Source organism: Staphylococcus piscifermentans (genome assembly GCF_900186985.1).
GTDB lineage: Bacteria > Bacillota > Bacilli > Staphylococcales > Staphylococcaceae > Staphylococcus > Staphylococcus piscifermentans.
In genome coordinates this window covers 519,042-980,414 of record NZ_LT906447.1, presented here as the reverse complement: position 1 = coordinate 980,414, position 461,373 = coordinate 519,042, and the positions used below count along the sequence as shown (strand labels likewise).

The following is a 461,373-nucleotide window of genomic DNA, read 5'->3' as shown; positions in this document are numbered from 1 at the left end:
ATTTCCCATTGTAGTCTGTAGGCACCCATGAAACGATTATATTTAGGATTAGATCCGCTTGAAAGGTAATAAACTTCATGTTCATTGTACAAGTATAATGCGGAAGCGAGATTTAAAACATCCCCTTCTGATTGCATTAATTCTTTTGTTTCATTAATTTTACGTGTATTACTATCGACTTGTTGTTTTAATTGATTGATTTTACTCTTAGTCTTTTTAGAATTTGGACTTTCTTGTAATTTTGCATTTAATTTATTTAACTCGAGTACTAATTCAGTATGCTTTTCATTTAATGCTTTCAAATAAGTATATAAATCTACATAGGCTATTTTTAAAAAGGCACGATTACCATAAGTTTTTTGCATTTGTTTAAAATAATCTAATTCGCGGAATTTGAAACCGTGTTTTTCTTCAGCCATTCTGAAAAGTTCAAAGAAAGTTGGAGTCTCGTCAATAGAAAGTGTTCTGACTTGTACACCCATTTCGTAAGTCTTTTTAATATTACGACGTGTTTGGTAGTCCATTTCATTCAGCAATTGTGTTTCAGACTTATCTTTCAAATCTAATACGGATAACCAACGTATTTGACTCATTTGCGAATAACCGATTGAATAGCCTTGATGGATATAACCGAGTTTAGCTAATTCTTTAATAAAGCGTTGATTATCATAACTTTCGATAATTTCTCCATCAGTTTCTCTTAAACTTGCAAGTAAATAAGGATCTACTAGAACATAAATACATCGTTGTTTCTTTAAATAACGTGTTAAAGATGCGAAGAAATATTTTACTAATCTCAGATTGCTGTAATCCATTACAGGCCCTCTGTGAGTATAGAAATACTTGAAAAACCTTAAACATCTGGCTTCAGATAAAAGACAGGCTGCTATCACTTTGCCGTCATCATCTTTGACTCCGACTAAATGTACGTCTTGTTGGTGTACATTTCTATATTGGTAATGTCTGGCAGACTGTGTATAATGTGAAAAATTTTCTTGAGTAAATTGTGCGAATTCGTCTTCTGTTAAAGTTGTGAAAAACATGTTGTAGCTCCTTTGTTGTTATGACACTGTTTTAAGATTACCATTACTTTACAACGCACACAACATAATAGCCGATAATTTATTAATCATATTTTATTATAAAAAAACAAGAGCTGGAACAAATTAATGTCCCAACCCCTGCATCTTAAACTAGCGATATATATCTAAATGTTAATTAATAATCTGAATCAGATTCTAGTCCTTGAATAATTTGTATTCCTGCACTTGCGCCTACACGCGTTGCACCGGCATCTAACATAGCTTTGAAATCATCTAAATTGCGTACGCCACCAGAAGCTTTAACTTCTAAATCATCCCCTACTGTTTCTTTCATCAATTTCACATCTTCAACAGTAGCACCGCCGCCTGCGAAACCAGTAGACGTTTTAACAAAGTCTGCTCCAGCTGCTTTACTGATTTCTGAAGCTTTGACTTTCTCCTCATCTGTTAATAGTACTGTTTCAATAATAACTTTAACTGTATGATCACCAGCAGCTTTAACTACCGCTTCAATATCTGCTTGCACCTCATCATAGCGTTGATCTTTTAAAGCACCGATATTAATTACCATGTCTAATTCATCTGCACCATTTTTCACAGCATCTTCCGCTTCAAATGCTTTGGTTGCAGTAGTATTCGCGCCTAAAGGGAAACCAATGACAGTACATACCATCACATCAGTATCTTTTAATGATTCAGCTGCATGTTTAACGTAAGTGGGATTGATACAAACTGATTTAAACTCATATTGCTTGGCTTCTTCAATCAACTTATCAATTTGTTCAAGTGTTGTATCTGGTTTTAATAACGTATGATCAATATATTTTGCATAATCCATGGATAGGTTCCTCCAATTTTTAATCTGTTTATTTCAATTCATTTTATCGTCTTGCAATCTATTTTACCAAATATTTCAGCCTACTAAAATATAACAAATTATTCTGACAGAAATTTACAATATTTTTCCAGTTAATCGCATTTAAACGTTGATATGCTCGCAAATTAAGCCTCGTCGTGTTATCTTTAAATTAAATATTCTATTTAATGAAGGAGCGAAAGATTTATGACACAAGGTACACCTCATATTCAACCAAATGGTGCTAAAATAGCAAAAACTGTATTAATGCCAGGTGATCCACTGCGTGCAAAATACATTGCTGATAACTATTTAGAAGATGTTGTGCAATTTAACGAAGTACGTAACATGTTCGGCTATACTGGAACTTACAAAGGAAAAGAAGTTTCCGTTATGGGTTCAGGTATGGGAATTCCTAGTATTGGAATTTATTCATATGAACTCTACAACACATTTGATGTAGATACTATTATTCGCGTAGGTTCTTGCGGTGCTTTGCAAGAAGATGTGAACTTATATGATATTATTATCGCTCAAGGTGCTTCTACAAATTCAAGTTACGTGGATCAATATAATATTCCTGGACATTTTGCTCCGCTCGGTGATTTTGATTTAATGGTTAAGGCTAAGAAAGCTGCTGATGATTTAGGCGCTACCACTCATGTCGGCAACGTTCTATCTTCCGACACCTTCTATAATGCAGACCCTACTTTCAATGACCAATGGCATCGTATGGGTATTTTAGGAATCGAAATGGAATCAGCTGGCCTTTATTTAAATGCGACTTATGCAGGCAAAAAAGCGTTAGGTATCTTTACTGTCAGTGATCACATTTTACGTGATGAAGCAACTACTGCTGAAGAACGTCAAAATTCTTTCACTCAAATGATGGAAATTGCATTAGAAATTGCCTAAGATATAGTAGACAAGGGGCTGTGACAAATTAATGTCACGGCCCCTGATTTCTATCTTACATACTTATTTTTTATAGCCATAATCTAAATACTCTTCTAAAGTTAATTTTTGTGCGTGTATCTTTTTCGCATCCTTTTTACCGACATATCTAAAATGCCAAGGTTCATATTGATAACCCGTTATTTTTTCTTTTCCTTTAGGATATCTTAATATAAATCCATACTTGTAGGCATTGTCAGCTAACCATTTCCCTTCACGTGTTTGACCAAATGCTTCTTTAAAGTCTGCATTAGAAGGATTTGTACCGACGTCGAAAGCTAAACCAGTTTGATGTTCAGACGTGCCAGGTGCAGCACTATATTTATCCGCTGCTGCTTTACCATCACGTTGTACATAGCTGTTATAGAGTTGCGTTTGTTCAGCATAGGATCTGAATCCACTTCTATATAAAATATTCAGTCCATGTTTTCTGCCATCTTCTATCATTTTATTTAATTGTGTTCTAGCAACTGCGTCCTCGCCTTTATTATAAGACTTAGAAATAGGAACTTTCTTATTAACTAAGATTAAATTATCAATCTTAGTTACACCATTTTCTTTTTTAATTTGATGTTTTTGTTTACTGATTTGTTCTGTATGTATAGCACTTTCTTTTTTAGACGTTTTTTCTCCTTCACTCTTTTCTCCGCACGCAGTTAAAGTTACGGTTGCTGCAAGAATTACTCCAAGATATTTTTTCATTTGATTATCCCACCTATATTTTTAAAAAATTAGTTGACTTAAACTTATTATACTAAACATAGTATGATAATCAATTCTAGTTATAGAACTTTAAATTTATGTACAAAAAAACTCCTGCTTAGAAAACAGGAGTTTTGTATATGCCCATTTATAAATCGCTTATGAACGATTATTTGCCTAGGAATGATTGGAACATCCAGTTATGTTTGTCAACTGATGTTTGTAATGCGATTAACATATCTTGAGATACGTCGTCTTCAGCATCGCCAGCTACTTCAATTGCTTTTTCTAATTGATCAGAAATATTACTGAAGTCTTTAGAAATTGCATTGACCATATCTTCTGCTGAGCCTTCTGATTCAGCTTCATCAACGATAGCTACATCTAAGCTTTTTTTCATAGTGGCAATTGGTGCGCCTCCAATAGCTAAAATACGTTCAGCTAATTCGTCAATTGTTTCACTTGCTTCGTTGTATAATTCTTCAAATTTAACGTGTAGAGAGAAGAAATGAGGTCCTTTTACGAACCAGTGGAAGTTATGAATTTTAGTATATAATACTGTCCAGTTTGCTACTTGTTCATTTAACACATCTACTACATCTTGTTTGTTTGCCATAAAAATAATCGCTCCTTTAAGTTGTTGTTGCTTTCTCTTTGTAATAACTATTATATAATAATCATTACAATCTGTAAAGGCTATTTCGTTCTTAGATTAAAATAATTCTAAATAAGCATCCGCTAATTCTTGTTCTTTCCCACGATTATAATATACCCTGTTTTTTATAGCTTATTCAATTAAACTTAGCTAGAATAGTGCGCTCGGATTGAATAGTTTTTTCGTTAGATTCAATCGTTAAATATGATTAATATTATTGTACTTCAATTGCTATTCTCAATTAATTCTCAAAAAGAAAACCTTTCAAAAGCGTACTTTTACCTTAATAGAACAACCTTAATTATGATTTTGATCCTCATCTATAAAGAAAGCTTTCTCATAATCATTAGGTTGTTGCCACTCTGCGTGCCACATTTTATCGCGATTATTTGCAAATAAATCATAGCCGAAGTTACGTAGTGGTTTCGGTACTAAAGTTAATAAGATTCCCATCCACTTATCTTGAGTTAAGGACATCAGTAATTTTGCAATCGCAGTGGATTTAAAGTACAAATGCTCTCCTTCTTGCAAAACAACTGTGTTCATATCTAATATTCCTGGGTGTTTGCGTTCTAATTCTTGACCAGCGGGTCCTTTCAATGTCGCAAATTGATAACTTGGTGATAAACCATGTCTGATTAGCCAAATTGCGTAGTTATAACAATAAACACAATTCGCATCATAATAAATAATCGGCATCTTCTATCTCTCCTTTATTTCTTTCTTACTTTTAGTATATGTAATGCATACCCGTCAGGGCAATTTTTCAACACAATAAAAAAGATTGACCGGATACTATTTCCAGTCAATCTCATTGATTAATCATGATTTACTTTTACAATACGTGCATATTTTAAGAATTGCTCAGAATATTTTTCTTTAATCTCTGCTATATTATCATAAGTGACACCTATAATATGCCAGTTCGGATTGAAGTGATAGAATGAATCTTTTTTTCGAGACCATTTAATCATTGAACCATCACGATTATAACGTGGCAAGGTCACTTCATAACCTTCTAATACATTGATATAAGTTTGGAATATATCCGGATCAATACGATTGAAGTTGTCAATTACCAAGTAACTGCGGTCTGTTTTCGGCATCAATTCGGTGATAAATCCTTCTCTGAAATACAAGGCGCCCGCTTCATTCGGTAAATATTTGCCATAAAGCATATCTTCAGTAAAGTCAGGATGACCGCTTGTAATTACAGGATGCGCATTGGTTTTCTGCAATAAATTATCTGCAGCTTTTAACCCTTCTGCTCGATTCCGATTACTAATTACTAGCAAAATAAAAGGCTTCAGCTCTTCATCTTTTTTATCAATCACAGAATCTTTTTCTACCGTCTCAAACTGAGATTTCACGCCGTTATGTTCGCTCATTTCTAAAATAGCTTCAAATTGAGCTTGCGACATACTGGCAATGGCTTGCTTGGCATTTTCTTGAAGATAATATAAATTTTTCAAACGAGGATGCTTATTTAAAGTCGACAAACTGACTGGATTAATATCTTCATTATATTTCACTTCTATTGCTGTACTATTTGTTCGGCCAGGTATAGGAGGTAATTCCCTTAAGTGCTGTGTGACTTCGCCTAAACCGACTACTGAATAGTCTTGCTGACGACTGTAAAAGACAATTTTATCGCCGATTTCTAATTGCGTGTAATAATGATAGCCATTTCGCTTAATGCCGTTATAAGTATGCGTAAATAGCGTATAAGTTTCTCCTGGCTCAAATTCTTTATTCTCTGCTAAAAAGAAATAGCGTGGAATTTGCGTATCACCTTTACCTAGTTGTTCAATCAGTTTAAATTCTTCTGGAGTAATTTGATTAAATAACGTTTCCTTCATATTATTAATTCGGAATTCTAAAGCCTCACTGCGCTTTAAATATTCAGTAGTAAGAGGTTTTAAGGCTTCTGTCAAACGGAACTGCACACGAATTTTATGTTGTGCTCCAGTTTGTACACTAATGATTTCACCGCTGCCTAATAGACCTGCATCTGTTTGGACTTGATAAAAAATTACTTTGTCGCCTGCTTTGGCTTTTTTAAAAGCACGGAAACCTTGTGTAGGGTTGAATTGAGCGCCAGATTCAAATAAAGTAGTTTGCCCTACAAGCGGTTCATTATGATTCCAGCGATTGTAACCGCAATTCAGCCAGAAATAATTTGTTTCTTCAGTCATATTGATTCTGCTCCTTTAAAAAATTCTTTAAGTGCAATAATTTTGATTCAGGCTGATTTTCCTTTTATCTATTGCAAATTGCTATTTTAAACAGTTATACCAAATGATATACCATGTTACAACCGTTCATTACTTTGGCATCATAAATATAGCTAACAGTGGCATTAAGTTAATTAATACACCGCCGAGTGTTAACATGCCGCTGGTTTTCTTATCAGCAATTGTAATCAACGCACAAATCATTCCCAATATCGCAAAGGCTGCTGGAATCATTAAATTAGGATACTTAGGAAAATTCAAGAAAATACCTGCGCCTGATAATATCCCACATATCAAAGCTAAATATAAAAACTTACGCATTTGTCATACCTCATTTTCTTTAACATCGATTACACATAAGTGATCATTAGCGTAAAGTCACCTTTAAAGATATTGTCTAAGTCTTCAGAAGTTAGAATAAAGCTCTTACCTTTTTCTATTTCATAAATATCTCCATCAGTTACCAATGTGCCTTCTCCATCTAAGATAGTAACCAAGCAAAATTCTCTAGGTTTCATATAATTTAACGTTCCTGTAATTTCCCATTTTACAACCGTGAAACTGTCATTTGAAATATATTGCGTGCGCTTATGATTTTCAATAATTTCAGTTTCTGGTATCACATTAGGACTCTCTTCTCTTACTTCAACGACATCTTTTGCTTTTTCAATATGCATTTCACGTTGGTTGCCTGACTCATCAGTGCGATCGTAATCATAAATACGGTATGTCACATCCGATGATTGCGTTACTTCATAAACTGTGATTCCTTTTCCGATTGCATGCACAATCCCGTTTGGCACAAAGAAGAAATCTCCTGCTTTGACAGGAATATGTTTAAATAAGCCATGCGGTGCTTCTTCATCTAATGCTTCTATAAACTCCTCTTTCGAATCCGTGTTCAAACCATAGATAATCTCTGCGTTTTCTTCCGCTTCGATAATATACCAGCATTCTTTTTTTCCGTAATCCCCATTCTCATGCTCATAAGCATAGTTTGTATCGGGGTGTACTTGTACAGATAATGGTTCTTGAGCATCAATCATCTTAACCATTAAAGGAAATTGTGCACTTGGAAACTCTCCAAAAAGTTCTTTATGCGCTTTCCAAACACTGCTTAATGTTTCTCCGGCATAAATTCCGTTGGTAATAATACTGTCACCATGTTGATGTGCAGAAATTGCCCAAACTTCCCCAACATCGTTTTCTGGCAAATGATAACCATATTTAGTCAAATGGTTGCTCCCCCAGATCCTTTCTTTAAAAATCGGTTCCAAAAACAACGGCATGGAATATGTCCACCTCCATAAGTATCAATTAAATCATTTATTTTATGTAAACATTATTTATAAAATAGTCGTAATTAACCAGAACATGTTTTATCAAACGTGTTGCTTATGTACATGTTATCCTAAATATTATAACAATATTTTGTTATTGAGGATAGTAAAGGTACAATATTTACGTTTTTATTACGTAATTCTAATGAAAATTTTTTACATTTTCATTTTTGAATCTCATTTGTATTTTTTTGAGTAGTAAGCAAAAAAAATGTCGTATTTTTTCTACAAAAAAAGAAGGATTAGTGCTTGTACAAAGTGGACTGTACCCCTTATAATAAGAGTATGTTAATAAAAACTTAACATGTGTTACATATAAGGTAATGAATATGATTAATGTCTATGAATAATGTAGTTATTCATATTGTTAAAAAATTTGCGCAAAGACCTGAACTACGGAAAAAGTTCAGGTCTTTTAAATTTGTTATCAATTTATAAATAAAAACTCTCACTATCATTTACTTTAAAAAAGCTAATGATAGCAAGAGAGATTAATTTTTTTGATTAAATATCTTCAATAACAATATATGCAGCTTTAACAGGGCCATGGACACCTACTACCAGATTCATTTCAATATCTGCTGAGTTAGAAGGTCCGGTAATAAAGTTAACACAAGATGGAAAACGTGAGTACGTTTGATTTTTATCATATAATCCTTCAGCTGCTTGCGTAAATCTAGGAACAATAGTAGATTTAGGAATCAACGCAACATAAGTCTCCGGCATCAAACTGACCGCACGACCGCGCCCTTTACCAGAATACAGCACAATTGTTCCGCTCTCGCTTAAACAATAATCACTGAACGTAACACCGACTTGTGCACTTTCTGCAGCTTTCTTACTTGCCTCAGGTTGAGTTTCATCCCATATGGTAGTTTCGAAATCATTGAACGCTACTTGGTATTGTTCAAAACGTGGATCATCAAAGCGAATAACTGGACTGCCGCCGAATTGTAGTATGACTTCTTTCAATATATCGTTTAATTGATGTGTAGTAGTTTTATAAAATGCTGTATGAATGTTTGCACATTCTTTTTCTAAATGGTCGACTAATTGATCTTGCGATAAGTCAGTCAAAGTCTTAGCTTGAGGCTCAACAGACCATTCAGGTTTTACTACCTTTTCAGGTAATGGACGTTCTAATGCGTTTTGAATATTCGCCATGAATTTATTAAGATTGGTTACTTGGCCAGTCATCAATGATTACCTTCCTTCTGTTTTAAATGTGCTTTCATCCAATGATTGAATCGTTCTTTTTCAGGTGTCGGAAAATCACGAGATTGTGTCCAAGCATGTAAAGGTTTCGGACCTTTTTCTACCCAGCCTTCTTTATTCTCGAATGGTTTCAAAGCAGGACCCGCCATTTTAATACTATATTGGAAAAGATGCGGTTTTGTTGTACCAATTCCAAATCCTTTCATGACAAGTCTTTCACCTAATGCAGAGCGTTTTAATTCCTCTGCTTCAACTTGACGATGTTTCAAGAGTAAATCGTGAAGCGGTATCTTAACTGGACATGCTTCTGAGCAGGCTGCACAAAGTGAAGAAGCATAAGGTAATTGTCCATATTCTTCATAGCCGCCTAATAATGGCGATAGTACAGCTCCCACTGGTCCAGGATAAATAGAACCGTAACTATGGCCTCCAGAATGTCTGTAAACTGGACAGACGTTCATACAAGCTCCACAGCGAATACATTGCAGAATTGATTGGAAGGCAGTACCTAAGATGCTTGATCGTCCATTATCTACTACTACAAGATGAAATTCTTCTGGTCCATCAATTTCTCCTGCACCACGAGGTCCTGTTAAAGTAGTCACATAACTAGGTAATTTTTGTCCTACAGCACTTCTTGAAAGCATGCCTACTAAGACTTCCATCTCTTTAAAAGAAGGTACAATACGTTCCATGCCCATTACAGTAATTTGTGTTTGAGGAACAGTGGTAGTCATACGTGCATTCCCTTCATTGGTTACTAAGCAGAAACTGCCGCTATCCGCGACTGCAAAGTTGCATCCTGTAATCCCTACTTCAGCTGCCAAGAATTTTTCACGCATAATCTTACGTACAAAACGCGCCATCTCTGTTGGATCATCACTGCCTTCGTATCCTTCTTTAGCTTTCAATACACGTTGAATTTGAGTACGATTTTTATGCAAAGCAGGTGCGACAATATGTGAAGGCGGATCCGCTTCATCAATTTGCAAGAGATATTCACCTAAGTCTGTTTCTACCACTTCTGCACCTGTGGCTTCTAGTACATGGTTCATATTAATTTCTTCTGTCACCATCGACTTAGATTTCACTATTTTAGTCGCATTCTTTTCTTTAATAACATTTGCAATATACTCAGATGCTTCTTCTTTTGTTTCAGCAAAATATACATTTCCGCCTAATTTTGCGACATTGCCTGCAAGTTGTTGCAGATAATAATCCAGATTTTCTAAAGTATGTTGACGAATTTCCGCTGATAATTGTCTCCACTCTTCCCAGTTGCCAAGTTCTTCTTGAGCTTTTAACTTTTTAGTTCTCAAACCATCTTGTGCACTGCTTACAGCACCACGCATGAACGTGTTCTGCTTCTCTACTTTAAATGCCTCTTTAAAAGTTTTATCACCGATTCTCATACCCATCTTAACGCACCGCCCCTTCTAGTTGATGATTAAGGACTTCTGCGATATGCAATACTTTAACTTTGCTATTGATACGTTTCAGGCGTCCTTCAATATTCATTAAACAACTTGCATCAGCGCCAATTAAATAATCTGCACCTGTTGCTTCTACGCAATGCGCTTTTTCATCCACCATTTCACTGGAAACATCTGACATTTTAACGGCAAATGTACCACCGAAACCGCAACAATTATAATATTTCGGTAACTCTACTAATTCCAAGCCTTGCACGTTGCTCAATAATTCTTGAGGTTCGTTCACGACACCTAATACACGAGTAATGTGGCATGATGGATGAACTGTTGCTTTACCTTCTAAAGTTGCTCCGACATCATGCACTCCCAAGACATTAACGATAAATTGCGTAAGTTCATACGATTTATCCGCTAAGTCAATGGCCGCTTGGTGCATTACTGGATCATCTTCAAATAAGCTTGGATAGTGTTTAAACATTGTTATACAAGAGCCGGACGGGGCAACCACATATTCCGAATCTTTAAATGCCTTAATCATTTGTTTCGCCGATTGTCTCGCATCTTCAAAATAACCAGAGTTATAAGCAGGCTGACCACAACATATTTGCGCGGCTGGATAGTCTACTTCACAACCCAATCTTTCAAGCAATTCAACCGTCGCAATACCTATACGTGTGTGAAATGCTTCAACTAAACAAGTTGAGAATAAACTGACTTTCATTCTTTACACCCTTTCACGATATGCTGCCCTTTATTTTTTCGCATATCTTATCCCTATGAGATTTTCAATTTTATTTTTAATCTAGAAAAGTCACCCTAACATCGTCCCCACAATATTTCCGTACTTCAATAAATTAAAAACGAAATAGAATACTCACTTATTATAGCGCTAATCAAACAGCTAGTCATCAGATGTTTAAACTTTATCTGAGTTTATGTTATAAAAAACACCCAGCATTGAACTGGGTGCGTACGATTAACAATTATTGTATTGGACTTTTATTAATATTTTGCAAGATAGTTTGTTGCACTTCTTCTAAATGTGCACTCATATAGGCTTCTGCCGCTTCAGCATCTTTGTTGGTAAGCGCATGATATATTTTTAAATGTTCATCATACAAACGTTTCAAGGTTTTCTGCTTATTAAATAAATAAACTTTCCTTGTTTCTCTCATTGTTTCTTGAATGACATCCGAAATATTGTTCATCAAATCAAACAGCATCGAATTCTGTGCTGCCTTTGCGATAGCTAAATGAAATTTTAAATCAGCCGCTTCACCTGAAGTCCCATCTGTAACTGCACGTTCCATCATTTTCAAAGCTGCTTCCATTTCTGCTAAATCATCGGTTGTACTATGTGTTGCCGCTTTTTTCACCGTAGCTAACTCTACAATCGCTCTTAATTCCAGCAACTCCTCTACTTGTCGATGCGTTAACGATGTTTCTTCTAAATTAAAAAAGACAGGTTCTTGCTTGGTCACAAATGTACCGTAACCTTGTTTAATTTCAATGACACCTATTGTGCGTAAAGCGTTGAATGCTTCTCTGACCGAAGCCACACTGACACCGTATTCTTTCGAAAGCGCTTGTATGGAAGGCAATTTATCGCCGACCGCGTATTCTCCAGATTTAATTTGTTCTAATATAATGTCGGCAATTTTTTCATATATCTTTGTCTTTGAAATTTTCATGATTTACCCCCACGGTTTTAATACCTTTATTATAACAAATCTTAGGTATTACATACCGTATTCGTGAAAAAAGGAAGCGGAACCAAATGAATGTCCCGCTTCCTTCTTAAAAGTGATAACTCGTCACCTTATTCTATTGATGATTTTTATAATAATTTTCTAAAGCATCTGAGATAGGTTCAGAGCCGCTGATAACTTGGAATTCTCCACCTTGGAATTTTTCATTTTCTAGAACATCTACAATTACAGAAGCGACATCCTCACGTGGTACAGAACCGCCACCGTCAAAATGTTCAGCGATATCCACGTTGCCCGTACCAGGGCCATTTTCTAAAGCACCAGGATGTACAATTGTGTGGAATAAGCCTGAATTGCGTAAATGCTCATCAGCATAATGTTTTGCAATTGTATAAGGTTTCAATTCTGGAACACTGTCGAATGCTTCACGATTGGAATCGTATGTTGAAACCATTACAAAATGTTTGACGCCTGCTTTTTTACTGGCTTCGATTGCTTTTACAGCTCCATCTAAGTCAACGATAATTGTTTTGTCATCTCCTGTACTGCCTCCTGAGCCTACTGAGAATACGACTTGATCAAAATCTTTAAATTTGTCAGCTAATTCATCAATTTTGTGTCTTTCTACATCTATATTTCTGGCATCGTATCCTTCACCGACTGCTTTGTCTACTTGATCATTTTTACGATAAGCTGCTGCAACTTCTTTATTATCTTCTTTTAATTTTGAAACGATTTGTTTACCGACACCGCCATTAGCGCCTAATACTAGAATACTCAAATCCATCACTCCTCGATTATAGAATATTATATATTGATTTAGTTCCCTGTGCCATCTTGCATTAAACTTCAAGTACCTCCTCTCAAATGATTGACTTCAGTTTAAAATAGAGATATATTAATACATGAATAAATGTTCATATATTAATGAGAAGGAGAATTCTTATGCCCCATCAGGAACTCAAATCGAGCACGCTCGCCAATGTAACAGACATTTTCAAAGCATTAAGTGAACCCAACCGTATCAGAATTATGCACTTACTAGAACAAGGGCCTTGCAGTGTGGGTCATATCACACACACCTTAGAACTTTCACAGTCAAATGTATCTCATCAGTTGAAAATACTGAGAAATGCTGAACTCGTTAAATCAGAACGTCAAGGTCAATCAAAAATCTATATGCTGAATGATGCTCATGTCGTGACCTTATTAAATCAGGCAATCCATCACGCAGAGCACCCTGTACAATAGAGTATTAGAAAGGAAGCTATATTATGAGTCATTCAAATCATCATCACGCTCATCACCATCATCATGTCCATACTGATAATAAACGTGTGCTTGCAATTTCATTTGCTATTATTAGCATTTTCATGGTAGTCGAACTTATTGGCGGCTATGTTGCCAACAGTTTAGCTTTGTTATCTGATGGCGTACATATGTTAAGTGATACCTTTTCATTAGGACTCGCACTCTTTGCATTTAAATATGCGGAACGTCATGCTACAACAGAAATGACTTTCGGCTACAAACGCTTTGAAATATTAGCGGCACTCTTTAACGGTGTATTGCTTCTAGTTATCAGTATCGGTATCGTAATCGAAGCTATACGCAGAATCTCTGCGCCCCCAGCAGTCATGTCTACTGAAATGTTAACCATCAGTGTAATAGGTTTAATTGTCAATATTGTAGTGGCGTGGTTAATGATGCACGGTGGAGATACACATCATAATATCAATATGCGCGGTGCTTTCTTGCACGTGCTTGGAGATTTACTCGGTTCTGTAGGTGCGATTGTGGCAGCACTGTTAATTTGGGCCTTTAATTTCACATTGGCAGATCCTATTGCCAGTATGTTGGTATCTGTACTGTTATTACGTAGCAGTTATGGTTTAATCAAAGAGTCCTTAACTATCTTGATGGAAGGTACGCCTAAAGATATTAATATCGATGAAGTCATTAACACAGTTCTAGAGGAAAAAGAAATTCAAAATGTCCATGATTGTCACGTGTGGACGATTTCTAATGATCTAAATGCTTTTAGTTGTCACGCTGTCGTTCAAGATACAATGACAATCGAAGAATGCGAGCAATTATTACACCGTATCGAAGATCGGTTAAACGCTTTAAATATTCACCATATGACAGTACAGTTAGAATCTAAAGATAACAATCATAGTACGAAAACTTTATGCGATCATATTACGGTCGCTCAATAAAAAGATCGTTGCTTCCCCCCACCCTGTGTAGGATGATGAAGCAACGATCTTTTTCATTATTGTATAAACTTATCAAAGATCAGCGCTCTGCCTGGCACTTCTTTTTCCTCAAAGCCATCTATGAAACGTGTATTATCATAAGCGACACGAACTTGTTCTATATTAGAATGTTCCGGCGTAATCGTTACAATACCATATACAGTGTAAGGTGCACGATTAAGTCCCACTGAACCTGGATTAAAATAAACTGTATCCTCGTTGATGAAGTGATGTAATGTATGATTATGTCCGAATAAAATCACATCCGCTTCTTTATCCGCAAATAACTCTTTCATATGTTCTGCTGTCGGTTCCACAATCGGACTGAAGGGAATTTGATCTATAGTATCTTCTAATTTGTTATTCTCAATTTCATAATGAATTCCTAATACTGATTGACCTAGCAAATCTAAGGTGAATTCGCGTGGCAATGCATTAAGAAATTCATAATACTGAGGGTTTAAATGCTCGGCTACCCAGTGATGATGCTCATAAAATTTGTCTTTTAAATCTTCTGGATAAGGCGTGTCATTGATGACAGACATAATGGCTTCATCATGGTTACCGGCAATAGAAGTTACGTCATCTCTGGCAGTCAAAATTCCTAACACTTCATTTGTATTGTGACCAATACCTATCACATCGCCTAAGTTATAGATGTGATCGATATCACCTCTGCGATCAATATCTTTAAACACTGCTGATAACGCATCCATATTTCCGTGGATGTCTGTAATTACTGCAAATTTCATTTTTATCACCCTTATATCAGTTTATAAATTCTTAAAAAGTAACATAATATACATTTGACTTGTTTTTTAATTTGAATGCAAGCAAATTTTTGATATTGTATTTATATCATATCAAAGGAGTGCTAAGCCATTGTTTACATTTTACAAACAAGCTTTTAAGAATGCAAAGCCGCAAAATGCTAAAACTGCTCTTTTCAGCATTTTAACATTCTTTGTATTCATTTTAATCGTTGCATTTACATTTATGCCCGTGCAACAGGCACTGCAAATGTTTATGATGTCAATGATGTATCAAGGTCCAATGTTCCAAGCAGCTCTACCATTGATTATTGCCTTGATTATACCATTGCTCATATTTTTATTTGTAGGGTTCCAATTAGTAGTTGGTACAATTAATGTAGTTTATAAAGCGATTCATAAAGAAGATGTTCATTTAACAGATGTATTTACTGCTTTCAAAAAAGGAAGCTACCTAAAAAGTGTCAAACTTGCATTGTTTACACTGTTAGTAATGCTCATTACCATCATTGTAGTAACAGTTGTTAACCAATTATTCAGTGCCCTCATGCACACGATTCTATCTCGTATGCAAAGTGGTACAGGCGGTAATATGGGTGCTTTAATTACCGTTCAATTAATCGGTTTGACAATATCTAAATTAATCGCGTCACTGTTTATTTGGTTCTTTACTTATATTGTAATTGCTTATGTTGTTGCATATTTAAGAGACCGTCAAGCAGGAGCATTTAAAGACGTCAAACAAAGCTTTAAATCTCTTAAAAATGGTCGTCATTCATGGTTCAAATTATTCTTAGGTTTAATTTTATTAAACTTAATTGTCATTATTTTCTCTGAACCCATACCACAATTAGTAGTGCTTGCGACGCAACATATGTCTCAAAACTTAGCTAAAATATTAGTTTATGTTGTGATTGTAATTATGTATGTTATTCGTATCGTCGTTTACTACTTAAACTTAATGGCTATTGTTCAATTCTTTAGTAAAGCTACAGAGCACTTCCACCCAGAAAGTAAACAGAAATCTACTACTATTGGAGATAAAGTAGTTGAAAGTTCCGCTACTGTAAAAGGTTCTAAAAAAGCTAAAGAAAAAGATAGCAATAAAGACAATAAAACGAATCATGTTACAAATAAAGCATCTGAAACGAAAGATAAAGCTGAAGAAAAATTTAACACAGACGGCAAACAAGAAGATTTAAAAGAAACTAAAGAAGAATATTCAGATTCAACATTTGATCATTTAAAAAATAAGAAAAAAGATGTTGATGAACGTTCAGATGATTTTAAAAAATAATTGAATAAATAGACTAAGATATAATTCTAGTCTCAAAAAAGTCGGTGGAAACCTCAAAAGTTTTCACCGACTTCTTTTTTTATTTTAAGAAATGTTCTTCTAAATAGCGTGCAGCCCCATTTTCTTCATTATCATAAGATGTCACATCTTTAGCGAGCGCTTGAATTTCAGGCCGTGCATTTTTCATAGCAACTGTATAATGTCCGAAAGCAAACATTGAGCGGTCGTTATCACTATCACCTATCACTAGTGTAGCTGATTGCGGAATATTAAAATACTCGATCATTTCTTTTATACCTGTACCCTTATCAATGCCAGCCGCCATAGTTTCTGCATTGTAACGAGAAGAGTTAGATACAGAAATTTGCAATGTATCTTTTTCTTCAATTAAGTGTTCTCTGAAGCTTGTTACTTTTTCTAAATCAGGTGTGAACATATAAATCTTAGAAAATTTCGTTTCAGGAATTTCATCAACCCAATCAACATTGCCATTGAGTGCAGTTTTACGTGAATTCCACTCGCTGATGCTAACATTGTTAGGAGGGGTATCTCCTTCTATCATCTTCGTAATCCACTCATAATCTTCATTTAAAATCATTCGCTTGCCGCTGAACGGAAATACTTCATAATAAATATGTTGCGCTTTAGCTTCTTTAATAATTTGTTGGACTGCATTATAAGTCAAACTATGTGCAAAAATCATTTTACCTTCTGCATCACCGCGTGTACCATTTGAAGATATGACACCATCAATTTCAAATCCTTCTGGTGTTAGATTTTTAATTTCATCAAAAGAACGTCCTGTTGCGATAAATACTTTATATCCAACTTGACGTAGTTTTTTAATTATCTCAGCCGTTTCATCTGATACTTTATTATTGTGTTGCAGTATTGTTCCGTCCATATCTAAAAATATCGCTTGTACGTTATCCATTACTTATCCTCCAAGTTCTAGTTATCGCCTTGATTATGGCATTTTAACAGTATTTTAGCAACCTAGTAATATATAAAAAAACTGCCACTTCGTTGAAAAGTGACAGTTTGTAAAACGATTATTATTCTACAGTAACTGATTTAGCTAAGTTACGTGGTTTATCAACGTCTAAGCCACGGTGCAACGCAGCATAGTATGAAATTAATTGTAATGGTACTACTGACACGAGTGGCGTCAACAATTCATTAATTTGAGGAATCACATAAGTGTCTCCTGCTTTATTCAAACCGTCCATTGAAATAATGCAAGTATGTGCACCACGTGCAGCAACTTCTTTCACATTACCACGGATAGATAAGTTTACATTTTCTTGAGTTGCAAGTGCAATAACAGGTGTATTGTCTTCAATCAAGGCAATTGTACCGTGTTTTAATTCGCCGCCTGCAAAACCTTCAGCTTGAATATATGAAATTTCTTTTAGTTTCAAGGCACCTTCAAGACTGACGTTGTAATCAATTGTACGGCCGATAAAGAACGCATTGCGTGTTGTTGCTAAATAATCAGTTGCAATTTGTTCCATAAATTCAGCATCATCTACAACTGCTTCCATAGCATTAGCTGCTTTTGCTAATTCTTGTAATAAATCGATAGTTGCTTCTTTACCATGACGTTCAGCCACGATTTGAGAAAGAATAGAAAGCACAGCAATTTGTGCAGTGTATGCTTTTGTAGATGCTACTGCAATCTCAGGTCCAGCATGTAATAACAACGTGTGATCTGCTTCACGTGATAATGTTGAGCCTGGTACGTTTGTAACTGTAAGAGATTTATGACCGCGTTTTTTCATTTCTACTAATACAGCACGGCTGTCTGCAGTTTCACCTGATTGTGAAATATAGATGAACAATGGTTTTTCAGAAAGAAGCGGTGTATTATATACAAACTCAGAAGCTACATGTACTTCAGTTGGTACGCCTGCCCATTTTTCAATAAATTCTTTACCTACTAAACCGGCATGGTAACTTGTACCTGCTGCAATAATGTAGATACGGTCTGCTTTTGCAACTTCGTCAATAATAGCATCATCCATTTTCAAGTTACCTTCTTCGTCTTGGTATTCTTGAATAATACGACGCATTACAGCTGGCTGTTCATGAATTTCTTTAAGCATATAATGATCATAAACACCTTTTTCAGCATCAGCGGCATCAATTTCAGCTGTATAAGTATCACGGTCTTGAACATTGCCGTCTAAATCTTTGATCACAACTTCATCACGTTTAACGATAACAATCTCGTGGTCTTGAATTTCTTTATATTCATTTGTAACTTGCAACATTGCTAAAGCATCAGATGCTACAACGTTAAATTCATCGCCTACACCAATTAATAATGGTGATTTATTTTTAGCTACATAAATTGTATCTTTATCTTCTTCGTCTAATAAAGCTAAAGCATAAGAACCATGCAACAATTTCACAACTTCCACGAATGCTTCTTCTGTTGAAAGACCTTTATCTGAAAAATGTTCAATTAATTGTACGATAACTTCAGTATCTGTTTCTGATAAGAATTTTACATTCGGTAAATATTCATCGCGCAATTCTTCATAGTTCTCAATTACTCCGTTATGCACTAAAGTAAAGCGTTTAGATGCAGATTGATGAGGATGAGAGTTCTCATGATTAGGCACACCGTGTGTCGCCCAACGAGTATGTCCAATTCCTAATGTACCGTCTACGTCACTATCATCAGCAAGGTTTCTTAAATCTGCAATACGACCTTTTTCTTTAAAAACTGTAACACCGTTTTTATTTTCTAATGCAATACCAGCTGAATCATAACCTCTATATTCTAATTTCTCTAAACCTTTAAGTAAAATTTCTTTAGCATTATCTTTCCCAATATATCCTACGATTCCACACATAATAAAATTCCTCCGCATTTTAAAATTGCGGTAACCCTTTTGACAGGGGAATATTTTCTTTTTTTAGTTATCTAATTAAATCTTCTCACTTATTCAATAGCAACACATCAAAAATTAACACCTTGAAAGTAATTGCTCACACCAATCGCTTAAAAAAGGCGTACTATCCCCTTGTATTTGAGTTCCGCTTCAAAAAATATAAAAAAATAAAAAAATATAAACGTCGGTCTATTTACAAACTTTGTGCACCGAGTCGCCTCCGTGTTTTGCTTTGTAAATTTACGAATGACCTCATCCGAGACAGCATCCGCCGATAATCGATCACTGTCTTCCTCGTCTACAACATCCGCTTCAAAGCTATTATGACTTCTGCTTTAAGTTATAAATCGCTGCTTTCTTCGCTTAAGTTGTACGGGCGCTATAATTATAATTTGTTACCTCTGCCCTCCTTTGTACGTAATATAAATCATTGTACAATGTTTGTTTTCATAATTGCAAACATTTACTTAAAGTGAATACGCTTACAACTATGATTATTACAAATAATTTGCCATTTTTGTTAGAAGTTAGATATTTCCCATGAATTTTATTCAGAATAAAATATCTGATTATAACAAAACTGTTTACAACCAACTCTAAAATAAAATTTAAAACTGGCAATTCACAAATAAACGTGAGTTGCCAGTCTATTTTTTTCCATAAGTGGTATATATTATTTATAGAGAAGAGAGAACAAGGGGAAAACGATAATGATGATGTTTCAATTAGATTTATTTTTACGTATTTTTATTTCGGCTATATGCGGCGCTACAATAGGATATGAGAGGACAGTGCGATTGAAATCAGCAGGTATAAGAACACATATACTTGTTGCTGCAGCTTCTGCCCTCTTTCTAATCATCTCTAAATACGGATTCAACGATATTCTACATGAAACTAATATCAGCCTGGATCCTTCACGTATTGGTGCTCAAGTTGTAAGCGGAATTAGTTTTATTGGTGCAGGTACCATCCTAATCAGAAATCAAAATGTCAATGGGCTAACTACAGCAGCAGGTATTTGGATAACATCAGGTATCGGAATGGCATTAGGTTCTGGTCTCTATTTTATCGGTATCGTTTCTACTATCTTAATAGTGATTATCCAATATGTGTTCAGAGAAGATATGCTCTTTAAATCTATTCGATTAAGTGAATCTATCAAAGTGCATATTCAAGCAGATTACTCCCAAGATATCCAAAATAAAATTACGAAAATATTTTTATATCACCATGTGAAAAATATACAAATTCATATCCTTAAAATTGATAAAGATACCATTACAATGAATGTGATTGGCAAAGTTTCAATTAGACGTTCATTTGAACACAATAGATTATTAGAAGATTTAATACAACACGATGAAATCCAAATGGTGAGATAGAAAATCGGGGCAGAAATAACATTGATTAAAATTATTTCATTACCCCGTTATGCAAGACTAACGAAAATAGGAAAAAGCTTAGAACAAGCACATTTTCTATTCAGATAGCTACTGCCAATCTAAATAGCAGGAGCTGAGACATTATTTTGTCCCAGCTCCTGCTATTTTTATATTACTTTATTGATCTAAGCCCATTTTTTCTTCTACTACATCAGCAATTTGCTGTGCATAATTTTGAGCCTTTTCATCTGTAGCTGCTTCTACCATGACACGCACTAATGGTTCAGTGCCTGATGGACGAACTAAGATACGTCCTTCTCCATTCATATCAGCTTCTACACGGTCCATTTCTGCTTTAACATCTGCGTTATCTGTAACGCCATGTTTATCAGTAACACGTACATTAATCAATGATTGAGGATATTTTTTCATTTGTCCTGCAAGCTCACTTAATGATTTTCCTGTTAATTTGATTACTGCAGCTAATTGTACGCCTGTAAGCAATCCATCACCTGTCGTATTGTAATCCATTAATACAATATGACCGGATTGTTCGCCACCAAGGTTATAATTACCTTTGCGCATTTCTTCTACAACATAACGATCGCCAACTTTAGTTTTATTGGATTGAATACCTTCAGCTTCTAATGCTTTATAGAATCCAAGGTTGCTCATTACTGTAGAAACAATCATATTATCATTGAGTTCTTGGTTTTTAGCCATTTCTTGCCCAATAATAAACATAATTTGGTCACCATCTACAATGTTTCCTTTTTCATCTACAGCAATTAAGCGATCTCCGTCACCGTCAAAGGCTAAACCAAAGTCACTTTCTGTTTCTACTACTGTTTTCGCTAATGCTTCAGGATGCGTCGAACCTACGCCGTCATTGATATTGTAACCATCTGGGCTGCAGCCTATCACTTCTGTATCTGCTTCTAAATCTCCAAATAAAAATGGAGCAAGTTGTGAAGTAGAACCATTTGCGCCGTCCAATGCAATTTTAAGTCCATCTAAATTAACATCCACTGTTGATTTAATATAACTTAAATATTTTTGAGCACCTTCAAAGTAATCAGAGTAATGTACAATTTCATTACCCACTGGACGAGGTAAGTCAGGATTTGCTTCATCCAATAATGCTTCAATTTCACTTTCTTGATCGTCAGATAATTTAAATCCATCTGATCCAAAGAATTTAATACCATTATCCGCAACTGGGTTATGTGAAGCAGAAATCATTACTCCTAGTTCTGCATCCATTTCTTTAGTTAGATAAGCAACACCAGGTGTAGAAATAACACCTAATCTCATTACTTCGGCACCGATAGAAATTAGTCCTGCAATAAGCGCAGATTCCAACATTTCGCCAGAAACTCGTGTATCACGTCCAACGAGTACTTGCGGATGTTTTTTATCTTCATTATGTGCTAAAACATAACCTCCATATCTTCCTAATTTGAAAGCAAGTTCAGGCGTAAGTTCTTTATTTGCTACGCCTCTTACACCGTCAGTCCCAAAATATTTGCCCATTTCAAATTTCTCCTTTTATTGCTAAAAATTTTAGTGTGTCGATAAATATGCATTGATATCACTTGAATTTGTATTTGTCACTTTGTCAGGAATATTCAATTTTACAGGTGCTTCATCAGAATTATCGAAATCAGAAAGATTGATTTCACCTGTAATTTCATTGATATCACTTAAGTCTTCTCTGTTTCCAAAGATTTCAACTTGTTGCTTTGATAAATCAATATCACTCGCTTTTATATTCGAGTTTGCTTTACCAATCACTTTTTTCTTAATATCTACTTTTTTGCTATATGGCTTCAGTTCTACAGTTATATTAACATTGCTCGGTTTAGTTATAACATCGATTTTATTCAAATTTTTATCAAAGGCTACAATTTCTCCAGTGTCTGTCGTATCTTGGCTAACATTAGTATTATCTTTGAAAGTTGCTTTCAAATACGCAATATCATCCACTTGATGTTCGCCGCCAATTACTTTGACTTTATGGGGAGAAACATATTCATTTGCAATTTTGTAATCTGAATTAATGTCCTTATTGCTCACATCAGCTTGAACAGTCATTTCTCTAGTGATCTTTTTCTCTAGATTGACATTAGCCTGTTTAGGATTAACAGTACCTTCAACATCCTTGTCCAATCCTTTAATAACATAGTCGACTTTATGTTTCCCTAGCTTTGTTTTAGTCAAATCTAGTTCCACTTTAATATCGTCAGACTGTTGTGCTTTTAAAACTTTAGATTGTGAACCCTTTAATTGGACATCTACATTTTCAGGTATGCCAGATGCGTATAATTCTTTACTATTATATGTAGCTTCTACTGGCACATTTTGTATTGTTCGCGTTGTACTTTGAGTTAACGCTGAAGAACTGAAAATATTACCAAAGACATTATTCACAGTTAAAAAGAAGGCTAATGCTAAGACAAATGCTACAAAACGTAACCCCCATTTGTTCTCAAACATTCTAATTCACACCTTTCTTTTGAAGTCTGGTATCAAACCAATGTTCAGCTAATAATTCTTCAAAGACTTCTAATGAAATGTCTTTACGGAGTTTTCCATCAAAGGTTATAGAAATAGAACCTGTTTCTTCTGATACTACCGCAGTAAATGCATCCGATACTTCTGAAATACCAACAGCCGCTCGGTGTCTTGTACCTAAGCTTTTCGAAATCTTAGAACTGTCAGAGAGCGGTAAATAACAAGCTGCACTTGCTATTTTAGTACCTTGAATAATCATTGCGCCATCATGTAATGGTGTATTCGGAATGAAAACGTTAGTTAACAATTCTTGTGAGATATCAGAATCCATTGGGATACCTGTTTCGATATAATCTTGTAACCCTGTTTTCTTCTCAAAAACAATTAAGGCACCAATACGTCTCTTAGCCATATATTGTACAGCACCAGAAACTGATTTAATCAACTTTTGCTGATCAGCTGAAGAACTAGCAGTATAGCGACGGAATAAATTCCCTCGTCCCAACTGTTCTAAAGCACGACGGATTTCTGGTTGGAAGATTACAATGATTGCCAAGAATCCCCATTGAATAACCATGTCGAACAAGCGAGCCGTTGTAGTCAAATCTAAAGCTGCACTTACCCATCGACCAATTACAATAACAATGATTCCTTTGAGGAGTTGAATAGCTTTTGTACCTTTAAATACCGTGATTAGAAGATAAATCACGTACCAGACGATGACTAAATCTAATACACTAGTTATTAACTTTACCGTGTTAAAATTTTCAAAAAAGCTGCCAAAATTCATAGCATCTCCTCCGGTAACCTAATTACAATGAAAACTATTTTATCAAGTTGATAAACAGCCATCATACAATCAAATTATATCATAAAAGTAACGATAGCCTTGAATGAAAATACATAATAGATAATTATTAATTTTACTTCTTTAAAAAAAAACATAAAAAAAGCACTCTTAAAAAAGAGTGCTAAGAGTGAGCCATAGAGGATTCGAACCTCTGACCCTCTGATTAAAAGTCAGATGCTCTACCAACTGAGCTAATGGCTCTAATGGCTGGGCTAACTGGATTCGAACCAGTGAGTGACGGAGTCAAAGTCCGTTGCCTTACCGCTTGGCTATAGCCCAATAAAGATGGTGGAGGGGGGCAGATTCGAACTGCCGAACCCGAAGGAGCGGATTTACAGTCCGCCGCGTTTAGCCACTTCGCTACCCCTCCAGCATGTATTTAATTCAATAAGATGGTGGAGAATGACGGGTTCGAACCGCCGACCCTCTGCTTGTAAGGCAGATGCTCTCCCAGCTGAGCTAATTCTCCAATATGTAAATGACCCCGACGGGACTCGAACCCGTGTTACCGCCGTGAAAGGGCGGTGTCTTAACCGCTTGACCACGGGGCCATATGGCTCCACAGGTAGGACTCGAACCTACGACCGATCGGTTAACAGCCGATAGCTCTACCACTGAGCTACTGTGGAATAATAGTATTGCCTGGCAACGTCCTACTCTTGCGGAACGTAAGTCCGACTACCATCGGCGCTAAAGAGCTTAACTTCTGTGTTCGGCATGGGAACAGGTGTGACCTCTTTGCCATTGTCACCAGACAATAGAATGCTTATACATTCAAAACTAGATAGTAAGTAAAATCAATCTACCAATCAAAACTTGAAATTGGATTAAGTCTTCGATCGATTAGTATTCGTCAGCTCCACATATCGCTATGCTTCCACCCCGAACCTATTAACCTCATCATCTTTGAGGGATCTTATAACCGAAGTTGGGAAATCTCATCTTGAGGGGGGCTTCATGCTTAGATGCTTTCAGCACTTATCCCGTCCATACATAGCTACCCAGCGATGCCGTTGGCACGACAACTGGTACACCAGAGGTATGTCCATCCCGGTCCTCTCGTACTAAGGACAGCTCCTCTCAAATTTCCTGCGCCCACGACGGATAGGGACCGAACTGTCTCACGACGTTCTGAACCCAGCTCGCGTACCGCTTTAATGGGCGAACAGCCCAACCCTTGGGACCGACTACAGCCCCAGGATGCGATGAGCCGACATCGAGGTGCCAAACCTCCCCGTCGATGTGAACTCTTGGGGGAGATAAGCCTGTTATCCCCGGGGTAGCTTTTATCCGTTGAGCGATGGCCCTTCCATGCGGAACCACCGGATCACTAAGTCCGTCTTTCGACCCTGCTCGACTTGTAGGTCTCGCAGTCAAGCTCCCTTATGCCTTTACACTCTATGAATGATTTCCAACCATTCTGAGGGAACCTTTGAGCGCCTCCGTTACACTTTAGGAGGCGACCGCCCCAGTCAAACTGCCCGCCTGACACTGTCTCCCGCCATGATCAATGGCGCGGGTTAGAAATCCAACACAGCTAGGGTAGTATCCCACCAACGCCTCCACGTAAGCTGGCGCTCACGTTTCCAAGGCTCCTACCTATCCTGTACAAGCTGTGCCGAATTTCAATATCAGGCTACAGTAAAGCTCCACGGGGTCTTTCCGTCCTGTCGCGGGTAACCTGCATCTTCACAGGTACTATGATTTCACCGAGTCTCTCGTTGAGACAGTGCCCAAATCGTTACGCCTTTCGTGCGGGTCGGAACTTACCCGACAAGGAATTTCGCTACCTTAGGACCGTTATAGTTACGGCCGCCGTTTACTGGGGCTTCGATTCGTAGCTTCGCAGAAGCTAACCACTCCTCTTAACCTTCCAGCACCGGGCAGGCGTCAGCCCCTATACATCACCTTACGGTTTAGCAGAGACCTGTGTTTTTGATAAACAGTCGCTTGGGCCTATTCACTGCGGCTCTTCAGAGCGTGAACCCTAAAGAGCACCCCTTCTCCCGAAGTTACGGGGTCATTTTGCCGAGTTCCTTAACGAGAGTTCTCTCGCTCACCTTAGAATTCTCATCTTGACTACCTGTGTCGGTTTGCGGTACGGGCGCCAAATCTCTAGCTAGAGGCTTTTCTCGACAGTGTGAAATCAACGACTCGAGGAAAACATGCTTCCTCTCCCCATCACAGCTTGACCTTGTGAATGGCGGATTTGCCTACCATTCAGTCTTACTGCTTGGACGTGCACTCCAACAGCACGCTTCGCCTATCCTACTGTGTCCCCCCATCGCTTAAAACGATTATTGGCGGTACAGGAATATCAACCTGTTATCCATCGCCTACGCCTGTCGGCCTCGGCTTAGGACCCGACTAACCCAGAGCGGACGAGCCTTCCTCTGGAAACCTTAGTCAATCGGTGGATGGGATTCTCACCCATCTTTCGCTACTCACACCGGCATTCTCACTTCTAAGCGCTCCACATGTCCTTGCGATCATGCTTCGACGCCCTTAGAACGCTCTCCTACCACTGTCCGAAGGACAGTCCACAGCTTCGGTAATATGTTTAGCCCCGGTACATTTTCGGCGCAGTGTCACTCGACTAGTGAGCTATTACGCACTCTTTAAATGATGGCTGCTTCTAAGCCAACATCCTAGTTGTCTGGGCAATACCACATCCTTTGCCACTTAACATATATTTTGGGACCTTAGCTGGTGGTCTGGGCTGTTTCCCTTTCGAACATGGACCTTATCACCCACGTTCTGACTCCCAAGTTAAATTGATTGGCATTCGGAGTTTGTCTGAATTCGGTAACCCGAGAGGGGCCCCTCGTCCAAACAGTGCTCTACCTCCAACAATCATCACTTGAGGCTAGCCCTAAAGCTATTTCGGAGAGAACCAGCTATCTCCAGGTTCGATTGGAATTTCTCCGCTACCCTCAGTTCATCCGCTCACTTTTCAACGTAAGTCGGTTCGGTCCTCCATTCAGTGTTACCTGAACTTCAACCTGACCAAGGGTAGATCACCTGGTTTCGGGTCTACGACCAAATACTCAACGCCCTGTTCAGACTCGCTTTCGCTGCGGCTCCGCATTCGCTGCTTAACCTTGCATCAGATCGTAACTCGCCGGTTCATTCTACAAAAGGCACGCCATCACCCATTAACGGGCTCTGACTACTTGTAAGCACACGGTTTCAAGTTCTCTTTCACTCCCCTTCCGGGGTACTTTTCACCTTTCCCTCACGGTACTGGTTCACTATCGGTCACTAGAGAGTATTTAGCCTTGGGAGATGGTCCTCCCGGATTCCGACGGAATTTCACGTGCTCCGTCGTACTCAGGATCCACTCAGGAGAGAATTGACTTTCGACTACAGGACTCTTACCTTCTCTGGTTCGACTTTCCAGTACGATTCGTCTAATCAATTCTTTTGTAACTCCGTGTAGAGTGTCCTACAACCCCAATGAGCAAGCTCATTGGTTTGGGCTCTTCCCGTTTCGCTCGCCGCTACTCAGGGAATCGAGTTTTCTTTCTCTTCCTGCGGGTACTAAGATGTTTCAGTTCTCCGCGTCTGCCTTCGGACATGCTATGTATTCACATGTCGATAACACAACATAACTTGTGCTGGGTTCCCCCATTCGGAAATCTCTGGATCAACGCTTACTTACAGCTACCCAAAGCATATCGTCGTTAGTAACGTCCTTCATCAGCTTCTAGTGCCAAGGCATCCACCGTGCGCCCTTAATAACTTAATCACGTTATTAATTATGTGAGTAATCTTCTTTGCCGTAGGCAAATCGATTACTAGCGATTCATTTAAATGAATAAAGCTTTTAAAACTCTAATTCACTCGGTTTTGCTTGGTAAAATCTATTTTTACTTACTTATCTAGTTTTCAATGTACAATCATGAATACTCGGATGAGCATTCAAAACTGAATACAATATGTCACGTTATTCCGTCAGTTTCTGTTGAAACTGTTCCGTATATATCCTTAGAAAGGAGGTGATCCAGCCGCACCTTCCGATACGGCTACCTTGTTACGACTTCACCCCAATCATTCGTCCCACCTTCGACGGCTAGCTCCTAAAAGGTTACTCCACCGGCTTCGGGTGTTACGAACTCTCGTGGTGTGACGGGCGGTGTGTACAAGACCCGGGAACGTATTCACCGTAGCATGCTGATCTACGATTACTAGCGATTCCAGCTTCATGTAGTCGAGTTGCAGACTACAATCCGAACTGAGAACAGCTTTATGGGATTTGCTTGACCTCGCGGTTTCGCTGCCCTTTGTACTGTCCATTGTAGCACGTGTGTAGCCCAAATCATAAGGGGCATGATGATTTGACGTCATCCCCACCTTCCTCCGGTTTGTCACCGGCAGTCAACTTAGAGTGCCCAACTTAATGCTGGCAACTAAGCTTAAGGGTTGCGCTCGTTGCGGGACTTAACCCAACATCTCACGACACGAGCTGACGACAACCATGCACCACCTGTCACTTTGTCCCCCGAAGGGGAAGACTCTATCTCTAGAGCGGTCAAAGGATGTCAAGATTTGGTAAGGTTCTTCGCGTTGCTTCGAATTAAACCACATGCTCCACCGCTTGTGCGGGTCCCCGTCAATTCCTTTGAGTTTCAGCCTTGCGGCCGTACTCCCCAGGCGGAGTGCTTAATGCGTTAGCTGCAGCACTAAGGGGCGGAAACCCCCTAACACTTAGCACTCATCGTTTACGGCGTGGACTACCAGGGTATCTAATCCTGTTTGATCCCCACGCTTTCGCACATCAGCGTCAGTTGCAGACCAGAAAGTCGCCTTCGCCACTGGTGTTCCTCCATATCTCTGCGCATTTCACCGCTACACATGGAATTCCACTTTCCTCTTCTGCACTCAAGTTTTCCAGTTTCCAATGACCCTCCACGGTTGAGCCGTGGGCTTTCACATCAGACTTAAAAAACCGCCTACGCGCGCTTTACGCCCAATAATTCCGGATAACGCTTGCCACCTACGTATTACCGCGGCTGCTGGCACGTAGTTAGCCGTGGCTTTCTGATTAGGTACCGTCAAGGTGCGCATAGTTACCTACGCACTTGTTCTTCCCTAATAACAGAGTTTTACGATCCGAAGACCTTCATCACTCACGCGGCGTTGCTCCGTCAGGCTTTCGCCCATTGCGGAAGATTCCCTACTGCTGCCTCCCGTAGGAGTCTGGACCGTGTCTCAGTTCCAGTGTGGCCGATCACCCTCTCAGGTCGGCTACGTATCGTTGCCTTGGTAAGCCGTTACCTTACCAACTAGCTAATACGGCGCGGGTCCATCTATAAGTGACAGCAAAACCGTCTTTCATTGCGGAACCATGCGGTTCCGCATATTATCCGGCATTAGCCCCGGTTTCCCGGAGTTATTCCAGTCTTATAGGTAGGTTACCCACGTGTTACTCACCCGTCCGCCGCTAACGTCAGAGGAGCAAGCTCCTCGTCTGTTCGCTCGACTTGCATGTATTAGGCACGCCGCCAGCGTTCATCCTGAGCCAGGATCAAACTCTCCATAAAAGTTTATGATTTGTTTGACTAGCTCATAAAAAACTAATTTGTTTTAAAACGTCTAAGACGTTTGTTAATTGGAATTAACGTTGACATATTGTCATTCAGTTTTCAATGTTCATTTTATTCAGTAACGTTATTTATTGTATCATTTCTTTTCAAGAAAGTCAATAACTAATTAACATTACTTTTACAATTTTAAAATGTTTTCTTCATTTTATCAAGAGTCAATTTTACACTCTCATTTTTAATCGCTTTGCTTTTTTCAGCGACTTTATTAATATATCATCAATTAACTATTAAGTCAACACTTAATTTCAAATATATTTTTTTAGCTGCGAGACATCTTTCTTTCTCTCGCTCACAAAGATATATTCTAACAGGATTACAAAAAATTGCAATAGAAAAACGCATATTTTTTTAAAAAACATGCGTTTAAAGGAATTCTTGCTTATTTCATTGTTTTAGTAATGATTTTTTGTGCCATTTCTTGATATATTTCACCTAATTTATCTGTAGGCTGATAAATAGATGGCGCGAAATCTTTGGGATCCCAAGTCGGTTGAGCAAGTGGTAATTGTCCCAATAACTCTGAATTAAGTTCATCTGCTAATTTTTTACCGCCGTCTTTACCGAAAACATATTCTTTATTTCCTGTTTCCTTGCTTTCAAAATAAGACATGTTTTCAATAACACCTAGGATTGAGTGTTCAGTATGTTTAGCCATTGCACCAGCACGTGCTGCAACAAATGCTGCAGTTGGATGTGGTGTAGTTACAATGATTTCTTTACTTGAAGGGAGCATTGTATGCACATCTAAAGCGACATCTCCAGTTCCTGGAGGTAAATCTAATAATAAGTAATCTAATTCTCCCCATTTTACATCTGTAAAGAAATTAGTAAGCATTTTACCTAACATTGGTCCACGCCAGATAACAGGTGCATTTTCTTCAACAAAGAATGCCATAGACATCACTTTAACTCCGTGACGTTCAACTGGTTTAACTGATTTACCTTCAATACCTGGTTTTTTATCGATTCCCATCATATCAGGAACACTGAAACCATAAATATCCGCATCAATTAATCCTACTTTCTTGCCTTCTCTTGCCAATGCTACTGCAAGATTGACTGCAACTGTTGATTTACCTACACCGCCTTTACCAGAAGCAATGGCAATAAATTCAACTGGGTTATCTTTTGAAAGTAATCCTTCAATTGTTTGAGGCTCAGCATTCGGATCTTCTCCTGTAAATTTAGCAACCGTTTCAGGTTTTAATTCTTCAAAACGAATACCTACTGTATTTGCCCCATTTTCTTTTAAGGTTTCTACAATAGCCATTTGCAAATCTAATTGTGGTTTCCCACCTAATTTAGCCATTGCAATTTTGACACTGACATGATCAATTTCTTCTTTTATTGTGATATTGACAATACCACCTGTATCTTTAAGCGGTACATCTAAAATTGGATCTTTTAGATTCCCTACTAATTTGTTGACTTGTTCAACTGTTAACAAAGCTTGTCACCCCAAATATATAATTATTTACTCCTTCTATTTTAACAAACTTAGGGGGTAAGTGGTAACGAATGATTCAATCAAAATACTAAATTCAGTAATTAAATTACATAAAACCAGTAAAAACACTCTAAACACTGTTTTTACTGGTTTTAACCATTGTTTTATTTAAATTTCTCGCACGTTCGGTGCTTTACGCGTTTTTTCTTTGTCTCTTACAAATAATCCAACAACTAAACCTATTATGACTAATAAAGTAATTACACCGAAGGATAAATCTACTCCGCGTGCAACAGCCTCTCTTTGCAATAATTCTTTAGACGCTGCTTCATGCGGTTTTGGCGCAAAAGTTTTTGCTCCCAAAGTCATCAAGGCTACCATTAAAGCAGTACCTATTGATGAAGCCATCATTCTAGCGAAGTTCATAATTGCTGTACCATGCGAAATATCTTTGTTCGGCAGAGCATTAACGCCCGCTGTATTTAACGGCATCGTTAATATAGAGACCGAGAACATTCTGATAGCATAAATGACCACAAGGAGCCAATAAGGTGTATCTACCCGTAAGAAAGCTAATACACCCGTCAAGATTATCAACATAGTAAAACCTATGATAATCAATGGTCTTACTCCGTATTTATCGTAAGCTTTCCCTGTATATATCGACATTGCACCATTAATAATAGCACCCGGTAAAATCACCATACCAGAGAGCATTGCTGAAAGTCCCATTGCATTTTGTACATACATAGGTATTAACAATGCAGGTCCTATCATAGAAGTCATTACAATCATTGAACAGATTGTAGTAAGAGTAAAGGTTTTATTTTTAAACACTCTCAAGTTCAAAATAGGATTCGCAATTGTCAGTTGTCGTTTAATAAACAGACCGATTACAATTAAACTTGCTATAAGTGGTACATAGAACATCCAACTCGTAAACCCTAATGATCCAGCATTACTAAATGCATATAACATTACACCGAAACCTAACGTTGAGTAAACAACTGATAGTTTGTCCAATGTAATATCTTTAGGTTCATTATAGTTAGAGATACTTGTTGCTCCGAATATAAAACCTGCTCCTGCAATTACAGCAACTGCAATAAAAGGTACTCTCCAACTGCTGATGTCTATAATCAAACCAGATAGAGTCGGCCCTATTGCTGGGGCGAAGGAAATCACTAGGCCAGCAAGCCCCATTGCAAAGCCACGTCTATCTTTCGGAAATAATGAAAATAACGTAAATTGCATTAACGGCATTATAATACCGGCACCCATTGCTTGAATGACACGTGCTGTCATTAAGATTCCGAAATTAGGTGCGATAGCTGCTAGAATTGTACCTGCTAAAAAGATACCCATTGAGGCCAGATACAAAGGTCTAGTTTTTATTTTATCCATTAAATAAGCTGTTAATGGAATCATAACGCCATTAACGAGCATAAAACCTGTCACTAACCATTGTGCAGTATTCTCCCCAACATGCAGCCCCTTCATAATCGCTGGTAAAGCTGTATTAAGTAATGTCTGGTTAAGAATAGAAATAAAACCACTTAATATCATCACTGTAACAATTATATTACGTCTATGTTTGGTTATGACCTGTTCGGACATTTAAACACTCCTTTTCGTACTTACCTTTGTTATGATGCAATAATAAAGGTTAGCAAAGCAAACTAATTGCTTGCGGAGATTACTTATTTCTATTTAGATTTTCGCTATCTGGATAAAATACTTCTTTACATATATATAAGAAAGCTATAATCAACATAATAACCCAATAATCAATATTTATATATACATAATGAATGTGCACAATGAAAAAGAACATCACTGTAGTAACAGAATAGGAAATCAGATGGAAAATTGCACCGTGAAAATATGGACTCTGCGGTAATTTCTTTTTAAAGTAATCCATTAGATATTCTACGGTAAACATTGTAAAGTAACCGAGTACAATATAACTGCCATAATAAAATAGATTTTGGTAAAAACCTTTATTATAACCAAAATACCCTAGATGAAAGAAAATAAGCAGTCTACTTAACCCATATAATACAAAACCTAAAAGTGTGAGGAATATCGCACCCGAAATCACAAACACTAAGATAACAATTAAAGTAGATATAAGATTGAAAAAGTTGTTTTTAAAAAATTTCAAGCATCCTCACCTCTTTCTTTACGGTAATTTTTTACACATGTATCATAACACAATAAAAACCTCTCTATAAATTAAAATATCCCGCTTCACCACGGGATATTTCTTCAGGCTTCTGATTTATTATTTTTATACAGAGTCCACCATAGTGCGAAAAGGATTAAAATAAACACTATAATCAGCGTCACGTTATTAAGAATACGTGCGCCTCCTACCACAAACGGCATGGTATAAATACCACCCATAATAGTAGAACCGATGGAATTACCAAGATTTTTCGATAATGAATAGAAAGACATCATGCGTTTCATCTCATTTGGAGATGTTTCTTCTTGCACTATCACACTGTCTTTCGTGTAAACCACACCGAAACTCGCACCTGCAAGCAATAATGTAACAGCTAATAATACCGGAGCTGCATGAGTAGCAAATATAAGAATACTGCATACCAGTAACGAAGCGAACGCACCGATATAAAGTGTTTTTCTAGTTATATTCGCCTCAATACGATGCAGATTGAAATTAATAACTAGCCAAGCTACAGAAATAGGAAATACTACGAAACCACTTTGCAACGGTGATAATCCTAACTCTTCTTGTAAATAGATCGGCATATATAAATTATAACCCATTAAGATCATGGCATACATAAAGTCAGTAACGAACACTAACGTAATTGTGCGGTTGAATTCAGATACAGGAAGAAACGGAACACGCATTTTCTTTTCTACCTTAAACAATTTATAAGCTATAACTGCACCAATAATGAAAGTAATGATTTTTAACCAAATCGGAAGGGGTGTTGTGACTGCTCCGACAATAAAGATTAATGTTAAGTAAAAAAAGGAAAGTCCTTTGCTGTCAAAAGGTTCTTCGTTTTCAACTTTGTCTTCATCAAAATGAAAAGTGATGAAGGCAAGGATAGCTGCAATCACTGCAATCGGAATGTTAATGAAGAACAACCAATGCCATGTTGCAAATTCTAAAATTCCCCCGCCTAATAAAGGACCAATAATGCTTGAAATCCCCCAAACGCTTCCGACAATCCCCACGATCTTATATCTTAAAGGAATTTCAAAAGCTAATTTGGGAACGATTTGGCTTAATACCATCATAATCCCTGCGCCAAGACCTTGCACAAAGCGAGAGATAATTAATAATGTAAATGTACTGCTTAATCCTGAAAACAAACTTCCGATACTAAATAACAACAATCCCGTTATCGTCACATAAATAAGTTTAAAGCGTGACAAGAACTCTCCTACTAAAGGATTCACAATCACAAGTGCTATAAAATAAACTGAGAACACTAAAGAAATTGAAGCTGTTACATTTAAATCTTGTTTAATTGTAGGCAGTGCTAAAGAAATAATCGATGTTTCAATGGCTGACATGAACATAATCAATACTAGCGCAGTCACTACCCCAATTGATTTCAATTTCATAAAACGAATTCCTCTTTTCTTAATCTCTTTTCTTGGATTCTTACAATAAGAAAGAGGTTGGCAACTTTAAAACAACCCTTTCTGATTGTCATTTAAAGTTCCATCCTCTGTTTCATTCTATCTACATATAATACAAAATACCGATGAAGTGGCACAATGAAGCAATTACAATAAAGATATGCCAAATCATATGAAAATAGGGCTTATTCTTCTGAGCGTAAAACCATGCTCCGATTGTATAGGCAATACCGCCAAGCAAAATAAATAGCATAAATTGCCATGATGCTTCTTTCCATATAATCGGAATATAGATGATTCCAACCCAACCCATAATTAAATACATAAATAAACTTAATTTGGGATTTACTTTCTCAGCGATTGCTTTGTAGAGAATACCCCATATTGTAATGCCCCACAATAATATCATAATAATCCAGCCGAACCATCCTCCGACCAATACTAATGATACTGGAGTGTACGTACCAGCAATAGCGATATAAATCATACTGTGATCCACAATTCTCATAATATATTTATGAGAAGAATTATTTTGCATCACATGATAAATTGTAGAAGATAGCAGCATTAAAAAAATACTGATTACATAAATTGACACGCTGACAGACGTTAACGTACCACCTTGGTTATAACTATGTACGGCTGCATAAGGTAAGGCAATTAATGTTATTAAAGCAGCAGCCCCATGTGATGCAGCATTTCCAATTTCTTCTCCGAATGATAAGGGGATAATATCCTTGAATCGGCTAATTGCGTTTTCTTTTCCTGTGTTTGAAGTCTGTTTCAATAATGACTCCACCTTTACGGTTAAATAAGATTTCTGCGTTTTAAATCATTAGTTGCAGTTTCCACGCTATCTTTTCCTTCGCGATTTTTTAGCGGTGAAAATTCTTCATCTCGTGGCACTTGCAATGTGATAAAACTTGTTGCGTATTTAAAGATATCAAAATAAAATAATTCAAATTTTAAAGTAGGCTTTGTCACAATATCGAAATCTTCATCCAACTGTGCTAATTGCTTCACTGCTAAATGATAAGGCATTTCTCTATCTACAGCTGACTGTATAAAAGCAAGTTTAAAAGCATGAATACCGATATTCGCATTATGGAATGCATCCGCTTCAGCTTCATCCAACTCTGAATACTCAAGCACAGCATCTTTACAATTAATATTGACTAAACGTCCTACACTCTCCCCTGGTTTAGGTTCGATTGATTTAGAGCTGATATCGCGATTATACTCCACCGTAAATCCAGCAAATACAGGATCCAGTACACGTGCTAACACATTATCAATATTATTCATAAATATAAATTTTATGCCGTCTTCTTCCATCTTATCGAGGTAACCTTGCTCCTCAAGGGCTTTAAATACACCGCCGTTTCCGTTCGGCGTTTCCATAACTTCGCCATTTTCGCCTAATACGATACTGCCTTCTTCATTTAAAGCAACAATATTTTGCTGTTTAAAGAAATGAATAGAGTTGGCGTCATATCCAAAATAATTCTTTTCCTCAAAGAAATGGCGTGTTGCTTCATCATTGATGTCGCTTGTCATAATATACCAATCAATTTTACGACCCGCTACTTCTGCTAGATGAATCAACTGTTTGGCTTGTAATTCGAAAAGGCTCGTCCCTTCGATTTCAAAAGAACCCTTTGGTCCATCATAGCCTAATCGAGTACCTTGCCCGCCTGCCATAAGCACAACGGCAAATTGACCTTCTTTAATCGCATCGATTCCTGTATGATAAAATGCGTCCAACTCTTCCTTAGAATAGTCGTCCTTAACTTTATATTTAACTTCGGTCGCCTCTTTTGCTTCTTTGCTTTTATTTTGCGACTTCTCAACGTAAAGTGATTGATACATATCTTGAATAGCAGATAAATCCAAAGATTCTAATTTAGAAGCAATATTTTCTTTTTCATTCGAACTCATTAATTTCTCATATTCTAATAAATGTTGTTGATTATTTTTCTCTAATTTGTTCTTATCCAACATGGTACCTCTCCTTAAGTTTCTCCGCGATTAACGAGTGTTCAAAATATTAATATATTTCGATACTCTTAATACCCTAAGATTATATCATATATTAATCAGTTCGGCTTAATCCTGATTAATTCTAATTTATACCTTTTAAAGTCACGCTATCAAAACGGCAAGGTTATAAATTGATTCAGCCACTGATTAATAACTTCGCGAAATATAACATATGTACCACCGAAAGTAAATGCGGTTGCTAATGATAAATCTACCATTCCGCCCGTTTTAAATTGAATGGGGAGTTTAACAGATAATGGCAATGGATATAACAACTTAACGCCTCTAGGTGTCAACATATCCAAGATAATGTGAGAGGCCATTCCACCGATGAAAGCTGTAAAATACATTTCTGGTGTATGAATACTTGTTAATAGTAATGCCATTAATAATGTGAATAAGAGAGAATGTGTAAATGTTCTATGACCGAACAAAGTACGAACGATAAAACTTAAAAATTTAAAGCGACGTCCTATTTTGCTCTGTGTGTGACAAATATCCGGCAGCATGCTCCCACCTACTGCTAAGACAACAGTTGTAATAGAATTGAACAAATCAGGATGATAATAATTTACTGCGAGCGTTCCTATTAAAAACCCGCATGATATGTGCGTTTTTCCTGTCATCTCTAATCTCCCTTCTGATTTTATTATTTTACCATAATCCGCCTTCAAAAGCGAACATATTTTCGGTACGTATGTTCGCTTTTCATTAGTATGACACATTCTCAAAAAAGTATCTCATAATTGTTGAAAACGTTTTCCAAATAGTGTATGATGTATTTACAATATTTCAAAAGGATGTGTTCTTGTAATGGCAATGACAGTAAAAAAGGATAATAATGAAGTAAGAATCCAATGGAGAGTCGCTAACATTAAAATTCCTACAGACAGCATCAAAAGCATAAAAGAAGATCAAGACTTGCACGCAGTACCTGAAGAAGGCAAAGAAGTTTCACGAATCGGTACTACTTTCGGTAAAACAAATCGCGTTATTATCGATACTGACGATCACGAATACATCATTTATACATTTAATGACAAAAAAGTCTATAATGAGTTAACGAAATAAACGAAAGACGAAGCGGCCACAAACTCAACATGTGGCCGCTTCTTTTTTCTTATTATAAGTACTTATTTAAAATGCTCTTATTTTCTCCGTAATACATTCCGCATAATAAAAGTATCGCTAATATCTCTACAATCGTAATAAAGTGAATATTTGTTATCACTAAACCTAATATTGTCGCTGCTAAAATGATTCCTACATATAACTTTTTCCCTTTATCAATATCGCGATGCAATATTGTATCGATGAATATACCGAATAAGAACAGGCAAAATGCTAAAGTATAGCCAATCTGCTCTCCACTACTCAAAGTGTGAGCTGATAATGCTTTATGCATAATCAAGAAAACTATATTAGTAGCATAAATAATGAATAAGTGTATATAGATTGTAATTAACCCAGAATCATCATTTTTTTCTTGATCCAGACTACCTTTATAATGAAATGAATAAATGATAAACATACTTACAATGAGAATGAAATATACAATATCTAGTACATTAAAGTTAGAAAGTTTAATAGTCGGTACAATTTGAACGATACCTTCCCCGAATAATATAATCATGAACAAACTTAACCGTTCAGTTAAATGTGAGAAAAATACCGGGTTTTGTTTGGACGCCCTCCAACAAACACCTGGATTTGATACAGCAATAATAATCCCAATCATAAAAAACCAGAAATTTATATTTTTAGGCAATACCAGTCCTAAAATAAAAAATATAATAGTTAAGCCTAAACCGGTTAAGTAGACACGAATCAGACGATTGCTGAGACGATGTCTAATCAACATATGATTCAAGAAATATTGCACCATTAAACTCACGTATATACATGCAGTTATCGATGCAAAAGGAATAAATGTTTCTTGGAAATTACTATTAATGGCTTTTGAAAGGCATAAAATTAAAAACATATCTGTAAAAAGGAATACATATTGATACCATTTTTGCTCAAAGAAGCGGTTAATCAACAAAGTATGATAAACCCAAATTGAATAAAACACTAAAAATAGTACCAAGTTTTTTCCTAAACTTTCAAAACTTACTAACGATTGTGAAACATGTTGTACAGTTTGATTGATAGTAGATAACACATATACAAATACCAAATCGAAAAACAGTTCAGCCATACTGACTTCTTTTTTCTGCATTGCTTCCCTCCTTCCATTATGATCATTTCACATATTTTTACTTTATAATTTTTACCACTAAAAATTTTGAAACAAACCCTTTTGTGAACCGTGTATATATTTTACTTCTAATCTATTTACAATTAGGGTAAAAATAAAGAGAGAAAATTTTAAATAAAGGAGAGATGAATGATGTATATCGTTACAAATAGAATTGAAGTTAAAAAAGGTTTCGCAGAAAAAATGGCACCACGTTTCACTTCTAATCCAAAGTTGGAAGAGATGCCGGGATTTAATCGTGTTGAAGTTTCATTAATCGAAGATGACAATGCAGATACTGAAGAAATGTATGTGACAACTTGGTGGGATTCAGAAAAAGACTTTGAAAATTGGAAGAATAGTGATGCCTTCAAACAAGCTCACCAACGTTCCGATAAAAAAGAATCTGATAATCAAGAAAAGAAAGAATCACCGATTATTGGCAGCAATCTCGTAAAATCTCATGTTCTTACAGCACTTGGTAAATTAGAATAGCAAACAAAGAGGGGGTTGCGACAAACTAATGTCACAGCCCCCTTGTCTATTAGAAATATAAATGCGCCATTAACGCTATAATAGGTAATACAATGATAGTTCTGAGTAAGAAAATGACAAACAATTTGCCGATACTGACTGGAATCTTAGAACCTAAGATAACGCCTCCAACTTCAGATAAGTAAATCAATTGAGAAATACTCAATGCCCCTACTACAAATAAAGTGACTTGGCTTTTCACTCCATCAATTAAGATAGAAGGTAAGAACATATCTGCAAATCCTACGAGCATCGTTTCAGACGCACGTCCTGCTTCAGGAATTTGTAATAGCTCTAATAACGGAACAAATGGTTTACCGATAATTTCAAAGAATGGCGTATATGTCGCTATAATTGTTGCCAAGGTACCAATTGTCATTACGACTGGTAAAATTGCAAACCACATATCCACAACAGTTCCTAATCCTGATTTGAAGAAATCGATAAAGCCAGGTGCTTTAATTCCTTTTTCAGTAGCTAAATTAAAACCATGTCGCACAGCTGAAACGCCTTCTGGTTTAGATTCGTCTTTACTGTACTCACTATTTTCCACTGCGTATTCATCAGGCACATTGCGTAACGGCCAAATTCTCGGCATAATGACTGCCGCCACTAAACAAGAAACAATAACGGTTAAGTAAAAATAGAAGAAATGGTTCTGCATACCGACTGTTTCAGCTACCACAATCGCAAAGGTTAACGATACTACACTGAAAGTAGTCGCAATAACCGTCGCTTCTCTTCTAGAGTAAAAACCTTGTTCATATTGACGGCTAGTGATAATTACACCTACTGTACCATCTCCGATAAATGATGCCAAATTATCAACAGTAGAACGGCCAGGTAATGTGAATAATGGTCTCATGACTGGTCGGAATATCGGTCCAAGCATTTCTAATAAACCGAATTCTAGTAGAAGCGGTAAAAATAAAGCTGCGAAGAAAAATACCGATAGTAAGGTTGGCAATAAATCTGAGAAAATTAAATTACCTGTGTCATCTGAGTAAACGATTGTGGTACCGAAATGTAAGAAAGTCATCCAGGCAAAGACAACCGCTAATAATCTTACAATCAACCAAATCGGTGTCACATTGAATACTGTGTTCATTAAACCTTGAGGATTAATTCGATTTCTAAGAATAGTAGAACATAATAAAGTAAGGATTCCTGAAAGTGTAATGACAATCAGTAAGATATAAGGCATCGAGCCTCCTAATATATCTTTCAGCCAATGTGCTAAAAATGCTACGGTCAAGGTAGTTTGTTTCTTGCCATCTTCAGTCACTGGTATGGGAATTAAGAAAAGCATAATTCCGATTAATGACATAATAATAAATTTTAGGCGTCCTTTTATAATTTGCGATTTTGTATATTTTTCCATAATCTTCTCCCTCTCGTTAAAACAATTATAAGCATAATCAAGAGAGTTAGCAATAGAAAATTAAATATTAATACAAAATAATGTATAAAATCTACAATTATAAATCGCTACTCTCATTAAAAGAAAAGCACTATGCATGGCTATTCCTCTTTCAAAAGTTCTTCTTTTTCCAAAATAAAAGTATGTATATTGCATAAAAAAAGAACCGCTTCCCTTCCATGAGAAACGGCTCTGATTTTCACTACATTTTTCTTAATACGTAAATAAAGTAAGGTGCACCGACAATCGCAATAATAACGCCGACAGGAATGTCTAATGGTGGATGAATGCCGCGTGCTAAGGTGTCGCTGACAATAATCAAGATTGCTCCGATTAAACCAGACATCGTAATGATATGAATATGTTTATGACCGACAATGGTTCTAGCAATATGCGGTGCAATCAAGCCGAGGAAACTCAATCCGCCAACTACTGCGATTGAAGATCCTGCGAGCATTACTGCTAATATAAGCATCACCATTTTTACGGTACGTACTCGAGTACCAAGCGCAGTTGCTACTTGATCGCCGAGATGTATGATATCTAGGCGTTGTGCTAAGAATAATATCAACGGCACTGTGACAATGAACCACGGCAATATTGATAATACGTGATCCATATTACGACCGAATAGACTTCCAGTCAGCCATACCAGTGCTAAATTCGCTTCGAGCGGGAAACGAATTAACAAGTATTGAACCATTGCCATACAAATCGCACCAATGGCTAAACCGATTAAAGCCAAGCTAGAGCCTTGTACATCTTTACGTGCAATTAAGTAAGACAAGATTAAGCTCACTACTAACGCACCAATGAAAGATGCTACAGGCAACGCATAGATAGGCGCTTTCGGAAATAAAATCAAGACGGTTACCGCTGCTAGACTTGCCCCTTTCGTAATACCGATAACGTCAGGAGAAGCTAATGGGTTACGCACGACGCCTTGAATGACAGCACCGGAAATAGCAATACTGCTTCCGACAAGCAATCCTACCAGCATACGCGGTTCTCTATATTCATTGATAATAAAATCATCTTGCATAATTAATCCCTTAACAGCTTCTAGCGGATTTACGAACACCGCACCGACTGAGAGAGAGAATAAAGAAACTAATATCAATATCACAATGACAATCAGATATTTTCTTCCTAAATGTTTCGTCATATGCGTTTCACTCCTCTCAATGTCAATGATAAGAAGTAAATTGCACCTACGAATGAAGTCACAATACCTACGGGTGTTTCATAAGGATAGGCAATCAATCTGCTGATGACATCAGATAGCAATAGAATTGCCGCACCGAATATCATAGTAAGCGGTATGATCACCAAGTAGTTATGTTGAGTATAGTGCTTCACGATATGCGGAACGATTAAGCCGATAAATCCGATCGGCCCAGCTATCGAAACAGAAGCACCTGCCAGTACGACTACTAAGATACCTAGAATCAGACGTGTCAATTTAATATTTTGTCCAAGTCCTCTGGCAAGTTCATCTCCTAATTCTAAAATAGAAATACTGCGCCCCATAAATATTGCAGCAATAAAGGCCGCTATTAACCAAGGTAAAATCGAGACTACATCAGCCCATTTTAAGGTAGAAAGCGAACCTACCAACCAAAAGTAAACAGTAGTTGTGGAGTCCTCATTCAGTAAAATCAGTCCTTGTGTCAAACTCGTGAAGAAGAGATGCACTGTCATCCCTGCTAAAGCTAATTTGACCGGTGTCATACCTTTTGTAGAATCAGATAACATGTAGACGATACTACCGCCAATAAATGCACCAATAAAAGCGAGTAAAGTAGATAAAGGCGTTAAGGCGGGAAACATAACAGTAATGATCACAATCACGAAGGAAGCCCCTGCATTGACACCAAAGATTTGAGGTGATGCCAATGGGTTGCGTGTCATAGCTTGCATAAACAACCCGGCAACAGCGAGCGCTGCACCGATAAGCAAGCCGCCTATCATTCTCGGCATACGTATATTATGTATCACTAACGTGTTTTTTGTATCGTGGTGCCATATTAAATAATCTGCAATGTCTTTCAACTTCATATTTGTAGTACCGACAGTCAAATTGAAATACATCACAATAAAAAGAAAACACACACTCCCTATAAAAAGGAGCGTGGTGCGTTTTCTTTGTTTCTTTTCAATTAGGCTGTGGTTAGATTGTGTACTCATAACCATTCACCTTCTCCGTCTTACTTATTACCTTGATCGTCTTTGTGTTCTTTAGAGATTTCTACTAATTCTTTAGCAAGTGCTTCAGAAGAAATCAAACCACGTGATCTTGACCAAGTACTGCGATCTGCAGTGTACACACGATTATGTTTAACCGCATCGATTGTTTTCCAAACTTTATCATTTTCTTGTTTTTCTAATAAAGGTTTGTCTTTTTCATCAATCATGATAAACATTTGTTGCGGATTTACTTTTGCTAATTGTTCAGTTGACATTTTTAAGTAAGGACCATTCATGTATTTAGGTAAATCTTTAGAAGTACCTTTGTTCAATGCTTCTTTGAATCCTAAATCATGGAAGATTTGACCTACATATGATTTATCAGAGTGTGCCATAATGTCAGATTTAGTAATTACGGCTGGTAAAGCTGATAATTTTTTATCTAAAGTAATTTCTTTGCCGTATTTATCCATTTTTTCGTCATGTTCTTTTAAGCGTTTGTCGCCTTCTTTTTCTTTACCTAATGCTTTAGCAATTGTTTTGAAAGCTTCGATGTTTTGTTTATAGTCACCGTCAAAGCTTGGTAAGAAAATAGTTGGTGCGATTTTGTTTAATTCTTTTTTAATTCCTTTATGACGTTGTTGGTCAGCAAGAATTAAATCTGGTTTTTCTTTACTGATTACTTCTAAGTTCGGTTGTTTACGAGTACCCACTGATTCGTATTTACCGATTTTTTCACGGATTGGTTTGATGATACGATCTGGTTTATTATCATCTGCAACACCAACTGGCGTAATACCTAATGCAGCTAATGCATCTACGAAAGAATATTCTAAAGCTACGACACGTTTAGCGCCTTTTTTAACTTTAGTTTCTCCACCGTCATTTTTAATTGTGATTGTATCTTTAGAATCTTTTTTGCTTGATTCTTTAGATTTGTCACTATTACCGTTGCCGCAAGCCGTCACAACAGTTAAAGCTAAAACTAATACTAGAATACCGAGAAACTTCAACTTATTCATGTTTCTGATTCCACTCCTTCATATTGATTGATGCTTTAGAAGTGGCGAATGAAATAATACTCTAGCTGACTTGATCGGTTCAGTTTCAAGCCAATATATGTAAGCGCAGAAAGAATTGTTAGAATGTAGTATTTCATTGCCGCTTCATCTTTCATCTTTACTTATAATACTATTGATAACGATTCTCATTGTCAACACTATTTTCCACTTTCTTGAAAATAACTGATATAATCGCATGATTGCGTTTTCTTTTGAAAAAGTTGAGCTTTGTATGAGGTGTAGAGTGTGAAGATTATGCAGACTGTGGAAGTTACGAATTTTGCAGGTTTATCACGGGCATGTTGTTCTCCATCTTGGCCGATATATTCATTTATTGGACACGTTGCTCTCCATCTTGGCCGATATATCTGTTTATTGGACATGTTGTCCTCTATCTTGGCCGATATATCCGTTTATTGGACACGTTGCCTCCCATCTTGGCCGATATATTCGTTTTGCCAGTATAGATAATCAGGAAATGTTGGATTCTAGACACTAACTCAAAAGTTGTGTCTAGAAAACGCACTAATCTAGACACTACTCCAAATGTTGTGTCCAGAAAACGCACTAATCTAGACACTACTCCAAATGTTGTGTCTAGAAAACGCACTAATCTAGACACTACTCCAAATGTTGTGTCCAGAAAACGCACTAATCTAGACACTAGTCCAAAAGTTGTGTCTAGAAAACACCCTATTCTAGACACTACTCCAACAGAACTGTCTAGAAAACACACTAAAGGACCGGAACAAATAAATGTCCCGGCCCTTCCTCTATAAATCGCACATCTCACCGCAGCCCACTATTTAATTTTTACTTTTTCATCTGCAGTTTGAAATGTGTCAACTAGAATTTGTATACCAGGTTCTCTTACGTATTCATGCGGCAGAGTTTGTTGATACATGCTTTGCGCTAAAGCTTGATAGCCTAATTTGAAAGTCATAATATCACCGACGCTGTGATAATCAGAATTCTTCAAATCTACCATTAAATGATCACTTGTTGCGCCCATAATTCTTACATTGTCATAGAGTGGAAAGATGTCTTTGACTGCAGTATCAATTTGTCCTACATCCAATATTGCTTGCAGATATGATGCATCTTGCACTGTATCAATGCGAGGCTTAATCTCTATAATTTCTGCTTTTAAAGTGATAGCATCTTGGAATAAATAATGTATCGGCTGTTGATCAACGGTATTAGTTCCTCTGAACAAGGACTCACCAATGCGCAGATCATTAATACGGCCAAAAGTACAGAAATCCAAGAGTGGCAAGGCACTAGAGTTGCCGCCTGAAATCATTTTCAACGGATAACCTGTTTTCTTCTCTACAGATTGAATAAATTGATTAATTAACAGTATGTCTTCCTCTGTAGGCGGAATGTCTTGGAAACACATAAAGTTGAAGGCTAATCCGGCTAGACAAATATGTTTCATGTGCAGAATTTCGTTAATATATTCCACTACATCATAGGTCAAGACGCCTTCTCTACTATCTTTCCAATCTACCATCAATAATATTTTATGTTTACGGCCAAGAGAGGCTGCCACTTGATTCAATTCATGAATCGTCTCTAAATCAGTTTGAATACTGATACTCGTTTTCAATACCGTATCTTTCAACTCACGGCGATTCGGCGTACGTATCATCATGTAAGATAAATCGTCATCATGCAATTTATCAATATTAGCAAAACGCGCATCACCTACATGATGAATACCTAATGCTTTCAACGCCTCGACGATTGGACGGTCCCCAGCAATACATTTAATCACTGGAGTGATATCTAAACCGCGTTGTTCTAATTTATATTTCAACATTAAAGCATTGTATTGAATCTTAGCTAAATCTATTTCTAAGTATGCCATCTTGGTCACTCTCCTTCCCATAACGGGTTGGCAACTTCAGTGTTTACATATTTTTTAACTTTGCCTTCCATACGCATACGCATCAGTGATTTGACTTTCATCGTTTTTGCAAATAAGACTTTTTTCAAAATATCAGCATGTGGTTTATTCGGGTCGATTGCATTCAGTGTAATATGTCGGATAATCTCAAACATTTCATCTTCCTCGATACAATCGTATTGTTGGAAATGATACGTCAATTCTCCCATCTGATTCTGAATGACCGCATGTTGGAATTTGGCTATGACATCCTCGATTTGATCAGCAATCAGACTTTGATTTTCTACCACGACATTAGGCAATTTTTCTTGTAACGATGGCAAATCAATGCGTGAACCGCCTAAATCGCGTACGGCAAAGGCCATTCTATAATCTTTACCGAGTTTCACAATGGTATTTTGCATGTGTGCTTCTAACGCAATACCGTAATCTTGAATATAAGCAATTAAAGGTGGAATTAAGGTATGTGCATAAACAGTTATAAATTGCTTAATTGTATTTTTAGAAATTTCGTTGTCGACCCATTCTAAATAACTATCTACAATAGTATGGTCATCAATCGGATTAGGATTGACCAGACTCGCGGTTACGACTGTCACGCCCTCTCCATCTATAAACGGCTTTTCTCTCACGATGTAAGCTAATTGTCTTGCTTTATCCGCTTCCACATCAGCATGCAATCCATATGGCTCTTTCGCGATTTTCAATTGCGGATATAGGTGCAGCATATCTTGCAGTTCATAACTCAATTTCGGTCCGTCTTTGGTTGTTACCGATGAAACTGTGCGAACTGCACTTGTTGCTTGTACTTCAACAGGCAACTTGATATGGAACGGACGATTGAGCAAAGCCATTGTTCTAAATGATAAAGTCGCTTTAGAAGGTAACGTGATCGGCGTTGGAATTAGCCGTCTCTCTTGTATCCAGTCTTTGAAGCGGTCAATAATCACATGCTCATATTGCCATGGATGGACAATGACGACATCATAATCTTCTAATTTTAAATTTAATACTTTGACGAAATGTTTTAAACGCTGCTTTTCATCTCTCAATACTTCATTCAACATAAAGTCAGGATCGAGAGAAGCGGATGTCGCAATTGCGTCCTCTTTTCGAATTAACATTACTTTCAAAGGAATTACCTTTTCAAACTCAGGCGCATAACGTTCCACTTCTTCATTTGACAGGGGCAGCTTCGTCTTGGACAACGGATGTGTCGGATGTCCTTCTACTGCCAAGCTTTCTGAATAGAGCAAGTCGTTCATTTCATCCAATGCACTCATGTGCTGCATCCAAGCGAAATAGTTCAAACTTACTGGCATTCTGGAGAATTTCATGCTGTCGTGGATTAATTTGCGACGTTGAGCCATCTGAGTATACGTCAGATCGAACCCTCTGCGGCTATGAATCAGTTCTTGCTCGAGGCGGTCTGGAATTGTCACCTCGAATTCTTCCTCCAGAATCTTCAGTAATTGTTCTAATGTTTGTACGATTACTTCTTGATTTCTGATTTGAAATGCTAACGGCCCGCTCATTGTATAGCGTTTGAAGGCTGCTTCCCCCGTCACCTGCACTGACAGAATACGTCCTTTAAACTGAACGTCTAAATGGCCGTCATAGTGATCGATTCTTGTCCCTTCCGGAAAAATATTTTCTTTAATCATCGCATTCAATACACGGTGCTGCATATTGATATCTGCACGTTGAATGGTTGTTTGTATCATACTACACTTCCTCTATTCTTCATTTCTTTGATACCAAAAAAGATGACGGCAACTATAATTGTACTGACACCCATGGCTATAAATGTCGGGATAATACCGATCCACTCTGTTAAAGCACTCATGATAACTGAACCTAGCGGGATCATACCGCGGTCCATCATGACGATACTGAGTATGCGTCCTCTGCGTTCATCCTCTATATGCGTTTGAAAATAGACTCTGTTGGTGGTACGTGCACATTGGCTGAATAAACCAATGAGAAAAATAAATCCAAAGAGTAATATTGAATTCGGCATAATCACTGCAATTAACGCTATCCCAAATAATATTGAGCTTAAATAATATACATTAATAGAATAGAAAAACTTCAGTATTTTGGGTAATAATAAGGTAGCAGTGATACCGCCGATTGCACTAAATGTCATGGCAATCCCAAAGACAGATGCTTGACCCGGAAAGTTCAAACTGGTTAGCACAGGCAAGAGTGTGGTATATGAGAAACCAGTCGCCATAATAATGAGTGAAGTTATAAATATATTAAACCCTTGTACGTGGGTTTTAAAATAATCCGCTACAATACCGAATGAAAATTTAGTGTCAGCTTCTTTGCCTGTTGATGCTACTTTGAAATGCAACGGCAAGCATAGAAGCGCTGCCAAACAATATGTAATTGTTTGTGCCAAAAAGGCATACTTCACATTCAATGCGGCGATAATCGCACCAGCAATAGCCGGCCCGATTGAGCGGCAAATATTAATAATAAATGAATGATAGGAAACTGCCTTGACTGTACTGAGCGATTCAGACAAATCCGGTAAAATCGCTTGTCTGATCGGTGTCTCTACAGCATTGAGTATGCCTCTCCCGCAGGCATAAATCAATATTATATATATAGGCAAATGCCCCATTTTGAAGCTGAGAAAACATAAAATTGCAGTTAATACTGTCGAAGATGTGATGGTAATACGAATTAACACACCTCTGTCATATTTATCTGCTATCGACCCAGCCCAAATACTTAAAAAGAGTATGGGAATGAGTCGAACAAAATTAACCAGTCCTAAGTAAAATGCATTATGATATAACTCGTATACATACCAATTTAATGCTATTTGGCCAATCCAATTCCCCAAAAACAGAAGGAATGAACTTGGAAAAAAATACTTTGCCATTGATAATTCCACCTGTCTTTTTAATTGATAATGATTATCATTACCGATATGATGGATTATACAAATCTTTGGTAGTTTTGTAAAATATTTATTGAAGAGGTGTACTATGAACAACAATTTAGAATCACAAAATATAAATGATTTATCCCTTACAAAAGAAGAACAATCAGCTTATGACTACCTGGCAGAAAGTCATCCTAAATGGGCTGATGCATTCCAAACTGTCCTAATGCAGGCAAGAGACTTAATATCAAAGCGTTTGATTGTTTCAATCTATCGAGAAAATATGGTGGGACAAGGTCAAAACAGCGAGATTATTTCTGCTGAGGAATTACCGTTCACTTTATCTGCCCCAACGGGAAAAATTATGAAAATGATCTGGCCTCGTTCTGGTAAAATATTATACGCACCCATTAGCGGATTTCACGCGTTTGACCGCATAGACATGGAGGCACCGTTTTACTTTTCTGAAATAGAGACTGAAAAGGTACAACGTATTCAACATCCGGAAGAAGTGCTTGAAGTTATTCTTACTGAGGCTCCGGAGTATAAAGGCGCTGCCAGCAATCAATTCAGCGACGACTTGATGAATAGTGCAGCCAATATGGCAATGGCCTTGAGCTATCAACATTTAGCCTTGCAAGATGAAGACCGCTCTATGTTGGAAATTATCGCCAATCATATCGATAGTTATTTACGCTCAGAACAAGCCGTGGTCGAAGGTCATCCGCTTCATCCTGGTGCTAAACTGCGTAAAGGTCTATCACCAGAAATGAATTTTCAGTATTCATCTGAATTTCATCAACCACAACACTTAAACTTTATTGCGGTTCATAAAGATTTGACACGCACACAATCACTTGGATATACATATAATGAACTGATTTTCCAAGCGTTTCCAGGATTAGACAAAGCCTTTAAGCAATCATTAACTAGTGATCAACAAGATGATTACAGAGTAATGATTCTGCATCCATGGCAATATTTAGAAGTTCTGCATCGCGATTATCAAGATGAAATTGCGCGCGGTTTAATAGTGGATATCCCTTATGATACAACCTATTATGCCGGCCTTTCGTTCAGAACTTTGATGCCGAAGCTGCCTATCATCACACCGCATGTTAAGTTATCTACTAATGTGCATATTACTGGGGAAATACGTACTTTGTCAGAACAGACTACCTTTAATGGGCCATTAGTAACTGAAATATTAGAAGATATCATGCACAAGGATATGCTGTTTAATGATATTAACTCTAGTCCGATTCCAGAAACAGCAGGCATTCATTTTTACAACTCCGATGACAAAGGAGAGCATCAAACGACGCGCAGCGAGCAACTTGGAAGCTTATTGCGTACAAACATCTATCAATTAGCAGATAAAGAAACAATTAATCTGATTCCTTCTAGTTTGGTAGCTTATAATCCTAATCAAGGAGAAGCGGTGGTCAATTCATTAATTCACCGTGCTCAATTCGCAGGACAGCACGCTGATTTTGAAACAGCTGCACGTGCTTGGCTTTCTGAATACGCTCAAGCTTTATTAGATATGGTGATTCCGTTGCTTGTGAAATACGGGATTGCTTTAGAAGCGCATTTACAAAATGCGATTGCCTCTTTCAATCCAGACGGCACATTGAATCATATGTTTATTCGAGATTTTGAAGGACTGCGTATTGATGAAGCACAATTGAATCGCAGCGGTTATTCAACTGAACATTTTCATGAAAAATCACGAATCCTAACTAATAAGCCTGCTTCTGTATTTAACAAAGCTTTCTATTCTACTGTGCAGAATCATTTAGGCGAGCTCATCTTGACCATCGCTCAACATACAGAGCAGAGTGTGCAATTTGAAAATGCTTTATGGGAAGAAATCCGCATCATTATTCAAGAGAAATTTAAAACTATGCGTGCATCTAGAGAAATTGAAGAACAGCGATTGAAGGAAATAGAAGACATCTTCTTCGATAAGAAAATAGATTATAAATGCGTAACTACAATGCGCTTGGAAGATGAAGCACATGAGTATACTTATGTGAAAGTCGACAATCCTTTACACACTGAAAAGTAATGCCTTGAAAGTGCATGTGGCAGAATTAAGGGGGTCGGACATTATGTTGATCCGCTCCCTTATTTTTTATGTCGCAACTCAATTATTATGAAACATATAAAAAAGCGATGCACATTTAATGTACACCGCTTATCATTAAAAACTGATTATTGAAGACCTTTGTTTTGGTCTTGTTGTTGTTGATTATTTTTTTGTTTTAATTCAAACTCTTTACGTGTTAATACATCATCTACACGCATATTGACTTCAACTACTTGCAAGCCTGTCATATGTTTCACTTGCTCTTTAATTAAATCAGTTACTTTTTGGAAAATTTTAGGTGCAGATTCACCGTATTCTAAGATGACTTTTAAATCAACTGCAGTTTGTTTTTCTCCTACTTCCACTGACACACCTTGTGTCACATTTTCAGTACTAGAGAATTGATTACTTAAATTATCTACAAAGTTACCTTTTAAAGATAAGATACCTTGAACTTCACGAGCTGCAATACCTGCAATTTTCTCGATTACTTCATCTGAAAACGTAAGTTTATTGTGAAATTTAGGTTTAGTATTCTCTTGGTTTTTTTCTTGTTCAAGTGAATCTACGCCAGTTTCTTGATCATACGCTTGTTTTGCTTTAGTGTTATCTACTGCCATAATAGGATTCCCCTTTTCTAATTTAAAATAGTCGTCGCTGCTCAACTACATTGATTAAGTATTTAACTCCACCGGTTTAAGAAGTTTAAGAATTCTTGTCTACGGTCTTTAATGTACCCGATACCTATGCCGATTAAACATAGCACCACGATGAGAACAGTCTTCCAAAAGCCTAGTGTTAAAAATAATACTGCAATGATAAGAAATACTAAAAATCCAACAATTCTGCCTGCGTAATTTTTTATAAAATTAACCACATGCTGTGTTGTGTCATTTGGTTTTTGATTGTTATTCGCCATGATATCCCTCCTTATAGCACTCTTGGACTAGATGGACTTTTCTGATCTTTGACATTGACTTCTAATTTACGTATGGGCACTTCAGAGAAGTATTCTACTTTCTGTTTAATATCTTTTCGAACATTTTCTGTAAGTGTTTTCGCATGTGTATCGTCCGGCAAAAAGAAATCCGCTTTAATATCTATGTAGGATTTTTTCTTTTTACTGTAGCATTTCGTTACCACGTTCGGTTGCATCAATTGTTCATATTGCGCTAAAGTATCATAAACAACTTTGTCTATGGATTTGCGAGCAATATAAATATGTCCATCTTTATAAATTTTATAAAGTCCAGGCTTGCGATGTGTCGGTGCAAATAAACTGAAGACCAATATCAAGCCGAGTAATATGAGCAATCCTGACAACGCGAAGAGTACGGGCAGAAACCAAGCGAACGTCAATAATTGATGTCGATAGGTCTCAACTTGTGGGACTTGAGGTACTTTCACAATCATAAATACGAGCATCCCCACTACGACAACGATGAGTAATCCTAAGATGAAATTTTTCAATCTTCTCACAGCGCTGCACCTCCTTATTTCTATTACATAATAATGTTATATTTTAAAATACCCTCAATAATATGTTAAAAACACTTTCATTTAAATATAGTCAAATTTAATTATCAAAAGTCAAAGTGGATGGTTAGATTTTGACTTTTGATAAGGAGAATCGCCTTGATCTATATAGGCGCCGGGCGTGTGCCTAGACACTTTTGCCTTAATCTGTATAGGCGCCGGGCGCGAGCCTAGACACTTTTGCCTTAATCTGTATAGGCGCTGGGCGCGAGCCTAGACACTTTTGCCTTGATCTGTATAGGCGCCGGTCGCGAGCCTAGACACTTTTGCCCCGCTCTGTATAGGCGCCGGGCGCGAGCCTAGACACTTTTGCCTTGATCTGTATAGGCGCCGGTCGCGAGCCTAGACACTTTTGCCCCGATCTGTATAGGCGCCGGTCGCGAGCCTATACACTTTCGCCGACTCGCCCGACAAACGTCTTCTTTTCTATAAATTTTCGTCTCATCACAAAAAGAAAGCCGAGACTTTGGCAAGTCTCAGCTCTCTTGAATAAAGGCTCTCGCCCCTTCTCTTTATTCTTCTTTATTTTTCTTATATAAAATTTCGCGATAAGTATTCTTTGGTGTATGATACCTTGGCTTTTCAACTGAAAGTGCCCTGAACAGTGACCACATCATTAAAATAATGACAATAGAGAATGGCAATGCTGCGATAATCAATAAGTTCTGAATCGCTTGGGTGCCGCCTGTATAAATCATAATCAATGCAAATAAGGCTAAAATCACACCCCAAGAAACTTTTACCGCTGAAGCAGGATTGATACTGCCGTTTGAACTTAACATACCTAAGACATAGGTTGCTGAATCGGCCGATGTCACAAAGAAAATCATAATCACTACGAGTGTCACTAAACTTAAAATAAAGCCGAGCGGATAATGTTCGAGTGTCGCAAAGGTTGCCGTTTCAGTTGCTTCTTTAGCAATATTAGCAATATGATTTTCTTGCAAATAAATCGCTGAAGCACCGAATACTGCAAAGAAGAAGAAACATACGAGTGCAGGTACGAACAGCACTCCTAGAATAAACTCTTTAATTGTTCGCCCTCTTGATACTCGGGCAATGAAAATACCTACGAATGGTGCCCATGAAATCCACCAAGCCCAATAGAAGATAGTCCAATTTTGCATCCATTGGAATTTCTCTCCGCCATTTTGCGGGATACGCAAACTCATTTTAAAGAAATTAGCAATATAATTCCCCAATGAATTAGTGAACATATCTAAAATGTACAGTGTAGGTCCTACTGCAAAGAGTACGATTAAAACAATAAATGCCAATATCATATTAATATTACTCAATGTTTTAATTCCTTTATCAATACCGGACCAAGCACTCCAAGTGAACAAGATAGTAGAAATAATGACAATCACAACTTGTACACCGAAATTAGAAGGCACTTTGAATAAGAAATGCAGTCCTTCATTAATTTGCAACGCACCGAAACCTAAAGTGGCTGCAACACCTGTGACTGTAGCGATAATCGCAAGTACATCGATTGTGCCGCCAAGTGGCCCACGCATGCGTTTTTCACCGAGAAGCGGAACGAGTGTCGCGCTGACTAAACCAGGATAGCCTCTATGAAAATTAAAATAAGCAAAAACTAACGCAACGATTCCATAGACTGCCCATGCATGTATTCCCCAATGGAAGAACGCAAACTGCATGGCATCATCAATAGCAGGCTGTGTCCCCGCTTTATGTATCGGTGTTTTAGTAAACGCATGGCTGATTGGTTCTGCAGTAGTCCAAAAGACTAAGCCAATTCCCATACCTGCGCTGAATAGCATCGCAAACCAAGATTTCAGGGAAAACTCTGGATCTTCTCCCTCTTCACCTAAAGTGATGCTAGAATATCTAGAAAATAAAAGGTACACGCACACAATCAATATTACGAGGACTAATAATAAATAATACCAAGTAAAATTTTTCGCAATAAAGGTTGTAATTTGTTGTGTCCCTGTCTCAAGTTGTTTTGGAAAAATGGCACCGAATACTACGAAAAGCGTACATATTGCAAGTGCAAACCAAAACACTTTCGTCATTTTTTTATCTTTCATAACGAAAAAACTTCCTCCTATTAAGTTGATGTCTTATTATTACCCTCTTTCTATGCCTAGAACACTTTATTCTCGCAGTTTCAACAGTCTCCTAAGTAATGTAGATTATCTGTCTCATTGCATAATAAAAAGCATAGCCCTCAAAAAAGAGCTATGCTTTCTGCCTTACTTGTCTTCCATATTAATGACCAGTTTACCAATCATACTGTGACTTTCTAATTTCTCATGTGCTTCATATAAAGTATCTGCAGTCAGACCATCAATAACTTTCGTTACTGTTGGACGATACGCACCGCCCACTGCTTTATTAGAGATATCAGTTAAATAGCGATGGTATTTAATCACATCGTCATCATATAATGCGCGTGTGTACATAAATTCATGGGTGAAGGTGATACTTTTATCTTTCAAGAGATTTAAATCTTGGTCTTCTTCAAAAGCTACAATAGTTGCAATATGACCTCTGGGTTTCACTAAGTCAATCATTTTCTTATAATATAAATCCGTATTAAATGTACAGAAAATATAATCAATCTGTTCGATTCCTTGTTGTTTCAACTGAGCTTGCATATCTTCTTTATAATTTAGAACCAAATCAGCACCCATAATTTCTGACCATTCTTTGGTTTCATTACGCCCTGCAGTAGTAACCACACGTAAGCCGTATTCTTTTGCAACTTGGGTCGCAATACTGCCGACACCGCCAGCTCCATTGATAATTAATAAAGTTTTATCTCTATTATTATCTGGATTAGATGAAATTCCGAATACATCAAATAATGTTTCATAAGCCGTTAAACCAGTTAATGGCAAACTCACCGCTTCATTATACGTTAAATTATCTGGTTTACGCGCAACATAACGCTCATCCATAATTTGATACTGTTCATTTGAACCGTCATAATTAGGTGAACCTGAATAGAAAACTTCATCGCCTACTGAGAACAACTCAGTTTCAGGTCCTGCTGCTACCACTTCACCTACTGCATCGAAACCTAAAATACGTGGCGAATTTTTAATAGGTGTTTGACGAATTTTCGTGTCGACTGGATTTACACTGATAGCCTTTACTTTAATCAACAGTTCATTGTTCTTAGGAATAGGCTGGTCTTTATCAAATTCATAAAATAAATTTCCTTCTGACAAGGCAAAGGGTTGATCTGCACCGATTGCTTTCACACTACCACCTCATTAATCAAGAATATTAGATACTTTAATCACTTGTTTACCGAAGTTTTCCCCAGTAAATAAGTTTCTGAATGCGTGAGGGACTTGGTCAATTCCATCTGCGACAGATGTTTTTGTTTTAATTTTACCTTCTTTAACCCATTGTGCAAGTTGTTTACCTGCGCTTTCAAAGTTTTTCTCGAATTGAACAACTAAGAAGCCTTGCATTAATGCTTGGTTTTTAATTAAAATCGGTTGAATAGCTGGTTCATAAGATACCTCTTCATCATTATATTTAGAAATAGAACCGCATACCGGAATACGCGCAAATGTATTTAAGTGTTTAAAGACTTCATTCGCTACAGTCCCACCAACATTTTCGAAATAGACATCTACGCCATCCGGCACTGCTTCTGCCAATTTATCAGCATAGTCATCTCGTTTGTAATCAACAGCGTGGTCGAAGCCTAATTCATCCACTAAATAGCGGTTCTTTTCTTCTCCGCCTGCAATACCGACGACTTTAGCACCTTTAATTTTCGCAACTTGTCCTACTACTGCACCGACTGCACCAGAAGCTGCTGATACTACAACCGTTTCTCCTTCTTTCGGCTTACCAATTTCAAGCAAACCATTGTAAGCTGTTTGTCCTGTCATACCTAGCACACCTAAATATAAATAAGGCGGTACATCCAATGGCGGTACTTTTCTAATCGTTTTTCCATCTACTGTTGGAAGTGTCGCCCAAGGCATCATGCCTGTTACAATGTCGCCTTCGTTAAAATCATCGTTATTGGATTTTTTAACTTGACCTACAGTGAAACCAACAATCGGTTCATCTAATTGGAAATTCTCAACATAAGAATCTGATGAAGGTTTCATACGATTTCTCATATAAGGGTCGACCGAGATATAAGCCGTTTCAACTACTACTTGGCCTTCTTTCGGTTCTTGCACCTCAACATCTTCATAACGGAAATCCTCATCTTGCGGCATACCTTCTGGATATCTAGCCAATACAATTTGTTTGTTTTGAACCATTATTACATCTCCTGTTCAATAATATGATACTTTATCTATTACCGTTTTAAGGAAATTTCAATCTTACATTATTTCCACAAGAAATCAATCAGTTGTTGAGCGACTTTAGGATTCTCATGCAATTGGCTATGTTGTCCTTTTTTACCTTTAATCATCATTTCTCGATAACTTTTAGTATTACCCTCTAAAAGATATCTTAGAGATTTGGAAGAAGCATTCGTCACACGCTCATCGCTATTTGTTCCATCTTCCACATTACCGTAAATATTCAATACTTCTACTTTAGGATAAGCTTTATTCTTACGTAAATTTAATAAATCAACGTATTCATCCGTCATTCTATTCGGTTTACCCTCTGCATTCAGCTCAACTTTGCCAGGCTCATCATTAATACCGATAATGCCATTGAAAGTACCTGCAATATTCACTTGTTTATGTAAACTTGGCAAATCTGGATTATTGCTATATTGCAGCATATAGTACGCAAACGATAAATTACTCATAGAATGTGTGACAATATTGAATTGATCAAACTGATATTTTTGTTGCATCGCTTCTAACACATTTTTAATCCATAAGGCATTTTGTTTCATGTCACCGTTTTTATTATCTCTTAAATTAATAAGAACCACTGGATGTTTTTCATTTTTAGGCAACTCGCCTTTTAACGTCACATGGCCATTTGACGTAACGTCGGCTATAATCGGATGCTTGGTAATGCCTTCTTTTTGAACTTCTTTTTTAAAAAAAGCTTCAGAGTTAACACTGCCGCCATAACCATGCATAAAGAAAGTCGGCGTACCGATAGATTTATTTGTCGTATCATGACTACTTTGATGATTGGAGTCTAACATGTATTTAGCAATACCTAAAACCCCGAGAATAATTGCCGCAATCATCAGGATAAATGTAGTTTTTTTACTGGGTTGATTTTGTTTATCCATTCTTCATTCCCCTTTTGTCTTTTCTTTTCAAATTAGAGATATTTGAATTAAGTATAGAGGTTTCAAGAAGACTGCGCAATTTGTATGTATAAAAACGAATGAGCCAAAAGACTCATCCGCTTCTCTTAATTCATTCTTCTGCTACTTTCACCACTTGTTTACCAAAATTCTGTCCTGTAAAGAGATTTTCAAAAGCTTCTGGTACATAATCAAATCCTTCTGCAATAGATGTCTTAGATTTAATTTTTCCTTCTTTAACCCACTGGGCTAATTCTTTAGCAGCACGAGGGAAATCATCTTTAAACTGTCTGACAATAAATCCTTGCATTAATGCTTGATTTTTAATTAAAATTGGCTGAATGGCTGGTTCATATTCAGGTACGTCAGCGTTATAAGTCGAAATCGCGCCGCATACTGGAATACGTGCGAATGTATTGAGATGTTTGAACACCTCATTCGCTACATCTCCACCGACGTTTTCATAATACACATCAACGCCATTAGGTACAGCCTCGGCTAATCTTTCTGCATAATCCTCACGTTTATAATCCACAGCACGATCGAAGCCTAATTCATCGATTAGGTAAAGTGTTTTCTTCTCGCCGCCTGCAATGCCTACAACTTTGGCGCCTTTAATCTTCGCAATCTGTCCAGCAACAGAACCTACAGCACCTGATGCCGCAGAAACAACTACAGTTTCTCCTGCTTGTGGTTTACCGATACATAATAATCCATGATAGGCTGTTTGACCTGGTGATCCTAAAGTACTTAAGTACAAGTATAATGGACCGACTGGATTCTCTATCTTCTGCAACTCTTCTCCGTCAACCGTGTTGTATAAACGCCAAGGCAGAGCACCTACTACAAAGTCACCCTCTTTAAAATCTGGATGTTGAGAAGTGACCACTTTGCTGACCATGCGTCCTACTATAGGCTCATCTACTTGAAATGATGTCACATAAGGGTCATTTTTACGCATGCCGTTTCTTAAATAAGGATCCATCGAGAGGTAAATCGTTTGTACGAGTACTTCATTTTCTGAAGGTTCCTTCACTTCGACAGATTCATAACGGAAATCTTCTTTTGTCGGCATGCCTTCTGGAAATTGCGCTAACACAATTTGTTGATTTTCAACCATTTAAACATCTCCTTATTTCTCATTAGCATATTCTTCTCTTCCCGAATTTCGAAAAAATTAAAAGGCCGCGCTTGAGTGTGAGTGCTCAAACACGGTCAGACGTTTATATTTTAAATTGTGAATGTCGGATATTTTTTTAAGTGTGAGAAAGATAAAGCAATATCCTTATTTTTTATTTAAATATTTTTCAATATAGAATGCAGATTCTTCTATAGATTTATATTCTGTATTTATGACAGTCGCATTGAATTTTGAAAAGACTTCTTCTGCATAGCTGAGTTCTTCTTTAATGCGCTGCAAACTATTATAATTTGCAGAACCTTTCATTCCTAAGACGCGAATACGCTCTGTACGGATGTTCATAATATAGTTCGGACTTGCTGTTAAGCCGAACACTAGCATTTTCTTGTTAAATACTTCTTCAGGTATAGGCGCTTCAGGCACTAAAGGGATATTCGCTATTTTGTAGCCTTTATTTGCCAGGTACATACTGAGCGGCGTTTTAGAGGTACGGGACACTCCTACAATTACTGCATCAGCATCTTCCATACCTTCGTATACCTTACCGTCATCGTATTTAACCGAGAATTCCATCGCTTCTATACGTTGGAAATAATGCTCGTCTAATTTTCGAAGTGCGCCACTTTCACGTAAAGGCGAACGGTGAGTGCGTTCTTCAATAATACTGAGCAAGCCAGACATATAATCTACATAAGGAATCTGTTCTTCTTTGGCAAATTCCTGTCCTAATTGATTGAATTTCGGACTGACTAATGTAGTGACCACTACTGCATTACGCTGCTTGGCTAAGTTTAAAATCGTTAAGAATTCCTCTTCACTTTTAATGAATGGAAATTTTTTAATTTCTGCTTTCTCTTCTAAATCTGGAAACTGCGTCAATGTGGCGTGTGCCATACGCATCGCTGTTTCTCCGATAGAATCTGAAACAATATACAATGTTAAATTTTCGTTAGTTGTTTGCACCGACCAATCTCTCGCTTTCTACCTGACTTTGTGCAGCAGCTAAAATCGCGCCCGGCACACGGAAAGGTGAGCAAGAAACATAATCAATATCTAAATCGTTAAAGAAGTGAATTGATTTCGGATCGCCGCCAAGTTCACCGCAGACTCCAATTTTGATTTGAGGGTTGCTGGCTTTTGCTTGTTCAACTGCTGTCTGAATCAATTGTCCTACACCGTCGACATCTAAAGTTTGGAAAGGATCAACTGATAACAAGTCTCTATTAATATATTCACCAATAAATTTACCTGCATCATCGCGTGAGAATCCATAAGTCAATTGTGTTAAGTCATTAGTACCAAAGCTGAAGAATTCTGATTCTTGAGCAAGTTGACCTGCGATGAGACACGCTCTAGGTGTTTCTATCATTGTACCAATAAGATAGTTCACTGTCTTGTTTTCTTTTTCTTCTAATTCAGAAATGGTTGTCTGAATTGTGTCTTTTAAAGTCTTAAATTCTTCGACAGTAGAAACTAATGGAATCATGATTTCCGGTTTGCTTTCGATACCTTCGGCTTGCAGACGCATCACACTGCCGATAATTGCTTCAGCCTGCATTTCAGCAAGTTCAGGATATGTGACAGCTAAACGACAACCACGATGTCCTAACATCGGATTGACTTCATGCAAATCACCTAAACGTTGTTTCAATACTTCTGGTTGAACGTCTAATTGATTCGATACGATTTGAATTTCTTCTTCTGATTTCGGAAGGAATTCATGTAATGGCGGATCTAATAAACGTACAATAGTTGATCGACCATTAGATAATCTGAAGATTTCTTCAAAGTCTTCAGTTTGATACTTACGAATTTCATTCAAGGCCTCAACACGTTCTTCTTTTGACGAAGCTAGAATGAAACGACGCATTTGCACGAGACGTTCAGCACCAAAGAACATATGCTCTGTACGTACTAGACCAATTCCTGAAGCATCGAATTGATAACCTGCTTCAATGTCTGCAGGTGTTTCGGCATTCATGCGGACAGCTAAACGTGCACTTTCTTCTGCCCACTGCATGAAGCGGTCGAATTCTTCGCTATGTTCAGCACTCGTCGTTTCAATTTCACCCAGGTAGATATTGCCTGTGGAACCATCAACTGAAATAACGTCGCCTTCATGAATTTGTTTACCATGATAATTAACCACTTTATTAGCAGTGTCAATATTCAAGTTTGAGCAGCCTGTCACACAGCATTTACCCATACCACGTGCCACTACTGCAGCATGGGAAGTCATACCACCATGTGTCGTTACAATTGCTTCACTTGCGACCATTCCTTCAATATCTTCTGGAGAAGTTTCAGGACGCATCAAAATGACTTTATCCCCTTGTTCCGCTTGTGCTTTAGCATCTTCTGCTGAGAAGACGACTTTACCTGTTGAAGCTCCAGGGCTTGCAGGAAGTCCTGCGTCAGAAATTGCTTCTGCTGCTTCTAAAGCTTTTTCTTCAAAAGCCGGGTGCAGCAATGTATCGATGGATTTTACATCTACCTTTGTCAGCGCCTCTTCTTTCGTGATAACCCCTTCATCTACTAAATCAACGGCAATTTTCATGGCTGCTTTAGCAGTACGTTTACCATTACGTGTTTGTAAGATATACAATTTGGCATTTTCAATCGTAAATTCGATATCTTGCATATCTTTGTAATGTGCTTCTAATTTCTCAGTCACATCTACAAATTCTTGATAAACATCTGGCATTTGTGTATCTAAAGTAGCGATTTCTTTTGGCGTACGGATACCAGCTACTACATCTTCCCCTTGTGCATTTAATAAGTATTCACCGAATAATTTATTTTCACCAGTTACCGGGTTACGCGTGAAGGCAACACCTGTTCCGCTACGGTCACCACTATTACCGAAGACCATTTCTTGTACATTGACTGCAGTTCCGATGTCATGCGGAATGTCATTTAAGTCACGATAGACACGGGCGCGGTCGTTGTCCCAAGATTTAAATACCGCTTCTACTGCTTCTGTTAATTGTTTTAAAGGTTCTTGCGGGAATGGTTTGTAGACTTCTTCAACATAAATTTCTTTGAAGCGCTCACTGATTTCTTTTAAACCTTCAGCTGGAATATCAGCATCTATTTCATACCCATGTTCTTCTTTATACTTATCAAAATAATGATCGAAAGCAGTCATCGAAATACCGTATACGACTTGACCGAACATTTGCAATAAACGTCGGTAGCAATCATACGCAAATCGTGCATCTCCAGTTTTTTCTGCTAACTTTTCAACATTTTCATCATTCAAACCTAAGTTTAAAATCGTATCCATCATTCCCGGCATGGAGATTTTTGCGCCGCTGCGCACAGATACTAATAATAAATTCTCGTCAGATGAAAATGCTTTGCCAGTTCGTTCTGAGAATGCTGCCAATTGATTATGTAATTCTTCCTTCAATTCATCTGATAATGTTGAACCATGTTTCAAATATTCAATACAAGCTTCTGTTGTAATCGTAAAGCCATCTGGCACAGGTAAGCCGAGTCGCTTCATTTCTGCCAAGTTAGCTCCCTTTCCTCCTAGAAGGTCTTTCATAGCTTGACTTCCTTCTGAAAATGCATAAATATATTTTGTCATTTGCTGATCACCTCATATATCTCTCTTAATGTGTCATACTAATTATTTTAAAGTATGTCATACTGAAAGCGTTTTGACAATTAAAAACATACTATTTCAAAATATTTTTTGGAAAGGTTTTCATTAAATCGTAATATTTTGCTCTTTTTAGGAGAATAATTCGGATTAAATTGCAAAAATGATATACTCAATGTAATAAGATTGATAAAGGAGATACTATGTTAAAAAATCAATATCCCATCGGTTCATATACTTTTCCAGAAGTTTTTACTACGAACGACTTAGCAAATTGGATCAAAGATATAGAGAAACTGCCTGAAAAATTAACGACATTGACAAGCAACCTGTCTCAAGCCGAAAGACAAGCCACCTACAGAGAAAATAGTTGGGACGTTCAAACTTTAATACATCATATTGCAGATGCGCATATGCATGCCTATATACGTACCAAGCTGATATTGACAGAACATTGTCCGAACGTCTGCACCTTTGAAGAAAAGGAATGGGTAAAGCTTTCTGATCAAGATGTTCCTTTAGAATACTCGCTAGCCCTTATCAATGGGCTTCATAAACGATGGTCTACGTTATTAAAGAGTCTGTCAGAAACAGCATTTCATCGAAAAATGCACCATCCAGATGACGGAATGGTAACTTTAGCGGCATTAATTTCTAAGATGGCTTGGCATGGAAATCACCATTTAGAACATATTCGGATTGCGTTGAATAAGGGGAAATAAAATATTTGAACCTACTCTATTACTATAAAGTGATAGAGTATTTTTTTCGGCAAATATTTGGTGGAATATATGTTTAATAAATAAAAAGGCAACTTTTCTACATTCCTAATTATACTATTGACGGTTTTTGTGAGCGGTTTTATAATTTAAATGAACATAAACGAACAATTCAGAACATTTAAATAACTAAGAGGTGTTTCTTATGACAAATTTGATTTTTGAGAACTCTGTTTTTATTACAAATGCAAGTTCTAAAGAAGATGTATTTAGAGAATTAGCAAGGGCATTAAAAGCGAATGGAGACGTTAAAAGCGAATTTTTAGAGCATGTACTAGAGCGTGAAAAAAATTATCCTACGGGTATGGATTTGTCTTTACTCGATATTGATTATCCAAACATTGCAATTCCTCATACAGAAACTGAGTTTGTAAATGTGACAAAAATTATTCCCGTTAAACTAAATCATCCCATTGATTTCCAAAATATGATTTCTCCTCATAATACTATTAAAGTTTCTTTTTTATTTATGATTTTGAATCATGACAAAAATAAACAATCTCAACTATTAGCAAAAATTATGGATTTTATAAATTCTCAAAGTAAAGTTGATTTATTAAATTTCTTTGAATCGAGTGATACAAAAACGATATATGATTATTTAAATAAAAATTTCAAATAAAAGGAGTAAACTACTATGATTAAAATTTTAGCAGCATGCGGAGCAGGAGTTAATTCTAGTCACCAAATTAAATCAGCATTGGAAGAAGAATTAAAAAATCGAGGTTATGAAGTTTCTTGTGATGCAGTCATGATTAAAGATGTAAATGAAGATCTTTTAAACCACTACGATATATTTGCTCAAATTGCTAATACAGATTTCAGTTTTCCTATTACTATTCCAGTTGTTGATGCAGGGGCAATTCTTTACCGTGTTCCAGCAATGGCTGAACCTGTGTATCAAGCAATGGAAGATGCAATAAAATCATTAAATAAATAATATTCAAATTTACAGCAAGACAATTACTTCTAGGAGATGAGATTAATTTGAATTCACTTATTGATTTAGCTAACACCATATTCAAACCTTTAATAGAATTAGGTGCCGCTCCATTAATGACAATTATTTTAGCTATTATTACCTTTATTTTCACGAAAAAAATCAGCAAATCACTTGAAGGTGGTTTAAAACTTGGTATTGCTTTAACAGGTATCGGTGCCATCATCGGAATTTTAACGAATGCTTTCTCCCAAGCAATGACTGATTTCGTTGAGCGAACTGGATTATCATTAAGTATTACTGATGTCGGTTGGGCTCCGCTTGCAACTATTACGTGGGGATCTCCATATACTTTATATTTTTTAGCAGTAATGGTTATTGTTAATATAGTACTTTTATTAATCAATCGAACTAATACCTTGGATGTTGATATTTTTAATATTTGGCATTTATCTATTGTAGGTCTATTTGCGATTTATTGCGGTGCTAATTTATTTGTAGCAACATTACTAGTTATATTTATAGGAGTAATGAAAATAATCAACTCTGATTTAATGAAACCAACATTTAACGACTTATTACATGTCCCATCATCTAACCCTATGACTTCTACTCATATGAACTATATGATGAATCCATTCTTATTAATCATGGATAAAATCTTTGATAAAGTTTTTCCGTGGTTAGATAAGTATGATTTTGATGCAGCAAAACTAAATAATAAAATTGGTTTCTGGGGCTCTAAATTTGCTATCGGTTTATACTTAGGTGTATTTGTTGGTTTACTTGCCGGACAATCTCCTACTCAGATTTTTGCTTTAGCTTTTACAGCAGCTGTTGCCTTAGAATTATTCTCTTTAATCGGATCATGGTTCATCGCATCAGTAGAACCTTTATCTCAAGGTATTTCAAACTTTGCGAACAGTAAATTAAAAGGGCGTCAGCTAAACATCGGTTTAGACTGGCCGTTCATTGCGGGCCGTGCAGAAATTTGGGCTGCAGCTAATGTGTTAGCTCCTATCATGTTATTAGAAGCTATGATTTTGCCAGGAAATAAACTTTTACCATTAGGTGGTATTATCGCCATGGGTGTAACACCTGCATTACTTGTAATTACACGTGGTAAATTATTACGTATGATTATTATAGGCGCAATCGAATTACCTTTATTCTTATGGTCTGGAACACTGATTGCTAAATTTGTAACTGAAACTGCAAAAAAAGCAGGTGCATTCCCTAAAGGTCTAAGTAGCAACACATTGATTTCTCATACTACAATGGAAGGTCCATTAGAAAAATTCTTAAGTTATTTAGTTGGTCACGCAGTCCACGGTGGCGGTATATTTATCGTATACTCAATTGTTGCTCTTGCAATCTATCTACTTGCTTTCATTTGGTATGCATTTGAAATGAAAAAACGTAATAGAATTTACGAAGAAGATAACAATTAATAGTTAAGTATTTTCGCCATTGCAATGAAGATAAAGTATATAATAAGTTGACGTACATCTATTTATAATTCTATACTTTAAGTGAAAAGATAGAATGTTAAATAATATACATCGAAGAAGGAGCAACCTATGAGTCATTTATTTTCTAAAGAAAGTGTATTCGTCTCGAATGCCACTAGCAAAGAAGAAGTTTTTACAGAAGTGTCAGAAGCATTGATTAAATCAGGAGATGTAAAAGATAACTTTTTAGAACACGTATTAGAACGTGAAAAAAATTATCCAACAGCAATCAGCTTAGCTAACATCAGCAAAGACTATCCTAATGTGGCTATTCCACATACAGAACCCGAATTTGTCAATAACACTAAGATTGTACCTGTTAAACTAACAAACCCAATTGTGTTCCAAAATATGAGTTCACCTCATAAAGATATTACTGTTGATTTCTTATTCGTTATTTTAAATGCAGATAAAGCAAGTCAAGTTCATTTACTTTCTGATCTTGTTGCATTTTTCGAAACACAAGATAAAGATGCATTGGTAGAATTCTTTAAATTAACTGATGCTGACGCTATTTATGAGTACCTAAAAGAAAACTTTAAAGCTTAAATTGCAAAAACCATCTTGGAAACTCAAATGAATCCAGGATGGTTTTATATTATATTTAATTTTCATCCGCTTATTAGTTAATTGAAAGTTACATCAGCGATTTTAAGCTCGTCTTTTTAACTTTAATGACGGTAGTAATAGGATAATAAGTAAGATTGCTGATAGCGCAAATCCTCCTTGATATCCGCTTATTTCTTGAGCTCTAGAAGGCATGTTAGAAGTCATGAAGTATGCTGTTATTGTAGCTATCATTGCTGTGCCGAAACTTGAGCCTAAATTTTCTATCATATTGATTGCAACACCTGCTGGCGGCAAGTCTTTATCTGCTAAACCAATATAAGCTGAACTTGTAAAGCCGAGCATAATGCCCCCGACACTGCATCCTCGCGCGAAGAGCATGAGATAGAGCCACCATAGACTGGTATGATCCGTAATGAAGACAAAGGAAATTGTACTCATGATAGAAATTAGAATCGAAACAAGGCTTACAACCTCTGCCCCTTTGCTGTCGATTAATTTACCAATTAATGGTCTTGTCACTAACATACCTATGCCTTGAGGAATGAGCGCTAAAGAAGCTTGAATCATATTCATATGATAAATATTGATAAACAATAGCGGCAAGATAATCATCGGTCCCATTATCGCCGCGTTCGCTAATAATAGACCTGCTCCAGATAATGAGAAGAATTTATATTTAAACAGTGACAATGGCAGAATTGTTTCGCTGTTTCTTCTTTTGTCATAGAACATATAGAGAATTAAACTGATGACGCCTATGACAATGAAGAGAGTAGCCGATGAATTAAACTGGTTACTGTTATGACTTAACTGATTAATGCCATACATGAATGCACCAGAGAATACAATCAGTAAAATCATGCCCACTACATCTAATTTCTTCTCTTTATCAAACGGTGTAAATTTCGGAATGTACTTATTCATTAAGGGTACTGCAATGACCACAACAAAGATATTAATAAAAAATATCCAACGCCAAGATAGAAACTGTGTCAGAAAGCCGCCAAGTACCGGACCGAATATTGGTCCAAATATCATAGGAGTACTTACGATAGCCATGACACGCCCTATTTTATCTTGTCCTGCTACTTTTACTAAAAGTGACATCATTAGTGTTGTGATAACCCCAGCACTGAATCCTTGAATCAAGCGTAAAATGACGAATAGATATACATTAGTACTTAACCCAATAATTAAAGAAATAGTGCCAAAGATGACAGTAGCATTGATAAAAACTGCTTTACTATTAAATCGATTCATTAACCATCCAGATACTGGAACTGCCATGGCCAATGCCAACATATAACCTGTAATGGCCCACTGAATAATATTAAGTGAGGAATGAAAATCTTTGATTAAGTGATTGATTGCGATATTTATCATCGTAGAGTCTAGCATCGGAGCAATCGCGCCTAATGCAATCGCCCAGGCACCTGCTAGGACATCTCTTGGTAATTTATTTGTAGAATGTGCTATATTAAAGCTCCTTTCGAATATTGTTTCCTGTTCAACAAAATAAACTTTATCACGTTATTGTTTCCTCGTCAACAATAATCGAGAATAAAAAAAGAGACCTCCTTTCTAGGAACGTCTCCCTTAATTAATCGTACGATTTTGCTTAATAATTTCTTGATCTAGATGATTGCGATATTGATTAATAAAGTTCATCATTGATTGGTATTGTGTATCATCCATTTCTTCAAATACTTTTTCATCACGCTTTTGAAATTTAGCATGTAACTGTTCATGTGTATGATAGATTTTTTGGCCTGCTGCAGTTAGCTTGAAGTAAATTTCTTTTTTATTATCTTCTTTTTGATAACTTTCTATTAATTCTTTTTTCATCAATCGTTTTGTAAGTTTACTGATAGCACCTCTAGTCATATAGAGCGTTTCAGCCAACCTTCTGACATTAGGATCTGTATTTTCTTCAATAGCTTCAATACAATGCACTTCAGTAGAAGTTAAACCTTTGAGCGCTTCTTCCATTTCAAACTTATTCAAATAAGCGATTTTATTAAATAAGTCTCTGAAGTTGTACATGAGTTCTTCTTCTTTATTCATAACTTATAGGCTCCTTAATTCGCATTACAATCAAAATAACGTCTTTTTATCTATACTATACTTTTTCATTACATTATAAAAGCTTATATAGCTAGTATTTATTTATGATTATTAACTAAACATTCAAGATATAATCTCATTAGCGCTTATTTAGGATGATATAATTTAATTAAGATTTACCGATAGTATAAACACCTGAGGAGTGGTTCAACATGAAAAATAATTCTAAAATAAAGATATTAGATAAAGTTGTTTTAAGAAACGTTGATGCTGCTGGCACTGTTTCAGGAGGAACATTCGGAGCATGGTCCGGTGGAGCAATGGGAGCGGCAACTTTTTGTGGGATTTAAATTTTTAAACTATAAGTATCCGCTGATTCCTATAATTCAACTCATACTTTTGGGAATAATCAACTTTCTCACCAAAAGTAGTTTATTCTGGCAAGCAATTAATTTACTTGGTTTAATAGGTATGGTAATAATTACTATTTTTACTTACAAAAAAATTGGTAAATCTAAGAAATATAAATAGAAATTCTACTGATAAGCAAAAAGCACTCTCCAACATTTGATGGAGAGTGCTTTGTATTGAAACATCGTATTGAGCCAACAATTAACGTTTTGAGAATTGTGGAGAACGACGTGCTTTTTTAAGACCTGGTTTTTTACGTTCTTTCATACGTGGGTCACGAGTAAGTAATCCAGCGCGTTTTAAAGAACCTCTGTATTCAGGATCTGCTTCTAATAGTGCACGAGCGATACCATGACGGATAGCTTGTGCTTGACCTGTGAAACCGCCACCGTGTACGTTAACTAAAACGTCATAGTTACCTTTAGTTTCTGTAACTTCGAATGGTTGGTTTAAGTCTAAGATTAATGATTCAAATGGTAAATATTCACGTACGTCTTTACCGTTTACTGTGATGTTACCTTCGCCTGGTACTAAACGTACACGTGCTACTGAGTTTTTACGACGGCCTGTGCCTCTATATTCAACTTGTGCCAATGTAATTTCCTCCTTCTAATTAACCACGTAACTCGTAGTTTTCTGGTTGTTGTGCAGCGTGTGGATGTTCAGCGCCACCATATACATATAATTTTTTACCTTGTTTTTCGCCTAAGCGTGTACTTGGTAACATGCCTTTGATTGAAATTTCAAGTAAACGTGCTGGGTTTTTCTCTCTTAATTCACCAGCTGTGATTGATTTAATTCCGCCTGGGTAGTTAGAATGACGGTAGTAAACTTTGTCTGAAGCTTTTTTACCTGTCATTTCGATTTGTCCAGCGTTGATGATGATTACATAGTCACCACTGTCAACGTGTGGAGTGAAAGTTGCTTTATGTTTTCCGCGTAAAATAGATGCTACTTCTGATGATAACCGACCTAAAGTTTGGCCTGCTGCATCGATAACATACCATTTGCGCTCAATGTTTGATTCATTAGCCATAAATGTTTGACGCATAATAATTGTCCTCCTAATAATAACTGCTATGCAAGTTGCTTTTTTTAAAACAATGTTACGATTCAAAGCTCAGATAATATTCATTTAGTTGATTTTAATTCGACTTTGCTTCTATATCTAGTAACACAATAAGTTTCCGGGGCTTATCGTGGTGGTGATATAAAACAATACCGCATATAATCGTATAATTTATCTAGGTATTTGTCAATACGATTCAATCATTTTCTAATGATTTTTTACGATGTATTTTAATATCAGACCCGAAGTCATTCACTAATTCTTCTGGCGCTAAATAGATTTTTTCCAAGTAAAGTCCTTCTGCTGGCGCAGTAAAAGGAACCTGCTTGCGATCTTTAGCTTCTAAAAGTTTAGGGACATCTTCAGGTTGGCGTTTCCCTTTGCCTACTTCGATTAAGAAGGCAACAAGTACACGAACCATATTATACAGAAAACCTGAGCCAGTCACAATGTAATCAAAGCCATTTTCTGTTTTAATAATTTCACTTTGATATAAAGTACGTTCTTTACTTTCTACTTCTGTTTTCTGCGAACAAAATCCTGTAAAGTCATGTGTCCCTATAAAGTACTGTGCCGCTTCGTTCATCTTTTCTATATCTAAGTCATCACGATAATACGTCTTTAATCCGCTCATAAAGACATCGCGATGCGCACCTTGATATACTTTATATCTATAACGCTTGCCTACGCAGTCATAGCGACAATGAAAGTTCTCGTCGACTATAGATACCTCATTGACATAAATGTCGTCAGGCAAGGCGCTATTCATCGCATATTGCCATTTATCAGGCGCAATATTCAATTCGGTATCAAAGTGGAAATATTGTTCTATCGCATGCACGCCTCTATCCGTTCGACTTGATGGATGAATGCGTACGTGACGTTTATGCATGCGTTTTAAAATCTTTTCAAATTGTTGCTGCACTGTTCTGCCGTGCTGTTGAATTTGAAATCCTAAAAAGTTACTTCCTTGGTATGAAATTTTTACTAATATCCGCACACTTCTACACTCCTATATTTTTCAGTGCAAATAAAATTGCAGCGATTGGAATCAACAATAAGATAAGTGTCGTATCTTTCCAATGCCACTTTAATTTACGATAGCTGGTACGTTTGGCTTTCACATCATAGCCTCTGACTTCCATCGCTATTGCTAAATCTTCCGCACGTTGAAAGGCTGAAATAAACAACGGAATCAACAATGGAATAAACGCTTTAATTCTTTGTCCAATGGAACCTGAACTAATTTCTGATCCTCTTGATTTCTGTGCAAGGATAATTTTATCCAATTCTTCCATCAACGTCGGAATGAAACGCAAAGCAATCGACATCATCATACTTAATTGCTGTACAGGCACCTTGATAAAGCGTAAAGGTGATAAAATTTTATCAAATGCATCTGTTAGTGCAATAGGACTAGTTGTAAGGGTCATGATAGTTGAAATCATCATAATGAACATTAAACGGCAACAAATATAAATACCCTCGATAATGCCGCCTGTTTCAATTGTGATAAATTTCCAATGAAATAGTACGGTACCGCCCTTAGTCAAGAACAGATGCATTAAAAAGGTAAACACTAAGAAAAAGAGAATAGGTGTTAATCCTTTTAACAGATACAATAATTTGATTTTCGAACAATACATTAAGATAAGAACGACTAGTAGCAACCAACCATACATTGCAAAGTTATGACAAAAGAATACTAATACGATATAAAAGAATACAAAGCACAATTTAGCTCTTGGATCTAAATGATGAATCATAGAATCTAGTGGCAAGTAACGACCAATAATAAATTTATTTTTCATGAGCTTGCCACTCCTTGTAAAGCTTTATAAATTCCTCATCTGATAATGCGGTTTCAGGCAACTTGATATCATGCTTTTGCTCAAAATCATATTGCAGTTGTACAATATCTGGTAAATCTAAATGATATTCTTTAACGCGCTGATGATTGCCAAATAAAGCACGTGGCGTACCTTCAAACACTAGAGTACCTTTCTGCATTACTTTTACATTCTCAGCATACTGTGCCACATCATTCATATCGTGTGTCACTAGAACTATTGTCTTTCCTTGTTCTTCTTGCAACTGTTTGAATAAAGCCATCACTTGGTCACGACTTTGCGGATCCAAACCGGCTGTCGGTTCATCTAAAATAATAACATCTGGATCCATAGCCAAAATAGAAACAATCGCAATCTTCCTCATTTGGCCTCCTGACATTTGAAATGGAGATTTCTCCATAATATCGCGTTCAAACCCTAATTCCATCAGCAAGCGATAAGCATACTCTTTTACTTTCTCTAAATCCATTTTAAAATTTTTTGGACCAAAAAGGACTTCTCTTTCCACACTATCCTCAAACAGTTGTGATTCTGGAAATTGAAAGACAATACCGATTTTTTGACGGTACGGACGAATAACTTTGTCTTTAGACTTAGCAGTTATTTTTAAATTATCTAATTCTACTGCTCCGTACGTCGGTTTCAATAGACCATTAAATTGTTGGATTAAAGTAGATTTCCCAGAACCTGTTTGTCCTATAATGGCATAATAACGACCATCTTCAAAATGTGTATCAATATGATGCAGTGCTTCATATTCAAAGGGTGTTCCTATTTGATATACGTAGCTGACATCATCAAACTTTACCTTCATAAACGCTCCACCAACTCATCATAATTTATAAATTCAGATGGATGGCCTAGCATTTGATTGATTCGCATTGGAAATGGTAAATCTAAGCCAATCTCTGTCAATGATGTCCCTTTCTCAAAAATTTCTTTTGGTGTTCCCTTTTCGTATACCTTGCCTCGATTCAATACAATCATATAATCTGAATCAACAGTTTCGGTTAAATCGTGTGTAATAGAGATAATGGTTACATTTTTATCCTTATTTAAATGTCGTACTAAACGCATAAGTGATTGTTTCCCTTCTGGATCAAGCATAGAAGTAGCTTCATCCAAAATAATAATTTCTGGGCTTAATACTAATACACCTGCAATTGCCACACGTTGCTTTTGTCCTCCTGACAATGCTTGCGGTTCATGATTACGCTGTGCGAACATATCGACTTCTTTAAGTACCTCTGGAACGTCTTCATGCATTTTATCATAAGGAACTAAAAAGTTTTCTAATCCGAATGCTACATCGTACTGCACAGTTGAACCGACAAATTGATTGTCAGGATTTTGAAATACAATACCGATATGTTTTCTGATTTCACTTAAATTATCAGGTGTAATTTTCTGATTTCTATATAAGATTCGTCCCTCTTGGTATTGCATCATCCCCATCATCAACTTAGCAACTGTTGATTTGCCAGAACCATTATGGCCGACGATAGAGGTCCATTTTCCTTCAGGTATCTTGAAAGAAATATTTTTTAATGTAAACCACTCATCACCTTGATATTGGAATGAAACATTATCGAATTCAATTATATGTTCATTATTCAAAATGGCTCTGTCCCTTCGTTATAATTTTCACTCTTTTATTGTACATGAATATAAGGTAGGTGTACATGTACAGATATGGTTAAAGCCCCTATACGTATGATACCGTTAGGGGCTTTAAAATAAAAAAGCGCGCACCCCATTCTTTTTTTGAGTTCACGCTTTAAATTTATTAAGTTAGATGAATGGGGTACTCTGAGCTAGACAATATTTGTATGTGGCAAACATTATCGTTGCACTCATTTGCTTTATATAATCAATAAGTCTGTGTGTTTATTTTTAGTACAATGATAAGCGCACAATGCTCTCATCGTGTTCTTCTACTTATCATCTTCGCTTAGCTTCAAGTTATAACTTCAAATTAAACTAATTCGATAATTGCTGATTCAGCACCGTCTCCGCGACGAGGTCCTGCTTTAAGCACGCGAGTGTAACCGCCTTGACGATCAGTGTAACGTGGTGCAATTTCACCGAATAATTTTTGTAATGCTGTTTGTGTTGTATCGTCTTCGTTTAAGATTTCAACATCACGAACGATTTTAGCTGCTTGACGACGAGAAGCTAAATCTCCTTTTTTACCTAAAGTGATCAAACTATCTACTACACCGCGTAATTCTTTAGCGCGAGCTTCAGTAGTTTCGATACGCTCATTAACGATAAGTGAAGTAGCTAAGTCACGTAACATAGCTTTACGTTGATCAGATGTACGACCTAATTTTCTGTAACCCATGAGTTAACCTCCTTTACCTTTATCAATCTTCTTTTCTTAGACCTAAACCTAAGTCTTCGAGTTTGTATTTTACTTCTTCTAAAGATTTACGACCTAAATTACGTACTTTCATCATATCTGCTTCAGATTTGTCAGCCAATTCTTGAACAGTATTGATTCCTGCACGTTTTAAACAGTTATAAGAACGTACTGATAAGTCTAATTCTTCGATAGACATTTCAAGTACTTTTTCTTTTTGGTCTTCTTCTTTTTCAATCATGATTTCAGCGTTTTTCGCTTCATCAGTGAGTCCAACAAAGATGTTCAAGTGCTCAGTTAAAATTTTTGCTGCTAAAGAAACTGATTCTTGTGGAGTGATAGATCCATCAGTCCATACATCTAATGTTAATTTATCAAAGTCACTGCTTTGACCTACACGAGTATTTTCAACTGTATAGTTGACTCTTTCTACTGGAGAGTATAATGAATCAACTGGAATAACACCAATTGGTAAATCACTCGTATTATTTTGTTCAGCTAATGCGTAACCTCTACCCTTATTAGCAACAAGACGGATTTTCAAATGTCCACCTTTAGATACAGTCGCAATTTTAAGCTCTGGATTTAAAATTTCAACATCACTGTCGTGAGTAATGTCTGCTGCTGTAACTTCGCCTTCATCTTTAACATCGATTTCTAACGTTTTATCTTCTTCAGAATAAATTTTAAGAGCAAGTTTCTTAATATTCATAATGATTGTAGATACGTCTTCTACTACGTTATCAATTGCTGAGAATTCATGAAGTACGCCTTCAATCTCGATGTACTTAACAGCTGCACCTGGCAATGAAGATAGTAGGATACGACGTAAGGAGTTTCCTAGCGTAGTGCCATAGCCACGTTCTAGTGGTTCAACAACAAACTTACCGAATTTAGCATCTTCACTAATTTCAATTGTCTCAATTCTAGGTTTTTCAATTTCTATCATTATTTACATATCCTCCTTGGTTACGTCGACTTATAAGATACTGCTTATCTCAGTGATCTGCGGAACATAACATTTAACTATAATATTATACGCGACGACGTTTTGGCGGACGGCAACCGTTATGAGGTACTGGAGTAACGTCTCTGATAGCTGTTACTTCTAAACCAGCTGATTGCAATGCACGGATAGCTGATTCACGACCAGGACCAGGTCCTTTTACTGTTACTTCAACTGTTTTCAAGCCATGTTCCATAGCTGTTTTTGAAGCAGTTTCAGAAGCCATTTGTGCAGCGAAAGGTGTTGATTTTTTAGAACCTTTAAATCCAAGAGCACCTGCTGATGACCATGATAATGCATTACCGAATTCATCAGTAATTGTTACGATTGTATTGTTGAAAGTTGAACGGATGTGTGCCACACCATTTTCAACATTCTTTTTCACTCTACGTTTACGAGATACTTGTTTACGTGCCATTTAAAATTTTCCTCCTTTACCTATTATTTTTTCTTGTTAGCTACAGTTTTAACTGGGCCTTTACGCGTACGAGCGTTGTTTTTAGTTTTTTGACCGCGAACTGGTAAGCCACGACGGTGACGGATACCACGGTATGATGAAATTTCCATCAAACGTTTAATGTTTAAGTTTTGTTCACGACGTAAGTCACCTTCAACTTTGTATGCGTCAACTGTTTCACGGATACGACCTAATTCGTCGTCTGTTAAATCTTTAACGCGAGTGTCAGGAGAAACGTTAGCTTCTTCTACAATTTTAGCAGCAGTTGATTTACCTACACCGTAGATATAAGTTAATGAAATTACAACGCGTTTTTCGCGTGGAATATCGATTCCTGCAATACGTGCCATATTATTTTACACCTCTCTTTTATTAACCTTGTCTTTGTTTGTGTTTCGGATTTTCACAAATGATCATTACTTTACCTTTACGTTTAATGACTTTGCATTTTTCGCAAATAGGTTTTACTGATGGTCTTACTTTCATTTTTATACCTCCCTATAATAATGGAGTGACGAATTATTTATAACGATAAGTGATTCTTCCACGAGTTAAATCGTATGGAGACATTTCTACAGTTACTTTGTCGCCAGGTAGAATACGAATATAATTCATTCTGATTTTACCACTAACGTGTGCTAAAATCTCATGACCATTTTCTAATTCTACTTTAAACATTGCATTTGGTAAAGTATCTAGTACTGTACCTTCTAATTCAATTACATCTTGTTTTGCCATTAGAACAATTCCCCCTTTTGCATTATTAGTTAATGTCTATTGGAAAATGTTAGACATACTGCCGTTGTCATAAGTGTTGAACAAAATTTTGGGAATCATTATCGTCATTTTGTCACTCTTAATACGTGAATACTAAGCGACTAACAATTTGCGACTACCTTCATTCAACAAACAAGCAGCAATGTTGAATTACTTAAGATTATCTAGGATACCGATAACAGATTCTGTTACCTTTTCGATATCGCCAGAACCGTCAATGTTTTTCAAAACGCCTTCTTTATCGTAATACTCGATAATAGGTTTTGATTGCTTAACATTGACTTCTAAACGTTTTGCAACTGTTTCAGGGTTGTCATCTTCACGTTGGTATAATTTACCGCCATCAAGATCACAAACACCATCAACTTTTGGAGGATTGAACACAAGATGATAAGTCGTTCCGCAAACTTCACAAATACGACGTCCAGTAAGTCGATTCATAAGTTCTTCTTCAGGAACTTCAATGTTGATGACTGCATCTATCTTTCTGTCAAGTTCTTTCATGATTTTACTTAATGCTTCTGCTTGTTCAAGTGTACGTGGGAAACCATCTAATAAAAATCCTTTTTTCGCATCGTCTTCAGAAAGTCTTTCTTTAACGATACCTACAGTTACTTCATCAGGAACAAGTTCGCCGCGGTCCATGTAAGACTTAGCTTCTTTACCCAATTCAGTTTCATCTTTGATAGCTTTTCTAAACATATCACCTGTAGATATATGCGGAATAGGGAATTTCTTAACTATTTCACTCGCTTGAGTTCCTTTACCTGCACCAGGTAAACCCATTAAGATGATATTCATATTGCCCTCCTACAGTTTATCTACCACCAAAGCCTTTATATTCTTTTTGATTAACTTGTGCTTCTAAACTTTTCATTGTTTCGATTGCAACACCGATAACGATTAATAAGCTAGTACCGCCGACTTGAATTGACTGCGGCAAGTTCATAAATTTAGTAGCAAGTATCGGCAAGATTGCGATTACTGCCAAGAAGATAGAACCTACAAAAGTTAAACGATATAAAACTCTAGTAATATACTTTTTAGTTTGTTTACCAGGTCTGATACCTGGAACGTAACTGCCTTGTTTCTTAAGATTGTCAGCCATTTTTTCAGGATTAACTTGAACAAATGCATAGAAATAAGTGAATGCAATGATCAAGATAATATAAATTACCATTCCAATATTACTTGATGGATTGGCTGTATTGGCAATTTGCTGTGCCCAGTCTGCTTTAGGGAAGAACATCGTTAATGTTCTTGGAAGCAAGAAGAATGCCATTGCAAAGATAACTGGGATAACCCCTGCTGAGTTAACTTTTAACGGCAAGTAAGTTGCATTAGAACCTAAACGCTGAGCTGATTGTTTTTTGGCATATTGAATAGGTATTTTACGTACAGCTTGAAGCACGTATACAGCACCCATTGTTAATAAAATCAAGCCTATTGCTAAACCAGCTACTTGCAGCCATGCCATTGTTGTATCACTTTGCCCGACAAAGGCTTGTTGATAAAACTGAATAAGCGAAGACGGCAATGTAGATAAAATACCAGCAAAGATAATGATTGAAATACCATTACCTACACCGTATTGAGTGATTTGTTCACCTAACCATAGTAAGAAAGCAGTTCCTGTTGTCAATACAATTGCGATTAACAAATAACTCATTGGAGAAGGGTCAACAATCAATGCCCCTTTCAAATAGTTATTAAATTGGAACGCCATTCCTATAGATTGAATGAAGGCTAAGATAATTGCAAAATAACGTGTAACGTTATTCAATTTCTTACGGCCGACATCACCCTGTTTAGCCCATTCCGTAAATTTAGGAACAATATCCATTTGCAATAACTGCATTACGATTGAAGCAGTGATATAGGGCATAATCCCCATAGCAAATATGGAAAAGTTCTTCAAGGCTCCGCCACCAAATGTATTTAATAAATCAGTGACACCTTGAGAACCTTGGTTATTATCAAATGCAGCTGGATTGACTCCAGGCGCAGGTATATAAGTACCTATTTTAAAAATAACTAGCATTGCGAGCGTAAAAAAGATCTTGTTCCGTACTTCTTTAGTTTTAAAGAAGTTAACGAATGTTTCAAACATTAGATCACCTCGTGTGCTCCACCTTTAGCATCAATTGCTTCAGCTGCAGATGCAGAGAATTTATGCGCTTTTACTGTTAATTTTTTCTCTAGAGAACCATTACCTAATACTTTGATACCCGCTTTAGCGTTTTTAACCACACCAGTTTCGATTAAAAGCTCAGGAGTAACTTCTGTACCTTCTTCGAATCTGTTAAGTTGTTCTAAGTTAACAACTGCAAATTCTTTACGGTTAATGTTTGTAAATCCACGTTTTGGTAAACGACGGAATAAAGGTAATTGTCCACCTTCGAATCCTGGTCTTACTTTACCGCCTGAACGTGCTTTTTGACCTTTTTGACCACGTCCACTTGTTTTACCATTACCTGTAGCAGCACCACGACCTACGCGGTTGCGTACTTTACGTGATCCTTCTGCTGGATGTAAATCATGTAATTTCATTTCGGCACCTCCTTGGTTATATTTCTTATTTAGCGTCTGTTTCTTCAACTTTAACTAAGTGACTTACTTTTGCAATTTGTCCACGATTAGCGTCGTTGTCTTCAAGTACAACTGAAGAGTTAGTTTTTTTCAAACCTAAAGCTTCGACAGTTTTACGTTGAGTTTCAGGACGTCCAATCACACTGCGAGTGAGGGTAACTTGTAATTTAGCCATTATTCATTTTCCCTCCTTAATTGTACAATTCTTCTACTGATTTGCCACGTAATTTCGCAACTTCTTCAGCATTTTTAAGATTTTCTAAACCATTAAGAGTCGCACGTACCATGTTGATTGGAGTGTTTGAACCTAATGATTTACTTAAGATATCAGTGATACCTGCTAATTCTAATACGGCACGAACTGGGCCACCGGCAATAACACCAGTACCAGGTGCTGCTGGTTTCAATAATACACTTCCTGAACCGAAACGGCCAGTGATAGTGTGTGGAGTAGTACCTTCTACACGGTTTACTGTTACTAATTCTTTTTTAGCAGCTTCTACTGCTTTTTTAATTGCTTCAGGAACCTCTTGTGCTTTACCAGTACCGAATCCGACACGTCCTTTTTTATCACCTACAACTACTAATGCAGTGAAACGGAAACGACGTCCACCTTTTACAACTTTCGCAACACGGTTGATCGTTACAACGCGTTCTTCAAATTCTTTAGCTTCTTCATCTCTACGAGCCATCTATTGTCCCTCCTTTTATGATTAAAATTGTAATCCATTTTCACGTGCTGCATCTGCTAATGCTTTAACACGGCCATGGTATAAGTAACCTCCGCGGTCGAAGACGATTTCAGTGATACCTTTATCAGTTGCTTTTTTCGCAATTGCTTCTCCGACTTTAGAAGATAATTCAACTTTTGAACCAGTTTCATTTTCGAAATCTTTGTCTTGAGTTGATGCTTGAACTAAAGTTACGCCTTTAGTGTCATCGATGATTTGAGCATAGATGTGTTTGTTTGAACGATATACGTTTAAACGTGGTTTTTGAGTTGTACCAGTTAAGTTAGAACGTACACGTGCATGTCTTTTTAAGCGTACTTTATTTTTATCAATTTTGCTGATCATGCTTTATTCTCCTTTCTTAGAGAGTTATTTATTATTTACCAGTTTTACCTTCTTTACGACGAACGTATTCGCCTTGGTAACGGATACCTTTACCTTTGTAAGGTTCTGGAGGTCTTACGGCACGAATGTTTGAAGCAGTAGCTCCAACTAATTCTTTAGAAATACCTTCAACCTTAACTGTTGTATTCTTTTCAACTGTGAAAGTGATTCCATCTTCAGGTTTGAATTCAACTGGGTGAGAGTAACCTACGTTAAGTACTAAGTTACTACCTTGCATTTGCGCACGGTAACCTACACCGATTAATTCTAAAGTTTTTTCGAAACCTTTAGAAACACCTTGTACCATATTGTTGATCAACGCACGAGTTGTTCCGTGAACTGTTCTGTCTTTTTGAGAATCAGATGGACGTACAACTTCTAATGTGTTGTCTTCTAATTTATATGACATGCTGTCGTCAAAAGTTCTTGTCAATTCACCTTTAGGACCTTTGACAGTGATAACGTTTCCTTTGATGTCTACTGTTACATCACTAGGAATTTCAATAATTTTCTTACCTACACGGCTCATTTACGGGCACCTCCTTAATTATTTATTACCAAACGTATGCTAATACTTCTCCGCCTACATTACGTTTTCTTGCTTCTCTGTCAGTGATAATACCTTCAGAAGTAGAAACTAATGCGATACCTAAACCATTTAATACTTTAGGTACTTCGTCTGCTTTAGCGTAAACACGTAAACCTGGTTTAGAAATACGTTTTAAGCCTGTGATAACACGTTCGTTGTTTTGACCGTATTTAAGGAACAAACGTAAAACACCTTGTTTATCGTCTTCTACGAATTCAACGTTTTTAATGAAACCTTCACTTTTTAAGATTTCAGCAATTTGTTTTTTGATATTTGATGCAGGCAACTCGATTTTTTCATGACGCACCATGTTTGCGTTTCTTACACGAGTTAGCATATCTGCGATTGGATCTGACATTGTCATAGATTGTTGCCTCCTTTCAAGACTCTCTTTAATTACCAGCTAGCTTTACGTACGCCAGGGATTTGGCCTTTGTAAGCTAATTCACGGAAACAGATACGGCATAATTTAAATTTGCGGTATACAGAATGTGGACGACCACAACGTTCACAACGCGTATATTCGCGAACTGGGAATTTTTGTTTTTTAGATTGTTTTACAACCATTGATTTTTTAGCCACTTAATTAGCCTCCTTTATTTAGAGCTTATTTTTGAAATGGCATACCGAATTGTTTTAACAATTCACGACCTTCTTCATCTGTGTTCGCAGTCGTAACGATAACGATATCCATTCCTCTTACTTTACTTACTTTATCATAGTCGATTTCTGGGAAAATTAATTGTTCTTTAATACCTAATGTGTAGTTTCCGCGACCATCAAATGCTTTTTTAGAAACACCGTGGAAGTCACGTACACGTGGTAATGATACTGCGATTAATTTGTCTAGGAATTCATACATTCTATCGCCGCGAAGTGTTACTTTCGCACCGATTGGCATACCTTCACGTAGACGGAATGTCGCAACTGATTTTTTAGCTTTTGTGATTAATGGTTTTTGACCAGTAATTAATTGTAACTCTTCTACAGCGTTATCTAAAACTTTAGAGTTTTGAACTGCGTCACCTACACCCATATTCACAACGATTTTATCGATTTTTGGTACTTCCATTACTGAACTGTAATTGAATTCTTTCATCAAGTTCTCAGTAACTTCAGAGTTGAATTTTTCTTTTAAACGGCTCAAAGTGGATCCTCCTTTCAACTAGTTATTAATTATTAGATTTGATTTCTTCGCCTGATTTTTTAGCGATACGAACTTTTTTACCATCTACTACTTTATAGCCAACACGTGTTGGTTCATTAGTTTTAGGGTCTAATAATTGTACGTTAGAAACATGAATTGGTGCTTCTGTTTCTAAGATTCCACCTTCTGGATTGAATTGAGTCGGTTTTTGGTGCTTTTTAATGATGTTTACACCTTCCACAACGACACGGTCTTTTTTAGGTTCTGTAGCTTGAACTACACCTGTTTTACCTTTATCTTTACCTGAGATAACGATTACGTTGTCACCTTTTTTGATATGCATGTGGGCACCTCCTTAGATTTAATTAGTATTGATTATAGTACTTCTGGTGCTAATGAAATAATTTTCATGTAGTTGTTGTCACGTAATTCACGGGCAACTGGTCCGAAGATACGAGTTCCGCGTGGACTTTTATCGTCACGAATAACTACACATGCATTTTCATCAAATTTGATGTAAGAACCATCTTTACGACGAACACCTGATTTAGTACGAACTACAACAGCTTTAACAACTTCGCCTTTTTTGACAACGCCTCCTGGTGTAGCATTTTTAACAGTACACACGATTACGTCGCCGATGTTCGCTGTTTTACGTCCTGATCCGCCTAATACTTTAATTGTAAGTACTTCACGAGCACCAGAGTTGTCTGCTACTTTCAAGCGTGTTTCTTGTTGGATCATGAATTAAACCTCCCTTATCTTTCGATTGATTAAATAATTACTGATTCTTCAACAATTTCTACTAAACGAAAACGTTTTGTTGCTGATAAAGGACGAGTTTCTTGAATTTTAACGATGTCTCCTAATTTAGCTGAATTGTTTTCATCATGAGTTTTATATTTTTTAGAATATTTTACTCGTTTACCGTATAATTTATGAGTTTTGTAAGTTTCTACTAGTACAGTGATAGTTTTGTCCATTTTGTCTGAAACGACTCTGCCTACGTATACTTTACGATCATTTCTTTCACTCACTTTTGTAACCTCCTCTTTCAGTTATTATTGATTAGCCTTGTTTTGTTCAATTTCTCTTTCACGAGCAACAGTTTTTAGACGTGCAATCGTTTTTCTAACTGTACGAATACGTGCAGTTTCCTCTAATTGTCCTGTAGCTAATTGAAAGCGTAGGTTAAAAAGTTCTTCTTTTGAAGATTTGATTTGTTCTTCGATTTCTGAAGTGGTTAAGTCTCTAATTTCCTTAGCTTTCATTTGATTCACCACCCAATTCTTCACGTTTTACAAACTTAGTTTTTACTGGAAGTTTGTGACTTGCTAAACGTAATGCTTCACGAGCAACTTCTTCTGGCACGCCTGCAACTTCAAATAAGATTCTACCTGGTTTAACTACTGCGATCCAGCCTTCAACTGCACCTTTACCAGCACCCATACGTACTTCTAAAGGTTTTTTAGTGTAAGGTGTATGAGGGAAGATTTTGATCCAAACTTTCCCGCCACGTTTCATATAACGAGTCATCGCAATACGAGCAGATTCGATTTGACGAGATGTGATCCAAGAAGTTGTAATTGCTTGTAATCCATACTCACCGAATGTTACGAAGTTACCGCCTTTAGAACGTCCTGTAGTTTTTGGACGATGTTGACGACGATATTTAACACGTTTTGGTAGTAACATTATTATTTTCCTCCTTCACTATTATTCTTAGTAGGAAGAACTTCTCCACGATAGATCCATACTTTAACACCTAGTTTACCGTATGTTGTATCAGCTTCTGCATGTGCATAGTCAATGTCAGCACGCAATGTGTGAAGTGGAACAGTTCCTTCTGAATATCTTTCAGCACGAGCGATATCAGCTCCGCCTAAACGACCTGAAACTTGAGTTTTAACACCTAAAGCTCCTAGTTTCATAGCTCTTGAAATAGCTTGTTTTTGTACACGACGGAATGAAGCACGGTTTTCTAATTGACGTGCGATATTCTCAGCAACTAAACGCGCATCTAAATCAACTTTTTTGATTTCGATTACGTTAATGTGTACACGTTTGCTTGTTAATTTATTTAATTTGTTACGAAGTTTTTCAATTTCTGAACCGCCTTTACCAATTACCATACCTGGTTTACCAGTGTGGATTGCAATGTTAATACGGTTTGCAGCACGTTCGATTTCTACGTGAGAAACTGATGCTTCTTTTAATTCGTTATCAATGAACTTACGGATTCTTAAATCTTCGTGTAATAATGTAGAGAAATCTTTCTCAGCATACCATTTTGCATCCCAATCACGGATGATACCAACACGAAGTCCGATTGGATTAATTTTTTGACCCACAGTATTCCCTCCTTAGAAAGTTATTAAGCTTCTTTAGCTTCTTCTTTGCCGTCACTTACGACAATTGTAATGTGGCTTGTACGTTTGTTAATTGCACTTGCGCGTCCTTGAGCACGTGGACGGAAACGTTTCAATGTTGGTCCTTCGTTAGCATATGCTTCTTTTACAACTAATTCATCTGTATTCATGTCATAGTTATGCTCTGCATTAGCTAAAGCGGACATCAATAATTTTTCAACAACTGGTGATGAAGCTTTGTTTGTCAATTTTAAGATGGCAATAGCTTCACCAACGTTTTTGCCTCTGATCAAGTCTAATACTAATCTGACTTTACGAGGTGCGATTCTGATAGTTCTAGCAACCGCTTTTGCTTCCATTTGTTTCTCCTCCTCTACTTGTGAAAAGTATATTATCTTCTAGTCTTTTTGTCGTCTACCGCATGTCCTTTAAATGTACGAGTTGGAGCAAATTCACCTAATTTGTGACCAACCATATCTTCAGTTACATAAACAGGTACATGTTTACGTCCATCGTATACTGCAAAAGTGATACCGATGAAATTAGGGAAAATAGTTGAACGACGTGACCAAGTTTTAATCACTGTTTTTTTCTGATTACCTTCCTGAGCTTCGACTTTTTTCATTAAATGGTTGTCGACGAAAGGTCCTTTTTTAATACTACGAGCCATTTTGGCGCCTCCCTTCTTATTATGTGCGTGCAGCGATTAAGCCGCACACCCAAATAAGTTGATATTATTTTCTTTTACGTCCGCGAACGATAAGTTTATCAGATGATTTTTTCCCGCGACGTGTTTTCTTACCAAGAGTTGGTTTACCCCAAGGTGACATTGGAGATGGACGACCGATAGGAGCGCGTCCTTCACCACCACCGTGTGGGTGATCGTTAGGGTTCATTACAGAACCACGAACAGTTGGACGAATACCTTTCCAACGAGAACGTCCGGCTTTACCAACGTTAACAAGTTCGTGTTGGATGTTACCAACTTGGCCTACTGTTGCACGGCAAGTTGAAAGAATCATACGTACTTCACCAGAACGAAGTCTTACTAATACGTATTTACCTTCTTTACCAAGTACTTGTGCACTTGCACCTGCTGAACGAGCGATTTGTCCGCCGCGACCTGGTTTTAATTCAATATTATGGATTGTAGTACCTACTGGAATGTTTGCTAATGGTAAAGCATTACCAGTTTTGATATCTGCTTCTTCACCATTTTCAATAACTTGACCTACTTGCAAACCTTTAGGTGCGATGATGTAGCGTTTTTCACCATCTGCATATACTAACAATGCGATGTTAGCTGAACGGTTTGGATCGTATTGAATAGAATCAACTTTAGCTGTGATTCCATCTTTGTTACGTTTAAAATCGATTACACGGTATTGACGTTTGTGTCCGCCACCATGATGGCGTACTGTCAATTTACCTTGGTTGTTACGTCCCGCTCTTTTCGGTAGCGGTTGTAATAATGACTTTTCAGGAGTCGTTTTAGTGATTTCAGCGAAATCCAATGAAGTCATATTACGACGACCATTTGTAATTGGCTTATAATGTTTAAGAGCCATTGTCGCTTACCTCCTTATTGGTAATTTATATTTTTTAGTTGAATAGATCGATTGATCCTTCTTTAAGTGTAACTACTGCTTTACGTCTTTTGTTTGTATAGCCTTGGTAACGGCCCATACGTTTTTTCTTAGGTTTGTAGTTGATGATATTTACTTTGTCTACTTTAACATCGAAAATTTCTTCAACTGCAATTTTAACTTGAGTTTTGTTCGCACGTGTATCTACATCAAAAGTGTATTTGTCTTCAGCCATTGCTTCTGAAGATTTTTCTGTGATTACGGGGCGCTTAAGAACGTCTCTTGCTTCCATTATCCGAGCACCTCCTCAACTTTTTTAGCAGCTGCTTCTGTAATTAATACACTGTCAGCGCTAGTGATGTCTAATACGTTTAATCCGTTTACAGTTGTAATTTGAACACCAGGGATATTACGTGCTGATAATTCAACATTTACATCTTCTGATTCAGTTACAACTAAAACTTTTTTAGGTAATTCTAAATTAGATAATACATTTGTGAATTCTTTTGTTTTTGGTGCTTCTAAACCGAATGCATCAATTACTTTGAATCCATTTTCTTGCACTTTGAAAGATAATGCAGAACGTAATGCTAAACGACGCATTTTCTTAGGCATTTTGTATGAATAGCTTCTTGGAGTCGGTCCGAATACGATACCGCCGCCACGCCATTGTGGAGCACGGATTGTACCTTGACGCGCACGTCCTGTACCTTTTTGTCTCCATGGTTTACGTCCACCGCCGCGTACTGCAGAACGATTCTTAACAGAATGAGTACCTTGGCGTAATGAAGCACGTTGTAAATTGATTGCTTCGAAAAGAACATCTTTGTTTGGTTCAATAGCGAATACTGAGTCGCTTAATTCAACTGAACCTGCTTTTGATCCGTCTACTTTTAATACATCATAATTTGCCATTATGCATTTTCCTCCTTTCGTTAATTAATTATTTATTACCTTTTTTAATTGAAGTTTTGATTTCTACTAATCCTTTTTTAGGACCAGGTACATTACCTTTAACTAAGATAACGTTGTTTTCTGTATCAATTTGTACAACTTCTAAGTTTTGTACTGTCACTGTGTTGCCACCCATACGGCCTGGCATTTTGTGACCTTTAAATACTTTAGAAGCATCTGACGCCATACCTACTGAACCTGGTGCTCTGTGGAAATGAGAACCGTGAGCCATTGGTCCGCGAGCATGTCCATGACGTTTAATGTTACCTTGGAAACCTTTACCTTTAGATACTCCAGTTACGTCAATGATGTCGCCAGCTTCAAATTTATCAACTGAGACTTCTTGACCTACTTCGTATTCATCAACATTGATGTTTCTGAATTCACGAATGAAGCGCTTAGGTGCTGTGCCCGCTTTTTTAGCGTGACCTTCAGCTGGTTTATTAGCATATTTATTTGACTTGCTGTCTTTTTTGTATGCTTGTTTGTCTTCAAAACCTACTTGGATAGCGTTATAGCCGTCTACTTCTTCAGTTTTCTTTTGTAATACTACGTTTTGGCCTGCTTCTACAACAGTTACTGGGATTAAGTCTCCGTTTTCACCGAATACTTGTGTCATCCCGATTTTTCTTCCTAAGATTCCTTTGGTCATCGAAAGTCCACCTCCTAAAATTTTCTATTATAATTTGATTTCGATGTCTACACCTGATGGTAAGTTTAAGCCCATAAGAGCATCAACTGTTTTTGGTGTAGGGTTTACAATGTCGATTAAACGTTTATGTGTACGTTGTTCGAATTGTTCACGTGAATCTTTGTACTTATGAACCGCACGAATGATTGTATAAACTGATTTTTCAGTTGGTAACGGAATTGGTCCAGAAACGTCTGCACCAGAACGTTTTGCAGTTTCAACAATTTTTTCTGCTGATTGATCAATTACTCTGTGGTCATAAGCTTTTAATCTGATTCTGATTTTTTGTTTTGCCATGATTTTCCCTCCTTATATCGTCTACATTTAGTGATAGACTTCTCCACAAAAACTATCTCACACAACGCCATGGCAAAGCGGCCGGGTGTGTCAGTAACCTTTTGCTTCATCGCGTAATCAAAGTCCAACACTAGATATATTACACGAATCAAGTTGCTGTTGCAACCATTTCGCGAAACTTTTTTAATGCTTGACTTTTCTCTAACACATACCAGTATATTCTACTCTAATATAGCCCTGTATTCAACCCCTTTGAGTAATTTTTCTCTTTGGGGTATGTAAATTTTTTTATTCCTTTTACAAATAGATTATACTGAAAATTGACAGGTGGTGATTGAGATGAAATTTGGAATTCGAACTACATTGATTATTTTAAGTATCATTATGATTATCTCCGAACTCGTTTATGGTATTCCATTCTTAGGAGGTTCTATCATTGTTACATTTGGTTGGCAGCCATTGCTTATCAACGCAGCTATCTATTTTGTAATGGTAGTTATGCTTGCCTTTGACAACCAAAACTCAATTCGTCCTATGTTAGTTATTCCGTTAGTCGGGATTGTAGGCTCTCTCATTGCAATAATCCCAGTTGTCGGAATGGTTACACACTGGATATTATTCTTCTTAATGATTTTATTCTTAATTGTAGTACTAAGCACACCTATTTATGTACCTGATAGAAATGCACGTGTGACTTATGATGAAAATGGTCGCAGAATTAAATAATAATTAACAGCCAGGATATTGTTGTGAGCGGTATTCCAATCACTACATTAATGCTGGCTGTTTTTAAATATTTTTCCTAAAAAGAAAGCTAGCTTTCTTAAAGCCCGTTTTTTGTTCATAGAAACGATGAGCTGCTTCTTTTTCTAATCCTGAAGATAATTCAATTCTTTCATAGCCTTCTTTTTCAGCTCTTTCTTCAACATATCTTAATAATATTTGACCATATCCTTTAGAACGGTGTATTTCATCGGTTACTAGATCGCAAACCCAAATTGATTTCTTACTATATAAAGTTATCATCGGCATATATCCTATCACTGCTCTTAATTCATTTTCTTCTACTAACCCAAACATTTTATAGCTTTCTATTTCACGTGCTAAATCAACAAGTTTTATATACTCATCAATCTCCAATTGCTTCCTAAGTTGTTTCACAATTAAAAAAGCTTCTCGAATTTGTTGTTCATTTTGTAATTCAACTATTTTCATTTTGCTCCCCCTCTATTTTAGTATCACTACCTCCTTTTCCAAATAAAAAAGCAAGCCCTCTTAAGAGCTTGCAAATATAGTTGGTCTAACCATGTACAAAGACGAAATAAAGTATGAAGAGCACCATCAATACATACATAATCGGATGGACTTCTTTATGACGTTTAGACATCAACATTGTAATTGGATAGAAAATAAATCCGCAGGCGATACCTGTTGCAATAGAATAAGACAAAGGCATCATGATAATCGTAATAAAGGCAGGTACTGCAAATTCGAATTTCTTCCAATCAATTTCCGCTAAGTTTCCTGCCATCAATACACCTACTACGATTAACGCAGGCGCTGTAACTGCACTAGTGACTACAGCCATCAATGGACTGAAGAATAAGGCAAGCAAGAAACAGAGACCTGTAACGATGCTGGCAAAACCAGTACGTGCACCTACTGCTACACCTGAAGTTGATTCAATGTATGAAGTTGTCGTTGTAGTACCGAAGATTGCACCGATAATTGTTGCGATAGAGTCTGAAAATAAAGCACGACCAGCTCTAGGCAATTTGTTATCTTTCATCATTCCAGCTTGTGTTGCAACAGCAACCAATGTTCCAGCTGTATCGAAGAAATCAATAAATAAGAACGTTAAGATAACAATTAGAAATTGTACTGTAAAGAGTTGTGATGGATCTTTAAAAGCATCAAATGCTGCACCGAATGTTGGTGCGATACTTGGTACTTTCCCTACTACTGCATGAGGCATTTGAATTAACCCAGTAATTAAACCAGCAACTGAAGTTAAAATCATACCTACGAAGATTGCGCCAGGTAATTTCTTAGTATAGAGAATAACTGTTACCAAAATACCAAAGATTGCAAGTAATACTTTGCCGTCTGTTAAGTGTCCTAATGTTACAAGGGTAGAATCATTATTTACGATAATACCTGATCCTTGCAGACCTACAAAGGTAATAAATAAACCGATACCTGCAGAGACTGCCATTTTCATTTCATAAGGTATGGCATTGATAATAGTTTCCCGTAAACCGGTCATGGTGAGTATGGCAAAGAAGAGTCCGGAGCAGAGCACTCCTGTTAAACCAATCTGCCATGGAATACCCATTGTTAATACTACGGTAAAGGCGAAGAAAGCGTTGAGTCCCATACCTGGTGCTAAGGCTATGGGGTACCTGGCGACAAGTCCCATGAAAACTGAGCCGACAAATGCAGCAAGCGCAGTTGCTACGAATACTGCACCTTGATCCATTTTCATACTGTCTGGAATACCTTTAACGCCTGCCAAACTTAAAACTTGCGGGTTAACAGCTAAAATATAAGCCATAGATAAAAAAGTTGTTAATCCGCCTAAAATCTCACGTCGATAATTCGTATGATACTTATCAAATTGGAAATATTTTTTCACTATGTACGCTCCTTCGTTAAAATACTCTCATATTTTAATACCAATTTATCTAAAACACAATGGTGATTGATGAAAAATCCAAACATTTTTAGAGAAAAATTAAAAAACACACTAATTTTACCTATGATTTCAACAATTATTTCAATCTATTGTTCGTCAAAATCATCAAGGTGTCATTAGTGTGTTCACTCACAATTGTGAAAATCAGAATTATAATTTCAAATTCTTCAATGCATCTTGGAATGGATTGTTATCTAATTCTTCTTTACCCATATATTTTTTCATTTCACGCTTAGAAACTTTATTTTTGCCTTTATTTTTATGTCGTTTGTCCATTTGTTCTTGTGTTTCAGAATGTCCGCAGACACAACGATATGTTGCTTGTTTTCCTTTTCCGAATAATGTCATTTTCTTATGACAGTTCGGACAACGCGCATTTGTTTTACGTTGTACGTTTTTCTTAGTCTTACAAGACGGGTCTTGGCATACAAGCATTTGTCCATTTTTAGTTTTCACTTTAATCATAAATTTTCCGCAAGTCGGACACTCAGTGCTGGTAAGATTATCGTGCTTATATTTTTGTTCGCTCTCTTTAATTTCATTTACAATATCTTTCGTGAAAGTTTTCATTTCTTTCATAAAAGCACGTGAATCATATTTTCCCTTTTCAATTTGAGTCAGTTTTTCTTCCCACTCAGCCGTTAACAATGGAGAAGTTAATTCTTTAGGTGCTAAGTCCAAAATTTGACGTCCTTTAGAAGTGACTCTGATTTGTCCGCTTCTCGCCTCAATCGCATTCATATTAAACAGTTTATCTATAATATCTGCACGTGTCGCCACAGTTCCAATACCGCCTGTTTGTTTCAAGGTTTGAGAATGTTTATGATCTTTTAAATCAAAGAATTTTTGCGGATTTTCCATAGCTTTTAATAAAGAACCTTCATTAAAGTAAGATGGCGGTGTCGTTTCATGCGCTTGAATATTAAAATGCTGAACAGAATAAAGCTTACCTTTATCGAATTTTGGTGTTTGATGTGCAGCTTCATGTGCGCTTAGCGCTTTGAAACCTGGTTGTGTGGTTACTTTATCTTGGAATTCAAAGGTTTCCCCATCTATATTGCATGTGACACTCACTGCATCGTATTCATAAGGTGGCAGTAAGTTCTCAATAAACCGCTCTGCAATCATCATATAAATTTTTTGTTCACGTTGGCTTAATGCATTCATATCGGGACGAATCTCGGTAGGAATAACCGCATGGTGATCTGAGACCTTTTGATTATTAATAATATGCATTTTCGGACTGAACTTCTTATTTACTAACGGACGGACTTGCTCCTTATATTCTGTCGCCAGTAATGCTTGTAAACGCTCTTTGAAAGTATCGGTCATATCATCAGTAAGATAATTGGAATCCGTTCTAGGATACGTAGCTAATTTATGACGTTCATATAAACTTTGCAATGTGTTCAACGTTTCTTTAGCTCCCATATGATAACGTTGATAAGCGTCTTGTTGTAAATCCGTTAAGCTGTATAATTTGGCGGGATATTGCTTTTTATGTTTGGAATGCACATCTGTAATTTTAGCTTGGTGCCCCTTCAAACGCTGCACTAATTGTTCAAGCTGTTGTTGATCTTTTATACGGTGTTGACTTTTTAATTTAAAAGTTTGCCCTGCTATTTTAGCTTCTAAAGTGTAGTACTCAGTAGGACGGAAATTCTTAATTTCATCTTGGCGCATTTGCACCAGTTGAATTGTAGGAGTTTGCACACGTCCCAAGGATAATTGTGCATCGTATTTCGTCGTCAATGCACGTGTTGCGTTGATACCTACAATCCAGTCCGCTTCACTACGTGCCAATGCCGCACGATATAAAGGTAAATAAGCTCTGCCGTCTTTTAAATGCTTAAATCCTTTTTGGATGGCTTTGGCAGTAATTGAACTAATCCACAATCGCTTAATCGGTTTCTTGTTATGCACTTTATCTAATATCAACCGTGCAACCAATTCTCCTTCTCTTCCTGCATCCGTCGCAATAATAATTTCATTGACATTATCTTTCAGCATCAGTGATTTAACTGTTTGAAATTGCTTTCTAGTCTTAGGAATCACTACTGTCTTCATATGATTAGGAATAATCGGCAATTCTGCTAAATTCCACTCTTTAAATTTCTTATCGTATTGTTCTGGCGTTGCATTGGTTACAAGATGACCTAGCGCCCAAGTTACGATATATTGATTATTTTCAAAGTAGCCATTGCGTTGCTGGTTAATATGCATGGCATTCGCAATATCTCTCGCAACTGAAGGCTTCTCTGCTAAAATTAGTGATTTCATTTATCCGTTTCCTTTCTAAAAAATCGTACCTCTATTGTAACACGATTCATTACTTGTCGTTTTCATGTATTTTCTTTTATCTAGGTTCAAAACACAGTATAATAAAAGAAAAGCTGCTGTTAATTATAGAAATTAAGGAGGTCCACATGAAAACTATCCAGATTGACTCTTCTCAAGACATCCGCAACTTTATTAATCATGCCAATACATCATTCTGCTCTTATTTATATAAGCTGCATGAAAAGAATGTATCACTCGAACAAGGAATTCATTCATTGCAACACGACACAGGTGTTTTTGCACTCACTGATGATGCTGGCGAAATTCAAATGCTGCTAGGCGGATTTGCATACGATACTCACCATTATAAAATGGTCGGCCCGTTTCTTGCAGATAAAGGCGAACCTGACCCAGCAGATTTCAAAACATTATTTGAAGCATTAACAGCACAGCAACCGGACGGTACACATTTCAACTTTTCATTTGATGTCTCAGATTCCTATAATAATTCTTTAATGAAAATTATTGATGCACATTATACATTTACTGATTATTATTTATCTACAGACCACACTATTGAAACAAGTGATGAAGCGCAACGCCACATTATTAAATATCACAAGGCGTTTTATAGTCACTTTGATCGCTTGCACCGAAAAATTTTCAGAAGAGATGCGATGACTCCTTCAGAAATTACACAGTCTATTGACGAAAATAATCAGCTTTTCTTCTTTGTCAGTGAAGGCATTTTAAAAGGCTATTTGTATTTACAAATGCATCCCGAGGCAAATTCAGCAGAAATTCGTTACTTCTCTTCCCATACAGATTATCGTCATGAAGGTATTGCCTTTAATTTATTAAGCTATGCTATTAATTATGCTTTTAATAACGACGGTATAGAACGCGTATATTTCAAGATTCGTAGTAAGAATGATAAACTTGTCGATCGCTTCAGTGAACTTGGTTTCGATATTCGTTCAGAACGTAAAAAATTTAAGTATATAAAATAACCATTTTAAGTTTGTCGGTAGAATGTTTCTAATCCGGCAAACTTTTTGTTTCCTTTTTAAATTAATCTCTATTATTATTGTCCATACAAAGGGGTAAAGTTATTTCAGAAAGGAAAGGATGTTTAATGGATTTACTTATAGCTTTACTTCCCGCGCTATTTTGGGGAAGCGTTGTACTTATTAACGTATTAGTCGGAGGCGGTCCCTACAACCAAATCCGTGGTACAACACTTGGTGCTTTAATTGTTGGGGTTATATTACTTTTCACAGGACATGCCGCTTTTGAACCTAAAGTTATTATTGTCGGTTTAATCTCTGGTGCGTTCTGGTCACTTGGACAAGGTTACCAATTACGTTCTATTCAATTAATTGGCGTTTCTAAAACGATGCCGATTTCTACAGGAATGCAATTGGTAGGTACTACATTATTCAGTGCAATTTTCTTAGGAGAATGGAGTACTATGATGCAAGTAGTATTAGGACTTGTATCAATGGTATTGCTAGTAGCCGGAATTGCATTGACTTCATTAAAAGGTAAGAAAGAGTCAGACGACTCTAAATCAGCACTAGGCAAAGCGATGCCAATTCTTTTAATTTCAACAGTGGGTTATGTTGTTTATGTAGTCATCGCTCAAATCTTTAGTGTCAATGGTTTAGATGCTTTATTCTTCCAATCTATCGGTATGGCAATTGGCGGTTTCATCTTATCAGCTAATCACCAAACTTCTACTAAATATACACTTAAAAATCTTATTCCTGGTGTTGTTTGGGCGATTGGTAACTTATTCTTATTCTTCTCACAACCTAAAGTTGGTGTAGCTACAAGCTTCTCATTCTCACAATTACTTGTGATTGTTTCCACACTCGGCGGTATTTTTATCTTGAAAGAGAAAAAAGACAAACGTCAGATGATAGGTATCTGGTCGGGGATTGTGTTAATTATTGTAGCAGCCTTTATTCTCGGCGGTTTGAAAGCGTAACTTAAAATTTGTTCTAACAAATATACAAGGAGGCATTTCTATGTTTACAGATTTAGAAAATAAAGTTGTTGTAGTTACAGGAGGCGCAAGCGGGATTGGACGCGCAATTTGCGAAGCGTTTGGTCAAGCTAAAGCAAAAGTAGTGATTAACTATCGCTCTGAACGTCATAAAGAAGATTTAGAAGAAATGAAAAAAATTATTTCTGAAGCCGGCGGTGAATCCATTGCGGTTCAAGGTGATGTAGCTAAAGAAGAAGATGTACTTCATTTAGTTAATGAAGCTGTAAAAACTTTCGGCACATTAGACATTATGATTAATAATGCGGGTTATGAAAATCCAGTACCATCAGATGAAATGTCGGTAGAAGAATTCAGCAAAGCTATAGATATCAATTTGACTGGTGCGTTTATAGGTTCACGTGAAGCGGTAAAATATTTCCGCAAAGAAGATAAACCAGGTATCATTATCAATACTGCAAGTGTGCACGATACGATTCCTTGGCCAAATTATGTGAACTATGCAGCCAGCAAAGGTGGATTAAAATTGATGATGGAAACAATGTCTATGGAATATGCGCAATACGGCATTCGCATCAATAATATTTCACCTGGAGCGATTGTAACTAAACACACTGAGGAAAAATTCTCTGATCCGAAAACACGTGAAGAAACATTAGAAATGATTCCAGCTCGTGAACTAGGTAAATCTGAAGATGTCTCTAATGTAGCACTCTTCCTTGCTTCTGATTTAGCAAACTATGTTCATGGCACAACAATTTATGTAGATGGCGGTATGACTAACTACCCTGCATTCATGGGCGGTAAAGGTTAACTTCTATCCGTGCAATAAAGTAAAGGAGCAAGCGTGATTCTTGATTGGAATCACGCTTGCTCCTTTTTGCTTTCTGATGGTTTCTTTTCAAAACGTATTTGCATTTAGACAAAGAAAAGTTGGTAGAGGTAGAGTAGAACGATACTGATGAGTATGGTCATGTTGGTGGTCATTCCGATAATTGGCATGGTGCGGTATTTGAATTGCAGGGAGTACGGAATGACTGCGACGCCAATTGGAAGAAGCCAGATTACCATCAGTGTTGTTTTAATCATTTGGTCGGATACGGGCAGGAAGAAATAAACGAGCAAGCCTGCTATTACACCGAATCCATAATGAATCAACAGATATTTAAAAGCAATCGGCAAGTATTGTCGTTCGATTCGGAAATTAAGCATGAGTCCTAGAAGTATCATGGAGAGCGGCATGTTGGCTTTTGACAAAACGTCAAAGAAGCTAATGGCTGCTCCAGGGATATGCAGATTGCTCATATTCAATACAAACATAACCAAATAAGTCATTAGGGGAACAGATTTTAGTATATTGATGAGTAAAAATTTAAAGTTGAAAGTGTTGTCCCCACTGCTGAAATATCCTCCGACAAAGTATGTTATTCCGAACATTACGATGGCACCGCCGATATCTGCCATACCGAAGTATACCATTCCTTGTTTCGGCCAAATCGCTTGTACGAGCGGATAGGCGAATAATCCGATGTTTAATGAAGCCATCATCATTCCCACGGTACCACGCATTTCGTTGTCATATTTCAAGAAGAAACTAATGGCGATAATTTTTGCGATAATGCCATAGATAATCATCATAATGGGCAGAATAGATAATGATATATCTAAATCTGCTTTGTTTAAGTTGACGATGACCAACGCAGGCAGTGTGACGTTCAATACGAGTGTAGCAAGTACTTGGCTGTCATCTTCCTTTAACAGTTTGATTCTTTTTAATAAATAGCCTAGCGCTATCAGTAATACGATGATTACGAATTTGCCTGTCATAGTCATCCTTCTTTCTGTGATTAGATGCTAATTAATCGTTGATTTTTCATCACTTACATCTTTCTCTTTCCATGCTATACTATTATTATTGATAATAAAAATCAATAAGGTGGTATGACGTTTGGATTTACAAAGCCAATTACAAGAATTAAAGCAAGATTACGTACGTTTGCAAGATGATTTGGAAAAACGCGAGTCTACAGGCCAAGAGGTAGACCCTCTTATCAAACAGCTTGAGCAAATCGAAAATTCCATTGCTCTTGTACGCGCTCAAATAGATCAACAATCTTAATTTATCAGGTTTTATCAAATCCATAAATCTGATTTTTGTTTAGAAATATGAAAGGAAGAACCTGAGATGCAACTCTATTTAATACTTTTACCCGTTTTATATCTTTTTGTAAGTTATATCAGTATTTTTAAAATGAAGACCATCTATGCGACCATTTTAAGAATTATTATGGGTGTGCTGCTGATATTAGTAGTTGCGATGTCCAACTTATCTGCTCCGCCCGCTTCTTGGTGGGAATTTGCAGTCATCGTGATGCTTGTCGGCAACGTAGAAATCACTGCGTTTAAATATTCTAAAGGCGATAAAAAAGGTGTGTCTATTTTAAATGCGATGACCCTTTTTATCTTTGTAATCAGTGTTATTCTAACACTTGTTGTATATTAATAATAAAGCATCGGCTTATGCGGCCGATGCTTTTGTTTATATTTGGCTGTTGAAAGATAGCGGCGGTAGATAATGTTTTCTAGACACTAGTCCAAAAGTAGTGTCTAGAAAACACCATAATCTGGACACTAGTCCAGAAGAAGTGTCTAGAAAACACAACATATCTAATACTACTCCCCTCAAATCCCCCTATTTGAACCAAAAAAGCTGAGATTTCAATGAGAATCTCAGCTTTTTACTCACCTATTTATCTGTTTTATTTTTTCTAAACAAATTTGCCAACTTATCTTTCAATGTAAAGAGTATTTCATAAATTACAGGGACTACAATTAAAGTTAAGAGCGTTGACGAAATAAGTCCGCCGATAACTGTAGCTGCTAATCCTTTAGAAATCAAGATGGAGCTGTCTTGGCCAAAGAGTAATGGTATCAAGGCACCGATTGTGGCTAAAGCTGTCATCAAGATTGGACGTATTCTAGTACCGCCTGCTTCAATCAATGCTTCTTTCATTTCCATACCTTCACGCTCATTGTTAATGACCCTATCGACCAGTACAATAGCATTCGTGACGACGATACCTATGAGCATCAATAAGCCAATCATACTTGGTACGGAGAGCGTTTCTCCAGTAAAGACGAGTGCTAATACTACCCCGATAACTGTGTAAGGTAAAGAGAATAAAATAGTGAATGGTGCAAGTCCGCCTTTAAAGGTTAATACAAGCACAAGATATACGATAATAATTGCAGCGCCCATTGCCATAGACAATTGAGTCAATGCTTTATTAATGTCATCTGTAGCGCCGCCTGTATTAATTTTCACATTGTTTGGTTTGTCGATTTTATTCACTTTAGACATTATTTTTTGTGAAATACCACCAACATCTTTATCACTGATAGTACCAGTTACAGTTGTGGTATAGTCGCCATCTTCTTTAATCAATTTACTTGGTGTTTTCGTTTCTTTTAAAGTTGCGATATCTTTCATTTTCACTTTTCCGGTTGGTGAAGGAATTTCTAAGTTGTTTAATTTTTCTTTCGTCCAATTCGTTTGTTTTTCCTTCTCAACTTTCACGTCAACTTTATGACCTTTTTCATTAATGGTTGTGATTGTTTTCTCTGGAATGTTTTGGTTGAGACCCATAGCAAGTTGTCCTGCTGATAAGCCTTTTTCAGTGGCTTTATTTTGATCTACGTCTACGCTGTATTGTTGATACACTTCTGTTAAATCAGATTTAACGTTGACTACGCCGGATGTTGCTTTCATATCGTTTTGTATTTTCTTCACTGTACCTTTAATTTCTTCTGCAGAAGGTCCAGAAACTTTGACTTCGATTGAATTATTACCAGCGCCTGTACCCATATCTAAGTTCTTCCATTCCCCTTCTTGTTTGAAGGTTGCGATATGTTTCAGTACTTTGTCTGGTTCTTCATCAAAGTGTGGTGTGTTCTTATCATATTCAATCATTACCGCCATACTGTTTGTACTGCCGGTTGGATCCATCGGCGAAGCACCGCCTAATGAATATTGTACTTTTTTAACTTTATCTTTGCTGTTCAAGTATTTTTGAACTTGTTCCGCATTTTTCAATACAGATTCTTTCGTTTCACCAGGTTTAGGATTATATGTCAGTGCCATATATTTATCTTCGCCTGTCGAAATATAGCTTGTTCCAATTTTTGCAGCACCTAGTGCAATGCTTCCAATCAGAATTACTGTAGTCAGTATTAATACAATCCATTTATGGTTCAATGACCATTTCAAGACTTTCTTGTAACCTCTGCCGACTGCTCCTAATGAACGTTTTCGGCGCTCGTGAATTCCATTTTTGAAAAAGGTTGAAGAAAGTGCAGGGACAATAGTGATTGAAACCAGCAATGATGCTAGCAAGCTGAATGTAATCGCTAAGGCGAAGGGTCTGAACATTTCTCCTACTGAACCTCGCACAAAGACGAGTGGCAAGAAGACAATGATAGTTACAAGCGTAGAAGACATAATCGGTTTGAAGACTTCTGCCGTCGCACTGACAACCAGTTTGTCGCCTTTTTCGGTTTCATTTTTATCTGTCATACGTCGGTAAATATTCTCAATAACTACGATAGAGTCATCTATGACTCGACCAATTGCGACCGTTAGAGCACCTAGCGTTAGAATATTTAAAGATACGTCTGATAGTTTCAATGCAATCATCGCAATCAGCAGTGACATTGGAATGGAAACGACTGAAATCGCTGTCGTACGAATATTACGTAAGAATAATAAGATGATAATAATCGCTACAATCGTACCCAAGATTGCTTTTTCAAGCATTGTATAGATTGAATCTTGAATTGGTTTCGCGGTATCCATGATTTTTGTATAAGTCATGTCCTTATTTTCTTTAATAAATTGTTGTATTTTCTTATCTGTATCTTTCTTCACTTGTACCGTATTAGCATCTTGCGCTTTAATAATCTGAACATCTATTGCATCTTTACCGTTCGTTCTAGAGATAGATTCACGTTCGTCTCCTACTTTAACGTCAGCAATATTTTTAAGTTTGACAATGTCTCCGCTGCCGCCGCTTTGTCCTTGCGCTTGTCCACCTTGGCTCATAGCATCCATACTGCTTGAGTCAGAACCGCCGCCTTGACTACTGTCACTTCCGGATTGACCGCTGTCTCCTTTGGCCGCATCAACTGGAATTTCAAAATCTTTCAGCGCATCAACTGAAGTGAACTCGCCATCAATGACGATCGACTTTTCTTTTTTCCCGAATTGGAAAAGTCCTAAAGGTGTTTTACCTGAAGCATTCTTCAAATAGTCTTCGACACCGCTTGCACTCATACCGCGTTCTTGCAGTTTTCGCTGATTAAATTTAATCGTTGCTTGACGCTCAGTTTGACCATTCAGCTGTACATTTTGCACACCATCAATGGTTTCAAGTTTAGGTATCAGCTGTTTTTCAATATCTTTCGTTGCTTTCTTTAAATCATCGTGCTTAGTTGAAAATGAATAAGCTACTACAGGAAATGCATTCATACTGTTGCGTCGCAGTTCTGGTTCTTGTGCATTTTCATCTAGTTTCAGCTTATCTATTTCCTTTTTCAATTCTTCTTCTGCTTTGTTCATATCAGTTCCGTCATCATAACTGACTTGAACCATCGACACATTTTCCAACGATTGTGTTTTTACGGTGTCTACATGTGCCATCCTGCGAACTTGGTTATCAATTTTATCGCTGATTTCATCTTGCACTGTTTCCGGCGTGGCACCTGGCATCACGGTGTTGACTGAAATCATCGGTTCTTCTACATCAGGCAACATTTCGAGACGCATCTTCATACTTGCATAGACGCCGCCTAAAATAACGAGTACGACCATCAAGAAGATGGCGAATTTATTGCCTAAAGAGAACTTCAGCAAGCGGTTTATCATTATTAATTTCCTCCCGTTTTCAAACTGCTTAACCATAATTTAACATGAAACAACAAAATTTGTATCTATTTTTATTAACTATTCTTAACTAATTTTCGAATGTTGCATTGGAATTATTATGCAGGCTGCTGTTGTTACTCTAAAAAGTTTAATATAAACCAGTTTACGCATTCATAAAGCAGGGGCTGGGACAAAATAATATCTCAACCCCTGCTCACTTGACAAAAGCAGTATTATTTTTTTCCTTTTAATTTACGTGATGCTTTGATTTTTGCTTTTGTAAGTCTTGGTTTTACTTGTTCAATTAAGTAATAAAGCGGCTTATTCAAGACATAATCAAATTCTCCGATTTTTTCACTCAAATAAGTCCCCCAAGTTTTCTTGAAAGCCCATAAACCGTAATGTTCGGAGTCTTTATCCGGATCATTATCAGTACCGCCGAAGTCATAAGTAGTGGCACCTTTTTCTCTGGCATAACGCATCATTGCAAATTGCATATGGTGGTTCGGCAAGAAATCACGGTAATCATTAGATGATGCACCGTATAAATAGTACGATTTTTTACCGCAGAACATTAAGAGCGCACCTGATAAATAAACACCGTCTGGATGTTTGCTGCGTAACTCTTCAATTTGTGCAATTAATTTTTGGTTACGTGCAATTTTAGCTTCTGCATCTTTTATTTTATTTAAATTTTTCTTATCTTGCTTCTTCTGTTTCAATTTTTCAATTTCTGCTTCGACTTCTTGATTCTCTGCTGTAATTTCTTTTAAAACAGGTTCCGGTTCAAGTTTCACTAGGAATAATTCCGCATCGCCATCAGGATGCAAAGCATCATAAATATTTTCAAAATAGCTGATATCACGTGTTAAGAAACCATCGCGTTCGCCAGTAATACGCATCAAGTCAGCAAATATTTTCAGTTGGTCTCGACCTGCGCGTTCCACTTTAGTGCCGCGTTTTAAAGCTAAGCGGACTTTCGAACGATTACGACGCTCAAAGCTCTTGATTAATTCTTCATCTGATTTATCAATTGGTGTAATCATTGTCATGCGGGGTTGAATATAATCTTTAGAAAGTCCTTCTTTAAATCCTTTATGCACAAAACCTAATTGTCTTAAATTGCCAAATGCATCTCCAGCTTTATCTACTTCAACATCCGGATCAATTTTAATCGCATAAGCCTTTTCTTGTTGTGCCACTTGTTTCGTGTTTTGAAGGAGCGCTTCCAAGACTGCTTTGTCATTATAATCAGCTACAAATCCTCTTGAAACATAGCATAATGTAAATGGAAGTTTTGGAACTTTTTTAAATAAAAGTTGTGCCACTCCTTTGATTTCTCCATTTTCACCAACCGCTACTCTTTTAGAATACCATCCAGTTAATTTCTTAGTTTCAGCCCATTGCGTTAATTGCAGCAAGTCACCATTAGGATGGGATTTGACAAATGCATCGTGTTCTTGGTTTGTGATATTCATCTTTTCCATAGTATACGCTCTCCTTTATTTTCCTTACAGTAATTCTTATTATACAATGAATGTAAGTAACTTTCATTTCGTAATCTCACGAAATCAATACAAAACGATAAATGATTTAGAGGTGAGAATAATGAGAAATATCTTTTTATCAATTATGATAATTTTAAATATCATTGCAATATGCGTCACATTAGGTGTCCAACCAGGCGTCTCTTATTTAAGTTTACGCGTTATTTTTGTAGGTTTCTCTACAATTATCAGCTTTTATTTAATGCTGTTGTATAAAACGAAAGCGAATTTAATACTCGCCATTGGATTATTTGTAGTGGCACTCGTCCATGTTTCAATTATTGCAAATGAAGTCTACCATTATATCTATTAAGGGAGGAAGTGATATTCAGCACCGCGTGTAGTAATGTTATAAGGTGCCTCAGTTTCTTTATCCTGAATCACGATATCATATCCATTTTTACGTGCTTTACGTATTCTGAATTCAATTGCTTCTTGCGGCAATTTCAAAATAGTAACGTCATTATCAGATTCAATGACTTCCATATCAAACCAATCACGCCATTGATTCACAACTTGTTCTGTATCAGTTGTTTGAACTTCAATGGCTTTTATTTTGAATTGAGGTTGAAATTTACTTTCAAGTGTTGCTTTGCGTTCCTCTTCAGTTTTATTCCATTGAATAAAGAAAGGTGGTTTTAAATCAGCATGCGGTTGATTGAGATAGAGCAATTGCCAAGAGGTCTGCTCTCCCTTTTTATTTTCACGTCCCATTTGAATAGGCCCCACAGTTTCTACACCTTTAGCTTCTAATTCATCTTTCAACTTATCAATATTATCAGTACGTAAAGCAAAGGTTTTAAATCCTTGCTTGAAATTATCTTGTACAATTTTAGCGATGAAAGATACTCGGCCTTCGTTGGTTTTAATTACTTTCTTCAACTTTTCTTCATCATTAACACCTATAAGTTCAATATAAGCTAAATCTGTATAAGCCAATTTATTATGAGTCCCATAACGATTATGCAAGCCGCCTGGCACTACTTTCAATATTTCTCCAGGGTATTGAAATTCATCGATATGTTTAATGTAATGGATGATATGATCAAACTTTAAATTCTGCATGGCAGTCACCTCTTCCAGTTTCTTCCATCTTATCAAATTATATTTCAGATTGCTTTCTCTATGGTTGCAATTTTTTCTACAAAGCCTCTTGATTTATCTACTTAATCATTCTACAATAGTAAAAGTGAATTAGTTAGCATAGCTAACCATTTTATAGATACGAAGTAAAAATTAATTCCCTGCAAATTTATTTACTTCATATTTTGAAGAGGGTTGAGGCAACTGTGTCTTAACCCCCTTGCTATCTTGCAAAAAAGGAGTGGCTGAAAATGGAAGTTAATCAATTATTCAATAGCTTTACTGAACTTTATAGACCTTATATTAAAAATGTTCAACCCATTTTAGATAAGTATCATTTGCATACTGCGCAATTTTTAGTTTTAAAAGATATTTATTTGCATGATCAAACCACATTGGTTCAAATTTCAAAAAGACGTTCTATTGAAAAACCTTCTGCACGTAAACTTTTAAAAGTTTTAATTGAACAGGAATTGTTGATTGTAACCCCTGGTGAAGATAAGAGAGAAAAATTATTATCGCTATCTGACAAAGGCACAAAAGTCTATAAAGAGGCCATGAGCGAAGTCACAGCATTGCAAGAAAGCATTGTTGAGCAAGCAGCACTCGATGAACAAGAAATACTTGCTGCTATCCGAACTTTTGAAAAGTTAAAAAATATATTATAAGGAGGCATTTGCGTGAACCCTACAGAAACACATCGCGCACCCATATGGACTAAGAGCTTTAATATGAACTTCTTAGTCAATTTCTTTGTATATCTTTGTATGTACTTATTAATTGTAGTCATTGCAGGCTACAGTAAAACAGAATTCCATGCCTCAGATAGTTTAGCAGGTTTGGTAACAGGTTTATTTATTGTCGGCTCCTTAATTGGCCGTTTTATCACCGGTAAATACGTCAATGCGATTGGCCCCAAGAAAACCTTATTAATTGGAGTTGTCTTTTTAATTATTACACAGCTTCTTTATTTTATAGAAGGATCTCTCGGCTTCTTAATGTTCACCCGTTTGATTAATGGGGTTGCCACAGCTGTAGCGACTACGGCTACCGGTACTATTGCAGCTTACATTACTCCGCCCGAGCGGAAAAGTGAAGGCATCAGCATGTTCTCACTAAGTTTAGTCTTAGGTACAGCAATTGGTCCTTTCTTCGGCTTATTATTATCTAGCCACTATTCTATTGATGTTTTATTTGGACTTTGTCTCGTATTCGGGATTGTTTCATTAATATTATCATTTTTCATCAATATTAATTTCGAAACAACGCCGCTTACTAAAACTGAAGGTAAAAAAGGATTCAGTCTCAGTCAATTTATTGCTTTGGATGCAGTTCCAATTGCGATTGTTATTTTAATTACGGGTCTGACTTATTCTTCCATTTTAACCTTCTTGAAATTCTTTGCTGAAGAACGTGATTTAGTGACTGTGTCAAGTTACTTCTTTATCTTCTATGCAATTACATCTCTTGTCACACGTCCTATAACTGGTCGTTTGATGGATAATAGAAATGAAAACGTTGTGGTATATCCTGCGTATATCTTCCTATTTGCAACCTTTATTATGCTTTACTTTGCACATTCTGGTTGGTTATTACTTCTTGCAGGTGCAGCGTTAGGCATCGGTTACGGTAACCTGTCATCCTTAATGCAAGCAATTGCCATTAAAGTCACTACTCCTGAAAAATACGGATTGGCAACATCTACGTACTTTATCGGTATTGATATCGGTATTGGTTTCGGTCCATCCTTATTAGGAGCATTTACTTCATCTATTACTTACGGTCAATTGTATGGCGTCATGGCGATCTTAACAATTGTTACAGTAGTCGTATATTTCTTGCTACATGGTCGCAAAGTTAAAACCTTCTCATAAGTTTTAAAAAATCTGGAGCGTTTGAGCGTTCCAGATTTTTTTATATTATCCAACCTTTTGATTCTGCGATTTTCCAGGCATCGAAGCGGTTTTCCGCTTCTAATTTATCTATTGCTGCTGAAGTATAATTACGCACCGTACCATCAGATAAATAAAGCTTATCCGCAATTTCCTTACTTGAATAACCGTTTCCTATTTCTTTTAGAATCAGCTGTTCTGAGGGTGTTAAAGGATTTTTTTCTGAAAAGAAAGTCGTCATTAAAGATTGACTGTATTCCTTCTTTCCTTCCATCACAGTGTGGATAGTATGCACCAACTCTTCAACCGATCTTTCTTTTAAGACGTAAGCATCCACATTATTTGCGACTGCGCGTTCAAAGTAGCCTGGTCGCTTGAATGTAGTCACTATAATGACCTTCGTTGAAATATCAGCTTCACGAATTTTCCCAAGCACTTCAAGTCCAGTAAGTCCTGGCATTTCAATATCTAATATGGCAACATCCGGTTGATTAGTTTTAATAAAATCCCAAGCTTTCTTTCCGTCTGCACTATCAAACACAATTTCAATATCATCGTTCATAGAAATGAGCTGAACCATTGCTTGTCGAAGCATCTCTTGGTCCTCTGCTAATACTACCTTTATCATTATAATTCACCCCTTTTAAATTCAATTTCTATAGTTAGTCCTTGATTAGAGATAATTTTCAAGTTACCGCCCAACAATTTAACTCTCTCTTCTATACTATTGAGTGCAGTAGCAGATGGTTCCATTCCCTTTCCATTATCTTGAATTTTAAAAAGATAACCTGTATCTGTTTCAACTAAGCACCCCGAAACTTTGGTAGCCTCTGCATGTTTGATAATATTATTCACCGCTTCTCTAAGAACCATAGACAATATAGATTGTCGGCCTTTATTAATTGATTTGGCAATCTTTGCATTTTCAAAGTTAAATTGAATACCTGTTTCTTGAAGCAAGTGACTCACCGAAGCTACCTCTTCTCGAAAGCTTTGAAATTTTAATTGGTCAACAATTTCTCTGACTTTTTCTAATGCTTCTTTAGATAATTGATTGACAGATTGCATCTCTGTCTTCGCTTTATCGATGTCAATATCAATTAACTTTGCGGCCAGCTCAGATTTAATACTTAAACTTGCAAATACATGACCTAAAGTATCGTGCAAGTCTTGTCCGATACGTTGACGTTCTTGTTCCGCAATCAATAAATTAATATAGCGATTCTTTTCTTCAATCTTTTCTTTAGCCTTATTATTTTCCACATTTTGAAAATTTGTAAAAGCAATAATAACCACTATTAAATCAATTACCACTACAATAATAGCATTCGGTGTATATTGAGTGATTAAATAGATAGAAGTCATGACTATCGTGGTTAAATACAAATAATTCTCTAGTGATTTAGCTGAGACGCGATAGACATAAGGTAATGCGAAACTACCGAAGAAGAAAAACATCACAAATGTCGATCCAATTGCATAACAAAAGTAGACAATTCCAATTAAATGAATTAACAGATAAATAAGCCGTTTAACTTTGGATGTATGATCGTTTACATGAAAAATCATCATATAATAATCAATCGAGAATATAATAATCATTAAGATAAGTAACCATTTAGGCCCTTCAATTTGATCCGAAAACAAAGCAATAATAGGAAACACTAAATAGACAAAGCTGGAAACACCATAAGGATCTTCTTTAAGTCGTTTAGAAAGTTTCAATCAAATCACGTCCGTTTTTTGTTGGATATAAAATGCAATAATTAAGAACAGTATACTATAGATAAAGAGAACGCCAAACGAATACCAAGAGATACTATGAGTTGTAGTATAAGAAAATACTACATTTTTCAAATGATAAGTGGGTGTCCAATGTGCAATAGTTTGCAGCCAATTTGGAAATAACTTAATCGGAAACCACAATCCACCCGCTATAGCTAATAACAAATAAAGTAGATTACCGATACTGCTCGCTTTCTTAATGTCTGGTATTTGTGAAAGCAATACCCCTACTGATAAAAAAAGACTGCTTCCCACCCATAACAGCAATCCAGCAAATAACCACTCTTCTAACGTCATTTTCACACCCCGGAGTGTAGCCGCAGCTATAAATATCAGTGAAATAGACAAAGCAAATAATCCCATAATTTTTAAAATTTTCGCAAGGTAATATTGATGTGCTTTCATAGAAGTTGATAATATTTTTTTCTGCCATCCTGATTGTTTATCGTTAATGAGTTCTATCGGAAAGGTCATTAAGCAAAAGCTCGTCAGGCTGAATACTGCCATACTAAATAAACTTTCTTTATATATTGTTTGTGCTTGTTCTTTCGGTACATTTCCTATAGATGTAAATACAAGAAAGAAAATCAAAGGTAATGCAATCGATAATAATAGATATGTTTTTTGGCGGAAAGTCGTTCTTATATCAAGTTTTAGATAACTTAAAATCATGATAAATTCTCCTCCTCAAAAATATAATCTGCTAAAGATGCTTTGGTAATTTCTATTTCATTCAAGTTGATATTCAACTTGATTAATTGCATTAAAACATCTTCAACTTCTTCTGAAATGATTAAAATTTCCTGTTGTTTAATTTGAAATTCGGATTGTATCTCTTTAACTAAAAGATGCTGATACTTTATTGGAACATGAATTGTTGATTTTCTAACTTGTTGTCTGATGATGGATGGTATATTGTCATTAACGATACTTCCTTTGCTTAGGACGATGACTCGATCTGCCATCTTCTCCACTTCCTCCAAATAATGAGTGGTGTAGAAAATAGTTTTACCTTCTTTTTTATAAGCTTCAATAACCTTCCAAAAATATTTTCTCATTGTGGCATCCATTGCACTGGTAGGTTCATCTAATATAATAAATCTAGGTTTTCCCATAACCGTCAAAGCGAAATCTAAAATACGCTGCTGCCCTCCTGATAAATGGGTTGCAAATTGATTAAGTTGTTCATCATCAAACCTGGTAAGTTCTTTAAATTCTTTCATGTTAAGATGATTTGTATATAATTGAGTGTAAAGCTCAAACAACTCCCTCACTCTAATTAAGTCAGGAAATTCTGTTCTTTGATATAGGATGCCAGTCTGCTGCTTTAAATTGAAATCAGACGTAATATTTCCTTTATCAGCATGTAAGTTGCCTATCAACATATCAATAATAGTTGATTTGCCAGCACCATTGACCCCAACTAGAGCCGTACATTCTCCTTCTTTAATATCGAATGATGCTTGATTGACGGCAAGAACATTTTTAAAGTATTTAGAAACGTTATTGAAATAAATCATCCTTATCCACTCCTTCATTCTTTCTATTTTCATTCTAAAAATATTGATAGAAGAAGATAAGTCACGTTCGTCATGAATTGATTATGACATTTGTCATAACTTACCTGAATTATAATTTTAAGCAATCACTTTAATACTTAAAGATATACCAATAAATAAGCTACTTTATTTCGTATATACATCATTTTTAGCAGTAGATTAATTTTGAATTTATAATTAATAATGAAGTAAAGCCGATTTTAAGCATTATTTTCACTTATTTTTGTACTATATAGTAAATGAAAAACAATAGATTAAATATGACCTTCGTTATATAATTAAATAGTAAACAATGTAAAGTGAGCTCACATAACAACATGAACAACATGAGGAGGAATAGCCATGACACAAGCTATTGATCAATTAATTACTACCGAATGTCAACTGAGTCAAATTAAGTACTGGTTAAAATCGAGTTACAAAATGAATATGGAAGAGTTTATTATTTTGTACAAAATTCACGCTGTGGAGAAAATGAGCGGCAAAGAATTAAGAGATACGCTGCATTATGATATGAAGTGGAATACCAGTAAAATTGATGTGCTGATTCGCAAACTTTACAAAAAAGGTCTTATCGCCAAAGAGCGTTCTCAAACTGATGAACGCCAAGTATTTTACTTGTTGAATGCTAAACAGCATCAATTAATGACAGACATAGTAAAAGAAATTGGCATAAATATTGCTGCATAGATGAAAATAAACGCAAAGAAACTGAATAAAAAATCAACCCGAGTCTCCTTCTTTCTAGAAAAAGACTCGGGTTTAGTAATTTTAACCACCAATATAATTCATATTGATTTTTTTACGTTTTCTATTTGCTACAGTTTGTTCGGTACGTTCGTCTGAGTAACGATCATCACGAATGTTCCATAACTCTTCGAACTTCGCTTGCAATTCATTGTCTGAAACACCTGAGCGCATAAATTCTTTTACGTTAAATCCGTCTACTGTACTGAATAAGCAGCCGTAGAATTTGCCGTCTGAAGATAATCTTGCTCTGGTGCACGTAGAACAAAATGATTGGGACACACTGGTAATTAAACCGAATTGTGCGCCGTTATCTTTATGGCGATAGTATTTTGCAACTTCACCATAGTATTTAGGTTCTACCGCTTCAATATCAAATTCTTCTTGAATCATGGATAACATTTCATCTTTAGAAACTACTTTACTGAAATCCCAGCCGTTGTCATTTCCTACATCCATAAATTCAATAAATCTGACTTGAATATTTTTATCTTTAAAATATTGCACCATAGGGATAATTTGGTCATCGTTGACACCTTTTTGTACTACGACGTTAATTTTAACTTTAAAGCCAATGGAAACTGCATAATCAATTTGATCTAAAATCGTATCAGCTTTGATATTACGGTTATTAATAGACTGGAACAATTCATTATCGATGGCATCTAGACTGACATTAATACGTCTGAGTCCAGCGTCATATAATTTTTGTCCATGTTTTTTCAATAATAAACCGTTTGTCGTTAAACCAATATCTTCAACACCTTCAATATCATTCAAGGCTGCAATTAATTTATATAAATCTCTGCGCATTAACGGTTCTCCGCCTGTAATACGGATTTTTTTCACACCTAAATGTGTATATACGCGAGCAATTCTTTCCATTTCACTGAATGTGAGTAATTCATCTTTGGGTAAAAAGACGAAATCGTCGCCGAATATTTCTTTCGGCATACAATAATCGCAACGGAAATTGCAACGGTCTGTCACAGATAATCTTAAGTCGCGAATAGGTCGCCCGAGCTTATCTGTTATTTGTTTTACCATCTTTTGACCCCCTTCTATCTATATTAAACGCTTAACACATCTCATTAAGCGTTGATCATTATCTTTTTATGCTTTCTAAATCTTGGGGATAATTAATATTCTTATACCATTCTGTGTTATCATCTACACTTTTGACATCTATCCAGTCTGAAGCAGTTTGTTGATAAACATGGCGCATACTATAATCGTCAGACTCTAAAGCGCGTGCAATAATAGGAAGACAATTAGGACTGTAAAAGGCAATCGTCGGAATTGGATGGCCTTCTTCTTCAAATCCAGCAATGTCTAATTGATCTTCAATCACGTGTTCTACCATAAATTGATACAATTGGCTGATGGCTTTTGCAGTAATCAACGGTGTATCAACAGAAATCACAAAAAAGAGTTCCGCTTCAAAATCTTGTTTCATCACTGAATAAATCCCTGATAACGGTCCTTTGTTTTTATGCTCTGAATCATCCACGACTACACGCGCTCCTTTGAATTTCGGCGCCAATATGTCATTAGAACTGATAATAATTTCATTAAACATATTCATACTGTCTAATACATCTATAATTTGTTCATAGAACATCTTCCCATTTATTTCTGCAAATGCTTTAGGGGCACCAAATCGTTCAGATTGCCCTCCTGCTAATATAATGGCTTTCACTTCATTAACCTCCGCTTACCGGTGGAATCAAAGCAACTACATCTGATTGGTTGATTTTTTCATGAGGTTGTACAAATTCTTCATTTAATGCAATTTGAAATTTCTTCCCGTCGATTTCAGGATATTTCTCAAATAGATATTGCTTAAATGCTTCCACAGTCATTTCATTTTCAATCTGAAATTGGTCATTATCTTTTTGCAAAATCTCTTTGATTTCGGCAAAGTAAAGGACTTTCATTCTTTCTGCCCCCTTTCAACTGCATCTTCATGGTAGCCTCTTTGATGGCCGATCCATTCAGCTCCATCTTCCCAGATTTCTTTTTTCCAAATAGGAACTACTTCTTTAATACGATCTATCGCATACTCATTGGCTGCGTATGCGTCTTTTCTATGCGGAGAAGATACCGCAATTAATACAGCTATATCTGAAATTTCTAATGGCCCGATACGATGTACAATACTTACAATAGTACCTGGCCACTGTGCATTAATTTCGTCGCCGATTTGTGCAAGTTTCTTCTCAGCCATAGGAATATAAGCTTCATACTCTAAATGTTCAGTGCGTATTCCTTTAGTCCATTCTCGAACATGGCCAGTAAATACAACGACTGCTCCTTGATGCGGATTAAGCGTAAAGTCCCGATACTGTTCTGTTTGTATCGGTTCTGTTACAATCTCAAACTGTTTCATTCTGACTCATCCTTTTTTTATATCAATCCACGATTCAAGCCATTGGTAGAACGGCTCTAAATCATTTAATTTTTGAAACGGCAACTTATATTGTACATGACTGAGCGCTGATAAAGAAGATAATTCTTCAGGATTTCTATAAATAACGACTTTATCGTAGTCCGCTTGTTTAAATCCTTCAGCTAAAATGATGTCATATTCAATTGTAACAGCAGAATCAATGATTTGGGATAAAGCAGCTTCAGAGGTGCGCGTAATCGTTTCTCTTAACTCGTGTCCTTGCACAATACTCTGATCCGCGCCAGCTTCAAAATGTTTCATATGGTCTACGGTGTTGTCTTGCAAGGTAATATCCTCTGCACCGTGACCATGATGTTTGATTGTTACGACACGATAGCCCGCTTCTTTTAAAAAGTGAACCGTTTCAGCCATCAATGTTGTCTTCCCTGAATCCTTATATCCCACGATTTGCAAAATCATAGTAAAAGTTCCTCTTCGAAGACATCTGTCTCAGTTAAAATTACATCTACCGTATTACCGGCATGGAATCCTCTTGTACCACTTGGCAGCATTACCACAGCATTACTATGTGCAATAGCGACTACTGCACCTGATTTATTAAATCCTGAAGGCACGACTGTAGCTTCCATTCCATTTAAAGTGGCTTTAGATCTGATAAAACGTGTGAATGGGTTTGCTTTTTTGAAATCTTCCATTAAAGTGGCTTTCACTACTTGCGGGAATTTCTCATTCGCATGCATCATATTTAAGACACCTGTTTTGACAAATAATTGGAAACCTGTGTAACAAGCTGATGGGTTGCCTGATAAGCCAAATAAATATTTACCATGCGCAACTGCTACAGTTGTAACACTGCCTGGTCGCATTTGTACTTTATTGAATAAGACTTCAGCATCCAATGCTTTATAAATTTCAGGGAGATAGTCGAAATCACCTACTGAAACACCGCCTGTAGTAATCACCATGTCATGGGTTTCCATCGCTTGTTTGACCACAGCAATGCTGCTTTCTAAATCATCCTCTTGAATTTTATACATTTCGCCTTCTAAGCCGAATTGATTTAACAAGCCTTCAATCATTGGTCCGTTTGAGTTACGAATCTTGCCAGGTTCTAATTCGTCGCCGACATCTAATAACTCACTGCCTGTTGCGATAATAGCGGCAGATGGTAATTTATGCACAGGAACCTCTGTATAGCCGAATGTTGCTAGTACTGCAATTCCGCCCGCATTAATACGTTGCCCTTTTTTCAATACCACATCGCCGACTTCTGTTTCTTCACCTTTTAAAGAAACATTTTCATTATGATCAAACGGTTTACGAATAGTGAATGTATGGTCGCCTTCTTTAGTTTGTTCTAACATTACCACTGCATCTGCACCTGAAGGAACTTCAGCACCTGTCATAATACGCACCGCTTGGTTTGGCCCCACTGTTTTATCAGATACAGAACCTGCACCAATATGGTCAATCACTTCAAACTCAATACGGTTGTCGCCGCTTGCACCTACTGTATCTTCACTTCTTAACGCGAAGCCGTCGTAAGGAGATTTATTAAAACGTGGAATTTCATAAGTTGCTACAATATCTTCTGCTAGTACATAACCTAAACTTTGATTTAAAGGAACATTTTGTACTTCAGTATGGATATCTTGTTCTACAACGCGTTTAATGGCTTCCTTAACTGGAATAGGATTTCTTTTTTCAACTGGCATAATTTATCTGCTCCTAACATTCATTTTATTTCGTGCTATAATAATTTAAGCGAGGAGGAATAGCATGTCTGAATTTACTCATATCAATGAACAAGGTAATGCCAAGATGGTAGATGTTTCGGAAAAAGAAATTACGAAACGCACAGCTACCGCGCATTCAAGCATTACAGTTAATCAAGACATTTATCAACAAATTATAGATCATACAAATAAGAAAGGTAATGTGTTGAATACTGCACAAATCGCAGGAATTATGGCCGCAAAGAATACGTCCACAATTATTCCTATGTGCCACCCGCTCTCACTTACTGGAATCGACATTGCATTCGAATGGGATACAACATCATCTTATACTTTAAATATTGAAGCTACAGTTTCAACTTCTGGCAAAACAGGTGTAGAAATGGAAGCTTTGACTGCTGCTTCTGCTACTGCCTTAACTGTTTACGATATGACCAAAGCTTTAGATAAAGGGATGGTCATCGGAGAAACATATCTGCTTACTAAATCTGGTGGTAAATCCGGCGATTACCGTCGAGAATCTAAATAATATTCTTTATTTAAATTATATACCCGTTCTGAGATATTTAATTTAAACAGAACAAAATACGGAATTGTTGAGCCTCTCTTTTTTCAAAAAAGAGCAGACCCAATGATTCCGTTTTTTAGTATCATATCTCCTATTATATACTATTCTTCCTTAGCTATTAATCGTCTATAAGGATGATTTATTTTGTCAGTTCATGAATTAAATGATTCAATTCTGGTTTAATTAATTTATTTAATGCAAGTTTCACTGCACCTGTAGAACCTGGTACAGAGAAAATAAGCTGTTCTCCTACTGTGCCTGCTACTGCACGTGAAAGTAATGCACGTGTGCCCACATCTTCCGCATAACTTAAATATCTGAACAATTCCCCGAATCCTTCAATTTGTTTAGTAAGTAATGGCGTTACCGCTTCAATCGTCACATCACGTTGCGCAATACCTGTTCCGCCTGTCGTAACAATCACATCTACATCTTCAGCCAACCATTGTTGAATTTGTTCTGTAATCGCTTGCTTATCATCTTTGACAATAGCATAGTGCTCAGGTTTGATTTCTACATTAATTTCCGACAATAATTCTTTAGCTAAGTTACCGCCTTTATCTGTTTCTTCAGTTCTCGTATCTGAGACAGTCAATACTGCACATTGGATATCTCTGTCTAACTTCACGTTAACATGTTCATTCTTTGTCATTTGCTTGACCTCCGTTATTATTATTCTCTTTCTAGCCTAACAGTTGATTCATTAATTTAATAGCCTCAGTAGGCTTCGTCATCCCATGTATTAACATTCTTCCACCAGAGAAACTGACAATGCGATGACCGTTGAATTCAAAGCGCAACATATAAGGATTAGCGTGATAATGAATATGATGGGCTTCTAAATATTGTTTCAACATTTCCTGGGTAATATTTTCATTACTGTATTGCACCGTATCTCTGCCGCACAATGTCGCAAATTGCTGGTCTGTTTCGTGCAAGTGAGGGTAAGTCGGATGTTCTCCGCAAGTCGTACAATGCGGGTCAAACATTCGGCTGAATCCGAAAGTATAGTGTGTCCCTTCCCAAATATCACCATAGGTCAGTTTAGGTGTGAAAGGCGTTTCAGTTAAAATTTTTAAAGCATCGCGCAATTGCAAACTCGTTGTCATTGTAACGGCGGGTTGAATGACCCCTACCGTGTCACACGTCATATTAATGACTGGCAGTTGCGGCATTACACAATTAAAACAAGGCGTTTGACCTGGAATAAAGGCTGCTTCTATATAGGTGCTCTGAACCACGCCACCATAAATCCAAGGTATATTATATTTATACGCAAAATCATTCACTAATAAACGCGTATCAAAGTTATCTGTAGCATCTAAAATTAAATCTACATTCTGTGCATGCTTTTCTAAAAATAATGCATTCACTTGTTCAATGTAGGCATCTATTTCTATATCTTCACGAATTTCTTTTAATCTGGATTCGGCCGCAATCACTTTAGGCAATGCTTCTTTGGCATCTTGTTCAGTGTACATCGTTTGGCGCTGTAAATTACTGAATTCGATATAATCGCGATCTACAATCGTCAATTTTCGCACACCTGCACGTGCTAAACCATCTGCAAGATGTGTCCCTAAAGCGCCCATTCCGATAATCAAAACATGTTTTTGAGCGATTTTTTCTTGACCTTCCACTCCAATATTTTCAAATAATATTTGTCGTGAATAGCGTTCATTCATATTTTTTATCCTTTCTAAAGTACATTACTTTTATTATATGATGATTCTCAGCACGACACAATTTTTCAATCTTTCTTTTTAAAAAAGACAATAAACCCGACATGCACTGAAATATATTCGGTGCTATGCCGGGTTACTTTCAAAAAAGCTATGAACCTATTGTAATAATCTCATCTGCAAGCTGCTCAGCTTCATAGTTTGAATGTGTCACAAAAATAATCGGAATCTGCCATTCATCAAACATGCGTTTCACTAAATGCATACTCTCTTCTTTCGTAGCATCATCCAAGCTTGAGAAGGGTTCATCTAAGAGCAGGATATCCGGACGTGTACTCAATGCTCTGGCGAGTGCGACACGCTGGGATTCCCCTCCAGATAAACGTGCAGGATATTGTTTCGTTAAATGCGTAATATTTAGTTGGTGCATCAATGCATCAATATGTTCTGACGGTTTTGCCATAAAAGTAATATTTTGCATGACCGTCATATTCGGAAAGAGCTGATAATCTTGGAATAAGTAACCGATACCGCGATCTTGAATTTTTACATTCACGTCTTTTTCAGTGTCTGTTAATAAGTGATCATCAATCTTAATATAAGCTCGATCCGCTTTACGCAAGCCTGCAATCATATTTAGAACTGTGGTCTTACCGATACCTGAAGGGCCTCTGATAGCATATATCTTCGGCTGGTCTTCATTAATATCAAGTTGGATTAAATGGTCACGCAACTGATATTCGATTTGGATGGTCAGCATTTAGTCCACCTCCAAATATTTGTCTCGGTTAATCATATTGATAGTTCCGATAACAGTGATTGCAAAGGCAACGAGTACAAGTACCCATAACCAAGCTTGATTTTCTCTGCCTTGTTCTACTAAGAAATAAATTTCTAACGGCAACGTATTGGTTTTATTCGGAATATAACCTGCGACCATCAAAGTGGCACCAAATTCACCAATAGCACGTGCAAATGCCATCATTACGCCTGATAAAATAGAGCGCTTAGAGAGCGGCAGAATCAAACGAAAGAATATTTTATTCTCACTTGCACCCATAGTACGCGCAGTATTCAACATTTTATTGTTGATACCGCGGAATCCCTGTATCGTATGTTGATACATTAAAGGAAAACTTACAACAACGGACGCTATTACAGCGCCCGTCAGTGTAAATACTACCGGCAAATGCAGCACATTTGCGAAGAATGCCCCTACCGGACTTTTCGGGGAAAAAACAATTAAGAGTAAGAACCCCATTACCGTCGGCGGTAAGACAATTGGCAGTATAATGATACTTTCTAGAAGTGTCACTATGCGACCTCGATGACGATATAACAATTTGGAAATAATAATTCCTAATATCGTTACGATGATCGTGCTGATTACAGCCACTTTGATGGATATCCAAAATGGCGTTAAATCAGGCATCTAAGTTCCTCCTAGTTTTCGAATTTATATTCTTTCATGATTTTTTTAGCTTTATCAGATTTTAAGAATTTCATCCAATCTTTTGCTAATTTGCTATCAGAAGTTGCTCCTGCTTCATAAACGATAGGTTTTTTCAATTCGACTTGTTTAATTTCTTTTACTTTGTCGTTTTTAGTTTTGTTTGGATATAAGTCTGTTTTATAAACAAAACCTAATTGAGCGTTACCTTTTTCAACATAGTTCAATACTTGACGTACGTCTTTCGCATAAACTAATTTGTCTTTAACGCCATCATATAAACCGTTGTCTTGTAAGTATTGTGTAGCGTATTTACCGGCTGGTACAGATTTAGCTTCACCAATCGCTAATTTTTGACCGTCTTTCAAGTCTTTAACTGATTTAAGATCTGTATCTTTTTCACCGATAAGTACTAATTTGTTTTTAGCATAGTTATAAGTATCATGTGCTTTTTTCTTATCTTTCAACGCATCAACGTCTTTAGTGTTAGCTGACATGAAGACATCAACTGGTGCACCTTTTTCAATTTGTTGTCTTAAAGCACCTGAACCACCATAGTTAAATGTGATTTTAGCATCTGGGTGATCTTTCTTGAATTCTTTTTCTAAGTCTTTAGAAACGTCTGTTAAACTTGCTGCTGCAGAAACGTGTAATTCTTGTTTTTTGTCATTGCTGTCTGATTTTTTACTATCTTTCTTATCCCCGCTGTCAGAATTAGAACATCCTGCTAATACTAAACAAATGGCTACTAATACAATCAAAAAATGCTTGATTTTCATTACAAAACCTCCTAATAAATTAATTTCATTATCGATTATACCCTTGTAGTAAAGAAATATCACGATAAAATTAAATAATTTTTAATATTTTAGTGAAGAAGTTAACATTTATTTACTGTTCAAAAAAATTTGAATGCAAAGAAGGTGGGGATGTAGTGGAAGTTGGAATTTTTGTCGTTTGCTTCTAGGGGTAGCAGAAGGTGGAATGGTATAAAATGCGTCGTAATATGAACGATAGATAGTATATTTGCGTAAAGTGTCTAGGATGTCGACTCGCGCCTCGACACTTTCGCCCCTAACTGTATAGACTTGTGGTGTTAAGTCAATACGTAAAATATAAGAAATTTTAAAGAAGCAGGTTATATTTTGAAAAATTGAGCGACTTTAACTAGACCCGTTGATTTTTCAGAAAATTCAACGGGATCTCGGAAAGAGATCGGATGTGAAAAATCTTAGATTTTCGCACACTCCCTTTCCGGAGAATAGAGTTGGTGGTTACGTAACAGAGCATCCACCAATCTCACAAATTTTCTTGCAGTTAGGACGAGGGCTCGTTTATGTTTGAATTTGGGTACTTCTGCAACTTTTTTGGCATAATATTTCCTGTATTCAGGAATATGCGTCCTCACTGAGTTGGCAGCCTCAACTAAGTAATAGCGCAGATAATGATTACCCGTTCGTCGCATCGAAGTATTTTCTGCTGTGAAAGCACCGGATTGGTATTTGGGCCAAGAAAGACCGGCATATTTGGCTAATTTGGCTTGATCGTCAAATCGCTCGATTTGACCGACTTCTGCTAAAATACCAGCAGCGAACACAGGACCGATTCTTGGAATGCTTAATAAAGATTGGGCTTCCGGCAACGATGAAAAAACATCACTGATACTTTTATCAAGTATTTTAATTTGTTTCTGAAGCGTTCGGATGATATTCGCATAAGTACCGAGTATGAGATCCACACTGCCTGAAAGTATTTCGCCTAATCTGTATGAGTTTCTGATGGCTTTTTGTATTGCTTTGGCGAGTGATTCAGGATTGGAGAATCGTCCTTTGCTTTTTTCGGTAAGAAATGCTTCCAAGTCTTTCAGAGGCATTTCCGCAAATGCATCCATACCGTCCTCATCTGTGATAATCTCCATCATTGTTTTACCAAAAATATTGGTATCTATTTCAGCTGACAAGGTGTTGCACTTGTAATAAAGGTTTTCGATAAAGTGCTGCTTGCTTGCGACAAGCTGTTTGATCAGCTGGTGGCGTGTTCGGGTTAATTTCTGCAAAGCGACATATTGTTCAGATTTAATTAAGTTAGTGGTATGGAACTCGCCTCTGAGATAATCTGCGATTCTATAGGCATCCATTTTGTCTGTTTTATCTTCATCGAACATTGCTTTGAATTTATGAACACGCTTGGGATTAATGACATGTATATGCGTGTTCATTGATTTCAATGTATTGTCTTCAAGAAAAAACATCGCTGGATGGAAACTATAGACAGAAGTGGATTCCAAACCGATTTCTATAGATTCGTAATCACAGGAATTTGTATAATTCAGGATATTGTTTTTAATCAAATCGGCACCGAAGAGATTATTATCTACAGTAGTTTGACATAAAACCTTTTTATCAGATTGAAGCATACAAACATCCAGTTTTTGAGAACTAACATCTAAACCGACAAGTAATTTCATTGAAAGGACCTCCTTTCTTTGTATTTTATAGTGTAGATACTCCAGGCTATCCCTAGATTCAAGCGTCATAAGACATCCTCGCAATATCAGAATTGATTCAAAACAGCCGAGGGCTGCGAACAATACTGTTACTTTATTGTTCATCGGCTGTATTGAAAACAGCTTGTGTGTTTGAAACATGCCGACAAGTCCAAGGGAACAGTCTATACACGTAATTAATTTACAGGCAGCGGAAAGTTCTACCTATTATAGAGTCCTTTCATCTATAGGAATATTATCTAGGAATACCCTGCAATATCCAATTAAATTAATAAAAATGTAAACAAATATTCAAAATATAAATTCATTATACGAGGCTGTCGACTTGAGCCTCGACACTTCGGCCCCTAACTGTATAGGCAACCGGCGCGAGCCTCGACACTTTCGCTCTAAACGAAGAAAAGAGGCTGAAACATAATAATGTCTCACCTCTACTCTTTGAACTGGCAGTAGCTATCTGAATAAAAAATGCGCTTGTTCCAAGCTTTTTTCTATTCTAGTTAGCTTTGCCGGGGGAGCGGGACAGAAATAATTTTAAACAAAAATTATTTCTGTCCCGCTCCCCCGTTCCTCTACAAATGCTGAATAAATCGTTTGAATGCTGCTTGGCCTTCTTCGGTTTGTTTAAATACACCCGCATCTTCTAAGACACGTTTAAAGATGTGCGCCACTTCTTGATGGATGATATCTTCAGCATTCTCTTGATTAAAATCATAAGCAGCTATCATTCGATCCGCCCACATTTGATGTTTACCTATATCCGCTTCTTTATTTCCGAGAACGTACGCTTCTACTTCTTTCAATTCTTTCTTTAAACGTCCAGGCAGAATAGCTGTTCCCATCACTTCAATTAATCCAATATTTTCTTTTTTAATATGTTGCACATCTGGATGCGGATGAAAAATACCATCTGGAAATTGTGTTGAAGTTTGATTATCTCTCAATACCAGGTCTAATTCATAATTACCTGTGGACTGACGATATCTAGCAATCGGCGTTACAGTATGGTGACGTGTGCCATCTTCACTAAACGCTTTAATCTCAACTGTTGCGTCATTATAATGCAGCCAAATTTCAAAAATATATTCTGCCGCTTCCACTAACTCATCAATATTCTGACCTTTCAAGCGCACCACACTCATCGGCCATTTTAAAGTGGCAGCTTGCACCTCTGGATACTTTTCTATGGTAAAAGCATGACTTGCTGGCGCATTATCCATCGGGAAAGTATGACGTCCAGTTTGATAGTGATTGTGTGAAAGAATGGAACCTCCGACAATCGGCAAATCAGCATTAGAACCTGCAAAGTAATGCGGAAATTTCTGTACGAATTCTAAGAGATTGCTGAAGGTTGCTTTTTCAATTTTCATAGGATTATGTGCTTCTGATAAGACGATACTATGTTCTGCGAAATAAGCATATGGCGAGAATTGGAAGCCCCAGGGCTCGCCATTTAATTTCAAGCGAATAATTCGGTGATTGCGTCTTGCTGCTTGGGTTACAGAACCTGCAAAGCCTTCATTTTCCATGCACAATGCATTGGCTGGATAATGCGTTTGTTTTGCCTCGCGTGCTTTAGCGATTTCTTTCGCATCCTTTTCAGGTTTAGATAAGTTAATAGTGATTTCTAAATCGCCATATTCTGTAGCCGTATAGTAATGTACATTCTGTGCGATGGCATCCGTCTTAATATAATGATTACGTTTGCAAATTTCATAGAAGTAATCGGTAGCTTTCTCTGGATGTTGCTCATACAATTCATCAAACCGTCGATTAATCGTTGAAGGTTTAGGAGTGATTAAATCTAAAAGTTTCGTCTCGATGATTTCTCTTTGATAGACAACATCTTCAATGATTTGATTTTCAATCATTTGTTCAATCCAATGTTGTGCAATGTCATTAGGTGTCAGATCAGTCAGACTATGTTCTGCTACATGTTCATCAACCTGTTCAGCACCAGTAATTTTCAAGATTAAATTTTGCAGATAGTAAGCATCTGCAGGCTCATATTCGTTGTATTGTATTGCATCGTCAATAAATCGATTGACGTATTGCCGATTCAATTCCATAAAGCTGCCCCCTGTAATCAATTAGTTTGAGTATCCGTTCGGATGTGATTGATGCCAATTCCAAGCTGTTTCAATAATTTCGTGGATATCATCATGTTTCGGTTTCCAGCCGAGAACACGTTGTGCTTTGTCGCTGGACGCGATTAATTTACTTGGATCGCCTGCACGTCTTTCACCAATTTCAGATTTGATATCGATACCTGTTGCTTGTCTAGCTGCTTCTACAATTTCTATTACTGAATAACCTTGGCTGCTGCCTAAATTGAAGGCTCCGCTTTCGCCTCCGTCTTTCAAATATTGGTAAGCAAGTATATGCGCTGCAATCAGGTCAGTCACATGTAAATAATCACGTACACAAGAACCATCTTCTGTATCGTAATCAGTACCGAAAATCGTAATAGCCTCACGTTGTCCTAGCGCTGCCTGTAATACAATCGGGATTAAATGTGTTTCTGGATTGTGATCTTCTCCGATGCTGCCGTCTTCTTTAGCACCTGCGACATTGAAATAGCGTAATGCTGCATAATTCACGCCATAAGCGTTATGGCACCAATGCATCATTTTTTCCATCATTAATTTACTTTCGCCGTATGGATTGGTCGGTGCTTTAGGTGCATCTTCTTGAATCGGTACTACTTCAGGTTCTCCATAAACTGCAGCTGTGGATGAGAAAATGATTTCATTGACATGATGTTGTTTCATGACTTCTAACAAGACTTGCATCCCGTAAACATTATTGTTGAAGTACTCTAAAGGTTTATTGACGGATTCTCCTACTAAAGAATACGCGCAAAAATGAAAGACGCCTTCAACATCTTCTTTTTCAAAAACGTCATTTAAAAATTCTTTATCACGAATATCTCCTTCATAAAAACGTGCTGCTGCTGGAACCGCTTCGCGATGACCTGTTCCAAGATTATCTACAACTGCTACATCATAGCCTTGTTCAATTAACTGATCTGCAGCGTGACTTCCGATATAACCTGCTCCACCTAACACTAAAACTGACATAATTTACATCCTCTCTTAAACTTCTATAGATTTAACGCCATCGCCAATATTGACATGATAAAATGACGGTGCATAACCTATTTTGTTGGCATAAATTTGAGTTACTTCTTCTTCTAATTGTTGAATACGTTCTTTATGAACTAAAGCGATGGCGCAACCTGCAAAGCCCGCTCCAGTCATACGCGCACCTAAGACGCCTTCTACTTGCTGAGCTGTTTCTGCCAACGTATCCAATTCTGTGCCTGTGACTTCGTAATCCTCTTTTAACGAAGCGTGTGAATCATTCAAAAGCTTTCCAAAGGCTGTAAAGTCACTTTGTTCTAACGCTTCATAAGCTTGTTTAACGCGTGCATTTTCAGTTACAGCATGTCGTGCTCTACGCAATAATATTTCATCTTCAATCAAATACGTATGCTTATTAAATGTTTCTGTATCCAAATGACCTAGCGCTGTGATATCTAATTCTTGCTGGAGCAAAGCTAAAGCTTTCTGACATTCTTCCAAGCGTTCATTATATTTAGATTCAGCGAGCTCACGACGTTTGTTGGTATTCATAATTGAAATTACATAGTCGCCGAATTCTGCTGGTACATAATGATAATCAAGCGTAGCGGTATCGAGTAAGATAGCTTGGTCTTTTCTTCCCATACCGACGATAAATTGATCCATAATTCCAGAATTGACACCGATAAATTGATTTTCGACTTTACGTCCAAGTTGAATGAGTTCTAAGCGCTCTACTTGCAAGTCAAATAAAGATTTCAATAACCATCCAGTCAACATCTCAATAGAAGCAGATGACGATAGACTTGCGCCGTTCGGAATGTTGCCTTCGACTAAAATATTAAAGCCCGTATCAATGGAATAACCTGCTTCTTTCAAGAATTTAATCATTCCCTTTGGATAATTAGCCCAACTGTGCGCCGCATTAAATTGTAAATCATCTAGAGAAAATTCAATCACTCCTGAGTCCTCAAAGTTATTCGAGTACAGACGAATTTTATGATCTTCTCTTTTACTTGCTAAGCCATATGTGCCCAGTTCGATGGCTGCTGGAAAAACATAACCGCCATTATAATCTGTATGTTCTCCGATTAAATTAATTCTGCCTGGTGCAAAGGCAGCAACTTCTGGCTGCTCGTGAAATAAGGTTTCGAATTTAGCTTTCATAGATGTCAGCATTGCCTTTTCCTCCCACACTATAGTAAATATTCTTTAGTAAACGCACTTAAAGTTTATCTGTTTACTAAATGTTTTGTCAAAATATTTTTTTATTCTTTTTCAGAGTATGACTGACGGACTATCAAGCGTGTTTGTACTAGTGTATGCAGAGCATTAGCACGCGCTTTTTTAATTCTGTCTTCAGCCATTGCAACCGCACTCTTTCCAAATTGTTCAATATCAATTTGCACGCTTGTCAACGAAGGCGTGACATATTGATTGACCTCTAAATCATTGAAGCCGATGACACTTACCTCGTCTGGAACTTGCTTGCCTAATTTCTGCAATCCTTGAATGACGCCGATAGCAACCATATCATTGCCAGCTAGTACAATATCCGGCAATTGAGTTATAGATTCAATTTCTTGTTCTCCATCTTCACGCGTCCAACCTATGAGATGGCTATCCGGTGTCTCGTTATGGTCTTCGCACCATTGCATATAAGCCTGATAACGTGCGTCGCTCTCATAACTTGTCTCACCTGTCAAGGAGGTTTCTTCTCTCATGCCTCCTAAGTAAGCAATATGTGCTTTAGGATGTGTCTGTCTAATTCTATCAAGCAGTTGCAGTGTCGTTTTCTGTAAATCTGAATAAACTGCATCCATGTAGTCTGGTGTTTCAGGATTGTTAATCACTACTATATTAGGATTATACTGATATATTTCTTTCAAGGCTGCTTGTGAAAAATGCCCGATAACTAAGAGTGCGCCTGCCTTTTTGACTTCTGACCATTCTTGTTTCTTCATTCCTGGTTCAACCCGAATCGTTTTCTTTAAAGTTAAATTTAAACGATTGATTTCTGTCTCAATCGCAAGTCTCAATTCTCTATGAAAGGGATCTGCCATTTCTCTGCGTCTCGAAGCATAGGTAATAATTTGCACTTGCCGATTCAGCCGTGCTGTTTTCTGATAGGACATTTCTTCTGCTGTCTTAAGAATACGTGCTCTAGTCGTATCAGACACAGATAACGTCGGGTCTTCATTCAACACACGAGAAACTGTTCCTGGACTCACGCCAGCTGCTTTTGCAATTGCTCTGATACTCGCCATCCACCTGACCTCCTTTTGTTTACTTTAAGTTTACTATCATCTTAATCGTCTCACAACTAAAATTTGATATACTTTCTTAAATTATGCAAATCTTTTTTGAAAAGTGGAAGAATATAGTATAGTCTTTTAATGAGGAGTCAATGCTTATGAACAAAGATATACAAAATAACGATATAGATGTAATGACGGATCAACACATTGTCCGTTATGAAGATGGAAAGTTATTCGAAACAACTGACAGTTATGTAACTGAATTCCCTTTAACAATTATGGTCAATGGAGAAGAGTTTGCGACTGTCATCTGCAGTCCAGACCACATGGAAGAATTGGTTCTGGGCTTTTTAGCGTCTGAAGGTGCGATACTGAAACGTAGTGAACTAAAGTCCATCCAAATAGATGATAGTAAAGGTTTCGCACATGTGGAACTCACTAAAGATTTAGGCGACCGCTTCGAATATTCCACCAAACGTATGATTGCGTCTTGTTGCGGAAAAAGCCGTGAGTTTTACTTCCATAATGATGCTGCGATCGCTAAAACGAGCATGTCGCATATCACATTGCAACCACAACAAGTTGTTAATATGATGACCCGTCTGCAAAGTGCAAGTACATTATTTAAACGTACAGGCGGATTGCATAACGCTGCTATCAGTGATGGTGATACATTCTTTGAACACCGCCAAGATATCGGACGACATAATGCGCTCGATAAACTTTATGGTTTCTGTTTAGAACGACATATTCCAGTACGAGATAAAGTGTTAATCTTCAGCGGCCGAATTTCTTCGGAAATCTTAATCAAAGCGGCCAAAATCGGTGTCGGAGTGATTTTATCTAAATCTGCGCCGACGACTTTAGCTGTTAAACTTGCAGACGATTTGAATATTACAGCTATTGGTTTTTGCAGAGACGGCAACTTCAGTGTATATAGTCATCCAGAACGTATTAAAGCTGTGCCTTCGCAAGAGTAAATCTTGTCAAAGCACAGCTTCTTTTTTTTTATACATTTTCTTTTAATATTTGATAACGATAACTAATGAAAGTGTAGCCTTGTTTAATATACATATCTTTCGCTGTATCTTCCCCATCTGCTACTAAAATAATAGGTTTGCCCTCAGCATGGGCCGCAACAAATGCTTGCATCGTACGCCCTATTCCTTGACGGCGCATACTTTCAATCACACCAAAGCTATCGATTTCGAGCGTCTGCTCAGTTTCAATGGCATCTAATGAACCTACAGGCTGGTTTTGATAGTAAACCACAATACGCTTGACCTGCTGCTCATCTTGGAAACTCTTACGAATCGTTCTTTCTGACTCATCAGCGTAGTCTTCCCCAAATTGAAGGGCAAAGGTACGATGAATCGTTAAATAATCGTCTAAATTATCTCCATCCACCCATTCAATCTTTAACGTGTCAGGAATCTCGCCTTTCAATGCTTCCGCTTCAATCGCATACATTTCCATCAACCCCAATTCATAGCTTTCTTTTTCCAAGTAATCTTGAAATGCCAAAGAAAGCTCTGTATTTTCTGGAAACGTAAACATGAGATGATGGCTGCCCTGTGCATGATGCTGTTGTAATTGCGTTTCTGCATCTTTCAACCATTGTTCAAATTGAGGCATTTCATGATATACCCATTTGTTTGAATAATAAGTTAAAGGCTCATCAGGCGTCAGATAAATAGTCTTCACGTGATCTTGAAAAGCAATTTCACCTGTTTCCTCTATTAAATCCATTGAAAGCTGCACCATAACTGATTCCTCTTTTCCTCGAAACTTAGAAACGAATTAATTGTTTGAATCGCGTATGATTCAATAGCGCCGCTCCAATTAATGAAGCAATTACAGCTTTCACAATATCACCTGGCATAAATACAAATGATAAAAAGAAAGCTTTAGAAAGTGGCATATTCGTAATCATTCCCATAATCAAAGTACCAACAATATCTAGAAGTAATACGCCTGCTACAATAACCGGAATGAAAATTTTAATAAAATTAATGCGCTCAATTGATCTGTCGCGATACCAGCCGATTAAGAATGCTACAACTGGATACAAGAATAAAAATCCTGCAGATGGTCCGGCAAACACTCCGATACCGCCACGTCCGCCAGATAAAACGGGTAAGCCGCATGCTGCTAAAATAAGGAATACAATCACACTGAGTGTTCCGTATTTCTTACCTAACAGAATACCTGCTAAGAAAATACCGACGTTTTGCAACACGATAGGTACTGGCATAAATGGTAAAGGAATCGGCGGTACTAAGCCGAGCAATGCTATAATTGCTGTCATAATCGCTGTAAATGTAATGTGTTTAGTAGTCATAATAATCCTCCTTGAAATATATCCAAGGAAGATTATACCATAAATGTTAACTTTGATTTACATAAAGTTTACATTTAAAGTGGATTATTTTTCTTTCCGTTATTCAGTAACTGATTCCGCCAACTGTGTCATATATTCAAAGAAGGCATGCCGATCTACCTCATTCACGATATTGACCGCGCAACGCAACGGCTAATGCTCTATTTGAAAATCGATTAATGATTTTGCGTGACGCGCTGACTGCCGGTTCCAAATAACTATCAGCCCCGATTGCACTGACGCCAATTAACCGTACGTCCTTCATTTGCAATAATAAAAATAACGAAACGAGATCATCCACTCCGCCATCATGATTAAAGTAAACTGGTTTCATTGAATATCCTCCGTGTTGTTCTTTGTTTCTCAATACTTCTATTCTAGGGACTCTCCAACTTAATTGCAAAGCTAAACAGCAGAAGTATTTTCAATGCAATTGTGTCTAAATTTTTTCGCGCAGCGGGCAGAAAGGTTTCAATCGTTCGTAATTGCTTTCCACACAGTAATCCGAGTGATACACTAAACTTAATAATTTCGAATTAACGAGGAGGTAGTACCGTGCTAGAATCAGGTTTAATTCATACAGAGATTCAGCGTAAATGGCTGAAGAAACTCCGTGAGGTGAAAGCGGACTTTCAAGCTCATTCGGAAAAGAATGATTTGGAGAGCAGGTTCCCTTATGAAAATATCGATTGGCTGGTTAAGGAGGGCTATACCTTATTGACGGTGCCGACGGAATATGGCGGCGAGGGTGCCACAATTGAAGACATGGTGATTTTACAAAGTTATTTAGGTGAGATTGATGGCGCCACTGCTCTGTCTATCGGCTGGCATTTAAGTGTGGTCGGTCAATTGTATGCAGAAGAAATGTGGGAGCAGCCGTTGCTAGAGAAATTTGCGACAGCAATTAAAGATGGTGCATTGATTAATCGTGCTGTGAGTGAAGCGGAAACTGGTAGTCCGACGCGTGGCGGTAAACCTTCAACGCATGCGGTCAAAGATCATGACAGTTACATTTTAAATGGTGTAAAGACGTTTACTTCTATGAGCCCCGCGTTAACGCATTTCTTGGTCAGCGGTTATGATGAAACATCAGGTCAATTCGGGTTCTTTTTAGTGGAAAAAGATACACCCGGGTTGTCTATCGCTGAAACTTGGAATGTTATGGGAATGCGTGCGACTGAAAGTCATGATTTAGTATTGGAGGATGTGCGTATTCCTGCTGAAAACTTTGTGGAGGTGGCTGGCAAAGGTCCGAAACGTCCCAATGGTTGGATGCTCCATATTCCAAGTGTTTATCTAGGTATTGCACAAGCTGCTGCTGATTATGCCAAAGATTTCGCTCAAAATCACAGCCCGAATAGTATTGAAGGTACGATTGCTGACTTGCCGACTGTGCAGCAATCTGTCGGTGAAATGGAGTCGCTATTGTTATCTGCACGCGGTTTCTTATGGTCAACTGCTCGTATTTATCACGAATCTCCAGAGGCGCCTGTCTGGAACGAGACTTCAGCCAGCAAAATATTGGTGATGAATCAAGGTTTGCAAGTTGTGGACATTGCGATGCGTATTGTAGGTGCTAAGAGCTTGGAAATGGAGCGTCCGCTTCAACGTTATTATCGTGATATGCGCGCTGGTCTGCATAATCCACCGATGCAAGATGCTGCTTATACGAATATTGCTAAATCCGAACTTCATTTATTTTAATTAAGATAGTGAAATGTGAGCGGGACAAATTCATGTCTCGGTCACATTTTTTATTGTGCGTATGAGTTTTATTCACTCATTTTTTCATTTATAATGTACTATTTTTGGTAGCCACAATTAATAGAATACAATTTTTTCTAAAAAAATGTTGTGTAATGGAGGAAGAGGCTTTATAATTGAGAATAACTGATAATGGTTTTCAATTAGGAGGAAAATTATAAATGAAGAAATTGCTTATCCCTTTGATAGTTTTAGTACTTGTGTTGGCTGCTTGCGGCAACAAGTCTGATGATAAAAAGGACTCTAAGAAAGAAACACGTTCTTATACTATGGACAATGGTAAGAAAATAGATATTCCGAAAGACCCTAAACGTATTGCGGTTGTTGCCCCTACATATGCTGGTGGCGTGAAAAAATTAGGCGGAAATATCGTAGCTGTAAATAGCCAAGTTGACGACAGCAAAGTGTTAAAAGACAAATTTAAAAATGTTGAGAAAATCGGCGCAACTGGCAGTGAAGATGTTGAGAAAGTCATCAAACAAAACCAGATTTAATTATTGTTTATTCTACTGATAAAAATATTAAAAAATATCAAAAAGCAGCTCCAACTGTAGTCTTTGATTATGCGAAACATAAATATCTTGATCAACAACTTGAATTAGGTAAATTGTTGAATAAAGAAGACGAAGCTAAGAAATGGACTGAAGATTGGAAGAAAGAAACTGCTAAAGACGGTAAAGAAATCAAAGATAAAATCGGTAAAGATTCAACAGTATCTTTATTAGATGAATTTGATAAAAAACTTTACACTTACGGTCCTAACTGGGGTCGTGGCGGCGAAGTAATTTACCAAGCATTCGGATTGAAAATGCCAGCTAAACAAGAAGAACTTGTGAAAAAAGAAGGCTGGGCTGAAGTGAAACAAGAAAAAATCCCTGAATATGCTGGTGATTATATCGTTTCAACACGCGATGGCAAAGCAGAACCTTCTTATACTCAAACAAACTTATGGAAAAACTTGCCAGCAGTTAAAGACAACCACGTACTTAAAGTGGATGCAAAAACTTACTGGTTCAACGATCCGTATACTTTAGATTATATGCGTAAAGATTTAAAAGAAAAATTCATGAAATAATTGACGGGTAAAAAGCCGGGACACTTGATGTTCCGGTTTTTTTATATGCTGTAAAAGTGGGTGTGTGCAGGAGCGTATGGGGAGGTCCAGGGTGAATCTAGACACTTCTCTGAATCTTGTGTCTAGATTACACCCTTTTCTAGACACTTCTCCGAATCTTGTGTCTAGATTACACCCTTTTCTAGACACTTCTCTGAATCTTGTGTCTAGATTACACCCTTTTCTAGACACTTCTCCGAATCTTGTGTCTAGATTACACCCTTTTCTAGACACTTCTCTGAATCTTGTGTCTAGATTACACCCTTTTCTAGACACTTCTCCGAATCTTGTGTCTAGATTCACCCGCTTTCTAGACACTTCTCCGAATCTTGTGTCTAGATTACACCCTTTTCTAGACACTTCTCTAAATCTTGTGTCTAGATTACACCCTTTTCTAGACACTTCTCAAAAACTTGTGTCTAGATTACACCCTTTTTAGCCTTGCAGGGGTGAGAAGACGAAATAATTTTAATTCAAAATTTTTCGGCCCCATCCCACTCTCCAAGGTTTTCTTTTCCCAAATAAGTACAATAAAAAATAGGAGTCAGAACATCAAAATATCCTGCTCCTGTTCTCTGATTTCCTTATTTATTTTCTGGATATATTTCTTCTTCTGCTTCTTCGGTTGTTTCAGCTTTCTTTCCTGCAAGGAGCATCATCCAAGTTGCGGCAATGAATGGCAAGGTGAAGACCGGCAAGCCGAATGGTTTCAGCCAAGTAACCAGTCCTGCATGCATAACGACGGTCATTATGATTCCGAAGAGCATGCTGGCGTATTTGTTGAAGACTGATGCTTCTTTGAAGGTAACTCCTAGGGCAAGGATGACTAAGATCACGTTATAGCCATATAGTCCGGCGTTGATTTCATCATGGTTAGCACCGAACATCATGACGACAATAACTCCAATGATGTTTGCGATAATTGCGAAGAGACCTGCTTTGCGTGATGCGATGAAGATACCTATCAATATGATAAAGCCGCCTATTGCGCTTTTAACTAGGAAAATTTCGCTGAATCCATCTAGGAAGGTCAAGATAGTGTTAATAGACTGATGTGAAAATTGAATTTCTTTCACGACTGATGGCAAGATACTGACGTCTGCGTTGACGTATTCGAATTGGAACGACATAAAGAGGAACATCCAACTGATGAATACATAGGGCATTGTGAGCATCGGTAAGTCGAAGCGGTTTAATAAGGCTCTGAAAGCTGCTCCGACCGGCATAGTCAATACGACTGCAAGTAAGGTTATGATGACACTTCTCCAACCCGGAACTAAGAAAACGGTTAATGCTACTCCTGTCAACACGGGGTTGAAGCCTGCGAGTCCATCGTTGATTTCTTGTTTGGAATAGTTAGTGACAGGTGCTGAGAAATAGGCAATGATACTGGAAAGTAATGCGGCTAATCCTACTTTCCAATTTCCGATAAATAATCCAATTAAGATAAATAGTCCTGTCCATATATTATCTAATAATATAACTTGTGAAATATTCTTTAATATGATGCGTGTAAACTGGCGCATTCAACTTCACCTGATTTCATTGATTTGTAAACATATCGATTTTACCAAAAATAATTCAAGTTGAAAATCATTATATAATTTATGCTGGTTTGTTTGGATAGAAAACTGGGTATATTTTATTATCTTTCAAAGAAATGAAAAAATTAATTATAATTATTTAACACTTTAGTTGCGTTTTATACTATTTTGTTGTCAAAGCACAGTTTTATTTTAAAATACAGAGCGGTAATTCTTGTATATTAAATCGAATGGTTTTAGAATAAATAAGCAACATATTTTCAAATTACGGTTGAAAGAAGGGATTTATTGTGCATTTCACGCAACGTGAACAAGATAAATTGATGCTTGTTGTAGCAAACGACTTAGCACGCAGACGCCAATCACGCGGATTAAAATTAAATTATCCAGAAGCAGTCGCAATTATCAGTTATGAAATGTTAGAAGGTGCCAGAGACGGCAAATCTGTCGCAGAGCTGATGAGCTATGGCCGACAAATTCTCAATAAGGATGATGTCATGGAAGGTGTTTCTGACATGATTCCTGATTTAGAGATTGAAGCAACATTTCCTGATGGAACGAAATTAATCACAATACACCACCCTATCGTTTAAAAAAGGAGGCAAACATGATGAAACCTGGTGAAATTATAGTTAAGAAAACTGAAATCGAAATCAACAAAGGTACAGACGATTCTGAAACAGTCATCACGGTTAAAAATATTGGTGACCGTCCTATTCAAGTCGGCTCTCATTATCACTTTTTCGAAGCCAATACCGGTTTGAAATTCGATAGAGAAAAAGCCTATGGAAAACACTTAGATATTCCTGCTGGTGCAGCTGTAAGATTCGAACCTGGGGACGAAAAGAAAGTACAGCTTGTAGAATACAACGGTAAACGTCGCATCTATGGATTCCGAGGTTTAGTGAATAGCGCAATCGACGAAGAACGTGTCTTCCGAGTGAAAAATGGCCATCCGAACGCAGGCGTTAAAAATGATGCTGGTAAACAAAATGCAAATAAAGAAAGTGGGTATAATCGATGAGTTTTAAAATGACACAATCGCAATATACAAGTTTGTACGGTCCCACTATTGGTGATGCTATCCGCTTAGGGGATACAAATTTATTTGCGACAATCGAAAAAGACTTTGCAAACTATGGGGACGAAGCAACATTCGGCGGAGGAAAATCAGTACGTGACGGTATGGCGCAAAACCCAAATGTAACACGTGATGATCGCTATGTTGCAGATACAGTCATCACAAATGCTGTCATTATTGATTATGACAAAGTTTATAAAGCAGATTTAGGTATTAAAAATGGCTATATCATGAAATACGGTAAAGCCGGCAACCCGGATATTATGGATGATGTAGATATTATTATCGGTGCCTCTACGGATATTATTTCTGGTGAAGGTAAGATTATTACAGCGGGCGGCATTGATACACACGTCCACTTTATCAATCCTGAACAAGCTTATGTAGCACTTGAAAGCGGTATTACTACGCACATCGGAGGCGGTACGGGTGCTTCTGAAGGTGCCAAAGCTACAACTGTTGCGCCAGGCCCTTGGCATATTCATCGTATGTTAGAAGCGGCTGAAGGTCTTCCAATTAATGTAGGATTTACAGGAAAAGGCCAAGCGCATAACCACACTGCTTTAATTGAACAAATCCACGCAGGTGCTATCGGTCTGAAAGTCCACGAAGACTGGGGTGCTACTCCATCAGCTTTAAGCCATGCCTTAGATGTGGCTGACGATTATGATGTACAAATTGCTTTACACGCTGATACTTTGAATGAAGCAGGTTTCATGGAAGATACAATGAAAGCTATCAAAGACCGTGTTATTCATATGTATCACACAGAAGGTGCAGGCGGCGGCCATGCTCCAGATTTAATTAAATCTGCAAGCTATCCGAATGTCCTTCCTTCATCTACTAACCCAACACTCCCTTACACTGTTAATACTATAGACGAACATTTAGATATGGTTATGATTACTCACCACTTGAATGCTTCTATCCCTGAAGATGTAGCCTTTGCAGATTCTCGTATTAGAAAAGAAACCATTGCAGCCGAAGACGTACTGCAAGATATGGGTGTCTTCAGTATGGTCAGCTCTGACTCTCAAGCAATGGGACGTGTCGGCGAAGTTATTACACGTACATGGCAGGTCGCACACCGTATGAAAGAACAACGCGGCTATTTAGATGGCGACCAAGAATATAATGATAATAACCGTATTAAACGTTATATTGCCAAATATACTATCAACCCTGCTATTACGCATGGTATTTCCGAATATGTCGGTTCAATTGAAGAAGGCAAACTTGCAGACCTTGTGATTTGGGACCCAGCATTTTTCGGTGTCAAACCTGAAATGGTTCTTAAAGGCGGTATGATCAATACTGCAGTCAATGGTGATGCAAATGGTTCTATCCCTACTTCCGAACCTTTAAAATATCGTAAAATGTATGGTCAATATGGCGGTAATTTAACAGGTACAAGTATTACCTTTGTTTCAAACATTGCTTACATGAACGATATCGAACGTCAATTGTCCTTGCACCGCATGGTAAGACCAGTCAAAGGTATTCGCCAACTGACTAAGAAAGATATGAAAAATAATGGTGAAACACCTAAACTTGATGTCGATCCGCAAACTTATGAAGTATTCGTTGACGGCAAATTAATTACCAGCGAACCTGCAAAAGAATTGCCGCTTGCACAACGTTACTTCTTATTCTAGGAGGTTAGAGTATTTATGATTATAGAAGAAATTGTTGGCAACATTGCTAACCTTTCACCAGAAGAGAAACAAAAGCATATCGAAAAAGTCTATCTTGAAAATTCTGATTTAGTAAAAAGAATACAACGTGTCAAAACAGATCACGGCAATGAAATCGGTATTCGCTTAAAAAACCCTGTGGATTTAGAATATGGAGATATTCTCTATCAAGATGACCATAATATGATTGTAGTAGATGTCAATTCTGAAGACATCTTAGTCATACAACCGCGTTCTTTAAAGGAAATGGGAGATATTGCACATCAACTCGGCAATCGTCACTTACCAGCGCAATTTACTGAAAATGAAATGCTTGTTCAATACGATTATCTAGTTGAAGACTTGTTGAAATCACTAGGTATTCCTTACAACCGAGAAGACCGCAAAGTTAACAAAGCATTCAGACATATCGGACATTCACATGATTGATCATCAAGCTTTACGTTTGTTTCAATTTTGCGACTCTCAATTTCCTACAGGCGCGTTCAGTCACTCTTTCGGCCTTGAAACTTATATTCAACGTGGTACAGTGCATGATGAAGCAACCTTTAAAGAATGGCTGAGACTCTTTTTAAGTGAACAATTAACGTATGCAGACGGGTTGGCTATCCGCCTCGTATACGAAGCCTTAAATCAAAATGATACTGAGAAAATCTTACATTTGGATCGCATGCTCTTCGTACAAAACATGCCTAGAGAGACACGTACAGGTACTAAACAAATGGGTACACGTATGGTAAAACTTGCGAATGAACTATATGACAGCCAGTGGATACAGTGGTACGAAGCAGAGTATCAAGCAAAACGCGCGAAATTGCATCCTGCGATTTGCTTTACAATGCTTGGCCATTTCCTTGGCATTGATATTGAAATGATTATAGATTACTATCTTTATCAAAACGTTTCAGCGTTGACTCAAAATGCCGTGAGAGCTATTCCGCTTGGGCAAACTGCTGGGCAACGTGTAGTTACAGATATGATTACCTTTATGAAAAATACCAGAGACCATATCTTTGAACTTGCAGAATCAGAATTTGGTATTACAGCTCCTGGTTTAGAAATGAATCAAATGGAGCATGAAAACGTTAATGTCAGAATTTTTATTTCATAGGAGGAATAACAGATGACTCAACCTATTAAAATTGGAATCGGCGGCCCTGTTGGTGCAGGAAAAACCGAACTCGTCGAAAAACTTGTGAGACATTTGTCTAAAGATATGAGTATCGGCGTTATTACAAATGATATTTACACTAAAGAAGATGAAAAAATCTTAGTTAATACAGGTGTATTGCCTGCGGATCGTATTATCGGAGTCGAAACAGGAGGATGTCCGCATACGGCAATTCGTGAAGATGCTTCTATGAATTTTGCTGCTATCGATGAATTAATGGAACGTCATGGCGATTTAGATTTAATCTTTATTGAATCAGGCGGCGATAATTTAGCAGCTACTTTCAGTCCAGAATTAGTTGACTTCTCTATTTATATTATTGATGTTGCACAAGGTGAAAAAATCCCGCGTAAAGGCGGACAAGGTATGATTAAATCTGACTTCTTCATTATCAATAAGACAGATTTAGCACCTTATGTCGGCGCTTCTTTAGACCAAATGGCTGAAGATACTAATACTTTCCGCGGCAATCGTCCCTTCACTTTCACTAATTTAAAAACTGAAGACGGTTTAGACCAAGTGATTGAATGGATTGAACGTGATGTATTACTTAAAGGATTAGCCTGATGTCTAAAGAACCAGAATGGACAGGACAACTCGATCTGTCTATTTTTCATGATGGTAAACGGTCTGTTGCTCGAGACATCTTTTTCGAAAAAGCCTTGAAAGTCATCCGCCCTATTTATTTAAATGGGTCGGATATTCCGACTTTCTATATTGTGAACGTCGGCGGCGGTTATTTAGATGGCGATCGCTATAAATTAGATGTCCGTGTACAAGAAAATGCAGCTGTGACCCTCACATCTCAAGGTGCAACTAAAATCTATAAAACTTTAAAAGATCATGTTGAGCAATATCAAAACTTTCATATTGAAGATAACGCCTATTTAGAATATGTCGGCGACCCGATTATTGCCTATAAAGACGCTAACTTTTATCAGCATAATCAATTTCATTTAGCACAAACAGGCGCTATGTTCTACACTGATATTCTAACACCTGGTTACTCTCCAGATGAACGTCACTTTACTTATGATTCACTTCATTTATTGAATGAAATCTTTGTAGATGACGAACTCGTAGTATTCGATAATATGCTGCTAGATCCTAGTAAAAATAAGGTTGATGCGTTAGGCTATATGGAAGGTTATACGTATTTAGGTTCTTGTTATTTTATTCATCCGGATATTACAAAACAAACCATTGATGAATTATATGAAGTAATGAAACCATTTTTAACAGACAATCAATGTAGAATCGGTATAACTGAACTTGCGACACATGGGTTAGCCATCCGTATTTTAGCGCAACAAACAGACCTCATCGAAGATATTCTGAAAGAAGTACAAATTAAAGTAGTACAACAATTTTATAATCGTGAAGTCAATTTTTTAAGAAAATATTAAATGCAAAAAAGCTGTCCAACTTATCACTTATGATTGTTGGACAGCTTTTATTTATATACCCTTTCGATAATAAGTGCGTCAGCAAGGCCGTTCCCCCGTCACTTATAATGAAAGTTTCTAACTCACACAAAATTTACTTACTTTCTCTTTCTATCCTAATTCTCTAACTACTTGTTTTTGTAATTCTTCAAAAATTATTATTTAATTTAAAAAATTTTACCGATATCTGCACATAGCGCGTCAATCTCTTTGCGTTGATTTTCATCAACAACTAAAATGACTGTTCTTTCGTCATTTTTGTTTCTTTTTTTACTTAGCAAATTACGTTCTTTCAATTTTTGAATCGCTTTGGAAATAAAATATGGTTTAAGATTCGATAATTGAATAATTTCCTTAACGTTAAATTCAGAACGATTTTTTTCGCTGCTTTCGATATAGTTTAAGATAAATAACTCTTCAAACGAAATTTGATGTTCACTTTTAATGTGTCCATTAATTTCCCTTACCTTTTGAGCAACTTTAACAAATTTCGGAAGATCATTAATAATTATCTTTTCTGACATTGGAATTCACTCCTTCTTGGTGTGGTTTCAAGATGTTAGGTGAATTAACAAATAAATTTTGGTTGTGCTAGCTATATGAATCATTCTATAACATTTTTCTATAATAATCCATTTATTTTTGAAATTTAATAATCCGTTGCTCCAAAATCCCCTCTCTTACATCAGTTGTTATTATTGTAATTTGAAATCCTCTGACTATCTCGAATTAAATGCTTCAAGATATTCAAAGAAAAATAATGCAAAACAGCTATAGGTGCAAAATAATATTTCAACTTTTATTTCCTCTGCTTAATTGAAAAAAGGAACTAAGACAAATCAATGTCTCAGTTCCTCTTAGTTTTATACTTAGCAATTATTTTTTGCAGTTAGGTAATGAAATTGTATCTAATGTAGATAAACCTGCAAGTTTCATTAAATCTAATGCATGTTGTGCGCCTGCTTTACCGTGTCCTGCTTCATAGTGTTTATATGCTGCAACGCTTAACACTCCGAATGTCAATACTGTTGCAATACGTGTTATTTTTTTATTGCCAAAGCTTAGTAAGAATAAAAGACCGCTGGTAGCTTCGATTGTACCTGCTACAGTTACCATATTACCAGGTAATCCAAAAACATTTTCGAATGTTTCTTTCATTTGTGGGTTACCTTTTAATTTAGGTTCTGATGCTTGTAATAATTCTTTACCAACTTTAATATTGTTTAAATAACGTAATAACATAATGTGATACTCCTTTAATTAATTATTGAAATAATCCTCTACTATAGGTTTTACCCTTTTTCCATAAAGTTTAATAGCTTTCATTACACGTTCATGAGGCATGGAACCGACAGGAATGTGTAACATAAAACGATTAATTCCTAATGTTTCTATGACATCAATCATTTTACGCGCCACCGTTTCTGGACTGCCGACGAACATTGCGCCTTGATCGCTGATTTCTCGTTGAAAATGTTCTTCAGTATATGGAGGCCAGTTGCGTTCTTTTGCAATAATTTCATGGTGTATTTTCGTCGGTGTATAAAATTCTTGTTGCGCTTGTTCATCTGTGTCTGCAATATAACCCCAAGAATGAACCGCTACAGGCATATCTGTTAAATTAAATCCTCTTGATTCAGCTACTGCTCTGTACATGGCAATATTTCGTTTAAAGCGTCTTGGATTGCCGCCTATAATCGCATAAGTAATCGGCAAACCGAATTCAGCTGCTCTTATAGAAGATTCTGGTGTACCGCCTGTGGCTAACCAAATCGGTATTTCTTTTTGTACTGCGCGTGGATATACACCACGTTCATCGATTGCAGGTCGCAAGCTGCCTTGCCAAGAAACAATTTCATGCTGATTGATTTGTTTCAACAACTCTAATTTCTCCACAAAAAGTTTATCATAATCATCCAAATCGTAACCGAATAATGGAAAAGACTCGATAAAAGAGCCGCGCCCTACCATAATTTCAGCACGTCCGTTAGAAACTGCATCTAAAGTTGCAAAACGCTGGTATACACGTACAGGATCATCAGAAGACAATACCGTTACAGCAGAACTTAAACGAATACGTTGTGTTAAAGAAGCTGCAGCAGCTAAGACAGTTACTGGATCAGAAACCGCATAATCAGAACGATGATGTTCACCTAAACCATAAATATCAAGGCCCACCTCATCTGCAAGTTGTATTTCTTCTACTATGTTACGAATTCTCTGATCAGCTGATAACTTTTCTTGCGCCCCATTTTCAGTGTGAATTTCATTGGTATCTGCAAAAGAAGTCATTCCAATTTCGAGTTTCATACATTTCACCTCACTAGGTATATTTTTTATACCTGTATCATACCCTTTTCGTATAATTAAGTCAATATTTTAAGACTTCTCAACTATTTTGACGTGTTTCTTCCATATAAAGGTAAAAATCGATTCAAAGTCGGTTTTATTTCTAAACATAAAAAAAGAGACCTTATTACAGATCTACATAACAAAATTGATAGTATTTTATAACATTCAGACATCTAAAATTTCGATTTTATATATATATAAACAAGCTAAAAATTAGATTAACCACTATTAAAAAAGGCAAAATCAATATTTTTAATTTTTCTGTTAAATTACAACGTTGTAACATAATCGATATTTACATACGATTAATATTGTCAAAAACGCTATAACATCAGTATTTAAGCCAACAACCACGAAATAGATGGTTATTACATGCAAGTATTTAATTATTAGAACTAAATTACAAAATGATAACAACGCACACAAACCCAAAATTTTTTGGTAAAGTAAGTCTTGTCGTTAAGAGAAGTAAAAAAAACGCAATTAAGTAATTTAAAGTAATGTAAATATAGACACGAGATTTAATACTAAAATTAAAACAATTAGCTTATTTATCTTTAGGAGGATATTTAATTATGAATAAAATCGCTACAACTACAATCGCTACTTTAGGAACTGGAATCGCAGCTTTAACTTTATCTCATCACGATGCAGATGCAGCTGAAAATAATAATGGATACAACCCTAACGATCCTTACTCATACAGCTACTCATATACAATCGACCAACAAGGTAACTACCACTACACTTGGAAAGGTAACTGGAACCAAGACAACCGTTACAACAATAACTACTCAACTTATGCTAAATACAACAATGGTTACAGCAATAACAATGCTAGCAGCTACACTAGCAACAATAACTACAACAATTACAGCAACTACAACACAGCTAACAACAATTACAGCAATTACACTAGCTATAATAATAATAATGCAGGTTCTACACCACGTACTGGCGGAATGGGTGCTACTTACTCAACATCAGATAACAATGTTCATGTAACTACAACTTCAGCACCTAAACAATCTTCAAACTACAGCACAATGGCTAACCGTGCTTCAAGTGGTGCTAACTACTATACTTCTGGTCAATGTACTTACTACGCATTTGATCGTTCAGGCGGTAAAGTAGGTTCAACTTGGGGCAACGCTAATAACTGGGCTAACGCAGCAGCAGCAGCTGGTTACACAGTAAACAACAGTCCTGCAGCAGGAGCTATCATGCAAACTAGCCAAGGTGCTTATGGCCACGTAGCTTACGTTGAAGGTGTAAACAGCAATGGTTCAATCCGCGTTTCTGAAATGAACTACGGTTATGGTCCTGGTGTTGTAACTTCACGTACTATCTCAGCTAGCCAAGCAGCTGGTTACAACTACATTCACTAATTTCAAATATTAATATTTTACCGGTTGATAATTGATGTGTCAGCCGGTTTTTTTATAGACACAATAATAGCCGGCAGTTTAGTTCAAGATACTAAGCTGTCGGCTTTATTTATTTCATTCATATACTTGTCTGATAAGTTGTTTTACATCCAAAAGGCTACCATTATCCAATAAGCAAATGCTAGGATATAGAGTAATGGAAAGCTTTCAGAAACAGGTTTCTTCAACTGTCTGTATAATACATATCCACCTAGTCCTATAGCCAATGCTGTTGTCAGTACTAAACGTACGATTAGCATTTCCATAGTAGCATTTAAGCCGAATTGCGGGCTATTAGTCAGTACTGCTCCAATTGAAGCAAGAACGATTATGATAGTATAAACGACAGTATCTTTTGTTTTATTCATTTGAGATAAAGTCCAAAATATCAATAATCCAAATATCGTTGTCACAAGTGTTTCGTGTGCTAAAAATTCCGACATATTAGAATCAACTCTATATTGCAAAATCGCTACAAAGTACAATATAAAGCTGATAACTAAATAGATAATAGAAGGATATTTTAAAGTTAAATTATCTAAATTGAAGTATCGATGAATTCCTAGACACAATAGTAATATCGCTACAAGTATTACTACATATAACATGGAATCACCTCATTCATACTATAATTATATCCGTGTCAACTGACGACTAAACATAATCAGTAATTTTATTTAAAAAATAATGATTTGTAAATGCAATTAATCCTTCTTTGATAACTCCAATTGTATTACCACCATTATTAAGTTATACCCGCTTCCTAAAATTTTATTTGTACACACCCATTTAACTCTATTTCCTGAATTTCTTTTAAAATAAAAAACACTTACACCATCAAATTTCTTGATCATGTAAGTGTTGATATTGGAAGATATTAAATTATCTTAGCCATGCTGCGTATAATGTGTTTCTTCTGGAGATTTCACTTTTTTGATTGTCCAGCCCGTAAAGGCATAGAATAAAGCAAATACGATACATAAGTAACATGGTACTGTCCAAATGAAGTAAGAATAAACATCTACTCCTAATTGTTGCGTATAATAAATGCCGGAAGTTCCCCACGGAATTAATGGAATAATCATTGTACCTGAATCTTCAAGTGTTCGTGAAAGATTAGTTCTTGATAAGTGCATTTCATCATACATATCATAAAGCAGCATCCCTACTACGATAATTACTACGGAAGCAACGCCAGCAGCCAATACCATAATTAAACCAGAAACAATTGTAACTAAGATTAAAGTACCTGGTGATCTCACTTTATCTTTGATGGTATCTAACATAACAGTTAAACAACCTGACTTTTCAACTATACCAGCAAAAGCATAACCACAGAAAATCGTCACAATAACTTGTGTCATGCTCATCATACCGCCTTGTGCGAGTAATGTAGATGCTTTTTCATTTAGATGAATATTATGGGTAATCATATCTGGTTTAAACCCATCAAATGCTGCTTTAAAGCCGTCAGCAAGTTTGAAATGATGGTTAAATGCGCCCACAAGTATCGCTGCAACGCTTGATACTAACATCGCCGGCACAGTAGAGAAGCGGAACAATAGACAAGTGATAATCACGATAGCTGGAATCCAAACACTCAAATTCAAGTGATAAACGCCTTCAATTTGATGTAACAAAGCATTGATTTGACTTTTATCTGCACCTGATTTATGACTCATTCCTGCAAAGAACCACACTACAATCCCTACTAATGAAGCAGGTATCGTGGTCCAGAGCATCGCTTTGATATGCGAGAAAATATTGACGTTAGTTACCATAGCCGCTAAGTTTGTTGTATCTGATAACGGTGATAATTTGTCTCCGAATACTGCCCCAGCAATGATTGCACCAGCTGCCATCCCTGCATCAATATTTAATTGATGGGCAATCGCAATTAATGCAATCCCTGCTGTAGAAGCAGATCCCCATGCTGTCCCTGTTGCCATTGATGTAATAGCGGAAATAATAAATGCTGAAACTAAGAAGTAATTCGGATTCAATAATTTTAATCCATAATAGATTAAAGCCGGTACAGTACCGGAATACATCCATGTTCCTACGATAATCCCTACACATAAAATAATATAAATGGTAGGCATAGCTGTCCCTAATCTTTCAGTAATGCCTTCTTCTAAGTCTTTCCAACGCAAGCCTACTCGCCATGCGATGACGGCTGCATAGGCAGCTGATAAGATGAGAAGCGGTTGTACTGGAATACCAAAGACTACAAATCCTACAATTACCAGAATCATCATTACAATGATAGTAGAAGCCGCTTCTAATAAAGTTGGTTTTCGCTTCATATCCATTCCCCCCTGTTTATTTTTAATCTAATCCGATTTTTTCACGTCCTAATTCATCAATTGTCAAACCTTCTTCAAAGAAATCACGTTCTAAGATAGTTGAAGCAATGACGATAATTGCATCAATATTAGGCGTTTCGACCCCTATTTCACGCCCTAAACTTGACCAAAGTACTAATCCATACGCAATATCTTCTGTCAAATAACGGTTCTTAACTTTATTAGGACCTGGAATTTGCGAGAAGACTGGACTTTCATTAAATAATCGATTTAAAGGTTCATCTTCATCATTACGTTCTAAGTATCCGCGTTGAATACGTGCTTCCTTAGCAGTTTGTAATTCGAAGCCTAAACGACGTCCTAAAGACAATCTTTCTAATTCAACTGCGTGCAATAGACGTACAGTATGTTTAGTAATTCCTTCTTTATACAATGAGAAATCACCTGAATAATCAATACGTCCAACATTTAATAAAGTCGGTCCAGGATGTACTTCAGGGTTTCCATTTTCAAGATTAGTTTTCCATAAATTTTCTTCTTTGACGATACATGGATAAATTGTTTCAACCTTTTCGAAGTCGTCACTTAATTGATCTTGGTAAAATGAACTAAAGTATAGTTTTCTAACATTCAAAGATAAATCTACGACTGCGTTGTCGAAATCTACGCGTGTCCCATATGTTAAAGAGTTCACTTCAGCAAAATGAGGACGTACTTCCAGGTGTTCATCTTCTAATACATTGATAAAACGAGCAGAGCCCATAGCAGCGGCCATGTTAAAGAAAATAATCTGATTTTCATTAATGAAAGGCGCCATAATGCGTGCATAATATTCAATGAATGTAGATGGGATGATGACTTGAATAATTTCAGCATCAGAAATTACTTCCTCGATATCATCACTGACTTGTGTAAAGTTGACAAAGCTTTCTTCGCCTTCATTATGAAAGTGAAAGCCACCTTGTTCGATTGCTTTATCGAATTTTTCGATTGAGGCATTACGACAATAGAGTTTAACCTCATTACCTTGGTGGGTCATATCTACAGCTGCTGTTACTGCCCCATTCCCTGAACCTACAATTGCAATTTTCATAACTCAACCTTCTTCCTATAAATTATTATGAGTAGAAGAGACCGTTATATGCTTTATTACCGAAGATAAAGATATAAACGGTCCCTCAAATAGAAGTGAAACATATGTACATATTTATATAGCCTATACTTAAAATTTAGAAACTGTTGTTTCCGAAATGAAATTCTTTGTAAGCGTTTACCTCATTGCCACAACAGTTTTCTGTCGCTGTATAAATAATATGTTATAGGTATCGTAACATGACTAAGCAAATAATAAAATATAATTTTGTTGTCTAGAAGGTCTTTTTGAAAACTAATAAATTGTCCTTTCATTTAACTTCAACAATCCTCTTGACTCTGTATTTTTAACTCACATATTTATCAAAAGTATTGAAATTAGATTTCTTTCCCGTATCATTATTGATATATTTAATATAACAAGTTGATATAGGAGGTTCATTGCTATGACCACTAATCCAGAATTTAAACCTGTTTATGATGAAGTTGAAAAATATGAACAGTTTCCTACACAAGATGAACGTCTCTTTGCCAGTATGATTTATATCTTAAGTTTCTTTACTTCCATTATCGGTCCTTTAATCATTTGGTTGCTTAAGGGTTCTGAATCTGAGTTTGTAAACAGAGCAGGTAAAAATTATTTCAATTCAGCGATTTCTTATGCTATTTGGACTGTCATTTCTTTAGTTCTGATGATTGTACTAGTTGGATTTATTACAATGGTTATTATAGCTATTCTATCTTTTATTTTTACTATTATTGCAGCAGTCAAAGCATACAATGGCGAAGACTATTTAATTCCGCTATCTATTCCGTTTTTCAAATAATAATTGAGCTAAGAGGCCGGGACATAATGATGTCCCGGCTTATCTTTTTAAATTGGCAGTCGCTATCTGAATAGAAACTCAAATATTGTAAGTTGCATATAAATTTGAGAGAATATAAAGTGCTTGTAAATTTTAAATTGAGGAGGGAGAAATGTGCGCTGGGTAAAAGTTATTTTAGCTGGCATCGTCGAAATTATCTGGGTCAATTGTATAAAAAATGCCGACTCCATTCTCAGTTGGGGTGTCACATTAATAATGATTGCTTTAAGCTTTGCACTGGTAATTTCAGCATGCAAAACTTTACCGGTCGGAACCGCTTATGCCATCTTTGTGGGCATCGGAACGGTTGGAACAGTAATTTTAGATATGGCCGTTTATGGAGATCCATTCAGCTTTACAAAACTCTTTCTGCTCATCTTATTGCTAATCGGCATTTTAGGATTGAAACTTTCAACAGATAATGAAGAAAGTGAGGGGACTTCCTGATGGCTTGGATATATTTATTAATTGCCGGTTGCTTCGAGATTATTGGCGTCATATTGTTGAACGAGCTCAACCGTACTGGCAGAAAAATCTTTATCTTATACTTAGGTATCGCTTTTATTTTCAGTTTCAGTATTCTTTCCTTGGCGATGAAAGATATACCCATGGGGACTGCGTATGCTATTTGGACAGGTATTGGTACTGGCGGCGGCACTTTAATCAGTATGATTTTTTATAATGAATCTAAAAACATTTGGCGCATTATCTGCATTGGCCTCATAGTTGTTTCAGCAGTCGGTCTCAAACTGATTTCGTAATGGTCTCGCGAAATATCTTGTGTATTCTTTGTGTCTTTTCCGTCCTTTTAATATACTTGAGATAAGAAGTCGGAAAAGGAGTGGTTTGAATGACAAAGGTATTTATTGCAGGTCCTATCCCTCAAGTTGGATTGGACATCTTAGAGAAACACCAAATTGAAGTAGATATGTATGACGGTCCAGGAGTAGTGGATCAAGATACGTTGAAAGAACGTGTAGAAGATGCCGATGCATTAATCAGTATTCTTTCTACTAACGTAGACAAAGCAGTTATTGAAAGCGGAAAGAACCTTAAAATTATTGCCAACTATGGTGCTGGTTTTAATAACGTCGATATTGATTTTGCGAAAGAAAAAGGAATATATGTAACGAATACTCCTGAAGTTTCAACACGCTCTACTGCAGAATTAACATTTGCACTTGTGCTTGCTGTAGCACGTCGTATTCCAGAAGGAGACCAGTTGTCTCGTACAAAAGGTTTTGATGGTTGGGCACCTTTATTCTTCAGAGGACGCGAAGTTTCTGGCAAAACAATCGGTATCGTCGGACTAGGCGCTATCGGTTCAGCAGTAGCTAAACGTGCTAAAGCATTCGATATGGACGTTCTCTATACAGGTCCTCATCGTAAAGAAGATAAAGAACGTAATTTAGGCGTTAAGTACGTTGATTTAGATACGATGTTAGAGAAAGCTGATTTCATTACGATTAATGCAGCTTATAAACCAGAACTGCATCATATGTTCGATACAGAACAATTCAAGAAAATGAAAGATACAGCTTATCTGATCAATGCAGCCAGAGGTCCTATTGTTAATGAACAAGCGCTTGCAGACGCTTTAAAGAATAAAGATATTGAAGGCGCAGCATTAGACGTTTATGAATTCGAACCTGAAATTAATGATGATTTGAAATCATTAGATAACGTCGTGATTACACCGCATATCGGAAATGCTACATTTGAAGCGCGTGATGGAATGGCTAAAATTGTGGCAGATAATACGGTAGCTGTGCTTAAAGAAGATCAAGCACCAAAATATATTGTAAATGATGTTGAAAAATAAGCGACAATTTTTTAAGCATTAATAAGGGTTAGGACAATCGATGTCCTAACCCTTATTTACTGTTCCGCTTCCTCAGATTATTGTTCTTTTGTTTTATAAATAAATTTCACTTGGTTGCTCAATAATTTAGATGGCAGACGTTTCATAATAGTATTTCTTAAACCTATCATTAAACTATTAGACATTTGTGCTTGTTTGCCGATTTTTCTTGATTTCTTAATCACCTTGGTTGTGTGTTTCACACGTAATTGATCATATCTTGCTAAGGCTTCTCTGAAATCGTATGCTTTTAAGCAATTTGCTAAAACGATAGCATCTTCCATGGCTTGGCCAGCGCCTTGTCCTAAATTTGGTGTAGTAGCATGTGCTGCATCACCTAATAATAATGTACGCCCATAGACGAAGGTTTTTAATGGTGTTAAATCAAAGATATCATGATGCAATATTCCAGTTTCACTCGTTTGATCAAAGATACGGCGTACCTCATTTGGATAATGATTATAATAAGCTTGAATATACGGCTTAGTGAAATCATTAAATTTAGGGTCTCCTTGTTTAGCATTTACCGAAATAAACCAATAGGCTTGATTATTCAACATAGGAACAATTCCGATGCGCCCTTTAGGTCCCCAATATTCTTTAGCAGTATGAGGATCTGATAAACGTACATCTTCTACCATTCCTCTGAATACTGTGTATCCTTGGTAGTTGACTGTAGATTTAGGATCCAATTGTTGACGGATAATAGAATGCAATCCATCTGCTCCAATACACAAATCAAAATCTGCTTGCGAACCATTTTCTGCTGTTAATGTCACCTTAGAGCTGTTTTGTTCGATACGCGTAATTTTACTATCTGTATGAATAGCTTCTGCAGGAACATATGATTTAATAATATCAAGCAGCGTCTGACGCGGAAGCGTTAAATTGACTGTCCCTTTTTTTAATAAAGCCTTATTTAAAACGTTACCATGATCATCTAAAAACTCTAATTCATTAATAACTTGCCCTGCATTTTTGATACCTTTAGCTAAATCATGATTTCCCAGCTTGTCTAATACATTTCCCCCGATACCAATCCCAGCACCTACTTCTTCTACCTTGGCATGCTGTTCAAATACATGTATCTCATTGTCGTTTTCATGAAGGAGCGCAGCAGCTGTTAAGCCACCTATTCCGCCGCCTACGATTGCTATTTTCATATCTCAACACCTCATTTTTGCGTTATCTTTATTTTATCATATTCCCTCTTTTTGCTATCAATACTATATTCACAAAAAAAGAGGGAGCTACCCTCTTTTAAAGTTATTGCTTATAATAATTTTTACGAATATGATCCTTTTTAATTCCGTATTTTTGGTAATAATGGTCCATCGCACTTGCTATTTTAGTATCCCAGCCAATGTCACTCGCATATTGATGTTGGCCAGGGTTTTTGGGATTCCAACGCATTTGATAAAGAGACAGTTGCTCTTTATCAAAGTATTCTTTTCGTACAAATGAAGCGCCCCCCAATATGGCTTTTTCTGGAGAAGTCCATTTTTGCTGTTTCGCATAACTGTGTCCATGTTTCAATGCATTTTCGTCAAAAGCCCCAATACCATAGAAGTTATAATAATGTTTGCCTTTATAAGGTATACCTTTAGCTAAACCTGATTGGCCGTTCCCTGTTTCTATCAGAGCATGGCTAATTAGGTAAAGCACATTAACTCCATATCGATCTTGCGCTTTTAAAAAAGTCGCTCCTTTATTTTCAAAGATGCCTTTGCCCTTTAAGATTTGGTTGACTTCTTTTTTATCCATCGGTACCTTTTCTGATATATCCATATAATTAATATTATGATTGTGCTTTTTAATAGTCATTGCACGACGTACATCTTCTTTAGATGCGTTGACAAAACGTCCATCATCTTCCTTGGTATTCAACATGCCTTCACCAGTTTGCGCTTGAACAGCCTCATCAAAGGTATGTGTCTGATCATGTTTGAATAAATTCGTTTCATTAACAATCATCAGTATGGCAAATACAGCTATAATCACACTTATCAAAATGATTAAAAACCTTTTCTTAAATGTACGACTCATGCCTTGTACCTCTCAAATTTATTTATTTTAGCAAGAAGTATGCTAGTATAATCACTCCGATTACAATCACAAATGATATATTTACAACTATTTTCATTCCTGTTCTGTCGCGAAATAAAACATTAAACATCATCAAGCTGATAGTAATAGCAATCGCGAACATGGTAATCGCTAAGACAAGCTTCATCATAATTAATAAGATAAAACCTAGTACTACAAATATATTGGATACAATAGCTAATCCCTTTAACAGATTCGGGTTAATCATCTCCACCTTCTTTCTGCAAATTATGTCTTTATTTAAATTACTTCATTCCTAAATTTTAGCATACTATGTATAAGGAGCGGAGACAGAAATAACATGGATTAAAATTATTTCATCTTCTCGCTCCGACTAGATTGATTAGAATAAACAAAGGCTGGAACAAATTAATGTTCCAGCCTTTGCTTCCTGAAAAGGTTACGGATTATTCTTCGTCACGTGACATACCTTTTAAGATATTTAAGAAGTAAGTAATACTTCTGTTAGCATCTTCGTCTTTTAACAATCCGACTAAGCTGCCAACTGTTGTACGTTGATTTGGACTTGCTTGATTAGCATTTTCCAATCCTTTGTTAACTTTTATTAACATATCTTCCAAGTTAGGAACATTCAATTTACCGATCATAAATACTAATGGAGCCAAGTTATTTAATACGCCAGTGTATTGTTCTTTTCTAAGCTCTTTCGTAAATTTACCAGTAATAAATCCGCGGCTTTCTACAGCACCGATAGATGCATCTAAAATTTTAGCATCATCCAACACTTTCATTAAACGGATTGCTTTGATAATCACGTCTTTATTTTCAGCAATAGCATCTGTTACTTCTGCAAGATCATCTGCTTTTTGCTTTTCTGGCGGGATTTCCATTCGTTTAATTTTTCTAATGTTTTCAGCCATCGTGTCTCACCTGATTTCCTGGGAACACGTAGTCTGGACGTGCCCATTTTTTCTGAACTTGAACACTGTATTGCGGATTACGTTCTGTATCTACACGGAAGTTGGCAGGATTCAATGGTGATCTGCCTCGGCGTGTAATCACTTCCATACGGCAAGCTGTACGTTTGTAAGATGGTGTATCTGTATCTTTATCTACATCACTGTTAGTCAACATGTTGACTGCACCCAATGTACCATCTTGTTCCGCATCGTTGTTCAATGGAATATAGATTTCATTACCTTTAACACGGTCAGTAACGTGAACCATTAATTTAACTTCACCTGTAGATGAAACTAATTTAACTTCGCCACCTTCGTGAACACCGCGGTGTTCTGCAAGTTCTGGAGAAATTTCCACATAAACGTTAGGTACTTTGTATTTAATACCAGGAACGTGGTAAGTCATATTACCTTCGTGGAAGTGTTCTAATAAACGACCATTATTAACATGCAAGTCATACTCTTCATCTTGTTTGAAGAAGTTATCAAATGTTAATGGATACAATTTCGCACGTTTATTAGGGAAATTGAATCCTCCAAGATACAAGATTGGTTCATCTGTACCATCTGGAGCAACTGGCCATTGTAATGATTTGAAACCTTCAAGTCTTTCATAAGTTACACCAGCAAATGTTGGTGTTAAGCTGGCCATTTCATCCATGATTTCACTTGGATGTGAATAGTTCCAGTCAAAGCCCATTTTATTTGCAATCATTTGCATGATTTGCCAGTCAGGTTTAGATTCGCCAAGTGGTTCCATAACTTGATATAGACGTTGGATACGACGTTCTGTATTCGCAAATGTACCTTCTTTTTCAAGTGAAGGACTTGCAGGTAATACAACGTTCGCAAAACGTGCTGTTTGTGTTAGGAACGCATCTTGTACCACTAAGAAATCAACTTTTTCTAAAGCGGATTGTACGAAGTTGATATTAGCATCAACGATACCAGTATCTTCACCGTAAATGTACATTGCAGAAATTTCGTCGTTATGAATACCTTCCATCATTTGATGGTTGTCACGACCTGCTTTAGGTGGTAATGCTACGCCGTAAGCTTTTTCAAATTTCACACGTACTTCGTCATCTTCAACACCTTGGTAACCTGGGAATTTATCCGGCATACTACCAGCATCACTACAACCTTGTACGTTGTTGTGTCCACGTAATGGATAAGCACCGCAACCAGGTTTTCTGTAGTTACCTGTAACAAGCAATAAGTTAGAAATTGCTGTACTTGTGTCACTACCGATGTCTTGTTGTGTTACACCCATTGCCCAACAGATACTTACGCCTTCTGCTGCCACAACATTATGTGCAAATTCAATAAGATCTTCTTTTGGAATACCTGTAGTTTCTTCAGCAAATTCCATAGTGAATGGTGCTAATGATTTGTAGTAATCATCGAAATAGTCAACCCATTCATCAATAAAGGCTTTATCGTGCATATCATTATCAATGATGTATTTAGTTACTGCTGACATCCATGCTAAGTCAGTACCTGGTTTAGGTTGGTAGAAATAGTCAGCACGTTCTGCCATTTCATGACGGCGGATATCAAATACTACAAGTTTATTACCGTATAATTTGTGTCCGCGTTTAATTTTAGAAGCGATAACTGGATGCGCTTCCGCTGTGTTAGTACCTACCAAGACCACCATGTCTGAATGCATAAGGTCATCACTTGAACCTGAGTCACCGCCGTGACCTACTGTTCTGAATAAACCTTTTGTTGCTGGTGCTTGGCAATAACGTGAACAGTTATCTACGTTGTTAGTACCAATAACTTGTCGAGCAAGTTTTTGCATTAAATATGATTCTTCAATAGTACCTTTAGAAGATGCGATGAATGATAATGCATCTGCGCCTTTTTCCTCTTTAATACGACGGAAATTGTCGCTGATAACATTTAATGCTTCATCCCATTCTACTTCTACGAATTCGTCACCTTTACGAACAAGCGGTCTTGTTAAACGCTCTTCAGAGTTGACGAAGTCCCAACCGAATTTACCTTTGATACAAGTTGAAACTCGGTTAGCAGGTGAATCGTGTTGAGGTTGAACTTTAAGGATTTCGCGACCTTTAGTCCAAACATCAAAAGTACATCCCACACCACAGTACGTACATACTGTTTTCGTTTTAGACATATATTCGTTACGCATTGCAGATTCGCCGTTTGATACGCCCATTAATAGGCCGTAACCTGGTTCTGCTTCTTTAGTCAATTCAATCATGTCTGCTAAAGATCCAGGTTCGATGTCAGTCATATAACCGGCATTACCAACCATTTTATTTTCCATCATAGCGTTACATGGACAAACTGTTGCACATTGACCACAGTTAACACATGATGATTCATTGATTGGTACATCGTTATCCCAGATAACTCTTGGTTGTTCACGTTCCCAGTCAATAGATAAAGTTTCATTAACTTGAACGTCTTGACAAACTTCTACACAACGTCCGCAAAGGATACATTGGTTAGGGTCATAACGATAAAATGGTCCAAAGTCTTTTTCGTAAGGCTTGGGTTTGTATTCGTATGATTGTTCCTCAATACCCCATTCATCCATTGTGTTATGGATGTCACAGTCACCGTTGTTATAGTCACAAACTGTACAATACAAAATGTGTTTTTCTAAGATACGGTCTAAAGCTTCTTTTTGGCTGGCTTTAACATCGCTGTTTGTTGTGTTGACAACCATTGGACGATCAATTGTTGTACCACATGCGCGCTCGATTTTTCCGTCAATTTCTACTGCACAAGTATCACAAGTTTGAATCGGTCCTAGTGATTCGTTATAACAGATTGACGGTACAAATGTTTCTTGCGACTTAATGAAAGCAAGAAGATTTGTTCCTGGTTCCACAAGATAGTCTTTTCCATCTAAAGTGATGACAAGATGTTCTTGCATATAATCACCCCTATATTCTGAGGTCTGATAAATGCGTTTAAGTTCTATACAATTGGACATGCTTCAGTTTGATTCTATTGATGAGGGTTAGTATCATTCTGAAAAAGGTTCGATCAATTCATTTATAAAGCTTGAAGCAGCTCAATTTATGTAATACATAAGCAGTCATACTACAACTTGCTAAATTAATTAACTGATAACCTGACATGTCATTTTATAGCACTTTCTCCAAAGCTGAATTACTCTGAAAATCCAACGCTATTTAATAACCTCTTCTTTTTTATATTATCCGTAAATATTTGAAGACTAAATCCTTTTTGCCCCACGCAATTAAAAAAATAGTCTTATTTCTAATTCTAGTACTTTTACTCTTAAATGTTAAGTCCCATACTTATATATTTGCTCAAAAGTTGATATATTAAACCAATTAATAATTACTTTTTACTCTTTTTATAATAATGTGCTGAAAAACTAACTCTTCAGAATAATTAAGTGGCGTATTGAGTGGTTGAAAGAAGGATTCATTAAAAAAGCTGAGACGAAAATAATGCCCCAGCTTTCATTTTATTTATCATGTAATCTGCCTAAAATTTCTTGTTTTAAAACATTAATAGCATCATCAAATTCTGTTTCATTATGATTAGCGTCTGCATGAGCGATTAATGAATTGACTAAATCTAAATCATTATATTCACTTACTCTAAGTTTAAATTGATCTAGACCAACTTCGACAGAACCTCCGTCTTTTTGAAATTCATTAATTTTATAATAGGTATCTGCGCCTAAGCCGCCTTCATCTACCATTTCTGAAACATCTTGTACTTCTTCCTCATTTACTTTGTTTTCGTCATGATTTGTCATCATTATTCCCCCCTCTTCCTTCGTAATACCCTATATTTTCATTATTATTTATATATAATTTTAACTTTTAGAGTAAAAAATAACCAAATCCCAGGAAATCCCTGAAATTTGGCTTTTTCTTATAAATCTAAATTAGATTTTAACAACTCAGTCATGTTTTCTAAAGAAGATTGATCAGGTACAAAGTAATATAAACCATCATCTTGGATACCGCCGCTACCTTGTAATTGATGACGTCTCACATGTTCATTTGCATCTTTGTATTTAGAACGAACGGTGTTTAATTGTCCTAACGTTAAATCAGTTTTAACGTTTTTCTGGATTTCATCTGTTACTCCGTTAAAGTTTGTAATTGATTTTACACCAGCCAATTCATTAGCAATGCCTTTCAAAACTAATTGCTGACGTTCTTGACGTCCAAAGTCTCCACCTGCCCCTTCTTCTTTACGAGAACGGATAAACGCAAGTGCTTTATCTCCATCTAAATGTGTTTTTTCGCCTTTTACAAAGTTATAGCCGTCTGTACTGAAAGTTGCGTTACTTACTACATCGACACCGCCTAGCGCATCTACCATGCCATGCATTCCATCCATATCGACGGTAGCGTAATGATCAATCGGCACGTTCAATAATTTTTCTAAAGATTTTACTGCCATATTCGGGCCGCCATAAGCATAGGCGTGGTTAATTTTCTCAGTTGTACCTCTGCCGACTATTTTAGCTTGCGTGTCACGCGGAATACTTACAATTTCTGTTGTCTTTTTTTCTGGATTGACGGATAAGACCATAATGGAATCTGAACGTTCTCCGTCGCCTTCACTCTTTCTTTGAGCATCTGAATCAACCCCGAATAAAGCGATTGAGAAAGGCTCACCTTTATTTAAATCTACTTTCTCTTTTCTCAACTCTGACTTATTTCTGTCTAATGGGTTATGTATACTGCCGCCCACCGCAAAAATTTTAAATGCTAAATAGATTGCTGCAATCACAGCTAACAATACTAAAATCCCTAATCCCCATAACAATACCTTTGGAACAGTTCCCATTTTTCTCTTAGGATTTTCTGACCTTCTCACTCAATCACTCCTCATAATTTAACATCCTGCAAAACTTAATTCTTAATAAACTCATTATATTATAACTGATTTTATAAAACATGATACTTAAGTCTTATTCACAAAATTAGTTTGATATCCGCCTTTTTGATTCAAAATCTTTAATACAGTTTCATGACAACCTGGATTGCTGATAATAAAAGGCCCCGCTTCAGCAAAATCGATAGGTCCTCCTTTTAGGTTAGTCATTTTCAAACCTAATTCTTCAGCAAAAAGAAACTGTGCTGAAATATCCCAAGGTTTAGAGTTTGTATTGATATGTGCTCCGAATTGTCCTTTAATTACTCTAACTGAATCTAAACCACATGAGCCGATTAAACGATAACTAAATGCTGCAGCTTTCAAATCTTCTATAGTTTGCTCATTTAAAACATACATATTATAAGATAAAATCATATCCTTAATATCTTGTGCTTTAACTGTAGTCATCGGCATTTCATTTTCAAAAGCACCTACGCCTCTAATCGCTTTATACAGTACTTCATGAGGATAATCATAGATATAAGATAATTGAGGTTCTCCTTCTGAAAAATAAGAAAGAATAATGCAATAATCTGTTTGTTGTTTTACTAAATTAGCTGTTCCATCGATAGGGTCCATAATCCATACATCACCATGTTTAGCATCAATCAAATCATTATTCTTTTCTTCAGCAAATAATTGATGATCAGGATAATGCGTTTCTAAAAATATTTCAAATTTATCTTGAATGATACGATCAACATTGGTGACCAAATCAAATTGATTCGCTTTGGTCTCCGTACGCATATTATGAATAAGTTCCGGGATAATCTCATCTAACCCTTTTAGCCATCGTCTGATTGCTTTATCAAGATGGATACGTTCTGTTTTATTCAAACTATACACCTCAAATCAATTTATTAATTTATGTATTATTGTTATTTTAGCATGTAATTCTAGAAAAACGTTAATAAACTTTAAATTTTTTGTGCATTTAAAAAACCGACTAGCATTACTAGTCGGCATAGAAAGGAAAGTAAGTAATAATATTGAAGATGTTAATTAACTAGTGATTCGCACATTTTTAATAAATCACACGACTATGATTTATTATTACCCCTTTGTTACCTAAGTGCTATCTCCTAGTTACTATTGAAAGTGTATCACATCTTTTCAATTAATGTAAGCGTTTACTTAAAACTTTTTTGTTCTTTTCAGTATTTTTTTGCGAATAAATATCAAATAATACTAAATATGATATAATCATTGTAATATGTAATATATGGGAGGTGGCATCAATGAATAAAGTTGAACGTCAAAATAAATTAATTCACTTTATAGAATCCAACGATCAACTCACTGCTATGCAACTTGCGAAAAAACTAGAAGTTTCTAAGCGCACTATATTACGTGATATTCAAGACCTTGAAAAACAAGGTGTGCAGATTATCGCAAAACAAGGCGCTCTAGGCGGTTATCGTATCCAACCAGATCATTCACCTATTAAATTGGAACTCACCGAAGAACAGATGCTTGCTTTATTTATGACTTTAAACGAAAGCCAATCCTACACGAAGTTGCCCTACCATGCCGAAATACAGCAACTCATTAAGAAATGTTTGAATCAACCAGCCACCCATATCAGACGGATTTTAAAGCGCATGGATCGTTACATCAAATTTGAATCTAATCCTCATACTGCACTGCCCCATACTTTTTCAGACTTACTGATTTACTGCGCGGAACGCAATGTCATGTTAGTGGAGTATGAGTTGCAAGGAAGCTTAGAAAAAGAAAATGTCATCTTTATCGGATTGATTTGCCGAAAAGCCAATTGGCATGTAGTGATATTTGATATCGGCCGCGGCATAACGAAAGAAATTGCTATTACTGATATCAAAGACATTTCGTATTCTTTCCAAAAAACCGTAAAAACTCACGATATTTCTATTTATAACTACCAGAAATTTTTAAATCCAACTGATTCTGCCAATTGATCAGTTGGATTTTTTTATAGATATGAATTTTTTCTTCAACTGAAAAATACAGTCATTAAGAAAGAAACTAAATTATTTCCGAGATGGATAAAAATAGTGGCGGCAGTATTTTTACCAGATTTAAAATAAACAAGTACAAGTGCAACTGCGATAATAAAGTAGGAACCAAATTCAAATGGAGAAGCAGCTCCTATAACATGCATCGCTGCAAAAGCTAGTGCAGAAATGATGCCCATCACTATATAATTGAATTTCTTTCCTAGCTCGCCGATAATTACATTTCTAAAAAACAATTCTTCAACTACCGGTGCTAGAATCACGACAAATAAGAAACTGAATGGAAGAAATGCTGGATTTTTGAACAGCGTAGCCAAGCTTTCTTCATTTTGCGTTTCCTTAAATCCGATACCTTCTGGCAGCATAGCCATCAATTGGTTATATAGTGTATCAACTCCCATTACAATAAGGAGCGTAATTAATAAAAACAACCAATGTTTTCTTACGTACTGCCATCCTGCACGTAACCTTTCAGGCATTTCTTGGTAATGAAAGTAATAGAAAACAGTTAATACAATTATGTAACTCAACATTTGCCCAAGCGCACCTACGCCGTTGAGTGTATCTTTATTAAATGGTGCATGGAAGTTTAAAGCTATAAGCATTTCTATGGCTGAACATACAAATATTCCAACTAGAGCAATAGGCAGCAACCATAAGTCTCTCCATGCGGGTTTATCTTTTCTTAAAACCATAATGGCCTCCTAATTCAAATTTCTATTCTATATAACGTTATTATTATATTATATTCTACCTGTATTTTAAGCACAAATATTTTCAGATATGAAGAATCACAACCGATGACGGTTACACTGCTCATAAATTTTTTATAAAAAGTAGTAATGCACTAGGATACATAAGTAAAAGTTTTAGCTTTATATGAGACAGGTATAATAATTACAGAAACACTTCAAAATTCACAATTGTCTAACTTCATAACGTGTAGTACACTAGGAACAATTAAGTTTATCAAGTTGTAAGTTGAGATACTGGGAGAATATCCGACTTACTTGATATGAAAGTGCAGAATAGACCGTATTTTCTATCAGCTTGGTTATGGGATTTTGTTTACTGCTATCTATGCATTCATCACAATTTGATTTACATGCATTAGAGAATCCGTAGAGCAGGTGATTTTTATGACAAATATTTTATTTAAATTAGAATCTAAATATCCTTCGTTTACGAAAAGTGAAAAGAAAATTGCAGATTACATTTTACGCCGTCCTCAACAGATTATGGACATGACTACACATACACTTGCAAATCGGACCAATACAAGTCCTTCATCTGTAGTGCGTTTTGGTTATAAGGTTACTGAGGGTGGATTTCAAGAATTAAAAACTGAAGTTTCAAAGTATATGTCAGCGCGGACGCAGCCTCGTCAATTAGAATTACAAGCTAATGAATCTTTAGATACTATTAAACGTAAAATGCTTTCTCGAACTACTCAAACTTTATGCAAAGTTTCAGATGCAGTAGATGAAGCTGACATTGATAGAGTCTGCATGCAATTAAAACAAGCACGCACTGTTTTTATTTTTGGTTTCGGCGCTTCATATGTAGCAGCGAGAGATTTATTTCAAAAACTTTCTCGTGTGGGGATTGACGTGCATTGTATTGAAAGTGTGCATACGTTAATTAATATTATCGCTACACACGATGCCAGAGATTGTCTTTTCGTTATCTCAAATAGCGGAGAACACAATGAATTAGAAGCGATCACTCGTGTTGCCTCTGATTATCATTTATTTTTAATTTCTCTTATGGGAAACAAAGATAATCCGATTACACAATACACTGATGTCGATTTAATTTATGGAGAAACGGATGAAAGCGAAGTGCGCATGGCTGCTACGACTTCACTTACTGCACAACTCTTCATGATTAATGTACTCTATTACCGCTATCTTTCATTGGACTTTTCAAATTCATTAGATTTGGTTACACAATCTAAAATGGCGTTGAATAATTATAAAAAACATCTATCAAATATAGAATTTGAACATTAATACGAGCTGAGACTATTATTTAGATCTCAGCTCGTTCTTTATTCTGTGGAGCAGAGGGAAAATGCGAAAAGTGTACAGGCAGCATGAACGCGCCTAGACACTTTCGGCCCTAACTGTATAGGCCGCATGAGCGCGCTTAGACACTTTCGTCTCAAACTATGTATAAATAACAAAAGCTGAGACAAAATATTGTCCCAGCTCCCGTCACATTAATTATTCTAAATATTGATCTTCTTTCGGCAATCTATCATAACCTCTAACAAAGTAATAAGCTGTCATAAAGGCTAAGAAAATTAAACCGATAACTACAGATACTACTGTTTCTTTATTAAATAACATACCAACTAATACTAATAATAAGAAAGCAATTGTTAAATAACTTGCCGCAACGCCTCCTGGCATCGTAAACGGATGTCCTTCTACTTCTTCAGGATGCAATCTGCGGAAACGAATATGACTGATTAAAATCATAAACCAAGGAATCATACCTGGTAAAATAGATGCACTATACACGTATACGAAAATACTATCTGCACCTTTGATAAACATTGGTAAAACAACATTCAAGATAACACCGACAAAAATACCGATGGCCATTGCTAATACAGTGTAGACAGGCACACCATTTTTCATAACTTTCAAGAAAACTTTCGGTAATTGTTTATGTTGCGCTAATGTATAAATCATACGGCTCGCACTGAAGATACCTGAGTTACAGCCTGACATTGCAGCTGTTAATACTACGAAGTTGATTAAACCAGCCGCAAATGTAATGCCTACTTTTGCAAATGTTTGTGTAAATGGACTACCGATACTGCCAAGTTGATCCCAAGGATAAACTGTTACGATTACAAAAATTGCACCAATATAGAAAATTAAAATACGCCAGATAACACCGTTAACTGCTTTTTTAATATTCTTTTGAGGGTCTTTCGTTTCTCCTGCTGTAATCCCTATCAATTCTACCCCTTGATAAGATCCTACAACAATAGATAAAGCAAAGAAGAAGCCGACCCAGCCATTTGGCATAAATCCACCGTGTGACCATAAGTTAGAAAGACCAATTGCATGGCCACCATTACCTAGGCCGAAGAAAATCAGACCGAAGCCTGCAATAATCATTAAAATAATAGTTATAATCTTAATCATCGCAAACCAGAATTCAAATTCTCCGAAAGCTTTAACAGAGGCTAAGTTCGCACCTGCTAATAAAACGATAACAATCACTCCTGGAATCCATTCCGGTAATTCCGGGAACCAATATCGCATGTATTCCCCAACCGCAATGACTTCACTCATACCCACTACTACCCATTGGAAAATGTTGCTCCAAGCTGTTAAATATCCAGCCACTGGATGAATATAATCACTTGCAAAGTTTGCAAATGAACCCGTTGTTGGATGTAAATAAACCATTTCTCCCATTGCTCGCATGACCAAGAATAAAAATATACCTACAATCAGATAAGCAAAGATAACTGACGGCCCTGTCCATTTAATTGTGCTCGTTGCACCCATGAATAAACCTACGCCGATTGTGCCGCCTAAAGCGATCATTTGTATCTGTCTAGAGCTTAATCCCCGTTTTAATTGAGTTTCTTCCATTAGAAAATACCCCTTCTCTTTAACAAAATTTCCAGGCTCAGTCTTATTTCGATATTTCAACCCCGAATTAATTCCAATCGCTATCTTATTATCCGGTTCCCCTTTTTATGTCTGAAGATTGCGAAAAATAAATCAACTAAATATCTTATTTATATCGAAAGTAGCTCCTACGCCTAATGAGACTAATTATACTATAAAATTCTATGATTAAAACATAAAATTTACACTTTTATGTATGCGCTTTCATTTTTTTATTCACAATAAATCAAACATACAGTCATCATAGTATTTCATGTAAATCGCACTCATCACAATATTGAATCCTTCAAGTTTTGAAAATAACTCTCATTGTCGTTGCAGTTCTTTTATTATTTCCAATCCTTTTTATAAGACTTTCATATTATTTTGATATTATAGCACGGAATTTGTTTAACATGCAATCTGACTTTTTGAATTTTCAGTATAATAGTTTATTATCGCTTGACATTGATTCTCTTCTTTTTCATTATATTACTCCTTTCTCTTGAGAAAAACTGCTTGATTAATTGGCACCAAATTAATTTGCTTGCTTTAATACTAGTAAATTTAAAATTTTTCACGATTCAGACATAATTAGCAAAATTACCCAAAAGTTATTTGTGAAAGTATTCACAAAAACGAACTTTCCAATTATAATAAATGCATTGCAAAAGTTGAAATTGCTCTCAACACATAAATCGAGAAGTTACCTTCTCAAATACAAGGAGTTTTTGGGATGAATCGTGAAAAGAATATCCGTTGGGATAAGGTATTTTATGGACGTCAGTGGGTTAAGGATGTTGTGGAAACCATCCGTACAAAAGACGTGCTGCAAGCGACATTTATGCGCCGTTATTTATTGCGTGCGATGATGGCTGGTTTTATTATTAGTATCATTTCAGTATTTGTGCTTGCAATTAAAGCCAGTTTAATAGGTCAAGCAAGTCCTGGCATTGTAAATATTGTAGGTTCTATTGCCTTCAGTTTTGCATTGGTTCTCATTTTGTTTACTAACTCAGAATTATTAACTAGTAACTTTATGTATTTTACAGTAGGAATGTACTATCGCGTTATTAAACCTTGGCGGGTATTCAAAATATTCATGCTCTGCTTCCTAGGTAATATCTTAGGCGCATTAGTTTTCTTCTTAATTTTGCGCATGAGCGACAGCATGACACCTGACATGTTGAAGCAGCTTTCGGAAGTTATTCATCATAAAACTATGACTGCTAATTTCTTAGAATTACTGGCTAAAGGTATTTTTGCCAACTTCTTTATTAATATTTCATTAGTTATTGCCATGCAGATAGATGATATTCTAGCTAAAATGTTTGTCATGATGTTCGGAGTAGCGGTATTCGCATTTATGGGCTATGAACACGTCGTTTATAACGCTTGTCTATTTATCGGCGGACTTATCTATCATGTGGATGTTTTACATTTTTGGCCGGCAGTACTTAATATTATCGCAGCCTTTATCGGCAACTATATCGGTGGCGGCCTTATCATTGGTCTGTTCTATGCTTTCTTGAATGATCATCATCAATTTGAAAAAGAATGATTTATACAGGTCCTTTCTATTGATATGTTATAATTTGACTAATCATGTTGAAAGGAGACGTCAGAAATGACTAAACAAATTGTCTCACGCGCTATTTTATATACATTTATCTTCGGAGCATTATTCTTCTTTCTGAATCGTATGAACAGCCACGAAACTGTGATGCATACTTTACTGCTGTCTATCCTAGCTGTAGCAGCATTCGGAATTTGTTATATTGCCATGTTCAGCGCGTTGACTTCTCCAGCTAGAAAAATAAAATTCGGTATCGTCCTCCCAATTACCGTTATCCTCGGTATCGTTATCGGTCAGATCACAGGACATATGAAAATCGGAGTAGGCGCAGGTGTTATCTGTGGTATTGTTATTGCATTTCTCTGGGACCTATTATCAAAAGACAGAAATGGAGAATCTGAATGAAAATTATACTCATCGTTATTGTTATCATACTTTTAATCGCAAACTTGATACCAAATTATATGATGTATAAACGTTTAAAAGAAAACGGTGAAGCAACTTCACGTCGTGCTTTGATGATTGGTATAGATGCGATATTACTTTTATTAATCGTAGTCGGATTATATTTTGCAACTAAATAATATATCGGGAGTTGAGACATTTTTGAATGTCTTAACTCTTTTTTCTGCTATAGCTGAATTTTATAAAAAAGCGGACCTAGAACAAAATTTTGTCCCAGTCCCGCTCCCCCTTACATCTTTCCTTTTAAAATTAAGATATAACAAAGATATGCAGTAATAAGATAAATCGTGGAGCCTACCATAAAGGCTCTAAACCGCACATTCATCGGTACTTTTTTATTAAAAATCGGTCCTAACACTAAGTTGCCGATTGCAATTATAATCGGTCCTGCTAAAAAGAATAAAATTAACATATATTCACCTGCTATTTAAAAAATTCATTCTCAATTTGATCAGCGGTCATATTCATGCCTGCTAATTGCAGCGCATTGAAATTCATTAAAGAAGTCATTGGATTCGTATTGACTACAACGCCTAACCCAGCTCTTTCAGCAGCAGTAGCACCATTGACTGAATCCTCAATTGCTAAGCAGCTGCTTGGATTGAAATTCAGTTCTTGTACTGCTTTCAAATATAAATCAGGTGCTGGTTTGACGTCTTCTACATCTTCCCTACCTACAATTACGGGTATACGTTCTGTTAACCCTAAGGCGTCTAGTGTCGGTTGGATATTAGCACGACTACTGCTCGTCGCAATTGCCATCGGTATCTTTTTCTTATCTAATTTATCCATTAAACGACTGATATTATCAATCATCGGTAAATAGACACTCTGCGTATGATGAGACGCGTATAATTCTTCAGTTGCTTCTACACCCATTTCATTTTCTAAATAGGCATGTAATTCAGAAGCCGCGCCCCCAATAGAAGCACGATAATAATCGATTGAAATAGGAGTTTTTCCATACATTTTTAAATAATGATTAATTGTTTCGAATAAATGTTGCTCAGTATCTATAATTGTTCCATCAAAATCAAATACGACAGCTCTGTAATTCATATGTATTTATTCCTTCCTTATAATTTAATTTCATCTTATCATATTTTATTTCTATGAAGTCTGAAAAAGTTTTTGTTTTCTATCGCTTAGTTTCGTCCTAAAGTCCTAGTGAAATTTTGGATAAAGCGTGGTAAAATTTAAATGAATTTGAAACAGCATATATTAATTATAACCTCTTCTGAAATCAAATCCATCTTACACCTTCTGGAGGAATCGTCTATGTTTTTAGATAAATATGAAACATTTATTATTAACATCGGAAACTTATCGACATGGCTAAAACGCAGACACCTACTCACCGTATGCAAGCAACTTCAAAGCAGCCAAGCTGTTCAAGCGGAGTTTATGAAAATACGCCAACAGCTTGTATTGAAAGTACACATTCCGAAATGCAATCTGCCTTATTTTATCAGTTTCCTAAGTTTTCATAATTACCCTATTTATCAAGTCTTACCATTATCTCAAAAAGAATTTATATTCCAAACTGATTCAAATATTGAAGCGATGATGCATTTCAAATTGAAAATTGATGGTTTGCAAGATGTTTTTATCAAAGATAAAATTATCGACATCATGCAATATATGTCACATCAAGAAGATATTAATTATATCTTAACTTCCCAATATATTGATATTTCTTGTACGCCTCAGGTTATTTCAAAATTAATTCATGCGCTAGCTACAAAAAACATTGATGTTTTAGGTGCAAACTATCGTCCGAAAGTCTCTCAATATAAACACAGCACTATTTCTTAGTAACAAAACATTATATTGAGCGTAACAAAATTAAATGCAGCATTCTTAAATGGCTTTAAAAGTGTTACTCATCGCTTTTGAAGTCTTTTTTCATCTTCACTAATTATTTTTTATGGAAGCGTTGTCTTTTTGTAAAGTTAATATTAAAATAATATTAATGTTTTGTAAAAAGGAGGCGTTTCTATGTTTAATTTTTTAAAACCCCCTTCTCCTCGACAACCATTGCCGAGCGATGAAGTGGACCATACATATAAAAAATTAAGGTTACAAGTATTTTTAGGAATTTTTATCGGTTATGCAGGCTATTATTTATTGCGTAAAAACTTTTCATTAGCTATGCCTGATTTAATTGATCAAGGCTTCAGCAAAGGGGAATTAGGTATTGCCTTATCTGCTGTGTCTATTGCTTATGGTTTTAGTAAATTTGTGATGGGAATGGTCAGTGACCGCAGTAATGCCAGGATTTTCTTAAGTTTAGGGTTGATATTGACAGCGATTGTAAACTTGCTCTTAGGTTTTGTGCCTTTCTTTACTTCAGGCATACTGATTATGTTTATCATGCTCTTCTTGAACGGTTGGTTCCAAGGTATGGGTTGGCCGCCGTCCGGACGTGTTTTAGTACATTGGTATAGTGTCAGCGAGCGTGGTAGTAAAACTGCTTTATGGAACGTTGCACACAATGTCGGCGGCGGTTTAATGGCACCGATTGCCACATGGGGAATCTCAATGACTGCTCTGTATAATTTCGGTTATTTAAAGGGCTTTGAAGGTGCATTTATTTACCCTGCATTATTTGCGATTGTGATTGCAATTATTGCTTTCTTCTTAGTTAGAGATACACCGCAATCTCAAGGACTTCCACCTATTGAGGTCTACCGCGATGATTATCCTAATGCTTCAAAAGAAACTATGGAGACTGAATTGACTACGAAAGAGATTCTCTTCAAATATGTATTGAACAATAAGTGGGTATGGGCTATTGCCTTTGCCAACATCTTTGTCTATTTCGTACGTTATGGAGTACTGGATTGGGCGCCAGTGTATCTTAGTGAAGAAAAACATTTTGATATGAAAGCATCTGGTTGGGCTTACTTCTTATATGAATGGGCTGGAATACCTGGTACATTGTTGTGCGGTTGGCTATCAGATAAATTATTTAAAGGACGTCGTGGACCTGCTGGATTCTTCTTTATGTTAGGTGTAACGATTTTCGTGCTTATCTATTGGTTGAACCCTGCCGGCCATCCTTGGATTGATAATCTTTCCTTAGTGGCAATCGGTTTCTTAATCTATGGTCCTGTGATGTTGATTGGGTTGCAAGCACTTGATTATGTTCCGAAAAAAGCTGCCGGAACAGCCGCCGGACTTACTGGATTATTCGGTTACTTGTTCGGTGCAGTGATGGCGAATATTATCTTAGGATTTGTCGTTGATCATTTTGGTTGGGATGTTGGATTTATACTGCTTACTGTTATCAGTATACTTGCAATGTTGAGCTTTATCTTAACTTGGAATAAACGTGGTCAAGAAACAGTTTAATAGATAAAAAGAAGCGGTACATGCTCACTACAAAGTGGCGTACCGCTTCTTTTTCTTCTAATTTTTAAAATTCTTCTTGTTCTTTCTGCATTTCCGTCAAAATATCTTGCAGCTTAATAAACATGTTCTCAAAGCCATGCGCTGTTGAGTCATGATATTCTTTTTTCTGCTGCTTATATTCTAAGGTAGTCCAGCGTCGTTCTTTCGGAACAACAGCAGTATATCGGAAATTCATTTGTGTAATGTCAGCACCTGGTTCACGTTCAAAGATTTCAACTTCGATGGTATCTTCTTTGTCGCTTAATTCAGGCATGCCGATAGTCATCACAATACGATTCGGTGCTTCTAGTTCTTGGAAGACACCTGTAATTTTATTCATCTTGCCATTACGTTCATCAACGATTTCGTAACGTCGCCCTTCTTCAGGAATCAAGTCGATGGACTTATTAGTTCGATTAGAAGTCATAAACCAACGTCTCATAATATCGGCATCTGTCCACGCTTGATAAATCAATTCAGGATTAATACGCATTAATCGCTCCAACGAAATGACCACTACGTCATTTTCTATGTTATATCTTGCCACTCTGTCGTCACCTACTTTCACACTTAACCTTATTTTAACGTATTTCTAGTGCATAAGACAAAATAATCGTCCTCTATCTGCTTCACTTCATGCACCGTTTTGTTAGTTTTGCAACAAGATTACTTTAACATTTTTCTTGTGTGGAAGTAAAAATTAATTATGCCTCTTTCCCAGCTTTCTTTTTATTTAATCTAGGAAGGTTAAAGATGATTGCCACTAATCCACTTAAGCCGAGCATTACCGGATAAATGGAATAAGGCATCAGCATAAAGGGTGAAACACCGGCTACTCCAGCTGCAGCAATGACTTGCGGACTGTAAGGTAGTAAACCTTGGAAGCAGCTGCCGAAAATATCTAGAATACTGGCGGACTTTCTAGGGTCGATATCATATTCATCCGCAATGTTTTTAGCCAACGGACCGGCCATTAAAATAGAAATCGTATTGTTGGCTGTAGAAATATCTGCGGCACTGACTAAACTTGCAATCCCAATTTCGGCGCCACGTCTGGATTTCACACGGCTTCGTACAAAGTTCAGCAGCCAAGTAATACCGCCATAGTGCTGGATTAAACCAATTAAACCACCGATCATCAAAGCAATAATGGCAATATCTTCCATACCGATCATACCTTCAGAGGCCGCTTTCAAGAATTTAATCCAATTGAACGATCCATCTAATAAGCCGATAATTCCTGAAAGCACAGTCCCTCCAATTAACACAATAATTACATTGACGCCAATCAGAGCTAAAATTAATACTAATAAGTAAGGAATAACTTTAATCAAGTCATAGTCATAATTCTTTGCGCTGTTGATGCTTGCGCTATGCGTTAAGATGCCCAAGATGATCATTGAAAGTATCGCACCTGGCAACACAATCCGGAAATTCACTTTAAACTTGTCGCTCATGCGTGTATGTTGCGTACGCACCGCTGCGATGGTAGTGTCTGAGATCATCGATAAATTGTCACCGAACATCGCACCGCCTACTACAGTCGCCATGGCAAGTGCGGAAGGAATGTCCGTTGCTTGGCTGATACCAAATCCTACCGGTGCAATAGCGGCTACTGTCCCTACTGAAGTTCCCATCGAAATCGATACAAACATACAAATGACGAATAATCCGATAATCAGCAAGTTGCCGGGGATTAAGGATAATCCAAGGTTAACAGTTGATTTTACGCCTCCCATATCTTCAGTTACTTTTGAAAAAGCCCCTGCAAGTACAAATATCAAGACCATCAGAATAATATTGGAATGGCCTGCTCCTTTAGTAAAAACTTCTACTTTCTCAGCAAATTTTTGTTTGCGATTCATCAGCAATGCCACAATGACTGCAATCGTAATCGCGATATTTAATGGCATTTTAGTAAAGTCTCCTGTAATAATGCCGACGCCTAAAAATAAACCGACGAAGACAATTAAAGGTATCAGTGCAAAAGCATTACCTTTCTTTTTCTCTTCAGCCATCTTCTACTCCACACCTCTCATTTCATAAATAAAAAACCTTTTTTCTGCGCTAAGAAAAAAGGATAAATATATCAATTCTTATCTCTTAGCAATCGATTGCTACGGGACTTGGCACACGCGTTTCCATGTTGCCGAGGCTTCAAAGTGCCCTTCACTCCACCTCTCTTGATAAGCACTATTTATTTTTAAATTGTGAATCTTTTTAAACTTATCACGCTCAACGGCTTGCGTCAATTATCTGAAGGTTAACTTTTGTTAAGCATTTATTCAGTCGGTCGTTGAATCGTAAATTCTTCGCCTAGTTTCACATAATCGTTTCCTGCTAAACGTCCTACAGGCTGCAAGGCTTGCACATTAATCTTGAATGGATCCATATAAACCGCATCGTCAATATGATATTGTACCACGCGTCCGATGATTAAATCGTTACCTGTTTCATCATCGCCTAATTCAATGAGACGGTCTAATTTGCATTCGAAGCGGATACTTGCCCCTTCAATTGCAGGGACGTCGACTACAGTGGAAGGAATTGTTTTAAAGTCTGTCCGTTTTAATTCATTTTCTGTCGGTGCAATAGGTGCGGCTGTTTGGTTGATTCCTTCAATCATGGAAAGTTGTGAAATATGCACCACAAACTCACCCATCGTCTCAATGTTGACAGATGTATCTTTGCGTTTGCCGTTCATACGTGCCGTCGAAATCATAATCATCGGCGGTTCACTGCTTACTACATTAAAAAAACTGAAAGGCGCTGCATTAAGATTGCCTTCTTTATCTTGAGAAGTCACGAAAGCGATAGGACGCGGTAATACGCTTCCGCTCAATAATTTATAATTATCTTTCTGCGTTAACTCGTTTGGATCGAATTGTTTCATACGCTCACCTCATTTTATTTATAATTGGTAGTTTTATAGTAGGAAAAATCAGCTCTAATTGCTAATGACTTGTTCATGATGACTCGCCCTTCCCCATTCAAAAACCCCCGGCTTCTGTTGCCGAGGGGGAAATAGTTAAGACGGGGCTGCGCTTCTAAGGTTTCTTTTCCAGAGCAGCAGTTTAATTAATTTGTTTACCGCCTGTTACACCATAGACTTGTCCTGTTGTATAGCTGGATTCGTCTGAGGCTAAAAGAACGTAGGTGCTGGCTAATTCAACAGGTTGACCTGAGCGTCCCATCATGGATTGTTGACCGAATTCTGGAATTTTATCTTGCGGTTGTCCACCTGAGATTTGTAATGGTGACCAGAATGGACCTGGCGCGACTGAATTGACACGGATGCCTCTTTCGATTAATTCTTTCGCAAGGCTCTTAGTCAAGGAAATAATCGCTGCTTTGGTTGCGGCATAGTCATGCAATAATGGATTCGGATCGTAACCTTGAATAGAAGTTGTTGTTGTAATTGTACCGCCTGGTTTCAAGTATTCTAAAGCCTTTTGCGTAGTCCAGAAGATGGGATAGACGTTCGTTTCAAAGGTATTCGTGAAATCTTCTGTTTTGAAGTCTTCGAATTTCTCATGGTATTGCTGATAGCCTGCCACCATTGTGACATTATCTAATCCGCCTAGACGGTCATTTGCATATTCTACGAGTTCATAGTTGAAATCTTCGTTCGTAATATCGCCCGGTAGTAAGAAAACTGTGCCGCCTTTATCTTCGATGACACGTTTCACATCTTGTGCATCATCTTCTTCTTTCGGATGATAATTGATAACAACAGATGCACCTTCTCTAGCATAAGCGATTGCTACAGCGCGTCCGATAGCTGAGTCGCCACCAGTTACTAACATTTTCAAGCCTTCTAAACGACCATGTCCAACGTAAGACTCCTCACCACAATCGGGTTTCGGTTCCATATCTTTTTGCAGACCTGGCCAAGGTTGTTCTTGTTTAGGAAAATCTTTATCTGTAAATTTTTTGCGTGGATCTGGAAGTGCCATTTCTATCACTCCTAATAAGATTTGATAGTTTTGTTATACCCTGCCTTTAAAATTCCATTCATGATTACATTAAAATAACTTTTGAATTAATTTAACAAGATAATCAGGCGCTGTTTCCAAAATTCGTTCATCCGGTTGATACTTCGGATGATGCAGGTCGTAGTCGCTTTCGGAACCGATAAATGCAAACACTCCAGGTACAGTATCGCTCAGTGCTGAAAAATCTTCTCCGATTGTTTTCGGTTCTCCGAGGATTTGAACACTATAGCCCGTTTCTTCAGCCGCTTCAACCGCCTTCTCTGTCAATGCTTCATCGTTTATTACAGCATTCGGCAAATGAATATATTCCAATTCAATATTCGCGTCAAACGCTTTAGCAATTCCTGCACATAAATCTTGCAAGCGTTCCTCTGCCTTTGCTCTCGTTGCAGCATTAAAGGTACGCACTGTGCCCTGCATATACGCTTGGTCCGGAATCACATTCCACGTATTACCTGCTGAGACTTCGCCAATCGTTACCACCGCTGAATCAAATGCCGAGACATTACGACTGACAATCGATTGAATACTAGTCATCAATTGTCCTAAGATAATCATCGGGTCATTGCTTTCCTCAGGTTTCGCAGCATGACCCCCTTTGCCTTGAATATGTATCGCAAAGCGGTCTACCGCTGAAGTCATCGCACCCGACTTAATCGCAAACTCGCCCACTTTCAAAGTCGGATCATTATGAAAGCCCGTGACTGCTTTCACCCCGTCAAGTACACCCGCTTCCACCATCTGCTGTGCTCCGCTTCCTACTTCTTCAGCCGCTTGGAACAAAATCCGCACCCGTCCTGGCAACTCCGCTTCTCGCGCTTTCAACTCCATTGTCGCCGCTAAAATAGTTGCCATGTGAATATCATGGCCGCAAGCATGCATCACACCCTCAGCAGACGAGCGGATTTCACTGTCAACTTGCTCTAATATCGGCAACGCATCGATATCCGTACGCAATGCTACAACCTTCTCGCCTTGCCCTACCTCTGCGACCAGACCCGTTTGCAGAGGATAATCCACAATTTTAATCTCATGTTCCTCTAATATTTTTCTTAGACGCTTCGTTGTTTCAAACTCTGCATACGACACTTCCGGGTACCGGTGAAACACACGTCTCCATTCCTTAACTTGATTGATGTCTGTCATCTTTCCCACTTCCTTTTCCGAAAAAATAAAACACTAGATAGATGGCTGTACCAGAGAGTACGCCGAACGCTAAGTTATTCGTGGCCAAAGTGACCACCATAGTTATTAAAATCGTTGCGGTATTACGTACAGGTGCTGCTTTAATCGCAATCCAAGTTCTTCTGTCAAATGTATTGAAAGCAATAGATACTAATACAGTGGCCAATACGACCATAGGAATTAAAGATATAACTGGACCTAGCACATAGATGGTAAGCAATAAGAAGAAAGCCGTGACTAAAGTTGAAAAACGTGCGGTCGCCCCGATTTTCACATTAAATTTAGATTGACCTACTAAAGCACTGCCCCCAAATCCTCCGAACAATCCAGAAGCAAAATTCGCTAACCCTTGAGCCGCGGATTCTTGATTCTCATTACTTCTTACATTCGTCAATACATCTAAAGCCTTGGCAGTCAACAGCGATTGCAGTGTTCCTACTATCGCCATTGTCAATCCATAGCCCAAGATAATGCCTAATGCATGAGTATGTGTGAAGAGCGGCAGCACTTCCCACTGCACTTTCGGGATGACCACATGGATATCAGCTAAATCATGGACATATTTCAAGTTCGGATGCAGTGTATGCGCTACAAGCGTCAGCACGACAATAGAAATCAGCGGTGCGGGAATAAATCTGATCCAGCGCGGTACTAGCCAAATAATTAAAAATGATAATACTGCAAAGATATAAGTAGCAGTTGAAATACCAAAGATGCTTGGAAATTGTGATGACATTAATAGAAGTGCGAGTGCATTCATAAATCCAATAACTACCGCTACTGGAATGCGATCGATTAATCGACTTACTTTAAAAACGCCGAATAACATTTGCAGCACACCCATTACCATACTGGCAGCAATTAAATACATAGGTCCATGACTAGCGACGAGAGGTGCGGCCACCAACGCAATGCCGCTGCTAGGTCCGGTAATCATCAACGTACGGCCTGCAGTAAAACTTAAAACCACCATCATAATTCCCATACTTAATAATCCGATAGAAGGATTCATTCCGACGATAAATGAGTAAGCAATCGCACCAGGCAAAGCTGAAAGGGCAATTAAGATACCTGCAAATATATTATCTTTCACGCTTCCTTGCCATTCTTCAGCATAACTTTCAATTCTCACGACTGCTCTCTCCTTCTCTTTCTGTATTCCTATATCTTAACATAATTGTCAGAATATTTTAGACATCAGTGCCTATAAAATAAAAAGAGAACTGCAATACTTGTCAGTTCAAGTACTGCAGTCCTCGTTATTTTTACTTAATGATTAAGCTTTGCTTTTTTCAGATTCAGTATTAACTTTGATAGTATTATCGATAAATAATTCTCCATCTTTATAAACATTTTCAGCATGGTTGATACCATAATGATAAAGAATATATTCATAGTTTGGCGCATCCCAGATAACAAAGTTTGCATCGTCGCCAGTTTCTAACGTACCTGCATCTGCATCAATTGCTTTTGCAGCGTTCACTGTAACTGCATTCCAAACTTCATTTGGAGATAATTTCAATTTCAAGCTGGCAATTGTCATTACCAATTGAAGATTGTTCGTCACGTTACTACCTGGGTTGAAGTCTGATGCAATTGCAATGGCACCGTTATTATCAATCATACCACGTGCATCTGCATAACCTTCTTTATCAAGGTAGAACGTTGTACCTGGTAATAACACAGCGACTGTATTACTATCATGCAACGCTTTTTTATCTTCTTCACTAGAAGCCACTAAGTGGTCGCCAGAAATCGCGTTTTCTTCAATTGCTAGACCTAAGCCGCCTAAAGGATCGATTTCATCTGCATGAATTTTCACATCAAATCCTGCATCTTTAGCTGCTTGCATATATTTTCTAGATTCTTCTACTGAGAACACACCTGTTTCACAGAAGATATCCGCGAAGTCAGCATATTGTTTCATTTCAGGCAGCAAGTCAATCATTTCTTGCAAGAATGCTTCACTAGATTCCGCTTCTTCAGGTACCGCATGCGGTCCTAAGAAAGTGTGTTTCATTGTAATACCATATTTATCTTCTAGTTCATGAGATACTTTTAATTGTTTCAATTCGTTCTCTTTATCTAAGCCGTAACCACTTTTACTTTCTACAGTCAAGACACCATAAGACATGATTTCACGTAAGGCTTTGTCCGTTTTCTTGAATAATTCTTCCTCAGTTGCTTCACGTGTCGCTTTCACTGTAGATAGAATACCGCCACCTTGTTCTAAGATTTCCAAGTAAGAAGCGCCTTGACGTTTTAATGCCATTTCATGTTCTCTAGAACCGCCGAAGACTAAATGCGTGTGTGCATCTACCAATGCTGGTGAAATAACTTTGCCAGTTGCATCAATCGTTTCTTTACCTTGATATTCATCTGAATGCGGGCCGGCGTATACAACTTTACCGTTATCTACCACTACTGTACCGTCTTCTACTACATTCAATTGATCAAGCTCTTTACCTTTTAAGGGTTTATCTGTTTTTTTCGGTAAAATTAATTGTGCAATATTTTGGATTACTAAATCATTACTCATGAGAATCTTGCTCCTTTAACATTGGAATATCGACACCTTTTTCTTTCGCTGTTTCAATCGCAATTTCATATCCTGCGTCAGCGTGTCTTACTACACCCATACCCGGATCTGTAGTTAATACACGTTTCAAGCGTTCATCAGCTCGTTCAGAACCATCTGCGACAATTACCATACCTGCGTGTAATGAATAACCCATACCTACACCGCCGCCGTGGTGGAAGGAAATCCAAGAACCGCCAGCTGCTGTGTTAATTAAAGCATTCAAGATTGCCCAGTCGCCTACTGCATCTGAACCATCTCTCATGGATTCAGTTTCACGGTTTGGAGAAGCTACGGAACCTGAATCTAAGTGGTCACGTCCAATAACGATAGGCGCTGAAATTTCGCCATTACGTACCAGTTCATTTAATTTCAAGCCCATTTTTGCACGGTCGCCATAACCTAACCAAGCGATACGAGATGGTAAACCTTGGAATGCAATTTTTTCGTCTGCCATATCTAACCAACGCAATAATTTTTCATCTTCAGGGAAGAGTTCACGCATAGCTTCGTCAGCACGTTCGATATCTTTAGGATCGCCGCTTAATGCTGCAAAACGGAAAGGTCCTTTACCTTCACAGAACAACGGACGAATATACGCTGGAACGAAACCAGGGAAGTCAAAGGCATGTTCTTCACCTTCATCAAAGGCAACTTGACGAATGTTGTTACCATAGTCAAATGCAACTGCCCCGCGTTTTTGGAATTCTAACATTTCAGAAACGTGTTTTCTCATAGATTGGCAAGATAATCTCACATATTCTTCTGGATTTTCTTCACGTAATTTATCTGCTTCTTCCAGAGATAATCCTTCTGGAACATAACCGTTTAATGGGTCATGGGCTGAAGTTTGGTCTGTAATTACGTCAATTTTGAAATCACGTTTTAAGATTTCTTCATACACTTCTGGTGCATTGCCCACTAAGCCGATAGATAACGGTTTACCCGCTTCTTTAGCTTCTTGCGCTTTTTCTAAAGCTTCATCAAGTGAATGTGTGATAACGTCGCAATAGCGTGTTTCGATACGTTTTTCAATACGAGTCGGGTCTACATCTACACCGATGACTACCCCTTCATTCATTGTTACAGCCAATGGTTGCGCACCGCCCATACCACCTAATCCAGCAGTTAATGTAATTGTGCCTTTTAAAGAACCACCAAAGTGTTGATTGGCTAATTCTGCAAATGTTTCATAAGTTCCTTGTACGATACCTTGAGAACCGATGTAAATCCAGCTGCCGGCAGTCATTTGGCCGTACATCATCAAGCCTTTTTTATCTAACTCATGGAAGTGATCCCAGTTTGCCCATTTCGGCACTAGTACTGAGTTAGACAGCAATACGCGCGGTGCTTCTTTATGTGTCTTGAACACAGCTACCGGTTTACCTGATTGGACTAACATTGTTTCGTCATCTTCTAAACGACGTAATGTATCGACAATCGCATCAAATGCTTCCCAGTTTCTGGCAGCTTTACCGATACCGCCATAAACGACTAATTTATCAGGATGTTCTGCTACTTCTGGATCCAAGTTGTTGTACAACATTCGTAGTACCGCTTCTTGTTCCCATCCTTTACATTCAATTTCTAAACCTTTTTTCGCTTTGATTTGTCTGCCGTTTGCAGTTGCATCTTTAGTCATAATCAATCTCTCCTTTGTTTAAGTTCTTTTTTTAAAAAATAAGTAGAGCGAATGGAATCGCAATCAATAGTGTCAACGCCACACGAATAAACCAGATAAATACTAATTTCCACACTGGGATTTTAATATCTGTGGCCATAATACAAGGTACTAATGCAGAGAAGAAAATAATTGCAGAAATACTTGTAATTGCAGTTACAAATTTCACAGCCATTGTCGCTTTCACCGCGATTAATGACGGCAAGAACATTTCAATAATTGAGATTGCCGACGCTTTGGCCAACAATGCTTTATCACCTATCGGGAAGATATAGATAAATGGATAGAAAATGTAACTTAACCAATCAATAATCGGCGTGAAGTTTGCCAGTAATAACCCGACAAAACCGATGGATAGAATAGATGGTAAAATCGCCATCGTCATCTCAAGTCCATCTTTGACATTCAGCCAAATATTTTTCAGCAATGGAAGTGAATCATGTGATTGGCGTTTCGCTTCATCGTAAGCTGCTTTGAAACGACTGCCATCTACTTCCACTTCTTTATCGCCTTCTTGGCCTTCATAATATTCTTCTGATTCATTGCGAATCGGCGGTAAGTGTGCCGAAATAGCAGTTACTGCAAATGTAATCACTAAAGTACTCCAGAAGAATAAATTCCAGTGTTCCATTAAGCCTAATGTATTCGCTACGATAACCATGAAAGTAGCAGATACTGTTGAGAAGCCGGTTGCAATAATCACCGCTTCTTTCTTGTTATACATTCCATCTTTATATACACGGTTCGTAATCAACAATCCTAATGAGTAACTCCCTACGAAAGAAGCCACTGCATCAACCGCTGATTTACCCGGCGTCTTGAATAATGGACGCATAACCGGCTGCATCAAAACCCCGATGTATTCTAGTAAACCGTAGCCTACTAATAATGAAAGTGCGACTGCACCAATCGGAATCAAAATACTTAATGGCAACATCAGTTTGTCGAATAAAAACGGACCGTAATCTTGTTTGAACAGTAATGCTGGACCAAATTTAAATACATACATGATACCAATGACTGCTCCAAGTACTTTAAAAAGTACAATAATAAAGTCAGTGACTGACTTCTTGAAATCTTGTCTGACGATCGGCAAGCCTGCCCCGGCTAAAATTAATAGCAATGCCACATAAGGCATGGCCGGACCGAGCAGCTGTCGCACCCATAAGTGCACATGGTCTACGAGAATCGTGTTCGTGCCGCCGATAGTTACCGGAACGAAGAAACAAAGAATTCCAATAAAGCTGAATACGTAAAACCGCCACATTTTTACCCCTTTTTCACTTTGAGCGGGTTGCGTATCAGATTGGAGTTCCATCTCTTCAGATAGTAAGTTTGCTTCAGTTTTCATACTTGACACCCCTTTGTTTTACAAGCATGTGAAAGCTGTCTGATTATGATTGAACCTAGATGACTTAAGCTCCATATCATACTATTCACTGAATCTTATATATAGTTGTCGATGTGCTGCAAGCAATGAAAGCATCTTTCCCCTTCGATGCATCACTTGCTTTAAAAAATCCTATTAATCATTTCTCCCTGCAAAAGATGGCAAGCGGATATCACTTAAGGAAAATTGATAGAAATGAAGTTTGCTTCAATATCATCTCAAATTGCCATTTCAATTTAATAATAGAAATAAAATTCATTTCTTGAATTTTCCAAATATTCAATCTGTAATAAAATGTAATATCCCTTGCATCACAATTTAAGTATAATATGCTACGATATAAGCATCAAATATAAATAAACTAATTATTTATAGTTTCAAGCTATAAATCTAGTTTGTTACTGAAATAAAAGCACTTCTAAGCTAGTTGCTATGTAAAAATTTATTACATATTTTTTCAGTTTTCTTTATAATTTTAATTACCAATACACATTTATTTTTTAATGAAGGGGTGGGATGTTCGGATGAAAATTATGCAATTAGAGTATTTTTTAGCGGTCGTCCGCTACAACAGTTTCACGCGTGCTGCTCAATTCTTGCATATCAGTCAGCCCTCTTTGACTACTGCAATTAAAAAGATGGAAGCAGACCTAGGTTATCCGCTATTTATCAGAACAACTAAAGAGTTGAAAATTACTGAAAAAGGCATTCAGTTTTATAAATATGCTCAATCTTTAGTAAATCATTATCACAAAACGTTGGATCGCATGTATGATTTGAATATTTCTGATGAGCCGCGACTCAAACTTTCAATATTGGAGTCTACGAGTCCTTGGGTCGCATTAGTGATTCAGCAGCACCACAAGACTTATCAAAAACAACGCTACCAGATCATAGAGCAACATAATATGGAAAGCATTATTTCCAGTTTATTGAATTTCGATGTACATTTCGCTCTCTCAAATGAAAAAATAGATCGTGATACCATCGTTTCTGTTCCACTTTATAACGAACCTTATGTATTAATTGCACCCAAAGACACGATTGAAAGTACTACTCAAAAAGCAACTGACTTACAACATCTTCCATTGATTTTAACTAACCGTCAATATCAAGTCAGAAAACATTTGGATGAGTATTTCAAACAAATGAATATCCATCCTAATATTGTATTAGAAGTAGATCGTTTCGAAACGGCTACTACTATGGTACACAGAGGCTTAGGCTATGCTATTATTCCGCGTTTTTACTATCAATCTTTTTCAGCCAATCAACTGAGTGCTATTAAGATTACACCGATTATTGAACGCACGATTTATATCAATTACTTGGAACAACGGAAATTGTCGGAAATTGCGAAGACTTTGATTGATGAATGTATTAATTATTGGAAGATACAGTAGATGAGTGGAGATTTGGGAGCAGGAGCGGAGGGGGTGGTGGATGACCTGATAAGCTAGTGGACGACCGGATGAGCTGGTGGGAATCTAGACACTACTTCGAAACTTGTGTCCAGATTACACCCTTTTCTAGACACTTCTCTGAATCTTGTGTCTAGATTACATGCTTTTCTAGACACTTCTCTGAATCTTGCGTCTAGATTACATGCTTTTCTAGACACTTCTCTGAATCTTGCGTCTAGATTACATGCTTTTCTAGACACTTCTCTGAATCTTGCGTCTAGATTACATGCTTTTCTAGACACTTCTCGGGAACATGTGTCTAGATTACATGCTTTTCTAGACACTTCTCTGAATCTTGTGTCTAGATTACACCCTTTTCTAGACTGGCAGTAGCTATCTGAATAGAAAATGCGCTTGTTCCAAGCTTTTTCCTATTCTAGTTAGCCTTGCGGGGGTGGGAAGACGAAATAATTTTATCCAAAATTATTTCTGTCCCTCTTCCTTCTCAAAAACTTATGTCCAGATTACACCCTTGCACCTTACATCTTCCCCCTCTCCATTATCCTACTTTTCCAACACCAACTCCGTCAACATCGCCGCTACTACATAAAAAACGGACTACCCCGACAGGCAGTCCGCTGTTATATTCTATATCAAAAATTAATGAATAAAGTTATGCAAGAAGAGTGCAACTAATTTCGCAGTCCGATTATCCATATCATATAACGGATTTGTTTCAGCCACACTGATTGAAACAAGTTTCGGATGTCCGACAATACGTCGAGATAATTCTAAAATAATATGTGGTGTTAATCCATTGACTGCCGGGGCACTCACACCTGGAGCAAATGCACTATCTACAACATCCATACAAATTGTAAACATGATAACATCATGGCGATTAATAAAATGGTCGATTTTATCTTTGATGGTAGGTGAAATTTCATGCAAAATTTCGTCCGCAGTCACATATTCAATACCACGTTCTTCAGCATAATCAAATAAATGTTTCGTATTGCTTGCAGATTGAATACCCATAACGAAATAGTCAGCATTATCGTCGCTTTCAAGAATTTGTCTGAAGCTTGTGCCTGAAGTTGAAGATTCAGCTTCACGCGTGTCAAAGTGAGCATCAATGTTTATCACACCAATTGAAGCATCAGGATACGCTTTACGCATCGCTAAATATTGCGCATAAGCAATGTCGTGTCCCCCACCGACTAAGAAAGAATAATTGTGATTTTTAAACATTTTTGCAGCTAATTCTGCATATTCTTCTTGCGTATCAATTAAATGGTCATGATCATGGTACACATTGCCATAGTCGTATACCGGACATGGTGTTAAAACAGATAAGTTGCCGAATGCTTTTCTGATAGCGTCAGGACCTTCTTGTGCCCCGACACGTCCGTTATTCAGCTCTACTCCTTTATCTACTGCATATCCTAAGATGCCCGTTCCTGCTTTTTCGTCTACTTTCGTCTCATTGATATCTTTCAATTCAATTGTTTGGAAGTGGCGAAATTGCGATTTATCTGTCTCACTATCCACTCTGCCTTGCCATAAATCTGGATTGGCCTGTTTGTACATATCCATATCCTCCTTAAAATCATCATCAAATTAAGTATAAGTGCTTATTTGCCTCGTTTCAATCACAGAAACCCATTTCAACTGTGCTAAGTAACTTCTACCCTTCTGTATCAACCATCAAAACGCTTTCATAGCAATAAGCTTGATACAACCTTTACAATGGTATTTCATTTCAAAGTCATTTGTTAACAAGTAATTTATTTCTGATTTATTCAGATGTATAATGCTAATAGGTGTTTATTCGTTTCCATACAGTAAATTATAAAAAGTAAAGCCGTCGTGAAGCGGTTTATTATTATTTCAACATCCGATTGAACACATTACTCAACAGTACAAAGCAACCATGAACTATTGTGTGGAATCACCGCGTACTTAATTGGAGGTTTCAAAAAAATGAATATGAAACGTATATCAGGTTTCCAATGGGCGATGACAATTTTTGTCTTCTTTGTACTTGCCTTTGCATTCCCATTGATTCTGAAAGATTTTCAAACAGCAGTACCATTCAAACGTTTTGTCTTTGATATGAGTACTCTGGCACCTTTCATTGCAGCTATTATCTGCATACTAGTATTTAAAAACAAACGTGCTCAAATCGCGAGTTTAAAACTCTCACTCAGTTTCAAAGTTATTGAAAGATTATTATTGGCAATGATTTTGCCGCTTATTATTCTTATAATCTGCATGTTCATCTTTAACACATATGCAGACAGCTTTATCATTTTACAATCAAAAAATTTATCCGTTTCCATATGGACTATTTTAATCGGGCATTTATGCATGGCGTTTTTTGTAGAATTCGGTTTCCGTTCTTATTTACAAAACATCGTTGAAACGAAAATGAATACCTTCTTCGCTTCTATTATAGTAGGTGTTTTATACGCGATCTGGAATGTTAATACTACATATTCAATAGAATATACACTCTATAATCTGCTCTATAGTTTTGCATTCTCAATGATTATCGGTGAACTCATCCGCGCAACTAAAGGACGTACCATTTACATCGCAGTGGTCTTCCACGCTCTCATGTCCTTTGCACTCGTCTTTTTCTTCAGTGAAGAAGTCGGCGATTTATTCTCAATGAAAGTAATCGCCCTAAGTACAGCAGCAGTTGCAGCCGCCTTTATTATCCTAAGTTTAATTATCCGTGCTGCACTTTACTACTTTACTAAAGACTCATTAGAAGAAGTCGATCCGGATAACTATCTCGACTATCCGAAAGACCCAGAAGACGATGACATCAAGACTTCATCCGCAGCTGAACAACAAGCGAAAGAAGATACAGACCCTGAAAACACTTCTGCAGAAAAAGAAAACCTTGAAGAGGCTCCTGAAGCAGAGAGCCATCCTACTTCTACTGCCGTCGAAGATGCAGAAGAAGAAATCAAACAATCAGAAGAAAATACGAATCCAAACAACAAACGCTCTACATTTTCAAAGAAAAATCAACGACGTTAAATTAAAAAGCTGATGCAGTTCCTTCTGCATCAGCTTTTCTTATATCTTAAGCTCTATCTAAAATTTTAACTCCGTCTTGTGTGCCGATAATAACGCGATCAGCCACGTCAAGGAAATATCCCGTCTCTAAGACACCTGTTAAATGAATCAAGTATTCATGCATAGCGTACGCATCTGTATTCGGAAGCAGTTCAACGTCTAAGATATAATTACCATTATCTGTAACAAATGGAATATCTTCCACATTTCGGCGTGAGACTTGCGCTTGTGTATCACGTGTAATTTTTTTCGCCACCAGCATCCAATTGAACTTATCAACTTCAACTGGCAGTTTGAAAGTTTGTCCGAGATAATCGACAAATTTTGTCTCGTCAGCAATGACCACAAAACGTTCTGCCAAATCATCAATAACTTTTTCACGAAAGAGTGCTCCACCGCCACCCTTAATCAAGTTTAAGTCAGCATCAAACTCATCCGCACCATCAATGGCCACATCAATATAGTCGACATCATTTACATCTACTATCTTAATACCAAGCTCTTTTGCTAGTAATGCAGTTTTATTCGAAGTGCACACTCCGATGATATGTGTTCCTGTATTTAGCAGTTCTGCAATTCGGGGCAATAATAATTCAATAGTGCTTCCTGTACCAATGCCCACTACCATGCCATCTTTAATTTCTGCGACTGCATCCTCAACAGTTTTTAATTTCAAAGCTCTTATATCCATGCTGAATACTCCTTGTCTTCAATTTACTACAGTTTTTCAATAATTTGGTAGGTTGTTCGAGAATAAAATGCACGATCGTTCTGCAAAATGGATGGTGCATCCTTACCTTGAATATTGATATCGTTCGGTAAACTTTGGGCCTCTAGGGTAAATCCAGAATGTGGTTTGTAGATATTCATATCACTGTCCCACTCACTCGTATCATTAAAAGTGAAGACCACCACATTCGGCATATCCGTCTGCATTTTTAAAAGAAATTGGCTGTTTTCAATCACTAATTCTTCACCGATAGAGAACGGATGGTCCAACCCATTATATTTATCTATCTGTGCTTTCAATTGAGGTGCTTCACTCTCAAATATTTCAGTCAGACGTATTTTATGTTTATCAAATAAATCTACTAAATCTAAAGGTGTACGTGCATCAGGCAGATTTTGCTCATTCAATAAATGCATGCCCAGTTTCTCGCTCGTAAAATAATGATTATCTACTTCTTTATTATCCCTATTCAAGTTGAAATAGACATGATTTGTCGGATTGAATAAAGTTGTTTGATCAGACTCTGCGTAATATTCAATCGTCCATCGATTATCAATATCATACGTATGTACAATCTTCAATTTAATATCGCCAGGGTAATGATCATCTGCTTCTTTAATCACTGTTGTGAAGATAATTTGAATGTAGCCGCCGTTTTCATCAATAATTTCGTAATCGAAGTAACGGTGGTCGATACCGTTTGAACCACCGTGCAGGTGATTCGGCGGATCATTTTGTTCTAATTGATATGTTTGGCCATCAAGGGTAAATTTACCGTCTGCAATGCGTCCGGCATAACGACCGACACTTGCGCCGAAGTAATAGGGGTTATCTTGATAGAATTCATCCGCTTCCACTACATTGCCTAAGACAATAATATTATCTTCATATTTCCACGTTACAATTCTTGCGCCATAATTCGTAAATACAATTTTTGTTTCGTCGTTATCAATCTTGATTAAATCGAGGCCGTTTCTTTGGTGCTCCACTTTCGTAAACATCATTTCAATACACCCTTTCCTAACTCACCGCTTCAAATCAGCTTCTGTCAGGCAGCAACATGATTAAGACACCGATAATGCAAACAATAGCGCCCAAAACATCATACTTATCTGGTGTCTGTTTATCAAATACGTATCCCCACAAGATACTCATCACAATAAATACTCCCCCGTAAGCGGTATAAACTCGGCTGAACGTCGGAAATACTTGAAAAGTTGCGACAATGCCATATGAAATTAAAAGGATACCTCCCAGTAATCCTAAGAGCGGTGATTGTGCTGTTCTCAACCATAACCAAATGAGATAACCACCGCCTATTTCACACAGCCCTGCTAAAATAAATATTAAAATTGGATAAACCATTCTATTTGCCACCTGTTTATTACTTTCCTCACTCTATATTTTAACAATAAGGCACACCGATGACTAGATACAATCTAGCAAAGGTGTGCCATTAGTTAACATTTGAACCTATTTTATACAATTATGACTTCTTAAATGCACGTTTTAATCCTTTAAAGAAACCTTTTTCAAAAGTAAGGACTGAATCTCGATAACTGCGAACCGCAATCCACAGTAAGAGTACCATTACAATCAGGGAAAGCAGAACACTGACAATAATTTCCCATAATTGCAGTTCTGGCGTAGAAGCTCTTAAGAACAATACAAACGGTGAAATCAATGGAATAAAACTTGTAATCTTAGTCAACGTCGTTTCAGGTGTATTCAAACTGAAGATGGCGATATAGAAAGCAATAAAACTTACTATCGTCATCGGCATTAACGCTTGGTTCATATCTTCAATCCGAGTAGCTAGTGAACCTAAAATCGTTCCTAAAATCGTATAAGAAATAATTCCGATTACCAGACAAATCACTCCGACAATTAATAATTGTATTGTAACATCGGTAATTTTCACATTGAATTTTTTAATGACATCTTTTAAATCGGATAGATAAATACTGATCACGCCGACAATGACAAAAATAAGTATTTGCGTAAAGGCCACAGCAATGATAGCTAATATTTTAGCTAATATATGTTTGACAGGTGAAATACTGGTAATCACCATTTCGATTACACGAGATGTCTTTTCAGTTGCCACTTCCATAGCGACTTGGTTAGCGTAGTTAATGATGATAAAGAACATCAACATAATACCTGCATATAAAATAATAATATTGGCTACTTTATCTTGTGCAGAAAGTTGTTGTGCATTCTTGCCGATTGCTTGAGATGTTACTTTGGATTTTTGTTGTAAAGCCTGAAGGTCTTTTGAACTTAAATTTACACTTTTAGCAATCGCTTGCGTTTGTATCGGTGTTAAGATGCTTTCTAATTTTTGTTCAGATTCATTTGAAACTGAATCTTTGCTGACAATTTTACCTTCTATTTGCTGACCTTTGAAAGAAATGATATAAGCTTTATCCAGTTTATCTTTTTTCACATCTTTAAGCGCTTGTTTCTCAGAGATATGCGTAAACTTTGTACCTTTATCTTCCATCTTCTCACTTTGCGATTTAACCATTTGATAAACTTGCTGATTATCTGTGACAATGCCAATTTTATCCGGTCCGCCACTGAACATATCGATAATTTTATTCGCATTCGCGCCACCGATAATAAGTAAGGCAATAATGACGGTCATAATAATAAAGGAACGGGATTTAATCTTATTCATATAAGTTAACGAGAAGGTTGCCCAGAATTTACTCATGAATATCACCTACCTTGTCGATAAAGATATCTTGAATAGAAGGTTCTAATACTTGGAAACGTTTAACAAATCCGCTTCTTGTCACTGCTTCATAGACACGTTCAGCTGCTGCTTGATTTTCTACTGTTAAAGTGATTTCTCGTTTGGAACGGTTCACTTGAGAGACTCCTTCTATTTCCTCTAATTCTGCTAGAGGTTTATCTGTCTCAATCACTACTTTTTTCAAATCAAATTGATCTTTAATAGATTGGATATCACCTTGCAGCACAAGGTTGCCGTTATTTAAAATACACACATCATCACAAAGCTCTTCAACGTGCTCCATTCGATGGGAACTGAAAATAATAGTCGTCCCCTCTTCATTCAAATCTTTTACAGCTGATTTCAACAGTTCCACATTTACTGGATCCAAACCGCTGAAAGGTTCATCCAAAATCAACAGCTCAGGGCGGTGCATGAGACTAGCGAGCAATTGAATTTTTTGTTGATTCCCTTTAGATAAAGCCTCTATTTTCTTCTCTTTATTTTCTATAATTTTAAAGCGATTCAACCAATAATCTAAAGCTTGATCAAAATCTTTTCTTGGCATTCCTTTCAAAGTAGCCAGATAACGTAATTCATCTTTAACCTTCATCTTGGGATGTAAACCGCGTTCTTCAGGCAGATAGCCTACTTTATTGAACATTTGCTCGCCCATCTTGTTGCCATTATATGTAATAGAACCTTCTGTCAATGGCGTTAAACCTAGTATCATGCGGAATGTTGTCGTCTTACCTGCACCGTTGCGGCCTAAAAATCCTAACATCTTGCCATTCTCTAGCGATAAAGAAATATCATTCACCACTGTTTTATCGCCGTATTTCTTAGTGACATCTTTTAATTCTAATGACATGCTCCTCATCTCCTTTGCGTGAATTGTTAAGTTTTAAATAATATAGAATACTTATCTTAATATTATCATAGTATTAAGACAACTCTATTGTTAATCTGGATATTTTCATAAACTTTCAATATTATTGATTGAAATATTTACCGATTTTGACATAGTAGAAAGTAATATTGAAAACGTAGAGTGCTAGTAATGAAAATAAGGCAATAGCCATATTGGCTCCTGTGATAATCGAACAGGCTGCTAAAATAATGATTAACATCATTAGAATTGAAATATTATATCGATAAATTTTAAACAACGCTTCATATGTGCAGTGTTTTTCGCCTTCATCCATAGCATTGATAAGCTTGTTAGTATATTCAGGATCATTATATTTTGGTAATCTGTCATCTATTTTTGTAATTTTTCGCGTATAACGGCTACTTAAATAGATACATATTAAAAAAGGAATAATTGTGATAAACCATACATTATTAAATGTGGATTGGAACAATGTAATGACTATAATATTAATCAAACTGAAAAATATAGAGATATACACCAACAAAGATGCATTGTAAATATTTTTATTAAATAAGAAATCATATTTATCGGCATAAATATCGCCATTTTCAATTTTAATTTTAAATTTTTCAGCATTATTTATTTTACTAATCATCAATGCACCAATAGCAGTAATAATAGCAGTTGTGAAAATGGTACTTACTATCGTACCTTGACTATTAATTATTCTGGGATAGTCGTTTTTTCCGAAGTACATAACACTATAACCAACTATAAAACCTGCTAGTGCAAATAATACAATTTTAAATAAAGAATGTATATTTCTCTTAACTTTACTCATAATCATCCTCCTCAAAAATAAAAATATCTTCAATCCGTTCTCCAAATATACGTGCTATTTTAGCTGCAGTAAGTACGGAAGGCATGAATTCATTTCTTTCAATCAAAGAGACTGTTTGACGTGAAATTCCTGCTTTTTTAGCGAGTTGTGTTTGGTTATAGCCGTCTCGTGCCCGCAATTCTTTAACGCGTGTTCTCATATTTCTAACCTCCGTTAACCACTATACTATATTATCTTTGTCATTTTGACAAGTATATTAGTCAAAATGACATCAATGATATTCAAAAAACTAATAAAAAAACGACTTCTTTATTGAAAAAGAAATCGTCTTTCAAGTCTATTATTCATAATGTGTGTGATGACTGCCAGTCGCTGACTCAGAATAGGATTTATGAGAAGTGGGTGCATGACCTTGCTCGAATTTTTTACCTGCAGGACCACGTCCGTATTTGTTGTCTTCTGGTTGACTAGGTAATAATGTAATTACAAAAATATAAACCGCCAAGGCAACGTAGATTAATAAAAATAGAACAACAAATATCCATAAAACACCATGGTGCTGTGCATCTGTTCTTACCATAGGGTTTATGAAGTTATATGAGATCGTAGCAACGATAAAACAAATGGGTACAGTCATTTTTCTTCCTGTATCATGAAATCGCCGAATTAATAACGCGATATTCGGTATCAGTGTTGCTACAAGTAAGAAAAGGTATAGTCCTGCACTAATCATAAAGATGATAGCTGAGTTGAGTGCTGCTGTCTTATGGCCATCAAACGAATTAGCGAACCAGTAAAAGAAAGATATAGTACTGCTTAATCCAAGCAACGAAAAAATAAGAAAATTCCATAGTGTCCACCACCAGAATTCAGCACGTCTGGCCCGCCCTTTAAAATTGAAATAATTTTTCCAAAAAAGCAAGAAGGCGCGACCGAAACCTACTCTTTTCTCCAATTTGCATCACCTGCCTGAACACGAGCGCTCCCTCTTACAAGACCATATTTATTGTCTCTCGGCTCACTCGGTAAAACAGTGATGACAAACATATAAATCGCAAAAGCCATGTAGCCCATCCAAATTAAGAATCCTAAAATGATAGACCAAGCTGCAGCATCAGAAGCATTGACTGCGAGAATCACTATAATGTATCCAATGATGGCATATCCTAAAAAGAAGAAATAAATTTTGGCTGATCTCCCAGTATCATGAAAACGACGGAACAATAATGCAATAGAAGGCAACAGCATTGCCAAGCCGATTAAAGTTGCTATAATCATCAGACCAAAATATATTAATGCGCCGATAGCTATCATGCCATCTGAACCATTTGCGCTGCCCGCTATCATTATACTCATACCGATAACTGCAATAATTGTGATGGGCAGAAAGATAATGAAACTCCACAAAGTCATAAACCAATATTCAGGACGTGTTGCACGTCCTTGAAAATTGACATAGTTCTTCCAAAAGAGCACAAAAGATTCCCCGAACCCTACTCGTTTTTCCATAAGAACGCCTCCTCGTATGTTAATTATCTCTTGTTACGTCAATTCAATATACCGTTAATATTGAATGAAAGACAATTTGTTTAAACATTAAGCATAATTATAAATTGACTTAAGTATTTATTATTATATTAACACAACACTTTGATTTATCTGATTTTCTAAATGATTTTTTTACAATATTTACAATCATCATCAGTGTTATACTTCAATTTTTCAAACACATTATTGTTATTATGATTAAAAATTGCTTAAAATAAATAACAAGTGTAAACGTAAATTTATGATACAAGGAGGCCAGTCATGGATTTTATCAATCGTACTACGCCAGAAATTGCGAAAGATTTATTAGGTGTCAAATTAACCTTTGATGATGGAGAAAATCAATTTTCAGGCTATATTGTAGAAACTGAAGCTTATCTCGGAGCAATCGACGAAGCGGCACATACTTATAACGGACGCCGAACGCCTCGTGTGCAATCGATGTATAAAGATGGAGGAACCGTCTACGCTCATGTTATGCATACGCATTTATTAATCAATTTAGTAACGCAACCTGCTGGTACCGCTGAAGGGATACTTATCAGAGCCTTAGAGCCTGAATTTATTACAGATCAAATGATAGAAAATAGAAATGGCAAAGAAGGCATCGATTTAACGAATGGTCCTGGCAAGTGGACACGTGCTTTCAATATGACGATGGAATTGGATGGCACGCGCTTAAATGAAGGACCGCTGTCCATTGATGTTGAGGCACGTAAACTACCTGTTTCTATCGTCGAAAGCCCACGTATCGGTGTTCCGAATAAAGGAGAATGGACACATAAACCGCTTCGCTTCACTGTTAAAGGTAATCCTTATGTCTCTCGCATGCGTAAATCTGAAATGACTGCACCAGAAGATACTTGGAAAAGTCAAAATTAAAACCGGCTGCAATTGGATTTAATTCCAATTCAACCGGTATTTTTTAATATTCAATAACAGTACAAGCTTTCAAAGAAGTTTGTACATCAATCACGCGTTGGTTCAATGAGCCTTTATAAGCTAAACCAGGTTGATAGAGCTGTTCCATAAACGGCCCATCCACGAGTACATCAATCTCTTTCAGCAATTCCCCTCTTCTGCCTGCTTTTTTCTGCAAAGCTTCAAAAATAAATCCAGACCAAATCCAAATAGATTTTTCATCACCGAATTTATTTCGAAAAGCCTGCACTATAGGTTCTACCGTATCTAGATTACAAAATGGTTCTCCGCCTAAAATACTTAAACCTGCGATATACGATGGGCTACACGCTTCAATAATGTTCACCAGCACCTCATGATTGAATGGTTCTCCATAAGTGAATTGCTGGGATGCCTGGTTATAGCAGCCTTTACAATTGAATGGACAACCAGATACATAGACGCTGCACCGTACGCCTTCTCCATCTGTAAAGCTTTCTCTTTCAATTTTAGCAATATAACCTTGTCCAGTTTCTAATTGTTCAAACATCTTGCATCATCCCTTATCTTTCAGATGTTTGACGCGTGCAGTTATTTCTTTTTGACGTCCTTCAATCGTCGGTCTTTGCACCGGGTTGCCTAAATAGCCGCAAGTGCGTTTAACTACGTCTACCGTTTCAGGATTGTGGTTACCGCAAGTCGGACATGTATAACCTTTAGCTGTCGTATTAAACTCACCTTCAAAGCCGCATTCATAACATTTATCTATAGGTGTATTAGTTCCAAGATAACTGACTTTGTCATACGCATAGTCCCAAACTGCTTCCAACGCCTTCGTATTATGCGTCAATTTTGGATATTCGCAATAATGAATATAACCGCCGCTTGCCAAGAACGGATAATCCTTTTCAAAATCAAGCTTTTCAAAAGGTGAAACAGCTTTACGCACATCATAATGGAATGAATTCTGATAATAACCTTTATCTGTAATATTTGGAATTAATCCGAAACGTTCACGGTCCAGACGACAGAAACGATCAGTCAACGATTCACTCGGCGTACTATAAAGACTGAAGAAAATATCATATTGTGCTGTCCACTGTTTTTGAAAATCCTTCATGCGACGCAATATATCTAAAGTAAAAGTTTTCGCTTCAGGATTCGTTTCCCAATTAGGACCGTAAAATACAGTGGCCGCTTCATACAAGCCGATATAACCAATAGAAATCGTTGCCCGTTGATGTTTAAATAACATCATCACATCATCCTTTTCAGATAAACGTTGATGAAACGCACCGCTCTTATACAGTATAGGCGCATTATTCGGTACCGCATCTTTCAACCGCTCAATACGATAAACCAGCGCATCATGAATCAATTCCATACGCGCATCCAATAAACGCCAAAATGCCGCTAAATCCCCGCTCGTTTCAATCGCAATCCGCGGCACATTCAACGTCACCACCCCTAAATTCATACGCCCACTATTCTCGTTCTCACCTTGCGCATTCTGCCATGCCGGCAAGAAAGAACGACAACCCATCGGCGCCTTGAAATCACCTAAAATTTCCACCGTCTTATCATAATTCAAAATATCCGGATACATCCGTTTCGTCGAACATTCCAACGCCAACTGCTTCACATCATAATTCGGATCTTCCGGTGCGAAATTAATTCCTTTTTTGATGGAAAAGACAAGCTTTGGAAAGATAGCTGTCACATGATGGTGCCCCAAACCTTGAATACGTGTGTTCAAGATAGCTTTCTGAATCATACGGTTATACTTATCAGTCCCTAGACCAAAGCCTAAAGTTACAAAAGGTGTTTGGCCATTAGAAGTATACAGTGTATTAATTTCATATTCTAAACTTTGCATCGCATCTCGAATATCCTTCTCAGTCTGTTGATTCACATATGTATCCAATTGATCAGGGTAGACAAACTGCTCAGCTATTTTACGATGTTTCTCAGCATTTAACTCTGCATATGGACTTAAGATTTCATCAATGCGGTCCACTGTACATCCGCCATACTGACTGCTAGACACATTCGCAATAATTTGGACAATCTGTGCAGTTGCAGTTTGAATAGATTTCGGAGATTCGACTTGTGCATTGCCGATTTCAAAGCCGTGTTCTAACATACCTTGAATATCAATCAAGCAACAATTCGTTAAGGGTTGAAATGGATGATAATCTAAATCATGAAAGTGAATATCGCCAGATTGATGTGCAGCCGCTACATGTTTCGGCAATAATTTTTCTAATGCGTAAGATTTTGAAACGACCCCCGCCGTTAAATCACGCATCGTTGTAAAGGTTTCACTATCTTTATTAGCATTTTCATTAATAACAGTCGGATCTTTATTGATTAAGTTGCTTAGGCTTTCTTCAATTTTAAACATAAAATACCCCTTTCATTTCTATATATGGTGTTCTAATTACAAAATTACCACAATATATAGTAAATGAAAGAGGTTCTTGGAGTGTTAACAGAGATGTCATAGCTTTATGTCTTTCTTTTGAATTTCATGTTATCTGCAATAAAATTTATTTTAAAGTTAGATGAAGTATTAAATTGAGTAATTAAGCGGACGTTCTTGGATTACAGAAGTATCATTTAAACGGTGATTTTTAAATTCAATCAACTTGCAATCTGGTAGTTGTGCGTTAGTTTCATCATGTAATAATCCTAAATAGAGATAATTTTCTCTGTCTTGCAGATAAGGTGTAATATCATAGATTTGGGACTCTTCCGCTTGGCTGATTTCCATTCTGATTTGGTGATTCAATTCTATTAAAACCGTCTTGTGTTTCATTGGATTAATCTCCAAATGATACGTATGGTCAGGATTAAAATTATGAAGATCAAAATATTGTTCGGCGATTTCAACTTTCGTGTTTACATTGATTACTGATGGTCGCTCCCATTGCGCTAATTTAATAATGTTGTCTAGTCGATTGATATATGAAAGTTTTTCCATTTTAGTTTTATAGAGCTGCTCGATTTTGTACATGCATTGTTGTATTGGATTAATAGTTTCAACATAATAATAAGTCAATTTTTAGACCCTCCAATGGTTTTCTCATTTTCTAGTAAAAATTTAGCACGATTTTTAAAAGAGTCACATAGCATTATGTTTCCATTTACAGATGATTTGTTGCCAATTTATATTTTATAATTATATGCTGTCACTATTTATACAAATATTAGTTAATTTACTCAAATATGTATTTGAAATCAACAACTATTTGGATTATACTATATGTAAGCGTTACCAAGATTGTGATCTCCTTCGCAGTCTTCTTAATGCAATTACCAAAACCAAAATTGCTACAAAAATAAGCAGTTCAACCTTCTACCAGTTGAACTGCTTATTTTTTATTGATCTAAGCCGCGTTGCTCGATCCATGATCTTAATGTTGTATCTAAGACTACATCAGTATGATGCAATGCTTCAATATCAGATGCATTGACCATAACTGCAATTTTCTTCATTTGTTCAATGAATTCTTCTACAAACTCTACAGTTTGTGCAATACCATTGGATTCGACTTGTTCTAAGAACGGGCGAGACATACCCACTGCTTCTGCTCCCAAAGCCAGACACTTAACCGCATCAAGTGGATTTCTCACTCCACCGCTCGCAAATACAGTAACTTGATTTTGCAGATTTTTACTTTCTAATAAAGATTCTACTGTCGATTGACCCCAATTCTTCAGATAAGACATGTCTTTCAGTTGGCGTCTTTCATTTTCAATATTTACAAAGTTTGTACCGCCTCTGCCACTGACATCTACATAACGGATACCGATTTCTCTTAAATCTTGAATCAGTTCGCGGCTCATTCCGAAACCGACTTCTTTTACGATCACTGGAACATCAACTGTTTGCACAATCTCACTTAAATTGTCCATCCAATTTGAGAACGTTCGATTTCCTTCAGGCATTACGAGTTCTTGCGGAGAATTGACGTGCACTTGCAACGCATTCGCCTCTAGCATTTCAACCGATTGCTTGGCTAAATCAGCTGGCACATCTGCTCCCACATTACTAAAAATAATACCTTTCGGATTCGTTTTGCGAACGATGTCGAAAGAGCTCGCCATTTTACTGTTACGTAAGGCAGCATGTGTTGAACCTACAGCGATAGCCAACCCAGTTTCACGTGCTACTACGGCTAACTTCTCATTAATTTGTTTCGTCCATTCACTTCCTCCGGTCATCGCATTGATATACAGCGGTGCAGACATTGAAAAATCAGGTAAATCCACTGATAAATCGACTTGATCTACATCTATACTCGGAATGGAATGGTGCACGAATCTGACTTTATCGAAATCCGTCAGTTTTGGATCGTTTTGCGCCATCGCTATTTTTACGTGGTCGTCCTTTCGTTGTTCCCTTTTTGAATCGCTCATCGCATTTCCTACTTTCTGTTCTCTTAAACTCATATTATTGTAAGTGTATCAATCTCTGAGTGCTTCTGCTACCTATTTGCAAAAATCACATCGAAAAGTTAAAACATATTTTTACGTTTGAAATACCAAATACAGCCAAGTGAAATCACTAACATCAGAAGCAATACAGCATAGTAACCATAATGCCACTTAAGCTCAGGCATATTTTGGAAGTTCATACCATAAATACCCGCAATCAAAGTCAAAGGCATGAAAATAACCGAAACGATGGTCAGTATTTGCATGACTTTATTCATTCTAAAGGTTGTATAGGATTCGAAGTTATCTCTGATTTCTCGCGTAATATCTTGTGCCGTCTGTAACATGCTTTCTTCTTTCGCAATATGGTCAATAATATGCTGGATATACATTTTATGACGTTTATCTTGCACTAATCGACTTTCATTCTGCAAAGTATCGATAACCTCTTTCATAGGCATAATTACTCTGTTCAATTTAATAATATCCGACCGTAAATCAAAGATATGGTCCATCATGTATTTATTCGTACGGTCACGACCATGTTCATCTTCAAACATAAAGACCTTATCTGAAATTTCTTCCACGTAATAAAAATAATTATCCACGATATGATCTAAAATATATAAGACAATATCTTCACAATCAAGGTTCTTGTCAAAATGATTCTTCACTTGTTTATTCACAGTATTGACTTCTCTTATATTTCTATGATGATAAGTAATCAACACATTATCTTTAATAAAAATATTCAATACCTCAATCTCATATTCTCGCGGAGAAATTGTATGAAACACGATATTTTGATAATTTTCGTAGGCTTTATATTTAGCTCTTGGATTTGCATGAATGGTATCATCCATTTCTAATGGATTAAATTCAAAATGTTTGAGTAAATAATCACTCTCTTCCTCTGTCGGCTCATTCAAATCATACCAAATAATCGTTGCGTCGCTCGGAATATCTTCAGCATGCTTGATTGAAGTTAAGGGTTGTTCTTTTGTTTGATAATAAATAGAAACGCTCATTGCTTGCCTCCTTTTTCAATTCAAGATAAATTCTTTTGTGTGTAGCATACCGTTATTTTTAGTAAAATAGAAGTAATTCTGAAAGATAAGATAAAAGGAGCAATGCGTAATGACAGAATGTTTTACTATAAACGGCCGTGTAGATACTTCAATGATTGACCACAATCAACATATGCACGATGCGGATTTCAATAAAGTATTCAGTGAAGCTTCTAATGAATTCAATTACCAGCACGGTTTATCATTAGAAGATAGAACTCGTTTAAATTATACTATCTTCACCTTAGAAGAACACACAACTTTCCTTTCTCAACTCAAATTAAATGATACTTATTCCATTCGTATTTACCTTTATAACTACGATTATAAACGCGTGCATTTCTTTTTAATGATGTACGGCAGTAAAGATCAATTGGTTGCAACGAATGAATTGATGATGATGGGTATCGACCGCGATACTGAAAAATCTGCACCTTTTCCAAAACAGTACTGGGAACAAATAGAGGCATATTATCAGGAACAGCCAAATATCGACTGGCCGAAACAATTAGGCCATCGTATTGCTATTCCAAATAAGGAGGATAAATAATGACTGAAACGTTTCAAGATCAAATTAAAATGGCACTCTATGACTTATCTGATGAAGTCAAGATGCAATTAAGCGAGTTAAATCAGTCTACTGAAAATATTACCCGTGGCCCTGACCATAAACTCTTTGAACGCGGAATATTATTAGGTTATTTGCAAGGACAGCGACAAATGATTCATGGTATCGAAGAATTGCTCGAACAAAGTGTGAGTGACGAGGTCTTCAAAAATGAATTAGCAGATGTTCAATCACAACTTGAAAAGGATTTCGCTTCTGAAAATCAGACACACAATGATTTGAAAGCTCAAACTATTGTTACGCCAGAGAAAATCTATCAATCAGCGCTTGCACTCTCTCATACTTATGAAATACAAGGCAAACTCTATATTGTTCAAAGTATAGGTGCTAAAATAAAAGAGATCTCTTTAAATGAAGATTAGTCATCAAATTGTAAAAGCAGAAGAAAGGAGTTGTTGATCTTAACTATGAACGCTCAACCTTCACACTCTCAATTTCAAGAGAGACTTAATCAACAACCGCTGCATCGCGGTCATCAGTTTTCTAATAAAAGAAAACATTCATGGGTCAGTTTGATTATTCATCTGATTGTACTCATATTGCTTGCTATTACGATGTATAGCATGTGGAAAGAACCGATTTTCAATATTGTGCTCGTTAACCAACCTATTAACTTCTCGCAAATATTGAATTTCCAAGAAACGTTGCAAAATATCTCTACACAAAATATTGATCTTACGCAGATTAATCAACTGCAAGACAATATTGCAAAGTTGAAAACATCGTTTTATATTTTCTTTTTCGCAGGTGCGATTAGTATTCTATTAACTGTCTTGACACTTATTTTCAACCGTACTGCCATCAAAATCATTAATATGGTAATTATTGCGATTATGTTTGTAGTGCCTTTCAGTTTATCATCTATTATTAATGAAACTGCAAAACGTGTAGCAGATAATCTCAGCCAATATTTCTTGAGTTTCAAACCCGATCAAATTTTAACAACAGCAGATGCTTTAAATAATGCTGTTACATTGTTGGCGTGCTGTTTCGGTCTGTTATTTATCAGTCTGTTCTTTAGAAATCGCCGTATTAGAATTAAATAATTGTATGGAGAACTGGGCCTGTATGATGTCCCAGTTTTTCTATTGAGGCTTACTGATGAGCTTAATCTAGACACTTCTCGAAATCTTGTGTCTAGATTCGCCCTCTTTCTAGACACTTCTTAAAAACTTGTGTCTAGATTCACCTCTTTTCTAGACACTTCTCGGTATCTTGTGTCTAGATTCACCTCTTTTCTAGACACTTCTCGAAATTTTGTGTCTAGATTACATGCTTTTCTAGACACTTCTCCGAATCTTGTGTCTAGATTCACCCCTTTTCTAGACACTTCTCCTAATCTTGTGTCTAGATTCGCCCTCTTTCTAGACACTTCCCGGAATCTTGTGTCTAGATTCACCCCTTTTCTAGACACTTCTCGAAATCTTGTGTCCAGATTACACCCTTTTCTAGACACTTCTCGGAATCTTGTGTCTAGATTCCTACACCTCATTAATATCCCTCTTTTTCCTAAAATCAAAAAAACGACAGTGCCGCTACAACACTGTCGTTTACCCCATAATATTCAATTAGCTTATTCGTTATGTTCTTTAGCGTATTTAGCAGCTTTCTTTCTACTTTGAATGAAGAAGCTCATAACTAACGCGATAAGACTGAAGAGTGTCGCTATCCAGAATGCGTCATTAACGCCTTCAACTGTAGCAAGTTTCTTGAGGAATCCCATCAATACTTGCATAGCGCCATCTTCACCGCCAAATTTCATGGCAAGTTGTTTCATTTGATCTTGAATAGCTGGATTTGTTTTATCTAAATCTTGTGCAAAAGTGTTCATGTGTTGCGTTGTTTGGTTAGTCATAACTGTAACCAAAATAGCTGTACCGATAGAGCCAGCTAATTGACGCAAAGTATTTACGAGTGCATTACCATGTGAGATTAAACGTGCTGGTAAAGCATTCATACCTGCAGTCATAATCGGCATCATAATGAATGCCATACCGAATGAACGCAATACATAAATACCCATGATTGATAGATAAGGTGTATCCATGGTTAATTTAGTTAACTCCCAAGTTGCGTATGTCATAATCGCAATACCGAAGATAGCCAACGGTTTAATTCCGATCATGTCATAAAGTTTACCTGCAACTGGTCCTAACAGCCCCATTACTAAGGCACCTGGTAGGAGAAGCAATCCTGAATCGATTGCTGTAAATCCACGTAAATCTTGTAAATAAATTGGAAGTAATAACATACCGCCATATAAACTCATCATCACAACAACGTTGATGAGTGTTGTTAAAGTGAATGTCGGGAATTTCAATACTTCGAAATTCAACATAGGCATTTTCATTCTTGTTTCTCTGATTACAAAGAGCACAATAAAGATAGCACCTATAATGAATGAAATTACGACTGTATTAGAACCCCAACCGTCATTACCTGCTTCACTGAATCCATAAAGCAATGAACCGAATCCAATGGTACTGAAGATGATACCTGGGATATCTGCTTTTGGATTTTCAGTACGTTGATATAATCTGAACCAAATAAATCCTACTACCACGGCTACGATTCCGATAAAGAACATGCCGTAGAACATAACGTTCCAGTGATAGTTCTGTACGATGTAACCTGATAAAGTTGGTCCGATTGCAGGTGCTAAAATCATCGCGACACCCATGGTACCCATGGCTGAACCACGTTTTTCCGGTGGGAAAATTGTCATAATAACATTAGAACCTAATGGCATTAAGATACCTGCGCCGGCAGCTTGTAATACACGACCTGTCATCATAATTGTAAAGTTCGGTGCCAACGCACAGACTAAAGAACCTATAGTAAATATGACAAGTGAGAATAAATACAATCTTCTATAAGAATACTTTTCAAATAGAAACGCACTGACAGGTATAAAGATACCGTTAACTAACATGAATCCTGTCATCAACCATTGCCCAGTTGAAGCAGAGATATTAAAGTCAGTGTTGATTTTCGGTAATGCCACGTTCAAGAGTGTTTGGTTCAAGATAGCAATGAACATACCGAATAACATCGCCGCTAAAATTACATTTCGTGATACGCCATTACCGAAGCGGAACATAGATTCTTGTTGGTTATTATAATTTTCTCTGGTTTGACGTAATTTTTCTTGATTACGTTGTTTTCTTTCTTCTTCTGTTTCTGTTTCTGTTTCTTCTTTGTCTTCTTGATCTGCTTTATCATTGACTGATTCATCATCTGATGGTGATGTTGAATCTTCGGCTGGTGCAGTATGATGTTCCTCATCATGTGGTTGCTCAGTCATTCTTTCATTTTGAGAACGCGAAGGTTGTCGATCTAAGTCGCTCGCTTTAAATTTAGATGTTTGATTTCTATTACGTGCTTGACGTTGTTCCAGTTTTCGCGAAGCTTGTTTCTTATTACGTTTACGAACGAATACATTCACTAACGCAATAAGAATCAATGCGATAACAATATATATAATTAAGGCAAGTGTCATTTAATGACCTCCTTAATTCTTATGAATACTTACTTCAGCATTCATGCCTGGAACAACAGAATTAGATGGTGCAGAGTCTAAAGAAATTTTGACAGGAACAACTTGGGATACTTTAGTATAGTTGCCGTCACTATTAGAAGAAGGCATTAGTGAGAAGCTAGATGCAGTTGCTTTACCTACTTCGTCAACTTTACCTTTGACTTTAGAATTTTGTCCATCAATTTTAATATCTACGTCATTGCCTTTTTCGACATCAGAAACATCTTTTTCATCGACGTTTGCAGTGATGTACAAGTCATCTAAATTATAAGCGTATGCAATCGGAGAACCCGCTTGGACCATGTCGCCTTCAATGCCGTCAGTTTTTACAATAGTACCATTTTGAGGCATTTTGATATCCATTTTTTGAGGTGAGCCATCTTCACCTTTACCAGTTACTTCAGCAAGTTTATCACCTTTGCTGTACTCTTTATTTTCTTTAGCGTCAAATGAGTCTAATTTACCAGAAAGAGGACTGGCTATTTTCATTTGGTCCCCGTCTACTTTCGCATTATCTGTTTTAATATATCCTGTTGCTTGGTTATAGTAATAGAATCCACCGATTCCGATAAGTACCAAAACAATGATTGTAATGATATTAACCATTATGATCTTCTTCATTTTCTTTCCTCCTATTTGCTATTTAAAGTCACTTTATCTATTATAAAGACGTGTAACTAAAAAAAATACCAACATTTTTTATAAATATGTCGGACTGATTTCTCGCAATTAACAGAGGTGCCTTTATAATGAAGAAAAACGCAAAACGTAAAATTTTTGTAAATACCATCGATTTGATGGAAGAATATCCAATTGACGAAATTACTATTAAAATGATTTGCGCATATAGCGGTATTAACCGTTCAACATTTTACGCCCACTTTACCGATAAATATGATTTGTTTGAGCAAATTCAAGCTTATCACATATCAAGAAACTTACAGATAACAAATACGCTCTACCAAAATTTTGATCAAGTCAAATATAATAAAGCCAAACTTTTACAATTTTTCCGTATTCAATTCAAATATATATATCGCTATCGCCGTTTTTTTCATGCAGTATTTATTAGCCACCCTCAAAAAGACTTTGTTATAGAGATGGTGCACCTTACCTATGAGTCGTATGAGAAAGTAATGGCTAAATATACTGACATGGATTATCACATGTACTATATTCAATATTTAATCGGCGGACAACTCGGTGTCGTATTCTCCTGGCTGCGACGTAATTGCGAGGAATCTCCCGAAGAAATGGCACGTATTATGTTGAGAAATACTATAAAAATGCGTGAATTAGAAGAAACTGACCTGCCTAGTTAAATCCACTACGTGCAGGTCTTTACTTTACAATAATCAACTTCTTTACTATGATTGTAGAGTAAAGAAACTATTAGTTGATTAAAGTCAACTAATTTTTTTTTTAAAACTATAGGGAGGTTATTTATGAAGACCATATTGAAGTTCAGATGGATAATTTCAATTATTGTGGTGATTGCCATTGCATGTTCCATTATTTTCGCTCCGAATTTAGCGCAACTTGCAAATGACAAAGGAAAAATCGCTCCACCTAAAGACACAACATCTCAACAATATGATCAGAAATTAAAAGATGTCGGTGCAAATTATAAGAGCATCAGTGCTGTGGTGCAGTTAAATCATAAATTGGATGCATCCAGCAAAAAGGATTTAAAGGATTACATCAAAAAGGTCAAAGATGTTAAGCACGTTAAAACTGTCATTGATCCATTTGAAAACAAAGATGTTGAAGATAAGTTAGTATCTAAAGATAAAAAATCTGTGATGATTCCAATTGAAACAACGGATGACAAAAATAAAACGTTAGACGCTGTAAAAGATATTAATAAAATCAAACATCAAGATTTTAAAGGGGCCTACGTCACAGGTAATGAAGTCATTAATGATGACATCAATAAAAGTGTCAACGAAGGACTAAAAACAACTGAAATTATTACAGTGATTTTAATTTTAGTTATTTTATTCTTAGTGTTCCGTTCAGTCGTAACACCTTTCGTACCGCTTCTACTTGTAGGTTTAGCTTATGCCTTTTCACAAGGTGTATTAGCATTCTTAGTAAAATATATTGATTTCCCTATTTCCATTTACATCCAGCCATTCTTAATTGCATTACTCTTCGGTATCGGAACCGATTATTGCATTCTTTTATTAAATAGGTATAAAGAGGAATTAGGTAAAGATCAAAGTAATTTCGATGCTGTGTTAAATACATTCAAACATGGCGGTCGTACAATCTTGATTTGTGCGATTACAGTACTTGTCGGTTTCGCTGCATTATTCTTTGTAGAATTCAGCCTATTCCGCTCTGCTATGGGTATCGCAGTCGGTGTCTTGTGCTTAATGATCATTCTCTTCACATTATTACCGACACTATTGCTCCTACTAGGTGGCAAAGTCTTCTGGCCAAGCAAGAAAGCAGCTGACCATAGAGACAATAAATTATGGGGTGCATTAGGTAAATTTACGAATAAGCGTTCTTTCTTAGCATTAGTCATCGTCTTAATTATTATGGTGCCGATTATTGTTTTCGCGCCTAACACGATTACGTATGACAACACAAATGAAATCGGCGATGAATACGATTCTATTAAAGCTATCAATATCATTAAAGACGATTTCAATATGAGCCAAGCATTTCCTGTCAATATCGCTATTAAAGACGATAAGAAATTAGATAATGCTAAAGGCGTTAATGATTTAGAAGCGCTTTCCCAATCTATTGAAAAAGTAAAAGGCGTTAAAAGTGTCAGCACTATTACACGCCCTACTGGCAAACCTATTAAACAATTATCAGCTACAGATCAATTGAATCAAATTCAAAGTAAATTGACAGATGCCAATAATGGTCTCGGCCAGGTCAATGATGGACTCGGCCAAATGGATTCACAAGTTAAACCTTATACTGATCCGAGTCGTGTTCAACAAGCGATGCAGCAAGGCAGTCAATCACCGCAGCAAGCTGGACAGCAAGTCACACAACAAGCTGGTGAAATGTCTAAGGCACTTGAACAATCTCAACAAGGTATTTCTAAAGTACAAAATGGACAATCACAAATTCAAGAACGTCTTAAAGACATGTCTGAAGATAAAGGCATGAGTAAATCAGGCATGTATGTGACAGATGATATGTTGAAAGATAAGAAATTAAAACAATCTGTCGATCAATATAGTAAAGGTGACGGCAAAGTTCTGTTATTGAATGTCGAATTAAAAGATGATCCGTTCTCTAAAGCTTCAATGAATACAGTTGAACGTATTCATAATACTGTGGATAACCAAGTTAAAGGAACAGCATTTGAAAACAGTGATATTGAATATGGCGGTACATCTTCTTCTAATAACGACTTGCAGAAAATCATTGATAGCGACATGGCTAAAGCCATCGCGCTTATTACAGTGTTCTTGTTCGTTGTACTCTTAATCTTTGAACGTTCAATTATTATGCCGTTGTATATGATTGCTTCTATTTTAATCACTTACTATGCTTCTATCGGCGTCGCTAATTTAATCTTTAACGATATGCTCGGCATGGGAGGATTATTATTAGTTGTTCCATTCTTCAGTTTCGTTGTACTGATGGCGCTCGGTATCGATTATGCCATCTTCTTAGTCAACCGCTTCAATGAAGAAGTCGACGCAGGCAAATCGATTACTGAAGCGTTGCTAACTTCAATGAGTAAAATGGGTACGGTTATCATGACTGCTTGTATCATCTTAATCGGTACGGTTGCAGCGCTTTATACTTCTGGTGCGATGACGTTAATGGAAATTGCAACTGTTATTATTTTAGGTTTAATTATTTATAACCTATTCATGCTGCCACTCTTCATTCCAGCATTGATTAAATCATTCGGTCCTGGAAACTGGTGGCCATTTAAAACACATGTTAAAAACCACAAAGACGCGTAAGACAAAGTTTGAGCGGGAGAACGACCTGTAAAGGTGGTTCTCCCGCTCTTTTGCTTTTTCTGCCCTGCTACTCTCCAGGGGTTTCTTTTCCTGAAAAGGTTTTAGCGATTAAGAGGTGCAGTATGATTAATATTACTGAGGTGATACTGATAATGATCAGGTACGGAATATAGCTATGCTCGCCCATCAGCCCTACGAGTGGTGTACTGATGCCGCCAATCAAGGTTTGGACTAATCCCAACAGACTTGATGCACTGCCGCTGCCGCCTGTTCTTTCGTCCATCGCTACTGAAAAGGAAATGGTCGCAATTCCTGTAACGGGTCCTACTAGCAGCAAGAAGGCGATGAATAGAAAAATAATCGGCAAATGAAGGGTCAAGACGATGGTAATGATAATGACGCCTATGATTTGCACGAGTGTGTAGCCGCGCATGATGGCAAGCGGTTCAAAGTAATCTACGAGTTTGCCTGCAAGTTGCGACGAGATAATCAACCCAATTCCGATGATTGCAAACATCCAGCTGAAGGCTTGGGGTGACAGCGTGTAGATGCGTTGGGTGATGAAGGGTGAAGCGGATATGTAACTGAATAAGATGACAAAGGTCATTCCTTGCAAGAGCATCGGCAATACAAATTTCGGTCTTTGCAAGAGTGCTTTGAATTGCTTGATAATGGATAGAATATCGGCAGGTTCGCGTGCTTGTTTACTCAATGATTCTGGAATGCGCAGACTGGTTGAGAGCACCATGAAAATACCGAAAATTGTTAAGATGATGAATACCATGTGCCAGTTCGAGAAGATTAAGATAATTCCTCCCAATGTGGGTGCTAATACGGGTGCGACGCCGTTGACGAGCATGAGGACTGCTAAGAATTTAGTCAGTTCTTTCCCGCTATACATATCGCTGGCAATTGCACGTGAAATTACGGCTGCAGCGCCTGCACATAACCCCTGTACTAATCGCAAGCCGATCATCATCGTGATATTGAGTGAAAAGATGATACCGAGGCTTGCAAGTGTATAGACAATCATCACAATAACGAGTGGCTGTTTTCTTCCGACAGCGTCTGAAATCGGTCCCATCAATAAGTTACCGAATGCCAGTCCGACCATAAATAAAGTCAGGGTCAGTTGTGCTGCGGACGTTGTAGTATGGAAATCTGTTCTGATTTGCGGCAATCCTGGCAAAAACATATCAATTGAAAGTGCGCCGATAGCAGTTAAGGCACCTAATATAATGACTAGAAAGATGGTTGGTTTCTCTCTTTCTATATGGGTGTGACTCACAAAATCTCCCTCTTTCTCTATAGATAAACATTAGTTTAATCGTATACTTTAATACGGCTGAAATAAAGTATTATTTTCAGATTGTTGAAAAGAAAAAGAGCGAAATAGAAATCTAGGGATTGATTTCATTATTTCGCTCTTCAGTATTATTCTTGATTACTGATAATTTTCAAATCTGACTCATCGTCGCTTTTAGCTGGATGCTTAGCTGAATCTTCTAATTTATATTTAGATGTCACCCAAACGCCTTGGCTGTTGATATTTAGTACTTCCGCATAAACTTTAGAACCTTCTTGTGAAACGTCCACTACTTGCGGACTTTGAATCAAAGACTGGATACCTTGCCCTGTCTGAAAGTTTTGTTTCATCGTTTTATAATCTGCAGTATCTGGCTTGAAAAAATTTGAAATGCTCGCAAAGTTATTTGTGCCTGCTGCATTATTCATAGCTAAGGAATACTTATTGAAGAACTTAGTGACTTTATTTTTCAAACTATTTTCTTCTTTTTCTTTCTCTTTCACGTATTTATCAATTTTTTCTTTTTCAAAATTTAAGCGTACAGGCGTATTTGATTTCAGTTCATTCGGATAGAGTTTAACGGTACTTGATTTAAAAGTTTTACCTTTAGCCTTCCCTTCAGCAGTAACTTCTATTTCTTCAGTTACGGGATAAGGACCATATAATTTAGCGTGATCATAGCTGTATTGCTTGCCATTAATTTTAACTTTTGTATTCTTTTTATCTAATTTATCTGCACCTTCTAAATTGATATTCAAGTTAGCTTCTGGGAAGTTTTCATGAACATCGACGGTTTCACTGTTGCTGTTTTTAAATGAGAAGGTTAAGTAACCGATGAATTTTCCGTTGTCATTCTCTTTAGTAGCCGGAATCTTATAGATACCTGGGATAAAGTTACCTAACATAGTCGGCTTATTCGGTTCTGCAATTACCTTTCTCTTCTTGTCATCTGCACGGAAAATATAAGTCGTTTTTGATTTTTTCTTGATAATCGCTTTTTTAGTTTCTGTAGCAAACCCGATATTATCAAAAAAGATATAACGACGTCCGTTCATAGTGACTCTTAAGATTTTATTTCCGTCAGGTGTTTTAATATAACCAGCATCTTTATGATGTTGATCAATATCATGAACAGTGGCGTTTAACTCCTTATCAAATTTTTTCAAACCGATTTCATTTTTAATATATTTAATAAAGGTTTCCGCTTCATCATTACCTACTTTATTATCCCGTGTACTTAAAATATTCGAAATCCGTTGTGTGTCATTACTTTTCACTGCGTTTACAAATATTTTAGCTTGAGCTTCGGGAGAATTATAATTCTTCAACAAAGAGAAGAGAATAATTAATAATATCACTATGAATATTCCAATGCCCCAAGGCACCAATTTACGGACAGTTTGATTGATATTCTCATTAGATTTTGTTTCGGTTCTTCTTTTTTGTGCATTTGATTTATTTAAATCGTCTTGTTTGTCATTTTCAGATTGCACCATTTCATCCACCTCAATTAATCCAACTCTCATAAAAATATTTCCTGGGAAATTTCTTCTAAGTTTTGCTTACCGTTTAAATTCCGTTTATTTTTCGTTTCTTTAGTGTATATGTATTCAAATCATTCGAATAGTTTGCAATTAACATTTTTTACATTTAACCCGCACAAATTTTACAGGTAATTTACCGAAAAGTAAAATTGTTTCTATACATTAGTTCATATTTCGTGCTATTTCTATTATAGAATATCTTTTAGGGGATTAATATACGAATTTGGACCTATACACTGAAAACATAAGGATAGGAACGAATCGCCTAAATTAAGTTTTAACCACTATTCAGTTTGTTGACGGCCGTTGATAAAACAGGCTGAGACTTAAATTGTCCCAGCCTGCTCTTTATAAATGCTTATAATTGATTCTCTTTTACGTATTCTTTTATGCGTTGATCTATGATACTTAAATTTTCAGCAGTTTCTTCAATTTGCTTTTCACTTAAATCTTGTACTAAATAAACAGCGACTTCACTGACTATTTTTTTAGAGCGCTCGATATATTCGCGCCCTTTTGGGGTCAACTTCACATATTTTAAACGTTGGTCTACACTCGCATTTTGTTTCTCCCATTGGATGAGATCTAGTTTAATCAACTTTTTCACACGGCGGCTGATTGCTGCTTTATTGACGCCTTGTTTCTCAGTAATTTCTGATAAGGTGAGTGATTTATTGTTGTCTAATAACAATACTGCTTGAGATTGTTCCATAGATACATTGTATTCATGACGTAAATCTTCCAGCAGTTTGGCAACCATGGAATTGATATCTTCCAAGAAATGACCCATAAAGTCGATATGTTGTTCAATATTTTGCATGAGCTTTCTCCTTCATTTAATTAAATATTTTTCCGAAGTATTGTTTAGCTTAAACTACACTATGCTTCTTCTGTCTTTTTAAGGATACCATATTGAAAGAAACTTAAGAAAAAATAGGGTAAAATTAAGTACATGAATTCTTGAGGACTGAGGTCAATGACATTGTTTATTTCTACAATACTTAGTATTTTACTATTATGCAGTTATATATATTTATTTTTCAACCAACGACATGGTTTGAATATTATTTCGTTTTTTCTTAGTTTAATCACTGGTTTCTGTATAATTATTATACATTTATTAACCGATACTTTTCCATACGATTTGGCAATTATCACCTTAATCGGCGGACTCTTATTATTATATAAACACCGTGCGATTTTCGAATGGAAAAGCGCGCGCATGTTCTTATTGCGTCTGCTCGGTTTAGCAATTGCGATTGGTTTATTAGCATGCGCCTTTTACCTGCTCAGCTGGTTGCCTGTTCCTATTTTAAATGGTCTCTTTTTATGGTTATGTTGGATTACTGTCAGTGCATTATTTGCACTCGTTCATTATTTAAGTTGGTCCTCTGCTTATAGTATGATTGATTACCCTAAGCCGACCGATTTAATTATTGTATTAGGGGCTGGACTGTACCGCGAAAAAGTAACCCAGATGCTGGCTTGGCGTTTAGACCGTGCAGTAGCGCTCTATCTCGCACAAGACCACCCTACTTATATTGTAGTGAGCGGAGGAAAAGGCGAAGGGAACCAAGTATCAGAAGCTGAAGCGATGAAGTCTTATTTAATAGAACAGCATGTACTCCCATCACATATTATTATGGAAGCTGATTCCCATAGTACCTATGAAAATTTATACAACACAAAGCAGATTTTAGCAGACCGGTTTTCCATCCATCCAAGAAATATTACTATCATCTCAAGCCAATTCCACGTTTTGCGCGCCTTGCGTTTTGCACAAATATTAAAATTGAAAGCAAGTGGTCTTGGAAGCCGTACACCTTATGCCTTTTTCGATACAGCTTTAATTCGTGATTACTTAGCTTTAATGTATTGTTATAAATTATTACTTACCATCTATTTCGGCTTGCTATTCATTTTCAGTATTTTAGAGACTAATCCCTTCTTATTGAAACTATTAGGGGTGGCAAATTAAAAAGTCGACGAAAACTTTCAAAATTTTCGTCGACTTTTATTTAAGTTCAAATGTTTATTGTTTATACTACTTCACTTGCATCTTCTTTATTTAATATTTTTCCATCAAACAAATCGATGACGCGGTCTGCATATTTAAATAATCTTCGGTCATGCGTAATGAGAATGCCTACCATGTTTTCTTTAGTAATACGCTCACGAATCATTTGCGTCACTTCTGTAGCGCGGTGAGCATCTAAACTGGCTGTAGGTTCGTCTGCTAAGATAATTTTCGGATCATTCATAAAGGCACGCATAATCGCCACACGTTGTTTTTCTCCTCCAGATAACATATGCGGATATGCTTTCAAACGGTGTGTCAAGCCGATTTGGTCGAGTAATCGATGTGCACGTTGATCTGCATCTGCTTTGCTCATTCCCGCTTCTTGCCCTACAATGGTTAATTGTTCTAGTACTGACAAATAAGGAACTAAATGCGAAGCTTGAAAAATGAATCCAATTTCAGTCAACCGCATTTCTGCTTTGGATTTTGCTTTATTGAACAAGGGTTGCTGATTATATAATATCTCGCCAGAATCTTGATCTTGCAAGCCGCCTAATATGGTTAATAGTGTTGATTTGCCAGAACCAGAAGCACCACTTAAAATGACAAATTCGCCTGGCTGCACATCAAAGTTCACACCTTTGAGAACGTCTGTCTTCGCTTCTCCAGTACCGAATGATTTTGTAATATTTTTAACTTCTAAAGTCATTAAGCTTCCCCTCCTATTGCTTGTATTGGATTCACTTTGACTAATTTAATGAATGACAGTGACGCACCGATAATCGCTACAAGTATAAATACTCCGATAACCAGCAGCATATTCGTAATAGTGATGTGGAATGGCATCGTTACAGGCATAAACATCGATAAGACACTAATGATAAGAACTGAAATAACTACACTCATCATAGTCACTAACAAGATTTGGAACACAAGCGACCATAAGAGGTGTCTTGTGCGAATACCAATCGCTTTCAAAATACCGATTTCTGATATTTTTTGAATGGTCATGACATAGAAGAACGCACTTAATACAATAGCAGTGATAAAGAATAAGCTGATAATCATCATATTTAACGGCGCTTGTTCCGCATTATAACTTGGTATATTATCTGTTAACGTTTTTTCGCTTACCACTTTAATACCAGAGATGTCATTTAATTTATGCTGTTCTGCTTTTGTCATATGTTTTACAGGATAAAAAGATGCAGCTTTCGGCATAAGTTGATCAAATTCATGGTTTGTCGTCATCACAGCTGAACTGTGAGAATACATCGTATCATTCATAATACCTACAATTTTATAGGCTTCTCCATGTCCTTTCATTTTAACTTTGTCACCGATCTTCAATCCTTCGCCAGTTAATTTTTTATTGACCGCAATTTCATTGTTTGATTGAGGATAATGCCCTTTCGTTAAAGCTGGTTTGAAATCTTTGACTGGATTAATCAATAAAATATCCAGATCATTCGTTTGATCTGAAATCATTGTTTGTTGTCCTAATTTAAAGGGTTTCTCATTAATAATATTTTCGATATCACTTTGCTTGTCAGGTTTAATTATCGATTTCTCAATCACAGGTTGTTTGATATCTTGCACTACAAATTTATCGGCTTGCATATTATTCAGCATGGAAATATTTTCACGTCCAAGTCCTTGGGCAAGTCCGCTGATGAACAGTACCATGCTTGAAAGCAGCAAGATAATCAACATGATTAAGATGAATTTGAATTTATAGAATGTCATTTCTTTCCATGCTAATTTCATTGTTCATTTCTCCTTCTTTTTTTATGATACTTTTATTCTAGAAGGACTATATGAACTGAATATGAACTTTAAGGAAAAAAGAAAATCCGTATGAAAGATAGCGGTTGAGGGTGTATGAATGAAATAGGTATAATAACTTTAAACCATATTGTAGGAGTGAATAGAATGACAACATGTTTAATTGTAGATGATGATTACCAAATTCTGCATTATGTTTCTTCCTATTTAGAAAAAGAAGGATTTAAAACAGCAACTCAACCGAGTGCTGAAGGTGCTCTGACTTATTTAGAACAGCATCATATAGATATTGCAATTGTAGATATCATGATGAATGGTATGGACGGCTTTGAACTATGCCAGAAACTTAAGGAAATCTATGAATTGCCTGTCATTATGCTGACAGCACGTGATGCTTTAAGCGACAAGGAAGAAGCTTACTTAACAGGTACAGATGACTATGTAACGAAACCATTCGAAGTGCAAGAGCTTATCTTTCGTATCAAAGCTGTGTTGCGTCGCTATCAAATTAATGCAGAAAATGAACTGGAAATCGGCAATTTGACATTAAATCAATCTTACTTAGAAATCGCCACAAAGAATAAAACGATGACCTTGCCTAATAAAGAGTTTCATCTGTTATTTTTATTGGCCAGCAATCCTAAACAAGTATTCAGTCGTGAAGAGTGTATAGAACGTGTATGGGGATTTGATTACGATGGAGATGATCGTACTGTAGATGTGCATATCAGACGCTTGCGCAATCGTCTGGCTAAAATCGGCAGTAATGTCAGCATTGAAACCGTACGTGGTTTAGGTTACAAGGTGGAAGCGCATGTTTAAAACACTCTATTCTAGAATCGCCATTTATACTGTCGTTATTATGTTGTTTAGTGCGGTCGCAAGTTTTATTCTGTCCAATATTTATTACCATGTGCAATTGAAACCTTCTAATGATCATAAAATTATGACCACATTGCAAGAAGCCAAACATTATCAAGAAGAAACGCATACCAAGGATATGCCGGCTTATTTCCAACATATTAGTGAGTTGAATTTTCAAGTTTTGACCGTCAATCAAGCAGGACATCGTCAATTTTATGGCGACCATTTTCGTCGCGATAATCTATCTGAAAAAGCCATTCGCCAAGTATTGAATAATCAAGACTACCACGGTATACGTAATCATCCTTATCAACTATTTGTTACCGGCTTTTTCGATAACGAAACGGCCAATACAGTCGGTACCGCTTTTCATACGCCTGAAGGCAAAGTAGCTGTCTTTATTCGCCCAGATATTGGAAAATCATTCAGTGAATTCCGCGTCTTTTTAGCAATTCTATTAGTGTTATTGTTGCTCATTTCAATGCTCTTAATCATCAGTTCGACTTATGCTCTGATTAAGCCGATTTCGCAATTAAAACGTGCAACGAACCGATTAATGGAGGGCGATTTCAACACGCCGATAGTTACGACTCGAAAAGATGAACTAGGAACCTTGCAATATCGCTTTGATCAAATGCGTTTATCCTTAAAGCAATTAGATGATATGCGTCAGCACTTTGTGCAAAATGTTTCGCATGAAATTAAAACGCCTTTGACACATATTCATCAATTATTAGATCGATTGAGTGTAGCTGACAATAAGCAGGAACGTGAATATTATATTGCTGAAATCTATGCAGCAACAAATCGTTTGAGTAATCTCACACGTGCCTTATTATTGTTAGCAGAATTAGATAATCATGAACACCTTGAATTTAAAGACAAGATTGAAATTGCTGAACTTATCCGTTTAATTATTCGTCATGAACAATATTCAATTGATGCTAAAGATTTGATTGTCTTAACTGATATTGAAAATATTACTATCCAAGGTAATTATCGTTTGATTTACCAAGCCTTCCAAAATGTGATTTCTAATGCGATTAAGTATTCAGAACAAGATGGCAGTATTGATATTGAAATCGCACCTTCGGAAAAAGATAAAAATCAAATCATCTGCCGAATCACAGACGATGGTCCCGGTATGACTGAAGAAACGCAAGCACACTTATTCGAACGATTCTATAAAGGGACACATTCGGCTACCAGCAATGGACTGGGTTTGGCTATTGCTCAAATGATTATTCAACTTCATGGAGGGACTATTGAAGTTGAGAGTACGCCTGGAGAAGGCAGCACCTTTATCATTGCACTCTCTAAAAACATTTAAAAAATAAGCAGAAGGAGCGGAACCCATTAATGTCCCCGCTCCTTCTGCTTATATAATTTTTAAGATTATTGTAATTTTAAATATTTATCTTCTTCAGCTTTTACTTCTTTATAAAGTTCAGCATTTTTAGCTAAAGATTGTCCGAATGATGGAATCATTTCTTTGATTTTATTTTCCCATTGTGGGAATTCATCTTTAAAGCAACGTTGCAAGATGTCTAACATTACATCGACTGCAGTAGAAGCACCAGGAGACGCACCTAGCAAGGCAGATAATGTGCCGTCTTCATTTACGATAACTTCAGTACCGAATTGCAACGTACCTTTACCTTTATCAGTATCTTTGATAACTTGCACACGTTGTCCAGCCACTACAGGACTCCAGTCTTCTTTCTTCGCAGTTGGAATAAATTCTCTTAATTCTTCAATGCGTTCTTCATCAGACAACATTAATTGTGAAATCAAGTATTGTGTTAACGGCATTTCTTTTACACCTGCTGAAAGCATTGTTAACAAGTTGTTTGGTTTTACAGATTTGATTAAATCCATGTTCGTACCTGTTTTCAAGAACTTCGGTGAGAAGCCTGCAAACGGTCCGAACAATAAAGATTTTTTGCCGTCAATATAACGTGTATCCAAGTGAGGAACAGACATTGGAGGCGCGCCTACTTTAGCTTTGCCATATACTTTCGCATCATGTTGTTCCACAATTTCCGGATCTTGACATACTAAGAAGATACCGCTGACCGGGAAACCGCCGATGTGTTTAGATTCTTTGATATTTGTTTTTTGGAGAAGCGGTAAGCTTGCGCCGCCTGCCCCGATAAATACAAAGTCAGATTCATAAGTTGTAACGTCATCAGTAAGTAGGTCTTTGACTTTCACTTTCCAAGTGCCGTCTTTTTGCTGCTTAATATTCAGCACTTGATGTTCGTATTCAACTTGTACACCATTTTCTTCTAAGAAATTGAATAATTTACGTGTCAACCCTCCGAAGTTAACATCTGTACCTGATTCGTCACGGCTTACAGCTACCGGCACAGGACTCGTACGATTTTCCATCATCAATGGCAGCCATTCAGCAATTTTATCTTTATCTTCAGTCATTGTCATTTCTTTAAAAAGTGCATTTTCAGTCAGCGCTTTGACGCGACGTCTCAAGAAGTCGACATTACGCACGCCGATGACAAAACTCATATGCGGTACGCTGTGGATAAATTCTTCTGGCTGTGTTAAATTTCCGTGTTTCACTAAATATGTCCAAAATTGTTTGGAAACTTGGAATTGTTCGTTGATTTTTAATGCTTTTGAGATGTCTAGAGAGCCATCAGGCATTTCTTTAGTATAGTTCATCTCACATAATGCAGAATGCCCTGTCCCTGCATTATTCCAAGCATTTGAACTTTCTTCTGCTGGTTCTTTTAATTTTTCAAAAACTTTAATTTCTTTTTCCGGTGCAACTTTCTTTAGTAAAGTACCTAATGTCGCACTCATGATTCCGCCACCAATTAAGATGACATCTGTTTTGCTATGTTGTGCACTCATAACAAATACAGCCCCCTTTTTAATAATAAAGATGACATCAGCTTAAGCATGCCTCTCAACCCTCTCTTGAGAAAGCGCTTTCTGCTACAAAAATAAAACACACCTAAGAAACGTCTTCAGTTGTTAGGTTACAACCACTTTGATGCAGTGAAGATTATTTTGTTCTATTCCTTTATTATATACGTAAACCATGCAAGACAAAAGGGGTAAGGGTACTTATTCAACAAATTAATCATTAATACCCTTTTAATACATAGGTACTTTGCATTCAATCATGGGTAATATGCTATAATTAAGTGAATATTTCAGGAGGAGCTGACGATGTATGAAATCAATTACATTCTTAATGCACAACATATTTGCTATGGGCGGAACTGTTAAAGCTGTGACCCAATTAGCGAATGTATTGGCAGATAAAGGACATGATGTTGAAATTATTTCCGTATTCAAAGGCAGCAAGACTCCTTACTTTAAGCTTCATAGCAATATCAAAGTCACTGCTTTAGTTGACTATAACTTAAGACCTGCCAACATCTTAAGTATTACCATGAATCGATTGCGTAAATGGACGCCTTTTTTCAAGCCTTCTACTATTTCTAGTTACGAACCTGGTTTGAATCAATTTTCCAGCTATGTTGAAAAAAAGATCCTGCGTGCTATTTCTGAAGTGGATACAGATATCTTAGTAGGTACACGTGCAAGTTATAATATCTTAGTTGCAGAACATGCTTCAGATACAGTCACAACAGTAGGAATGGAACATATGAATTTAAATGCCTACCCCCGTGCCTACCAAAAAGAAATCATTGAAGCTTATAAAAATCTAGACGCGATTACTACATTAACGGATTCTGATAAAAAAGTTTATGAAAAATTAACGCATATTCCAGTTTATACGGTTCCTAATATGATTAATGAATCGCGCATTGAAATTCCTAAAAAACCTCAAATTATTGCGGCAGGCCGCTTGGAGTATGAAAAAGGTTTCGATTTGCTATTACGTAGTATTGAATTGATTCAAGATAGCTTACGGGAAATGAATTACTCACTCAAAATTTATGGTGACGGTCAGCAGCGTCATGATTTAGAAGAGTATATTCAACAACATCAATTAGGCGATATCGTTTCTATCCACCCTTCTACGATGCATCTGCCCTTACGTTTGGCAGAAAGTACTATCACTGTCGTCCCTTCTAGAAATGAAGGATTCGGTTTGATTATTTTAGAAGCGATGAATCAAGGTAATATCGTCATCAGCTTTAAAGGAAATGCCGGCCCTGAAACTTTAATTCGCTCTGGCTATAATGGTTATTTAGCCGAATATCAAAATATCGAGGATTTAGCGGATGATATTTCAAATGTGATTTCCGCTCCTCCTTCTGAACAAGGAAAAATCGTAGAGCGCGGCTTTGAAACCGTAACTCACTATTCTCCAGAGCGTGTCTATCAAGATTTCATTAAAGTAATTAACGACTAATAGTCAGATACGCAAAAAAGACGACTTTCACTTTTCTTCGTGAAAATCGTCTCTTTTTTTATACCGATTAGAATATTAACGCTAAGATAAATGTCCAGATACAGATGAATGCCAAGATACCCACGCTGAATCTAAGTGACATTTTCAAGAGTTCAGATTCTTTACCTACTTCTTTAACTGCAGCAGTGGCAATCGCAATGGATTGTGGTGAAATAATTTTTGCTGCTACGCCGCCTACAGTGTTAGCAGCTACAAGCAAGCCGCCGCTTACGCCGATTTGGCTAGATACTGAAGCTTGAATTGGTGCGAACAAGGAGTTGTTGTTCACAACGGAACCTGTCATGAATACACCGATCCAACCTAAGATTGGTGATAGTAATGGGAAGATACCGCCTGTTTTAGAAATACCTTGACCCATTGCAGCACTTAATCCGCCATATGTTGTTAATTTAGATACAGCTAAGATGAAACAAATTGTGAAGATGGAAATCCATAACTCTTTGAATGTTTCTCCTAATAAGTGTCCTGCATCTCCCCAAGTTGTATTTTTAGAAATCAGCAAAGTAATTATAATTGTAAGTAAAATTGCTGTTCCTGTTTGACCAATAATATTGAAATTCAATGTGATCGCTTTATGAGTTGTTTCGCTCATTGTACCTGGCAATGGAATTGCAGCTGTTAAGAAACTCAATGCACCGCCTGGTAAGAATAATTTTTTAAAGAACGGCATACTCCAAATCATTACGAATACAGTTAAAATATAGAAAGGACTCCAAGCATAAAGCACTTCTTTAACTGTTAATTTTTGGATAGCAGGAGGTTCTGCATCTTTCTGAATTCTAAAAATATGTTTCGGTTGGAATTTTCTGCTGAATAGAGCTAAAGCTCCCATTGTTGCAAGTGGCGGAATAATATCTGCCAATTCAGGTCCTTGTGCTAAAGTAAGGATGCCTTGCAATACTGTATAAGTAGTGGATACTACTAAGATTGCTGGTAAAGTTTCTTTAATTCCTTTGAAACCATCAATAATGAAAATCAATAAGAATGGAATAAAGAAGTTAATTAAAGCTAAAGTAAATGTTGAATAACGTGAAACTTCAATCGCAGTGATTCCGCCGTGCAAGTTCAATGTGTCGATTACTGCAACTGGTAAACCGATTGCCCCAAATGCGCCAGCTGCTGCGTTCGCTACTAAGCATAACATCGCTGCTTGTAGCGGTTTAAATCCTAAATAAATTAGTAATAAAGCACAGATTGCAATGGGTACACCGAAGCCTGCTGCACCTTCTAAGAATGCGTTGAAACAAAAACCGATTAATAATAATTGTATCCGTTGGTCTTGTGAAATGCTTGCGATACTATCTTGAATCATTCCGAACTGACCTGTTTTAGTTGATAATTTATACAACCATACTGCCATGACAACAATGTAACCGATAGGCAGCCAACCTTGATAGAACCCTTCGACTACTGCCCCGGCTGCCATTCCTCCTGGCAATTTAAAAAGAATAACTGCTACGAGCAATGTCACTACTAAAGTGGTAATTGCTGCATAAATCCCTTTCATTTTGAAAATAGTCAAACATAACAAGAACAAAATAATTGGAATACTTGCTACTAGACTAGATATTACAAGATTGTTAAATGGATCAAATGATGAAACTAACATATCTTACCCCGCTTCTTTCTATTTTTTATTTGTTTTGAACATTACTTTATTTGGTATTGTGAATTAATTCACATATAATATACCACGTTTCACATGCCTGTACAATCTTTTTTTCAATATTTTTTCAAGCTGTTTCACACGTCTAAACCCTGTGTTTTCAATGTATACGCTTACATTCATGCTATTACCCATATCTCTGTTATAATCATTTTCCGAAATTTAATAATACAGTTTTTCAGTTTCAAAAAACTTTCTCTCATTGCCTTTACGTTCTCTTTCCTTCTTTTTAATGGAAGTGATAAAATAGAGTTTAATAGATTATGACAATAATGCTTTAAAACATATGGCATTTTATTCATATGAAAATCAAAGAGGTTTTATAATGAAAATATTAAAATTAGATTATCAGCCAAAGGATGAAATGTTATTTGCTTTAAAAAAAGCACTGAAGAGTGGTTATACGCATTTTATTCCTAGTGATTTAAATATAGATATCTATCCAGATCAAATGGATGCGCTCACGCCTATAGAAACGAAACAATCTGTAATTACCGATTACACGATTGACCATTATTATCAAAATGACTGTCGTTATTTCGGTAATCATTCACTCACTTTTGACGAGTGGATGAATAATATCAATCATTATCCGAATATGATTTTTAATATTAATCAAAGCATTCAACGTTTGAAGGCTGAAGATTTAGAAACAGCTTTCGATCTTGCTGTGTCTATTTTGCTTTTTAATAAAGTAGAAGTAAATGGGCATGTCGTCTTTGACTTTAAAGAAAGTTGCCGTACATCCGCTTCGTTCTATACGACTCTAAAGGAAAAGGAATTCCCGGGTCTGACACAGTTTAATTTAAATAAATTAGCCTATCTGCATCATCATAAAAGACCTTTCAAACTCAACATGTGCGAACTGCCGGATCACCCACGCTTTATAGATAAGCTGTTATGGAATACACGCTTTACAGCTCCACATTTCGTTACAAGTGCATTGCTTGATCGTTCCTACACCAAACATCAGAATGCAAGCAACATCTATGAACCAGCGTCAACAGACTTAAATGGAGCCGTAGTCTTCCTAGGATTTGATTATGGTTTCAGAGGTAATTCACGTTATCTATTTAACTACTTTGCGAAGCATCATTCGCAGTATCCGGTTTATTATGTTACTGCAGAAGCTACAGGTCCGCATTTTATACAGCCGGATGACCCTGAAGCTGAAGATTTAATCAATCAAGCCAGCGTCATTGTAGCTGAAAGTTATATTCCTGATCATCTGAAACCTAACGGGACAATTATTCAACTTTGGCATGGCACGCCTATCAAGCAATTATTTTTAGACAGCAAAGAACCTTATCAAAACCAAGAAATCTATAATTATCGGGCACGCAAATACAATAAATGGACCCATCAGAATTATTTGATTTGCGATAGTATACGAGCTGCAGAATTATTTAAGACAGCCTTTCCGATGCAATATAGTGAAATTGCAGCTTGTGGCTACCCGCGTGTACGCTATCTTATTGATAAGAAAAATGACATTCCTTATGTCCGATTTATTAAACATGAACTCCAGTTGAATCCAGATAAGCCGACACTGCTCTATGCGCCAACTTGGCATCACGAGAGTCACAAAGAAGACTTACTGCCGATGACAGAGCAATTGCTTGCACATTATAATGTGATTTACAAAGGTCATATCGAAGAAGAAAAAAATATGGCGGAATACTTGCCGAAAGAAGTCATTATTCCTACTGCACATTTGGAAACACAAGATTTAATCCTCGCATCAGATGTTGTATTGAGTGATTATTCTTCTATCGTCTTTGACGCCTTAACCATCAATATGCCGACTGCACTTTATACACCAGATGTAGCAACTTATGAAAAGGAACGCGGCTTATATCCGGAAGTGTGGCAAACGTTTGAGCGTGTGCGTTATGAAAATACGGGACGTTTAATAGAGGATTTAATTCATCAACGTATTAAACCTATCGGCAACCCTTATATCAATCGTAATAACCATTCAGTAGAAACTATTTCAAGTTTAATCGTACAAAACCTGCCCGCTTCAACGCGCAAACGCAAATCTAATAAATGAAATAAATAACAAAAGCTCGAGCACAGAAAATAATCATCTGCACTCGAGCTTTTTAACTTCCTAATTATTGTTGTCCATTATATGCTGGGTCGATTACACTTGCTTCGCCTTTTTGGTTAACACTGACAATAGTATACGTTCCAGGTTGCGCTTGATTTGCAAAACTGAAGACATAAGAATAAGTTCCGTTGCCTAAACTATCGATACCATAATCATTGTAAGCATTTTGCTGGCCGTTTAAGGCATTCGCTTCATTTTGAGCTGTTGTCAATGATTGCGGGAAATTCGGTAAATGTTTCAAAGCGTCTTGATTATTAGCGGGCGCTTGAACAATAGTGCTGGCTGCAGGTACTGCATTTTGACCTTGATACGGTGCAACATAACCTGTTTGCGTAGTATTAGCATTTTGACGTGCATCTGCACTAGCATTAGTGGCATTCGCAGCCCCTTGGTTTTGACTTGCATTATCTGTTTGAGCCGCCTGCTGATTGTTTTGACTATTACCATCACTGTTACCAGTAGTATCTGCCGAGTTGCCTTCTGTTCCAGCAGATGCATTGCTAGAGCTGCTATTTGAAGTAGCTTTATCAGAACTGTTGCTGTCACTAGAAGATGAATCAGCAGAAATTGATGCATTATTATCATCTGACTTTGAATCTTTCGCAGCCTTATCATCTTTCTTACTCTTACTGTCGTCTTTTTTACTGTTGTTACTTTCTTGTGTCGTCTTATCTTTATCCTTGTGTTCATCTGCTTTCTTACTGTCATCGCTATTGCCACACGCAGCAAGCACCAGAGATAAAGTTAAGATGCCGGCAAATAATTTCTTCATTGAATTTCCTCCTCATACTATAAATCTTTTTTAAACACTTACTAAACTATACACCACTATTATATTTTACAAACCTTAAAATTGTTAAAATTCTTTTAATCTTTAATTCTTATACACTTTGAAGCCTCAAAGATCAGCAACCACTCCTCCAGTTGTTGTCCCTTTTCTTTCATGTTAAACTTTTTTTAATTTAAATTATCGAAAGGGAGCAATAGATATGACAGAGACATTCCAAGCTTATTTTGCGGAAAAGAAAGATGGGAAAGTGACTTCTTCCTTTAAGAATTTACCTTTCAATGAATTAGACAATGGCGATGTGCTGGTACGCGTCGATTATACAAGCATTAATTTTAAAGATGCCTTAGCAGCAGTCAAAGGTGCAGGTGTGGTAAAAGAATATCCGATTATTCCAGGAATTGATTTAGCCGGAACTGTAGTAGAATCTGATTCTTCTGCCTATAAACCTGGAGATAAAGTGATTGTGACAAGTTATGATTTGGGGGTTACACATCACGGCGGTTTCAGTGAATATGCGCGTGTAAAAGAAGAATGGGTTGTAGCGCTTCCTAAAGGGTTGACTTTAGAAGAAGCTATGATTTATGGCACAGCCGGCTATACAGCTGCGCTAGCGATTCAGAAATTAGAAGATAATGGATTAACTGTTGAAGGTGCGCCTGTTTTAGTTCGAGGCGCGAGCGGCGGTGTCGGCAGTTTAGCGGTAATGATGTTGAGCAATATCGGTTATAAAGTAGTAGCAAGCACGGGCAACGACAGTGCTGCAACTTACTTAAAATCGCTAGGCGCGAAAGAAATCATTCCGCGTTTGGAAGAGACTTCCGATAAACCGCTTGGCAAACGCGAATGGCAAGCGGTAATTGATCCAGTCGGCGGCAGTCATGTCGGGGATATCTTGAAACACTTGCATATCAGAGGCAGCATGGCTTTAATCGGTAATACTGACGGCATCGCATTCGATACCACTGTTCTGCCGTTTATTTTACGCGGTAATAACTTGTTAGGTGTGGACTCAGTGGAAACACCGATGTTGTTACGCAAACAAATTTGGCGTCGCTTAGCAACAGACTTGAAACCTGAACAGCTGCACACAATCAAAAATAGTGTTAATTTCAAAGACTTGCCTGAAGCCATTGATAAGGTATTATCCCATCAAGTGACTGGGCGCTATGTCGTTAAAGTAAGCGAAGAATAACCAACAGGAGCGAGACTATATAAGGTCTCGGCTCCTGTTTTTTTTAGAAAACGCCAGTGATTTTTCTTTAAATTCCAAATAATTTAATTATTATAATGCTATTATAACCATATTTACTTTAATTTTATGAAAGCGTATACTTAATTTAAATTCAATAAACTGGAGGTTTACTTATGGGGAAAAATTTTAACAAAAGCCTCATCTTTTTCCTAGGCGCATTAGGCGGTTTATTATACGGCTATGATATGGGAATCATCTCAGGCGCACTGTTATTTATCGGAAAAGATATTCACTTAACAAGTGGAACCGAAGGACTTGTCGTATCATCTATGTTAATTGGTGCGATTGCTGGTTCTGCTTTGAGTGGCCCTGCTTCTGATAAACTCGGTCGCCGTCGCGTCGTATTTATTATCGCTATTGTTTATATCGTTGGTGCTTTGGTTTTAGCACTCGCACCTTCTATGCCGGTCTTAGTCATCGGACGTATTGTAATCGGACTTGCAGTCGGCGGTTCTACAGCCATTGTACCGGTTTACTTATCAGAAATGGCACCGACAGATTCACGTGGTTCACTAAGTTCCTTGAACCAATTGATGATTACTATCGGTATTTTATCTTCATATTTGATCAACTATGCATTTTCAGGTATCGAAGGATGGAGATGGATGCTTGGATTAGCTGTTATCCCATCTTTAATTTTATTAATCGGTGTAGCCTTTATGCCGGAAAGTCCAAGATGGCTGCTTGAACACCGAGGTGAAAAAGCAGCACGTAAAGTCATGGCAATGACTTTCCCAGCCAATGAAATCGACAAAGAGATTGCAGAAATGAAAGAAATCAATGCAATTTCTGAAAGTACTTGGAATGTATTGAAATCACCTTGGTTACGCCCAACGTTAATTATCGGTAGTGTCTTTGCCTTGTTCCAACAAATTATTGGTATTAATGCCATTATTTACTACGCACCGAAAATCTTTACTAAAGCTGGATTAGGAGATTCCGCTTCTATTCTGGGTACAGTAGGTATCGGTACAGTGAACGTGTTAGTTACTATCGTGGCAATTATGATTATTGATAAAATTGACCGTAAAAAATTATTGGTGATTGGAAATATTGGTATGGTCGCTTCATTAGTAATCATGGCTATTTTAATCTGGTCTATGGGTGTGCAATCATCTGCATGGGTCAGCATTATCTGCTTAACGATCTTTATTATTTTCTTCGGAATTTCATGGGGACCTGTATTATGGGTAATGTTGCCAGAATTATTCCCAATGCGTGCACGTGGTGCAGCAACAGGTATTGCAGCCTTAGTCCTTTCAATCGGAAGTCTATTAGTTGCGCAATTCTTCCCTATGTTAACAGCAGTAATGCCGACACAAGGTGTATTCTTAATCTTTGCTGTGGTTGGTATCGGCGCACTCTTCTTCGTGGTAAAATACTTGCCTGAAACACGCGGACGCAGCTTAGAAGAAATCGAAGCAGAATTACGCGCACGTACTTCTGCCACTTCAGCTGATTTAGATCGCCATAAATAAGAATAAATTTTAAAATAGGAAAACCCGCAGAATTCGTCAGTTCTGCGGGTTTTTAATACGTTATTCTTGATTATATTTTTCAATAATCTCTTTATTGTCTTCTTTGAATATTTCATTGTGGCTGGATACATATCCCTCTTCAGCTGCTTCAGGCTCAATATAGAGCTTCGCTAAGTTCGCCGCATTTCCTGCATCACTAAAGGCACTTGCAATCAAATGTGCTTTGGCTCCATGATGAATGATATCACCGCATGCAAAGATGCCCTCAATGCTTGTCTGTGTATTCCCTTGCCCTTTTATTTGATATTCATTTTCCATTTCTAATTGTGTTGCAGCTTCTTCTAATAATGGATTTTCAATATCAAAACCATGACTGATAATCACTTCATCAACAGGGATTGTCTCTGCCTCACCTGTTTCACTATTCTCGAGCACGATTTCTTTGATTTTTTCATGCTGATCATCACCGATAAGTGCTGTAATTTGAGAGTTAGGATGCAGAATGACGTCCCTATCACATAATTTAGCTTGAGTCCCCTCATAACCTTTCATTTTATCTTTACGATAAACCAGTCTCACACTTTCAGCATAAGGTGCGATATCACAAGCCCAGTCAAGTGCTGCATTACCAGCGCCGGAAATCACTACTTTTTTCCCAGCAAAGCGTGAAAGTTTCTGCACAACGTAATGCAAGTTCGAAATTTGATAACGTTCAGCATCTTTAATATCGAGCGGTTTCGGATTAATAATCCCGCCACCTACCGCAATAATGACGGACTTGGATTCGAATGATTCGTCATTATCCGTCGTAATTTTGAAATGACGTTCACCTAATTTTTCAATATTCGTCACACGCGTTTCTAAATTGACTTCCGGTTGAAAATGCAAACCTTGTTCAATCATATCTTCAATAATTTGGTAACACGGTTTCGGAGCAATGCCGCCGATATCCCAAATGATTTTTTCAGGATAGAGCTGCATTTTGCCGCCTAATTTATCTTGAACATCTATTAAACGCACCGACATACCACGCAATCCTGCATAGAAACTGGCATATAAGCCTGCAGGTCCGCCGCCGATGATAGTTACATCTTTCATAAATTTGTCCTCCAATTATCTCTCTCGAAACAATTTTAATTGAAAATTATTCTCAACTACATTTTACAACACTTTATCTTATTTGGCATCCTTTCCCTTCTGAAAATAAAAAAAGAGACCAGAACACAAGAATGTCCTAATCTCCTTAAAATTATTTTTTCGATGGTTTACCATCAATCGGATCTGTTAAAATGGCTTTCTTCAATAAGAAGAATAAAATGATGAAGCCTGCAGATAATGTCATGTGCCCAAGTCCTGCGATACCTGCAAGTCCTGGTGACACATGTGCTCCAACTACTTGCATTGTTCCTTTAGTCGCCATCATACCGACTGTTACTACAACTCCAATGTTATAAACATAATAGAACCAATTGAATAAATAATATTTACTTAGTTGGAAAAGTTTTTCAAAGACAATTAATATCAAGAACATAAACATACCTAGCATTAAAGTGTGCGTATGTACCACGACAAGTTGTGTATCGCCCGTAAAATCATAAGCCTTTGTCAGTTCACGATAATAAACGCCGCTTAATAAACCGATAATGGTATAAGTCAAAAATGTATATAGTATTCTGCGCATCGAACTTCCTCCTCTATATCCATTCATATTATATATGATATTGACTGTTTCAGAAAGTGCCTTACCTATAGTCAGACGATTGACACACAATGTTTACATTTCATCCAACTCTTGCAAATTATCGTGCATGGTCATCAGGATAGATTTCAAAGCGGCGCGGTCCGCTTCAGGAATCCCATCAAATATCGCGCTCTCTACTTTGTTCAATATTTCAATAATATCTCTTACTTCTTTATAAGCTGTTCGGCTGAGCCCGACTAATTTCTTTCTGGTGTCCTCTTCATCTACATAGTGCTCTATCAGTTTTTTCTTTTTCAAACTCGTCAAAGTGCTGCTGACAGTAGCTCCTTTAAGTTGGAAGGTTTCTAAGAAATCATTCTGCGTGATTGCTTTATCTTCATGTTCAAAAATAAAGCGCAAGATTTGAGCTTGCTCTTGTGTAATCCCATAAGGTTCTAAAAGACGATCGGCTTTCATCTTCATTTCATTTGAAATCATTCTGAGTAAGTATTGAATTGTAGTGGCCATTCATGTCACTCCCTTTCAAGTTAGACTACACAAATAATTAAACTATGGTACTATAATTAAGCGTATATTTATTAAATTAAGCAAAGCATTACTCTATATTGTAAACTAAATAACTTTAATTAAAAATCAATTCAAATTTCAGAAAGGAAGTTTTTTGCAATGATTACTGCATATAAACATAATATTCATCAAGATATTCACACAACTTCCTTAAAAGAAGGCTTATGGATCAATATGATTGAGCCTAGTCGTGAAGAAGTAGAAAATATGATTGAGGACTTTAACATTCCTGAAGATTTTCTGAAAGACCCTTTAGATGCGGATGAAAGTGCCCGTGTTGAGTTCGATGATGAAACCGGCTATTCTTTGATTATTATCGATATTCCTATTGTAAATAAAAATAATCATAAAATCTTATCCTTTATGACTATTCCATTAGGGATTGTCATTGGTCATGGCCGCCTGATAACAGTGTGCGATCATGATGTTGATTTCTTAGAAGCTTTTACAAAGCCTGGCAATAATCTGCATTATCGCAGTCAACTTGCTTTGAATATTCTGCTCACAGTTTCTAATCATTACAATAGAAATTTACGCTTATTGAATAAATCACGTTTGCGTATTGAACGTGACTTGAAGAAATCGGTGACTAATAAACAACTTTATAATTTGATGGAAGTTGAGAAAAGTCTGGTTTACTTTTTAGCAGCGCTCAAAGGTAATGAAGATGTCTTTAAAAGACTCTTTAAATTGCCTCCAATCAAGCGTTTTGAAGAAGATGAAGATTTAATCGAGGACTTGTTTGTCGAAACGAACCAAGCGATTGAAACGACAGAATTGCACACACGTATCTTAGAAAGTATCACGACATCTTATGAATCACTCTTGTCGAACGATATGAACACGATTATGAAAACTTTGACGCTCTTTACAGTTTTCCTTACTCTGCCGACATTAGTCTTCAGTTTCTTCGGAATGAACGTGCCGTTACCGATTAATGACCATAGTCCAGTCTCTTGGATAGTCACATTATGTATTTCAATGATTCTAGTAGCTATTGTCTTCATTCTCTTATGGAGACGAGGCAAACTTTGAACTGAAATATCGCATCATATTCCCAACATTTACGGATATGATGCGATATTTTTTAGTATCGGCGAATATTGGGAGTATGGTATTTTTCAATAAATTGGTTTAATTCATTATAGCTATCGGTGAAGCAAATTAAGTCACGATCAGTTTGCGTTAGGAATCCTTCCTCTACCATTTGATTGTAAAACGCCTCTATCTTGTTATAGTAACCGTTCACATTCCAAAAGACACACGGATTAGGATTTTGTCCGATGCGTGTCCAAGACACCATTTCTGTAATTTCCTCTAATGTGCCTGGCCCGCCTGGTAAAGCTAAGCACACATCTCCCTTTTCTAACATTGCTGCTTTACGCTCTGCCATGGTATCGACAATGATAAGTTCATCTAATCCTTGATGTGCAATTTCACGATCTGCTAAAAACTGCGGCATAACGCCGATAGCATGCCCGTCTTCTGCTATGACAGTATCAGCTAGTTTGCCCATCAGCCCTACTTTTCCTCCGCCAAAAACCAAACCATAATCTTGTGCTGCCATCCATTTGCCAAGAGATTCTGCAGCTGTGGAATATAGGGTATTGTTTCCCTCGCTGGCGCCGCAATATACGATGATGTTCATCAATCCATCCCTGCCTTTCTGAGAGTTTCCTTTTTCATTGTATCAAAAATCTACTTTAAGTAATCATTACTCTTTGCATTCTTGTGATAAATTATGTATAACTGACTATAAAGGAAGGAGTATTTCAAAATGAAAAATAAAAAAGCTTTAGGCTTTACTTTAATCGGCATAATGGTAGTCATTTGTGTTGTTTTAGTCATTATGATGATGTCTTCAGGTAAAAAAGATACATATTACGGTATCATGAAAGACAATCATACTGTAGAAAAAATGGTACGTGAAAAAGACCAAAAAGTTGAAAAAGATGTACACATCAAAACTGATGACAATTTCAAACCTGAAAAAGGTCAATTCGTAATGTTAGTTAAAAAAGAAGGCTCTGATGATTTCAGTAAGAAAAAAGTTGTGAAACATGATGATATTCCTCATGGCTTGATGATGAAAATTCATGACATGAAGAATATGGATATGAGCCATTAATTTCAATAAATATTTGATTGAGCGAGCTGGGACATTATTAGGTGTCTCAGCTTTTTTGTTGAAAAAGCGTGCGGACGTGGTTGTGCGGGTGGTACGAGGTGCGAGCGGGCAAGAGGAATCTAGACACTAGTTTTCGAGTAGTGTCTAGAAAGCACCCTAATCTAGACACTAGTTCTTGAGTAGTGTCTAGAAAACACCATAATCTAGACACTAGTTTCCGAGTAGTGTCTAGAAAACATCCTAATCTAGACACTAGTTTTCGAGTAGTGTCTAGAAAACACCATAATCTAGACACTAGTTTTCGAGTAGTGTCTAGAAAACACCATAATCTAGACACTAGTTTTCGAGTAGTGTCTAGAAAGCACCCTAATCTAGACACTAGTTCTTGAGTAGTGTCTAGAAAACACCATAATCTAGACACTAGTTTTCGAGTAGTGTCTAGAAAACACCATAATCTAGACACTAGTTCACGAGAAATGTCCAGATTCCCGCACCGCCCCACGCAAAAAAGGCACCAGTCAAAATATGACCAGTGCCTCATAGAATATAAATTATGTCAGAAAGTTTAATATACGTAAGACCGCAGTCTCCGTCAAAAATTTTAAAGATTGATTAAATGGAATTTAAATAATCTTTGTTTTGTTCTTTATCAAATACGCCTTCCCATTTAGCAATTACAACAGTAGATAAAGCGTTACCTACTACGTTAACACAAGTACGTACCATATCTAGTATACGGTCAACACCGATGATCAGTGCAAGCCCGGCTGCCGGCAAGCCCATTGAACCTAATGTCGTTAATAAAACAACAATAGAAGTTCCTGGCACGGCTGCCATACCTTTTGAAGTAATCATTAAAGTAAAGATCAAGACTAATTGTTGAGGTAAACTTAAATGAATACCATACATTTGTGCCACGAATAATGCTGCAATTGATTGGTACAAAGCTGATCCGTCTAAGTTGAAAGTATAACCAATCGGGATAACAAAAGATGTAATATCTTTTGGTGAGCCAAATCTTTCCATTTTCTGCATCATTACTGGTAATACTGCTTCAGAACTTGATGTTGAAAATGCCAGTAAGATTTCACTTTTCAATACTTTTATAATATCAAATACACTTGAGCCTACCATTTTTGCAACAATTCCTAGTACCACGACTACAAAAAATACCATTGCGCCGACTACTACAAGGACAAGTTTCAATAATGGAATTAATGCTGAGGCACCAAATGTCATTATTGTTACACAAATAAATGCAAACACGCCGAGTGGAGCGAGTTTTAAGATTTTATTGATCATCCAGAATGTCGCTTCCAACACACCGCTTAAGAAATCTTTAACGGGTTTTCCTTTTTCACCGATAGCCGCAATTCCTAAACCAAAGAATACTGCGAAGAAGATAATCGGAAGCAATTCACCTTTAGATAATGCTTCGAAAAAGTTGGTTGGAATAATATTTACAATCGTATCAATAAAATGATTACCGTATGTAGAATGTTCAGCTGCATGTGCTGATGATTCATACTTCGAAATATCACCTTTAGGTAATTTTGCAGGATCTAAGCCCGTCCCCGGTTTAAATAAATTCGCAAACAAAACACCTAAAGCAATTGCGATAGTCGTTATAATCTCAAAATACACAATTGTTTTCAAACCATAGCGTCCTACTGTTTTAGATTCACCTACACCTGAAATAGATAGTGCTAGTGAACAAAACACGACCGGAATGACAATCATTTTAATTAAGTTTAAAAATATGTCACCAAGCGGTTGGATATAGTTCGCAACATCTTTATGTCCATATAATAATAGTCCTACAACAACGCCAAGAACCAGTGCAATCATAACCTGCATTGGTAAACTAATTTTTCGCTTAAATAAAGCCATTGATGCATCTCCCCTTTTTCTGACATTGTTTAATTATATCAGAAAATAAATAATTAGGATAGAAAAAATTAAAAGTTCAACCTAATTTTACACTAAATGATTAAAATGAAAATATAGATTAGTGTAATTAGTGTTAAAAAAATAACTTATAACTTTCTATCCTAATTATGAAATGAGAGGCTAATCTTTGACGACTGCCAAGAATATGACCATCAAGACGATACAAAATACGCCTGCAACTTGCCAGATACCGAATGAAACACCTAACCATACTACTGATAGCAAAATCGCAGTTAACGGTTCGATTGTTCCTAACACACTGGCTTCTTGAGGGTAAAGGTAATTCAAACTAGAAATGAACAGCCAAAAGGCAAACATTGTTCCTAAAATAACTGATATGAAAATATAAATTAATACTTTAATATCCCAATTGGAGGTGTCTACTTGCCAAATTGGGTGCAAGAAATTTAAGAAAATACCTGCGATGAACATGGCCCAACCTACTACATTGACAGTTCCCCATTTTGCTAGAAGCTGCACAGGGTAAATAGTATAAAAGGCCATAGCAAACGCTGATAACAGTCCCCAGACAATCGCTGGCATAGGAACTGATAAAGTTGCTAAAGAACCATTTGTTAATAACAAGAAAGTACCACTTAATGCTAAGGTAACTGCGATACCTTCTTTCCATCTGAAATTAATCACTTTAGTAGCCACAAGATATAAGATGATGATGACCGGCCCTAGATATTGCAACAATGTCGCTACAGCTGCATTCCCGTAATGAATCGTTGCCATGAAACAATATTGCACACCTAGCATACCTAAAAGTGCATATACCAATAATTTTAAAATGGCTTTTTTATCGGCCCAGATAGTTATTGTCTTCTTACCTTCTAAAATGAAGGAAGTAAGAATCAATAGCAGACCGGATACTAATAATCTTACGCCCACGAACCAAGTCACCGGCAAATGTTTGTTTTCAAATAACCATTGAGAAACCGTTCCCCCGACTCCCCAAAATATTGCTCCTACGATTACTAAAACAAATCCCGGCCAACGTTTTTGATTTCTGTGTGCCATATCGTCCCTCCTATCATGTTTTTTCTCTGTGCTGATACTAAAGGTGTTATAACCATTTTGAGTGATATTAATCACATTATGGTAAAGTTGATGAAAATGTCATTTAATACGCTTCTCCAACTTTGATGTTAAAAAAATTCATTTCTAACGCAAAGAAGACACTAAACACTATTTATCGTGCTTAATGTCTTAATCACATTTATTCTAACATACTTGGTCAGTTATTTAAGCTTATAATTGTCATCAAAGAAATTATGTTTTGCTTTTTTCAGATGTTTCTTAGTTTGGGTATCGAAAGCTTGAGCGAATAACCCTCTTGATGTACCCATCGGTTGGATTACATATGTTTTATCAGGCTCGTCTTTAAAGACTACTTCTTTATAATAAACGCCGTCTTTTGCATTAAATTTCTTTTTCTCTGAAGTGATCTTAGATTCTAAATGATGCTCAGTAATATATTGATCAATCAACTTCAAATTTTGATGTCCTTGATATATCTTTAATCCAAAAAAGAATAGGGTCGCTAATATAAGTGAGCCGATTAAAATTAATATAAGCGGTAAAATTCTTTTCTTCTTCATAATCTGTTTGACTCCTTTGAGCGATACGCTATCGCTATGCACTTGTTAACTCTATCTTTTCAATTATGAACGATTTCGACAAATTTAGTAACTCTTTTGATTGTATTGTAACAAAATTGTCGTAAGTTATTCTAACTCTTCTGGTTCTTTATTTCTTTAAAACTCCATCATTTATATACTCACTTTTAAAAAACAATAATTATAAAACACAATTTTTATATTTTTCAACTTTGTTCTTGACAAGTGTAAGCGTTCATAATATCGTGGTTTTAAATAAGGAGTGATTTAATTGCATGAGAATAACAGTTTTCTAGAAAAACAATTATGTTTTTTATTCTATGTGTCATCTAAAGAGATTATCAAACGCTATAGCCCTTACCTCAAGAAATTTGATTTGACTTATACTGGCTATATTGTACTTCTAGCATTAGAACCCCATGAAACTTTGAATATTAAAACTTTAGGCCAACGTATTTATTTAGATTCAGGTACTTTAACTCCCCTTTTAAAAAAGCTTGAAAAGAAAGCGCTTGTTACGAGAACCAGAGAAGCAGATGATGAACGTAACTTGAAAGTGGCGCTGACTCAACAAGGTGTGGGAGTACGCCAGGAAACTTCACAGATTTCAAAAGAAGTTTTCAATGGTTTAGATGTATCGCTAGAGGATGCTAAAACAATTAAATCTATCCTTTCTAAATTTATTGCCGATAACTTTTCAAAAGAATAGTGGTGAAAGCCTGAAAATATCTATCCGAGCTCTGCCATGCTATAATTATTGTAAGAACCTCACGTATCTCGGTGCTAAGATTATCAGTCTTAGCTGCAGGGTAATATATAAATAAACGAGGTTTTAATAAATAATGATTAAAGGAGAGATATGATGCCTTTCGAAAGTAAACCGACAGATTTATTCAAAGAATTCGGACGTCAATTTATAGATCAAATTCCTACAATCAATCCAGTTAAAACAGATATCAGCGAAAAAAATAATCAATATATCTTGAAAGCAGACTTACCTGGCTTTGAAAAGAAAGATATTAACCTTTCTTATAATGAAGGAACTTTGACTATTAGTGCCAAACGTTCAATTGAAAGCCGTACTGAAGATGAAGAAGGCCGTGTAATTCAAAGAGAACGTAGTGATAACAGCGTTAAACGTGAATTTTCATTCAGCAATATTAAAAGCGATGAAATCAGCGCACACTATAGAGACGGCGTGTTGACAGTAACATTGCCTAAACGTACTGAAGATACTTCAGCAAGTTCTAACATTTCAATTGATTAATTTTAATATGAAGAAAGCCCCACTTGTTCAGCTTGTACTGGACAATGGGGCTTTTGCTTTTGCTTATTTTCTTAAGTCTGCTAGAATTTCTTCGGCTTTAGCCATGTTTGCTGTATCTGCTGTTTTTAAAGCATCTGCAACTTTCTCGATTTCTGCACCTTTAGCTCCTGCTACTATAGCTAGTGATTTATATTGCAGGCTCATATGCCCTTCTTGAATACCTTCTGACACTAGTGCTCTGCAAGCTGAGAAGTTTTGGGCTAAACCAACTGCTGCGGCTACCTCTCCTAATTCTTGAGCGGAGTCAACATGCAGCAATTCTTGCGCTAAACGTGCAATCGGCACTACCTTAGTACCGCCGCCTACTGTCGCTAACGTCATCGGAATTTCGATTGTGCCACGCAGACGTTCTTTCTCTGGTAAATACTCCCATTTCGTCATACTGCGATATTGTCCTTCCTTGCAAGCATACGCATGCGCACTTGCTTCGGCACTGCGCGTATCATTGCCGGTTGCTAATACTACCGCATGTATACCATTCATGACGCCTTTATTATGCGTGACAGCACGATAAGGGTCAACATAAGCTAAAATTGAAGCTGCTTCTAAACGGCGTGCTACTTCAGTGCCTTCCATATCTCCTCGAGCTAAATCCGCAACATCGATTTCTCCTGACACGCGCACTACTGAAGCTGTTGCATGATTAGATAAGATACTCATCAGAATATTAATCTCAGGCCATTCCCCTTTTAAGAAGCTTGAAATGCCTTCTAAGATAGTGTTCATCATGTTTGCGCCCATAGCATCTTTCGTATCAATATAAACTTTCAACGACACGAGCTGTTCTTCTGAAAAGTTATCAACATCGATTTTGCGGTAACCGCCACCTCTTTTTAAAATAGAAGGATAAGCAGTGTCGGCAATTTGATGGATTTGATTCTCTTTCTTCAATAATTGTTCAGCCAATTCGGCAGGCTGTTCCACATCCATAAATACAATTTGGCCAATCATTAAGCGTTCACTAGAGTCAACGTGAAATCCCCCTGTTTTGTTGACGAGTTTAGCTCCGTAACTCGCAGCGGCTACTACAGAAGGTTCTTCCACCATCATCGGTACAGCATAATGTTTGCCATCTACTTCAATATCAGGAAGCAGCCCAACCGGCAAAGCACCTTGAGTAATGACGTTCTCGATAAGGCTATCCGCAACTTCTTCAGAAAGTAGCGGATACTCAAGAAGTTCTTGCTGACTTTCTTTTGATATCCAGCCATTTTCTTCCAGTCTTTGCAATTTATCTTTTCTCGATAAGTGTCTGAAATCTTTCCCCAATGCTTTCATGATTCATTATTCTCCTTTTTCAACTGCTAAAGCGAGACCCAGTCCGCCGCCGATACAAGCAGTAGCAATACCAGTTTGTTTATTTTCTTGATGTAATTCGTTCACTAATGAAGTTACGAGACGTGCACCGCTAGCACCGATTGGATGACCGATTGCTACTGCACCGCCATAAATATTTAATTTCTCATCTGGAATATTCAAATTATCTTTAACTGCAATACTTTGTACCGCAAAGGCTTCTGTCATTTCAACTAAATCAATATCATTCATTGTTTTGCCTGTTTTTTCCAGCAACTTACTTACGGCATAGAATGGAGCGATACCCATAATTTCCGGGTCACAGCCGACTTCTGCATAGTCACCGAGTGTCGCAAGCACTTCGAAACCATGTGCTTTAGCATAATCTTCATCCATCAAGATTAATGCTGACGCACCATCATTAATGCTAGATGCATTTCCTGCAGTCACAGAACCGTCTTCTTTAAAAATAGTGTCTAATGTTGATAATTTTTCAACTGAACTATTACCACGAATGCCTTCATCTGAAGTCATCATTTCACCATCTGCATCTTTCAACGGAATCATTTCCTCATTATATTTGCCTGCTTGAGTGGCTTCATAGGCTTTTTGATGGGATTTTACGGCGAACTCATCTTGTTGTTCACGTGTGACTTCATATTGATCTGCAATACGTTCTGCAGTGATGCCCATTGGTACATTTTCAAAGGCATCTGTTAAACCGTCATGCATAAAGCTCGGTACAGGTTTCTCTTTGCCTTCGATAAGCAATTTAGGTGCATTCGTCATACTTTCAACCCCGCCTACTGCTACGACTTTAGCTTCACCTAATTGAATCAGTTGTTTACCTAAAATCACAGCTTTCAATCCAGAACCACAGACTTCATTAATAGTCATCCCAGGAGTTGTAGTAGGTAAACCTGCATTGACTAAAATTTGACGTGCTGGATTTTGGCCGTTTCCTGCTTGAAGCACATTACCGAAAATTACATTTTCGATAGTATCTTTAGGCAATTCAATAGCATCGATAGCCGCTTCTAAAGCGATCGTACCAAGCTGTACTGCAGAATAATCTCTTAACTTCCCTCTGAATTTTCCTACTGGTGTACGTTTAGCGCTGACAATTGCAATTTTACTCATAATCTTTATCTCCTTTTTTATCACTAGCTACTAATTTAAAATTGTATTTCTGTGCTTTCTTTTGATATGATTTAAAGTGATTTAACATATCAAGAAAGGATGTTGGTTATTTATGACAATTGGTATCGACCAACTTAATTTTTATATTCCGAACTTCTACGTAGACATGGCTGAGCTTGCTGAAGCACGTGGCGTAGACCCGAACAAATTCTTAATCGGCATCGGCCAATCGCAAATGGCTGTAAGCCCTGTCTCTCAAGATATTGTATCTATGGGTGCTAACGCTGCTCAACCTATTCTATCAGAACAAGACAAGAAAGATATTACCATGGTGATTGTTGCAACAGAATCAGCCATTGATTCTGCAAAAGCCTCTGCGGTGCAAATTCATCATCTTTTAGGAATCCAACCTTTTGCGCGTTGTTTTGAAATGAAAGAGGCTTGCTATGCTGCAACGCCAGCCATTCAATTAGCGAAAGATTATTTAGTACCACGTCCTAATGAAAAAGTGTTAGTCATCGCCAGTGATACTGCTCGTTATGGATTGAACAGCGGCGGCGAACCTACACAAGGTGCAGGTGCAGTCGCAATGGTCATCAGCCATAACCCTAGTATCCTTGAATTGCATGATGATTCAGTTGCTTATACAGAAGACGTTTATGATTTCTGGCGACCATCTGGCGAGATTTATCCTCTAGTGGCTGGTAAATTATCTAAAGATGCTTATATCAAGTCTTTCCAAGAAAGCTGGAACGAATACGCGAAACGTCATCATAAATCATTGTCTGACTTTGCTGCTTTATGCTTCCACGTTCCATTTACAAAAATGGGTCAAAAAGCACTTGATTCTATTTTAACAGATAGTGCGTCAGAAGATACACAAGCAAGACTGAATGAAGGCTATAAATCTGCGACAGATTACAACCGTTATGTCGGAAACGTCTATACAGGCTCTTTATATCTCAGCTTAATTTCATTGCTTGAAAACCACAAATTGAATGGCGGAGACACTATCGGCCTATTCAGTTATGGTTCTGGCTCAGTCGGAGAATTCTTCAGTGCAACGCTTATGAACAATTATCAAGATCATCTCGATATCAAAGGTCATAAAGCCATGTTAGATAATCGTAAAGCTTTATCTGTAGAAGAATATGAACAATTCTTCAACCGCTTCGATAACTTAGAATTCGATACTGAAACTGAATTAGAAGTAGAACCGAAAGGCAATTTCTACCTTAAAGAAATCTCAGATAATATCCGTTATTATGATACTGTAAAATAATATAGAAACAATTTACTTCAATAATCCGCAGTTCTCATGCTTTGATGCATAGTTCTGCGGGTTATTTTTTCATCACGAGATTTATTTTAAAAAAGACGGCTGATGTCTCATCATACATCAACCGTCTATCCTGTCTTCAAACATTTACGAATATTAAATTCATCATATCTTTTCCATTGTTAACATCAGTTCGTTTAGACTAACACACGTTGTTTGCGGCTTAAGTGCCACATTGTAATCAGTGCAATCACACCGAAGCATGCTAAGAAAATAAAGGCTAAGTGGCTTGTACCTGTCAAGCTTGTTACATACGTAATTACTAATGGCGGGAAGAAACCTCCCAATCCTCCCATCATTGAAACAATACCGTTTGCAACTCCTGCTTCTTTTTGGAAATACTGCGGTACAAGTTTGAATACCAAACCATTGCCGATACCTGCACATACGCTGACGGTTAAACAACCCACCGTGAATAAAATCATGTCACTGGCAATACCTAAAATGACGGCACCGATAATCATAAAGATAAAATCTACTTTCAACGCTTTTACAGCGTCAATTTTATCACCAATAATACCGCCAAGAGGTCTTAAGAATGTCGCAATCGCGATAAAGATACCTGCACGAATACCTGCATCTACTGTTGTCAATTCATAATGATCAACTAAGTATTTTGGTAAGAAGATACCGAAAGCTACAAATGAGCCAAAGGTAATAAAATACCAAAAGCTTAAATAGTAAGTTCTTAAATCTTTAAGTAAATCTTTTGTTTGTGCCACTAAAGGAATTTTAACTTTAGGCTCTTTAGCATCACCTAAAAAGAACATAATAATCGCAAATACTGCCATCACAATTAAGTATAATCTGACAGTAGATTGCCAACCGATCGCACCAGCAATTGGAGGTGCCAAGAATGAAGAAACTGCTGTACCTAAGTTCCCCATTCCATAAATACCATTGGCTAAGCCCACTTTATCTTTAGGAAAATATTTAGGAATAGACGTTACACCTACTGAAAAGACTGCTCCACCGACTCCTAAGAAAAACCCTGCCAACATCAGCATATTAACTGATTGCGCTTGGCTCAGTAAGAAAATTGGGAATAAAAGTATAATAAAACTAGAAAAGAAAACCCATTTTGCGCCAATAATGTTCGTCAAATAACCGAATGGAATACGTAAAACTGATCCTAAAATAACCGGTATTGCAAGTACAATAGAAATTTGAGAACTTGTAATCTTAATGTCTTGTGAAATCATCGGCATCAAAGGCGCAATGATACTCCATACCATAAACCCAGCGACCAAACTTAAAGTTTGGACTGTTAATTGTAAACCACCTTTTGATTTGTTCATTTTTTTCACCCTAACGTTTTCATATCAACAAAAATAGCAGTATCTTAGTGAATTTTTTACTTTGAGTCGAAGTTTTTATTAATATTCTAAGATACTGCTTATATTTATATTTTATAATGGGTGGATAAAGATGCATATCAGGGCTTTCCCTTAAATCATTCGGCTTTTCCCTAATACTTATTTAACAGTCTCAAGCCTTGTCATATCAGTGATTATAGTCATATTTACGACACAATTAAAACCCCCAAAAAAGAACCTGTCTTTGTCGACAGATTCTTTAAAATTCTTCAGAAATCTAACAGTTTTTTCTTCAAAGCATACTCTACCAGTTCTGGCTTTGATTTTAAATTTAATTTCTGCATAATATGTGTTTTATGTGCTTCTACTGTTTTCACTGACACAAACAATTTCTCAGCAATTTCTTTATTTCCATATCCTTTAGCAATTAAAGGCAGAATTTCTAATTCACGTTTTGACAAGATTCGAAATGGATCGTTCGTATTTTTAGCATCTTGCCCAGTACTGTTCACGAATTCATTGACTAATGAGGTCGTCATTTTAGGGTCAATATACGTGTCGCCACGATAAACTGTGCGCACAGCAGAAACCAATTGCTCATCAGGTGCATTTTTCAAAATATAACCCTTGGCACCATTACGCAAGACATGAAATAAATATTCTTCATCATCATACATTGTTAAAATTAAAATCTTCGTATCAGGAAAGCTTTCTACAATCTTACTTGTAGCAATCAGTCCTGATTCTCCTGGAGGCATGCTTAAGTCCATAATTAAAACATCCGGATGGTGCTGCATTACTTTCTGGTAAGCTTCCACACCTTCAGCAGCAGTGTCGACCACTTCCATGTCCTCTTGAAAATTCAAAATCATAGAGAAGCCGGTTCTTACTACTGCATGATCATCTGCAATCACTATCTTCAAATTCAAGTCTCCTATCGTTTATCAGTTATTGGAACTTCCAACGTTACAATGGTGCCGCGACCGATTTGAGAATCTATATTAACTGTCCCATTCACTTGTTCGGCACGTTCATTCATGCCGAATAAACCTAACCCTGTGCCCTTTGGATTATCTCCTCTCTTGAATCCGACGCCACGGTCACTGACTTCTGCAATAATCGTTTCATCACTTAATTGTATTGAAACTTCAATTGTGTCAACTTGCGCATATTTTAATGCATTGAATAGTGCTTCTTGCACTACTCGATATACCACCGTTTCAACTTCATTATCAAATCGTTGTGCTGAAACGTTCGTATGATAATCGACATATACACCGTAGTTTCTTTCAAATTGTTTGAAGTATGAGCGGAAAGCGGCATCTAAACCTAAATCATCTAAAGAAGAAGGACGTAATTCTACCGACAAATTACGTACATCATCGATTAAACGTGACATAATGCCTTCAATCCGCTTCGAATTATCTATTAATTCATCCTTATCTTGCTGGTACTTTAATAAACGTAGCTCAACGTCCACATTGATTAATTCTTGCACAATCCCGTCGTGCAGCTCTCTTGAAATACGTTTACGCTCATTTTCCTGAGCAGAAATCGTTTTTTGCATCATTTTACGTTGATACATACGTTCTTGACGCTGAATTTGCGGAGAAATATTGTGTAATGTAAATGCATAAATGCCTTTGTCTTGATCTATCAATTCATAGGATGCTGTATAAGGTTGGATTTTATTCTCTTTAGTACGCATGAACACTTGAAAGCTTCCTTTTCCGATTTCTAAAGCTTCTAAAAAACAATTCTCGCAAGACATGATATCATATTCATTCGAATAACCTTCACATCTGCGGCAGATGGCATTGGTCATTTGCGAATAATCATTGTCCTCAGCAAACACTTCTTCTGCCGCTTCATTAAGTGCTATGACTTCACCCAGGCTGTTTAAGAAGACCATTTTCTCATTAGTATTCAAATAATATTGCGTCAATAACTCTTGTAATTTGCTGCGGTTATTTGTTGATTTCATCTGTAAAACTCCCTAACCTGCTCTGAATACAAAATTTCTCACTGCCTGCGGGTAACGGACGGCCCTCTCGCTGTCCTAAAAGCAAAGCACCGTAAACGCGATTGTTCTTCCATAAGGGAATTGCAATCATAGCCGTCAACACTTCACTTAAGACAATCGGGTAACCTAATTTGTCATTTTGACTCAATTCAGACTCAACATCTGCAATAACTTTTCGAGCGCCTGTTCGAATCACTAATCCGGCCAACCCTTTGCCAGGTCTTAAAACAATCATGCGATAACGGTTATTAATATTGCCGGATGCATATTTCCATTTAATGATTGCACAATGGGAATCATCTTCAGGCAATGCAATCGCTGCAAAATCAAATCTCTCTGTTACTCTGATTTCATCCAAAGCGGCTTGATAGTCAAAGTAGTCTGAAGCAATTACACTATTCAATACCTCCACTCCTTACTATGATCTTGCTTTATTTTTACGATAAATGATATAACTTCTGTTTGCATAAGACAATGGCACACTCCAAACATGCACTAGGCGTGTGAACGGCCATAAAGCAAAAATTGAAAAACCTAAGAATATATGCAGTTTAAATGACCACGGTATATTTGTCATCAAACTCGCATTAGGATTAAAGGTAAATAAATGTCTGAACCAAATTGAAATGGTTTGTCTGTAGTCAAAATCTGGTGATATCGCATTAGTTACAAGTGTAGAATATAAGCCCATACAAATAATTACAAGCAAAAAGAAATTGACTACCATGTCCGATGCAGAGCTTAAACGTCTAATATTCTTAATAGATACACGACGATATGTCAGTAAAATCATTCCGATTAAGACCATGAATCCGAAAAGACTGCCGATATAAACGGCTCCAATGTGGTAAATGTGATTATTAACACCGATACCTTCCAACCAAGATGCCGGAATTACTAGACCGACAAAGTGACCAGCTGCCACTGGTATAATACCTAAATGAAACAGCAGGCTGCCCCATTTCAATCGTTTCTTTTCAATAAATTCACTGGATTTTGCTGTCCAGGAGAATTGATCATATTGATAACGTGCAATATGACCGATAATAAAAATGGCTACACACAGATAAGGATAAATAATCCATAGAAATTGATTAAGCATGCTGGCTCACCTCTTTGCTTGGTTGTAGACATCGCTTCAATGTTTCTCTTAAACCTTTAATTAAAGGTGCATAAGGACTGTCTATTTCTCTTAGTTGCTGCAGCATAGCATACGTTCCATCTTCAATGACCATAATCACAAATTCAATGTTGTCTTCTGCACGGTCATCATTTTGCCACTGCGCCACATATAAAAATTCCAACATCAACGGCAGATAATCTGATAATTCATTATCGACCATATCCAAACCGAACATCTCATATAAGACTTTTAACTTCGCCAACATTTGACCACGTTCTTTTTGTGTATCGAATTTATTATAAGTCATGTACAGCGGCGCTTGTTTGTTGAAATCAAAGGTATCTGTATAGAGTTGTTTGATTTCAGTTAATGTATGGCTTTGGATTTGTTCGCGATACGCTACCACCTCAGCATATGCTGGATGGTTCGTATCAAAAATTTCATTGAAGGTTTTAGGATGGAAAGTTAATTTTTCAGGAAAATTCAATTGTTGCGCGAAGTAACCGATAGATTCTTGATATTGATAAAAGTTATCTAAGTTAATCACGGAAAATCCCTCCATAAAAGCTTTCGTTGTAAGCTTCTTGTCCAGTTTGACCCGGTTTCAATGCAACAGGAGCACCGCAACCTTCACAACCGCTGCTATAAGAATCAGTTGTTGTCGGGTCGCCAAATTGATAACCTTGACTGCCTTGTGCTGCATAAGTGTCCATGTACTGTTCTTTATGTGAAGTCGGAATAACGAAACGATCTTCATATTTCGCAATAGCCAACAGTCGATACATATCTTTAGTTTGACGTTCAGTTAAACCAAGACGTGCTAGGCGGTCTGTATCGAAGTCTTTGCCAGTGACTTGCGCACGCATATAGCTTCTCATCATCGCCATACGTTGCAAGGCTTCTTTTACTGATTTGGTATCTCCAGCTGTTAATAAACTAGCAAGATATTCAATCGGCAGACGCATTTCTTCAATAGCCGGGAAGATTGCATCTGGATTTTTAATTGAATCTTTACCTTCAAAGTAGTTCATAATCGGACTTAATGGCGGGCAATACCAAACCATTGGTAATGTACGATATTCAGGATGTAATGGGAAAGCAAGTTTATATTCAATTGCTAATTTATAGACTGGAGAATTTTGTGCTGCTTCAATCCAATCCATAGAAATACCATCTTTTTTCGCTTGTTCAATGACATCTTCATCATAAGGATTCAAGAACAGTTCACATTGCTTTTCATACAAATCTTGTTCATTCTCACAAGATGCAACTTCATGTACACGGTCTGCATCATATAGCAATACACCTAAATAACGCATACGGCCTGTACAAGTTTCAGAACAAACTGTCGGCATGCCTGCTTCAACACGTGGGAAACAGAAAGTACATTTTTCTGCTTTATTTGTTTTCCAGTTGAAGTAAACCTTTTTATATGGACAGCCAGTCATACAATAACGCCAGCCGCGACAAGCATCTTGGTCAACTAAGACGATACCGTCTTCGTCACGCTTATACATTGCACCAGAAGGACACGATGCTACACAGCTTGGGTTCAAGCAGTGTTCGCATAAACGCGGTAAGTACATCATAAATGTTTGATCGAAATCAAATTGAATTTTTTCTTCAATGCGTTGAACATTCGGATCTTCAGGTGCAGTGACATGAGCGCCCGCTAAATCATCTTCCCAGTTCGGTCCCCATTGTAAATCGATCTTATCGCCAGAAATTACTGAATGTGCAGTGGCAACTGGAGAATGTTTGCTGGCTTTCGCTGTTGTTAAATGCTCATAGTTGTATGTCCAAGGTTCATAATAATCTTTGATAACTGGCATATCAGGGTTGTAGAAAATTTTACCGAAAGCAATTTTTGACCATCTGCTTCCAGATTTCAAATCTAATTTCCCTTTTTTATTTAAAGTCCAGCCACCTTTATAGTGTTCTTGATCTTCCCATCGTTTCGGATAACCGACACCTGGTTTAGTTTCTACATTATTGAACCAAATATATTCAGCACCTGGACGGTTTGTCCAAGTATTTTTACATGTCACACTACATGTATGGCATCCGATACACTTATCCAAGTTCAATACCATGGCTACTTGTGCTTTAATCTTCAAGCCAATCTACCTCCTTCATCTTTCTAACTGCTACATAAACATCTCTTTGGTTTCCGATTGGACCATAATAGTTGAAGCTGTAACTGATTTGCGCATACCCTCCGACTAATTGTGTCGGTTTTAAATGAATTCTAGTTGGCGCGTTATGTGAACCGCCGCGTAATCCTGTAATTTCAGATCCTGGTGTTTGAATATGTTTATCTTGTGCGTGATACATAAACATTGTCCCTTTAGGCATTCTGTGTGATGTCACGGCTCTTGCGGTTACAACTCCATTACGGTTATAAACTTCTAACCAATCATTATCATGAATATCGTGGGCTTCTGCATCTTCTTTTGCAATCCATACAGTCGGACCACCGCGGAATAGTGTCAACATGTGTTGGTTATCTTGGTAAGTAGAGTGGATATTCCATTTACCATGTGGTGTTAAATATCTTAAAACTAAATTGTCTTGTCCGCCGATTACTTGTTTATCTTTGGTACCAAATACCATTGGCGGCAGTGTCGGTTTGTATACTGGCAAACTTTCACCGAATTGTTGGAAGATTTCATGATCTAAATAATAACTTTGACGTCCTGTTAATGTACGGAATGGTACAAGACGTTCAATATTTGTTGTAAACGGTGAATAACGTTTGTTCCCTTTATTAGAACCTGAGAATACTGCAGTTGGAATTACTTCACGCGGTTGAGACGTAATGTTCATAAAAGTAATTTTCTCAGCACTGCGGTCACTAGAAATATCTGCTAATGGCATTCCAGTTTTTTCTTCTAAGTCTTTGTAAGAAGCTTGAGATAATTCTCCATTTGTTGCTGATGAAATATTTAAAACAACATCAGCTGCACGTCTTGCTGTGTCAATTCTTGGACGGCCGTCTTTGATTGTGCCGTCACTCCAAGTACCCACAATATCTTTCGCTTCTTCATATTGTTTTTTAACAGGGAAGCTTACACCATGCGCACCTAATTTTGCTGATTCTAATAATGGTCCTGCAGTGACATATTTATCGTAAATGAGTGTATAATCACGATCTACTACTGCAAAACCTGGCATTGTTTTTCCAGGAATTGCTTCAACTTCACCTTTTGTCCAATCTTTCACTTTGCCATAAGGTGTAGCGATTTCTTGTTTTGAATCATGTGCTAATGGCGATGTCACAACATCTTTATAAGTACCAGGCATATAAACTTTAGCCATTTCAGATACTGTCTGACTTAATGATTTGAAAATATCCCAGTCAGAACGAGACTCCCATAATGGATCAATTGCTGGATTGAATGGATGTACGAATGGGTGCATGTCTGTTGATGATAAGTCATGTTTTTCATACCATGTCGCAGCAGGTAAAACGATATCTGCTTTAAGCGGTGTTGAAGTCATACGGAAATCTAACGCAACAATTAAATCTAATTTACCTTGTACATCATCACGCCAAATCATCTCTTCCGGTTTGTCTTCTTCATTTGGTTCCGCTAATAACCCAGAACTTGTACCTAACATGTGTTTCATGAAATACTCTTGTCCTTTAGCAGAACTTGATAACAAGTTAGAACGCCAAATAAACAATGATTTCGGATGATTCGTACGTAAATCCGGATCTTCAACCGCAAATTTAGTTTCGCGGCTTTTCACAGATTCTACGGCACGTTTCAATACTTCTTCATTTGTGAATTCTCCTGCTTCTTTCGCATCTTCACCAAATCTCAAACTATTTGTATCAAATTGCGGATATGATGGTAACCAACCTAAACGCGCTGCTGTAACATTATAATCTGCAGGGTGTTTATGTTTAAGTTCGTCTGCAAGCGGAGATGCTAGCTTATCAACACCTGATTCTTCATATTTCCATTGATCTGTTGTGAAATAGAACCAGCTTGTACCATTTTGCAGACGTGGCGGACCTTGCCAGTCTTTAGCAAACGCAATAGTGCTCCAACCTTCAATCGGACGACATTTCTCTTGTCCTACATAGTGCGCCCAGCCTCCGCCATTGACTCCTTGACAGCCGCAAAGCATTACTAAGTTTAAAACAGCACGATAAATCGTATCTGAATTGAACCAGTGGTTAATACCAGCACCCATGATAATCATTGAACGGCCGCCTGTATCAATTGCATTTTGTGCAAATTCAGTTGCTACTTGTGTAATGACATCTTGTTTCACACCCGCTACTGCTTCTTGCCATGCTGGTGTATATTGCGTTTCAGCATCATCAAAACCTTTGGCTTCCAGTTCATGATTGAAACGACGGATACCGTATTGGCTTGTCATCAAGTCATAAACTGTTGCAACTTTAACTTTCTTGCCATCTGCTAATGTCACTTCACGCGAAGCAATCGGGCGTTCGAAAATACCATTGCCTGCATTATCGAAATAAGGGAATTTCATTATATCAATATCGTGTTCATCTTCAGCAACTGACAATGCGGGATCAACCTTAGAACCATCTTCATTTTCTAATTTCAAGTTCCATTGTTTGCCTTCTTCCCAACGTTGTCCCATAGTACCGTTCGGAACAATGATTTCACCGGATTCATTATCAAATACAACTGGTTTCCATTCATTGTTTTCAGATTCCATACCTAAATCGCTTGCGCGTAAAAAGCGTCCTGCTTTATATCCGCCTTCATGCTCATCAAACATTAATAAGAATGGCATATCTGTATATTGTTTCGCATAGTTGATAAACATTTCAGAAGGTTCATCTACATAATATTTTTGCAAGATAACATGTGTCATTGCTTGTGCCACAGCGGCATCAGTACCAGGGTTCGGTGCTAACCAGTTATCTGCAAATTTTACATTTTCTGCATAATCTGGCGCGACAGAAACTACCTTTGTTCCTTTATAACGTACTTCAGTCATAAAATGCGCATCTGGTGTACGTGTTAATGGTACGTTAGACCCCCACATAATAATGTAGTTTGCGTTATACCAATCACTAGATTCAGGAACATCAGTTTGTTCACCCCAAATTTGCGGCGAAGCTGGCGGTAAGTCTGCATACCAATCATAGAAACTTAACATTTCTCCGCCCATCAAATTGATGAAACGTGCACCTGATGCATAACTCAACATAGACATAGCCGGGATTGGTGTGAATCCTGCGATACGGTCCGGGCCGTCTTTCTTAATTGTGTATAATAATTGTGCTGCAATTAACTGCAAGACATCTTTCCAAGATACACGCATGTGGCCGCCTTTACCGCGGGCATTTTTATAAATCTTTGCCTTTTCAGGATCTTCTACAATTGAAGCCCAGGCCGCAATATGATTACCCTCGTGTTCTTCTAAAGCGGTTGTCCAAAGTTCCCATAACTTGCCGCGCATGTAAGGGTATCGTACACGAAGCGGACTATATTCATACCAAGAGAAAGACGCACCACGAGGACACCCACGTGGTTCAAACTCAGGCATATCCGGTCCACAGCTTGGATAATCTGTTTGTTGGTTCTCCCAAGTGATAACACCATTTTTTACAAATACTTTCCAAGAACATGAACCTGTGCAGTTAACGCCATGCGTTGTACGTACGACTTTATCGTGACTCCAACGTTCACGATACATTTTCTCCCATTCTCTGCTTTTATCTGTTAAAACCGACCAATTGCCGTTAAATTTTTCAGTTGGCTTAAAAAAGTTCATTCCAAATTTCGCCATAGATAACATCCTCTCATCAAATTACGTTGCTCATTCGGCTAAAAAATTATTCACGATTGCCTTTTCGACTTAATTTCATTGTATATTTCAGAGAGAAATTGAGATATTAGGGATTCTCCTATATGCCTAGGGGGATTCCCTATTTTTTTGAATCAGTAGTGATGGGAGTGCCGGGAGAGTGGGAAAAGGAGGGAGGAAAAAGGAGCGGCGGGCTGAATCTAGACACTAGTTTCCAAGTTGTGTCTAGAAAACACCGAATCTCACCAGCTCCCCCTGCCCGCTACATCTCCACCATCGCACTTCTCCATCATCAACAACAAAAAAACGGGCCGCAGCCCGTTTTCTCATACTTTTACAATCATGGTATTATCATTCACTTGCATATAGCGATATATCAAATCCAGCTGGCTTTGATGATAGTGCTCATCAGTATTCGGATCGATCATACACCATCCACCTGCGTCATAAATTTCAAACGCTTTTTCAATAGCCGCTTCTCTCGGCCCTGTCACAACGCACTCTTTACCGAAGTATTGTGACATAGCTTCTATCTCGATATGTGTATTCTCGTCAGCAAATTCTAAAGCATCACCGATTAATAAGATGCCCGGAGCATCTTCAGGTGCTTCAGCGTGCACTTTCTTTTCAATATCAGAAAGATGTCCTGTAATTACTTTTTGAGTAGCATAAGATACATCGAATACCGCACAAATCGGATAATCTTTCCCGACTTGTTGATATATCTGCGTAATAATCGTGTGCAGACGTTTGATGCCCATATAAATCGCTAATGTGCCGCCATCGATTAAAGAAGCAATATCGATGGCTTGTTCCTCAGAACCTTTAAAGCTGCCCGTAGTCAAAGTCACACTCGTTGAGACGTTGCGACATGTCAAGCCGACACCTAGTGTGGCTGCAGCAGCACTCGCTGTTGTAATCCCAGGCACGATCTCACAAGGAATTTGATGTGCCTTCAAAATATCCACCTCTTCATGTACTCTGCCGAAAATCGCCGGATCTCCGCCTTTCAAGCGTACTACATTTTGGTGTTTATAAGCAGCATCTAATAAAACTTCATTAATTTCGCCTTGTTTAATATGACGGCTATACGGCTTTTTGCCTACATCAATAATTTCAACTTCAGGAGGCGCAAGTTGTAAAATAAAAGGATTGACTAAGCGGTCATATAAAATGATATCCGCTGTTCGAATAAGATGTTCTGCCTTACGTGTCAGGAGATTCGGATTCCCCGGACCTGCGCCGATAAGGTAAACATGACCGGTTGGACTTACAGACATAAATACACATCTCCATCTATAACTTCGACTTCGTAAGTTTCGACACAACCCGTATCAGGTTCTTGCACAATGCCTGTCTCTAAGTCGATTTGCTGGTCGTGAAGCGGACAGAAGACAGAATGTTCGCTCACAGTACCTTCTGAAAGTGGACCTTGTTTATGCGGACATACATTATTAACTGCATAAATGTTACCGTCTTCTGTTAAAAATAAACCGATTTCCTTGCCGTCTACGAGCACCTTAGTACCGATAAGCGGTGTCAAATCTTCTAATGCCGCTACTCTGACTTTCTCTAATGCGCGCATACTTACACCTTCTCTACTTTAAAGATTTTTTGATCTGTTTGATCATTTACAATTTCTGACCATGGCTCTTCAGCCACTGCACTTTTCGCATCCATAATACGCTCAAATAAAGCTTTTTGACGTTCAGGGTCGAGAATATATTCTTTCACATTTTCAAAGCCCATGCGCTCCAACCATGGCGCTGTACGTTCGGCATAAATACCCGTTTCACGGTAATACTGCATCAAAGCACCGCAAAGTTGAATGACATCATCTTCTGTTTCAACTGTTGTTAAAAGTTGACCTTTAGTGACATCAGTACCGCCGTTACCGCCGATATAAATTTGGAAGCCATTCTCAACACCGATGACACCGAAATCTTTAACGCCGGATTCCACACAACTGCGCGGACATCCAGAAACGCCCATTTTAAATTTATGCGGTGTATCGATATATTCAAAAGTTTTTTCTAAACGAATGCCGAGACGTGTTGTATATTGTGTACCGAAGCGACAGAATTCTTTGCCGACACAACTTTTCACTGAACGTGTCTTCTTAGCATAAGCAGATGCTGAACGCATGCCTAAATCCTTCCACACGTGCGGCAAATCTTCTTTACGGATACCGTATAAACCGATACGTTGTGAACCTGTAACTTTTACTAATGGTACATCATATTTCTTCGCCACTTCACCTAAACGAATCAATTGGTCAGGATTGGTTACCCCGCCGCGCATTTGTGGAATAACGGAGAATGTACCGTCATTTTGAATATTGGCATGATAACGTTCGTTTGCAAAGCGTGAGGCTTTTTCATCTTCATGTTCATGAGGGTAGACCATATTTAAATAATAGTTGACGGCAGGACGGCATTTCGGGCAACCACCTTTATTTTTCCAGCCTAAGACATGACGTACTTCTTTAGATGTTTTTAATCCTTTCGCACGGATTTGTGTCACGATTTGATCGCGTGTTAAATCGGTACAATCACAAATACCTGTTGGTTTAGATGCGACAAAGGCACCGCCTAAAGTATGTTCTAGTAATTCTCCAATAACGGGTTTACATTTACCGCAAGAGTTGCCGGCTTTCGTAGCTTTCGTCACTTCAGCAACTGATGTCAATCCATCTTCAACTATAGCACTGACGATTTTACCTTTCGAGACACCGTTACATCCGCAAATAGTCTCGTCATCCGCCATATCAGCCACTGAGGAAACCGCTTCTTCTCCAACTTTTTGCAAAAGTGAAACTAATGTGTAATCTTCAATCGGTTCACGCTTTTTCATCATATTGAAGAAACGTGTGCCGTCATCTGTATCTCCATAGAGCACAGCACCCACGACGCGTTCCTCTTTTAAGAAAATCTTTTTATAGACATGGTCATGACTATTATAAATTTCTACGCCTTCAACTTCATCATCTTCTTGAATTTGACCAGCACTATATAAATCACAGCCAGAGACTTTCAACGAGGTGAAAGTAGTAGAACCTTGATAACCTTCAGTTGGACGATCTGTCAGCACATCAGCCAACACTTTGCCTTGTTCATATAAAGGTGCTACTAAACCATATACGCGACCATTATGTTGTGCACATTCACCCACTGCAAAGATTTCAGGATCGCTGGTACGCATATAATCATCCACCACAATGCCGCGTTCGACTTCTAATCCAGAATCGACAGCTTCTTGAGTAAATGGACGAATACCGACTGCCATCACCACTAAATCGGCAGGAAGTTCGCGGCCATCTGCTAAACGAATCGCTTCAACATCTTGATCTCCGATAATTTCTTTCGTATTAGCACCTAATTCAAAACGCATGCCTTGTTTTTCTAAATCTTCACGCAGCATGTCTCCCGCTTGACGGTCTAATTGCATTTCCATCAACCATTCAGCTAAATGAACTACTGTGACATTCATACCTTGATCCAATAAACCACGCGCACATTCTAAACCTAGCAGACCGCCTCCGATCACAATCGCTTCCTTTTTATTTTGTGCAATTTCAATCATGCGTTCTGTATCTTCAATAGTACGCCAACCAATCACACTTGGTAATTCATGCCCTGGAATCGGTAAGACAAATGCTTTAGAACCTGTCGCAAAAATACAGATATCATAAGGAATTTTACGTCCTTTTTCAGTTTCTACTACATGTTCGTCACGATTTACACGTGTGGCACTTTCGCCCGTAATCAAGGCAATCCCATGCTCTTCATACCAAGTATAAGGATTCATAATGGTTTCTTCTACCGTCATCTTCTTCTGCAAAATATTGGATAACATGATGCGGTTATAATTCGGATAAGGTTCTTTCCCGATAATCGTAATATCGAATTTATCAGGGTTTCTATCGATAATTTCTTCAATTGTTCTGACGCCGGCCATCCCGTTACCGATCATCACGAGTCGTTGTTTTGACATCCTTTATTCCCTCCCGTATTTCTCTCGTAAATACTTTTCTATCGCTGCTGACACTTGCTTTGCTTTTTTATAATCTCCGCCATTTGAACGCACACTGATTGCTAAATCTTCAAAGTCAAATTCTCGCATATTAAAAAAATCTGATTGAGATTTATCGCCTGTGTGATTCACCAACTGTTCAGACGTCGTATCTTGTTTAATCTTGTCATTAATTTCAGGTGAATCTGTTGCTATGATTACAATATCTGCTTCTGCAATATCTTCCTTGTCATAGTCTTTCGTAATCAACTTAATATCTGGATAGCATTGTTCGAAAAATTCTGGCAAAAAAGTTTTGCTGATAACCGTAACGCTGCCGTAATCTGCTTTAGCAAGTTGTTTGAACTTACGATAACCAATGCGTCCGCCGCCAATGAGCACTACGTTTTTATTTTTTAAATTAAGTTGTATTGGATACATCACTAAAACTCCTTAACTTGATTTAATCTTGCTGCCAGCATTGCATCGAGTTCAGGTTCGAAATTCAGTGCTGGTGCAATCGTAATATCAGAATCTCCTTTAAGTGTATTAATTTTCTTCTTGATTTTATTGACTAAGAAGCCATCATAGAAAAACACAGGGATGACTAAAATATGCTGATAGTCATCTTTCATATCAGGCAGGAGCCCTTCAAACTGCAAATCACCGTAAAACATCATGGTATAAATCGGACATTCAGTTTGACATTGTGCTTTCAACATATTCAATTCGTCATCCGGTTCAGTCAAGAATGGACTGCCATGTGCAATCAGCACAATCGCTGAATGTGAATCATTCTGATATTGCCAAGCATCTATGCGTTTTTGAATCCACTCTGTCAATGCTGGATGGTAACAGAGAGGCTGACGAATTTGATAATGGATACTTCCAGGAAACATTAATTGCATTTCTCGCATAATCCCAGGAAGATCTTCTAAATAATGTCGTCCTGAAAATAGCAGCAGCGGCACAATCGTGAAGTAATGTTCACCCTCTTGCAAATGTTTGCGTATCACTTGCGGCAACGACAGCTCATCGCTTTCAATAAAAGCAACATCGAAGTCATCCTCAATTTGTGCGCCCACCTTTTCTAGTTCTTCCATTAATAATTGATTTTGTTTACCTCGTCTCATACCATGCATTACGATAATCGTTTGTGACATGATGTGTTCCCCCTTTATGTGCATTGTACCTTATTTTGAGTTTTTATGTGAATAGTTTCACATTTATTTGTAAAAAATAGGGAATCCCCTTATCTCAATTTTGAGGGGATTCCCTAGCAAATTTCAACTATTTTTGTTCATCGATATAATGATTTCTTTTGCCATTAAAGAAAGCGTATAACAGACCTACGAAAATACCGCCGCCGATATAGTTACCGATAAAGGCCCACACGATATTTTTCAAAACGTCCATCCAAGATAATGCATCAAAGTTGTAGTACACCATTCCTGAGAATAAGTTAGCGTTATAAACAACGTGTTCATAACCCATGAATACAAAGACTACTACACCGCATGCGATGAAGAAAGCTTTAGATAAACCTTCTTTAAATTGAATAGACACATAGATACCGATGTTGATAAAGAAGTTGGCAAAGATGGCTTTAACTAAAATACCATCCCATGTACCAAGCGTTGTTTTCTTATCCACAATCTTAGTCAATGCAGTGACCATTTCAGGTGTCATTACATTAGTAAATTTCAATAAGCCGAACAGTATAAATCCACCGACGATATTACCGATGAAACAAACCGTAAACAACCAAATAATCTTACCAATAGGTACTGATTTGTAATAAGCACCTGCTGTCATATACATAAAGTTACTTGTCAGCAACTCAGAGTGTGTAAGAACGATTAATACTAAGGCTAAACTAAATGCCAAAGCACCTAATAAGTTAATAGTACCTTCATTGATACCGTTATGTTGTGTTTTAATTGCTAGCATGAAGACTGCCACGATAGATAATAAGAAACCTGACATAATAGCTTTAAGGAAATAACGCACAGGCGTTTTACTTAACATGACAGATTTCATTTGAGATGAACTTACCACGTTGTTCATCGTCTCACGTGAAGCATATGTATCTTCAACTGATTTATGATTTTGCATAACCATAAAAATACTTCCCCCTACATATCAATTTGCGATAGATATAGTATATTATTATTTGGCTGTTATGCATAGAGTAAATTTCAATATATTGTCATAATTATTTTAATAAATTAGCCCGAAATTGAAATAATAAATTGTTAATAGACACTTTCAAAATAAGTGACGATTAACTTTGCGATAAAAAAAGAAGCAGCATTACGCCACTTCTTTATCTATCATTATTATGCTTGTTTTTTATTTTTTTGTTTCACCATAAATTTCAAGCCGGCTGAGAAAATTCCGCATCCTGCAACTGTACGTAGTACCCATCTCAAGAAGCCGTTCGAAACACATTTAGAACTAAATAAAATAGAAGGTACTAAACTACTCAACGTATACAGAATAACGACTTTAACATAACGTTCGTTCATTCCTTTTCACCTCTTTATCAGAAATTGCAAATCAAGTCTTATCACCTAATAGTGTAGCACTTTCTATAAAGAAGCGGAATGCGGTCAGACAAAAATCAGGGAATTCCCATCACTTTTTAAGTAATTCCTCTAACTGATCTAACGTACTCGTCATGCCTTCTTCTAATCCCATTTCCAATAATTGCTGGGCAGCTTGAGCTGTAGGCAGCACAGAAACAGACTGCACCTCTGTTTGCGCTTGTCCTTTAGATTTAAAATAAATTTCTACTTTCATACCATTCATATTGGGGTTAATTTGACCTTTTTCATTTGCAAAGTAATCATGATAAATAATTTTATAAGGCGCTTCAATCTCATCATATTGCATCACCGTATAACTTTGACCATCCGGCGCATTAATTTTAAAGAAATTTTTGCCGCCTGGTTGTGGATTAAAATCATACACTTCAGTCGTACCGCCCTTGGGATGGAACCATTGCTCAAACTTTGATTTCGTCGTATACGCATTAAACACATCTTGAATACGCGCATCAAATATTCGACTAAAAATAATTTTATTGCCGTCTCTTTGTATTGTCATGAATTTCCACTTCCTTTTAAAAGAATGCATTGAAAAGTTATATACCCATTATGATATACTCCGGACTTTAATTGCCAACAAAAAGACTGTAGTACAGCGTATTATACTGCACCACAGCCTATATATAAATTAGTTTTTAACTTCAAATTCTAGTGCGGCTTCAAATTTTACATCGTTCCCGATTAAAACACCGCCTGTTTCTAATGTTTGATTAAATGACATACCGTACTTTTCACGGTCTACTTTACCAGATACTGTGAAACCTGCTACGTTAGTATCATTTAATGGGTTTTTGCTGACACCTTCGAAATCAAGGTCAAATGTTTCTTCGTTTGTCACACCTTTAATTGTTAAGTCACCTGTTACTTTATCCTTTGTAACATCTTTAATTTCGAATTTAACTTCAGGATAGTTATCTGCGTCAAAGAAATCGCTTGTACGTAGGTGGTTGTCACGATCTGCTTGATTTGTATCGATTGATTTAACATCAATGGATGCTGAACCTTTCAATGAGCTTAAGTCATCTAAGTCACCTGATAATTCAACATTGAATTGAGTAAAGCTGCCTTTCACTTTAGACACCATTAAGTGTTTAACTTGGAATTCGATAGATGAATGAGCTGGATCAAAAGTAAATTGGGTCATAAAAAAACCTCCATCTTTTTATTTGTTTACAACGCTCATTTATTATTACCCGCTTCTCTCAACTTTAAATGGTTTAAGCGACAGGCGACTCAAGATGTTCTAACGCACTGCCGATGACCACTAAATAACAAGGCACCTTAGATGTCAATTCAATAGGTGATATTTCTAGTTGACCTGCCGTATATTGGACTAACTGTGTTTCTGGATGCTCTGTAAATTGCATAAATCCTTTAACGCGGTAAATAGATTGCGGCAAGGCTTCTAACCATTTCACCAATTGCTCTAAAGATATCGCTTGTTCAAATTCAAAATAACGATGACCGATACCTTCATGATGCCGATGCTCATGTACTGCACAAGCAGCAGAACTGCTTTCTTTCGACCTTCTGCTCTCCAAAGTTTTCTTTTCAGTAAATAAATCACTTTCCAGACGGCCGTAACTGCCAACTGTGATCTCTGCCTGTGGATTGAGCACGGTCAGGTCGCTGTAGATTGTGGTAACAGCTTCGGCTTCGCACTTGTCGACTTTATTGATGAACAGGTGTGAACAGTGTGCGAGTTGCTCGTAATAGAGTTTCTGCATATCACCTGGGTACGTATCCAATCTGGCGTAAAGTGATGCATCAATGACGCCGATGACTGTGCTGATAGTAGATATCGGTGTCAAAGCTGGAGTCAAGCAGGCATCGATGACGGACTGCGGTTCGGCTATACCGCTGCATTCTACAAATACGACGTCTGGCTGGTAATCAAGGTAAATCTGATGTAATTGCTGTGAAACGTCGGCTTTCATGGCGCAGCATATGCAACCTTCTATGATTTCATCCATAGGGACGGTTTGGTCTATGAGATGGCTGTCGACGCTGGCTTTGCCGAAGTCGTTCATGATGACTGCGGGCTGCAAATGATGTTTTAGCGCTTGTTCAATGAGATGGTTCAAAGTCGTTGTTTTTCCGCCGCCTAAAAAGCCTCCGAGTATAATGATGTCCATATTGATTTCCTCTCTTTTATGGTATTAAATCAAAATGCCGGCAATCAGTGCTAGGAATAAAGTACAAATAATAGCGGTTGTCATTTGTCGTCCTACAATACCAGCACCTTTTTTAACACCTAAGTGTTTGACCATCATGGAAACTGTTACCATGCAGGATAAAAATGTCGAACTGAAGAAGACTAAGATAAGTAAACTTGCTGGTGATAGGGCTTGCAAGACGGTACCGTGATCGAAGTTGAAGAGCAGCATGCCGTCTTTGCGAATCATTGAAAAAAGAATACCTGGTGCCATGGAATCTGGAATATGCAAGAGTGCAAGCAATGGCGTGAAGATCCCTGAGATAATAGTAAGTATAGGTGTCAACGATAGAATACTCACAACAATACAGATTGCAATGAATATGGGTAAAGCTTGCAATAAGAACATTTGGATGGTACTCCAAATTTGGGCGAGCAGCGGTTTCATGTCCGGCCATTGTAATTTAGAACGGTAAATCGGCGGTGTAACATGGAATGTTGTCGGTTTTCTGTACCATAATTTGTTATGCAAGATGCCTCCTAAAAAGACGAGTAATAAATAAGGTACAAATAGCCATGAGTGATGGGCTGCACTGAATAGTGACAGTGTAGCGCCGATTTGATAACTGCATGAGGAGCCGAAGCTGATAATACTCATGCAGTTTTCTTTCGTACAACTGCTGCATTGACTATTAGCTTGCGTAATGGCTGCTGCATTACAACCGAATCCCTCTAAGACAGGAATGATATCTTGACCGTCTAGACCTATTTTGCGCATAGTGGGTTCTATAGACCATACGACATACTGTTTAAGATGGGTTTGGTCAATTACAGCAGTGGAAATACCGATCATGACTACTACCGGCAATGCCCACACTAACGAATAAATACCGAGTGATAAGACGCCGTAATCCCCATACAAAATGTGGTTAATCCATTGATACGGTGTATTAGCTTGCTTCGTCATCTGATCAATCCACTGTGTCACATAAGTGTTTTGTAGCCAATCAGAAAAGTGATAGGCCAAAAATATCGGCAGTGCAAACATTAAAAAGATAATGAGCCAACCGAGCAAAGTGTCTTGTATTTTAGGATGATGTTGACGACTTTCTTCTATATAATCTTTAAGTTTCTTGAAGTCTGCTTGAGTGGTTTGTGCATCAGATTCTACCGCTTTATAAGGTGAAGCATGAATGTGTCTTTTCAGAATAAACTGGCGCAGCAGAAATTGCTGGCCAGTAGTCAAACGATGGTAATGTGTCAGTTTCAGTTGATGTGGCGCATCTGGGATGGATGTGGCTTCTCCTGTAGCCAAGTTGAATTTAACTTCTAGCATGAGCAATCCACTTCACAGCAACTGTAATCATCTAGGTACATGTTGTTGGCTTTGTATGTTTCTAGTGCTGTTTGATCAACTTCTAAAGCTTCACGGTCCATTACTTGTTCTGCTAGTACTGCAAAACGTGCACGGAATTTGTAAATGTAACATAAAATCGCGTCTGCATGGCGTACAGTCGGACCGATAAGAAAGACATTAGGGTAACGTGTAGATTCATCTAGTTCAGTAAGTTCGATTTCGCCATCTGCAGTGCTGAAGAGTTGGCGGACAAGCGGATTGGTTGTAGCATCGAATCCTGTCGCTAAAATCGGTTCGTTACGTGTGGCCACTTGTTTGCCATTGTTGAATTTAACCACATATTTGTTGTCCATATCTGAGAAGTCGATAGTTGAAGCAGTATAACCTACATTCAATTCTATCGCTGCGCCCTTCTCAACTGCGCGTTGCAGACGTTGATGCGTATATGGAGAAAGCCGGATACTTGGATCTGCATTCTCTTGATCTAAACCTGTAGTATGCGTATAGATAGAAACTTGTTTTCCCTTTTCAGCCAAACAAACGGCAGCGTCAAAGGCACTCTCATTTCCGCCTATAATAACATATTCATCACCTGGCATTTGCGTGAAATCTTCCACTTCACTGTAATGCTGTCCATATTTAAATGGTTTGCGTGCAAATGAAAAGTCTCCAGTAGCTACGAAAATATATTCGCTAGTGACTAAGCCTTGTTCTGTCTGAATTTCATAATGTCCATCTACAAACTCAATACTGGATACTTGTGTTTCTTCTTGAACCGGTAACTCATAATATTCTGAGACTGTTTGCAAATATTCTGCATAAGTTTCTCCGGAGACATGTTCTTCATTAAAAGTAAATGCAGGTGAAGTCTCTGTGGAAACGGCATTGATATCCGGCATGCCGAAACCGTTTGTCGTAAATGAAGGGGTAATTGTACGAGTGGATTTCGGCCAATTTAAGAATGACTGACCTACTTTCCCTTTATCTAAAATTGTCATATCTTCTTTATCTAATCCTAATTGCTGAAACGCAATTGCCATTCCGATTCCGGCTGCTCCTGCTCCGATAATTGCGACGCGGTAGTGTTGCATATTAAAATACTCCCTTTCCTTATCTATCAATCACTGTGAAATACACATTTGAATGCGGGTAATAAATCGTAATCGTTACGTTTTATATCTTTGTATTTTAGCACTTCACTATCCGTAATACAAGCGCGTTTTCTCTAGGTCGCGTGTTGCCATTCACTCTTTTAGCGGTTTTAACGCTCATGAAAAAAGCTGAGCTTGGGACAGAATAATAAATTAAAATTATTTCGTCGTCCCAGCCCAGCTTGTTGGCGGTTCCAGTTTTAAAGAATATTTTATTTTTTGAGTAAATCGTTATACTCTTTGAAATGATATGGGTCATCTAATTTAGTACCATCCACGAATACTACAGGGACAGTATCAATATTTTTCTTCTTAGCCATTTTTTTATCTTTTTCAGCATCTTTCCATGATTGACTGTCTTTAGTTTTATAATCCTTTTTAATATCTGCTTTTTGTTGATCAGAGAGGTTTAATTCATCGATGAGTTTGTCTAATAATTTTTCATTAATCCAAGATTTTTTATGATCTTCTGTATCAGGCTGTGCCGCAAAAATTTTCTTTTGGAACGTCAAATATTGTTGAGGTCCTATATTTTTGACTGCGTGACCTGCACGAGAACCGATTATAGAATCCTTGCCTAAGAAAGCCACATTGACTAATTGATAGTCTACTTTACCTTTATCAATATAGTCTTTTTGTAATTTAGGCATGACATTGTCTTCTACCTTTTTACAATAAGGACATTTATAATCCGCAAATTCTACGACTTTAACTTTATCATTTTTACTGGTTAAATCTGTATCTTTTTGTGAACAGCCTTGTAATACTGCTGCTATAACAGCGATGCTGATAAATAATACTAATTTCTTCATTCAATAAACGCCTCGATTCTTATTATTTCTATCCGTTTGAATCGATATTTCCCTGATTCATTCTTAACTATTTCTAGTCATGTGTTGCTTTCTTTTCATTCAATTCTCTCAAATCATATCATACACTGTATTCTGGCAGAGCGCTATGCTGAATTTAATGAAAAATAAAACTCCCGATCTGCTTAAAAGCAAACCGAGAGTTGAAGGTTTAAATTTCTTGTTCTTGAATCACATTTAAAAAGCGTTGCAAGTCTTTAGTTTGCGGGTGATTAAAGATTTCAGAAGGTTTCCCTTCTTCTCCAATCACACCTTCATGAATGAAAACAGTCTTGTCTGAAACTTCTTTAGCAAAGCGCATTTCATGTGTAACGATGACCATTGTCATCCCTTCTTGCGCAAGTTCTTTGATAACACGTAAAACTTCATTCACCAATTCTGGATCAAGTGCTGAAGTCGGTTCGTCGAACAACATTACTTTAGGATTCATAGCTAAAGCTCTAGCGATAGCTACACGTTGTTGCTGACCGCCGGATAATGCGTTCGGATGTTGATCTTTCACTTGCGTTAACCCAACTTTTTCTAGTAAGGTTTCAGCGCGCTTTCTTGCTTCCTGCTTATTCATCTTTTTCACTACGATAAGACCTTCCATCACATTCTCAATAGCGGTCTTGTGTGGAAAAAGATTATAATTTTGGAATACCATCCCAGATTGTTTACGAACGCGGATTTGTGATTTCTTATCATTCTCTGTATAAGTTTCACCGTTTACAAAGACTTGTCCCTCTGTAGGTATTTCTAAGGCATTCATCATTCGCAGTAAAGTTGTTTTACCTGAACCAGAACGTCCGATTAAAGTAACCACTTCGCCTTCGTTAACATTCAAGTCGACACCTTTAATGACTTCTTTATCACCGAAAGATTTTTTAATATTTTTCAATTCAATCATGAACGATAACCTCTTTCTAAGTAAGATTCATAGAAGGATTGAATCACTGAAATGATAAAGCAAACAACCCAGTATAACAACGCCACAAGTATATAAATCGTTAAATATTCGTACGTTGTCGAGGCTACTTCTTGTGCCTTTCTGAACATCTCAGCTACTAAGATAAATCCGAGCAAGGAAGTATCTTTCAGTAAGCTGAGGAAGGTGTTGCCGAGCGCAGGTACAGAGACTCTGATTGCTTGCGGCAAAATAATGCGTTGAATTGTTTGACGATAATTCATGCCGATTGAATAGGCCGCTTCAGTTTGTCCTTTCGGAATTGACAGAATACCACCACGGATAATTTCTGAAGCATAGGCACCGACATTCAGAGATAACCCGATAATTGCCGCTACTACTGATGGTAAGGTCCATTGTGTATCAGGATTGTTCGTCAATAATCTGCCTAGTTCCGGCAAACCATAGAAAATAATGAATAATTGTACAATCATCGGTGTCCCACGAATAATCGATACATAAACTCTGGCAATACCACGTAAAATTTTACTTGTACTGATACGCATCAAAGCTGTAAATAATGCAATAATTAATCCTAATACAAATGTCGCTAACGTAATTGGAATGGAATATTTAACTAAACCGCCCAACATCGGCAAGAAAGCTTGTCGTGCTGCATCTAGTGCATGAGCCTGCTGTTCATTCAAAACAATAGCATTAAGGTTTAGAAACATCTTGACCAAACCATTTCTTACCGATTTTAGCTAACTCGCCATCTTTTTCTAGTTTATCTAAAGCTTTATTGACTTTTTTGATTGTTGCATCGTCTTCTTTTTTAGTGAAAGTGAAAGCAGTTTTACTTTTTTCTGCATTACCTTTGATTTCTTTGATTTTAGCATCAGGTTTTTGCTTTTTGTAATCTAAGTAAGACAAGCTGTCATTGAAAGTACCTTCAACACGGTGAGATTGTAATAAATCCATTGCTTGGTTGAAACCGTCTACTTTAACTAACTCGGCACCTTTAGATTTTGCAAGTTCACCATAGTTAGAAGTAAATGTTTGTGCCATTTTCTTACCTTTAACGTCATCAAATGACTTGATATTTTTATTATCTTTATTCACTACTAATACACCGCTTGAATAAGTGTAAGGTTTAGAGAATTTATATTTCGCTTCTCTATCTTTATTAATACCGACTTGGTTGGCAATCATATCGAAACGACCTGAATCCAATCCTGCAAACATAGAATCCCATTGTGTTTCTTTGAATTTAACTTTGTAACCCATTTCTTTCGCTACTGCTTTAGTTACATCGATGTCGTAACCTGTTAAGTTTCCTTTTTTGTCATGGTATGTAAAAGGTGCATAAGTCCCTTCTGTTCCTACCACTAAAGTTTTATCATCTTTAGACTTAGATGATTTGTTATCACTTGAACCGTTGCCGCATGCAGCTAAAGCTACAGTTAACACGATTGTTAAAACAGTTAATAATATTCTCTTCATAGCTTTTCTCCTTTATCCTTATCATTCTCATCGGAATAACATTAATTTTAAGCTTTATGCCCCTATCCGTCAATATTTAAATCATTTAGGTTATTCCCAAAATCTCCTTATTATATGCACGTATGGTTTCAACTCACCGATAACCTAAAGTTTATTTTTTAAATCGTAATCATTACTATTTACATTACTGCAAAAATAATGCATAATAGAGTCAGTTCAATTAGGAGGCGAATATACTATGAAACAAGATTTAGCAACAGCGCGTCGTAATTTGCATAGTCCTAATATCAAGACACGTAAACGTGCCTTGAAAATTATTAAGACGCATAAACGTAATAAAAAAGCCCAATAATATAGATTTTTATTTTGCAAATGATCCTTTAAACACTTAAACATTAATCTCTAATCCGTTTCTCTCAAACTGTAAAAATAATCTTTTTCCAGATTATTCCCTAGTTAAGAGTTACTCTCTGCATGCGGATTGTACAGTATTTCATATTTAAAAATATTCCCTAAAGTATTATTTATAACGTAAATTTTAAAAACTCTATCCTGGTCATTTGCAAAAAAAGGATTCCGAATCATGCGATTCGGAATCCTTTTATTTTATATATATTTACTTATAGATAATGTTTAGAGATAAATCCTAAATTATCATCTAATTCGTAGATTAACGGTGAGCCGGTTTTAATTTCATAACCTACAATATCTTCATCAGAAACACCTTCAATGTGTTTGATCAGTGCACGTAATGAATTACCGTGTGCAGATACCAATACAGTTTTATCTTGCAATAATTCTGGTGCAATTGCGTCGTTCCAATAAGGGATTACACGACCCAATGTGTCTTTCAAACTTTCTGAAGTAGGTATGACACGATGGTCTAGTCCTTGATATTTACGATCCGCTAAGTCTAATTCACGTTGTTCTGCAGTTGCTTCTGGAGGGGCAATATCATATGAACGTCTCCAAATGTGTACTTGATCTTCACCGAATTCTTCACGTGCAGCATCTTTATTCAATCCTTGCAAACCGCCATAATGTCGTTCATTCAAACGCCAAGTTTTAGTAACTGGAACAAAGAGTTGATCTGATCTTTCTAATAAATAGTAAGTTGTTTTAATTGCACGTTGCAGAACTGAAGTGAAAGCAACATCAATTTCAATACCTTCTTGCTTCAAACGATCTCCTGAAGTTGTTGCTTCTTCCACACCTTGTTTTGATAAATCTACATCAGTCCATCCTGTAAATAAGTTTTCTGCATTCCAGACACTTTGTCCGTGTCGGCATAATATTAATGTTGGCATACTCAACATCCCTTTCTATAAAAAATCTTTCACTAAAAATATAGCACTTTTGTATACAATAGTATAACTTTTCACACAACTGTCTTATTTTTTTGCAGATAGATTAAAAAAAGACAAAAATTTCCGGTTTTGAAATTTTTTGTCATGTAAGTGTTACATTTAAAATTTTTCGTAAGTATTTTGTGAAAATGGTGTAACCTAAACTACAATTTCAGATGTTATAGTAGTTTTTGTGAATTACGAACGAAACAGAGATAAATTCAATTCAGGAGGATATTTTTTATTATGAAAAAATTATTGTTGTCATCATTTGCTGCTTTTTCAATCGCTACAGCAGCAAGTGCAGGAATCCAAGCAGATACGAACACAAACACAGCACACGCAGCTGAACAATCAAGTACACAATCTGTACATGACCGTTTTATCGCTGCAGGCGGTACTGAAGCAATGTGGGAAAATATTGTGATGCCTGAATCAGGCGGCAATCCGAATGCTGTAAATGAATTAGGTTATCAAGGTCTAGGTCAAACGAAAGAAGCTTGGGGAACAGGTTCTGTTGAAGAACAAACTAAAGGCATGATTCAATATGCTGAAGATCGCTACGGTTCAATCGACCAAGCTATTCAATTCCGAGAAGCAAACGGCTGGTGGTAATCCCATCTTAAATAATATCTCTTAACGACACAAAACCGCTTGAGACAATTTTCGTCTCAAGCGGTTTTATTTTTTATTTCAGAAGCCGCCAATTATTTTTCTAACTCTTGATTTCTTTCTGGATGATAAGGTTCAGGATGTACATAAACAGAAGAAACCCCTCTCTCATGCATGTAAGTTTCAACTCTATCACAGATTTCGTGCGCTTCATCTAAAGTAATATCAGGCTGTACAACGATCGTGACATCCACAAATACACTGCTTCCGTGATAACGGCCCTTGATGGTCTTAACATCAATTACATCAGGCACTTCCAACACTTCTTGACGATACATTTCTAAGTCTCGTTCATTAAAACCATCACTTAACGTAAAAATAGATTCTCTAAATATAGAGAAACCTGTGTAAATAATCAATAAACCTAGAACTGTGGCTAAAATGATATCGACAATCGGAAATCCAAATTGTGTAAAAATCAAACCGACGCCTGTACCTAAACTGACAATACTATCTGATAGATTATCTAATGATGACGAATGTAAAGAACGACTGTTTGTACGCTTAGCTAATCTGAAATTATAATAAAAAACAGCTAACATAATAATCCCGCTGACTATGCTGACTACAATCGTAATCGGGTTAGGTGTATGATAGTCATTTCTAAATATGCGCGGGAAATTTTGCATAACCACTTGTACCCCTACAAACATAATGATGAAAGAGACAAGCAATGTAGCGATATTTTCGGATTTCAAATGACCATATGGATGATTTTTATCTGCAGGTTTAATGGAAATCTTCAACCCGACAATCACCGCGATTGAAACTAAAATATCTGTCATATTATTTAAGGCATCTGCACGAACCGCTGCTGAATGGAAGGTATATCCTACAATAAACTTAGCTGCTGATAAAATGATATAAACAACTAAACTTAAATAGGCACCACGTTGCGCTTTCTGTAAATTATCGCTTGCTGACATTCTGATTCCCACCTTCTCAACTTCTTATATCTAATTATGCGTCATATTTTTGAGAGATTCAATTTTTTTATTTTTAATTATTTTTTAATTTCTTATGCTAATTTTTAAGTTAGCGCAGCCTAAAAAATACCATTGGAGAGCTTAATTTCTCCAACGGTATCTTAAGATTCGTATCAGCGATCACGTAATATATATTTAGATAAAATAAAAGTAATCGGTATAGTTAATATCAAGCCGGCGAATGGTGCGATAACAGACGAAATATGTAACCATTGAACAAAGATATATAATAATAGCGTCTGCATTCCCATATTAACGACTTGAGTGAGTGGAAATTGAATAAATTTTCCCCAAGTCGGTTTCACTTTATAGACAAAGTAACAATTTAAATAATATGAAATTACAAAGCTGACTATAAATCCTGTTATATGACTGAGCATATAATTCAATCCGATTCCTTTTAATAACAGCAAATAAACAAGGTAATAATCTAAAGTATTAATGCCGCCGACAATAATAAACTTAATAATTTCATAATGTGTTTTAGTGAGTTTCATCTTACTAGCTCCATCATTCTTTATTTTCATATTTTACTCAGCGAGATATTTATGTGGCTAAATGACTGAGTTTATTCTTTAAAATGCAGTGATTATAATATACAAAATTATAACAAAGTTGGGCGAAATTTGGGTAGTGAAGCAGTCATCGTTCATTTAATATTTACAAACTTCACAAAATTTCGTATGTGAAACGTCATACTTTATCTTTTATAGCTTCTCAATTTCTCATGAACACATTTTTCTGTATATTCAATTTTTAAACAATAAAATGTAAAAATATTGTTACAAAGTTAAAAGTATATCGTTATAATGGAGAGTAATTAATTAAAGAGGAGAAATACACAGATGATTAAAAATGAACAATCGAGATTGCCTTTAATCATGATTATCGTTTTGGGTGCGATGACAGCTTTCGGTCCAATGCTGGTCGATATGTATAATCCAGCTTTGCCGCAAGTGCAAGATGATTTTGGTGTTTCCACTTCAACATCTCAACTCACGCTATCCTTCGTTATGATTGGTATGGCACTAGGTCAATTTATTTTCGGTCCCCTTTCAGATATTTATGGGCGTAAACGAACAGTAATGACTATTTTGATATTAATGGCACTCGTCTCACTTGGATGTGTCTTTATCAGTTCAATTGACCTATTTTTAGGATTACGTTTTATTCAAGGCCTGCTCGGCGGCGGTGCTATTGTGATTGCACGTGCTACAGTAGGCGATCAATTTGACGGAACTGCTTTAACACAAGCTTTAGCAGCATTATTAGTGGTGAACGGAATTATTACCATCGTAGCACCACTTGTAGGGGGCTACACATTAGCCTTTGCTTCATGGAAAATGATTTTTGCAGCTTTAACTATTATTTCCGTGGTTATCTTTGTAGCAGCAATGGTTTTGATGAAAGAAACGCGTTCGGATGCAGTTGCACGTCTGAATTTCGGTGAAATCATCAAAGACTTCGGCCATTTACTCAGCAAACCGAAATTCGTAGTACCGATGTTGATGCAAGGTTTAACATACGTCATGTTATTCAGCTATGCAGCAGCCTCTCCATTTATTACACAAAAAATTTACCACATGACACCTCAAGCATTTGGCTGGATGTATGCGGTAAACGGTGTAGGTTTAATCTTAATGAGTCAGGTAACTGCATTTGCGGTCAAATATATTTCGCGTGAAAAATTATTGCACATCTTAACAACTATTCAATTAACAGGTGTATTCCTAGTAATCATCACTACTTGGTTCCACCTTCCATTATGGTTATTAGTTATTGCTTTCTTCATTATGGTTTGTCCTGTAACAGGTATTGGACCAGTCGGATTTGCTTTGGCAATTGAAGAAAGATCGGGAGGAAGCGGTAATGCTTCAAGTTTACTAGGACTTTTCCAATTCATTTTAGGTGGTATTATTGCACCGTTAGTGGGTATTAAAGGCGGCACAAATGTAGGTCCATTTATCATTATTATTGTTATTACAAGTATTTTAGTAATTGTATTAAATATTTGGTTGAGTCGTTTAATTAAAAAAGCATAATGCTAAGAGTGACATAGATAGGAGGAGTTGGGACATAATATGATCCTAACTCCTGTTTTTATGAACAAATCATTATGTTCTAGAGGTGTCAGGAATTATAATTAACCTACTACGTTAAGAGATGGAGTATGGAATATGAGTAAAAAATTATTGAATGTGAAACCTAAAAGTCAATTGTCCCCAATTCCAATGGTGATGGGATGTGAAGGTACAGCAGCTTCTATGTTGCTGAACTATAACCATATTTATGTTCATCCCTATTCATTAATGAAACGCTGGCCTAAACACTCGAGCAATCCGAATAAAGGATACGTCGGACATTTCTTAATGTTTAAGCCAGGCGCTCACCAAACAATATTTCCGCAAGCTTTCGCCCCTTACTTGCAACTTTACGATACTAAAATTATAGACGGCACGGGTACATCCCTAGAAGAATTAGAAACTTTAATCGACAATGGACAACCTGCCTTGGTATACCATACTGTATTAGGACAAAAGCCCCACAAGCGTACATTCAAAGTAGATTCAGGACGAGAAGAATGGGTTTCTAACATCCATATCACATTGTTAGTGGGTTATGATGATACACATTATTACTACATCGATCCATTATGGTCACAATTCGGCAACAAATTAATAGTGCCTGCTCTTATTCCTTCAAAATTCCAAACGATTAAAATACCTAAAGAAAAAATGAAAGAAAGTTATGATTCTGTGGGACGTCTTGCGATTTATCATAAAGCATGATTAGTGAGGGGCCGGGATAAAAATTAAAAATGATTTTGTCGCCTCTCCCTCTTACTTTTGCAACGAATGATTCAATAAATAAGGTTCTTATTGCAACTTAAAATTTTCGGAAAAATGTAAAATTAACACCTGCTAATGCGTTTACTTTTATTAATTTTCGGATAACTATATTTTATGCGCTTTATTAAACTCGCTTATATTTTTTCATTATTAATTGCAATATCAAAAACTTTTATATATCATTAATAACATCATTCGACGTCAACATAAAACCCCTTTGTTATATATCAATCTGAAAGGGTGTCTTAATTTGGGGCAAAAATTGCAAAAGGAGCTTTCCAATAGGCATATTCAATTAATTGCCATTGGCGGAGCAATCGGTACAGGCCTCTTCTTAGGTTCTGGCCAAACTATTAAACTGACAGGTCCAAGTATATTTATCGCATATTTAATTATCGGCATGTTCTTATTTGCATTTATGCGCGGACTTGGGGAATTGTTACTCAGCAACACGAGATTCAACTCGTTTGTAGATATTGCAAATGAGTATTTAGGACCGTTCGGCGGCTTCGTTATTGGATGGACATATTGGTTCTGCTGGATTGTATCAAGCATGTCTGATTTGACTGCAATTGGGCAATATATCGCTTATTGGTTGCCGCAAGTACCCAACTGGATTTCAGTCCTTTTTGTCGTACTGGTCTTAATCGCATTCAACTTATTAGGTGCTAAACTATTTGGGGAGTTAGAATTTTGGTTCGCTTTGATTAAAATTATTACGATTCTCGCTTTAATCGTTGTAGGTTTAATCTTAATCTTCTTCTCTTTTAAAACAGATCATGGTACAGCAAGCTTCAGTAATTTAGTAACACATGGAGGTCTGTTCCCTCACGGAGCATTCGGATTCTTAATGGCCTTCCAAATGGCGATTTATTCATTTATCGGTATTGAATTGATTGGCGTAACAGCCGGCGAAACAAAAGATCGTGATAAAACGATACCGAAAGCTATTAATAATGTTCCTGTACGTATTTTACTTTTCTACGTTGGGTCATTAATTATTATCACATCTGTAGTACCTTGGAATACACTCAGTGAAAATTCAAGTCCTTTCGTGAAAGTATTCGGCTTGATTGGTATTCCATTTGCAGCCAGCTTAGTCAACTTTGTGGTAATTACAGCTGCCGCTTCAGCAACAAATAGTGGTATTTACTCAAACAGTCGTATTTTATTCGGTTTAGCTGAACAAGGACTAGGGCCGAAAGTTTTAGGTAAAGTCAATAGTCATGGTGTACCACATATTTCTATGTTAATTTCATCAGTACTATTATTATTTGCAGCATTATTAAACTATATTTTTCCTAATGCTGTGCAACTCTTTATTTACGTTACAACATTATCGACTGTATTATACTTATTCGTATGGACGTTGATTATTATTTCCTACATCGTCTATGCCTTCAAAAATAAAGAAGAACATAAAGCGAATAAATTTAAATTACCCGGCGGACCATATGCAGGATTTGTAGTTTTAGCCTTCTTCATTTTTGCATATGTGTTATTATTATTTACTGATGAAACGAGAAAAGCCTTATTCGTTTCTCCGATTTGGTTCATCTTTATGATAATTATGTATCAGAAATATAAAAATAATGCACGTGCTAACGTACAAAAATTCAGAGATAGCAATAAACCTAAAGCCGATTAATAGGTAAGGAGCTAGACATTAATTTGTCTAGCTCCTTTATGTTTGGGGGAGTATGGGTTGAGGAGGCGGAGTATTGGTGAGTGTTTTATAGTAGGATTGGTAAACTGTATAGGCTCGCACTCATTGCCTATACAGTTTTCGCCTTAAGTGTATAGGATAGAACTCGCCGCCTATACAGTTTCCGCCTTAAGTGTATAGGCCAGAACTCGCCGCCTAGACAGTTTCCGCCCTAACTGTATAGCCTAGACCTCGCCGCCTATACAGTTTCCGCCTTAAGTGTATAGGCCAGAACTCGCCGCCTATACAGTTTTCGCCACAACTTTATCATCACTCTGTCTATACACTCCGCTCGCTCTTAATTACTGAGACTCGGCCTCTCTATTGTTGAGCCTGCTTTACTTCTCCTGTATTCGGATCAAAAGTTGTTAATGAACTTTTGCGCAATTGGTCTTTTTCGGCAGCAGATTTACTATAATCATTGTGATATAACGTTGACTCCCAACTGCCATACATCGGATTAGGGAAAATAATGTATTTACGCCCGAATTCTTCTTTTTTCTCATTGATTAAATCTGTACGGGCTTGTGCTGTTTTAGCTTTAGGATCGTCAAAATCCAGCAAGTTATCGCCGAATAACATTAATAAGTTATGATGCTTCTTCACAGCATCGCGACGGCTTTGTTTATTTTTATCATTTTTCCCTTTAAGTAAAATATGCGACTTATCATTTTGAGGCAAACCTTGGGCTTTCAAATTCTTAGCCGTTGCTTCTAATTCTGTCTCTTTATCACGGTCAGATACATAATAGATGGCTACTCCTTTTTTATTCGCATAATTTAAGAAAGCTTTAGCACCATAAACTGGTTTAGCCTTAGCAGCCATTACCCACTCATGCCATCCATCTGGAAATGTAGTGTTATTGAGAGAAGCATAAGCTTGATAAGGTGAATTATCTAATACTGTTTCATCAATATCTAAGACAATGGCAGGTTGCTTCTTGCCTTTTCCTTTACCATGATAATGTTTCAATTCTTTATCTAAGTTATCTTTTGCTGTATTGTAACCTTGTAAATATAACGCTTTAGCCTCGGCTGAATTTTGATACCAAGACACGCTCATGGTATTTTGTTCACCTAAATTAGCTTCTTGTTGTGTCGAATGCTGTTCTTTCACTGCTGACGAAGCAGGAGCACCACCTGCAGCTTGCGCATTTGCTGGACCTGCTACTAAGAGTGAACTTGCCAATCCTACGATTGCTGAATACTTTGCAATTTTGTTCATATTGTCTCTACCTAATTATGTATTTAAGAATAATTACCACTTTTCTAATTATTCTTATAAAAATCATTATACTGTACAAATAATATAGTTTCACTATCTTTTGACAAAAAAGAACGGCAGGAAGAAACCTTCTCTCAGTTTCTCTGCCGCTCCAGAAATCTCATCTTTATTTTTTCAATTTCATTGGAATCATAGCTAAAATACAATTTTTTTGATAGAACAATGTCCATCTTAAAGCAATTCCTGTTTGGTTATGCAACAAGTTCTGCCAACCTTTCTTCGTAATAAATTGAGGGACAATAACTGTGATGACAAAATGGTCGTTCTCCGCTTTGCTACGTATTCTATCAATGAATCGTGCTAATGGTCGTACAATACTGCGATATTCAGAATGTACTATCACTAAACGGATGCCAGGATAATGGTTTTTCCATTTTTCTTGAAAGGCTTTATCTTTAGTTCTATCAAAGGACACATGTACTGCAATCGTACGATCAGCAGTCAATTCCGCATATTCAATCGATTTGTCTACAATTGCAGATATACTGCTGACAGGTATCAAAGCTAAGTTTTTCTCAATATGTGCCAACTCTTTGAATACTGCGTCTGTACGCAACTCTTCAGCGATGTCGCGATAATGCGAACGTATTTTCAATAAGACAAATACGACAAAAGGTAAGAAAATTAAAATTGACCATACATGTGAGAATTTAGTAATCAAGAAAATCATGAACACGACAAAAGTAATCGTACCGCCAACAGCGTTAGCAGATAATTTTAATAACCAGCCTTTCGGACGTTCTCTGATCCATTTAATAACCATGCCGTACTGCGCTAGCGTAAAGGGAATAAACACCCCTGTAGCATATAACGGAATTAAATTTTCAGTAGCACCTTTAAAAGCAATGATAAGCATGATAGCCACACTGCCTAAGATAATCATTGAATTAGAAAAGCCTAAACGGTCACCGCGTACAGTAAACATATGGGGCATATATTTATCTTGCGCCATATTGGCTGCTAATAACGGAAAAGCTGTAAATCCAGTATTTGCAGCTAATACTAGTATTAAAACCGTAGTCGCTTGGATAAAGTAAAACGCTACGTTTTCTCCAAATACATGAGTCGCCAGTTGTGATAAAACAGTAGTTTCCATATGTGGTACAATGCCATACCAATATGAAAGACCCACTATTCCTATCAATAAGAAGGCTAAAATACTGCCCATTGCGACTAAAGTTTTTACTGCATTTTTCGGTGCAGGATTATGGAAATTGGTTACAGCGTTGGAAATCGCTTCAATCCCTGTTAAAGAGGACGCTCCTGAAGAAAAAGCACGCAATAACAAGAACAAAGTAACTCCAGGAACCGCTGTACCTACTGCCGCATGCATATTGGGTTGCGCTTGGCCGGTAGCAACTTTAAATGTGCCGTATAGTATTAATACAATCATACCAAAGATAAACAAGTACACAGGATACGACAAGACCTTCGCCGAATCAGTCAAACCACGTAAATTTAAAATTAAAATGATGACCACCAACAAACAAGCAATCAACACTTTATGCGTATGCAGATTGGGAAAGGCTGCTATAAATGCATCTGCCCCTGATGAAATACTTACTGCCACTGTTAAGGTATAATCTACGAGCAACGAGCCTCCCGCTAACAAAGATAATTTTTCTCCTAAATTATGTTTAGTTACCACATAGGCGCCGCCGCCTTCTGGATAGGCATAAATGATCTGTCTATAAGATAAAATCAAAGCTAAAAGTAAAATCAGTATGCCTGCTGTAATCGGCAAAGTGAACCATGTAGCTGCTACACTGACAGCAGTTAATGTAATCAGTATCTGTTCCGGCCCATAAGCCACTGAAGATAAAGCATCAGATGATAAAATAGCTAACGCTTTGACTTTAGTAATTTTTTCATGTGAAAGTTCTCTGTTTCTTTTTGGTTTACCAATCAACAGATGTTTCAATTGATTAAATATCATAATCCATTACTCCTATATCTATTTCTATATAGTTAATTGTGTATACAATGTTATATTTACCCATTTTTCAAAGTTCATGCATAATGCATTCACTCATGAATGAGAAAAATATACGCCTATAAACTTAAAATGTATAGACCCCAAACTTAAATAAATATAGAACTTTTACACTTTCGAAATCTTGTTAACAAAATCGTAAACATCTTGTCCAACTTTCTCTCTTCAATCTTAAAGCAACCTCATCATGAATAAATAATGGTATACTATTGCATATCTTATTACTCTTAAAGTAGGTAAACCAATGAAAAATCGTAGCCATCCACCTTATTATATTATCTTGTTATTTACACTGAGCACTATGCTCTTTTTAGGAATAGCTTTAATGCTTATTCTTCAGTCGACATACGCCGCTTCCAGACAATCCAGCCGTCAAACTTTGAATCATTCCGCGAACCAACAAATACATCAAGTGATGAAACAACAGGACATCCCAGGGATGAGTGTTCTAATGATACAACATGGCAAAGTCATTTTGAATCAAGGGTACGGTTATCAAAATTTAAGCAAGCATCAGCATGCTACTAAGAACACACAATATGAAATTGCTTCAGATACTAAGGCCTTTACTGGACTGGCCATCTTGCAACTTGCAAAGGAACATAAAGTCGACTTGAAAGCACCTGTGGCAAAGTATATACCCTGGCTGCATCTATATTATAAAGGACGGCAAACAGATGTGACCATTGAACAATTACTCTCACAAACAAGCGGCATCAGCGACAGCTTGTCTAGTGATGATGAAGACTCGCTTCCGAAAAGTAAAAATAATTTAAAAGATCGCGTCAAAAGTATCAATCATGCCAGCCTAAAAGAAACACCTGGCCAACAATTCAATTATGCCAATATGAATTACAATGTATTAGGTTACGTGGTTGAACAAGTTTCACATCAATCATATGAAACTTACATACACCAACACATCTTGAAACCGCTTCACATGCAGAAGACTTACTTTAAGACCGAGAAACCTACCGCTGTACAAAAACGCGCTTTATCAAAAGGATATGTTGAAGAACATGGCAACATCCAAGCGGACCGCCCTGCTTATTTCAAAGGCGATACGCCTGCTGCTTACATGATCAGCAGCACCACTGACCTGATACCTTGGGTTCAATATCAGCTGAAACCTGGAGCATCAAGTCGCTCGATAATACATCAATCACATCAGCAAATCGCTGAAACGCCTTTTGACAAAAATGCAGTCGGCTATGGCTCAGGATGGTTCCTCAACCCAGAATCACACCAAGTATTGCATCCAGGAACCTTGCCTAATTATGCTTCCTTTATACTCTTAAACACCAAAGACCAAAACGCGGTCGTAATATTGGCTAATCTTAATTCGCCAGGCATATCAGGGTTAGCAAAAGCATTGGATCATCAACTTGCCTATTTTAACGAACATCAGATACTCAATCATTACGTCGAACAACATGCTACTCTCATCGGCATTGCACTATGGCTCTTAAGTCTCATCAGTACTGGCTGCTTAATCGGAATCGGCTTCCTAATCTATCATTTCAGACAACATCGCCGTACTTGGCGCTATCACTCATTTATAGCTAACAGCACAATCATCTTAATCAGCAGTCTGATAGTCATTTCAGTCTGCATCGCTTTAGAACAGACGCCGGCCCATATCATTCATACCTTAAACTGGGATATTGCATTAATCGCGTTCTCACCACCCTTTATCCTAGTCATCTTGCTCAGCTTCTGCACTAGCGTATTGCTGACAGTTTACTTAAGTCTACTGCTGTTGTGGAAAAAGAAAGCAAGACAGTGATAGCCACTACTAAAAACAGGAGCTGTGACATAAGGTTGTCGCAGCTCCTGATCATTTTTAGTCTAATAAATCCATGAATAATACAAATACTAAAATAATCATGATAATAATGGCACTATATAACGTCTTGTGTGTTTTGTGAGAAATTTTATTTTGTACAATATCTCGCACACCTATGATTAAAGCAGCTAAAACAATCAATGCTAAGATAAACGATAACGTATCCATAGTATCCTCTCCTCTTATTCTTTCTGCATTACCCTTTTCTTACTTTTACCTAACAAAAAAACGGAACCATCCCCCGATGCTGCAGTTCCCTCATTAACTGCAACACCGAGCATGTTTCCGTCTTTCAAGAATCATATTTACCATACAAATGCGTGGCGGCAATATTTAGTCTTTCTTTTTAATAAGTTTCTCCAGTAGATTTCGGAACGAGTACCCATACTGCTAGGAATGCAAAGATACCTAATAGTATATTGAATCCGATTCCTGCCATTGCCCCTGCCGCTAAGTTGAAGTGGTGTGACACAACAGCATAAATCGTACCAGAAATAGCGATACCAAAAGCATTCCCTAATGAAGAGGCCATCTTATAGATACCTGAAGCAGCTCCAACTTTATTGTCGGGCGCAGAAGAAACTGCTGTATCAGTAGATGGTGTCGCATACATACCTAGACCGAGTCCGAATAATAAATATCCGAGCACACTGCTGACTACATAAATCGGTGTCGGCAAGAAAGTAAGTGCAATCAGCAGCATCCCAACTGCATTTAATAAAGCACCAAACATCATCGGACGTTTTGCACCTAGTTTTTGCATTACTTTTTCACCAATACGAATCATTACCAACACGGTCACTAAGTAAGTAATACTCATCATACCAGATTGATTTGATGTAAATCCTAATCCTTGTTGGAAATAAGTATTAGCAACAATTAATGTTCCGGCTACCGCATTTAATGCGAAATTGGATAATACAGCTCCAGAATAAGCTTTATGTTTAAATAATCTAAAATCAATCAAAGGATTTTTAAGTCGTTGTTCATAGAAAGCAAAGAAGATAATCGAAACAATGAACACAACAATTAAACTTAAAATAAGCGGCGATAGAAAGCCGTAGTTTGATGATTGTGTGATAATCACATTTAAGCTTAACATCATGATAGCTAACACGATTAAACCTACAACGTCTAGTTTACCGCGTTGTACGTCACTGCCCGCATCAGCTTTTGTTTCTGGAGTTTTACGCATCAACCACATTGCAAGCAATGCAACAATGATTGAAATAATGAATATCCAACGCCACCCTACAAACGTTGACATTAATCCACCGAAGTAAGAACAGATACCTGATCCGCCCCATGAACCGATAGACCAATAACTAAGGGCACGCTGTCTATCCTTGCCAATGTAATATTCATTTACAATGGCGAGTGTAGCAGGCATAATACATGCTGCAGAAAAACCTTGAATAATACGGCCGATAATTAAAAACGCTGGTATATTAGTTATAATAATTAACAATGATCCCACAACACTGAGAATTAAACCGATATACGTAATTTTTACGCGTCCTACTTTATCTGCAATACTTCCGGCACCCACAACAAATAAACCGGAGAATAAAGCAGTCAAACTTACCGCTGTATTAATGATTCCTGCATTTGTACGAAAGGATTCTTGCAATGTCGGCACTACATTCAAAACCGATTGCGCAAACAGCCAGAATGTAATCACACCAAGAATAATGCCTAACAACAATTTGTTGTCTCCTCTGTAAGATCTGGTTGTTGTCATATTAAATTCCTCCTATACCCCTGCAAAAAAACTGAAAAAAATAGCGATTTAGCTTATCATTAAGTTGCAATATAAACTAAACCTATCATTTTCAATATATGAAGTATCTTACACCAATTTCAAGCGAATTTCTATAAATACCTAATAGCTAATCTATTTATTCGTAACATATTACATATTTAGTATAAACAATTTTCATTTATATATAAATTGTCATAAAATTCTCATAAATAAGGTGATTCCTTTGCTCAATTTATTTATTTTACTCTTAGAACGTGTCGGTTTAATTATCGTTCTTGCCTATATTTTAATGAACTTCAAATATTTTAAAAATTTAATGCAGCACCGTGAAACTTGGCGAGCAAAGTGGCAACTGACACTGATGTTTGTTATTTTCGCACTGCTTTCCAATGTAACCGGTGTAGTCATTCGTGATTCGCACATCCTCTCAGGACAACTCTATACACATTTAGCGCCTGACACTTCACTGGCAAATACACGTGTGTTAACAATTGGTGTGTCTGGACTTGTGGGAGGCCCAGCAGTCGCATTAGTAGTAGGACTCATTTCCGGTATTTATCGCTTTTATATCGGTGGCGCTAACGCCTTTACCTATTTCATTTCTTCTATACTGATTGCTTTAGTTTCCGGTTACGTCGGCCGATATTATTTAAGAGCTCGGCGCTATCCGCCTATTTTACTTGGAGCACTAGTCGGCGCTTCTTTAGAAATTATTCAGATGCTTTGTATCTTGATATTTGCAGAACATGGCGGTCATGCATGGTCACTCGTCAGCTTTATTGCCTTGCCGATGATTTTAATCAACAGTATCGGAACAGCAATCTTCTTGTCGATTATCATTTCAACTTTGAAGCAAGAAGAACAGACACGTGGCGTCCAAACACACGATGTGCTGCAAATTGCTAATGAAACCTTGCCTTATTTTCGCGAAGGGTTAAATGAAGCTTCAGCCAATAAAGCAGCACATATTATCAAAGAGTTGATGCGTGTTTCTGCAGTCGCGATTACTAACCGCCACGATATTTTAGCGCATGTCGGTTCTGGCAGCGATCATCACGTCCCGCAAAAAGAAATCATTACTGAACTTTCTAAAGAAGTTATTTTAACCGGGCAAATAAAAGAAGCGCATTCAAAACATGAAATCGGCTGTCACCATCCGAATTGCCCCTTAGAAGCTGCCATCGTTATTCCATTGCATATTCGAGACAAAGTGGTTGGTACGCTCAAATTATATTTTACGGATGCCCATCGTCTCACTTTTGTTGAAAAGCAGCTCGCTACGGGACTTGCGAATATTTTTTCCAGTCAGTTAGAATTGGGACAAGCTGAAGCACAAAGCAAATTATTGAAAGATGCAGAAATCAAATCTTTACAAGCTCAAGTAAATCCTCACTTCTTCTTCAACGCTATTAACACAATTTCAGCCATGGTGCGTATAGACAGCGAGAAAGCACGCAAACTACTCTTGCAACTCAGCCAATTCTTCCGCTCCAATTTACAAGGGGCACGCAACAACACGATTACCTTAGATAAAGAATTGCAGCAAGTAGAAGCCTACTTATCCCTAGAACAAGCACGGTTCCCAGATCGTTTCAATGTTTCCTTCGATATTGATCCGGCTTGCCGCAACGCTTTGCTGCCGCCATTCATCATTCAAGTGCTAGTAGAGAATGCGATCAGACATGCTTTCAAGAATCGGCGTAATAATAACGTCGTACACGTCACTGTACGCGGTGAAGACGACCAGCTTTACTTAGAAGTCCAAGATAACGGTATCGGCATCCCTGAAGATAAACTGCCCTATATCGGCAAAGCTATCGTACACTCTGATACTGGTGGAACAGGCAGCGCGCTAGAAAACTTGAATCTGCGTCTCTCTGGACTGTTCGATACCAGTGCACTGCTGCATATCGATTCAGATACACACGGCACTACTGTCAGCTGCCATATTCCATTCCGATCCGACAACAAGGAGGTAGAGAGAAATTGAACACACTCATCGTTGACGACGAACCCTTAGCACGTAATGAATTAAATTACTTGCTCACTCAAAATGGTCATTTTGAAACGATAGACGAGGCAGAAACCATCGCCGAAACACTCGAAAAATTATTATACGAAACTTACGATGTTATTTTTCTAGACATTAATCTAATGAACGAAAGCGGTTTAGACTTAGCCGAGAAAATTCAAAAAATGAAACAAGCACCCTACATCATCTTTGCGACAGCCCACGACAACTTTGCGGTCAAAGCCTTCGAACTCGATGCTACAGATTACATCCTGAAACCCTTTGAACAAAGCCGCATTGATCAAGCAGTCGAACGTGTCGCAGCCAAATTAAATACCGCTTCAGTTCCTGGAAAAGAAAACGCTGAAGAGCAGTCTGCCTCAGAAAAAGTCGGCGAACCCGTGAGGCACCACTCTGACCGAACTTCCGACGTTCCTATCAAGCAGCCGTCAGTTCTGCCGATTGAAGTAGACGAACGCATTTATGTCTTAAATCAAAGAGACATTATTGCGCTTTCCGTCAATAACGGTAAAACGACCTTGCACACCTTGAGTCGAGATTATGAAACCACAGAACCTTTAAACACCTTTGCGAAACGTTTGAATCCGACGCAATTTTTACGTATCCACCGTTCTACGATTATCAATCAAGCACACATTGAAACAATAGAACATTGGTTCAATTATACGTATCAAGTTACCTTGACTGGCGGTCTGAAAGTGCAAGTCAGCCGTTCTTATATGAAACCTTTCAAAGCTGCAATCGGTTTAATATAAGCCTCCTAACTCCCTTTTAGCTGAAAACAGCGAAGGGGGTATTTTCATATTTCACCCTCTAATTTGTGCAGCTTATTCTCTCGATATTACCTTTCATCTATACTGTATGAAACTCATCTTGTGAATGATGCAACTCGCATACTGATTCTCGCATTTCACCTTGAAAACGCCCACAAAAACCTATTTCGGTCGTACAATTTAATCAAGATAAAGAAACGAACGGAGGCAGTAATGCTATGGAAAAGGTCAAAACAAGCGCAAAAAATGTGGGCAAAGCGTCAAAAACCTATTCATTCTTGCATCAAGTGTTGGTTATCGGGATTATACTATTAATTTCTAAAATAATTGAAAGTTTCATTCCTATCCCGATGCCTGCATCAGTTATCGGGTTAGTACTGATGTTTATTGCATTATCCACTGGAATTATCAAACTCGGCGAAGTTGAGGGTGTCGGCAGTGCATTAACGAATAATATCAGTTTCTTATTCGTGCCAGCAGGAATTTCAGTTATTAATTCACTCGGCATTTTAAGTAAAAGTCCAATTTTAATTATTTTATTAATCATTATTTCTACAATTTTACTATTATTATGTACTGGTTTTGTTTCGCAAATATTGGTCAAAGGGTTGCCATTTGCGCATAAATCTACTAAAGGTACAACTAAACGTCACAACAAAGTAGCGGAGGAACATGTATGATTGAACATTTAGGCATTAATACACCTTATTTCGGTATCTTATTATCTGTGATTCCATTCTTGATTGCCACTTATTTCTTCAAGAAAACAAATGGCTTCTTCCTGCTGGCTCCTTTATTCGTCAGTATGGTCTTCGGTATTGTCTTCTTGAAAATAACAGGGATCAGCTACGCAAACTATAAAATCGGCGGTGATATCATCAACTTCTTCTTAGAACCTGCAACAATCTGTTTCGCCATTCCGTTATATAAAAAACGTGACGTCTTAAAAAAATACTGGGCGAAAATCTTCGGCGGTATTGCTTTAGGTACTGTCGTAGCACTCTTCGGTATCTTTGCTGTATCTAAACTCTTTATGTTCGGCGGTAATGTTATCGCATCCATGTTACCGCAAGCTGCTACTACAGCGATTGCATTGCCAGTATCTGATGGCATCGGCGGTGTCAAAGAACTCACTTCACTCGCAGTTATCTTGAATGCAGTTATCATTTACGCACTAGGTAACAAACTATTGAAATTCTTCCATATCGACAATCCGATTGCACGAGGACTCGCACTGGGCACAAGCGGGCACACACTCGGCGTATCAGCGGCTACCGAACTCGGTGAAACTGAAGCTTCAATGGCCAGCATTGCAGTCGTACTTGTAGGAGTAATCGTAGTAGCCATAGTACCATTCCTAGCTGGCGCATTACTTTAATTTGAGGGAGCAGAACGACGAAATAATATAGGTTCAAATTATTTCGTCGTTCTGACAATGAGCTGAGACATTATTTTGTCTCAGCTTTTTTACGTGAAAAAAAGGTAAGAAAACGCTTTAATTTAGTATGTTTTTAATGAAAGCGTTTTATTTTAAATAATTTTTTAATTTCTCTTATTATTTAAGTTAAAGCTGTTTACATTCTGATAATGTGGTATTACACTAATAGTAAACGATACGTTTCGTTTATAAATTATTAAAGATTGGGATGATAATCAATTATGTTTGGCATTTCTTTTGCAAGTTTAGCCATTCGTTTTGTCTTCGGCGGGTTAGCAGTCGCTTTAGCAACTGTCATTGCTTCTAAACTCGGAGGTAAATTGGGTGGTATCTTTTCTACCTTCCCCGCAGTGTACTTAGCAGCCTTAGTCACACTTGCTGTAGATTTTCGCGGTCAAAATCTAGTTCAACAATCTATCCATCTTAGTTCAGGTGCTGTCATCGGCATTATCGGCTGTATTCTTAGTGTGGCTATAACAGCTTATGCAGTTCGCAGAATCGGATTTAGACGTGGCGCTGTCTTCTCAGTAGTCAGTTGGTTTATCTTATCTTGCATTATTTTGGCACTTAAACATATTTAATTGGAGGTTATAATTAAAATGAAAATGTTGTTTGTAAAATTTCTTGCAGGCGGTACGTCAGTCGCATTAAGTTACATTGTGTCTGTCTTAATTCCATGGAAAGAATTCGGCGGAATCTTTGCAGTATTCCCAGCAGTATTTCTAATCTCTCTCATTATGGCAGGCGTACAATACGGCGATAAAGTGGCATCGCACGTCAGCAGCGGTGCTGTCTTCGGTATGACTGGTGTACTCTTCAATATCTTAGCCACTTGGTTGATGCTGGTTTGGACCAATGATTGGATTTTAAGTATCCTTGTAGGCGTTGTCGTTTGGTTCATCAGTGCTATTATTATCTTTGAAATTGTAGAAAAAATTGCGCATCTGAAAAGAGGTCATTAATATGGCGGGAAGACCGAAAGATCCTAAAATCAATTTACGTATTTACAAAGAGTTAGGACAATTGTTAGAACAACAACCTTACTCAGCTATTACCATCGATGAACTCGCAGAAAACACACAAATTTCCAAAGCAACGATTTACCGTCGTTGGAAAGATAAAGACACTATGATTATTGATATGTTTTTAAATGAAGTACATGGTATATCAGAGGTTAAAGGAGAATTTTTCAATGATTTGTATGCCATGCTGCTGAAAATGACACGTATTTATACCCGTCCGCTCGGTAAAGCAGTCATTCAGATATTATTAACAAACGAAGAAAATAGCTTGCGTAATCATTTTATGGAAGATTATTTCAATGCCTATCGTCAGGTATTAAGAGACATCGCCAGCCAACGCATTCCAGAAGATCAACAAGATATCTTTATCGATTTAATATTCTCCCCTATCTATTTCAACATCTTGATTAAACCAGAAACCCTCACCGACCAATATATTCATGACATGTTAAAAACAGTGATTCGTTCTTTCATTCCAGACGAATCTTATTAAAGACAAGATGCAATTTCCATTAATTCATCTTGTCTTTTTTTGCATAAAAAAACTGCCATGAAATTTAATTCATGACAGTGTCTATATTATGAATGTGGATTGCCAGCAAACCACTCTAAGGCATATTTAATTGCTTTATCCCAATACGCATAGTCATGTATACCAGAACCATCCACAAACTGATACGGAATATTTTTTTCATCCAAGAACTGAATGAAGTTTAAATTATCTTGATATAAATCATCTTCCGTTCCACACATAATCAATAGTTCTGGAATTGCTTTATCCTCATCCAGAGCCTTATCCACCAAATAATAAGGGTCGAGTTCTGTTCCTGTCGCAGTTTCTTTTTCACCTAAAATTGCTTTTCCAGAGAAATCATTCCAATCAATTTCCATTAAGAATTGAGGTGCAAACACCGCAGACAACGGCGCCGCCTTACTGAAACGTTCTCCTTGCGTCAACGCATACTTGATTGTACCGTAGCCGCCCATTGAGTGCCCCGCGATAAAATGATCTTCGCGACGTTTCGATAATGGCAGAATTTGCAGCGCATAATCAAACACTTCCAGCACATAATCATAATAACTATGCCCATAAGCCATATTCGCATAACCACTGTGGTCACCCGCCGGCATAATTACCGCAATGCCATTATCCTTGGCATAACGTTCTAGACTCGTAAACCTCAAATACGACGTCTCATCACTCGATAAACCATGCAATAACAACAACACCGGCAACTGTTTAGGCGTTTCATTCGTATCAAACTGAGAGGCATCCTCCGGCAACATCGCCATAAAACGCTGCTCCTTGCCTAATACCTCAGAATTATAATTCACTTGCATCCATGCCATGTTCTATCACTCCTCTTACTTTAAATATCCATACCTTGAGGTTGCGGTCCTTTTTTCTTTTTCACAGGATCTAAACGTTTCTCTAATAATCTCAAGAGTACATCAATCAAGACAGCAATTAAAGCAATCGGCAAAGCGCCTGCTAAGATAAATGTCGTGCCGTCTGTGGCATTCGTTCCGCGAATGATGATATCGCCCAATGTCGGCGCCCCAATAAAGGATCCGACCGCTACAACACCGACCGCCACGACTAAAGCAATGCGCAATCCACCGATGATGACTGATAATGCGAGCGGCAACTCTATCATACGCAAGACTTGATTTTTGGTCATGCCCATACCTTTGCCCGCATCTTTAATATTGGCGTCCACACCGGTAATTCCAGAATAAGTATTTTGGATAATCGGCAGCAAAGCATATAAAAATACTGTTACCACTACAGTTGTCGGTCCAAGACCCATCACCAGCATTAAGATTGCCAACATTGCAATTACTGGCACAGTTTGAATAATATTCGCAATGGTAATCACTAATTTAGACATGCGTCCAAAGCGCGAAATCAAGATCCCTATCGGAATTCCGACAATCGCCGCAAATACTACGCCATATACTGACATTAATAAATGTTGGAAAAATAAACTCCAGAGATAGCCGGCATTCAATGAATAATACTCTATCAATTGTTGTAATAAATTGCCCTTCATTATTTTTGCCCGCCTTTCTTACCATCATCAAAGTAATGATGTTTTTTCAAGAATTCTTCTGCTACTACAGCAGGTTCTTTACCTTTACCATCCGCTTCATAATTCAACTTCTGCATATCTTGCGTTGAAATCTGACCTGCCATTTTATCTAAAGTACGATTAATTTCTGGATGTTTTTTCAATAAAGCATCGGTCGCAACTGGACTTGCATCATATGGAGGGAAGAAGCGTTTGTCATCTTTCAACACCTTCAAGTCATATGCGGCAATACGCCCATCTGTTGAGTAACCTAACGCTACATCTAATTTCTTATTATTCAATGCATCATAAACTAAACCGATTTGCATAGGGCGGACAGTATCAAAACTGATACCGTATTCTTTCTTGAATCCTGGGTACCCATCACCTTTACGGTTCAACCACGAACTGTCAACGCCAAGTCGTAATTCTTTCTCGTGTTTTTTCAAATCGGAAACGGTTTCCAAATGATATTTCTCAGCAGTTTCTTTCGTCACCATAAATGCATAAGTATTATCAAATCCATAAGATGGGAAAAATTTCTGATGGAATTTCTGTTGGAATCCTTCTTGCGTCGCTTTTAACGCTTTCTGCGGATTTTTAATCGGGTCTTCTTTTAAAGCGCCGACTAAATCTGTGCCAGTATAGCGGACACCTGAAATATTCGCATCGCCATTGACCAACGCATTATGTTGAATCGTACTTGAGCCCATGTTATTTAACAGTGTGGGTTTAGTTTTGCCATGCGTGTCATGTTCGATCATCAAACGCACCATATGGGACATAATTTGAGATTCACTGGTTGCTAAGGCAGTAATTTTCACATCATCATTGGAACGGCTGTCCCCCAGTCCAGGCAAGCTGCATCCAGACAGGACCACCAGACATGCCGCCATCAGCAACAAATAGTATTTGATTGTCTTCATAAAATGTCTAAGTCCTCCTTATCTGGATATTTTCAAGCCTTTCGGAACAGCCCACTTTTCAACTACACGCAATAAGTAATCGACAATTAATGCTAAAGCTGTTACGAGCACCGCAGCACTGACAATCATCAACGGGTCGTATAAATTCAATCCATTAAAGACGAAGTCACCTAAACCGCCTGCTCCGACATAACTGGCTAAAGTAGCCCAGCTGATGACATACACACTAGATAAGCGGATGCCTCCGAGTATTAACGGCAAGGCTAACGGTAATTCCACATCTTTCATCAATTGGAATTTCGTCATGCCCATACTGATGCCTGCTTGTCGAATTTCCGGATTAATATTTTGCACTCCTAACACCGTATTATTCAAAATAGGCAGGAGCACATAAATAAATAGTGCAATAATAGCCGGTGTTTTGCCGACACCGAAAATCGGAATCATAATCGCTAAGACAGCAAGTGTCGGAATCGTTTGCAGCACGCCTGCAATTGTCAAGACGACACCTGCGAGTTTCTTCGTTTTCGATAATAATATGCCGAGCGGTACTGCAATCACAATGGCGATCAGCAGCGCAATAATAGAAATATAGAAGTGTTCGCCAGTTTTCTGCAGTAATTCACCGCCATATTGTTCTAAAAATGCTTTCATCAGCGTTCAACTCCTGAGTCTGACTTATGGTCATGACGCATCCGTTCCTCAGCTGGTGCGTTCTCCGCATCTTCAACCGCAGCTGCTTTAGTAGATGCGTCCGCTCTCTCACGGCCATCCGACTCTTCCGCTTCTTTCTTTTCAGCAGCGAACTGCGCGTCTTCTGCACCTTCGCCCCAAATACTGTCGTAGACGATATCTACCAGATTCGCACGGGTAATCAAACCCACCAGCGTATCGTTGTCGTTCACAACAGGGACGTTGCGGACGTTACGCTTAAGAATGGTACGCACGGAATCTTGCAATTTGGAATTGATGTTCACGCGGTAAATATCACGCTGCATAGTATCTATCAATTCCTTGCCAGCACGCAATCCTTGGTTGATGTCTTCAATATCTAAATAGCCGAGGAATTTGTTTTGGTTATTCACGACGAAAATGGTGTCAATACGATGGCGACGCATAATATCGACGGCTGTATTCAAGGATTCGTTCGCTCCCACCGTAATTGGCGTAATCATTGCATCTTGTACAGTACGCATATTCGGACGATCTTGAATCAAGCGGTTCTGACCAATAAAATCGCGTACGAAATCATTCGCTGGATGGCGCAGGATATTGTCCGGTGTATCAAATTGGACGACTTTACCTTTCGACATGATACAAATTCTATCTGCCAACTTGATGGCTTCGTCCATATCGTGTGTGACAAAGATGAACGTTTTCCCTAACTTTTGTTGCAACTCTTTCACTAAATCCTGCAATGTATCACGCGTAATCGGGTCCAAGGCACCAAACGGCTCATCCATCAAGATGATATCTTGTTCCGCTGCCAAAGCACGTACCACACCAATCCGTTGTTGTTGCCCGCCAGATAATTCAGACGGATAACGGTCCAAATATTCTTCAGGCAAATCCACTAACTTAATCAATTCACGCGCCTTTTGATCCTTCTTCTCTTGAGACCATTTCAATAATTTCGGTACCAATACAATATTTTCCTTAATCGTCATATGCGGCATCAAACCAATCTGTTGAATCACATAGCCGATACTGCGACGCAATTCCACCGCATTCATCTTTCTGACATCCTTGCCGTCAATCGTAATCTGACCGCTCGTCGCCTCAATCATTCGGTTGATCATACGCAGCGCAGTCGTCTTACCACTGCCGCTCGTGCCGATAAACGCGACAAACTCACCCGATTGCACGTCCAACGAAATATCATCCACGGCCTTCTTGCCGCCAGAATAAACCTTAGTTAAATTTTTAATACTAAGCATGCATTTAATTCCTTTCTCTATTAAATTCAATTCAAAGATAAGAACAGCTGATTTGGGAAAAGAAACCTTTGGAGAGCTGAGTGGCGAGAAGAGCGCCTTTTAATGTGGGATGAATAGTAATTCGGGGCAGCGCGCGGATAGAGCGCGTTTCGATGTAATGATATAGATTTATTGAATGTAACTTGCATATACAGAATGGAAACGCACAGTATTGCTTCTCTTCCCTACACAATAAAAAAAGCATTTGCCTCAATGTTTCATTAACTTACGGGTAAGCTCCAGAACAAAGTCGCAAATGACTCTTGTTAGACTATCGACAAAACAAACTCACTTACCAAAGGAGTTCACTTTTCTCAAATCGCTATGACACAACAACAACTATTACGCTGTTGTCTATTTAAACTTTCAATATAATCTTTGATGTACATGTGTCCTACTCTTTCAGTAGATTACTCTCTAATTATAGCATATAAAATACGATAAATGACGGATAATCAATGAAAACTGCATTTAAAATGTACTTATTCAGAGTTTTGACAATTAATGAGGTACCACTTGTGTGAATTGTGTGAACATGCGAGTGCAAACGTTCTCATGAGAGATAGAAGGAGAAATAATAATTAAAGTGTGTTTCTTGAGTAATGTTCGGATTTTATGAAGAAAAAAACCGCCGCAGCGGTTTTTTCTTACTTAATCATTCAAGCCCTTACCTTTTAAAATTAAAGGAATATATTTATCCACACGATTTTGTCGCGTAGAAGCACGTTTCGCTTGCCCGATTGTATACATATATTGACGTTGGCGCCCTGGCGTTAAATTATGAAACGCTTCATCCAACGCTTTATCCGCTTCCAATGCTTCTTTCAATTCTTCAGGCATATCGTATTGGTCCGTCGTTTTCATTTCTACTTTTCTGCCAGATTGCTCCACAGCAACAGCTTCTTTAACGTAATCACGAATCATGTCCGCTTCTTCTATAATTTGCGCTACGGAAGTAAAACGCAACTGACGTGCAGCTTGCACATTCTTAGTTTGTTGTACTAATTTTTGATTAGGATCCGATAAGAGTGCTCCTTTATGAAAAAGCAATGCACAATAATTTTTAAAGCCATGAATCAACACGACATTATGACCTTCGTATGTATAACAAGGTTTCATCCATTTGTAATCCTCGACTAAGTCTGGCTGCTCCATAATAATTTTTCTTAATGCTTCATATTCAGCTTTCCATTCTCCCGCCCTTTGGAAAAATGCATCCGCCTTAGGATTTGTTCGTTTTTCAGTCATCTCCATTCTCCTTTTCATGTTTTGTACAATTGTAATATACCACACAATGTAGACATTATATCATTTTTCGTCGTTTTTAAATTACACTTAATGTTTATATTGAAACTTTTAAAATTTCTTTTGAAAGTTCTCCTTTTATAAGTGCAATCGCTTGCCGTTTCTTGCTTCATAGCTACTCAAAATAACACCAAGTCTAATCAATTTTCCTTTTCAAAAATGTATATTTAAATTACCTAGTTTATCCTTCTCTACTTTAATGAACGCAATACTTCGAACCCTCTCATAAACAAGGGCCTAATATTCATTATCGTATTATATAGAGTATATTCATACATATTAATTAATAAATTCCGCCTATTCAACTCAATTTGACTTGAAAGGTCTAACTTGTATAATATCTTATCATGCATTCATGAAATCCAAAAATCGCGTGTCACTTTTTAAAATTATACAACGCAGCATGTAGAAATTACTGTATGTTCGCAAATATTAGGAGACTTTCGATGGAAAATAATCATAGTAGTAAAATAAATCTTTCCCAACTTATTTTGCTGGGACTTGGATCGCTTATTGGTTCAGGCTGGCTCTTCGGTGCTTGGGAAGCTTCATCTGTCGCAGGTCCGGCAGCAATCATTTCTTGGATTATCGGCTTTATAGTCATAGGAACAATTGCCTATAACTATATAGAAATCGGCACCATGTTTCCGCAATCAGGCGGCATGAGCAACTACGCTCAATATACGCATGGGTCTTTACTCGGATTTATTGCTTCATGGGCTAACTGGGTTTCACTCGTTACGATCATCCCGATTGAAGCTGTATCAGCAGTCCAATATATGAGTTCATGGCCTTGGGATTGGGCGAAATTCATGGGAAAATTAATGCATAATGGTACAATCAGCACAATTGGATTATTCGCTGTTTTTGTCATCATCATTATCTTCTCTCTACTCAATTACTGGTCAGTGAAATTATTAACTTCTTTCACAAGCCTGATTTCATTTTTCAAATTAGGTGTTCCGACTTTAACTATCATATTATTAGCAGTTTCAGGATTTCACCCTGGCAACTACGGACATAGTTTGAATAGTTTCATGCCATATGGCAGTGCACCGATCTTTGCGGCTACCACAACTTCAGGTATCATCTTTTCATTCAATGCTTTCCAAACGATTATTAATATGGGTTCTGAAATTCAACGTCCTGAAAAAAATATCGGACGAGGCATTGTCATCAGCTTAACTTTAGCTGCAACTTTGTACGTAGTCTTGCAAGTGATCTTCATAGGTTCTATGCCTGAAGGAATGCTGGCCAAACACGGATGGAATGGTATTCAATTCAACTCTCCATTCGCAGATATGGCGATTCTGTTAAACTTGAACTGGTTAGCTATTCTCTTGTATATCGAAGCAGTCGTTTCTCCATTTGGTACAGGTGTTTCCTTCGTAGCCGTCACTGGTCGTGTCTTGCGCGCGATGGAAAAAAATGGCCATATTCCGAAATTCTTAGGTAAAATCAATGAAACCTATAACATTCCGCGTGTGGCTATTATCTTTAACGCGATTATCAGTATGGTCATGGTTTCAATCTTCCGCTCATGGGGAACATTGGCCAGCGTTATTTCAACAGCGACACTGGTAGCATACTTAACAGGTCCGACGACTGTTATTGCTCTTAGAAAAATGGCACCGAGTATGCATCGTCCTTTCAGAGCTAATCTTTTGAAAGTCATGGCGCCACTGTCATTTGTCCTTGCTTCACTAGCTATTTATTGGGCAATGTGGCCGACGACTGCAGAAGTCATTTTAATTATTATTTTAGGCTTGCCGATTTATTTCTTCTATGAATATAAAATGAATTGGAAGAATACGAAAAAACAAATCGGCGGCAGTTTATGGATTATCATTTATCTCTTAATTCTTGCACTACTTTCATTTATCGGCAGTAAAGAATTCAACGGTATCAATTTAATTCATTATCCATATGACTTCCTTGTGATTACAATCGTGGCTTTAGTATTCTATAAACTTGGTACAACCAGCTACTTTGAAAGTATTTATTTCAGACGTGCCAAACGCATTAATACTAAAATGAACAAAGATATGACAGAACGTTTGGATAATGAATCAGATCAGACTGCTGATAATGATACAACGCAAACTAAATAAAGCAGTATTTTAGAAGGAGTGAGACAGAAATAATGTCTCGCTTCTTCTTTTTTCTAGGGTTAGAGCTAAAGTGTATAGGCGCACGTTTCCCGCCTATACAGTTTCTGCCCTAAGTGTAGAGGCGCACGTTTCCCGCCTATACAGTTTCCGCCCTAAGTGTCGAGGCGCACGTTTCCCGCCTATACAGTTTCTGCCCTAAGTGTATAGGCGCGCATTCTCAGCCTATACAGTTTCTGCCCAAAGTGTCGAGGCTCGCATTCTCAGCCTATACAGTTTCTGCCCAAAGTGTCGAGGCTCGCCCTCTCAGCCTATACACTTTTCCCATCTCACCCTCTTTTTTTACAAGTATTTGCATCAACCGCACAGCTCCTCTATATTTAAAATTGAAAGGGGCAATGCAGATGGAGACAATTACACGAGAAACTAAAGCCGGCACGATTACAGGACAAGTGGATAATCAATTAGAAGTATATTACGGTATTCCTTATGCCGAACCGCCAATCGATACGTACCGCTTCAAACATGCAGCGTTGAAAACACATTGGGATAACAACAACTTAGATGCAACTTCATTCGGCCCCATTCCTCTTCAACCTTACAATAAACTTGAAACTTTCTTTTCTACACATGACCAAGATTTCGAACAAAGCGAAGACTGTCTTTATTTAAATGTTTGGAAACCTCAGCATACAGACAGCGACAAACCACTTCCTGTCATCATCTGGTTTTATGGCGGCGGCTTCCTAAATGGTCATGGGTCTGCTGAGTTATATCAACCGCAACACCTTGCTAAAACTGCACATGCTATTGTAATTACATTCAATTATCGTCTTGGCGCATTAGGTTTTACAAACTGGCACTTACTTAACGAAGATTATGATATGAATTGTGGGCTTTCTGATCAGCTTGCTGTACTTAAATGGGTACAATACTTTATCCCAGATTTTGACGGCGATAAAGATAATGTCACTTTAATGGGGCAATCTGCGGGTGCGATGAGTATTCAAGCTTTAATGCATCTCAATGAAGCCGAACACCTTTTCCATAAAGTTATTTTAAGCAGCGGCACCCTCAATTTTGATTCAATTGAAAACAGCAGAGTCAACGCCTATCTTTTCAAAATGATGACAATGTTGCAATATAATCAATCATTTGAAACTTTAACGACACCACAAATGATGAAAATAATGGATAAAGATTTGGAAGAACGCAAACCTTCGAAGGGACTTCAACTTTTCTATCGTCCTATTTTCACCCCTGACACGATGTCAGAAAGCATTCTTGGTGACAAACCTGTCTTAGCGGGCTATACGGCTAGCGAAGGCGATATTTATATCCGCGGCAGATTTCATAAACTTAAGCCTAAACGTTTTATAGAAGTTGCAGAATTCAATGATATCAATATTGATACACAACTGTTCAACATTAAAAAGCATGACGGACAAGCCGCAGCAATTACAGAGTATTATTTTAAACAACCCTTGCTCGATTGGTTGAATCACTATTCAGGTTCAAATAAATGGCTATATCGCTTTGATTGGTCTAATCCCGCATCTAAAGATTTCAAATCGCCCTACCATATTCTTGATGTCATTTTCTGGCTCGGGCATCTCGATATTTTATCAGCACATGGTGCACCTGCTGATGGAGAAACGTTCGAACTGGAAAATGAGATGCAAGAAACCGTAGGCAAATTTATTAGAAGCGGAGAGTGCAGTTGGAAGCCATATACTCCATATGATGCTTCGCCCTACATTTTCAAATAACTATTCACCTATAAATAAAATAGACATAAAAAAAGCGCTCAATCTCTAGGATTAGGCGCTTTTAGATGTTATGGAACTCTCCGCCGGTGTATGCCGGACTTTTTTCAAGAAGAGAATAATGATGACGATAATAAAACCGAGCAGACTTGAGCTGTAAGTTACAGCATTAATACCGATATGCGACACAATCAGGCCGCCGAGCATTCCGCCTGCTGCGATACCTGCATTCAAGCTGGACATATTCCAACTGAGGACTTGGCTGGCGTCCCCTTGCACGTGTTCAATAATACCACTTTGGACAGCAGGGTTGGTACTCCATTGCATGACATTCCATACAAAGATAATGAGGATAAGCATCCAGGAAGCGGATAAGAACCAATTGATGACGGCCAAGGCGATGGCAAAGGTCAACGTGGCTGTCAGCAGCCAAGTCTTACTGGACCATTTATCAGCCAAGAAGCCTCCCATTGAGGTACCAAGCGTTCCAGCAATTCCATTAATCAATAAGACGAAGGAAACGAATTTCAAATCGTGTCCGTTAGACAACATTAATGGATTGATATAGACGAACGTAATTGAGTTAGCTGTCAGCAATAAGAAGGTAATCGTTAAATATTTAATGACTTCTGTGCGATTAATAATTTTCGACTGCGGTGTTTGACCATTGCCTTGCCCATCTGATACATAAGCGAGTTCTGAGGCAGTCGGCAGATAACGCACCATCAATAAAGCAGCCAACACACTGATAACGATGATAAATACGAAGGTTGCACGCCAACCGAGCCAACCGCCGAGCATCGTTCCAATCGGCACCCCTAACACATTCGCGCCGCTGAAACCAGAATAGACAATCCCGATCATCTTGCCGCGATGTTCCGGTGCCGTCAACATAGCAGTCAAAGCCAATACTTTAACAATAATCAAGGCCGCTGCTGCTGATGAAATAATACGCCCGATAATCAAGACAGCAAAGTTCGGTGAAATGACAATGAGTGCATTACCAATGACAAACGCTACAATTGTCCACAACAATACCGACTTCGCATTAAAGCGATTCGTTATCTTAACCAAAATCGGTCCGCACACTGCAAAGGTTACTGCATAAAGTGTCACCAACTGACCAATCCACGCTTCCGACACATGCAAATCATGGCTCATTAGATTCATAATCCCAGCAACCATCATTTCCACCATGCCGACAATAAACACGCTGATAATAAAGGTCACGATACGCATGAAAGACATACTCTGCCACTCCTTTCGAATAAAATTAATTTGTAAATTCAACCTATCCATTATAATTGAAATTCACATAGAATGTAAGACTTCCACTCTAATTCTTTTTTATAAAAAGCAAAGAGGCTGGGACATAATTATGTCTCAGCTTCTTCCAGAATAGAATATCAGTTATGCATTATCAGCATCGAGTGTGCTGCCGATAAGTTGATCGCGATGATTAAAGAATTGTTTATAACTTAAATAAGTAGCGATAAGTGCCGACATAATCGTTGCTGTCGTATGGATGAATACTACTAATAATTGGAATTTGATGGCTTGAAGCGGATCCACTCCACTGATAATCAAACCTGTCATCATCCCTGGTATAGAAACTAAGCCATATGTTTTCACTGAATCAATCGTCGGAACAATCGCCATTTTAATACTTTCACGAACCGCTGATTTCGAAGCCAATTTCGGTGAAGCACCAAGCGAAAGTTTGCATTCAATCGTGCCGTATTCGCGCACAAAGGAACGGTCTAAGTTCTGATATGCCAAGTTAATCGCGATTAAACCATTGTTCGCTAACATCCCAGCAATCGGAATCAATTCATTACCGGTAAATTTAATAGCACCTGCTGCCACGATAACAATTAAAGGCAATGCTGTACCGATAAAAATAGAAACAAAGGAAATCCAAAATACATTGTGCATCACTTTAGAAGCACGGCTGATGGTATTCCAAGATGCATTGACGATAATCACCAAGACAAATAAAATCAATATCCATGGTGAATTCAAATTAAAAATAAAATGCAGAATAAAACCGAGAATCACTAATTGCACCACGGCTCTTACAGATGCAATAATTAAATCTTTAGCAATATTCAACTTCTCTTTAATTGAAATTGCGATTGGTATAATCAGGAGCATTGCTGATATACATAAAGCTGTCGTACTCATACGTCAATGTCCCCCTTTTTATCTTTATTGATCTTGCCGTCCACAATATCAATACGACGGTCAAAGTGAGACATGCTTTGATCATAGCTATGTGTAATCCACATGACAGAAACACCTTCATCTTTAGCTAAGCCAAAAATTGCCTCCTCAGCTTTCTTTGTATTGTCGGCATCTAGCGCACTCGTTGCTTCGTCAAGCAACAAAATATCGGGTATGTACATTAATTGGCGCGCCAGACAAATACGTTGGCGTTCTCCGCCTGATAAAAATTCAACATTGGTATCCAGCTTATAATCACCTAATCCGAAACTTGAGAGCAATTTCTTCGCACGTGCTGAATCAAATTTATCATTACGTGCTAATGCTGGAAATGCCAGATTTTCACCAATTGTCGAATCAAATAACTCTGTAGATTGCGGCATATAACTGATTTGTCGCCGTAACGCTTCAGGTTGGAAATCCTTATAAGGTTTGCCCTTATAAAACAACTTGCCGCCTGTAGGACTGATTAAATTATTCAATAAGTGGAAAAGCGTACTTTTACCACTGCCTGATGGACCTACGACGGCAATTTTCTCTCCATCTTTAACTGTTAAATCGATATGATCAATAATCATACGCTTGTCCACTTCATAGCAGACATCCTTTAATTCTAAAATAGCCATATCTTCTGCCCCTTTTCTAATACGTTGGAAAAAGTGTATGTACACAATACCTTACTATTCCCTTTCCTATTCAATTTAACATATTTGGTTTTTGAAAAATATGACAATTTAGAGCATATCAGTTTATTGAAACAGTTGTTGATAAATAATGGATAATGTAATTACACTATTATTGAGAATATGCAACATACAGGAGACTGCTAAATTTTTACCTGATTTCAAATAGACAAATACTAAAAAGAAACCGCCATACAAATAAGGAATAAATTCAAAAGGCGACGATCCTGCATGCAGGTGTAATACTGCAAAGAATAGTGTCGATAAAACAGCTGCCCCGATATAAGTAATCTTCTTACCCAGTTCATGTATCAATACATGACGAAAGATTAATTCTTCGGCAATCGGTCCCAGTATGCCAGTAGTTAAAAAGAGTACAGGCCATAACCACGGTGTGTCGAATTGTTGAATAATCAGAGATTGATTTTGAGATTCTTCAAATTGATAGTGTTTCGGCAAAAATTGCAAAGCATAGGAATAAGCATGATCTATAATCAAGTAGACTATATAAGTAATAATAACGAGCCAGATATAGGCCTTCGCTTGCTTAATCCTTTCAAGGACAATCGGAATAATGTAAGATTGGTGCATTTTATAAAAAATATAAAACAACAACGAAAAACTAATAATGTCACCAAAGCCGCTCGCAATTGCATTACTGTTATGCGGAATTTTCATGTGGAAAGTTTCTATGACAATAAGCCCAACACCGAGTACGATAACTTGGCCGACGTTAAGCAGTAGAAAATACAGTGGAATTAACCCAAAGTCACGTTTCATGACTTTCGGCGAATCAAATGGATTGTTTATCATGATGTTCACCTCTTGATGTATATTTTCATTATTATATCATGCCAAATCTTAAAAATATTGTATTTATCTGCTCAAGAGGTATTTTTCGGCGTTGAAGATAAAAAATTGCTGACACCGTTGCGCGGTATCAGCAGTCCTTTTTCCCGTAAGGGGTCAAGTAATATATTGAAAGACAATCGAAATGAAGCCTAGTAAGTTAATCAGCATATGCAAGGAGATGGAAGCTGCTAAATTTCTGCCTGACTTCATGTATACAAAAACGAGCGCACTGGCCATAATCAGGTAAGTGCCGTATTCGAAGGGCGAATGTGCGCCTGTCACGTGTGCGAATGCGAAAAGTAAAGCGGAGATGACTGCTCCTGTCATGTAACCGATTTTCTTACCGAGTTCATGGATGATCAGGTGGCGGAAAATGAGTTCTTCTACAAACGGTGTCAGAATTACGATATCTAAGAAGAGCACTGGCCATGCCCATGGATTATCGAACATTTTTAAAATGACAAGTTGATTTTGTGTTTCAGTAAATTGATAGGCTTTCGGCAATAGTTTCATCAGTCCATTGTAAGCAGCAGTAGCTAGCATCATTGCGATATATGCTGAGATAATCAGCAAGATGTGCTGCTTCGCCTGAGAAAAACGCTTGATGGCAAGCGGAATCAGATATTTGCGATGCATTAAATAGAAAATCAGCAATAAGATGATTTCCCCGATTAAGGTGCCTAGCGTCAAAATAAATGTCTCAGTCGTTTTGGGAATTTTTACGTGAGTGGAGTTGTTATATACCCAAAACGGCAATATTAATAGGAATGGAACGATATTTAATAGAATGATATAAAGCGGGATGAGCCAAAAATCCCGCTTCATTACTTTCGATGTGTCGTATGGTGTGTGAGTTGTATCTGTAGCTTTCGTTGGTTGCTTTGTATCTTTATTTCTTGCGGATGGATTCGACATGATTTCACCTCTGTTGTGAATTGGAGCGCTGGCTTTCGTGTGTGGCGGTGCTGGTGTGAGCGTTTGTGCAGTAATGCGACGCGTATGTGTGTGCGGGCATATTTGCGTGTATATGTATTAATATACGTGAAAGCGCTTTACATAGCTCCGATTAATATATGTATGCTTCAATGACAAAGTATATCATATATCGTGAAGCCATTTGTTAAGCGGAGATAAAAATTAAGGCAGTTGGGTCGGACGACGGGCGGGGTAGCCCAAAGTGTCGAGGCTCACATCGTCTGCCTATACAGTTTCCGCCCTAAGTGTATAGGCTAGATCCACCTGCTTATACAGTTTCCGCCTTAAGTGTATAGGCTAGGTCCAGCTGCCTATACAGTTTCCCCCTTAAGTGTATAGGCTAGGCCAGCTGCCTATACAGTTTCAGCCCTATAACGCTCTCACTGCATCAAACTCTCCCTCTCTTCACATAACCCCTGGCCCCTCACACCTCCTACAAGAAATAATGTATATAAAATTTATCTCCTTTACTTTTAAAGTTTTTCTTCAGAATTGTGTAAATCGAATGTCTGGATATGCCAACGTCTCCTATCCAATGTCTTGCTTCTCTGGAGGTAATTGGTTCCCCTTTGATAAGGTATAAATCTTTCAAAGCTGCGTATATAAGTGCTGATTTTTTTAACGAAGAATGACAATACGAACATACAATATAATTTGAACTCGAAATGTCAGTACCGCACTCTAATATTATTTTCTTGCAATGTGGGCATTTTATTCCGCTTGCCACTTCATGCAACGGGCGGCGTTTTACTGTCATGTATTTCTCTTCAAGGTTTGTATTTTTCGAAAGAATTTGCTTTTTAATAAAAAGAAGTTTGGGGGTCTTACCATAGCTGAAGAGGTGTTTGAATTGATGAAATTCATTGGGCAGGAAATAAGTACCTTGCGCAGATAAATCGCCTCGCAGGCTGAATTGAGGGTGTGAAAAGGTTAAAATAGACATTATTTTGAATTGGTGGGAGAGTTCTGGAAAATGATGCATAAAGCATTCGCGTGCGTCATGCATTTGTAAAAAAGGATTATCTACACGTTTGTGGTTCCGAGAGTATAAGTGGCCATCTGTGAATTGATAGCTGCTTTGATAGTGTTTGTTTTCAATGAGGAAAATGGATTGCGGCGTGAGGACTACAAAGTCGATTTGTGTTTCGTGATATTTCTCTCCTAGTTGCAGATCAGCTATATAATTTATGTCTGGTACATTATCGAGTGCTGTTGCGAGAAGGGTTTCCCCCTCCTGCCCTTTTGTAATCTGATTGAACTGTGCTTGTTCTGTGTCGCTCAACTGACAGCGGCCTTCTAATGCTTGGAGATATTCTAAGGTGTTAGTTGTCATGTATACACTCCTTAATTAATTGTTCTGAACTTATTTTACTCGAAAGTGACCTTATTGTCTGTTTCAAACTGTGCCTTGAGGACAGTTCACAGAGATAAAAAACTGCAGCTCGTCGCAACTTTGCGACTTACTGCAGTTTCATCTTTTTTTAGTCATTATCTTTCAATGGTTTCTTTTCTTCAAAGCCTGCTTTTTTCATAGCACGTTCCACATCTTTGACATTCACATAATCTTTACCTTTTTCAGGTCCTGTGATGCCGAGTTTTTTAGTCATTTTTTTCACATTATCAGTTTCATAATCAATCTTGATTTTTTGAATAGCTTTATCTTTTTTTATTTCTTTTTTATAAGAAACGCCGTCAACGCCTTTAAATACCTTTTCTTGTTCGTCTAAAATTTGCTCAGCTTCTGATTTTGATATACCGTTTTCGTCATAATTTATCGTCAATATACTGGATTGTTTAAGTAATTTATCACCTTTATAAGTTAACGTTGTGATGACGTCAGCGCCTTCGATGTCGCCTTCATAGGTTTTAGATTGATCTTTCCCACATGCTGCTAATAAAAAGATGCCCGCTAACAGCAACACTATTGCTAGAAAGCTACGTTTCATAAGCCTACCTCTTTCCCCATTTTTAATTATATATTGGTATTATATCATCATTATTGTAAATAAACTTTCAATATCACTTCAAATTTTAAAATTCGTTACTTTTCTCAGAAATTATTTTTCTACAAAAAGTGCATTTATAATGTATTTTAGTCTATACAGATAATGTGCAAACTTGCACTTTGTGATAAAATTAAAGTGAAAAGAAAATGTGATTTCTCTTGCCGGGCAAGGCGTTAAGCGATTACATTTTTTCATAGAAGGAGTTAGAAATTTATGATATTTCCGGCCAGAAAATTATTTAACCGAATACTGACTTCTTCTAAGCAATCTGAGGGGGTTATTATGAAACGCATTGGTTTAATTGACATCGGTTCCAACACCATCAGACTTGTTGTCTTTGAGTATGATAAAGAAACAGGTCTTTCTGAAATACAAAATATTAAAACACCAGCACGACTTAGTCAATATTTGGAAGATGATTTGACTATGAATCAAGAAGGGATTGATGTATTGATCGATTCCTTAGAAAGTTTTAAAAAAGTGGCAGATGCTTATAAAGTTGATGAATTGCATCCAATCGCAACAGCAGCGATTCGTCAATCCAAGAACCGCGACGATATTTTAAAACAAACGAAGAAGAAATTAGGCATTAAAATTTCGATTGTGCCTGAATTGGATGAGGCATTTTACGGATTTTACGCGATTATCAATTCCACTGATATCGAAAATGGACTTTCAGTCGATATCGGAGGCGGCTCTACTGAAGTCACACTTTTCAAAGATAAAGAACTTATTCATTCGCACAGTTTCCCATTCGGTGTCGTTACTTTAACACGTAAATTCTTTGGTGATAAAGCGCACGATGATAAGGATGCTATTAAAAAAATGCAGAAATTCTTGGAAAAAGAGTTCAGTGCATTGAGCTGGATTAATAATCAAAAGGTTGCATTAGTCGGTGTCGGCGGTTCTGCACGTAATACTGCGCGTATTCATCAATCAGAAGTTTCTTATCCTATCGGAGGCGTGCATTGTTATTCAATGTCAGGTAAAGACTTAGATCAAGTGTTCGCTTTGATTAAAGAGAGTTCACGTGACGACTTGACGAATTTAGACGGCTTAAGCCGCGACCGTGTCGATATTATTTTACCAGCCGTTGCAGTGTTCAAAGCTTTGTTCAAACAAGTGGATGCGACGCAATTTACTTTTTCTAGAAAAGGTCTGCGTGAAGGTTACGTGATGAATCATCTGAACCAAAAGTATCCAGACGCATTTGATCGTTTTAACGTTCAAGATCGTGCACTTTACCAGTTATCAAATGCGTATAAACATGAACAAGCTGGCGCTGAGCAACGTGTCGTGCTAGCAAGAGATTTATTAGAACAGCTGACTGAATTGGACACGATTTCTTTATCCGATAAGGAAAAACGTTTATTCGAGCAAGCTGCCTATGTTTATTATTTAGGACGTTTCATCGATTCAGACTCAGGTTCCCAACATACGTATTACATTATTTCCAACTCAATGATTGACGGTTTCAACCATCACGACCGAGTGAAACTTGCTATGATGGCAAGCTTTAAAAACAAATCGTTATTGAAATTCTACAATAACGAAACAGGTTGGCTCGATAGTGATGAACTGAGCGATTTACAATCATTAGGCGGTATTATCAAATTTATTGATGCTTTGAATGTTTCGCATACAAACCCTGTGAAACGCGTTGAACTTGAAAAGAAAGATAAAGATCACTACATTTTAAATGCTTTCCACACTGATAATCCAATTGCGGAAGAATATCAAGCAAATCGCCAAAAGAAACATCTTGAAAAAGTTTTAAAAGCAAAAGTATCTATTAACTTTACAAAATCTTAACATTTCTATGTTAATGTACTAATGGATGTATATGAAAAAAATGAGTTTGAATGCAATGATTTACTTATTACATTAAATTGTATTCTTGCATCCGTCGAACAATTAAATTGTAAACTACTGACATCTAAGACACATCACCTATGATGTTTATCTTTTGATTTTATTAAATTAATATACAAATAGTCTATTTATTTACCGTGGGGTGGCCATTATGCAAAATCAAGTCATAGAAAAAGACATCAATCAACCAGAATACTATAACAACCGAGAATTAAGCTGGCTCGACTTTAACTACCGAGTATTACAAGAAGCGAGCGACAAAACAAATCCTTTACTAGAACAATTAAATTTCGTGGCGATTTTCGCTTCGAACTTAGATGAATTTTTCATGGTCCGTGTTGCCGGATTACAAGACCAAGTCAAAATGAATTTCAATAAACCGGAAAACAAATCACAAATGACGCCCAAAGAACAATTGGACGCTATCAAAAAGAAAAATGCGAAATTAGTGGATTTGCAATATGAACGCTATAACGAATTAACTGAAGATTTACGAGAATATGATGTCATTACAACTAAACCTGAAGCATTAGACGATGACTTACAAGAACAATTGGAACGCGAATTCAGAGACAATATTTTGCCGACACTTACACCGCTCGGCATTGATGCGTACCATCCTTTCCCTAAATTGGTTAATAAAAGCTTAAATATCTTTGTGGAGTTAGATACTGACGATTCAACTAACACTGCAATTGTTCAAATCCCTTCATTAATTGACCGCTTCATGATCATGAAAAAAGACGGCAAACAATATGTCTTAATGGTAGAAGATGTGATTGATTACTTTATCGAATATCTTTTCCAAGGCTATGACATCCGTAATACTTTCACTTTCAGAATCACAAGAAATGCTGACTTGACGATTCATGAAGATGGTGCGGAAGATTTATTAATTGAAATTGAACGTTTCTTAAAAATGCGTAAAAGCGGTTCTGCTGTTCGTTTAGAAGTAGATGCGCGTAATGCGAATGAATCAGATATTCAAGAACTGAAAGAACAATTAGAAATCCATGATAATGATATTTATTTTGTAGACGGCCCATTAGATTTAACAATGTTATTTGGTCTAGTCGGACGTTTGACACCTGATTTAAGCAACTTGCGTTATGATCCATATACACCGCAAGTCCCTGCTTCATTAGGCTACAATAATATTTATGATTTAGCTTTAAAACGCGATATTTTCTTCCATCACCCATATGAATCTTTCGAACCGATTGTAGACTTTATCAGAGAAGCTTCTGAAGATCCTGACACAATCGCGATCAAACAGACTTTATACCGCGTAAGTAAAGATTCACCTATTATTAAGAGCTTGAAGAACGCTGCTGAAAAAGGAAAACAAGTGACAGTGCTTGTAGAATTGAAAGCACGTTTCGATGAAGAAAACAACGTACATTGGGCACGAATGTTGGAAGATGCAGGATGCCACGTGATTTATGGTATGACACATTTGAAAACACACAGTAAAATTACGTTGGTTGTTAAACGACTAAAAGGTCAGTTAGTACCATTCGTACATTTAGGTACAGGCAATTACAATGACAAAACTGCTGAAATCTATACAGATATGGGTATCATCACTACTGATAAAGGTATTGCGGAAGATGCTATCAATTTCTTCAACTATTTAAGCGGCTATTCTCTAAAACCGCACTATAACGAATTGATTGTAGCACCATTTGATATTCGCGATGTCTTTGTAGAACGTATTGATACTGAAATTAAAAATCATAAAGAAAACGGCAATGGCCACATTATTATGAAAATGAACTCTTTAACTGATAAAACAATTATCAAGAAATTGTTTGAAGCTTCTCAAGCCGGCGTGAAGATTCAATTAGTCATCCGTGGTATCTGCTGCTTGAAACCAGGTATCCCAGGTGTCAGTGAAAATATTGAAGTAGTCAGCATTGTAGGTCGTTTCTTAGAACACTCTCGTATCTATTACTTCCATAACAACGGCGATGAAAAAATCTATTTATCATCTGCTGATGCTATGACACGTAATATGATTAAACGTGTGGAAATCTTATTCCCAGTGCATGATCAAAAAATCAGAGAACGTCTATTGAAATTCTTGAACTTGCAACTTTCTGATAACCAAAAAGGACGTTATCAAGACCAAAACGGTGTTTATCATTATGTGAATAACAATCAATTACCATTGAATTCACAATTATATATGATGCACGAAGCGGTTGAACGTGCCAAAACTATCAACAAACATGAAACACAAGTCGTTGAGAACCGACCGCATAAAGCGAATCGTCCTAGACGCGGGTGGATTTCACGCTTAAAAAATTCTTTTAATAGCAATCGCTAGAAAAAGGTTAAAACCTCCAATCTTAATTTCAGGTTGGAGGTTTTGCTTTTTTATTTTTTAAGGCGATGGAGGTTTCTAGTAGGCAAATTGTATAGGCGGCCGATCTGTGCCTAGACACTTTTGACTCTAACTGTATAGGCGGCCGACCCGTGCCTAGACACTTTCGACCTTCTCCGCCAACTACCCTACCACCATCACAACTTAAAGAAGCTGTCCTCAACCTTCAGGACAGCTTCTTTCATATACATATTATTATTTCTCAGGATTCGCATACCACGACTTCAAGAATTTGTAGAGCACCTCACTATAGTGGGCCAACTCTTCTTTCTTTACCTTTTCATCCACACTATGCGCCTCCGTTAAACTGCCGGGACCATATAAAATGGTAGGCACACCAGCATCGGCCAACCAGCCGCCGTCAGTTACAGTCGTCGTCATACCGGATACGAGTTGTTCGTCATGAACTGCTTCATGCGCCGCTTCCAACATCTTGTAGCCAGGATGTTCTAACGGCAAGGTAAAGCTTGGGAAGACTTCGCCGCGGTCTTCAATCATCGACGTGCCGCCCCAGTCAAATTGCAAAGGATTCTCACGCAGCCAGACATCCGCCTCTGCCACGCGATTCAAGTACGCCTCAATTTCCTCCACGGCCTCATGATAATCCTCATCCGGCAAGAAATGCACCGTCACCCATAAGCGACATTCATCCGCAATAAACGCCGGATTACGGCCGCCTTCAATCACCGCAGGATTAATCGTATTTGCCCCTGACGGCATATCCGGATAAGACTTCATAACTGCCCAATGCTGCTCTAATTCTTTCAGTGCCGTGATAATCTTAGCCATTTTCTCAATCGCACTGGCACCATACAAACCGCCGCCAGCATGCACCATCTGACTGCGTGCACCGTCATGCACTGTCTCCTTGCTTTGCACCGTAATCCAACCTGTGATTACGCCGCCTTGCCCGAGCGCTTGGTTATCACTTGTGTCCATCACTAAAGCCAAATCCGCTTCAGGACTCATCTCACAAGCATATTTCGTCCCCGCTTCACCGACTTCTTCGCCGACAACCGACTGCACAATAATATCGCCCTCAGGTTCAACGCCCTCTTTGCGCAGACGCTCCAACACATAGAATAACGATGCGACACCGCCCTTCATATCACTCACACCGCGGCCATACAGCCAATCATCCACCTCCGTCAATTCAAACGGCGGATACGTCCAATACTTCGGATCTTCCACATTCGCAACATCCACATGACCATTCAAGATCAACTTCGGCGCACGCGGATCTTTACCCTTCAACACACCGACCACAATACTATCATGGTCATACATTTTACGACGCTGCACCTCAAATCCATTCTCCTCCAGAAACGCTTGAATCTCATCCTGCAACGGATCCGTATTACGCGCCGGCGGACTCTCCGTATTGTACTCCACTAACAGCTCCAACAAATCAAAGTGACGTTCATTCATTTCGCAATCCACCTCTCCAAAGCATTCTTTACCCATATCATCTCAATCTTTAGGACTTCTGTACACTCTTAACCATCTTCCGAATCCAGCCATCACTGCATCATGAATCACTGCTTGCGTACACAGATACAGCCACCACGGCAACGCAGACTCATAACGATACAACAGTGTCTGCAATTCTGTCGGGCTCACTTTCGTGAAAAGGAAAGACATGGAAGAGCTGGAGACATCCTTTGTAAGCAATCCTTCTGGCAGAATGTGCAATTGTATGCCTTCTACAGCATGCATCGTTTGAGGATGCATCGCAATAAGCGGACGTTGGGTGCCTTTAAGATAAATATTATATTGCTGCGGCCAATCACTAATTTCGATAAGTCCGCATGTCACTTTATGCAAATAGGTGGCGTATGCTTTCAACAAAGTCGCAGGTGTGTCTGTGGCGCGTACTTGCATAGCTTGCAGAGATGAAGCCGTTTCGGTATGCACATTACTATTGCTGAAAAAGTAAGATTTCGGCAAGGCATATATCTCAGCTTCTGCAAATATAGGCACTTCTTTCTTCAAGGTCAATTCAATTATATGGCGAGGAGTACAGCAGCGCACAAACTGTCCGATCAAGCGTCTCAGATCTGAGCGATAGCCATGCCACAAACTGCTGTTGAACATTTTACTGTGGACATTGAAAATAACATATTCTGCTCCATTTAAGTGACGCTCCCATTCTTGAGGATTCAACCAATCAATAGGCTGATAGGTAATATAGGGATGCGCGTCTGTAGTATACACAGAGGTATCTACGAGTACAGTCAGCGGAATTTCCGCTTCTGAAAATGTCTTGATGATAGTTTGTGCAATTTGCGAAACACCTTCTGTCAAAACAATTTTCGCCATCTTGCTCACCGCCTTTTTCTCTATTATCTTTACTATAACAAAAAAATCGGCAGCCGTAGCCGCCGAAGTTTGTGCTTATACAAATAAGCTGATAAATAAGATGAAAATGATACCAGATACAGAAATAACTGTTTCCAGAAGTGACCATGTTAAGAATGTTTCTTTAACTGTCAGTCCGAAATATTCTTTGAACATCCAGAATCCGGCATCGTTGACGTGTGAACAGATAACACTTCCGGCACCGATTGCCAATACTACAAGTGCGACGTTGACATCGCTTGCTTGAAGCAATGGCAACACGATACCTGTAGTAGAAATCGCTGCAACGGTTGCTGAACCGAGTGCTAATCTTAAGACTGCTGCGACAATCCATGCTAATAAGATTGGAGACATTGTAGAGCCTTCGAACATTTTAGCAATCGTATCGCCGACACCGCCGTCGATGAGTACTTGTTTGAAAGTACCGCCGCCGCCGATGATTAAGATCATCATACCGATTGGATAAATCGCTTCTGTAACTGAAGTCATAATTTCTTTATTTTTACGTCCTTGTTTAAAGCCCATTGTAAACATCGCGAATAATACTGCGATTAACATTGCTGTATCAGCTGTACCGATGAAGTAAATAATCTTTTCAAGAATATTCTTTCCGCCGTCTACAGAACCGGTAGCTAATTGCACTATTGTAGCAATTAACATTAAAATAACCGGTAAAGTAGCAGTCAATACACTGATGCCGAAGCTTGGCATTTCGGAAGGTTTAAATTCTCGTTGTGCACCTAATGATGAAATATCGCCTTCACGTGTATAAGCAGTCGGTGTTAATTTCGGAGCGATTCTGCCGAATAACGGTCCTGCAATAATAGTTACTGGAATGGCGATAATAATACCGAACATCAATACTTGTCCTAAATTAGCATGCAATTCTTTTGCAATAACCACTGGACCAGGATGCGGTGGCAAGAAACCGTGTGTCACTGATAATGCAGTAATCATCGGCAAACCGATTTTCAATGGTGAAACTTTAGTACGTTTTGCTAATGTAAAGACAAGTGGAATTAATAAGACTAATCCTACTTCGAAGAATAACGCAATACCGATGACGAATGCTGCAATTACCATTGCCCATTGCACATTTTTCTCACCGAATTTTTCAATCAAGGTATCAGCAATGCGTGTTGCACCGCCACCGTCTGATAATAATTTACCCAAGATAGCCCCTAAACCGAAGATAATCGCGATGTGACCCAGCGTGCTGCCCATTCCTTTTTCAACGGTTTCAACTACTTTGTCTAATGGCATGCCCAGTAAGATGGCAGTAACCATGGAGGTAATAATCAATGCAATAAAAGTATTTAACTTCAATAGAATAATTAAGGCTAATAAAATCAAAATTCCGATTACCACTGTAATCAGCGGCCAAATTTCCCCAAACATAGTTTTTCCTCACTTTCGTGATAATGAGTCAATTGGAGGAAGCGTTTACATCTCCCTTTCATAAAAACACCAGCTTTACGCTGATGTTCTTATTCTAATGGACTCATCTCTTATATTATTTATAGATGATGACGTTGAAAGTCTGCAATCTTAGCATATTGGCTTTCAAGAGAGCGACTTAAATCAATAAAGATACTGATTAGTTGCTGATATGTTTCTACAGCGTCTTGGTTCGGTTCGTGTGCATGTGTAGTACCGACCATTTCTTCAATAATAGAGAAATCGTCAATCTCACCGAGTGCTTTCAGACCAAGTACACAAGCGCCTAAACATGAACTTTCATAACTTTCAGGCACGATGACATCTGTCGCAAAGATATCTGCCATCATTTGACGCCATACTTCACTTTTCGCAAAACCGCCTGTGGCTTTAATCGCTGTCGGTGTTTCTCCCATCACTTCAATTAGAGCCAGATATACGGTATAAAGATTGTAAAGCACACCTTCAAGCGCTGCTCTGATCATGTGTTCTTTTTTATGCGCTAATGTAAGACCAAAGTAAGAGCCACGCGCATTCGCATTCCAGAGCGGTGCACGTTCTCCAGCCAGATAAGGATGGAAGATTAAACCTTTGGCGCCTGGTTCTACACGGCTGGCAATCTTAGTTAAGACATCGTAAGGATCGACACCAAGTCGTTTAGCTGTTTCGACTTCACTCGCTAAGAGCTCATCACGCAACCAGCGTAAAATGATGCCGCCATTATTAACAGGTCCGCCAATGACATATTGGTCTTCTGTTAAGACATAGCAGAAAATACGTCCTTTATCGTCAGTACGCGGATGATCAATGACTGTTCTGATGGCACCTGATGTACCAATAGTGACTGCCACTTCTCCTTTTTTATAACTGTTCACCCCTAAGTTAGAAAGCACACCATCGCTGGCACCTACAATAATCGGAGTATCAGGTTTAATACCCAATAAATTAGAATAACGGTGTTTCATACCAGTCATCACGTATGTTGTAGGTACTAATTCAGGTAATTGGTCTTTAGTGATGCCAAGTAAATCTAGCGCTTCATTATCCCAATCTAATGTTTCTAGATTCATCATGCCTGTCGCTGAACCAATAGATTGATCCATTACATATTTGCCATAAAGTTGATATAAGATATAGCTTTTAATATCGATATATTTCTTAGCGTTGTTATAAATTTCTGGTTTCTCATGTTTCATCCAAAAAATCTTAGATAACGGCGACATAGGATGAATCGGTGTTCCTGTACGTTTATAAATCTCATGCCCATTATGTTCAGAGTGGATAGCTTCTGCATATTTGCTCGCGCGGTTATCCGCCCAAGTAATACTCTCAGTGAGAGGTTGTTGGTTATTGTCCATTGCTATCAAACTATGCATTTGTGCACTGAAGGCAATCAATTTAACATCCTCTGCAGCTACCCTTTCTTCACGAATCACAGCTTTGATAGTCATCAATACTGCGTCAAAAATTTCATCAGGATTCTCTTCGGAAGTGTCAACGTTAGGTGTATCCATATCGTAACCAATGTTGTGTTTACGTATAAATTGTCCATTTTCATCATACAAAACTGACTTTGTACTTGTTGTGCCGACATCGACCCCAATCATATACTTCATGGCTTATCCTCCTCCAAAAGTTAAATCATCTATAAAACAAACCAGCAATGTTATCTCCTACATCATCAAAATTCAAATGGAACGCTTCTTTTAATTGTGCTGTGTCATTTTTCTCAACTGCTTCTGCATATACCTCGTGATTGTGATGAATACGTTCAAAGTCTTCAGGCTCTTCACGCATCCGTTTTCTCATCGATAACAAAATCAAACACAACATTAAAGGCTTCAAATTATTCCAACTGCTGAGCAGATAACGATGTTGTGTCGCATAAATTAAGACTTCGTGAAACTTGATATCATGTTCAGTGTAAGCCTCTGCATCTTGAAATTGTACAGCGACTTTCATCATTTCTAAATGTTTGCGCATTTCTTTCGCTAATTCTATTCTTTGATGGTCCTTGACTTTGGTAAAAGCAAAAGATTCCATCATGATACGCAAATCATAAATTTCACGGCGTTCTCCCTCGCCGAAATGCAGTACATCAGCGCCCATACGTTCTAAACAAATCAATTGATCTTGTTTTAATAATTTAAATGCATCGCGCACAGGCGAACGACTGACATTAAATTGTTTGGCAACTTGATTTTCTGTCAAACATGTTCCAGCTTCTATATTCCCCTCTACAATTTGCAGTCTTAATTCAGCTGCGACTTTCTCCCCCGTTGTCATGCTATCCATCCATTGTTGTGGATAATTTTCTCCCATGTGTAGTACAACCCCTTGCTTCTACATACTTGTATACAAGTATATTAATACAAATTCGCTATAAATGCAATCGCTTACATTAATTTTCATAAAAAAAGGAATAATAAAGTGAGACTTGGAGGCGATGAAAATGTATATTCCGAAGTATTATCAAGAACATAACATGAACAAAATCAAAGCTTTTATTCATGATCATCCTTTTGCGACCATTGTTTCGACTGCTGAAAACGGACGCCCTTTAGCAACGCATTTACCGATACTGATTCATGAAGATGGCGAAAGTTTAATACTCGCAGGCCACTTTGCGAAAGCGAATCCGCAGTGGCACACTTTAGAACATAGTGATGAGGTCTTAATCATCTTTCAAGGACCAGATGCTTATGTTTCCTCTACCTGGTATGGTCACGAAGATGTACCGACATGGGATTATCAAAGTATTCAAGTATATGGCCAACCCGCCTTATTAACTGAGGGTGAAGTAAAGCAGGATTTGATACAGTTATTAAACCGCTTTGAAAAAAAGGACGGTGCACGCTGGGACAATTTGTCTGAAGAGACCTTGCAGCAAATTCATGGTGTGGTCGGTTTTCATATTACAGTATCAGAAGTATTTGCTGCTTATAAATTGAGTCAAAACCGCAATCATACGGATTATCAAAATATTATTCACCATTTAGAAGATGAACATAATGGCGTGGCTGACGCAATGAAGGATGAGCAGGATTAAAAAAGTGTTGGAGCTCCAGGCGGATAGCTCCAACACTTTTAGGTTTGAGGTACTTTCTTCAGCTTTTCTGCTCTCCAGAGGTTTCTTTTCCAGAAGTAGAATTAGAATCGTTCTCTTTGTTCTCTTCGTCTTGTGCTTGGCTTTCTTCTTCGGCCCATTTATGGTCTTTAATGTACAGACGAACCATGGCGAGTGCGATCCAGCTGATGAGGAGGACTGGCAGGATTATGATGTTGAGCAGGTTCAAATCTAGGGTATCAGTAGAGATTTCTAGTTTGGCGATGCTCTTCAGGTTCTGCGGACTGGAGGTCAAGAATTGGTAGAGTGTGAAAAAGATGGTGGTCCACTGTATGTAGTATTCCAGTATGGCGACGAGCATTTCGTTGTAATCGTTCCATTTAACGAGTTGATGAACGATGAAATAGTTCATGATTCCGGCAAATAAGATAATGATGATGCCGAGTACGAAGATGCTGCTGCGGTCGCCGAGTAAGCGAATGAGCAACCAGTAGATGATGAATCCGGAAATTATGAGTGAGAGGAATCCGGAAATCACCATGCCTACACTGATTAAAAAGGATTTGGCAAATAGGTATTTATCTTGGTAGCGTCCTGATAAAAAGCCGGTTAATAAGAATAAGATGAGTACGATAATTAAATTGACTATAAACATAATGCAACCTCGCTATTAATATAATATGTTTTAATGGTCTGTGATTAGACGCTTAATGCATTCTATACCCTTTTTTCTCTTATGTAAAAAGCACCCCGCTTCAAACGCTATGGAATGAAACGAGGTGCTTGTTTAATAGCTATTTAGGATTTGTATTTATTGACGCTTTACAACTTATAGTGAATCTACTTTTTCACCATTGATTAAGATGTTGTCGTCTTCTAATGTGACTTTAACATCACTTACGTCAGTGTGTTCTAGGTAGTAGTCTGTGATACGGTCACGTACTTCTCTTTCAACTACACGGCGTAATGGGCGTGCACCTAGTTCTTCGTCGTAACCTTGGTCGATTAACCAATCTTTAGCATCTTGGCTGACTTCTAGTGTGATGCCTTTTTTCTCAAGCGTATTTTGTACATCGTCAAGTAATAAGTTGATGATGTCTTGTAAAGCATCTTTGTCTAAGTGAGTGAATTCTACGATACCGTTGAAGCGGTTAAGGAATTCTGGACGGAAGAATTTTTTAAGGTCTTCCATTAAGTCTTCGCGTTCTTTTTCACTTTCATCTCCGAAACCAGCGTTTGAAGTACAGATGATGATTGTGTTTTTGAAGTTTACGACGTTACCTTGACCGTCTGTTAAGTTACCGTCATCCATAACTTGTAATAATAAAGTTAGGATTTGAGGGTTTGCTTTTTCGATTTCATCGAATAAGATAACTGAGTAAGGATTACGTCTTACTTTTTCAGTTAAAGTATTTGAGTTATCTTCATAACCAACATAACCAGCGCTTGTACCGATTAATTTAGATACAGCTGTACGGTCCATATATTCACTCATGTCTAATTTGATGAGTGCTTCTTTGTTACCGAATAAATCGATAGATAATTGTTTAGCTAATTCTGTTTTACCTACACCAGTAGGACCTACGAATAAGAAGCTGCCGATTGGTCTGTTGCCTTCGTCGAATCCTGCACGGTTACGGCGGATTGCACGAGACACCATTTCAACGGCTTTGTCTTGTCCGATAATTTTATCTTTTAAGCGTTTTGAAATGTTTTTCAAGCGCTCGATATCATTATCGTCCATTTGTGATACTGGAATGCCAGTAATACGTTCTACAGTAGCAGCCACGTCTTGTACAGTAGCTGTTGTAGCTTCGCCGTTGCCTGACTCTAAGCTGTCTTGTAATTCTTTAATTTGTTTTTGATATTTATCTGCTTCAGAATAAGCTTCTTCGCTGACTGCTTTAGATTTTTTATCTTCTAATTCTTTGATTTGTTTTTCAACTTCCACTTTATCTACAACTGGATTTTTAGCAGCTAAGTGTGCAGCTGTAATATCCAAGATGTCTAAAGCTTTATCTGGTAATAAGCGTTGTGGAATATATTGAATAGATAAGTCTACACATGCTTTTAAGACTTCGTCAGGTAATTTCACGTTATGGTGTTTTTCGAATGTTTCGCGTACACCTTTCAAGATTTCTTCAGTATCTTTAGCTGAAGGTTCTTTGACAACTACTTCGTTGAAACGACGTGCTAATGCTGGGTCTTTCAAGATGTTGTTACGGTATTCGTCTTGAGTTGTAGCACCGATTAATGAAATTTCTCCACGACCTAAAGCTGGTTTGATGATATCAGATAAGCCTTTGCTTCCTGAGTCTCCGCCAGTTGAACCAGATCCGATAATTTGATGGATTTCATCAAAGAATAAGATGACATTTTTTCTTTCTTTTACACTGTTAATCAAGTTTTGGATATTTTCTTCAAAAGCACCACGATATTGTGTGCCTGCTTCTAATGAAGAAATATCGACTGCAATAATTTCTTTGTCTTTAATTGCAGCTGGCACGTTACCTTTTACAATGGCTTGTGCTAAACCTTCAACAATTGCTGATTTACCTACACCAGCTTCACCTACTAAGATAGGGTTGTTTTTATTTCTACGGCTTAACACTTCTGCAGTGTCTTGAATTTCTTTGTCACGGCCAATAACTGGATCTAATAAACCGTCTTTAGCTTCTTGTGTTAAATTACGGCCGATTTTTTCTAAGTAATCGTCGCCGCCTTGACCGCCGCCAGCTTGACCAGGTTGTCCTGCTTGAACACCTTGTGCTGGTTGTCCGCCTTGAGCTTGTTGTTGTTGAATTTGTTGCAATTGCTCAGGTGACACTTCGCGGCCGTTGATATAATATTTTTTATTTCCATCTGCGTTTTGCATATCTTGCATCATTCTTCTAAAAATTGAGTCAAAATCATTTCCGAAAAATCCGTTATTCATATAGTTATAACCTCCGTTAATTGGTGAAACTCCATAATCAAAATTTCTATCTGTTTGTAATTTGAATTACTGTTTCACACTTTTCTTAAAATTCCATTTGTTCTTGCTTTCATGTGGCAAGTGACACAAATCATTGATTATTATTTTTCTGCCTTGTGTCATTTAAAGGTCTGAGTCTTGTGATGAATGCTGCGATTTGATTGCTTTTACAGATGTAACACGTTTTGAAAAAGAGTGATTCAAATGTTGTTGCCACTCATTGGTTACAATCTTTATATATCCGCTTCCAGCATTTCTCAAACACTTCTCTGATGCGACCTTCATTAAGTAGAGCGCAACTCGTGCGTCATTTATAGAATGAGTCGTTGCGCTATTCTTGTTTTTAATATAAATTTCATTTCTATTTTTATAATCTCTGATTTATTATTGCATATTTATACTTTGGTCAATTAAAGTCAAAAAGTTATTTCGTTGTATTTACTCTCTTTATCAACCTTACATATATAAGTATAACGCATAATTATACATAAATCAAGTACTAAATATGCATTTTTCAAACTTTTTTGCTTTTTTTGTACATATAACTGTTTGTGTTGGTCAACTATTCCATTTTTCTTTTAACTTCAAGTTAGATAAAGGGCGGATTAGAAATAACAACTCTATTGATAACGTGCTTTTCTAGACACTTCTCCAAATCTTGTGTCTAGATTACGCCCTTTTCTAGACACTTCTCTGAAACTTGTGTCCAGATTACACCCTTTTCTAGACACTTCTCTGAAACTTGTGTCCAGATTACACCCTTTTCTAGACACTTCTCTAAAACTTGTGCCCAGATTCACCCGCTTTCTAGACACTCCCGCATAATTAAAGGGAGGACATAGTTTTGTCCCCCCTACTTATTTCTTCCTTTATATAGTTGGCAGTAGCTATCTGAATAGAAAATGCGCTTGTCCCAAGCTTTTTTCTATTCTAGTTAGCCTTGCCGGGGCGGGAAGACGAAATAATTTTAATCAAAAATTATTTCTGTCCCGCTCCCTAGTTCTGCTTTAAAATTTCTCCATGCATTTGTTGCAACTTACTTTCAACTTCTTTGATTTCTTCTGCACATTGTTTGAGTGTATCTCGATAGACCTCTGTGTCGGTCGCATTCTTATAACGCAATTTATGTTCTAAGCTGGCCCACATGTCCATACCGATTGTGCGAATTTGGATTTCGACTGGGACATGTTCTACATTATCTGTCAAAAATACTGGAATTGAAACTACGAGATGTAAACTGCGGTAGCCCTTCTCTTTCGGGCTTTTCACATAGTCTTTTCTTTTCAACAGCTTGACGTCAGCTTGTTTTAATAATAATGAAGCTACCACTTCGATATCTTCTAAGTAATTGCACACTACGCGAATACCCGCAATATCCGTAATGTTCTCTCGCGCAGACTCTGTCGTCACAGGCAGCCCGCGCATTTCTAATTTTCGGACTAAACTGCTGATTTCCTTTACGCGACGTTCCATATGATGGATCGGATTATGTTCATAAAGAATCTGAAAATCATTATCTAAAATACTGAGTTTAGTACTGACCTCTTCTAAGGCGGAAGCATATAAATGATGCAAGCTGACAAAATCAACAAGCTCTTCTATCTGATAATGATTGTCTTGAAATTTTGTAATATTGCGCTGGACATCTCTTTTAAGCGCGTTTATATTTAGCGTTTCTCTTCTTTCTACATACATAATATTTCCTCCGTTCTTTACACACTTATATTATAACGGAGTTCACATGCAAACTAAATTTATTTCATTTCCAAAAAATAACTCTAAAAATTATTTTGACTTTATCTCTAGTCTAGCGAATCTCTAGTTTTCCTCTCCCTTTTTAAAAAGAAAAATTTTTGCATCTTGCGCCGAGTCGTTTTTTTCTATACAATATAAATCGTAATTATTACGATTAACGAAATGTGCATAGATAAATAGGAGGATTTTTTTATGGCTAAAATACCTGTAACGGTACTGAGTGGTTACCTCGGCTCAGGAAAAACAACATTATTAAACCATATTTTACAAAATAGAGAAGGATTACGTATTGCTGTCATTGTCAATGATATGAGTGAAGTCAATATTGATAAAGATTTAGTCGTTGAAGGCGGGGGGCTTTCACGTACTGATGAAAAATTAGTTGAATTATCAAATGGCTGTATCTGCTGTACTTTACGCGAAGACTTATTACAAGAAGTAGAACGTATTGTAGAACGCGGCGGTATTGATCAAATCGTGATTGAATCTACTGGTATTTCTGAACCTGTACCAGTTGCTCAAACTTTCTCATACATTGACGACGAATTAGGCATCGACCTCACTAGCATTTGTCGTCTAGATACGATGGTGACAGTAGTTGACGCGAACCGCTTCATCAATGATATTAAGTCTGAAGATTTGCTCGTCGATCGTGAACAAGGTGCTAGTGATGAGGATGAACGTACTATCGCTGATTTATTGATTGACCAAGTAGAATTTTGCGATGTGCTTGTATTGAATAAAACAGACTTAGTAACCGAAGAACAATTAGATCGTTTAGAAGGCATCTTGCGTAAATTGCAACCTACTGCCCGCTTCATCCGCACAGTCAACTCAGAAGTAGAATTGAGCGATGTCTTAAATACAAGCTTATTTGATTTTGAAAAAGCCAGCAATTCTGCTGGTTGGTTACAAGAACTAACAAATGGTGGTCATGCTGAACATACTCCTGAAACTGAAGAGTACGGTATTTCTTCCTTTGTATATGAACGTCGTTTACCTTTCCATGCGGAACGCTTCCATGAATGGTTAGAAAATATGCCGAATACAGTTGTACGCGCTAAAGGTATTGTTTGGTTAGCCCAATATAACCATGTAGCATGCTTGATGTCTCAAGCAGGATCTTCAGTCTCTATCCATCCGGTTACTTTCTGGGTGGCAGCAATGTCTGAACCAAAACAACGTGCGATTCTACATGAACGTGAAGATGTGCGTGAAAATTGGGATCCTGAATTTGGCGACCGTCATACTCAATTTGTAATTATCGGTACAGATTTAGATCAAGAAAAAATCACTAAAGAATTAGATGCTTGCTTACTTACAACTGAAGAATTTGAATCAGATTGGTCACAATTGCCTGAACCGTATGGCTGGCAAATTACACAAGCTTAATCAGATGAAAAGAAAGAGAAATGCCGAAATGGTATTTCTCTTTTTTATTACCTATTAAAAACCTCTTAAAGCGGCACTCGTTATGCGAGTAACCCTTTAAGAGGTCCATTTAATTAAATGCAGTTGGTTAATCTGCGGCTCCCTCACGATTCGTGTTACCATTGCATCATCTCACGAATCGTTAATTTTTTTTACCACAATTTATGGATTAATAATCGTCATTGAGCAGTTGATACTTATTCGTCTGCTTTTTTCACATGTACTTTGGTACCGCGATTATCCGCAATATGTTCAGCACGTTTCACCGCTTCTTCTTTATTATCATAATCATCCGCAGCACGTTTTGCACCATATGTGCGTACTTTCCATTTCCCATCTTCTTTATAGACTTCGACATCATTTTCATTCAACTCAGGATTTGCATCTTTATCTTTCTGATGTTTGGTAACATCTTTATGCTTTAATTCATCCAGTTCTTTTTTCGTCGCATCTTTATACCAGTTTTCAGCTTGCTCGGTGGCAATCGGAATCGCACGTCCTTCTTCATAACCATCTTCCAACATTGCATTGGCAATATCGATTGCTTTTTTACGTTCTAATTCATCCATGTTCTTCCAAGTATTCGGATAATCATCTAAAGTCCAAGGCATAAGCGCCCTCCTCATCATTTTAATGTTAGTTCACTATACCACGCTTCAACGCTTCTCAATCAAACCAGTTCAACAAGGTGCTGCTTTTATTTTTGCAAACGTGTATACTGCTGAACATTCAACAAGGCAGAACGGATATGCACATATTGCGGCAAGGATGGCAAGCCGGTACCGAATGTCATCGGTATACCTTTTTCAAAATGTAAAGCCATTTCTTCGAACGCAATCAAGTATTGACCCATTTCGACGTCATCAATTGTATGAGGATGGCCATTATGCTGTGCACGAGACAGCATGAAGCTGATTTCTTCGAGCGCAAACATGACGGGATAATACTGGCTGACTTTCTGTGTATCAGTAAATAATTCACCATGTGCGTTGTTATACATACCGTACATATTGCTTAATTTAATATTCATTTTCATTTCATCAAAGCGTGGTGCTTGATGTTCAAGGTAAGCATTTTTGGAAAAGAGATAGTAAAAGAACGATCCTTCATAGCGCACCACTTCAGAGATAGCAATCGGCAATGTTTGCGAGGCGTTTTTACGTCCTAGAATCAACAAGCCGATAACCGCGATAACGACACCCATCACGACATCCAACATTCTTGGCAAAGCAATGAGAATCGATAATTTGCCCGAAGCCAATCCATTCAAGGTGATGACTTGTGTCGTAATGAAAATCATTGCTAAAGCATAATTAGCGCCTACTAATGCTTCTGTAAACATGGCACTTATAGATAAGATAAAGATACTAACGAGCATGGGCGGATGGAATGCGAGAATAATACTTAAAGTAATTACCCCGGCAAAAGTACCGATTGTTCGCGCGACTGCCCGCTCCATACTATGGATAGTATTCGTACCGATCAAAATAGTATGTGTCGTCAATGGCACCCAATACGCTTTATCGAAATCGAACATCAATGCAATGAAAATCGCAATAGCCATAATCACACAGTAACGCATGGTATTCATAAAGACTAAAGAATCTAAAGTGAGATTATAGAATAGTTGCTTTCCATATAGCGGTTTTCGTAAATGCACCTCATATTGCACTTGTCCTTCTGGACTGTGCAAAATCTCATCGGTACGATAAATTTGTTTTTCCAACCGTTGAAAATCAAGTGATAGTTCTACTTTTTCTTTCCATTGTACTTGATCTTCAGATGTATGGTTTTGTAGCACACTCTGTTCCACATATTCCATCATTTCTAATAATATATCCGGTAATACTTGAACTTGTTTCGTTTTCAACTCTAATATTTCAGCAAAAATTCCTTCTGCATTGTTATGCAGCAAATATAGGCGATGCAGAGTATTCGATTGCTTTTTACCTGCGCCAGATGAAGTAATCAATTGTTTATCCGTTGATTTAAATTGGTCGACTAACTGTTTCGTGGTCGTTTTATATTGCGCTTCATTTGTATAATCATGAAATAATTGGATTAACAGTTGATATTCTTTTTCTACTGCGCTGACTTCCCCGCTTTTCTTTTGAAACTTCAACATTATCCAAAGTACTAGCATCGTCAACATTCCACCAGCAAAGACCATTGTACCGCGCATTAAAGCTTCTGCAGGTGCGACGGGCATGTTGATCGGCAAGGCAAAGGTTACAATGAAGAAGGTTGAGGAAGCACCCGGGATTTCTAAGGCACTGAAGATGTAGTAAGCGACTACAGTGACAATCAGCAGTAAGAGGCCGAAGAGAAGCGGAATGGGTACTGTAATCGTGCCAAGCATAATACAAAGCGTGAACCCTACCGCACACCACCATACAATCCGTAATTTCGACTTATTAGAACCGCCGAACACATAAATGTTCGTCAAAGTACCTGTCGCCATCAACAAGCCCCATTGGAACTGTCCGACAAAATACCCGACTAATAAAGGAATCAGCATTAATAAACATTGCCTGAATCCTTTCTTAAAATTGACATTCTGCCGAGTGAATTGAAACAGTGAACTTATGTAATGTGTCATGAGACAGATTCCTTTCTTTGTTTTTCTTAGTTATCTACTCATTCCCATTGTATCATCTCTTTCAAACCAGAAAGTGGAACACAAAAAGCAACCCTCTAAGCAGAAGGTTGCTCTTGAAAAAGTACGTATTATTCAGCTAGACGAATTTCTTCATCAATATTTTCATAGTCAATATCTGCATTTAAAAATTCTTCATCATGGACGGGGAAATTTTGTTCAAATGTTTCTACATCATTAATTTCCACTGTGCCGCGCTCTAATTCAAAATCTAAGACATGACCGCCGACTGTGCGTTCTTGGTCCACAAAGTGCAAGTGGAAACCTGCTGTACCGACGCCATGGAATAATTCTGGTGTAAAGAAGCCGACGATAGTACCGTTAACTGTTTCAAACGTCAACTCTGGCTGTCTATTAACCGATTCCATCAAACGTTGATAAGGCGGTTCTTGTTTCGGCATCATGCGGACATGCACCTTTTTAAAGCTGCCATGAATCTTAACGGCTGAAAATAAATTTTGGCTTTTCATTCTGACTAAGATGGTATCTAGCAAGTTTTCCGAACTGATAGTGTTATGAATGTCGAATTTTTTATTAGGTTTGAAATCAGTCACTGTCGAAAAAGGTGTCATTTCATCACCATTCAACTTTTTGAACTCACCGTATTCATTAGCATGAAATGCTTCGTTATCCAAAATAATAACTTCACCGTCGCATCCGTCCAACGTACCGATTCCTAAATCGCCATGTTTCAGCATTTCTTCAATCGATGCTGTTCCCTTCAGCATTCCGGCCATTAAAGTTCCTAAAGTTCCATGTTGGTAAATCATAACACTCAATCCCCTTATTATTTCTTAATTTTACATTGATCCACGAATACCTATATTATAGCACTTTCCAATTGATATAGAAGAGTGCAGAGCGATTTATTCGTAGCTGATTTCATCACTATCTTCAAACATTTGAATTGTCGGCTCATTAATGCAAAGTTGTGTAACTTCTTGCCAATATACTTTGAAATGATCCGCTTCAATATGTGCATTCAATGCCTGTCTATCTTTCCATTGTTCAATAATTACAAAGGAATTAGGAATGCTGGCATTTTCATAATGTTCATAACTGACATTTCCTTGTTCAGCTTGTGAAGCAACCACTAATTGGCCGATTAAACTTGAATAACGGTCATAATTTGCATCGTTGACGTTCGTTTTTGCAATTACAGTAATCATGTTGTTCTCCCTTTCTTTATTTCAAATTTTTCTTAACTTTACTTTTCCCGAAAAATAAAGCTTTGAACCACGCAAAAAGAAGCATCTATCTTGAAACACTGCCTTTCCTCGGTGAATCAACCATAGATACTTCTTATATTATCTTACTTAATATTTATCCTTTTCAGCTACTAAAGCTGTATCAGGTTTTACAAAGAACCACATTACAATTGCGATGACTACGAGTACTAATAAAGATTGTAATGTCCAAGTCCAACCAATTAAATCAGCAAAGAATCCAGCAAGTAATGGACTCAGCATCGCACCGACGTTACCCCATAAGTTCATCCAGCCTGATACAGTACCAGAGAAGTTACGGCCGATATCTGCTGCAGCTGCCCAACTCATACCTGTTGTAATACCCATACCGCTTAGGCAGACTGCTAACCACGCGATATTGACTTCTAATACTTCACTGCGGATAGCAAAAAGCAAACCGATACTGAAAATAATCATACCGATAATTGCGATAGAGCCACGTGCTACAAAACGTGATTTCCCAGCTTGCAATAATCTATCTGATAAAGCACCGAATCCTAAGATACATAGCAACATGGCTAACCAAGGAATCCCTGCTAATAAACCTAGAGAAGTATATTTCACATGATATTGTTCCATAACATATGTCGGCAACCAGATTAAGAATAAACCGACAATAAACTGTACTACAAAATATTGTACAGCGATTGCGTAAAAGCTGAAGTGTTTGAAGAAGGCACTCCAAGGTGCGCTTTGTTTCTCTCCAGCATTTTGTACATCACGATTTTCCATGATGAAACGTTTCTCAGCTTCATTGACCATCTTATGATGTTCAGGCAAATCTTTTGCAATAATTGCCCATAATAATACGATTAAAAATCCAACCGCACCGAAGATATAAAATACGGCTTGCCAATTGAACATTGTGACAATTAAAACCGTTACGCCTGGTGCAATAACAGGTCCAAAGTAAGAACCCGCAAGCAAGAAGCTAGAGGCACGGCCTTTTTCACCGCGAGAGAACCAGTTTGAGTTGAATACCGCATTGGCTGGGTACATCGGAGCTTCCCCGATACCAAATAAGAAACGTACTAAATACAGTAAACCATGATTTTTAACAACCCCTGTTAAAATCGTAAATGCACTCCACCAAATCAAAGCAATCGACAACATCTTCTTCGGACCGAATTTTTCAGCCATAACCCCTGAAGGTACTTGCATTAAAGCATAACCTGCTGAGAAGAATGTAGCTAATAATCCAAATTGCGCCTTTGTCATATGTAAATCTTCCATCATTGGTCCAGCAATTAAGGAGATGTTCGATCTATCCATATAAGCGATAACTCCGATAATAAAGAAGGCAATCGCAAAATACCATCGAACGTTACTCTTTCTTTCAGTCATATATATCCCAACTTTCCTGAATAAAGATACATTAGGTCATCATATGACCTAAGTTATTTTAGTAAATATTACCACGATTTGAAATCGTTTACAATAACTTTTTTACAAAAATATGAACTTATAGTTGTACAATATATTATTTTCTTTAAAATTGAAGTCCCCTATGCTATCTGCATTAAGCTGAAAATTAAGTCGACTTGATCAGTCGGTTTTTATTAATTTGAAAGGCTTTCTAGTGCAAAAATATAAAAATCTCTATCTTAATATTTCACCAAAAAGAAACTTCTCTATTGTTTTCTTTAATGAATAAATATTAATTTACGAGCGAATGAAGAAGTGGATTCACCGTATTTCCTACTCCATTTCAAGATGTATTTTCACTATTTCAGCCTCAAATTATGTGTAACTTTCCGCATTCTTTAGTACAATGATTATCGATGTATGTATAATTGAATCATCATAAAATTAAATAAACTAACTCTATATAAAAACTTCAAAAGGAGTCACATTATTAAAAATGGAACAAATTCTAACGGATTTTATTAGCCGCTGGGGATATTTGGCAATTTTCATCCTCATTCTCTCAGAAAATATTTTACCTTTTGTCCCTTCAGAAGTTGTGTTGACTTTCGCTGGCGTCTTATCAGCTAAATCTCACATTTCTATTTGGATGCTATTAATCGTTGCTACCGTTGCTTCATTTATCGGTTTGCTAGTCTTGTATTATATCTGTCGCTTAGTCAACGAAGAGAAACTTTATCGTTTCGTAGACAAATACGGTAAATGGATGAAATTAAAAGGTAAAGATGTTAAACGTGCCAATGATTGGTTCAGAAAATATGGAGCTGCTGCAGTATTTTTATGTCGCTTTGTTCCCGTGTTACGTGTCTTAATTACTATTCCAGCAGGCGTCAGTCGTATGAATGTGGTTACGTTTGCGGTGCTTTCATTGTTAGGAACAACCATCTGGAACTTCGGTCTAATCTATTTAGGCAAAGCACTTAGTGACAACTGGCATCAAATTCTCAATGCAATGCATACTTACTCGACAATCATGTTGGCTATTCTAGCCATTTTATTTATTATCTTTGTTATCCGCTTCATTTCAAAACGTCGCAAAAATTCAAATGCAAACTAATTAAAAAACGTATGAACATGCTTGAATTACAAACTGCATGTTCATACGTTTTGCTTTTAAAAGTTAGTTTTCTTAAATTTGTTTAATCCTATGAAGTAACCTGCTGCAGCTACAACTAAACTGATTATAATAAAAATAGACTGGCGAATTAATTCAAATTCTACATGTTGCATCGCATCTCCACCTGACTCATAAATAGTGCCTCCTATTATCAAAGAAATAAAATTAAAGACAAAGAATATAAACAAAACAATAACTCCAACTATAATTTGTATCATATTCGATTTATCTGCCCCGACAGAATAAGTAAAAGGATACAATAATGTCATAAGTAAACCGATTGAAAAACTGATACCAAACGCCTCAATAACATTTGCCATTTCTAAATTACCCAACAAGCTGCCAGCAACCAGTCCTATTAAAGTTATGCCTACTCCAATCAACATTGTAATGAGATAATAGCCATAATGACTTTGTACAATTTGTTTGCGACTTACTGGCAATGTCACCGCATATTTATACCACTCTGCAGCAGCCTCATTTTTTAAATTGTCAGTACCCGCTGAAATAGCAAACATTACAATTAATAAACTTAATAATCCACTGCTTTCTCCGCCTGAAAAAGCCATCAAAAGAGTTATTAGAACAGCTATAATTAAATAGATAATCAGCGCTTTGACAGTCGCATAATATTGTCCAAGAATGAGTCCCTTCATGATGCTGTCCCTCCTAAGATGATTTTGTTCGCTTCATCTATACCTGAAAGCGATCTGATGTCTTCCGAATTATCTTTCTTTAAAAGCACTTCAAATTGTCCTAAATGTTCTTTGTATGCCAGAATACTTTCTTTATCCAGAGTGCTGAACTGTTTTGCATCACAGTTTAATATTCCAAAGGACTCAAATAGTTCACGTTTCGAAATCTGTGCGGCTACTTCTCCATTTTTAATAAAGAAGAGACGGGTCGCTAATCGTTCTACATCCTCTGCAATATGTGATGTCATCAAGATTGCACGATTGCCTTCATGCACAAATTTTTCCAACTCATCTTGAATTTCTCCACGGCTAGCTGCGTCTAAGCCTGCAGTAGCTTCATCGAGAATGAGTAAACGGCTTTGATGCGAAAGCGCTGCTGCCATTGATACCTTCATCGACATGCCACGCGAGAACTGTTTCACTTGTTGGTTTGCAGGTAACTCAAACTTCTTAATCCACGCAAAGAATTGAGCACTGTTCCAGTTTGTATATAATTGTTTGAATATCTTATCAATCATTTTAACCGTAAATTTTTTAGGAAAATTAAGGGCATCGAAGACTACACTGATTTCATTTTTATACGCCGTATCATTCATACTTGGTTGTGCTCCAAAAAAGCTCACCGTACCTTGATCAATTGGATAATCTCCTGCAATCATACGGATTAAAGTAGACTTCCCCGAACCATTCTTTCCTATAAGTGCTACAATTTCACCTTCATGTACTTCAAATGAAACGTTATTAATTCTAAAATTGCTATCTTTAAATGATTTATTTAATTGCTGAACGGATAAAAGTTTTGTCATAGCTCCTCCTGATGTAAATTATATTGTATTCAAAAATAATAATATCATACTTATATGTAGAAAATAACGCTTTTTACGTATTTTTTGAAATCGTTTACTTTTTCGTGCGACTTATTTTTAACAATTCTATCACTACCATTGAAAAATTTTTAAAAAAGTACAATAATCAAATGTAAGCGCTATTAATATAGAAGCACAGGAGGAATAAATGAAGACCACAGATCGTGAACTTAAACATAAATACTTTGACTTGCTTGCAGAAAAATTTAATCACGAAGAACAATTAGCAACAGAAATCATTAGTCTAGAATCTATTTTAGAACTGCCGAAAGGAACAGAACACTTTGTCAGCGACTTGCATGGTGAATATGCTTCATTCCAACATGTACTGCGTAACGGCTCAGGCAATGTGCGTACAAAGGTGAATGATATTTTTAAAGATATCATGTCTAACCAAGAAATCAGTGATTTTACGGCTTTAATATACTATCCAGAAGATAAATTAAAATTAGTTAAAAGCAATTTTGAAACAAAAGCACCATTGAATCATTGGTATGAAAAAACAATTGAAAAAATGATACAAATGATACAATATTCCGCTTCAAAATATACACGTTCTAAATTACGTAAAGCATTACCAAAAAAATTCGTTTATATTATTGAAGAACTGTTATACAAAAATAACGAACTCGACAATAAAACACCTTATTATAATACGTTAATGAATCAAATTATCGAGACGCAACAAGCTGATGATTTAATTATTGGTATGTCTTATACAATTCAAAGATTAGTGGTAGACCACTTGCATGTCGTCGGCGATATTTACGACCGTGGTCCTGAACCAGAAAAAATCGTTGAAACATTGATTGATTACCACTCAGTAGATATTCAATGGGGTAACCATGATGCGATTTGGATTGGTGCGTATGCCGGCTCTAAAGTTTGCCTTGCCAACATTCTACGTATTTGCGCACGTTACGATAATTTAAATATTGTCGAAGATGCGTATGGTATCAACTTGCGTCCCTTGCTCAGCCTTGCGGAAAAATACTACGGGGATAATCCGGCTTTCCGTCCGAAATTACGTCCAGATTCTAATCTATCAGAACAAGAGCAACTGCAAATCACTAAAATACATCAAGCTATTGCGATGATTCAATTTAAATTAGAGATTCCAATTATCAAACGTCGTCCGTCTTTCGAAATGGAAGATCGTTTAGTATTAGAACATGTAGACTATGATAATCTAACTTATACGCTGCATGGAGAAACACACGATTTAACAGATACATGCTTTGTGACTGTAGATCCTGAAGATCCAGCTAAAATGTTGCCAGAAGAACAAGAAGTCATTGATAAATTGTTAGTATCGGTGCAAGAATCTGAGAAATTGAAACGCCATATGACCTTCTTAATGGACAAAGGTTCTCTTTATTTACCATACAATGGCAACCTGTTGATTCATGGCTGCATTCCGATTGATGAAAACGGCAAAATGGAGGGCATGGAAATTGACGGCGAATTCTATTCCGGTCGCGATTTATTAGATCAATTCGAAGATTATATGCGCAAAGCATTCCGCCATAAAGATATTACTGATGACTTAGCAACAGATCTCGTATGGTATTTATGGACTGGCAAATATTCTTCCCTTTTCGGAAAAAGAGCAATGACTACTTTCGAACGTTACTTTATTAAAGATAAAGCGACGCATAAGGAAGAGAAAAATCCTTATTACTCATTACGTGAGGATGCTGAAATTGTAGGTCATTTATTGGAAGAGTTTGATTTAGATTCAGAAGCCGGCCATATTATTAATGGCCATACCCCGGTAAAAGAAATCGATGGAGAAAATCCAATAAAAGCTGATGGCAAAATGATTGTCATTGATGGCGGCTTCTCAAAAGTATATCAATCTACTACAGGTATCGCAGGGTATACATTGTTGTATAATTCTTATGGCATGCAGCTAGTTGCACACCAACATTTCAATACCAAAGAAAATGTATTACGCTATGGTGCAGATGAATTATCTACAAAACGCTTAGTGGATGAAGAACTAACACGTAAACGTATTCGTGACACAAATACAGGACAATTGATTAAAGAAGAAATAGCGAATTTAAAAGACTTGATGTCTCATCGCTTTTTCGAATAAGATAATTAACTTGGATAGACAGAGGACTGGGACATTATTACGCCTCAGTTTCTCTGTCTTTTTGTATGATTGAGGGAAAACTGTAAAGGCGCCATTCTCCTGCCTAGACAGTTCGGGGCAAAAGTGTATAGGCGCCACTTCCTCGCCTAGACAGTTTAGGGCAAAAGTGTATAGGCGCCTCTCTCCTGCCTATACACTTTGCCATAAAACTGCCTCTCTAAAACAAATCCCACCATCATCTCACCCGCCTCGTTATAATCATCGACACTTTTTCTCTGCTCCCAAATATGCAAGCTGAATTTTCAAAAATAATTAAAAAGAGGAGCTCGTCCTCAGCTCCTCTTTCCAAGTTGACAGTAGCTATCTGAATAGAAAATACGCTTGTTCCGCTCCCTCTATTCTAATTAGCTTTGTCGGCGCGGTACTACGAAATAATTTTAACTAAAATTATTTCTGTTCTGCTCCCCCATTTATTTCAATTCATTAAAATCCACACGATAATTTAATTCATAACTTTCTTGATTAATTTGATAGCGTTTCGGCAATTTAGGACCGCAACTATTAGTCCCTATTCCACTTTGCGCTGCATCGATATGCACAAAGGTATAAGGTTCTTTAACTAACTCATCATGATGTGCAGTTGTAGTCATTTGCTGGTCTGAATAATGTTTAACATTAAAGCTGAACGGTTCATCTGATATAAATCCAACTGCTTGATGCTTGCTATAAAGATTTAACAACGTTGTATTATTATGACTGCCGTCCTCTTGAGGTCGGATATGCGGTCGGAAATTATCATCAACTGTGGTATTAAACCATCCTAAATAGCTCGCTAAGTTCTTATCGCTGTAACTGCTGAAAGGTCCGTTGCCATAATAACGCACCGCTTCGCATTCTTTCGGCAATGACCATACCATTCCTATTCGTGGTAATGACGGCATGCGTAAATTTCTTGCTGCCTTCATACTGACATCGATATGTCCATCCGAATAAATTTCCCAACTTAGTCTGATATTCAAAATTCTCGGCACATGCACACTATAAAGCGCAAGATCAAATATCAATGTGACCTTGTCTTCTTCCTCGTTAATGGTAAATCCATATCTGCGTATGCTTGAATCTGAATAGCCCATTTTTTTCCACTTTTGCGATACATACATATCGTTATCTGTTGGAGCACGCCAAATTGTAATTTGTGTAGGTGCAGTTAGCAACGGAATATTATGATGACTTACAAAATTTAACGAGGCCTTTTCAGTATCAAAGTGATATTCCCAATCTTTAATTTTTATCGCAGCAATATTATCACATATCTTCAAAGAAGTTTGTCCGGTAATCATACCTGCTTTGGCAGCTACTTTATTGACTGCTTGACGTTGATAAACCACTTGATCATGACCTAAGTATGTTTCTGCCTTTAATAAACCCCTATCTTGTTTCGCATAATAAAACAACTTGATATCACTTAATGCATCAAAATGTAAATCATTTTCTTTAAGTAAAGGTGTGAAATTAATAACGCTTTCTTCGTGTGGTTTCAAGTCATTAATTTCTAAAGGCACCGTCTTGCTTTCACCATAGCGTGTTGTAAATTGAGCATGAACAGTAATATAATCCGCCAAATTCAGAAAATCTAATTGATTACGTACGGTCCATTTCAGTTTTTTATACTTTTTCAACACTAATGGTCGATGGACTTCTTGAAATTCGTAAAAACCGTCATGCGGTATACGATCTGGGCTGACAATCCCATCGACACAAAAGTTGCCGCCATGCAGACTTTCTCCTGAATCGCCGCCATATCTGAAGCAATACTGACCATTCTTAAATCCATCAGCTATCGCGTGATCGCACCACTCCCATACAAATGCGCCAATAAAGGCTGGGTATTTTTCCATTAATTCGTGATAAGCTTTTAAGCCGCCTGGAGAGTTGCCCATTGCATGTGCATATTCACATAAGATAAAGGGCTGCGTCATCTTTTTATTCGTTAAGTAACGTTTTTTAATTTCAGATGGAGAAGGATACATGCGACTAATAACATCTAATTTACTGAAGTCTTCTCCGCCTTCAGCATAAAAAGCGCTCTCATAATGAATCGGTCTCGTTGCATCTAATTGATGGGCTAACTTTGCTGCCTTCTTCATATTTTGACCATAACCAGATTCGTTCCCTAACGACCACATAATAATAGACGAATAATTTTGCAGTTGCACAATTGAAGCTGTCACTCTGTCTAAAATTGGCGCCTCATATTTAGGGTTATTAGCAATAAGATTAAAATCTTCTGTATTTTCATCACCATATAACATTACAACGCCATGCGTTTCTAAATCCGCTTCACTCATGACATAGAAGCCATATTGATTGGTTAATTCATAGAAGCGTGGTGATTTAGGATAATGTGCTGTACGAATCGCATTAAAATTTGCTTCTTTCATTAAAGTCAAATCTTCAATCAAGCGCTCTTCTGACACCGCATAGCCTGTTATCGGGTCACTGTCATGATAATTGACACCGCGTAATTTAACAGATTGGTTGTTGATCCACAGTTGCTGGTCTTTGATTTTGACTTCTCGTATGCCGACTTTCTGCACGATGATTTCCTCTGCTGTTATTAGATGCAAGGTATATAAAGACGGTGTTTCTGCAGTCCAAAGGTCAGGGGCATCTATCGAAATTGTTGCCTGCTCTTCCAGGGTTTCTTTTTCCACTAGAGTGCCTTTAGGGTTGAAAAGAGCGTAACTGATGGCAGGATTGCCTGTTTGTTTGCGAATATCGATGTGGATTTGTCCTGTATTCTCTGAGGTATTGAGCGTGGTGTCGAGTTTAAAGTCTTCAATTCGGCGAGCGGGTCTTTCTGTAATGTAGACGTCGCGAAATATGCCTGAATGGCGGAACATGTCTTGGTCTTCAAAGTAGGTCCCGTCAGAATATTTCACGACGAGTACGGCGATGGTGTTAGGACCTTCGGCAACCAAGTCTGTGATATCGAAACGGGAGATGGAGTGCGAGACTTGGCTGTATCCTGCAAATTGTCCATTGACCCACACGTAATAAGCACTGCTGACGCCTTCAAAGTTCAAAACGTATTGGTGGTCTTGCTCGGGATAAAGTGTGGCAAGTTCAAAGTTACGTTGGTAGTAGCCGCAGGGATTATCTGCTGGAACGTTCGGCGGATCGAAAGGAATCGGATATTTAATATTCACATATTGAATTTGGTCATAACCTTTCAAATTCCACACACCTGGTACGGTCAGTTCTCCGTCACCTTTATGATGCAGGGCTTGTTCAAAGGCTTCCACATCTTCGTAAAAATCAAAAGACCAAGTGCCGTTGAGCGGTGTAACGCAGGCTTTCTCTAAGTCTTTCGGGTTAGCGTCCGCTTCGTCCGTGTTATGACAAGGAACAAAGTGATTGGTGTAAGTTAAGGTATTAACATGTAATTGTTTTAAGTTATAATGCAAATCTAATTTCAAAGCGGGAGTCCTCCTTGTAAATGAATATTTCCAAACAATTTCTACGGCAGCTGCATGTTATAATAGGGTTATCACAAGAGAAAGAGAGTGATGGTTGTGCAGTTGCTCTGGAAAAAATTTGTCAAAGAAAATTTTGAGTTTAATATCGATGAATGCGGTATTGAGTTGGGTACGCCGAATGTCGGCTATACCTATACAGTCACTAAGACCGCTGTATTGCACGTGATTACTCACGGCTCCGGAACTTTCCGATATCAAGGACGTACTTATCATCTAGAGAAAGGTGATATTTTTTTATTAAAAGAAGGAATGGAAGTCAGTTACACAGCTGCTAAAAATAATCCTTGGACGTATTTCTGGGTAGGTCTCAGCGGGAAACAAGCTTTAAATTATTTATCACGCTCGAGTATTGTAGATAACGTGGTCATTCAGCAGCAAAATATTGCCGATATTTCCCGGGTAATACAGAAGATTTGTCACACTGCAGAACGTATGCAAATTGAGAAATCGGATGATATTAAATTGAATCAGTATGTCTTTGAATTATTGTATGACTTGCAGAAGACCTTTCCGAAAAAATTTACATATACGGAACCGGAAGTCGATCCAAAAGTTCAGATTGCCCTGCAATTTATGAATCAAAATTATAAACATGCTATCTCTGTTAATAAGATTGCTGATGCTGCGAATGTAAGTCGCAGTTATCTCTATAAAACCTTTCGCAAGTACTTTAATACTTCACCCAAAGATTACCTCCATCATTTGCGTATGTATCATGCTTCCCAACATTTAATACATACTCAGGAACCGATTTATGCGATTGCTGAAATGGTGGGTTACCATCATGACCCTCTTATTTTCTCGCGCGCCTTTAAGCGTCATTTTAATATGAATCCTTCTGAATATCGGAATATCTATAGTAAGCTGCATTCTGATGACACTAAGCCGTCCTGATTTCTGAGCACTTTACTCTTGGAAGGTTACTTGTTCTTCGGTGGGTGTTTCATGATGAATCGGCGTACGTCTTTCACGTTTACGTTTATATTCCAAAGTTTTCTCAATATCTTTCAAGAAGTCACCTTTCAAATTAAAAGCTTTATGATAGAGCAGACTGCAAAGTAAGATGAAGAACAGCGGTATTCCTACCATGCCGATACGGATGCCCCAAACGGTTTCAGCAGTTTGCGTCACATTCGGTGTATAGCCGATGAGCGATAGTCCGACGCCGACACTCAATCCTGCAAAGGCTTGTGCGAGTTTGACTAAAAAGGTTTGCGTTGAGGTAATAACACTTTCATTACGTTGTCCGAATTTCACTTCGCTGTAATCAATTACATCGGCTAAAGCTACAGTATTGATACCGACTAAAGTGCCTGTGCCGAAACGAATGCAAGCGCCTCCGATGATAACCCAGATGGCTGCATGCGGTGCTATAAATCCGGCTGCTAGGATAATGATGAGCCCGCTGACAATTCCGAACACAGCATAATTGAAGACAGCACTGCGCCCTACTTTTTTAACTAAGTAAGGGAAAATCAATAGTGACACCATCTCAATCAGAATCATCGTATTAAATACAGAGAATAATCTTTCCACACCAGCAACATATTTGAAGTAGTAGAGAATAATGCCATTAATCATTTGTCCGCAGAGATTAAAGGCTAAGATTACTCCGATAATGGCTAACAATTCTTTATTTCTGAAAAGAATGCGCCATAAATCTTTAAAATGTACTTTGATGGCATTCTGACGTTCGATTTCAGTGTCTTCATGTACGCAAAATACGGTAATACCAATAGTAATTAAAAAGGTAATACTGCAAATCACTGCAAGTGCAAACATCCCTGCGCCTTTAAATGGATGCTGGAGTGCGTCATCGAGTCGATGAATAAAGAAAAGTCCGAAACTGCCGATCACAAATGCAGCAAAGCTGGCGAAGAATCTCGGAACGACTGCTACTTCTTCACGTTCTCTCGGGTTATTCGTCAAGTTTGGCAGCCATGACCAATATGGAATATCCATGATGGTATAAGTCATGCCCCAAATGATGTACATGATGGAAATATAAATATACATTCCGTTGCCTGGCAGATTGAAATTAGTGAAGAGCAGGACAGTAATACCTGCGTTGATAAGCGTACCGATGACTAGCCAAGTTTTAAATTTGCCGAAGCGGTTATGTGTGTTGTCGACTACCATGCCCATCATCGGATCATTAATGGCATCCCAAATACGTGCTGCAAAAAAGAGAATACCGACAAATGCTGGAGACAATCCCACAATGTCAGTGATATAGAACATCAGAAATAAACTGACAATATTAAATATCGCATCCTTCCCTACTGTTCCGAATCCGAATGCATATTTCTCAAAGCGTGTTAATTTCCTTTCCAATCTTTCCACCTCTATCTATAGTTTGTTATGTCTAGATGCTGTATTATCAGTGCATCTTCGAAGTCATTTCTGTTTGTGCTTTCTTAATGTAAACGTTAACACTTGCCTTTATTTTTATACATAGCATTATGTTTCCATTTACCGATGATTTGTTTCCACTTTTTAAAGTCACTTTATTAAGGGCTTGAGACAGCGCATGATTAATGTATCTCTGTGGTGAAATTAGCTACAATAAGATTGAAAAATAATAATTGGAGAGTGATATAAATGAGCAATACGTCAATTTTAGTCGTAACCAGCGATCAAATTGCTAATTACGAGATTGTCGAAACGATTGGAGAGGTTTTCGGTATTACGGTACAGTCTAGAGATGCGGTTTCAGATTTCGGTGCTTCTATAAAAAATATTTTCGGTGGAGAAATTAAAAGTTATACGCAAATGTTAGAAAATGCACGTGCGGAAGCGATTTATCGCTTGCAAGAAGCTGCTGTTGAAAAAGGTGCTGATGCAGTGGTTGCAATGCGCTTTGATTCTAATGAAATCAGTGAGACAGCATCAAGTGTCGTCGCATATGGTACAGCAGTAAAAATAAGACATATTTAAAGAAAAAAGGATCGAGACATTGATTTGTCCCGATCCTTCTTTATTAATATTATTCATCTAAAGCTTTTTTCAACGTTTCGATATTTTTCTTCATCAATGATTGATAAGTAATATCTTTGTCTTTAGCTTCATCTTTAGTCAATACTGACAAGTTATGGAAGCTTAATGGTTTTGTATTTGTTTCTTTTCTGATGATGTCAGTTACTTTAGATGGAATATTTTGTTCATACAATACGTATGGTTGTTTAGATTTTTTAACTTCGTCTACGATAGCTAAAATTTCTTTTTGACTTGGTTCATCATTGTTCATACCGTTAACGCCTTCTTGTTCGAAGTTATAACGTTTTGCTAAGTATGATAATGAATCATGAGAGATGATGACTTTATCACGTTTTTTGTCTTTAGATACTTGTTTCATATCTTTATCAACATTTGCGATATCTTTGTCTAATTTTTTGAAGTTCTTTTCATAGTAATCTTTGTGGTCTGGGTCTTTCTTAACTAATTCGTCTTTAATTTCTTTAGCGAATTTTTGGTCAACAACTGGATCTAACCAAATATGTGGATCGTATTTGCCATGATGATGGTGTTCTTCACCATGTTCATGCTCATGTTTATGGTCTTCACCATGTTCTTCGTGGTCACCATGCTCGTGTTCATGCTCATGTTCTTCACCAGGAAGAATGTCTTTTTTGCTGATGCCTTTTGTTAATGACAAGACGTCATCTTTATTTTTGATTGTTTTCGCAATTTTACCTGCTGCTGGGTCCATCTCTTTATCTGTATAGATGAATAAATCACCTTTTGAGATATTCAATATTTCTTTTTGAGTCGGTTCGAAATTATGTATGTCTGAACCAGGTGGGTAGATTGATTTCACATCTACATATTTACCGCCGATTTGCTCTGCAAAGCTTTGGAAAGCAAATACTGTTGTATTGATTTTCATCTTATGGTTTTCACTGTATTCTTTCTTCTTATCTTTACTGCCGCTGTCTTTATCGTTGCCGCCGTTACCGCAAGCTGCTAAAGCTACAGTCAAGACAAGAGATAACAAAATGAATATTGCCTTTTTCATTTTCACATTAGTCCCTCCAAATCGTAATCATTATGGTTTAAACTATACCCTTTCTCTCAGTAAATTGCAATGGTATTCGACAAATCTTTTAGATTCCTAGTATTCTGAATTTTTTCTCGCTTAATTTTATTCCTATTTCTGAAATATTGTGCTCTTTATTTCTTTTTTATTTTTAAAAAGATTCTGAGAAAAAAGACAAAAAAGCCTTTATTTTATTGTCTACCCTTTTCTTTTACTGTAATATTTAATATGTAATTAAAATTAAGTAAAGAAGGGGTAAAGTATGACAGATTTACAGAAGGGTGAAAATCAATTTTACATCGGGGATGTCGATCAACCAGACGCTATTATTCAATTCCGAAAGGTGAATGATCAAACAATTGATATTCATTATGCAGCTGTAAGTGATACTTTAGGCAACCAAGGGATGGGGACCAAATTGGTTGAAAAAGTAATAGATTACGCTAATGAAAATGGTTTGAAGATAACTTGCACAAGTTCATATGCAAGAAATATCATTCATCATTTTCCAGAATTCCAACAATTTTATGCCAACAAAGAATAATCACATAAGCAATATAAAGTAAAATAAATTAAGATATTATAATAAGCCCTCTATAAAGCAGACACTTGAAAAGTGAAAACTTTATAGGGGGCTTATTATTGTTGTGTCAGCCTCTGAAGGTGTTATGTTTTTATAAAATTGAGGTAGATGTTGAAAGTGGAAACGGAACAAAAATTATTTCTATCCCGCTTCCCCTTCCTCTTAATGTTGCCCGTTTTGCAACAGGAACATATTATAGTAAATGCCTTTTTGTTTCAATAGTGTTTCATGCGTACCGCGTTCGACTATTTCACCTTTATTCAATACTAAAATCTGATCGGCATCTTGAATCGTTGAAAGTCGATGAGCAATGGCTAAAGTTGTACGCCCTTTACGCATGACTTTGAGAGAATCTTGAATTTGTTCTTCTGTTTCTGAATCAATATAAGCAGTCGCTTCATCGAGTATCAAGATTTTAGGGTCGATGGCCATTGTTCTGGCAAAGGCGATCAATTGGCGTTCCCCACTCGAAAAGGCACTCCCTTTTTCCACAACTTTGTGGTTATATTGATCAGGCAGTTGGTTGATAAAACGGTCGGCATGAACAAATTCAGCCGCATCTTTCACTTGTTCAAAGGTCATCGTCGGGTGATACAGTTTGATATTCGTGAATATCGTTCCATAGAAAATAAAGGGATCTTGCAATACTAAACCAACTTTACGTTTCAAATCTTCTTTTGGAATCGTCTTGATAGAATGACCATCCACACAGATTTCTCCATGCTGAAATTCATAGAAACGCATAAACAAGTTGATAATCGTACTTTTCCCTGAGCCGGTATGACCGACTAAGGCTACTGTTTCTCCTGGATTAGCAGTGAACGTAATATGTTTCAATACGTCATGTTCACCGTCATAACTGAAAGTGACATCTTTAAATTCTATTTTACCGTTTGTAATGAGATGGTCTGCCACCGCTTCTTGTTTCGGCTCTAAGGTATCATTATCCAGCAGTGCAAATACACGGTTCGCTGCAACTAAGGCTTGCTGGAAGATATTTAAATTCTGGCTGACCTGGTTGATTGGTTCGAAGAAACGCTGCATATATTGCACAAAGGCATAAACTACCCCTGCAGTTACTGTTGATGAAAAGCTTAATAAGCCGAAATAACTCAGAATCATCACTGTCGCAAAGATACTTAACATTCCAATGGCAGGTCGTAATAATAATCCGTCCAAGCGAATGGTCTTCAGATTATATTGGTAGTACTCCTCATTAATTTCTGCAAGCTCTTCCTGCAGTCTTTTTTCCTGATTAAAGACTTGAATCATCCGAATGCCTTCGATAGATTCGGCCAGTTTCGCATTCAAGCTAGAAAGCCGTTCTCTCGCTTCCGCAAAAAAGAGGGAAGCGTATTTACGGTAGAGTGCGAGTACTAAGATGATAATCGGCATAAATAACAGCGCCATGAGGGCCAGTCTGACATCTAAAATGAACATCATGATGAAACTGGAAATCACGGTAAAAAGGGCCATCAAGAATGAGGCAAATACGCCTGTAAACATGTCGACAATGGCTTCGGTGTCATTAGTCAGACGCGAAACGATACTGCCGCTCGGTACCTCGTCGAAGTATTTCATACCGAGGTTGCCGATTTTATCGAAAGCATCAATTCTGAGTTGTTGAATGATCTTAAAGGCAAAGTTTTGGAACATGTAGATATTAATATAGGTCGTAATGGCTCCTACAAGTTCAATTGCGATAAAGATGACTACGAGCCAAATAATTTCGTGTTGCGGAAAGTGTCTCGGTGTCAAATAATCGTCGATGAATACTTTCACGATATAAGGCGTGGCTACACTCGCTGCTGTAGAAATCGCCAGCATGCCGAAAGCTGCCGCAATCATCCATTTGAATGGGAAGGTATAACGGATTAAGCGCATTAAGACGCGCCATTGATCTCGAGCGCTTAATTGGTAATCGTAATGCGCTTTATTATGTCTCGGCATGAGAGTCATCCCCTTCCTCTTGCGTGATATCATCGAGGTTGCGTGTCAGTTCGTCACGTAATTGTTGCGATTGGTAAGTTTGGGCATACCAGCCTTGATTGTGCAGCAGTTCTTCATGTGTTCCTTTTTCAGCAACAGTACCTTCATCCATCACGATAATCAAATCAGCATGACTCACTGCACTCATACGATGGGCAGTTATAATATTCGTCTTGCCTTGACGTTCATTCTGCATGTTGTCTAGAATATGTTCCTCGGTATCCGCATCGACTGCAGATAAAGAATCATCAAATATTAGGACGGGCGGGTTCTGTATGACCGCACGCGCAATAGAAACACGTTGTTTTTGACCGCCGGATAAAGAAACGCCACGCTCGCCGACAATCGTGTCATACCCTTTCGGGAAGTCTAAAATATCATGATGAATATAACTTAATTGAGCAGCGCTTGCAACGTTCTCTTCTTCCATCGCAGGGTCCGCAAAGGCAATATTCTCCTTAATAGTGGTAGAGAATAAGAAATTATCTTGCGGGACATAACCGAACATTGCACGCAAATGACGAATTTCATAATCGCGAAGCGGAATACCGCCATAAGTAATGTCTTCCGGACGCTTCGTATCAAATTCACGAACCAACAAACGCAACAACGTACTCTTACCTGAACTTGTTCTGCCGACAATGCCCACCGTACTGCCTTCTTTGATGGTAAAATGAACATCTTTCAGCGCAGGGTGTTCTGCATCTGGGAAACTGAAGCTTTCAATATTGAAAGTAATATCTCCAGAAGGATAACCTTCCACTGTATAGGAGGTATCAATTTCATTTTGCGTATTCACAATATCGTCAATACGTTCGTAAGAGGCGTTGCCGCGTTGAATAATGTTGAAGAAAAAGCCGAGTGCGAGCAATGGCCATACCAGCATACCTAAATAAGTCGTTGCAGTAATCAGCTGTCCAAGCGAAATTGTGTCATGGAAGATCATAAATGAACCGCAGACAACCGCTAAGAAATAACTTGTACCAATCACCAGCATAATGGTCGGATCAAATAACGCATCAATTTGCGCGACCTTCAAATTCTTCTGCACTACATCATCACTGATATGTTTGAAATCTTTCTGGTCACTCTTTTCATAACCCATCGTTTTCGTTACTTTAATGCCGGCAATACTTTCTTGCGTCTTATCATTTAAACGACTAAATGCCGCTTGCGCTTTCTTGAATCCTTTACTCATTAAACGTCCATAGTAACTCGTTAAGATAACTAAAATCGGCATCGGCAGCATGATAATCAAAGTCAGCTTCCAATTGACCGTAATCGCCATCGTGATCAGGATCGATGTTCCAGTAATCAATGAATCACTGATCATCAATATACCTGGCCCTGCTGCACCTTGCACGGCATTAATATCATTAGTAGCATGTGCCATCAAATCTCCTGTACGTCTCTGCTGGAAAAATGAAGGACTCATCGAAGTATATTTCTCATATAAACGATTACGCAGAATTTTGCCCAATTTATTACTCGTACCGAAAATCAACACACGCCATGTATATCTTAAGACATAAGTCATAATCGCAGCACCACTTAATAACAGCATATAAATCAGCAAATCATGGCCTGTCAATTTCTTAGTGCCAATCAAATCGATGGTCTTACCAATAATTTGAGGCGGTACCAATTGTACAAGTGCGATGCCTAATAAGACTAATAATCCTAATAAATACCTAGCCTTTTCCTGTTTAAAAAACCACTTTAGATTGATAAATACTTTCACGTAGCACGTCCCCCCTTTTTATCTCATATTGGTGTAACGTATAAACTATCTTATTTAATTAATACGGAATTCAGAATCGCCCGTATTTAAGACTTCCAGCGTACTATTTAAACCGCCCTCTGTTAAATTTTTAACCGCTTCACCTGTAAAGAATGCAATATGTGGCGACACTAATACATCATCTCGCTCAATCAGATGCAACAACACTTCATCTTGAATTACTTTACCAGAATAATCTCTTCTATAATATTCCGCTTCATTTTCATACGTATCAATCACCGCGCCCGCAATTTTCTCACTATCTAAAGCTTTTAAGAAAGCTTGAGTGTCCACGACCATACCACGTGCCGCATTAACGAAAATCGTTTGCGCTTTGAAATGACGGAAGACTTCATCATCAAATAAATGATATGTCTCTTTATTGCCCGGAATATGTAACGTCACAATATCCGCTTGCGTAATTGCATCCAGCATACTCTCTTTATAATCCACAATATCTTCCATTTCAGGACGGCGCACCAAATCATAACCCACTACACGGCATCCGAAACTATGGAATAAACGTGCTGAGATACTACCGATACGACCCACGCCGATAACTGCCACCGTCAAATCTTTGACTGTGCGTGACATAATATCGCCTTTCCATCTGAAATCATGTGCTTGCACACGTTGTTGCGCTAACGGAACTTGTCTGACAAAATACAATGCACCCATCACAGCATATTCAGCAATCGAACTTGGAGAATAACTAGGTACCGTCGTAATCAAGATGCCATTTGCCTTCGCTTTTTCCAAATCATACATATCAAAGCCTGCACTGCGTTGAGCAATCTGTTTAATGCCATAAGACGCTAATATTTCAAACAAATCAGAGTCGAACGGGCCATTATGACTTAAAGAAATGCCATCATAACCCTTCACGTCTTCAACATTCTCTTTCGTTAATGGGCCATGCTCATAATCCACTTCCACATCATGTGCCTGCACCCAATCCTTAATAAATTGTTCCTCATACGTTTCTACATCATACATTTTAATTTTAACCATCATAACCTCTCCCTTACTATGTATACCTCTTACTTGCAACCCACTATCTATCTCTTCAGAAAAAAGGCTTATAACCTTAATTATAACATTCAAACTATAAGAGCAGACACAAAATTCAGATAATTTTTCTATAAAAAAGAGACCTCTTGAAAGGTCAGGAATCAAAAGAGTACCTCTCAAAAAGTCTCAGACAAACTATGTGATACGACTTACATTACCCATTCCACAACTTCATCTTGTGATTGACGTGTTTTACCACGTTTAGGGTCTTCTTTACGATAACCGAATGCGACCATTACAGAAGGTAAGAAGTATTCTGAGTTCATGACACCTTCATCTTCAAGGAATTTTGTCAATTCTTTCATTTTAAACCCTTCCATTGGACATGAATCTACACCTAATAATGCTGCTGCAGTCATCATATTACCTAAAGCAATGTACGTTTGCTTGCTGGCCCAATCCCATAATGAACGCTCGCTTTCGTAAAGATTCAAGTTGTCATTTTGGAAAGAAGTAAAGCCTTTGACCATATCTTCAAGCTTTTCATCTGGTACTTTCTGAATATCAGTCAACATATGTCTGAAATATTCAGAGTCGGCTTTAACATTTCTACGTGCAAGAAGAATCACGAAATGACTTGCTGTTTCTAATTTGCCGATTGCACCTGGTGCAACTTCTCTTAATTTTTCACGCATCTCTTCATTTTGTACAACGACAAAACGCCATGGCTCAGAGCCGATAGAACTTGGTGATAAACGACCCGCTTCTAAAATTGTTTGGAAATCAGCATCGCTCACCTTTTTATCAGGGTTAAATTGCTTTGTTGCGTGTCTGAAATTAAAAGCATCGATAATAATTTGACGCATCTCTTTGTTATCCATGAAAACTCTCCTTAATTAGTGATATTCATAGTATAGAATACACCTCTCTGAGTTGAAAGAGATGTGTTCGCTTATTGCTCAGCAAATTTCTCGACAAATCTAATATATGCGTCTGCATTTTCAGCAATAGCAGCGAAGTTTTCGATATCATCAGTATTATAGATAGCGTGTATTCCATAATAATGGCCGCCTACTAAATTAATAACTGCTTTCAACGGTATCACCACTTCATCAATTGAATAACCAATCGGACCAGAATGTTGATAGTGGTCTTCTGGCTGACCGCATGAAATAGCTAAAGCAAAATGTTTACCTTTTAAAGCATCGCCGCCATCGAAAGCAAATCCATGTGTATATACTTCATCGAACCATTTTTGCAATAATGGAGGATAATTCATCCAGAACATTGGATATTGAAATACGATATGATCATGTGCGGATAATAATTGCTGCTCTTTCTCTATATCGATTTCTCCATTTGGATAAGTTTCATATAAATCATGAACTGTAACTAAGTCCGAGCGCGACTGCAAGGTTTCTTTCCACGTTTGATTGACATGGGCAGACTGTATCTCTGGATGTGCAATAATCACTAGTGTAGACATATTCAATCATCCTTTCTTTTTTTAAGCAAAATAAAATGAGATGCTTCCCCAAGCCATCTCATTTTGTATTTGTTATTTTATTATTCCCTTTTTAATTCAATCATTAACTTTGCGTAGTAAAAAATAAAGACGAGAATCATACTGATAGACATTGATTTCAAAAAGTTTTGTACAACTTCCCCAAAATCTACCAAATAATAAGTCAGTGTAGTGTTTGCAACAAAAGCAATTAAAATTAAAACTAATCTAAGTATCATATCTCATCAACCCCTTTTGACTAGTTTACCCATTAATGTCACAATTTTCAATCAATTTTTACGAATTATTTGAAATATTTGATAATTCTTTCTAGAATACAAAAAAAGAACCAAGACAAAATAATGTCTCAGTTCTTTGAATAGCTTGTATCAAATTGAATACATCGTTTTATGATTTAACTTCAGCATCGCCAAAGATTTTACGTTTAATAGCTTCGCCAGTTGGAGTACCTGCTAATCCGCCTAAACCAGTTTCACGTAATTCTGCTGGTAAGTTGCGGCCGATTTTGCCCATTGCTTCGATAACTTCATCAACTGGAATTCTGCTTTCTACACCTGCTAATGCTAAGTCAGCAGAAATCAATGCGTTGCCTGAACCGATTGCATTACGCATAACACATGGGATTTCAACTAAACCGGCTACCGGGTCACATACAAGTCCAAGCAAGTTACTTAATGAAATTGCTAATGCATGACCAGAAGCTTCTGGTGAGCCTCCGAAAATTTGAACAGCTGATGCTGCTGCAATCGCTGATGCTGAACCAACTTCAGCTTGGCAACCACCTGTTGCGCCTGCAACACTTGCGTTGTTTGCAACAACACGGCCGCAAATTGAAGCTGAGAATAAGAAGTCGACCATTTGATCTTCAGTAAGACCATGTGTGTCTTCTAATTTAAACAATGTACCAGGAATTGTACCTGAAGAACCAGCTGTAGGAGTAGCACAAATAATACCCATTGCTGCATTCACTTCGTTAGTTGCAACTGCGCCCATAACCGCTTGCATCATTTCATTACCTGAAAGTGAATGATTGTTTTCATTATAGTTTTTAATTTTAATTGCATCTTGACCAGTATACCCTGTTACACTTTTAACGCCTTCGCCAGTTGTCCCTTTTTTAACTGCGTCGCGCATTACTTCTAAGTTTTGTTTCATTTGTTCACGAACTTCTTCTCTTGATTGTCCGCTTCGTTCCATCTCATCTTGGATCATAATTTCTGCGAAACTCATGTCATGTTTATTCGAGTAATCAATGATTTCTTGAATAGTATCAAACATAATTACACCTCTTTATTTAATATATGCAAAGTTTAAGTCGCTATATTTTTCTCTCATTTTGTCTAACACATCTTCGCTAAGTGCTTTGTTTAGGTGCATTGCGATTAAGCAACCTTCTTGGTTAATCGTCTTAATTTCTTCGTTAATGTCTGCACCGTTTTCGATTAAATCATTAATCAAATGATTAATTGTAGCATTATCCGTTGGCCCATCTACTTCTAAGATAGGTAAACCATGGTTCATTAAGATACATTGTCCATTTACGTTAATACTTTTAATTTTAATTGTTCCGCCACCAATTGAAATACCGTTCACTTCGATGTGACGATCGCCGCTATCTGCTTTAATTAGCGCACAGTTAGGGTGTTCACCTAAGCTTTTACCTGATTCTTCGATAAATTTGATTTTAATACCTTCATCTTTAGCAATTTCAACTGAATTTTTAATACGTTCATCAAAGGTACTATAACCTAATAATCCACCAATGATAGCTACGTCAGTACCATGACCTAAATGTGTTTTTGCGAAAGATTCATAGTAATGAATTTCAATGTTTTCTGGTTCGCCTTGCAGTACTGTTCGTCCTGCGTTACCAATTTTTACTGCGCCTGCTGTATGTGAACTAGAAGGTCCCATCATTACAGGTCCGATGATATCAAATGCGCTCTGGAAATCCTTTTTTCTTGCCATAGCGTAGAGTCATCTCCTTATCTATTTGTTAGAAATGAAATATTAGTTTGCTTGAGTTGATGTTTTACGTCCTGGTAATTTTTCACTAAGTTTATTGAAATTGATTTTATTGATAAGTTTAGCCAAAATCCAACCAAGTATAATACTTGTAATGGCAACAGCAACAATACCGATAATACTAGGCACTGGTTTGTTGAAACCGAATAATACAACTGCACCAGCTATTGGTGTAGCCATACCCGTTACGTTGATTACTAAACCAACGGCAGTAACGATGATAGCGTTGAATACACCTATAATCGCATTGGCACCATAAAGCTGTATTGGATATTGGGCGATAGTATCGATTTGAGTAAGGGGTTCAATTGCAACGGCAAACGCTTTACCAAGATTACCGATTTTCAATCCTCTGAATAACATGAAGTTCGCGAATGAAGCACCTGTACATGTCAATGCACCGATTGCCATTGGAACGCCAGTTAATCCTAGCAAGCTTGTTAAAACCATTGAACTTAAAGGAGTCATACCTACCACTGGAATGATCAATCCTAAAATAACTGCTAATGCATATGGGTTATTGTCTCCAACTGCTGTAATCGCACCACCGATTTGTTTTAAGACACCCATAACTGCTGGAGAAATAAGTCCTGCAATACCGAATGTTAATGCTGGGGCAACCAAGATTACTACAATCAAGTCTAACCCTTCTGGAACTTTTTTCTCGATAAATTTAATTACATAAGCAACAAGATATGCTGCGATGAAAGCTGGCAATAATTTAGAATCATGTAATACAAGTCCTACAATTACTGCAAAGACTGGTGAAACACCCATGTTTAAGCAAGTCAGAATACCTACAGCAATACCGCTTAAACTTCCTGCTAAATCACCAATCTTTTGGAAAAATTCAATGTGGAATACCCCACCAATTGCGTAACTTAAAAATGCTTGAGCAAGAATGTCGCACAAGCAGCACCCGAAAGCGCTTGCAAACCTTTCTTACCGTAAGGAGCAAATTTTAAAAATAAAGACATTGCAATGAGGACAAGTATTAAAGTCCCTGCTCCCAAGATAATATCCATGTCAAATGACCTCTTTTCCTTTTATATATTTAATTTTCCTACCACCGACATAATACAACCATTAGTAAAGCGTTTTCAATAGCATTCTAAAATTATTAATTGGCAATTTGCGAATAAATTCACAATCTTTTTATTACGTGTAAAATTGCTTTTTTAAGTTAAATTTATTTTGTAATTTTAGCCTATTTAGCAATAAAGTTGTCACAATTAGTTCGCAAAAGTGCCATAGTTTCAAAATACTATTAATAGATAAAAATAAACGTGTTATAACCCTTTTAATGTTCAAAGACTCCCTTTAGACTTTTTCCATTAAATTACCAACGATTTATTTTCCGTTGACTACTATAACACTTTGCAAATCATGTTTAAACCAACTATTTGCATTAATTTGTTGGGAAAAATGAGTATATCCCTTGGCATTGTAAGCGTTTGTCTTGTACAGACATCTAAAAAGTTCTAATATACTGAAATTTACGAACTTTATCCTATTTTTAACTCACCTTAAATACTTCTTAACATTACTGTGTAATGCTAAGAGTGAAGAGATTATTTGATAAGTTATTATCTTAATCACTATCTTCATTTATAGGTTGATATTTTTTGTCTACCTCATCCTGCCGATCCAACATACCGAAATTACAACAATGGATGACCAGACACTTTCATTTTGGAATAGGAGTGTTGTTCGCATGGTAATGAAGTTAAGTACAAAGAAATGCTTGCTTCATGTTTCTACAATCGCATTAAGCGGTTTATTATTTACTAATACGTCTGGAGTGATGAATGCTGCTGAAAGCAATAATATCTCAAACCAACAATCCGCTGAACAATCCGCTTTGGTTACAAACACTGATACGGCAAAGCAAAACACTGATTACGCAAATTCAGCTCACATGGCTGATGTTAATACAGATGAACCCGCTTCGTCTCCTCTCAATCAAACTGCAAACCCTAATGCAGGAACCCATTCAAATACAGAGGGAAGCATTTCAACAAATGCTGATCAGTCAACCAACAGCCAGCAAGCGAATCAAAAGAAAGAGATACAGCAACCAGCAGCAACTCATGAAAATCAAGCAGGGAAAGATGATAGCACAAAATCTCAAAACGAAACCTCATCATACTCTGACTTGCCAGAAGCAGGACACGTTGACCATCCAGAACAGGGTGCTGTCATAGCCATTATTATCGGTATCGTAGTTTCAACTATTGCGTTGATTAAAACACGCAGACAAAGTCTTAAGAAATAACCTCTGATTTAAGATTTGAGCATTATTTCTACATTAACGGTATATTTTATTCTTTATATCACCCAAAACCCTTAACATTAAAAAGGAACCGAAACGTTTAACTTCCCTTTCATCAAACGTTTCGGTTCTATTCTTATTTTAAGTATTTATTGGCTTGAATCTCTGATTATCACTTGAGAAGCCAACCAATCTGATTTTATTTTAGTAGTTTCGCCTTTGAAAAATCTTTGCAACTGTTTGAAAATAGAAGCTCCGATTTCATTTGAAGCTATTCCAACAGCAGTCAATTGAGGTTGATTTGCTGTATTCCAAGTGTTTTCTTCTAATGTCACAATTGCAATATCTTCTGGCACTTTTAATCCTTTATGATGCAACGCTTGCAAAACACCGTTTAATAAAGCGTGATTTGCAGTAATAAGAGCAGTCGGCATTTTACCGCTATTGAATACTTGTTCTACAGCTGCACTGCCGTAGTTCTCGGTCGCATTCATACTTAAATCCGTATATTGATACGTAATTAAACGTTCATCCATGCTTAAATCATAATCTTCCAAAGCAGCTTTATACCCCATTCTGCTATCAGCAGCTGTGCTGGTTTCTGGATTGCCTAATAGGAGACCAATCACTTTATGCTGTTGTCTTAATAAGTGCTCTGCTGCCTTGTAGGCTGAATCCTCATGATTTAACCCAATATAGGGTAAAGATTCATCCTCTATATGGTTATCAATAATCAACATCGGAATATCACGCCATCTCTGTGCAATACGCATCTGTGCAGACACTGGAGAAACAATAATACCATCTACTTGCTGAGAAACAAACCAATCAATTAATTCATCTTGGCGCGCTGCATTTTCATTTGAAGCCATTGCAATAATGCGAATAGATTCGGATCCTTCTTGATGTTCAATTGCATCAATAATAGAAGCGTAATAAGCATCATGTCTTGGAATGATAAATGCTATTGTCTTGGTCTGCTCTCCTCTCAGAGATTGTATATAACGACTCGGTTCATAGCCGAGCATTTCTAATGCTTCTACTACTTTATCTCTGGCACTATCACTAGCTACATGTCGCTTATCTTCCAAGATCTTGTTAACCGTTGCGATAGATAAACCTGAAATTCTAGCAATATCATGTAATGTAGGTTGTGATTTTTTCATTTTAAAACTTCCTCACTTTATTTTACTAAAAATTAACTTTTAAGACTGCCCGCACTCTTAAATTTTTACTTTTTATTCATTATCTTGTTCTACGCAAGACAATTCGAACTCTAACCAATTGACAATATCTGAGAGTAACATACCACGATAGGAGGTTACATTCAGTAACTCATGATTCAAGCCATCATAAATACGTAAAGATTTGTGTGTAGTATCTGCTTCTTTATAAAATTGAATGGCATCATCTGAGCTGACTACTTTGTCATCCCCACCATGCATAATCAACACACAATCAGTAAATTGCTTATAATCAATATTAATTTCATGCAGACGTTGGCGGAAATTTTGAATCATCCGTTGTTTTTGTACACTTTCCATTCCCTTATCTTCTTCCTCATTAGAAGATTCATCTCCAGCATCATCTCTCAATAAAGGTTGTCCAGTCGGAGATAAACCTCCGCAAGATACAAAGCCTAATACTTCATCCGGATGCTTAATACCGAACATCGCTGCAATAGAGCCTCCGACACCGTGGCCTAATATAAACACTTCACCCGTCAATTGCTTTTTCACATAATCTACTACGGCTTTTAAATCTTCCACTAAAATATCTATACGCTCATGTAATTCTTTAATTCCTGAAGTATTAGAATGGCTACGTTGGTCATACCGTATCACATTAAAATCATATTCATTAAAGAAAGCTGTTACTTCATCGTAATCATCCAACTCTTCAGTCAAGCCATGCACCACTATCAAATTCGCAATTGGACTTTCCCCTAAACTGATTTTGGCATATAAATTTGTAGAGTCGAATGATGAAATATAATTAATATCAGACACAAATAACAACCTCTCTCTCAATTTTGTCGTTTATACTTTATTTACCCCAACCTAATATAGAAAATACACACATTTGCTTATTAACTCCAAAGGTCATCGTAATTATTTTACATTACCTTCATTGGAGGATTAAAATAAGAAAGTCATCTACAAAAAAACTACTTTTGTTGTTTAATTAATAAAGTTTAATAAATGGATTGATATTAGGTACATTATTAGAATTCAAAAATAACATCAAGGATTTCACCTAATAATCGTGAAAGAAGGAATAATGTGAACACTAAATTTTCACAATGGAGTTGGCTGCCATATGTCAGTATTGTCTGCCTACTTCATATTATCGGCTTTGTATGCTTGTGGATTGCTGCGAAAGATGCTCATATTCTGTTAGGAATGGGGTTACTTGCTTATACGCTGGGCCTGAGACATGCGTTTGATGCAGACCATATAGCGGCTATTGATAATACAGTTCGAAAATTATTGCAGCAAAGAAAGGATCCGGCGGGCGTAGGTTTTTATTTTTCTATCGGACATTCTACTGTGGTCTTTATTATGGCAGTTTTACTTGGAATTTCCGTCCACTGGGCGAAAAATCAATTACCTCACTTTCAAGAAATCGGCGGCACAATCGGTACGATAGTCTCTGGAGTCTTCCTGTTATTAATCGGTATCTTAAATTTAATTATTTTAGTGTCACTCGTTAAATTATTTACAAAACTTAAAGAGCAGAAAGTCAGCCATCAAGAGTTAGATCAGTTGTTAGATTCAAGAGGATTCTTTACCCGCTTCATTGGTCCATATTTCAAATTAATCAATCAAAGTTGGCATGTTTTACCGCTTGGCTTTTTATTCGGATTAGGATTTGATACTGCAAGCGAGATTGCTTTACTAGCATTGTCTTCAGGCGCTTCTCAGCATGCCATTTCCTTTATAGGCATCATTTCCTTACCTATTCTATTTGCAGCAGGCATGAGTCTACTAGACACCTTAGATGGCATCTTAATGAAGTCTGCCTACAATTGGGCATTTCTAAATCCAGTCCGCAAGATATACTATAATATCACAATCACTGCAGTATCAGTTATCGCTGCCCTTATAATCGGTATGATTGAATTGTTGCAAATTATGGGTGATAAGTTCCACTTCCAAGGTGCATTCTGGCAACTTGTTCAGTCTATGAAATTTGACTATATTGGCTATATTCTCGTAGCCGTCTTTATTTTAACTTGGTTCATATCAACTTTGATTTGGAAACTAAATCACTTTGATGAAAAAAGTTCCTCATAGAGCCCTAGCTGCTTAAAATACTAATTGCACTAGCAACATATAGACAATAGTACCTCCAGCAATAGAAATCAGCATATTACGCTTGATCAGATGCAAGCCGACCAGCACACCTATAGCAATCAATTCTGGAATTCCGTGACTGCCTGACATAATCGGAGTCTTGCGTAAAGCATAGACGACTAAGAAACCAAATACAGCTGCTGGCAAAACTGCACCTAAATATTGCACATATTTAGGTGTTTCTTTATTTTTAGAAAAAATCATGAAGGGTAGAAATCGTGTTAGCATTGTACCTAATACGACGACCCCGATTGTGATGATTTGTTGTGTCAATGTCATCTTAAGCCACACCCTTTCTAGCAAAATAACCTCTTAAAAGCGAGAGTGCAATCACGATTAAAATCATAGAAGGCAAGATAAATTGATTAGGCCCGAATAGAATCAAACAAATAATAGGAATAGCTAATCCGATTAATGAACTTACATGATTCTTTTCTTTCAACCAAGATTCTAAAAAGATAACGACAAAGAGTGCTACCATCACAAAATCTAATCCCTTGGTATCGAACTTAATCATGACACCGAACAAACTGCCTACAGTAGTTCCGAAAAACCAATACAATTGGTTCAATAATGTGACATAGAACATAAACAAACCGCGGTCCACATTCTTCGGTATGTTCGCCATACTATTAATTACAAATGTTTCATCGCACATTCCAAATATCAAATAAGGTTTTTTAGCGCCTGTCCCTTTAAACTTATCCAACATAGAAATACCATAAAACAGGTGTCTAGAGTTCAACATTAAAGTTAAGAAGAAAGCACTGAATGGATTAAACGGCGCAAGTAATAAACTGCCCGCTACAAATTCCATAGAGCCCGCGAATATCAGCAAACTCATTAACATGGCATAAATAGGAGGAAATCCTAAAGAATGCATATAAATACCATAAGCCATACCTATAAAGGTAAATCCAGCAAAGATAGGAATCGTTTGAGGAAAAGCCGCTTTTAAAGCGGTGATATGTGAATGTTGCTTCTGTGTCATTTCTATCATGCCTCTTTTCTGCTATGTAAAAAAAGAGCTGAGACATATATACCTAAAATGTCTCAACCTATATTATAAGAAATGTGAAATGAAGAGTAGCGACTCAGAGTGTTCGCTCGTATAGCTGTCTCTCTTCATATCCGCTCATTATTATCGAAATAAAATAATAACTAAATATTTCTAAAAATTTCTGGGACTGGAGCAATTTTCTGTTCTCGAATATTATAGAAACCGCCATACTGTGTTCCAGTAGCATGTACTTTATCACCAGAGGAGATTTCAAATTCAAATGTCCATTTTAAACGGCTCATCTTAGTCACCCAACACTTACCGACAGGACGATCATGAATAGTAATCGGTACTTTGTAATCTATTTCAGTGTGCATGAGAATCGGCGAAATATCCTCTTTCAACATGTCAGAGGCATTCATATGTTTATTGACAAATATTGTTCTCAAATCTTCAAACCAACGTACATACACGATATTGCTCACTATTCCCATAGCGTCAATATCATATCCGTTTACTTCAATTTCAGCTTCAGCTGCAAGTTTGCGCTCTTCCATTTTTCAACCTCTCCCTTTTTATCTTTACTTTTCTATTATAGCAAAATTTAAAGAAATGGTTGATAGGGAGTAATCTTAGAATTTATAGTGTAGTCATTTGAAATTCACTTTTTAATAACGCATAGCGTGCAAAGTCTTCAAAATGACCACGTTCAAATAATTCATCTTTGTCTGTTCCTACATATGTAAAACCACAATGTTCAGCCACTCTGATGCTTGGTTGATTTTTCACATTAGCCATTATAGTTAACTTGTTTAACTTCAAAGTATTAAAAGCAAAGTCGCACAAGGTTTGAAGGCAACGTGTAATGATACCCTTTCCTGTGTGATTTTGAGCTAGCCAATAACCGATACTTGCTTTCTGATGTGTTTGGTCAATTTGATGCAAATCAATAGTTCCGATTAATTCATTTTCTAAGAAAATAAAAAATAAGCGTCCTGTCCCTCTTGCATGTTGCGCTAACATCAACTTAATAAATTCAGTTTCATCTTGCACTGTATTGGTATCGTCGATAAAGGGTAAGTACTTAGATAAATACGTTCTATTTTCATCTATCACTTGAAATAATTGTTCTGCCATTATTAATTCTGGTTGGACTAATTTCAATTGATTATTAATAGGAATATAAGAAGTTTGCATCCTTTTCCCTCATTTCTATGTATTAATGATGAATAGGTTGATTATAGAATATTTGTCAGAATATTACAATATTAAAATCGATTTTTTACTTAGCTAATTACTTACTTTAATTGGAGGTTACATAATGAAAATATTTGACTCACATTTTCACATTATTGATTATCGTTATCCTATTATTGAAAACCAAGGTTACTTACCCCCTAATTATTTAATTAAAGATTACAAAAAAGATACTAAAAAATTAGACATCGTAGGCGGTACAGTAGTGTCAGGTTCTTTTCAAGGATTCGATCAACAGTATTTAATTCACACACTCAATAAATTGGGCAAAGGATTCTATGGAGTAACTCAGCTACCTATTGAAGTATCAGATAAAAAAATCTTAAAGCTTAAATCACAGGGCATTACTGCGGTGCGTTTCAATATTCAGCGGGGCGGTATAGAAAGTTTGAAAAATCTGCGTTATTTTTCTGAACGTATTTATGAATTGGCAGGTTGGCATACGGAGCTCTATTTAAACACTAAGACATTGTCACAAATAACAGATACTTTAAAAGCTTTACCACGTGTATCTATTGATCATCTCGGACTATCCAAGGAGGGTCTACCGACATTATTAGATTTAGTTGACCATGGGTTACATGTGAAAGCGACAGGTTTCAGTCGCGGTAATCTAGATGTAGTTGAAACGATGAAACAAATTTATATGGTTAATCCGGAAGCGTTGATGTTCGGTACAGACTTACCTTCAACACGTGCGCCCCAACCTTTTTCTCTGAATGACGTCAAAAAGATTCAAGAAGCTTTTGATGAAGAAGCTTGCAGCAAGATTTTTTATCAGAATGCACAGCATTGGTATCAAAAGAATTAATAAAAAAATAGAGCCGCTGATTATGATTGGGATAGTCATAACCAGCGACTCGGCTAGGGTATAGGATATTCTATTTAGATGAGTGTTTCGAATTATAAGAAACGTTTAGCTGCTGTTGATAATGGTGGGATTTCATCTAAGTCTAATTTTTTATCTTCAGTGATTGATCTATATGCCCATTTAGCATAGTTGATTGCTTCGTCAGGTACGATTTTACCTGGAAGTGGTGCAGCATTAGGATCAACATGAACATCAACAAGTGTTGGTCTGTTTTCTTTGAATGCAGCTTCTACAACTGTATCAATGTCAGATGGGTCAGTTAATGTGTAACCAGCACCGCCACAAGCTTCAGCGAATTTAGCCATATCCATTTCAGAGAAATCGATAGCGTATTCTAATTCACCAGCTGCTTGTTGTTCATATTTAATGAAGGCTAATTCTTTATTGTTCATAACAAAGATTACCATTGGCATGTTATATTGAACTGCAGTTGCGAAGTCTTGCATTACCATTTGGAATGCACCGTCACCAGCAATACCGATAACTTGACGGTTAGGGAATGCTACGTTTGATGCGATAGCGCCTGGTAAAGCACAACCCATTGTACCTAACCAACTAGAAATGATGAATTCATTACTTGGTTTCAAGCTAAGGTAACGTGTTGACCAAACTGTTGAAGTACCAACATCGATTGAGTAAACAGCATCGTTGTCTGCTTCTCTGTTGATAGCTTGCATTAAGTGTTCTGGACGAATTGGGAATGCATCATTATCAAGGTCTTTTTGCATCCATTCTTTCCATGTTTTAAGGTTATCTAATGCTTCATTTAAGAATTTACGAGTCTTAACTGGTTTAACTAAATCAGTTAATTCAGTTAAAGCGATTTTAGCATCTCCGATAATACCAGCGTTAACATTGAAACGGTGACCGATTGCTTTAGGATCAACGTCAATTTGTACTGCTTTGATATTTTTCTTAGGTAGGTAGTCAACGTAAGGATAGTTAGTACCAACCATGATTAATAAATCAGCATTTTGCATTGCTTGATAAGAAGCTTTAGTACCGATTTTACCTAAGTTACCTAAGTTGTATGGGTGATCATCAGGAATGATTGTTTTTGCAGGTAACGTAATGATTGTCGGAATTTTAGCTTTGTTAATCAATGCTTCTACTTCTGGTCCAGCATGTTTTGCACCAGTACCCATTAATAATACAGGTTTTTTAGCTTTGTTAATTAATTTAGCAGCTTTTTTGATTTTAGATGGGTTTGGAGCTGGAATTGTAGGGCGTTTTTTGTTAACTGGTTTGTTAGTTGTATCTTTAACTTTGCGAGTTAACAAGTTGTTAGGCAAGATTAAAGTTGCCACACCTTTTTTCTCATAAGCTGTTTTAATTGCTTCATTAACGATACCAAAGATATCGTCATCTTTTTCATTAATTTGTCTGTTATAAACAGATACATCTTCACATAGGCTTAACAAGTTAGTTTCTTGGAAAGCTTTAGTACCAAGCAAGTTACTGTTTGATTGGCCGACAAGTACTAATTGAGGTACGCCGTCCATTTTAGCGTCGTACATACCATTTAATAAGTGAACTGCACCAGGTCCGCCAATTGCTAGTGATACCCCGATTTTACCAGTTAATTTTGTATAAGCTGCAGCTGCTAAGCTTCCAACTTCTTCATGACGTACATGATAGAATTTAATTTGTTCACTAACTGTACGCAAACTATCTACAACTGCATCGATTGAATCTCCTGGGATACCATATAAGTGATCAACATCCCATTGTAGTAATGCTTCTACAAGCGCTTGATTTGCTTTAATTTTTGCCATTTCAAAAATAGCCCCTTTCTATTTGTAAAAACTAACTGAATTCAAACTACCCTTTAGCGTTTGAAAAGTCGTTATGCTTTTGTGCCTAAACAATGAATAACTCTTTCGCTACGTTAGTAGAAAAAGAGAATGAGGATGGGTAAAAGTACTGAACTAATTACCGCAGTTAATATCATTCCGATTGAACTGAAAGCTCCCGATTCCAGATCCATTTCAAGTGCTTTAGCCGTTCCGAATGCATGGGAGGCATTCCCATAAGCCATTCCTTTCGCAATAGACGATTTGAAATGACCCATTCTCAGTAACAATGATCCCAACATACTGCCGATTAAACCGGTAGTAATAATAAAGAGGACAGTGATGGTATCGGCGCCGCCCATTTGGTGCGATACCTGAATACCGACTGCTGCTGTAATAGAACGCGGCAAGAGTGTTACAATATCTTCTTTTGAATAACCCAGTAATTTCAATGAAAAGAAGACTAACGTAAAGTTAAGTACCACTCCTGTAATAACACTTGCGAAAATGATATTAAAATTTTCGACGATTTTGTGCCGATTAATATATAGTGGATATGCTAAACATACTACTGTACAGCTGAGAAGTTGGTTAATTACCTTACCACCAGACATGTACCCACTATAATCTTGACGAAACAACACTAACACGATAATTATCCCTAGTGAAGCAATTAGGGCTGGATTAAGAAAAGGATTCTTATATTTTTGTTGGATTTTCTTAGCGGCAAGGTACATGATAACGGTTAGTGCAATCATTAAAATGCCTTTAATCCAAATCATGATACATGATGTCCTTTAGTAACATGTGTTCTGTTCGCCATTTTTTCTGCAATAAGTCCAGAAGTAAACGCTACTGCAATAGTACCGAGTATAATAACAGCAAAGAAAACGATGAAGTTTAAATGAATATCACTTACAATATCCATGACTCCTACTACAGAAGGTATAAAGAAAAATACCATTGTAGTTAATAAGAAGTCTGCACCGTCTTTGACCCATTTGACAGGAATTATTTTAAATTGTAATAGTAGGAAAAAAAGTCCTAGGCCGACGATGCTTCCAGCTAATGGAATATGCAATAAGTGTTGGATGGTGTTGCCTAACATTGTAATGCCATAAATTACTACGACTTGTAATATTATTTTTAATACTCTAGCGGTCATAAGCCAACACCTCTCCTTTATTTTAGTTGTATAGAGTGATTTATTTTTTAGTGATTCTGGTGTTTGAATCAGAGTGTAAATAAATCATTCTATGCTATTTCTTCTGACTTACAACCATTATTCTATGACAACTTTGTGTATAATAAAAATATCGATTTTAGATAGTAACTATTACTTTTTTCTATGTAAGCGATGCCATCTATTACTTTTCTTTCAAATGTGAAAATTTTAAAAACTTAAATGTGTCAATATTATAGTTCTAAAGCTGGCTAGAGAAGAAATAATAAGGGGTTTAGACAAAATTATGTCCAAACCCTAAACTTTATCTATTCTTTTGTAGTTAAAGCTGTCTTCATATAGTCAATATACTCTCTTGTGGCATAGTTGATGTACTTTTCTTTTTTCCAAATAACACCAAGTTGCCATCGCATTGCGTCATCATTAATCTTCAGACTATGTATCGGCCCATTCAACATTTTCACAATATTTTCAGGCAAAATGCTAACGCCTAGACCTTCTGTCAATAAATTTTCAATAAAGTTCCACTGTGAAATTTTAGAAATTGTTTTAGGAACGAATCCAGAACGCTTTGCAGTTTCAATTATTTTATCATTCAAGTAAAAATCCTCATTGAAAAGTATAAAATCCTCATTTGCCAGTTCTTTCATCTCAACCGTGTCCTGCTGGGCTAATGGATGCGTTTCGCTGACTACAAGTAATAAATCTTCATTATATAGAGGAATCGATTCAAAGATTGCATTATCAACTGGCAGAGTGGTAATACCTATATCAATTTCATTACTAATAATTTGTTGTTCGAGAGCTTTGCCGCCGTTTTCGACGAGATTATAAGTGATGTTAGGATACATCTGATGAAAATCACCTAACGTTTCAATAAATTTATTCATATTCATCACAGCAGACAAGCCAATACTGATATGTCCCGCTTCTAACCCTTTCAATTGATTCACTTCTTTAGGGAGATTATCGAAAAGATTCATAATTTCTAATGATTTCTTATAAAAAATCTTACCGCTATCTGTAAGAGATAAATGACGTTTGCTGCGATCAAACAAAGGACTTCCCAATTCATTTTCTAAATCCTTAATTGCTTTACTGATTGTTGGTTGAGCTACGTATAATTCTTTTGATGCATTTGTCATACCGCCTTGTTGAACAACGGCAATAAAGTAGCTCATTTGTTTAATATCCATTTGAATGTCCTCCTTTCTACATTTAATTTTATTCTCAATTTAAAGATAGCCAGTTTTGTTAAAATATTCAACTTTAAGCATGAAGGAAACGAGGCATAAATAACATTGGTTGAAATGATTTCGTCATGTCGCTCCTCCAAAATTAATTAGAAGCAAGCACATTTCTATTTAGAAAGCTACTGCCAGTTCAAAAAGTAAGAGCTGAGACAAAACTTGTCCCAGCCCCCTCTGGCTTACTTAATAATATCAATCAATTCTTTTTTCGCTGCTGCACGTGCAGGAATCCAACCAAATACAACACCTATTAATGTTGAAACGCCTACAGCTAATAGCACTGAGCCTAGACTGACTACGCTCTTGATGTAGCTTGGTGTGACTGCATCAACGAGTGATGCGATAGCAATACCGAGTATTAAACCGATAATACCACCTATTAAACATAAGACCACACTCTCGACTAAAAACTGTATCTCAATATCTCGTGCTTTAGCTCCAAATGCACGCCGTATCGCAATTTCTTCAGAACGTTCTGCAACCGAAATATACATCACGTTCATTACTCCGATACCAGCAATAAAGAGTGAAATACCCGCTACTGCTGCTACAAAGTATGTGATACCGTCAAATATTTTAGTAATACCTTTCATCATTTGTTCGGTATCAGAATACTGATAAGTCCCTGCTGATTGTCCAGAACCTTTTTCACTTAATTTTTTAGCTACTTTATTAGCGACTTCTTTTTTGTTGCTGCCTTCATCTAATTTAATTTCAAGTTGAGCCATATTTTGAGTAAGATTCGGCAAATAATGATCGAATGTTTTCGTAGGCATATAGACAGTATTTTCCTCTGTACCTTCATTAGCAATGCCTATTACTTTAAACCCTTCATCTCCAATGAAAAGCGTCTTGCCGATTGCTTCATTATGAAATACTTTTTTAGCAATTTGATTATCGACAGTTATTACTTTTTCTTCAAGCTCATTATCATCTGAAGAAAATCCATGTCCTTTATCTACGCTATCATAGGAATTCTTTTTATATACATTGAGGTCTCCATGATGTTGGCTATTAGTCATTTTGGCTTGGAAAGACTGATTCTTGTCTTCCTTTTTATGCGCACTTGCAACGCCATCAACACGTTCAGCTGTCTGTATATCATTAGGAGAAAAAGGATCTGTTTTCTCATTAGAGTCTCCTGTCGGTATAAAGTTAATAATCGCTGCATCTTTAGAAGCACCTGAATCAGAGAATTGCTCTGAAGCTGTCTTCTTAAAACCATTACCTAATGACATTATGGTAATAACTGCTGCTATCCCTATGATAATACCAATCATAGTGAAGATATTACGGCGTTTATTCTTCATAATTGAACGAAGTGATACGGATAATATATTTGCTAATCGATTCATCGTATCACCTCTTCTTTTTGAATACGACCATCCAATATATGAATGATACGGTCTGCTTGTTCTGCCACTTCGCGGTCGTGCGTTACCATAATCATAGTAGTATGTTTTTCTTCATTCAATTTAGTAAACAACTCCATGATGTCTTCTGAAGTTTTGGAGTCTAAAGCTCCTGTAGGTTCATCGGCAATGATGAAATCTGGTCGATTCACTATAGAACGTGCAATCGCTACACGTTGCTGCTGACCCCCAGATAATTTATTCGGAACTAAGTTTTCTTTATCATATAGCCCCACGTCATGCAGTGTACTTAATACTCTCTTTTTTCTTTCTTGACTTCCTATACCTGCATAAACTAAAGGAATGCTGACATTTTCTAAAATGGTATTATTTTGTATTAATTTAAAGTTCTGGAAGACAAAACCTACCACGTGGTTTCTGATTTCAGCTAACTTATTATCCGAACTGCGTTTATAATTTTTTCCATTGAATAGATAATCACCACTATATCCGCGGTCAATAAAGCCGATAATATTAATCAATGTACTTTTACCTGAACCAGATGGCCCCATTATGGCAATAAATTCTCCTTTATTAATTTCAAGGTTGATATCCTTTAAAATATGGTTGATTTTATCACCGTTTTTAAAAGAGCGATTTATGTTTTTTAATTTAATCATTTCGCCACCTCTATCTTATCTCCACTTTTTAAAGAAGATTTAGGGTGCTTAACAAGTTTGTCTCCTTCCTTCAAGCCTGATTTCACATATTTTTGTCCATCTCTTTCTTCTATTTTAATTTGACGTTTTTCCACTTTATTGTGTTTATCAATCACGTAAACATAATTACCTTTGGTTAAAACGCTTGATGGTAATTTAATAGCATGAGAAGGAACTGAAACATCTAATGAGAAACCTGCTCTGACTGGTTTTGAAAGGTTGCTGATAACTACATTATATTTTGAAGCGTCACTTGAGCCGCCCTTTCCATCAACGTCATTTACTACAGGATTTGAAGCTTGGCTTGCAGCGCCTCCTTCTTGACCTTCGCCTGCATCGTCTCCTGCACCGGGCATGCCAGCTGATCCACCGCTGTCACCTTGCAAATTGTCTTCATAACTTGTAGGCAATTCTGAAACTTGCTTGATTTGGCCTGTTCCTTTTTCGCCAGTGCTGTTGACTTTGAAATCAACTTCTTTACCTTTTTTAATTTTGTTAAGGTCATATTCAGACACTGTAGTTTTTATCTGCGGCTCATTGGAAACCAATTGTAAAATTGTTTGGCCATCATTTGGTTGATCGCTTTGCACGATTTGGATTGTTCCTGGGAAACTTGCATATATACTGTCATTTACTTGATTATCAAAATCATTCAATGCTTTATACGCCTTATTTAATTGTGTAAATGTATTATCATCATTCGGTGCTTTGTTTCTTGCTTGCTGTGCTTGGTTCACCTTATTTACAAGGTCTTCTCTTGAATTTCCGCTCGTATCATAACTGATAAGCGGTTGTCCTTTTTCTACCTTTTGCCCGTCTGAAACTAATGTATATAAATAGTTACCAACAGAACTATTATTTAAATAAGATTTTACTGAATAAGGGGAAGCTTTCCCTTGCATAGTTAATGGACTTTCATATTTGGTTTTATAAACTTCATATGTATTTTTGTTATCAGAATCTCCTGAGGTCTTTTTTACAACCAGAGCAATAATAAATAATACTAATATCGCTGCAATAATCGAGATAATCCAAATTGTTTTCCTTTTCAAGTCGCTCGCTCCTATCTTATATTTTGTGACTAATAAAGCGTATCATAATTTTAATAAAAAAATATACATTTACAAAGATTATAACAAAACTGTAAGCCTTGTTGGTGAAATTTCATGAATTCTTATTATTCCATCCTGAATCTCATTAATAATTTAGGAAATTAATCTTTTTATTAAATTATGGTTATCACTTTTAAAAGAGTATGGTAAGATATGATTTAATTACAAAATTTGGAGGAGTACATCATGGATCAATCTAATTTAATTCTCGGCTCTACTTTCAGTAAATTTAGAGAGCAACCTAAATGGGCGCTGAATCTTATCATTTGGCTGATTGTTATTTCAGCTTCAATTTGGTTAACCTTTAGTTTTTCAGATGTTACAGGACAACTTACACAAGCAAATCCAGATGCTGATATGGACAAGGCCAAAGCTATTATGGGGCCTGTATCAATAATTACGAGTATTTTTGGTTCACTCTTTACATTACTTTTCTCTTGGCTTATCGTTTTAGCAATTGCACGAATCTTTAAATCACAAGTTAGAAAGCGCAGCATTTTCGCTGGTACACTTTTTGCTTTGTTAGTAAGTTCATGCATTGCTTTAGTAGTTACTTTAATTCAAGTCATTGTGGGATTAGATCTAGTTCAATACAGTATCACTAGTCTTAATATCTTTGACAAAGGCAATAAAGTGTTGGGTGCTTTTAATTTGCAAACACTCATTTCAGGTTATTTATTCACTTTATTACTTTATAAAACTTGTCGTCTTTCAGGGAAAGTCTCAATTATTTTCGGTGTAGTATTTGTTGTTTTATCAATTGGTTCTGCTCTGATAGGTGCAATTGGACAATAGTATTAGAACAAGGGCATGGACATTATTTTGTCCTGCCCTTTTTACTTTCAATTGATTTAACAATCTTCTAATATAATTAATAATTATGAATATAGGAGATTTCAAATGACAGAAAAATTACTATCTATCAAAACCAAAGATGATTTCATTTTAAAAACTCATGTGATTCCAGCTGCCGAGAAACCGAAAGGCGTTATTGTTTATTACCATGGGGGTGGGTTGATTTCTGGTTCTCCAACTGATTTAAATGAAAATGTTATTAAGGTACTTACACAAAGTTTTCATTTAGTACTGGCACCTTACCGTCTCGCTCCAGAATCTGATTTTGAAACTATTATTTCAGATGCATTTGCCGTGTTTGATGAAATTGCTGAATTATATTCTGACTTACCCATATTTACTTTCGGTCGTTCATCAGGCGGTTATTTAGCTATTCAAATAGCCGCTCATAGAAAAGTAAAAGGTATATTAGATTTTTATGGTTATAGTCAAATAGATCTACCTGAATTTCGTCATGAACATGAAATTTTTAAACGCAAAACTTCAAAGCTGACTGAACCTATGATTCAGCTGATGTTGCAATCTTCTCCTATCACATCCGGGCCGACTCAAATCCGTTATCCGCTCTATCTTTATACGAGAGGTAATGCTTTGTGGTATGAATATGTTGGAATAGAAGATGCTGCTGCGACTTTCCTTAATCTCTCAGAAGCAGCACTCAAAAAACTTCCACCTATTTTTATCGCACACGCTGTAAACGATATCGATGTACCTTATAGCGAAGCTTTAAGATTACATCATTCCGTTGTAAACAGTTCGCTTGTAAGTATTCCAACTGATGAACATGATTTCGATAGGGTAATGACTCCAAAAGTAGCAGAAGTTTATCAAAAAGCCGTTGATTTTTTGATAAAACTTCTAAATTAGATGAGCAGAAATCACTCTTTAAAATCGTCTAAATTATGATGTTCGCAAGCTAATAGCTGTTTCTTAGTTTCGATACCGCCGCCATACCCAGTTAAGCTGTTATCTTGTCCCACTACGCGATGACAAGGAATAATGATAGAAATAGGATTGCTGCCGACAGCTCCCCCTACTGCTTGTGCTGACATTTTCTTTTTGCCGCGCTTTTCAGCAAGCTTTTTGGCAATTTCTCCATATGTCACTGTTTCACCATATGGAATCTTGGCAAGTTCGTTCCAGACTTGTTCTCTGAACTCTGTTCCCGCAGCTTTATAAGGAAAGTTGATTTCTGGATTCTTTCCTTTAAAATATGCATCTAACCATGTACTTACTTTCTTAAATATCTCTTGCTCATCTTGATTTACTTTTTCTAAATTTGGGTTGTCTTTATTCAATTGTCCCGCATAATAAACACCAGTTAAGTTTTCACCATCTGATTCTAACGTCAAGATACCAACTGGTGATTGATAATCAGTAATATACATTTTAAGTCACCTTTCTTTTTTACACCTTCATTAATATAAACGCTCTTTCTGCTCTTTTTTCTTCTTTTTTCAAAAAAATTCTTAACAATATTATGTATGAAAAAGAGAGACGCCTCAAATGAGAAGTACCTCTCTAAATCAAATATTTTTAAATACAGCTTGCTTTATTCTTTTATGGAATGTAAACTTTTCATTGTTAATAGTTAACATATTTTTAGAAAAAGGGGATTTGAACCATGGAGATTGCACATAAAATAATTAATGGCGGTGCATTAACCAAGCAAGAGGCTTACGATTTATACACAGATACATCAATTGATACATTTACTTTATTAGATGAAGCGTATGCTGTACGTAAACATTACTATGGAAAGAAAGTTAAATTAAATATGATTTTGAATGCTAAAAGCGGGATTTGTCCAGAGGATTGTGGGTACTGTGGTCAATCTCGAGATATGAAGCGTAAAGATCGCTATGCTTTAATTCCGGAAAACGATATTATCGCAGGAGCAGATGCAGCTGCAGACAACCAAATTGGTACATATTGTATTGTAATGAGTGGACGCGGACCAAGTGATAAAGAAGTGGATCATATTACTGAGTCTGTGCGTGCAATTAAAGAAAATCATCCTCAATTAAAAGTGTGTGCTTGTCTAGGTTTAGCTAATGAAGATCAAGCACATCGTTTAAAAGAAGCAGGTGTAGACCGTTATAATCATAACTTAAATACAAGCGAGAACTATCATGACACTGTTGTATCAACACACACATATGAAGACCGCGTAAAAACTGTAGAAATTATGAAGGAAAATAATATTTCACCATGTTCTGGTGTGATTTGCGGGATGGGAGAAACTGCTCAAGATAGAATTGATATGGCCTTTGCTTTAAAAGAATTAGATGCAGATAGTATTCCTATTAACTTCTTGCATCCGATCCAAGGTACTAAGTTCGGCAATATGGATGAGTTGACACCAATGAAATGTTTACGCATTATTGCACTCTTCCGCTTAGTCAACCCTACTAAAGAAATCCGTATTGCTGGTGGACGAGAAGTCAACTTGCAATCATTGCAGCCTTTTGCATTGCTTGCTGCGAATTCAATCTTTGTGGGTGACTACCTAATTACAGGCGGCCAGCCGAATACTATGGATTATCGTATGATTCAAGATTTAGGCTTTGAAATTGATTGCAGCAATCTTCCTGAAGATACAGCTGAAAAAATCACTGAAACTTTGGAAGCTTAAAAGAGTAAGGGAGCGGGACAGAAATAATTTTTGATTAAAATTATTTCGTCTTCCCGCTCCGGCAAGGCTAACTAGAATAGAAATAAGCTTGGAACAAGCGTATTTTCTATTCAGATAGCTACTGCCAGTCCATAGAGAAAAGCTGAGACATTATTATGTCCCAGCCTTTTTCTTATGCTACTCTCTTCGCTACAAAAATGCTTCTCTTTTCCCATTCATTGGTTTGCGGATTATAATCATCACATGTAATCAATGTAAGTTGTTCTTTTTGCCCTTTATGCTCATCTAATACACTAACTTCATCCGGACTCACATCCTTGATTGAAGTCATTTTATACTTGCGGGTTTCATCACCGACTTTAAAGGTTACTTTCGCTCCCTTTTTCACTTTGTGCAGATTAGTAAATTGGTAATCTCCACTTGTATTGGTGTGCCCTGCAATAGAAATGTTCTGCTGGTCTAAAGTTTCATCATCTTCTGCAAGACTTACACCACGATTCAACTGTTCCGGTGTAGCGGCCCCTGGATAAACCGGTTCTTTAATATTGACACTCGGAATATCTATGTAGCCTACTAATTGCGATTTATCCTTCGGCACTTGTGGTGCTGCTTTATGTTTGTCTTTATGATCTGCTTGCTGCTTATCATATTGTTCGATTTTTTCGTCGTTTTGTTTTCCTGTAATAAAATGATCAATTTGGGGTTTAAATAGGAAAAAGACCCCCACTAAAATGAGCAATACTCCTATAATAGAGAATAAACGAGAACGCCATTTACGCATACTTTTCCTCCTAATAAAATTCTTGATGTCAGTTGTTAAATTATATCACGCTTTCTACCTTACATATAGCCTTTATCACATTCTGGTAATCTGCATAAAAATATTATACAATAAAATATAAGACTTACTTTTTCCGAGGAGAAAGATGATGTGGAAATTAATTAAAGGATTATTTATTGCACTGGCCCTAGTAGGTATTTATAAATTGTGGCAAGACGATCGGTTGCTCACTTTTATTCCGCAAATGTATCACCAATTCGTTGATGGGCAATTTGCAGATCAAGTCAATCAATGGACGAATGAATATCCATTTTTGCGGAAACTTGAAAGCTTTACAGAACATCTGCCGTCTTTATATGATTTACGACATATTCAAATTTCAGATTTCACTCAACATAATGAAGCAAAGCAGTGATTCAGACATGTCCGCACAGACATTCATGAAGCGACTGCTTTGCTTTTTATTTATCATGTTTTAATTTTAAAGATTCTTTATAAGCAGCTTCTGCAGTTTGAAAGTGCTTGCTGCGTGGCAGTACGTGATTCTCTACTGCGTTTTCATAAGCGGCTAACTTTGCGCCTTCTTTCTTCTTAGGATCTTTAAAGACAGCTTTCAATTGCGCCTTCGTCGTAATGCCTTTCATCTTTTGCTTTTGGGCAGCAATCGCATCGGAGTCATGATGCATTTCTGCTTTAATCATATTATAGCCAGAACCCATAATCAGCATAACGAGCAACAACCCAATGATTAAATTCTTCATGTTGAAAAACACCTCGGTTTCATATATTCCCTTGTATTATACGCTCATTTCCCCGTCATCCTAGTCTTTAGAGGCACTGTTCACGAAACGTTGCGATTTCCAAGTCTTTCTTTCACGAAGTGTAAAAGTAATACTTTACATATACTTTATGTATCGAGTATAATTAATATATCTTAAAAACAGAAAGAGAAAGAAGGATTTTTAACATGTCTCAAGTACTTTATATTACTGCGCACCCGCTCAATGAAATGGTTTCTAATTCGATGGCGGTGGGCAAGGCGTTTATCGAAAGTTATGAAGAAGCGCATCCTGATGATGAAGTGGTACATATTGATTTATTTAAAGATGAGGTTCCGGAAATTGACGCGGATGTGTTCTCTGGATGGGGCAAATTGCAGTCTGGGGAAGCTTTGTCTGAGGTTGAGCAACATAAGGTCAGCCGTTTAGCTGAATTGGTTGATCAGTTTGTGGCTGCGGATAAGTATGTGATCGTGACTCCAATGTGGAATTTATCGTTCCCTCCTGCTGTAAAACGTTATTTTGATGCGGTTTCAATCGCTGGCAAATCGTTTAAATATACTTCTGAGGGACCTCAAGGTTTATTGACTGATAAAACTGCATTGCACATTCAATCTCGCGGCGGCTTCTATAATGAAGGACCTGCTGCGGAAATGGAAATGGGCGATCGTTATATTCGTACGATTTTCACTTTTATGGGTGTTCCGAAGTATCGTTTAATTGCTGTTGAAGGACATAATAAAGTTCCTGAAAAAGCTGAAGAGATTAAATTGAATGCGATTCAACAAGCGGAATCTTTTGCAAAAGAATTTTAATAAGTGGGCGCGGAAATGAAATTATTTCGTTGTACCGCTCCAGTAAATAAGGACTAGGATAAGTTAAAATCCTAGTCCTTTTTTTATGATGAATGTTTGTGGGGGTTAGCCGTGGAGAAGCGCTGGTGAATGGCGGGCTGTGCTGAGGGTGGAGGCTGGTGAGGGTCAAAGTGTTGAGGCTCGCCGCCGCTGCCTATACACTTTGCCCCTATCCTCCACTCATCCCACCAATCTATAACAAACAAAACGTCCATAACGCTGACAATATGTAGTACCTCCAAAGTCGAACTCAAAATTCAACTTCAGGAATACACTACACCAGCGCTCTGGACGTTTTTTATTGCTCATGCTCAAATTGTTCGAAATAATTTTCATCTAAGTGATTCAAATCAAGATGTTCGATTTGCAAGGTAGTGTGGTGTAAGCCGTACTTCGTTTTCAACAATCGTTCTAGTTGATTGATGATTTGGTATGCGTCTTGACTGCTTGTGCTATCTAAAACAACATGGGCAGAAAGGGAGTATTGGTCAGACGTTACGCTCCACAGGTGGAACTCATGCACATCTATGACACGCTCTGCTTTTTTCATATCACCAATGATTTGATCGACATCGAGTCCTTCTGGAACAGAGGCCATCAATATCAGCCAAGCATTCTTCAAGATTTTATAGCCGCCGTTCAATAAAATAGCTGAAATCACAATACTCAAAATCGGGTCGATGATTTGAATGCCAGTCAATTTAATTAAGACGACTGCGACAATGACGCCGACTGAATTCAATAAATCACCGAAGAAATGCCATAAAGCACTTTGGATGTTAATATTGTCCTCGGATTTCAAAGAATTGTACAACAGCCATGTCAGTATAATATTGACAATCAAACCAATGATTGCCACTACCAGCATAATTCCGTCTTCAATTGGTTTAGGATAAATGATGCGCATCACCGCTTCGTACAATATCCACAATGAAATGACTACGAGTGCTAAGCCGTTTAAAAATGCTGCAATAACTTCTAACCGCAAGTATCCATATGTAAAACGGTCTGTCGGTGCTTTACTCGCAAAATAAATAGCAATCATGGATAAACTTAGCGCTAAAACGTCGCTCAACATATGGAATGAGTCTGATAGTAATGCTAATGAATTCGAAACTAAACCTCCGACAAATTCTACGATGGTGAAAATCAAAGTAATGATTAATGAGGCCCATAGTGTCCGCTTCGAACTTTGCTGAACTTTACGATGTTCAACATGATGAAAATAATAGTTTCGAGAATAATTTCTAACCATCATTTTCCCTCCCTTATATATATTCATTATGTAATACAACGTTTGTGCTCTCCCCCACGGTGAACACAAACGCTTTCAAGCTCTAGTTAATCGTGATTCACGCCCCACAGCGCTGTTTCACAAGTTTTAATAATACGTTTCAAGACTGCAATACGTGCTGATTTCTTATGGTCAGCCGGTACGATATACCAAGGTGCGTGTGATGAGTCTGTTTTTTGAATCATATCTGCACTCGCTTCAAGGTATAAGTCCCATTTATCGCGATTGCGCCAATCTTCGTCAGTAATCTTCCATTGCTTATCTGGATTGACTTCTCTGGCTTTAAAACGTTCAAGTTGGATATCTTTATCCAAACTCAAGAAGAATTTCAAAATGATAGCACCTTCATCAGTCCACATTTTTTCAAAATCATTAATTTCATGATAGGCACGCTGCCATTCATCAACCGTCGCAAACCCTTCCACACGTTCCACAAGAACACGGCCATACCAGCTGCGGTCGAACATTTCAATATGGCCGGTACGCGGCATATCTCTCGCAAAGCGCCACAAATATTGATGCGCTAATTCTACATCTGTCGGAGCACTGATCGCGTTGACTTCATAACCGGTAGGATCCAATTTCTCACGAATACGTTTGATATTGCCGCCTTTACCTGCAGCGTCCATTCCTTCAAAGACCAAGATGAGCGGAATCTTGCGTTCATATAAGGCAAATTGGATTTCTAACATACGTTGCTGCAATTTTTCAATTTGTGCATTATATTCATCTTTCTTCACTTTCGTTAAGCGATTCTCAAACAAATCTGTCTTATAGTCTTTAGTAAATAAGCCATCTCTTTCCACTACACGTTCACGATAAGCTTTGATTGCTTTCTTCAAGCGCTTGATAATATGTTCGTACATATTGACAGTAGCTTGTTCGCGCTCCGTATAATCAATCACTTTCCAATCTTTCTGCTTTGGATCATTCAAGATTTTGTGCATTTCTTCTAAATAAATATCATCCGGGATGACATTTTCATATTCTTGCGCTTTCCAGCGTGTGAGCGGATTTTCTTTAGTTTGGCGAATATGATCTTGCCGCTTCTTCTCATCAATTTCAATATAGAATTTGATGATTTCGTAATGATCATTTTCCAACATTTCTTCAAACCCATCAATTTGATCGCGCAATACATGATAATCCTTATACTGCAAATGCTTGATACCATTGACTTTGTAATCAATATAATGCGCATACCAACTGCGGAAATAAATATTGATGTCCCCTTTTCCTGGCAGCGTATTCCAATATTTCTGCAAGAATTGATAACGCAGATTTTCAGGTGTCGGCGATGCTGTAGCAATAAAGCTAGAATACTTAGCATCTAATGTTAGTAAGAGTTCATTTGATAAGCGCGTTTTACCCGCTGCAGGCACTCCCTCGAATACAATCATCACCGGAATTCCTAATTTATGCGTTTCTCTTGTTAACCGTGATGCTTCTAACTCTAATTCTTTAATCTTAGTTGACATATTCTCACCCCATTTTTTAACTTATCTCTAAATTAACACTTTTTTATGAAAAAATGCGTGAATGAGTAAAATTCCACTTTAGATATATTCTAATATATAAAAAAACTTCCGCCGAAACGGAAGTTCAACGTTCTTTTCACATTCAATTACTGCTGTTTTGCCTCAGCTAAAATTTTATCCATCGATTGTTCTACACTGCCTTCATACATAGAACCAAATTTCACTAAATGTACGAGCAGTAAATAGAGTTTATAGAATTCAATACGGCGCTCTGCTCCATCCGGTAACGGATAAGCTTTGTTATACGCTTCATAGAATTCTTCAGAGAAACCGCCGAAGACACGTGTTGCACCTAAGTCGAATTCACGGTCACCATACAATGGCATCGGGTCAAACAACGCCGGTTCGCCATTTTTCAAGAACATATAATTGCCGCTCCACAAATCACCGTGCAACAACGATGCTTTACTTTTATGATTATCCAGCGCATCTACAATCACTTCTCGAACATTATCAAACTTGTTGAGTTGATCCACGTCCCATAAGTCTTTCTCCACAATTTTTTCACGCAAGTGATCCAAACGACGATGCACGAAGATTTCTTTCCAAGAATCCGTCCAGCTATTATCAAAGGCGACATCCGGACCATTATCAGGATAATCAAATCCGAATTTCTTATCCGGATTATGGAAATCATGCAACTTCGCAACCAACTTGCCTAACGCTTCTTGGCTGCCCGTTGTACCTTCATCCAACCACGTCAGAATCATATAAGCATCGCCCGCAATTTCACCTTTCGCGACCACTCGAGGCGCCGTCACCTCCGCATACTCGAAATCATTCAGACCTTCCGCTTCAGCAGAATAGAAATCATACGAACTATTCGGCTGCACTAACAAGAAATACTGCTCATCCTCTGTATCAATACGATACGCATCATTCACATCTCCGCCTGACACCGGCACGATATCCTTAATCCCTGAAATTGGTAGATTTTGTTGCCATAATTTATCCATGTCTGTATCCCCCGTTCATCATATTCTTCACTCTATACATATACCACTTTCACGCTCTCTCTAACTTCCTGGCGGAAAAGAAACCTTTGAAGAGGCACACTCTCTCAGATAATTCCTTCTCTCTAAGGTTTTCCTTTTCAAATAGCAAGTTATTCGAAATATTTAAGCAATAGGTTAGAAGTTCTATGCTATACTTATGGCAAATAACTGGAGGTCTTATATATTTCATTATGAAAAAATTATTACATCGTTGGTTTATTCAAGGTTTAAGTTATATGACTTTAGGGCTCTTCGGCTCTTTAATTATTGGTTTAATTATGCAGACAATCGGCAAACAGACGCTGATTCCTGCTTTAAATTTACATTTCTTAGCTGAAATCGGCACAGTGGCCATGGGCTTGACGGGCGCTGCGATTGGCGGGGCGATTGCGTATGGTTTAGGCGCGCAGCCTTTAGTGGTGTTCTCGTGTATTATTGTCGGGTCGCTAGGTTACGATAAATTCGGCGGCGGTGCGGTCGGTGCATTTGTAGCAACTTTAGTGGCGACGGAGTTAAGTCGTTTCTATGCGGCGAAAACGAAGGTCGATATTATTATTTCACCTTTACTGACATTGATTATCGGCGGTGCGGTAGCTAAGTTTATCGGACCGTTCTTAAATGACTTTATGGTATCGCTAGGTAAAATGATTATGTTAGCGACGGATCAACGTCCTTTAATTATGGGCATTCTGGTCGCTGTCATCTTCGGCTTGGCTTTAACAGCACCGATTTCTAGTGCAGCCCTCGCTTTAATGCTGGATTTATCTGGGTTGGCGGCTGGTGCTGCGACAATCGGCTGTTGTGCGCAAATGGTCGGCTTTGCGGTAACTAGTTATAAAGATAATGGTGTCGGCGGCTTGATTTCTGTCGGCATCGGAACGAGTATGCTGCAAGTTCCGAATATCTTGTTGAATCCGGCCATTCTGATTCCGCCTACTGTTGCAAGTGCAATTATCGCACCGATTATGACGACATTGTTCCCTATGACGAATAATGCGGCAGGTGCAGGTATGGGTACGAGTGGATTTATCGGACAGATTATGACTATTAATACGATGGGTGCTTCAGCCAAAACCTGGATACTCATTGCTGTGTTCCAAATTATTTTACCCGCTGTAGTCAGCTATCTGCTCTATCGTGTATGTAAAAAAGCTGGCTGGATTAAAGACGGCGATCAAAAAATTAATATAGGCAACAAAAAAGTGGCTGATTAATATGAAAACACCCGAGCTTGCTCAGCTCGGGTGTTTCTATATTCAAGCTTTTATTTTTCAACATTCATTTCTGACAAGAAGCTGCGGCCATATTCTGGTAGTGGCACATCAAAGTTGTCTGCAATCGTCGCGCCGATTGAACTGAAGGTTGTATCACCGCTCAATTCATGTGCTTCTGTTTTCAATTTAGGACTATACAGCAAGACTGGAATATACTCTCGTGTATGGTCAGTGCCTGGTGCAATCGGGTCGTTACCGTGATCGGCTGTAATAATCACTAAATCGTCTTCTTGCAAGTTATCAATCAGTTCCGGCAAACGTTCATCGAAATCTTTGATAGCTTGAGCATAACCTTCTTTATCACGACGGTGGCCATACAAGGCATCGAAATCGACTAAGTTTAAGAAGCTGATACCCGTGAAGTCTTTTTTCACAACTTTAATCAATTGATCCATGCCGTCCATATTATTCTTCGTACGAATCGCTTCAGTCACACCTTCACCATCATAAATATCATTGATTTTACCAATCGCGATGACATCGTAATCATGGTCTTTCAATTCGTTCATTACTGTGCGGCCGAAAGGTTTCAACGCATAATCGTGTCGATTAGAAGTACGTGTGAAATTACCTGGTTCGCCGACATAAGGGCGTGCAATAATACGACCGATTAAGTATTTCGGATCTTTCGTCAACTCACGCACTTTCTCACAGATGTCATACAATTCTTCCAATGGAATCACATCTTCGTGTGCCGCAATTTGTAAGACCGGATCTGCTGAAGTATAGACAATCAAGTCGCCCGTCTTCATTTGATGTTCGCCCCACTCGTCAATGATTTGAGTACCAGAAGCAGGACGGTTCGCCACAACTTTACGGCCTGTCATGTCTTCAATTTCTTTTACTAATTCGTCAGGGAATCCATCAGGATACACTTTGAACGGTTGCATAATATTCAAGCCCATAATTTCCCAGTGGCCTGTCATCGTATCTTTACCGACAGAAGCTTCACTCAATTTAGTATAGAAAGCTTCTGGATGCTCAACCTTGTCTACCACAGGTAATGGCGCAATGTTGCCGAGTCCTAAGCGTTCTAAATTCGGCAAATCTTGCTCGAATCCTTCTAAAGTGTGTTTCAAAGTGTGGCTGCCTTCATCATTGAACGCTGCCGCATCGGGTCCCTCTCCGATACCTACTGAATCCATTACGATTAAATGTACACGTTTAAAGGGAGTTGTCATAATCACTCTCTCCTATCTCTTTCTGATTTTGAAAAATAATTATTCTGTAATGACTGTGTGAATTAATGTTGGCGCTGTGCCAGATTTTGAAATGGTGATATTGTCATAAATCTTCGCTTTGACATCATCAATATCTTCCGTGTTGCTGTAAATCGTCATTAAGCTTTCACCCGCTTCGACTGAATCGCCGACTTTCTTATGCAAGACTAAACCGACACTTAAATCAATGTCGTCTTCTTTCGTTTGACGACCGGCGCCAAGCATCATGGAAGCAATGCCCATTTCATTAGCGACAATTTCTGTCACTACGCCGCTTTCTTTAGCCGGCAATTCACTTTGGTACTGTGCTTGCGGCAACAATTCAGGATGATCCACTACTTCAGGATTACCCCCTTGGTTCTTCAAAAATGTACGGAACTTATCTAAAGCTGCACCGCTGTCAATCGCTTGTTGCAATAAACCGCGTGCTTCTTCTAAGGTTTCCGCTTTGCCTCCAAGTACTACCATTTGCGAACCTAACGTCATGACAAGTTCCGTTAAATCATCTGGTCCTTCGCCGCGTAACGTATCCATCGCTTCCTTCAACTCTAATGCATTTCCGATAGCATATCCTAAAGGCTGGCTCATATCTGAAATAATTGCCATTGTTTGACGACCGACATTATTACCGATCTTTACCATGGCATGTGCTAAGGCTTCTGCATCTGCCAACGTCTTCATAAACGCACCGTTGCCTGTCTTCACATCCAAGACAATCGCATCTGCTCCTGCCGCAATCTTCTTACTCATAATAGAAGACGCAATTAAAGGAATAGAATTGACCGTACCTGTTACATCACGCAACGCATACAATTTCTTGTCCGCCGGCGTTAAATTACCCGATTGACCGATAACTGCCAATTTATCCTCATTCACTAAACGAATGAAATCATCTTCTGCAATTTCCACATGGAAGCCGTCGACAGATTCCAACTTATCAATCGTACCGCCCGTATGACCTAAACCACGGCCGCTCATCTTCGCAACCGGCACACCGACTGCAGCTACTAAAGGCGCCAACACTAACGTCGTCGTATCCCCGACACCGCCAGTCGAATGCTTATCCACCTTCGTACCCTCAATCGCCGACAAATCAATTTCATCGCCAGAATGCACCATTGCCATCGTCAACTCAGCACGCTCATCATTATTCATGTCTTGGAAATAAATTGCCATGGCCATACTCGACATCTGATAATCCGGAATATTGCCATCAGTATACTCCGCAATCATCCATTTGATTTCCTCCGCTGACAACGATTCGCCATCGCGCTTCTTATCAATCAAATCCACCATTCTCATAAACCAATCACTCCTCAATGTATTCTCTATAGACTGTCCAATGTGACTGTAATTCACTCCTATTTTACCACGTCTATACCAGTTTACCGCAACCTTTAACCCTTCTAAAAAGAACAGTGTCAGGGTTAAGCTGCATGTGTTATGGGAATGGAGGTGTATAATTAGAGAAATGATGTGAGGAAGTGTTGTGATGGAAGCGGTGCGTATCCACAAGTATAGTAAAAGTATTCGTCCTCAATTAGATGAGGTAGCTGTGCCTGAGGTGCAGGAGAATGAGGTGCTGGTCAAGATTCATGCGGCGAGTGTGAATCCGATTGATTTCAAGGCGGCGCAAGGGGGTATCATGCGTTTGTTCTTTAATGAAAAGACGCCTTATGTGATGGGACATGATTTCGCGGGTGAAGTGGTCCAGACGGGCAAATGTGTGACGAAGTTTCATGTCGGTGAAGCGGTTTACGGGATGAGCATCGGCGCATTTGCGGAGTATATTGCAGTCACGGAAAATCAATTGGCGACGATGCCGGCGAATTTGAGTTATGAGGAAGCGGCTGCGTTACCGATGGCGGGTTTGACTGCTTATCAAGCGCTGCATGATTATATGCATTTGAGTGCGGGTCAGAAGGTCTTGATTCAAGCAGGTTCTGGCGGTGTCGGCTCATTCGCGATTCAATTAGCTAAAGTGCTAGGCGCTGATGTGGCAACAACGACAAGTGCACGTAATCGCGAATTTGTAGAAGATTTAGGTGCAGATAAGGTGGTTGATTATCATGAGCAGAATTTTGCGGAGGTGTTAAAGCACTATGATGGTGTGTTCGATACTTTAGGCGGCGATAATTTAATGAAAGCCTTTAAAATTCTCAAGCCGCATGGAACGGTCGTGTCGATTAATGGCATTCCGGATGCACGTACGGCTGTAGAACTGGATTTGCCGTTATGGAAGAAATATCTGTTGAGATTCGCGGCCCGAAAAATCAATAAAGCAGCCGATGAACGTCAAGTTTATTATCGTTTTATTTTCACACGTGATAGTCGCAAGGCATTGAATAAAATTAGAAAATGGGTAGAAGCTGAGCGCATACGCCCAGTCATCGATAAGATCTTCGATTTGTCTGAGACTAAAGAGGCATTGGCGTATATTCAAGAAGGACATGCACGAGGTAAAGTGATTATTCGCGTCACTGAAAATGAAATTTAAGATTAAAAAATACCGCATAATTCTAACCGTTGCGCCCTCCCTCAACTTGCGTTTGCGCGACGCGATAGATTCATGCGGTATTGCTTTATCGAAAATTATTGAATGCGGATTTCGGCTTCGTCTTCAGAGTCTGCACCGTCTTCAATCGTAATATGTGTACGTAATACTAAGGCATTTGTTTCTTTGTCTAATGTGAAATTAGCGAGTTGGAATTCGAATGGTTTCTCAACAGATTGCGCTTTTTCAACGACTTGTTCGCTTTTAATTTCATACATTTGCAAGACTTTGTCAGATTCACCAAAATCTTTATTTTCATCAGAACCTTCTTTTGGTTCAAGCAATGTCAATCTGATTCTTGATACTTGCTGATCTTTGTCTCCGCCTTTTAAAACAACTTTCCCGGAAATTGTTTCATCAGCTTTGAATTCAGCTTTTTCTAAACGTGTATCCACTGTAAGCTCCCCAACTTTCAGGGATGTTAAAATTTTATCGAACATTTAAAACCCTCCTTAAATTTTCAATTGCTCAAATGCATCTATGAATCAAATATAATTTTAAATCCATTTTAACAACACAAGTAGTTTAATGAAGATTTCACATAAATGTCAAATATTGTTGGTTATGATTTGTTTGCTTTCGCTAAAAATAATGAAGCATCTTGATTCATAAAGATTTTTTCTCCTTGATAAAAAGTATGGATGGCCGGGTCCGTGAATCCTGCTTCCTCCAGTTGTGCTTTGACTTCCTCTTGGGTAAATCCTGAGTGAATAAGCGGATGGCTGACGTTCTCGTTGTGATTAAAATCTGCTATTAGAATTTGACCGCCTGGCTCTAACAATTTGAACAATTGTTTTAACAACGTTTGTGTATCTGGAACATGCAGCATTACCAAGGACATGATAATGGTGTCGACTTGTATAGTAGGCAATGTATCTTCTACTACATTAAGATGCAGTGTTTCTGCATGCTTTAAATCTAAGTCCTTAATTTTCTGTTGTACTATTTTCAGCATTTCATTTTCTGCATCCGCAAAGATGATGTGGTCCGCTTCGTCCGCAAAGCGCAAACCTACTAATCCTGTTCCGCAGCCGTAGTCTAGCAATCGGTGCGGGATACTCATGCGTGCTTCCATCTCTCCCGCAATTTTTCCCGTCAGGTGAATTTGAGGGTCATTATCGTAGCGATGTGCAATGTGTTGGAATACTGATTCTTCCATGGTTCCACCAACCTCTCTCGTCTTTGTTCTAGCATAACAAATACAGACACTTGAGTGGGTTCAAGTGCCTGCTTCGGGATGGATGATGTTAGTGAATGGAAAGTGGTGTTGCGCCTTGGAAGTTGACGAGTTCGTAAGCACGTGCGACGTCTGCTTCACTCGGCTCTTGTACGCCTTCCAAGGGATATGTTTGTCCGAGTGCTTCGTATTTGTGCACGCCGAGTTGATGATATGGCAAGATTTCGAAACGTTCAACGTTGTCTAGTGTAGCGATAAATTTGCCGAGATGGATGAGGTCATCCTCGTCATCAGTATATCCTGGAACGAGAACGTGACGGATCCACACGGGTTGTTTGCGTTCGGACAAATGTTGTGCAAATTTCAAGATGTGCTGGTTCGGTTTGCCAGTCAGTACCAGATGTTTGTCGTTGTCGATGTGTTTAAGATCGAGCAAGATCAGATCTGTGTAGTTGAGCAAGTTGTCTAAGTGCGCGAGAAAGGTCGGTGTTTCGTTGACGCAACCGGCTGAAGTATCGATGCAAGTGTGAATACCTTCTGCTTTCAACTGCTGGAAAAGGAGTTCTAAGAAAGGCATTTGCAGAAGCGGTTCTCCTCCGCTCACTGTGACGCCGCCGTCTGAAGTGCTGAAATAAGGGCGATATGGAAGTATTTCTGCGACGAGTTCCTCTGCACTCACTTTGCGTGGCGCATCGGTCAAATTCCAGGTGTCAGGATTATGGCAATAAAGGCAACGCAATAAGCAGCCTTGTGTAAATATGATATAGCGCAAGCCTGGTCCGTCGACCGTGCCCAAGCTTTCTACAGAGTGAATTCGTCCTTCCATTGTATAGACCTCCTTAGATTTTGGCAGTGTGCTGGGTGTGGCGAGTGTGTGTTCTTTGGGCAATCGGCAGGGTGACAGGCGAACGTGCATGATGTGCGAGTTTGCGTAGAGGTGCAAGATGGATCTAGACACTTTAAGCGGGGAAGTGTCTAGATTACATGCTTTTCTAGACACTTCTCGAAAACTTGTGTCTAGATTACACCCTTTTCTAGACACTTCTTGGAATCTTGTGTCTAGATTACATGCTTTTCTAGACACTTCTCTGAAACTTGTGTCTAGATTACATGCTTTTCTAGACACTTCTCGAAAACTTGTGTCTAGATTACATGCTTTTCTAGACACTTCTCGAAAACTTGTGTCTAGATTACATGCTTTTCTAGACACTTCTCGAAAACTTGTGTCTAGATTACATGCTTTTCTAGACACTTCTCAAAAACTTGTGTCTAGATTACACCCTTTTCTAGACACTTCTCGGAATCTTGTGTCTAGATTACGCCCTTTTCTAGACACTTCTCGGAATCTTGTGTCTAGATTACATGCTTTTCTAGACACTTCTCAAAAACTTGTGTCTAGATTACACCCTTTTCTAGACACTTCTCGGAATCTTGTGTCTAGATTACGCTCATGCTCCGCCAACCAGCCACACACTCACACACACCCGCTTCACACTACTCCACTACATTCTTTCATGGAATGTTCTTGATATAACATCGAGTTGTTGCTCGCGTGTCAACTTAATAAAGTTAACTGCATAGCCAGATACGCGAATTGTGAGTTGCGGATATTCTTCCGGATGCTCCATTGCATCGATTAATGTTTCACGATTGAAGACGTTGATATTCAAATGGTGACCATGCTGCATTGCATAACCATCTAATACTGAAACTAAGTTGTGATTTTGTTCAACGTCTGTTTTGCCAAGTGATTTCGGCACAATACTAAATGTATTAGATATACCATCTTTACAGTATTCATATGGAATCTTGGCAACTGATGATAACGATGCTAATGCGCCATGTTCATCACGGCCGTGCATAGGATTCGCACCTGGTGCAAATGGTTCGCCAGCTTTGCGTCCATCTGGTGTGTTGCCCGTTTTTTTACCATATACTACGTTAGAAGTAATCGTTAACACACTCATAGTATGTTCTGAATCACGGTATGTTTTATGTTTGCGTAATTTTTTCATAAATGATTTCACTAATTCAATCGCGATATCATCCACGTGTGCATCATTATTACCGTATTTAGGGAAATCGCCAGTTGTTTCAAAGTCTACAACTAAGCCTTCTTCGTTACGGATAGTTTTGACTTGTCCGTATTTAATAGCAGATAATGAGTCCGCTGCTACAGATAGTCCTGCAATACCAGTTGCCATCGTGCGGTGAACATCTGTATCATGCAAAGCCATTTCAATGCGTTCATAACTATATTTATCATGCATATAGTGAATGATATTTAATGAGTTGATATATACTCCAGCCAACCATTCCATCATTTGATCGAATTTCGCATATACTTCATCATAATCGAGTATTTCAGAATCAATCGGCACAAATTCTGGGCCGACTTGCATGCCAGATTTTTCATCTTTTCCACCATTAATCGCATATAGCAATGTTTTCGCTAAGTTAGCACGTGCACCAAAGAACTGCATTTGTTTGCCGATGCGCATTGCAGATACGCAGCAGGCAATTCCGTAATCGTCGCCGTAACTCTCACGCATCAAGTCATCATTTTCATATTGGATAGAGCTTGATTTAATACTCATTTCTGCACAATATGCTTTAAAGTTTTCAGGTAAACGTTGGGACCATAATACAGTTAAGTTCGGTTCTGGAGCAGGTCCTAAGTTATCTAAAGTGTGCAAGAAACGGAAAGAGTTCTTAGTTACCATTGCACGACCATCTAATCCTACACCGCCGATAGATTCAGTTACCCATGTCGGATCACCTGAGAACAATTCATTATAATCAGGAGTACGCGCAAATTTAACCAAGCGTAGTTTCATAATAAAGTGGTCGACAATCTCTTGTACTTCGCGTTCAGTCAAGACGCCCGCTTGTAAATCACGTTCTGCATAAATATCTAAGAAAGTAGACGTACGTCCTAAACTCATTGCTGCACCATTTTGTTCCTTAATCGCAGCAAGATAAGCTAAGTATAGCCATTGTACCGCTTCTTTAAAGTTCTCTGCAGGTCGGCTGAGATCGAATCCATAACGTTCGCCCAATACTTTCAATTCTTTCAAAGCACGGTATTGTTCAGATAACTCTTCACGTAAACGAATCGTGCTTTCATCCATTTCAGTCGACATATTATTGAAGTCTTTCAACTTTTCTTCCATTAAAAAGTCAATACCATACAAAGCCACACGACGATAATCTCCGATAATACGACCACGGCCATAAGCATCAGGCAGCCCAGTAATAATACCCGCTTTACGACAAGCCAGCATTTCTTTTGAATAGGCATCGAAGACACCTTGGTTATGTGTTTTACGTAAATCTGTAAAAATACGTTCTGTTTCTTCATCTAAATGATAGCCATAAGCTTCACAAGCTGCTTTCGCCATACGAATACCACCGAATGGCTGCATAGAACGTTTGAATGGTTTATCAGTTTGAACACCCACAATTTGTTCTAACTCTTCATTCAAATAACCTGCATCATGCGATAAAATTGTCGAAGCAACTTTAGTGTCCATATCCCACATGCCGCCTCGCTCACGCTCTTCACGTGTTAAATTCATTACTTGATCCCACAAATCACTCGTAGCCCGTGTAGGTGATTCTAGGAATGATGAATCTCCGTCATACAACGTATAGTTCAATTGAATAAAGTTTCTCACATCTACTTCTGAAGCCCATTTACCTCGTTTAAAGCTTGCCCATGGCGTCGTTGTCTCTTTCATTGTTTCAACCATAATAATCCCTCCATTGGATTTAATGTGATGTGTTAAATCTTGTTACCGTTTTCACAAATGAGTATACGGGCTTTTGTGAAAAAAATCACTTAATTTCCGAAAGAATTAAACAAGGTGTGTCAAGGTTGTGAAACTGTATTATATATTTGTACTATACGATAGCTAGTGTATTAGAACAGAGTTTGTTTTATTTGCAAAAAATAAGAAGCTAAGACAAAATTATGTCTCAACTTCTATAGATTCTACTGGCAGACTTTGTCAAGGCGGGACTACGAAATAACTTTTTTTGCACCGCTTCTTTAATTATTTATAGCCTTGTTCTTTTAAATACTCTTGCAATACTACCGCTTGATTATGTTCTTCATCTTTAGCCGAATATAACAACACTACATCTTTACGCGCATCGTTAATGATACCTTCTAATACTTTTAATTCTTCATGTTGCTCTTTATTATTTTTCAACTCATCAATGTATTTCTTTTTAAATTCATCAAATTTATCAGGATCATGACCAAACCATTTACGCAATTCTGTGCTAGGTCCGATATTCTTCATCCATTCATCTAAGTTCGCATTTTCTTTAGATATGCCGCGTGGCCAAACGCGATCGACAAGTACACGCACACCATCATTTTGTGCTTTATCTTCATAAATACGTTCAATTTTAACAGTCATGCTAGCTCCCTCTCTTTTCAAAAAAATTTTCGCTTCACTTTCTGAAATACCCTTGCTTTCTTGCTACAAACACATTGTATGTTTTGCAATTTTTTCACTGTCAAAAAAATTGCTGTGGTAGAACAGTAATTTTTAAATATTACAGAAATTTAAACAGGTTCACAATGATGTCACATGTGCAAATAATTTTATACCATATTTAGTGATTTTCCTCACATTCTTTGTTAGAGTTATATGTGAAATAGATAACAAAGTTGTTGTAAGCGGATTCGCTGTTCAAGAGAACGTAGAGAAATGAACAGTTGATGGATATGCGCTTTTGGCAACGCTATCTATTCAATTATTTCATTTAGCGAAGGTTGGGCAATTCGATGAGTTTTCTAACCTAGACGCTTAGCAGTGAACGAGATCACCTTAGATTCTGCAACTTAGAGTAGATTCAGATACAGAGATGCTGTGGTAGGAGTCTCTGTATCGCTGACCCTTATTGAAACTACGTTACCCCACGTAGTAATAAGACAGCATCAAGTATATTTCAGGAGGTGACTTTCGATTTTCAGAAGATAATACACTGTGTCAGCTCCCCCGTAGATATAGTGTGCATGCACAATTTTATATTCAAGCAATGAATCATCAGTGAGTTTCCCCAAGCTCACAGCATTCAATAAACAACAGACTCATTCGTTATTGAAACCGGCTCCCCAACCGTTTTCAACCAACTCCCAATAAATCCCTGTTTGGGTCTGCATGATAGAACAAGTCTTGAATACAATTTGTGACAATCTACTGATTTTTGAAACATTTGTATCTTGAACTTTAATGCTTAATTCACATGAAGACAGTTCGAATGTTAGAGGATTCGACATCGGATTCACTGAATTAAGAATTGATTACCCCTTATAATTGTAGGCAAAGTAAGTAATCAAGCATTAACAACAATCCTATTAAATGCACTCCTATTAAATATACTAGAACAACAAAGTGCCGGACACCTCCCCTTTAGGTTCCGACATAACTCCTGATAAAAATTGATATTGTTGAACTGCGAGAGAAGGTTTCCCCAAGCCTTCTCTTTTTTAGTGCATGAATGTAGTTTCTAATTTAATTAGCACTCCCTCTTGGTTCCTTTTTCAATTATAAAAACAGCACGCCGAACTAGGACGTACTGTTTTCACAAAGCAACTTATTTAGTTTCAACTGTATCTAAAAATGCTTTTGCTGACTTATTCACTTCTTTGAAATCTATACCTTGTGCTTGTGCTGCAAAGACACAGCCACAATAACATTGTCGATAAATATTATAATCTCTGCACATTTCTAATGAACGTTCATACCCTTTATTTTTCTTAAAGTCACTTGGAAGGTAATTGACGTCATAAAGTTTTTGAACTTCTGCACCAAGTTCATTAATCAACTGTGCATTCTTTTTCGGTGAGAGTGTCAATGCGCTGCCGAAATAATCATAGCCATGTTCGACCGCCGCTTCTGCCACCATATCTAAACGCATTTCAAAACATGCACGACATCTTAATCCGCCTTCAGGTTCATCCATCAAACCGCGTTCTTTTGCCATCTTCATGAATTCATGCGGTTTATAAGGTGCTTCGATGTAACGTACATTCGTCCCATTTTCTTGATTGAATTTTTCTATAAAATCCTTTTGCACCCAGGCTCTGCGTTCATATTCCTTTTTAGGATGAATATTAGGATTAGCAAAATAAATTGCTAAATCTGCATATTGCGATAAGAATTCTAACACATAAGTACTGCATGGTGCGCAACAACTGTGCAGCATTATTTTTGGACGTTCATCAGTACGTTCCCATTGTTGAATCATTTTCTTTAATACACGATCATAATTAATCTTTTGGTTTTTCATTTTGGCAACAATGCCATCCATTTCTATCATTGCTGTCGCCCTTTCTGTTTATTCTTTTCAGGTGTCAAAACACACGATTAAATTCATTATATATGATTTAATCATTGTATGCTATGCATCTTTATTCGTATGCAAATTAGGCGGCATATGCATAGGCACTTCACTATGATCTAGGTTTGGCCAATTAAGGTGTTCGCCAAAGATTGCATAGCCACTTTCAAAGACTGCTTTAATCGTATCTAATTCTCGTAAATCGCCACGTTGCAATTCATAGACAAACTCTGTCAAAGTTTGGTCAAAACGCGCGCCTTCAGGTAGTGATTCGTTAAATGTAAAGTCTTTATTTACGAATGGATAAGGTAAGACGAAGTATGTCGGACCTGCAAAATCGCCGCCGCCGAACCAGAAACCGAATTCAATCATTTCCTCATCAAATGCTCCATATTCAATGACTTGTGCTGGTTTAAATTCCTCATGAAATTTATTATTAACTATAATTGCTGAAATGTCGAAAGTTCCCCAGAAAAATGCAGGGCCCGCAGTTCTAGCGCGCAAAGGATGAATAAAGCGTTTTAAAGAGCGTTCTGCATATTGCATTAATTCTAATGCCTTAACTGCGACATCATGATTATAGTGATGGTGAGTAGTATCTTCATCTAAAGGAATTTTATTTTCCATCTCTTGCGGCGCTGGATTCAATTGTACTTTGATATCATAATCATCTAAGGTACCTTTTATTTGTTTGAAATAATCTTGAACTGTTTTACCATCTTCTAAAGTAAAAGAAGTTTTTTCGTGATTCACACGAACTTCAATCAAGTCATCTAATAAATTGATATCAATCGAGAAGTGTTTATCATCTACATAAAGTATGCCGGTTGTTAAGCCTTCTGTTGTAATATCTAAAGTCACATGTTCCCATTGGGGGCGTTGATATGCACAAGCAATTTTATACTTGCCTAGAATCTGAGTAATCAAGTGCAGTGTCAGTTGTTCATCTTTCCAATCCTGATACTTTAATATTTCCATAAATTCTTCACTCCTTTTCGGTTTATTTACCCCTTTTTCAAACCTAAAAGCAGACATGAAAAAAACCGCCGAAGCGGTTTTTTCGTCCATTATTACTTTACAATCAATACAGGTGTATTAGAACGTTTAGCCACTTTATGAGTGACATGACCTAATACGTGTTTCAATTCTACACGAGAACGTTTATTACTCATAACCACAATATCATATTTATTAGATTCTAAATCGGTTAAAATTTCTGTTGTTGGGGAGCCCACTGTAAATACAATTTCATAAGGTAAATTCAATTCTTCAAGCTTTTTCACAAAAGGTTGCATATCTTCTTCTTTTTCTTTAGTTACTTCTTCAAAATGCTTATTTTGGTAACGCACATAGTTTGCTAAATCTGTTTCAGAGATAACGTTAAAAATGGTAATTTTCGCATCTTCTGCACCATTTGTAAGTTTCTTCAATTGTTCTGGAACATTATTGAAAGCATTGCCGAAATCGAATGGTACTAAGATATTTTTATACATATACATCACTCTTTCTTGAAAAAGTTGTTTAATAATTTATTCATTATTAATTTACCCTATACCGTTAATTAATAACGTTCTTCAAGAAAAATTCATAATATTTAAGTGGTGGGTGTGCGGAGTGCGTCGGGTTATGAGGGGTGGCGGTTGCATATTGGACACGTTAACCTGATTCATGGCCAATATACCCGTTTATCGGATTCGAATGTGTCTAAATAACACCATATTCTAGACACTAGTTCTTGAGAAGTGTCTAAATAACACCATATTCTAGACACTAGTTTTCGAGATGTGTCTAGATAACACCATATTCTAGACACTAGTTCTTGAGAAGTGTCTAAATAACACCATATTCTAGACACTAGTTTTCGAGAAGTGTCTAAATAACACCGTATTCTAGACACTAGTTTTCGAGATGTGTCTAGATTCACGCGGAATTCGCACACATTCCCCCCATAAATGAAGGGTTGGAACATTTTTTGTTCCAACCCTTCTCTAATTAGCTTTGCCGGGGCAGAACGACGAAATAATACAAACCAATCTCGTTTCTGTCCCGCTCTTCTCTATTTCAACCTATTACAAATCTAAATTTTTAATATAGCTTTCAATTTCATCTTTCATTTCTGCATCTTTTAACGCGTAAGCAATTGTTGTTTTGACAAATCCGATTTTTTCGCCGACATCATAACGATGACCTTCGAAATCATAAGCGTATACTTTGTCATCTTGATTCAATCGCTCAATCGCATCTGTCAATTGAATTTCGCCGCCGCTACCTTTATCTTGAGTTGATAGATAATCAAAGATTTCAGGTTTCAACACGTAGCGCCCCATGATAGCTAAATTTGACGGCGCTGTACCTGGTGCAGGTTTTTCCACAAATTTTTCTACTTCATATAAACGTCCTTCATGACCTTCAGGCTTAACAATACCATAACGATGTGTTTCATTTTCCGGAACAGTCTGCACACCAATCACTGATTTATCCGTTTCATCATACACATCCATCAATTGTTTGATTGCTGGCGTATCAGATTCTACAATATCATCGCCCAATAATACCGCAAACGGCTCATTGCCGATAAATTGACGTGCTGTCCAAATTGCATGGCCTAGACCTTTTTGCTCACGTTGACGCACATAGAAGATATTAGCTAATTGTGTAGAATGCTGTACTTTTTCTAACAAGTCATCCTTACCTTTTTCACGCAAGTTATTTTCTAATTCCACTTGATTATCGAAATGATCTTCAATAGCGCGCTTATGTTTACCTGTTACGATGATGATATCTTCAATACCTGCACGTGCCGCTTCTTCCACAATATATTGAATAGTAGGTTTATCTAATATCGGCAACATTTCTTTAGGCATTGCTTTCGTGGCAGGCAAGAATCTTGTCCCTAATCCTGCTGCTGGTATAACTGCTTTTTTTATCTTAGACATTTAAATTCTCCTTTGTAAAAAAAAGAGCCGGGGAAAGCAGGTACTGATTTAGAGTAAATCTTATGTATATTCCTGCGTTTAAGTCTGATACAGCCCCGTACTCTAAAACGTTTCCATTATACCTAATATTATGAGTTTCACATTCAATAGTCAATAATGAACTGGGTGAAATCCTCATACAATATTCTGAAATTGTCGAAATTGTAGCTGATTTATTCCAAAACGAGTATTTGGTCACACTCTTCAAGGCCATTCCACTCTCCAATTCTTTCTTTTACCAAAAAGAAAACACCCGCCGAAGCAGGTGTGTCTGATTAGTTGATTACGCGAAAGGGCGGGATATCGTCGTTGCCCTCATCTTGTGCGTCGACTTTGCCGTTTTTATCTTCGTAGCGATGGTTGGCGAGGTCGATCAGTTTTTGTTTGTAGTCTTTGCTATGAATGATTTCATCGAGGATACGTAGTACGTCATCGTTTTTCATTGTTTCTACTTTACCGCGATAGATTTTTTCATAGACTTGTTCTGGGTGTATTTCGTCTTCGTCGAGGAGTTCTTCGTAAAGTTTCTCTCCTGGTCGTAAACCGGTAAACTGGATTTCGATGTCGCCGTCTTTGTATCCGCTCAAGCGAATTAAGTTTTTGGCTAAATCTACAATTTTCACTGGTTCACCCATATCGAGTACGAAGACTTCTCCGCCTTCTGCAATTGCGCCGGCTTGCAATACAAGTCGTGCCGCCTCTGGAATCGTCATGAAGTAGCGTGTGATGTCAGGATGTGTCACTGTAATCGGACCGCCCGCTTCAATTTGTTTCTTGAATAATGGAATAACTGAACCACGGGAGCCGAGCACATTACCGAAGCGCACTGCTACAAAGTCGGTCTTACAATTCTCTTCGTTCATGCTTTGAACAATCATTTCGGCCGCACGTTTAGAAGCGCCCATGACATTCGGCGGGTTGACTGCTTTGTCGGTTGAAATCATAACGAATTTGCTGACTCTGGCCGCACGTGCTGCTTCTGCTGTATTTTTAGTACCTATAACGTTATTTTTAATGGCTTCACTTGGATTGTATTCCATCATTGGCACATGTTTATGTGCTGCTGCGTGATAGACCACATAAGGTTGATAATGATCTAGAATCTTAAACATACGCGCTCTATCTTGAATATCGGCAATCACTGGCACAATATCAATTTGGTCGCCATATTGTTTCTGCAGCTCTTGATGAATGAGATAAATACTGTTTTCACCGTGGCCAAGTAAGATAATACGTGCAGGTGCGAAGCGGCAAACTTGGCGACAGATTTCTGAACCGATTGAACCGCCTGCACCGGTTACCATAATTGTTTGATGTGTCAATTCTTTAGAAATCAACTGCATGTCTAATTCCACCGGATCACGTCCGAGTAAATCTTCAACTTCGACTTTCTTCAATTGATTGACTTCGAGTTCGCCCGACATGACTTCTTCGATATTCGGCATTTTCAATACAGTAACACCGAGATTTTCGCAAACCTCATTAATTTCACGTAAGCGTTTTTGAGAAAGTGTCGGAATTGCAATGATAATTTTCTTAATACGATATTTGCGTACTAAATCAGGTACATCTTCAATTTTACCTTGAACTTTCACGCCTTCTGTAATCGTTAATTTCTGTTTATTTGGATCATCATCGACTGCGAGTACAGGTTCCATGCCCATACCTGGACGTTTCAACATTTGTTGAACCAGCATTGAACCACCTGCACCTGCTCCGATAACTAAAGTGTTTTTTGATTTTCGTCCTCGGCGATTAACTGTTCTATTGAATATTCTCCAAGATAGTCTTGAACCTCCGATCAACAGAATATGCATCATCCATGTAATAAAATACAATCTCAAAAATGGACCTTCATGCGTGAAAAAGGGAACGACCAGTACGGTCAAGGCCATTGAACAGGTTACTGCTTTGACAATGACAAACATTTCATTAATACTGGCGTACTCCCATGCACGATGATATAAATTGAAAACACTCGCAAAAATATGGTGCGAGCATAGTAAAACTAATGATGATAAGATTAATAATGTTAATGAATAACCACGAAAGTATGGTTCTAGAATCGAATAACTTAAAAAGACAGAAAATGCAACAATCAGTGAATCTATAATTAAAAAGAATATCAGACGCTGCTGTCTGACAGGTATTTTGGACACTTTCTTTCACCCCAATTTAAAGTTCTCTCTCTGTGCTTTAAATACAAGTTATAGTGATGTTGAAAAAGCAAGAGGTCGGGTGTTCTATTAGAATCCCAACCTACTGATAGTGCAATAAGTTTACTAGCGCAGATGATTTCCTTCATCAGGTCTATCGTACTCATCCACATCACCTTGCGTTAAATCTTCTCTTTTAGGACGTCTGCGTTGATGTGTATGTTGTGTGTGTGTTGTTTCACTGCGCTGTGTTTTATGCTTTTTTGAATTTCTTAAGAATTCTAAAATACAGATAAGGATGACTGCTAGAATTAATCCTGCAATAAAGCCGACTGTGGCATTTTTACCCATGCTTGCAGATGTAGATTTAACATTGTCCGCTGATTTAGATAAGACTTCAATGTCACCTTTTTCAGCAAGACTGCCGATTTGCTTTTTGAAGATTTCAGCAGACTGATCTGCAATTTTTTCAGCACGTTTTTTGTTTTCATCTGTAGCAGTAAAGTTCAATACTTGCGAGTTAGGCTCATTACTAATTTCTACTTTCTCTGAAATCGAATTCGCATCTTCTCCATGTCCGACTTCATCCGCCACTTTGCTTAATACACGTGGACTTTTTGCGATGTCAGTATATGTAGCGACGATTTGAGAATCTGCTTGGAATTTCTCTGCCATAGTTAAATCCCCTTTATCACTCTTGTTGATAAGGACTTGTGAAGTTGCTTGGTATTTGGGATGTACTGCTACTGCTGTAAACAGCACACTCAATAATAGGCAGACAATCGGCAGAATTATCAGCCACTTCAAATTGCGCTTGATAATCTCCCATAACTTTGAAAAATCAAAACTTTTATTTTCTTCCATATTGCTTCGTTACCTCCGTAATGCGGAAAATTGAATGCTACATGTCAGAAGCGTTGATGATGCTTAGCTTTCACGACTAATCCGACCGCTTGTGATTCATTATAATGGATATAAAAGTATATTTTGGGATATTAATTAAAATGTTGCATACTTTTTACATATTATTTACAAACTTTATTGATATTTAAAATGATATTCGTTAATTGCTTACATCTACTTAAAATTAAATCTAGGATGAGGACTTTCTCTTACATTATTCGAACTTTCTAAAGGTTTCTTTTGAAATAAGATGTGACGGTTTTGCGAAAAATTCTCAGTTAAGGCGTACGGTTTGAAATCCTTGTGGGCGTTGAGGTTGAGTATTTCTCTTAAATATTTGTATCCTTACATCGTTATTTCTTTTTTACATTTATCTCATATTGTTTAAAAAAAGATTGTAGACTTTTTAAGATGGGTGTAAGATATCAATGATAATAATAATCAATTACAATTATGTTTTGAAGGGTGGCATTTTAATGGTTCATGCAGCTAATGCCGAAAAAGGTTTAACTTATAAAATTACGAGTATTAATTTTGAAAATACTATGCTTGCACATCGATTAAGCGCACTTGGTTTTACAATCGGAAGCAAAATTAAAGTACGTCAGAAGTTTTTTATGAAAGGTCCATGCACGTTAGAGATGGATGGCCAATGTATCGGTATCCGTCATTGTGATGCTTGCAAAATAATGTTGGAGCAAGCGGATGCATAATTCTTATTGTATTGTCGGCAATCCGAATGTCGGCAAGACAACGCTTTTCAATGCACTGACTGGTTCTTATGAATATGTAGGGAACTGGAGCGGTGTAACGGTTGAGAAGAAAGTAGGTATGTTGAAGGATAAGCAAGGCGAATTGGTCGACTTGCCGGGTATTTATGATTTATTGCCGATTTCTAAAGATGAAACGGTCGTGACAGATTATTTATTGCACAACAATTTTTCTAAAGTTGTCAATATTGTGGATGCAGTGCAGTTGAAACGTAACTTATTATTGACGACGCAGTTAATGGAGTTCGGCTCTCCAATTCTCTTATGTTTGAATATGGGTGATGTGGCTGCGAAACGCGGTATTGAAATTAACCGCAATTTGCTGATGCGTCGGTTGAAGATGCCGATATTGCCGATTGTGGCGAGAAGCGGCCAAGGTATCGACAGTATATTGGAGCTCCTCAAAGATGATGATTTATCTACAGCTCAACCTTTGAAAATTCCTTATGAAGCAGCAGTTGAATCTGCATTATCAGAACTGCAACATTACTTCAAACACCAATTGGATTTACCAGCAAAACGCCATCGTTTTATCGCAGTCCAATATTTATTGGGCAATCCTGCAATCGAACAATTTATTGACGCTCATAATCATCCTGAATTAAACGCTATCAGAGAAAATTTAGCGACACAATTAGATATGTCTATTGTTGACAGTATGCGCCGCTCTCGTACGGAATATATTGATGATATTTTAGAAGGTGTCATTACGCATCCTAATAAGAAGAAACAATATCTGACTGATCGTGTAGATAAAATATTGACTAATAAATATGTAGGTATCCCGATTTTTTTAGTCATTATGTGGCTGATTTTTCAAGCAACGTTCTCATGGATTGGTACACCATTGTCAGATAGGCTGGATGATTTTATCGGCGGTCCTTTTACCGATTGGGTTAAACAAGCGATGGATGCGATTGGATTATTCCCATTCTTGAAAGACTTGATCACGGACGGTATTATTGCCGGGGTCGGCGCTGTCTTAGTATTCGTACCGCAAATTATGATTTTATTCTTCTTCATCTCTGTATTGGAAGATTCAGGTTATATGGCACGTATTGCGTTGATTATGGATAAGATTATGGAAGGTTTAGGCTTGAACGGTAAATCTTTCATCCCTATGATTATCGGCTTCGGCTGTAATGTACCGGGCGTCATGGCTACGAGAAGTATTGAACAAGAGAAAGAACGGTTAACTACCATTTTAATCACGCCGTTTATGTCTTGTTCCGCACGTCTTCCGGTCTACGCACTATTTGCAGGTGTCTTTTTTAAAGAAAACCAAGCCCTTGTAGTACTCAGTTTGTACGTTATCGGCATCGTAGTAGCTTTGACCGTCAGCTTTGTCATGACGAAGACGATTTTGAAGAAGGAAAACTCTGTCTTTGTAATTGAGTTGCCACCTTACCGTTTACCATCAGCTAAAACGTTGTGGCGCAGCACTTGGGAAAAAGCAAAAGGCTTTGTGAAAAAAGCCGGTACCTTTATCTTCGGCGGTTCAGTCGTCATTTGGATGTTGAATTATGCAGGACCGACTGGCTTCGGAGTTAACGTCGATCACAGTTTCTTGCAAATCATCGGAGCTTGTATTGCACCATTATTAGTGCCGCTTGGTTTCGGTACATGGCAAGCCGGTGCAACTTTAATTCCTGGCTTCTTAGCAAAAGAAGTCGTGGTAAGTGCCATGGCCATTATTTATGCGACTGACAGTCATGGACTGACAAGAATGATATCTACACACTTTACACCAGCATCTGCATACGCATTTATGTTATTTATCTTGTTGTATATTCCATGCTTATCTACGGTTGCAGCTATTCGTAAAGAAACCGTCTCTTGGAAATGGACAATTATTGCAACACTTTACCCTGTTGTAATTGCCTATGTTCTAACATTTATTGTCTATCAAGGCAGTCAACTTTTTGGTTAAGGAGGAATTGTACAATGACAATTTTAATCAACGCTGTCATTATTTTATTAATCTTCGGCTATGCCGCTTATACTTTAGTCCGCTTCTTCAAAAAGTCTAAGCAAGGTAAATGTGCAGCATGCGATATCAACAAAGGTTGCGGACATGCAATGCCTAAAGAAATGAAAAAACATCAGAAACATGCGTCTTAATATAATAGTTGGGAGCGCGCGGGGCCGAAATGTTATATCGTTCTTTCGCGCTGGTAAATCTAACTTTTACTGTTCAGGTAGCTACTGCCCATTTTGGGAAGAAGAGTTGGGACTTCTATGGAGGTCTCAACTCTTTTTCTTTGTCTGATTAAGGGGGATTTATATTTTTTATGAGGAGATGAGGGGCGGATAGGGAAAAGTGTCGAGGCGCGACTCTCCCGCCTATACACTTTGGCGATTTCTCTTATTAAAATATCCTGTTAAATAGAGAAAGAGAATCTGGTATATCATCCCCTCCCTTTTATAAATATTTGAAGACCTTGAAGTTGTTATTTCAAACTTTCAAGGTCTTTCATCTAACCGAAACTATACTCATGTACTTTTTTCAAACGCTCTACTTCAATTGAACAAACTTGCTGGTGTGTTAAATCGACTAAAGACAAGCGCTCACCATGACCAGCCCCTGTATCAATGTCGATAGTATGACCTTTGATGTAAATCTTATTCTTCTTCGCACCATAGCGACGGGTTGGGACATGTCCATGGACGACCCATCTACCTTTTATTTTCCGAGATAAGGCCACATCTGATTCAAATCCAGTGACCTCAGACATTTTTTGTTTCGATAATGATTTAGAAGGATTTACGCCGGCATGAACAAATAGATAGTCATCGATTTTCGCAATACTATCAAACTCTTGCAACACAGAACGCCACTTACGTTTCCGCTTCTCCTTCGATTTCATCCACCGTACATCATGATTGCCTAATAATACAATTGCACCTTCGCTATGTAATTTCTTGACCATTTTTAAAGTGCCCGTTGAATCAGGGCCATTATTTACATAATCTCCTAAGAGCACTAATTGATCTTTTTTAGGATTATAATCTACATATTTTAAGAGTTTGGCCAAGGCTGCTCCATGACCATGAATATCTGATGAAACAAGTATTCTCCCTTTCATGATGTTGAACTTGACCTCCTGCCTTTCTCGAATTATTACTTATTTATAGTATACATAATTTTCAGTCTTATGTTTTTAAATTTTTTGTAAAAAATAACATTACATATTAACCGGAGGCATATTATTCAACGTTTTAGCGTATACAAGGTGATCTGTCCATTCTCCGTTTTCAAAAATAAATTTTTCACGCGTACATTCATACTGAAATCCTGCTTTTTCCAATAATTTCGCAGAAGGTATATTTCCAATATTCACATGGGCTTCAACACGGTGATACTTCAACCGTTTATCCGCAATCTTCAACATGGCTGTCAACGCTTCAAACGCATAACCTTTGCGCCAAAATTGATTATGAATCGTGTAACCGCACTCTGCCCATTGAAAGTGACTGCGAGACAAGGTCACGATATCTAAATTCCCCAAATGCATCCCATCCGCTTTGCGAAATATACCGAATATGTAAATCTTGTCTTCTTTAATAAACTGATGGTGCTTGTCTACAAGTTGGTTATACCAATTTTCAGTACAAATCGACATATCTAATCTGCCTTCATCATAAGGAGATCGTGAGTCGAAACGTCCGCAAAAGCCTGTTAGCCATGCTTGATAATCCGAGTGTTGGAGAGGTCTGATCACTAATCGTTCTGTTTCCTCACTCAAATATTCGAACTTCATTTAACTCACCTACTTTATTATTTAGGTCTACATATAGTTGATTATATCTAATTTCTCCAATTCATGATATATTATAGATGAATACTAATTACAAATAAATTAATTGCTAGGAGGTAATATTATGTCATTTAAAGAGTATGTTGGAGATATGGTCGAAACAATCAAGCACATGCGATTTGGTTCTAAGAATGGTTTGATTATGATTGGTTCAGTTATTGTACTTAGTGCAATCACAACGCCTATCATCGGTATTCCTGTAGGCGCATGGATTGGCTATTATTTAGAAAAAAATGGCAAGTAATCATGTGAAATAGGCAATTGAATCGGGAGCCGGGATACTATTATCCCAGCCCCCGTTCTTTTCTCAACAGAATATATAGTAGGAAGAACTTCCTAATTGTATAGTTAAATCCGATATCTTTCCCTTCACTATGCTCTTATTTTTTCTGCAATTCTAATAAGTTCTTAGTCAAACGTCTTGTCGCATTATAAACTTGTTGATAAATTTGGAAGTAATCTTCGTAAGCTTTATGACGTTTTAAATCTGGCTTGAACGTCGTTGTATAATGAATAAATTGTTTCGCACAATCTGTTAAACTTGGATACCATCCTAAACCATACGCCGCCAACATAGCTGCGCCCATACTCGGTCCCTCTTCATGTTTCAGTTTATAAATTTCTGCATTAAATACATCTGCTTGTAATTGCAGCCAGAAATCGCTTTTCGCCCCTCCGCCGGTAGAGACAATTTTCGTGACATTTTTTCCGACACTGCGCAAGTAAATTAACGAATCATATAATGAGTAAGTAATGCCTTCCACTACTGCACGTGCAAAGTCGCCGCGTGTGTTCGAGCCGCTGATACCGATAAAGCTGCCGCGAATCGAAGCATCTCCATGGGGTGTGCGTTCTCCCGCTAAATAAGGTGTGAAGATCAGACCATGTGCGCCAATGCCCGCTTCTCGTGCCTCATCCAACAACTGTTCAAAGCTTTCATCCGCATAAAACTCCCGCTTGAACCAACTCAAACTATACCCTGCACTCAATGTCACGCCCATCAAATAATTGACATCTGGCACCGCGTGATTCATCAAATGAATCTTATGACCATATCCTTCAGCGCCGCCCACAGGTTCGCAAATCAACAACACACCCGAAGTGCCAATACTGCAAATCGAATCATTAGGATTAATAACGCCAGAACCTAGCGCACCACATGCATTATCAGCACCACCAGCAAATACCGGAACATCTGTCCCTAAGCCGAGTTCAGCTGCCAACAAAGCATTGAAGGTGCCTGCCTCATCATGTGATTGCAGCACATCAGGATAAATATCAGGAATTCCAAATTCCTCACCTAACTCCTTATCCCAGGCTTTGGCCTGCGGATTCCATAACATCGTTGCCGCCGCATCCGAGAACTCTGTAAAAATTTCGCCAGTCAAACAATAGCGGAGATAATCTTTCGGCAACATAAACGCTGCTGCTTTTCCCCACACTTCAGGCTCATTCTCTTTCACCCATAATAATTTTGTTAACGTAAATCCTTCCACCACCGGATTTCCCAGTACTTGGTCGCCATGTTTCTCTTTAATTAGTTCACATTGAGGAGTCGTCCGTGTATCATTCCACAGAATAGCGCGTCTTAACGGTCTCCCCGCTTCATCTACCAACACTAAGCCGTGCATTTGCCCAGAGAACGAAGCTCCCTTGATAACCACCTCAGCCATTTGCGGTTGTCTCAATAAATGCTTCAAACCACGCTGCATCGCGGCATTCCACTCATCAGGATCTTGTTCCGAATAACCAGGATAATCTTGATAAAGCGGCAGTGGCTCACTCTGCACACCCAAGACCTCCCCCTCTCTAGACACCGCCAATAATTTAATCGCACTCGTACCTAAATCAATACCAATAACTGCTTCGTTTACCATAGTTGTCACCTTTCCTTCTAAGCGCTTACATTACTATTATTATAACGTTTATCAACTTTAATATACATCCAATATCTTTATTCTTTTTTTAAAAAGAAAACCTTGAAAAGCAATAAAAAAATAAGACACGGACTAGGCTGCCCGCGCCTTATTTTTTCACTTTAATTATGAACTCCAAAGTTCAGCTAAACCTTGGAATGAGAAAATTCCTGTGATAATTGTTACAACAACGGCGATGATACCGAAGACTAGCATCCAAGTTGGATGTTTATAGTCTCCGACAATCGATTTCTTCTTACTCGCGACAAGTATCGTACCTAAAGTAATAGGTAAGATAAGTCCGTTCAATGCACCAGCAATAATCAATAATTTGATTGGTTTACCGATGAATAAGAAGATTAATGTTGAAACAACGATAAATGTAATAACGATTAAATTACTACGTTTCATTAATGATTTACTCAATGTTTTCAAGAATGTTGCACTTGTATAAGCAGAACCGATTACTGAAGATAATGCTGCTGCAAATAATACAACACCGAAAATATTTTTACCAATTGGTCCTAAAGCATGTTGGAATACAGATGCAGGTGGGTTTTCAGGATCTAAAGTAACACCTGTTACAACTACACCCAATACTGCTAAGAATAATAGACCACGCATTACACCAGTAGTTAAGATACCAGAAATCGCTGATTGGTTAACAAATGGTAAATATTCTTTACCTTTGATACCAGAGTCTAAAATTCTGTGTGCACCTGCGAAAGTAATGTAACCACCTACTGTACCACCGACCAGTGTAATAATCGGCAATACTAATGCTGCAGGATGTTCAGGTAAGACCATTCTATGTGCTGCTTCTAAATATGGAGGGTTGGAAACCACCATTACATAAGCCACAATCAGAATCATGAGTACCCCTAAAACCATTGTGACAACGTCCATCACTTTTTGACCGCTCTTACTTACGAACACGCCAATGGCTAGAACAGCTGTAATCGCTGCGCCCCATTTGACGTCAATTCCAAAAATGGCATTTAAACCTAGTCCAGCACCGGCAATATTACCAATGTTAAAGGCTAATCCGCCTATTGCGATCAGGATAGAGATGAAAGTACCTAATCCCTTTACCATCTCGTTCGCAATTTCTTGTCCACGAAGACCTGTTACTACTAAGACACGCCAGATATTGATCTGTGCTCCGATATCAATAATAATTGAAAGCAAAATCGCAAATGCGAAGCTCGCTGCAAATTGTGCTGTAAATACAGCTGTTTGTGTTAAGAACGCCGGCCCGATTGCTGATGTTGCCATCAAGAAAACTGATCCGAGTAACAGGCGTTTATGCTCCTTTGTGAACTCGAAATCCGTCTTTGTTTGTTTGTTTTCTCCCATATATTAACCCCCTAGTTTCGTAATCGAAATACCTTCTTTCGTTAATCTTTCTCGAATTTTCGATACGAATTCTAATGCATGCACACCATCGCCATGCACACAAATTGTATCTGCTTGAATATCTATTTCAGTTCCATCTTTCGCTGTCACTTTGTTGTCTTTAACCATCTTAATCACTTGTTCAATTGCTGCATCAGTATCTGTGATGACCGCATCACTTTCTTTACGGCTGACTAATTGGCCATTTGCTTCATAGCGTCTATCAGCAAACACTTCAGATGCTGTCTTCAAGCCGATTGCTTCAGCTTCTGAAATCAACAAAGTGTTAGATAGTCCGACTAAGATAAGCGATGGATCCACGTCATATACTGCTTGCGCAATAGCGTGTGCAATATCTTTGTCACGTGCACCCATGTTGTATAATGCACCATGTGGTTTCACATGATTGATTTTCACATCGTGGATTTGGCAAAAGGCTTGCAACGCGCCAATTTGATAAGCCACTAAGGTATAAATTTCATCTGGAGCCATATCAATATTACGACGTCCAAAGCCTTGCAAATCATGGAATCCAGGATGCGCACCAATACCGACACCATGCTCTTTCGCTAATTTCACTGTTTCATTCATGACATTTTCATCACCTGCATGAAATCCGCAAGCTACATTCGCTGAAGTAATCACCGGAATGATTTGATGGTCTCCTCCGAATGAATAATTACCGAATGCTTCACCTAAATCACAGTTTAAATCTATTTGCATATTATGATGCCCCCTTAATAATATGATGACGATCTAAGAACTTGATATCTACATCACTTGCATCGCCTTCTGCATAAGCAGGATATGATAATACAGCATATAAGAAATCAGCTGTTGTAGAGAAACCTTCAATCACCATTTCATCTAAAGTAGATTTTAACTTTTCAATGGCTAGTGCGCGGTCGCTTGCTTTGACAATTACTTTGGCAACCAACGAATCATAGAATGGCGATACGATATAGTTTGGATAAAGTAATGAGTCTACACGTACGTTAAAGCCTTGAGGCAAGTGCAACGCTTTGACCTTACCTGGTGAAGGCTGGAATTTGCGTTCCGGGTTCTCAGCATTAATACGTGCTTCAATGACATGACCAGTGAAATGAATGTCTTCTTGCGTATATGGAAGTTCATCATATTTCATTAAGTATAATTGCGACTTAACTAAGTCACGGTCTGCACGCATTTCTGTAACAGTATGTTCAACTTGGATACGCGCATTCATTTCAATGAAATAATAAGCATCTTCAGTAACTAAGAACTCGATTGTACCGGCACTGCGGTAATTCGAAGCCTTTGCAACTTTAACAGCATCATCACAGATAGCTTGGCGTCTTTCGTCAGATAAGGCTGCACAAGGTGATTCTTCAATTAATTTTTGGTTTTTACGTTGTACAGAACAATCACGTTCTCCTAAATGAACGTAATTTTCTTTACCGTCACCAATAACTTGTACTTCTACGTGTTTGGCAACTGGAATAAATGCTTCGACGTAAATGCGGTCATCGTTAAAGTATTTTTTACCTTCACTTTGTGCTTCTTTGAAGGACTTTTCTAAGTCTTTCTTTTCTTTAACGATACGGATGCCTTTACCACCGCCGCCGCTCGCTGCTTTCAATACAACCGGATAACCGATATCTTTAGCAATTTCTTCAATTTCTTCTACAGAGTTGACTGCGCCAGTTGAACCTGGAATGATCGGTACGCCTGCATTGTGGACAGTTTGACGTGCTGTAATTTTGTCACCCATCATTTCCATTGTACGTCTTGTAGGTCCAATGAAATAAATATCATTTTCTTCTACTTTTTGCGCAAAAGTAGGACTTTCTGATAAGAAGCCGTATCCTGGGTGAATGGCATTTGCACCTGAAATTTCAGCCGCCGCAATAATGCGTTCAATATTTAAATAGCTGTCTAAAGGATTAGCTTCTCCGATACAGATCGCTTCGTCTGCTAAACTGACATGCAGACTTTTTTCATCTCCCTTCGCGTATACAGCAACCGTACCCACGCCTGATTCACGACAAGCACGGATGATACGTACAGCGATTTCTCCTCTGTTTGCAATTAAACAACGATACATGATAATTTCACACCCCTTTATTTAACTTCAATCAACGCTTGATCATACTCGACATTTGTACCATGGTCGACTAAAATCGCTGTCACTTCTCCATCTACATCACTTGTTACTTCATTCATGACTTTCATCGCTTCGATAAAGCCAACCACGTCGCCTTTGCTGACTTTGTCGCCAACTTTAAATAATGGTTCAGTTAAATCTTTTGCATCTTGCAAGAAGAAAGTACCTACCATTGGTGCATTGATTGTATTACCTGCCGGCGCTTCATCAGTTGCTGACGCTGTGTTATTTTCAGGCGTCGCACTTGAAGTCGCTTGTGTTTGAATTTGTGCAGCAGGTTGTGTTTGTTGTGGAGTTGAAAAATCTAATTCAATTTCACGTTCTTCATCTTTATATTTAAACTTATTTACTTCGTTCTCTTTTACTAAATTAATTAAATCTTTAATTTCTTCTAACTTCATTATTTCTCCCCCTCTAATAATTCGCAAATACGATTCGCCGTAATTCTTAATTCCCGTAAATCAAATAACGGTTCTCTTTCGACATTGTTCAATATGTCTTCGAAACCATCGTTGTATTCTTCTAAATCTTTAATCGCATCTTCAATTGAAACCCATTCAAAATTAATTTTCTCTCCAGGTTTCTTTTGCGCGAGTACGCTTAAATCTAATTGTGTAACCGTCGCGATTTTCGTATAACCGCCGACAGTTTGTTTATCATTCATCAGAATAATCGGATTACCATCATTCGGCACTTGGATGCTTCCTAAAGCAACAGGTTCTGAAATGATATCTGCGCTTTCTTTAGGTGGAATCGATGGCCCTTTCAAACGAAAGCCCATACGATCTGATTGTTCTGAAATCTCAAACGGCTCAGAAACTAAGCTTTCATGATTTTCATCAGAAAAGCTGTCAAATTGAGGACCTTCTACAATACGAATTGTATCTGTATCCTCATGAATTAAATCTAAATCGCTAGAGAACCCTACGTGCTTGCGATATGTTTCATTAAGCTTCTGATGGACAAAGTCACCTTTCTTCAGCGCTCTGCCTTCATGTCCGCCCATTTTTGTACGTGTATGAGTGGAATAACTGCCTGCAACTTCCGGCACATCTAATGGATGTCCAAAGAATAAGTACCCGCGTGCACCTTTAACAGCTGCATTCATCACAAGTTCATCACCTTTGTACACTTGAACTACAGTTTGATGCGGTACTGGACGACCGTTTAATTCAGCTTTAAATTCTGCGCCAGTTATTACGATAGTGTCGTCTTCTAAAAATGTAAGTGAAGGTCCAATAATAGTTGCTTCAATAGCCGGGCCTTTATTTCCAATTAAGGATTGGCCTAAGCGGAAACTATAAATATCTAAAGCCCCTGCTCCTGAAAACCCATCCTTTTGATGACCGATACGTCCTTCATCTTGAATTGTAGAAAATAGTCCTGGTTTGTTTATTCTGATACTCATCTTAACGATTCACCCATTTTTCTAAATCAAAATCCGGTTCATGCTTTGCTGTCATAATTTCATCAAAATCAGCTTCACTGATTTCATAGAATTGAATATTATCACCAGCAGCATATAACGTCATCGGTTCACGATTTAAGTCGAAGACATCTAATGGCGTTCGACCGATAATTTGCCAACCGCCTGGTGAATCTTGCGGATATAAACCTGTTTGATTGTTCGCAATGCCGACAGACCCAGCATCAATACGAACTCTCGGTTCATCTCTTCTTGGGGTATACAGACGCTCATCTAATCCTCCAAGATAAGGGAAACCAGGCATAAATCCTAGCATATAAATTAAATAAGTAGGTTCTGTATGTAATTTTATGACTTCATCAGTAGATAACTGATTGTGTTCGGCTACTGCTTTAAGATCCGGTCCGTATTCTCCCCCGTATACGACTGGAATATAAACAATTTTAGAACTCTCTGATACTTCAATATCTGCTAAATCTAAGTTGTCTAAATTCAATGTATCAATCAGTTCTTGTGCATTAATCTTTGTTTGATCAAAATGAATCATCACCGCTCTGTATGATGGCACAACTTCTGTGATAGCTTCAATTGCTTGTTGTTCTAAATACTTCACAATCTGTTGTACTTTTTTAAATGTTTCCGGATCAATTTGCGGCTCGAATTTAATCATAATAGATTGCTCATTTATGATTTGATAATCCATCTCATAGCCCCCTTTGTTTAAAATTACGTTGTTTAGTTTAGAGTTGGTTTTCAGTATATACAGAAAAATCCAACAATCCCTATTATAACATTTTTAGTCACTTCATTACGATTAAGATGAATATATGCGAAACGGAAATAACATTAAATGAAATTTAATTTATCATCTCGTCACAGCTGATTTTTTAGTGTTTTATTCTTTGGCTTTCAATCGTATCATTATTCTGACAACTTATTGTGAAAGCCCTTCCATTCGTATTGTTATACTATAATACAACTTTAACGGAAGTAAAAGACTTTTTTTGTACAAATTTTACACTCTTTCTTCCTATTTAAGAGTACTTGGTTAAGAATACTTAGTTTTTTAAGTACTCTTGGCATTTTTTCCACTCTCACAAGTTTTGCTTTTCCACCAAAAAAAGAGAGCAAGCGTCGGCCGTGTCTGCTTGCTCACTCTCAGGTTTATCCCAGGAATTTAAAGATATCTTTATTGTAGATTTTAAGCACGCGCATATAAATAAAATGTGAAATGAATGCAACGGTAAATGGAACGACAAAGAATGCGATGGCTACGAGTATGAGTTTAATGATAACGTTGTCGCCTTCTAAGAATCTGAAGGCGTTGATAGGTCCAACAAGTCCGATGATACCGAAGCCGGCTGATTCTTTGGTTCCTCCTATCCCGATGAAGCTGGCTACGAATCCTGAAATGGCAGCTGTAGTAGTAATAGGCAGCAACATAATCGGGTAACGGACCATGTTCGGCAGCATCATTTTTACTCCGCCTAAGAAAATAGTTAAAGGTACACCTAAGCGGTTAACGCCCCATGTGCCAAATACAAGTGCCGCTTCTGCAGCGGTAATACCTATGGATGCTGAACCGGCTGCCAGGCCGCTGATGCCGATAGCCATAGATGTCGCTACAGTTGAGATAGGCGAAATAATGATGATGCTATAAACGAGTGCAATCAGTACACACATTATAACTGGCTGCATTTCTGTGAAGGTATTGATCATATGACCGATTGCAGTTGTCACCATTTTCACATAAGGCAGTGTATGTAAGGTAATGAAGCCTGTGAGTACAGCTACAAATGTCGGCAAGATGATAAGGTTCAAACTGCCGAAACGTTCACCAATCAGCAATATCAAGAATGAAGCGAGCGCTGCTGCAAACATAGTATTGATTAAATCTCCAATTCCTGTAATTACCCATGTGCCATTTTTAAAGACGGCGGCACCGCTTCCGATAAACGAAGAGGCAGCTACTACTGCAATACCGAGCGGCGAAAAATTAAATCGGTGTGCCACAAGTGCGCCTACTAAGAGAGGGACAGCGAATTGTATAGATGTGGTAATGAGCAGCAATTCTCCAAAAATTGGAAAATGCGGTTTCAATGCTTTCAAGATTTCGCCTAAAATGGCATTGGGAATCAACCCTGCTATAATGGCGATAGCCACCCCATTTAAAACATTAAATAAAAAGACTTTAGGTGTTACTTTAGTGCCTGGTTTAGTAAGTGTACTTGCCATAATAATTTCGCCTCCTATGTTGTTGGAATTTTGTGCACGAATTTATTTTTATAATATTCTGATAATTTTAGATTGAAATGCTTTGAAAGTCAATAGCAATTTTGACTTAAAAGGTAGGAATAGTGCAATTTTAGCATTTTAAAGAAAAAGAAGGGATTAAAACATCATATAATCTCAGCGTTATTTCTGTTCTGCTCCCCCTCATTTTCTTATCCTAAAAAACGAAAGATATCTTTATCGTAAATTTTAAATACTTTGATAAATAAAAAATGAACAATAAAAGCTGTAATAAAAGGCACAACAAAAAATGCGACTGCGCAAAGTGCAACTTTAACTAAAAAATTATCACCCTCTAAAAATCTAAAAGCGTTGATTGGGCCCACAAGTCCGATAATACCAAATCCAGCCGATTGTTTTGTGCCTCCAATTCCAATCAAACTTGCTACAAAACCAGATACAACGGCAGTCGTAGTGAGCGGTAAAAATATAATCGGATGTTTAACTAAATTCGGCAACATCATTTTAACCCCGCCTAAAAATATGGCTAGCGGTACACCTAAACGATTCACACCTAACGTACCTAATGTAAGGACTGCTTCCACAGAGGCAATTCCAATCGATGCTGAGCCGGCTGCCAATCCTGTTATACCGATTGCCATCGATAGCGCTGCAGTAGATATAGGTGAGATAACGATAGACGCATAAACTAAAGATATTAAGATACACATTGGAATCGGCTGTAGTTCTGTAAAATAATTGATCATACTGCCAATTGAAGTTGTTACTAATCTTACATAGGGCAAGGTATGCACTGTTATAAAGCCAGTAGATACTGCTACAAATGTCGGCAAGATGATTAAATTCAAGCTGCCGAATCGTTCGCCGATAAGCAAGATCATCATGCAAGCGAGTGCAGTGGCAAACATTGCATTGATTAAATCACCCATACCTAAAAGTACCCATGCTCCATTCTTGAATACGGCTTGCCCGCTGCCGATACTTGCAGAAGCAGCAACCACTGCGATACCGAGTGGCGAGAAGCGAAAACGATATGCTACGACAGCGCCTATTAAACAAGGTGCTGTATATTGAATTAGTACTGATACACTTAAAATCATTTTAAAAATGGGATGAAAAGGTATCAGTGCTCTTAAAATTTCACCTAAAATTGCATTAGGAATCAAAGCAGCAACTATACCGATTGCTACTCCATTCAAAAGATTGAATAAAAATTGTTTGGGTCCTATTTTAGTGCCAGGCTTAGTAAGTGTTTGTTCCATAAAAGATGTTCCCTTCTGAGATGTGTGTTACGTACTAAAGACTTAATTTTCTGAATATATTATTCCTAAATTATTTTGAAGTCAATAGCTATTGGTTAATAGAAAAGAAATGTTAATTAATATTCGGTTTAATTCCCGAATTGTCACACTACCGCCATAAAATTTTCAAAATATGACAAATAAATGTCCTTTTATTTATCTATAAATCTGTAATAATGAAATGTAGTCTTTTTACAAATCGTAATGATTCCTATATAAATAGATAAAGAGGTAATACTTAATGAAAAATACATTTAATCCGCTTCAGAGACTTCACTTCTATGCGGCGATCTTTATAACGCCGTTGCTGATTACATTAACGCTATCTGGAATCGCATATCTCTTCTTCCCAGAAGTTGAAAATCATTTTTATAAACATGAATTCTATGGACATAGCGAGCATCATCAGCAGCAATCTCTAAATGATGCGATTAAGCAAATTGAGAAAGAACATCCTGGATATATGATTAATAAAGTCAGTATGATGCAAGCCCCTTATAATAACCGCATTACAATCGGTGATATGGATGGAAATTCATACTATATCTTCTTAGATAACCACAATCAGATTGTAGCTCAGCAAAATGCTAAATATACGTATTCTAATATGACACGGAGTATACATAGTTCACTGTCAACGGAAAATACAGTGATTAATTACTTGGTAGAACTCACAGCATGTTGGACGGTCTTCATGATACTTTCCGGTATTTATATGATGTTCCGCAAACATTTATTAACTCAAAATAGCCGTAATTTACGTTTGCAGAAATGGCATTCGATTGTCGGCATCATTATTGCTATTCCGATGTTAATTCTGGTATTTACAGGATTGCCTTGGTCAGGATTTATGGGAGATAAGATTAATAAAATTGCAACTGCATACCCAGCTTTAGGACAAACACAGATTGCAGCCAATCCTCCTAAATCAGAAGCGAATGAAATTCCTTGGGCCATGAAAAAGAAACAAGCGCCTGAATCAAGTAGCGGGGGTCATCATGGCGGTATGGCTATGCCGATGACGCACACACCAGGTCAATTATCTTTAGATAAAGTAGTGTCAGATGCGCAAAAAGAAGGATTAAAACGTCCTTATGCTATTGTGTATCCAACCAGTGCAGATGGCTCGTTCACTTTATCACGAGCAAGCAATAGCGGTGTGACTGGTTTTGACGTCTCACCTTATAAAGAAACAACAATGTATATAAATCAATATACAGGTAAGAAATTGGGTCAAGTCAATTACCAGGATTACGGTATTTTAGCTAAATGGTTAACTTGGGGTATCCCGCTTCACGAAGGTCATTTATTCGGCATTGCCAACAAAATTATTAACCTATTAGTATGTTTAGCCTTCTTAGGCGGTATTATTTTAGGTTTCTTATCTTGGTTTAAACGCTTAGGCCGCATGAAAACACCGCAACCATTGCCAAGACGTATTAAAAAACCAATGTCTATCAGCTTGATTATTACACTCTTCATTTTAGGGACTTTAATGCCGTTATTCGGTTTCTCACTCATTATTGTCTTTATCATAGAAGCGTTGCTTTATTGGAAAGATCGACGCAAAGCAAAATTAAATTAAAATTGAAAAAGCTGACGCAGCTCTCCATAGAAGTATGCTGTGTCAGCCTTTACTATTATTTATAGTTTCTCCAAAATGTAGTAGTCTCTGCTTTGTCTTGCAAATTAAATTCAATAATCTCTTTTAATAAGAGATAATCTACTTCGTCCGTCCATTTAATTCGAAATAAATTTTCTGTATAAGTATAGCCGTCTGCTTCAAACCGTTGGATAAAAGGCTTCATTCCTGCTGCTTCAGGATTCACAGAAATATGTGCTTTCGCTTTACTGAAACCAATAATATACGTGTCATGATGTGTATACATCGGCTGATTCCACTTGATGACTTTATCTAACTCAGGAAATGTTGTGTCTACCCAATTAAATATAGCTTCCATCTTCTTTCGATGGTCCGGTTGTTCAATAGTATTTAAATAATCATTAAAATAACCCACTTCTTTCACCCCTTTATTTTCTTGATTTAAGTATAACGGAATGATTTTAATCAACAATTATTTTCTATCCCATTCCCTATGCTAATTCATCTTCAACTTCACCGTGTGAAGAAGCTAATCCAAAGATGTAGAATAAGATACCCATAATGATAAGCGCAATAATTCCTGAAACCCATCCGCCTGTAAGATCATGTAAAAGACCGACAAAGAAAGGACCGATTGCTGCTACAAAGTAACCGACAGATTGGCCAAAGCCAGATAAAGCAATACTGCCATCACTCGTTCTTGCACGGATTGAGAAGAAGGTCATACATAAACTAAATCCAGAACCCATTCCGAAACCTGCTAAAATCATACCTATAATTAAGAGAGTAAATGATTGTGTAAAGAAAAGTGCAAACCCAATAATAAAGAGTGCTGATACTATGGTAATAAGCAGTTTCTGGTTCTTCATTTTAGAAGCCAGAATCGGGAAAAGGAAGGTCATCGGTACTTGAGAGAATTGATTCAACATCAATAAGTAACCCGCACTAGATTGGTTTAATCCCCGGTCTACTAAAATTGAAGGCACCCATGCTACAAAGGTATAAAAAATCATAGATTGGAAGCCCATCATCAAAGCAATCGACCAAGCCAATTTAGAGCGTGACACATGAAATCTCTTACGATCTTTGTGCTCTACTTCCTCAAGCATTTTCTTCTCAGCTTTAGAACCGCTTTTCATTTGAGGCAACCATAAGATCGCAGCAATCATTCCGAAAATAATCCAAAAAGAGAGCGATAAACGATATCCTCCGATTTCTGATAAAGGAAAACTTAATCCGCCGCCTAAACCTGCAGTGAAATTCATCGTACCACTATATAAGCCAGTCATAATTCCGACTTGCATAGGAAATTTCCATTTTACATAACTAGGTAAAACAACGTTATTTAATGCAATCCCTACCCCTAATAATAGAGTTCCTATGATAAAAAAGTTGAATACGCCTAAAACCCTTACAATTAAAGCCAGTAAGATAATGGCTATCGCCAAGAAAACAGTACGAGACATAGTGAGTTTGGCAGTAATTTTCGAAACTAACGGGGAAATAATCCCGAAGATGATAAGCGGGATGGTCGTTAGAATACCAGCTACACTATTTGAAATGTGAAGCGCATCTTTAATTTGGTCGATGACTGGACCCACTGCAGTTAAAGGCGCACGTAAAGTCGAGGCCACTAACACAATGGCTATGACTAGGACCCAACTATCTTTGATGCGTCCCGTTTGATACGGAGTATTCGATGACATTTAAACGCTTCCTTCCTTTTTAAAATAATATTCCAAAAAAGTTGAGAGGCATGCAAACTGGATTACCCAGCTTACAGCCTCTACTTAATATTAATTCAATTTTAAGATGACCCTAGCATTATTTCAAGACAGTTCTTCAAGAATTTCAATAATCTTCAGTATATTTCAAAGGATTGTATTTTTATTGTGGTAAAATGAAAGTAAATAATCATTCTTTATCAAGGCGCTGAGACATAAAAGGATAGTCTCAGCCTGTTTTATTAAGCAGCTTTGCCGGAGTCAGAGTAGGATGAAGAAATAATTTCAATTCATTATTTTTTCTGTCCTGCTCTTCTTATTTTTTAAGAAAGGGTTTGAAGATTATGAACATAGATACAGTCATGAATCATTTAAATACGTTTAACAATTATGGGTACGATGAAGAAACGGGCGGCATCAATCGTATTGCATTTCGTCATGCAGAACGACTCGCTGCTTTGAAATTTTCTATGCTTTGTCAAGAAGCAGGTCTGGAAGTACACTTTGATTACTTCGGGAATGTAATTGCACGGCGCAAAGGAAAGGATAATACGCTACCACCAGTGATGCTTGGCTCACATATCGACACAGTAAAAGATGGCGGCCGTTACGATGGTTTGTTGGGAGTAGTGGGCGCACTGCAAGTCATTCAGCATTTGAATGAACATCAAATCGCAACAGATCACCCTATTGAAATAGTAGCATTTACTTGTGAAGAATCTGCACGTTTTAATAAATCCACGCTCGGCAGTAAATATATTACCGGAAACCTTTCTGCTGAAGATATGAAGAAGCTTACAGATGATAGAGGAAAAACACTTTTCCATTTAGTAGATACTTTAAAACAGAGCATGCCGTCAGAAAATGATTTCTATCATAAAGGTGACTTGAAAGCATATCTTGAATTACACATCGAGCAAGGTCCTATTTTGCAAAACAAACACAAAGACATCGGCATCGTCACACACATCGCTGCTCCTCATCGTTATAAATTAAAATTAACGGGTGAGACAAGCCATTCTGGTTCAACTCCAATGCCGATGCGTAAAGATGCTTTGACTGCCGCTTCTGAAATTGCTTTGCAAGTAGAATCTATCGCCCAGTCGCACCACCAAGAAGGTATTGTAGCCACAGTAGGATATGTGCAGCCTTTCCCTAATATGATGAATGCGATTCCTGGTGAAGTAAAAATGCTGATAGACGTGCGCGGCAAAGAAGCAGAATCTCGTGAACAAGTCGCTTCTGAAATTGAACAGGCGATTAAAACGATTACAGAACGCCGTAATATTGAAGCGGATTTAGAAGACTTAGGTGCTGATACACCAGTAAGTCTTAATCCTCAAATCGCCAATATAACTGAAGAAGTTTGTGAAGAACTTGATTACTCCTATCGTTTCATGTTCAGTGGTGCAGGTCATGATGCTATGAATATGGCACTGATTTGTCCTGCAAGTATGATTTTTATTCCATGTAAGGATGGTGTCAGTCATTCGCCGAAAGAATCTGTAGAAGTTTCCGAAATTGAAAAAGGAATCCAAACTTTAATTGGTACTACAATTGAATTAGCTAAAAAAGATGTCACTGTATAATTTTAAAGGGCGGGATAACGAAATGATTTGGGTTAAGATTATTTCATCGCCCCGCCTTTAAATTATGCTTGCTCTTGCTTTATTGCATTTAACTTTTCTTTGTCCAATAGTTCTACACAATAATGCGTCTCACCGCAATTCGGGCATTCAAACTTACGTGTTTTAAAGGTATGATTTGCTAACATTACTTTCATGAAAGAAGGTTTAAAAGTGTACTGGCAATTCGGACAAACATAACTCACATTTTTATAATAGTACCAACTCACTCCTGCTGCATAAGTAATTAAAAAAGGTGCTGCAATACCCACTGGTTTCCAATCATGATTTAGTATTGAAGCTGCTATACTGCCATATTGGAAAATACCTACAATACCTGCTGAAATCATAATATTACGTCTGAGTTGTTTCATCTCAATCATCCCCTCTGATATCTCATCAAATTTGAGGACATTAGAAAGCGGTTCTTCACTATTTTGACTGATGACATCGTTCAAATTTTGAATTTGTTTAAGCTTTGCTTGCTGCTTAGCCAATTGTTTTTCTAATTCTTCTTCTTTCTGCTTTAATAAGAATTTTAAAGTTTTAATTGAATCTGTTTCGTCTAATAGTGTTTTGATTTCCTTTAAGGAACAGTCCATTTCTTTCAAAACATTAATCATTTCTAATTTTATTTTAGCCGCTTCACTGAAATATCTCCGCTTATTCTCAACTTTATCAGGTTTCAATAACCCTTTTTGATCATAATATTGCACTGTACGTACAGAAACATTGCAGATCTTAGCAAGCTCACCTGTGGTATAAATCATTTTCTTTTCACCTCACTTATATTCAAATTCGCTTATTTTAATTGAACCACTTTCCACCTCAATTTCAAATTACTATATGACGTCGCGTCGCGAGCAAGCATATTTTCGACTGTTTTTTACTTTTTAAGACTTCCCGCAGTCTTGTTTTTTTAAATTTCACTTTATTACTTTCTTAACATTCTCTTTAGCAAAATATGCTTCATATAGCTTTTATAAATATCACTATAATGCTAAAATTTATTCATATACATATTATTCAAATAATCATTTACAAGGGAAGGTTGTTCAAATGAAAGTATTAATTACAGGTGGTTCAGGATTTATCGGTTCACATATAGCTGAGCGATTTCACAATGAAGGCAACGAAGTATTTGTCGTAGATAATTTATCTACTGGAAAAAGAGAAAACATCCCATTCATCGATGATGCACATTTTTATCAAGAAAATGTACAAAATCATGAATTACTAACTGATTTAGTTAAAACACACCAATTCGAATATATCTTTCACTTGGCTGCAATGGTAAGTGTGGTAGAAACCGTTGAAAAACCCGTCGAGTCAAATGGTGACAATATCGATTCTACAATTCATTTATTAGAAGCAACTCGTCAACATAATACTAATTTGAAAAAATTCTTCTTTGCGTCTTCTGCAGCTATTTATGGAGATTTGCCAGACTTGCCGAAGTCGGTAGAAGATTCAAATGTTAATCCATTGTCACCTTACGCTGTGCAAAAATTTGCGGGTGAACAATATACTAAAATTTATCATACGCTCTATGGCTTGCCGACTGTCGCATTGCGTTTCTTCAATGTATACGGTCCAAGACAAAATCCAGAATCGGATTATTCAGGCGTCCTATCAATTATTAATCAAAAATTCTTGAATAAAGCTCCTTTCACCTTCTTCGGTGATGGAAAACAAACACGTGATTTCATTTATATCAAAGATTTATTGCAAGCGATTTGGATTGTTATTGAAGATGATTCTACAAATGGCAAAGTATTTAACGCCGGAACAGGAAAACAGACTGATTTAATTACTGTGTTTAATGCCTTCTCAGATTATTTCGGTTATGAAATTCCTTATTCATTTACAGATGCACGGGCTGGAGATATCAAACATTCTTACTCAGATGTGTCTCCGTTGAAAGATTTAGGTTTCCGTCCAGAATACGACATCATGAAAGGTATCGCAGCATATTTAAAATATAACCAAAAATAATACGATATTGATAAAACCCAAGTCCGCTTCCAAAGGACTTGGGTTTTTATTTCGTCATTTATTTAAATTAATTGCCGTACTCTTTAACAAGTCGTTGCATTTCTTGGTTGGCAGAAGCGTTATCACTGAGTTCAAATGGATGATCCGGTTTTAAGTTCGGATCTTTATCATTATGGTCTTTAGGTGCAAAGCCAGAAGACAATTCAACCTTTTCTTCAGGTTGAAAAGTATACTCGTACACCCTTCCGTCATCGGCAAATAAGTATTTCGTAACAGGTTGATTCAAATCCGCTACATTTTGATAACTTTCAATATTCGTTAAGTTTTTAGCTTTAGAATCCAATCCAGTTGTGCCATCTTTTGATTTATACATCACAACTCCGACCAAATTATGACGGTCAAACGCTTTAGGGCCAGGCGATCCTTGATTACTCACTTGCAGTTCACCTTTAGGCGTCATTGCATACCAATCCCCACTCGAAATTTCTCCTGCTCCAAAATAACGATTTGAAACTGCTAAGCCTTGTTGCTTACCATATTTATCTGCCCAATCCAGCACTTCTTTTTTCATCTTTTCATGTTCTTTATCAGATAGCTTTGCTTTATCGATTTTTATTTCTGTTTCGTCATTATTATTTGAGGCTTGCTTAGATTCATGTTGTGTCGTCTGCGCATTTGCATCACTTGTTTTCTTTTCAGGCTGTCCGCTGCATCCTGTTAAAAGCAAGCTTAAACTTGCGATTGCTGCTGAATATGTTAAAAACCGCTTCATCATTATTGCCTCCTATGTATTAAAGTCAAGGGATCGGGACCTTAATTTATCTCAGTCCCTCTCCCTTAACTTCATTGCAACCTCTTCCTTATTTTTTATTATCGTCTTTTGAAATTCCGAATTGGTCAATCAATTTAACTGATCTTGGTTCACCTTTACTGATATCTCCACGCAATTGATAGATTTTCACAATCAATTTGTTGCCTTTGACTTCATATACTGAGAAGTTTTGGTCTGAAGAATCACGGTTATTTTCATGACTGTCGTTAAATGCTGCTGTTTTCTGCGGCTGTTCACCTACAGCAAATAAATTATTGTATTCTTGACGTTGTTTTTCTGTTAACCATTTCAAGTCTGGTTGAATTTTCTTAATATGGTCTAATGAGCGGCTGTAAATATCATCATAAGCTTTAGTACCGCCTGTATTCGGCAATACATATACTGAACCTTTCGGGTTATCATAATATTTCACACCATCTTTACCAGTCACTTGTTTGGCGTCTTCAATCTTCGCATTGACGAAACTATTTTTTGTGGATGTATGTTGCAATACTTTTGTTCGTGCTAATACATGGTCATGTCCTTGTAACACTAAATCTACATCTAAATCATCAATTTCTTTCGTTAATTCTTTACGAACTTTCTTAATGTCTTCATCAGTTAATGCGTGGTATGACTTAGAATACATTGGTTTGTGCAAGTTCAAGATTACCCATTTAGAGCCATTTTTACGTGCTTGTTTGATATCATTTTTAATCCATTTCATTTGTTCTTTACCGATTGCTTTTTCATCTGGATTATCTTTGCTTTTCTTATTATCATTTGTGTTCGCAACTACCATGTGTGCATTATTATAATCGAATGAATAATAAGAACCGCCATTAACTGCATTATTTGCTTTAGGTACATTGACATGACGATTGAAACGGTCTAATAACTTTTTATCGTCTTCCTTAAATGGATATTCATCATGGTTACCTGCTGCTGCTGCAATCGGCAAGGACATGAATGATGGACGAGATTGATCATAAATATCGTTCCATTCATCTTCAGTTTGTGAGTTTTCTACAAAGTCGCCTGTATGCAAAGCAAAGTCAGGATTGCCCGCTGTTTTAATTGCTTCAGCGATTGTATTTGCTCCAAATTGCGCTTCGTTTCTTACATGCTCATTCCAATAAGCATTTTGTGTGTCTGTATATTGTACAAATTTGAATGGATCCTTTGCACTGCCGCCTGTTTTGAATTGTCCAACTTGGCTTTGCTGACCATTCTTGCTTCCTACTTTGTAGTAATAGTGTGTATTAGGTTTTAAATCTTTTGCTTGAGCTTTGTACACGTATTCTTTTTCATTTTTCAAAGAAGCTTTACCATGCTGGTCACCACTTGTCCATTCAGGACCACTTACATTTGCATCCGTATAATACCCATTAATTTTTTCTTTACCATCTTTCCCTTTAACAGGTTCTCCGTCATCATTCTTCTCTACATCCGCAAAGATAAAGTGACCCGATTTATCTCTTTCTATGTATTGAGAATCCACTTGTTTTGCATCTGCTGCAAATGTCTTAGCATCTTTCATATCCTTGGAAGTTGAAACCCAAACTTGAGGCTGTTCAGCTTTATCAGTTGTGTACCAGTTGAATCCCATTTCTTTTTGCGGGTTTCCGTTGAAATTCGTAATAATTCTATTAGGTGAATTCTTTTTAGGAATCGGTGCCACTTCAGGTTTTTCTTTCATTAACTTAATGCCATCTTGATTCGTTGCTTGTTGCGCTTGTTGTGTTTGCTGTGATGTCGCTTGAGCACCACCGTCCGCTTCTGCACTATTAGCTGTCCCTGTTGCTAATAACAGCATTAAACTTGCCATACTCCCTGCTACAATTTTAGTCATCTTGATATTCTTCAATGCCCTACCTCCGAAATAGAATTTTTTAAGGAAGTGCTTACCCTCTCTGAAAAAAAGAACCCCTGGTAAAGGCTTCATAAATGTGGTTGACTCCCTTTCACTTTGAATTGTAGCAACCAAGTTTTAAGAAAATATTAATTTAATGTTAGGACTGTGAGAATTATTGATACAAGCGATATAAATTCAACGTGATTATATTATTTATTTTATACAACATAATTAAATATTATTGTATTATTTGCCATGGCAAGATAATAAAAAGCGAGAGTAGGACAAAGTATTTCGTCTCACTCTCGCTTCAAATTTTCTTATTCAAATGTATGAACCATACCATTTTTAATTGTCGTATTTACTTGAATATTATCATCTACAATTACTAGATCAGCATCTTTGCCCACTTTAATACTACCTTTTTTATTATCAATACCTAAAGCTATCGCTTGATTGAAACTAGTAGTACGCCAAACCTCTTCTAAAGGAGCTCCTGTAAAGTCCATTAAATTACGCACTCCGTCATTCATTTTTAAAATACTGCCAGCAAGTGCACCTGATGCTAAACGTGCTTCTGAGCCTTTCACGATGACATTTTGACCGCCTAAATCATAATTACCATCCGGCATTCCCTTGGCACGCATGGCATCAGTAATTAAGTAGAAATGTCGATTACCTTTCATTTTAAATGCTGTTTTAACTGCAGCAGGATGGGAATGGACACCATCCACAATAGCTTCGGCATTAATATAGTCATTGGTCCAAACTGCGCCAAACACACCTGGCGCGCGATGTTCAAATGGTGTGCCTGCATTATATAAATGTGTCGCGTGTTTCGCACCGTGCGCTACCGCTTCATTCACTTCATCGTACGTGGCTACTGTATGACCAATCGAAAAGATAATATAATCGCTCAGTGCTTTTAGAGTATCCTCCGCACCTTCTACTTCCGGCGCAAATGTTACTATTTTAATATTCCCTTGAGCTGTGCCTTGAAAATGTTGGATAGCCTCTACGGAAGGACGTTGTACATATTTAGGATTTTGAGCACCAACTTTATGTTCTGAAATAAAGGGCCCTTCTAAATGTACGCCTGCCACTTCAGCCGCATTCTCCGTATCCTGAAATTGTATATACTCAACAATATTTTCTAAAGCACGATCAATATTTTTAACTGATTGTGTCATCGTAGTTGCTAAGTAAGATGTTGTTCCTTCAGATAATAAAGATTCAGAGAGATGCTTTAAGCCATCAAATGAAGCATCCATCGCATCCTCGCCGTAACCTCCATGAATATGAATATCAATAAAACCTGGCAAAATATTTTTTCCTTCAGCATCGATAACTTGCAAGTCGCCTGTATATTCCCCTGCACCGACTTCCGCAATTTTTCCATCCGCAACTCTGATGTAACCTTGATCCACTACTTTATCTTCTGTATAGACTCGGCCGTTCGCCACTACATACTCTGTCATATTCTAACCTCTTTTGCGTAATGTGTATATACTCGTATTTTAACATATATTTCAGCTAGACTATTTGAAAGCAAACCTTGAAATTTTAATAAAAAGCAGAGTTGAACACCTAAACTGTATAGGCGGCAGGCGCGTGCCTTAACACTTTCGCCCTAAACTGTATAGGTGGCTGATGCGAGCCTCGACACTTTCGCCCTAAACTGTATAGGCGGCCGACCCGAGCCTTAACACTTTCGCCCTAAACTGTATAGGCGGCAGGCGCGTGCCTTAACACTTTCGCCCTAAACTGTATAGGCGGCCGATGCGAGCCTTAACACTTTCGCCTTGAATTGTAATTTATCCATCAATTCCTATTGTCTAATCGTAAATTTACAAAAAATTTTAACTGACCACATGCAAACAGGAGTTGAGACATTCCATAACGCCCAACCCCTGCTTGTATTAATTACATTTTTTTATTTAAATCGTTATTCCTTCACCTGCAATTGCCTGTGTTTGCTTTTTACATTAAGAAATGTTGGCATACATTAATAATAGCTATTGTAGCAGTCACTATAGTAGCAAATATACCTAATCCCCATTTTAAGTCTTTCTTTAATTCATCAAATTTATTGTCTATTTTTGAATCCAATTTCTCTATTTTGGAATCCAATCTTTCTATTTTTGAATCCATCTTTTTATCCAATTTCTCTATTTTGAAATCCAATTTCTCTATTTTTCCGTCCATCTTTTTTTCTAATCTTTCTATTGTTTGCGCCATACTTTCAAACTGTAAGCGAGTTTCAAGTTTAAAATCATTAATTAATACGTATAAACGTTGATGTTCTTTATCATTCTCTTCTTTTAAATCATCAATTTTTTTATGGAGAATTTGGTGATCTTTTTCATTTTCCTTTTGAAAACTATCGATTCTTTCACTCAAAAGACGATAATTCGTATCCTTATTTTCTTCTAAATGTGTCATTCTCAATTCTAAATGGTCTAATCTGGTGATAATTGCTGAATTTTGCGTGCTGCTTTGATGATTATTTTGTTGTGCACTCATGTTGTTTCCTTCTTTCTTAAGATGTTGTGTGAAGTGCCTATGTTAATTCACTATGAAGGCATCACGCAATTGATATTCAATTTTAAAATAAAGTTACGCTCTAGCTTGTTCATAGGTTATTAACCACCTTTCATCATCCTCGAATTCTCACAATTATTTTATCTTTTACAATCAAGTTTAATTAATATTATTATACAGAATCAGCGGAAGAATTGCGAGAAAAATCTCACTTTACTTGTAATTTAATTTGCCGTTCTCAGCAGCAGCTAAAATACTGTAAACCGTTTCTAAATAAGGGGTATAGAGCCCTAATTCTTGCCCCTTGCGATACATAAAACCTTGAATGGCATCAACCTCTAAAGGCGCGCCGCTGATAATATCATAATACATGCTTGTACCCATCTCATCTGGGTAACCGGCATAAATCTTCATGATATCTTCAACGATAGTTTCAGGTAGAACGATTCCTGCTGCCTCTGCTATCCTTTGTCCTTCTTCTAACAAGTTGCGACATAAATTACGAATTTCTGGCACTCTTAAAATCGCAGCGGTCTGCCTTCCTACAGCTGTAACCGAATTAATTCCCAGATTCACTAGCAGCTTGTACCAGATTTCAACCTCAATATCATCTTTCAATTGCAACTCTAAGCGCGTATCAGCTAAGTGTTGCGCCAGTTCGCTGGTAAATTCATCTTCTTGCACTTGCAAGATGCGGTCTCTGAAATGAATTACGCCTTCTTCTGTCTTCTGCCCACTGATGTAAACCACAGCTTGATAGACATGCGGATAATCGATTTTTTCTAGTTGCCCGTGCCCATTCTGAGCTAAAATAATAAGCGTGTCGTCATCTATAACATGTGCCATTTGCTCTATCACATGATCAAGTTGATGCGTTTTGACCGCTATGAACAAGACATCTAATGTATCGTCGAAATGCGCCAATGTTTGAGTTTGCAGCTCACTTTGTTCTCCTGTATCTCTTTGGCGGTATGGTACTTTCCAGGCTTTCTTTCCAAAAAGATGAACTTGGTCTGTGTCTAGGCTGCGCAAGAGTTCGTAAGCAATGGTGGTGCCGACTGCTCCAGGGCCGATAATTCCGTATTGTAGTGTCACTTGAATCACCTCAAAATTTCCTTATTTGTGTTATTATATCTTTATATTAAATAAAGGATATGATGAAATGAAACAATTAAGCAATTTATTTGATATGAAGCTGAATAATGAAAAGATTTCAATGGTGACTGCGTATGATTATCCGAGTGCGAAGCAAGTTGAAGCTGCGGGAATTGACACTATTTTGGTGGGTGATTCTCTAGGTATGACGGTGCTGGGTTATGAGAGTACGGTTCAGGTCACTTTAGACGATATGATTCATCATGGCAAAGCGGTACGACGTGGTGCTCCGAATACGTTTGTGGTAGTGGACTTGCCGATTGGTACGGTGGGTGTCAGTGATGAACGCGACTTGGAGCATGCGCTGCGTTTATATCAAGAAACGGGTGCGAATGCGGTGAAGGCTGAAGGTGCGCATTTAATCAGTTTTATTACGAAAGCGGCGGCGATGGGTATCCCGGTAGTCTCTCATTTAGGTTTGACGCCTCAAAGTGTTGGGATTATGGGATATAAAATGCAAGGTTCTACAAAAGAGGCAGCAAAACAGTTGATTGCGGATGCTGAAGCGGTGCAAGAAGCTGAGGCTGTAATGCTAGTTTTGGAAGCGGTACCAAGTGATTTGGCGGCCTTAATTTCTGAACGTTTAACCATACCTGTTATCGGAATCGGTGCGGGTAAAGATACAGACGGCCAGGTCTTGGTCTATCATGATATGTTGAATTACGGTCAGGAACATCGCGCTAAGTTTGTAAAGCAGTACGGCGACTTTTCAACGGGTGTAGAAGCTTTGCATCAGTATCATGAAGAGGTTCGCAATGGCAACTTCCCTTCTGAAGCTTATACGTATAAGAAACAAATCTTGGAGGAATTAGATTAATGACTGAAGTAATTACAAATATTCAAGATATGCAACGTTTAGCTCGTGATTTCAAACGAGATGGCAAATCGGTCGGTTTTGTGCCGACTATGGGTGCGTTGCATGATGGCCATTTAACGATGATGCGCCGTTCGATTGCGGAGAATGATGTGACAGTGATCAGTGTGTTTGTGAACCCGCTTCAATTCGCACCTGATGAAGATTATGATGCTTATCCGCGTGATATTGAAGCTGATACGCAAGCAGCGAAATCTGCTGAAGTAGATTATGTCTTTCATCCAAGCGTTGAAGCGATGTATCCAGGTGAAATCGGCGTCGCTTTGAAAGTCGGCAGATTAGCAGATGTTTTGGAGGGCGCGCAACGTCCGATTCATTTTAACGGGGTCGTGACAGTGGTCAATAAACTCTTTAATATTGTCCAACCTGACCGTGCTTACTTTGGTAAAAAGGATGCTCAGCAACTTGCTATTATTGAGAAAATGGTTGCTGATTTTAATCATCCGATTGAAATTGTAGGGCAAGATATTGTACGTGAAGCAGATGGTTTGGCGAAGAGTTCTCGTAATGTTTATTTGACTGAAAAGGAACGCCAAGAAGCGCCTGAGCTGCAAAAAAGTTTAAAATCAGCTGAAAAGCTCTACCGCGAAGGTGAAAGAGAGAGTAAAATAATTGTGGAAGCGGTCACTACTTACTTAGAATCGCATACAAGCGGTCATGTGGATGAAGTAGCCGTTTACAGTTATCCTGGACTTATAGAGCAGCAACACATCAAGGGTCGTATTTTCATCTCGCTCGCAGTTAAATTTTCTAAAGCACGCTTGATAGATAATCTGATAATCGGAGATGAAGAAATTGATTAGAACAATGATGAATGCTAAGATTCACCGCGCACGTGTGACTGAATCGAATTTAAATTACGTGGGCAGTATTACAATAGATGCTGATATTTTAGATGCGGTAGATATTTTACCAAATGAAAAAGTAGCGATTGTTAATAATAATAACGGTGCACGTTTTGAGACGTATGTGATTAAAGGAGAACGTGGAAGCGGTAAAATTTGCCTGAATGGTGCTGCTTCTCGTTTAGTAGAAGTTGATGATGTGGTTATCATAATGACGTACGCACAATTAAATGAAACTGAAATTGCAGATCACGCTCCAAAAGTGGCAGTTATGAATGAGAAGAATGAAATTGTCGAAATGATTCACGAAAAAGAAAATACAGTTGTGTTGTAAATGAGGCGTATTGTGTTACAGTTTTTGAAAGTTTCATAATTTGATAAATATATTTGCTAACCGTTTTTTTAATCTGTTGTTTATTAAAAACCCATATGCCACCCCAATTGGAAAATGATATAATATAAAAGTCGTCGTTTTACTTCTGTGTTGTGTCTAGCATGGAAGGAGGTGGCGTCATGTTCAGCAACATATTTGTATCTTTAGTTGCTCCTATAATAGTAGGAGTGACAATCACATTATTTTCATATTGGCTAAATAATCGTGATAAATAAGCGACGACAAAGCTAATATACCGGAAAAAGAGCCCGATAACTATTCGCAGTAGTTATCGGGCTCGGTGTTTGCCATGTCAGCAACATATTTGTTACTTAAATTATACCACTAGTGCGTAGAAAAATGCAAAGGGCTAATTTATTGAATCTTTGTATAAAATCCAGTTATTATTCCTTTATAATAATATATTAAATTACCCTAAGTCTTATAACCCCCTCTATTCTTCATTTTAAAAAGTTAAATTTTTATAACATTAAAAATTTTATTATTGGATTACAGTCGAAATGATTCACGAAAAAGAAAAAACAGTTGTGTTGTGAATGAAGAAACCTGTAATACACAATTATATAACAATAATTGTGTATTACAGAGAAATAGTTTATAATAAAAGCACAATAACATTATGACATACCAAACCTCTTACTATGCCTGTAATAAGCGGTTCTTTTCGGTATTATTAATGATTATCGTCATCTTTGCTGCGATGGTTTAACCAATATGTAAACCACACATCTTCCTATCGTCGAAACGATAAAAGTGCATATAGTTTCTAATGTTCTTAACAACATTATGGCACACCAAACCCCTTACTACTGCTATAGTAAGGGGTTCTTTTCGGTATTATTGGTGGTTATCGTCAAGAGTGGAACAGAAATAATAAGTCACTCATAATAATATTATTTAATATGTGTACGAACAAAATTACCTGTTGCACCATTCATCGCTTCGCCGCCAGCCATTTCAGCTTTAGCGTAATTAGTAGTTGAATTAGCCCATAAATTATAACCGTATGTTCTCAAACCGAATATTTGATAACTGCCGTTGACCATAGGTGAACCTGATGCGCCTGCACGGAATTTATCTTTCGTTTGTAATTCAGTACCATTGGAAGATCTTTGAATGAAGCGGAAACTACTCCAATGTGTTTTCGTATTGTCACCGTTCTGCCAAGGATAGCCTACTGAATATAATTTCGTATTATATTTCAAACCATTAATTTGCGCATTCGAAGCTAATTTTAAAGGTGTCGCGTATTTCGACATCTTTTCTTTTGTATACACTAGCGCTACGTCTGCATTTGGTACTTTCACAACTTTCGTAGCATGGAACGTATATGGTTTTCTAGCTCCGTCTCTCGCCATATCAAATGTGATGTATTTAGGGTTTGCGGCAACCCCTTTCGCAGTATCAATGACATGTGCGTTTGTCACCAATGTATAGTTTCCGATTACTGTCCCCGTTCCCATACTGTCTTTGCCGCGACCTTTCCAGCCGTCTTTATTACTAACGCGCCCCACTGCTTTATACTTTGTATTCATAGTATTCGAAATATGATGGATGTCCAAATTACTATTAGAAATTTTCTTTGCTTTCGGATAAGCAGTCGACTCATTATAGTTGCTCATACCATTATAGTAATAACTTCCTGCTGCATGCGCTTCCTCTCCGCCTGCTCCTGAAAAAGAAAGACCGACCACAGCACATACTGTGATGATACCTGCTTTCAAACCTTTAACTTTCATCTTAAAATTGCCCCTTATTATTAATTTCGAAATGAGTGGTGTCGTATTTAAAGTTATTTTCAGTTTACTTTTAAAAAAAGAGAAAAGCAATATCTGATTTACTTCATCTCTCTCCATCCCCTATTGCTTTTTCTGCCATCTTGCTTTATGATGATTTTGTAAAGTAATGGTGAGGCGGAACGAATCCGTCACTCTCGTGCATTAACACCTCGCTACACGTTTTGTTAGTGCTGATAATATGTATTACTTATTGAAATGAATAATAACAATAAGTCCACTGGAAGTGCCTGTTCTTACAGGCTGAGATCCTCATGGCAATGAGGAAATTCTTGGAACCTGATCCAGTTTATACTGGCGTAGGAAAGTGGCGTATTGCACTTTTTGATGCGCTGTTTTTCTATGGAGAAACAGTGCTTTTTTATTTGGATAATTTTAAGAAGGAGTACATTATGTATATTGCAATTACGCCCTATCGTACTTTGACCCAAGCTGATTTAAGGCATTTCATCGCTATTGCGCCGGCGATTGACCATTTGATATTTCGCACGCCGATGCAACAAGAAGATTTGAAAAGGTTTCTGGAGCGCTTGCTTCAAGCTGGTTTTCCTAAATCTAAAATCACGGTGCATTCTGATATGGAATTATTACAGAAACTTGATTTAAGGGCGATTCATTTTCGTGAGCATGATGAACGTGCGTTTCAGTTTAAAGCAACCCATTCTCAAATCATGGTCAGTATGTCGACACATAGTGCTGCAAGTGCACAAGCTGCCGAGGCACATCACTTGGACTATGTACTTTTCGGGCACCTCTTTTCCACCAAATCCAAACCTGGAAAAGCGCCTAGAACTCAAGCAGAAATCACAGCAGTGTTGCGGGTCGGTATCCCGGTGGTAGCGTTGGGTGGTATTAATGCGGAAACGGTAGGCCGTGTCCCGTCTGGATTCGCGGGTATCGCAGCGATTTCGTATTTTATGGAGAATGATTTGGAGACGTTGTGTTCAGCAAAGGAGGCTGAGTAAGGATGTTTGATTTAGCGATTGTTGGAGCGGGTGTAATCGGTATGTCGATTGCCCGTCATTTGAAGGATAGCGGTATGCGTATTGCGTTGATTGACCGCGATATTGAGGGGCAGCATGCGTCTTATAAGGCGGGCGGTATGTTAGGAGCTCAGAATGAATTTAAGGAAGATAGTCCGTTATTTCGCTTGGCTCTGAAGTCTCGTGCAAAGTTTGGTGAGTTGAGTAAAGCTTTGCAGGAGGAAACAGGTATCGATATTCAATATCAGCAGAATGGATTAATCAAGATTGCGACGGAGGAAGAGGACGTGGCTTCGTTGCAACAGCAATATGAATTTCTGCATGCGCATGATAAGGATGTAGAGGATTTAAGCGAGCACGATTTAGGTGAGTTGACGCATTATTTGGTGAAAGGTGCGCAGGCTATGATGTTTGTCCCGCATGATCATCAAATTAATGCGAACCATTATACAAAGGCTTTGCATGCGGCGTTGCAAGCTGAGGATGCAGTGGAACGTTTCGACCATACGAATGTGGAAGAGATTAAGCGTCAAGGCAACCATTACAGTATCGCAGTAGAAGCTGAGGGCAAATCTTCTGTGCTGCAAGCTGAAAAAGTAGTAGTGGCAGCAGGTGCTTGGGCCGGCTTCTTAACGGATAAACCGGAAATCAAAGAGACCGTAAGCGGTGTGAAAGGTGAAGTCGTCTTGGTGAAAAATGAAGAATTGGATTTGAAACACACTTTATTTATGACCAATGGCTGTTATATTGTACCGAAACCGCCCCATCGTTTCTTAATTGGTGCGACCAGCTATTTCAATGATTATTCGGTCGGTGTGAGTACTGAAGGCAAAAATTGGCTGCTGCATGAGGCGATTGAGCGCGTGCCTGAATTGGCGTCGAGCCGTGAGTTGAAACATTGGTCCGGCGTGCGACCTTGGACTCCTGGTGAACAGCCGATTATGGATGAAACGGACCCTAATTTATGGGTAATTACCGGACATTATCGTAATGGAATATTGTTGTCACCGATTATCGGAGAGTTGATGGCAGAATGGTTGAAATTCGGCGAGCGTCCAGAAGAATTGGCACCATTCGCAATGAGGAGGGAAAGTTATGAAGTGCATCATTAATGGCGATTCGTTTACGTTCGAGAGTGAACTCAGCATTCAAAATGTATTGGAATCACTAGAGTTAGACCCGAAACGTGTAATCGCTGAGCATAATGAAAATTTAATACAGCGCGATGATTTTGCTAAGCAAATCGTGCGCGAAGATGATCGTTTAGAATTACTAGAGTTTGTTGGAGGCGGATAAAATGTTGAAAATTGGACCGTATGAAATGGAATCAAGATTGTTGTTAGGAACAGGGAAATTTGATGATGAAGACATTCAAACAAAAGCAATTGAGGCGTCAGGTACAGATGTCTTAACGTTCGCAGTACGTCGTATGAATTTATATGACAAGAACTTGCCGAATCCTTTGGCTAATGTGAATTTGAAAGACTTCGTAACTTTCCCGAATACAGCCGGTGCAAAGACGGTTGATGAAGCAGTACGTATCGCTGAAATTGCTAAACATGCGGGTGTCTGCGATATGATTAAAGTCGAAATTATCGGCGATGATGAAACGTTATTGCCTGACCCGATTGCGACGTATGAGGCTTGCAAAATCTTGTTAGACCGCGGCTATGTCGTGTGCCCTTATATTGCGGAAGACGTCGTACTGGCGAAACGTTTAGAAGAACTAGGCGTGCATGCAGTCATGCCGTTAGCTTCCCCTATCGGCACTGGGCGCGGTATCAATAACCCATTGAATTTAAGTTATATCGTTAAAAATGCCAACGTGCCGATTATTGTAGATGCCGGCATCGGTTCAGCTAAAGATGCGGCCGAAGCGATGGAATTAGGCGCTGACGCTGTATTGTTGAACTCTGCAGTATCTCGTGCGAAAGATCCCGTGAAAATGGCCGAAGCGATGAAATTAGGCATCGAAGCCGGACGTTTGAGCTACGAAGCCGGACGCATCCCAGTTAAATATACCGCACAAGCATCCAGTCCGACAGAAGGATTAGGTTTCCTATGATGCCGCACTCCGGTCATACTGAGGAATCACCAAACATGAATTTCGCCTCAGCTGACCGCTTCAGCCGCCAAACACGTTATGCCCCTTTTGGTGTTAAGGGACAGAAAGCTTTGGAGAGTGCCCATCTGATGGTTATGGGCGCCGGCGCTTTGGGCAGTCATTTAGCAGAACAATTGGTGCGCATGGGCGTTGGCAAGTTAACGATTGTAGATATGGATATCGTAGAAATATCCAACTTGCACCGACAAGCGTTGTATGATGAAGCGGATGCGTTAGAAATGCGTCCGAAAGTCTATGCCTTAGCTGATAAATTACGTCAAATCAATTCGGAAGTCGAAATCCAACCCCTTTATCAGGAAATCACTCCGACCAATATTGAACGTATGCTGACAGATATTGCTCCCGACATGCTGTTAGACGGCATGGATCATTTCGCCATCCGCTTCTTATTCAATGAAGTGTGCCATAAACTTGGTTTGCCATGGGTTTATGGCGCAGCGGTCGGCGGCAAAGGTACAGTTTATGCCATCGATTATACCGGCCCTTGCTTACGCTGCTTAATGAGCGAAGCTCCGGAAACTGCTGAAAGTTGTGCGATTAACGGTGTCATCCCGCCGGTAATCTTGCAAGTGGTCAGTTATCAAATTGCTGAAGTAATGCGGTATTTGGCAGGCACAGGCTTCTCTGGCAAATTGCTGACTGTTGAACCCTTTAATATGAAACAACAAAGTATGGATGTCAGTCGTATGAAGAACCCTGATTGTCCAGTCTGTGGCGGACAGGCTGCTTATGAATTGCTCGGAGTAGCTGAGCCGAAATGGGTAGAAGGCAGTTGTGGCGATACTTACGTCTTCCGTTTCAAGCCACAGCATTTCGACAATGCAGACCTGTTTCCTGGCCATATCTTAAAAGTAAATCCTTATGTGAAATTGCTGGATATCGACGGTCGTTCTGCTACTTTGTTTAAAGATGGCCGGATGAATGTGCACGGAATAGAGGATGCTGAAACTGCAGAAGCGTTATATCAGCAATTATTGAAAGCGATGAAATAATAACTAACTGAACAGAGGCTGCTCGTGGTGGGGCAGTCTCTGTTTTATGCTGTTCTTGAGGTGAAAATGTATAGGCGCGGCTTCTTTGCCTATACACTTAGCACCAATCTCCTAATAAAACTCCTGTTAAATAGAAAAAGGGTCAGGAGTTTATCTCCTACCCTCAATTCCCAATAACTTCCCTATATTAAAACTCTAGATAACTTGTATAACCTTCTTTAAAGCCTGCCATCACTACGTCGAGATTTTGGAAAAAGGATATGGCGATAGTAATGAGTACTACGGCGACTCCTATTTTCAACATGCGGGTGAACCATTGCGCCTTTGTCATGTTGCCTCGCCTGGTCATACGATGTTCCATAACGAGTGCGATGACTGTAAGCAACATGATTTCCATGAATATAATCATCTTGATGTCCCCCTTGATGTCGTTGATTTTAAATCATTATACCATCAACAACACTATGAATGAAAATAATTATATAATAGTCTAAGTCCTTTATTAGTCGTATGCTATTTACACATTTATACACTATTAATCAGAGGAGGCAGTTATTGCCGTTCTGAGGCAGCTCTTCAACTGTCTGTACTCTCTAAAGTTTTCTTTTCCCCAAAAAATTTTGTGAATATGAGTGGCTTGGGATTGAGTTCGTTTAATTTATAGAATACAATAATACTGTATATTTATAAATTTGAGGGATGAAATATGGAGAAAGAAAAGCGTCTTGAATTGATTAAATTATTACTGAAGAATAATAAGATTTCGACGGTGCGTGAGTTGGCGGAAATTTTGGAGGAGCAATATAATTTGATTTTCAGTATGACGACGGTGGCGAAGGATTTGCAGGAGTTGAATGTCACTAAGGTCCCGAATGGTGCGAATCAGTCATATTATGTGCTGCCTGAGAAGAATTCTGCGAAGAGTTATCGTGAAGCGTTTAAGAAGTATCGGCAGGATAGTGTGAATTCGGTGATTGTGAAGGATAGTTATATCTTGATTAAGACGGAGCCTGGGTTTGCGCGTACGATTAATTATTGTATTGATCAGATGCAGTTGCCGCATGTGCTGGGCACGGTGAGCGGTAATGATGTGATTATGGTGTTGTTGAAGTCGGCGGAAGAAGCGGAGTATGTGAAGTATCTGTTATTAGAGACTTAAAGTAAATGAGCAGCGGCCACTATGTGATGGCGACTGCTCATTTTGTATATTAGATGGACTTGCTGATGGTCCAGGTTTGATAGTTTTTCAAGACTAGGTTATTGTTGCTGAGGCCTCGCACGACATGGCTGGCCTTTTCTCTGGAAACGCCTGCTAATGCGCTTAACAGAGTAACGGTCATTACCTTGTCGATTTCGTAATAGGCGCCTTGGTCGTTGCCGATGGTCTCACCTAGTATGCGCAAGGTGTTGATGACTTTCTGTTCGGCGTTGCGCCCCATCAAGGCCATGTTGCGGTTAATACTGATTTGCTGTTCTTGTCGCAACAAGGTAAAGATTTTAACGAAGGTGTCTTCATTATTCTTGCTCAAGTATTCAATCAAATTTTTAGGTACACGAACAATGAGTGCATCAGTCAATGCAGTACAAGATTCTTCGTAATGTTCTTGTTCAAAAAGATGGCTGATTGGAAATAATGTGTGGCCACGATTCAGCATTAAATAGTCATCGCCATTTTCATTCAAACGTTCTCGCGATACATAACCTTCTATTAATAAATAGATGCTGTCCGCTTCTGATCCTTGATAGTAAATGACTTGTCCCTTTTCATAATTTCGAACATAAATTTCAGAAAGATGCGGAACAATTAATCCTGACGGCACTTCTAATATTTTGGATAATTCTTGAATTGAGGACTGAAAGGTCTCAGTTGTCCTGCTCATACACCATCACCTCATTTCTCTTGTCTTTTTTAAAAATGAATATGAGTCCTTATCTGTTTTCACTAAATTTTATATAATTAAAGTAATTCGTTAAATTGATGATGTGTTCAATATATGATTATTATTACAACAAATTAATTGTATCATAATCAATTGCAATTCTCGGAATTAAAAGGTGCTCGCTGCTTCTGAATGTCATAATAAAACCCCCAAAGCTTGCTAATAAGGGCTTCGGAGGTTATATATAATTGCATCTGCTCAATTTATATTGATGTCTTCGCCCTGGTTAGTAAAAATTCTATTTATAACTTTAGCGCTAGAAGACGCTGACTGCACCTGTAGCTAAACGGATAATACCGATAATCGCGAAGAGGATGATGAATCCCATCAAGATGTAGTCGCGTTTAATGAATTTTCGATGGTTGTTCTTTTGCACACGGTAGTAAACAAAGAGTCCTGGAATATAAAGCAACATTGTCAACAACAAGTAGTCCACGCCTGCTGCGTAAATGAGCCATATTGCATAGATGGATGAAATAATACCGATGACTAATTGTACATGTGCTTTGCGATCTTCTTGAATCGTATATTTGAATTGGTAGAAAGCACTGAATGCATATGGAATTAATATGGCACTTGATGCGAGTGAGAATGCAAATTGATAAGCGCTTTCTGTAAATAACATACTGATTAAGAATAATTGTACTAAGATGTTAGTGATTAATAATGAATTAACTGGTGCGCCGTTGCTGTTTTGTTTGGCAAACCATTTAGGGAACATTTTGTCTTTAGCTACGACAAATGGTAATTCCCCTGCTAATAGTGTCCAACCTAACCAAGCACCGAGTACTGAGATAATCAAACCGATGTTGACTACTGTTGAGCCCCAAGGTCCTACAATATGTGCAAGTAAGCTGGCCATTGAAGGCTGATCTAATTGTGAAATATGACCTTGTGCTATAACGCCTTGTGCGAGTACAGTTAATAAGAAGTAAATCACTAATACTAACAAGAGTCCGATGACTGTAGCTGTTCCGACGTCTTTTTTCGTTTTAGCACGACCAGAGAAGACGACAGCACCTTCAATACCTGTAAAGACCCACACTGTAATTAACATAGTGCTTTTTACTTGTTCCATAATATTTGAAAAGTTAAGCGGTAAAGCAATGTTGCCTTTCATTCCGGCAAATCCTGCCATAAAAGTGTCAAAATGGAATGCTACCAACATACAAACGATAGCCAAGAAAATCGGAATTAATTTAGCAACTGTTACAATGCTATTGATTAAAGCGGCTGTTTCTACACCGCGTAAAATCAAGAAATGTACACCCCATAGTAAGATGGAGGCTACGATAATACTAGGAAGTGTGTTACCGCCTTTAAATATCGGGAAGAAATTGCCGACTGCTGACATCAATAAAGTCGCATAAGCTACGTTACCTAAGAAGGCAGCAAACCAATATCCCCATGCACTAGAGAAACCGACGAAGTCACCGAAACCTGCACGGGCATAACTGTAAATCCCGCCGTCTAAATCAGGTCGTTTATTGGTTAAGTTTTGGAACACAAAGGCTAAAGAAATCATACCGATAGCTGTAATAATCCAACCGATGATAATTGCTAATCCACCAGCTTTGCCGCCCATGTCTGAAAGAATGTTGAAGGCACCGCCGCCGATCATGGAACCAATGACCAAACCGATTAAAGCTGTTTTACTGAGTTTATTTTGTTCTAATTGTTCGCTCATTTTCAAAACTCCTTTAATACTTAGAGCTCTACTGCTTTTTCGTCCCTAAGTATGTGTTGTCAATTTATTCAGTTTTTGACGCATACTGCTTTAATAGTTTTTTCGTGCGGTCTTCTTTAATACACGGGCTATTCTGCGACTGTTGTCGTCATAGATTTATTTTTTCAAAGCAGTATTGATAATAGATAACTAGACTTTAAGCAAAGACTTCGAACTACCTCTATTGCTGCAATCCATTTTACTTAAAGCCTCGTCATCACTTTGAAATTAGATATCTTCGCGGTATAAAGGTTGGCTCATGCAACGAGGGCCCCCTCTTCCGCGAACCAATTCACTACCTGTAATTTCAATAACTTTGATGCCGTTATCACGTAATAATTGGTTAGATACATAGTTGCGGTCGTAAGTGACTACCACCCCTGGGCGGATTGTTAAAGTGTTTGAACCGTCATTCCATTGTTCACGTGGACCAACGATACGGTCGCCGTCACCAGTTGGAATGAATGTAATATCATCTAAACCTAAGGCATCTTTTAATGTCTCTTTTAAGTTAGAAGTTTTAGTAATTTTAATATCTTTGCCATCGTCACTTGGTTCGATTGTGAAGATATTCATGTCGTCGCCTTTTTTCTCGATTGCAGAGTGGATGGTAAATTTGTCGTAATCGATCATTGTGAATACTGTATCTAAATGCATGAATGCACGTGTATTCGCAATTTCAATGGCTACGATTTTTTTAATTTTAGATTCAGGGTTCGCAAAGATTTGACGCGCTAATTTTTCAATGGCTTGTGCTGAAGTTCTTTCAGAAATACCTACCGCTACTACTTCTTCAGATAATACAAGTTCATCTCCGCCTTCAATATTGTATGGTGAGTTGCGGTCTAACCAAACTGGTACATCTGCATCTTTGAAACGTGGATGATGTTTCAAGATATATGTGAAGAAAATAGATTCTCTGCGGCGTGCTGGCCAATACATACGGTTGACTGTCATGCCGTTGCCGATAGATGCTTGCGGGTCACGCGTGAAGTATAAGTTAGGCATTGGGTTCATGTAGAATGGATAAGAATCATCTACATATTCAACTAAGTGTGTATGTCCTGTTTCAACTTCTTCTTTACGCACACCTGCCATTACTTTTTCTACTAATTCTTTATTGTCTAAGTCTTCGAATAAGGCTTTCACTGCATCTTCATGGCCTAATAATGTTTCTTCTGATTCTGCTAAGACATCATCAATAAATTGTTTACGTACTTCAGGATCTTCAATCGCTTCAGCTGCTAAATCTTCAAGATAAACGACTTCTATACCTTCATCGCGTAATGTTTGCGCGAATTTATCATGTTCTTCTTGTGCTACTTTCAAGTATGGGATATCATCAAATAACAATTCACCAAGATACTCAGGCACTAAATTTTCTAATTCTTTACCAGGGCGTTTAAGTAATACCGTTTTCAATTTGCCGATCTCACTGTTTACTTTAATTGGATGTTCATTCATTTGTGAAACCTCCTTGTTCTATTTGTCTACATTGTAAGCCCTTGCACGATCCTCTTATGTGAATCTAATCACATGAGTATTGTTGCTATTTTCACACTGCTGCATTTATTCATTGCATTATTTTGTATAATTACTACAAATTTGAGCGATTTTTATGCATATACCGCAGTTTTATACATTTTCCAATTGCCGAAATTTCTCGAAAAAGTATTTTATTCATTTTTTAGAAAATATATTCATTATGGCTGCGGTAAATCGACAAAACGCCTGGATTAATAAGCTTCCTTCTAATATTCGAATGATTATTAATGCTTATTGCATTGAATACACGCGCTTACAAAATAAAAAAAGAGCAGAAAGCACTGGATGAATGTGCAATTCTACTCTTCTTAAGTTTATGCAAAATGAGCACTCGTCTGCTCACTACTTATCGGCACTGGAAGACCATGCAAGGCGTTCCAAACTGATTGTATACTGTCACTATTAACTGACCCGCTTCAATTTCCGCTTCTCCTACTAACGTATCACTTGCATACATCGGCTGTTTAAACCTCAAGTCAATCGCTTTATAACCGCCCGTAATGGCCTTAGCTTCTGTTGAAAAAGAATCTGTTTGCGCGTCCTCCCAATATTGCAGAATCAACATTGCAATATAGTCACCTGGCACAATCTTGGTTTCCGGATGCACAGGATTATCATCTTCCACATCTTCTAAATATTGCAGGACGCGTGGCCACTCTATATTTAACTGCAATGCATGAGCATGGCTTATTTCTGCGTCTGGGCGTGCCTCGCGCTGTGCCGCGCCTGCACGCACCCCTGCTGTATCTCGCTTGTTCGCTGTGTCTGTTACGACTACAAATTCAGTGACGATTTCAATAGCAATGCCTTCTGTATCGGCAACTGTCAATTGATAACGACAATGCGTCATGTGCTTCAATTCTCGTTTGCTCCGGCAGTCCAACTCTGCATGATAGGTTACCCCGGCAGACAGCGGACGACGTTTGCGGATTTTCTTTTTCCGCAGGAGCAGATTTTGATGATGATAGGGTTGAAAGCTTGCGAAGCGATTCCAAATCTTGGTCAGGTAAAAGGGATCTTGTTGCGCATCGCTTTGTGTCCACTGAAATTCTAGTGTCTCCATTTACTCCACCCTCTCGTACAGACTGGCGATCCCCATACCACCGCCGATTCCGATTGCGGCCATCAGTTTATTTCCCGGGTTATATGTTTGGATGGTTACCAAGCGTGCAATCAGATTGGCACCGCTCGCACCATAGGGATGGCCTTCTGCTAAAGCGCCACCATAAGGATTGACCTTCTCTGGCGGCAGACTCAACAAATCCATTGAAGCCAAGACTTGCGAACTAAATGCCTCGTTAAAGGCTGTGTAATCTATATCAGAAACCGACCAGCCTTGACGTTCTAGTGCATGCTCAGCTGCTGGCACAGGTCCGACTCCAAGAACTTTAGGATTCACGCCCGACACCTCGCTGTCCACGAAACATAATTTCGGCAACAATCCTAATGCCCAAGCTTTGTCCTTCGCCATCACTAATACGAGTGCTGCACCATCGCTTTTCGGGCAAGCATTGCCGACTGTCACGGTCCCTTCCGGAAAAATAGACCGTAATTTCCCTAAACGTTGTGCGGTCATGTTCTGTTTAGGTGACTCGTCCGCCTCAATCCATTGCCCATGTGCTTTCACAGGTACTATTTCTCGAGCGATTTCTGTTTGATGAGCATGATAGCGTGCGTGGCTGCGTGCCGCCCATTCATCTTGATGCTCACGTGAAATATGATACATCTGCGCAACATTCTCAGCCGCTTCAAGCATACTCGGATCACCATAGTTATCTGGTGTGAAAGGCGCACGCTCGTAAATTTCTGGAGGATTCTTTTCATATAAAGACTGCGGCTTTTGAATCTTCCAGGGTGCTCGGCTGACTGATTCTACGCCGCCAGCCAGATAAATTTCTCCTGCTCCGCTTTGAATCAGGCGACAAGCTAGATTCACCGCTTCTAGTCCCGAACCGCATTGCCGATCGATAGTCATGCCTGGAATATGTTGGGGCAAATTAGCGTGGAGCAAGGCTTTGCGTGCGATATTCCCGCCGTTGCCGACCGTGTTGCCGATAATCACATCATCAATATGGTTTGCAATGTTGGCATGCAAGTTTGTCAATTCGTGTATCAACGGCTTCAGCAAGTCCTCGGGTTCAAGGTGTTTGAACATGCCGCCATAACGGCCAATCGGTGTATGTTTCGCTTCAATAATCACTGCTTCTGGCATCACTTTCACGCTCCTTCTGAAATATTAGTGCCCATAGGTTTCTATCATCGCTTTGCGCGCAATTTTACCGCTGGATGTCCATTGCATTTGGGGCACCTTAATCCATCGCATAGGCACTTTATAACGTTCCAGGTACTTTCTCAGTTCTTTTTTTACGTCAGTGATAGGAAGTGGTGCATCACTTTCATAATAAGCAATCAGGACTTCTCCCAATTCATAGTGCGGGGCAGCAGCGACCATAACATGTTTGACTGGAAAGTGCTGCATAATGACACGCTCGACCTCTTCAGGATAGACATTCATCCCGCCGACGATACATTTATTATTGACGCGACCTTCTAAAATTAAATCCCCTGCTTGGGTCAGTCGTGCATAGTCTCCTGTGGCAATCTCGTCTTGTTCAGAAATGCGAGGGCCGTCGACATAGCCTGAAAATACCATAGGACTTTGAATATAGAGTTGACCGGATTCAGTAAGATTTGGCAATCTATTTCCTTTATCATCTCGCAACTTGATTTGAACCCCTTTAAATAATTGCCCGACGTTATGCGGCTGATAGTTCTGGACTTGATGATAGGAAATGAAACTGGCTTCACTCGTACCAAAAAACTCAATGACTTCAGATTGAGGTAGCTTCTCTTGAAAGCGTGCGATGGTTCTAGGTTCCAGCTTAGCGCCTGAAGTTAAGAAAGTGACTTTAATATCCGCAAGTGCATCAGCTTCAAATTGCAGGAGATGCTCTAGAATCGATGGAACTAAGAAGACGGCTGAATCTGGATGAGATTGCAACTGTGTTAACAACTGCTCTGGACGATAATTTGTTTGCATATAGCATGGAACTTGGTGATAGTGCGCATACATCAGTGCGTAAAGGGTTAAAGAATGTGCTAGCGGACCGGGCGCAATAATGCTAGAGGGTGCACCATTTAAGATAGCATCGTTTGCCTCGTAGCTGACCACCCAAGACATCCGGTTGCGATAATACGCTTTCGGCATGCCTGTGGTTCCGGAAGTAAACCCGATATGCAGCAAATCTTCAGGAGGTGTATTGCAAGCGAGTGGCTCAGCAGTGCCATTTTCACTATACAGCTCAGTTAAAGTTAATTGTGGTATATGGATTGCCGGCTTCTTTACATCTGTAATTAAATGAGAGATGTGATAGTGTTCCAAGATTGCGTTGAATTGTGTGGTTGTCCACTTGGAATCTAAAACTACCGGCAATTTTCCAGCTATTTGAATTGCGCGATAGACTACCAAAAAATCAGCTGGGTCTGCCACACTGATACCTATTCTTTCATTAGGATGGTCTGCAGCTTGTTGCCACCATTGCAGTATCGCGGCAGCATTTCTCTCTAAATTTCCCTTGAATTCACTGTACGTGAGTTGAGAACTTTCTGTTTGTACCATTATTTCGTTTGTATCTTTCATACCCTCACCTTCCTGCTTGAAAATTTTTATATGTATGAGTTCATTTTAGCATACTGCAATTTTCTTCCTCGAATTCGTAAAGTATCGCGAGCGTTGTTTGTGTTGTACACTTCTGCAAAACTTTGTTATATAATAGTGATAAACTTATAGTTATGTCTAATTATTCAATATTCTAAGACTGCGATACGATGAATCACCTATTTACAGCAAGATTCAACAACTTAAGAGTCAGGAGGCAGCATACTTTATGGAACAAACTCATCGCATACTCAGTATCTATACACGGCTGATTCAGCAGAAAATAGTAAATAAAGAGCAGCTCGCTCAAGAATGGCATGTATCTCCACGTACTATTCAGCGCGATATTGATAATATCCGCAACTTTTTATACGATACAGATGAATGGCACGGTTATCGAAAGGAGATTACATACAATCACCGTAACGCCTCGTATGTCATGGACAACACTAATGAAGACAATGCTATTTCTATTTACTTCTTAATTACATTATTACAGACTATTACTCCTATTATTGATCAACAAGTTTATGATTACTTAAAACTATTGATTAAGACATTCCACAGCAACCATGAATCCGAGCTGTTTTATCAACTTGAGAAATTAAAGGTCAGTAATAGAGTTCAACCATTGCGTAACTTAACTATCGCCAACCGTGCGATTAACCAACAGCAGAAATTATATATAAACGAGGGTAAAGAAATCACACCTTTGTATATTCGTTATCAAGGATTTACCTTTAATTTAATTTATCATTATCAGCAGCAAGCGATGATTACTAATCTGAGAACCACGGATATTACCTTCAGCCCTGAATATTTCACCCCTCGTCACTCTCAGAAATATTATCAAGAAATTACTTTTGAGATGCATACTTCATTATATGAATCTATGCAACATTTTTATGAAAATAAAATGATGAGACCTCCAAAAAACGGTTACTGCATCGTCCGCTTCAAAATGTGTCCTGAAGATGCCATCAACCTTTGCTTCTCATGTCGTGAACAAATTCGTATTCTCGAACCTGATGACGTGCGACACAAAGTGTTGCATCAATTATTGAAGTTGCAAGAAACTTATATGATCAATCGTTTACCTTCCGATTACTAAACACTTAGACAACTCTTTCTATTAAAGTAAGGGTTGTCTTTTTTATTAATTATCCCTATGTGATACGATAAAGCCAATTAATGATATGAGGTGAGTACAATGTATAAAGTAATAGTCTTTGATGCATATGGGACATTATTCGATACTGCATCTGTTAAAGAAAAATTAGAAGAATTTGCAGGCGAAAAAAGTGAAGCAGTCTCAACGTTATGGCGTCATACACAACTCAAACATACTTTCTTGCGTCAAGTTATGGAACGCTACATTACATTCGATGATATTACGAAACAAGCTTTAGAATACGCTCTTGAAGTACATAAAGTTCCTTTCACCCGTCAAGATACCAATCAGATTTTTGAAGAATACTTAAACCTCAAAGCCTATAAAGAAGCGCCAGATGCTCTGAAGGAATTACACAAGATGCAGAAAACCTTATCTGTCTTTTCAAATGGCAATATGGATATGTTAGATCCAGTTATCGAAAATGCTGGCATCTCTAATAAATTGGACTCAATCATCAGCGCAGACAGTATCAAACAATATAAGCCCAGCCCGGCAAGTTATGCACTCATCTTGAAATACTATCAAATCAAACGCGAAGAAATTCTCTTTGTGTCATCAAACACTTGGGATGTCACAGGCGCTGCTCATTTCGGTTTCGACACAGTATGGGTCAATCGCGACCAAAGCTTATTTGATAAAAATGGAACATTACCTAAAATAACAGTACAAGACTTAGATGAATTAGTACACTGGTTGAAACTTAATTAAGAATTCATGTATGATGCATTTCTTCCTATTTAATACTAAATCAATCTTTTCAACTTTGAAAAGAAGTCTTGAAAAGTAGTAATTAAGGAAAGAATTTTTACAAACAAGAAAGTTCAAAGCACAGAATGACATATTATGACACTCCTTGTTGATATTAGTCCTTTTTATTTATAAAAATTTTCTGATAATTTTTCTCTAATGAAATAATACGTCTATCCCTTTTGTGTAAAATAGAAGCATAACTTAAATTATGTACTTACCATCAGTATATTTACACCTATCACATTTATTCAACAGACACTCTAGGAGGATGACACATCATGAAGAAAAAACAACTCTTTTCACTTAGAAAATTATCAGTAGGCATTGCCTCAGTATCATTAGGAACTTTAGTATTCGTAAGCGGTGCTCACGTGGCGAATGCAGAAGATGCTCCTGCAAAACCTCAAGCAGAACAAACTCAAAAAGCTGCTAATGATAAAGATGCCCAAGCCGTCAATGCACAAGTTGAACTTGCTAAAAAAGCTGGAGCTGAACAAGAAGCTAAAGAAAACGCGCAAAACGTTCAAAAACAAGTTGAATTAGCTAAAAAAGTTGCGGCTGAACAAGAAGCTAAAGCCACAACTGAAATTGCTCAAAAAGCATACAGCACTATCAACAACTTGCCAAACTTGTCTGACGCTAAAAAAGACGCTTATATCGCTAAAGTAACTGAAGCTGTCGGCAATAAAAGAGCGACTGATGTTGAGGGTATTGTAAAAAATGCTAAAGCTGAAGATTACCAAGTCGGCGTAGCTAAAAAAGTTGCGGCTGAACAAGAAGCTAAAGCATTAAATCAAAAAACTCAAGATGCTTACAACACTATCAACAACTTGGCTAACTTGTCTGATGCTAAAAAAGACGCTTATATTGCTAAAGTGACTGAAGCTGCAGGCAACAACAAAGCTGCTAATATTCCTGGTATTGTTAAAGACGCCAAAGCTGAAGATTACCAAGTCGGCGTAGCTAAAAATGTCGCTAAAGAACAAGAAGCTAAAGCTGCTAAAGCTGCACAAGAATTAAACAAAAAAACTCAAGATGCTTACAACACTATTAATTCTCTGAAAAACATCACTGATAAACAACAACTAAGCTTCTTACATCAAGTCGAAGTAGATAGCGGTACTAATAACGGTGAACGTATTGCAGCTATTGTTGCTGATGCTAAACAATTAGATGCACAGTTTGCTTATGACAAAGAACAAAAAGCATTGAAAGAAGCTAGAGAATTAAATACTCTAACTCAAACTGCTTATAATACAGTAAATGGTTTACAAAACTTAACTGATCAACAAAAAGACGATTTTAACTACCAAATTTTAGTAGACAGCGGTAATAATAAAGGCCAAAAAATTAATGAAATTGTAGCAGCTGCCAAAGCTTTAGATGCTAAAAATGCAGAAGCTAAAAATGTTAAAGAAAAAGATGCTAATACTGGTCTTAACAAAGATTTAGCAGAAGCAGTTAAAGCAGCTCATAATGAAGTAGAAGCTTTGAAAAATTTAAAACCTGCTCAAAAACAAGATTTCCATAGCAAACTTAATGATGCAGCTAAAAAAGATGCTAAAGCAGTAGCAAAAGTATTATCTGAAGCTAAAGCTTTAGACGCTAAACAAGCTCCTAAAAAAGAAACTGTTAAGAAAGAAGATAAAGCTTTATCTGAAGCTAGACAAAAAGCTACAGGTACTGTAGGTCAATTAAAACATTTAACAAAAACACAAAAAAATGTATTCACTAAAAAAATTACTACAGCTACTGCAGCTGAATTACCAGCTATTGTTAAAGAAGCTAAAGCATTAGATGCTAAACAAGCTCCTAAAAAACAAGAAGCTCCTAACCAAGGCAAAACTAAAGATCCTAAACAAGGCGTTGTAACAGGACAAAATAAAGGCACTGACCAAGCTAAAGGTGCTAAACAAGATCAAGCTCCTAAAGTAACAACTGGTCAAGCTAAAGATCAAAACTTGGCTAAAGCTAAAGTTGCTAAAGACCAAGCTAAAGCTCAACAAAAAGCTAAAGACGCTAAAAAACAATTACCAAATACTGGTGAACAAGATCAAGTATTATTCGGAATGCTTGCTGGTTCATTGTTCGCAAGTGCGGGTACATTATTCTTAGTTCAAGCTCGTCGTAAAGAAAACAAATAAGATTCAATTCTAACTTAATTGTTTCAACTATATAATAATCCCGGCAACGTGAAGGATTCATTTCCTCCCCTTGCCGGGATAATTTTTTCTTTCATTAATAATTATAGCGCTGTATAACCGCCATCGATTGTGAATACACTGCCTTGTGCAAATGATGATGCATCAGATGCTAAGTATACAACGATACCGCCCAACTCTTCAGGTAATCCTGGACGCCCCATTGGAGTGAAGCCCATCCAATCATCAATCATTGCGCCGCCTTGTTCGAAGAATGGTTTCGTCAATTCTGTTTTCATATAGCCTGGTGCAATAGTGTTAACTTTAATATTGTACTTAGACCATTCCATTGCTAAACTTTTCGTCAACATAATTACGCCTGCTTTTGAAGCGTTATAAGAACATTGTTCTTGAGGTTTGTTAGCGATAAGCCCGGACATACTAGATGTATTGACAATTGAGCCATAGCCTTGTTTAATCATTTGGCGACCTACAGCTTGAGCCACTAAGAATACACCATTCAAGTTCAAGTTGATAACTTTATTCCATTGCTCATAAGTCATATCTTCTGCTTTTTCATTGATCGTCATACCTGCATTATTGATTAAAATATCAATTTTGCCGTATTCATCTACTACATCATCTACCATTTTTTGAACGTCATCTGGATTAGTAACGTCTACTTTTAAAGCTGTTGTTTTTACTTGTTCAGTTTCACGAATGGTTGTCGCTGTAGCTTCAGCAACGTCTTCTCGGATATCAGCAATTACAATATTTGCTCCAGCTTGTGCTAAAGCTGTTGCCATTGCTTGTCCCAGCCCCATTGCGCCGCCTGTTACGATTGCTACTTTATCATCTAATCTAAATTGTTCTAAAATATTCATTACAAATCACCTTTTCTTTTTATTTTTGAAGTGAAGGTTGTTTGACTTTCATGAAGAAGGTCAAGACAAATCCTAGGAAATAAATAATTGCATAAACCCAAATTGTCGTAAGTGCATTACCAAACATCAATACTACTGTCGCAATACCAGGTCCAAGGAAGTTACTTAATCCTGCAGATAAGTTGTGAATTGAGACGGCTGCACCTTTATGTTCAGGTTCTAATGTTGGGAAAATGGCAGACATCGGTACGAATGCTGCTACCGCAAATCCAAATGCGATGGCCACCAGACAAGTAATCCAGAAATTCGGTCCAAACCATTCTGGAATATAGTAAAAGGCTAACGTTGAGAGTGCCATACCAATACATCCGAACCAGCGAATTTGTTTCACCCAGCCGATTTTATCCCCGACAATTCCCCAGAAGAGGTTAGTGAAAATCGTGACAATATACATGAAGCCCCAAATTTGAAGCCATTGTGAAGTTGTAAAGCCAAATCGATCGGTAAACACAGCCGGCATGAAAGCGACCAATCCAAATAATGAAAGTTGGTTAATAATACGTACCACACAAGCTATGGCAACTTGAGGATTGCGTAAAATTGTTACGCCGCGCAAAATTTCACCAAACATTTCTTTAGTTGTCAGCTTATCACTTTCTTTCTTTTCACCTTCTTTATCTTTTACTAAAAAGAAAGCTAATAAACCGCCGACTCCGATAAAGAGGATAGAACCCCAAAGCGTTCCCATGAAGCCGATATAAGGAATCGTGAAACTTGGCAAATAGGATCCCAGCACGCCGATACCTACTGAATACATTGCCCAGAACCAACCCATTGCTGAAGCTAATCTTTGTGGAGGTGCTGAGTAAGTAATCCATACTACAAAGCTGTAGATAAACATCGGATAAGCAATACCGCGAATGCTATACATAATAATCATCATCGTGTAATTATGTGTTTCTAATCCTAAAGTTAAAAATCCAACATGAAAGACAATCCATGTTATAAATGCAAAAGTCATTAACCTTCTTGGACTGAATACTTCAGCTAATACGCCAGACAGCCAAGAAGCGATGGCTACAACCAGACCATAAGAAGTCAGTACTGTTGAGGCTTGACTTGCACTAAAACCGATATGCTGTATGTACTTTGATAAAAAGGCTTGTTCTATTCCGTCTCCAGTCATAAAGACAGCGACTGCTACATAACCCCAGATTAAGGTCATCGGCAAGCCTAAGAATTGTTTCGACTGATTTCTCTCTATAGTTCCCACAATATTCTCCCCTGTTTCTATTATGTTGAATATTTAATGGGCCGCGCTGCAAACTATCACGACCCATTGTATTATTGATCGTTAATTCAAATAATCATTTGCACTGCGTTCTACTGACAAGCCCGCTTCAAATTTCTTGATATACTCTCGGAAGCTTTCTACATCTTCTGGTTCAGGAGCGATTATTAAAGCATCTCCCTCTCCAAAAGCTTTCTTTTGCAAGTAGTCTGCTAAAGTCAAGTCGGGTTGGACATCTATCAAGTAGCGCGCCAGCACTGCAATACCCCAGGCACCGCCTTCGCTTGCTGTCTTCATGACACTGACCGGGCTCTCTAAAGCAGCAGCCAGGAAGCTTTGTGCCACACGTTCTGTTTTAAAGATGCCGCCGTGACCTACCATGTTTTCAATTTCCATTCCTTCGTTACGTTTCAATAAATCGATTCCGATTTTCAATGTACTAAAGGCGCTGAAAATGTGGGTCTTCATCACATTAGCTAAGTTAAATTTGCTGTCTACGTCTCTAATTAGCATTGGGAAACCCTTGGGTACGTCGGTAATGAATTCTCCTGAGACGTAACCGTATGATAGTAAGCGTCCTAAATCAGGGTCTCCGTCTAATGCTGTTTCAAACATGCGTGTGAATAATTCGTCCTTAGTGTAAGTAGCACCCATTGTATCTAATACTTCTGTGAATAAATCTATCCATGCATTAATATCTGACGTGCAATTATTGGCATGTATCATCGCCACTTCATGGCCCGCTGGCGTTGTGACTAAATCTACTTCTGGATAAACGCGTTTCAATGGATGGTCTAATACAATCATTGAAAATATACTTGTTCCGGCTGAAACATTGCCTGTACGCGGTGCCACGCTATTTGTCGCGACCATACCTGTTGCTGCATCGCCTTCAGGTGCACATAACGGCGCGCCTGCTTCTAATTCATTTGCTGAATCAATCAATCGTGCGCCTTCTACTGTTAAGTAACCCGCATTTTCGCCGGCACTCAAGACACGAGGCAATAATTGGTGAACGTCTTGGTTAAATCCTTTTTCTTTAAAAAGTGTATTAAATTGGTCCAATAAATCCTCGCGAAAACTACCAGTTTCTGGATCAATCGGAAACATTCCAGAGGCATCTCCGACTCCTAATACACGTTCACCTGTTAAATACCAGTGAACAAATCCTGATAAAGTAGTCATGTAGCGAACTTGAGAAGTATGCGGGGCATCTTCTAAAGCGGATTGGAAGAGTTGTGCGATGCTCCAGCGTTCTGGAATATTTACACCGAATGCTTGGCTTAAGATACCAGCCGCTTCATTAGCGTTATTATTACGCCATGTTCGAAATGGCACTAATAAATCATCTTTTTCATCAAATGCTAAATAACCGTGCATCATTCCACTGATTCCCAATGACTTCACTCGGCGAATTGTCGTATTGAAATCATTTTTTATCTTATCTGCCATTTCCCGGTAACTCTTTTGCAAACCGACCCAAACGTCATTGATAGAATACGTCCAATAACCGTTTAAAAATTGGTTCTCCCATTCAAATGAGCCAGTAGCAATCGTTTGGCAATCTTTATCTATCGCTACCGTCTTGATGCGTGTTGAACCAAACTCGATACCGATAGACAAACCGCCATCTTCAATCATCTGTCTTGTTGCTTCAATATTATTCGACATAGTTTCCCCTTCTATTAAAATTATATTATATTGCTTTCCTATTATTTGTATCTTTGTATACAACTATGCAATCGTTTACATAAACTTTAAGATATCATGTAAGCGTTGTCAATGAATCAATTACAATTATATGAGTAAATTAACATTTCTAAATTCGATTTACTTTAAAAAAATTAATATGCGTTTGCGAATAATCTCACCTCCTCTCACTTCAACCAAACAAAAAGCGGACTGCACTTATCGCAACCCGCTTCAATCCATCATCTATTAAACTTTTCGATATCGCTTCAATCCTACAATATTCAACACTGTGAAAATAATAATGAACAGCAATAAAATACATATATCTAACCAAAAATGACTTATACCTTCTGCTTTCACCATAATTTCAGTGAGCGCATTGCCCGCATAACGCAACGGGAACAAGTAGCCGATACTCGCAATCCAACGATTGACATTATCTAATGGAATAATACCGGAGAATAAGACTTGCGGGACTACTACGATTGGTATAAATTGCAGCATTTGGAATTCTGAATTGGCGAATGTGGAAACAAACAAGCCCATTGCCAGGGCTGCAAAGGCAACCAAAATATTAATCAACAATACCCAGCCAAGGTTGCCGGCCATCTCTACCTTCAATAAATACACTGAGAACAAAACGATAATCAATGTTTGGATAATCGCGAAAATACCATAGCCCACTAAATAGCCGAATACAATTTCGCTTCGTTTTACAGACGTAGCCAGTATACGTTCTAAGGTACCTGTCGTACGCTCTCTAAGTAAGGCAATCCCTGAAATCAAGAATACAAATAAGAAGACAAAGAACCCCATCAGAATTGGGAACATTTTATCAAAGTATGTACTATCAGCGTTTCCATATAAATAATGCGACTTCAACGACATACCTTTATCAGAGAACTGCGTGTCATTTTTTCCTGTTGCACCAGGCATTCTCTCCATTTGCGTCTTCATTTTATCTACTTGTGTCATAACACTTTGCATTTTAGTTTTCTGCAATGCACCATTCAACATTTGCTTTACCGCATTGGTTTTGCTCGGATCTTCATTCGTATATGTGACTTCCAGCTGGTTTCCTTTTTTCGCCACAAACGCATCCAAGTCTTTCTTTTCAATAAGAGATTGAATTGAGCCGACATCGTGATACTTAGAAGTGTCTGCCTTATCATCCGGCAAAGCTTTGACAATACGATCCGGCACGTTGTCTGCAAATCCGACTTTCAGGTGTTCATCGGTATCGCTGTTGAACAGGAAGTACATGATGGTCAGAATCAGCAAAGGGACGATAAACATCAAGGCGAGTGTGCGTTTGTCGCGGAATAAATCGGTAATGACGCGCACTAATATCGCTTTAAATCTCATTATCCTTCGCCTCCTCTGCTTTCAAGAATACCGCTTCAATACTATCTGCATTGAAACGCTGCTTCAACTCTGCCGGTGTACCTAGCGCAAAGATATGGCCATCCACCAACAATCCGACTTTATCACAGCGTTCGGCTTCATCCATCACATGTGTCGTCATCAAAATGGTCTGCCCCGCTTCGGACAATTGTCGTAACTCACGCCAAATCGATTGTCGCAAACTCGGATCAATCCCTACAGTCGGTTCATCCAATATCAGCAAATCCGGGTGCGCCAACAACGTGATAGCCAAAGAAAGTCGTCGCTTCATGCCGCCTGAAAAGGTATTGACAATATCCTTCAACTTTCCTTCTAAATCTACCAATTTCATATAATCGTCAATTTCCGAATTCAGCTTATCTCCTGCCAATCCTTTCAAATTGCCAAAAAACTTCAAATTCTCTTTCGCACTTAAGTTTTCATACAGCGCCAGTTCCTGCCCCATATAACCGATATGATTCAGCACCTTACGATTCGGCATACGCTTGTCGTAAACCAGCGCCTCACCAGCATCCAATTTCTCCATACCCAGCAAACACTTAATCGCCGTCGTCTTCCCAGATCCACTCGGACCAATCAGCCCCAGAATCTGCCCCTTCTCCAACTCTAGCGTAATATCCTCCAGCACTACCTGCTTGCCAAACACCTTGCGCGCATGCTTCAACTCCGCCACTAACTCAGCCATCGAATCCCCCGTTTCATTCCATCGTTAACCCTATTATGCGTCTAAACCCGGCACATTGCAATTTGGGAAAAGAAACCCTGGAGAGCGGGGAAACGGTGTGAGCTGACCTGGACTTTAAGAGGGGGGCTCAGGCGGTCGCTAATATGCGATGACGAACGGGCCGGTTGTTAGCAAGGGATTTAGACACTTCTCAAAATCTTGTGTCTAGATTCACTCCTTTTCTAGACACTTCTCAAAAACTTGTGTCTAGATTACATGCTTTTCTAGACACTTCTCCGAAACTTGTGTCTAGATTACATGCTTTTCTAGACACTTCCCAAATACTTGTGTCTAGATTCACCCCTTTTCTAGACACTTCTCAAAAATTTGTGTCTAGATTCACCCCTTTTCTAGACACTTCCCAAATATTTGTGTCTAGATTATGCTATCTCGCTACTAAAAAATCTCACAAATGCACACAAAAAGTGCGAAGATAGCTTCTCTATCTCCGCACTTCCACACTACACCATATTTATTTTTCCAGTTTTTCAAGTGAATCCAAATCTTCAAATCCGCTATCAAAGCCATGGCTTTGATACCATTCTACGATAGCTGGAAAATATGCAATCATAATTAATACATGCACAGCAAAGGAAATTGAGTAATCGTACTCACACGATTATAGCCCTCTCTTCTCACTCTTAGTAGCAACCGTCTTGCCTATGCTTTCCAAGCTTGTGTAATGCGATCAATCAATTGCTCTGCTACAACTTCTACGCTCACAGGCGGCATTTCATCATAGTCACCATTTTTGATACCTTTACCGATTTCATCATTACGATATTTGTTCCAAATAACAGTAGCATCATAATTAGCCACACGTACTGAACCTTCTTGCAATGTTTTCAATTCTTCTTTTTTCATCGTCACAAAATCTGCCATTTCAGGAATACCGAAGTTGACGATACCGACATTACCAATTGCTTTCAAATTATGTTTTTCCGCAAAATCACGCACGGTAGTTACAGCGTCTTGACTGCCGTAAGTAAGCGTAACAATATAGTCTGCTTCATCACCATACAGAGCATTCTCAAAACTTTGCGCATCATTAACATCGACTTGTACATGGTGAACATGCGCACCTTGAATTTCTTTTCTATCGCCGCGACTCGTAATATAAATCTCAGCTTCTGGGAATCTATTCGCCCATTGCATTGTCAACTCACGACCTACAAAACCATTTCCGCCTACAATAATGACATTGTTACTCATATCAAATTCCTCCAAACAGTTAATTATATATTTAATATTATAAATAAAGCGTACTTTGTCTTATTTGTAATTTCAATTATTACAAACAACTCCTGATCTCAATAAACTTCATTTGTAACTTCATTTTTGACAATTCTATTAACACTGCCATTATTCCCCACTAAACTGAATAAAACACTTCTTAAGTGGTAAATATATAGATGTGAAGAAAATATAAAAATAGATTAAAACGACTTTTAAAATAGACAAAGAAGAGCGGGAATGCTCAACCAAAGGAGGACTTCACTATTATGAAATACGTAGTAGTCGGAACATCACATGCAGGTTATGCTGCAATCGAAACTTTATTAATATCAGATCCAGAGGCCGAAATTGAAGTATTTGAAAGTGCGGATGCACCTTCATTCTTATCTTGCGGTATTCAAAGTTATTTAGAAGATGTCGCACCATCATTACAATCCTTGCATTATGCAGATGCAGAATCATTAAAAGAACAAGGCGTGAACTTGCATCTGCAAACAACGGTAACGGATTTAGATACTCAAAATAAAACCGTGACAATTAAAAAAGACGGTAACACTTCAGATGTCTCTTATGATAAATTATTCTTAAGCCCAGGTGCTGTACCAAACGAACCGCCAATCGACGGTATCAACGATTACAATAACGTCTTATTTATGCGTGGTGAAGAATGGGCCGGCAAAATCAAAGAACGTATGCAAAATGCGAAGAAAGCCATTGTAGTCGGCGGCGGTTATATCGGTATCGAAGCAGCTGAAGCCTTTACTAAAGCAGGCATCGATACAACAATTATGGATGACGGTGACCGTATCATCAAAACTTATTTAGATAAAGAATTCACAGATATTCTAGAGAAAAACGTTGCCGAACATGGCTTAAAATTCAAAGGCAATGCAAATGTCAAAGCCTTGAAAGCAGACGACAACAATAATGTTACAGCTGTAGTCACAGATGACGGCGAATACGAAGCAGACACAGTATTATTTGCTGTAGGCGTCAAACCTGCAACAGAATGGTTAGACGGCAAAGTCGAACTCGGCAAAAAAGGTATTATCAAAATCAATGACCGCTTAGAAACATCAGAAAAAGACGTCTATGCAAGTGGTGACGCTACACTTATTCCATTCGCACCTATCAACGAAGACCGCTATATCGCACTTGCAACTAACTCTCGTCGTCAAGGTTACGTAGCAGCACGCAACATGGCAGGCAAAGACATGAAAATGCCACGCGTTTCAGGCACATCTGGCCTTGCCTTATTCGATTACAAATTTGGTCAAACAGGCGTGCACGAAACAGAAAAAGACAGCTACGATGGTAAACTAGGTGCAAAATATATCGAAGTACCTGTACGCCCTAAATTCCGTCAAGACGATACAACAGTACACCTTAAAATCATGTTTGACGAAGATACACATCGCATTCTTGGCGGACAAATCATGAGCACAGAAGACTTAGTAGAATCCATCAATACACTATCAGTAGCAGTCAACGCAGGTTGGACACTAGAAGAACTAGCATTAGTCGACTTCTTCTTCCAACCAGACTTCGACCGTCCATGGAACTACTTGAACGTCCTAGCACAACGCGCACTAGGCGACGATGTATTCCCTAAAGATAAACAACTCTTCTAAACCCTTACGGAAAAATAACGGTGCGTCTCTCATCGAGGCGCACCTTTTTTATGAGCTGAAAGCAACTTAAAAGGGCTCCAATCCTTTAAAAGCATATAAAAGAAGCGATAAGTGCGGATGCAAACTTATCGCTTCTTCCTTTATTTAGAGATTCATTTCTTTAATACGACGCGCTTGATTAACCTTCTCTTCTTTTTCCAATTCTTCACGATCTTCACGATTAGCTTGGTATGGCACACGTTCTTCAGGTTTACGCATTGCATGATGCAAAGGCTCAACCTTACTATTATCTCGATATTCACGATTTGATGATTGAATACTCGCAACCTTATCTCTGCTTGACGTCTTATCGTTCAAATTAGTATCTTTTTGCAAATACTTAGGACGGTTCTTCACTTCATAATAGATACGGCCGATATATTCACCGATGACACCAATGGAAATCAATTGAATACTGCCTAGGAACAGCACAGCAAATATCGTCGAGAAATAACCCGGTGAATCTATACCATTCATCAATATCATCACAAAGTTTACCAACAGATAAATAATACTGATTCCGAAAATGGCAATACCAAAATACAAGATAGTGCGTAGCGGTTTATTGTTAAATGAAATCACACCATCCACGCCATAATCTAATAATTTAAAGAAAGACCATTTCGAATCTCCAGCCGCGCGTTCTTGGTTGTTATATTCAAGCGTTTCAGTCGGATAACCGACCCATGAAAAGAGACCTTTAGAAAAACGTTGTACTTCATCCAATTCTACTAAAGAACGCACAGCACGTTGGCTTAGTAATCTGAAATCACCAACACCGTCTTCAATAGGGACATCGACAAAGCGGTTGATTAATTTATAATAGCATTTGGTCATAAATTTACGTGAGGCTTTTTCTCCATCGCGATTACGCTTTGCAATGACTTGATCTGTACCATCTGCTAAATATTTCTCAATCATTTGTGGAATCAGTTCAGGCGGATGTTGTAAATCACCATCTAAAATAATCACAGCATCAACATCTTGGCTGTTTTCTAATCCGGCAAACATGGCCGCTTCTTTTCCGAAGTTACGACTGAATGAGATATATTTTACTTTTTCATCTTGTTGGCTATATTCTTTTATCATATCGATTGTGCGATCCTTGCTTCCGTCATCTACGAAGAGCAAGTCATAATCGTAATGATGGAGTTCAGAATCTGCAGCTAAAACTTTGGTCAACTCTTTATATGTGTAATTAATAACATCCTCTTCATTGAAACATGGGATTAACATTCTAACTTTACTCATTCTATTACTCCATCCTTTTTAAAAGTTAAGAATTTTAATGAAATATACAAGTTCTTAATTCCTGTATACCCGATTTTACATTAGCAAATTATTTTCACTTATTTTAACTTCCACTGAAAGTATTTGGTCATCATTATAAAAGAAATATTTCTGTATTTCTAATAATCACAGGTTGCTTTACAAAAACTAAACACTTATGAAATGTGGTAGTAAACGGTATATTTCTTATATTGTTATTATCACTGAAAAGTATAAATTCAATGTTAATTTTTTGTATGTTTTCGTGCGATTTTTATCTAATTATTAAAATTTGTATTATACTACTCTTAAAAATATTGATTCGAGGAAACTAAATGAAAATATTTAAATCACTATTTCCGAATTTCTCAGTACAGAAAGTCGGACTTTATATTGTTATTTTATTTTTTGCTATATTAAGTGCACTGATTCCGCTCTCACTAGATGATTATGCGTGGAAATCAGATGTAGGAATCGAACGGATGCACCAATGGTTTCATGATTATAATGGTCGCTACTTAAGCAACTTATTAGAAATCGCTGCTGTTAGGACGCCTATTGTACAGGTTGTAACGATGACTTTCTTTTCAAGTTTATTAATTGTTATGTTACGTCAATTAACTTTTAGAAATTCAAGAAGCATTTCTTATATATTGATTTTATTAGTGGTAATGATGTTGCCTATACCGTTGTTTGCAGAAACATTTGGTTGGGTGGCAGGGTATGTGAATTATGTTACTTCAGCTGTCCTTATGCTATACATTCTTAAAATTTACTTTGAGCAGTATGACAGAAATAGCGCAAATGTTATTCAATTAATATGGTATTTTCTAGTAGGAGTTATCGCTTCATTACTTGTAGAACATGTTACTTTGTATTTAATCGTCATTGCGTTTGGTGCGGTCATATTCTACTTTTACAAGTTCAAAAAATTAAAAATGGTATATTTCGTTTTCCTAATTGCACACTGTGTGGGAGCTGTCATGATGTTTACGAATTCAGCTTACCGCCAAGTGACTGCCGGGAAAGATCACTATCGGAGCGTAGAACAACATACTAGTATGTTGGGGAATATAACGCACCTATATCTTTATAATATTACGCCGTATTTTTTCACTACAAATACACTATTACTTGCACTTTTATTAATGATTGTATGTATTGTTACATATATGCATCGTGGCCAGACATTACCTGTCAATATTGTTTTTATAAGCATTTTATTTATTGGACTTTTGTTCACAATGATCAACCGTACAAATTTAACTCGTATGATTGTTAATGAAACAACTATCGTCATTGCAGGTATTTTATTTTTGTGTCTTATCGTAATTTTCCCTATTTTTATTTGGAAAAATTTACAGTGGTCACATCTTAGTCAACGTATATTCTTTTATTATACTAGTGCTATTTTCTTAACCTTACCGTTTTTTGTGATTACGCCATACAGTGCCCGTTGTGATTTTGCGAGTCAAATTTTCATCATTTTAATACTCTTAGAAATGACGAAATATATACTGCAGAACCTTCATCTTAAATGGCCGTCGAAGTGGAGTAAAAACTTAGCTATCATAGTGATGCTTGCATTAACTTTAAGTTATCTTGCGCCGATATCAGTAAATAAGTATATCGATTACAGTCGTTCAGAAAAGTTATTGCATATGCACCACTTCCCTAAAGAAATTACAATACAAAGAGTACCCTTTGAAGAATTCCATAAAATTGTCAACTTCCCTAATAACTCGTGGATGGTTTCTGCGTACAAAGAAGTTCATAAAGTACCAAGGAATGTAGAAGTGAAAATTAAACCATAATAACAAAAAATCCCGCCTACTCAGACCACATCTGAGAGGCGGGATTTCATTCATCTAGAAATTAGAATTTATGATCATCATGATCTAGAACATCGCTTTGTCCTGATTCATATAAGCCTTTTGGTTTATTGCTTGTATCGATAAAGATATTTTTAACTTGTTGGTAATTTTTTAATGCGCCTTTATAAGTTTCTCTACCGATACCTGATTTTTTATAACCGCCGAATGGTGCACCTTCTGGCACTTGGTTATAAGTGTTGATCCATACACGTCCAGTACGGATAGCACGTGCAATATTTAAAGCACGGTTAATGTTTTGAGAGAACACACCACCAGCTAAACCGTATTCAGAATCGTTAGCAATGCGGATAGCTTCATCGTCGTCTTTAACTTTAATAACAGTTAAGACAGGTCCGAAGATTTCTTCTTGTGCTAATTTGTTATCATTATTGTCTACTAAAATAATTGTCGGTTGGAAGAAATAGCCTTTGCTTAATTCGCCATCAGTAATTCTGTGGCCGCCAGTTAAAATTTCAGCACCTGAATCTTTCGCAAAGTCTAAATAACTTTGGATTTTTTTCATTTGTGCTTCTCCAGTTTGAGAACCCATTTGAATATTTTCATCTGTTGGATCGCCGACTTTAAGGTGACTGAAGACATCTTTCAAACGTTTGATTAATTTATCATAGATATCTTCTTGGACTAATAATCTTGAACCGGCACTGCAAACTTCACCTTGGTTGAACAAGATACCTAATTGAATACCTTCTACAGCTACATCTAAGTTCGCATCGTCTAAAATAATATTGGCTGATTTACCGCCAAGTTCTAAAGTAGCAGGTACAATACGTTTGGCTGCAGCTTCAGCAACTTGATAACCTACATCAGTAGAACCAGTGAATGATAATTTATCAACGCCTTCATGATTGAAGATGGCGTTACCTGATTCTGAACCTTTACCAGTTAAGACATTCACTACACCATCTGGTAATACTTCTTGGAAGATTTTCGCTAATTCAATCAAGCTTAGCGGTGTAGATGATGAGGGTTGGATTACAACTGTATTACCTGCAGCTAAAGCAGGTCCTAATTTCCATGCTGCTAATAGCATTGGGAAGTTCCAGGCAACGACAGCACCCACGACTCCGATAGGTTCATGACGGACGATACTCATCACATCTTCGCTCATATCATTTACAGAACCTTCATCTGTATCTATAACACTTGCAAAGTATTCAAAGTGGCGTGCAGCAAGCGGAACATCAATTGTAGATGTTTCACGAATTGGTTTACCATTATTTAAAGTTTCAATCATCGCAAGACGATCTTTTTGTTCTAAAATTTTGTCACCGATTTTACGTAATAATTTAACACGTTCTTCTTTCGGTGTTTTACCCCAGCTGTCAAATGCAGTTTGTGCAGCTTTAACTGCTTTATCTACATCCTTTTCTCCTGCTTTCGCTACTTTCGTTAATACTTCACCAGTTGCAGGATTTGTCACTTCAAGTGTTTCACCAGAATCACTCGGTACAAATTTACCATTAATAAATAAATCATAACTATCTTGGATATAATCTCTTACATTTACACTCATGCTTAAAGTCCTCCTTTAAGTTCTTTGATTTATATTGGTGCGTTTCTAACCGTTGTATCATTTCAACTGCCAGTCACGCAGTAAAGCTGTTGAAAAGTAAAACGTTTACATCTCTGATTATTATTATCACACACACTTATAATTAGTTCATTTAATGTGCTTGTGAATCATTTACCTAACACCTTAATGAGATAGAATAGCTTTATTCTTTAACATATTTCATTTCTAATTGATGCACTAAATGCTTCAACATCGTATTATTCGGTGTCGGAATTTTTAATTCTTGACCATATGCTTCAATTTGACCATTTAGGTAATCCACTTCAGTTAAACGACCTGAATATAAATCTTGATGCATTGAAGGATGATGCAATCCTTGCGCTTCTACTGGATAAGTTTTCTCGATTTTATTTACGATTGTGTCAAAATTCAAGTCCACACCTCTTGCGGTACCGACATCCACAATTTCTTCAATAATCGGCACAATCATTTCATGCGCTTGATCATATTCCGCAAATTCAGCAATTGTTTTATCTAGAATTGTACATAAAGGATTCAACACACTATTTAATGCTGCTTTATTCCAAACAGAGACCATCACATTATCACTAATCGTCGCATTCAATCCTGCCGCTTCAAAGACCTTTTGAATTTCATACGTGCGTTCTGTCACCTTTCCATCCACACGTTGGAACTCGATGGCACCTGTGCCTTCTAATAACAATTGGCCTGGTCCTCTAAGTCCAGCAGTCCATACAGTCACCGCTAAGTAAACTTGTTCTTCCGGCACGATTTTAGTAAAGCGTTCATCATGTCCTAAACCATTCATTAACGTTAACACAGAAGTATCCGCATTAATCGCACCATACTGCTTCAAGTCGCGCAGCATTTCCTCTGAACGCATCGCCTTCGTTAAGATAATCACTAAATCATAAGCTTCTTTCACTTCATGCGGATAAATCATCGTTGCAGGAACATTATAAGTTTCGGTTTCCGTTTGGATTTCAAATCCATTTTCGTTCACCGCTTCTACATGCGGTTCCCAATAATCAATAAATGTCACGTCGTATCCTGCTTGTTGAATTTGTGTACCGACACGACCGCCCATCGCTCCGGCACCAGCTACTGCTACTTTCATATGTACCTTACTCCTTTGTAATCAGATTTCGGCTTTCTATTTTACCGACACTATATCTATTATTGTACGGCAGAAAGTCAGTTTAGGTCTAGACTATATTTAGAATTTTTAGATAACTTCTTTTGCTTGAAAAAAAAGAGCCGGCTGTCGCGCCGACTCAAGAAAGTCCTCTACTTGATGCCTTCTCTTTCCTCTTGTTTCTTCTTATAGAAATAAATTGGAATACCTAATAAGGTAATCACAATACCGATAACTGCCAAGAGTGTTTGCGTAAAGAGCGTGTTGATCAATACGAAGATTCCTGCCAATAATGCAATGAGCGGAATAATCGGGTAAAGAGGCACTCTATAAGGCCGCTCCATCTCTGGTTCTCTCTTTCTTAAAATCATAACTGCCAAGAAGGACATGGAATAGAAGGTCCAGATGACGAAGACGAGCATATTTGTGATGGTATCGAATGCGCCGAGTGACATCATGACGAATGCGATGATTTGCTGCACAAGTCCTGCTGCCCATGGTGCTTGTCCGGGTGTCAATTTCAAGAAGAAGTTGCGGAATGGTAAGCGGTTGCGTTCTGCCATGGCATACGGTACACGCATTCCTGTCATTAAGTAGCCGTTTAAAGCACCGTAAACGGAAACCATAATACCGATAGTAACGATTTTACCGCCGCCGTCACCAAAGATTTTAACTGAAGCTTCACTGGCCGCGTTTAAGTTGCCGCTGATTTCTGAAATTGGCAGTGTCATTAAGAATGCTGCATTGATGAGTAAATAAACAATCATGACTGCACCTAAACCGATAGTGATCGCACCTGGTAAATCGCGTTTAGGATTTTTCAATTCTCCTGCGATAGTACCGACGTGCATCCAACCGTCGTAAGCAAACATTGTAGCAAGCAATCCTGCACCTAACGCAGTGAAGAAGCCGTGATGTTCACCTGCTTGAAGCGGCAGTAATGAAAAGTCTACATTGCTGTCTTGGAATAATCCTACTACTACGATTAAAATAATTGGTATCAATTTGATCACCAATGTAATAGATTGTAGCATGCCTCCTGCTTTAGAACCTAAGCAGTTAATAAAGTAAATCGATAATGCTGTTAATATCGCTAACGGGACAATCCAACCCGCTTGCATATGGAATAAATTAACTAATTGTGTTGCGAAGACAATCGCTAAGGCTGCGATATTAGCCGGGAAATATATAAATGCTTGAGCCCAGCCTGATAAATAGCCCCAGAAACTGCCATAAGTATATTCAATATATGTGATTAAACCGCCTGTTTCAGGAATTGCTGCTGCCAGTTCAGCTGCAGTGAGTCCTGCACAGATGGTAACAAGTCCGCCTAATAACCAAACAAACATTGCCATACTCGTAGAACCGGTTACTTCCACAACGCTAGATACTTTGAAGAAGACACCTGCTCCGATGACCGTTCCCATGACAATGGAAATGGCTGAGAAGAATCCGAGATTACGTTTCAACTCATTTTGATTACTCATTTTACCTATCCTCCATTCACCGAATATATGATAAGTAACTTGAGAAAGAATGCTATTCTTGCATCAGTTTTCTGCAAAATAAAAAGACTGAGACTGCAACATATATAATAACGATATACGATTGTATCGATTATATGAGTTGCGCTATCCCCAGTCGCTTTTATTAAACTTGCCCCAATTATTCATTGCCATACTGATAAAATAACATTTTATTTGTCTCAGTTACTTTTACCCCTAAAATTCTCTGAATCTTAGCATTCTTATACAGTTTAACGCACAGCAGTGTAATGAGCAACAGAGATTGTGTAAAGCTTCAAAAGAAAAGAAGAAAAATACAGAAGCTGGGACAATATTTCGTCCCAGCTTCTGCTTATTTTTCTTTTCCGTATAATTCTTTTTTGATTTGAGTTGTTGAGATACCTTCTGTACGTTTAAGATAAATCACTTCACATTGGTCTTTTAAGAAGTCGAATTCACCTTCCCAGTCATGACCCATTACAAAAGTATCGACTTCGTATCTATCAACATCTTTCGTTTTTTGTCCCCAATCGTCTTCAGGGATGACTAAATCTACATAACGAATAGACTCTAACATCATTTTGCGTTGGTCATAGCTGTAATAAGATTTTTTATTCTTTATTTTATTAAACTCGTCGCTAGAAAGTGCTACGATTAAATAATCGCCCATTTCTCTTGCTCTACGTAAAAGTTCAATATGTCCATAATGCAGTAAATCATAAGTTCCATAAGTAATTACACGTTTCATTCTTAAATTCTCGCTTTCCTTTAATTATTTATTTTCAATGTCTTTATGAATCATTTCTCCGATATATTCAGAGGCTGTACCTTTCTCAAGAGAACAGAAACGCTCATAAAATGCATTGATGTTAGTTGAATATTCTTCAGCAATTCGGTCCATTTGTTTAAGTCCATCTGCTAATTTAAATGGATCTGTATAAATTGGACCAGGCAAATCATTCATATAATCCATATAAAATCCGCGCAAACCTTTGTCATATTTATCAATATCGTAAGCAAAGAAGAATTGCGGACGTTTTAAAATACCATAATCAAACATTACGGATGAATAATCAGTGATTAACGCATCTGAAATTAAGTAAAGCTCTGAAATATCATTGTAGTTTGAAACATCTACAGCAAATTCTTCATATCCGCTGAGATCCAATGCATTAGCTATAAGATAATGCATACGCAAGAGAAGCACATATTCATCGCCTAACTTTTCCTGTAAATTCTCTAAGTTAATACGCAAATCAAAGAGGTATTGGCCTTTTTTGATAAACTCATCGTCTCTCCAAGTCGGTGCATATAATATCACTTTTTTGTCTTCAGGAATATTGAGTCCTTCTCTGATTGCATTCTTATATTCAGTATCATCGGAACGATTAACTAACACATCATTTCTAGGATAACCTATTTCTAAAATACGTTCTCTATTCATCCAGAATGCTGATTCAAAGATTTCTGTAGAATAACGGTTAGGAGAAATCAAATAATCCCATCTGGAAGTTTCTTCATGGAAGTTACGCTTATAATTAGGTGTCGTGGTGCCAGGCATTCTTACAACTTTCATATCATTTGCTAGACGTTTTAACGGTGTACCGTGCCAAGTCTGGATATAAGTTTGATTTTCTTTTTTATGCAAATATAGCGGCGTTCTAGCATTCGTCACCCAATAATGCGCATCTGAATAAGCTTTATAATATTCTGAAGAACCTCTTTTTACTTTCACAGCATTTCCCGGCACACTATGTTTTTCAGGCTCATTAAATACCCAAATATAATGATATTCAGGATATTTATCCATCATATATTCATAAATATATTTAGGACTGTCACTATAATTTTTACCCCCGAAAGTTTCAAATAGAATAGTTGTATCTGAAACATTTTCAGGTTTATCTTTCAGCTCGTAAATTGAGCGGTTTTTCCTTTTAGAATTAGTGGCAATATTTTTTAGATGTCTTATGGCAGCACGCCCTTTATTTAAAGAGAATGCCTTATCGGATTGGTTGAACATCAACATTACCATTTCTGTTTTGAACAAACCAGAACCTTCTTTTAATAATGCCCATTTTAAGTGTTTCGCTAATTTCTTAAGTGTTTGTCGATGTCTGTCATATCTTTGTTCAATATCTCTACGTGCTGGATCAAAATCCCTTTTAATCTTCGCAATCATCTTATGATTTAAGAAATCTCGAATTTGTTTATTATCTGTTTGGTCTATTTGTTTAAAATAACTTTCCACATATTCTTCAAAGAGTTTATCGAAATCTTGTTCAGATAAAGTTTCAGATTCAAATGGATGATAAACTTCTCCTCTATAATAAAACGGGAAGTTGAAAATTCTTACAAAGCGATTAACATAACGCACATAATCAATTAAAAACGAGCGGTCAATATAAGTATGTAATGCCTCGTCGAATTGAATATTGTGCGCTCTCACGATACTTGTTTTAAAGATTATATTACAAGCTGTATTTTTCCTTAAAAAAGAATTGGGGTTCTTTTTCCCTGTGAGATATTCAATTTTCACTTTATTGTAATCGATAAATTGCGGTTGCTTTAAAGTGAATTTATAAATCGGTGCCACTAAGCCGTCTAAGCCATTTAATTTTTTTAAATAGAAATTGACAGCATAAGAAGCAAGCTGATCATCGGCATCTAAAAACATGAAGTAAGGTGTTTCAACCTGCTCTATCCCTACATTTCTTGCATAGGCATGACCGTGGTTTTCTGTTAAATTAATAATTTTAATGTCGTTATTATAATCTTGCAAAGCTCGATCAAGTAAAGCTTTTGAATTATCTTCAGACCCATCATTTACTATAACGATATCAAAATTTTGATTTCTTTGCTTTTTAAGACTATTGATACATTCTGTGATATATTCTTCTGAGTTGTAATATGTAATAACAATAGTTAAGTCATTCATAATATTATCTCCTCTAGTATTATCTCTTTTATATCATTTGGGAAGAATGGGAGCGGGATATTTTCCCAGCTCCCTTAATTTGTGTATCAGTCTATAATGATAATTTACGGTTTCGAGTTGTCTATTTCTTTAAAGAGTTGTTTAAAGTTTTTTATAGCGGCTTTTTCTGTTAAAGTCTTTTTAGTTTTAACATGTTGAAGCGGATGCTCGATAACCGAAACCATCGCATCAGCAACACCTTGAATATTATCCACTTCTACAATATAGCCATTTTTGCCATTTTCAATAATTTCTCTCGGACCATATTTCACATCGTAAGCAATCACCGGACAACCTTCGTTTATACTTTCCATTACAGTAAGTCCGAAGCCTTCACGTCGGCTTGTCAGCAAGGAAGCCTTTGATTCTCTGAACGCTTCTAAAGGGTTCTCAGTGAAAGCTTCGATAGTTACATCATCCTCGAGATGATAATCTTGAATCAACTTCTCAATAGCCTGGCGTTCCTCTCCGATTCCTGCTCCAAATAAAACTAATTTGGTAGCATAACCTTTATCTTTAAAAATTTTATAAGCTTCTATAATATGCGGAATTTGTTTTTCTGGTGCAAAACGTCCCATATAAATAAAACGATTCTTCTTCTCGCTTTTTGCTGCTTTAGATTTTTCTATAAAATGCGGTATAACAGCAAATTTATCGTCAGGAATATCGAGTTCACTTTGGATATCTTCTTTTTGATGATGTGTAAGGACAATATATTTAAATACTTTATCTGAATTAAATAAAGCTGTTCGATATGAACCTTTAATCTTATTGCCCTCCAAATGTGTATTATGTAAAACCATAATCGGTTTCACTTTTTTATTGCAATCCAATAATGATTTATCTAATAATCTTGCATCATCAAAGACAGTGTCTCCATCTTCAAAAATATGATCAAAGAAATAAGTAAATAAATCTTTTTCATTGTTGAATCCTTTTTCTACACGTCCATTTTTATAGACTAATATAGAGTTTATTCGATTATTTTCATCCTCATTAAAGAATCTCCGACAATAAATATTGCCATCTAAATCATAAAATTGGTCTTCAATTTTCTTATTTAACTTACGCGAAAAATTACTGATTCGATGTAAATAACCATACATATTAAATTCATGACGTTCAATTTTATGTCTCACACCATCCACAAAGTAATCTTCAAATTTAATGATGTCAGATTCTGGAAAGAATTGGCGATACATTAAATACTTGCCAGTATCTTTATCGTAATATCTTATAGCATTCCGTTTTTCGTCTTCTTTCTCTTCATAATTGGAAATTCTAATCGGCTGTGGTTTATAAATTTTTTGTTTCTTAAATTTAGTTTTACGAATGTTATAAACATTATAATCTGAAAGCCATTCATAAAGATTAATGATTGGAATATTGCTTTTCAATAATCCTCTCTCTTCAAACGATTGATAAACATCTCGATAATTCGGATCATAGTTAGTCGTAAGAATTGTTTGCTTTCTCTTTAATTTATCTTGAATAAAATCTATCCGCTTCAAAAGTGCTTTAGTTCTCCCTGCATGGAACTTCGGCAAAGTAGAAGTGATTGTATATATCATATTGATTGTTCCCTTCAATTAATTACTTATTCCAGACTATTTATCTGTATATATGTAATTATTTTCACGCAAACATATCTCATAAAACAAAAATAGTTTAATTTATGTCTATCGTATTTACAAAATTATAACATTTACTTAGTAAAATTCATATTTCGAGGCAAAAAAGGATTGAAGTGAATTCTACATCTCTTCAACCCTTATTTTTAAAAATATATTATTTCAGACAGTATTTTATTTTCAGCTTAATTCATCTAACAATTCTAACCATAGTTTGTTTATCTTTTTCTCATGTTGACGTTTTGTAATTTCTAACGCATTTTTCTGCATTTTTTTGTATTCGTTTTCTGGCATTTGCAGAATTTGAATTACTTTTTCTGCAGCTTGCTTTATTCTATCATTACTTAATTTATCGATTACAAAGCCATCTTTATTTTCTCGAATTATTTCAATTGGTCCATACTTGGTATTATAAGAAACAATTGGAACACCACAAGCAAGCGACTCAAGTAAAGCTAATGGGAAGCCTTCATAGTTAGATGTAGATAAGTATAATTTTGCTTGTTTAAGTCTATCGATAGTATTGTTAACATGCCCTTTTAAAAAGATATTGTCTTTTAATCCTGCATCATCGATTTGTTTTTGAAGTTTTTCTTTATCTGGTCCATAACCGTAAATTTCAAACCTAACTTTAGGTATTTTTTTGACAACCTCTTTCACGATGTCAATCGCTTCAGGTAAGTTTTTAGCATTATGATATCTTGCTAATGAAATAATTAATGGATCTTTATTCTCAGGTAATTTTTCCATGAACTTCGTTAATTTAGGTTGATGATGTGAAATCACCTTTATTTTATCTTCAATGTGTTTGATTTTGTTGATATCTTCTTGTTGCTCTTTAGTTAATACTACTAATTTATCGATTTCATCATTTTCTATACTTTCAAATAAGTCATCTACTGAAGGAGAAAATTTATGAATATCAGTAAATGGTGTATCTAAATGATTATTATGCAGTATATAAATCTTTTTAATGTTGGCACCTTTTATTCTGTTGAACGGTTTTACGTGTTCTCTTTTTTCAATAAATAACAATGGATGAGGGATATCTTTTATAAATTCTTTAAGTACATCTACTCCCATTGATATTTCATCAGTATATTGTCGTTCATTTAAATGACAGAAATAATTTACTGGTCTAAAGTTATCTTTGTGCAAAGATGATGATACCACTGGTTTGCCTTCGTTTGAATATAAAACATTGAATGATGGTTTGTTTCTATCATCCATATAAATTGCTTTTCTTACTTTTCCATTTTGACCATAAATTTCTTTTAAATAACGCTTCCAAGGTGTGGTAAAAACATCTTTGAAATTAGCCGTACCATCCTCATGTAATCTTAAATAGTAATGATATCTTCCCTTTTCATCAAAAACTCTATAAGTATTTTTTTGCTTAGCATCAGCAAAATAAGTATAATTAGGATTTTTCTCATATTTTTGTGTAGAAGAATCTGCATTATTATTCTCATATAAATTATATATTTCTACATTTTCTGCTATATTACCAACTTCTTTATGATATTTACATAGTTCTTGAAATTCAGGATCAAACCCGTATGTGAAAATAATCGCTCTTTTATAAACTTTAGATAACGTATTAATTCGGTGATACGCAGCTTTATGAAGTCCTCCGTTAACTTTCTTAATATTGTGTAAAAATACAATAGGTACTAATTTTTTCATAAATTGATTCCCCTAAGCTTTATTTTAATAATTAATCACTAATTTTGTTGTAAAACATTTGAATTGCAGCATCATTATACTCATTGATATCAAATTCGTGATTATCCTGTACTTCATGATGAGCAAACTTCTCTAATCCCTCGACCAACCCGTCTATTGAATTTTCGACTAGCAAACCATGTGTACCTTCTAGTACACTTCTATTTCCTGTAATATCTGTTGCTATAATAGGTTTTCCGATAGAAAGTGCTTCTAGTAACACCATTGGTTGTCCTTCGTGATTTGAAGAAAGAATGAAACAGTCACAACGTTCTAAATATTGATAAGGGTTATTGACTTGTCCTAATAAATGAACGCATTTTTGTAATCCTAATTCCAAGATAAGTGCTTGTAATTCAGAATATAATACTCCTGACCCTAAAACTTCCAATTGTATATTTATCTTTGGATTATTATCTTTAAATTTTTTAATAGCGTAAAATAACTTGCTATGGTCTTTTTCAGGCGACAAACGGCCAATCGTTACTAATTTAATTCCTTCATCTTTTTTATCTTCAATTTCGACGATTGAAACATCTTTCATTTCTTTTAACAGATAAATTTCTTCAGTTTCATTTGATATGATAAGTTCTCTATTTTGGTTATTCAATTTTGCTAATATATCATTAAAATTAATAATATTATTTACAAAGTCGAACTGATGATAGTGAGCATACTTCTTTAAATTTTTTGCATTAAGTTCTTTAAGTGGTTCAGAAACTGAAAGGATTTTGTCGTAAAATTGATATAGTGAAAATACTCTTGGCAAGATGTATTTATGCTTATATTGCCCCTTTATCTTTTTCTTTGTTTCAGCTAGCAAATCATTGTGTTGATAAATTACTTTTTTATTTATATTTGCAAAAGCAAACATGGCTGTCCAAAATGGTACATAACCGCTAAAGTCTACTGCGATGTCTAAATGAATATCCCCTAGCATTCTTCTAAGTTCTCTATTATAAAAGTTTTTAAAATCTTCTGTTCCTAAAAATCCTCTATAACCTCTTCTTTGAGTAATAAATTGATTTTTACGGTATTCATTAAAAGTAGTATTACTTTGACCAATTCTAAATACTAAATTTGCTCTAGGATTAATTCTCTCCATATTATATTCCATTACACTATTTACTTGGCCTTTGTCTATAACTATCAAATTATACTTATCATAATCGATAGAGTGCGATAAATTGATTGCAGAAGAAGTAATACCGTTTGGCTGAAAGCCTCCGCAATACATAATGATATTTTGTTTACCATTATTTATTTTAAAATAATCTTTCTCTTTACCATCTATAATATTAAACATAATATCGAAATTTAATTGACACAGACGCTGCTCTGTATGCATAAAATAGAGCTCACCCTCTTCGTCAATTTGATAGTACATATTTTCTTTTCCAATAAGATCTGTTTCTTTATCAGACATGATATCTGCTTCATTGAAATTCAACGCTTCATTTTCAATATTTGGAGAGACCAGTAGATAATCTAATTCTTCAATTTCTGAATAATAATTATATACATCCTGATGTGCGACAATATAATAATCAGACAGTACTTCGTCTGCTTTACTTAATATATCACTGAGTTGAGAAGTAGAGTAGATATTATTTAATAGGATGAAGCTTGGATATCTTTTTCTATTCTCTTGTCTAACATAAAAATTGGCATTGCTATATACATGACCTTCAAATATGCCATTGATATTAAATAACGAAGTGTATTTTTCTACTTCGTTTTCTGTTTTGAATAATAAGTGTGATGCTTGGAATAATGAATGTTGGATACGAATTTTTCTTTTATCAAATTGGTTATTATCATCGATTTTCCAAGAGAAATCATCAGAAGTTTGAATTAAAATTTGTCTTTTATCTCTGATAAAGTAAGTAGGTAATATTGTATACGAAATAATATACTTACTTGTTACTAACAAATTTAGAAATGCCGCATCATTAAATCCTATAAAGTTATAATCTTTATACTCGTCAGGTATTTCGTCTATCTCACCTAATTTTTTTATAGCAATATAGATTTTTTTATGTGGATATTTTTGTTTCAAACTCTTTATAAGAATTAATTCTTGCTGAGCCGGCAATTTCTCAATAGCTAACACTATTTGATTTTTCTTTAAAGGTTTATGGTTGAAAAGGTTGGTGAAATCAACAGCATTCTTAAAGTTTTTTTCTCTTTTATATTTAACTATAGGTTTTTCTAATTCTTGTTTTTGTTTAAGCAAAATCTTCTTTAATGAACTTAACTTAGACATTCAATATCTCCACTCTTTCATCAGTTCTTGTTTCTTTGTTGCTAGAAGATACTAAATCATATTTCTTAAAAAGTGGTAAAAATGATTCCCAATTATCAACGTATTCAATATCTAGCTTCAATGTTTTATTAATATAACTTTCATCACAGACTTTTACATCGATGCCATTTTGAAGCGCACAAACTACTTTATAAAAAGCATCCTTTAAATCCTCTAAAACAAAATAAAATTTTGATTTACGAGCAAGATGATATAAATCCGCTTCCTCTTTAAGTACAGGCATTACTATGTCTCTTTCATGTATCTCTTGATTAATTTCATCAATTAAATTATGGCTTACATTTATTAGAATGAGTCTTGCTGCTCTGTCAGATTTATTTTCGTTAAATTTATAATAAAAACTCATTACTTCTTCAATTGATTTATTTGCAACATCTATTAAAATAAAATCTTCATTTAAGATATTCTGTTTAACCATAATATACTGAGTGTTAATAGAATTTGATACTATTGGAATAAAGTAATTATTATATTTCTCTAAGATTGCTGACTTAGCATTCTCTTTTTCAGTTTTACTATAAATAAATTGAATATCTTTGTTATTATTCTTAATTGCTAATGATCCAGCTTCAAAAGAAATAAAGTGTTCAAATCTTCTATTTTCGTTTTTGTTAAAGAAGAATTCATCTTCCTCAATGGACTGTAAATCATTCTTTTCCAAGTATTGAAATTTTAATTTACTGGCAATTGGGAAATTACCTAAAATATTTTTCCAGAACTTATCATTACTTAAGTTATATATCTTATTAATCTCAATATAACCAAGCAATCTATGGATTTCGTTTGTAGAAATTTGCTCTAACTTACTCTGATTCAAATGAACGTTTTGCTGCTCCATTAAAAGCATATATTCAGTCCACAATTCTTTTCCAACATTTAATTTGCCAAATCTAAAGAATAATTTTATACCTATAAGCTGTTTTAATTGATTCTCTTCTTCGTATTTCAACTTATCTTTTGTCAGGACAATAATATTATTCTCTTTTCTAGAAATATTGTTGATGAATGTAATTTTTTTCTCAAAGTCTTTTCCGTTAAACTCGTCTACAAATATAAGTACGTTCTTTTTGATATTACTTATTTTTTTAGCATAATCAAGATTTTGTGTTCCATAAAACAAAGCTTTTATGACTTTATCAGTAGCAGTACCATCTTGCCATTCAACAAATTCATTTACAGCACAACCTTTTAGATTTCCAGGATTCTGCAGTAATTGATTTAATTCTTTTTGACTATTAGCAATATAACAACCTAAATCTTCGAATTTTAAATATGTTCCACGTTCTTTTAAATATTCTTCTTTATCATAAGTATATAAAATGATAGGTTTATTTCTGACATAAAAATCAAAGAAGACACTTGAATAATCAGTTATCAACACATCAATTACAGAAAGTATTTCACACATGTCGATAAAATCTGGAATGAAAATTGCTCCTAATTCCTTGTCATTTTTAAAGAATTTAAATAACAGAGGATGAACTTTCAGAAGAAGTTGATATCCATCTCCTAAATTATTTTGCATGTTTTTTATAATATCTTTGATTTCTTTTTTTATATCTTTTTCTTCCCCTACATTTCCTCTCCATGTAGGCGCATATAAAACCAATTTTTTCTTCGGATTTACTTTAATGTACTTTTTTAATTTTTTAATAATATCTTTTTCTTTAGTCTCAGTGATTAAATCTATTCTAGGATATCCTGTTTCTAAAAACTCTCCCTCATAAATACCTATTAAATTATGAGAAGCTGCCAACTTTTCAGTTGTGAACGCATTAGGAGATAAAATATAATCTGCTTGAATAAAGTTTCTCTGAAGATTTTTAAGCTGATTTAATGGTCCTTTCATATCTTTTCCGAGAGTTTTTAAAGGTGTACCGTGCCAAGTGTTTAAATATATTTGTTCCTTTCTTTTTAAAAAGTAAGGCGGAAAAGAAGTATTATTGATTAAGTATTTTGCAGTAGCTAGGTAATATAAATACCCATCTGAATTTACACTTACAAATTTAACATTTTTAATTTTTTGATAGTCTTTGTATGGTTCTGAATTATTAATAACCCATATATGTTGATAGTCTCTAAACTTTTCATCATGAATTAACTTTTTAAAAATAGCATAAGGATTATCTGTTAGACTTTTCCCATGAAATGTCTCATAAAGAATTGTTTTTGATTCTATTTCCTCATTTTTATAATTATTATAATGTTCTATAATTCTTTGTCCTAAATTTTTCGCTAAAATCTTTTCATATTTACTATCATATGATTGAGAAAGTTCGTATTGAGCTTCATTTAATATCTTTTCTGTCGGCAATTATAACCCTTCTTTCCTAATTCGAAGAACTTCTTTTATTGATCTATGTTTTTTCTAATGTATGCTTTAATTTCATCCTTCATTTCAGGATTATTCAATG

440 protein-coding genes, 6 tRNA genes, 3 rRNA genes, 3 pseudogenes and 2 riboswitches (2 of these 454 running past the window's edge) are annotated in these 461,373 nt (G+C 37.4%); of the genes and pseudogenes, 123 read left to right on the top strand and 329 right to left on the bottom strand.

From position 1 onward, the window contains the following. Together CKV71_RS04330 and deoC are read right to left on the bottom strand one after the other, a co-directional pair. Nucleotides 1-1,043, bottom strand: partial view of an aminoacyltransferase gene (locus CKV71_RS04330; protein ID WP_095104181.1) — the 5' portion only. Its footprint begins 211 nt before the window's first position; the window shows 1,043 of its 1,254 coding nt (coding positions 1-1,043); its start codon is at nt 1,041-1,043; its stop codon lies off the left edge, out of view. 175 nt (nt 1,044-1,218) lie between these two features. Then, nucleotides 1,219-1,881, bottom strand: a complete 663-nt coding sequence (gene deoC / locus CKV71_RS04325) for a deoxyribose-phosphate aldolase (RefSeq protein WP_095104180.1) — start codon at nt 1,879-1,881, stop codon at nt 1,219-1,221. A 225-nt stretch (nt 1,882-2,106) separates the two neighbouring features. On the opposite strand from deoC, the gene deoD reads away from it, so the two are divergent. Then, nucleotides 2,107-2,814 carry a purine-nucleoside phosphorylase gene (gene deoD, locus CKV71_RS04320; RefSeq protein WP_095104179.1) on the top strand — a complete coding sequence of 236 codons (708 nt, stop codon included), beginning with the start codon at nt 2,107-2,109 and terminating at the stop codon, nt 2,812-2,814. A gap of 63 nt (nt 2,815-2,877) precedes the next feature. Here the strand turns inward: deoD and CKV71_RS04315 are convergent, their stop codons facing one another. From CKV71_RS04315 to CKV71_RS04265, 11 genes are all read right to left on the bottom strand, one after another. Beyond that, nucleotides 2,878-3,555 carry a M15 family metallopeptidase gene (locus CKV71_RS04315; RefSeq protein WP_095104177.1) on the bottom strand — a complete coding sequence of 226 codons (678 nt, stop codon included), beginning with the start codon at nt 3,553-3,555 and terminating at the stop codon, nt 2,878-2,880. A gap of 169 nt (nt 3,556-3,724) precedes the next feature. Further along, nucleotides 3,725-4,171: a Dps family protein gene (locus CKV71_RS04310; protein ID WP_015900890.1), complete on the bottom strand. Its 447-nt coding sequence runs from the start codon at nt 4,169-4,171 to the stop codon at nt 3,725-3,727. A 336-nt stretch (nt 4,172-4,507) separates the two neighbouring features. Continuing rightward, the gene (locus tag CKV71_RS04305) at nt 4,508-4,909 is read right to left on the bottom strand and encodes a thiol-disulfide oxidoreductase DCC family protein (RefSeq protein ID WP_095104176.1); all 402 of its coding nucleotides are present in this window, start codon (nt 4,907-4,909) and stop codon (nt 4,508-4,510) included. A 119-nt stretch (nt 4,910-5,028) separates the two neighbouring features. Beyond that, complete coding sequence (locus tag CKV71_RS04300; RefSeq protein ID WP_095104175.1) at nt 5,029-6,405, bottom strand: EVE domain-containing protein; 1,377 nt, start codon at nt 6,403-6,405, stop codon at nt 5,029-5,031. A 129-nt stretch (nt 6,406-6,534) separates the two neighbouring features. Further along, nucleotides 6,535-6,765, bottom strand: a complete 231-nt coding sequence (locus CKV71_RS04295) for a hypothetical protein (protein ID WP_095104174.1) — start codon at nt 6,763-6,765, stop codon at nt 6,535-6,537. A 29-nt stretch (nt 6,766-6,794) separates the two neighbouring features. After that, nucleotides 6,795-7,733: a mannose-6-phosphate isomerase, class I gene (gene manA, locus CKV71_RS04290; RefSeq protein ID WP_095104173.1), complete on the bottom strand. Its 939-nt coding sequence runs from the start codon at nt 7,731-7,733 to the stop codon at nt 6,795-6,797. Between the two features lie 555 nt (nt 7,734-8,288). Then, nucleotides 8,289-8,981, bottom strand: a complete 693-nt coding sequence (locus tag CKV71_RS04285) for a LutC/YkgG family protein (protein WP_095104171.1) — start codon at nt 8,979-8,981, stop codon at nt 8,289-8,291. Next, nucleotides 8,981-10,417 (bottom strand): LutB/LldF family L-lactate oxidation iron-sulfur protein, encoded by a 1,437-nt coding sequence (locus CKV71_RS04280; protein WP_095104170.1) that lies wholly within the window; start codon nt 10,415-10,417, stop codon nt 8,981-8,983. The genes CKV71_RS04285 and CKV71_RS04280 overlap by 1 nt, the downstream gene beginning before the upstream one ends. 1 nt (nt 10,418) lies before the next feature. After that, a complete protein-coding gene (locus CKV71_RS04275; protein ID WP_095104169.1) occupies nt 10,419-11,153 on the bottom strand; it encodes a (Fe-S)-binding protein in 735 nt (244 codons plus the stop codon). Between the two features lie 262 nt (nt 11,154-11,415). Next, nucleotides 11,416-12,123, bottom strand: coding sequence for a FadR/GntR family transcriptional regulator (locus CKV71_RS04270; RefSeq protein WP_095104168.1), 708 nt, complete (start codon nt 12,121-12,123; stop codon nt 11,416-11,418). 133 nt (nt 12,124-12,256) lie between these two features. Next, complete coding sequence (locus CKV71_RS04265; RefSeq protein WP_095104167.1) at nt 12,257-12,922, bottom strand: SDR family oxidoreductase; 666 nt, start codon at nt 12,920-12,922, stop codon at nt 12,257-12,259. Nucleotides 12,923-13,086: 164 nt separating this feature from the next. Here CKV71_RS04265 and CKV71_RS04260 point away from each other — a divergent pair, with 164 nt between their 5' ends. Both CKV71_RS04260 and czrB read left to right on the top strand, forming a co-directional pair. Further along, nucleotides 13,087-13,392, top strand: a complete 306-nt coding sequence (locus CKV71_RS04260; protein ID WP_095104165.1) for an ArsR/SmtB family transcription factor — start codon at nt 13,087-13,089, stop codon at nt 13,390-13,392. A 23-nt stretch (nt 13,393-13,415) separates the two neighbouring features. Further along, on the top strand, nt 13,416-14,360 hold the full coding sequence (gene czrB, locus CKV71_RS04255; protein WP_095104163.1) for a CDF family zinc efflux transporter CzrB: 945 nt from the start codon (nt 13,416-13,418) through the stop codon (nt 14,358-14,360). A 56-nt stretch (nt 14,361-14,416) separates the two neighbouring features. On the opposite strand, the gene CKV71_RS04250 is transcribed toward czrB, so the two are convergent. Continuing rightward, nucleotides 14,417-15,151 carry a metallophosphoesterase family protein gene (locus CKV71_RS04250; protein ID WP_095104161.1) on the bottom strand — a complete coding sequence of 245 codons (735 nt, stop codon included), beginning with the start codon at nt 15,149-15,151 and terminating at the stop codon, nt 14,417-14,419. A 130-nt stretch (nt 15,152-15,281) separates the two neighbouring features. Here CKV71_RS04250 and CKV71_RS04245 point away from each other — a divergent pair, with 130 nt between their 5' ends. After that, nucleotides 15,282-16,466 (top strand): hypothetical protein, encoded by a 1,185-nt coding sequence (locus CKV71_RS04245; protein WP_095104159.1) that lies wholly within the window; start codon nt 15,282-15,284, stop codon nt 16,464-16,466. A 79-nt stretch (nt 16,467-16,545) separates the two neighbouring features. Here CKV71_RS04245 and CKV71_RS04240 read toward each other — a convergent pair whose 3' ends face one another. Next, entirely contained in the window at nt 16,546-17,400 is an 855-nt protein-coding gene (locus CKV71_RS04240) for an HAD family hydrolase (RefSeq protein WP_095104157.1), read from the bottom strand. A 121-nt stretch (nt 17,401-17,521) separates the two neighbouring features. Then, nucleotides 17,522-19,327, bottom strand: coding sequence for a glutamine--fructose-6-phosphate transaminase (isomerizing) (gene glmS, locus CKV71_RS04235; RefSeq protein ID WP_095104155.1), 1,806 nt, complete (start codon nt 19,325-19,327; stop codon nt 17,522-17,524). Between the two features lie 749 nt (nt 19,328-20,076). Here glmS and CKV71_RS04230 point away from each other — a divergent pair. Further along, on the top strand, nt 20,077-20,751 hold the full coding sequence (locus tag CKV71_RS04230) for an MgtC/SapB family protein (protein ID WP_231917547.1): 675 nt from the start codon (nt 20,077-20,079) through the stop codon (nt 20,749-20,751). A gap of 177 nt (nt 20,752-20,928) precedes the next feature. Here the strand turns inward: CKV71_RS04230 and glmM are convergent, their stop codons facing one another. The 19 genes from glmM to CKV71_RS04135 form a co-directional block, all read right to left on the bottom strand. Further along, the gene (glmM, locus tag CKV71_RS04225) at nt 20,929-22,284 is read right to left on the bottom strand and encodes a phosphoglucosamine mutase (protein ID WP_095104153.1); all 1,356 of its coding nucleotides are present in this window, start codon (nt 22,282-22,284) and stop codon (nt 20,929-20,931) included. Nucleotides 22,285-22,314: 30 nt separating this feature from the next. Then, a complete protein-coding gene (locus CKV71_RS04220; RefSeq protein ID WP_095104151.1) occupies nt 22,315-23,247 on the bottom strand; it encodes a CdaR family protein in 933 nt (310 codons plus the stop codon). A gap of 1 nt (nt 23,248) precedes the next feature. Then, complete coding sequence (cdaA, locus tag CKV71_RS04215) at nt 23,249-24,055, bottom strand: diadenylate cyclase CdaA (RefSeq protein WP_095104149.1); 807 nt, start codon at nt 24,053-24,055, stop codon at nt 23,249-23,251. Between the two features lie 188 nt (nt 24,056-24,243). After that, nucleotides 24,244-24,316: transfer RNA gene (locus CKV71_RS04210), tRNA-Lys, on the bottom strand. Nucleotides 24,317-24,319: 3 nt separating this feature from the next. Then, nucleotides 24,320-24,394, bottom strand: a tRNA-Gln gene (locus CKV71_RS04205). A gap of 7 nt (nt 24,395-24,401) precedes the next feature. Then, a tRNA-Tyr gene (locus CKV71_RS04200) sits at nt 24,402-24,485 on the bottom strand. A 23-nt stretch (nt 24,486-24,508) separates the two neighbouring features. After that, nucleotides 24,509-24,584: transfer RNA gene (locus CKV71_RS04195), tRNA-Val, on the bottom strand. Between the two features lie 10 nt (nt 24,585-24,594). Beyond that, a tRNA-Glu gene (locus tag CKV71_RS04190) sits at nt 24,595-24,666 on the bottom strand. A 3-nt stretch (nt 24,667-24,669) separates the two neighbouring features. Then, a tRNA-Asn gene (locus CKV71_RS04185) sits at nt 24,670-24,744 on the bottom strand. Nucleotides 24,745-24,755: 11 nt separating this feature from the next. Then, nucleotides 24,756-24,870: ribosomal RNA gene (gene rrf / locus CKV71_RS04180) — 5S ribosomal RNA — on the bottom strand. 68 nt (nt 24,871-24,938) lie between these two features. Continuing rightward, nucleotides 24,939-27,863, bottom strand: a 23S ribosomal RNA gene (locus CKV71_RS04175). 243 nt (nt 27,864-28,106) lie between these two features. Then, nucleotides 28,107-29,658: ribosomal RNA gene (locus CKV71_RS04170) — 16S ribosomal RNA — on the bottom strand. The 16S, 23S and 5S rRNA genes sit together here with 6 tRNA genes alongside, the layout of an rRNA operon. A 442-nt stretch (nt 29,659-30,100) precedes the next feature. Next, complete coding sequence (locus CKV71_RS04165) at nt 30,101-31,168, bottom strand: P-loop NTPase (RefSeq protein WP_095104147.1); 1,068 nt, start codon at nt 31,166-31,168, stop codon at nt 30,101-30,103. A 168-nt stretch (nt 31,169-31,336) separates the two neighbouring features. Next, complete coding sequence (locus CKV71_RS04160) at nt 31,337-32,785, bottom strand: MDR family MFS transporter (RefSeq protein ID WP_095104145.1); 1,449 nt, start codon at nt 32,783-32,785, stop codon at nt 31,337-31,339. Nucleotides 32,786-32,864: 79 nt separating this feature from the next. Further along, on the bottom strand, nt 32,865-33,332 hold the full coding sequence (locus CKV71_RS04155; RefSeq protein ID WP_095104143.1) for a SepA family multidrug efflux transporter: 468 nt from the start codon (nt 33,330-33,332) through the stop codon (nt 32,865-32,867). Nucleotides 33,333-33,436: 104 nt separating this feature from the next. Next, entirely contained in the window at nt 33,437-34,774 is a 1,338-nt protein-coding gene (gene sdrM / locus CKV71_RS04150; protein ID WP_095104141.1) for a multidrug efflux MFS transporter SdrM, read from the bottom strand. 121 nt (nt 34,775-34,895) lie between these two features. Then, entirely contained in the window at nt 34,896-35,579 is a 684-nt protein-coding gene (gene trhA / locus CKV71_RS04145; protein WP_095104139.1) for a PAQR family membrane homeostasis protein TrhA, read from the bottom strand. A 20-nt stretch (nt 35,580-35,599) separates the two neighbouring features. Further along, the gene (locus tag CKV71_RS04140; protein ID WP_095104137.1) at nt 35,600-36,793 is read right to left on the bottom strand and encodes a UTP--glucose-1-phosphate uridylyltransferase; all 1,194 of its coding nucleotides are present in this window, start codon (nt 36,791-36,793) and stop codon (nt 35,600-35,602) included. Nucleotides 36,794-36,942: 149 nt separating this feature from the next. Then, complete coding sequence (locus tag CKV71_RS04135; RefSeq protein ID WP_095104135.1) at nt 36,943-37,458, bottom strand: metal-dependent hydrolase; 516 nt, start codon at nt 37,456-37,458, stop codon at nt 36,943-36,945. A 187-nt stretch (nt 37,459-37,645) separates the two neighbouring features. Between CKV71_RS04135 and CKV71_RS04130 the strand changes: the two genes are divergently transcribed. Next, a complete protein-coding gene (locus tag CKV71_RS04130) occupies nt 37,646-37,903 on the top strand; it encodes a SunI/YnzG family protein (RefSeq protein WP_095104133.1) in 258 nt (85 codons plus the stop codon). A 52-nt stretch (nt 37,904-37,955) separates the two neighbouring features. Here the strand turns inward: CKV71_RS04130 and CKV71_RS04125 are convergent, their stop codons facing one another. Continuing rightward, nucleotides 37,956-39,053 carry a low temperature requirement protein A gene (locus CKV71_RS04125; protein ID WP_095104131.1) on the bottom strand — a complete coding sequence of 366 codons (1,098 nt, stop codon included), beginning with the start codon at nt 39,051-39,053 and terminating at the stop codon, nt 37,956-37,958. A 171-nt stretch (nt 39,054-39,224) separates the two neighbouring features. Between CKV71_RS04125 and CKV71_RS04120 the strand changes: the two genes are divergently transcribed. Beyond that, nucleotides 39,225-39,566, top strand: coding sequence for a heme oxygenase (locus tag CKV71_RS04120; RefSeq protein WP_095104129.1), 342 nt, complete (start codon nt 39,225-39,227; stop codon nt 39,564-39,566). Between the two features lie 49 nt (nt 39,567-39,615). Here CKV71_RS04120 and CKV71_RS04115 read toward each other — a convergent pair whose 3' ends face one another. The 7 genes from CKV71_RS04115 to CKV71_RS04080 all read right to left on the bottom strand — a co-directional run bounded on the left by CKV71_RS04115 (nt 39,616) and on the right by CKV71_RS04080 (nt 49,078). Beyond that, the gene (locus CKV71_RS04115; protein ID WP_095104127.1) at nt 39,616-40,986 is read right to left on the bottom strand and encodes a YjiH family protein; all 1,371 of its coding nucleotides are present in this window, start codon (nt 40,984-40,986) and stop codon (nt 39,616-39,618) included. A gap of 241 nt (nt 40,987-41,227) precedes the next feature. Next, nucleotides 41,228-42,190 carry a FecCD family ABC transporter permease gene (locus tag CKV71_RS04110; RefSeq protein ID WP_095104125.1) on the bottom strand — a complete coding sequence of 321 codons (963 nt, stop codon included), beginning with the start codon at nt 42,188-42,190 and terminating at the stop codon, nt 41,228-41,230. Beyond that, nucleotides 42,187-43,218: a FecCD family ABC transporter permease gene (locus CKV71_RS04105; protein ID WP_095104124.1), complete on the bottom strand. Its 1,032-nt coding sequence runs from the start codon at nt 43,216-43,218 to the stop codon at nt 42,187-42,189. Before CKV71_RS04105 ends, CKV71_RS04110 begins: the two co-directional genes overlap by 4 nt. A gap of 14 nt (nt 43,219-43,232) precedes the next feature. Further along, on the bottom strand, nt 43,233-44,234 hold the full coding sequence (locus tag CKV71_RS04100) for an ABC transporter substrate-binding protein (RefSeq protein WP_095104122.1): 1,002 nt from the start codon (nt 44,232-44,234) through the stop codon (nt 43,233-43,235). A gap of 841 nt (nt 44,235-45,075) precedes the next feature. Further along, complete coding sequence (locus CKV71_RS04090; protein ID WP_095104118.1) at nt 45,076-46,143, bottom strand: alanine racemase; 1,068 nt, start codon at nt 46,141-46,143, stop codon at nt 45,076-45,078. Between the two features lie 5 nt (nt 46,144-46,148). Continuing rightward, nucleotides 46,149-47,906 carry an IucA/IucC family protein gene (locus CKV71_RS04085; protein ID WP_095104116.1) on the bottom strand — a complete coding sequence of 586 codons (1,758 nt, stop codon included), beginning with the start codon at nt 47,904-47,906 and terminating at the stop codon, nt 46,149-46,151. Further along, nucleotides 47,903-49,078: an MFS transporter gene (locus tag CKV71_RS04080; protein ID WP_095104114.1), complete on the bottom strand. Its 1,176-nt coding sequence runs from the start codon at nt 49,076-49,078 to the stop codon at nt 47,903-47,905. Before CKV71_RS04080 ends, CKV71_RS04085 begins: the two co-directional genes overlap by 4 nt. Nucleotides 49,079-49,184: 106 nt before the next feature. Here CKV71_RS04080 and CKV71_RS04075 point away from each other — a divergent pair, with 106 nt between their 5' ends. After that, a complete protein-coding gene (locus tag CKV71_RS04075) occupies nt 49,185-51,152 on the top strand; it encodes an IucA/IucC family protein (protein ID WP_095104112.1) in 1,968 nt (655 codons plus the stop codon). A gap of 146 nt (nt 51,153-51,298) precedes the next feature. Here CKV71_RS04075 and CKV71_RS04070 read toward each other — a convergent pair whose 3' ends face one another. The 10 genes from CKV71_RS04070 to ppdK form a co-directional block, all read right to left on the bottom strand. Then, a complete protein-coding gene (locus tag CKV71_RS04070; RefSeq protein ID WP_095104110.1) occupies nt 51,299-51,793 on the bottom strand; it encodes an Asp23/Gls24 family envelope stress response protein in 495 nt (164 codons plus the stop codon). A 62-nt stretch (nt 51,794-51,855) separates the two neighbouring features. Beyond that, nucleotides 51,856-52,095, bottom strand: a complete 240-nt coding sequence (locus CKV71_RS04065; RefSeq protein WP_231917562.1) for a DUF2273 domain-containing protein — start codon at nt 52,093-52,095, stop codon at nt 51,856-51,858. Nucleotides 52,096-52,103: 8 nt separating this feature from the next. Continuing rightward, nucleotides 52,104-52,652, bottom strand: coding sequence for an alkaline shock response membrane anchor protein AmaP (amaP, locus tag CKV71_RS04060; RefSeq protein WP_095104106.1), 549 nt, complete (start codon nt 52,650-52,652; stop codon nt 52,104-52,106). A gap of 569 nt (nt 52,653-53,221) precedes the next feature. Next, entirely contained in the window at nt 53,222-54,766 is a 1,545-nt protein-coding gene (locus CKV71_RS04055; RefSeq protein ID WP_095104104.1) for a BCCT family transporter, read from the bottom strand. Nucleotides 54,767-54,931: 165 nt separating this feature from the next. Further along, nucleotides 54,932-55,945 (bottom strand): zinc-binding alcohol dehydrogenase family protein, encoded by a 1,014-nt coding sequence (locus CKV71_RS04050; protein ID WP_095104102.1) that lies wholly within the window; start codon nt 55,943-55,945, stop codon nt 54,932-54,934. A gap of 12 nt (nt 55,946-55,957) precedes the next feature. After that, nucleotides 55,958-56,974 carry an NADP-dependent oxidoreductase gene (locus CKV71_RS04045; protein ID WP_095104100.1) on the bottom strand — a complete coding sequence of 339 codons (1,017 nt, stop codon included), beginning with the start codon at nt 56,972-56,974 and terminating at the stop codon, nt 55,958-55,960. 68 nt (nt 56,975-57,042) lie between these two features. Beyond that, nucleotides 57,043-57,918 (bottom strand): alpha/beta hydrolase, encoded by an 876-nt coding sequence (locus tag CKV71_RS04040; protein ID WP_095104098.1) that lies wholly within the window; start codon nt 57,916-57,918, stop codon nt 57,043-57,045. 130 nt (nt 57,919-58,048) lie between these two features. Continuing rightward, nucleotides 58,049-59,056: an NADP-dependent oxidoreductase gene (locus CKV71_RS04035; protein ID WP_095104096.1), complete on the bottom strand. Its 1,008-nt coding sequence runs from the start codon at nt 59,054-59,056 to the stop codon at nt 58,049-58,051. Between the two features lie 165 nt (nt 59,057-59,221). Next, entirely contained in the window at nt 59,222-60,040 is an 819-nt protein-coding gene (locus tag CKV71_RS04030) for a pyruvate, water dikinase regulatory protein (RefSeq protein WP_095104094.1), read from the bottom strand. Further along, complete coding sequence (gene ppdK / locus CKV71_RS04025; RefSeq protein ID WP_095104092.1) at nt 60,027-62,669, bottom strand: pyruvate, phosphate dikinase; 2,643 nt, start codon at nt 62,667-62,669, stop codon at nt 60,027-60,029. Before ppdK ends, CKV71_RS04030 begins: the two co-directional genes overlap by 14 nt. Before the next feature lie 218 nt (nt 62,670-62,887). Here ppdK and CKV71_RS04020 point away from each other — a divergent pair, with 218 nt between their 5' ends. The 5 genes from CKV71_RS04020 (at nt 62,888) to CKV71_RS04000 (ending at nt 66,463) form a co-directional block, all read left to right on the top strand. Continuing rightward, the gene (locus tag CKV71_RS04020) at nt 62,888-63,406 is read left to right on the top strand and encodes a YfiT family bacillithiol transferase (RefSeq protein ID WP_095104090.1); all 519 of its coding nucleotides are present in this window, start codon (nt 62,888-62,890) and stop codon (nt 63,404-63,406) included. A gap of 202 nt (nt 63,407-63,608) precedes the next feature. Then, on the top strand, nt 63,609-64,085 hold the full coding sequence (locus CKV71_RS04015) for a PTS sugar transporter subunit IIA (RefSeq protein WP_095104088.1): 477 nt from the start codon (nt 63,609-63,611) through the stop codon (nt 64,083-64,085). Between the two features lie 15 nt (nt 64,086-64,100). Further along, nucleotides 64,101-64,403, top strand: a complete 303-nt coding sequence (locus CKV71_RS04010) for a PTS sugar transporter subunit IIB (protein ID WP_095104086.1) — start codon at nt 64,101-64,103, stop codon at nt 64,401-64,403. A 47-nt stretch (nt 64,404-64,450) separates the two neighbouring features. Next, the gene (locus CKV71_RS04005) at nt 64,451-65,854 is read left to right on the top strand and encodes a PTS galactitol transporter subunit IIC (RefSeq protein ID WP_095104084.1); all 1,404 of its coding nucleotides are present in this window, start codon (nt 64,451-64,453) and stop codon (nt 65,852-65,854) included. A 129-nt stretch (nt 65,855-65,983) separates the two neighbouring features. Continuing rightward, the gene (locus tag CKV71_RS04000) at nt 65,984-66,463 is read left to right on the top strand and encodes a PTS sugar transporter subunit IIA (protein WP_095104082.1); all 480 of its coding nucleotides are present in this window, start codon (nt 65,984-65,986) and stop codon (nt 66,461-66,463) included. A gap of 102 nt (nt 66,464-66,565) precedes the next feature. Here the strand turns inward: CKV71_RS04000 and CKV71_RS03995 are convergent, their stop codons facing one another. After that, nucleotides 66,566-67,960, bottom strand: coding sequence for a DHA2 family efflux MFS transporter permease subunit (locus CKV71_RS03995; RefSeq protein WP_095104080.1), 1,395 nt, complete (start codon nt 67,958-67,960; stop codon nt 66,566-66,568). A 120-nt stretch (nt 67,961-68,080) separates the two neighbouring features. Further along, nucleotides 68,081-68,548 carry a MarR family transcriptional regulator gene (locus CKV71_RS03990; protein WP_095104078.1) on the bottom strand — a complete coding sequence of 156 codons (468 nt, stop codon included), beginning with the start codon at nt 68,546-68,548 and terminating at the stop codon, nt 68,081-68,083. Between the two features lie 212 nt (nt 68,549-68,760). On the opposite strand from CKV71_RS03990, the gene CKV71_RS12405 reads away from it, so the two are divergent. Next, nucleotides 68,761-68,898, top strand: a complete 138-nt coding sequence (locus tag CKV71_RS12405; RefSeq protein ID WP_157738588.1) for a hypothetical protein — start codon at nt 68,761-68,763, stop codon at nt 68,896-68,898. A gap of 262 nt (nt 68,899-69,160) precedes the next feature. Here CKV71_RS12405 and rpsI read toward each other — a convergent pair whose 3' ends face one another. The 35 genes from rpsI to rpsJ form a co-directional block, all read right to left on the bottom strand. Beyond that, a complete protein-coding gene (rpsI, locus tag CKV71_RS03980) occupies nt 69,161-69,553 on the bottom strand; it encodes a 30S ribosomal protein S9 (RefSeq protein ID WP_047130843.1) in 393 nt (130 codons plus the stop codon). Between the two features lie 19 nt (nt 69,554-69,572). Next, a complete protein-coding gene (gene rplM, locus CKV71_RS03975; RefSeq protein ID WP_095104072.1) occupies nt 69,573-70,010 on the bottom strand; it encodes a 50S ribosomal protein L13 in 438 nt (145 codons plus the stop codon). A gap of 214 nt (nt 70,011-70,224) precedes the next feature. Further along, complete coding sequence (gene truA / locus CKV71_RS03970) at nt 70,225-71,028, bottom strand: tRNA pseudouridine(38-40) synthase TruA (RefSeq protein ID WP_095104070.1); 804 nt, start codon at nt 71,026-71,028, stop codon at nt 70,225-70,227. Nucleotides 71,029-71,032: 4 nt separating this feature from the next. Next, nucleotides 71,033-71,839, bottom strand: coding sequence for an energy-coupling factor transporter transmembrane component T family protein (locus CKV71_RS03965; protein WP_095104068.1), 807 nt, complete (start codon nt 71,837-71,839; stop codon nt 71,033-71,035). Continuing rightward, a complete protein-coding gene (locus tag CKV71_RS03960; protein WP_095104066.1) occupies nt 71,829-72,692 on the bottom strand; it encodes an energy-coupling factor transporter ATPase in 864 nt (287 codons plus the stop codon). Before CKV71_RS03960 ends, CKV71_RS03965 begins: the two co-directional genes overlap by 11 nt. After that, complete coding sequence (locus CKV71_RS03955) at nt 72,689-73,498, bottom strand: energy-coupling factor transporter ATPase (protein ID WP_371685462.1); 810 nt, start codon at nt 73,496-73,498, stop codon at nt 72,689-72,691. Before CKV71_RS03955 ends, CKV71_RS03960 begins: the two co-directional genes overlap by 4 nt. Nucleotides 73,499-73,853: 355 nt before the next feature. Continuing rightward, nucleotides 73,854-74,222, bottom strand: coding sequence for a 50S ribosomal protein L17 (rplQ, locus tag CKV71_RS03950; RefSeq protein WP_047130849.1), 369 nt, complete (start codon nt 74,220-74,222; stop codon nt 73,854-73,856). Between the two features lie 22 nt (nt 74,223-74,244). Then, the gene (locus CKV71_RS03945; RefSeq protein WP_046099928.1) at nt 74,245-75,189 is read right to left on the bottom strand and encodes a DNA-directed RNA polymerase subunit alpha; all 945 of its coding nucleotides are present in this window, start codon (nt 75,187-75,189) and stop codon (nt 74,245-74,247) included. 85 nt (nt 75,190-75,274) lie between these two features. Beyond that, complete coding sequence (rpsK, locus tag CKV71_RS03940; protein ID WP_095104062.1) at nt 75,275-75,664, bottom strand: 30S ribosomal protein S11; 390 nt, start codon at nt 75,662-75,664, stop codon at nt 75,275-75,277. A gap of 23 nt (nt 75,665-75,687) precedes the next feature. Next, nucleotides 75,688-76,053 carry a 30S ribosomal protein S13 gene (gene rpsM, locus CKV71_RS03935; RefSeq protein ID WP_095104060.1) on the bottom strand — a complete coding sequence of 122 codons (366 nt, stop codon included), beginning with the start codon at nt 76,051-76,053 and terminating at the stop codon, nt 75,688-75,690. 22 nt (nt 76,054-76,075) lie between these two features. Continuing rightward, nucleotides 76,076-76,189 (bottom strand): 50S ribosomal protein L36, encoded by a 114-nt coding sequence (gene rpmJ, locus CKV71_RS03930; RefSeq protein WP_002479550.1) that lies wholly within the window; start codon nt 76,187-76,189, stop codon nt 76,076-76,078. Nucleotides 76,190-76,222: 33 nt separating this feature from the next. Continuing rightward, nucleotides 76,223-76,441: a translation initiation factor IF-1 gene (infA, locus tag CKV71_RS03925; RefSeq protein ID WP_001118443.1), complete on the bottom strand. Its 219-nt coding sequence runs from the start codon at nt 76,439-76,441 to the stop codon at nt 76,223-76,225. A gap of 189 nt (nt 76,442-76,630) precedes the next feature. Continuing rightward, nucleotides 76,631-77,281 (bottom strand): adenylate kinase, encoded by a 651-nt coding sequence (locus CKV71_RS03920; protein WP_095104058.1) that lies wholly within the window; start codon nt 77,279-77,281, stop codon nt 76,631-76,633. A gap of 16 nt (nt 77,282-77,297) precedes the next feature. Then, nucleotides 77,298-78,590: a preprotein translocase subunit SecY gene (gene secY, locus CKV71_RS03915; RefSeq protein WP_095104056.1), complete on the bottom strand. Its 1,293-nt coding sequence runs from the start codon at nt 78,588-78,590 to the stop codon at nt 77,298-77,300. Continuing rightward, complete coding sequence (rplO, locus tag CKV71_RS03910; protein ID WP_095104054.1) at nt 78,590-79,030, bottom strand: 50S ribosomal protein L15; 441 nt, start codon at nt 79,028-79,030, stop codon at nt 78,590-78,592. Before rplO ends, secY begins: the two co-directional genes overlap by 1 nt. A gap of 25 nt (nt 79,031-79,055) precedes the next feature. Continuing rightward, on the bottom strand, nt 79,056-79,244 hold the full coding sequence (rpmD, locus tag CKV71_RS03905) for a 50S ribosomal protein L30 (protein WP_095104052.1): 189 nt from the start codon (nt 79,242-79,244) through the stop codon (nt 79,056-79,058). Nucleotides 79,245-79,260: 16 nt separating this feature from the next. Beyond that, a complete protein-coding gene (rpsE, locus tag CKV71_RS03900; RefSeq protein ID WP_095104050.1) occupies nt 79,261-79,761 on the bottom strand; it encodes a 30S ribosomal protein S5 in 501 nt (166 codons plus the stop codon). Nucleotides 79,762-79,782: 21 nt separating this feature from the next. Beyond that, complete coding sequence (rplR, locus tag CKV71_RS03895; RefSeq protein ID WP_095104048.1) at nt 79,783-80,145, bottom strand: 50S ribosomal protein L18; 363 nt, start codon at nt 80,143-80,145, stop codon at nt 79,783-79,785. Nucleotides 80,146-80,176: 31 nt separating this feature from the next. After that, the gene (gene rplF / locus CKV71_RS03890; protein WP_095104046.1) at nt 80,177-80,713 is read right to left on the bottom strand and encodes a 50S ribosomal protein L6; all 537 of its coding nucleotides are present in this window, start codon (nt 80,711-80,713) and stop codon (nt 80,177-80,179) included. Between the two features lie 25 nt (nt 80,714-80,738). Then, nucleotides 80,739-81,137 (bottom strand): 30S ribosomal protein S8, encoded by a 399-nt coding sequence (gene rpsH, locus CKV71_RS03885; RefSeq protein ID WP_095104044.1) that lies wholly within the window; start codon nt 81,135-81,137, stop codon nt 80,739-80,741. A gap of 32 nt (nt 81,138-81,169) precedes the next feature. Beyond that, nucleotides 81,170-81,355 carry a type Z 30S ribosomal protein S14 gene (locus CKV71_RS03880; protein ID WP_095104042.1) on the bottom strand — a complete coding sequence of 62 codons (186 nt, stop codon included), beginning with the start codon at nt 81,353-81,355 and terminating at the stop codon, nt 81,170-81,172. Nucleotides 81,356-81,380: 25 nt separating this feature from the next. Beyond that, nucleotides 81,381-81,920: a 50S ribosomal protein L5 gene (gene rplE, locus CKV71_RS03875; protein ID WP_095104040.1), complete on the bottom strand. Its 540-nt coding sequence runs from the start codon at nt 81,918-81,920 to the stop codon at nt 81,381-81,383. A gap of 25 nt (nt 81,921-81,945) precedes the next feature. Then, a complete protein-coding gene (rplX, locus tag CKV71_RS03870) occupies nt 81,946-82,263 on the bottom strand; it encodes a 50S ribosomal protein L24 (RefSeq protein ID WP_095104038.1) in 318 nt (105 codons plus the stop codon). A 32-nt stretch (nt 82,264-82,295) separates the two neighbouring features. Next, nucleotides 82,296-82,664, bottom strand: coding sequence for a 50S ribosomal protein L14 (rplN, locus tag CKV71_RS03865; protein ID WP_015900969.1), 369 nt, complete (start codon nt 82,662-82,664; stop codon nt 82,296-82,298). Between the two features lie 29 nt (nt 82,665-82,693). Then, nucleotides 82,694-82,957, bottom strand: a complete 264-nt coding sequence (rpsQ, locus tag CKV71_RS03860; RefSeq protein ID WP_002432741.1) for a 30S ribosomal protein S17 — start codon at nt 82,955-82,957, stop codon at nt 82,694-82,696. Between the two features lie 24 nt (nt 82,958-82,981). Next, nucleotides 82,982-83,191: a 50S ribosomal protein L29 gene (rpmC, locus tag CKV71_RS03855; protein ID WP_095104036.1), complete on the bottom strand. Its 210-nt coding sequence runs from the start codon at nt 83,189-83,191 to the stop codon at nt 82,982-82,984. Then, entirely contained in the window at nt 83,181-83,615 is a 435-nt protein-coding gene (rplP, locus tag CKV71_RS03850) for a 50S ribosomal protein L16 (protein ID WP_095104034.1), read from the bottom strand. Before rplP ends, rpmC begins: the two co-directional genes overlap by 11 nt. A 2-nt stretch (nt 83,616-83,617) precedes the next feature. Further along, nucleotides 83,618-84,271: a 30S ribosomal protein S3 gene (gene rpsC, locus CKV71_RS03845; RefSeq protein ID WP_095104032.1), complete on the bottom strand. Its 654-nt coding sequence runs from the start codon at nt 84,269-84,271 to the stop codon at nt 83,618-83,620. Between the two features lie 23 nt (nt 84,272-84,294). After that, a complete protein-coding gene (gene rplV / locus CKV71_RS03840; RefSeq protein WP_015900972.1) occupies nt 84,295-84,648 on the bottom strand; it encodes a 50S ribosomal protein L22 in 354 nt (117 codons plus the stop codon). Nucleotides 84,649-84,680: 32 nt separating this feature from the next. Continuing rightward, nucleotides 84,681-84,959 (bottom strand): 30S ribosomal protein S19, encoded by a 279-nt coding sequence (gene rpsS, locus CKV71_RS03835; protein WP_015900973.1) that lies wholly within the window; start codon nt 84,957-84,959, stop codon nt 84,681-84,683. A 64-nt stretch (nt 84,960-85,023) separates the two neighbouring features. Continuing rightward, the gene (gene rplB / locus CKV71_RS03830; RefSeq protein ID WP_095104030.1) at nt 85,024-85,857 is read right to left on the bottom strand and encodes a 50S ribosomal protein L2; all 834 of its coding nucleotides are present in this window, start codon (nt 85,855-85,857) and stop codon (nt 85,024-85,026) included. 34 nt (nt 85,858-85,891) lie between these two features. Beyond that, nucleotides 85,892-86,167 (bottom strand): 50S ribosomal protein L23, encoded by a 276-nt coding sequence (gene rplW / locus CKV71_RS03825; protein WP_047130859.1) that lies wholly within the window; start codon nt 86,165-86,167, stop codon nt 85,892-85,894. Continuing rightward, nucleotides 86,167-86,790 (bottom strand): 50S ribosomal protein L4, encoded by a 624-nt coding sequence (gene rplD, locus CKV71_RS03820; RefSeq protein ID WP_095104028.1) that lies wholly within the window; start codon nt 86,788-86,790, stop codon nt 86,167-86,169. The genes rplW and rplD overlap by 1 nt, the downstream gene beginning before the upstream one ends. 28 nt (nt 86,791-86,818) lie before the next feature. After that, nucleotides 86,819-87,481, bottom strand: coding sequence for a 50S ribosomal protein L3 (gene rplC, locus CKV71_RS03815; RefSeq protein ID WP_095104026.1), 663 nt, complete (start codon nt 87,479-87,481; stop codon nt 86,819-86,821). Nucleotides 87,482-87,508: 27 nt separating this feature from the next. Then, nucleotides 87,509-87,817, bottom strand: coding sequence for a 30S ribosomal protein S10 (rpsJ, locus tag CKV71_RS03810; RefSeq protein ID WP_001118667.1), 309 nt, complete (start codon nt 87,815-87,817; stop codon nt 87,509-87,511). A 339-nt stretch (nt 87,818-88,156) separates the two neighbouring features. Between rpsJ and CKV71_RS03805 the strand changes: the two genes are divergently transcribed. Next, on the top strand, nt 88,157-88,543 hold the full coding sequence (locus CKV71_RS03805) for a hypothetical protein (RefSeq protein ID WP_095104024.1): 387 nt from the start codon (nt 88,157-88,159) through the stop codon (nt 88,541-88,543). A 63-nt stretch (nt 88,544-88,606) separates the two neighbouring features. Here CKV71_RS03805 and CKV71_RS03800 read toward each other — a convergent pair whose 3' ends face one another. The 3 genes from CKV71_RS03800 to CKV71_RS03790 all read right to left on the bottom strand — a co-directional run bounded on the left by CKV71_RS03800 (nt 88,607) and on the right by CKV71_RS03790 (nt 92,792). Then, nucleotides 88,607-89,032 carry a GNAT family N-acetyltransferase gene (locus CKV71_RS03800; protein WP_095104022.1) on the bottom strand — a complete coding sequence of 142 codons (426 nt, stop codon included), beginning with the start codon at nt 89,030-89,032 and terminating at the stop codon, nt 88,607-88,609. Between the two features lie 85 nt (nt 89,033-89,117). Then, nucleotides 89,118-90,452, bottom strand: a complete 1,335-nt coding sequence (locus CKV71_RS03795; RefSeq protein WP_095104020.1) for an NCS2 family permease — start codon at nt 90,450-90,452, stop codon at nt 89,118-89,120. A gap of 210 nt (nt 90,453-90,662) precedes the next feature. Beyond that, a complete protein-coding gene (locus CKV71_RS03790) occupies nt 90,663-92,792 on the bottom strand; it encodes a DNA topoisomerase III (RefSeq protein ID WP_095104018.1) in 2,130 nt (709 codons plus the stop codon). A 146-nt stretch (nt 92,793-92,938) separates the two neighbouring features. On the opposite strand from CKV71_RS03790, the gene CKV71_RS03785 reads away from it, so the two are divergent. The 3 genes from CKV71_RS03785 to CKV71_RS03775 all read left to right on the top strand — a co-directional run bounded on the left by CKV71_RS03785 (nt 92,939) and on the right by CKV71_RS03775 (nt 95,614). Further along, nucleotides 92,939-93,802, top strand: a complete 864-nt coding sequence (locus CKV71_RS03785; protein ID WP_095104016.1) for a GNAT family N-acetyltransferase — start codon at nt 92,939-92,941, stop codon at nt 93,800-93,802. 125 nt (nt 93,803-93,927) lie between these two features. After that, on the top strand, nt 93,928-94,782 hold the full coding sequence (locus tag CKV71_RS03780) for a GRP family sugar transporter (RefSeq protein WP_095104014.1): 855 nt from the start codon (nt 93,928-93,930) through the stop codon (nt 94,780-94,782). A 40-nt stretch (nt 94,783-94,822) separates the two neighbouring features. Next, entirely contained in the window at nt 94,823-95,614 is a 792-nt protein-coding gene (locus CKV71_RS03775) for a glucose 1-dehydrogenase (protein ID WP_095104012.1), read from the top strand. Nucleotides 95,615-95,718: 104 nt separating this feature from the next. Here the strand turns inward: CKV71_RS03775 and CKV71_RS03770 are convergent, their stop codons facing one another. Continuing rightward, on the bottom strand, nt 95,719-96,627 hold the full coding sequence (locus CKV71_RS03770) for an AEC family transporter (protein ID WP_095104010.1): 909 nt from the start codon (nt 96,625-96,627) through the stop codon (nt 95,719-95,721). A 121-nt stretch (nt 96,628-96,748) separates the two neighbouring features. On the opposite strand from CKV71_RS03770, the gene CKV71_RS12520 reads away from it, so the two are divergent. Then, complete coding sequence (locus CKV71_RS12520) at nt 96,749-96,919, top strand: SE1832 family protein (protein WP_095104008.1); 171 nt, start codon at nt 96,749-96,751, stop codon at nt 96,917-96,919. Nucleotides 96,920-96,985: 66 nt separating this feature from the next. Further along, nucleotides 96,986-97,303, top strand: a complete 318-nt coding sequence (gene mspA / locus CKV71_RS03760) for a membrane stabilizing protein MspA (RefSeq protein ID WP_095104006.1) — start codon at nt 96,986-96,988, stop codon at nt 97,301-97,303. Nucleotides 97,304-97,546: 243 nt separating this feature from the next. Here the strand turns inward: mspA and CKV71_RS03755 are convergent, their stop codons facing one another. Then, entirely contained in the window at nt 97,547-100,720 is a 3,174-nt protein-coding gene (locus CKV71_RS03755) for an efflux RND transporter permease subunit (protein ID WP_095104004.1), read from the bottom strand. Between the two features lie 233 nt (nt 100,721-100,953). Beyond that, a complete protein-coding gene (locus tag CKV71_RS03750; RefSeq protein WP_095104002.1) occupies nt 100,954-102,207 on the bottom strand; it encodes a lipid II:glycine glycyltransferase FemX in 1,254 nt (417 codons plus the stop codon). Between the two features lie 121 nt (nt 102,208-102,328). Here CKV71_RS03750 and CKV71_RS03745 point away from each other — a divergent pair, with 121 nt between their 5' ends. Continuing rightward, nucleotides 102,329-102,580: a hypothetical protein gene (locus CKV71_RS03745; protein ID WP_170168048.1), complete on the top strand. Its 252-nt coding sequence runs from the start codon at nt 102,329-102,331 to the stop codon at nt 102,578-102,580. On the opposite strand, the gene CKV71_RS03740 is transcribed toward CKV71_RS03745, so the two are convergent. Then, the gene (locus CKV71_RS03740) at nt 102,577-103,332 is read right to left on the bottom strand and encodes a VOC family protein (RefSeq protein ID WP_095103998.1); all 756 of its coding nucleotides are present in this window, start codon (nt 103,330-103,332) and stop codon (nt 102,577-102,579) included. The genes CKV71_RS03745 and CKV71_RS03740 overlap by 4 nt on opposite strands. 269 nt (nt 103,333-103,601) lie before the next feature. Between CKV71_RS03740 and CKV71_RS03735 the strand changes: the two genes are divergently transcribed. Together CKV71_RS03735 and CKV71_RS03730 are read left to right on the top strand one after the other, a co-directional pair. Continuing rightward, nucleotides 103,602-104,018: a MarR family winged helix-turn-helix transcriptional regulator gene (locus CKV71_RS03735; protein ID WP_095103995.1), complete on the top strand. Its 417-nt coding sequence runs from the start codon at nt 103,602-103,604 to the stop codon at nt 104,016-104,018. 12 nt (nt 104,019-104,030) lie between these two features. Continuing rightward, a complete protein-coding gene (locus CKV71_RS03730; protein ID WP_371685443.1) occupies nt 104,031-105,224 on the top strand; it encodes an MFS transporter in 1,194 nt (397 codons plus the stop codon). A 40-nt stretch (nt 105,225-105,264) separates the two neighbouring features. On the opposite strand, the gene CKV71_RS03725 is transcribed toward CKV71_RS03730, so the two are convergent. Genes CKV71_RS03725 through CKV71_RS03710 form a run of 4 tightly spaced genes read right to left on the bottom strand, consistent with a single transcriptional unit; the run spans nt 105,265 to nt 108,580 of the window. Continuing rightward, entirely contained in the window at nt 105,265-105,870 is a 606-nt protein-coding gene (locus tag CKV71_RS03725) for a response regulator transcription factor (protein WP_095103992.1), read from the bottom strand. Beyond that, the gene (locus CKV71_RS03720) at nt 105,870-106,967 is read right to left on the bottom strand and encodes a sensor histidine kinase (protein WP_095103990.1); all 1,098 of its coding nucleotides are present in this window, start codon (nt 106,965-106,967) and stop codon (nt 105,870-105,872) included. The genes CKV71_RS03725 and CKV71_RS03720 overlap by 1 nt, the downstream gene beginning before the upstream one ends. Further along, nucleotides 106,968-107,699 carry an ABC transporter permease gene (locus tag CKV71_RS03715; protein WP_095103988.1) on the bottom strand — a complete coding sequence of 244 codons (732 nt, stop codon included), beginning with the start codon at nt 107,697-107,699 and terminating at the stop codon, nt 106,968-106,970. Further along, on the bottom strand, nt 107,696-108,580 hold the full coding sequence (locus CKV71_RS03710) for an ABC transporter ATP-binding protein (RefSeq protein WP_231917545.1): 885 nt from the start codon (nt 108,578-108,580) through the stop codon (nt 107,696-107,698). The genes CKV71_RS03715 and CKV71_RS03710 overlap by 4 nt, the downstream gene beginning before the upstream one ends. Nucleotides 108,581-108,928: 348 nt before the next feature. On the opposite strand from CKV71_RS03710, the gene CKV71_RS03705 reads away from it, so the two are divergent. Continuing rightward, nucleotides 108,929-109,276, top strand: coding sequence for a transcriptional regulator, SarA/Rot family (locus CKV71_RS03705; protein WP_095103984.1), 348 nt, complete (start codon nt 108,929-108,931; stop codon nt 109,274-109,276). A gap of 81 nt (nt 109,277-109,357) precedes the next feature. Here the strand turns inward: CKV71_RS03705 and moaA are convergent, their stop codons facing one another. The 6 genes from moaA to CKV71_RS03675 are packed head-to-tail and all read right to left on the bottom strand — an operon-like array spanning nt 109,358 to nt 113,458. Beyond that, nucleotides 109,358-110,380: a GTP 3',8-cyclase MoaA gene (gene moaA / locus CKV71_RS03700; RefSeq protein WP_095103982.1), complete on the bottom strand. Its 1,023-nt coding sequence runs from the start codon at nt 110,378-110,380 to the stop codon at nt 109,358-109,360. 58 nt (nt 110,381-110,438) lie between these two features. Further along, nucleotides 110,439-111,032: a molybdenum cofactor guanylyltransferase MobA gene (gene mobA, locus CKV71_RS03695; protein ID WP_095103980.1), complete on the bottom strand. Its 594-nt coding sequence runs from the start codon at nt 111,030-111,032 to the stop codon at nt 110,439-110,441. A 4-nt stretch (nt 111,033-111,036) separates the two neighbouring features. After that, on the bottom strand, nt 111,037-111,270 hold the full coding sequence (gene moaD, locus CKV71_RS03690) for a molybdopterin converting factor subunit 1 (RefSeq protein WP_095103978.1): 234 nt from the start codon (nt 111,268-111,270) through the stop codon (nt 111,037-111,039). Then, nucleotides 111,267-111,722 carry a molybdenum cofactor biosynthesis protein MoaE gene (locus tag CKV71_RS03685; protein WP_095103976.1) on the bottom strand — a complete coding sequence of 152 codons (456 nt, stop codon included), beginning with the start codon at nt 111,720-111,722 and terminating at the stop codon, nt 111,267-111,269. Before CKV71_RS03685 ends, moaD begins: the two co-directional genes overlap by 4 nt. A gap of 6 nt (nt 111,723-111,728) precedes the next feature. Continuing rightward, nucleotides 111,729-112,202, bottom strand: coding sequence for a molybdopterin-guanine dinucleotide biosynthesis protein B (gene mobB, locus CKV71_RS03680; protein WP_095103974.1), 474 nt, complete (start codon nt 112,200-112,202; stop codon nt 111,729-111,731). Next, a complete protein-coding gene (locus CKV71_RS03675) occupies nt 112,199-113,458 on the bottom strand; it encodes a molybdopterin molybdotransferase MoeA (protein WP_095103972.1) in 1,260 nt (419 codons plus the stop codon). The genes mobB and CKV71_RS03675 overlap by 4 nt, the downstream gene beginning before the upstream one ends. Nucleotides 113,459-113,522: 64 nt before the next feature. On the opposite strand from CKV71_RS03675, the gene moaC reads away from it, so the two are divergent. After that, complete coding sequence (moaC, locus tag CKV71_RS03670; RefSeq protein WP_095103970.1) at nt 113,523-114,008, top strand: cyclic pyranopterin monophosphate synthase MoaC; 486 nt, start codon at nt 113,523-113,525, stop codon at nt 114,006-114,008. A gap of 178 nt (nt 114,009-114,186) precedes the next feature. Here the strand turns inward: moaC and CKV71_RS03665 are convergent, their stop codons facing one another. From CKV71_RS03665 to CKV71_RS03620, 10 genes are all read right to left on the bottom strand, one after another. Beyond that, nucleotides 114,187-114,699: a MogA/MoaB family molybdenum cofactor biosynthesis protein gene (locus CKV71_RS03665; RefSeq protein ID WP_095103968.1), complete on the bottom strand. Its 513-nt coding sequence runs from the start codon at nt 114,697-114,699 to the stop codon at nt 114,187-114,189. Nucleotides 114,700-114,730: 31 nt separating this feature from the next. After that, on the bottom strand, nt 114,731-115,732 hold the full coding sequence (locus CKV71_RS03660; protein WP_095103966.1) for a ThiF family adenylyltransferase: 1,002 nt from the start codon (nt 115,730-115,732) through the stop codon (nt 114,731-114,733). 148 nt (nt 115,733-115,880) lie between these two features. After that, nucleotides 115,881-116,489, bottom strand: coding sequence for an ATP-binding cassette domain-containing protein (locus CKV71_RS03655; protein ID WP_095103964.1), 609 nt, complete (start codon nt 116,487-116,489; stop codon nt 115,881-115,883). Further along, the gene (gene modB / locus CKV71_RS03650; RefSeq protein WP_095103962.1) at nt 116,490-117,161 is read right to left on the bottom strand and encodes a molybdate ABC transporter permease subunit; all 672 of its coding nucleotides are present in this window, start codon (nt 117,159-117,161) and stop codon (nt 116,490-116,492) included. Between the two features lie 11 nt (nt 117,162-117,172). Then, the gene (modA, locus tag CKV71_RS03645) at nt 117,173-117,958 is read right to left on the bottom strand and encodes a molybdate ABC transporter substrate-binding protein (protein ID WP_095103960.1); all 786 of its coding nucleotides are present in this window, start codon (nt 117,956-117,958) and stop codon (nt 117,173-117,175) included. A 452-nt stretch (nt 117,959-118,410) separates the two neighbouring features. Next, entirely contained in the window at nt 118,411-119,646 is a 1,236-nt protein-coding gene (locus tag CKV71_RS03640) for an IS110 family RNA-guided transposase (protein ID WP_095103958.1), read from the bottom strand. Between the two features lie 611 nt (nt 119,647-120,257). After that, complete coding sequence (gene galT, locus CKV71_RS03635; protein ID WP_095103956.1) at nt 120,258-121,754, bottom strand: UDP-glucose--hexose-1-phosphate uridylyltransferase; 1,497 nt, start codon at nt 121,752-121,754, stop codon at nt 120,258-120,260. 21 nt (nt 121,755-121,775) lie between these two features. Beyond that, on the bottom strand, nt 121,776-122,765 hold the full coding sequence (galE, locus tag CKV71_RS03630) for a UDP-glucose 4-epimerase GalE (protein ID WP_095103954.1): 990 nt from the start codon (nt 122,763-122,765) through the stop codon (nt 121,776-121,778). Nucleotides 122,766-122,780: 15 nt separating this feature from the next. Beyond that, complete coding sequence (locus CKV71_RS03625) at nt 122,781-123,947, bottom strand: galactokinase (RefSeq protein WP_095103952.1); 1,167 nt, start codon at nt 123,945-123,947, stop codon at nt 122,781-122,783. Between the two features lie 89 nt (nt 123,948-124,036). Continuing rightward, nucleotides 124,037-125,035 (bottom strand): LacI family DNA-binding transcriptional regulator, encoded by a 999-nt coding sequence (locus CKV71_RS03620; protein ID WP_095103950.1) that lies wholly within the window; start codon nt 125,033-125,035, stop codon nt 124,037-124,039. 146 nt (nt 125,036-125,181) lie between these two features. On the opposite strand from CKV71_RS03620, the gene fdhD reads away from it, so the two are divergent. Continuing rightward, nucleotides 125,182-126,006 carry a formate dehydrogenase accessory sulfurtransferase FdhD gene (gene fdhD / locus CKV71_RS03615; RefSeq protein WP_095103948.1) on the top strand — a complete coding sequence of 275 codons (825 nt, stop codon included), beginning with the start codon at nt 125,182-125,184 and terminating at the stop codon, nt 126,004-126,006. A gap of 28 nt (nt 126,007-126,034) precedes the next feature. Here fdhD and CKV71_RS03610 read toward each other — a convergent pair whose 3' ends face one another. The 3 genes and pseudogenes from CKV71_RS03610 to CKV71_RS03600 form a co-directional block, all read right to left on the bottom strand. Beyond that, a complete protein-coding gene (locus CKV71_RS03610) occupies nt 126,035-126,775 on the bottom strand; it encodes a GNAT family N-acetyltransferase (RefSeq protein ID WP_095107232.1) in 741 nt (246 codons plus the stop codon). Between the two features lie 40 nt (nt 126,776-126,815). Continuing rightward, nucleotides 126,816-127,367 (bottom strand): biotin transporter BioY, encoded by a 552-nt coding sequence (locus CKV71_RS03605; RefSeq protein ID WP_095103946.1) that lies wholly within the window; start codon nt 127,365-127,367, stop codon nt 126,816-126,818. Nucleotides 127,368-127,551: 184 nt separating this feature from the next. Further along, nucleotides 127,552-127,740 (bottom strand): annotated as a pseudogene (locus CKV71_RS03600) (nucleoside hydrolase); the annotation flags it as partial. 221 nt (nt 127,741-127,961) lie between these two features. Here CKV71_RS03600 and CKV71_RS03595 point away from each other — a divergent pair. Next, nucleotides 127,962-129,110: an acyl-CoA dehydrogenase family protein gene (locus CKV71_RS03595; protein ID WP_095103944.1), complete on the top strand. Its 1,149-nt coding sequence runs from the start codon at nt 127,962-127,964 to the stop codon at nt 129,108-129,110. A 221-nt stretch (nt 129,111-129,331) separates the two neighbouring features. Further along, nucleotides 129,332-130,245, top strand: a pseudogene (locus CKV71_RS03590) (ABC transporter substrate-binding protein). A gap of 623 nt (nt 130,246-130,868) precedes the next feature. On the opposite strand, the gene yut reads toward CKV71_RS03590, so the two are convergent. Continuing rightward, entirely contained in the window at nt 130,869-131,810 is a 942-nt protein-coding gene (gene yut, locus CKV71_RS03585; protein WP_095103942.1) for an urea transporter, read from the bottom strand. A gap of 308 nt (nt 131,811-132,118) precedes the next feature. Here yut and CKV71_RS03580 point away from each other — a divergent pair, with 308 nt between their 5' ends. From CKV71_RS03580 to CKV71_RS03550, 7 genes are read left to right on the top strand one after another with little or no spacing between them, the layout of a single operon-like run. After that, a complete protein-coding gene (locus tag CKV71_RS03580; RefSeq protein ID WP_015901021.1) occupies nt 132,119-132,421 on the top strand; it encodes an urease subunit gamma in 303 nt (100 codons plus the stop codon). Nucleotides 132,422-132,438: 17 nt separating this feature from the next. Then, nucleotides 132,439-132,852, top strand: coding sequence for an urease subunit beta (locus tag CKV71_RS03575; RefSeq protein WP_095103940.1), 414 nt, complete (start codon nt 132,439-132,441; stop codon nt 132,850-132,852). Beyond that, nucleotides 132,849-134,564 carry an urease subunit alpha gene (gene ureC, locus CKV71_RS03570; RefSeq protein ID WP_095103938.1) on the top strand — a complete coding sequence of 572 codons (1,716 nt, stop codon included), beginning with the start codon at nt 132,849-132,851 and terminating at the stop codon, nt 134,562-134,564. Before CKV71_RS03575 ends, ureC begins: the two co-directional genes overlap by 4 nt. Before the next feature lie 15 nt (nt 134,565-134,579). Next, the gene (ureE, locus tag CKV71_RS03565; protein ID WP_095103936.1) at nt 134,580-135,032 is read left to right on the top strand and encodes an urease accessory protein UreE; all 453 of its coding nucleotides are present in this window, start codon (nt 134,580-134,582) and stop codon (nt 135,030-135,032) included. Then, nucleotides 135,025-135,714, top strand: coding sequence for an urease accessory protein UreF (locus CKV71_RS03560; RefSeq protein ID WP_095103934.1), 690 nt, complete (start codon nt 135,025-135,027; stop codon nt 135,712-135,714). The genes ureE and CKV71_RS03560 overlap by 8 nt, the downstream gene beginning before the upstream one ends. 12 nt (nt 135,715-135,726) lie before the next feature. Beyond that, entirely contained in the window at nt 135,727-136,341 is a 615-nt protein-coding gene (gene ureG / locus CKV71_RS03555; RefSeq protein WP_095103932.1) for an urease accessory protein UreG, read from the top strand. Next, complete coding sequence (locus CKV71_RS03550) at nt 136,338-137,180, top strand: urease accessory protein UreD (protein ID WP_371685460.1); 843 nt, start codon at nt 136,338-136,340, stop codon at nt 137,178-137,180. Before ureG ends, CKV71_RS03550 begins: the two co-directional genes overlap by 4 nt. A 206-nt stretch (nt 137,181-137,386) precedes the next feature. On the opposite strand, the gene CKV71_RS03545 is transcribed toward CKV71_RS03550, so the two are convergent. From CKV71_RS03545 to CKV71_RS03535, 3 genes are all read right to left on the bottom strand, one after another. After that, on the bottom strand, nt 137,387-137,743 hold the full coding sequence (locus tag CKV71_RS03545) for a transcriptional regulator, SarA/Rot family (protein ID WP_095103928.1): 357 nt from the start codon (nt 137,741-137,743) through the stop codon (nt 137,387-137,389). A 352-nt stretch (nt 137,744-138,095) separates the two neighbouring features. Further along, nucleotides 138,096-138,461, bottom strand: coding sequence for a DoxX family protein (locus CKV71_RS03540; RefSeq protein WP_095103926.1), 366 nt, complete (start codon nt 138,459-138,461; stop codon nt 138,096-138,098). Nucleotides 138,462-138,479: 18 nt separating this feature from the next. Then, nucleotides 138,480-139,529, bottom strand: coding sequence for an LLM class flavin-dependent oxidoreductase (locus CKV71_RS03535; RefSeq protein ID WP_095103924.1), 1,050 nt, complete (start codon nt 139,527-139,529; stop codon nt 138,480-138,482). 617 nt (nt 139,530-140,146) lie between these two features. Here CKV71_RS03535 and CKV71_RS03530 point away from each other — a divergent pair. Then, complete coding sequence (locus CKV71_RS03530) at nt 140,147-140,959, top strand: CHAP domain-containing protein (RefSeq protein ID WP_095103922.1); 813 nt, start codon at nt 140,147-140,149, stop codon at nt 140,957-140,959. Between the two features lie 143 nt (nt 140,960-141,102). Here the strand turns inward: CKV71_RS03530 and CKV71_RS03525 are convergent, their stop codons facing one another. The 3 genes from CKV71_RS03525 to CKV71_RS03515 all read right to left on the bottom strand — a co-directional run bounded on the left by CKV71_RS03525 (nt 141,103) and on the right by CKV71_RS03515 (nt 144,397). Next, nucleotides 141,103-141,606 carry a hypothetical protein gene (locus tag CKV71_RS03525; RefSeq protein ID WP_095103920.1) on the bottom strand — a complete coding sequence of 168 codons (504 nt, stop codon included), beginning with the start codon at nt 141,604-141,606 and terminating at the stop codon, nt 141,103-141,105. 279 nt (nt 141,607-141,885) lie between these two features. Continuing rightward, nucleotides 141,886-143,304, bottom strand: coding sequence for a Na+/H+ antiporter NhaC (gene nhaC / locus CKV71_RS03520; protein ID WP_095103918.1), 1,419 nt, complete (start codon nt 143,302-143,304; stop codon nt 141,886-141,888). A 22-nt stretch (nt 143,305-143,326) separates the two neighbouring features. After that, on the bottom strand, nt 143,327-144,397 hold the full coding sequence (locus tag CKV71_RS03515) for an NAD/NADP-dependent octopine/nopaline dehydrogenase family protein (protein ID WP_095103916.1): 1,071 nt from the start codon (nt 144,395-144,397) through the stop codon (nt 143,327-143,329). Nucleotides 144,398-144,842: 445 nt separating this feature from the next. On the opposite strand from CKV71_RS03515, the gene CKV71_RS03510 reads away from it, so the two are divergent. The 4 genes from CKV71_RS03510 to CKV71_RS03495 all read left to right on the top strand — a co-directional run bounded on the left by CKV71_RS03510 (nt 144,843) and on the right by CKV71_RS03495 (nt 147,084). Further along, nucleotides 144,843-145,223, top strand: a complete 381-nt coding sequence (locus CKV71_RS03510) for a DUF4870 domain-containing protein (protein ID WP_095103914.1) — start codon at nt 144,843-144,845, stop codon at nt 145,221-145,223. Nucleotides 145,224-145,376: 153 nt separating this feature from the next. After that, on the top strand, nt 145,377-145,709 hold the full coding sequence (locus tag CKV71_RS03505) for a DMT family transporter (RefSeq protein WP_095103912.1): 333 nt from the start codon (nt 145,377-145,379) through the stop codon (nt 145,707-145,709). After that, entirely contained in the window at nt 145,709-146,023 is a 315-nt protein-coding gene (locus tag CKV71_RS03500) for a DMT family transporter (protein WP_095103910.1), read from the top strand. The genes CKV71_RS03505 and CKV71_RS03500 overlap by 1 nt, the downstream gene beginning before the upstream one ends. Before the next feature lie 89 nt (nt 146,024-146,112). After that, on the top strand, nt 146,113-147,084 hold the full coding sequence (locus CKV71_RS03495; protein ID WP_095103908.1) for a 2-hydroxyacid dehydrogenase family protein: 972 nt from the start codon (nt 146,113-146,115) through the stop codon (nt 147,082-147,084). A 77-nt stretch (nt 147,085-147,161) separates the two neighbouring features. Here CKV71_RS03495 and CKV71_RS03490 read toward each other — a convergent pair whose 3' ends face one another. The 8 genes from CKV71_RS03490 to CKV71_RS03455 form a co-directional block, all read right to left on the bottom strand. Further along, nucleotides 147,162-148,286: an FAD-dependent monooxygenase gene (locus CKV71_RS03490; RefSeq protein WP_095103906.1), complete on the bottom strand. Its 1,125-nt coding sequence runs from the start codon at nt 148,284-148,286 to the stop codon at nt 147,162-147,164. Nucleotides 148,287-148,389: 103 nt separating this feature from the next. Further along, nucleotides 148,390-149,169, bottom strand: a complete 780-nt coding sequence (locus CKV71_RS03485; RefSeq protein WP_095103904.1) for an N-acetylglucosaminidase — start codon at nt 149,167-149,169, stop codon at nt 148,390-148,392. Between the two features lie 22 nt (nt 149,170-149,191). Then, nucleotides 149,192-149,437 carry a hypothetical protein gene (locus tag CKV71_RS03480; protein ID WP_167376362.1) on the bottom strand — a complete coding sequence of 82 codons (246 nt, stop codon included), beginning with the start codon at nt 149,435-149,437 and terminating at the stop codon, nt 149,192-149,194. A gap of 199 nt (nt 149,438-149,636) precedes the next feature. Continuing rightward, nucleotides 149,637-150,110, bottom strand: a complete 474-nt coding sequence (locus tag CKV71_RS03475; RefSeq protein ID WP_095103900.1) for a helical membrane plugin domain-containing protein — start codon at nt 150,108-150,110, stop codon at nt 149,637-149,639. Further along, on the bottom strand, nt 150,103-153,063 hold the full coding sequence (gene fdhF, locus CKV71_RS03470) for a formate dehydrogenase subunit alpha (protein WP_095103898.1): 2,961 nt from the start codon (nt 153,061-153,063) through the stop codon (nt 150,103-150,105). The genes CKV71_RS03475 and fdhF overlap by 8 nt, the downstream gene beginning before the upstream one ends. Before the next feature lie 564 nt (nt 153,064-153,627). Continuing rightward, a complete protein-coding gene (locus CKV71_RS03465) occupies nt 153,628-153,927 on the bottom strand; it encodes a hypothetical protein (protein ID WP_231917544.1) in 300 nt (99 codons plus the stop codon). A gap of 116 nt (nt 153,928-154,043) precedes the next feature. Further along, complete coding sequence (locus tag CKV71_RS03460; RefSeq protein WP_095107230.1) at nt 154,044-154,970, bottom strand: LCP family glycopolymer transferase; 927 nt, start codon at nt 154,968-154,970, stop codon at nt 154,044-154,046. A 117-nt stretch (nt 154,971-155,087) separates the two neighbouring features. Beyond that, nucleotides 155,088-155,897, bottom strand: a complete 810-nt coding sequence (locus CKV71_RS03455; protein ID WP_095103894.1) for an inositol monophosphatase family protein — start codon at nt 155,895-155,897, stop codon at nt 155,088-155,090. Nucleotides 155,898-156,298: 401 nt separating this feature from the next. Between CKV71_RS03455 and CKV71_RS03450 the strand changes: the two genes are divergently transcribed. Continuing rightward, complete coding sequence (locus tag CKV71_RS03450) at nt 156,299-156,997, top strand: helix-turn-helix transcriptional regulator (RefSeq protein WP_095103892.1); 699 nt, start codon at nt 156,299-156,301, stop codon at nt 156,995-156,997. 35 nt (nt 156,998-157,032) lie between these two features. On the opposite strand, the gene CKV71_RS03445 is transcribed toward CKV71_RS03450, so the two are convergent. Further along, nucleotides 157,033-157,749 carry a CPBP family intramembrane glutamic endopeptidase gene (locus tag CKV71_RS03445; protein WP_095103890.1) on the bottom strand — a complete coding sequence of 239 codons (717 nt, stop codon included), beginning with the start codon at nt 157,747-157,749 and terminating at the stop codon, nt 157,033-157,035. A 444-nt stretch (nt 157,750-158,193) separates the two neighbouring features. Between CKV71_RS03445 and CKV71_RS03440 the strand changes: the two genes are divergently transcribed. Continuing rightward, entirely contained in the window at nt 158,194-159,066 is an 873-nt protein-coding gene (locus tag CKV71_RS03440) for a MurR/RpiR family transcriptional regulator (protein ID WP_095103888.1), read from the top strand. Nucleotides 159,067-159,279: 213 nt separating this feature from the next. On the opposite strand, the gene CKV71_RS03435 is transcribed toward CKV71_RS03440, so the two are convergent. Beyond that, entirely contained in the window at nt 159,280-160,671 is a 1,392-nt protein-coding gene (locus CKV71_RS03435; protein WP_095103886.1) for an amino acid permease, read from the bottom strand. Nucleotides 160,672-161,425: 754 nt separating this feature from the next. Here CKV71_RS03435 and CKV71_RS03430 point away from each other — a divergent pair. From CKV71_RS03430 to CKV71_RS03420, 3 genes are all read left to right on the top strand, one after another. Beyond that, a complete protein-coding gene (locus CKV71_RS03430; protein ID WP_095103884.1) occupies nt 161,426-162,250 on the top strand; it encodes a formate/nitrite transporter family protein in 825 nt (274 codons plus the stop codon). Between the two features lie 66 nt (nt 162,251-162,316). Next, the gene (locus CKV71_RS03425) at nt 162,317-162,670 is read left to right on the top strand and encodes a hypothetical protein (RefSeq protein WP_095103882.1); all 354 of its coding nucleotides are present in this window, start codon (nt 162,317-162,319) and stop codon (nt 162,668-162,670) included. Further along, a complete protein-coding gene (locus tag CKV71_RS03420) occupies nt 162,667-162,849 on the top strand; it encodes a hypothetical protein (RefSeq protein ID WP_095103880.1) in 183 nt (60 codons plus the stop codon). The genes CKV71_RS03425 and CKV71_RS03420 overlap by 4 nt, the downstream gene beginning before the upstream one ends. Nucleotides 162,850-162,959: 110 nt before the next feature. Here CKV71_RS03420 and CKV71_RS03415 read toward each other — a convergent pair whose 3' ends face one another. Beyond that, nucleotides 162,960-163,142 (bottom strand): hypothetical protein, encoded by a 183-nt coding sequence (locus tag CKV71_RS03415; protein WP_095103878.1) that lies wholly within the window; start codon nt 163,140-163,142, stop codon nt 162,960-162,962. An 11-nt stretch (nt 163,143-163,153) separates the two neighbouring features. After that, complete coding sequence (locus CKV71_RS03410) at nt 163,154-163,789, bottom strand: HAD family hydrolase (protein WP_095103876.1); 636 nt, start codon at nt 163,787-163,789, stop codon at nt 163,154-163,156. Between the two features lie 219 nt (nt 163,790-164,008). Here CKV71_RS03410 and CKV71_RS03405 point away from each other — a divergent pair, with 219 nt between their 5' ends. Together CKV71_RS03405 and glpT are read left to right on the top strand one after the other, a co-directional pair. Beyond that, a complete protein-coding gene (locus tag CKV71_RS03405) occupies nt 164,009-164,545 on the top strand; it encodes a hypothetical protein (RefSeq protein WP_095103874.1) in 537 nt (178 codons plus the stop codon). Between the two features lie 183 nt (nt 164,546-164,728). After that, nucleotides 164,729-166,084, top strand: coding sequence for a glycerol-3-phosphate transporter (gene glpT, locus CKV71_RS03400; protein WP_095103872.1), 1,356 nt, complete (start codon nt 164,729-164,731; stop codon nt 166,082-166,084). Between the two features lie 64 nt (nt 166,085-166,148). On the opposite strand, the gene CKV71_RS03395 is transcribed toward glpT, so the two are convergent. From CKV71_RS03395 to CKV71_RS03355, 9 genes are all read right to left on the bottom strand, one after another. Continuing rightward, nucleotides 166,149-166,670, bottom strand: coding sequence for an SRPBCC family protein (locus tag CKV71_RS03395; protein WP_095103870.1), 522 nt, complete (start codon nt 166,668-166,670; stop codon nt 166,149-166,151). Nucleotides 166,671-166,827: 157 nt separating this feature from the next. Next, nucleotides 166,828-168,141 carry a Na+/H+ antiporter NhaC family protein gene (locus CKV71_RS03390; protein ID WP_095103868.1) on the bottom strand — a complete coding sequence of 438 codons (1,314 nt, stop codon included), beginning with the start codon at nt 168,139-168,141 and terminating at the stop codon, nt 166,828-166,830. 75 nt (nt 168,142-168,216) lie between these two features. Then, a riboswitch (SAM riboswitch) is annotated at nt 168,217-168,316 on the bottom strand. A gap of 88 nt (nt 168,317-168,404) precedes the next feature. Further along, nucleotides 168,405-169,016, bottom strand: coding sequence for a flavin reductase family protein (locus CKV71_RS03385; RefSeq protein WP_095103866.1), 612 nt, complete (start codon nt 169,014-169,016; stop codon nt 168,405-168,407). A gap of 181 nt (nt 169,017-169,197) precedes the next feature. Further along, nucleotides 169,198-170,079 carry an SDR family oxidoreductase gene (locus tag CKV71_RS03380; protein WP_095103864.1) on the bottom strand — a complete coding sequence of 294 codons (882 nt, stop codon included), beginning with the start codon at nt 170,077-170,079 and terminating at the stop codon, nt 169,198-169,200. Nucleotides 170,080-170,148: 69 nt separating this feature from the next. Continuing rightward, on the bottom strand, nt 170,149-171,264 hold the full coding sequence (locus tag CKV71_RS03375; protein WP_095103862.1) for an amidohydrolase: 1,116 nt from the start codon (nt 171,262-171,264) through the stop codon (nt 170,149-170,151). After that, on the bottom strand, nt 171,242-172,435 hold the full coding sequence (locus CKV71_RS03370) for a SulP family inorganic anion transporter (RefSeq protein WP_095103860.1): 1,194 nt from the start codon (nt 172,433-172,435) through the stop codon (nt 171,242-171,244). Before CKV71_RS03370 ends, CKV71_RS03375 begins: the two co-directional genes overlap by 23 nt. A gap of 144 nt (nt 172,436-172,579) precedes the next feature. Continuing rightward, on the bottom strand, nt 172,580-173,842 hold the full coding sequence (gene hutI / locus CKV71_RS03365; protein WP_095103858.1) for an imidazolonepropionase: 1,263 nt from the start codon (nt 173,840-173,842) through the stop codon (nt 172,580-172,582). After that, entirely contained in the window at nt 173,835-175,523 is a 1,689-nt protein-coding gene (gene hutU / locus CKV71_RS03360; RefSeq protein ID WP_095103856.1) for a urocanate hydratase, read from the bottom strand. Before hutU ends, hutI begins: the two co-directional genes overlap by 8 nt. 31 nt (nt 175,524-175,554) lie before the next feature. Next, nucleotides 175,555-176,880: a YjiH family protein gene (locus tag CKV71_RS03355; protein WP_231917561.1), complete on the bottom strand. Its 1,326-nt coding sequence runs from the start codon at nt 176,878-176,880 to the stop codon at nt 175,555-175,557. A gap of 596 nt (nt 176,881-177,476) precedes the next feature. Between CKV71_RS03355 and CKV71_RS03350 the strand changes: the two genes are divergently transcribed. Further along, the gene (locus tag CKV71_RS03350) at nt 177,477-178,355 is read left to right on the top strand and encodes a LysR family transcriptional regulator (RefSeq protein ID WP_095103852.1); all 879 of its coding nucleotides are present in this window, start codon (nt 177,477-177,479) and stop codon (nt 178,353-178,355) included. 660 nt (nt 178,356-179,015) lie between these two features. Here the strand turns inward: CKV71_RS03350 and hutG are convergent. Continuing rightward, complete coding sequence (gene hutG, locus CKV71_RS03345) at nt 179,016-179,945, bottom strand: formimidoylglutamase (protein WP_095103850.1); 930 nt, start codon at nt 179,943-179,945, stop codon at nt 179,016-179,018. A 393-nt stretch (nt 179,946-180,338) separates the two neighbouring features. Here hutG and CKV71_RS03340 point away from each other — a divergent pair, with 393 nt between their 5' ends. After that, nucleotides 180,339-181,406 (top strand): peptidoglycan release complex CPBP-like subunit SdpC, encoded by a 1,068-nt coding sequence (locus CKV71_RS03340; protein WP_095103848.1) that lies wholly within the window; start codon nt 180,339-180,341, stop codon nt 181,404-181,406. Nucleotides 181,407-181,452: 46 nt separating this feature from the next. Here the strand turns inward: CKV71_RS03340 and CKV71_RS03335 are convergent, their stop codons facing one another. From CKV71_RS03335 to CKV71_RS03295, 9 genes are all read right to left on the bottom strand, one after another. Continuing rightward, nucleotides 181,453-182,136 (bottom strand): ribose 5-phosphate isomerase A, encoded by a 684-nt coding sequence (locus CKV71_RS03335; protein ID WP_095103846.1) that lies wholly within the window; start codon nt 182,134-182,136, stop codon nt 181,453-181,455. 26 nt (nt 182,137-182,162) lie between these two features. After that, nucleotides 182,163-183,176, bottom strand: coding sequence for an aldose epimerase family protein (locus CKV71_RS03330; RefSeq protein WP_095103844.1), 1,014 nt, complete (start codon nt 183,174-183,176; stop codon nt 182,163-182,165). 37 nt (nt 183,177-183,213) lie between these two features. Continuing rightward, a complete protein-coding gene (locus CKV71_RS03325) occupies nt 183,214-183,540 on the bottom strand; it encodes a YnfA family protein (protein ID WP_095103842.1) in 327 nt (108 codons plus the stop codon). 121 nt (nt 183,541-183,661) lie between these two features. Next, on the bottom strand, nt 183,662-184,894 hold the full coding sequence (locus CKV71_RS03320) for an ABC transporter permease (RefSeq protein ID WP_095103840.1): 1,233 nt from the start codon (nt 184,892-184,894) through the stop codon (nt 183,662-183,664). Then, entirely contained in the window at nt 184,887-185,786 is a 900-nt protein-coding gene (locus tag CKV71_RS03315; RefSeq protein WP_095103838.1) for an ABC transporter ATP-binding protein, read from the bottom strand. Before CKV71_RS03315 ends, CKV71_RS03320 begins: the two co-directional genes overlap by 8 nt. A gap of 121 nt (nt 185,787-185,907) precedes the next feature. After that, entirely contained in the window at nt 185,908-186,630 is a 723-nt protein-coding gene (locus CKV71_RS03310) for a DUF3169 family protein (RefSeq protein ID WP_157738587.1), read from the bottom strand. Beyond that, nucleotides 186,623-186,829, bottom strand: a complete 207-nt coding sequence (locus CKV71_RS03305) for a helix-turn-helix transcriptional regulator (protein WP_095103834.1) — start codon at nt 186,827-186,829, stop codon at nt 186,623-186,625. The genes CKV71_RS03310 and CKV71_RS03305 overlap by 8 nt, the downstream gene beginning before the upstream one ends. Before the next feature lie 141 nt (nt 186,830-186,970). After that, a complete protein-coding gene (locus CKV71_RS03300) occupies nt 186,971-187,585 on the bottom strand; it encodes a DUF805 domain-containing protein (RefSeq protein WP_095103832.1) in 615 nt (204 codons plus the stop codon). Further along, a complete protein-coding gene (locus CKV71_RS03295; RefSeq protein WP_095103830.1) occupies nt 187,570-188,139 on the bottom strand; it encodes a DUF805 domain-containing protein in 570 nt (189 codons plus the stop codon). Before CKV71_RS03295 ends, CKV71_RS03300 begins: the two co-directional genes overlap by 16 nt. Before the next feature lie 300 nt (nt 188,140-188,439). Between CKV71_RS03295 and CKV71_RS03290 the strand changes: the two genes are divergently transcribed. Next, nucleotides 188,440-189,060 carry a DNA-3-methyladenine glycosylase gene (locus CKV71_RS03290; RefSeq protein WP_095103828.1) on the top strand — a complete coding sequence of 207 codons (621 nt, stop codon included), beginning with the start codon at nt 188,440-188,442 and terminating at the stop codon, nt 189,058-189,060. A 43-nt stretch (nt 189,061-189,103) separates the two neighbouring features. Here CKV71_RS03290 and nrdG read toward each other — a convergent pair whose 3' ends face one another. The 5 genes from nrdG to corA all read right to left on the bottom strand — a co-directional run bounded on the left by nrdG (nt 189,104) and on the right by corA (nt 194,546). Then, nucleotides 189,104-189,628, bottom strand: coding sequence for an anaerobic ribonucleoside-triphosphate reductase activating protein (gene nrdG / locus CKV71_RS03285; protein WP_095103826.1), 525 nt, complete (start codon nt 189,626-189,628; stop codon nt 189,104-189,106). 6 nt (nt 189,629-189,634) lie between these two features. Beyond that, a complete protein-coding gene (nrdD, locus tag CKV71_RS03280; RefSeq protein WP_095103824.1) occupies nt 189,635-191,482 on the bottom strand; it encodes an anaerobic ribonucleoside-triphosphate reductase in 1,848 nt (615 codons plus the stop codon). Nucleotides 191,483-191,650: 168 nt separating this feature from the next. Then, nucleotides 191,651-192,139: a hypothetical protein gene (locus CKV71_RS03275; RefSeq protein ID WP_095103822.1), complete on the bottom strand. Its 489-nt coding sequence runs from the start codon at nt 192,137-192,139 to the stop codon at nt 191,651-191,653. A gap of 320 nt (nt 192,140-192,459) precedes the next feature. Beyond that, complete coding sequence (fni, locus tag CKV71_RS03270) at nt 192,460-193,500, bottom strand: type 2 isopentenyl-diphosphate Delta-isomerase (protein ID WP_095107228.1); 1,041 nt, start codon at nt 193,498-193,500, stop codon at nt 192,460-192,462. Nucleotides 193,501-193,598: 98 nt separating this feature from the next. Next, complete coding sequence (gene corA / locus CKV71_RS03265) at nt 193,599-194,546, bottom strand: magnesium/cobalt transporter CorA (RefSeq protein ID WP_095103820.1); 948 nt, start codon at nt 194,544-194,546, stop codon at nt 193,599-193,601. 109 nt (nt 194,547-194,655) lie between these two features. Between corA and CKV71_RS03260 the strand changes: the two genes are divergently transcribed. Genes CKV71_RS03260 through CKV71_RS03250 form a run of 3 tightly spaced genes read left to right on the top strand, consistent with a single transcriptional unit; the run spans nt 194,656 to nt 196,259 of the window. Next, the gene (locus tag CKV71_RS03260; protein WP_095103818.1) at nt 194,656-195,135 is read left to right on the top strand and encodes a thioesterase family protein; all 480 of its coding nucleotides are present in this window, start codon (nt 194,656-194,658) and stop codon (nt 195,133-195,135) included. Next, nucleotides 195,135-195,575: a hypothetical protein gene (locus CKV71_RS03255; RefSeq protein WP_095103816.1), complete on the top strand. Its 441-nt coding sequence runs from the start codon at nt 195,135-195,137 to the stop codon at nt 195,573-195,575. The genes CKV71_RS03260 and CKV71_RS03255 overlap by 1 nt, the downstream gene beginning before the upstream one ends. 45 nt (nt 195,576-195,620) lie before the next feature. Next, nucleotides 195,621-196,259: a hypothetical protein gene (locus CKV71_RS03250; protein ID WP_095103814.1), complete on the top strand. Its 639-nt coding sequence runs from the start codon at nt 195,621-195,623 to the stop codon at nt 196,257-196,259. Between the two features lie 527 nt (nt 196,260-196,786). On the opposite strand, the gene CKV71_RS03240 is transcribed toward CKV71_RS03250, so the two are convergent. Next, nucleotides 196,787-198,712 (bottom strand): DHA2 family efflux MFS transporter permease subunit, encoded by a 1,926-nt coding sequence (locus tag CKV71_RS03240; protein WP_095103810.1) that lies wholly within the window; start codon nt 198,710-198,712, stop codon nt 196,787-196,789. Nucleotides 198,713-198,724: 12 nt separating this feature from the next. Continuing rightward, nucleotides 198,725-199,372 carry an HlyD family efflux transporter periplasmic adaptor subunit gene (locus CKV71_RS03235; protein WP_095103808.1) on the bottom strand — a complete coding sequence of 216 codons (648 nt, stop codon included), beginning with the start codon at nt 199,370-199,372 and terminating at the stop codon, nt 198,725-198,727. Nucleotides 199,373-199,500: 128 nt separating this feature from the next. Between CKV71_RS03235 and CKV71_RS03230 the strand changes: the two genes are divergently transcribed. Next, nucleotides 199,501-200,073 carry a TetR/AcrR family transcriptional regulator gene (locus CKV71_RS03230; protein WP_095103806.1) on the top strand — a complete coding sequence of 191 codons (573 nt, stop codon included), beginning with the start codon at nt 199,501-199,503 and terminating at the stop codon, nt 200,071-200,073. Nucleotides 200,074-200,196: 123 nt separating this feature from the next. After that, nucleotides 200,197-202,698, top strand: coding sequence for an MMPL family transporter (locus CKV71_RS03225; protein ID WP_095103804.1), 2,502 nt, complete (start codon nt 200,197-200,199; stop codon nt 202,696-202,698). Nucleotides 202,699-202,765: 67 nt separating this feature from the next. On the opposite strand, the gene CKV71_RS03220 is transcribed toward CKV71_RS03225, so the two are convergent. The 3 genes from CKV71_RS03220 to CKV71_RS03210 all read right to left on the bottom strand — a co-directional run bounded on the left by CKV71_RS03220 (nt 202,766) and on the right by CKV71_RS03210 (nt 206,368). Beyond that, on the bottom strand, nt 202,766-203,986 hold the full coding sequence (locus tag CKV71_RS03220; protein ID WP_095103802.1) for a putative multidrug effflux MFS transporter TcaB: 1,221 nt from the start codon (nt 203,984-203,986) through the stop codon (nt 202,766-202,768). 146 nt (nt 203,987-204,132) lie between these two features. Further along, nucleotides 204,133-205,530 carry a TcaA second domain-containing protein gene (locus CKV71_RS03215; RefSeq protein WP_231917543.1) on the bottom strand — a complete coding sequence of 466 codons (1,398 nt, stop codon included), beginning with the start codon at nt 205,528-205,530 and terminating at the stop codon, nt 204,133-204,135. Between the two features lie 376 nt (nt 205,531-205,906). Then, nucleotides 205,907-206,368, bottom strand: a complete 462-nt coding sequence (locus CKV71_RS03210) for a MarR family transcriptional regulator TcaR (protein ID WP_095103800.1) — start codon at nt 206,366-206,368, stop codon at nt 205,907-205,909. A 324-nt stretch (nt 206,369-206,692) separates the two neighbouring features. On the opposite strand from CKV71_RS03210, the gene CKV71_RS03205 reads away from it, so the two are divergent. Further along, nucleotides 206,693-207,526 carry a YdcF family protein gene (locus CKV71_RS03205; RefSeq protein ID WP_231917542.1) on the top strand — a complete coding sequence of 278 codons (834 nt, stop codon included), beginning with the start codon at nt 206,693-206,695 and terminating at the stop codon, nt 207,524-207,526. Nucleotides 207,527-207,587: 61 nt separating this feature from the next. Here CKV71_RS03205 and CKV71_RS03200 read toward each other — a convergent pair whose 3' ends face one another. Then, nucleotides 207,588-208,277 (bottom strand): ABC transporter ATP-binding protein, encoded by a 690-nt coding sequence (locus tag CKV71_RS03200; protein ID WP_095103798.1) that lies wholly within the window; start codon nt 208,275-208,277, stop codon nt 207,588-207,590. Continuing rightward, entirely contained in the window at nt 208,277-209,335 is a 1,059-nt protein-coding gene (locus tag CKV71_RS03195; protein WP_095103796.1) for an ABC transporter permease, read from the bottom strand. Before CKV71_RS03195 ends, CKV71_RS03200 begins: the two co-directional genes overlap by 1 nt. A gap of 165 nt (nt 209,336-209,500) precedes the next feature. Between CKV71_RS03195 and CKV71_RS03190 the strand changes: the two genes are divergently transcribed. Together CKV71_RS03190 and CKV71_RS03185 are read left to right on the top strand one after the other, a co-directional pair. Continuing rightward, nucleotides 209,501-210,175 carry a response regulator transcription factor gene (locus CKV71_RS03190; RefSeq protein WP_095103794.1) on the top strand — a complete coding sequence of 225 codons (675 nt, stop codon included), beginning with the start codon at nt 209,501-209,503 and terminating at the stop codon, nt 210,173-210,175. After that, a complete protein-coding gene (locus CKV71_RS03185) occupies nt 210,168-211,547 on the top strand; it encodes a HAMP domain-containing sensor histidine kinase (protein ID WP_095103792.1) in 1,380 nt (459 codons plus the stop codon). Before CKV71_RS03190 ends, CKV71_RS03185 begins: the two co-directional genes overlap by 8 nt. A 65-nt stretch (nt 211,548-211,612) precedes the next feature. On the opposite strand, the gene mqo is transcribed toward CKV71_RS03185, so the two are convergent. Next, a complete protein-coding gene (gene mqo / locus CKV71_RS03180; RefSeq protein WP_095103790.1) occupies nt 211,613-213,091 on the bottom strand; it encodes a malate dehydrogenase (quinone) in 1,479 nt (492 codons plus the stop codon). Nucleotides 213,092-213,416: 325 nt separating this feature from the next. Between mqo and CKV71_RS03175 the strand changes: the two genes are divergently transcribed. After that, the gene (locus CKV71_RS03175) at nt 213,417-214,568 is read left to right on the top strand and encodes a glycosyltransferase family 4 protein (protein ID WP_095103786.1); all 1,152 of its coding nucleotides are present in this window, start codon (nt 213,417-213,419) and stop codon (nt 214,566-214,568) included. 67 nt (nt 214,569-214,635) lie between these two features. On the opposite strand, the gene CKV71_RS03170 is transcribed toward CKV71_RS03175, so the two are convergent. Further along, nucleotides 214,636-216,237, bottom strand: a complete 1,602-nt coding sequence (locus CKV71_RS03170; RefSeq protein ID WP_095103781.1) for an L-lactate permease — start codon at nt 216,235-216,237, stop codon at nt 214,636-214,638. A gap of 382 nt (nt 216,238-216,619) precedes the next feature. Between CKV71_RS03170 and CKV71_RS03165 the strand changes: the two genes are divergently transcribed. Continuing rightward, nucleotides 216,620-218,347, top strand: a complete 1,728-nt coding sequence (locus CKV71_RS03165) for a CDP-glycerol glycerophosphotransferase family protein (protein WP_095103776.1) — start codon at nt 216,620-216,622, stop codon at nt 218,345-218,347. 64 nt (nt 218,348-218,411) lie between these two features. Here CKV71_RS03165 and CKV71_RS03160 read toward each other — a convergent pair whose 3' ends face one another. Then, entirely contained in the window at nt 218,412-219,179 is a 768-nt protein-coding gene (locus CKV71_RS03160) for a hypothetical protein (protein WP_095103771.1), read from the bottom strand. A gap of 217 nt (nt 219,180-219,396) precedes the next feature. Here CKV71_RS03160 and CKV71_RS03155 point away from each other — a divergent pair, with 217 nt between their 5' ends. Together CKV71_RS03155 and glcP are read left to right on the top strand one after the other, a co-directional pair. Beyond that, nucleotides 219,397-220,389 carry an NADPH:quinone oxidoreductase family protein gene (locus tag CKV71_RS03155; RefSeq protein ID WP_095103766.1) on the top strand — a complete coding sequence of 331 codons (993 nt, stop codon included), beginning with the start codon at nt 219,397-219,399 and terminating at the stop codon, nt 220,387-220,389. Nucleotides 220,390-220,562: 173 nt separating this feature from the next. After that, complete coding sequence (glcP, locus tag CKV71_RS03150; protein WP_095103761.1) at nt 220,563-221,927, top strand: glucose transporter GlcP; 1,365 nt, start codon at nt 220,563-220,565, stop codon at nt 221,925-221,927. Between the two features lie 60 nt (nt 221,928-221,987). On the opposite strand, the gene CKV71_RS03145 is transcribed toward glcP, so the two are convergent. From CKV71_RS03145 to CKV71_RS03135, 3 genes are all read right to left on the bottom strand, one after another. Then, the gene (locus CKV71_RS03145) at nt 221,988-223,025 is read right to left on the bottom strand and encodes an NAD(P)/FAD-dependent oxidoreductase (RefSeq protein WP_095103759.1); all 1,038 of its coding nucleotides are present in this window, start codon (nt 223,023-223,025) and stop codon (nt 221,988-221,990) included. Nucleotides 223,026-223,176: 151 nt separating this feature from the next. Then, nucleotides 223,177-223,608 (bottom strand): DUF2871 domain-containing protein, encoded by a 432-nt coding sequence (locus CKV71_RS03140; RefSeq protein WP_095103757.1) that lies wholly within the window; start codon nt 223,606-223,608, stop codon nt 223,177-223,179. A 93-nt stretch (nt 223,609-223,701) separates the two neighbouring features. Next, nucleotides 223,702-224,136 (bottom strand): MarR family winged helix-turn-helix transcriptional regulator, encoded by a 435-nt coding sequence (locus CKV71_RS03135; protein WP_095103755.1) that lies wholly within the window; start codon nt 224,134-224,136, stop codon nt 223,702-223,704. A 159-nt stretch (nt 224,137-224,295) separates the two neighbouring features. Here CKV71_RS03135 and CKV71_RS03130 point away from each other — a divergent pair, with 159 nt between their 5' ends. Further along, nucleotides 224,296-225,231 (top strand): magnesium transporter CorA family protein, encoded by a 936-nt coding sequence (locus tag CKV71_RS03130; protein ID WP_095103753.1) that lies wholly within the window; start codon nt 224,296-224,298, stop codon nt 225,229-225,231. Between the two features lie 52 nt (nt 225,232-225,283). Here the strand turns inward: CKV71_RS03130 and CKV71_RS03125 are convergent, their stop codons facing one another. Further along, a complete protein-coding gene (locus tag CKV71_RS03125) occupies nt 225,284-225,844 on the bottom strand; it encodes an LOG family protein (RefSeq protein ID WP_095103751.1) in 561 nt (186 codons plus the stop codon). 129 nt (nt 225,845-225,973) lie between these two features. On the opposite strand from CKV71_RS03125, the gene CKV71_RS03120 reads away from it, so the two are divergent. After that, entirely contained in the window at nt 225,974-226,324 is a 351-nt protein-coding gene (locus tag CKV71_RS03120) for a DUF4889 domain-containing protein (protein ID WP_095103749.1), read from the top strand. Nucleotides 226,325-226,936: 612 nt separating this feature from the next. On the opposite strand, the gene CKV71_RS03115 is transcribed toward CKV71_RS03120, so the two are convergent. From CKV71_RS03115 to CKV71_RS03105, 3 genes are all read right to left on the bottom strand, one after another. Then, nucleotides 226,937-228,214 carry a cation:dicarboxylate symporter family transporter gene (locus CKV71_RS03115; protein WP_095103747.1) on the bottom strand — a complete coding sequence of 426 codons (1,278 nt, stop codon included), beginning with the start codon at nt 228,212-228,214 and terminating at the stop codon, nt 226,937-226,939. Nucleotides 228,215-228,394: 180 nt separating this feature from the next. After that, a complete protein-coding gene (locus CKV71_RS03110; protein WP_095103745.1) occupies nt 228,395-229,297 on the bottom strand; it encodes an EamA family transporter in 903 nt (300 codons plus the stop codon). 221 nt (nt 229,298-229,518) lie between these two features. Continuing rightward, nucleotides 229,519-229,881, bottom strand: coding sequence for a DUF3139 domain-containing protein (locus CKV71_RS03105; protein ID WP_231917560.1), 363 nt, complete (start codon nt 229,879-229,881; stop codon nt 229,519-229,521). 286 nt (nt 229,882-230,167) lie between these two features. On the opposite strand from CKV71_RS03105, the gene CKV71_RS03100 reads away from it, so the two are divergent. Then, on the top strand, nt 230,168-230,605 hold the full coding sequence (locus tag CKV71_RS03100; RefSeq protein WP_095103740.1) for a MarR family winged helix-turn-helix transcriptional regulator: 438 nt from the start codon (nt 230,168-230,170) through the stop codon (nt 230,603-230,605). Nucleotides 230,606-230,758: 153 nt separating this feature from the next. Continuing rightward, entirely contained in the window at nt 230,759-231,163 is a 405-nt protein-coding gene (locus CKV71_RS03095; protein WP_231917541.1) for an Hsp20/alpha crystallin family protein, read from the top strand. Nucleotides 231,164-231,226: 63 nt separating this feature from the next. Here the strand turns inward: CKV71_RS03095 and CKV71_RS03090 are convergent, their stop codons facing one another. Together CKV71_RS03090 and CKV71_RS03085 are read right to left on the bottom strand one after the other, a co-directional pair. Continuing rightward, nucleotides 231,227-232,501, bottom strand: a complete 1,275-nt coding sequence (locus tag CKV71_RS03090) for a hydroxymethylglutaryl-CoA reductase, degradative (protein ID WP_095103734.1) — start codon at nt 232,499-232,501, stop codon at nt 231,227-231,229. Nucleotides 232,502-232,507: 6 nt separating this feature from the next. Then, nucleotides 232,508-233,659 (bottom strand): thiolase family protein, encoded by a 1,152-nt coding sequence (locus CKV71_RS03085; RefSeq protein ID WP_095103730.1) that lies wholly within the window; start codon nt 233,657-233,659, stop codon nt 232,508-232,510. A 112-nt stretch (nt 233,660-233,771) separates the two neighbouring features. Between CKV71_RS03085 and CKV71_RS03080 the strand changes: the two genes are divergently transcribed. Next, the gene (locus CKV71_RS03080) at nt 233,772-234,941 is read left to right on the top strand and encodes a hydroxymethylglutaryl-CoA synthase (RefSeq protein ID WP_095103726.1); all 1,170 of its coding nucleotides are present in this window, start codon (nt 233,772-233,774) and stop codon (nt 234,939-234,941) included. A 194-nt stretch (nt 234,942-235,135) separates the two neighbouring features. Here the strand turns inward: CKV71_RS03080 and CKV71_RS03075 are convergent, their stop codons facing one another. From CKV71_RS03075 to CKV71_RS02960, 24 genes are all read right to left on the bottom strand, one after another. Continuing rightward, a complete protein-coding gene (locus CKV71_RS03075) occupies nt 235,136-236,296 on the bottom strand; it encodes a nitrate/nitrite transporter (protein WP_095103722.1) in 1,161 nt (386 codons plus the stop codon). A 287-nt stretch (nt 236,297-236,583) separates the two neighbouring features. Then, nucleotides 236,584-237,237, bottom strand: a complete 654-nt coding sequence (nreC, locus tag CKV71_RS03070; protein ID WP_095103718.1) for a nitrate respiration regulation response regulator NreC — start codon at nt 237,235-237,237, stop codon at nt 236,584-236,586. Between the two features lie 11 nt (nt 237,238-237,248). Beyond that, the gene (gene nreB, locus CKV71_RS03065) at nt 237,249-238,298 is read right to left on the bottom strand and encodes a nitrate respiration regulation sensor histidine kinase NreB (RefSeq protein ID WP_095103714.1); all 1,050 of its coding nucleotides are present in this window, start codon (nt 238,296-238,298) and stop codon (nt 237,249-237,251) included. After that, entirely contained in the window at nt 238,282-238,740 is a 459-nt protein-coding gene (gene nreA, locus CKV71_RS03060) for a nitrate respiration regulation accessory nitrate sensor NreA (RefSeq protein ID WP_095103711.1), read from the bottom strand. The genes nreB and nreA overlap by 17 nt, the downstream gene beginning before the upstream one ends. Before the next feature lie 15 nt (nt 238,741-238,755). Further along, a complete protein-coding gene (gene narI / locus CKV71_RS03055) occupies nt 238,756-239,439 on the bottom strand; it encodes a respiratory nitrate reductase subunit gamma (RefSeq protein WP_095103707.1) in 684 nt (227 codons plus the stop codon). Next, nucleotides 239,432-240,007, bottom strand: coding sequence for a nitrate reductase molybdenum cofactor assembly chaperone (locus tag CKV71_RS03050; protein WP_095103703.1), 576 nt, complete (start codon nt 240,005-240,007; stop codon nt 239,432-239,434). Before CKV71_RS03050 ends, narI begins: the two co-directional genes overlap by 8 nt. After that, complete coding sequence (gene narH, locus CKV71_RS03045) at nt 240,000-241,577, bottom strand: nitrate reductase subunit beta (protein WP_095103701.1); 1,578 nt, start codon at nt 241,575-241,577, stop codon at nt 240,000-240,002. Before narH ends, CKV71_RS03050 begins: the two co-directional genes overlap by 8 nt. After that, nucleotides 241,567-245,241: a nitrate reductase subunit alpha gene (locus tag CKV71_RS03040; protein ID WP_095103699.1), complete on the bottom strand. Its 3,675-nt coding sequence runs from the start codon at nt 245,239-245,241 to the stop codon at nt 241,567-241,569. Before CKV71_RS03040 ends, narH begins: the two co-directional genes overlap by 11 nt. Nucleotides 245,242-245,585: 344 nt before the next feature. Continuing rightward, on the bottom strand, nt 245,586-246,539 hold the full coding sequence (cobA, locus tag CKV71_RS03035; protein ID WP_095103697.1) for a uroporphyrinogen-III C-methyltransferase: 954 nt from the start codon (nt 246,537-246,539) through the stop codon (nt 245,586-245,588). Continuing rightward, a complete protein-coding gene (nirD, locus tag CKV71_RS03030; protein WP_095103695.1) occupies nt 246,530-246,844 on the bottom strand; it encodes a nitrite reductase small subunit NirD in 315 nt (104 codons plus the stop codon). The genes cobA and nirD overlap by 10 nt, the downstream gene beginning before the upstream one ends. A gap of 2 nt (nt 246,845-246,846) precedes the next feature. Next, nucleotides 246,847-249,252: a nitrite reductase large subunit NirB gene (gene nirB, locus CKV71_RS03025; protein ID WP_095103693.1), complete on the bottom strand. Its 2,406-nt coding sequence runs from the start codon at nt 249,250-249,252 to the stop codon at nt 246,847-246,849. Between the two features lie 3 nt (nt 249,253-249,255). Further along, the gene (locus CKV71_RS03020; RefSeq protein WP_095103691.1) at nt 249,256-249,711 is read right to left on the bottom strand and encodes a precorrin-2 dehydrogenase/sirohydrochlorin ferrochelatase family protein; all 456 of its coding nucleotides are present in this window, start codon (nt 249,709-249,711) and stop codon (nt 249,256-249,258) included. Between the two features lie 2 nt (nt 249,712-249,713). Beyond that, a complete protein-coding gene (locus CKV71_RS03015; RefSeq protein WP_095103689.1) occupies nt 249,714-250,433 on the bottom strand; it encodes a sirohydrochlorin chelatase in 720 nt (239 codons plus the stop codon). A gap of 127 nt (nt 250,434-250,560) precedes the next feature. Beyond that, complete coding sequence (locus tag CKV71_RS03010) at nt 250,561-251,391, bottom strand: formate/nitrite transporter family protein (protein WP_095103687.1); 831 nt, start codon at nt 251,389-251,391, stop codon at nt 250,561-250,563. A gap of 218 nt (nt 251,392-251,609) precedes the next feature. Beyond that, nucleotides 251,610-251,798 carry a hypothetical protein gene (locus CKV71_RS03005; RefSeq protein WP_095103685.1) on the bottom strand — a complete coding sequence of 63 codons (189 nt, stop codon included), beginning with the start codon at nt 251,796-251,798 and terminating at the stop codon, nt 251,610-251,612. A gap of 109 nt (nt 251,799-251,907) precedes the next feature. Next, on the bottom strand, nt 251,908-252,378 hold the full coding sequence (locus CKV71_RS03000; protein WP_095103683.1) for an SRPBCC family protein: 471 nt from the start codon (nt 252,376-252,378) through the stop codon (nt 251,908-251,910). Between the two features lie 129 nt (nt 252,379-252,507). Continuing rightward, the gene (locus CKV71_RS02995; RefSeq protein ID WP_095103681.1) at nt 252,508-253,023 is read right to left on the bottom strand and encodes a YceI family protein; all 516 of its coding nucleotides are present in this window, start codon (nt 253,021-253,023) and stop codon (nt 252,508-252,510) included. Between the two features lie 73 nt (nt 253,024-253,096). After that, the gene (locus CKV71_RS02990; RefSeq protein ID WP_095103679.1) at nt 253,097-254,014 is read right to left on the bottom strand and encodes a CobW family GTP-binding protein; all 918 of its coding nucleotides are present in this window, start codon (nt 254,012-254,014) and stop codon (nt 253,097-253,099) included. A gap of 24 nt (nt 254,015-254,038) precedes the next feature. Then, nucleotides 254,039-255,370, bottom strand: a complete 1,332-nt coding sequence (locus CKV71_RS02985; protein WP_095103675.1) for a nucleoside recognition domain-containing protein — start codon at nt 255,368-255,370, stop codon at nt 254,039-254,041. Continuing rightward, complete coding sequence (locus CKV71_RS02980) at nt 255,364-256,482, bottom strand: NAD(P)/FAD-dependent oxidoreductase (RefSeq protein ID WP_095103671.1); 1,119 nt, start codon at nt 256,480-256,482, stop codon at nt 255,364-255,366. Before CKV71_RS02980 ends, CKV71_RS02985 begins: the two co-directional genes overlap by 7 nt. A gap of 272 nt (nt 256,483-256,754) precedes the next feature. Next, nucleotides 256,755-257,354, bottom strand: a complete 600-nt coding sequence (locus tag CKV71_RS02975; RefSeq protein WP_095103667.1) for a DsbA family protein — start codon at nt 257,352-257,354, stop codon at nt 256,755-256,757. 208 nt (nt 257,355-257,562) lie between these two features. Further along, the gene (locus tag CKV71_RS02970; protein WP_095103663.1) at nt 257,563-258,300 is read right to left on the bottom strand and encodes an amino acid ABC transporter ATP-binding protein; all 738 of its coding nucleotides are present in this window, start codon (nt 258,298-258,300) and stop codon (nt 257,563-257,565) included. Further along, entirely contained in the window at nt 258,297-259,031 is a 735-nt protein-coding gene (locus CKV71_RS02965; RefSeq protein WP_095103660.1) for an amino acid ABC transporter permease, read from the bottom strand. The genes CKV71_RS02970 and CKV71_RS02965 overlap by 4 nt, the downstream gene beginning before the upstream one ends. Beyond that, complete coding sequence (locus CKV71_RS02960; RefSeq protein WP_095103658.1) at nt 259,015-259,800, bottom strand: amino acid ABC transporter substrate-binding protein; 786 nt, start codon at nt 259,798-259,800, stop codon at nt 259,015-259,017. The genes CKV71_RS02965 and CKV71_RS02960 overlap by 17 nt, the downstream gene beginning before the upstream one ends. A 238-nt stretch (nt 259,801-260,038) precedes the next feature. Between CKV71_RS02960 and CKV71_RS02955 the strand changes: the two genes are divergently transcribed. Beyond that, nucleotides 260,039-260,152, top strand: coding sequence for a putative metal homeostasis protein (locus tag CKV71_RS02955; protein ID WP_095103657.1), 114 nt, complete (start codon nt 260,039-260,041; stop codon nt 260,150-260,152). A 268-nt stretch (nt 260,153-260,420) separates the two neighbouring features. Here CKV71_RS02955 and CKV71_RS02950 read toward each other — a convergent pair whose 3' ends face one another. Then, complete coding sequence (locus CKV71_RS02950) at nt 260,421-261,107, bottom strand: 2,3-diphosphoglycerate-dependent phosphoglycerate mutase (protein ID WP_095103656.1); 687 nt, start codon at nt 261,105-261,107, stop codon at nt 260,421-260,423. A 285-nt stretch (nt 261,108-261,392) separates the two neighbouring features. Between CKV71_RS02950 and CKV71_RS02945 the strand changes: the two genes are divergently transcribed. Next, complete coding sequence (locus tag CKV71_RS02945) at nt 261,393-261,761, top strand: aggregation-promoting factor C-terminal-like domain-containing protein (RefSeq protein ID WP_095103654.1); 369 nt, start codon at nt 261,393-261,395, stop codon at nt 261,759-261,761. A 92-nt stretch (nt 261,762-261,853) separates the two neighbouring features. Here CKV71_RS02945 and CKV71_RS02940 read toward each other — a convergent pair whose 3' ends face one another. Together CKV71_RS02940 and CKV71_RS02935 are read right to left on the bottom strand one after the other, a co-directional pair. Next, complete coding sequence (locus CKV71_RS02940) at nt 261,854-262,744, bottom strand: cation diffusion facilitator family transporter (RefSeq protein WP_095103653.1); 891 nt, start codon at nt 262,742-262,744, stop codon at nt 261,854-261,856. A gap of 173 nt (nt 262,745-262,917) precedes the next feature. After that, nucleotides 262,918-263,301, bottom strand: coding sequence for a GtrA family protein (locus CKV71_RS02935; RefSeq protein WP_095103652.1), 384 nt, complete (start codon nt 263,299-263,301; stop codon nt 262,918-262,920). Between the two features lie 348 nt (nt 263,302-263,649). Here CKV71_RS02935 and CKV71_RS02930 point away from each other — a divergent pair, with 348 nt between their 5' ends. The 3 genes from CKV71_RS02930 (at nt 263,650) to CKV71_RS02920 (ending at nt 267,301) form a co-directional block, all read left to right on the top strand. Beyond that, nucleotides 263,650-264,846 (top strand): putative multidrug effflux MFS transporter TcaB, encoded by a 1,197-nt coding sequence (locus tag CKV71_RS02930; RefSeq protein ID WP_095103651.1) that lies wholly within the window; start codon nt 263,650-263,652, stop codon nt 264,844-264,846. Between the two features lie 135 nt (nt 264,847-264,981). Beyond that, the gene (locus CKV71_RS02925) at nt 264,982-265,593 is read left to right on the top strand and encodes a C39 family peptidase (RefSeq protein ID WP_095103650.1); all 612 of its coding nucleotides are present in this window, start codon (nt 264,982-264,984) and stop codon (nt 265,591-265,593) included. Nucleotides 265,594-265,903: 310 nt separating this feature from the next. Further along, the gene (locus CKV71_RS02920) at nt 265,904-267,301 is read left to right on the top strand and encodes an amino acid permease (protein ID WP_095103648.1); all 1,398 of its coding nucleotides are present in this window, start codon (nt 265,904-265,906) and stop codon (nt 267,299-267,301) included. Between the two features lie 378 nt (nt 267,302-267,679). Here the strand turns inward: CKV71_RS02920 and CKV71_RS02915 are convergent, their stop codons facing one another. Both CKV71_RS02915 and CKV71_RS02910 read right to left on the bottom strand, forming a co-directional pair. Further along, nucleotides 267,680-268,582: a 5'-nucleotidase, lipoprotein e(P4) family gene (locus CKV71_RS02915; RefSeq protein ID WP_095103647.1), complete on the bottom strand. Its 903-nt coding sequence runs from the start codon at nt 268,580-268,582 to the stop codon at nt 267,680-267,682. A gap of 166 nt (nt 268,583-268,748) precedes the next feature. Continuing rightward, nucleotides 268,749-270,575: an APC family permease gene (locus tag CKV71_RS02910; RefSeq protein WP_095107223.1), complete on the bottom strand. Its 1,827-nt coding sequence runs from the start codon at nt 270,573-270,575 to the stop codon at nt 268,749-268,751. 304 nt (nt 270,576-270,879) lie between these two features. Here CKV71_RS02910 and CKV71_RS02905 point away from each other — a divergent pair, with 304 nt between their 5' ends. Continuing rightward, nucleotides 270,880-272,421, top strand: coding sequence for a serine hydrolase domain-containing protein (locus CKV71_RS02905; RefSeq protein WP_095103646.1), 1,542 nt, complete (start codon nt 270,880-270,882; stop codon nt 272,419-272,421). Nucleotides 272,422-272,478: 57 nt separating this feature from the next. Here CKV71_RS02905 and CKV71_RS12400 read toward each other — a convergent pair whose 3' ends face one another. Together CKV71_RS12400 and CKV71_RS02900 are read right to left on the bottom strand one after the other, a co-directional pair. Further along, nucleotides 272,479-272,649: a hypothetical protein gene (locus tag CKV71_RS12400; protein WP_157738585.1), complete on the bottom strand. Its 171-nt coding sequence runs from the start codon at nt 272,647-272,649 to the stop codon at nt 272,479-272,481. A 178-nt stretch (nt 272,650-272,827) separates the two neighbouring features. Continuing rightward, nucleotides 272,828-274,222 carry an MFS transporter gene (locus CKV71_RS02900; RefSeq protein WP_095103643.1) on the bottom strand — a complete coding sequence of 465 codons (1,395 nt, stop codon included), beginning with the start codon at nt 274,220-274,222 and terminating at the stop codon, nt 272,828-272,830. 244 nt (nt 274,223-274,466) lie between these two features. Here CKV71_RS02900 and CKV71_RS02895 point away from each other — a divergent pair, with 244 nt between their 5' ends. From CKV71_RS02895 to CKV71_RS02865, 7 genes are all read left to right on the top strand, one after another. Then, nucleotides 274,467-276,233 carry a sensor histidine kinase gene (locus CKV71_RS02895; protein ID WP_095103642.1) on the top strand — a complete coding sequence of 589 codons (1,767 nt, stop codon included), beginning with the start codon at nt 274,467-274,469 and terminating at the stop codon, nt 276,231-276,233. Then, on the top strand, nt 276,230-277,030 hold the full coding sequence (locus CKV71_RS02890; protein WP_095103641.1) for a response regulator transcription factor LytR: 801 nt from the start codon (nt 276,230-276,232) through the stop codon (nt 277,028-277,030). The genes CKV71_RS02895 and CKV71_RS02890 overlap by 4 nt, the downstream gene beginning before the upstream one ends. A 236-nt stretch (nt 277,031-277,266) precedes the next feature. Next, complete coding sequence (gene lrgA, locus CKV71_RS02885) at nt 277,267-277,728, top strand: antiholin-like murein hydrolase modulator LrgA (protein ID WP_095103639.1); 462 nt, start codon at nt 277,267-277,269, stop codon at nt 277,726-277,728. Further along, nucleotides 277,725-278,426, top strand: coding sequence for an antiholin-like protein LrgB (gene lrgB, locus CKV71_RS02880; protein WP_095103638.1), 702 nt, complete (start codon nt 277,725-277,727; stop codon nt 278,424-278,426). The genes lrgA and lrgB overlap by 4 nt, the downstream gene beginning before the upstream one ends. 281 nt (nt 278,427-278,707) lie before the next feature. Continuing rightward, nucleotides 278,708-279,067, top strand: a complete 360-nt coding sequence (locus CKV71_RS02875; protein ID WP_095103637.1) for a DUF3147 family protein — start codon at nt 278,708-278,710, stop codon at nt 279,065-279,067. A gap of 18 nt (nt 279,068-279,085) precedes the next feature. Then, nucleotides 279,086-279,448: a DUF3147 family protein gene (locus CKV71_RS02870; protein ID WP_095103636.1), complete on the top strand. Its 363-nt coding sequence runs from the start codon at nt 279,086-279,088 to the stop codon at nt 279,446-279,448. A 1-nt stretch (nt 279,449) separates the two neighbouring features. Beyond that, on the top strand, nt 279,450-280,001 hold the full coding sequence (locus tag CKV71_RS02865) for a TetR/AcrR family transcriptional regulator (protein ID WP_095103635.1): 552 nt from the start codon (nt 279,450-279,452) through the stop codon (nt 279,999-280,001). A gap of 86 nt (nt 280,002-280,087) precedes the next feature. On the opposite strand, the gene CKV71_RS02860 is transcribed toward CKV71_RS02865, so the two are convergent. The 6 genes from CKV71_RS02860 to CKV71_RS02835 form a co-directional block, all read right to left on the bottom strand. After that, the gene (locus tag CKV71_RS02860) at nt 280,088-280,858 is read right to left on the bottom strand and encodes an alpha/beta hydrolase (protein WP_095103631.1); all 771 of its coding nucleotides are present in this window, start codon (nt 280,856-280,858) and stop codon (nt 280,088-280,090) included. A 20-nt stretch (nt 280,859-280,878) separates the two neighbouring features. Beyond that, nucleotides 280,879-281,562: an ABC transporter permease gene (locus tag CKV71_RS02855; protein WP_095103628.1), complete on the bottom strand. Its 684-nt coding sequence runs from the start codon at nt 281,560-281,562 to the stop codon at nt 280,879-280,881. After that, on the bottom strand, nt 281,562-282,506 hold the full coding sequence (locus tag CKV71_RS02850; RefSeq protein ID WP_095103623.1) for an osmoprotectant ABC transporter substrate-binding protein: 945 nt from the start codon (nt 282,504-282,506) through the stop codon (nt 281,562-281,564). The genes CKV71_RS02855 and CKV71_RS02850 overlap by 1 nt, the downstream gene beginning before the upstream one ends. Nucleotides 282,507-282,524: 18 nt before the next feature. Then, nucleotides 282,525-283,160, bottom strand: coding sequence for an ABC transporter permease (locus CKV71_RS02845; protein ID WP_095103619.1), 636 nt, complete (start codon nt 283,158-283,160; stop codon nt 282,525-282,527). Then, a complete protein-coding gene (locus CKV71_RS02840; protein WP_095103615.1) occupies nt 283,160-284,443 on the bottom strand; it encodes a betaine/proline/choline family ABC transporter ATP-binding protein in 1,284 nt (427 codons plus the stop codon). The genes CKV71_RS02845 and CKV71_RS02840 overlap by 1 nt, the downstream gene beginning before the upstream one ends. A 690-nt stretch (nt 284,444-285,133) precedes the next feature. Continuing rightward, complete coding sequence (locus CKV71_RS02835; RefSeq protein WP_095103610.1) at nt 285,134-285,730, bottom strand: YdeI/OmpD-associated family protein; 597 nt, start codon at nt 285,728-285,730, stop codon at nt 285,134-285,136. A gap of 503 nt (nt 285,731-286,233) precedes the next feature. Here CKV71_RS02835 and CKV71_RS02830 point away from each other — a divergent pair. Continuing rightward, complete coding sequence (locus CKV71_RS02830; protein WP_095103609.1) at nt 286,234-287,898, top strand: APC family permease; 1,665 nt, start codon at nt 286,234-286,236, stop codon at nt 287,896-287,898. Between the two features lie 401 nt (nt 287,899-288,299). Beyond that, complete coding sequence (locus CKV71_RS02825; protein ID WP_095103608.1) at nt 288,300-289,664, top strand: carboxylesterase family protein; 1,365 nt, start codon at nt 288,300-288,302, stop codon at nt 289,662-289,664. A gap of 51 nt (nt 289,665-289,715) precedes the next feature. Here CKV71_RS02825 and CKV71_RS02820 read toward each other — a convergent pair whose 3' ends face one another. From CKV71_RS02820 to CKV71_RS02790, 7 genes are all read right to left on the bottom strand, one after another. Beyond that, the gene (locus tag CKV71_RS02820) at nt 289,716-290,909 is read right to left on the bottom strand and encodes an MFS transporter (RefSeq protein WP_095103607.1); all 1,194 of its coding nucleotides are present in this window, start codon (nt 290,907-290,909) and stop codon (nt 289,716-289,718) included. 162 nt (nt 290,910-291,071) lie between these two features. Next, on the bottom strand, nt 291,072-291,845 hold the full coding sequence (locus CKV71_RS02815) for an ABC transporter permease (RefSeq protein ID WP_095103606.1): 774 nt from the start codon (nt 291,843-291,845) through the stop codon (nt 291,072-291,074). Further along, nucleotides 291,842-292,510 (bottom strand): ABC transporter ATP-binding protein, encoded by a 669-nt coding sequence (locus CKV71_RS02810; RefSeq protein ID WP_095103605.1) that lies wholly within the window; start codon nt 292,508-292,510, stop codon nt 291,842-291,844. Before CKV71_RS02810 ends, CKV71_RS02815 begins: the two co-directional genes overlap by 4 nt. 123 nt (nt 292,511-292,633) lie before the next feature. Continuing rightward, nucleotides 292,634-293,380: a CPBP family intramembrane glutamic endopeptidase gene (locus tag CKV71_RS02805; RefSeq protein ID WP_095103603.1), complete on the bottom strand. Its 747-nt coding sequence runs from the start codon at nt 293,378-293,380 to the stop codon at nt 292,634-292,636. Between the two features lie 153 nt (nt 293,381-293,533). After that, entirely contained in the window at nt 293,534-294,334 is an 801-nt protein-coding gene (locus CKV71_RS02800) for a CPBP family intramembrane glutamic endopeptidase (protein ID WP_095103601.1), read from the bottom strand. A 493-nt stretch (nt 294,335-294,827) separates the two neighbouring features. Further along, entirely contained in the window at nt 294,828-295,727 is a 900-nt protein-coding gene (locus CKV71_RS02795; RefSeq protein WP_095103600.1) for a nuclease-related domain-containing protein, read from the bottom strand. Between the two features lie 148 nt (nt 295,728-295,875). Continuing rightward, nucleotides 295,876-296,340, bottom strand: a complete 465-nt coding sequence (locus CKV71_RS02790) for a DUF1307 domain-containing protein (RefSeq protein WP_095103598.1) — start codon at nt 296,338-296,340, stop codon at nt 295,876-295,878. A gap of 339 nt (nt 296,341-296,679) precedes the next feature. Between CKV71_RS02790 and ppx the strand changes: the two genes are divergently transcribed. Beyond that, on the top strand, nt 296,680-298,212 hold the full coding sequence (gene ppx, locus CKV71_RS02785; RefSeq protein WP_167376384.1) for an exopolyphosphatase: 1,533 nt from the start codon (nt 296,680-296,682) through the stop codon (nt 298,210-298,212). 211 nt (nt 298,213-298,423) lie between these two features. After that, on the top strand, nt 298,424-300,601 hold the full coding sequence (locus CKV71_RS02780; protein WP_095103593.1) for an RNA degradosome polyphosphate kinase: 2,178 nt from the start codon (nt 298,424-298,426) through the stop codon (nt 300,599-300,601). A gap of 252 nt (nt 300,602-300,853) precedes the next feature. Here the strand turns inward: CKV71_RS02780 and CKV71_RS02775 are convergent, their stop codons facing one another. From CKV71_RS02775 to CKV71_RS02755, 5 genes are all read right to left on the bottom strand, one after another. Then, a complete protein-coding gene (locus CKV71_RS02775; protein WP_095103591.1) occupies nt 300,854-302,086 on the bottom strand; it encodes an acetylornithine deacetylase in 1,233 nt (410 codons plus the stop codon). A gap of 42 nt (nt 302,087-302,128) precedes the next feature. Further along, a complete protein-coding gene (locus CKV71_RS02770) occupies nt 302,129-302,977 on the bottom strand; it encodes a hypothetical protein (protein WP_095103589.1) in 849 nt (282 codons plus the stop codon). 75 nt (nt 302,978-303,052) lie between these two features. Continuing rightward, the gene (locus CKV71_RS02765; RefSeq protein WP_095103587.1) at nt 303,053-304,414 is read right to left on the bottom strand and encodes a gluconate:H+ symporter; all 1,362 of its coding nucleotides are present in this window, start codon (nt 304,412-304,414) and stop codon (nt 303,053-303,055) included. Between the two features lie 119 nt (nt 304,415-304,533). Continuing rightward, on the bottom strand, nt 304,534-306,069 hold the full coding sequence (gntK, locus tag CKV71_RS02760; RefSeq protein WP_095103585.1) for a gluconokinase: 1,536 nt from the start codon (nt 306,067-306,069) through the stop codon (nt 304,534-304,536). Between the two features lie 25 nt (nt 306,070-306,094). Then, nucleotides 306,095-306,775: a GntR family transcriptional regulator gene (locus CKV71_RS02755; protein WP_095103583.1), complete on the bottom strand. Its 681-nt coding sequence runs from the start codon at nt 306,773-306,775 to the stop codon at nt 306,095-306,097. A 130-nt stretch (nt 306,776-306,905) separates the two neighbouring features. Between CKV71_RS02755 and CKV71_RS02750 the strand changes: the two genes are divergently transcribed. Then, the gene (locus CKV71_RS02750) at nt 306,906-307,502 is read left to right on the top strand and encodes an FMN-binding negative transcriptional regulator (RefSeq protein ID WP_095103580.1); all 597 of its coding nucleotides are present in this window, start codon (nt 306,906-306,908) and stop codon (nt 307,500-307,502) included. 58 nt (nt 307,503-307,560) lie between these two features. On the opposite strand, the gene CKV71_RS02745 is transcribed toward CKV71_RS02750, so the two are convergent. From CKV71_RS02745 to CKV71_RS02735, 3 genes are all read right to left on the bottom strand, one after another. Then, complete coding sequence (locus CKV71_RS02745) at nt 307,561-308,175, bottom strand: SA1002 family membrane protein (protein WP_095103578.1); 615 nt, start codon at nt 308,173-308,175, stop codon at nt 307,561-307,563. A gap of 174 nt (nt 308,176-308,349) precedes the next feature. Continuing rightward, nucleotides 308,350-310,455 (bottom strand): AAA family ATPase, encoded by a 2,106-nt coding sequence (locus CKV71_RS02740; protein ID WP_095103576.1) that lies wholly within the window; start codon nt 310,453-310,455, stop codon nt 308,350-308,352. Between the two features lie 1,035 nt (nt 310,456-311,490). Beyond that, on the bottom strand, nt 311,491-312,189 hold the full coding sequence (locus CKV71_RS02735) for a GTP pyrophosphokinase (RefSeq protein WP_095103574.1): 699 nt from the start codon (nt 312,187-312,189) through the stop codon (nt 311,491-311,493). Nucleotides 312,190-312,441: 252 nt separating this feature from the next. Between CKV71_RS02735 and CKV71_RS02730 the strand changes: the two genes are divergently transcribed. After that, entirely contained in the window at nt 312,442-313,641 is a 1,200-nt protein-coding gene (locus CKV71_RS02730) for a GTP-binding protein (RefSeq protein WP_095103572.1), read from the top strand. 236 nt (nt 313,642-313,877) lie between these two features. Here the strand turns inward: CKV71_RS02730 and CKV71_RS02725 are convergent, their stop codons facing one another. The 5 genes from CKV71_RS02725 to CKV71_RS02705 form a co-directional block, all read right to left on the bottom strand. Beyond that, nucleotides 313,878-314,291, bottom strand: coding sequence for a DUF2188 domain-containing protein (locus CKV71_RS02725; RefSeq protein ID WP_095103569.1), 414 nt, complete (start codon nt 314,289-314,291; stop codon nt 313,878-313,880). Nucleotides 314,292-314,377: 86 nt separating this feature from the next. Continuing rightward, complete coding sequence (locus CKV71_RS02720) at nt 314,378-316,279, bottom strand: FUSC family protein (RefSeq protein WP_095103564.1); 1,902 nt, start codon at nt 316,277-316,279, stop codon at nt 314,378-314,380. Nucleotides 316,280-316,407: 128 nt separating this feature from the next. Further along, entirely contained in the window at nt 316,408-317,115 is a 708-nt protein-coding gene (gene budA, locus CKV71_RS02715; protein ID WP_164711971.1) for an acetolactate decarboxylase, read from the bottom strand. 87 nt (nt 317,116-317,202) lie between these two features. Then, complete coding sequence (locus tag CKV71_RS02710; protein ID WP_095103560.1) at nt 317,203-317,505, bottom strand: putative quinol monooxygenase; 303 nt, start codon at nt 317,503-317,505, stop codon at nt 317,203-317,205. 147 nt (nt 317,506-317,652) lie between these two features. Further along, a complete protein-coding gene (locus CKV71_RS02705) occupies nt 317,653-318,927 on the bottom strand; it encodes a pyruvate MFS transporter (protein WP_095103558.1) in 1,275 nt (424 codons plus the stop codon). 517 nt (nt 318,928-319,444) lie between these two features. Here CKV71_RS02705 and CKV71_RS02700 point away from each other — a divergent pair. Further along, the gene (locus tag CKV71_RS02700; RefSeq protein ID WP_095103556.1) at nt 319,445-320,065 is read left to right on the top strand and encodes an undecaprenyl phosphate transporter UptA; all 621 of its coding nucleotides are present in this window, start codon (nt 319,445-319,447) and stop codon (nt 320,063-320,065) included. A gap of 56 nt (nt 320,066-320,121) precedes the next feature. Here the strand turns inward: CKV71_RS02700 and CKV71_RS02695 are convergent, their stop codons facing one another. After that, nucleotides 320,122-320,781 carry an ABC-2 transporter permease gene (locus tag CKV71_RS02695; protein WP_095103554.1) on the bottom strand — a complete coding sequence of 220 codons (660 nt, stop codon included), beginning with the start codon at nt 320,779-320,781 and terminating at the stop codon, nt 320,122-320,124. Then, a complete protein-coding gene (locus tag CKV71_RS02690) occupies nt 320,778-321,626 on the bottom strand; it encodes an ABC transporter ATP-binding protein (protein WP_095103552.1) in 849 nt (282 codons plus the stop codon). The genes CKV71_RS02695 and CKV71_RS02690 overlap by 4 nt, the downstream gene beginning before the upstream one ends. Nucleotides 321,627-321,834: 208 nt before the next feature. Here CKV71_RS02690 and CKV71_RS02685 point away from each other — a divergent pair, with 208 nt between their 5' ends. Next, complete coding sequence (locus CKV71_RS02685) at nt 321,835-323,787, top strand: fructose-1,6-bisphosphatase (protein ID WP_095103550.1); 1,953 nt, start codon at nt 321,835-321,837, stop codon at nt 323,785-323,787. Between the two features lie 470 nt (nt 323,788-324,257). On the opposite strand, the gene CKV71_RS02680 is transcribed toward CKV71_RS02685, so the two are convergent. After that, on the bottom strand, nt 324,258-327,266 hold the full coding sequence (locus CKV71_RS02680) for a glycoside hydrolase family 2 TIM barrel-domain containing protein (RefSeq protein ID WP_095103548.1): 3,009 nt from the start codon (nt 327,264-327,266) through the stop codon (nt 324,258-324,260). A 90-nt stretch (nt 327,267-327,356) separates the two neighbouring features. On the opposite strand from CKV71_RS02680, the gene CKV71_RS02675 reads away from it, so the two are divergent. Further along, a complete protein-coding gene (locus tag CKV71_RS02675) occupies nt 327,357-328,220 on the top strand; it encodes an AraC family transcriptional regulator (RefSeq protein ID WP_095103546.1) in 864 nt (287 codons plus the stop codon). A gap of 12 nt (nt 328,221-328,232) precedes the next feature. Here CKV71_RS02675 and melB read toward each other — a convergent pair whose 3' ends face one another. Continuing rightward, entirely contained in the window at nt 328,233-329,660 is a 1,428-nt protein-coding gene (melB, locus tag CKV71_RS02670) for a melibiose:sodium transporter MelB (RefSeq protein WP_095103544.1), read from the bottom strand. 267 nt (nt 329,661-329,927) lie between these two features. Here melB and CKV71_RS02665 point away from each other — a divergent pair, with 267 nt between their 5' ends. Then, the gene (locus tag CKV71_RS02665; RefSeq protein WP_167376360.1) at nt 329,928-330,263 is read left to right on the top strand and encodes a YbjQ family protein; all 336 of its coding nucleotides are present in this window, start codon (nt 329,928-329,930) and stop codon (nt 330,261-330,263) included. A 49-nt stretch (nt 330,264-330,312) separates the two neighbouring features. On the opposite strand, the gene CKV71_RS02660 is transcribed toward CKV71_RS02665, so the two are convergent. Further along, nucleotides 330,313-331,341 carry a metal ABC transporter solute-binding protein, Zn/Mn family gene (locus CKV71_RS02660; RefSeq protein WP_095107219.1) on the bottom strand — a complete coding sequence of 343 codons (1,029 nt, stop codon included), beginning with the start codon at nt 331,339-331,341 and terminating at the stop codon, nt 330,313-330,315. Nucleotides 331,342-331,624: 283 nt separating this feature from the next. On the opposite strand from CKV71_RS02660, the gene CKV71_RS02655 reads away from it, so the two are divergent. Beyond that, entirely contained in the window at nt 331,625-331,906 is a 282-nt protein-coding gene (locus CKV71_RS02655; RefSeq protein WP_095103542.1) for a GNAT family N-acetyltransferase, read from the top strand. Nucleotides 331,907-332,107: 201 nt separating this feature from the next. On the opposite strand, the gene CKV71_RS02650 is transcribed toward CKV71_RS02655, so the two are convergent. From CKV71_RS02650 to CKV71_RS02610, 9 genes and pseudogenes are all read right to left on the bottom strand, one after another. Continuing rightward, a complete protein-coding gene (locus CKV71_RS02650; RefSeq protein WP_095103540.1) occupies nt 332,108-333,895 on the bottom strand; it encodes an ABC transporter ATP-binding protein in 1,788 nt (595 codons plus the stop codon). Continuing rightward, a complete protein-coding gene (locus tag CKV71_RS02645) occupies nt 333,882-335,675 on the bottom strand; it encodes an ABC transporter ATP-binding protein (RefSeq protein ID WP_095103538.1) in 1,794 nt (597 codons plus the stop codon). Before CKV71_RS02645 ends, CKV71_RS02650 begins: the two co-directional genes overlap by 14 nt. A 54-nt stretch (nt 335,676-335,729) precedes the next feature. Then, the gene (locus CKV71_RS02640; RefSeq protein ID WP_095103536.1) at nt 335,730-336,725 is read right to left on the bottom strand and encodes a D-2-hydroxyacid dehydrogenase; all 996 of its coding nucleotides are present in this window, start codon (nt 336,723-336,725) and stop codon (nt 335,730-335,732) included. Nucleotides 336,726-336,934: 209 nt separating this feature from the next. Continuing rightward, nucleotides 336,935-337,606: an NAD(P)H-dependent oxidoreductase gene (locus tag CKV71_RS02635; RefSeq protein ID WP_095103534.1), complete on the bottom strand. Its 672-nt coding sequence runs from the start codon at nt 337,604-337,606 to the stop codon at nt 336,935-336,937. A 71-nt stretch (nt 337,607-337,677) separates the two neighbouring features. Continuing rightward, entirely contained in the window at nt 337,678-338,211 is a 534-nt protein-coding gene (locus tag CKV71_RS02630) for an NAD(P)H-dependent oxidoreductase (protein WP_095103532.1), read from the bottom strand. Between the two features lie 80 nt (nt 338,212-338,291). Continuing rightward, complete coding sequence (locus tag CKV71_RS12515) at nt 338,292-338,468, bottom strand: hypothetical protein (RefSeq protein WP_095103530.1); 177 nt, start codon at nt 338,466-338,468, stop codon at nt 338,292-338,294. A 169-nt stretch (nt 338,469-338,637) separates the two neighbouring features. Continuing rightward, on the bottom strand, nt 338,638-339,528 hold the full coding sequence (gene sdaAA / locus CKV71_RS02620; protein ID WP_095103529.1) for an L-serine ammonia-lyase, iron-sulfur-dependent, subunit alpha: 891 nt from the start codon (nt 339,526-339,528) through the stop codon (nt 338,638-338,640). 12 nt (nt 339,529-339,540) lie between these two features. Beyond that, nucleotides 339,541-340,218, bottom strand: a complete 678-nt coding sequence (gene sdaAB, locus CKV71_RS02615; RefSeq protein WP_095103528.1) for an L-serine ammonia-lyase, iron-sulfur-dependent subunit beta — start codon at nt 340,216-340,218, stop codon at nt 339,541-339,543. Between the two features lie 42 nt (nt 340,219-340,260). Continuing rightward, a pseudogene (locus CKV71_RS02610) lies at nt 340,261-341,300 on the bottom strand (PTS sugar transporter subunit IIC). Between the two features lie 689 nt (nt 341,301-341,989). Here CKV71_RS02610 and CKV71_RS02605 point away from each other — a divergent pair. Beyond that, nucleotides 341,990-342,550, top strand: coding sequence for a hypothetical protein (locus tag CKV71_RS02605; RefSeq protein WP_095103526.1), 561 nt, complete (start codon nt 341,990-341,992; stop codon nt 342,548-342,550). Between the two features lie 146 nt (nt 342,551-342,696). Here CKV71_RS02605 and CKV71_RS02600 read toward each other — a convergent pair whose 3' ends face one another. Together CKV71_RS02600 and CKV71_RS02595 are read right to left on the bottom strand one after the other, a co-directional pair. Continuing rightward, nucleotides 342,697-343,713 (bottom strand): LacI family DNA-binding transcriptional regulator, encoded by a 1,017-nt coding sequence (locus CKV71_RS02600; RefSeq protein ID WP_095103525.1) that lies wholly within the window; start codon nt 343,711-343,713, stop codon nt 342,697-342,699. Nucleotides 343,714-343,785: 72 nt separating this feature from the next. Continuing rightward, complete coding sequence (locus tag CKV71_RS02595) at nt 343,786-344,556, bottom strand: alpha/beta fold hydrolase (protein ID WP_095103524.1); 771 nt, start codon at nt 344,554-344,556, stop codon at nt 343,786-343,788. A gap of 273 nt (nt 344,557-344,829) precedes the next feature. On the opposite strand from CKV71_RS02595, the gene CKV71_RS02590 reads away from it, so the two are divergent. After that, a complete protein-coding gene (locus CKV71_RS02590; RefSeq protein ID WP_095103520.1) occupies nt 344,830-345,843 on the top strand; it encodes a HoxN/HupN/NixA family nickel/cobalt transporter in 1,014 nt (337 codons plus the stop codon). 12 nt (nt 345,844-345,855) lie between these two features. On the opposite strand, the gene CKV71_RS02585 is transcribed toward CKV71_RS02590, so the two are convergent. The 4 genes from CKV71_RS02585 to CKV71_RS02570 all read right to left on the bottom strand — a co-directional run bounded on the left by CKV71_RS02585 (nt 345,856) and on the right by CKV71_RS02570 (nt 348,100). Next, nucleotides 345,856-346,182, bottom strand: a complete 327-nt coding sequence (locus CKV71_RS02585) for a branched-chain amino acid transporter permease (RefSeq protein ID WP_095103517.1) — start codon at nt 346,180-346,182, stop codon at nt 345,856-345,858. 1 nt (nt 346,183) lies between these two features. Beyond that, complete coding sequence (locus CKV71_RS02580; RefSeq protein ID WP_095103514.1) at nt 346,184-346,894, bottom strand: AzlC family ABC transporter permease; 711 nt, start codon at nt 346,892-346,894, stop codon at nt 346,184-346,186. Nucleotides 346,895-347,064: 170 nt separating this feature from the next. Further along, a complete protein-coding gene (locus CKV71_RS02575; protein WP_095103511.1) occupies nt 347,065-347,460 on the bottom strand; it encodes an acyl-CoA thioesterase in 396 nt (131 codons plus the stop codon). An 82-nt stretch (nt 347,461-347,542) separates the two neighbouring features. After that, nucleotides 347,543-348,100 (bottom strand): GNAT family N-acetyltransferase, encoded by a 558-nt coding sequence (locus CKV71_RS02570; RefSeq protein ID WP_095103508.1) that lies wholly within the window; start codon nt 348,098-348,100, stop codon nt 347,543-347,545. Between the two features lie 124 nt (nt 348,101-348,224). Here CKV71_RS02570 and CKV71_RS02565 point away from each other — a divergent pair, with 124 nt between their 5' ends. Continuing rightward, entirely contained in the window at nt 348,225-348,971 is a 747-nt protein-coding gene (locus tag CKV71_RS02565) for an amidohydrolase family protein (RefSeq protein ID WP_095103504.1), read from the top strand. Nucleotides 348,972-349,063: 92 nt separating this feature from the next. Here the strand turns inward: CKV71_RS02565 and CKV71_RS02560 are convergent, their stop codons facing one another. The 7 genes from CKV71_RS02560 to CKV71_RS02530 all read right to left on the bottom strand — a co-directional run bounded on the left by CKV71_RS02560 (nt 349,064) and on the right by CKV71_RS02530 (nt 356,380). Continuing rightward, nucleotides 349,064-350,806: a pyruvate oxidase gene (locus tag CKV71_RS02560; protein WP_095103499.1), complete on the bottom strand. Its 1,743-nt coding sequence runs from the start codon at nt 350,804-350,806 to the stop codon at nt 349,064-349,066. Between the two features lie 113 nt (nt 350,807-350,919). Beyond that, nucleotides 350,920-351,606, bottom strand: coding sequence for an LrgB family protein (locus CKV71_RS02555; protein ID WP_095103494.1), 687 nt, complete (start codon nt 351,604-351,606; stop codon nt 350,920-350,922). Next, a complete protein-coding gene (locus CKV71_RS02550; RefSeq protein ID WP_095103490.1) occupies nt 351,603-351,989 on the bottom strand; it encodes a CidA/LrgA family protein in 387 nt (128 codons plus the stop codon). The genes CKV71_RS02555 and CKV71_RS02550 overlap by 4 nt, the downstream gene beginning before the upstream one ends. Before the next feature lie 326 nt (nt 351,990-352,315). Beyond that, entirely contained in the window at nt 352,316-353,203 is an 888-nt protein-coding gene (cidR, locus tag CKV71_RS02545) for a cidABC operon transcriptional activator CidR (protein ID WP_095103487.1), read from the bottom strand. 233 nt (nt 353,204-353,436) lie between these two features. Further along, the gene (locus CKV71_RS02540) at nt 353,437-354,612 is read right to left on the bottom strand and encodes an ABC transporter permease (protein WP_095103485.1); all 1,176 of its coding nucleotides are present in this window, start codon (nt 354,610-354,612) and stop codon (nt 353,437-353,439) included. Next, entirely contained in the window at nt 354,609-355,289 is a 681-nt protein-coding gene (locus CKV71_RS02535) for an ABC transporter ATP-binding protein (protein WP_095103483.1), read from the bottom strand. The genes CKV71_RS02540 and CKV71_RS02535 overlap by 4 nt, the downstream gene beginning before the upstream one ends. After that, nucleotides 355,286-356,380, bottom strand: coding sequence for an efflux RND transporter periplasmic adaptor subunit (locus tag CKV71_RS02530; protein WP_095103479.1), 1,095 nt, complete (start codon nt 356,378-356,380; stop codon nt 355,286-355,288). The genes CKV71_RS02535 and CKV71_RS02530 overlap by 4 nt, the downstream gene beginning before the upstream one ends. Nucleotides 356,381-356,626: 246 nt before the next feature. Between CKV71_RS02530 and CKV71_RS02525 the strand changes: the two genes are divergently transcribed. Both CKV71_RS02525 and CKV71_RS02520 read left to right on the top strand, forming a co-directional pair. Then, entirely contained in the window at nt 356,627-357,235 is a 609-nt protein-coding gene (locus CKV71_RS02525; protein WP_095103477.1) for a YIP1 family protein, read from the top strand. A 105-nt stretch (nt 357,236-357,340) separates the two neighbouring features. Next, nucleotides 357,341-358,162 carry an alpha/beta hydrolase gene (locus tag CKV71_RS02520; RefSeq protein WP_095103475.1) on the top strand — a complete coding sequence of 274 codons (822 nt, stop codon included), beginning with the start codon at nt 357,341-357,343 and terminating at the stop codon, nt 358,160-358,162. 11 nt (nt 358,163-358,173) lie between these two features. On the opposite strand, the gene CKV71_RS02515 is transcribed toward CKV71_RS02520, so the two are convergent. Then, on the bottom strand, nt 358,174-358,683 hold the full coding sequence (locus CKV71_RS02515; RefSeq protein WP_095103473.1) for a methylated-DNA--[protein]-cysteine S-methyltransferase: 510 nt from the start codon (nt 358,681-358,683) through the stop codon (nt 358,174-358,176). A 236-nt stretch (nt 358,684-358,919) separates the two neighbouring features. Here CKV71_RS02515 and bioB point away from each other — a divergent pair, with 236 nt between their 5' ends. Beyond that, nucleotides 358,920-359,930 carry a biotin synthase BioB gene (bioB, locus tag CKV71_RS02510; RefSeq protein WP_095103471.1) on the top strand — a complete coding sequence of 337 codons (1,011 nt, stop codon included), beginning with the start codon at nt 358,920-358,922 and terminating at the stop codon, nt 359,928-359,930. A 172-nt stretch (nt 359,931-360,102) separates the two neighbouring features. Here the strand turns inward: bioB and srtA are convergent, their stop codons facing one another. Further along, on the bottom strand, nt 360,103-360,711 hold the full coding sequence (srtA, locus tag CKV71_RS02505; RefSeq protein ID WP_095103469.1) for a class A sortase SrtA: 609 nt from the start codon (nt 360,709-360,711) through the stop codon (nt 360,103-360,105). 148 nt (nt 360,712-360,859) lie between these two features. Here srtA and CKV71_RS02500 point away from each other — a divergent pair, with 148 nt between their 5' ends. Continuing rightward, nucleotides 360,860-361,126, top strand: coding sequence for a hypothetical protein (locus tag CKV71_RS02500; RefSeq protein WP_095103467.1), 267 nt, complete (start codon nt 360,860-360,862; stop codon nt 361,124-361,126). 46 nt (nt 361,127-361,172) lie between these two features. On the opposite strand, the gene CKV71_RS02495 is transcribed toward CKV71_RS02500, so the two are convergent. Continuing rightward, nucleotides 361,173-361,472 carry a hypothetical protein gene (locus CKV71_RS02495; RefSeq protein WP_095103465.1) on the bottom strand — a complete coding sequence of 100 codons (300 nt, stop codon included), beginning with the start codon at nt 361,470-361,472 and terminating at the stop codon, nt 361,173-361,175. A gap of 206 nt (nt 361,473-361,678) precedes the next feature. On the opposite strand from CKV71_RS02495, the gene CKV71_RS02490 reads away from it, so the two are divergent. Continuing rightward, nucleotides 361,679-362,305, top strand: a complete 627-nt coding sequence (locus tag CKV71_RS02490; protein ID WP_095103463.1) for an FMN-dependent NADH-azoreductase — start codon at nt 361,679-361,681, stop codon at nt 362,303-362,305. 337 nt (nt 362,306-362,642) lie between these two features. Here CKV71_RS02490 and CKV71_RS02485 read toward each other — a convergent pair whose 3' ends face one another. From CKV71_RS02485 to CKV71_RS02475, 3 genes are all read right to left on the bottom strand, one after another. Further along, nucleotides 362,643-363,599: a cation diffusion facilitator family transporter gene (locus CKV71_RS02485; protein ID WP_095103461.1), complete on the bottom strand. Its 957-nt coding sequence runs from the start codon at nt 363,597-363,599 to the stop codon at nt 362,643-362,645. A gap of 86 nt (nt 363,600-363,685) precedes the next feature. Continuing rightward, nucleotides 363,686-365,116 (bottom strand): phosphate--AMP phosphotransferase, encoded by a 1,431-nt coding sequence (locus CKV71_RS02480; RefSeq protein ID WP_095103459.1) that lies wholly within the window; start codon nt 365,114-365,116, stop codon nt 363,686-363,688. A 146-nt stretch (nt 365,117-365,262) separates the two neighbouring features. Next, nucleotides 365,263-366,132, bottom strand: coding sequence for a fructosamine kinase family protein (locus CKV71_RS02475; RefSeq protein WP_095103457.1), 870 nt, complete (start codon nt 366,130-366,132; stop codon nt 365,263-365,265). A 230-nt stretch (nt 366,133-366,362) separates the two neighbouring features. On the opposite strand from CKV71_RS02475, the gene CKV71_RS02470 reads away from it, so the two are divergent. After that, nucleotides 366,363-367,385, top strand: coding sequence for a PTS sugar transporter subunit IIC (locus CKV71_RS02470; protein WP_095103455.1), 1,023 nt, complete (start codon nt 366,363-366,365; stop codon nt 367,383-367,385). A gap of 50 nt (nt 367,386-367,435) precedes the next feature. On the opposite strand, the gene deoB is transcribed toward CKV71_RS02470, so the two are convergent. Together deoB and CKV71_RS02460 are read right to left on the bottom strand one after the other, a co-directional pair. Continuing rightward, on the bottom strand, nt 367,436-368,626 hold the full coding sequence (deoB, locus tag CKV71_RS02465) for a phosphopentomutase (RefSeq protein ID WP_095103453.1): 1,191 nt from the start codon (nt 368,624-368,626) through the stop codon (nt 367,436-367,438). Nucleotides 368,627-368,665: 39 nt separating this feature from the next. Next, a complete protein-coding gene (locus tag CKV71_RS02460) occupies nt 368,666-369,967 on the bottom strand; it encodes a pyrimidine-nucleoside phosphorylase (RefSeq protein ID WP_095103451.1) in 1,302 nt (433 codons plus the stop codon). A 190-nt stretch (nt 369,968-370,157) separates the two neighbouring features. On the opposite strand from CKV71_RS02460, the gene CKV71_RS02455 reads away from it, so the two are divergent. Continuing rightward, complete coding sequence (locus CKV71_RS02455; protein WP_095103449.1) at nt 370,158-371,162, top strand: NADP-dependent oxidoreductase; 1,005 nt, start codon at nt 370,158-370,160, stop codon at nt 371,160-371,162. 95 nt (nt 371,163-371,257) lie between these two features. Here the strand turns inward: CKV71_RS02455 and CKV71_RS02450 are convergent, their stop codons facing one another. From CKV71_RS02450 to CKV71_RS02400, 11 genes are all read right to left on the bottom strand, one after another. Next, nucleotides 371,258-371,659 carry a sporulation protein gene (locus CKV71_RS02450; protein ID WP_095103447.1) on the bottom strand — a complete coding sequence of 134 codons (402 nt, stop codon included), beginning with the start codon at nt 371,657-371,659 and terminating at the stop codon, nt 371,258-371,260. A gap of 122 nt (nt 371,660-371,781) precedes the next feature. Next, entirely contained in the window at nt 371,782-372,378 is a 597-nt protein-coding gene (locus CKV71_RS02445) for a class I SAM-dependent DNA methyltransferase (RefSeq protein ID WP_095103445.1), read from the bottom strand. Nucleotides 372,379-372,466: 88 nt separating this feature from the next. Continuing rightward, the gene (gene pflA, locus CKV71_RS02440; RefSeq protein ID WP_095103443.1) at nt 372,467-373,222 is read right to left on the bottom strand and encodes a pyruvate formate-lyase-activating protein; all 756 of its coding nucleotides are present in this window, start codon (nt 373,220-373,222) and stop codon (nt 372,467-372,469) included. A gap of 676 nt (nt 373,223-373,898) precedes the next feature. Further along, nucleotides 373,899-376,148, bottom strand: a complete 2,250-nt coding sequence (pflB, locus tag CKV71_RS02435; protein ID WP_095103441.1) for a formate C-acetyltransferase — start codon at nt 376,146-376,148, stop codon at nt 373,899-373,901. A 303-nt stretch (nt 376,149-376,451) separates the two neighbouring features. Beyond that, complete coding sequence (locus CKV71_RS02430; protein ID WP_095103439.1) at nt 376,452-376,823, bottom strand: DUF488 domain-containing protein; 372 nt, start codon at nt 376,821-376,823, stop codon at nt 376,452-376,454. Between the two features lie 1,183 nt (nt 376,824-378,006). Then, entirely contained in the window at nt 378,007-378,732 is a 726-nt protein-coding gene (locus tag CKV71_RS02425) for an epoxyqueuosine reductase QueH (protein WP_095103437.1), read from the bottom strand. Between the two features lie 81 nt (nt 378,733-378,813). Further along, nucleotides 378,814-379,731: a DUF5996 family protein gene (locus tag CKV71_RS02420; protein WP_095103435.1), complete on the bottom strand. Its 918-nt coding sequence runs from the start codon at nt 379,729-379,731 to the stop codon at nt 378,814-378,816. Between the two features lie 92 nt (nt 379,732-379,823). Continuing rightward, a complete protein-coding gene (locus CKV71_RS02415) occupies nt 379,824-380,246 on the bottom strand; it encodes a universal stress protein (protein WP_095103431.1) in 423 nt (140 codons plus the stop codon). Between the two features lie 576 nt (nt 380,247-380,822). Next, the gene (gene galU, locus CKV71_RS02410; protein ID WP_095103428.1) at nt 380,823-381,689 is read right to left on the bottom strand and encodes a UTP--glucose-1-phosphate uridylyltransferase GalU; all 867 of its coding nucleotides are present in this window, start codon (nt 381,687-381,689) and stop codon (nt 380,823-380,825) included. Nucleotides 381,690-382,003: 314 nt separating this feature from the next. Continuing rightward, nucleotides 382,004-383,887 (bottom strand): polysaccharide biosynthesis protein, encoded by a 1,884-nt coding sequence (locus tag CKV71_RS02405; protein ID WP_095103425.1) that lies wholly within the window; start codon nt 383,885-383,887, stop codon nt 382,004-382,006. Nucleotides 383,888-384,010: 123 nt separating this feature from the next. After that, nucleotides 384,011-384,748 carry a YveK family protein gene (locus CKV71_RS02400; RefSeq protein WP_095103424.1) on the bottom strand — a complete coding sequence of 246 codons (738 nt, stop codon included), beginning with the start codon at nt 384,746-384,748 and terminating at the stop codon, nt 384,011-384,013. Between the two features lie 515 nt (nt 384,749-385,263). Between CKV71_RS02400 and CKV71_RS02395 the strand changes: the two genes are divergently transcribed. From CKV71_RS02395 to CKV71_RS02385, 3 genes are read left to right on the top strand one after another with little or no spacing between them, the layout of a single operon-like run. Beyond that, a complete protein-coding gene (locus CKV71_RS02395) occupies nt 385,264-385,500 on the top strand; it encodes a FeoA family protein (protein WP_095103423.1) in 237 nt (78 codons plus the stop codon). Further along, on the top strand, nt 385,493-387,487 hold the full coding sequence (gene feoB / locus CKV71_RS02390) for a ferrous iron transport protein B (protein WP_095103421.1): 1,995 nt from the start codon (nt 385,493-385,495) through the stop codon (nt 387,485-387,487). Before CKV71_RS02395 ends, feoB begins: the two co-directional genes overlap by 8 nt. 14 nt (nt 387,488-387,501) lie before the next feature. After that, nucleotides 387,502-387,678 carry a FeoB-associated Cys-rich membrane protein gene (locus CKV71_RS02385; protein ID WP_095103418.1) on the top strand — a complete coding sequence of 59 codons (177 nt, stop codon included), beginning with the start codon at nt 387,502-387,504 and terminating at the stop codon, nt 387,676-387,678. A 356-nt stretch (nt 387,679-388,034) separates the two neighbouring features. On the opposite strand, the gene CKV71_RS02380 is transcribed toward CKV71_RS02385, so the two are convergent. Together CKV71_RS02380 and CKV71_RS02375 are read right to left on the bottom strand one after the other, a co-directional pair. Continuing rightward, complete coding sequence (locus CKV71_RS02380) at nt 388,035-388,643, bottom strand: metallophosphoesterase (RefSeq protein ID WP_095103416.1); 609 nt, start codon at nt 388,641-388,643, stop codon at nt 388,035-388,037. A gap of 99 nt (nt 388,644-388,742) precedes the next feature. Continuing rightward, entirely contained in the window at nt 388,743-389,318 is a 576-nt protein-coding gene (locus CKV71_RS02375; RefSeq protein ID WP_095103414.1) for a GNAT family N-acetyltransferase, read from the bottom strand. 121 nt (nt 389,319-389,439) lie between these two features. On the opposite strand from CKV71_RS02375, the gene CKV71_RS02370 reads away from it, so the two are divergent. After that, entirely contained in the window at nt 389,440-389,619 is a 180-nt protein-coding gene (locus CKV71_RS02370) for a VraH family peptide resistance protein (protein WP_095103412.1), read from the top strand. 136 nt (nt 389,620-389,755) lie between these two features. Here CKV71_RS02370 and xylB read toward each other — a convergent pair whose 3' ends face one another. The 9 genes from xylB to CKV71_RS02325 all read right to left on the bottom strand — a co-directional run bounded on the left by xylB (nt 389,756) and on the right by CKV71_RS02325 (nt 399,770). Continuing rightward, nucleotides 389,756-391,252, bottom strand: a complete 1,497-nt coding sequence (gene xylB, locus CKV71_RS02365) for a xylulokinase (RefSeq protein WP_095103410.1) — start codon at nt 391,250-391,252, stop codon at nt 389,756-389,758. A 165-nt stretch (nt 391,253-391,417) separates the two neighbouring features. After that, nucleotides 391,418-392,647 carry an NRAMP family divalent metal transporter gene (locus CKV71_RS02360; protein ID WP_095103408.1) on the bottom strand — a complete coding sequence of 410 codons (1,230 nt, stop codon included), beginning with the start codon at nt 392,645-392,647 and terminating at the stop codon, nt 391,418-391,420. A 3-nt stretch (nt 392,648-392,650) separates the two neighbouring features. Beyond that, the gene (gene pxpA / locus CKV71_RS02355; RefSeq protein ID WP_095103406.1) at nt 392,651-393,409 is read right to left on the bottom strand and encodes a 5-oxoprolinase subunit PxpA; all 759 of its coding nucleotides are present in this window, start codon (nt 393,407-393,409) and stop codon (nt 392,651-392,653) included. Between the two features lies 1 nt (nt 393,410). Next, entirely contained in the window at nt 393,411-394,769 is a 1,359-nt protein-coding gene (locus tag CKV71_RS02350; protein WP_095103403.1) for an acetyl-CoA carboxylase biotin carboxylase subunit, read from the bottom strand. Between the two features lie 17 nt (nt 394,770-394,786). Further along, complete coding sequence (accB, locus tag CKV71_RS02345; RefSeq protein WP_095103402.1) at nt 394,787-395,230, bottom strand: acetyl-CoA carboxylase biotin carboxyl carrier protein; 444 nt, start codon at nt 395,228-395,230, stop codon at nt 394,787-394,789. After that, nucleotides 395,230-396,237: a 5-oxoprolinase subunit C family protein gene (locus CKV71_RS02340; protein WP_095103400.1), complete on the bottom strand. Its 1,008-nt coding sequence runs from the start codon at nt 396,235-396,237 to the stop codon at nt 395,230-395,232. Before CKV71_RS02340 ends, accB begins: the two co-directional genes overlap by 1 nt. Nucleotide 396,238: 1 nt before the next feature. Beyond that, on the bottom strand, nt 396,239-396,958 hold the full coding sequence (pxpB, locus tag CKV71_RS02335) for a 5-oxoprolinase subunit PxpB (RefSeq protein WP_095103399.1): 720 nt from the start codon (nt 396,956-396,958) through the stop codon (nt 396,239-396,241). Nucleotides 396,959-397,419: 461 nt separating this feature from the next. Beyond that, nucleotides 397,420-398,490, bottom strand: coding sequence for a PTS sugar transporter subunit IIC (locus CKV71_RS02330; protein WP_095103398.1), 1,071 nt, complete (start codon nt 398,488-398,490; stop codon nt 397,420-397,422). Between the two features lie 209 nt (nt 398,491-398,699). After that, entirely contained in the window at nt 398,700-399,770 is a 1,071-nt protein-coding gene (locus tag CKV71_RS02325; RefSeq protein ID WP_095103397.1) for a PTS sugar transporter subunit IIC, read from the bottom strand. Between the two features lie 280 nt (nt 399,771-400,050). Between CKV71_RS02325 and CKV71_RS02320 the strand changes: the two genes are divergently transcribed. Beyond that, entirely contained in the window at nt 400,051-401,394 is a 1,344-nt protein-coding gene (locus CKV71_RS02320; protein WP_095103396.1) for a PepSY-associated TM helix domain-containing protein, read from the top strand. 55 nt (nt 401,395-401,449) lie between these two features. Here CKV71_RS02320 and CKV71_RS02315 read toward each other — a convergent pair whose 3' ends face one another. Together CKV71_RS02315 and CKV71_RS02310 are read right to left on the bottom strand one after the other, a co-directional pair. After that, nucleotides 401,450-401,827, bottom strand: coding sequence for an iron chaperone (locus tag CKV71_RS02315; RefSeq protein ID WP_095107217.1), 378 nt, complete (start codon nt 401,825-401,827; stop codon nt 401,450-401,452). Nucleotides 401,828-401,903: 76 nt separating this feature from the next. Beyond that, nucleotides 401,904-403,118, bottom strand: a complete 1,215-nt coding sequence (locus tag CKV71_RS02310) for a CynX/NimT family MFS transporter (protein WP_095103395.1) — start codon at nt 403,116-403,118, stop codon at nt 401,904-401,906. Between the two features lie 362 nt (nt 403,119-403,480). On the opposite strand from CKV71_RS02310, the gene CKV71_RS02305 reads away from it, so the two are divergent. Next, on the top strand, nt 403,481-404,725 hold the full coding sequence (locus tag CKV71_RS02305) for a Zn-dependent hydrolase (RefSeq protein WP_095103393.1): 1,245 nt from the start codon (nt 403,481-403,483) through the stop codon (nt 404,723-404,725). A 62-nt stretch (nt 404,726-404,787) separates the two neighbouring features. Here CKV71_RS02305 and CKV71_RS02300 read toward each other — a convergent pair whose 3' ends face one another. Beyond that, on the bottom strand, nt 404,788-405,531 hold the full coding sequence (locus CKV71_RS02300; RefSeq protein WP_095103392.1) for a MerR family transcriptional regulator: 744 nt from the start codon (nt 405,529-405,531) through the stop codon (nt 404,788-404,790). Nucleotides 405,532-405,820: 289 nt separating this feature from the next. Between CKV71_RS02300 and CKV71_RS02295 the strand changes: the two genes are divergently transcribed. After that, nucleotides 405,821-406,756: an NAD-dependent epimerase/dehydratase family protein gene (locus CKV71_RS02295; RefSeq protein WP_095103391.1), complete on the top strand. Its 936-nt coding sequence runs from the start codon at nt 405,821-405,823 to the stop codon at nt 406,754-406,756. A 67-nt stretch (nt 406,757-406,823) separates the two neighbouring features. On the opposite strand, the gene CKV71_RS02290 is transcribed toward CKV71_RS02295, so the two are convergent. The 5 genes from CKV71_RS02290 to CKV71_RS02270 all read right to left on the bottom strand — a co-directional run bounded on the left by CKV71_RS02290 (nt 406,824) and on the right by CKV71_RS02270 (nt 413,058). Further along, a complete protein-coding gene (locus tag CKV71_RS02290) occupies nt 406,824-407,528 on the bottom strand; it encodes a hypothetical protein (protein ID WP_095103390.1) in 705 nt (234 codons plus the stop codon). Nucleotides 407,529-407,616: 88 nt separating this feature from the next. Continuing rightward, nucleotides 407,617-409,419: a purple acid phosphatase family protein gene (locus tag CKV71_RS02285; protein WP_095107215.1), complete on the bottom strand. Its 1,803-nt coding sequence runs from the start codon at nt 409,417-409,419 to the stop codon at nt 407,617-407,619. 323 nt (nt 409,420-409,742) lie between these two features. Beyond that, nucleotides 409,743-410,900, bottom strand: a complete 1,158-nt coding sequence (gene nagA, locus CKV71_RS02280; protein WP_095103388.1) for an N-acetylglucosamine-6-phosphate deacetylase — start codon at nt 410,898-410,900, stop codon at nt 409,743-409,745. A 502-nt stretch (nt 410,901-411,402) separates the two neighbouring features. Continuing rightward, the gene (locus tag CKV71_RS02275) at nt 411,403-411,945 is read right to left on the bottom strand and encodes a hypothetical protein (protein ID WP_095103384.1); all 543 of its coding nucleotides are present in this window, start codon (nt 411,943-411,945) and stop codon (nt 411,403-411,405) included. A gap of 231 nt (nt 411,946-412,176) precedes the next feature. Continuing rightward, nucleotides 412,177-413,058 carry an oxidoreductase gene (locus CKV71_RS02270; protein ID WP_095107213.1) on the bottom strand — a complete coding sequence of 294 codons (882 nt, stop codon included), beginning with the start codon at nt 413,056-413,058 and terminating at the stop codon, nt 412,177-412,179. 67 nt (nt 413,059-413,125) lie between these two features. On the opposite strand from CKV71_RS02270, the gene panB reads away from it, so the two are divergent. The 4 genes from panB to CKV71_RS12395 all read left to right on the top strand — a co-directional run bounded on the left by panB (nt 413,126) and on the right by CKV71_RS12395 (nt 415,446). Beyond that, the gene (panB, locus tag CKV71_RS02265; RefSeq protein ID WP_095103382.1) at nt 413,126-413,935 is read left to right on the top strand and encodes a 3-methyl-2-oxobutanoate hydroxymethyltransferase; all 810 of its coding nucleotides are present in this window, start codon (nt 413,126-413,128) and stop codon (nt 413,933-413,935) included. Continuing rightward, a complete protein-coding gene (gene panC / locus CKV71_RS02260) occupies nt 413,935-414,795 on the top strand; it encodes a pantoate--beta-alanine ligase (protein WP_095103381.1) in 861 nt (286 codons plus the stop codon). Before panB ends, panC begins: the two co-directional genes overlap by 1 nt. Continuing rightward, nucleotides 414,788-415,171, top strand: coding sequence for an aspartate 1-decarboxylase (gene panD / locus CKV71_RS02255; RefSeq protein ID WP_015901315.1), 384 nt, complete (start codon nt 414,788-414,790; stop codon nt 415,169-415,171). The genes panC and panD overlap by 8 nt, the downstream gene beginning before the upstream one ends. A gap of 179 nt (nt 415,172-415,350) precedes the next feature. Continuing rightward, nucleotides 415,351-415,446, top strand: coding sequence for a type I toxin-antitoxin system Fst family toxin (locus CKV71_RS12395; RefSeq protein ID WP_126557815.1), 96 nt, complete (start codon nt 415,351-415,353; stop codon nt 415,444-415,446). A 678-nt stretch (nt 415,447-416,124) separates the two neighbouring features. On the opposite strand, the gene CKV71_RS02250 is transcribed toward CKV71_RS12395, so the two are convergent. Continuing rightward, on the bottom strand, nt 416,125-416,970 hold the full coding sequence (locus CKV71_RS02250) for a trypsin-like serine peptidase (RefSeq protein WP_095103380.1): 846 nt from the start codon (nt 416,968-416,970) through the stop codon (nt 416,125-416,127). 269 nt (nt 416,971-417,239) lie between these two features. Then, nucleotides 417,240-417,350, top strand: a riboswitch (TPP riboswitch). A 69-nt stretch (nt 417,351-417,419) separates the two neighbouring features. On the opposite strand from CKV71_RS02250, the gene CKV71_RS02245 reads away from it, so the two are divergent. The 5 genes from CKV71_RS02245 to CKV71_RS02225 are packed head-to-tail and all read left to right on the top strand — an operon-like array spanning nt 417,420 to nt 421,127. Further along, nucleotides 417,420-417,992 (top strand): thiamine phosphate synthase, encoded by a 573-nt coding sequence (locus CKV71_RS02245; protein ID WP_095107209.1) that lies wholly within the window; start codon nt 417,420-417,422, stop codon nt 417,990-417,992. A 2-nt stretch (nt 417,993-417,994) separates the two neighbouring features. After that, the gene (gene thiO, locus CKV71_RS02240; protein WP_095103378.1) at nt 417,995-419,122 is read left to right on the top strand and encodes a glycine oxidase ThiO; all 1,128 of its coding nucleotides are present in this window, start codon (nt 417,995-417,997) and stop codon (nt 419,120-419,122) included. Next, nucleotides 419,106-419,306 carry a sulfur carrier protein ThiS gene (thiS, locus tag CKV71_RS02235; RefSeq protein ID WP_095103376.1) on the top strand — a complete coding sequence of 67 codons (201 nt, stop codon included), beginning with the start codon at nt 419,106-419,108 and terminating at the stop codon, nt 419,304-419,306. The genes thiO and thiS overlap by 17 nt, the downstream gene beginning before the upstream one ends. A 1-nt stretch (nt 419,307) precedes the next feature. Next, entirely contained in the window at nt 419,308-420,075 is a 768-nt protein-coding gene (locus tag CKV71_RS02230) for a thiazole synthase (protein ID WP_095103374.1), read from the top strand. A 35-nt stretch (nt 420,076-420,110) separates the two neighbouring features. Beyond that, nucleotides 420,111-421,127 carry a ThiF family adenylyltransferase gene (locus CKV71_RS02225; protein ID WP_231917539.1) on the top strand — a complete coding sequence of 339 codons (1,017 nt, stop codon included), beginning with the start codon at nt 420,111-420,113 and terminating at the stop codon, nt 421,125-421,127. A 187-nt stretch (nt 421,128-421,314) separates the two neighbouring features. Here the strand turns inward: CKV71_RS02225 and CKV71_RS02220 are convergent, their stop codons facing one another. Beyond that, complete coding sequence (locus CKV71_RS02220) at nt 421,315-421,536, bottom strand: hypothetical protein (protein WP_095103370.1); 222 nt, start codon at nt 421,534-421,536, stop codon at nt 421,315-421,317. Between the two features lie 297 nt (nt 421,537-421,833). Here CKV71_RS02220 and CKV71_RS02215 point away from each other — a divergent pair, with 297 nt between their 5' ends. After that, entirely contained in the window at nt 421,834-422,286 is a 453-nt protein-coding gene (locus tag CKV71_RS02215) for an arginine repressor (RefSeq protein WP_095103368.1), read from the top strand. Between the two features lie 49 nt (nt 422,287-422,335). On the opposite strand, the gene CKV71_RS02210 is transcribed toward CKV71_RS02215, so the two are convergent. The 6 genes from CKV71_RS02210 to CKV71_RS02185 form a co-directional block, all read right to left on the bottom strand. After that, nucleotides 422,336-423,007 (bottom strand): Crp/Fnr family transcriptional regulator, encoded by a 672-nt coding sequence (locus CKV71_RS02210; protein WP_095103365.1) that lies wholly within the window; start codon nt 423,005-423,007, stop codon nt 422,336-422,338. Nucleotides 423,008-423,323: 316 nt separating this feature from the next. Then, nucleotides 423,324-424,754, bottom strand: a complete 1,431-nt coding sequence (gene arcD / locus CKV71_RS02205) for an arginine-ornithine antiporter (RefSeq protein ID WP_095103363.1) — start codon at nt 424,752-424,754, stop codon at nt 423,324-423,326. Between the two features lie 267 nt (nt 424,755-425,021). Then, entirely contained in the window at nt 425,022-426,257 is a 1,236-nt protein-coding gene (gene arcA / locus CKV71_RS02200; RefSeq protein WP_095103361.1) for an arginine deiminase, read from the bottom strand. 427 nt (nt 426,258-426,684) lie between these two features. After that, the gene (locus tag CKV71_RS02195; protein ID WP_126557816.1) at nt 426,685-427,197 is read right to left on the bottom strand and encodes a hotdog family protein; all 513 of its coding nucleotides are present in this window, start codon (nt 427,195-427,197) and stop codon (nt 426,685-426,687) included. A gap of 204 nt (nt 427,198-427,401) precedes the next feature. After that, nucleotides 427,402-428,550, bottom strand: a complete 1,149-nt coding sequence (locus CKV71_RS02190; protein ID WP_095103354.1) for a thiolase family protein — start codon at nt 428,548-428,550, stop codon at nt 427,402-427,404. A gap of 24 nt (nt 428,551-428,574) precedes the next feature. Beyond that, entirely contained in the window at nt 428,575-429,978 is a 1,404-nt protein-coding gene (locus CKV71_RS02185; RefSeq protein WP_095103352.1) for an AMP-binding protein, read from the bottom strand. 247 nt (nt 429,979-430,225) lie between these two features. Here CKV71_RS02185 and CKV71_RS02180 point away from each other — a divergent pair, with 247 nt between their 5' ends. The 3 genes from CKV71_RS02180 (at nt 430,226) to CKV71_RS02170 (ending at nt 434,064) form a co-directional block, all read left to right on the top strand. Then, nucleotides 430,226-431,107, top strand: a complete 882-nt coding sequence (locus CKV71_RS02180) for a helix-turn-helix transcriptional regulator (RefSeq protein WP_095103350.1) — start codon at nt 430,226-430,228, stop codon at nt 431,105-431,107. A 99-nt stretch (nt 431,108-431,206) separates the two neighbouring features. Beyond that, nucleotides 431,207-431,878, top strand: coding sequence for a haloacid dehalogenase type II (locus CKV71_RS02175; RefSeq protein ID WP_095103348.1), 672 nt, complete (start codon nt 431,207-431,209; stop codon nt 431,876-431,878). A gap of 320 nt (nt 431,879-432,198) precedes the next feature. Further along, the gene (locus CKV71_RS02170) at nt 432,199-434,064 is read left to right on the top strand and encodes a YSIRK-type signal peptide-containing protein (RefSeq protein ID WP_095103346.1); all 1,866 of its coding nucleotides are present in this window, start codon (nt 432,199-432,201) and stop codon (nt 434,062-434,064) included. A 101-nt stretch (nt 434,065-434,165) separates the two neighbouring features. Here the strand turns inward: CKV71_RS02170 and CKV71_RS02165 are convergent, their stop codons facing one another. From CKV71_RS02165 to CKV71_RS02140, 6 genes are all read right to left on the bottom strand, one after another. After that, complete coding sequence (locus CKV71_RS02165) at nt 434,166-434,945, bottom strand: glucose 1-dehydrogenase (protein ID WP_095103344.1); 780 nt, start codon at nt 434,943-434,945, stop codon at nt 434,166-434,168. 19 nt (nt 434,946-434,964) lie between these two features. Beyond that, nucleotides 434,965-436,218, bottom strand: coding sequence for an MFS transporter (locus CKV71_RS02160; RefSeq protein WP_371685024.1), 1,254 nt, complete (start codon nt 436,216-436,218; stop codon nt 434,965-434,967). An 81-nt stretch (nt 436,219-436,299) separates the two neighbouring features. Then, nucleotides 436,300-437,907, bottom strand: coding sequence for a xylulokinase (locus CKV71_RS02155; protein WP_095103340.1), 1,608 nt, complete (start codon nt 437,905-437,907; stop codon nt 436,300-436,302). Between the two features lie 267 nt (nt 437,908-438,174). Then, nucleotides 438,175-439,293 carry an ABC transporter permease gene (locus CKV71_RS02150; protein ID WP_095103338.1) on the bottom strand — a complete coding sequence of 373 codons (1,119 nt, stop codon included), beginning with the start codon at nt 439,291-439,293 and terminating at the stop codon, nt 438,175-438,177. Then, nucleotides 439,283-440,017, bottom strand: coding sequence for an ABC transporter ATP-binding protein (locus CKV71_RS02145; RefSeq protein ID WP_095103336.1), 735 nt, complete (start codon nt 440,015-440,017; stop codon nt 439,283-439,285). Before CKV71_RS02145 ends, CKV71_RS02150 begins: the two co-directional genes overlap by 11 nt. A 699-nt stretch (nt 440,018-440,716) precedes the next feature. Next, complete coding sequence (locus tag CKV71_RS02140) at nt 440,717-441,268, bottom strand: NAD-dependent epimerase/dehydratase family protein (RefSeq protein WP_095103334.1); 552 nt, start codon at nt 441,266-441,268, stop codon at nt 440,717-440,719. A 290-nt stretch (nt 441,269-441,558) separates the two neighbouring features. Between CKV71_RS02140 and CKV71_RS02135 the strand changes: the two genes are divergently transcribed. Further along, nucleotides 441,559-442,923 carry an FAD-dependent oxidoreductase gene (locus CKV71_RS02135; protein WP_095103332.1) on the top strand — a complete coding sequence of 455 codons (1,365 nt, stop codon included), beginning with the start codon at nt 441,559-441,561 and terminating at the stop codon, nt 442,921-442,923. A 144-nt stretch (nt 442,924-443,067) separates the two neighbouring features. On the opposite strand, the gene CKV71_RS02130 is transcribed toward CKV71_RS02135, so the two are convergent. Continuing rightward, a complete protein-coding gene (locus CKV71_RS02130; RefSeq protein WP_095103330.1) occupies nt 443,068-444,213 on the bottom strand; it encodes a glycosyltransferase in 1,146 nt (381 codons plus the stop codon). A 353-nt stretch (nt 444,214-444,566) separates the two neighbouring features. Between CKV71_RS02130 and CKV71_RS02125 the strand changes: the two genes are divergently transcribed. After that, nucleotides 444,567-446,045 (top strand): DUF6056 family protein, encoded by a 1,479-nt coding sequence (locus CKV71_RS02125; RefSeq protein WP_095103328.1) that lies wholly within the window; start codon nt 444,567-444,569, stop codon nt 446,043-446,045. Between the two features lie 61 nt (nt 446,046-446,106). Here CKV71_RS02125 and CKV71_RS02120 read toward each other — a convergent pair whose 3' ends face one another. From CKV71_RS02120 to galU (CKV71_RS02075), 10 genes are all read right to left on the bottom strand, one after another. Continuing rightward, nucleotides 446,107-447,639 carry an aldehyde dehydrogenase family protein gene (locus tag CKV71_RS02120; protein WP_095103326.1) on the bottom strand — a complete coding sequence of 511 codons (1,533 nt, stop codon included), beginning with the start codon at nt 447,637-447,639 and terminating at the stop codon, nt 446,107-446,109. 202 nt (nt 447,640-447,841) lie between these two features. Then, complete coding sequence (locus CKV71_RS02115; RefSeq protein WP_095103323.1) at nt 447,842-448,777, bottom strand: ketopantoate reductase family protein; 936 nt, start codon at nt 448,775-448,777, stop codon at nt 447,842-447,844. 170 nt (nt 448,778-448,947) lie between these two features. Then, complete coding sequence (locus CKV71_RS02110; RefSeq protein WP_095103318.1) at nt 448,948-450,282, bottom strand: APC family permease; 1,335 nt, start codon at nt 450,280-450,282, stop codon at nt 448,948-448,950. A gap of 370 nt (nt 450,283-450,652) precedes the next feature. Beyond that, the gene (tagD, locus tag CKV71_RS02105; RefSeq protein ID WP_095103316.1) at nt 450,653-451,048 is read right to left on the bottom strand and encodes a glycerol-3-phosphate cytidylyltransferase; all 396 of its coding nucleotides are present in this window, start codon (nt 451,046-451,048) and stop codon (nt 450,653-450,655) included. Between the two features lie 24 nt (nt 451,049-451,072). Further along, nucleotides 451,073-453,238 carry a bifunctional glycosyltransferase/CDP-glycerol:glycerophosphate glycerophosphotransferase gene (locus CKV71_RS02100; protein ID WP_095103314.1) on the bottom strand — a complete coding sequence of 722 codons (2,166 nt, stop codon included), beginning with the start codon at nt 453,236-453,238 and terminating at the stop codon, nt 451,073-451,075. Nucleotides 453,239-453,342: 104 nt separating this feature from the next. Further along, nucleotides 453,343-454,848, bottom strand: a complete 1,506-nt coding sequence (locus tag CKV71_RS02095) for a glycosyltransferase (protein ID WP_095103312.1) — start codon at nt 454,846-454,848, stop codon at nt 453,343-453,345. Nucleotides 454,849-455,088: 240 nt separating this feature from the next. After that, the gene (locus tag CKV71_RS02090; protein WP_095103310.1) at nt 455,089-456,594 is read right to left on the bottom strand and encodes a glycosyltransferase; all 1,506 of its coding nucleotides are present in this window, start codon (nt 456,592-456,594) and stop codon (nt 455,089-455,091) included. A 31-nt stretch (nt 456,595-456,625) separates the two neighbouring features. Further along, nucleotides 456,626-458,899 carry a glycosyltransferase gene (locus CKV71_RS02085; protein ID WP_095103308.1) on the bottom strand — a complete coding sequence of 758 codons (2,274 nt, stop codon included), beginning with the start codon at nt 458,897-458,899 and terminating at the stop codon, nt 456,626-456,628. Further along, nucleotides 458,892-461,273: a CDP-glycerol glycerophosphotransferase family protein gene (locus CKV71_RS02080; protein ID WP_095103306.1), complete on the bottom strand. Its 2,382-nt coding sequence runs from the start codon at nt 461,271-461,273 to the stop codon at nt 458,892-458,894. Before CKV71_RS02080 ends, CKV71_RS02085 begins: the two co-directional genes overlap by 8 nt. A 35-nt stretch (nt 461,274-461,308) precedes the next feature. Then, nucleotides 461,309-461,373 carry the final stretch of a UTP--glucose-1-phosphate uridylyltransferase GalU gene (galU, locus tag CKV71_RS02075; protein WP_095103305.1) on the bottom strand. The gene runs 799 nt beyond the window's last position, so only the last 65 of its 864 coding nucleotides appear in the window; its start codon lies off the right edge, out of view; its stop codon occupies nt 461,309-461,311.

Excerpts from the sequence above, each read along its gene's own strand:
- CKV71_RS02550 (WP_095103490.1), bottom strand. The coding sequence starts at position 351,989 with ATGACCGCTAGAGTATTAAAAATAATATTACAAGTCGTAGTAATTTAT.
- CKV71_RS02285 (WP_095107215.1), bottom strand. The coding sequence starts at position 409,419 with ATGACTAAAATTGTAGCAGGGAGTATGGCAAGTTTAATGCTGTTATTA.
- CKV71_RS04100 (WP_095104122.1), bottom strand. The coding sequence starts at position 44,234 with ATGAATAAGTTGAAGTTTCTCGGTATTCTAGTATTAGTTTTAGCTTTA.
- CKV71_RS02815 (WP_095103606.1), bottom strand. The coding sequence starts at position 291,845 with ATGAGTACGACAGCTTTATGTATATCAGCAATGCTCCTGATTATACCA.
- pflB (WP_095103441.1), bottom strand. The coding sequence starts at position 376,148 with ATGGTTGAAACAATGAAAGAGACAACGACGCCATGGGCAAGCTTTAAA.
- mspA (WP_095104006.1), top strand. The coding sequence starts at position 96,986 with ATGCAACTCTATTTAATACTTTTACCCGTTTTATATCTTTTTGTAAGT.
- CKV71_RS04045 (WP_095104100.1), bottom strand. The coding sequence starts at position 56,974 with ATGGTTCAAAACAAACAAATTGTATTGGCTAGATATCCAGAAGGTATG.
- CKV71_RS02380 (WP_095103416.1), bottom strand. The coding sequence starts at position 388,643 with ATGAAAGGGAGAATACTTGTTTCATCAGATATTCATGGTCATGGAGCA.
- CKV71_RS03435 (WP_095103886.1), bottom strand. The coding sequence starts at position 160,671 with ATGGAAGAAACTCAATTAAAACGGGGATTAAGCTCTAGACAGATACAA.
- nagA (WP_095103388.1), bottom strand. The coding sequence starts at position 410,900 with ATGACAGAGTATGTAGTGGCGAACGGCCGAGTCTATACAGAAGATAAA.
- CKV71_RS02675 (WP_095103546.1), top strand. The coding sequence starts at position 327,357 with ATGGTTGTGCAGTTGCTCTGGAAAAAATTTGTCAAAGAAAATTTTGAG.
- CKV71_RS02980 (WP_095103671.1), bottom strand. The coding sequence starts at position 256,482 with ATGCAACACTACCGCGTCGCAATTATCGGAGCAGGAGCAGCCGGAATC.
- CKV71_RS03335 (WP_095103846.1), bottom strand. The coding sequence starts at position 182,136 with ATGGATATAAGAGCTTTGAAATTAAAAACTGTTGAGGATGCAGTCGCA.
- CKV71_RS04260 (WP_095104165.1), top strand. The coding sequence starts at position 13,087 with ATGCCCCATCAGGAACTCAAATCGAGCACGCTCGCCAATGTAACAGAC.
- CKV71_RS04085 (WP_095104116.1), bottom strand. The coding sequence starts at position 47,906 with ATGATACAAACAACCATTCAACGTGCAGATATCAATATGCAGCACCGT.
- CKV71_RS02940 (WP_095103653.1), bottom strand. The coding sequence starts at position 262,744 with ATGTCAGCAAGCGATAATTTACAGAAAGCGCAACGTGGTGCCTATTTA.
- CKV71_RS02765 (WP_095103587.1), bottom strand. The coding sequence starts at position 304,414 with ATGTTTGGGGAAATTTGGCCGCTGATTACAGTGGTAATCGGAATTTTG.
- CKV71_RS04000 (WP_095104082.1), top strand. The coding sequence starts at position 65,984 with ATGAGTCATTTATTTTCTAAAGAAAGTGTATTCGTCTCGAATGCCACT.
- xylB (WP_095103410.1), bottom strand. The coding sequence starts at position 391,252 with ATGGTAAACGAAGCAGTTATTGGTATTGATTTAGGTACGAGTGCGATT.
- CKV71_RS03800 (WP_095104022.1), bottom strand. The coding sequence starts at position 89,032 with ATGAAAATAGTTGAATTACAAAATGAACAACAAATTCGAGAAGCTTTT.
- CKV71_RS04280 (WP_095104170.1), bottom strand. The coding sequence starts at position 10,417 with ATGGGTATGAGAATCGGTGATAAAACTTTTAAAGAGGCATTTAAAGTA.
- CKV71_RS03990 (WP_095104078.1), bottom strand. The coding sequence starts at position 68,548 with ATGAATAAAGAAGAAGAACTCATGTACAACTTCAGAGACTTATTTAAT.
- CKV71_RS03000 (WP_095103683.1), bottom strand. The coding sequence starts at position 252,378 with ATGACAATACAAAGAGACGGCAATAAAATTATTTTTAGTCGAATATTT.
- nhaC (WP_095103918.1), bottom strand. The coding sequence starts at position 143,304 with ATGAAGCGAAAACCAACTTTATTAGAAGCGGCTTCTACTATCATTGTA.
- CKV71_RS02225 (WP_231917539.1), top strand. The coding sequence starts at position 420,111 with ATGAATTTCGCCTCAGCTGACCGCTTCAGCCGCCAAACACGTTATGCC.
- CKV71_RS03425 (WP_095103882.1), top strand. The coding sequence starts at position 162,317 with ATGACTAAACAAATTGTCTCACGCGCTATTTTATATACATTTATCTTC.
- rplP (WP_095104034.1), bottom strand. The coding sequence starts at position 83,615 with ATGTTACTACCAAAACGTGTTAAATATCGTCGTCAACATCGTCCAAAA.
- CKV71_RS02810 (WP_095103605.1), bottom strand. The coding sequence starts at position 292,510 with ATGGCTATTTTAGAATTAAAGGATGTCTGCTATGAAGTGGACAAGCGT.
- CKV71_RS02295 (WP_095103391.1), top strand. The coding sequence starts at position 405,821 with ATGAAAGTATTAATTACAGGTGGTTCAGGATTTATCGGTTCACATATA.
- CKV71_RS02945 (WP_095103654.1), top strand. The coding sequence starts at position 261,393 with ATGAAAAAATTATTGTTGTCATCATTTGCTGCTTTTTCAATCGCTACA.
- CKV71_RS02575 (WP_095103511.1), bottom strand. The coding sequence starts at position 347,460 with ATGGAAGAGCGCAAACTTGCAGCTGAAGCTGAAATTGAAGTAAACGGA.
- CKV71_RS02385 (WP_095103418.1), top strand. The coding sequence starts at position 387,502 with ATGACAATTTTAATCAACGCTGTCATTATTTTATTAATCTTCGGCTAT.
- CKV71_RS02710 (WP_095103560.1), bottom strand. The coding sequence starts at position 317,505 with ATGATTACTGTAATTGCAAAAACGAACGTCAACGATGCAAATTATGAC.
- CKV71_RS03450 (WP_095103892.1), top strand. The coding sequence starts at position 156,299 with ATGAATAAAGTTGAACGTCAAAATAAATTAATTCACTTTATAGAATCC.
- CKV71_RS02660 (WP_095107219.1), bottom strand. The coding sequence starts at position 331,341 with ATGAAAAAGGCAATATTCATTTTGTTATCTCTTGTCTTGACTGTAGCT.
- CKV71_RS02310 (WP_095103395.1), bottom strand. The coding sequence starts at position 403,118 with ATGTCATCGAATACTCCGTATCAAACGGGACGCATCAAAGATAGTTGG.
- CKV71_RS04105 (WP_095104124.1), bottom strand. The coding sequence starts at position 43,218 with ATGGTTATGAGTACACAATCTAACCACAGCCTAATTGAAAAGAAACAA.
- CKV71_RS04040 (WP_095104098.1), bottom strand. The coding sequence starts at position 57,918 with ATGGATAAACAAAATCAACCCAGTAAAAAAACTACATTTATCCTGATG.
- CKV71_RS03605 (WP_095103946.1), bottom strand. The coding sequence starts at position 127,367 with ATGACTACTAAACACATTACATTTACAGCGATTATGACAGCAATTATA.
- rplF (WP_095104046.1), bottom strand. The coding sequence starts at position 80,713 with ATGAGCCGTGTAGGTAAGAAAATTATTGAAATTCCTAGTGATGTAACA.
- CKV71_RS03195 (WP_095103796.1), bottom strand. The coding sequence starts at position 209,335 with ATGAAATTAGCATGGAAAGAAATGACATTCTATAAATTCAAATTCATC.
- CKV71_RS02665 (WP_167376360.1), top strand. The coding sequence starts at position 329,928 with ATGAGCAATACGTCAATTTTAGTCGTAACCAGCGATCAAATTGCTAAT.
- CKV71_RS02555 (WP_095103494.1), bottom strand. The coding sequence starts at position 351,606 with ATGATTTGGATTAAAGGCATTTTAATGATTGCACTAACCGTTATCATG.
- CKV71_RS03115 (WP_095103747.1), bottom strand. The coding sequence starts at position 228,214 with ATGGCTTTATTTAAGCGAAAAATTAGTTTACCAATGCAGGTTATGATT.
- CKV71_RS03725 (WP_095103992.1), bottom strand. The coding sequence starts at position 105,870 with ATGATAAAGGTAGTATTAGCAGAGGACCAAGAGATGCTTCGACAAGCA.
- CKV71_RS02825 (WP_095103608.1), top strand. The coding sequence starts at position 288,300 with ATGGAGACAATTACACGAGAAACTAAAGCCGGCACGATTACAGGACAA.
- CKV71_RS04305 (WP_095104176.1), bottom strand. The coding sequence starts at position 4,909 with ATGCCGATTATTTATTATGATGCGAATTGTGTTTATTGTTATAACTAC.
- ureG (WP_095103932.1), top strand. The coding sequence starts at position 135,727 with ATGACTCAACCTATTAAAATTGGAATCGGCGGCCCTGTTGGTGCAGGA.
- cidR (WP_095103487.1), bottom strand. The coding sequence starts at position 353,203 with ATGGATATTAAACAAATGAGCTACTTTATTGCCGTTGTTCAACAAGGC.
- CKV71_RS03315 (WP_095103838.1), bottom strand. The coding sequence starts at position 185,786 with ATGTCATTAGAATTAAAAGATGTCACTAAGAAATACGGCGATAAAACA.
- CKV71_RS03240 (WP_095103810.1), bottom strand. The coding sequence starts at position 198,712 with ATGACACTTGCCTTAATTATATATATTGTTATCGCATTGATTCTTATT.
- CKV71_RS03625 (WP_095103952.1), bottom strand. The coding sequence starts at position 123,947 with ATGCTGACATCTATGAAAGCTAAATTCGAAACCTTATTTCACGAGCAG.
- CKV71_RS04130 (WP_095104133.1), top strand. The coding sequence starts at position 37,646 with ATGGCAATGACAGTAAAAAAGGATAATAATGAAGTAAGAATCCAATGG.
- mobB (WP_095103974.1), bottom strand. The coding sequence starts at position 112,202 with ATGATTTTGCAAATCGTGGGATATAAGGATTCAGGGAAGACAACATTG.
- CKV71_RS03375 (WP_095103862.1), bottom strand. The coding sequence starts at position 171,264 with ATGACAGACATCAATCAAGTTAAGGAATGGAGACGTGTGTTTCACCGG.
- CKV71_RS02925 (WP_095103650.1), top strand. The coding sequence starts at position 264,982 with ATGAGTAAAAAATTATTGAATGTGAAACCTAAAAGTCAATTGTCCCCA.
- deoC (WP_095104180.1), bottom strand. The coding sequence starts at position 1,881 with ATGGATTATGCAAAATATATTGATCATACGTTATTAAAACCAGATACA.
- CKV71_RS02275 (WP_095103384.1), bottom strand. The coding sequence starts at position 411,945 with ATGAGTGCACAACAAAATAATCATCAAAGCAGCACGCAAAATTCAGCA.
- CKV71_RS03510 (WP_095103914.1), top strand. The coding sequence starts at position 144,843 with ATGACCACTAATCCAGAATTTAAACCTGTTTATGATGAAGTTGAAAAA.
- CKV71_RS04080 (WP_095104114.1), bottom strand. The coding sequence starts at position 49,078 with ATGGCAAAGTATTTTTTTCCAAGTTCATTCCTTCTGTTTTTGGGGAAT.
- rpsS (WP_015900973.1), bottom strand. The coding sequence starts at position 84,959 with ATGGCTCGTAGTATTAAAAAAGGACCTTTCGTCGACAACCATTTAATG.
- CKV71_RS02565 (WP_095103504.1), top strand. The coding sequence starts at position 348,225 with ATGAAAATATTTGACTCACATTTTCACATTATTGATTATCGTTATCCT.
- CKV71_RS04140 (WP_095104137.1), bottom strand. The coding sequence starts at position 36,793 with ATGTTGGATAAGAACAAATTAGAGAAAAATAATCAACAACATTTATTA.
- CKV71_RS02730 (WP_095103572.1), top strand. The coding sequence starts at position 312,442 with ATGGCTAAAATACCTGTAACGGTACTGAGTGGTTACCTCGGCTCAGGA.
- CKV71_RS02990 (WP_095103679.1), bottom strand. The coding sequence starts at position 254,014 with ATGGACATCATTATACTCGGAGGCTTTTTAGGCGGCGGAAAAACAACG.
- CKV71_RS02650 (WP_095103540.1), bottom strand. The coding sequence starts at position 333,895 with ATGCCGAGACATAATAAAGCGCATTACGATTACCAATTAAGCGCTCGA.
- infA (WP_001118443.1), bottom strand. The coding sequence starts at position 76,441 with ATGGCAAAACAAGATGTAATTGAATTAGAAGGTACAGTACTAGATACT.
- CKV71_RS02115 (WP_095103323.1), bottom strand. The coding sequence starts at position 448,777 with ATGAAAGTAGCAGTAGCTGGTGCCGGAGCGATGGGCGGTCGTGTCGGT.
- CKV71_RS02795 (WP_095103600.1), bottom strand. The coding sequence starts at position 295,727 with ATGACAACTAACACCTTAGAATATCTCCAAGCATTAGAAGGCCGCTGT.
- CKV71_RS02850 (WP_095103623.1), bottom strand. The coding sequence starts at position 282,506 with ATGAAGACAATCAAATACTATTTGTTGCTGATGGCGGCATGTCTGGTG.
- CKV71_RS04285 (WP_095104171.1), bottom strand. The coding sequence starts at position 8,981 with ATGACTGGCCAAGTAACCAATCTTAATAAATTCATGGCGAATATTCAA.
- CKV71_RS02130 (WP_095103330.1), bottom strand. The coding sequence starts at position 444,213 with ATGAGTAAAGTTAGAATGTTAATCCCATGTTTCAATGAAGAGGATGTT.
- narI (WP_095103707.1), bottom strand. The coding sequence starts at position 239,439 with ATGCTTAATCAATTTCTATGGATTATTTATCCTTATCTGTGTGTAGCC.
- CKV71_RS03945 (WP_046099928.1), bottom strand. The coding sequence starts at position 75,189 with ATGATAGAAATTGAAAAACCTAGAATTGAGACAATTGAAATTAGTGAA.
- CKV71_RS03785 (WP_095104016.1), top strand. The coding sequence starts at position 92,939 with ATGAAAACTATCCAGATTGACTCTTCTCAAGACATCCGCAACTTTATT.
- CKV71_RS02755 (WP_095103583.1), bottom strand. The coding sequence starts at position 306,775 with ATGGGAGAAAATTATCCACAACAATGGATGGATAGCATGACAACGGGG.
- CKV71_RS03210 (WP_095103800.1), bottom strand. The coding sequence starts at position 206,368 with ATGCAAAATATTGAACAACATATCGACTTTATGGGTCATTTCTTGGAA.
- CKV71_RS02155 (WP_095103340.1), bottom strand. The coding sequence starts at position 437,907 with ATGTCGAATAATATTGAAGCAACAAGACAGATGATTGAAGATGGCGGT.
- nirB (WP_095103693.1), bottom strand. The coding sequence starts at position 249,252 with ATGTCAAAACAACGACTCGTGATGATCGGTAACGGGATGGCCGGCGTC.
- CKV71_RS02690 (WP_095103552.1), bottom strand. The coding sequence starts at position 321,626 with ATGACAAAACTTTTATCCGTTCAGCAATTAAATAAATCATTTAAAGAT.
- CKV71_RS03735 (WP_095103995.1), top strand. The coding sequence starts at position 103,602 with ATGGAAGTTAATCAATTATTCAATAGCTTTACTGAACTTTATAGACCT.
- CKV71_RS04115 (WP_095104127.1), bottom strand. The coding sequence starts at position 40,986 with ATGGAAAAATATACAAAATCGCAAATTATAAAAGGACGCCTAAAATTT.
- CKV71_RS02500 (WP_095103467.1), top strand. The coding sequence starts at position 360,860 with ATGTGGAAATTAATTAAAGGATTATTTATTGCACTGGCCCTAGTAGGT.
- CKV71_RS03095 (WP_231917541.1), top strand. The coding sequence starts at position 230,759 with ATGCCTTTCGAAAGTAAACCGACAGATTTATTCAAAGAATTCGGACGT.
- panB (WP_095103382.1), top strand. The coding sequence starts at position 413,126 with ATGAAACAATTAAGCAATTTATTTGATATGAAGCTGAATAATGAAAAG.
- rplR (WP_095104048.1), bottom strand. The coding sequence starts at position 80,145 with ATGATCAGCAAAATTGATAAAAATAAAGTACGCTTAAAAAGACATGCA.
- CKV71_RS02420 (WP_095103435.1), bottom strand. The coding sequence starts at position 379,731 with ATGGAAATATTAAAGTATCAGGATTGGAAAGATGAACAACTGACACTG.
- rplQ (WP_047130849.1), bottom strand. The coding sequence starts at position 74,222 with ATGGGTTACAGAAAATTAGGTCGTACATCTGATCAACGTAAAGCTATG.
- CKV71_RS03310 (WP_157738587.1), bottom strand. The coding sequence starts at position 186,630 with ATGAGTAAAGTTAAGAGAAATATACATTCTTTATTTAAAATTGTATTA.
- CKV71_RS02210 (WP_095103365.1), bottom strand. The coding sequence starts at position 423,007 with ATGAGCAGGACAACTGAGACCTTTCAGTCCTCAATTCAAGAATTATCC.
- CKV71_RS03040 (WP_095103699.1), bottom strand. The coding sequence starts at position 245,241 with ATGGCGAAATTTGGAATGAACTTTTTTAAGCCAACTGAAAAATTTAAC.
- CKV71_RS03420 (WP_095103880.1), top strand. The coding sequence starts at position 162,667 with ATGAAAATTATACTCATCGTTATTGTTATCATACTTTTAATCGCAAAC.
- CKV71_RS03465 (WP_231917544.1), bottom strand. The coding sequence starts at position 153,927 with ATGATGACAAATCATGACGAAAACAAAGTAAATGAGGAAGAAGTACAA.
- CKV71_RS02370 (WP_095103412.1), top strand. The coding sequence starts at position 389,440 with ATGTCATTTAAAGAGTATGTTGGAGATATGGTCGAAACAATCAAGCAC.
- CKV71_RS04120 (WP_095104129.1), top strand. The coding sequence starts at position 39,225 with ATGTATATCGTTACAAATAGAATTGAAGTTAAAAAAGGTTTCGCAGAA.
- CKV71_RS03430 (WP_095103884.1), top strand. The coding sequence starts at position 161,426 with ATGAATCGTGAAAAGAATATCCGTTGGGATAAGGTATTTTATGGACGT.
- CKV71_RS02875 (WP_095103637.1), top strand. The coding sequence starts at position 278,708 with ATGTTTGGCATTTCTTTTGCAAGTTTAGCCATTCGTTTTGTCTTCGGC.
- CKV71_RS02570 (WP_095103508.1), bottom strand. The coding sequence starts at position 348,100 with ATGCAAACTTCTTATATTCCTATTAATAATCAATTGAAATTAGTCCAA.
- CKV71_RS02965 (WP_095103660.1), bottom strand. The coding sequence starts at position 259,031 with ATGTTTCTAAACCTTAATGCTATTGTTTTGAATGAACAGCAGGCTCAT.
- CKV71_RS02320 (WP_095103396.1), top strand. The coding sequence starts at position 400,051 with ATGAAAAATACATTTAATCCGCTTCAGAGACTTCACTTCTATGCGGCG.
- CKV71_RS02835 (WP_095103610.1), bottom strand. The coding sequence starts at position 285,730 with ATGACTGAAAAACGAACAAATCCTAAGGCGGATGCATTTTTCCAAAGG.
- CKV71_RS04275 (WP_095104169.1), bottom strand. The coding sequence starts at position 11,153 with ATGAAAGTCAGTTTATTCTCAACTTGTTTAGTTGAAGCATTTCACACA.
- CKV71_RS03125 (WP_095103751.1), bottom strand. The coding sequence starts at position 225,844 with ATGAACATCATCGTATATTGCGGCGCCAGCGAGGGAAACAATACCCTA.
- CKV71_RS02725 (WP_095103569.1), bottom strand. The coding sequence starts at position 314,291 with ATGCCTTGGACTTTAGATGATTATCCGAATACTTGGAAGAACATGGAT.
- CKV71_RS03575 (WP_095103940.1), top strand. The coding sequence starts at position 132,439 with ATGAAACCTGGTGAAATTATAGTTAAGAAAACTGAAATCGAAATCAAC.
- glmM (WP_095104153.1), bottom strand. The coding sequence starts at position 22,284 with ATGGGCAAATATTTTGGGACTGACGGTGTAAGAGGCGTAGCAAATAAA.
- deoB (WP_095103453.1), bottom strand. The coding sequence starts at position 368,626 with ATGACAACTCCCTTTAAACGTGTACATTTAATCGTAATGGATTCAGTA.
- fdhD (WP_095103948.1), top strand. The coding sequence starts at position 125,182 with ATGAACAAAGATATACAAAATAACGATATAGATGTAATGACGGATCAA.
- CKV71_RS03305 (WP_095103834.1), bottom strand. The coding sequence starts at position 186,829 with ATGAGAACACGCGTTAAAGAATTGCGGGCACGAGACGGCTATAACCAA.
- CKV71_RS03675 (WP_095103972.1), bottom strand. The coding sequence starts at position 113,458 with ATGCCAGTTGAAAAAAGAAATCCTATTCCAGTTAAGGAAGCCATTAAA.
- CKV71_RS02905 (WP_095103646.1), top strand. The coding sequence starts at position 270,880 with ATGAAAAATCGTAGCCATCCACCTTATTATATTATCTTGTTATTTACA.
- CKV71_RS03540 (WP_095103926.1), bottom strand. The coding sequence starts at position 138,461 with ATGTTATTACGTTATTTAAACAATATTAAAGTTGGTAAAGAATTATTA.
- CKV71_RS12395 (WP_126557815.1), top strand. The coding sequence starts at position 415,351 with ATGTTCAGCAACATATTTGTATCTTTAGTTGCTCCTATAATAGTAGGA.
- CKV71_RS03750 (WP_095104002.1), bottom strand. The coding sequence starts at position 102,207 with ATGGAAAAGATGAATATCACAAACCAAGAACACGATGCATTTGTCAAA.
- CKV71_RS02600 (WP_095103525.1), bottom strand. The coding sequence starts at position 343,713 with ATGAAAAAATCACAACCTACATTACATGATATTGCTAGAATTTCAGGT.
- rpmC (WP_095104036.1), bottom strand. The coding sequence starts at position 83,191 with ATGAAAGCTAAGGAAATTAGAGACTTAACCACTTCAGAAATCGAAGAA.
- CKV71_RS03380 (WP_095103864.1), bottom strand. The coding sequence starts at position 170,079 with ATGGCACTTCCAGATCCACGCAAAAAATTTACAGATAAAGATTTTCCT.
- CKV71_RS03500 (WP_095103910.1), top strand. The coding sequence starts at position 145,709 with ATGGCTTGGATATATTTATTAATTGCCGGTTGCTTCGAGATTATTGGC.
- CKV71_RS02995 (WP_095103681.1), bottom strand. The coding sequence starts at position 253,023 with ATGACCCAATTTACTTTTGATCCAGCTCATTCATCTATCGAATTCCAA.
- CKV71_RS02695 (WP_095103554.1), bottom strand. The coding sequence starts at position 320,781 with ATGAAGGGACTCATTCTTGGACAATATTATGCGACTGTCAAAGCGCTG.
- lrgA (WP_095103639.1), top strand. The coding sequence starts at position 277,267 with ATGGAAAAGGTCAAAACAAGCGCAAAAAATGTGGGCAAAGCGTCAAAA.
- CKV71_RS02540 (WP_095103485.1), bottom strand. The coding sequence starts at position 354,612 with ATGAATCGATTAGCAAATATATTATCCGTATCACTTCGTTCAATTATG.
- CKV71_RS02790 (WP_095103598.1), bottom strand. The coding sequence starts at position 296,340 with ATGAAACGTAGCTTTCTAGCAATAGTGTTGCTGTTAGCGGGCATCTTT.
- modA (WP_095103960.1), bottom strand. The coding sequence starts at position 117,958 with ATGAAAATCAAGCATTTTTTGATTGTATTAGTAGCCATTTGTTTAGTA.
- CKV71_RS03740 (WP_095103998.1), bottom strand. The coding sequence starts at position 103,332 with ATGCAGAATTTAAAGTTTGATCATATCATCCATTACATTAAACATATC.
- CKV71_RS02780 (WP_095103593.1), top strand. The coding sequence starts at position 298,424 with ATGCAAAATCAAGTCATAGAAAAAGACATCAATCAACCAGAATACTAT.
- CKV71_RS02180 (WP_095103350.1), top strand. The coding sequence starts at position 430,226 with ATGGAACAAACTCATCGCATACTCAGTATCTATACACGGCTGATTCAG.
- CKV71_RS03410 (WP_095103876.1), bottom strand. The coding sequence starts at position 163,789 with ATGAATTACAGAGCTGTCGTATTTGATTTTGATGGAACAATTATAGAT.
- CKV71_RS02720 (WP_095103564.1), bottom strand. The coding sequence starts at position 316,279 with ATGACACATTACATAAGTTCACTGTTTCAATTCACTCGGCAGAATGTC.
- rpsE (WP_095104050.1), bottom strand. The coding sequence starts at position 79,761 with ATGGCTCGTAGAGATGAAGAAGCTAAAGAATTTGAAGAACGCGTTGTA.
- CKV71_RS04300 (WP_095104175.1), bottom strand. The coding sequence starts at position 6,405 with ATGACTGAAGAAACAAATTATTTCTGGCTGAATTGCGGTTACAATCGC.
- pxpB (WP_095103399.1), bottom strand. The coding sequence starts at position 396,958 with ATGGATTATCAAATCATAAATGAGCAATCTATTATGATTAAATTCGAG.
- CKV71_RS03350 (WP_095103852.1), top strand. The coding sequence starts at position 177,477 with ATGAAAATTATGCAATTAGAGTATTTTTTAGCGGTCGTCCGCTACAAC.
- CKV71_RS02605 (WP_095103526.1), top strand. The coding sequence starts at position 341,990 with ATGGTAATGAAGTTAAGTACAAAGAAATGCTTGCTTCATGTTTCTACA.
- CKV71_RS02975 (WP_095103667.1), bottom strand. The coding sequence starts at position 257,354 with ATGAAGAAATTAGTATTATTTATCAGCATCGCTGTTATAGCAGCAGTA.
- moaC (WP_095103970.1), top strand. The coding sequence starts at position 113,523 with ATGTCTGAATTTACTCATATCAATGAACAAGGTAATGCCAAGATGGTA.
- CKV71_RS03120 (WP_095103749.1), top strand. The coding sequence starts at position 225,974 with ATGAAAAATAAAAAAGCTTTAGGCTTTACTTTAATCGGCATAATGGTA.
- arcA (WP_095103361.1), bottom strand. The coding sequence starts at position 426,257 with ATGAATGAACATCCAATTAAAGTAAACAGTGAGATCGGCAAATTGAAA.
- CKV71_RS03015 (WP_095103689.1), bottom strand. The coding sequence starts at position 250,433 with ATGTCACAAACGATTATCGTAATGCATGGTATGAGACGAGGTAAACAA.
- CKV71_RS02955 (WP_095103657.1), top strand. The coding sequence starts at position 260,039 with ATGAAACAAGATTTAGCAACAGCGCGTCGTAATTTGCATAGTCCTAAT.
- ureE (WP_095103936.1), top strand. The coding sequence starts at position 134,580 with ATGATTATAGAAGAAATTGTTGGCAACATTGCTAACCTTTCACCAGAA.
- cdaA (WP_095104149.1), bottom strand. The coding sequence starts at position 24,055 with ATGAATTTTGGCAGCTTTTTTGAAAATTTTAACACGGTAAAGTTAATA.
- CKV71_RS02470 (WP_095103455.1), top strand. The coding sequence starts at position 366,363 with ATGAAAAAATTATTACATCGTTGGTTTATTCAAGGTTTAAGTTATATG.
- nrdD (WP_095103824.1), bottom strand. The coding sequence starts at position 191,482 with ATGTTTAAAATTGAAGAAAGCCTAAGCAACTTAATCAATAAAGATCCG.
- CKV71_RS04090 (WP_095104118.1), bottom strand. The coding sequence starts at position 46,143 with ATGGCATACTTAGAAATAGATTTAGCTAAGATTCAATACAATGCTTTA.
- nrdG (WP_095103826.1), bottom strand. The coding sequence starts at position 189,628 with ATGTTTGAACAATTAGAAACTGGACAAGGTTATATTGCTAAAATTGAA.
- CKV71_RS02450 (WP_095103447.1), bottom strand. The coding sequence starts at position 371,659 with ATGTTCGATAAAATTTTAACATCCCTGAAAGTTGGGGAGCTTACAGTG.
- thiS (WP_095103376.1), top strand. The coding sequence starts at position 419,106 with ATGAAGTGCATCATTAATGGCGATTCGTTTACGTTCGAGAGTGAACTC.
- CKV71_RS04135 (WP_095104135.1), bottom strand. The coding sequence starts at position 37,458 with ATGACAGGAAAAACGCACATATCATGCGGGTTTTTAATAGGAACGCTC.
- CKV71_RS02395 (WP_095103423.1), top strand. The coding sequence starts at position 385,264 with ATGGTTCATGCAGCTAATGCCGAAAAAGGTTTAACTTATAAAATTACG.
- CKV71_RS03805 (WP_095104024.1), top strand. The coding sequence starts at position 88,157 with ATGAAATTTGGAATTCGAACTACATTGATTATTTTAAGTATCATTATG.
- CKV71_RS02630 (WP_095103532.1), bottom strand. The coding sequence starts at position 338,211 with ATGTCTACACTAGTGATTATTGCACATCCAGAGATACAGTCTGCCCAT.
- CKV71_RS02305 (WP_095103393.1), top strand. The coding sequence starts at position 403,481 with ATGAACATAGATACAGTCATGAATCATTTAAATACGTTTAACAATTAT.
- CKV71_RS12400 (WP_157738585.1), bottom strand. The coding sequence starts at position 272,649 with ATGGATACGTTATCGTTTATCTTAGCATTGATTGTTTTAGCTGCTTTA.
- CKV71_RS02490 (WP_095103463.1), top strand. The coding sequence starts at position 361,679 with ATGTCTCAAGTACTTTATATTACTGCGCACCCGCTCAATGAAATGGTT.
- CKV71_RS03560 (WP_095103934.1), top strand. The coding sequence starts at position 135,025 with ATGATTGATCATCAAGCTTTACGTTTGTTTCAATTTTGCGACTCTCAA.
- rpsK (WP_095104062.1), bottom strand. The coding sequence starts at position 75,664 with ATGGCACGTAAACAAGTATCTCGTAAACGTAGAGTGAAAAAGAATGTT.
- CKV71_RS03190 (WP_095103794.1), top strand. The coding sequence starts at position 209,501 with ATGACAACATGTTTAATTGTAGATGATGATTACCAAATTCTGCATTAT.
- rplX (WP_095104038.1), bottom strand. The coding sequence starts at position 82,263 with ATGCATATCAAAAAAGGTGACAACGTAATCGTTATCTCAGGTAAAGAT.
- panC (WP_095103381.1), top strand. The coding sequence starts at position 413,935 with ATGACTGAAGTAATTACAAATATTCAAGATATGCAACGTTTAGCTCGT.
- CKV71_RS04075 (WP_095104112.1), top strand. The coding sequence starts at position 49,185 with ATGAACAACAATTTAGAATCACAAAATATAAATGATTTATCCCTTACA.
- CKV71_RS02170 (WP_095103346.1), top strand. The coding sequence starts at position 432,199 with ATGAAGAAAAAACAACTCTTTTCACTTAGAAAATTATCAGTAGGCATT.
- CKV71_RS03515 (WP_095103916.1), bottom strand. The coding sequence starts at position 144,397 with ATGAAAATTGCAATTGTAGGTTCAGGGAATGGGGCAGTAACAGCAGCT.
- CKV71_RS03110 (WP_095103745.1), bottom strand. The coding sequence starts at position 229,297 with ATGGCACACAGAAATCAAAAACGTTGGCCGGGATTTGTTTTAGTAATC.
- CKV71_RS02475 (WP_095103457.1), bottom strand. The coding sequence starts at position 366,132 with ATGGATAAATTATGGCAACAAAATCTACCAATTTCAGGGATTAAGGAT.
- CKV71_RS04035 (WP_095104096.1), bottom strand. The coding sequence starts at position 59,056 with ATGGTTGAAAATCAACAAATTGTGTTAGCGCAATTTCCAGAAGGCATG.
- rpsM (WP_095104060.1), bottom strand. The coding sequence starts at position 76,053 with ATGGCACGTATTGCAGGAATCGATATTCCACGCGAAAAACGCGTTGTA.
- CKV71_RS03320 (WP_095103840.1), bottom strand. The coding sequence starts at position 184,894 with ATGAGTAAATTCTGGGCAACCTTCTCGTTAACTTATATGAATAAGATT.
- CKV71_RS03665 (WP_095103968.1), bottom strand. The coding sequence starts at position 114,699 with ATGACAAAGAATGAACATGTTAACGTGAAGTTAGACAGAGATATCCAA.
- CKV71_RS02425 (WP_095103437.1), bottom strand. The coding sequence starts at position 378,732 with ATGATAGAAATGGATGGCATTGTTGCCAAAATGAAAAACCAAAAGATT.
- CKV71_RS03230 (WP_095103806.1), top strand. The coding sequence starts at position 199,501 with ATGAAGAAAAACGCAAAACGTAAAATTTTTGTAAATACCATCGATTTG.
- CKV71_RS02330 (WP_095103398.1), bottom strand. The coding sequence starts at position 398,490 with ATGGCAAGTACACTTACTAAACCAGGCACTAAAGTAACACCTAAAGTC.
- czrB (WP_095104163.1), top strand. The coding sequence starts at position 13,416 with ATGAGTCATTCAAATCATCATCACGCTCATCACCATCATCATGTCCAT.
- CKV71_RS02915 (WP_095103647.1), bottom strand. The coding sequence starts at position 268,582 with ATGAACAAAATTGCAAAGTATTCAGCAATCGTAGGATTGGCAAGTTCA.
- rpsJ (WP_001118667.1), bottom strand. The coding sequence starts at position 87,817 with ATGGCAAAACAAAAAATCAGAATCAGATTAAAAGCTTATGACCACAGA.
- galE (WP_095103954.1), bottom strand. The coding sequence starts at position 122,765 with ATGTCAGTTTTAGTGTTAGGTGGAGCAGGTTATATCGGAAGTCACGCT.
- CKV71_RS04310 (WP_015900890.1), bottom strand. The coding sequence starts at position 4,171 with ATGGCAAACAAACAAGATGTAGTAGATGTGTTAAATGAACAAGTAGCA.
- CKV71_RS02495 (WP_095103465.1), bottom strand. The coding sequence starts at position 361,472 with ATGAAGAATTTAATCATTGGGTTGTTGCTCGTTATGCTGATTATGGGT.
- CKV71_RS02300 (WP_095103392.1), bottom strand. The coding sequence starts at position 405,531 with ATGATTTATACCACAGGTGAGCTTGCTAAGATCTGCAATGTTTCTGTA.
- CKV71_RS04010 (WP_095104086.1), top strand. The coding sequence starts at position 64,101 with ATGATTAAAATTTTAGCAGCATGCGGAGCAGGAGTTAATTCTAGTCAC.
- CKV71_RS03090 (WP_095103734.1), bottom strand. The coding sequence starts at position 232,501 with ATGAAAGCATTGGGGAAAGATTTCAGACACTTATCGAGAAAAGATAAA.
- tagD (WP_095103316.1), bottom strand. The coding sequence starts at position 451,048 with ATGAAACGTGTAATTACTTATGGAACTTATGATTTACTGCATTATGGA.
- glmS (WP_095104155.1), bottom strand. The coding sequence starts at position 19,327 with ATGTGTGGAATCGTAGGATATATTGGGAAAGATAATGCTAAAGAAATT.
- CKV71_RS03340 (WP_095103848.1), top strand. The coding sequence starts at position 180,339 with ATGAATATGAAACGTATATCAGGTTTCCAATGGGCGATGACAATTTTT.
- CKV71_RS03960 (WP_095104066.1), bottom strand. The coding sequence starts at position 72,692 with ATGAAGGTAAAGTTTGATGATGTCAGCTACGTATATCAAATAGGAACA.
- CKV71_RS02635 (WP_095103534.1), bottom strand. The coding sequence starts at position 337,606 with ATGGATAACAAAGAGATGCGTCAAATTATTATCGATGCTTTTAATTTC.
- CKV71_RS03775 (WP_095104012.1), top strand. The coding sequence starts at position 94,823 with ATGTTTACAGATTTAGAAAATAAAGTTGTTGTAGTTACAGGAGGCGCA.
- CKV71_RS03710 (WP_231917545.1), bottom strand. The coding sequence starts at position 108,580 with ATGAAAATAGAAAGAATGAAGGAGTGGATAAGGATGATTTATTTCAAT.
- CKV71_RS02455 (WP_095103449.1), top strand. The coding sequence starts at position 370,158 with ATGGAAGCGGTGCGTATCCACAAGTATAGTAAAAGTATTCGTCCTCAA.
- CKV71_RS03405 (WP_095103874.1), top strand. The coding sequence starts at position 164,009 with ATGTTTTTAGATAAATATGAAACATTTATTATTAACATCGGAAACTTA.
- gntK (WP_095103585.1), bottom strand. The coding sequence starts at position 306,069 with ATGAAGTATATGATTGGGGTCGATGTCGGCACAACAAGTACAAAGTCA.
- CKV71_RS03530 (WP_095103922.1), top strand. The coding sequence starts at position 140,147 with ATGAATAAAATCGCTACAACTACAATCGCTACTTTAGGAACTGGAATC.
- CKV71_RS02325 (WP_095103397.1), bottom strand. The coding sequence starts at position 399,770 with ATGGAACAAACACTTACTAAGCCTGGCACTAAAATAGGACCCAAACAA.
- CKV71_RS02865 (WP_095103635.1), top strand. The coding sequence starts at position 279,450 with ATGGCGGGAAGACCGAAAGATCCTAAAATCAATTTACGTATTTACAAA.
- CKV71_RS03160 (WP_095103771.1), bottom strand. The coding sequence starts at position 219,179 with ATGAAGAAATTATTTGCCGGCATCTTAACTTTATCTCTGGTGCTTGCT.
- CKV71_RS03255 (WP_095103816.1), top strand. The coding sequence starts at position 195,135 with ATGACTGAAACGTTTCAAGATCAAATTAAAATGGCACTCTATGACTTA.
- CKV71_RS02935 (WP_095103652.1), bottom strand. The coding sequence starts at position 263,301 with ATGAAACTCACTAAAACACATTATGAAATTATTAAGTTTATTATTGTC.
- galU (WP_095103428.1), bottom strand. The coding sequence starts at position 381,689 with ATGTCTAAGATAAAAAAAGCAGTTATACCAGCAGCAGGATTAGGGACA.
- CKV71_RS02150 (WP_095103338.1), bottom strand. The coding sequence starts at position 439,293 with ATGAGATTTAAAGCGATATTAGTGCGCGTCATTACCGATTTATTCCGC.
- CKV71_RS02400 (WP_095103424.1), bottom strand. The coding sequence starts at position 384,748 with ATGGAAGAAAATAAAAGTTTTGATTTTTCAAAGTTATGGGAGATTATC.
- CKV71_RS03020 (WP_095103691.1), bottom strand. The coding sequence starts at position 249,711 with ATGTATCCAATACAACTTAATTTAAAAAATAAAAACGTAGTGCTCATT.
- CKV71_RS03250 (WP_095103814.1), top strand. The coding sequence starts at position 195,621 with ATGAACGCTCAACCTTCACACTCTCAATTTCAAGAGAGACTTAATCAA.
- moaA (WP_095103982.1), bottom strand. The coding sequence starts at position 110,380 with ATGGTAAAACAAATAACAGATAAGCTCGGGCGACCTATTCGCGACTTA.
- CKV71_RS02165 (WP_095103344.1), bottom strand. The coding sequence starts at position 434,945 with ATGAATATTTTAGAACAATTTAGATTAGATGATAAAGTAGCAATCGTA.
- CKV71_RS03610 (WP_095107232.1), bottom strand. The coding sequence starts at position 126,775 with ATGGATTTAATAGAGGAAACAGGTGAAATTGCTTTTCAAGATCACGTG.
- CKV71_RS02290 (WP_095103390.1), bottom strand. The coding sequence starts at position 407,528 with ATGAAGCGGTTTTTAACATATTCAGCAGCAATCGCAAGTTTAAGCTTG.
- CKV71_RS03490 (WP_095103906.1), bottom strand. The coding sequence starts at position 148,286 with ATGAAAATAGCAATCGTAGGCGGCGGAATAGGTGGCTTAACAGCTGCT.
- moaD (WP_095103978.1), bottom strand. The coding sequence starts at position 111,270 with ATGAAAGTCCTTTACTTTGCCGAAATCAAAGAGATTTTGCAAAAAGAT.
- CKV71_RS03200 (WP_095103798.1), bottom strand. The coding sequence starts at position 208,277 with ATGACTTTAGAAGTTAAAAATATTACAAAATCATTCGGTACTGGAGAA.
- yut (WP_095103942.1), bottom strand. The coding sequence starts at position 131,810 with ATGCGCCAGTTTACACGCATCATATTAAAGAATATTTCACAAGTTATA.
- CKV71_RS02860 (WP_095103631.1), bottom strand. The coding sequence starts at position 280,858 with ATGGCATGGATGCAAGTGAATTATAATTCTGAGGTATTAGGCAAGGAG.
- CKV71_RS03460 (WP_095107230.1), bottom strand. The coding sequence starts at position 154,970 with ATGGGAACTGTTCCAAAGGTATTGTTATGGGGATTAGGGATTTTAGTA.
- CKV71_RS04220 (WP_095104151.1), bottom strand. The coding sequence starts at position 23,247 with ATGTTTGAGAACAAATGGGGGTTACGTTTTGTAGCATTTGTCTTAGCA.
- CKV71_RS02775 (WP_095103591.1), bottom strand. The coding sequence starts at position 302,086 with ATGAATGAACGTCACTTTGATTTGTTGGAGCTGTTAGTGGAGTACAAT.
- CKV71_RS02900 (WP_095103643.1), bottom strand. The coding sequence starts at position 274,222 with ATGACAACAACCAGATCTTACAGAGGAGACAACAAATTGTTGTTAGGC.
- CKV71_RS03685 (WP_095103976.1), bottom strand. The coding sequence starts at position 111,722 with ATGAAACAGTTTGAGATTGTAACAGAACCGATACAAACAGAACAGTAT.
- CKV71_RS02525 (WP_095103477.1), top strand. The coding sequence starts at position 356,627 with ATGGATCAATCTAATTTAATTCTCGGCTCTACTTTCAGTAAATTTAGA.
- manA (WP_095104173.1), bottom strand. The coding sequence starts at position 7,733 with ATGCCGTTGTTTTTGGAACCGATTTTTAAAGAAAGGATCTGGGGGAGC.
- rplV (WP_015900972.1), bottom strand. The coding sequence starts at position 84,648 with ATGGAAGCAAAAGCGGTTGCTAGAACTATCAGAATCGCACCTCGTAAA.
- hutG (WP_095103850.1), bottom strand. The coding sequence starts at position 179,945 with ATGTACAAACAGGCCAATCCAGATTTATGGCAAGGCAGAGTGGATAGT.
- CKV71_RS03140 (WP_095103757.1), bottom strand. The coding sequence starts at position 223,608 with ATGCGCAGAATACTATATACATTTTTGACTTATACCATTATCGGTTTA.
- CKV71_RS04015 (WP_095104088.1), top strand. The coding sequence starts at position 63,609 with ATGACAAATTTGATTTTTGAGAACTCTGTTTTTATTACAAATGCAAGT.
- nreB (WP_095103714.1), bottom strand. The coding sequence starts at position 238,298 with ATGAAATCAACAAATAACCGCAGCAAATTACAAGAGTTATTGACGCAA.
- CKV71_RS02735 (WP_095103574.1), bottom strand. The coding sequence starts at position 312,189 with ATGTATGTAGAAAGAAGAGAAACGCTAAATATAAACGCGCTTAAAAGA.
- glcP (WP_095103761.1), top strand. The coding sequence starts at position 220,563 with ATGGGGAAAAATTTTAACAAAAGCCTCATCTTTTTCCTAGGCGCATTA.
- CKV71_RS02220 (WP_095103370.1), bottom strand. The coding sequence starts at position 421,536 with ATGATTATATTCATGGAAATCATGTTGCTTACAGTCATCGCACTCGTT.
- fni (WP_095107228.1), bottom strand. The coding sequence starts at position 193,500 with ATGAGCGATTCAAAAAGGGAACAACGAAAGGACGACCACGTAAAAATA.
- CKV71_RS02930 (WP_095103651.1), top strand. The coding sequence starts at position 263,650 with ATGATTAAAAATGAACAATCGAGATTGCCTTTAATCATGATTATCGTT.
- CKV71_RS02485 (WP_095103461.1), bottom strand. The coding sequence starts at position 363,599 with ATGGTTAGAAATTATTCTCGAAACTATTATTTTCATCATGTTGAACAT.
- corA (WP_095103820.1), bottom strand. The coding sequence starts at position 194,546 with ATGAGCGTTTCTATTTATTATCAAACAAAAGAACAACCCTTAACTTCA.
- CKV71_RS03075 (WP_095103722.1), bottom strand. The coding sequence starts at position 236,296 with ATGAACAAATCAAAAGGTGGTTTACAATTAACAGTCCAAACTTTAAGT.
- CKV71_RS02855 (WP_095103628.1), bottom strand. The coding sequence starts at position 281,562 with ATGAAGGGCAATTTATTACAACAATTGATAGAGTATTATTCATTGAAT.
- CKV71_RS03640 (WP_095103958.1), bottom strand. The coding sequence starts at position 119,646 with ATGAAATTACTTGTCGGTTTAGATGTTAGTTCTCAAAAACTGGATGTT.
- CKV71_RS03660 (WP_095103966.1), bottom strand. The coding sequence starts at position 115,732 with ATGAATGAACGCTATTCACGACAAATATTATTTGAAAATATTGGAGTG.
- CKV71_RS02145 (WP_095103336.1), bottom strand. The coding sequence starts at position 440,017 with ATGGCTGAGTTAGTGGCGGAGTTGAAGCATGCGCGCAAGGTGTTTGGC.
- secY (WP_095104056.1), bottom strand. The coding sequence starts at position 78,590 with ATGTTTGAAACATTCGTTAACTTCTTTAAAACTAAAGAAGTACGGAAC.
- nirD (WP_095103695.1), bottom strand. The coding sequence starts at position 246,844 with ATGCGCGCATTAGAGAAAGTCAGAGTAGCGGCATTAGAAGATTTGACA.
- CKV71_RS04240 (WP_095104157.1), bottom strand. The coding sequence starts at position 17,400 with ATGGATAACGTACAAGCGATATTTTTAGATATGGACGGAACAATACTG.
- CKV71_RS02415 (WP_095103431.1), bottom strand. The coding sequence starts at position 380,246 with ATGTATAAAAATATCTTAGTACCATTCGATTTCGGCAATGCTTTCAAT.
- CKV71_RS04270 (WP_095104168.1), bottom strand. The coding sequence starts at position 12,123 with ATGAAAATTTCAAAGACAAAGATATATGAAAAAATTGCCGACATTATA.
- ureC (WP_095103938.1), top strand. The coding sequence starts at position 132,849 with ATGAGTTTTAAAATGACACAATCGCAATATACAAGTTTGTACGGTCCC.
- CKV71_RS03495 (WP_095103908.1), top strand. The coding sequence starts at position 146,113 with ATGACAAAGGTATTTATTGCAGGTCCTATCCCTCAAGTTGGATTGGAC.
- CKV71_RS03170 (WP_095103781.1), bottom strand. The coding sequence starts at position 216,237 with ATGTTAGTTTCATCATTTGATCCATTTAACAATCTTGTAATATCTAGT.
- rpsH (WP_095104044.1), bottom strand. The coding sequence starts at position 81,137 with ATGACAATGTCAGATCCAATCGCAGATATGCTAACTCGTGTAAGAAAC.
- CKV71_RS02230 (WP_095103374.1), top strand. The coding sequence starts at position 419,308 with ATGTTGAAAATTGGACCGTATGAAATGGAATCAAGATTGTTGTTAGGA.
- CKV71_RS03295 (WP_095103830.1), bottom strand. The coding sequence starts at position 188,139 with ATGGAAAAACGAGTAGGGTTCGGGGAATCTTTTGTGCTCTTTTGGAAG.
- sdrM (WP_095104141.1), bottom strand. The coding sequence starts at position 34,774 with ATGAAATTGAAATCAATTGGGGTAGTGACTGCGCTAGTATTGATTATG.
- CKV71_RS02190 (WP_095103354.1), bottom strand. The coding sequence starts at position 428,550 with ATGCCAGAAGCAGTGATTATTGAAGCGAAACATACACCGATTGGCCGT.
- CKV71_RS02100 (WP_095103314.1), bottom strand. The coding sequence starts at position 453,238 with ATGAATGACTTAACTATTGTTATTACATATTACAACTCAGAAGAATAT.
- pxpA (WP_095103406.1), bottom strand. The coding sequence starts at position 393,409 with ATGCAAATAGATTTAAACTGTGATTTAGGTGAAGCATTCGGTAATTAT.
- CKV71_RS03745 (WP_170168048.1), top strand. The coding sequence starts at position 102,329 with ATGAGAAATATCTTTTTATCAATTATGATAATTTTAAATATCATTGCA.
- CKV71_RS02480 (WP_095103459.1), bottom strand. The coding sequence starts at position 365,116 with ATGTCAACTAAGATTAAAGAATTAGAGTTAGAAGCATCACGGTTAACA.
- CKV71_RS03215 (WP_231917543.1), bottom strand. The coding sequence starts at position 205,530 with ATGAGAGTTGGATTAATTGAGGTGGATGAAATGGTGCAATCTGAAAAT.
- CKV71_RS03415 (WP_095103878.1), bottom strand. The coding sequence starts at position 163,142 with ATGTTAATTTTATTCTTTTTAGCAGGACCGATTATAATTGCAATCGGC.
- rplW (WP_047130859.1), bottom strand. The coding sequence starts at position 86,167 with ATGGAAGCAAGAGACGTTCTTAAGCGCCCCGTAATCACAGAAAAATCT.
- srtA (WP_095103469.1), bottom strand. The coding sequence starts at position 360,711 with ATGCGTAAATGGCGTTCTCGTTTATTCTCTATTATAGGAGTATTGCTC.
- CKV71_RS03235 (WP_095103808.1), bottom strand. The coding sequence starts at position 199,372 with ATGAAGAAGATCATAATGGTTAATATCATTACAATCATTGTTTTGGTA.
- rplB (WP_095104030.1), bottom strand. The coding sequence starts at position 85,857 with ATGGCTCTTAAACATTATAAGCCAATTACAAATGGTCGTCGTAATATG.
- lrgB (WP_095103638.1), top strand. The coding sequence starts at position 277,725 with ATGATTGAACATTTAGGCATTAATACACCTTATTTCGGTATCTTATTA.
- mqo (WP_095103790.1), bottom strand. The coding sequence starts at position 213,091 with ATGAGTGCACAACATAGCAAAACAGATGTCATCTTAATTGGTGGCGGA.
- CKV71_RS02095 (WP_095103312.1), bottom strand. The coding sequence starts at position 454,848 with ATGATATATACAATCACTTCTACTTTGCCGAAGTTCCATGCAGGGAGA.
- CKV71_RS02520 (WP_095103475.1), top strand. The coding sequence starts at position 357,341 with ATGACAGAAAAATTACTATCTATCAAAACCAAAGATGATTTCATTTTA.
- CKV71_RS02250 (WP_095103380.1), bottom strand. The coding sequence starts at position 416,970 with ATGAAAGTTAAAGGTTTGAAAGCAGGTATCATCACAGTATGTGCTGTG.
- glpT (WP_095103872.1), top strand. The coding sequence starts at position 164,729 with ATGTTTAATTTTTTAAAACCCCCTTCTCCTCGACAACCATTGCCGAGC.
- rpmD (WP_095104052.1), bottom strand. The coding sequence starts at position 79,244 with ATGGCTAAATTACAAGTTACCCTCACTCGCAGTGTGATTGGACGTCCT.
- CKV71_RS03920 (WP_095104058.1), bottom strand. The coding sequence starts at position 77,281 with ATGAATATCATCTTAATGGGTTTACCTGGTGCAGGTAAAGGAACTCAA.
- arcD (WP_095103363.1), bottom strand. The coding sequence starts at position 424,754 with ATGAGCGAACAATTAGAACAAAATAAACTCAGTAAAACAGCTTTAATC.
- CKV71_RS03770 (WP_095104010.1), bottom strand. The coding sequence starts at position 96,627 with ATGACAGGCAAATTCGTAATCATCGTATTACTGATAGCGCTAGGCTAT.
- CKV71_RS02515 (WP_095103473.1), bottom strand. The coding sequence starts at position 358,683 with ATGTATATTACTGATTATCAATCACCAGTTGGTATCTTGACGTTAGAA.
- CKV71_RS03780 (WP_095104014.1), top strand. The coding sequence starts at position 93,928 with ATGGATTTACTTATAGCTTTACTTCCCGCGCTATTTTGGGGAAGCGTT.
- CKV71_RS02750 (WP_095103580.1), top strand. The coding sequence starts at position 306,906 with ATGTATATTCCGAAGTATTATCAAGAACATAACATGAACAAAATCAAA.
- CKV71_RS03290 (WP_095103828.1), top strand. The coding sequence starts at position 188,440 with ATGGATTTTATCAATCGTACTACGCCAGAAATTGCGAAAGATTTATTA.
- CKV71_RS04020 (WP_095104090.1), top strand. The coding sequence starts at position 62,888 with ATGTTAAAAAATCAATATCCCATCGGTTCATATACTTTTCCAGAAGTT.
- CKV71_RS02245 (WP_095107209.1), top strand. The coding sequence starts at position 417,420 with ATGTATATTGCAATTACGCCCTATCGTACTTTGACCCAAGCTGATTTA.
- rplN (WP_015900969.1), bottom strand. The coding sequence starts at position 82,664 with ATGATCCAACAAGAAACACGCTTGAAAGTAGCAGACAACTCTGGTGCT.
- CKV71_RS12405 (WP_157738588.1), top strand. The coding sequence starts at position 68,761 with ATGAAAAATAATTCTAAAATAAAGATATTAGATAAAGTTGTTTTAAGA.
- CKV71_RS02740 (WP_095103576.1), bottom strand. The coding sequence starts at position 310,455 with ATGAATAACGGATTTTTCGGAAATGATTTTGACTCAATTTTTAGAAGA.
- CKV71_RS12515 (WP_095103530.1), bottom strand. The coding sequence starts at position 338,468 with ATGATACTTAGATTAGTTTTAATTTTAATTGCTTTTGTTGCAAACACT.
- rplC (WP_095104026.1), bottom strand. The coding sequence starts at position 87,481 with ATGACCAAAGGAATCTTAGGAAGAAAAATCGGGATGACACAAGTATTC.
- ppdK (WP_095104092.1), bottom strand. The coding sequence starts at position 62,669 with ATGACAAAATATATTTATGCATTTTCAGAAGGAAGTCAAGCTATGAAA.
- accB (WP_095103402.1), bottom strand. The coding sequence starts at position 395,230 with ATGAAGTTAGAAGAAATTAAAGATTTAATTAATTTAGTAAAAGAGAAC.
- hutI (WP_095103858.1), bottom strand. The coding sequence starts at position 173,842 with ATGAGTAATGATTTAGTAATCCAAAATATTGCACAATTAATTTTACCG.
- CKV71_RS02110 (WP_095103318.1), bottom strand. The coding sequence starts at position 450,282 with ATGAGTAATCAAAATGAGTTGAAACGTAATCTCGGATTCTTCTCAGCC.
- CKV71_RS03010 (WP_095103687.1), bottom strand. The coding sequence starts at position 251,391 with ATGGTTATGCAAAATCATAAATCAGTTGAAGATACATATGCTTCACGT.
- CKV71_RS03480 (WP_167376362.1), bottom strand. The coding sequence starts at position 149,437 with ATGATTAACCCGAATCTGTTAAAGGGATTAGCTATTGTATCCAATATA.
- CKV71_RS02770 (WP_095103589.1), bottom strand. The coding sequence starts at position 302,977 with ATGGCGAAAATTGTTTTGACAGAAGGTGTTTCGCAAATTGCACAAACT.
- CKV71_RS03260 (WP_095103818.1), top strand. The coding sequence starts at position 194,656 with ATGACAGAATGTTTTACTATAAACGGCCGTGTAGATACTTCAATGATT.
- CKV71_RS03475 (WP_095103900.1), bottom strand. The coding sequence starts at position 150,110 with ATGGCTGAAAACATTAGAAAAATTAAACGAATGGAAATCCCGCCAGAA.
- CKV71_RS03325 (WP_095103842.1), bottom strand. The coding sequence starts at position 183,540 with ATGGTTTATCCAATTTTAATATTTATTTTAGCAGGGCTGTGTGAAATA.
- CKV71_RS02340 (WP_095103400.1), bottom strand. The coding sequence starts at position 396,237 with ATGAGTATCAGAATAAACAAACCAGGACTATTTTCTACAATTCAAGAT.
- feoB (WP_095103421.1), top strand. The coding sequence starts at position 385,493 with ATGCATAATTCTTATTGTATTGTCGGCAATCCGAATGTCGGCAAGACA.
- CKV71_RS02845 (WP_095103619.1), bottom strand. The coding sequence starts at position 283,160 with ATGAAAGCATTTTTAGAACAATATGGCGGTGAATTACTGCAGAAAACT.
- CKV71_RS04055 (WP_095104104.1), bottom strand. The coding sequence starts at position 54,766 with ATGAAAGATAAAAAAATGACGAAAGTGTTTTGGTTTGCACTTGCAATA.
- CKV71_RS02140 (WP_095103334.1), bottom strand. The coding sequence starts at position 441,268 with ATGAGTAACAATGTCATTATTGTAGGCGGAAATGGTTTTGTAGGTCGT.
- CKV71_RS02085 (WP_095103308.1), bottom strand. The coding sequence starts at position 458,899 with ATGTCTAAGTTAAGTTCATTAAAGAAGATTTTGCTTAAACAAAAACAA.
- CKV71_RS03080 (WP_095103726.1), top strand. The coding sequence starts at position 233,772 with ATGACAATTGGTATCGACCAACTTAATTTTTATATTCCGAACTTCTAC.
- CKV71_RS02700 (WP_095103556.1), top strand. The coding sequence starts at position 319,445 with ATGGAACAAATTCTAACGGATTTTATTAGCCGCTGGGGATATTTGGCA.
- CKV71_RS03145 (WP_095103759.1), bottom strand. The coding sequence starts at position 223,025 with ATGAAAGATGTAACTATCATCGGCGGCGGACCTGCAGGCTTATATGCC.
- CKV71_RS03355 (WP_231917561.1), bottom strand. The coding sequence starts at position 176,880 with ATGGAACTCCAATCTGATACGCAACCCGCTCAAAGTGAAAAAGGGGTA.
- fdhF (WP_095103898.1), bottom strand. The coding sequence starts at position 153,063 with ATGCAAGAACATCTTGTCATCACTTTAGATGGAAAAGACTATCTTGTG.
- CKV71_RS03440 (WP_095103888.1), top strand. The coding sequence starts at position 158,194 with ATGACAAATATTTTATTTAAATTAGAATCTAAATATCCTTCGTTTACG.
- CKV71_RS02830 (WP_095103609.1), top strand. The coding sequence starts at position 286,234 with ATGGAAAATAATCATAGTAGTAAAATAAATCTTTCCCAACTTATTTTG.
- CKV71_RS02445 (WP_095103445.1), bottom strand. The coding sequence starts at position 372,378 with ATGGAAGAATCAGTATTCCAACACATTGCACATCGCTACGATAATGAC.
- CKV71_RS02585 (WP_095103517.1), bottom strand. The coding sequence starts at position 346,182 with ATGACATTGACACAACAAATCATCACAATCGGGGTCGTCGTATTAGGT.
- CKV71_RS03545 (WP_095103928.1), bottom strand. The coding sequence starts at position 137,743 with ATGTCAGAAAAGATAATTATTAATGATCTTCCGAAATTTGTTAAAGTT.
- thiO (WP_095103378.1), top strand. The coding sequence starts at position 417,995 with ATGTTTGATTTAGCGATTGTTGGAGCGGGTGTAATCGGTATGTCGATT.
- CKV71_RS04230 (WP_231917547.1), top strand. The coding sequence starts at position 20,077 with ATGATGATGTTTCAATTAGATTTATTTTTACGTATTTTTATTTCGGCT.
- CKV71_RS02135 (WP_095103332.1), top strand. The coding sequence starts at position 441,559 with ATGAAATACGTAGTAGTCGGAACATCACATGCAGGTTATGCTGCAATC.
- CKV71_RS03005 (WP_095103685.1), bottom strand. The coding sequence starts at position 251,798 with ATGAACGAACGTTATGTTAAAGTCGTTATTCTGTATACGTTGAGTAGT.
- rplM (WP_095104072.1), bottom strand. The coding sequence starts at position 70,010 with ATGCGTCAAACATTTATGGCTAATGAATCAAACATTGAGCGCAAATGG.
- CKV71_RS02655 (WP_095103542.1), top strand. The coding sequence starts at position 331,625 with ATGACAGATTTACAGAAGGGTGAAAATCAATTTTACATCGGGGATGTC.
- CKV71_RS04110 (WP_095104125.1), bottom strand. The coding sequence starts at position 42,190 with ATGACGAAACATTTAGGAAGAAAATATCTGATTGTCATTGTGATATTG.
- CKV71_RS02985 (WP_095103675.1), bottom strand. The coding sequence starts at position 255,370 with ATGCTAGAAGTTAAATTCAACTTGGCTACAGGAGAAGCCACATCCATC.
- sdaAB (WP_095103528.1), bottom strand. The coding sequence starts at position 340,218 with ATGGCAAGAAAAAAGGATTTCCAGAGCGCATTTGATATCATCGGACCT.
- CKV71_RS03135 (WP_095103755.1), bottom strand. The coding sequence starts at position 224,136 with ATGGCCACTACAATTCAATACTTACTCAGAATGATTTCAAATGAAATG.
- CKV71_RS02685 (WP_095103550.1), top strand. The coding sequence starts at position 321,835 with ATGAAGACCACAGATCGTGAACTTAAACATAAATACTTTGACTTGCTT.
- CKV71_RS02960 (WP_095103658.1), bottom strand. The coding sequence starts at position 259,800 with ATGAAGAGAATATTATTAACTGTTTTAACAATCGTGTTAACTGTAGCT.
- CKV71_RS04250 (WP_095104161.1), bottom strand. The coding sequence starts at position 15,151 with ATGAAATTTGCAGTAATTACAGACATCCACGGAAATATGGATGCGTTA.
- CKV71_RS02185 (WP_095103352.1), bottom strand. The coding sequence starts at position 429,978 with ATGAAAGATACAAACGAAATAATGGTACAAACAGAAAGTTCTCAACTC.
- CKV71_RS04160 (WP_095104145.1), bottom strand. The coding sequence starts at position 32,785 with ATGTCCGAACAGGTCATAACCAAACATAGACGTAATATAATTGTTACA.
- CKV71_RS03330 (WP_095103844.1), bottom strand. The coding sequence starts at position 183,176 with ATGTTTACGAAAGTGGAGCACCAAAGAAACGGCCTCGATTTAATCAAG.
- CKV71_RS03390 (WP_095103868.1), bottom strand. The coding sequence starts at position 168,141 with ATGGCTGAAGAGAAAAAGAAAGGTAATGCTTTTGCACTGATACCTTTA.
- pflA (WP_095103443.1), bottom strand. The coding sequence starts at position 373,222 with ATGGAAGGACGAATTCACTCTGTAGAAAGCTTGGGCACGGTCGACGGA.
- CKV71_RS03385 (WP_095103866.1), bottom strand. The coding sequence starts at position 169,016 with ATGAAACAATTCGATCCAAACGAGTTAACGCAGAAAGATAATTATAAA.
- CKV71_RS02805 (WP_095103603.1), bottom strand. The coding sequence starts at position 293,380 with ATGATAAACAATCCATTTGATTCGCCGAAAGTCATGAAACGTGACTTT.
- CKV71_RS02870 (WP_095103636.1), top strand. The coding sequence starts at position 279,086 with ATGAAAATGTTGTTTGTAAAATTTCTTGCAGGCGGTACGTCAGTCGCA.
- CKV71_RS04125 (WP_095104131.1), bottom strand. The coding sequence starts at position 39,053 with ATGCAGAAAAAAGAAGTCAGTATGGCTGAACTGTTTTTCGATTTGGTA.
- CKV71_RS02560 (WP_095103499.1), bottom strand. The coding sequence starts at position 350,806 with ATGGCAAAAATTAAAGCAAATCAAGCGCTTGTAGAAGCATTACTACAA.
- CKV71_RS02535 (WP_095103483.1), bottom strand. The coding sequence starts at position 355,289 with ATGATTAAATTAAAAAACATAAATCGCTCTTTTAAAAACGGTGATAAA.
- CKV71_RS02360 (WP_095103408.1), bottom strand. The coding sequence starts at position 392,647 with ATGGGAGAAAACAAACAAACAAAGACGGATTTCGAGTTCACAAAGGAG.
- CKV71_RS02640 (WP_095103536.1), bottom strand. The coding sequence starts at position 336,725 with ATGGTTAAAATTAAAATGTATGATGTAGAAACGTATGAGGAACAATTT.
- CKV71_RS03485 (WP_095103904.1), bottom strand. The coding sequence starts at position 149,169 with ATGAGTCGTACATTTAAGAAAAGGTTTTTAATCATTTTGATAAGTGTG.
- CKV71_RS03535 (WP_095103924.1), bottom strand. The coding sequence starts at position 139,529 with ATGAAACTCGAAATTGGAATGACTTCTTTTGCAGATACCAATGAAATT.
- CKV71_RS02175 (WP_095103348.1), top strand. The coding sequence starts at position 431,207 with ATGTATAAAGTAATAGTCTTTGATGCATATGGGACATTATTCGATACT.
- CKV71_RS02215 (WP_095103368.1), top strand. The coding sequence starts at position 421,834 with ATGGAGAAAGAAAAGCGTCTTGAATTGATTAAATTATTACTGAAGAAT.
- CKV71_RS02820 (WP_095103607.1), bottom strand. The coding sequence starts at position 290,909 with ATGTCTTTCATGCGTATCGTGACCTTTATTATCAGCGTGTTTATTGTC.
- CKV71_RS03155 (WP_095103766.1), top strand. The coding sequence starts at position 219,397 with ATGACAGAGACATTCCAAGCTTATTTTGCGGAAAAGAAAGATGGGAAA.
- CKV71_RS03790 (WP_095104018.1), bottom strand. The coding sequence starts at position 92,792 with ATGAAATCACTAATTTTAGCAGAGAAGCCTTCAGTTGCGAGAGATATT.
- CKV71_RS03965 (WP_095104068.1), bottom strand. The coding sequence starts at position 71,839 with ATGAAAAATAAATTTATTATTGGTCGTTACTTGCCACTAGATTCTATG.
- galT (WP_095103956.1), bottom strand. The coding sequence starts at position 121,754 with ATGGAATTGAATCGGCAATACGTCAATCGATTTATTGACGATGCAATA.
- CKV71_RS02950 (WP_095103656.1), bottom strand. The coding sequence starts at position 261,107 with ATGCCAACATTAATATTATGCCGACACGGACAAAGTGTCTGGAATGCA.
- CKV71_RS03130 (WP_095103753.1), top strand. The coding sequence starts at position 224,296 with ATGATTACTGCATATAAACATAATATTCATCAAGATATTCACACAACT.
- CKV71_RS03655 (WP_095103964.1), bottom strand. The coding sequence starts at position 116,489 with ATGCTGACCATCCAAATCGAATATCAGTTGCGTGACCATTTAATCCAA.
- CKV71_RS02350 (WP_095103403.1), bottom strand. The coding sequence starts at position 394,769 with ATGTATCGTTGTTTAATTGCAAACAGAGGAGAAATCGCTGTACGTATC.
- rpmJ (WP_002479550.1), bottom strand. The coding sequence starts at position 76,189 with ATGAAAGTAAGACCATCAGTAAAACCTATTTGCGAAAAATGCAAAGTC.
- CKV71_RS02460 (WP_095103451.1), bottom strand. The coding sequence starts at position 369,967 with ATGAGAATGGTGGATTTGATTGATAAGAAGCGCGATGGCGAATCGTTG.
- bioB (WP_095103471.1), top strand. The coding sequence starts at position 358,920 with ATGGAGATTGCACATAAAATAATTAATGGCGGTGCATTAACCAAGCAA.
- CKV71_RS03225 (WP_095103804.1), top strand. The coding sequence starts at position 200,197 with ATGAAGACCATATTGAAGTTCAGATGGATAATTTCAATTATTGTGGTG.
- CKV71_RS04070 (WP_095104110.1), bottom strand. The coding sequence starts at position 51,793 with ATGGCAGTAGATAACACTAAAGCAAAACAAGCGTATGATCAAGAAACT.
- CKV71_RS02090 (WP_095103310.1), bottom strand. The coding sequence starts at position 456,594 with ATGAAAAAATTAGTACCTATTGTATTTTTACACAATATTAAGAAAGTT.
- CKV71_RS03705 (WP_095103984.1), top strand. The coding sequence starts at position 108,929 with ATGACACAAGCTATTGATCAATTAATTACTACCGAATGTCAACTGAGT.
- CKV71_RS02800 (WP_095103601.1), bottom strand. The coding sequence starts at position 294,334 with ATGTCGAATCCATCCGCAAGAAATAAAGATACAAAGCAACCAACGAAA.
- CKV71_RS02430 (WP_095103439.1), bottom strand. The coding sequence starts at position 376,823 with ATGACTGTTAAAATTGAACGTATTTATGAAGATAAAGCACAAAATGAT.
- CKV71_RS02745 (WP_095103578.1), bottom strand. The coding sequence starts at position 308,175 with ATGTTTATAGTCAATTTAATTATCGTACTCATCTTATTCTTATTAACC.
- CKV71_RS03525 (WP_095103920.1), bottom strand. The coding sequence starts at position 141,606 with ATGTTATATGTAGTAATACTTGTAGCGATATTACTATTGTGTCTAGGA.
- CKV71_RS04315 (WP_095104177.1), bottom strand. The coding sequence starts at position 3,555 with ATGAAAAAATATCTTGGAGTAATTCTTGCAGCAACCGTAACTTTAACT.
- CKV71_RS03445 (WP_095103890.1), bottom strand. The coding sequence starts at position 157,749 with ATGGTTTTAAGAAAAGATAAACCCGCATGGAGAGACTTATGGTTGCTG.
- cobA (WP_095103697.1), bottom strand. The coding sequence starts at position 246,539 with ATGTCTGTAAGTCCAACCGGTCATGTTTACCTTATCGGCGCAGGTCCG.
- CKV71_RS03175 (WP_095103786.1), top strand. The coding sequence starts at position 213,417 with ATGAAATCAATTACATTCTTAATGCACAACATATTTGCTATGGGCGGA.
- CKV71_RS02705 (WP_095103558.1), bottom strand. The coding sequence starts at position 318,927 with ATGACTGAAAGAAAGAGTAACGTTCGATGGTATTTTGCGATTGCCTTC.
- CKV71_RS04295 (WP_095104174.1), bottom strand. The coding sequence starts at position 6,765 with ATGCGTAAGTTTTTATATTTAGCTTTGATATGTGGGATATTATCAGGC.
- CKV71_RS02580 (WP_095103514.1), bottom strand. The coding sequence starts at position 346,894 with ATGACACAGAAGCAACATTCACATATCACCGCTTTAAAAGCGGCTTTT.
- CKV71_RS02125 (WP_095103328.1), top strand. The coding sequence starts at position 444,567 with ATGAAAATATTTAAATCACTATTTCCGAATTTCTCAGTACAGAAAGTC.
- CKV71_RS03755 (WP_095104004.1), bottom strand. The coding sequence starts at position 100,720 with ATGATAAACCGCTTGCTGAAGTTCTCTTTAGGCAATAAATTCGCCATC.
- CKV71_RS03185 (WP_095103792.1), top strand. The coding sequence starts at position 210,168 with ATGTTTAAAACACTCTATTCTAGAATCGCCATTTATACTGTCGTTATT.
- CKV71_RS02120 (WP_095103326.1), bottom strand. The coding sequence starts at position 447,639 with ATGAGTGTAAATGTAAGAGATTATATCCAAGATAGTTATGATTTATTT.
- CKV71_RS03085 (WP_095103730.1), bottom strand. The coding sequence starts at position 233,659 with ATGAGTAAAATTGCAATTGTCAGCGCTAAACGTACACCAGTAGGAAAA.
- modB (WP_095103962.1), bottom strand. The coding sequence starts at position 117,161 with ATGCCTGATTTAACGCCATTTTGGATATCCATCAAAGTGGCTGTAATC.
- CKV71_RS02840 (WP_095103615.1), bottom strand. The coding sequence starts at position 284,443 with ATGCTTAGTATTAAAAATTTAACTAAGGTTTATTCTGGCGGCAAGAAG.
- CKV71_RS03620 (WP_095103950.1), bottom strand. The coding sequence starts at position 125,035 with ATGGCGAGTATCAGAGCAATTGCAAAAGCAGCTGGCGTGAGTCCAGGA.
- CKV71_RS03165 (WP_095103776.1), top strand. The coding sequence starts at position 216,620 with ATGAAAATATTAAAATTAGATTATCAGCCAAAGGATGAAATGTTATTT.
- hutU (WP_095103856.1), bottom strand. The coding sequence starts at position 175,523 with ATGACTAAAGATGCAACTGCAAACGGCAGACAAATCAAAGCGAAAAAA.
- rplD (WP_095104028.1), bottom strand. The coding sequence starts at position 86,790 with ATGGCAAATTATGATGTATTAAAAGTAGACGGATCAAAAGCAGGTTCA.
- sdaAA (WP_095103529.1), bottom strand. The coding sequence starts at position 339,528 with ATGTTTGATACTATTCAAGAAATCATTGATTACTCGAATAAACATGAC.
- rplO (WP_095104054.1), bottom strand. The coding sequence starts at position 79,030 with ATGAAATTACATGATTTACATCCAGCAGAAGGATCACGTAAAGTACGC.
- CKV71_RS02375 (WP_095103414.1), bottom strand. The coding sequence starts at position 389,318 with ATGAAGTTCGAATATTTGAGTGAGGAAACAGAACGATTAGTGATCAGA.
- CKV71_RS02970 (WP_095103663.1), bottom strand. The coding sequence starts at position 258,300 with ATGATTGAATTGAAAAATATTAAAAAATCTTTCGGTGATAAAGAAGTC.
- deoD (WP_095104179.1), top strand. The coding sequence starts at position 2,107 with ATGACACAAGGTACACCTCATATTCAACCAAATGGTGCTAAAATAGCA.
- CKV71_RS03715 (WP_095103988.1), bottom strand. The coding sequence starts at position 107,699 with ATGATTTTAAGTTATCTAAAACTTGATATAAGAACGACTTTCCGCCAA.